Source organism: Rhizobium sp. NLR22b, from assembly GCF_019685295.1.
In the GTDB taxonomy this organism is placed as follows: domain Bacteria; phylum Pseudomonadota; class Alphaproteobacteria; order Rhizobiales; family Rhizobiaceae; genus Rhizobium.
This window is the reverse complement of record NZ_JABDWM010000001.1, coordinates 226883-683095: the sequence shown is the minus strand read 5'-3', so window position 1 is coordinate 683095 and position 456213 is coordinate 226883. Positions and strand designations below refer to the sequence as shown.

Genomic DNA, 456213 nt, shown 5'->3' with positions numbered 1-456213 from the left:
GTTCGATCGGCAGCGTCAGCCCGGCCGCACTGGCAGCACCTGCGCAGAGCGCCATCGTATAAAAGCCGGTCATCAGCGCGGCGCGCGTGGGGAAGTCCCGCTTCACCAGTCCCGGCAGCAATACGTTGCCGACGGCGATGCACGCACCGGCAAGGGCCGTGCCGATAAAGAGCAGCGGCACGGAGGAAAGCCCGCGCATGGCTGTGCCGAGCGCAAGCAGCAGGACAACGCCGAGCAGTGTGCGTTCGGTTCCGATGCGCTGGGCAAGACGAGGCGCAAGCGGCGAGAAGACGCCGAGGCAGACGACCGGAAGCGTCGTCAGCAGACTGGCGCCAAGCGCGCTCAGCCCGAGTTCGGAGCGGATCTCCGGCAGCAGCGCCGAGGCGCTCGAAAAGACCGGGCGCAGGTTGAAAGCGATCAGCACGAGGCTGGCGCCGAGCAGCAAACTGTCTGCTCCATCCCGTACCGGCACTGCCTGCGGGGCGGGAAAGCTGCCTGCCTCGGCATCGATCAGCAATTCGTCGGCCACGTCAAGCGTGATGGCGGCATTGTTGGAAGGCGTGTTCATGACAGGATCATCCGATCGAGTGCAGCAAGAACGGGCGCCATGAATCGGCGCACCGCCGCATCCGCCTGGCCGGGATCGCCGGTGTCGATCGCATCGACGATATCGACATGCGCCTGCATGTCGGGTTCGGGAATATCCTTGCCGAGCGTCGCCGCAATCGTGTCGGCGATCGAAGCCGAGAAGAAATCGTAGATCTCGATCATCGCCCGATTGCCAGAAGCAGCGATGACCGCCTTGTGGAAGGCGAGGTCCCGTTCGATGAAGGCGGCTTCATCGCCGCCGGCGTAACTGCCGCGTTCGTTCAGCAGCCGGCGCAGCTCGGCAATCGTCTCCGGCGTCTTGCGCATTGCTGTCAGTCGTGCCGCCTCGACATCGAGTGCTAAGCGCGCTTCGAATTGATCGCGCAGGCTGGCGCGCCGCGCCATGGTCAGCGGCCGGCCGGCGTCGCTGGTCGAACGCACATAGGTGCCCGACCCCTGCCGGGTTTCGAGATAACCCTGGGAGACAAGAACCCGCACTGCCTCGCGCACCGTGCCGCGGCTGACGGAGAGCATGGCCGACAACGAGGCCTCGTTCGGCAACTTGTCGCCGACTGCCCAGCGCTTGCCGACAATGTCGCTGCGGATTGCCTCGATCGCCTCATCGGCGAGATTGGTCTTGCTGAGCGCCTGCATCTTCTACTCATAAAGTCATCAGATGACTTTATGAGTAGAAGAATCCCGATCATGCGTCAATGTCGGAAACTCAGGCAACAAAAAAGGGCCGCCTCGGCGACCCTTTCCATGAGTTTGGCCTCGAACTGGCCTGGACTGTCAAAGCAGCCCCAGGAAGGCGGGTCTTAGAGCGAGGGCTGCCTCGCTTTCATCACCACTTCCATGCCCGATACGAGGTCCGAAATCTCATTAGACATTGGATCACCTTCCTTTCGTTCTGTTGCTGATAGGGAAAAGGTAGGACGATTCGCGCCAGATGCAAGAAGAAATTGCACTCGAGACATCCACCTGGGTCGGATCCGCGTTCACAAAAGAACACAGGCTTTTGCCGAATTTGAAGTTCCACTCGGTCACCAAACCGTCATGATCGGCCTGCAAATCAGTCGCGCGTTAAGCTGTTATTAGCCGTGGCGTTCGACAATTTAGAGCATGCCCGCCGATGCCGCGGGTTCCGGAGCAAAAGAGCCATGTGTCGCTGGGCAGCCTATCGCGGAGACCCTCTCTACCTTGAGGAGCTGGTATCCTCGCCCGCCCATTCGCTGATCGAGCAGTCCCATTGCGCCACCCGCGCCAAGACGGCGACCAATGGCGACGGCTTCGGCATCGCCTGGTATGGCGACAGGCCCGAGCCCGGCCGCTACCGCGATATCCTGCCGGCCTGGTCGGATTGCAATCTCAAGAGCCTGGCGCGGCAGATCCGCTCGCCGCTCTTCCTCGCCCATGTCCGCGCCGCCACCGGCGGCGGCACGCGCCGGGACAATTGCCATCCCTTTACCCACGATACTTGGTCATTCATGCACAACGGCCAGATATCGGGCTTCGAGCGCTTGCGCCGGCCGATGGAGGCGACGCTTGACGACGATCTGTTCAATGCCCGCAGCGGCACGACCGATTCCGAGCTGATGTTCTTGCTGGCGCTGCAATTCGGCCTGCGCGAGGCGCCGATCGCCGCTATGGCTGACATGATTGGTTTCGTCGAGGATCTGGCCGAAAACACCATCGGCTCGATCCTGCTGCGCTTTACCGCCGCCTTCTCCGACGGCAAGTCGCTCTATGCGATCCGCTATGCCACGGATCGCAAGGCGCCGACGCTCTATGCCTCGCCCGTCGGTGCCGGCTACTGCCTGGTCTCCGGACCGTTGAACGACGATGTCGACGCCTGGGCGGAGATTCCTGATGGCAGCGCCGTCATCGTCGGCAAAAACAGTATCGATGTCGCGGAATTCCGGCCGGAAAAGCCGAGCAAAGCCAAATCGCAACGCATGGCTGTCTCGGCATAATCCTTTCCGAAAAACGGGATCGATTTTCGATGAGGGATTATGCGCGGAAGCGTTCGGCGATCAGCGCCGCCAGCCTTTCGGCGACCTCTTCCTTCGTCAGGTCTGGCCATTGCTCGACGCCGTCGTGGCGAATGAGTTTGACGCTGTTGCGGCTGCCGCCCATGATGCCGGTCGCAGGAGAAACGTCATTGGCGACGATCAGGTCGGCGCCCTTTCGCTCGAGCTTCGCCTTGGCATTGCTTTCCACGTCCTGCGTCTCGGCGGCAAAGCCGATCACCAGCCTCGGTCGCATCGTGTGATGTCCGAGGGTCTTCAAGATGTCTGGGTTCTCGGTCAGCGCCAGCGTCGGAATGGATTCACCCGGATGTTTCTTCAGTTTCTGGTCGGCGGCCGAGGCCACCCGCCAGTCTGCCACCGCCGCCACCATCACGGCGATATCGGCCGGCAGCGCCGCCAGCACGGCATCGCGCATCTCCTCGGCCCGCTCGACATGGACAACATTGGTGCCGATCGGGTCGGCGATCGACACCGGCCCGGAGACCAGCGTCACGTCGGCTCCGAGCTTCGCCAGGGCTGCGGCGATCGCGTGCCCCTGCCGGCCGGAGGAGCGGTTGGCGATATAGCGCACCGGATCGATCGGCTCATGGGTCGGTCCCGAGGTGACGATCGCCTTGCGTCCTTTCAGCGGCTTTTCCCCCTCCTCGAGCATGGTGTCGGCCGCCGCGACGATCGCCAGCGGCTCCGCCATCCGGCCGAGCCCCGCCTCCCGGCTCTCAGCCATCTCGCCGACCATCGGCCCGACGAAGCGCACGCCGTCGTCCCTGAGTCTCGCCGCATTGCGCCGTGTCGCCGGATGCGCCCACATTCTGGGGTTCATCGCTGGTGCGGCCAGCACCGGCCTGTCGGTCGCGAGAAGCACGGTCGAGGCGAGATCGTCGGCTAGGCCGTTCGCCATCTTCGCCATCAGGTCGGCGCTGGCGGGGGCAATCAGCACGAGGTCGCAGTCGCGCGCCAGCCTGATATGGCCGACATCCTGTTCGTCCTGCCGCGAAAACAGATCGACAAAGACGTGGTCGGCAGCCAGAGCGCCGACGGCAAGCGGCGTGACGAATTCCTGCGCCCCCTTGGTCATGACCGGACGCACGCTCGCGCCGCGCTCCCGCAGCCGGCGGATCAGATCCAGGCTCTTATAGGCGGCGATGCCGCCCGAGATGATGAGGAGGATGCGTTTGCCGCTGAGAGCCATGGTCTTGTACCCGTCGCTTTTCTGACCGGCCTCGACCCTAAGCCTTTGGCGGAGAACATGCAATCGCGCGGACGACAGGTATCGGATCTGCTCGAGACGGGCGACTGGTTGCGTCGGCGAGGACCCCTCCCCAACCCCTCCCCACAAGGGGGAGGGGTCTTTCCGCGCCCGACCCTGGTCGATGGCGGCAGCCCGGTCTCAACTGCGGGTGATCGAGATGCCGCCGTCGACCAGCGAGGCCGTACCGGTGACGAAGCTCGCATCGTCGGAGGCGAGGTAGAGTACCGAGCGGGCGACTTCATCCGGTGTCGCGACGCGTTTCAGCGCGTGCATATTGGTGATGGCGGCCTGCTTGTCGGGCGTATTGTTCACGTCGCGGTACATGTCGGTATCGACGGCGCCCGGCAGGATGGCGTTGACGCGCACGCCCTGCGGTCCGAACTCGGCGGCCAGCGCCTGCGTCAGGCCGATCAGGCCGGATTTGCTGGCGGCATAGGCGGCAATGCCGGGAAAGGCGAAGCTGTAGCCGACGAAGGTCGAGGTGAAGATCACGGAACCGCCGCCATTGTTCGTCATCGCGACGATCTGATGCTTGGCAGCGAGAAAGGAGGCGGTCAGATTGACGGCCAGTGCCTCGCTGAAGCCTGCTTCCGAGATACCGGTGCTCGGCCCAGCTTCGCCGATGATGCCGGCATTGTTGAAGGCGATATCGAGCTTGCCGTAGTTGGTGACGGCAGCCGCGACCAGCGCCTTATGATAATCTTCCGAGCGGACGTCGCCTGCAACGGCGATGGCTTTGCCGCCTTCTGCCTCGATCTCCGCGACCAGGCTGTCGAGTTCACGCTCGCGACGGGCGCCGACGACGACCTTCGCACCTTCGGCCGCAAAGAGCTTTGCCGTGACGCGGCCGATGCCGGAGCTTGCGCCGGTAACGATCGCGACCTTGTTGTTTAAGCGGTTCATGGTTCCATCTCCTGTTGTTGATCCGAGGCGGCCCCTGCCGTCCCTTTCGTTGACCAGAAGATGGCATGTTCATTTCGTTCGGGTTAGTCTCCAGATTAAGGAACTCGAATTCGGAAATACCGAACGATGATCAGGATAGAAGGCATTGCGGCTTTCGTCGCCGTGGCGGAGGCAGGCTCGGTCAGCGAGGCGGCCAGGAGGCTGCGGCTCTCCAAGTCCGTCGTCAGCGAAAGGCTGGCGGAATTGGAGAAGTCGTTGGGCGGCGTCCTGCTGCACCGAACGACCCGCAAGCTCACCTTGACGGAGGACGGATCTGCATTTCTCGAGCGCGCCGCGCGCATCGTGCGTGAGATTGACGAGGCCGCCGCCGACATGGCCGAGCGGCGCGGCACGCTGTCCGGCCCGATCCGCATCGCCGCCCCGGTCACGTTCGGCCGCATGCATCTCGGCCCGGCGCTCTACCCCTTTCTTGCCGACCATCCCGACATCGAGTTGACGCTCGACATCGATGACCGCCGCGTCGATGCGGCCTCGGACGGCTACGACGCCATCATCCGCAACGGCCCGATCGCCGACAGCCGACTGGTCGCCTGGAAGCTCACCCGCAGCCGCCGGCTTCTCTGCGCTTCGCCGGATTATCTCGCCCGCGAGGGAACGCCATCGTCGCTCGCCGATCTGAACCGCCATCGCGGCGTCTTCTATACCAATCGCGGCGTTGCCGACTGGCGCTTCGAGACCCCGGAGGGGGCGGTCGTCGTCCGCGCCAAACTGGCGCTCGGCATCAACAATGGCGACATGCTGCGCGATGCCGCGATTGCCGGCCTCGGCATCGCCCTGCTGCCGGCCTTCATCGCCGGCCCGGCCATTCGCGAGGGCCGGCTTGCCGAAATCGATGTCGGTCACAGGCCGGAGGCCGAATTCATCTATTTGGCCCATCCCGAGGGCCGAAATCCCTCGGCCAAGCTCCGCGCTATCGCCGATCACTTGAGGAAGAGCTTCGGGGATCCGCCCTATTGGGATCCAGCGGGTTAACACATGAATTCGAACGCCCACCAGAATGAAGATATGCCGCCGCCAGCGCGAACCGTGAAAACCGTGATCGCAGGAGAAAAGCATTACCTGACGCGCGGCACAGGCGCCTATCGCCGCGCCAGCCTGGCGCTCTTTCTCTCCGGTTTTTCCACCTTCTCGCTGCTCTATTGCGTGCAGCCGCTGCTGCCGGTCTTATCGCAGGAGTTTTCCGTCAGCCCGGCCGGAAGCTCGCTGTCGCTGTCGCTCTCCACCGGTTTCCTGGCGGTTGCCATCGTCTGCGCCGCCGCCGTCTCGGAAGGCCTTGGCCGCCGCAGCCTGATGTCGATATCGCTGGTCGGTGCGGCGTTGCTGACGATTGCTACGGCTTTCGCCCCGAATTGGCATCTGCTGCTCGTCATCCGCGCCCTCCAGGGTCTCGTTCTCGGCGGCGTGCCCGCCGTCGCCATGGCCTATCTTGCCGAGGAGATCGATCCCCGCGGCCTCGGCGCCACCATGGGCCTTTATGTCGGCGGCACGGCCTTCGGCGGCATGTCCGGCCGCGTGCTGACAGGCATCTTCGCCGAATATCTTGGCTGGCGCCCGGCGCTCTTCTTGATCGGCGCCATCGGACTTGCCGCGGCGATCGGCTTTATCGCCCTCCTGCCGCCGTCAAAGAATTTCGTCCGTCGGCCGGGTTTCGATCCGCGTTTTCACGCCAGAGCCTGGCTTGGCCATCTCAGAAATCCGGCGCTGCCCTTCCTCTTCGCCATCGCCTTCCTGGCGATGGGCTCCTTCGTGACGATCTACAATTACGCTGGTTTCCGCCTCATGGCGCCGCCTTACGGCCTCAATCAGACCGAACTCGGCTTGATCTTCACCGTCTATCTCTTCGGCATCGGCGCCGCCTCGATCGGCGGCCTGCTGGGAGACCGGATCGGCCACTTTCCGGTGCTTCTCTTCGGCCTCGCGCTGACGGCCGCCGGCAGCGCATTGACGCTCTTCGCGTCGCTGCCGTCGATCATCCTCGGTATCATCGTGCTGACGACCGGCTTCTTCATGAGCCATTCCATCGCCAGCGGCCTTGTCGGCAAGCTTGCCCTCGGCAACAAGGGGCACGCTTCATCGATCTACATGCTGGCCTATTATGTCGGCTCCAGCCTCATCGGCTCGGCCGGCGGCTGGTTCTTCGCGGTCGAAGGCTGGGCAGCCGTCGTCATCTTCACCCTTGCCATGCTGGCGCTCGCCTTTATGTCGGCCTGTGTCGCGCACCACTTCGCAAGGAGAAAGGCATGATCAGCATCGACCGTCTCGGCCATCTCGTGCTGACCGTCGCCGATATCGCCGTCATGCTTCAGGTAAGGCCCGCCCTTGAATCAATCTAGTCTGAGATAGGGCACGTCCTTCCTCGCCACCTCATCAAGCGCCTCGTCATATCCGGCATCGGCATAGCGCATCACGCCGAGCGCCGTGTCGTTGGTGAGCGCGTGGTCGAGCCGTTCTTCGGCGGCATCGGTGCCATCGGCGATCACGGTGACGCCGCAGCTCGTCATGTAGCCGGCATAGCCGCCGCCGCCGGAATGGACGACGACGAGATCGGCCATCGAGGAGCAGAGCATCATCGCATCGATCAGCGGCCAGTCGGCGATCGCGTCGGACCCGTCCTTCATCCGCTCGGTCATGATATTCGGATGCGCCATGGCGCCGGCATCGAGATGGTCGCGGGAGAAGGCGACGGGACCTTTCAGCACACCGCTCGCCACCAGCGCATTGACGCGAAGAGCAAGCGCCGTACGTTCCCCATGTCCGAGCCAGGCGATGCGTGCCGGCAGCCCCTCGAAGGGCACGTGCTCGCGCGCCAGCCGGATCCAATTGGTGATGATCTTGTTGTCGGGAAACATCTCGATGAGCAGGTCGTCAATCCGGGCGATATCGCTCTCCTCGCCCGACAGCGCCATCCAGCGGAACGGCCCGATCGCCCGGGCAAAGAGCGGCCTGAGATAGGCCTCGGTGAAGATCGGAATATCGAAGGCGTTGGCGACACCGCCCTCTTTCGCCTGCGTGCGGATGAGGTTGCCATTGTCGAAGACTTCGGAGCCCTTCTTCTGGAACTCCAGCATCGCGGTGACATGATCAACGATCGAGGCGCGGCTTGCCGCCATCAATTGCCCCTGGCCGTCGTCGCGCAGGCCTCTGACCTGATCAAGGCTCATGCCCTTCGGTACGTAGCCATAGACGAGGTCATGCGCCGAGGTCTGATCGGTGACGATATCGGGCACGATGCCGCGCCGAGCGATCTCGGGATAAACCTCCGCCGCATTGCCGACGAGGCCGACGGACAGCGCCCGCTTCTCCTTCGCCGCCGCATCGATCATTTCAAGCGCGGTATCGAGATCGGGAGCGATTTTCTGGAGATAGCCGATCTGCTGGCGTTTTCGCGCCCGCTCCGGATCGATGTCGACGCAGAGGATCGCCGCGCCTGCCATGCGGCCGGCGAGCGGCTGCGCCCCGCCCATGCCGCCGAGGCCGGCCGTCAGCACGAATCGGCCATGGAGATCGCCGCCGAAGCGGCGTTCGGCGATGCGCATGAAAATCTCGTAAGTGCCCTGGATGACGCCCTGACTGCCGATATATTGCCAGGCGCCGGCCGTCAGCCCGCCCCAGCAGATCAGCCCTTTGCGCTGCAGCTCGTAGAACACTTCGGCCTTTGCCCATTGCCCGACGATGTTGCAGTTCGCCATGATGACGAGCGGCGCCTTTGCATGGGTCTTTACGACCCCGATCGGCTTGCCTGACTGGATGAGCAGCGTCTGGTCCTCATCCATCTCCGTCAGCGCCTTGACGATGCCCTTGTGCGCCGGCCAGTTGCGCGCTGCCTTGCCGAGCGCGGCATAGACGATCAGATTGTCGGGATCCTCGCCGACGGCGAGCACGTTTTCGAGGAGCCGCAGCAGCGCCTCCTGTCGCCAGCCCTTGGCACGCAACTCCGGTCCGCCGGGAATTGGAAATTTCGGATGGCGTGGATTGGCCTTCGGCATCACGGGTTCCTCGCTTGGTTCTCTGCTTTTTCCTTCTCCCCGCTGGGGAGAAGGGGAAGCTAATTGGTCACTTGCCCGGCAGCGATTCCACATAGGCAAGCGCCGCATCGAGCAGACGCCGTCTCAGGGCATCGTCGCCGTAAGCCTCGGCGGAGGCGCGCAGCCAGCCGTGCATGACCCGCTCGCCCATCAGCATCCGGATTACGCCGGGCAGAGCCAGCGCCCAATCATCATTGCCCTTGCCGAGACGGATCAACATGCCGTCACTGCGCGCGCCGCAGAGAAGATTGCCGTTCAGCAGGAAGGCGCGGCCGCCGAACATGGATTTTTCGCTGAGGCCAGGGCGATCGCCGAGTTCCTCACGCAGCAGTTCTTCAAGGCCGGGATCGCGTGCCATGGCTCAGGCCTTCGCCGCCAGTGCATAACGCGCGATCTCGATGCCCATAGCCTTTTCGACGACGGGATAAACTGTCGGATCGAGCACGCTAGCCGACAGCGGAATGATATCCATCGGCACATGCAGGATGAAGACATGCATGCCCGCCTGCAACTGCCCGACGCTCAGCGGCTCGCCCTCAGACGACAGCGTAGTGATCACGGCGGGGAAGGTCGCAAGCCGCCCGCCGCCCGCATCGTCCACGGCCATGTATTCGTTCATCACATGCAGCGTCACCGATTTATCACCCGAGCCGACGGCGATGGTGCCGATATCGAAGGCTTCCTTGGTATAGACGACGTCCTTCCGGCTGATGACGCCTTCGGCGAGGACATGCCCGCCCGTCGTCCTGCAGATCGCATCGATGACCGCTGGCCCGCCCCGCTTCTCCGCCGCAATGATCGCTTCTCCGAGCGCAAGCGCCATCGAGATGCCGCCGAGGGCCGCATGCGCCCTGATATAGGAGGCCCGGAGCGGATTGCGGCAGCTGGCGATGAAACCGCCGGACTGATCGGCGGCGGCGCGCAACACCGGCGAGATCTTTGCCGTCGCGCCCTTCACCACCAGCTCGATGTAACGGTTTTCGGCCCTGTTGCCGCCGACGGCGGTCTGGATCATCGGCTCGGGTGAGGCGGCCATGCCGATCGAGCCCATGTCGCCGGTCGGGTGGGCGCGGATATCGCCGACGGCATCGACCACCTTGGTGCCGAGGATCGCCGACGGCAGCCAGCCGTTCAGCGTCGAGGATTTGCCGTTCTGGCCGATGATCAGCCCGGAGAGCCTTTCGCCGAGCGCCTCCTGCAGCAATTGCACCGCCTTCACATAATCGACGCCCTGCATTTCCCAGGGCGTCGTGGAGGCCGGCGCGCCGATCGCGGCCGCAGTGGCGATCCAGTCGTCATCCTTCAATTCGTCGACCGATACCAACTCCGGTTTGCCGATGGTGACGGCCGCAAGCCCAAGCATCCGCCCGTGATCGGCCCAGCCGCCGCCGCCGGCGGCATAGACGGAGCCGCCTTTGACGGCGGCTTCGACATCCTTCTCAACCAGTATGCGTCCCATCGGCCTTCTCCCGCTTCGAATCCTTGTCCATCTCGCGCACCGCTTGGAAAAGCACGGCTGCGCCGAGCGCGATATCGTCATTGTCGGCCCATTCGTCGGGGCAGTGGCTGCGACCTCCCCGGCAGGGCACGAAGATCATTGCCGCCGGTGCCACCTTGGCGATCCAGGCGGTATCGTGCCCTGCGCCGGAGGCCATGCGCCGGTATTTTGCGCCGACGCGTTCGCAGGCGGCCTCCAGCGTCGAAAGCAGCGCGGCATCGCTGGGCGTCGGCAGATTGTCGGAGACCCGATTCGGCGCCTCGATCGTCACGCCGTAAGCGGTCGCCAGCTTTTCGACATGGCCGTCGAGCCAGCGGCAGAAGGCCTCCATATCTGCGCGGATTTCCGCGCGCCCGTCGATCAGCAGCACGACCTTGGAGGGCACGACATTGGCCGCATTCGGCTCGATCCTGAACTCGCCAACTGTCGCCGCGAAATGTCCCGGCGTTCTGGCAAGCTCGGCGGCGGCGTTGCGGATGTCGAGCACCAGCTCCGAAGCCGCGACCAGCGCATCCGCCCGCCTGTCCATCGGCGTCGTGCCGGCGTGGTCGGCCCGCCCCTCGATGGTGATCTCGATACGGGTGATGCCCGATATTGCGGTGACGATGCCGATATCCTCCCTTTCGGCTTCGAGCACCGGCCCCTGCTCGATATGGAGCTCCAGGAAGCCTGCCAAATCGGGCCGCTTCTGCCGTCCCAGCACGCCAGGCTCGCCGCCCACCTGGGCGATGCCGCCGGCAAGATCGAGGCCGCCGCTTGCCCGCGACAGCCAGGCTTCCGGCAATTGCCCGGTCATGCCGCGGCTGCCGATGCAGGAGACACCGAAGATGCTGACCTCCTCGGCAAGAAAATCGATGATCTCGAGATCGTGGTCCAGTTCCATGCCGTGGTCACGAAGCGCCCGCGCCACCTCAAGCGCCGAGACCACGCCGGCAATGCCGTCGAAGCGGCCGCCGTCCGGCACCGTGTCGGAATGCGAGCCGAGCATGATCGTGCCGAGCCAGGGTTTCCTGCCGGTGCGCCGGCCGATCAGATTGCCGGCGGCATCGATCCGCGTTTCCAGCCCTGCCGCCTTCATCCGCGCCTCGATATAGGCCCGGCCTTCCAGAAAGACCGGCGTGAAAGCCCGCCGTGTCCAGGCGCGCGCCGGCTCGGTGATATCGGCAAGCGCCTCAATGTCTTCAGCGATCCGGCCGGCATTCACGGGAAGATTGCGGCTCATGCGGCTGCTCCCGAAATGACCTGGCGTGACGGCGGCCGGACGAATCGGCCGGTGCCGGGCGCGGCCAGCACCTTTCCGCCCTCGGCGATCCTTTCGCCGCGCAGATAGGTGGCGGAGACGGTCCAGGGCAGGCGAATGCCGTTATACGGGCTCCAGCCGACGACATTGCTGCCGCTCGCCGACGCATCGTAGATGCTTTCGCGCGGCTCCAGCACGGTGATGTCGGCGTCCTTGCCTGGTGTCAGCGCCCCCTTGATGTGGTCGAGCCGGAAATGTTTCGCCGGATTCTCCGCCATCAGCCGCGCCGCCCAGGTCAGGGGAATGCCGCGCTCGAGAGCGCCTTTGACGAATAGCGGCACCATAACCTCGAGGCCGGGAACACCGGATGCATTGGCGAGCATGTCGGGATTGGTCTTGCGGTTCTCCGACCAGCTGACGTGATCGGTCGAGACCAGCCAGACGTCGCCCTCGGCCACTTTCCGCCAGAGCCGCTCCACTTCGGCGCGCGGCCGAACCGGCGGATTGATCTTCGCCTTGCCGCCGAGGCGCCTCACATCGTTTTCCTCGTCCAGCGTCAGGTAATGGATGCAGCACTCGACAGTCGCGGCAAAACCGTCGCGGCGGTAGGCGCGCGCGATGTCATAGCCGCGCCCGAGCGAGCAGTGCACCACATGTGCGGGGCAGCCGGTATCGGCCCCGGTCTCGAAGATCGTGTGCATCGCCAGGAGCTCGGTAATCGCCGGCCGAGACAGGCCGTGCGCCCGCCAGTCGGTGATGCCGCTTGCCTTCACCTGCTCCATATAGCTGCGCACGGCCTCGTCATCCTCATTATGCACGCCTGCCGTCAGCCCAGTCGGCGCGATTGCCGCGAAGCAGGCCTCGAGCAGGGCAGGCGGAATGCGCGGAAATCGTCTGGGATCGGTGCCGAAGGTCGAAAACTTGAAGGCGGCGACGCCGGCCTCGACCATCTCCGGGATTCGCGCCGGGCCTTCTTGCGGATCGATGGTGCCGTAAAGCGCGAAATCGACGCGCGCCTGCGGGGCGGCATGGTCGATCTTTCGCTTGACCGCCGCCGCCGAGCAGACGAGATTGCCCTCGTCATAAGGCATGTCGACGATCGTGGTCACGCCGCCGGCCGCTGCCGACCGCGTCGACCAGACGAAATCCTCCTGATCCTTCTGGGACAGCGAATGCACCTGCGCATCGATGGCGCCGGGCAGGATCAGCGCTCTTCCGAGCAGATGCCGCTCGCGCGCCGCGGGCGGCACGCCGAGGCCGACTTCGGCGATCTTGCCGGCGTACACGGCGACATAACCCGCTTCGACGATGCGGTCCGGCAGCACCACCGTGCCCTGCAGAACGAGATCGAAGTCCATGCCGCTTCCTCCTAGACTGACGTCGGAACCGTTGCCGGCTGGAGCATGATGCCAAGGCTTGAACGCCTTTCGGATGGATCACGCACCGGTTAATGTAGAGCAGGATTGAGATTTTGGGCCTCGGCCTGCAATCATCCTGCTCGGCTGGCCAGGCGCCCTTCGATGGGCTCCGGCGAACCGAGAGCGAAGAAATCGTCGAAGGAGGCGATCGGAACCTGCTCGGTCAGCTTCGCGAGAAAATCGTCCGATCCGAGCTCTTCCTCGATCGCCTCCACCTCAGCTGAAAGCGGCCGGTCGACGGTGTAAAAAGCCGCATGTTTGCGCACGACCTCATAGAGCATGCCGGCCACACCCTTCGGTTCATCGCCGAGAATGTCGATCGCCTGGGCAGACAAGAGCGCCTCGAGAGCGGCGAGGCGCTTCAGCGCCTGCATCTGCCGCTCGAAGCGCTCGATGACCAGCGGCAGGAAGGCGGCCTCGTCCTCCAGGCCGGCCGCAACGACCAGCGACTGCGCCGAAACGGGACCGGACATCGACAGGACACGCGAGAAGATTTCGCCGGCAAGCTTGATGATCGGCCCGAAGCCGGTGGCGATCCGTCCCGGCGGCACGAGGTTGACCGGCAGGTCGCGCCGCTGGCCGTTGCCGAGAATGACGCAGCGGTTGAAGGCGTTGCGCGCCGCATGCGCCATGCAGAGTGCGGCCGATTCGAGCAGGATCGTCACATCGAGCGGAAGCGAACCGCCTGATGTCATCACCCGGCCCTCGACGACGACAGGATTGTCGTCCGAGCGTCCGGTGGCGGCAAGGATCTTGTGACCGGTCGAAAGCAGATTTTCGATGACGGCGCCGAACACCTGGGCGATCATGCGCAGGCTGAGCGGATCCTGCACATGCGTTGCAACCGGCCAGTCCCATTCGTCCGAAGCGTTGCAGAGCCAGGCGCCGATCAGCGCCTCGCGCGCTGTGCCGACATGGCGCACTGCCTTCCATGGATCGCGGGAGGCGCCGAGCGCGCCGGCCGCCATCATCCCGGTGGCGAGCAGGATGCGGATCGAGGCCGCGGCATTGCGCGTCGTTTCCGCTGCCGCCGCAAAGCTCACCGCATTGACGCTCAGCGAAGCGAGGCTGTCGCGCGGCGCCATCCGCACCGGTTCTATCCCCGCTGCCCGGAAAGCGTCGGCCGCCTGCATCCGGCTGCCGCGGTAGACTGCTTCGCCGACGCCGGTCAACACCGCGCCGATCTGTCCCATCAGGCCGATATCGGCGCAGCCGATCGAGCCGGTGCGGCGCACGACTGGGATGAGATCGGCCTCGAGCATTCTGATATAGGCCTCGATCAGCTCCGGCGTGCAGCCGACCTGGCCGGTCAGCGCCGTGTTGACGCGGATGGCCATGGCGTTGCGCACCACATTGCAGGAAAAGGGTGTGCCGGTGCCGAAGTGATGGGCGCGCACCAGGCCGAGATTGAAGGTGTCGAGTTCGTCGGCCGACCACTCCACGTCCTTCATGGCGCCGACGCCGGTCGTCGATCCGTAAACGGGCGTGCCTGAAGCAATCGCGTCCTCGACGATCTCGCGCGCAATCGCGATGCGGGCCATGCCGGTCGGTGAAGCCGAAATCCTCGCCTTGCCGGCACCAATCGTCACCATCTCGGCAAAACCGAGCGGTCGTCCGGAAAGTTCGATGCCAAGGCGTTCGTGCTGCATGTGCCGTATCTCCTAAACTGCGAGACTAAGCCAGCCCTCCGTCACATGGGATATCCTAAATGCCGAACACAGCATGTTATCGGAATGGTCAGCTCAGCATCCAGGCAATATAGAGGAGCGTCAATGCAATCACCCAGAGCGCGATCCTGCCCGAGCGGTTGTGCCGCGCCTCGGCCTTGCCGATCGCCTCGGCCGTCTGATCGTCGAAACGCAGGCCGTGCTCGCTCATATGCAGCAGCTGATGGTGGAATTTCTCAGTTTTCGCCGCGATTTCCGGCGCGGCTTCGGCGAGCTTGACCGCCGCCTTCAGCCCGTCCTTGAGATCGGTGACGATCCGCTTCGGGCCGAGATTGGTGCGGATCCACTCGCCGACGACAGGCTCGGAGGCCTTCCACATATTGAAGCGCGGGTTGAGCATGCGCGACACGCCTTCGACCACGACCATGGTCTTCTGCAGCATCACCAGTTCCGGCCGTGTCGCCATGTCGAAGAGTTCGGTCACTTCGAACAGCAGCGTCAGGAGCTTGCCCATCGAGATCGTTTCGGCTGGCTGCCCGTGGATCGGCTCGCCGATCGCCCGGATCGCCTGGGCGAAGCTTTCGACATTGTGGTGGCCGGGCACGTAGCCGGCCTCGAAATGCACCTCTGCGACGCGGATGTAATCGCGGGTGATGAAGCCATAGAGGATCTCGGCCAGGAACCGTCGCTCCTTCTTGCCGAGCCGCCCGACAATGCCCATGTCGACGGCGACGATCAAACCGCCGGCATCGACGAAGAGATTGCCGGGATGCATGTCGGCATGGAAGAAACCGTCGCGCAGCGTGTGGCGCAGGAAGGACTGGATCAGTGTATCGGCGAGCAGGTTGAGGTCGTGGCCGGCCGCGCGCAAGCCCTCGACATCGGACATTCTCGTGCCGTCGATCCATTCCATGGTGATGACGTCGCGCCCTGTGCGCTCCCAGTCGACCTTCGGCACGCGAAAGCCGGGGTCGCTGCCGGTGTTTTCGGCGATCTCCGAAAGCGCTGCCGCCTCTAGGCGAAGGTCCATCTCCACCTTCGTCGTCTGTTCCAGCGTCTTCGTCACCTCGACCGGCCGCAGCCGCCGGCTGGACGGCATGAACCGCTCCTGCATGTGGGCGACCAGATACATTGCCTCGATGTCATGGACAAAACGCTGGCGCACGCCCGGCCGGACGACCTTGACGGCGACCTTCCTTCGGCCTTCTGCCGTTTCGACTTCGGCCGGATGCACCTGCGCGATCGAGGCGGCGGCGATCGGCTCGCCGAAGCTCGCATAGAGTTCGTCGACCGGCCGCCCGAGCGATCCTTCGATACTCGCCTTTGCGGCCGCCGAGGGGAAGAAGGCCATCCGGTCCTGCAACTGTGACAGGTCGTTGGCGAATTCGACGCCGACGACGTCGGGCCGCGTCGCCAGGAACTGACCGATCTTGACATAGGAGGGGCCGAGCCGCTCGACCGCCTGTGCCAGCCGATCGCTGCGCTTCTGATACCGCGCCCTGCCGCGCTCGAATATCGTGACGAAGGATTTGGCAAGCGCGACCGAAGGCGGCAGGCCTTCGGACGGCAGGGCCGACACGACGCCCTCACGCACGAGCACCCAGCCGACGCGCCAGAGGCGGAAATAGGCTCCGAAAGTGCTCATGCAGGCTGGCCTGCTTGTGAAGGCGCGGCCAATCTCTCCTCCCTCATTCCTGTGCTCGTCACAGGAATCCGGCCACCGCGCGTCTGCGCGGTGAATGAGTCAGGAAATATAAAAGAATCTTTTGCAGCCCGGGACCGGGCTGCGCTGGCTTCCTGTGACATCCCTCGGGCAAAACCCGAGGAAGGGAATGAGGGAAAACGTGGAGACTGCATCATTCCCTCAGAGCTTCCAGCCGGAATGCAGCGCAGCGATGCCGCCGGTATAATTGGTGTAGGTGACGCGCGAAAAGCCGGCCTGGCGGATCATCGCCGCGAAGTTCTCCTGGTTCGGGAATTTGCGGATCGATTCCACCAGATACTGGTAGGGTTCGGCATCGCCCGTGATCACCTTGCCGAATTGGGGAATAGCGTTGAACGACCAGGCGTCGTAGATCTTGTCGAGAAGCGGCATGTCGACTTCGGAAAATTCCAGGACCAGCAGCCGTCCGCCGCGCTTCAACACGCGATGGGCCTCAGACAGCGCCTTGTCGATCCTCGGCACATTGCGGATGCCGAAGGCGATCGTATAGGCGTCGAAGCTGGCGGCCTCGAACGGCAGTTCCTCGGCATTCGCCTCGATGAAGGTGAGATTGTCGGAAAGCTTCTTCTTTGCCGCCCGTTCGGCGCCGACGCCGAGCATCGAGCCGTTGATATCGAGCACCGTCGCGCGTGCCTGCCGGCCCGAGGCCTCGATGATGCGAAAGGCGATGTCGCCGGTGCCGCCGGCCACGTCGAGCACCTTGTAGCCCGCCTCCTTGCGCGGGTTGAGCGCCGAGATCATCGCATCTTTCCAGACCCGGTGCATGCCGGCCGACATAACGTCGTTCATGATGTCGTAGCGCTTGGCGACCTTGTGGAACACCTGGTTGACCAGGCCCTGCTTCTCGCCGCCCGGCACCTCGCGGAAGCCGTAGGAGGTCTCCATGCCGCCATCGGCGGAAGTGCGGCTTTCTGACATCAGGCTGCTCCGTTCCTTGAAGATCGGCGCGGCGACCGTAGCGAAAGACCGCGCGCGACGTTATCACTGGACCGCGCTCTCCGCGGCACACTGGCGCTATAGCGCACATCGTCCTCGGTTGAAACACGTTCAATAGAGATGGGTTAAGATGCCGGAATTGCCAGAAGTCGAAACCGTCAAGCGCGGCCTGGCGCCGGCGATGGAAGGAGCTCTCATTGCCAGGCTGGAACTGCGGCGTAAGGATTTGCGCTTCCCCTTTCCCGATGCCTTGGCGGACAGGGTTTCCGGCCGCACCATCATCGGCCTTGGTCGGCGCGCCAAATATCTGCTGGTCGATCTCGACGACGGCAACACGCTGATTTCCCATCTCGGCATGTCCGGTTCCTTTCGCATCGAGAAGGGCTCCGCCTCCGCAATGGCGGGCGAATTCCACCACGCCCGCTCGAAGGATGAGAAACACGATCACGTCGTCTTTCATCTGCAGGGTCCGGACGGTGCACGCCGCGTCATCTACAACGACCCGCGTCGTTTCGGCTTCATGGATATGGTCGGACGCGCCGATCTCGCCGCCCATCCCTTCTTCCGCGATCTCGGCCCGGAGCCGACGGGAAACGAACTCGGCGCCACTTATCTGGCCGAACGTCTTCGCGACAAGGCACAGCCGCTGAAGAGCGCGCTGCTCGACCAGAAGAACATTGCCGGTCTCGGCAATATATATGTGTGCGAGGCGCTGTGGCGCGCGCATTTGTCGCCGCTGCGTGCTGCCGGCACGCTGGTGACGCCGGGCGGCCGGCCGAAGCAGCAGCTCGACCTGCTGGTCGCCTCGATCCGCGACGTCATCGCCGATGCGATCGCCGCCGGCGGATCGTCGCTGCGAGACCATATCCAGGCCGACGGATCGCTCGGCTATTTCCAGCATTCCTTCTCCGTCTATGATCGCGAAGGTGAGGCTTGCGGCACGCCCGGCTGCGGCGGTACGGTCGCCCGTGTCGTGCAGGCGGGCCGCTCCACCTTCTATTGCGCCGCCTGTCAGAAGTAACAGTGAGAAACCGGGAGAACAGCATGGCTTACGAGACCTTGATCGTCGAAACCCGAGGCACTGTCGGCCTCGTCACGCTGAACCGCCCGCAGGCGCTGAACGCGCTGAATTCTACCGTGCTGAGGGAGCTGAAGCAGGCCTGTGCCGCTTTCCATGAAGACGATGCCGTCGGCGCGATCGTGCTCACCGGTTCCGAACGCGCCTTTGCCGCCGGCGCCGACATCAAGGAGATGCAGTCGCTTCAGTTCGCCGATATCTATAAGAGTGATTTCATCAGCGGCTGGGATGATGTCGCCAAGGCGCGCAAGCCGGTGATCGCTGCCGTCAGCGGTTTTGCCCTCGGTGGTGGCTGCGAGCTCGCCATGATGTGCGATTTCATCATCGCTTCGGAGACCGCGAAGTTCGGCCAGCCGGAGATCACCCTTGGCGTCATTCCCGGCATGGGCGGCTCTCAGCGGCTGACACGCGCCGTCGGCAAGGCGAAGGCCATGGATCTGATCCTGACCGGCCGCATGATGGATGCGGCCGAGGCGGAACGGTCGGGACTCGTTTCGCGTGTGGTGGCGCCCGAGCGTCTCATCGATGAGGCTTTGGCCGCCGCCGAAAAGATCGCCGCGCTGTCGCAGCCCTCGGTCATGATGGCCAAGGAGGCGGTCAACCGCGCCTTCGAGACGACGCTGGAGGAAGGGTTGCGGTTCGAACGCCGCCTGTTTCATAGTCTCTTTGCCACGGACGATCAGAAGGAAGGCATGACCGCCTTCATCGAGAAGCGCAAACCTGCCTTCAAGCACCGTTGAATGCTTTTCGGCGCTTGCCGCCGGAAAGCTTGAAAATCCGCGTTGACGTGGGCCGGCTTTAGGGTTATATGCCCGCCCACGGTTCGGAAAGCCGCTCTGGTTTTCCGCGATTGCTCCCGCATTGCTGGATTTGGTGGCCGCAGGGCCCGCGGTAATGGCGGAGTTTGTTCGAATTCTTGAGAGAGGCATCCATGGCCAATACAACTTCGGCGAAAAAAGCGACCCGCAAGATCGCCCGCCGTACCGACGTCAATAAGGCTCGTCGCTCGCGCGTTCGTACTTTCGTTCGCCAGGTCGAAGAGGCCATCGCATCCGGTGACGCCGACAAGGCGAAGGCAGCTTTCCTGGCCGCTCAGCCGGAACTCGCCCGCGCCGCCAGCAAGGGCGTGCTGCACTCCAACACGGCGTCGCGCAAGGTCTCTCGCCTGGCCGCTCGTGTGAAGGCTCTGTCGGTCTCCGCGACCGCGTAATAATCCATTAACGACCTCCTCGTTATGATTAGCCCGGTAATTTTACCGGGCTTTTTCGATTCTGCCGAACGGCCTCTGCATGGTGAATCTCACGACTGTTTCGTGTCAGTGCCATGACAGGAAAAAGTGTTCAAAAACAATGACTTGCGCAAGGATGCTTTCTCGCTGCGCGACTCTGGCCGAACCTTTGCGGATCAGGGGCGAGTCAAGCAGATTTTTATTTTTTTTCTTTCTTTGCGTGTCAAAATAGCCCGAACGGGGAATCTCGTTGATTCAACTGCGATTCTTTTTTGACGCTGGTGTGACGCCCGAAAAGGGTCGCTGGAGTCAATGGCCGCATCTTAATTTTGCGTAAAATTCATCGTTGATCTTGCCATTTGATCCTGCCTAAATGGCGTCCAACAGAGGGCGCGGACATCACCTGTAGAGTTCGGTCTTAACTGCCACGTCGGCAGGGCGATGAATTTGTGCCATCTGTTACGGAGCCTTGCGCTTCCGTTTTTTCAAGCACTTGACGGATTTGGGCCGTAACGTGGCTGTTACGGGGCAGGGACGTTTTGTGCCTATGGCAATCACACGTTTAGCGTGAGGCTGCCGGATAGGGGATAGTAATATTGCGTTCGGGCTGGTCGGCCGAAAACGAGGATTGACCGACAGCTTGGCATGGAAAGCCGATGAAGGCGCCGCATGAACGCGGTACCTGCAACGGGCTTCTGTGCCGTGTTTGAGTGAACCGGCAGGCGGGTGGCTTCATGAGGATGCCGCCAGCCCGTCAAAGCGGGGAATGATCGGGCGGCTGTTTTAGCGGAGGCCGCCCGGTGGAATTGAAAGGCGGCATTATGCAGATAAATACGATGATGGCGGGCGGGCTCGACAACGGGGATGCGGCACCGCAGGCGTTCGGCTCCATTCGCCAGGAAGTGGGGGAAGCAAAGGCGGAAATGAAGCAGAGCATTTTGTTTGAGCGTGTCAGCGCGCGCTTGAAGGCCCAGGTCGGTCCTGACGTCTATGCCAGCTGGTTCGCCAGGCTGAAGCTGCATTCGGTATCAAAGAGCGTTGTTCGCCTTTCGGTTCCCACGACCTTCCTGAAGTCGTGGATCAACAATCGTTATCTCGATCTCATTACCGGTCTGTTTCAGGCCGAAGACCCGGAAATCCTGAAGATCGAAATCCTGGTGCGCACGGCAACCCGCAGCGGCATGAAGGCCGTCGACGAGGTGGTCCAGCCCGAGCCGGCTGCTCCCGCGCAGATGCGCCGTCCGCCAAGCGCCCAGCCGGCCGGTCAGGCCGTCCAGCAGGCGGTTTCGGCCGTTGCCGCCGCAAGGCCCGCAAGCCTCGGTACGCCGCTGTTCGGTTCGCCGCTCGACAGCCGTTTCACCTTCGATACCTTCGTGGAAGGCAGCTCGAACCGCGTCGCGCTTGCGGCTGCCAAGACGATCGCGGAAGTTGGCTCCGGCGCCGTACGTTTCAATCCGCTCTTCGTCCATTCGACGGTCGGGCTCGGCAAGACCCATCTGCTGCAGGCGATCGCCAATGCGGCGGTGCAGAACCCGCGAGCCCTGCGCGTCGTCTATCTGACGGCCGAATATTTCATGTGGCGCTTCGCCACGGCGATCCGCGACAACGACGCGCTGACGCTGAAGGATTCATTGCGCAACATCGATCTCCTGATCATCGACGACATGCAGTTCCTGCAGGGCAAGATGATCCAGCATGAATTCTGCCACCTCCTGAATATGCTGCTCGACAGCGCCAAGCAGGTCGTCGTCGCCGCCGACCGCGCGCCATGGGAGCTGGAGTCTCTCGATCCGCGCGTCCGCTCACGCCTGCAGGGCGGCGTTGCCATCGAACTCGACGCGCCGGATTACGAAATGCGCCTCGAAATCCTCAAGCGGCGTCTGGCCGCGGCCCGTCTCGAGGATCCGTCGCTCGAAATTCCGGCAGATCTGCTTCAGCACGTCGCCCGCAACATCACGGCCAGCGGCCGCGAACTCGAAGGCGCCTTCAACCAACTGATCTTCCGCCGCTCCTTCGAACCGAACCTGTCGATCGAGCGCGTCGACGAATTGCTCGCCCATCTCGTCGGTTCGGGCGAACCGCGCCGCGTGCGGATCGAGGATATTCAGCGCATCGTCGCCAGGCACTACAACGTCTCGCGCCAGGAACTGGTCTCCAATCGCCGCACCCGCGTCATCGTCAAGCCGCGCCAGATTGCCATGTATCTGTCGAAGACGCTGACGCCGCGCTCCTTTCCGGAAATCGGCCGCCGCTTCGGCGGGCGCGATCACACGACCGTGCTGCACGCCGTGCGCAAGATCGAGGAGCTGATATCCGGTGACACCAAGCTTTCGCACGAAATCGAGCTGCTGAAGCGGCTGATCAACGAATAACCGGCGGACCTGTCGGGAAATTTGACGGCTGGAAGCGATTCCAGCCGTTTTCCTTTATAGGTTTTTTATTCTATACCTCCCGCATTCGAGAACGAGCGCCGAAAGGGCGCATGGGAGGGAATGAATGAGTTTCGAAAAGATCGCCGTTCTCGGCCTGGGCAAGGTCGGGCGGCTGGCGGCAACGCTTTTGCATGAAGGCGGCTTCGAGGTTATCGGTGTCGATGCGCAGCTGCCCCCGGGCGAGGTGCCCTTCAGATGCCGCGCAGGCGACGTATCCGATCCGCAGCTGATCGGCGAACTGCTCTCGAATGTCGAGGCGGTGCTGTCCTGCCTGCCCTATCATCTGAACATTGAGCTGGCCCGTGCCGCCCATTTTGCCGGCGTCCATTACTTCGATCTGACCGAAGACGTCCCGACCACCAATTTCATCATCGAGCTGTCGAAGACCGCCCGCGGACTGATGGCGCCGCAATGCGGCCTGGCGCCCGGTTTCGTCGGCGTCGTCGGGGCAAGCCTCGCCGATGGCTTCGATCGCTGCCGATCGATCCGCATGCGCGTCGGCGCCCTGCCGCAGCATCCGACGGGTCTCCTCGGCTATGCCTTCAACTGGTCGCCGGAAGGCGTCGTCAACGAATATCTGAACGACTGTGAGGTCATCGAAGGCGGCGTGCGCAAGCTCGTCTCGCCGATGGAGTGGCACGAGACCATCTATGTCGGCGGCGTCAAGCTCGAAGCCTTCACGACATCGGGCGGCCTCGGCACCATGTGCGACACCATGCTCGATAAGGTCGACAATCTCGACTACAAGACCATGCGTTATCCCGGGCACATGGAGCTGATGAACTTCTTCTTCCATGAGCTCTTGATGCGCGACAAGCGCAGGCTCGCCGGCGAAATCCTGACCAATGCCAAGCCGCCTGTTGAAGACGATGTCGTCTATGTCCATGTCGCCGCGGAAGGCACGGAGAACGGCAACCTGCGCCGCAAGGAATTCGTGCGCGCCTATTACCCGATCGAAATTGCCGGCGCCCGCCGCACGGCGATTGCCTGGACGACGTCGGCCTCTGTCGTCGCCGTCATAGAAATGGTCCGCGACGGCCTGCTGCCGGCGACCGGCTTCCTGCACCAGGAACACATTCCGCTCGAGATGTTCCTGAAGACGCCGACCGGCAGCCTGTTCAAGGCGGGCGCGACCACCCACGGCTGAGACTTGTTTTCCGGCGCGGACGGCGATGTCGCTGCCGCGCCCGGATCAACCTCGTTGGATGTCAGCAGGCGAGATCAGCGACGACGGAATCGAGGATCAGCATGCCCGATGGAGTGCAGCGCAGGCGCGAATTGCCGATCCGCTCGACGAATTTATGTTCGAGCAGGAATTCCTCTCGTTTCGGGTCGAGCTCGCGGCCCGAAAGCTGCTGCCAGCGGGCGAGATCGACGCCTTCCCGGAGCCGCAGTCCCATCAGCAGCAACTCGTCCGACTGTTCCTCGAAACCGAGCCGTTCCTGGTCGAGAATGCCGTGGCCGTCGCGCTCGACCATCTCGAGCCAGGCTTCCGGCTTGCGCTCGGTCGCCGTCGCAAGCTTCTCATGCCCACGCGTCAGCCGGCCGTGTGCGCCCGGACCGATGCCGGCATAGTCGCCGTAACGCCAGTAGGTCAGGTTATGGCGGCTTTCGGCGCCCGGCCGGGCATGATTGGAGACCTCGTAGGCGGGCATGCCTTCACGCGCCGTGATCTCCTGCGTCGCCTCGTAGAGCAGGGCCGATTGCTCGCCGTCCGGCACGATCAGCTTGCCCGATTTGTGCAGGCCAAAGAAGGGTGTGCCTTCCTCGATGGTCAGCTGATAGAGCGACAGATGGTCGACTGCATAGGAGATCGCTTCCTTCAGTTCCTTCTCCCATTCCTCGACCGTCTGCTCCGGCCGGGCATAGATGAGGTCGAAGGACATGCGCGGGAAGATCTCGCGCGCCAGCCGGATCGCCTTCAGCGCGTCGGCGACGTCATGCAGCCGGCCGAGGAATTTCAGATCCCGGTCGTTCAGCGCCTGCACGCCGAGCGAGACACGATTGACGCCGGCAGCCCGGTAGCCGCGAAACCGCTCGGCCTCGACGCTCGACGGATTGGCCTCCATGGTGATTTCGATGCCGGCGGGCACATGCCAGTGCCGTGCGATGCCGTCAAGAATGGCATTGACCGTCTCCGGCTTCATCAGCGACGGTGTGCCGCCGCCGAGAAAGATGCTCGTCACCGTCTTCGGACCGCTCATTGCCCGGACCGCCGCCATCTCCTTCAAAAAGGCTGATGCAAAGCGCTCCTGGTCCACCGGCTGATGGCGTACATGGCTGTTGAAGTCGCAATAGGGACACTTCGCCGCGCAGAAGGGCCAATGCACATAGACGCCGAAGCCGGGCTCGCCGGTATCGGGCAGCAGCGCGGCGTCGCGCGAGAGGCTTGGCGTATCGAAATTGCCCACGAACAGACCTTATGCCTCCAGGCAGGTTTCGACGAAAAGTTTGAAGGCACGGGCCCGGTGCGACAGCGCCTGTGGCTTGCCGACGTTCCAGCCGTGTTTCTCCTCGCCGCTCATTTCGCCGAAGGTAACGTCGTAACCCTCGGGTTGGAAAACCGGATCATAGCCGAAGCCCTGGGTGCCCCGCGGCGGCCAGACGACGTTGCCTTCGACCTCGCCGCGGAAAAGCTCCGTGTGCCCGTCCGGCCAAGCCAGGCAAAGTACGCTGACGAAACGCGCCCCGCGCTGTTCCGGCGTCGTGGCGCCCGCATCCTGCAGCGCCTTTTCCACCTTGGCCATCGCCATGTCGAAGTCGCGCGTGCCGTCTGCCGTCTCCGCCCAGTTGGCGGTGTAGACGCCGGGATCGCCGCCGAGCGCGTCGACCACCAGGCCGGAATCATCCGAAAGCGCCGGCATGCCCGCGGCATTGGCTGAAGCGACCGCCTTGATCGTCGCATTCTCCTCGAAGCTCGTGCCGGTCTCGTCAGGTTCGACGAAATTCAGTTCGGCCGCAGACTTGGCGGTGAAGCCGAGCGGTCCGATCAGTTCCTGGATCTCGCGGATCTTGCCGGCATTGTGGCTGGCGACGACGATGGTTTTGGTTTCGAGCTTGCGCATTCAGATATCCTGTTCGATGCCCCAGATTTTTGCCTCCGCGCATTCCAGGCTGTTGCCGGCAGGGTCGCGGAAATAGATCGAGCGGCCGCCGTTTGGCCAGTACACCTCGGATTCGATCGCGACGTCAGCCGCCATCAGCTGTTCGGCCATCGCATCGATATTGCGACCGGACACCCGGAAACAGGCATGGCCTTGCCCGGTCGTGCCGTGCGGCGGCACCTGCAGTGCGTCGGGTGCCGGTGGCTTTATCGTTTCCTCGGGGTTGAAGATCAGGAGAACGCCAGGCCCACAGCGGAAGAAGACATGCCGATTGCCGGCGCGGGTGATCTTTTCAAGCCCGAGAACGTCTTCGTAGAACGTCTCGGCCTGATCGAGATCGCGCGCATAGAGCGCCGTTTCCAACATGCCTTCCAGCATGGGGTTCATCCCGCAATCGCCTCTTTCTGCAGGGCGACGAGTTCGCCGATGCCGTTCTTGGCAAGCCGCATCAGCGAACTGAATTCCTCTTCGCTGAACGGCGTGCCTTCGGCCGTGCCCTGGATTTCGACGATGCCGCCGGCGCCGGTCATGACGAAATTTGCGTCGGTCTCGGCCGAGGAATCCTCGAGATAATCGAGGTCGATGACCGGTTGGCTGGCGAAAACGCCGCAGGAGATGGCGGCGACGTGGTCCTTCAGGACCCGGTCGACCTTGATCATGTTGCGGCTTTCCATCCATTTCAGGCAGTCGTAGAGCGCGATCCAGCCGCCGGTGATCGAGGCCGTCCGTGTGCCGCCGTCGGCCTGGATGACGTCGCAATCGAGCGTGATCTGCTTTTCGCCGAGCGCCTGCAGATCGACGACGGCGCGCAGCGACCGGCCGATCAGCCGTTGGATTTCCTGCGTGCGGCCGCCCTGCTTGCCGGCGGCGGCCTCGCGCTTCATGCGCTCGCCGGTTGCCCGCGGCAGCATGCCGTATTCGGCCGTGACCCAGCCCTTGCCGGTGTTGCGCAGCCATGGCGGCGTCTTTTCCTCGAGGCTCGCGGTGCAAAGCACGTGCGTATCGCCGAATTTCACCAGGCACGAGCCTTCCGCATGCTTGGAAAAATTGCGCTCGAACGAGACCTTGCGCATCTGGTCGGTTTTTCTGCCTGAAGGCCGCATTCTCATCTCCTGGAGTTGTTGACCGCTTCTACGATTGGCGGCGCCCATTTGCAAATTCCCTTTTGCCACGGGTGCGAGTTTGACTATATTTTCGGGAGCATCATCAGCGTGGGTTTGAAAAGGTTCATGGGCATCAGGTCGACGTCGGTTTCGGATGCCGTTGCTGCACTGGACGAACGCTCCAGGGAAATTTTCCGCCGCATCGTCGAAGGGTATCTTGAAAGCGGCGAGCCGCTCGGCTCGCGCAATCTGTCGCGCCTGCTGCCGATGTCGCTGTCGCCGGCCTCGGTGCGCAACGTCATGAGCGATCTCGAAGAGCTCGGTCTCATCTATTCCCCGCATGTCAGCGCCGGCCGGCTGCCGACCCAGATCGGGCTGCGCTTCTTCGTCGATGCCTTCATGCAGATCGGCGATCTCTCCGCCGAGGAGCGTGCCAGCATCGATCGCCAGGTGCGGGCCGAAAGCGGCGGCAATCCGGTAGAATCGATGATGAACGAGGCGAGTCGCATGCTTTCCGGCATCTCGCGCGGGGCCGGCCTCGTCATCACCTCGAAAAGCGATCCGGTGTTGAAACATGTCGAGTTCATCCGGCTTGAGCCGACAAAGGCGCTCGCCGTACTCGTCGGCGATCACGATCAGGTGGAAAACCGCATCATCGAACTGCCGGCAGGCATCACCTCGTCGCAATTGACGGAGGCGGCGAATTTCCTCAACGCCCACATGTCCGGCCAGACGCTGCCGGAGCTGCGCAAACAATTAAGCCGTCTGAAGGATGATGTCCGTCACGAACTCGATGCGCTCTCGCGCGATCTTGTCGAGCGCGGCATCGCCGTCTGGGCCGGCAGCCCGGACGAGGGAAAGCCCGCCCAGCTGATCATCCGTGGCCGCGCCAATCTGCTCGAAGGCCTCGCCGGCGCCGAAGATCTCGACCGGCTGCGCATGCTGTTCGATGATCTCGAAAAGAAGGATAGCCTGATCGAGCTTCTTAACCTGGCCGAAAGTGGTTCGGGCGTTCGGATCTTCATCGGTTCGGAAAACAAGCTCTTCTCGCTGTCCGGCTCGTCGCTCATCGTCGCGCCCTATCGCGACGAGGACGATCGGATTGTCGGCGCCGTCGGTGTCATCGGCCCGACGCGGCTCAATTATTCCCGTATCGTGCCGATGGTGGATTATACCGCCCAGCTCGTCTCCCGCCTGTCGCGCAATCCGCTTTGATGTCATCACTGGCGAAGCCGCGGAATTTTCGCTTCTTCGTCACGCAGACTTGATTTTTTCCGGTCAAACCTCGATATCGGGCGCATCTGAAAATACCAACCGGAGACCGTCATGACCGATGAAACGACGAAAAACGGACCTGACGCAACTGCGGCCAACGCCGCAGCCGACGCTGCCGTCAACGTCGAAACAGCCACTGCCGGGCAGGAGGAGGCAAACCAGCCGGATCCGCTCGACCTCCTGAAGGCCGAGAATGCCGAGCTGCGTGACCGCTATCTGCGCCTTGCCGCCGAGATGGATAATCTGCGCCGCCGCACCGAGCGCGAGGTCAAGGATGCAAAATCCTATTCCGTCGCCGGTTTCGCCCGGGACATGCTCGCCGTCTCGGACAATTTGCGCCGGGCGCTGGACGCCATCTCTCCGGAGACCAAGGCCACGGCCGATGCCGGCCTCACCACGCTGATCGAAGGTGTGGAGATGACCGAGCGCGCGATGCTCGCGGCGCTGGAGCGCCACGGCGTTCGCAAGCTGGAGCCGGTTGGCCAGAAATTCGATCCGAATTTCCATCAGGCGATGTTCGAAGTGCCGAACTCCGAAGTGCCGAACAATACCGTCGTCCAGGTCGTGCAGGCCGGCTTCACCATCGGCGAACGCGTCCTGCGCCCGGCCATGGTCGGCGTCGCCAAGGGTGGCCCGAAGCCGGTCGAGGCCGAGATCAATTCCGTCTTCGACGAGAAGGACGCCTGAGCTCGGTTTCCCTCTCCGGCTCGGAGAAGGAGATAAAATCAGATGCGGGCGAAGCGTTCGATCAGCAGATCGAAGAAGCCGTCCGCATCGACATGGCGCATGACCTTGGCATTGCGCTTGCGGTCGGTCACATGCCACCAGTCGACGACGGTCATCCCGACGGTGAGTTCGGACTGGGCCTCGATTTCGACATTGCAGTCCCGGCCCTGGAAAAGCTCTGGTTTCAGCAGATAGGCGACAACCGTCGGGTCGTGCAGCGGCCCGCCGTCGGAACCGTATTTCTCGATATCGAAGCGTTCGAAGAATTCCAGCATTTCGACCATGGCCTTTGCCGGCGCCGTGCCGATCTCGGCCATGCGCTTGACCCGGTCCTTGCGGGTCAGCAGCTGGTGCGTCACGTCGAGCGGCATCATCACGATCGGGACGCCGGAACGGAAAACGATGTCGGCGGCCTCGGGATCGACATAAATGTTGAATTCGGCGGCCGGTGTGATGTTGCCGCCCTCGAAAAAACCACCGCCCATCATCACCAGCTCGCGAACGCGGGCAACGATGTCGGGCGCCCTCTGGAAGGCCATGCCGATATTGGTGAGCGGCCCGAGCGTGCAGAGCGTCACTGTGCCCTCCGGCTCGCGGCGCAGCGTCTCGATGATGAAATCGACGGAGTGGCCGGGCTGCAGCGCCATCGTCGGTTCGGGCAGATCAGGGCCGTCGAGCCCGGTCTTGCCATGCACATGCTCTGCCGTCACCAGCTTGCGGGCGATCGGCCTATCAGCTCCGGCGAAAACCTTTACATCCGTGCGGCTGCAGAGCTCGCAGACGATGCGCGCGTTGCGGCTGGTGAATGACAGCGGCACGTTGCCAGCGACCGTCGTGATCCCCAGCACCTCGAGCTCATCGCGGCTGCCGAAAGCCAGCATGATGGCGGCCGCGTCATCCTGGCCGGGATCCGTGTCGATGATGATCTTTCTCGCGCTTGCCATTCCACTCGTCCCGTTTCCGCCATGCCGGTTGTCCCGGCAGACACCATCTCTTCATTTCCCGTCGCAAATCGGCACATTACGCGCGGGCATGTTTTGATGCGAGGCAGCAGGTCCTTTGTCAAGCAAGGAGGCGGCCGCGGCCATTCGAAAATTGACAGATGTTTAAATTGGGGAGGGTCGTGCGCGCCTTGCAGCGCCGTAATCATGCCCCCATATTAGCGGCATCCGGATGCTGCGCTTGAGGTCCGGGATGGTCGCTTGCATCAAGGACTTGAAAAGAGATGAGCCGCATTACGCCTTTCGCCAGCCCTTTGCTTCTGGGCTTCGACGCCATGGAAAAGACGCTGGAGCGCATTTCCAAGGCGAGCGACGGATACCCGCCTTACAATATCGAACGCATCGCCGCCGACAGCGGCGCCCCCGAACGTCTGCGCATCACCCTTGCGGTTGCCGGTTTCAGCGAGGAGGAGCTTGATGTCTCCACCGAGGAGAACCAGCTTGTGATCCGCGGCCGCCAGCTGGAGCAGGGCGAGCGGGACTATCTCTATCGCGGCATCGCCGCCCGCCAGTTTCAGCGCACCTTCGTGCTGGCCGACGGCATGCAGGTGCTTGGCGCCGGCCTCAAGAACGGTCTGCTCTCCGTCGATCTAATTCGTCCCGAACCCGCCCGCATGGTCAAGAAAATTAACATTTCGGTTTCACAGTAGCACAACGGTTTGTCGAACCGTTGGTCCCTTCTCCCGGAGGAACAGGAATGTTGATGAAAGAAGCCACGTCTCGCTTGACCAAATCCGAGCTTGCCCACATCGGCAACGGCGAGGTCGCCTATATCAGAAAGATGCGCACTGAAGAGGTCGCCAAGTGCTTCCCAGAGGCGCCGGATATCGATCCGAACGTCGATCTCTGGGCACTCTTCGGCGCCGACGGCACGCCCATCCTTCTGACGGACAACCGCTCCAGCACCTTCTTCAAGGCGGCCGAAGACGAATTGAAGACGGTCAGTCTGCACTGACCGTCAAACGCCATCAGTGCCTATGAAAAACCAAATGCCATCATGCATTTGAAAGCCATACTGCTTCGGAACTAATCGTCGTTGGTGCCGCACGGCACTACATGGCCTTCAATTGCTTCCAGCGCAGTGTTCGCTGAAGTCAGATCTTCCTGAATGTCAGATAGGCCGAGGAACGGCCCTCGCGGCGCGCTTTCGTCTCGTAGCGCGTGCTCGGCCAGCCCTCATAGGGGGTCAGCCAATCCGCCGCGTTTTCCGCCATCCAGTCGAAGCCGCCATGGTCGCGGCATTTGATCAGCGTCCAGTTCACATAGGTGTCGATGTCGGAGGCGAAGCAGAAAAGGCCGCCGGGCTTCAGCACGCGATGAAAGCGGTCGAGATTGGTCTTCGAGACGAAGCGGCGCTTCCAGTGCTTCCGCTTCGGCCATGGGTCGGGATAGAGCAGATCAATCTGGTCGAGCGTGCCATCCGGCAGCCAGTCGAGCAGTTGCGTTGCATCGTCATTATAGACGCGGATATTGGAGGCACCGGTTTCGCCGATGCGCGACAAAAGCTTCTGCATCGAATTGACGAAGGGTTCGACGCCGATGAAACCGGTCGAAGGTCTTTCGAGCGCCCGATGAATCAGATGTTCGCCGCCGCCGAAACCGATTTCCAGCCGCAATGTCGTGACCGGGATCGGGAAGAGGGATGTCAGCGGCTCCGGGGGAGCCGCCGAGAGATCGATGAGGAATGCCGGGAGCAGGCTGTTCAGCGTTTCCGCCTGCTGTTCGCGCAGGGCCTTTCCCTTGCGGCGACCGAAAAAGGCTTCGGTCGCCCGTCCCCGGCGCTCCATATCCGTCATGCAGCAGCCTTGGTCTTGACGGCTTCCTTGAGCGCCTTGACGAGGTCGGTGCGCTCCCAGGAGAACGAGCCGTCACGGCCGGCCTTGCGGCCGAAATGGCCGTAGGCCGAGGTCTTGGCGTAGATTGGCTTGTTGAGGTCGAGGTGACGGCGGATGCCCGATGGCGAGAGGTCCATATTCTGACGGATCGCCGCTTCGACCTGGTCTTCCGACACACCCTTGCCGGTGCCGTGCAGGTCGACATAGATCGACAGCGGCTGCGCGACGCCGATGGCGTAGGAGAGTTGGATCGTGCAGCGGTCGGCAAGGCCGGCGGCGACGACGTTCTTGGCGAGGTAGCGGGCGGCATAGGCAGCCGAACGGTCGACCTTGGTCGTGTCCTTGCCGGAGAATGCGCCGCCGCCATGCGGAGCCGCACCGCCATAGGTGTCAACGATGATCTTGCGGCCGGTGAGGCCTGCATCGCCGTCCGGTCCGCCGATGACGAACTTGCCGGTCGGGTTGATGTACCACTTGCAATCCTCGGCGATCTTCAGTTCGCCGAGTGCTTCGCGGATATAGGGTTCGACGACCGCGCGAACCTTCTTGGAATCCCAGCTCTCGTCGAGATGCTGGGTCGAAAGCACGATCGAGGTCACTTCCGACGGCTTGCCGTCGACGTAACGCACGGTCACCTGGCTCTTGGCGTCGGGGCCGAGCTTGGCGACTTCGCCGTCACCCTTCTTGCGGGCGGCTGCTAGCAGCTGCAGAATCCTGTGGGAATAATAGATCGGGGCCGGCATCAGGTCCGGCGTTTCCTTGCAGGCGTAACCGAACATGATGCCCTGGTCGCCGGCGCCCTCGTCGCCCTGCTGGTCGGCGGCGCTGTCGACGCCCTGGGCGATGTCGGCCGACTGAGAGTGCAGCAGCACGTCGATCTTTGCCTTCTTCCAGTGGAAGCCGTCCTGCTCGTAGCCGATATCCTTGATGGCGCGGCGGGCGGCGGCCTTGAACTTCGAGGGATTGATGACGTCCTTGCCGTCCTTGTCCTTCTTCATCAGGCTCGGTGGCAGGCGGACCTCGCCGGCAATAACGACGCGATTGGTTGTTGCCAGCGTTTCGCAGGCAATGCGCACGCCCCACGGATTGACGCCGGTCTTGGCCGCTTCGCGGTAGACCAGGTCGACGATCTCGTCGGAGATGCGGTCACACACTTTGTCCGGATGACCTTCGGCAACAGATTCGCTGGTAAAGAGATAATTCGCGCGCATTCCGGGATTCCCCTCAAAGAATAAAAGCCAGCTAGTAGGTACTCAGTTCGAGCGCCGATGACAAGCGCACAAGGACATAAATATATCTTTATATCCGCGGCGAAGTGACAAATTTTGCCCCAAAAACACAAAAAAAGCGGCCTTTCGACCGCCTTTCCATTTTGCGATGAGAGCTGGATCAGTCAGCGTCAGCTTCGGCAGCGAGCGCCTTGACCAGCTCCACGACCTTCCGGCGAACCTTGGGATCGGAAATCTTGACGAAGGCGCGGTTGAGCTGCAGGCCCTCCGAGGAGGAGAGGAAGTCTACGACGTAATTCGAGCTGGAGGCTTCGGCCATGCCGCCGACGGCGCCGGCATGTTCGCCGGGCGCATCTTCGAAGAAGAAGGAGACCGGAACATTGAGGATGCTCGAGATGTTCTGCAGACGGCTTGCGCCGACACGGTTGGTGCCCTTTTCATATTTCTGGATCTGCTGGAAGGTGATGCCGAGGCTTTCGCCAAGCTTTTCCTGGCTCATGCCCAACATCGTTCGGCGAAGGCGAATGCGGCTGCCAACATGGATGTCGATCGGATTCGGCTTCTTCTTATTTTCAATCATGGTCGTGCCCTAGCTACGAATTTCTGTTTCCAACCGGCATGCCCCTGATCCATCCCAAAACGCCACGTTGTAAGCGGCGGGAACCCGCCGACAAACATACGTTAAGAACGCCGATTGACACCACTATGCAATTTTAGGGGTTTTTGGTCAATTCAACCCTAAAATAAAACTTCCGCGTGAAATTAGCGCAATCAACATCAACAGTGCTTCGGTCAACCAGAAGTATGTCTCACGGGGGTATGTGGTTCCGAACCCATTGCCGAGCCCATCAACAGTTGCATCAATGAAGCCAGTCTCACCAAGATCGAGGCCCGCGATGATTTCCCCATGCGCGTTCACGATTGCCGAAATGCCGTTGTTGGCGTCGCGAATCAGCGGCAGGCCTGTCTCGATTGCTCGAACACGCGCCTGCTGGAAATGCTGGTAGGGCCCGGGCGTGATGCCGAACCAGGCATCGTTGGTGAGGTTGAGGAGCGCGTTGGCATCCACGATGTCGCCGGTCATTTCGCCCGGAAAGATGATCTCGTAGCAGATCAGCGGGTAGAGATTGAGACCGCCGGGCAACGCCAGCAGGTGCCGGCTTGCGGCGGCCGAAAAGCCGCCCGGTATCTCGACGACGTTCTGGATGCCGAGTTCGGTGAGGATGTCCTCGAAGGGCAGATATTCGCCGAAAGGCACGAGATGCACCTTGTCGGAGGCGGCGATGATCTGGCCGCGGCCGTCGATCACATAGATGGAATTGTAGTAGCGCACCGGTGTGCCAGGCCCCATCTCCTCGGCGCGCACCGCGCCGGCGATCAGAACCTGGTCGTCGTCGAGCGTATCGGCGATCCGCGTCAGCGCATCCTGGTTGTCGGTGAGGATGAAGGGGATCGAGGTTTCCGGCCAGACGATAATGTTGGGTTTGCGGCCGCCATTCCTGGGCGCTTCGGCGGAAAGCTTCAGATGGGTCTCGAAGATCGCATTGCGGTCGGCGTCGTTGTCCATCTTCGCCGACTGGTCGATGGCCGGCTGCACCAGCCGCACCACCGGACGCTTGTCCTCGGGCAAGGGCTGCGGCCGCGGCGCCAGATGGACGGCATAGGCGCCGTAACCGAGGTGGGCGGCAAACAGCAGGGCGGCGAGCGCAATTCCCGACTTCGCGCCCTGTCGCGTTCCGATCAGCGCCGGGGCGGAAAAGACGAAGACGGCAAGTGCAGTCACCCCCATCGCACCGATCACATGCGCCGACTGCATCATCAGCGGAACGGGCATCAGGCCGTAGCCGATGGCATTCCAGGGAAAGCCGGTGAGGATCATGCTTCGAAGCCATTCCATCAGGCCGAAGCCGGCCGCCAGCGCGGCGATCCGTCCCATGCCGTCGGACCAGACGATCCGGGCAAGTGCAGTCGCCAGCCCGTAGAAGACCGCAAGGCCGGCCGGCAGTCCGAGGACTGCCAGGGGCAGTGCCCAGGCAAATTCCTCCGAATCGACCAGCAAGGCATGGCCGATCCACCAAAGGCCGGCGACGAAATAGCCGAAGCCGAACAGCCAGCCGACGGCAAAGGCCGGCCATAGCCTGCCGATCAGGCCGCTTTCAGGAGAAGCCGCCGCCCCGTCGAGCAGCCAGACGAGCAGCGTGAAGGAGAGAAACATCGCCGCGAAAAAACCGAAAGGCGGCAGCGCCAGAGCGGCGAATGCTCCAGCGGCGACGGCCAGCAACGACCGTTTTAACCCCCAGACGAGGATAACCCTGTCCGCAAGCCGCTCCATGCGCACTCCCATCAAACCGCGAATCAACCCATTCGCAGTCTTTCAAAAAAGCGGCTCTTTGTCCTGTTTCCGCGTCGGCCCGAAAGGCGATTCCGACTCTCGTACCGATGCCTAGTTGGTGGTCGATTCGGCCGGCCGGTCGTCGCCGGTCTCGGATCCCGGCGTGATGTCGCCAGCCTCTTTGGCGCGGCGGCGGATCGCGTGGCGCTTGCGGGTGATGCGCAGCCGCTTGATGCGGCGCGGATCGGCGTCGAGAATATGGAATTCGAAGTTCGGCAGAGCCTGGACCACTTCGCCGCGAACGGGGATGCGGCCGAGCGCGGAGAAGATCAGCCCGCCCAGCGTGTCGACTTCGTCGACCTGTTCGCTGATGTCGAAATCCGGTCCGATCGCTTCGGCGATCTCTTCCAGTTCGACACGGGCGTCGGCGACGAAAACGTCTTCGGCAACGCGCTTAAACATCACCTCTTCGTCGTCATGTTCGTCGTCGATGTCGCCGACCACCATTTCGACGATGTCCTCATGGGAGGCGAGCCCGTCGGTGCCGCCATACTCGTCGATGACGAGCGCCATTTGCGTACGGTTCACCTGCATCCGGCGCAGCAGGTCGGAGGCCAGCATCGACGGCGGCACGAACAGGATCTTGCGGATGATGCCGGCCTCGGCCAGCGTCTTCTGCAGGTCGACCCGGGCAAGATCGAAATTCGGCTTGGTCGAGCGCGGCGGCTTCTGGATGTTCTCCGGCGCGACGTCGATCGCCGGCGCTGCAGCGGCCGGCTTTGCCGGGCCGCGGCGCTTGTTGCGCGCCTGCTTGGCGACATAGGAGAGCAGGTCGCGGATATGCACCATGCCGCGCGGGTCGTCGAGCGTATCGGCATAAACAGGCATGCGCGAGCGGCCGGATTCCTCGAAAAGGATCATCAGTTCGCCGATGGTGATATTTTGGTCCACCGCCTCGATATCGGCGCGCGGCACCATCACGTCGGCGACGCGCACCTCGCGAAAGCGCAGGATATTGTGCAGCATCGCCCGTTCGTCGGGCGAAAAAGCGTCGTCGCCGGCCGCATCGGTCATCAGCGCGTCGGCAAGATCCTCGCGCAGTCGCGAGCCCTGCTGCGGGCGGAGAATGCGGGCGGCGCGCGACCAGAAGGATTGGGATCGGCCGGATGGCCGACTACTACTGCCTACCTCATCCGAAGAAGATGATGATTCGGAGTCCTTGGCGTCTGTCGCCGGCTTCGTCGTAAAGTCGCTCATGGTTCCATTTTAAGGTCTTGACCCTCGTAGGGATCAGATAGGCCGAGCTGCGCCAAAATGCGAGTCTCCAGCCCCTCCATAATTTCGGCTTCGGCATTATTCATATGGTCGTAGCCGAGAAGATGCAAGAAACCGTGCACCAGAAGATGGGTCAGGTGGTCGTCGAAGCTCTTGTCGAGTTCCTGGGCTTCCCGCTCCACCGTCTCCCGGGCGATGATGATGTCGCCGAGCATCGGCCCGGGCATCTTGCCGCGCTCAACCGGAAAGGCCGGGAAGGAGAGGACATTGGTCGGCTTGTCCTTGCCGCGCCATTCGGCATTGATGTCCTGGATCGAGGCATCGTCGGTAAAGACCAGCGAAACTTCCGGCGGCATCTTCGGAAAGGGCTGCTTCTCATTGTCGCTGAGATAGACCGCGGCGGCCCCGAGCACGCGCTCGCAAAAAACCAGCAGCGTTTCCTCGCCGGGCCAGCCGATGTCCTCGATGCTGATCTGGATATCGAGTTCGGCCATCAGTCCTGCCGACCGACGTCTTCGGCTTCGACAAGATAGGTGGCGTCATAGGCTCTGACGATGCGGCCGACCAGCGGATGGCGCACGACGTCGGTGTCCTTGAAGCGCACGATCGAGATGCCCTCGACGCCGTTCAGCAGCTCCAGGGCCTCGACGAGGCCGGATTTGACGCCCCGTGGCAGGTCGATCTGGCTCGGGTCGCCGGTGACGATCATGCGGGCATTTTCGCCGAGACGCGTCAGGAACATCTTCATCTGCATCGACGTCGTATTCTGCGCTTCGTCGAGGATGATGGCGGCGTTGGCGAGCGTGCGGCCGCGCATGAAGGCGAGCGGGGCGATTTCAATGACGCCGGCGGTGATCGCCCGATCGACCTTGTCGGCCGGGATCATGTCGTAGAGCGCATCATAGAGCGGGCGAAGATAGGGATCGACCTTTTCCTTCATGTCGCCTGGCAGGAAGCCGAGGCGCTCCCCGGCCTCGACGGCCGGGCGCGACAGGATGATCTTTTCGACCGCGCCGCGCTCGAGCATCTGGGCGGCATGGGCAACGGCGAGATATGTCTTGCCGGTGCCGGCCGGGCCGACGCCGAAGACGAGTTCGGCGCGCTCCAGCGCCCTGATATAGGCGTCCTGCGTCGGCGTGCGGGCGATGATCGTCTTCTTGCGCGTCGAAATCTGCGCCATTGTCAGCTTGGCCTTGCGCTCCATGGTGGGAAGGCTGAGCTGATCGTCGGCGGCGACCGCCATGCGGATTGCGCCCTCGACGTCGGATCGTTCCACGCTGCCGCCTTTCTGAAGCTTTTCATAGAGATAATCGAGCGTGCGCCGCGCCTGATTGGTGGTCACGACATCGCCCGATATGACGACGGAATTGCCGCGCGCCCGCGCATCGATGTTCAGCCGCTCCTCGAGCAGCTTGAGGTTCTGGTCGAACTGGCCGAAGAGTTCGCTGGCGAACCGATTGTTCTCGAACGTCAGGACGAAGTGATTGGTGTCGCTCGGCGTGCGGGGGTGGCGCGGTGAAGAAGAAACCAATTCTTGTCCGTTCAAGCGGTCGGGCTCCTTGGGTTAGACCGCAGCCTCTGCGCGTTCGGCAAACAGGCTGTTCGTTCCGGTTCCGGTGATTCGCACTTTGATAATGTCACCGATTTGCGATGCTTTTGCATCAACATTCACGGATTGAAGCCAGGGAGAACGTCCGATCAGCTGGCCCGGCATGCGGCCGGGTTTTTCGAGCAGCAGATCGATCTCCTTGCCGATGCAGGATTCGGCAAACTCCTGCTGCTGCTTCAAAAGAAGCGCTTGCAGGCGTTCCAGCCGTTCTGCCTTGATCTCTTCCGGCACCTGGTCCTTCAGTTCCGCGCCGGGTGTGCCCGGCCGAGTCGAGTATTTGAACGAGAAGGCCTGCGCATAGCGCACCTCCTCCACAAGTCTGAGTGTATCCGCAAAATCCTTGTCTGTCTCCCCCGGAAAACCGGTGATGAAATCGCCCGACAGCGCGATGTCCGGGCGCACGGCGCGGATGCGCTCGATCAGACTGAGATATTCGGCCGCCGTATGACGCCGGTTCATCGCCTTCAGGACACGGTCGGAGCCCGATTGCACCGGCAGGTGCAGGTAGGGCATCAGCGCCCTGAGGTCGCGATGCGCCTCGATCAGCCGGTCGTCCATGTCGCGCGGATGGCTTGTGGTGTAACGCAGCCGCGCCAGGCCGGGGATCTCGGCAAGGCGGTAGAGGAGGTCGCCGAGGCTCCACGCCTCGCCGCGCGGTCCGGCGCCATGCCAGGCGTTGACGTTCTGGCCGAGCAGGGTGATTTCGCGCACTCCGGCTTCGACGAGCTTTTCAGCCTCCTCGACGATCTGCGAAACCGGCCGCGACACTTCCGAGCCGCGCGTATAGGGCACGACGCAGAAGGTGCAGAACTTGTCGCAGCCCTCCTGCACCGTCAGGAAGGCGGTGACGCCGCGGGCGCGGATCTTGCGGCTCTCGGCGAGCGGCAGGTGCTCGAACTTGTCCTCGATCGCATATTCCGTATCGACGACGCGCTGGCCCTCTTTGGCCCGGCGCAGCGCCTCCGGCAGGCGGTGATAGGTCTGCGGCCCGATGACGACATCGACGGCGGGGGCGCGGCGCAGAATCTCTTCGCCTTCGGCCTGGGCGACGCAGCCGGCAACGCCGATCATCATCTCCCGGCCGTCGGCGGCCTTTTTCTTTTTCATCTCGCGCAGCCGCCCGAGCGCCGAATAGACCTTCTCCGCCGCCTTCTCTCTTATATGACAGGTGTTGAGCAGAACGAGATCCGCCTGTTCCATGTCTTCGGTCGGTTCGTAGCCGTCGCGGGCAAGCGCATCGCTCATGCGCGTGGAATCATAGACGTTCATCTGGCAGCCATAGGTCTTGATGAAGACCTTGCGGCTGTTGCTGCCGTCGCGGAGAGAAACCTCCGGGGCCTGAAGAAGGGCGTTATCCTGTGTCATGGCGCGCTATTTAGTGGTTTTTGCCGCCCGAGAAAAGAGACCTCTCGGCTTAGCCGATATCGCGACCGCGCAGGCTTGTGATGAGAAGGCTGCGGATGCGCGAGGCGATCGTCGCGCTTACCTCCTTGCGATTGCTGTCGGCGCGGTATTCCACCGCCTCGCCGAAGGAAATTTCCGCGTCGATGGCGCCGCATCTGAGAATGTCGATCAGATGCGGCAGGAGCTCGATATCCCCCGGCCAGGCGGCAAGCGGCCGGTGGTAGCGTCCCATCGGAAGGCCGTGCACTCTGGTATAAGCAACGGCCACCGGCTGCACCACGACGGTTCCCGTCGGCGAATAAGGCACCGCCATCGCGGCAGCGCCGAACAGCGACGACTTGACCTCCAGCAACCGGTTGCCGTCCGAGGTCGTGCCCTCGGGGAAGAGCACGACAATCTCGCCGTCGGCCATGCGCCCGGCGATTTCATTTGCCTGATGGCCGGTCTTGCGCCTCTCCTCGCGCACGACGAACACGCTCTTCTGCAGCTTGGCGAGGGTGCCGAAGATCGGCCAATCGGCGACTTCGATCTTGGCGATGAAGGCGACGTCGGCGACGGCCGACATCACCATGATGTCGAGCCAGGACGAATGGTTGGAGCAGAGCATCAGCGGTCGGCGGTCTTCCAGCCTGCCTGTCACCCGGACGCGGAGGCCGAGACAATAACAGATGATACGGTGCCAGACGCGCGGAAGACTACGGCGCAGCCGCCAATCGAAACGCAGGGCCAAGACCTGCAGCGGCATGAGCACGATGCTGACGGCAAGGATGACGACCGCAGCGAAGGCAATGCGCAGCCAGGCAATCAAATGCGGCACTCCCGGGCTGCCATCGCTTCAGAGATCTTCCTTCTTCAACGGAATGCCGTAGAGCTCCAGGCGGTGGTCGACCAGCTGGAAGCCGTGCTCGCGGGCGATGCGCTCCTGCAGCGCCTCGATCTCAGGCGAACGGAATTCGATGACCGTGCCGGTCTTCAGGTCGATCAGGTGGTCATGATGCTCTTCCGGCACCGTTTCGTAGCGCGAGCGCCCGTCGCGGAAGTCGTGGCGGGCGATGATGCCGGCATCCTCGAACAATTTGACGGTGCGATAGACCGTGGAGATCGAGATCTTCGCATCGACCTTCACGGAACGGCGGTAAAGCTCTTCGACGTCAGGATGGTCTTCCGACTCTTCGAGGATGCGCGCGATCACGCGGCGCTGCTCGGTCATGCGCATGCCACGTTCGGCGCAAAGCTCCTCGAGGGTCTTGGCTACGTCGGTCATGGCCCGCCTTCAAAAATAATCGCGTTTCCACAATGCCTGCACGGCGTTTGCGCCGGTCCGCATGTCATGCTCTGCAGGGAACTATCGAAGAACGCGCTTCATGACAAGCGCCGTGGAACGGGCGCCGTTTTCCTGCTTGTAGTAGCCCTGGCGCTCGCCGACCTTTTCAAAGCCGAGCTTGCGGTATAGGCCGAGCGCCGCCGTATTGCCGCTGTCGACCTCGAGAAACATGCTCTCGCCGCCACGCGCCCGCGCCTCGCGCATCGCCGCCTGCATCAGCCGCCAGCCCAGCCCGGCACGGGCGACCTTCGCCTGCACGGCAATCGTCAGGATCTCGGCCTCGCCGGCGACTTGGCGGGCAAGGATAAAGCCGGGAAGCGGCTTTTTCAGGATGGCATTGGTCTGGCGCGCGACGAAGCCGAAAACAGTCTCCTGCGACAGCAGGCTGTGGAATTCGCCGTCGCCCCAGGGCCGGGCGAAACGCTCGCCATGCAGGACGGCGACGTCGCGGCAATCCTCGCGCTCCATGGCGATGATTTCAAATTCCGGCTTCAGCGTCAGATAGGCTTCCAGCATGGTCACACTCGTCGCGCAATCGCATATCCGGCCTGCGGCTTGGCATCCGGTCCGCGCAGATAAAGGGGCTTGGGCTTTCCGGCATCGGCAGGGGCGGCAGCCCCCAGACGCGCGACAATCGAAATCGGAAAGACGTTGGGGTGATCGCCACCGGCGCTGGCCTTCAGGAGCGGCGTTGCCGAACCGGTGATTTCACCGTCGAAGCCGGCCGCTAAAGCCTGGGCCTCGGCGACGCTTGCCGCCCGCGGCTGATCGAGCGGGGAACCATCGGCTGCGAAGGACTGGAGATAGATTTCGTCCCGCTTGGCGTCCATCGCCGCCAGCACGGCGCGGCCGGGCGTCTTCTCACGCTGGGCGGCGGCCATCACCTCGAGCGTGGTGACGCCGACGACGGGCACATTGAGGGAAAGCGCAAAACCGCGGGCTGCGGCAACGCCGACGCGGATACCGGTAAAGGAGCCGGGGCCGATCGTGACGGCAACGCGGTTGATCTGAGAAAGTGTCACTCCCGCCTGATCCAGCACGCGATCGACGATACCGATCAGATGTTCAGCATGCCCCTTGCCGATCATGTCCGATGCCTCCCCCAGCACCGTATTCCTGCCGCTGTCATAAATGGCGGCAGCGCAATCCACACCTGCCGTGTCGAGCGCCAGAACGATCATGCCATCAATTTCCGAATAAACTGTTTGTCGCCTAACCATAAACCGTCCGGCCGAACCTGAGATGAACGGCCGGAGCGAATTCGAAATTCTTAAGCGGCAATCACTTCCTGCACTTCGGGAACGAAATGGCGCAGCAGGTTCTGGACGCCGTGCTTCAGCGTCGCCGTCGAAGACGGGCAGCCGGAGCAGGAGCCTTTCATGTTCAGATAGACCTTGCCGTCCTTGAAGCCGCGGAAGGTGATGTCGCCGCCGTCCTGGGCGACGGCCGGGCGCACGCGGGTCTCCAGAAGCTCCTTGATGGTCAGCACGATCGATTCATCGGCTTCATCAAAGAACTCGTCGCCGGCATCGGCATCCTCGGAAAGGATGGAAGCATCCCCCATGACCGGCTTGCCGGACATGAAATGCTCCATGATCGAGCCAAGGATAGCCGGCTTAAGATGCTGCCATTCGGCGTTGTCCTTGGAGACGGAAATGAAATCATAGCCGAAATAGACACCGGTCACACCGGGAATATCGAACAGTCGGGCGGCGAGCGGCGAGGCTTCAGCCTCTTCGGCGCTGCGGAATTCGGCGGTGCCGTTTTCCATGACGACCTTGCCTGGCAGGAACTTCTGTGTGGCGGGGTTCGGCGTGGCTTCGGTCTGAATGAACATCTGGCTCTCCATGTGACAGGCTCGAGACCTCGGCCGTCTTTAGAATTCTTCAAAAGAAGATAAGCCCATTGCCTGATCTAATCAAGAGACTTGCACTCAAGAAATAGGCTCAGCAGAGGGCGTCGATTTCCTCGTTGGTCAGCGTATCCGGCAGGACGGTAACGGGGATCGGAAACGCCGCCGCGCGTCCGGCGACCGACGAAACAAGCGGTCCCGGACCTTCTTTTGCCGAGCCGGCGGCAAGAACGAGGATCGCCACATCGCGGTCTTCCTCGATCACGGCGTTGATCTGCTCGGCGGCACTGCCTTCACGGATGACGACCTCAGGCTCGATGCCGATCGTCTCGCGCACGATCTGGGCGATCTTGGCAACGGTTGCCTCGGCTTCCTCGCGCGCCTCGGCCCGCATGATCTCCTCGACGCCGAGCCATTGCTGGAAATCGCCGTTGGGGATCACATAGAGCAGCACCAGGCCGCCATTGGAATTCTTCGCGCGCCGGCCGGCATAATGAACGGCGCGCTGGCATTCGGGTGTCCCGTCGATCACCGCCATGAATTTGCGGCGGTGGCCTTCGAGCCGTGAGAGTCGCTTCGATACCATGGGGCGGACTCTGACACCCGAAGCGGAAAAATTGCAAGCGCAGTTTTCTGGCGCCTCCCGCTCTGACGGAGATCCTCTTCTCCCCCAAGAAGGCAGAAGAAGAGATCTGCCTCAGTAGAGGAAGCCGATGACGTCGCGTACTTGGCTCATCGTTACTTCGGCGCGGGCTCTCGCCCGTTCGCCGCCCTTGCGCAGGATCGCGTCGATATGGCTGGTATCGTCCATCAGCCGGCGCATCTCGCCGGTGATCGGCGCCAGCACATGGATGGCGAGATCGACCAGTGCCGGCTTGAAGACGGAGAACTGCTGGCCGCCAAAGTCGGCCAGTACCTCCGCCTTCGATTTGTCGGCGAGCGCGGCATAGATCGCCACCAGATTGTCGGCTTCCGGACGGCCCTGCAACCCGTCAACCTCGCTCGGCAAACCGTCCGGATCGGTCTTGGCCTTGCGGATCTTCTTCGAGATCGCGTCCTCGTCGTCCATCAGATTGATGCGCGAAAGGTCGGAGGGATCGGATTTCGACATTTTTTTGGTGCCGTCGCGCAGCGACATGACGCGCGGCGCCGGTCCGCCGATCAGCGGTTCGACCATCGGGAAATAGGCATGCACCGGCTCGTCGCCGACGGTGATGTCGATGCCGTAGCCGCTCTTGCGAATATGCTCGGCATAATCGAGGTTGAACTTCATCGCGATGTCGCGGGCAAGCTCCAGATGCTGCTTCTGGTCCTCGCCAACCGGCACATGAGTGGCGCGATAGACGAGAATGTCGGCGGCCATCAAGCTCGGATAGGCGTAAAGGCCGAGCGAGGCCTGCTCGCGGTCCTTGCCAGCCTTGTCCTTGAACTGCGTCATGCGGTTCATCCAGCCGATGCGGGCGACACAGTTGAAGATCCAGGCGAGTTCCGCGTGCTGCGGCACAGCCGACTGGTTGAAAACGATATGTTTTTCCGGATCGATGCCGGCGGCGATGAAGGCGGCGGCGATCGAGCGCGTCTGGCTCGGCATGTCCTCGTGCACCAGCTGGGCGGTGAGCGCATGCATGTCGACGACGCAGTAGATGCAGTCGTTGCCTTCCTGCAGCGCCACGAACCGGCGGATCGCACCGAGATAATTGCCGAGATGCAGATTGCCGGTCGGCTGTACGCCGGAGAATACGAGTTTCTTGAATTCGCTCATGTCGTCCTCAATAGGCTGGTGGAGGGCCCCAAGGCTTCTCGCCTATGTTGCTAACGCCGCGGCTTATGCACGGGCGGCCGGTCGCAATCAAGAGGTTCGGGCTGCGGCATGCTGGATCAGGTCGAAGGTGTTGCCGTAAGGATCCGCAAAGACCGCGACCGTACCGTAAACCTCATGTCTGGGCTGCTCGAGAAAACGCACGCCGGCGCCGAGCATGGCGGCATGATCGCGAGCGAAATCGTCGGTCTTCAGGAAGAAGCCGACGCGGCCACCCGTCTGGTTGCCGATCGCCGCGCGCTGCGCCTCGTTGGCCGCCTGCGCCAGCAGAAAGGCGGCGCCATCCCCGCCTTTCGGCTTCACCACCACCCAGCGTTTGCCCTCCGGCTGGGGCTCGTCCTGAAGGCAATCGAAACCGAGGGTGCCGCAATAAAAGCCCTTGGCGCGGTCGTAATCGTCGACGACGAGCGTGACGAGAAAAAGAGACTGAAGCGTCATGTGATCTCCCATGTTTGGATGTTTATTCCACCTAGGACGCGAATGAAGCTCACTTTTAAGCCGAATTGATCAGCGCCATTAGTTAAAATTGAGTATAAAATTTCACAGAAAAGCTTTTATTGAACTGAGAATCCTCGGCCGCGCTGGCCAATCCAACGATCGCCAGCTAACCGCCCGGAGGGACCATGCAGAACGTCAGTTTGCTCGCCATGGCAGGCCTTTTCGCCCTACAATCCGCAACCGGCGCCGTCGGTCAAGACAGCAAGAGACCGGCCATTCATCTTCCCACGCATGAGGCGCGTCTCGCCTATGCGGTCCAGACCGTCAGCGTGCGCGCCGGCTGTTTTCCAGAGCGTCTGCGAGCGATCCTCTCGCATATCGCCGCAAAGACCGGACGCCGCCCGATCGTCACCTCCGGCCTCCGGCCGCATCCCCGCCGTCATGGCTCCCTGCATGGAAAATGCCTGGCGGCCGATATCCGGGTGCCCGGCCTCTCGGAACGAACAATCATTGCTGCCGCCAGGACAGCTCCAGGCATCGGCGGCATCGGCAGCTATTGCAACGGCATCATTCATGTCGATGTCGGCCCGCAACGACGATGGGTCGATTGTTAAAGCAATTTGAGAAACGTGCGGCTCGGCCTTGTGCAAGAGCTGTCCGGTTCGGACCCGCCCAAAGCCGTCGGTGGCGGCAGCCGGGTGAGGGGCAGGTTTCGCCAATTTCCTCGTTTCACGCGTCCTTCGCCGGCACCGGCTTGCGGTTGAGGTTGCGCCTTATCATGCCAAGATCCGCCCCGCCGATCAGGAAGGCGGCGGCGAAATAGATGAGCATGGCGATTGCGATCAGCAGCCCCAGCGTACCGACCTTGCTCAGAAGCGGCGCGCCGGAGGCGAGCCATGGCGCCCAATAGTGCTTGAGGAAGACGATTGCCGCGCCCATGACGGCCGAGGCGACGATCAGCAGGGCGGCGCGCTTTGCCAACGCCCATTCCCATGTCAGATGGCCGCGGCGCAGAAGCGTGGTGAACAGCAGCAGCGTGCTGATCCAGCCGGCTGTGGCTTCGGCGACGGCGATGCCGGGCGCGCCCATAAAGGGAAAAAGGGTCAGCGCCGTCGCGCAGTTGGTTCCCACCGCGATGGCCGAGAAGCGCATCGGCGTCTTGGTGTCCTCGCGGGCATAAAAGCCCGGCTGCAGCGCCTTGATCAGCACGAAGGCGGGCAGGCCGATGCCGTAGATCGCCAGGATCGAGCCGACCACCGCGGTGTTCTCCTGATGGAAGGCGCCGCGCTCGTAGAGCACGCGGATGATCTCGTCGGAGAGGATCCAGAGCGCGAAAGCGGCGGGGATGGTCAGGAACAGCACGAATTCGATCGAGCGGTTCTGCAGGTTTGCCGCTTCGCGTAGCGCCCCGCCCTTCAGTGCCCGGGCGAGCTCCGGCAGCAGCACGACGCCGACAGCGACGCCGACGACGCCGAGCGGCAGCTGATAGATGCGGTCGGCATATTGCAAGGCGGCAATCGCGCCGTCGCGGGAGGAGGCGATCGCCTGGCCGATCAGCTGGTTGATCTGGGTAATGCCGCCGGTGACGGCGGCCGGCACGGCGAGGATCAGCAGCCGCTTGACATTCGCAGTCATTTTCGGGAAGCGCAGGCTGATGCTCATGCCGGCCGCCAGCACGCCGACATAGACGACGGCGAGCTGCAGCACCCCGGCGGCAAGAACGCCCCAGGAGAGATACCAGGCCGTCGCGAGCGGATCGGCGCCGGTATAGAGCGAATAAAACAGCGCCCCGATCATCACCACGTTGAGGAAGACGGGGGCGATGGCGGCGGCGAAGAAATGATGCAGCGAATTCAGCATGCCGCTCATCATCGCCGTCAGCGACATGCACATCAGATAGGGAAACATCACCGCCGCCATGCGGATCGTGATCGAGAATTTCTCGGCATCGTCGGCAAAACCCGGCGCGATGATGAAGCGCACCAAGAGCGGCATGGCAAGCTCCATCACAATGGTGATGAGGAGCAGCACCGAAAACAAGACGCCGAAGACTTCTTCCGAAAAGCGCTTGGCGCCGTCCGTGCCGTTCGCCTCGATTTCCTTGGCAAAGAGCGGCACGAAGGCGGCATTGAAGGCGCCTTCGGCAAACAACCGCCGGAAGAGGTTCGGAAAACGGAAAGCAGCGTAGAAGACGTCGGCCATCGGTCCGGTGCCGAGCGCCGCCGCCATCAGCGTTTCACGGGCGAACCCGAAGATCCGGCTGCCGAGAGTGGCGCCGCCGACGGTCGCGAATTTCTTGACGAGGCTCATGCTTTGGGGCTCATGCGGGGGAATCGGCTTTCTTTTCGGCGGCGGGCGATGTTCGGGTGGCGGCGGGCGCGATGATGCCGGAGGGCATGCGCTCGCGCAGCTCGTCCTGCTCCTCTGCCATCACGGCCTTCATGCGGGCGGTGATATTGGCGCGCTTGCTGTCGCCCGATATTTTCTGACCCACGAGATCGGTGACGTAGAAGGTGTCGATCACCTTCTCGCCGAAGGTGGTGATGCGCGCCGACTGGATGTCGAGCGACAGATCGGAGAGCACGGCGGTGATCTCCGACAGCAGGCCCGGCCGGTCGAGGCATTCGACCTCGATGACCGTGAACTTGTTCGACAGGCTGTTGGTGATGTTGACCGAGGGCGGAATGTCGAAAGCCTTGCTTTTCTTGCGGTTGCGCGTGCGCGTGGCGATGACCTCGGGCAGGCGCTTGCGGCCGGCCAGTACATCCTCGATCATCCGCCCGATCGTGCCGGCGCGGCGAAGCTCGTCGGCGTCGTCGGAAAATTCACGGCTGACATGGATCGTATCGAGCGCCCGTCCATCCGAGGTCGTGAAGATCTGTGCGTCGACGATGTTGGCGCCGGCCGCAGCACAGGCGCCGGCAATGACGGCGAGCAGTCTGGGATGGTCGGGCGACAGCACTGTGATTTCAGTGATGGCGTGGAAACTGTCGGTGCGCACCATGGTGGCGAGCGCCTGGCCCGCCTTGTCAGCCTGGCGGATGAAGTCGGCGTGGCGGAGCTGGTCTTCCAACGGCACGGACAGCAGGTAGGGCTGGTAATGCAGCTTCGTATAGGTGTTGCGGTCCTTCTGGCTCCAGGCGGAAAGGGCGCCGCGCAGCGCCTCGGCGGCGGCATTGGCCCGCTCCTTGCGGGAGACCTCCGAAAAGCCGCCGGCCAGCAGCAACTCGGTTTCGTAATAGAGCGTGCGCAGCAACTGGCCCTTCCAGCCGTTCCAGACGCCGGGCCCGACGGCGCGAATATCGCAGATCGTCAGGATCAGAAGCATCTTCAGCCGGTCGAGCGACTGTACGCGGTCGGCAAAGTCGATAATGGTCTTGCGATCGGTGAGGTCGCGGGTCTGCGCCACCATCGACATCGTCAGATGTTCCTCGATCAGCCAGACGACGAGTTCCGTCTGCTTCTGCGACAGTCCGAAGCGGGCGCAGAGCTTGCGGGCGACGCGGGCGCCGGCGATCGAGTGATCCTCCTGGCGGCCCTTGGCGATGTCGTGGAGCAGAACGGCGACGTAGAGCGCCTCGCGATCCTCGATGTTCGAGATCAGCTTGTTGGCAAGCGGATGCAGATCCTCGGCGCGTCCCTTGTCGATCTCGGAGAGAACGTCGACGGTGCGGATCAGATGCTCGTCGACGGTGTAGTGGTGATACATGTTGAACTGCATCATCGCGACGATCTTGCCGAAATCGGGGATGAAGCGGCCGAGCACGCCGGCCTCGTTCATCCGGCGCAAAATCAGCGCCGGGTCGCGCTTCGACGTCAGGATCGACATGAAGAGGCGGTTCGCTTCGTCGTTTTCCCGTAAGCTGTTGTCGATCAGCGCGAGCGAACGGGTGACGCGTTTCAGCGCATCCGGATGGAATTCCAGCCCGTTGATGTCGGCGACGTGAAAGAGCCGGAGGATGCTGACCGGATCGCGCTTGAAGACATCGGCGTCGGCGAGAGCGATGCGGCCGCGGTCTTCGACGAATTCGACGCTGCCGGCGATTTTGCGGGTGCGATGGGTAAAGCGGCTGATGACGCCGGTGAGCCCCGGGATCGACTTCGCCTGCTGGTCTTCGAGCGCGGCGCACAGGATGCGTGTGAGATCGCCGACGTCCTTGGCCACGAGGAAATAGTGCTTCATGAAACGCTCGACCGCCGAAAGGCCCGGGCGGGTGTGATACCCGAAGGCTTCGGCGATCTCGCGCTGGATGTCGAAGGACAGGCGCTCCTCGGCCTTGCCTGTCAGGAAGTGCATATGGCAGCGCACCGCCCAGAGAAAATCGTCGGCTTTCTCAAGCAGGCGATATTCGTGTTTTGACAAGACGCCGAGCTTGATCAGCTCCGCCTGGTCGCGCACGTGGTAGTAATATTTCGAGATCCAGAACAGCGTGTGCAGGTCTCGAAGCCCGCCCTTGCCTTCCTTGACGTTCGGCTCGACGAGGTAACGCGTGTCGCCCGCCTTGCGGTGGCGCTCGTCGCGCTCGGCCAGTTTGGCGGCGATGAATTCGGGGCCGGTTCCGGTGACGATCTCCTTGTCGAAACGGGCCTCGAGCTCGGTTTCCAGCCGCTGCAGGCCGCAGATATAGCGCATCTCGAGGATCGCGGTACGGATCGTCATGTCGGATTTGGAAAGCGCGATGCATTCTTCCACCGTGCGGGTGGCGTGGCCGACTTTGAAGCCCATGTCCCAGAGCACGTAGAGCATGAATTCGACCGCCTTGTGCGTCTCCTCCGAAGGCCGCGGCGGGAAGAGGAAGAGCAGGTCGATATCGGAGCCCGGTGCCAGCGTGTCGCGGCCGTAGCCGCCGACGGCGGTGACGGCGAACTTGTCCTTCTGCAGCGGAAAAATATGGGCAGTGGCGAAATTGTAGAGGACGGTGATGATCTGGTCCTGCAGCCAGGATATCCGAAAGGCGCAATTAAGACCGCTGCCGTCGGCGGCAAGGGCTGCGCGCGCCTTCTGCCGGCCGTCCGCGCTCGCCTTTTTCAGCGCCGCGAGAAGATCGGCGCGCATGATGTCGGGCCGGTTCCGATTGACTTCGGCAACGGCGTCGCACTGCGTCTGCAAGAGCTCGGTGTCGAGGATCTCCGAGAAATCGAGGTTGCGCGTCGCGCTCACAGGGGTGGTTTCCTGTCCATGCCGGGCTGCCTGATCGGGGCTCGCCTCACGTTTCGTCTGCATGCGCTATAACCTCTTTGCCCGGCGATTGACACGGGCCTTCATATTGCAAGAACCTTTAAATTTGGCGAAATGGTGTTGCCATGCTGCGATGCGGGACGCTTTGCCGCAAGCGGCGGCCCTTCCCTAAAGCCTAGTCTGCGATCTGCGCATGCAGCGAATACAGCACCTGCCGGGTCTCGCGCTGGATCTCCTCGAGCGTCGCCCTGTCGCACTCGCGGTAGCCCGCCTTAGCGATCGACGTTCCAAGTTCAGAGATCATAGCGCAGGAGCGGGTGATTTTCAGCAGGCCGATCGGCGATGTCCAGCCGCGCGCGTTGCGGTCTTTGTCGGCGCGCCGCATCGTGTCGAGCATGGAGCAGATGAGCGAGAGGCGCTCGGTTTCGCGGACCAGCTTCGCCATGAACATCGGCTGCGCTCCTATTTCAGCTTTTTCTTGAGATCGTAAAGCGCATCAAGCGCCTCGCGCGGCGTCATGTCGTCGAGGCTCATCGCCTTCAGCGTCTCCTCGACCTTGGAGGGGCCGCGGGCAGTGTCCTCGCGGCGCACCGCCACCTGGAAGAGCGGCAGGTCGTCGATCAGCTGGCTCGCCGGGTTCTTGCGGTCGGCATCTTCGAGGCGGGTGAGCACGTCGCGGGCCCGCGACACGACCGAGGCCGGTAGTCCGGCAAGCCTAGCGACCTGGATGCCGTAGGAGCGGTCGGCGGCACCCGGCCCGACCTCGTGCAGGAAGATCACGTCGCCGTCCCATTCCTTGACACGCATCGTCGCGTTCGATAGCCGGCCAAGCTTTTCCGACAGCACGGTCAACTCATGGAAATGCGTGGCGAAGAGGCCGCGGCAGCGATTGGCCTCATGCAGGTGCTCGACGGCGGCCCAGGCGATCGACAGCCCGTCGAAAGTGGCGGTGCCACGGCCGATCTCGTCGAGGATCACGAGCGAGCGGTCGCTCGCCTGGTTGAGGATAGCAGCCGTTTCCACCATCTCGACCATGAAGGTCGAGCGCCCGCGCGCCAGATCGTCGGAGGCGCCGACGCGGGAGAACAGCCGGTCGACGATGCCGATATGGGCCGATGTCGCCGGCACGAAGGAACCCATCTGCGCCAGGATCGCAATCAACGCGTTCTGACGCAGGAACGTCGATTTACCGCCCATATTCGGGCCGGTGAGCAGCCAGATCGCCCCGTCCTTGTCGCCCGTTTTCGGCGACAGATCGCAATTGTTGGCGACGAAGGGGCCGCCCGCCTGGCGGCGCAGCGCCTGTTCGACGACCGGATGGCGCCCGCCCTCGATCGCAAACATCTTCGAGCCGTCGACCTGCGGCCGGCAATAGGCCTGCTCTTCGGTGAGCAGCGCCAGGCCTGCGGCGACGTCGATCACCGCAAGCGCCCGCGCGCCCGCCTTGATCGCTTCGGCCTGCGCCACGACGGCCGCCGTCATCCTGTCGAAGGCTTCGAGTTCGATCGCGAGCGCCCGGTCGGCTGCGTTGGCGATGCGGCTTTCGAGATCGGCAAGTTCGGTCGTGGTGAATCGCATGGCGCTTGCCATCGTCTGGCGATGGATGAAGCGGGCCTTCGCTTCGGCCGTGTCCGTCATCGGAGCTGCGTTGCCGGCGGTCACCTCGATGAAATAGCCGAGGATATTGTTGTGCTTGATCTTCAGCGACCGGATGCCGGTTTCTTCGGCATATTGCAATTGCAGCCCGGCGATGACGCGGCGCGACTGATCGCGCAGCGCCCGGACCTCGTCAAGCTCGGCGCTGGCGCCGTCGCGCAGGAAACCGCCATCGCGTTTCAACAGCGGCAATTCATCGGCGAGCGTCTCGGCAAGCAGGGTTTCGAGGCCCGCCGGAAGGGCTTGCAGCCCGGAGAGCGCTTGATCAAGCTCTTCCGGCAGCATCGCGCTTGCAAGCAGATCGGCAAGTCCGCCGGCCGCTTGCAGGCCCTGGCGAATTGCCCACAGATCGCGCGGTCCGCCGCGGTCGAGCGCCAGGCGGGAGAGCGCGCGCGGCATGTCGGGCACATGTTTCAGCGTGTCGCGGAGCTTGCCGCAGAGCGCGGGCTCTTCGATCAGGAAGCCGATCGAATCGAGCCGCGCATTGATGCGGGCGGGGTCGGTGAGCGGCGACATCAGCCGTTCGGCGAGAAGTCGCGCGCCGCCGCCGGTGACGGTGCGATCGATCGCCTTCAGCAGCGAACCATTGCGATCTCCGGAGAGCGTTCGGGCAAGCTCCAGGTTGGCGCGGGTGGCCGGGTCGATGAAGAGCGTCGACGCGGCACTTTCCCGCTCCGGCCTGCCAAGCGGCGGCCGTTCGGCGATCTGCGTCTTCTCGACATAGGCGACGGCGGCTGCGGCCGCCGCCAGCTCGGCGCGCGAGAAGCTGCCGAAGCCGTCGAGGGTCGAGACGCCGAAATAGCGCGCGATCCGGCCTTCGGCGCTGGCGCTGTCGAAGAGCACGGAAGGCTGTGGAACCGCCGTGCGGCCAAGCACGTCGAAGACCGGCTTGAGCTCGGCATCGTGGAAGATCGTGTCGGGCAGGATCAATTCGCGCGGATCGATGCGCAGGATGTCGGCCAGCAGCCGCGCGCTTTCCGTCTCGGCAAGCCGGAAGACGCCTGTGGAAATATCGATCCAGGCGAGCGCCAGCTGCGGTTCGCCGCCGCCGCGGATGCGGGCAAGCGCCATCAGATAGTTCGATTCCGAAGGCGAGAGCAGCTTCTCCTCGGTGATCGTGCCGGGCGTGACGAGACGGATCACGTCGCGTTTGACGACCGATTTGGCGCCGCGTTTCTTGGCCTCGGCCGGATCCTCGATCTGTTCGCAGACGGCGACGCGGAAGCCGAGCGAAATCAGCTTCTGCAGATAGTCGTCGGCCGCATGCACCGGCACGCCGCACATCGGGATATCCTGACCCATGTGCTGGCCGCGCTTCGTCAGCGTGATGCCGAGCGCGCGGGAGGCTTCCAGCGCATCCTCGAAGAACAGTTCGTAGAAATCGCCCATGCGATAGAACAGCAGCGAACCCGGATTGTTCGCCTTGATCTCGATATATTGCTCCATCATCGGCGTCGCCGAGGCGCGGCTTTCCGCCGTGGCGAGCTCGGCAGCCGAAAAGGCTTCATTCCCAATGTCTATACGTGCGTTCACGGAGGTGCAGTTTTTCCCAAAAAAACAGGTGCCAACCCTATCCGCGCGCCGCTATAGATGACAACTGCATTTGAGGAAGAGCGAAGCGTCGCCCACAGGACGTTGGAGGATTTATGCCCGATATCGACAAGAAGGACCGACCGGTGACCTCGGTGACCGATCAGGAGGCGCTTGATTTTCACGCCATGGGCCGCCCCGGCAAGCTGGAGATCAACCCGACCAAGCCGATGGCAACGCAACGCGATCTCTCGCTCGCCTATTCCCCGGGCGTCGCCGTCCCGGTCAAGGCGATCGCCGCCGATCCGCAGACCGCCTATGACTATACCGCACGCGGCAATATGGTCGCCGTCATATCGAACGGGACGGCGATCCTCGGCCTCGGCAACCTCGGCGCGCTTGCCTCCAAGCCGGTCATGGAAGGCAAGTCGGTGCTGTTCAAACGCTTCGCCGATGTCGATTCCATCGACCTCGAGATCGATACGGAAAATGTCGACGAGTTCATCAACTGCGTGCGCTTCCTCGGCCCCTCCTTCGGCGGCATCAATCTCGAGGATATCAAGGCGCCGGATTGCTTCGTCATCGAGAGCCGGCTGCGCGAGCTGATGGACATTCCCGTCTTCCACGACGACCAGCATGGCACCGCGATCATCGCCGCCGCCGGCCTGATCAACGCGCTCGAACTGACCGGCCGCGACCTGAAGACGACTAAGCTCGTCTGCAACGGCGCCGGCGCTGCGGCGATCGCCTGCGTCGAGCTCATCAAGGCGATGGGTTTTGCACCCGAAAACGTCATCCTTTGCGATACCAAGGGCGTCATCTATCAGGGCCGCACCGAGGGCATGAACCAGTGGAAATCGGCGCATGCGGCAACGACTGACGCGCGCACGCTGAAAGAGGCGATGAACGGCGCCGACGTCATTTTCGGTCTGTCGCAGAAAGGCGCCTTCTCGGCCGAGATGATCCGCTCGATGGCCGATCGGCCGATCATCTTCGCCATGGCCAATCCCGATCCCGAGATCACCCCGGAGGAGGTCGCCCGCATCCGCGACGACGCCATCATGGCGACGGGGCGTTCCGATTATCCGAACCAGGTCAACAACGTCCTCGGTTTTCCCTATATCTTCCGCGGCGCCCTCGATGTGCGCGCCTCCACCATCAACGACGCGATGAAGATCGCCGCCGTCAAGGCGCTGGCAAACCTTGCCCGTGAGGACGTGCCCGATGATGTCGTCGCCGCCTACCAGGGCAACCGCCCACGTTTCGGGCCGCAATACATCATTCCCGTTCCCTTCGATCCGCGCCTGATCTCGGCAATCCCGGTGGCGGTCGCTGAGGCCGCGATCGAAAGCGGCGTCGCCCGCAAGGTGATCACCGACATGGCCGGCTACGCCCGCGAGCTCTCGGCGCGCCGCGATCCGATCGCCTCGACGCTTGCCAGCCTCTACGAACGTGTCCGCCGCCGCCCGAAGCGGATCGTCTTTGCCGAGGCCGAAGAAGAACAGGTCCTGCGCGCCGCCATGTCCTACGCCAACCAGCAGCTCGGCACCGCCATCCTGCTCGGCCGCGAGGACCTGATCCGGGCGACGGCGGAGCGCGCCGGCATCGATCTCAACCGGCCGGGCCTTGAGATCGTCAACGCCCGTATCTCGACCCGCGTCGAGGCCTATATCGATTATCTCTATGCCCGGCTGCAGCGGCGCGGTTATCTCCATCGCGATGCTCAGCGCCTGATCCACAATGACCGCAACCACTTCGCCGCCACCATGGTGGCGCTCGGCGACGCCGACGGCATGGTGACGGGCATCACCCGCAACTATTCCACCGCGCTCGAGGATATACGCCGCTGCATCGACGAGAAGCCCGGCCACCGTGTCATCGGCGTGTCGCTGGCGCTCTGCCGCGGCCGCACCGTCTTCGTCGCCGATACGGCCGTGCATGATATGCCGACGTCCGAAGAGCTTGCCGATATCGCCGAAGAGGCCGCCGGTCTCGCACGGCGCATGGGTTATCAGCCGCGCGTCGCCTTGCTTGCCTATTCCACCTTCGGCCATCCCTCCGGCGAACGGTCCGAGCGGGTGCGCGAAGCGGTGAAGATCCTTGACCGGCGGCGCGTCGATTTCGAATATGACGGCGAGATGGCGGCCGATGTGGCGCTGAACCGCAAGGTGATGGAGCAATATCCGTTCTGCCGGCTCTCCGGCCCCGCCAATGTCCTCGTCATGCCGGCCTTCCACTCGGCCTCGATCTCGACGAAGATGCTGCAGGAACTCGGTGGCTCCACCGTGATCGGCCCGATCCTCGTCGGCCTCGACAAGCCGGTGCAGATCACCTCGATGGGCGCCAAGGACAGCGACATCGTCAACATGGCGGCGATTGCCGCCTATGGCGGATCATAAGGCCATCTGCTCGCACAGCGAGCTATTCAGTGACCGGGGAGTTCGGCGAATCAGCCCCTCATCCGCCTGCCGGCACCGTGCCGCGACCTCTCAGTTCCTCGCAGGTCTATCATAGGGTACGTCCACTCTCCCCGTCATTACGGGGAGAGGGTTACAGTGGAGGCAGCCATTGAGCCTACCAGACGGCAGTGCCACGAAGCGATCAGCTTGCGAAGCGGCCGGCGTCGGCGCCGTAGTAGTTCAGGTAACGGTCGGAAATGCTGGAGATCGGCAGCACGATCAGCACGTCGGTCGTGTTGAAGGCATGGTCGATGACCGCGCTGGAGCCGACCATCGCGCCGAGACGCAGATAGCCCTTGATCAGCGGCGGCAGGGCCATCAGCGCCCGTTTCGGGTTGACGGCCTCGGCCGGCATCAGGTCCATGGTGCGGGCGAGATGCGGCAGTGCGCCGATGGCCCACTCGTCCTTCGCCAGCACATTGTGGTAGAGGAAGGACAGCGCCAGCGCGTGGCTTTCGAGATAGACGCCGGGAAACGAGGCGCAGCCGAACATCGCGCTCATGCCGTGCTTCAGCGCATAAGCCCAGTTGCCCTGCCAGAGAAGCTCGACCGTGCGTTTGGTGCGGTATTCCGGCAGCACACAGGAGCGTCCGAGTTCCATGAAACGCTTGTCCGGATGCTTGACGAGGAGGCTCTCGATTTCGAATTCGGAAGCCGAATAAAAACCGCCATTGGCGATGGCGACGTCCTGGCGCAGCAGCCGATAGGTGCCGACGATCTGGTCTTCCGGATCACCCTCGAGCGAGCGGTCGAGAACGAGAAGATGGTCGCAGAAAGCGTCATAGGCATCGAAATCGCGTTCGCGACGCATGGCTTCCGGCGGCAGCTGCGCCTTCATCTCGTCGACGAAGACGCGGTAGCGCACGGCCTGGGCCGCATCGATCTCACGTGCCGTGCGGGCAAGGCGGGTTTCGAGATTGCCGATCCGGCCGAGGATGTCGCCGTCTTTCTGCGCAGCCGCCGACGGCCGTGCAGCCTCCGCGGTAACGTCGTGATTCAGGATGTCGATGGAGGACATGGCGATTCTCCCGTTGCCGGCTTATCGACGCCATAAAACACTTCTGTACGACAGGAAAGTGACATATTGAATTTCCCGGCGCAAGCAGCGCGCGCAGTCAATCCAGTGACCTATCGCGCCTCTGCCCGGCGGGCGGAAAGAGCGGCGACCGCCTGAACTTCCGTCAGCAGCCGCACCGGGTCGACCGGCTTTACCATGACGCGGTTGGCGCCATTGAGCAAGACCTGGCGGCGCGACTCGTCGCTCTTGTCGGCGGTGAGCACGATCACCGGCACCGGGTCGAGATCGAGTCGCCTTTCGTGGCCGCGCAGGCGTCCCAGCATGTCGATGCCGTTGCCGCCGGGCATCGATAGATCGCTGATGATGATGTCGGGCCGAGCGTTCGCCTCGCCGAGGGCGCAATCGAGAAGCGTCTCGAAATCCTCGACATGGTGCACCTTGTGTCCGCCCTTTTCGAGCATGACGCGCACCAGCATAGCATTGATCGGATCGTCCTCTCCGAGCAGGATGCGCAGCCCGTGTGCGGCAACCACGGTCTCGGCCATCGGCAGGCCGAAACCCGGCTGGTTGTCGTTCAGCGCGTCGCGCTTCTCCATGCCGCGCATGCGCCCGCGCAGCACATCGATCAGCGACTGTTCGCGCAGCGGCCGGATGAGCCAGGCGTCGAACAGGTCGAGCGGATGGGCGCTGCGCTCTTCCGGATTGACGAGCAGGACTTTGCGCAGGCCGAGGGCAGCGATCTCGGCGCGATCGGCGAGATGCGCTGAAAATTCCGCCGACATACGATGATCGACGATGATATCGGTCGGCCGGCGGCCGCCGCTCGCCATTCCGAGCAGCCTCGCGCGCGCAGCCTCGCCGGTGTCGACCAGATGGCAGATCCCGCCGAGCGCGGTGATCGTTTCGGCAATGGCGGAGCGGGCGGCCCCCGCCGGCGCCAGCAGCACGACGCTGTTGCCGGCAAGCAGCGTGTTTCGCCGCTCGGATCGCTCGCTGTCGAGTTCGATGGGGAAGCGGATGGTGAACGTGCTGCCTTTGCCCTTTTCGCTGGTGACCGTCAGGGCGCCGTCGAATTCGCGCATGATGCGGGCTGAGATGGCAAGGCCGAGCCCAGTGCCGCCGCTCTTGTCGGCAACGTTTCCACCCTGTTCGAACTCGCCGAAGACGCGCGCCTGCTCCTCCGCCGTCATGCCCGGACCGGTGTCGGTGACGGTGATCAGGAGGTTGCTGGCATCGAGCGATACGCGGATGAAAACGCCCCCAGCCTGGGTGAATTTGACGGCATTGCCGATGACGTTGAACAGAACCTGGCGCAGCCGCGCCGCATCGAAGTTCATTTTCTCCGGAACGTCTGATGACACGGTAGCGCCGATCTCGATCCCCTTTTCATGCGCCCGGTGAGCGAGCATTTCGACGACGCTTTCCAGAAGCTTCCGCAGCGATTCCGAGCGCGGGTGAAGCTCGAATCGGCCGACCTCGATGGTGGAAAAATCGAGCAGATCCTCGACGAGCTGCGTCAAGGCGTGGCCTGACTGGCGGATGTTGGCCAGATAATTCTGCTGTTCCTGCGTCAGCCGCGTTTCCGCGAGCAGATGCGTCATGCCGAGAATGCCGGAAAGCGGCGTGCGCACTTCGTGGCTGACGGTTGCAAGCAGCCGCGATTTCGCGGCGCTGTTATACTCGGCTTTCTGGCGGGCCGACTCGCGGCTCTGCGCGATGAGCCGCTCCTCCGTGACATCACGGGCGACGCTCTGCAGCAGTAGGCGCCCGCTGCCCGGATCGCGGGTGACAACGTCGCGCCAGAGGAAAATGCGCTGGCCTTCCGGCGTCGATATCTCGACGTCGTAGCAGTGCGGGATCGGGCCGGGGCGGAAGGCAAGCCCGATCCCTTCGCAGGTCCGCCCTTCCGGACGCAGCCGGCCGGTCAGACGGCGAAACGTGTCGTTGGCCGAGATGATGCGCCGGTCCATGGCGCGGGTGAGGGTGATGTCGCCGAGCACGTCATGCACCTCGGCGAAGAGCTTCGCGCCATCATCGCCGTTCGGAGTGGATCGACCGGCCGGCTGCCGGCTTCTCTGCCGGCGAACCATCAGCACGGCATAACAGGCGATGACGGCAAGGCCGAGAGCAACAAGACCGCCCGAAAGGAGCAGCGGCTCGCCGGCATGAGCAAGCAGCGTCAGGATCATGGCGGCCAGAAAGCCGACGCCGCTCAGCCAGTAGAACAGCATGCGCCGCGTCGCTGCAGGCCCTGATAGGGAAGCGGCACCCGGGTGCGCTGTCGATACGCCGGGACGCGGAGAGGGTTCCTCCGTCCGCTCCTGAGGCGGCTTGACGGCGGTTCCGCCGAAGGCGGCGGACAATCTTTCCTGCAACTGTCCCAAACTCTGCATGGTATCTGGATAACATGAGGCTTGTTCCGAATGCCTTCAGGAATTCGATACAATTTTAGCGGCCGGCCTTTTTCGGCAGCAGCAGTTCCTCGAGAATGACGCAGCCGGCGCCGATGGTGATGAAACTGTCGGCGAGATTGAACACCGCAAACGACCAGCTTTCGGTGTAGAAGAGGATATAGTCGATCACATGCCCGTAGGCGAAACGGTCGACAAGGTTGCCGATCGCCCCGGCAATGATCAGCGCATAGCCGAGATGGGCGAGCCAGCGGTCTTTTGCCGTGCGGTACCACAGCCAGATGACGAAGGCGACGATGACGAGCCGCATGCCGACGATGAACCAGCCGTCCATGCCCTCCAGCATCGAAAAGGCGACGCCGAGATTATAGGTGCGATAGAGCGCCAGCATCGGAATGACGGGCACGGCTTCCTGCAGCGGCAGGTAATGATCGACGGCGACCTTCACGACCTGGTCGATCAAAACGGCGAAGAGGATGAAGAAGAGGATCGGCGCCGGGCGCGAAAACAGGGCGGGGCGTGCATGCGTCGGTTCGGTCATTTGCCCTCGGCAAGTGAGAGGAGATGGCGGCGCGCCTCGAAAAGCATGATGGCGGTGGCGACGGCGAGGTTGAGGGAGTCGGCGCGGCCCTGCTGCGGGATGCGGGCGAGCGCATCGGCTTCCCCAGCGAGCTGGTCTGGCAGCCCGGATTGTTCGTTGCCCATCAACAGCACGACGGGCTTCTTCCGATAGTCGATCGTGCGATAGTCGACGGCGCCGGCCAGATGGGTGGCGATGATGGAAACGCCGGCCGACTTCCGCCAGGTGAGAAATTCTTCCGGCGTCGCCCGTGCGACCGGAACGGCGAAGACCGAGCCCATGGTTGCCCGCACGGTCTCCAGCGAGAAGGGATCGGTGGTCTCGCCGATCAGAATGATGCCGGACGCACCGGCCGCATCGGCCGTCCGGATGATGGTGCCGAGGTTGCCCGGATCGCGCACCCGGTCGAGCGCCACCCACGTCTCACCCTCCTGCGGCCGGATGCCCTTGAGCGGCGCCCAGCGCTGCTCGAAGATGCCGACGACCATTTGCGGGTTGTCGCGCCGGGTGATCGCGGCAATGACTTTTTCGCTGACTTCGAGCACCAGCCCGCCGGAGGCGACGGTCCTTGCCGCCATCTGCTCGACCAGCGGCTTGCCTTTGGCCGCCTTGGCATAGACCAGCGTGCGGATCGTCCAGCCGAGCTCTATCGCATCGATGACGAGCTTCAGCCCTTCGGCGAGGAAAGTCCCGCTTTCCTCCCGCGACTTCTTGTTGGTCAGCGCCTTGATGTCCTTGATGATCGGATTGGCGAGCGAGGTGACTTCCTTCACCTGCCCGACCCTGCGCGGCCCCTGATCGTGGAAGTCCTTGCTCATTGCGGCACCCAGCGGGAAAAGAGGGAGGTGGAAAGCGCGCGGCCCGGCGTTTTGCCGTCGAGGCCTGCCTCGCGAATCACCAGCTCGCCGGATTCGACCGCGCCGCCGGCGCCGCGCATCGTTTCACGCATCAGCTCGTGGATCGAATAGAAGCTGGCGCGGATCGAATAAGCCGTCAGCACCAGGCCGACCGCCTTCGGCGACAGGATCTCGCGGCAGATATCGAGCATCAGGGGCAGATGCTCGAAGAGATGCCAGACTTCGCCATTGGGGCCGCGGCCGAATTTCGGCGGATCGGTGAGGATGATGTCGTACTGGCTGCCGCGGCGTTCCTCGCGCAGGATGAATTTCATCGCATCCTCGCAGATCCAGCGGATCGGCAGCTTCTCCATGCGGCCGAGCGCCTGGTTCTCGCGCGCCCAGCCGATCGCCTTCTTCGACGCGTCGACATGGGTGACCTCGGCGCCGGCGGCGGCGGCGACCAGCGAGGCGACGCCGGTATAACCGAAGAGGTTCAGCACCTTCAGCGGCCGGCCGGCCTTTTCGACCGCCTCCTTCATCCAGCTCCAGTGGACGATCTGCTCGGGAAAGACGCCGACGTGACGGAAGGAGGTGAAGCGGCCGAGGAAATCGACGCCAAGCAGGTTGAGCGGCCAGGCCTCGCCGAGCGCCTCCTCGGGGAAACGCCAGCGGCCGGTGCCTTCCTCGTCAGTGTCGCCGGTGAACACGGCATCGACCTTCTCCCAGATCTGCGGTGCTAGCGAAGGCCGCCACAGCGCCTGGGCTTCCGGGCGGATGATGCGGTAGGGGCCATATTGCTCCAGCTTTTGGCCGTCGCCGCTGTCGATCAGGTGGAAATCGCCGGCGCCGAGCGATTCGAGAATGACAGGCACGCGCTCCGCCGGCCGATCGCCGCTGCGCGCCATGAGCGGGCGCGAAACCGCGGCCGGCGCAGTCTCGCGAACCGTGTCGCGTGTGGCCGCAGGCCGTGCCGCGGACTTCGGTGCTCGGCCGGCCCGATCGTCTCTGCGGCTTTCACCGGCGGGACCCGATGTCTTCTTCTGGCCCGGCCGGCGTTCTCTTTGTTTCAACGTGCTCTTCCGCGTCTCTGTCGGGGTGGCGTGATAGCGCTGCGTCCTCGGCAGCACCTTGTATTATGCAGTAGCCCAGAAAACCGTACCGGATCAACTGCGCATGGGTGCGGGCGTCATTCCACGCGCGGGATCGCAAGCCAGCCAGATAACATTCCCCTCCGCCGTAGCAAAGCGCTTTACCGCTGGGATAAGATGGGCGAATCGCAGATGGGGCTATCGAATGGATTTCACCGGCGAAGAACGCATCGCCGCGCCGCGGGACATGGTCTGGGAAGCGCTCAATGATCCGGAGATCATGCGTGGCTGCATTCCCGGCTGCCAGGGCATTGAGCGACTGTCGCCAAGCGCTTTCGAGGCGACGATCAAGGTCAAGTTCAGCCTGTTCTCCGCCAGCTTTCATGGGGTGCTGACGCTTTCCAATATCGATGCGCCGGAAAGCTATACGCTATCGGCCGAAGGCAAGGGCGGCCTTGCCGGCTTCGCCAGGGGCAGCGCCGATGTCGTACTCAAGGCGAAGGGCGAGGAGACGATCCTGCACTACCGGGCCAAGGCCGAGCTCGGCGGCAAGCTTGCCCAGCTCGGCGCCCGTCTGCTCGACTCGACTTCGCAGAAGCTCGCTGAAGGCTTCTTCTCGGATTTCAATGCTGCGGTCGTTGCAAAAATGGCTGCGGATTGAGCGCCAAAGGCTTTCGCTGCGGCTTGGCGCGGACCTGCGCCTGAGCTATTCCGGCAGGATGACATGGACCATCAGGCCGCCGCGGGCGGAAGACCAGGAAATGCTCGCGGACATCTATCTTGCCGTGCGTCGCCAGACATTCGTCTGGGTCGATCCCGGCAAGTTTCACCGCGAGGATTTTTCGGCTCATACCAACGGTGAAACCATCCTCGTCTGCGAACATACCGATGGTAGCCTTGCCGGTTTCCTGTCGCTCTGGCCGGAGGATGATTTCATTCATATGCTTTATGTAAGGCCGGAATTCCAGGGGCTCGGCGCCGGCACGGCGCTGCTCAGGGCGCTGCCGGAATGGCCGCGACATAAGTACCGGCTGAAATGCCTGGTGAACAACCGGCGGGCGAAGGCCTTCTATCTTTCCCACGGTTTTGCGGTGACCGGCAATGGCGCGTCGCCGGAAGGCGATTATGAGGAGCTGAGTTTTTCTCCGATTTGACGCGGGAGGTAAAGCCGATCTTACCGCGACGGCAGCTGGCCGGCGATATCTTCTGCGCGGCTCCTGTGACGATCGGCCTCGCCCTGCCAGCGAATGGCTTCCTTGGCCTCGGTGCGGGCACGCTTGCGGTGTTTGCCCTGGCTGAACCAGGTGGCGGCCGAACCGATCAGCATGCCTGCTATCAGCGCGATGAACAGGAAGACGAAGAAGGGCGCGGAAACTGAAAGCACCTGGTCTTCGGGCCTGAAGGGATTGAAGGCGAGCGTGACGCTCTGCCGGTTGGCGACGCAGAAGACGATGAGGATGACGCCGAGCGGCAGCAAAATCAACAGGTTGACGATCTTCTTGGTCATTTCAGCTCTCCATGCGCCTGATATGCATCGGCCCGAAAATCGATTCCGACTTTCAGGCCGATGCGCTAGCAGAATAGGAAAACGGTGTTCAAGTTCAAGTGCGGTTTCGCCGCAGGCGGCACGCGCCGCTCAATCCTCTTCGTCGGCCTGGCCGGGATTGAGCCGCTCGCGCAGTTCCTTGCCTGTTTTGAAGAAGGGAACCCACTTCTCTTCGACGAAGACGGTATCGCCGGTGCGCGGGTTGCGGCCGGATCGGGACGGGCGGTTCTTGACCGAAAACGCGCCGAAGCCGCGCAATTCGACGCGGTTGCCCGCAGCCAGTGCATCGGTGATCTCGTCGAGAACCGCGTTGACGATATTTTCGACGTCGCGATGATAGAGATGCGGGTTGCGTGCCGCAACAATCTGCACCAATTCGGACTTGATCACAGTCGCCCCCTTAAATTATTGATTTCTTATCAATCGCGGCCAACCTGCCAAACTGAAAGCAGCCCGTCAAGAAGCAACTTTGGGGGCAGGATTCCGTTGATATCCTGGCCTTTGACCAGATCATCATAACCCAGGATAGTAATGAGCCGCGAAACAGCTCCAGCGAGCAGAAAAGGCGTGTTGCTCTTCTTGTCCCAATCGACCATCGGCAGATCGGTGTCGATGCCGCGCGACTTGAGATAGGCGCGGATTTCCGCCTCGCCGCCGATCGTATCGACGAGCTTTGCCTTCAGCGCCTGCCGGCCGGTATAGATTGTGCCGTCGGCGAGTTTCAGCACCTCCTCGCGCGGCAGCTTGCGCCGGTCGGCGACCAGGTCGACGAACCAGTTGTAGCTGTCGACCACCATGTTGCGGATCATTGCCTTGGCCTCCTCGCTCGCCTCGTGGAAGGGCGAGGGCTCGGCCTTCAGCGGCGAGGACTTGATCTCCTGCAGCGATACGCCGATCTTGTCGAGTAGCGGCTGGATCTGCGGGTACTGGAAGATAACGCCGATCGAGCCGGTGATCGAGCTGTCGCCGGCAATGATCGTGTCGCCGGCGGTGGCGACCATATAGCCGGCGGAGGCGGCCAGCGTGCGCACGTCGGAGACGACGGGCTTCTTGGCTGATATGGCCCGGATCGCCTTGAAGATTTTTTCCCCGCCATAGGTCGTGCCGCCGGGCGAGGAGATCGAAATCACCGCGGCCTTCACCTGATCGCTGGTCTCGACCTTCTTTAGCCGCTCCAGCAGCTCGTCGTCATCGACGATCAGCCCCGATATCGTCACATGGGCGATATGCGGACTTGCCGTGCCGGCCTCGCCGACGGCGAAACGGTAGAAAGCGAAACCGAGCGCCACGACGAGGGCGACCGCGACGATGCGCCAGAAGCCGAGCTTGCGGCGCAGCCGCCGGCGATCCGCGATGATCGAACTGTCCATAGAAACCTCCAGCGCTGGCCCAGGGTCGGCATGGCGCCGATAGGCCCGGTGAAATTGGTGGAAGCGGCGCGTATGAATGCCACTTTTGTATGTTTTTCCGTTTTGTTGCTTGTTGCAGAAAAAATTCCGTATTGGCAAGCCAATGTAATAATGCGAAACGAACTGTGATTGCCGGCCGGCTTTGTTACGCAGGCGAGGCAATCACCGCACATGGAACGAGACCTATGCTCGATACCCTGAAGAACAACGGACATGCCGCTTATGCGGGCTCCGGCAGGAGCCCCTATGGCGATGCGTTGTTCCATTCCGCCCGCGTGCGGCGGCTGAAGATTTTGCTGCCGTTGGCTGCCCTTGTCGTCGCCGGCGCCCTCACGACGGTGGCCTTGGTGAGCCTGTACCTGCCTGAAAACGTCAAGTTTGAAGGCGCCAAGATCGAGAACGGCAAGGTCGTGATGGAAAAGCCGGCAATTGCCGGACGCAACTCCGACGGCGTCAATTATTCCATGCTTGCCGAAAGGGCGCTGCAGGATATCCGCAATCCCGATCTCATCACCCTCGAGACCATCAAGGCCGCTGTTCCGATGAATGACGGGCTGGTTGCCCGCGTCATCGCTTCGACTGCCGATTATAACCGCGCCACCGACAATCTGCATATGACGGCTCCCTTCACCCTGGTGCTGAGCAGCGGCCTCAACGCACAATTCCAGTCCGCCCGGCTCGACATCAAGGGCGGCAACATGCGCAGCGACGATCCCGTCACCATCACCAAGGACAATGCTTCCATTGTTGCGAAGACGCTGGAGATAACCGATAAGGGGCGCGTGATCACATTCGAGGGGAATGTTCGCATGAATGTCGATCCATCCACCATTCATAAACAGGGCACTTAACCAGCCGGGTCACCCATGACAAAAGATTGTCGCATTTCAGCTTGCAAGACGGGCATCGCATTCGTTGCCGGCGCATTTGCCCTTATTCTGACGGTCTCGGGCGCGGGGGCGCAGTCGACGACCATGTCGGGCATGAAGCTTTCCAACGACCAGCCGATCCAGATCGAAAGCGACAAGCTGGAGATTCGCGACCAGGAGCACACGGCGCTCTTCACCGGCAACGTCAAGGTCGTCCAGGGCACGACGACGATGCAATCCGGCAAGATGACTGTCTATTACAAGGACAAGGCGGCAAAGTCGGGCGCCGGCGCGCCGGCCCAGCCCGAGGCGAAACCCGAGCAGTCGGCCTCCCTGGCGTCGGGAAGTGCGGATATCGACAAAATCTTGGTGACGGACAAGGTCTACCTGGTCTCGGGCACGCAGACGGCGACTGCCGACGATGGCAATTTCGACATGGCCTCGCAGACATTCATCCTGACCGCGGATCAGGGAAACAAGGTCATCCTGTCGGACGGTCCGAACGTCTTCACCGGTTGCAAGCTGACCGTTCACATGCAAACCGGCCAGGCGGAGCTTGAAAGCTGCGGCGGTCGTGTCCAGATTCAGCTCGATCCGAAATCGCAGCCGAACGCGCAGAAGCAGAACTGAACCGGCCTCCCACGTGAAATTATCATCGCTATCCACCATGTTCGGCAGGCCTGAGCCGCAAGCTGCGGGTGCCGCCGACAAGAGCCGCTATCAGGGGACGCTGATCGCCCGTGGTCTGACCAAGACCTATGCGACGCGCCGTGTCGTCAACGGCGTCTCCCTGGTCGTGCGTCGCGGCGAAGCCGTCGGCCTGCTCGGCCCGAACGGCGCCGGCAAGACGACCTGCTTCTACATGATCACCGGCCTAGTACCGGTGGATGAAGGCACGATCGAGATCGATGGAAACGATGTCACGACCATGCCGATGTACCGCCGCTCGCGGCTCGGCGTCGGTTACCTGCCGCAGGAAGCCTCGATCTTTCGCGGACTGACGGTTGAAGAAAATATCCGCGCCGTCCTCGAAGTGCATGTGAAGGACAAGGCCGAGCGCGAGCAGAAGCTGAACGAGCTGCTGGAGGAATTTCATATCCAGAAGCTGCGCAAGAGTGCCGCCGTCGCCCTTTCCGGCGGCGAACGCCGCCGTCTCGAAATCGCGCGAGCGCTTGCAACCGACCCGACCTTCATGCTGCTCGACGAGCCCTTCGCCGGTGTCGACCCGATTTCGGTCGCCGATATCCAGAACCTCGTCCACCATCTGACGGCGCGCGGCATCGGCGTTCTCATTACCGACCACAATGTGCGTGAGACGCTTGGCCTCATCGACCGCGCCTATATCATCCATGCCGGCGAGGTGCTGACCCACGGCCGGGCGAACGACATCGTCAACAATCCGGAAGTGCGCCGACTCTATCTCGGCGACAAGTTCAGCCTCTGACCCCGCGCTGATTCACCTTCCCGCGTAGTTCCGCTTGACCAAATGAGATAAAAAAGCAATTTTTGGGCCAACTCGGATTTCCGTGGCCTGAAGCGTGGATCGGGCGCGGTTTCCTGGAGTCGAGGGAGTTTCGCGTCCGTCATGGCACTGTCCGCCAATCTATTTCTGCGCCAGAGCCAGTCCCTGGTCATGACGCCGCAACTGATGCAATCCATCCAGTTGCTGCAGATGACCCATTTTGAGCTCAACCAGTTCATCGCTCAGGAAGTGGAGAAGAACCCGCTGCTCGAATTTCCGTCGAATGACGGCGAGGCGGGCGACGAACGGGCGGCAGGCGAGGACGAGCAATTCGGTCATACGCCGGAGGATGCCGGCTCGGACGACAGCGCCGACAATCGCGCCGAGGCGCTGTCGAGCGACTGGTACGATAATGGCGGCAGCGAAAGCAGCAGCCGGCTGAACGACGAGCTCGACGCCAATTACACCAATGTTTTTCCCGATGACGGTGGTCCGCAGCGCCTCGATGCACCGGAACTCGTCGGTCAGTGGAAGTCCATGCCGGGCAGCGCCGACGGCGCCGATTACGATCTCGATGATTTTGTCGCCGGTCAGGTGTCGCTGCGCGATCATCTCGCCCAGCAGATCCCCTTCGTCCTGCCCGATATGAGCGATCGGCTGATCGCCCAGAATTTTATCGATCAGCTTGACGATGCCGGTTACATCCAGCTCGATCTCGTCGAGACCGGCGAGCGGCTCGGCACGGGTCTCACGCAGGTCGAACACGTGCTCGCCGCACTCCAGACACTCGATCCGCCGGGTGTTTTCGCCCGCAGCCTCGCCGAATGCCTGGCGATCCAGCTCCGGCAGAAGGACCGTTACGACCCTGCCATGCAGGCGCTGGTCGAAAACCTCGAACTCCTGGCGCGGCGTGACTTCGTCACGCTGAAGCGGCTCTGTGGCGTTGACGAGGAAGATCTTCTCGACATGCTCGGCGAGATCCGCCAGCTCAATCCGAAGCCCGGCAGCGGATTCGAGACGGGTGTTTCCGAAGCGATCATGCCGGATGTCGTTGTCAGGCCCTCCGCGGAGGGTGGCTGGCTGGTCGAGCTCAATCCGGATACGCTGCCGCGCGTGCTTGTTAATCAGTCCTATTTTTCCCGCGTGACCCGGAACGGTGAGGATCATGCCTTCCTTTCCGAGTGCCTGCAGAGCGCCAACTGGCTGACCCGCAGCCTCGACCAGCGGGCAAAGACCATCATGAAGGTGGCAAGCGAGATCGTCCGCCAGCAGGACGCCTTCCTGCTGCACGGTGTCGACCACTTGCGGCCGCTGAACCTGAAGACGGTGGCCGAGGCGATCAAGATGCATGAATCCACCGTCAGCCGCGTCACCTCGAACAAATATATGCTGACGCCGCGCGGCCTCTTCGAGCTCAAATATTTCTTCACCGTGTCGATCGGCGCCGTCGAGGGCGGCGACAGCCATTCGGCCGAGGCAGTGCGTCACAAGATCCGCGCGCTGATCATGCAGGAGAGTCCGGACGCGGTGCTCTCCGATGATGACATCGTCGACATGCTGAAGAAGGGCGGCGTCGATCTCGCCCGCCGCACGGTCGCGAAATACCGGGAAGCGATGAACATCGCTTCCTCGGTCCAGCGCCGCCGCGAGAAACGGGCGCTCGCCAAGGTCGCGGGCTTCTGACGCAGCAGAACGCTTCGATCTTGATCGAAGCATCCACTTCGCAATTGGCCTATTTCTCCCGTGTCTTGAACGAATATCGACGTGTCTATGACGCCGCAAAAGCCGAAGCTTGCCAGAGAACTTGTCCTGCTTTTGGTGCTGGCGACCCTCTGGGGTTCTTCCTACACCTTCATCAAGATCGGGGTCGAAACGATCCCGCCGGTGACCTTGATCGCCGTGCGCACACTGATTGCCGGCGCCATTCTGCTGGCCGTGCTTTGCCATCGGCATGTCCGCCTGCCGCGCGATGGCGCGACATGGCGCCTGTTCGTCGTCCAGGCCTGCCTGAACAGCGTCATTCCTTTCACGCTGATCGCCTGGGCGGAGCAGTCCGTCGATGCCGGACTGGCGGTGATCTTGAATTCGGCGACGCCGATCTTCACCTTCCTGCTGACCGTGTCGATAACCCGCCATGAGCAGGCGACGGCGCGAAAGCTCTTCGGCGTCGTCTCCGGGCTTGCCGGCATCTGCCTTGTCATCGGCGTCGAAGCGCTCGGCGGTCTTGGCGAAAGCCTGATGGCGCAAATCGCGATCATCCTGGCGACCATCTGTTATGCCGGGGCCGCGATTTTCAGCAAGAACTTCAGAGGCCTTGATCCTGCCGTGCCGGCGGCCGGCTCGCTGATCTCGGGCGCGGTCATTCTGATGCCTGTGAGCCTGCTCGTCGACCGGCCGTGGGGGCTCGATCCCTCGGCCGCATCGGTGCTGGCGCTGCTTGCCCTTTCCGCCTTCTCGACGGCGCTTGCCTTTACGATCTATTTCCGTCTCGTTCAGACGCTGGGTTCGGTCGGAACCACATCGCAAGCCTATCTCCGCGTGCCGATCGGTGTCGCGATCGGCACCATCTTCCTCGGCGAAAGTCTAAGCCCGACGGCCTTGATCGGGCTCACCTGCGTCATTCTCGGTGTCATCGCCATGACGATGCCGCGCACAACGCAGGCGCGAAGCGCGTGAGATCATGAAAGGAAAGTCGCTGGAAGGCTCCTTCCGCAAGAGATTTGCCACACCTTCTGCGAGCGCGCCCGGGCCTGATTCGACGTCCTATTGACTTTCCGGTAACCTGTGGCTAGAAGCCCGCCGCAATCGGCGCCGTGAACGGCGTTTTGAAGTTATCCCCATCATCCCAAGGGAACCGAGGGCCCACAGGCCTACGCCGATCTTGCTTGAGATTGCGCGAAGTGCTTGGATGAACCCGAGGCTTGGCGTAAACTGATACCCGCAAACGACCATAAGAAGGGAAACTCCATGAGTGTGCGTGTATCCGGGAAACATATGGAAATTGGTGAATCCTTCCGTCAAAAGATCGAGGACCAAATTGCTACGGCCATCACGAAATACTTCGATGGGGGGTATTCCGGTCAGGTGACCGTCGAAAAGGCGAGTTCTCGTTTCTCGGCAGACTGCAAGCTTCATCTCGACAGCGGGGTGGTGCTTCATGCCGCCGGCGAAGCCACGGATCCGCAGCTTGCTTTCGACGCCGCTTCCGAGCGCATCGAGAAACGCCTGCGTCGCTACAAGCGCAAGCTGAAGGACCACCATGCCGGAAACCACCTGAATGGCTTTGCAGAAGTCTCCTACACGGTCATGGACTCCGTTCCTGATCACGAGGATGAAATCCCCGACGATTTCGCCCCGGCGATCGTCGCTGAAAGCACGAAGCAGTTGAAGACCATGTCCGTCGCCACCGCCGTGATGGCGCTCGACATGACCGATGAGCCGCTTCTCCTGTTCCGCAGTCCCGGCAAGGAACATCTGAACATCGTTTATCGTCGGCACGACGGAAATATTGGCTGGATCGATTCGGCCAATATCAAAGCCTGAGATCAGGGCGGTGAGCGGCGGTATCGCCGCCGCTCCTCGCATCAACTGATCCCGGCGACAGAAGGAAAAAGAAATGGCATTGGCAGATTTGCTCCATCAGGATGCGATCATTCCCGCCCTCAGAGTAAATTCCAAGAAACAGTTGCTTCAGGAATTGGCGGCAAGAGCCGCGAGGATCACCGGGCTCTCCGAACGGGAGATCTTCGACGTCATCCTGCAGCGCGAACGCCTGGGTTCGACCGGCGTCGGCAACGGTATCGCCATTCCCCACGGCAAGCTGGTGAACATTCATTCCATCGTCGGCATCTTCGCCCGGCTGGAGCAGCCTGTTGATTTCGAAGCGCTGGACGACCAGCCCGTCGACCTCGTCTTCCTGCTGCTTGCGCCGGAGGGCGCCGGCGCCGATCATCTCAAAGCCCTGTCGCGCATCGCCCGCGTCCTGCGCGATCAAGACCTGGTTGCAAAGCTGCGCGCCACCGATTCCGCCTCGGCGATCTATGCCTTCCTCAACGAGGAGCAGACGTCGAACGCTGCCTGAGCTGCATGGATACCCAAACGAAAAAGGCGCCTGATTTCACAGGCGCCTTTTTGTTTATGGAGGGCTGAACGGTCAGAACTCTTCCCAGTTATCCCCAGCCAGGGCAGCCGAGCCATGCGATTGAGGTGTGGTGCGGCGGGTCGCCGGGGCGTGGCGAACGGCGGGAGCGGCCGCGAAATGCGAGGGGGCTGCAGCCGGCGCACGCATCTGCCTTGCCACGGAGGCGAGTGCAGTCGCATTGGCGGAGCCGGAGACGCTGAAGCGCGTAGCGAGCGCCTTCAGTGTCTGCGCTTCGTCGTTGAGCGCCACGCTGGCGGCAGTCGCTTCCTCCACCATCGCCGCATTCTGCTGCGTTACCTGATCCATCTGGTTCATGGCCTGGTTGATTTCCTTCAGCCCGACCGCCTGTTCGCTGGCCGACGCCGAAATCTCCCGGATCAGGCTGTTGATCCCCATCACTTGCTCGGCGATTTTGTGCAGCGCACCGCCGGCGCGCCCGACGAGATCGACGCCTTCCTTGACCTGGACGGCCGAGGTGTTGATCAGCGTCTTGATCTCCTTGGCGGCATTGGCCGAACGCTGCGCGAGTTCACGCACTTCCTGGGCGACGACAGCAAAACCCTTGCCGGCTTCGCCGGCGCGCGCCGCTTCGACGCCGGCGTTCAGTGCCAGCAGGTTGGTCTGGAAGGCGATTTCGTCGATGACGCCGATGATCCGCGAAACCTCCGTCGAAGACTGCTCGATCCCTTGCATGGAGGCGATGGCTTTCTGCACCACTTCGCCGGATTTTTCGGCATCCTGGCAGGCGAGGTTGACGTTGTCGGCAGCCGTGCGTGCATTCTCGGCACTCGAATCGACCTGGGCGGTGAGCTCATTCAGCGCTGCCGCCGTCTCTTCCAGGCTTGCCGCCTGTTGCTCGGTGCGTTTGGCGAGGTCGGAAGCGCTGTTGCTGATCTCCCCGGTGCCGGCGCCGATATTGACGACACTGAGGTTCATTGTAACGATGGTCTCTTCGAGGCTTGCTAGCGCGGCATTGAAATCCTGTTTCAGCTTGCCGTATTCGCCGGGAAATTCGTCGGTGATGCGGTGACCGAGATTGCCCCGCGACAGCTCCGAAAGACCGGCGCCGACGATCGAGACGATCTGGCGCTGCAGCGATAGCGATTCCTGGCGTTCCGATTCAGAACGGCCGCGCTCGGCCTCCGCGGCCCCCCGCTCTCTGGCGGCTTCGTCTTCGAGTCGCCTGGAGTCGGCGAGCTTGAAGCGGAAGCCTTCGAGCGCCTTGGCGACCGAACCGACTTCGTCGGTACGATCCTGCCCCGTGACCGGCACGGCATATTCGCCGTCGCTGAGGGTTTTGACGCTGGCGACAAGGCTGCCGAGCGGCCGCTGCACGAGTGAGCGGACGGCGAAATAGAGCGCGAGCATCACCGCGCCGAGCACGATCAGGCCGGTGGCGATCATCATGTAAGTCTGGTCTTGTACCGGCGCGTTGATCGCGGCGTGCGGGACGTCGACAAGCACGAGCCAGGTGGCATTGACGCCGGGGACCTCGAACGGATAGACGACGCGGTCGAAGGGATCGAAGCCGTCATAGGTGAGGTTGCGGACGAGGCCGGGCTGCTTGTTCGACAGCGCCGCCTTGACGACGTCGGCGCCTTCGCCGTCATATTGCTTCGTCATCAGGTCGGGGATCGGTGCGACGATCCAGTTGCCGGCCTGGGACAGCAGCGTCACCCGGCCCGAGCCGAAGGGATGCAGCGCCTGCAGCTTGTCGGTCAGCGACTTCAGCGAGATGTCGACACCGCCGACACCGATCATCTTGCCGCCCGATATGACGGGATAGGCAATGGACGTCAGCAGCGTCGGCACATCTGTTCCCTGGGCGAGGTAGGGGGTCGTGATCGCGCCCTTGCCACTGTCGGCAGCAAGCTTCCACCATTCGGCGGTATAATCATTGTCGAAGGTGGAGTACTGGATTCCACCGTCCTTGGTCTTCGACCAATAGGGCGTGAAGGCGCCGTTCTTGTTCGTGCCTTCGTCATTATTGTTGGCGATCTCGGTGGTCTTGCCGTCGAGCGCGCCGAGCTGCTCGCAGAACCAGCTGCCGAAGGCAAAGGCGTTCTGTTCGAGATTAGCTTTCAGCACGTTGATCATGCCCCTGCGGTCGAGCGACTTGCCTTCGTGGGCTCGACCGATCACGCCTGTCATGCTGCGTGCGGCACTGGCGAGTTCGCCGACATTGGCGGCGATTTCGTTGGCGATCGCTTTCGCCTCGAGATTGGCTTGGTCCATCGTCAGCGTCTGGACGCGGTCCCGGGTCTGGCCGATGAGGAAGAGATTCGAAACGATGAGAACAAGCGCGATAGCGACGCCGGTGATGACGATGAGCTTCGCCGCAAGCGATTTCATGCGAAAAATGAACATGGGGTCCTCGGGCAAGGATACGCCGAACGTGCATTCTCCGGCGCAGGAGCGAAGGCATGGCTCCGTCATGGAGCAGCCGCATCAGCCGCGGATCCGCAAGCGCGAAGACCCGGCGATCACTGGGAAGATCGCCGGAGACCTCTTAAATTTGAGTGAAACTTTAGCGGTTTGTATGATGAAAGCCGCAGAAATCTCCCTTAAAATTGAAGGAGATCTGGCGAGTTTCGCAGGCAGGCTAGCCTATATTCTGTCTGCGACTTCCTCACTCACAGGAATCGACGGTTGCGCTCCTGATTTGAGACATGCGAGTGAACCGGCGACTGCCGCCCGGTGCAGCGCCGTCCGAAAGTCGAGGCCCTCGTCGAGACTGGCGGCGAGATAGCCGCAGAAGGTGTCGCCTGCCCCGACCGTATCGACAGGATCGATCGCCAGCCCTTGCGCCCGTGAAATGACCCCATCCCGGATGGCGATGACGCCATCGCCGCCGAGCGTCACGATCAGGGTCTGGCCGGTTTCCTGATGCAGGCGGACAAGCGCTGCCTCGCGCGCTTGTGCGTCCATGCCGTCCTGTCCGGCAAGCCGCTCGAACTCGGTCTCATTGGCAATGACGATATCGGCCAGGCGACCGAGGCGCGGTGCATCGGGGATCAAGGGGGCGAGGTTGAGGATGCTGGTGATGCCCTTGGCGCGCGCGGCCGAGAGCGCGCGTTCGACGGCCGCGACAGGCACCTCGAGCTGCAACATCAGCATGTCGCCTTCGTTCATGCGGCCGACCGCGATTTCCGCATCAGCTGGCGTGACCAGGCCGTTGGCGCCCGGAACCACGGCGATCATGTTCTCGCCGTCGGCGCCGACCAGGATCAGCGCCGTGCCCGTGGGGCCGTCGACATGCTTCACGAGGGAGAGATCGGTCCCCGCCGCATCGAGCAGGGCAAGTGCATCGGCGGCAAAAGCATCCTTGCCGACGGCGCCGACCATGTGCACATAGCGGCCGGCGCGGCGGGCTGCCAGCGCCTGGTTGGCGCCCTTGCCGCCGGCAGCCGTGGCAAAACCGTTGCCGGCCACCGTCTCGCCGGGCTTCGGCAGTCGCTCGGTCGTGGCGATGAGATCCATGTTGATGGATCCGAAAACTGTGATCATCAGGCTGTCCCGTCTTTTAGAGCATGCGAATGACATCATGCCCCTGCTATTCCATGGGGCGAGACACTGCCCGAAGCGGTCACTCCTCGTCAACCACCCGAAGCTTGAGAAGGCCGGTACGGCTTTCCACCGATTTGGCCGGAGCCTCGCCATCGCGGGCGGGCTTGGCGTCACCGCCTGCCTCGAATTCCAGCGCCTCGATCTTGGCGCCGCGCCTGGTGAGCTTGTCGGCTGACGTGACCACCATGTCGATATCTTTCTGCGCCATGGCGAAGTGGCCCTGCAGCTTGCGCACCCGCTCGTCGAGGCGGCCGAGATCGTCCATCAGCAGTGCCACCTCGCCCTGGATCAGATGCGCCTGCGCCTGCATGCGCTGGTCTTTCAGCACCGCCTGGATGACCTGGATCGACAGCATCAGAAGTGATGGCGAGACAATGACGATGCGCGCTCGGTGTGCCTTCTGCACCAGCGGCTCGAAGTTCTCGTGGATCTCCGCGAAGATCGATTCCGACGGCACGAAGAGAAAGGCCGTCTCCTGGGTTTCCCCCTGAATCAGATATTTCTCCGAAATATCCCGGATATGGATCTCCATATCGCGGCGGAACTGCTGGCCGGCGATCTTGGCGGCCTCGGGGCTGCCGGCGTCACGGATGGCGTTCCAGGCTTCGAGCGGGAACTTCGCATCGATGACAAGCGGCGGCGCGCCGTTCGGCATGCGGATCGTGCAGTCCGGCCGCGAGCCGTTGGAGAGCGTCTGCTGGAAGGCATAGGCGCCCATCGGCAGGCCGTCGGCGACGATCGTCTCCATCCGCGACTGGCCAAAGGCGCCGCGCGTCTGCTTGTTCGAGAGAATCGCCTGCAGTCCGACGACGTCCTTGGCGAGCGTCTGGATATTGTTCTGCGCCGCATCGATGACCGCCAGCCGCTCCTGCAGCCGCTGCAGATTCTCATGCGTCGATTTCGTCTGCTCGGTGATCGTCGAGCTGACGCGCTGCGACATGCCGTCGAGACGTTGGCTGATTGCCTGATTGAGCTCGCTCTGACGCGCGCCGAAAACCTCGGCCATGGCCGTGATGCGGCCCTGCATCTCCGCCTGGATCTTCAAAAGCTCGGCCATGCGCGCCTCGCTTTCGCCAGCCCGCAGGCTCGCCTCCTCCGCCTGCTCGCGGCGGAGGCTGATGCCGCGCAAGAGAAGGATGATCACCAGAAGCACAAAGGCGATGAGAACGCCGCCGGCAAGCGCCAGCATGGCCGGACTGAGCGAGGCGACGGAGAGGGCGAGCGATTCGGGATGAACGGTCATGCCGCAACCATAACAGAAGATGGGGCAATATATAGATCAAAACATGAACAAAATCGGCAATTCCCAATATCCTCTCTGTCGCTTTCCTCGCCGACGCGGAAAATCGCTGCCAGTTTAATCATTGCTCAACCATATTGGCCAAAATCTGTGCCAATGAATTCCCTCCCGCGCCGTTGCGCCAAGTACAGAGATTTCCATGACATCCCAGCAGACCGACAGTGCCCTCAGACAGCGTCTCGATTTCATCGAACTGGACGAGGCGGCGCGCCGGTCGATGCGGGATATCAGCCCCGTCATATCAGAGCTGATCGGCGCTGCCCTCGATAAGTTTTATGCCAAGATCGCCAGGACCCCCGCCGTATCGGCTTTTTTCGCCGATAAGAACCATGTCGCCCACGCCAAGAAGCACCAGCAGGATCATTGGAGCAAGCTTGCCGGCGGCGCCTTCGACGAGAGCTATGTGGACGGCGTGACCGCGGTCGGCCGAACGCATGCCCGCATCGGGCTGGAGCCGCGCTGGTATGTCGGCGGCTACGCCCTTGTCATGTCCGAACTCGTCAAGGGCATCATGGAGAAGCAGTGGCCGTCGGTCTTCGCGCGCCAGCAGGGCAAACTGCTCGCCGAGAAGCTGTCGGCGGTCATCAAGGCGGGCATGCTCGACATGGATTATTCCATCTCGGTCTATCTCGAGACGCTTGAAGCCAAACGCCAGGCTCTTGAAGAGCAGCGCGCCCAAGCCCAATCCGACCAGGCGCTTGCGCTCGAGCAGCTGCGCCGCGGCCTGGAGGCGCTGTCGAACGGCGATCTCGAGGCTACCCTGCCGTCCGACCTGCCAGGTGATTTCCGGCAAATGGCCGAGGATTACAATCGTGCCGTCAAGGCGCTTCGCCAGTCCTTTGCATCGGTGCGGGACACGTCCGGCCATATCATGAACGGCGCCGACGTCATTTCCAATGCGACCAACGACCTGGCGTTGCGCACTGCCCAGCAGGCGGCGGGCGTCGAGGAGAGCTCGGCCGCCCTGCAGCAGCTTTCCGTCAGCGTCGGCCAGACGGCCGCCAATGCCGAGAAGGCTTCGGACGCCGTACGCGAGACGCAGCAGAAGGCGAAGAATTCGGGTGAGCTCGTCACCAGCGCCGTTTCGGCGATGGCCGGCATCGAGAAATCCTCGACGGAGATTTCCAAGATCATCGGCGTCATCGACGAAATCGCCTTCCAGACCAATCTTCTGGCGCTGAACGCCGGCGTCGAGGCAGCGCGCGCCGGCGATGCCGGCAAGGGTTTTGCCGTTGTCGCCCAGGAAGTGCGCCAACTTGCCCAGCGCACGGCCGAGGCTGCCAAGGAGATCAAGAACCTGATCTCGCAGAGCTCGACCCAGGTCAATGAGGGTGTCGGCATCGTCTCCAGCACTGGCGAAGCGCTGAACGACATGATCGGCCGCATCGACATCATCAACCGCTTCGTCGCCGATATCGCCGCCGCCGCTCGCGATCAGGCGACCGGCGTCAACGAGGTCAGCGTGGCAATCCGCAGCATGGGCGAGATCACCCAGCAGAATTCCGGCATGGTTGAGCGCACGTCGGCGGAAACCGGTCGCCTCAAGGACGAGGTGGACCAATTGATCGAATTGCTGCGCCGCTTCCGTGCCCGCTCGGAAGGCCCTGCCGTCGTCGCGGCTCGCCGGGTGGCGTGAGGCGAATATGGCGAAATTCCGGGCGGGGATGCAAAAAAGCGCCTTCCCCGCGCGCCGGATAATTCCATAGCGGGAAAAGATGGGTTATGGGAACGCCCATGACCATCAAGCCACTCATCATTCTTCCCGACCCCGTTCTTCGTCAGCTCTCCAAGCCGATCGAGCGTGTGGATGCCGACCTGCAGCGCCTTGCCGACGACATGCTGGAAACCATGTACGACGCGCCGGGCATCGGCCTTGCCGCAATCCAGATCGGCGTGCCGCGCCGCATGCTGGTCATCGACGTCTCCCGCGAGGGCGAGGAAAAGCAGCCGCAGGTCTTCATCAATCCGGAGATCGTCAAATCGTCCGACGAGCGCTCAGTCTATGAGGAAGGCTGCCTGTCGATTCCTGATTATTATGCCGAGGTCGAGCGGCCGGCTGCCGTCTCGGTCAAGTATCTCGACCGCAACGGCAAGGAACAGACAGTGGAAGCCGACGGGCTGCTCGCCACCTGCCTGCAGCACGAGATCGACCACTTGAACGGCGTGCTTTTCATCGACCATATCTCGCGGCTGAAGCGGGAGATGGTGATCAAGAAGTTCACCAAGGCTGCGAAATCCAAGGCGCTCTGATAACGCAATGAGAATTGGTCGGGAACGGCGCACTGCTCGCCACCCGCAGGACCAGAGATTTCGAGGGGCTTGATCTCAAGCTCGTAAACCCGTTTGAAGACGGCTGATCCTCAACTGGCGAGATAAAATGTCTCTTCGCATCATCTTCATGGGAACCCCGGAGTTCTCGGTTCCGACCCTGCGCCTGCTCGTCGATGCCGGCCATAGCATCGTCGCCGTCTATACGCAGCCGCCGCGGCCGGGGGGCCGGCGCGGGCTCGATCTGCAGAAATCGCCGGTGCATCAGGCGGCCGAACTGCTCGGTCTGCCGGTCTTCACGCCGGTCAATTTCAAGGATCCAGAGGAGCACGAGAAGTTTGCCGCGTTCAAGGCCGATGTCGCCGTTGTCGTCGCCTACGGGCTGCTGCTGCCGGAGGCGGTTTTGAACGGCACCCGCGAGGGCTGCTATAACGGCCATGCCTCGCTGCTGCCGCGCTGGCGGGGTGCCGCACCGATCCAGCGGGCGATCATGGCCGGCGATGCAAAGACCGGAATGATGGTGATGAAGATGGACAAGGGGCTCGACACCGGCGCTGTCGCGCTGACCCGCGAGGTCGAGATTGGCCCGAACATGACGGCAGGCGAACTGCACGACCGACTGATGCAGGTCGGCGCCAAGGCGATGGCGGAAGCCATGGTGAAGCTTGAAATGAACGACCTGCCACTGACGCCTCAGCCGGAAGACGGCGTGCTTTATGCCGCCAAGATCGACAAGGCCGAGACGCGCATCGACTTCGCCAGGCAGGCGCGGGATGTGCACAACCATATCCGCGGTTTGGCGCCGTTTCCGGGCGCCTGGTTCGAGCTTGAGATCGGCGGCAGGCCTGAACGGGTGAAGGTCCTGGGCTCAGAGCTGGCTGAGGGGCAGGGGACGGCCGGACAGTTGCTGACCGACGATCTGGTCGTCGCCTGCGCCTCTGGCGCAGTGCGGCTGACACGGCTGCAAAAAGCAGGCGGCAAGCCGCTCGCCGCGGCCGATTTCCTCAGGGGCACGCCGCTTGCGGCGGGCACGAGGCTTTCCTGATGCCGCGTTTCCGCATGACCGTCGAATATGACGGCGGCTCCTATGTCGGCTGGCAGCGGCAGGAGAATGGGCCCTCGGTGCAGGGGGCGATTGAGGCGGCAGTACTGTCGCTGACCGGCGAGACCGTGCCGATCCGCGGCGCCGGCCGCACCGATTCCGGCGTCCATGCCATGGGACAGGTGATCCATGCCGATCTTTCCAAGGCCTGGTCGCCTTACAAGCTGCAGAACGCGTTGAATGCGCATCTGAGGCTTGCCGGCGAGCGTGTCTCCATTCTCGACGTCGAGGCGGTTCCCGATTTTTTCGATGCCCGCTTTTCGGCGCTGCGGCGCCATTACCTCTATCGCATCGTCAGCCGCCGGGCGCCGCTGGCGCTCGAAGCCGGCAAGGCCTGGTGGGTGCCGAAGGCGCTCGATCACGAAGTCATGCACGCCGCCGCCCAGAAGCTGGTCGGCCGGCATGACTTCTCCACCTTCCGCTCCACCCATTGTCAGGCGAACAGCCCGGTGCGCACGCTCGACCGGCTTGATGTGACGCGCAGCGGCGAACTGATTGAAATCCGCGCCACCGCGCAGAGCTTCCTCCACAACCAGATCCGTTCCTTCGCCGGCACGCTGAAGCTCGCCGGCGAAGGCAAATGGACGCCCGAAGATGTGCAGGCAGCGCTGGAGGCGCGCGACCGCAAGGCCTGCGGCCCGGTGGCGCCGCCCGAAGGGCTCTATTTCATGCAGGTGGATTATCCCGAGGTGATCACCGACCGGCGCAGGCCCGCCGATGAAAACGACGATGATCTGTCGTAAAGCCTCCGCCGAGGCTGGTCAGGCCGGATAAATGCCGAGGAAGTGCTGCAGATATTCCGAAAGGATCATCGACGGCACCAGCAGCACCAGCGTCAGCGCCCCGACCATCAGCGCGTGATCGTGGCAGATCATTCTGAGAATGCGCGCCAAAGCGAAGACTTGCGCCAGCATGAAGGCGAGCAGCAGCAGCGAGACGAGGCCGACGGTGCCGGGCAGGAAGAACACCAGAGCCAGCAGCAGACCGTTGATATAGGAGAGCGGTACGCCGAGCCAGTTGACGCTGACGACGACGGGGGCGAAGCGCTCGCCCATGCGGAAGGCAAGCAGCAGCAGTCCGGCAAAGACCAGCGGCACGAACCAGTTGGCGACCTCGACGAGGCCGAGCCTGATGTAGAAGGCAAAGTCGACATCGGCCTCCGGCGGCATCGACCGCAGGAAGGCCTGTCGCCACCAGAGCCAGGAAATGCCCATCGGCGGCAGGCACCAGGCCATTGCCCAAAACGATCGGTTGACGCCGCGCTCCGACAGATCGAGGAAGCGGAAGCCGCGCGGATCCATCCGGATCAGCAGCCAGAGGCCGGCCAAGTAATACTGGACTTCCCTAAGACCCGGCATGGGCGAACCAGCGGTCGATGAAAGTCTCGTAGATCGCCGTCAGCGTCTCCAGATCGGCAACAGTGACGCGTTCGTCGACCATGTGCATCGTCTGGCCGACCAGGCCGAACTCGACGACCGGGCAATAGTCCTTGATGAAGCGCGCATCCGACGTGCCGCCGGTGGTCGAAAGCGCCGGGGACCGGCCGGCCACACTTTCGACGGCAGACGACAGCGAAGCGATCAGGGCGTTGTTGCGGGTCAGGAAGACATGGCTTGGCCGGTCGGCCCAGACGATATCGTATCTGACCGGCTCGCGGCCCGGACGCAACTGGCCATGGCCGGCGGCGGCTTCGAGTCGGCGCAGGATTTCGGCGCGCAGCGTTTCGACGGTCCAGCTGTCGTTGAAGCGGATGTTGAAGCTTGCCGATGCCTTGGCCGGAATGACGTTCGTCGCAGGATTGCCGACATCGACCGTCGTCACTTCGAGGTTCGACGGCTGGAAATCGTCGGTGCCGCCGTCGAAAGGCGGATCCATCAGCGCCTGCGTCAGCTGCAGCATGCCGCGCACCGGATTGTCGGCAAGGTGCGGGTAGGCGGCATGGCCCTGAACGCCGTGTACGATGATCCTGCCCGACAGCGAGCCGCGCCGGCCGATCTTGATCATGTCGCCGAGCCGGTCCGGATTGGTCGGTTCTCCCACAAGGCAGGCGTCCCAGCGTTCGCCGCGCTCCGCCGCCCATTGCAGCAGTTTGATCGTGCCGTTGATCGCCGGGCCTTCTTCGTCGCCGGTGATCAGGAAAGAGACCGAGCCGGCCGGCGGCCCGTGTTTTTCGATATGGCGGGCGACGGCGGCGACGAAACAGGCGATGCCGCCCTTCATGTCGACGGCGCCGCGTCCGAAGAGCTCGCCCTTTGATATCTCCGCGGCAAAAGGCGGGTGCGTCCAGGCAGCTTCATCGCCAACCGGCACGACATCGGTATGGCCGGCAAACATCAGATGCGGTCCGTCGCCGCCGAGGCGGGCATAGAGGTTCTCGATGTCGGGTGTTCCCTCTTCGCTCGCCTTCACTTTGTCGACGTTGAAGCCGAGCGGTGCGAGCATCGCTTCCAACGCCGTCAGCGCGCCGCCTTCGGCTGGTGTGACGGAGGGGCAGCGAATCAGCGTCTGCAGATTGGCGACGGGATCGGTAGCGGTCATGGCGGTCGAACTATCCGGCGGGAATGGCAAAGACATGGCAAGGCGAGGCCGCCTCGCCCAAAAAGACGTCGCCTGTTTACCGGATCAATGCCCCGGTGTCATCAATCTCTGAGCAGCTCGTTGATACCGGTCTTTGAGCGGGTCTGTTCGTCGACGCGCTTGACGATGACGGCGCAGTAGAGGTGTGGCGCCGGCTGGCCGTTTGCCATCGTCGCATTGGCCGAGGCCATCGAGCCGGCGACGACGACCGAATAGGGCGGCACCTCGCCGTACATCACCTCGCCGGTGGCGCGATCGACGATCTTGGTCGACTTGCCGATATAGACGCCCATGCCGAGCACCGAGCCTTCGCGGATGATGCAGCCTTCGACCACTTCGGAACGGGCGCCGATGAAGCAATTGTCCTCGATGATGGTCGGGCCGGCCTGCATCGGTTCCAGCACGCCGCCGATGCCGACGCCGCCGGAGAGATGCACGTGTTTGCCGATCTGCGCGCAGGAGCCGACCGTCGCCCAGGTGTCGACCATCGTGCCTTCGCCGACATAGGCGCCGAGATTGACGAAGGAGGGCATCAGGATCGCATTCGGGGCGATATAGGCCGAGCGGCGCACGACGCAATTCGGCACGGCGCGGAAGCCCGCGGCGCGGAACTGGTTTTCGCCCCAATTCTCGAACTTCGAGGGAACCTTGTCCCACCAGGTGGAGTTGCCGGAGCCGCCCTTGACCACCTCCATGTCGTTGAGGCGGAAGGACAAGAGCACCGCCTTTTTCAGCCACTGATTGACCGTCCAGGCACCGTCGGCGCCGCGGGTCGCGACGCGGGCCTTGCCGGAATCGAGCAGATCGAGGGCCGCTTCGACCGCATCACGAACCTCGCCCTTCGTCGACACGTTCACATTGTCGCGATTGTCGAAGGCCGCTTCGATGGTCTTTTCCAGGGATGCGAGGTCGGTGGCGCTCATGAGAATTCCTTAAACTTCGATCTTTATCGTGGAGACGGCGGAGTCTCCGGAGATGCGATCGGCGTGGGTTTGTCCTGCTCTACAGCATGCACCCGTAGAACGGAATGATTTTTCGAACAAGATCATACCTGGATTCAAGGCGTTATAGCGACATATCCGGTTTCACGGCCGGCAATACTGAAAGGCATTTCGACATGGCAAAGGGACGAAACGGCGGTTCGCGGCGCAAGGACGGCGTATGGGACCCGTTGAAGAGCAGCTCGACCGACAGGCAGCGCGCAGAAGCCGTGCCGAAGACGCCGCAGACGTTGTCGCCGGCCTATCGCCTCGCCTATGTCGACGAGGATTTCCTCTGCCGCGAGGAGTTGCGGCCGATCCGGCTGCAGCTGGAACTCTTGAAGACCGAGATGATGCTGACCGAACGCGGCATCCGCTCGACCGTCGTCATGTTCGGCGGTGCCCGCATTCCCGCTCCCGGCCAGAGCGCCTGGGCGGCGCGCAACGAGATCCAGCGCGCCAATCTGGAGGCGGCCTCCGTCTATTATGACGAAGCGCGCAAATTCGCCCGGCTCTGCTCGAAATATTCGGCGGGCTTCGATTTCCAGGAATATGTCATCGTCACCGGCGGCGGCCCCGGCGTCATGGAGGCGGGCAATCGCGGTGCGGCCGACGAGGGCGCACCCTCCATCGGTCTCAACATCGTGCTGCCGCACGAACAGGCTCCGAACGTCTATGTCACGCCGGAACTCAGCTTCAACTTCCACTATTTCGCCATTCGCAAGATGCATTTCATGGTGCGCGCCAAGGCAATCGCGGTCTTTCCCGGCGGCTTCGGAACGCTCGACGAATTCTTCGAATGCCTGACGCTGATCCAGACCGGCCGCATGGAACGTCTGCCGCTGATCCTTTTCGGCGAGGCCTTCTGGCGCCGCATCATCAATTTCGAGGCCTTGGCCGAATTCGGCACGATCGCACCCGACGATGTCAAGCTGATCAGCTTCGTCGACACCGCCGACGCCGCATGGAAGATCGTCCAGGATTTCTACGAACACTCGTAAGACACGTCTCTTTCCCCGTCGCAACGGGGAAAGAGCAAGGGCAATGGTTCGTCCGCCCTTACAGCAGCGGCCGATCCGGCATGTCGTCGATCGAGATGACGCCGTCCTTGTCGCGGTCCATCCGCGTAAACAGCTTGTCGAAGGCGGCGACCGCCTCCCGTTTGGAAATCTGGCCGTTTTCGTCGGTGTCGATCCGATGCATCATCATCGAGGCGTGCATGATGTTGCCGCCGTGGCGCATCCAGCGATGACCATCATGGCCGTCGCGCGGCGGCCGCCCGGATTCGCTGTCCGGCATGTCGGGCGCGGCGTTCGCGTCCTTCTCGTCGCCGGCGTCCTGCTTGTGCTGATCTCTCATCGCCTGCAGCTGCGTCTGGCGGTACTGGCGGATTTCGCCGGGCGTCAGCGACCCGTCATTGTTGGTGTCGATCGCAGCGAAGATCTTGTCGAGGCCGCTGCTCGCCTCCTCCTTGGAGACCTTTCCGTCCTTGTTCGCGTCGAACTCCTTGAGCATGCGGACATAGGTGATTTCAAGGAAGGCGTCGCGGCCCGGTCGGTCCATGCCGGCATGATGCGGGCGCGGTCCGTCGCCCGGTGCGGCAAAGCTTGCCCCGGCTGCGACGCCGAAGATAAGGACGGAGGAGAGCGCTGCCAGTATCGGCTTGTTGCGGTACATCGTATTTCCCTTTCGTAAGGTGTCCCCTCACGAAAGACGCTACGGCAGCGGGCCTCAAAGACCCAGTTAAACATCGGTAAGTTGGGTGAAACTTTCGTAACCTGGCGGTCAGCCGCCGGATCTGGTCACCTTGCCGAGAAATGCAACGAGGTCGTCGGTGACGAAATCGATGTGATCCTCGTCGCCGCTGGTCTTTTCCCACCATTCGACGACGGTCTCTTCCAGATTGCGCGGCACCAGCAGCACGGTCTGCATGCCAAGCGCCTTCGGCACGGTCAGATTGCGCGGCAGATCCTCGAACATCGCCGCCTTGTTCGTTTCGACGCGCTTTAGCGCCGCAAACTTGTCGTAGGTCGCCTGCGCCGGCTTCGGCACGTAATCGGCGGCGACGATGTCGAAGATATCGTCGAAATGCTCGAGAATGCCGAGCGCTCCGGCGGTCATTTCGGCATGTTTGACGCTGCCATTGGTGAAGATGAATTTGCGCCCCGGCAGCGCCTTGATCGCTTCTCCGAGTTCGGGCTGTGGCATCAGCGCCGAATAGTCGATCTCATGGGCCTTTTCGAGGAAGTCGTTCGGGTCGATGCCGTGATGGATCATCAGGCCCTGCAACGTCGTGCCGTGGTCGAGATAATACTGCTTCTGCAGCTTGCGCGCTTCTTCCCGTTCCATCTGTAACAGCGCCGCGACATAGGCGGTCATGTTCTTGTCGATCTGCGCGAAAAGATTGATGTGATGGGGATAGAGGGTGTTGTCGAGGTCGAACACCCAGTCTGTCACGTGTTCGAAATCGGCTTTTTCAGGCGTACGGTCGATCTTGGTCATGGCCGCCCTTATCGCACGGCTGCTCGCCCAAGGAAATCGACAAGAAAAAATAGACGCCCGATTTTCGGCGGACGCGGCCGGCGTTGGATGTTAGAAAGCGCACATGCTTTTCCAACGCCCCGACGACGATACGCTCTATGATGCCCTGATTGCGCGCAGCGCCGATTATGAGGGCCAAGCCTATGTCTGCGTGAAGACGACGGGCATCTTCTGCCGCCTGACCTGCCCGGCGCGCAAGCCGAAGCGGGAAAACACGCTCTTCCTCGAGACGATTGCCGCCTGCATGCATTCCGGCTTCCGCCCCTGCCGGCGCTGCAGGCCGCTGGAGCAGCCCGACAGGGAACCGGTCGTCGATCTGCTGCTTGCCGCGCTCGACGACGAGCCGGAGGTTCGCTGGAGTGAGGATGAGCTCGTGCGCCGGGGCCATGATCCCTCGACCGTGCGGCGCGCCTTCAAGCGGGCGCTCGGCATGACCTTCCATGACATCGTCCGCTATATCAGGCTCGGAGAAGCGGCCCGGCAGCTGGCGGATGGGGCGCGTGTCATCGATGCCCAGATCGACGCCGGGTACGAATCGTCGAGCGGTTTCCGGTCGGCGTTCCAGCGGCTCGTCGGCAAGGCGCCGGCGCTCTCGCAGAATCGCGAACTGCTCTTTGCCGATTGGTTCGATACGCCGCTCGGACCGATGATCGCGGTCGCCGACAAAACACACTTGCATCTTCTCGAATTTCACGATCGCAAGGCGCTGCCGAGCGAACTGGTAGTGCTGCAGAAGCGCGTCCGCTCCTCCGTCGCGATCGGCCGCACCCCGGTGATCGATCAGATCGAGGCGGATATCCGCGATTATTTCGAAGGTCGGCTGACCGTCTTCAGGACGCCTCTGGCGCTTGGCGGCACGCCCTTCGAAAAGCATGTCTGGGCAAGGCTGATGGAGATCCCCCTCGGGCAGACGCGCGCCTATGGCGATCTCGCCAGGGAGATGGAGAGGCCGGAGGTCGTGCGTGCAGTCGGCCGCGCCAATGGCGCCAACCAGCTTGCCATCATCGTGCCCTGTCACCGTATCCTCGGTGCCGATGGTTCCTTGACCGGTTACGGCGGCGGGCTCTGGCGCAAGCAATGGCTGCTGCGGCATGAAGAGAAGATCAGTACGCAAGCAAGGATGGAGGAGACAGCATGAACCAGACTGAAAAGGCCAAGGCATTCGCCGCGCTTCACCGGAAGGGCGATCCGATCGTGCTCTACAATATCTGGGACGCCGGCACGGCAAAGGCCATTGCCGATGCCGGCGCCAAGGCGCTTGCGACGGGAAGCTGGTCGGTCGCCGCCGCCCACGGCTTTGCCGACGGCGAGAAACTGCCGATGTCGGTGCTTGTGGAGACGGCCAAATCCATCACCGATGCCGTCGACCTGCCGCTTTCGGTCGATTTCGAAGGCGCTTATTCCGCAGATCCTGACAGGGCGGCCGCCAATGTCGCCGAGCTGATGGAGGTCGGCGCCATCGGCATCAATTTCGAGGACCGTGTGGTCTCGGGCGACGGACTTTATCCTGTCGAGAGTCAGGCGGCCCGCATCCGCGCCATTCGCGCCATGGCCGACGGCAGGGACATCGCCTTCTTCATCAACGCCCGCACCGACCTTTTTCTGGCCGAGAGCGATCTCTCCAAACATGCCGGCCTGGTGGATGAGGCGATCGAGCGGGGCAGGGCCTATGCGGCAGCGGGCGGCAGCGGCTTCTTCGTGCCCGGCCTGATCGAGCCCGCCTTGATCGAAAAGATCTGCGCGGCATCGTCGCTGCCGGTCAACATCATGATGCGGGCAGGCGCCCCCGATGTGAAAACCCTGGCAAAGCTCGGCGTCGGCCGCATCAGCTATGGGCCGGGACCCTACCGGTCGATGATGGAAAAGCTGAAGCAGGCGGCGGCGGCGATTTATAGCCAGCTCTGAAGCCAATACGCTCGAGGGCCGCATCCGCACGAAAGGTTGCGGCCCGCAGCGACATCGCGTTTGCGCTCAAGAGCGGAAGCGCAGATTGCGCCGCGTCAGCTGGTCGACCGAGGTGCAGCCCATCAGCTTCATGTCGCGCTCGATCTCGGTGCGCATCGTCTCCAGCGCACGTTCGACGCCGGGCTGTCCGGCAGCGGCGAGGGGGAAGAGATAGTAGCGGCCGAGGCCGACGGCCTTCGCGCCGAGCGACAGGGCCTTCAGAACATGCGTTCCCCGCTGCACGCCGCCATCCATCATCACGTCGATGCGGTCGCCGACGGCATCGACGATCTCGGCGAGCTGGTCGAAGGCGCTGCGCGAGCCGTCGAGCTGGCGTCCGCCATGATTGGAAAGCACGATGCCGGTGCAGCCGATCTCGACCGCGCGCTTGGCGTCCTCAACCGACATGATGCCCTTCAGGCAGAATTGCCCGCCCCAGGCCTGCACCATGTCAGCCACGTCGTTCCATGACATGGAGGGGTCGAGCATTTCGGTGAAGTAGCGGCTGATCGACAGCGCGCCGCCGTCCATCTTGACGTGGTTTTCGAGCTGCGGCAGCCGGAACGCCTCATGCGTCATCCAGTCGATCGCCCAGGACGGCTTGATGGCAAACTGCATCATGCCGGCGAGATTGAGCTTGAAGGGAATGGCAAAACCGGTGCGCTTGTCGCGCTCGCGGTTCCCGCCGGTGATGCTGTCGACCGTCAGCATCATCGCCTGCACACCGGCATTTTTCGCCCGCGCCATCATTTCGTGGTTCAGCCCGCGGTCCTTGTGGAAATAGAACTGATAGACCTGTGGCCCGTCGCTGATCTGCCTGGCCTCCTCCAGGCTGATCGTGCCGAGTGAGGAGACGCCGAACATCGTGCCGTGTTTTGCCGCTGCCGCCGCGACCGCCCGTTCCCCCTGGTGATGGAAAAGCCGCTGCAGCGCCGTCGGCGAGCAATAGACCGGCATGGCGAGCTTCTGCCCCATGACCGTCACCGACATGTCGACCTCGGCCACGCCGCGCAAGACGTCGGGCACCAGATCGCAAGCCTCGAAGGCCGCGCTATTGCGCCGATAGGTCACCTCGTCATCGGCGGCACCATCGATATAGTCGAAGATCGGCCCGGGAAGACGCTGTTTGGCCATGCGCCGGAAATCGTGGAAATTATAGCAGTCTGTAAGGCGCATCTTTTGCTCGACCCGTTTATATTTCGGGCCGCAACCTAAAGCACGATTCGAAATCTTGCCAAGGCTTCATTATACGATTTGCGACCTCTCGAACGGGATATCGTCATTTAGGGGCGATGGATCCGCGCGAAGATCGACAACCACGGCATCTTCCAACACCTCTATTCCGGCGCCGCATACATCTCATAGCCGCGGCATCGGGCAATCTCTTCATGGACGCGGCACCCACCAACCTCCCTCTGCTGAGGTGCGCAGGCCGAAGGCCGGAGCCTCGAAGGACACGCGCCAACGCCGCTCCTTGCATTCATCAATCGTCCGAGCACCCGCCTCGCCCTTCGAGGCCCCTTCGGGGGCCGGGGTGAGGCTCTCTTGGGCTTTGGCGCTTCATCTCCGACGCAGCCGATGCAGAAGCTACGCTACCTTGCTCCGGCAAATCCTATGCCGTCGGGTCACCGGATAAACGAGCGCGGGGAGGAGGGACGAGCTGGGCAGCCGCTGCGCCCGTGCGCGGCGTGTAAAAGATGCGCCCTTCGTTCCGCTGAGGGGCGCAGCCTTGATCAGGGAACGATCAGCGTTCCGATGCCGTGCTCGGTGAAAATCTCGAGCAGGACGGAATGGGCGGTCTTGCCGTTCAGGATGACGACGCCCTGGACGCCGGCCCTGATCGCATCGATGCAGGTCTCGACCTTCGGGATCATGCCGCCTGAGATCGTGCCGTCGGCGATCAGCGCATGCGCTTCGGCGACGGAAAGCTCCTTGATCAGCTGACCTTTCTTGTCGAGCACGCCGGGCACGTCGGTCAGGAACAGCAGACGGGTGGCGTTGAGCGCGCCGGCTATGGCGCCGGCGAAAGTGTCGGCGTTGATATTGTAGGTGGCTCCGTCGCGCCCCGGCGCCACGGGCGCGATGACCGGGATCATCTCGGAGCGGGCGAGCAGATCGAGCAGCGTGCGGTCAACCTCGACCACTTCGCCGACGAAGCCGAGATCAAGCACCCGCTCGATGTTGGAATCCGGATCTTTAATGGTCTTGCGCGCCTTTTCGGCGAAGACCATGTTGCCGTCCTTGCCGCAAAGGCCGATCGCCCATTCGCCGGTCTGGTTGATCAGCGCGACGATCTCCTTGTTGATCGAGCCAGCGAGCACCATCTCGACGATCTCGACCGTCTTCTGGTCGGTAACGCGAAGCCCGCCTTCGAATTTCGATTCGATGCCCATCTTGGTCAGCATGGCGCCGATCTGCGGGCCGCCGCCGTGAACGACGATCGGGTTGACGCCCGACTGCTTCAAAAGCGCGATATCGCTGGCAAAGGCCTTGCCGAGCTCGGGATTGCCCATCGCATGGCCGCCGTACTTCACCACGATCGTCTTGTTTTCATAACGCTGCATGAAAGGCAGCGCCTGGGCGAGAAGACGTGCCTGGATTTCGCTTTCGGACTCGTTCATGGGGACCCCGCAGGAGTTGATCGCGGGCCTTTTATCGCAAGTTTCTGACAGAGGGAATAATCCAGAGGGCAATAGTTTTTCGTATCTGGCGCGGAGCCGGTGGCCCTGACCGTCCGGCATACGTGAGCATGATATGAGGAACTGCATGCAAGGCGATGAGATTGCAGACCTGATCGGCCGCGTCGCGCTTGGCGACCGCACGGCCTTTACGGCTCTCTACAACCAGACCGGACCGAAACTTTTTGCGATCTGCCTGCGCATCTTGAAGGATCGCATGGAAGCCGAGGAGGCCCTGCAGGAAGTCTATATCAGCATCTGGCAGAGGGCCCGAGGCTTCCAGGCAGCCGCGGGTTCGTCCTCGGCATGGCTCTCGGCGATTGCCCGCAACCGGTCGATCGATGCGCTGCGGGCGCGCAAGCCCGTCGCCGACGAAATCGACAGCGCCTACGATCTTGCCGATGCCGCACCCGACCCGGAAAGGCAGACGGTGACGAAGGATGAAGGAAGGCGGATTGACACCTGCATGGAAGAGTTGGAAGCTGATCGTGCGGTCGCGGTGAAACGGGCTTATGTCGAAGGGCTGAGCTATCAGGAACTGGCGGATCAGTTCGGCGTTCCGCTGAACACGATGCGGACCTGGCTCAGGCGCAGCCTCTTGAAACTGAGAGAGTGCATGGAACGATGACATCGCCCGACAAAAGCAAGGGAGACCGCTCCCGCGACGAGGTTCTCGCCGGCGAATATGTGCTTGGCGTCCTATCGCTGCAGGATCGCCGGGTGGTGGAAGAACGCATGCGCCACGATCGGCCCTTTGCCGCCATCGTCAGCCGCTGGGAAACCAACCTTTCCGCCTTCAACGACGAATATGACGGCGTCGCGCCGAGCCGGGAAACCTTCAAGCAGATCGAGTCTCGGTTGTTCGGCGATGCCGGAAAGCCCGGATCCTTTTCGCAGGGACTGTGGAATTCGGCGGTCTTCTGGCGCTCACTGGCCTTCGCCTGCATCGTCGTTGCCGTCAGCGCCGTCATCTTCGCCTCCGGCCTCGTACCCCAGCCGCAGGGGCCGGCACCGCTGGTCGCCGAACTTTCGGGCCAAAACAACGCCATCAATCTCCGCGCCTCCTACGAGATCCAGAGCGGTCGGCTGAAGATCGTGCCGGTCGCAGCCGGCAAGCCGGAGGAGAAGTCGCTGGAACTCTGGCTGGTGCCGGGCAGTGGCGTGCCGAAATCGCTCGGCGTCTTCCAGCCGGGCGAAAGCGGCGAGCTCGTCATTCCCGCCGAACTGCGCAAGAATCTTGCCGACGGCGCAAACCTTGCCGTCAGCCTCGAACCTTTCGGCGGTTCGCCGACGGGGCAGGCGACCGGTCCGGTCATCGCGAGCGGCACGGTGCACCGGCCATAACGCTGGCTAGAACGAAAATCATCTCTCCTGCCTGAAACTCTTCGGCGCTGCCTTTCGTAGTTCGAAATGTCGGGACGACGCTCAGGCATAAAGCCGGCGGACAGTGCCCGGCCAGAGGAGAAAATCATGACCAAAAATTTGTTGCGCGGCCTCACCTTCGCGGCTGCCATTTCAGCCGTGGCCTTCGCCGCTTATGCGAAGAACCCCAAGGTCGGCGGCGCTGCGATGTTCGAAACCAAAAACATCGTCGAAAATGCCGTAAACTCCAAGGATCACACGACGCTGGTCGCCGCCGTCAAGGCTGCCGGTCTCGTCGGCACGCTCGAGAGCAAAGGGCCCTTCACCGTTTTTGCGCCGACCAACGAGGCTTTCGCCGCCTTGCCCAAGGGCACCGTCGATACTTTGCTGAAGCCGGAGAACAAGGCGACGCTCACAAAGGTTCTGACCTGCCACGTGGTGGCGGCCGACGCGATGGCGAGGACCGTCGCCAAGATGATCAAGGATGACGGCGGTGAACACGACATCACGACGGTCGGCGGCTGCGTGATCAAAGCCAGGGAGGATATGGGCAAGATCACGTTGACCGACGAAAACGGCACTGTCGCCCATGTGACCATCGCCGATGTCAAGCAGTCGAACGGCGTCATCCACGTCGTCGACAAGGTTCTGCTGCCGAAGATGTAAGTGTGTGTATCGGCGGAGGGCGCGCTCTTCGGGCGCGCTCCAAACCACCTGCGAATGGTGCCCAGCGTCTAGCGGTTCCGCTAGCTAATGGAGCGGCGGCGCCGCTGATATAGCTATTGGGCCGCTTCGACTCTTGGGAACGCGAGCGAGACACTCATTCCCCTGCCGGGGGAAGAGCTGACTTCGACCTGGGCGCGGGCGTTCTGTTTCAGGGACTGGATGATCATGGCGCTCAGTTTTCCGGGGTTCGGCCAAGGCACATTCTCAGGAAGGCCGACCCCGTTATCGGCGACAGTGATCCTGCATCCGGTGTCGCTGACGACACAACGCAGCATGATCTCTCCGCCATCCCGCCCTACGAAGGCATGCTTGAATGTGTTGGTCAGGAGCTCGTTAACGACGAGTCCGGCAGGCATTGCCACGTTCACGGAAACCGGCCAGGTGTCCACCTTCATGTCGATTCGGATCCCTTCCACAGCGTGGGCGGCCATGACCGACGCGGCGATCTGGCTCACATAGCTGCCGAGATCGATCATCGCGCCTTTGTCTTCGTCCGACAGTGCGCGGTAAAGCAGAGCCAAGGCTTCGATCCGACCCGCAAGACGTGCAAACCGCTCGCTTTCCTCGTTCTTTTGAGCATTACGCGCTTCCATTCGGATCAGCGCCGTTATCATCTGCAGATTGTTCTTCACACGATGCTGAAGTTCTCGCAGAAGGACATCCTTCTCGGCCAGCAGCTCGCTGAAGCTCTGGCCACCCGTCACCTCATTGCGGGCAGCGAAGGCGACCAGACGGAAAAGCGGGACGTCATCATCATTGACGATCGTGTTTGACCACACGTCGATAGTCACATCGCTTTCCGGTTCTGCCACGAGCGAGAAGGCGCCAATATATTCCTCCGCCGTGGTCACAGCGGCTGCAAGCGTTGTCTCCCCGGAGACTGCACTGCAATTCACCTCGATGTCCGTCCAGCGTTTCCCCTCCACCTGCCTGGCGGTCAGCGCTGTCAGCCGTTCGAATTCGAGGTTTACGTAAATTAGCTTTTCACAGGTGCCGAGCTCGGAGACCGCCACTGCAAATGGGACATGATCGAGAAAGTGTCGAAACCGATCGTCATCGAGGGCTTCGGCAAGATGGGGCAGGTTGCCGACGCCTTCTGGCGAAAGGGCTTCGTCTTTGCTGTCAGTCATGGATGGTTTCTCGCGGACGCCGCTGCGCTTCAACAGCATGAGATCAAGCGTTGCTTCAAAAACTGCGATGGCGCAAGCACAATCGATGTCGCACGTCTAAACAGCCGGTGTTCAAATGCTGCAACTGTCAGGGATCTCGATGCTCTGCAGCTGCCGTGAACGCGGCGGTCGACGTTACTGGTCGGCAGGCCTCTGTTGGCCGCAAGATCATGCGTCAGCGTCGGTCGCGAGCTTACGCCCGGTCAAAAGTGAACGAGGTCAGTAGCGTGGTGACAAAATTGCTGGCCCTTTCTTTGACCAGAACTTCCGTCCACTCGTCCGTCCCGCGCAGCCGCAAATCCGTATAAATACTGTCTACGGCTGCCTCCTCTATGCGCTTGATATGCGACTTGAACGACGCCTCGCCGCCGCCATGATACATGTCTCGGATCACCATGCGCAAAATCTCCTGGATGGCGATCTGCCATGCTGTATTGATCGACTGGAGTTCCTTCGTATCCTCTGCCATTGCGGTGTCCTTTGATATGAGTGAACTGTCAGCACGGTTCTGCCCGTCCTGTTGCCGCTTTTTGAACCCGCGAATACTTCCTCTTGAAAGTTGCGTCGGACGGTGCGATGCGGTGCGGTTCGTGCGCGAGAACCGGCGCAGATCGGCATGTCTGCGGGTAGCCGCATAGGGCTCGCAGCGACCTTTTTCCGGTGATCAGAAGGCTTTGGCGCGTTTCGCAAGGAGAGCAGACATGGCCGAGGCGCGATCGTCGCGTTGCTTCGCCAGCCGTGCTTCCCGCAATCGCATCGTCTTTGCCTGTTGCGACTGGGCGTTGGATTCCAGCTCTTCCATCGCCTTGTTCTTCGCGAAAAACTGGGACTGGATGTTGCCGAAGGCGATCTCCGCCCGTTGACGCGATTTGCTGTATGTTTCTGTCATTTCTTCTCCGATATTGAAGGGCTCGACTGCGAGCGAAAACAAAAAGGCCAGGCAGATTGCCCGGCCTTAAATGAATCGGTGCTTCCGGCAGTGCCAGTACATCCGTGGTCAAAGGGAAGCAGATACCGATTTAAGCCTTCTGGAGATTGCAAGCGGACATTTTGCCCGACTTGTGGTCTCGCTCGAGATCGAAGCCGATCTTCTGGCCTTCGATGAGTTCGCGCATTCCAGCGCGCTCGACGGCGGAGATATGAACGAAGGCGTCAGCACCGCCATTGTCGGGCTGAATGAAGCCGAAGCCCTTGGTGGAGTTGAACCATTTAACTGTGCCAGTGGTCATGATGAACCCTTTCATAGCAATATTGAGAAACCGCAAGGCGTCAACGCGATGCGGATGGTGGTAACGATTTTTGAAAGGAAGTTCGTTCAGGCCGCGGTGCTAATCGCGCGATAACCAAGCCAGCAAGCAAAATTCGATAAGCACTATATAGGTCGCCTATTCCGGCGCGTCAACCTTTAGTTTTTCTGTTTGATGGTAAAATAAACTTTTAGCTGTTTCAGCGAGTGCATGGAGGTCGGATCGTTATTTCCAGTTTGCTATCCCGACAGTTTCCGCGATCGCCTGGCGTAAATCATCGAGTCCGTCGCCCTTTTCGGACGAGGTGGACAGCACATAGGGATAGGCGGCCGGGCGCTTGCGGATCTTCTCCGCCGTTTCAGCAAGAAGCTTCGGCACGGCCGGCGCCTTGATCTTGTCGGTCTTGGTCAGCACCACCTGGTAGGAGACGGCCGCTTTGTCGAGCAGATCAAGCACCTCCTCGTCGTTCTTCTTGATGCCGTGGCGGCTGTCGATCAGCACGTAGACGCGCTTCAGCGTCGCACGGCCGCGCAGATAATCGAAGACGAGTTTGGTCCACTTGTCGACCTGCTCCTTCGGCGCCTGCGCGTAACCATAGCCCGGCATGTCGACGATTGCCGTCGGCGGTAGGTCGCCGGCCTCGCCGGAATAACCGTCCGGAACGAAATAGTTGAGCTCCTGCGTGCGCCCCGGCGTGTTCGATGTGCGCGCCAGGCCCTTCTGGCCGACCAGCGCATTGATCAACGACGACTTGCCGACATTCGAGCGTCCGGCGAAGGCGACTTCAGGCGGTCCTTCCGGCGGCAGGAAGTTGAGCGACGGGACGCCGCGGATAAAGATCCATGGGTGGCCGAAGAGCGGCTTTTCGGTTTCAGGCATGCGGGCTCGGCAATCTCGGGGTTCGGTCTTCTGTCGGCTTCGTGGTTTTACGGGCGGATGTCAAGCTTTCAGGCGGGCAGCGTCTTGCGTACGAGGCGGCCGGAAATGAAAAGCCCCGCCGGAGCGGGGCTTGTGGGCATCATTTCGACGGCGCCGTCTTTCGTCGGAACAGACCCTTCAGATTGTCGAAGAGTTCGATCTTCACGCCGTGGCGCTTCATGATCACCGACTGCTGGATCACCGAGAGCGTGTTGTTCCAGGCCCAGTAGATGACGAGACCGGCCGGGAAGCTTGCCAACATGAACATGAACACCAGCGGCATCCAGTTGAAGATCATTGCCTGCGTCGGATCGGGTGGCGTCGGGTTCATGCGCATCTGCAGGAACATGGTGACGCCCATGATCAGCGGCCAGACACCGAGATGCAGGAAGGTCGGCGCCTCGAAGGGCAGCAGGCCGAACAGATTGACGATCGTCGTCGGATCGGGCGCCGAAAGGTCCTTGATCCAGCCGAAGAAAGGCGCGTGCCGCATCTCGATGGTGATGTAGATCACCTTGTAGAGCGAGAAGAAGATCGGGATCTGCAGCGCCACCGGCCAGCAGCCGGCGATGGGGTTGATCTTCTCGTCCTTGTAGAGCTGCATCGTCGCCTGCTGCAGCGCCATGCGGTCGTCGCCGAATTTCGCCTTCAGCTCCTCCATCTTCGGCTGCATGCGCTTCATGTTCGCCATCGAAGCGTACTGCTTGCTGGCGAGCGGGAAAAACAGCGCCTTGACGACGATCGTGGTGCACAGGATCGCCACGCCGAAATTGCCGAAGAAGCGATAGAAGAAGTCCATCAGCTTGAACATCGGCTTGGTGATGAAATAGAACCAGCCCCAGTCGATCAGCCGGTCAAACTTGGGGATCGAATAGGAGGCCTCGTAGCCGTCGATAACAGGCACTTCCTTGGCGCCGGCGAAAACGAGGTTCTTGAGCTCGATCGACTGACCTGGCGCAACTGTGAAGGCGTCATCTTTGTAGTCGGCCTGATAACGCGGCTGACCGTCAGAAAAATAAGAGAATTTCGCCTCATATGCAGCGCTCTGCGGCGGAACGATCGTCGCCGCCCAGTATTTGTCGGTAATGCCAAGCCAGCCGCCGGTGGATTTCGCCGGCGACACGGCTTCTTTCTCGACGGCGCTATACTTGCTTTCGATCAGGCCGTCGTCGCCGATGACGCCGATAAAGCCCTCATGCAGGACGTAGACGGACGGCGTCGTCGGCTTGTTGTAGCGCATCACGCGGCCGTAGGAGGAGAGCGAGGCGGGCGCCTGGCCGGTATTTTCGATCTTGTCGACGACGGTGAACATGTAGCGCTCGTCGACGGAAATCGTGCGGGTGAAGGTCAGGCCCTTGTCATTGGTATAGGAGAGCGTCACCGGTGTCTTCTCGGTGAGTTTGGCGCCCTCCGGAGCCGTCCACAGCGTCGACGGACCAGGGACGGTGCCCGTGGCGTCGCTGCCGATATAGCCGAGCTCCGTGAAGTAACCATCCTTGGTTTCGGCCGGGCTGAACAGCGTGATGGTCGGGCTCGAGTCGTCGACGGTCTCGTGATAGCCCTTGAGCTTCAGATCGTCGAGCCGGGCGCCGGCAAGGTTGATCGAGCCGGAAAGCGCAGCAGTATCGATGGCGATGCGCGGCGTCTTTTCGAGCGCCTGCTCGCGCGTCGCCGTCGCGGCCGCCTGGCCGGACGGGGCCGCGCCGGTCGTCTGGGCAGGTGCCTGGCCGCCGCCTGCCGCAGGCTGCTGCGTCTGCTCGGTCTGCTGTTGCGCCTTCTGGGCTTCCTGCGTCTTGCGCTGGGCTTCGATGCGCGGATTCATATAGAGAAACTGCCAGCCGAGGACGATCAGCACCGAGAGAGCGATCGCAATGAAATAATTGCGGTTGTTTTCCATCATACGTTCCTGGGGCGTCCGTCTCCGGAGCGCCGGTGTTTCGGCCTGGTTTCCACGCGAAGCTTCAGCTCCGCGGCCAATTCCTGGAAGGACGCATCAAGTACGTCCCTGCGCGCGACAACCACATAGTCGTGTCCGGGCTGCATTGCAAATCCCGCATGAAGCCGCACCGCCTCTTTCAGGCGGCGGCGCATACGGTTCCGTTCGACCGCGTTGCCATGTTTTTTGGTGACTGTAAAACCGACGCGCGCCTGGCTGTCGGGTTCCTTCCGGTCGAGCACTTCGAGCAGGAAGAGGCCGCCGCGGCGTTTTTCGCCTTCGCGCGCGGCAAGAAACTGCGGGCGGCTTTTCAGCCGCCCGACAGTGTGTTTCTTCTCACTGGTCGTCAATTCGCCCGCCATCTCTTCTCGGGCAACCCGGCCTTAAGCCGAGAGACGCTTGCGGCCCTGCGCGCGGCGGGCAGCGATGACCTTGCGGCCACCCTTCGTGGACATGCGCGCACGGAAGCCGTGGCGACGCTTGCGAACAAGCTTGGATGGTTGGTAGGTACGCTTCATTTATTTAAACACCGCGGAGTGCGGCCCTTCTTGAATTTGCATGATGCAAGGAGCGTTGTTTTTCGAACGGGCGGGCCATGAAGGCCTTGGGTGACCGGACGTGCGGCGGCTTATACGGATGAAGGCCGCCAAAGTCAATTATATCAGATCATTTCACTGGTAATGCTGATCGGCGCTTGGTTTTCGCACGCAAGTGTTAACAAGTTTGCTTTGCTCTGACAGGTTGTACTTTGTCGCAGCCGCGATAGAAAATCATGATTTTCAGCGACTTGCGTTCGGGGCGGGCGCCGGCATCGCTCATTCTCAGTGACATAATCGTAAATATTAGAAATCCAACTTTAAGGAATTTCGCCGATAGTCGGCTCATCGGCTGGGAATTTGCTTTCCAGGCAGTTTGGGGTAGCTAGGAGGCACTGCATTGAAGATCCGCGGGAAAATTAATTTGCTGGTTTGCGTGATGGGCGCGGTGGCGCTTCTGATCGGCGCAACGGCATTGTCGGCCATGCACGAATACAGCCGCAACCTCACGGCCTACGAGCAGGCCGCCGCCCGCGCCTATGCCGGCGAGCGCCTCAACCGTTTCGTTACCGCGGTCGTCATGGAATCGCGCGGCATCTATGCGGCCAAGACGATCAAGGATACGCAGAATTTCGCCAAGGGCATCACGGCCGCTCTCGACGAGATCGATAAGGTCATCGCCGGCTGGGCGCCGCTCGTTCCGGAAAGCGAGAAGGCCGATTTCGCCAAGCTCGTCTCCCGCGCCGCCGAATTCCGCACCTTCCGCACGGAAACGGCCCGCCTCGGCACGGAAGTCGGGCCCGAGGCCGCCAGCCAGCAGGGCAACAATGAGGCCAATCGCGCCAACCGCAAGGCCTTCCAGGCTGAAATCGACGCGGTCGTCGCGACCGACAAGGCAGCGCTCGAAGCCGTCAACGCCGAGATCGAAAGTTTCCGCTCCTGGGTCCTGATGCTCGTGCTCAGCATTACCGGCATCGGCATCGCGGTCGGCATCGGCATGGGCTTTTATATCGGCACCAGCCATCTGAGCCGCCCGATCAAGCGTGTCACCCACGCGATCAAGGAGGTCGCCAACGGCAATTTCGACGCCGAGGTTCCCTTTGCCGGCCGCAAGGACGAAATTGGCGAGATGGCCGCCGCGGTGGCGGTCTTCAAGGAGAACGGCCTTGCCGTCAAGCGCCTGAACGCCCAAGAGGCGGCGATGCGCGCCAAGAGCGATGACCTGCAGTCGAGCATGTCCGTCGTCGTGGCCGCGGCTGCGGCCGGCGATTTCAGCCATCGCATCGACAAGGATTATCAGGACGAGAACCTCAATCAGTTCGCCGGCAATATCAACACGCTGCTGTCGAGCGTCGATGCCGGCATCGGCGAGACCCGGCGCGTCATCGCAAGCCTTGCCGAAGGCGACCTCACCCAGACGATGAACGGCAATTTCCAGGGCGCCTTCGCCGAGCTGCAGCAGAACGTCAACAACAGCTTCGTAACGCTGCAGGCGACGATGCGCGAAGTGCGCGAGACGACCGAAGCGATGAACGGCAACACCGCCGAGTTGCGCAATGCCAGCGACGACCTCTCGAAGCGCACCGAGCAGCAGGCGGCAGCGCTCGAACAGACCTCTGCGGCACTCGACGAGATTACCGCCGTCGTCCAGAACTCGACCGAGCGGGCGCATGAAGCAACCGTCATGGTGTCCGAAGCCAAGGAAAATGCCGGCCGCTCCGGCGTCGTCGTCCGCAACGCCGTCGAGGCCATGGGCCGCATCGAGCAGGCCTCGCGCGAAATCAGCCAGATCATCAACGTCATTGATGAGATCGCCTTCCAGACCAACCTCCTGGCACTGAACGCCGGCGTCGAAGCCGCCCGCGCCGGCGAGGCCGGCAAGGGCTTCGCGGTGGTCGCGCAGGAAGTGCGCGAACTCGCCCAGCGTTCGGCGACGGCCGCCAAGGACATCAAGGCGCTGATCACCAAGTCCGGCGACGAGGTGCAGGTCGGCGTCAAGCTCGTCCAGGCGACCGGTGAGGCTCTGTCCGAAATCGGCACCCGCGTCATCGCCATCAACGACCATATCCATTCGATCGCCACGGCCGCGGTCGAACAGTCGACCGGCCTCAAGGAGGTCAACACCGCCGTCAACCAGATGGATCAGGTGACCCAGCAGAATGCCGCGATGGTGGAGGAAACCTCTGCCGCCACGCACCGGCTTTCGGCCGAAGCCAATGGGCTGGTACATCTCATCGCCCGCTTCAAGCTGTCGGATGCGGCGGCGCCCGTGGCGCTTGTGCGCAACGAGCCGCACAGGCAGCCGGTTGCCTCGCCCGCCCGCCGGGCGATCGCCAAGGTCGCCCGCGCCTTCGGCGGCAGTTCCGCCCCGGCCGAACAGAGCTGGGAAGAGTTCTGATTTTCCATAATAGAAGACTTTTCCAATGCCTGGCTTTTGCCCCTCACCCTCACCCTCGCCCTCTCCCCGTAAAATGGGGCGAGGGGACGTGCCCCACGAGAGGTTGGCGACGGACGGAGAGATCACGGCATATTCCCTTCGCCCCGCGAGTGGGGAGAAGGTGCCGGCAGGCGGATGAGGGGCTGCCCCTTGCGCCAACCAGAGAGCTACTGCACCAACATAACGAAAGCACGACGCCGCCCCCGGGCGGCGTTTTGTTGTGACGAGGTGACGCTGCTCGCAAAGATTTGAAAGCGGAGCGTCTTGGTCTAATATAAGAACCCTACGGTGAGGGCGGCGAGCGCTGCCGATCGGGCGAGATGACCATGCCGGTTCGAGACCAGGGCGAAGATCCTTCGGCTGACATCCCGGCGGCCGGCGAGGCTGCCAAGGGGCGGTGTCCGTCCGGCTTGTTCGGCGGGCTGTCTGGCAAGCTGCTCTGGCTCACCGTCGTCTTCATCATGCTCGCCGAGATCCTGATTTTCTTTCCCTCGGTCGCCAGCATGCGGATGCGCTGGCTGCAGGACAGGCTGAACACGGCCGCCGCCGCCGCCATCGTCATCGACGGGCTGCAGCCGATCGAGCTGCCGCGCGCCCTGCAGAAGGAAACGCTGGAGGCGACCGGCACCAAGGCGATCGTGCTGCGCAAGGAGGGCACTTCGCGGCTGCTGGCGACGACCGACATGCCGACCTCCGTCGACGAATCCTACGATCTCACCGACGTGCCGCCGCTGACGGCGATCCGCGACGCGCTCGATACCCTGATCTTCGGCGGCAGCAGGATGATCCGCGTTTACGGCCCCGTCGGCGAAAACAAGGTCGGCGTCGAGGTTGTCATGAAGGACCGGCCGCTGCGCACGGCGATGTTTGCTTATTCCCGCAACGTGCTGCTGCTTTCGGTGCTGATTTCGCTCTTCACGGCGACGCTGATCTTCTTTGCGATCAACCGCATTCTCATCGGCCCGATTCGCCGGCTAACCGGCAGCATGCAGCAATTCTCCTCCGATCCCGAGAACCCGGCCCACATCTATATCGGAGACGGCGGCCGTGACGAGCTGGCGGTGGCCGGCCGCAATCTCACCTCGATGCAGATGGAGCTGCAGAAGACGCTGAAGCAGCAGAAGAACCTTGCCGCTCTTGGCCTCGCCGTTTCCAAGATCAATCACGATATGCGCAATATCCTGGCTTCCGCGCAGCTGATGTCGGACCGGCTCGTCGATGTCGATGATCCGATGGTCAAGAGCTTCGCGCCGAAGCTGCTGCGCACCATCGACCGCGCCGTCGGCTATACGACGGAGGTGCTGTCCTACGGCAAGGCGAGCGAATCGGCGCCGCGCCGCCGCCATGTTCGGCTGTTGGCACTCACGCAGGACGTCAGGGACATGCTGGCGATCGATCCGCAAAGCGGCATCGAGTTTGTCGAACAGTTCGCTGCCGATCTCGAGATCGATGCCGACGGCGAGCAGCTTTTCCGGGTCATTCACAATCTCTGCCGCAACGCCCTGCAGGCGCTGACATCACCGGGCGAGGGCGGCCCCGGCGCCATCAGGCGCATCACCGTCTCCGCCCAGCGTGTCGGCAGCGTCGTCAGCATCACCGTGGACGATACCGGCCCCGGCATGCCGCTGAAGGCGCGCCAGAACCTCTTTGCCGCCTTCCGCGGCTCGGCCCGTTCCGGCGGCACCGGCCTCGGCCTGACCATCGCCCGCGAACTGGTGCTCGCCCATGGCGGCACGATCGCGCTGGTGGAAAAGCCGACGGTCGGCACCCAATTCCGCATCGAGATCCCCGATCGCCCGGTTTCGCTGGACGATTACCGCAACCGGACGCATGGCGAGAAGTGACGGAATTTCAGCCGGCGCGGCCGCAAGCAGGCAAAGACGCGATTTTTTTCGAAATGCTCTTGCAATGTCCGAAAGGACCCTTTAGAGGATCGCCCACGCAAGCGGCACCGCCGCAATTTGCACGCACCCGTAGCTCAGCTGGATAGAGCACCAGACTACGAATCTGGGGGTCAGGAGTTCGAATCTCTTCGGGTGCGCCATTCTTCCCAAATGCATCAGCAAAGTTCCAGGCGCCCGAAATCGGTGCCGCTCCAATCAGCGCTTCGCTCCTCGCCTCGCCTCCTTGGAGGCGTGAACAATAGCTGGGGCGGCCGCCTCATTCCTTGATGGGAATCCCGGCTTCGATCGCAGCCTCGATGAACGCCTGCCGCGCCTCTTCCCGGCTTCGTTTCCCAGATATGACATCGGCGCAAACCGCACACGCTCTGTCGAGCGCAGGGCCCTCTTCGGTCGGCCAGTCTTCGATCAGCGCCCATGTTGCGGCCTGGGTCGTCTGGATGACCACCCATTGATCCGGCCCTTCAAGGGCAAGCGTCACCGGCTTCTTCCATAGGGTTTGCATAATGCAGGATCTCCGCTGCGCCTTCTCGGCCACCTGCTCGCCTAAGGCAATTGTTCCGGCGTGTCGAGATGCCGTCTGAACGAGACGTTTTCCGGAGCAGTGAGCTGCTTACTGAAACGCCGGCATATTTATTTCCGGCCGCCGCTTCTCGTCGGCCGCTGCCGTCTTTGCCGCAAGGCAGCAAGGCAAAGCTATTGAGCGTTCGGATGCTCTCTCTCATAGGCTTCCCTTTCTTCCTTCCCGAACACGGCGGAGTAAAAGCCGCTGCAAACCAGATATGAGCACGCATCCGGGTTGCCCGTTTGCCATCCGGGCTGGCAGAGGACGACGCGATGGAATTTGGCATTGCAAAGCCCGTGGTTTGCCAGAAGCCGCGGATCGTTTCCGAAATACGCGCTTATGGCTTGCTCGCGAGTCCATGCAGGAACGACCTTCCAATCAGCGGCGCCGCCCTCAGCGCTCACATTGCCGGTCGCGCAGAACGACCAATTCGATATCGTGATCGGTTGATCGCAGGGAAACGCCTGGACGGCGCTTCCCAGCAAGAGCGAAATCAATGCCAGCAATCGGCTGCTGTAACCCACCATGAACTTTTCCCCCATGCAGATCATTCGCATCCTGCCCTCCAAACGGTGATCGGGTCTAATCCGAATCCTAAGATTATTTTCCTAGTTCTTGAAACGTTCTTACGCTAGATTGCACGCTGTTGCAACCATGGAATGTTGAATGTCAAAGAATTTTGTAGCGATTGGCGCAGTGGGCGCTTGGGCGGGTCTTTCCCTCTGCATGCGGGAAAAAACCAGTTCTTCTGCTGCTTGCCGGAAGGACGTGCTCGCAGCCGGGGCGAGGGGCTGATGGCGGAATTCAACTCTCGTGACAAGAGCCGCACCAGTTCCGGCAAGACGCGATCGCTGGTGCGCAAACACACCGCGCCGCCGAGCGCCAGCGATGACGGCAGCCTGCGATGGCAATGGTTGACGATCCAGCTACTGGAATCGGCGGCCTTTACCACCTTGAGTGCGAATGCCTGCCGCGCCTTCTTCCGCATCGTCATCGAGCACCTCTCGCATGCCGCGTTGCAGAATGGCAGGCTTGTCGTGACGCATCACCAGTTCGTCTCCTACGGCGTCACCGGAGAATATGTGGCCGATGCGCTCGACGAGCTTGAATATAAGGGGCTCGTAAAGGTCCGCCGCGGCCGGGCCGGAAGCGGGGTCGCCCATCCCAACCTGTTCACGCTCACCTTCGTCGGCGACCTTGAAGGCGCGCCGCCGACCGACGAGTGGAAGCGGTGCACGGCGGAAAGGTGCCGGAAATGGTCCGAGACCGACCGCAAAATCGCCGCCGACAAACGCGGCCGCCTCGGCCGGAAGAAAAAAACCTCGCTTCGGGATCCCGAAATTCGTCCGCTTCGGGATTCCGAAATTCGCCGCGCTTCGTAAGCTTTTCGGCTGAGCGGAAACGCATTGATTTCAACGCCGCAGCCTATTTCGGGATTCCGAGGTGCTATATAGATTTTGGTGGGGGTTCCCGGCGTGGAGCGTGACGACCGTCCTCGGTCGGCAGCGGCATTGGTTTTCCCGCATGCTTAGCTTCGCGCAACCTTCCTGATGTATTCGCAGGCCTGATGATCTCGGAGGAATGCATGACGGTGGGAATTTTTCGGGTCCTGGCGATTCTCGCGACGATAGCCGCCCTTGCCGGCTGCATCGACCATGCCAACGAGCCGGTGCTGCTGGCAGTCGGCGTACCGGTCAATCCGCCGTCCGTTGCGCACAGCCTTTGCATGACCGACGGCAATGCCATGTATGGCGAGGCGAAGCGCCAGTATGAGCTGCGCGCCCAGTTGACCGGATATGCGCAGGCCGATGCGTTCGAAGCGGAAACCGTGGCGCGCGCCGCCGCCCATCGCCAGTATGTCGCCTGTCTCTCGGCCCAAGGTTACCGGGCATTATACGCGAATTGAAAACAGAGAATTCGCATTCTTGACCAGCGCCGGATCGCGCCATTCTGCTGTTACAGCTTTCACGTTTTCTCGCGAAAAACTCACGCCGGATCGCCTGCAATCACGAGTTTTGGAAGTTTCGCACGCGCTGGGAAGCGCGCCCTTCGTGTCGGCATTTTCTCAGGTTAAATCCACGAAGGAGGGTTTAACATGAAGATCTTCAATTTGTCCGTTCCGCCATTGCGTTCAGTGTACTTCTCGCCCTTGCGCCGATCGGCCAAGCTGAAGCCGCTCCCGTTCAAACGGTTCGACCGCCCGATATTTCCGAAGCAAAAACCGTGCAATATAAGCCGCATGCCGGTCTCTGGCAGGGCTATAGAGGTTTCCGAACGGAGCGCCCCGGCACCCACCGTCACTCCGATGGCTACTGGTACCCGCTTGCCGCCTTCGGCGATGAGGCCGGCGCCACCGACTCCATCGTCCGCCAACCCGTCGACAGGCCGGTGGCTCCGACGATGTGCAACCCTACGTTTTCGGGGTCGATCGGTCCAGCATGCCCTGTGATAACGGCTATTGAGCCGGCAAATGAAAAAGGCGGCGCGTGCCGCCTTTTTCCTGTTCGGGCGCCGCTCACATGTTCGTGACCTCTATTGCGTCGCGGTAGATTGTGACAAATCCGCTTCCTACCTCCTCGGCGTAAATCACCCGATCCTCCCAAGGAGATGACAATATGACGACGTTCAAGAGCGGCCTGGCCGCCGCGGTCCTCGGTGCGATGCTTGGCCTTGCCACCTTCGCGGCGCAAGCGGCTCCCCTCCAGTCGAGCGCGACGCAGCAGGGTTCGGTCAAGCAGCAGGTTGTCGAGCATGAGACCCGCCTGCAGCACGACAGGAGCACGACCGGTTCGATCGGTGAAGGCAACCCGAAGGGCATGGCCTCGCCCTCCATGATGAACCCGAAGAAGCCGCTGAACATGGATTGCAAGCTCGGCTTCAATCCGACCAGCAGTTCCGGCTGCAACTATTAACGCGGCGCTTTGCGGTGGCGACCAGGCCATCGCGGTGAGGGGCGGCTTCCCGGCCGCCCTTTTTGCCGCAGACGAGGGCGCTCGCTATGTCATAGCTGCATAGATGCAAAAATGCCGGACGCCAGTGGGAAAAGAGGTGGGAAATGCCGGCTCACAAGGGCGATTGACGTCTCTGCCTTGGAATTGCCATGCTAGCCGCGATGGTCGCATTCATAATCAATTGAATTTCAGACAGGTGGGACAGTCATGACCGCAAAGGCTGCATGCTCGGATTTCCTGCATTTTTTCCGCTCCTGGATTAGCAATCCGCTTCGGGTGGCCGCCATCGCGCCGTCGGGTGATTCACTTGCCAGGATCATGACCAGCGAAATTGCGGCGCTCGACGGGCCGATCATCGAGCTCGGCCCCGGCACGGGCGTCTTCACCCGGGCGCTGCTTGCCCGCGGCATCAGCGAGACGGATCTGACGCTGATCGAATACGGCCCGGAATTCATCGATGCGCTGCAGGCGCGGTTCCCGGCGGCGCGCATATTACAGATGGACGCGGCCCACCTTGCCCAGGCCGATATTTTCGAAGGCGAACCGGTCGGCGCCGTCATCAGCGGGCTGCCGCTTCTGTCGATGTCGCCGCGCAAGATCGCCTCGATCCTTGCCGGCGTCTTCACCTATATGCGCCCGGGCGGAGCCGTCTATCAATTCACCTATGGTCCGCGCTGCCCGGTGCCGCGGCCGATCCTCGATCGCCTCGGCCTGAAGGCGGTGCGCATCGGCGGTACGGTTCGCAACCTCCCGCCAGCCTCCGTCTACCGGATCTCGCGCCGCAAGCCGCTGGAACTCTCGCGCGAGCGCCTGAGATACCGCGAGGCGGACATCGAAGTCGCCGCCTTTTCCGGCGAATCGGCCGGCTGAACGCGGCAACGGCTGAGCGGAAGCGACAGGCTTCGTCGCAGCCCGGCCGATATTCCGGCGCACCGCAGCGGCGCCGGTCGAAGGACGATGTTTTCGGCCCCTCCCTGTTATCCCGTCGGGGTCGTCCTATATGTGCAAGCGTCGCCACGGCCGCATGTCCGATATCGCCGCGGCGGCCGGGTCATCACCATGCCGGGCATCACCAGACCCGGCAGACATTCAGAACTGGATCCATCCTCGCCAGCCCGGCATCCCGGCCCTGGCGAAGCGGGCGGCTTCGGCCATTTCATCGACATTGAATGATTTTAGTGACGAAGGGAGGAAAGATCATGTTCAGTCACAACGCAGCCAAGTCAGGAACCTTCAGGATCGGCGGCGAGATCGAGGTCAATCGTCTCGGCTTCGGCGCCATGCGCGTTACCGGCAAGGGGATCTGGGGCGAGCCCGATGACCATGCCGAGTCCATGCGGACGCTGAAGCGCCTGCCGGAGCTTGGCGTCAATTTCATCGATACGGCCGATTCCTACGGCCCCGATGTCTCCGAATGGCTGATCAAGGAGGCGCTGCATCCCTATGACGCGGGATCCGTCATCGCCACCAAGGGCGGCCTCACCCGCCACGGTCCCGACATCTGGCTGCCCGTCGGCCGTCCGGAATATCTGATCCAGCAGGCGCATAAGAGCCTGCGCAATCTCGGCGTCGAGCAGATCGATCTGTGGCAGCTTCACCGCATCGATCCGAAGGTGCCTGCCAAGGAGCAGTTTGACGCGATCAGATCGCTGCTCGATGCCGGCCTCATCCGCCATGCGGGCTTGAGCGAAGTCTCCGTCGCCGAGATCGAGGCGGCCTCGAAGCACTTCAAGGTCGCCACCGTCCAGAACCGCTACAACCTCGTCGATCGCACCAGCGAAGACGTGCTCGATTATTGCGCCAAGCACAATATCGGCTTCATCCCCTGGTATCCGCTCGCCGCCGGCGATCTTGCCAAATCAGGCTCGCTGCTCGATACGATCGCCAGGAAGCACAATGCCGCTCCCAGCCAGGTCGCGCTCGCCTGGGTGCTGAAGCGCAGCCCGGTGATGCTGCCGATCCCCGGCACCTCGAAGGTCAGGCACCTGGAAGAAAACGTCGCGGCGGTGGACATCACGCTGTCCGATGAGGAGTTTACCGCGCTGGACGCCGAGGGCAGGAAGGTCTTCAAGGCCGCTTGAGGAGTGATGCAAGCGGCGGCCCCCTCACCCTAACCCTCTCTCCGCTCGCGGGGCGAGGGGACGTGCCCTGGGAAAGGTTGGCGAGGGACGGAGAGGTTGCCGCATATCCCTTCGCCCCGTTTACGGGGGTCCGAAGGACGGGACGAGACCCGCGGCTCGACCCAGGCAGAGGTGCCGGCAGGCGGATGAGGGGCTGCCGCCACTGCCACATCTTTCAGCAAATTTTGACCACCCGGTCAAAGATGCCGCAAAATGAGGCGCGCACTGCCGCTTGAAGTGGCGAGCATTGCGCTCATTGCATTGCTGCATTGCGGTAATTTCGCTATTCCCGATCAAATGAATGGGGTATCACTATCTTCGTAAGCAGCGCACTCCTCCTCCCAAGCGCTCTTACATCGGACCGGCAACACTCCTCCTCCCAGTTGTCGGTCAGGATCAAGAGCCTGGCGCACCTCCTCCCGCGCCAGGCTCTTTTCTTTTCCCCTCATGCCATTTCGCCGGCGCTGCTTTGCCGTGCACAATTTGACTCGACAGCCTTCGCCGGACTATTTGAACCTGTGCCGTCTGTCCGGCGCGTGAACCGGTTGGAGTTAGTCATGATCGGCAGATGGCGCGGCTCGCATGCGGCTCTGACAGGGCTTCTGGTCGCAACGATGGTGCTCGCCGGCTGCGGCGGCCGACCGGTCGGGGTGATGCAGGCGGCCGGCACCGTGCCTCCGGGCACGTCGAAGGTCGATCTCCTGGTGGCGACGACGCGCGCTGCCGATGACAACCCGGCCGTGCTTTTCTCCGGCGAACGCGGCACGGGGCTTGCCGAACGCCGTCGATGTCTCGATTCCGCCGGAAGCCAACCGCACGGTCGGCCAGGTGCAATGGCCGAAGCGCCTGCCGGCCGATCCGCTCCGTGACTTCGTCACCGTTTCCGTCGATCCGCTTGAGGGCGAGCGGGCAGGCGAGAGCTGGCTGAAAACCCATATGCCGAAGAGCCGCCGCGTGCTCGTCTTCGTGCACGGCTTCAACAACCGTTATGAAGACGCGGTCTATCGTTTCGCGCAGATCGTCCACGATTCGCATGCCGACGTTGCGCCCGTCGTCTTCACCTGGCCGTCGCGCGCCAGCATCTTCGATTACAATTACGACAAGGAAAGCACCAACTATTCCCGCGATGCGCTGGAAGAGCTGCTGACCCGCACCGCCGCCAATCCCGCCGTCAGCGACGTCACCGTCATGGCCCATTCGATGGGCACCTGGCTGACCGTCGAAGCACTCCGGCAGATGGCGATCCGCAACGGTCACGTCGCTTCGAAGATCAACAATGTCATCCTTGCCTCGCCGGATCTCGATGTCGACGTCTTCGGCCGGCAGTTCATGAGCCTCGGCAAGGACCGGCCGCATTTCACCATCTTCGTCTCCAGGGATGATCGGGCGCTGGCGCTGTCGCGGCGCATCTCGGGCAATATCGACCGGCTCGGCCAGATCGATCCTTCCGCCGAGCCTTACCGCAGCAAGCTGGAGGCGGCCGGCATCACCGTGCTCGATCTCACCAAGCTCAAGGGCGGCGACCGGCTGAACCACGGCAAATTCGCCGAAAGCCCGGAAGTGGTGAAGCTGATCGGCGACCGGCTGATTGCCGGCCAGACGATCACCGATTCCAATGTCGGCCTCGGCGAGGCCGTCGGCGCGGTGGCGATGGGGGCGGCTCAGACGGCCGGAAGTGCGGTCAGCGTCGCCGTCAGCACGCCGATCGCAATCTTCGATCCGCGCACCCGGCGCAACTACGATGCGCAGCTGAAGCGGCTCGGCCAGTCGATGGACAACACCGTCGGTTCGGTCGGTGACAGTGTCGGCGCCGGCCTGCCCGAAAGCCAGTAAGAATTCCGCGGAGTAATTCCAGCAAAAGTGCACGGCGGTTTCGCGTTTCGGAATTGCCTAAATCCAAAAGGTTAGAGCGGTTCCGCGTTTCCGTGAAAAACTGAACCGCTCTAGGCAGCATCGCTGATCTGATATATCAGGTTTGCGAACGGCGATACTGTATGCCGTGCGGGTGGGTTGATCGCATGACGGATGAGACGAAGAAGAAGGTGGCTGTCGTCGGCGCGGGCGTGATCGGCGCCTCGATCGCTTTCGATTTGCAGCGGCGCGGATTTCAGGTCACGCTGATCGACAAGGGTGAGCCCGGACGCGGCACCTCTTTCGGCAATATGGCGAGCATCGCGCTCGATTTCGCCGCCGGCTCCGGCCCTTCGACCTGGAAGAAGATCCCCGGCTGGCTGCTCGACCCCGAAGGCCCGGTCTGGCTGCGGCCGTCCTATGCCGCCAAGATGCTGCCCTGGTTCCTGCGCTTCCTCGCCGCCGGCCGGCCTTCGCGCTTGAGGGAGATCGAGGATGCCGGCATGAGCCTGTCGCTGCGGGCGCTCGCCGATTTCCGCGAAATGCTGAAGGCGATCGGCGCATCCGATCTGCTGACCGAGGAAGGTTGCCTGGCGATCTACGAGACGGAGGCTGAGTTTACCGCCGATCGCGGCCACCTCGCCATGATGCAGCGCTACGGCCTCGAATTCGAGGTGTTGAGCAACGGCGCCATCCAATATTATGAGCCCGCCCTGTCGTCTGTCATCGCCAAAGCGGTGCTGCTCCCCGACAATAAGTCGGTCCGCGATCCCTACAAGCTGGTGGTCAAACTGACCGACGCCGCCCTGGCGGCCGGCGCAACCTTCGTCTCCGGCACCGTGAGGAATATCGAGCGCAAGGGCGATGGCAGCGTCGTCGTCCTCCTCGACAATGGCAGCCGTGTCGAGGCGGCTTCCGTTGTGCTTGCCGCCGGCGTCCACACCCGTTTCCTGGCGGCCAAGCTCGGCGAACCGATCCCGCTGGAGACCGAGCGCGGTTATCACACGCAGATCATGAAGCCCGGCATTTCCATGCGTTACTCGCTGATCTGGCCGCATCGCGCCTTCATGGTGACGCCGACTGCCGGCGGCATCCGCGTCGGCGGCAATGTCGAGCTGGCCGGGCTTGACGCCGCTCCCGATTTCCGCCGTCCGCGGGTGCTGGTGCGCCACGCCCAGCGCGCGCTTCCCGGGCTGAAGGCCGAGGAGACGACGGAATGGATGGGTCACCGCCCGGCCTTGCCCGATACGATCCCGATCATTTCGCCGTCCTCGAAGATGCCGGGGGTTTTTTATGCCACCGGCCATGGCCATCTCGGCCTGACATATGCCGCGACGACAGCGCGGTTGATCGGCGATATGGTGAGCGGAGCAAAACCGTCGGTCGACATGACCCCGTTCCGGATAGACCGATACTGAGCAATTCCAGGAAAAGTGTGAAGCGGTTTTCCGTTCGGAATTGCGTTAAAACAAAAGTTAGAACCGCGTCGGCGGCATCAGCCGTCACGTCCGAACTGGAGTTTCGAGATGAGATGGAAGCGCACGATCCAGCTGCTGGACGTTCATGCCGAGGGCGAGATCGGTCGCGTCGCGATCGGCGGCGTTCCGAAGATCCCCGGCGATACCATCGCCGCCCAGCTGCATTGGCTGAACACCGATCCGAAAGGTGACGAGCTTCGCCGCTTTCTCTGCCTGGAGCCGCGCGGTGCTCCGATCGGCTCGGTCAACCTGCTGCTGCCGGCGAGGCACCCCGACGCCGACGCTGCTTTCATCATCCTGCAGCCCGACCAGGCACATGCGAGCTCCGGCTCGAACTCGATCTGCGTGACGACGGCCTTGCTCGAATCCGGCATCGTCGAAATGAAGGAGCCGGAGACGATCGTGACGCTGGAGACCGCGGCCGGTCTCGTCAAGGCGGTGGCGACCTGCCGCGACGGGCGCTGCGAGAAGGTGAAGCTCACCATGGTGCCCTCCTTCGTCCATGAGCTCGACATCGGGATCGACACGCCCCATTGGGGAAAGATCAAAGCCGATCTCTGCTATGGCGGTATCTTCTATGCCCTCGTCGATGTCGGCCAGATCAATCTCACGATCGAGAAGGCCAATGCGGCCGGCCTCGTCCAGGCCGGCATGATCCTGAAAGAGCTGATCAACCGCGACATTAAGGTCGTCCATCCCGAAATCCCGGCGATTTCAGGCGTCGCCTATGTGATGTTCCGCGATATCGAGCCGGACGGCACGGTGCGCACCTGCACCACCATGTGGCCAGGCCGGGCCGACCGCTCCCCCTGCGGCACCGGCAATTCCGCCAATCTCGCCACCCTTTATGCCCGCGGCAAGGCCAAGGTCGGTGACGTCTTCACCTCGAAGTCGATCATTGGCTCGGAATTCGAGGTCGGCCTGCAGGCAGTGACCGAAGTCGCCGGCCGCCCGGCGGTCATCCCCACCATCACCGGCCGCGGCTTCACCTTCGGCCTCACCCAGGTCGCGCTCGATCCCTTCGACCCGCACCCCGGCGGCTTTGCTTTGACGGATGTCTGGGGGCCGCAAGCTGGGGAGATTTGAGCGGCGTCGAACCGAGGAGATTGGGCAAGCCGGCCCCTCATCCGGCTGCCGCCACCTTCTCCCTGTAAACGGGGCGAAGGGACCATGCCGCGACCTCTCCGTTCCCCACCAACCTCTCGCAGGGCATGTCCCCTCGCCCCGTTTACGGGGGTCCGCAGGACGGGTCGAGACCAGTGGCTCGACCCAGGTAAGGGCTAGGGTGAGTGGCAGCCATTATGCGCAACCGGACCGCAATGACCTTGGACCGAGGCTCCCAGCTTGATTTAAGTCCGGCCGCTTGGACGGCCCTGGAAATGCTCGACCGTTTCCGCAAGCTGCACCCATCCATGTTTCGATTGCTCGAATACCGATAGTTCAGGCGGCGCAAAGGCCGGGTCGGCAAGTGACCCGATCGCCACCCCGATCCAAAGTGGCGCGGCATCGGCCTTCCAATAGACGGTCGACCCACACGTTGGACAGAAATGCATGCGGACCTGACGACCGCTGTCGGCGGTCCGAATGAATTCCGTAGACGTTCCAGATATTTCGACACAGTCAATCGAGTAGAACGCATTGGCGCTGAATGGTGCACCGGTTCGCCGCTGGCAGGCATAACAGTGACACAGCGCGGTCAATCGTGGTGGTTCGCTAAGCTTCAATTGGAGAGCGCCACAGGCGCATTGGGCATCGGCCATGGAAACTCCTTCCGCTTGCGCGGTGAGATACGTTGACATTGTGGGCTGAGGAGCAGGCCGGAACCGAGACTCACTGCGGTCGGCGTTGCGCAAGGGCCGAGACCTGATGCAGTTTCAGGCTCGCGAATACCAGCGTAAATCGGCAAACTGCCGAAGTCTAGAGCATGTCGCGCAATTGCGTGCAGCGGTCTTGCGCTGAAGACAGGCGAAAACAGAAGATGTGCAGCATGACACGCGAGCCCACCTGACCATTTGTTTAATACTGGCCGCTCGTCTTTCGAAACAGTGCGACAAGACTTCCAAGCCAGCCTCGACGACCCGTCGGCGCATCAGCGACGTTGCGCTATCCTGGCGCTGACCTGATCTGCGGCAAGGCTCTCGGCCGGCGCCGGCCTGCCAAGCAGGTAACCTTGGCCGATATCGCAGCCGAGATCCTGAAGCCGTTGAAGTTGGCTTTCCTCTTCGATGCCTTCGGCCGTTATCGTCACGCCGAGGCCCGCGCCGAGAGCGATAATGGCCTTGATCACCTTGTCCTGCTTGTCGTTGGTTTGGAACGAAGCGACGAAACTCCGATCGATCTTGATCTTGTCGAACCGGTAGTTCGAGAGCTGCGAGAGGCTGGAATAGCCCGTGCCGAAGTCGTCGAGAGCAATCCGGACGCCGGCGTTCACCAGATCGTCGAGGACGATTCGTGCGGTGACGGCATCCTGGATGATGGCGCTCTCCGTCACCTCCAGCTCGATCCTGTGCGCGGGCAGGCCGACATCGCCCAATATCTTCAGAATCCTGAGGCCCAGCAACCGGTCGCTCAGCTGGATCGGAGACAGGTTGAACGACAGAACCAGATGATTTGGCCAGGAAAGCGCATCGCCACAGGCACGGCGCAGCAGTTGGTCCGTCAGGTCGACGATCAGACCGGCCTCTTCCGCCACGGGAATGAACTCGTTCGGCGGGATGAATTCGCCGGATGCCGTCTTCCAGCGCGCCAGCGCTTCGAAGCCGATAATTTCCTTCGTCTTCAGGTCGACGAGAGGTTGATAATAAGGAACGATCTCAGCGTTCTTGATGGCGGCTCGCAGATTCGCTTCCACCCGGATCCGCTTCGCCAACTCCTCCTGCATCGAAGGGACGAAGGGCTTCACCAGATTGCGCCCCTGCTTTTTCGCCACATACATCGCACAGTCCGAATGGCGAATGACCTGGCTTAGATCGTCGCCGTTTTCAGGATGGAGCGCGAGTCCGACACTGGCGCCGAGATCGACGGCGACGCCATTGAATGTGAAGGGCTTGCTGATCGCGTTCACGATGCGGTTCCCCAAAGCGACGAGATCGGCATTTCCGGTGCGCCGCGCCAGAACGACGAACTCGTCGCCACCGAGGCGGAAAACGCGCTCACGCGGAAAGAGGGAAGAAAGCCGCTGAGCGACGGCCTTCAGCACCGCATCGCCGTGATCGTGCCCGAGGAGGTCGTTGATCTTCTTGAAGCCGTCGAGATCGATGCTGAACACGGCATAGCTTTCGGGCGCCCGTTGATCGATCATCGATTGCGCGCAGACGGACTCCAGAAATCTGCGGTTAGGCAATTCGGTCAGCGTGTCGTGACAGGCAATCCAGTCCACGTTCTTTTCGGCCTGCAGCCTGCGGTTAACCTCTATCGAGAGATCCCGGATCCTCAGCGCCGAGTAGATCAGCCCGAGAAAGCCGGACATGTTGAGGGCAAGCAGCGCGTGGTCCAGCGGAAAGTCATCATGCTTCTCGATGAACTCATCCAGCCCCTCATGCCATTGGAAGCGCCAGGACAGGCAGAAGAGAAGCAGGAAGATCAGGAGCCAGGCCAATATCTCCATCTGCGGTCTGGTGGGTCGGATGCGAGGCATATGAACAGGCTCCTGGTGTGTGAAGAGCCATCATGGCCAGCCAGCAGACCGCATCGTCCGCGACAGTTTTCCATCGGCAACCCCGTCGCCGTAGGACGGCATCGACGGGATAGAAGGCCGCCACAACTCATTTGGGCGGAGTGAAAGCGTCGGCAATTCGATATCGGTTAGCTGCGCGGCATCGAAAAGTCCGGAATATCAGTGTGGTCTTCGAAGGTTAACCGCGCGTTTCCGGGTCCGAGACGTGGACGGTTCGCTGCGCGCAACGGATATCTTCGTCGCAAATTGGACGCGGCTCATTGCGCTCGACGCCGAAACCGACGTGCTACATCTTGGCCATCAAAGGCCCGTCGGGGAGAGGGGGGGTGATCCGGCTCGCCGAATTCAGGCGGCATCCCGAATGTCGAAGCGGGTCACCTTGCCGTCCCGGAACCGGAACATGTGCCCGACCGTCTTCTGTCCTTGAAGGGGTTGGCCTTGCAGGTCACGGACCGACTGCCGGACGTCGGCGATGATTGCGCCGTCCGCTGTCCGGTGAAAACCGAAGGGCTCGACGTGGGGATCAATCATCGACCACTGACGCGTCCAATATTCCCGCACCGCCTCGCGCCCATGGACGTGGCCGCCATCCATGCCGTTGGCCCAGACGACATCTTCGGCCAGCGCTGCCAGCACGGCGTCTATGTCCCGTGAGTTGAAGCGCTCGTAGATGTGTTGAAGAATTTTGACATCGCCGTCCATTGCTCTCTCCTTTCAGAGGTGCGGGGTTGCGTTTCGAGCCCGCTTCGCGACGAACCATCTCCTTCATTTTGCTCTAAGCGGTCAACCGGTTCAAAGCTCCGCCTCGCGCAGCAGCCCGTTCAGGCGGACCGCCCATTCCGTGTTGCCAGCTCTGAACGGACCGAGCGCATCGCCGGCTGGTTCGGGAAGATCGCTTGCCGCGGCGGCAAAGCGGTGCGCCTGCTGGCGATCTCCCAAGGCCCGGTGGCAGCACGCCTGAATGCGCAGCAGCGCCGGCCAGTCAGGCCGCGCCTTCAGCGCCGTACGCCCGGTCTCGAGCGCGCCGTCGACGTCGCCGGAAAAGAACCGTGCGAGCATCAGCAGGCTGAACCAGACGCCGTTCTGCGGATCGTGCGGGTTGAGTTCGAGGCCGTGCGCCAAGGGCTTCAGCGCGCCGGCCGCATCGCCGCAAAACAGGCGAGCCATGCCGAGGACGAGATGCCCCAGGGCGAAGCTCGAACCGAGCTCGATCGCCCGTTCCGCCGCCAGGATCGCCTGCTCGGGTCTGCCCGTGTAAACCGACACGATCGCCAGCGCATAGTGTGAGTACGGATTTCGCGCGTCGAGATAGATGGCCCGCAGCGCCGCATCCAATCCTTCCTTGCCGTCTTCCGCAGGGTTATCAGTCCAGCCGTAGGCGATCAGGCCGGCATTCACCCGCGCCCGCCAGATCTGCGCTTCCGGAAGCATGGGGTCGAGCCCAGCCGCGTCGCGGAAGAAACGGCGTGCGAGAAGGTGGGTGGGCTGCGTGACCTTGTGAAAATTGAACGTGCCTTGCCGCACGAGATCCCAGGCCGTGATGTTGCCGGTATGGGGAGCAACCGGAAGCCCGTGGCGCAGCAGCAGCTCGGGTTCGACCGCCGCTGCAATCCGCTCGGCGATGGCGTCCTGCACGGCGAAGAGCTCGGCCAGCTGAAGATCGTAATGTTCGGACCAGATCGTGGCGCCTTTCGCGGTCTCGGCGAGGTGCACCGATATGCGGATCCGATTGCCGCTCTGGCGGATCGCCCCATCCACCAGGAAATCGACGCCGAGGTCGCGCGCGACAGACTGCGGATCCTTCGAGCCATTCCTCCTGCTGAAACTCGCCCCCCGTGAAGCGACGCGGAACCATCTGAACCGGGCAAGCGCCATGATCAGGTCGTCGGCGACACCGTCGGCGAGATATTGTCTTTCAGCATCGCCGCCCAGATTTTCGAACGGCAGGACGGCAATTCCCGGGATCGGACCGGCCTCGGCATGCCGGCCGCTATCGGCGCCGTCAGTGCGGCTCTCCACCTCACCGGAAAATCTGTAGCCGACCCGAGGGACCGTGACGATCCATTCGCCGCCGTCCGATGCGGGTCCGAGCAGCTTGCGAAGGGCGGCAATCTGAACGGAAAGATTGCTTTCCTCGACGGCCAATCCCGGCCAAACGGCGTCCATCAGGGCGGACTTCGAGACCACACCGCCCTGTGCCGAAAGCAGTGCGGCGAGCAGCGAGGCGCCGCGGGCGCCGATGGCGACAGGCCTGTTGTCGCGGAGCAGACATCCGTTCTCGGCAATGAACCTGAGGTGACCGAATGCAAGGGGCTGCGTGTTCATGGCCGCAATGATACGCCGATTTCGCAGCTTTTCGGAATTTTTCGGCTCTGCTTCAGGACTTGCGCCGGCTGAGCGCGCAGAGTGGCGCCATCGCAGCGGTCGAAGTGGTGAGAGCGATGACGAACCAGGCAACGCAATCGAAGAAATCCGAACCATTCCTTGCGAGCGTCGTGCGCGCCGGCGGCAGCCATGTCGCCAGGCAGTGATCGGTCTATTGTTCCGGCGTCTCGGCTGAAAGCACCGGCTCAACCATGCTGTGGCTCGGGACGATTTCGCTGCCCGCGGGGCGGCGAACCGGCGCCCACCGCCATGAGGGACACGAGACGGCGCTTTTGATGACCGCCGGTCGGGAGATCGAGATCTGGTCGGGAGCAGCGCTGGAACGGTGTGAAACGGTTCGCCCCGGCGATTACCTGTTCATTCCGGCCGGCGTTCCGCATGTCGCCGTCAACCGCAGCAGCGAAGACGCCGAATTTCTCGGCGCTCGCAACGACCCCGCAGCCAATGAGAGCGTCGTTCTCATGCCGGAGCTCGACACGATCGTCCCCTGATGCATGTCGCCCGGAACCCTGCAACGGCTCCGGGGCGCAAAACCGCCGCAGGCTTTTGCGCGGCATGCTCCAACCACACCGGGAGGTGCATTATGGCCATCATCGAACAACGTCTGGCCGAAATGGGTCTGGAATTGCCCGAGCCTTTGAAGGTTCGCGAGGGGCTGCGTTTGCCCTTCGCCTGGGTTCGCCTGCGCGGCACGCGCGCTTACATTTCCGGTCATGTCGCGTGCAACCGCGATGGAACACTGGCAAATCCCCTTGGCAAGGTGGGCGCCGAGGTTTCGCCGGAGGAGGGCTACGCGTCGGCGCAGCTCGTTGCGCTCGCCCATCTCGCCAGCCTCAAGCGGGCCCTCGGAGACCTCGATCGGGTCACGGCATGGCTTCGCGTCTTCGCCATGGTGAACGTTGCTTCTGACTTCAACGAAACGCCGCTGGTCACCAACGGCTATTCGGATCTGATCCTGGCGCTGTACGGGCCTGATGTCGGCGCCCATGCCCGCTCGTCCATCGGCATGGCCATCCCCTTGAATGCGCCGGTGAACTGCGAAGCGGAAGTCGAAATCGACGGGTGACGGAAGCGCACCGACGCTTTAGTAGACGAACGGATCGACCTCGCCCGGCTGGGCGCTTGCCTCCTTCGGATAGATCACCCCCTTGCGCAGGATGATGTTGGCATAGAGCCTGGGCTCGCTGGTCTGGATCAGCGCATGGGCGGCCCGCACCCGACCGTAGAAATCCTGGCCGACCAGCGGCACCACCTGGCGATGCGGCTCGTGGCGGGCGCAGCAGTCGATCATCTCCTCATGCACCGGATCGAGCTTGTCGCGCTCGGCCTTGACAGTCGAGCGGAAGATCGCTTCCGGCACGAAATCGTCGATCGGCAGCACGCTGAGCACGGCGTCGAGCACCGGGATGAGGTGGTGGCCGTCGAGCCGGATCAGCCGGCGGGCATCTTCGACGCCGGGATAATTGCCGTCGACGATGGCGATTTCGTCGCCGTGGCCCATGGCCCGAAGTGTGAAAAGCAATTCCGGGCTCAAGAGCGGATCAAGTCCCTTCAGCATGGTCTACCTCCTTGAAGAGTACGTTCTGGTCGGTGAGATAGCGCGCAAAGATCGGCAGGCTGGCGCCGCCGATGGCGCGTGCCTGCGCGCCGACCGCGCCCTCGATGATTTCGGGCATGACGACGCCCTGCAGGTCGAGCTTGGCGGCTTCGTCGATCGTCGCCTGCACGATGCGGCTGCGCACCCAATGGGGAAAGCCGCCGTCGATGACGGCGGCGCTGAAATCGACGATCGAGGCGGCGGCGACGATCGCCTGCGCGAGCGCCTTGGCGGTGTCCTGGATCCATGCCTCCATCGGCTCGCCGAAATCCACCCAGTCGTCGGCCGAATACCAGAGCGGCTCGGGATCGATGCCGCGCTCACGCAGCATGTTTTCCAGCACGAAGATCGAGGCGATTTCGAGCAATTGCTTGGTTTCGCCGTTCCTGTCGCGCACCGGCAGCGGCCCGATTGCGCCCGCCGTGCCGGTACGGCCGGAAAAGATCGCCGAATTCAGGACGATGCCGCCGCCGATGAAGGAGCCGATGAAGAAATAGACGAAGTCGGGATAGGACGGGCCGACGCCGAAGACGAGTTCGGCGCCACAGGCGCTGGTCGCATCATTCTGCAGGAAGACGGGATGGGAGACGCGCGCGGCGATATCGGCCTGCAGGTCGACATCCCGCCAGACCTCCATGGCGCCCGGCGGCGCTCCGACCTCATCGGCCCAGTTCCAGAGTTCGAAAGGCGCGGCGATGCCGAGGCCGGCAATGCGGCCGCGCTGCTTTTCGTCGAGCTGGTCTTCGATCTCGCGGATGCCCGAGGTGACGAAGGCGAGGATTTCATGCGGCAGCGGATAGGCATAGGTCCGGTGCAGCTGCATCCGGATGCGGCCGACGAAATCCATCAGCACCAGATCGGCGCTGCGCCGACCGATCTTCAGGCCGAAGGAATAGACGGCGTCGGGATTGAGATGCATCGGGATCGACGGCTGGCCGACCCGGCCGCGCACCGGCGCCCCGCGCGACAGCAGCCCTTCCTTTTCCAGGACCCGCATGATGACCGAGACGGTCTGGGCCGAAAGCCCGCTGCGGCGCGCGATATCGGCCTTCGACAGCGCGCCGTAAAGGCGCACCAGCGACAGCACGAGCCGTTCGTTATAGGCGCGCACCCTGACCTGGTTCGCACCACCGGCCGGATTTAAAATTGGCGGCGGGACCGGTGTGTGTTCCGGTCCATCCAAAGACGACATGGCCGCTCCTCCCGAGCGTTCGCCTCCTTCTCCCCATCGAAGGCGATTTAAAAACATGCAGCAGCTCAAGGCGGTACAGCGTCCTTCGCGTCTGAAACGCGCGGCGCTCGCTGTGCACCCCAATTCGGTCGAGCATGCCACATCGAATTAATAATTCAATTGGATTTATTTATTGACAAGCGGATTTCTTTCGCTCTTAATTGCTATCGTCAAGGGCACGGGCGGCTTTGGAGCGACAGCGACTGAGCGAAGTGTCATATTTTGAAAATTCCGGCCCGCAGAGGCGGCGCCGGCAAACTCTGGGAGGAGTTCATGAAGAAATCAGTTCTCGCTTTTGGCGCGCTCGCGCTCGGTGTCGCTTTTTCTGCTCCGGCGATGGCGGCTGACGTTTCCGCCTGCCTCATCACCAAGACCGACACCAATCCCTTCTTCGTCAAGATGAAGGAAGGTGCGACGGCCAAGGCCAAGGAACTCGGCGTTTCGCTGAAGTCCTACGCCGGCAAGATCGACGGTGACAGCGAAAGCCAGGTCGCAGCGATCGAAAGCTGCATCGCCGACGGCGCCAAGGGTATTCTGCTGACGGCCTCCGACACCAAGGGCATCGTGCCTGCGGTCAAGAAGGCCCGCGACGCCGGCCTGCTGGTGATCGCGCTCGACACGCCGCTCGAGCCGGCCGATGCCGCCGACGCCACCTTCGCCACCGACAACCTGCTCGCCGGCAAGCTGATCGGCCAGTGGGCCAAGGAAACGCTCGGCGACAAAGCCAAGGACGCCAAGGTCGGCTTCCTCGACCTGACGCCGTCGCAGCCGACGGTCGACGTCCTGCGTGACCAGGGCTTCATGATGGGCTTCGGCATCGATCCGAAGAACCCGGACAAGATCGGCGACGAAGACGACAAGCGCATCGTCGGCCATGACGTGACGAACGGCAACGAGGAAGGCGGCCGCAAGGCCATGGAAAACCTTCTGCAGAAGGATCCGAGCATCAACGTCATCCACACGATCAACGAGCCGGCCGCTGTCGGCGCCTACCAGGCGCTGAAGGCCGTCGGCATGGAAAAGAACGTGCTGATCGTCTCGGTCGACGGCGGCTGCCCGGGCGTCAAGTCGGTCAAGGAAGGCGTCATCGGCGCCACCTCGCAGCAATATCCGCTGCTGATGGCATCGCTCGGCATCGAGGCGATCAAGAAGTTCGCCGACTCGGGTGAAAAGCCGAAGCCGACCGAAGGCAAGTCCTTCTTCGACACCGGCGTCTCGCTCGTGACCGACAAGCCGGTTTCCGGCCTCAAGTCGATCGACACCAAGGAAGGCACCGACAAGTGCTGGGGCTGAGCCCGATCTATTGAAAGAGCAGACGGCCGGGGCTTGATCCCCGGCCGTTTTGGACGGACGATGTGCCGTCGCCCACCGGCTAAGCAACGAACGGATGAACAGGGGTGACGGCCTCCGCGCGGGTTCGGCGCGCGGATGCGGAGGAGGAACCATGACCGGAGCACAGGAATTCGAACGCGTCCTCGACGGCAGCGACAAGAACGTCGCCTCCTTCGAGCACCAGGGCGTCCCGCTGATCAAGCGTGCCCAGCATTTTCTGCACTCGACACCGGCCGCCGTGCCGCTGATCGTATTGGTGCTGGCGATCATCATCTTCGGGGTAGCGCTCGGCGGACGTTTCTTCTCGTCCTATACGCTGACGCTGATCCTGCAGCAGATCGCCATCGTCGGCATTCTTGGCGCCGCCCAGACGCTGGTCATCCTGACGGCCGGCATCGACCTTTCGATCGGCGTCATCATGGTGATCTCGGCCGTCATCATGGGCAATGTCGCCATCACCTACGGCATACCGACGCCGATCGCGGTGATTGGAGGCCTGCTGGTCGGCGGCCTGTGCGGCCTGCTGAACGGCTTCCTCGTCGCCTTCATGAAGCTGCCGCCCTTCATCGTCACGCTCGGCACCTGGAATATCGTCATGGCGACGAATTTTATCTATTCCGCCAATGAGACGATCCGCGACACCGATGTCGACGAACAGGCGCCGCTGCTGCATCTTTTCGCCGCGAGCTTCAAGGTAGGCAGCGCCGTGCTCACCCTCGGCGTTATTGCCATGGTGCTGCTCGTGCTGCTGCTCTGGTATGTGCTCAACCACACCGCCTGGGGCCGGCATGTCTATGCGGTCGGCGACGATCCGGAAGCCGCCAAGCTCTCCGGTATCCAGACGAAGAGGGTGCTGCTCACCGTCTATACACTGTCGGGCGTCATCGCCGCCTTCGCTGCCTGGGTCTCGATTGGCCGCAACGGCTCGATTTCGCCGTCCTCGGCGGTGACCGATTATAACCTCCAGGCGATCACCGCCACCGTGATCGGCGGCATCTCGCTCTTCGGCGGCCGCGGTTCCATTCTCGGCACGCTGTTCGGGGCCATGATCGTCGGCGTCGTGTCGATGGGCCTCAACATGCTCGGCGCCGATCCGCAATGGAAAGTCCTTTTGACCGGCGTGCTGATCATCGCCGCCGTCGCCATCGATCAGTGGATCAGAAAGGTTTCGGTATGACCATGGCTGTCGAACCCATTCTCACCGCCCGCGGCCTCGTCAAGCGTTATGGACGCGTGACCGCGCTCGACAATGCCGATTTCGACCTCTACCCGGGTGAAATCCTTGCCGTCATCGGCGATAACGGCGCCGGCAAGTCGTCGCTCATCAAGGCCATTTCAGGTGCGGTCACCCCCGACGAGGGCGTGATTACGCTCGAAGGCCGGCAGGTGCAGTTCCGCTCGCCGATGGAGGCGCGCGAAGCCGGCATCGAAACCGTCTACCAGAACCTTGCTCTGTCGCCAGCGCTGTCGATCGCCGACAACATGTTCCTCGGCCGCGAGATCCGCAAAAAGGGCCCGCTCGGCTCGCTGTTCCGCATGCTCGACCGGCCGGCCATGGAAAAGCTGGCGCGCAACAAGCTCTCCGAACTCGGCCTGATGACCATCCAGAACATCAACCAGGCGGTGGAGACGCTGTCCGGCGGTCAGCGCCAGGGTGTCGCCGTCGCCCGCGCCGCAGCCTTCGGCTCGAAGGTCATCATCATGGACGAACCGACGGCCGCCCTCGGCGTCAAGGAAAGCCGGCGCGTGCTGGAGCTGATCCTCGACGTGCGCGCCCGCGGCCTGCCGATCGTGCTGATCTCGCACAATATGCCGCATGTCTTCGAGGTCGCCGACCGGATCCATATCCACCGTCTCGGCCGGCGCCTGACGGTGATCAATCCGAAGGAGTACACCATGTCCGACGCCGTCGCCTTCATGACCGGCGCCAAGGCGGTGCCGACGGAGCCCGTTGCGGCATGAGCGTACGCATCGACGACATCGCCGGCGAGGTGCTTTCCCGCGCCGGCGATGCCAAGCGTTTCCTGATCGCCGTCGCCGGGCCGCCGGGGGCGGGTAAATCGACCATGGCCGACAATCTGGCGGCGGCGCTGAAAGCCAAGGGCGAAAGCGCCGCAGTCCTGCCGATGGACGGCTTCCACATGGACAATGCCATCCTGATCGAGCGCGGCCTCTTGGCGCGCAAGGGCATTCCCGAGACCTTCGATGTCAGAGGCTTCCTCGATATCATCCGCGCCGTCCGCCGGGCCGACCAGGAGGTTCTGGCGCCGGTCTTCGACCGTTCCCGGGAACTCGCCATCGCCTCGGCCCGGCCGATCGATCCCAAGGACCGTTTCATCATCGTCGAGGGCAATTATCTGCTCTTCACGCAGGGCAAATGGGCCGAGCTCGACGGCATCTTCGATTTTTCGATCATGCTGGCGCCGCCGATCGCGGTGCTCGAGGAGCGGCTCTGGGCACGCTGGCGCGGTTACAACCTCGATGAGGAGGCCGCCAGCGCCAAGGTTTACGGCAACGACCTGCCGAACGGCCGGCTGATCCTCGAAAATCGCCGCCCGGCCGATGTGACGCTGGAGATCGCGCTGGCATAACGTCGCGGCGATCGGCTTGACGACCATGCCGGCCGAACTTGTGCAGCGGTGGGATGGCGACATGCAGGAAATTGCGTTGGAGCGCCTCGCATGAATCAATTTCAATGCGACGCGCTTTAGTGCTATCAGGCCGCAGACGCATCGCTTCGGAGGCCTGCCATGCAATCGATCACCATCCGACGTCCCGACGACTGGCACCTGCATCTGCGCGACGGCGCCATGCTGGAAGGCGTGATCGCCGATACGAGCCGCACCTTCGCCCGCGCCATCATCATGCCCAATCTGGTGCCGCCGGTCGTCACCACCGCGGATGCGAAGGCCTATCGCGAGCGCATCCTCAAGGCGTTGCCGGACGGCCACCGCTTTCAGCCGCTGATGACGCTTTATCTGACCGAACACACCAGCCCCGACGATGTGGCGGAGGGTGCGAAGAGCGGCCTCATCACCGCCGTCAAGCTTTATCCCGCCGGCGCCACCACCAATTCGCATGGCGGCGTGCGTGACATGGAGAAGGCGATGCCGGTGCTGGAGCGCATGGCTGCGATCGGTCTGCCGCTCTGCGTCCATGGCGAGGTGACGACGCCCGATGTCGATATTTTCGACCGTGAGGCCGTCTTCATCGACACCGTGCTCGATCCGCTGCGCCGGCGCCTGCCCGAATTGAGGGTGACGATGGAGCATGTGACGACCGCAGACGGCATCGATTACATCAAGGCGGCCAAATCAAACCTCGCCGGCTCGATCACCACCCACCATCTGATCATCAACCGCAACACGATCCTCGTCGGCGGCATCCGCCCGCATTATTACTGTCTGCCGGTCGCCAAGCGCGAGAACCACCGGCTGGCGCTGCGCGCCGCCGCCGTCAGCGGCGACAAACGCTTCTTCCTCGGCACCGATTCCGCCCCGCATGTCGATCCGCTGAAGGAATGCGCCTGCGGCTGCGCCGGCATCTACACCTCGATCAATACGATGAGCTGCCTTGCCCATGTCTTCGAGGAGGAGGGTGCGCTCGACAGGCTCGAAGCCTTCGCCTCGCTGAACGGGCCGGCCTGGTACGGGCTTCAGCCGAACGAGGAACGGATCACGCTGTCGAAGCAGGCCGAGCCGGTCGTCTTTCCCGCCAAGATAGAAACCGGCGCCGGCCCGGTAACGGTCTTCGATCCGATGTTTCCCCTGCATTGGCAGGTAGTGACGTAGGAGGTGCTTCCGCCTTTTTCTATTTTAAATGGAATATTCATGTTAAGTGGCGCGCAGACGTTAGACGCCTAACATTTTCATTGTGCAATGCATCATTTGTTAACGGGTGCATAAGACATTTCTCTCCGCGGAACCCCACGTTGCCAATTATCTGGCGCGCCACCGCTGCGGAGACTGAAGAAGCATGATGCTTGACTACAACTCCCTTTTGCTGGCGCTCGGCGTCTCCGCGGCCTGCCTTGCCGTCACATTGATGGGAAGCTGGCTGGTGCGCCGGGCCGAAACCGTGCTGCTCACCGCCACCATCGGTCTGGTCCTCGTCGTCAGCGGCATTTTCGTCTACAGCGCCTATGTGAGCAGGCCTGATACAGGCTTCGCCATTGGCAGTTTCATGCTGTTCCATGCCGGCTTCGCCACCATCTGGGGCGCGGGCAAACAGTTCCTTACCGGCCGCCTGTCGATCGTTGCCACTGCCATCCGGGCCCTGGCGGCGATGACCTTCTCGATCGTGCCGATGGTTGCCGGATATGACGGTTTAGCCTTCATCGCCGACAATCTCGCCATCGCCCTGCTGCTCTTTGCCACCGCCCGGCAATATTGGCTCGCCCGCGCCGAAGCCCCGGCGCCGCTGCTCGGCATCGCGGCGCTCTATACGCTGACGGCAATTTCCTTCGTTCTCTGCGCCGCCGTGCTGATTGCCGATGGCAAGCTGGTGCTCGGCAAGGCGCCCAGCAACTGGGCGGAGGATCTGAGCCTTGCCGTCTGCATCGCCGGCATGACCGGCATCGGCGCGCTGTCGCTGGCGCTGCATCAATGGCGGCTCGCCGCCCGCCATCGCCTCGAGGCGATTACCGATCCGCTGACCGGCCTGCTCAACCGCCGCGCCGTCTTCGACGAGTACGGCACGCGCCCAATGGGATCGACCACCGCCATCATCGTCTTCGATATCGACCATTTCAAATCCGTCAACGACCGCTATGGCCATGCGAGCGGCGACCGCGTGATCACCGTCTTCGCCGAGGAACTCGCCGCCAATTGCCGCCCCGGCGATACCGCCGCGAGGCTCGGGGGCGAAGAATTTGCGCTGGTGCTGAAACAGGTCATGCCAGGCCGGGCCGAACTGACGGCTGAGCGGATCCGCAGGGCCTTCGAGGCGCGAGAGATTCCGATCGACGGTGAGGTGTTGAGATGCACAGTGAGCGTCGGCGTTGCGCCCGGCCGCTCGCAGCCACTGGATTTCGACACCATGCTGAGTGCCGCCGATAAGGCGCTTTACGCCGCCAAGCGCGCCGGCCGCAACCGCGTCGAGCTTGCCGCCCACCTGCAGGCGGTGCCCCTCGAGGCATCGCGCACGGCGTCTTGATCCGGGACGACGCGTCTCATACGATCGCCCTTGGCCGGATGCGGCCAGCCGCCCGCGACGCATCAGCGTTATGGTGAATGCATCCAGAGATATCCTTCACATCCCTTGCCGTTTGGCGATCGATGGCGAACGGGTCAGCAGACGCGGGCACTGATCGTCCTGTTTGCCGCCGACGGAAGGATTCACTATGCGCGATTTTCGCGATGCCAAGCTCATGGCAAAGACATTGCGGCAAGCCCTTGCCGACCGCAATATTTCTCTCACCCACAGCGAGACGCTCGAAATCGTCGCCCGGCAATTCGGGCTCGAGCAATGGAATATCCTCTCGGCCAAGATCGATGCGGCGGGTTCAGGCCGCGCCGCCATCGGCATCGAGCCGCCGATGCCGATCTTCCGTATCTTCTCGGTCGAAAAGGCGATGGAATTCTATTGCGGTTTCCTCGGCTTCACGCTCGACTGGGAACATCGCTTCGGCGAAAACTTCCCGCTCTATTGCCAGGTGTCGCGTGAGGGTATGGCGCTGCACTTGAGCGAACATTCCGGCGACGCCAGCCCCGGCGCCAAGGTCTTCGTCCGCGTCGCCAATGTGCGCGCCTATCACGCCGAACTCATCGGCAAGGATTACCGCTATATGAAGCCCGGCGTCGAGGAAGCGCCCTGGGGGCTGGAGATGACCGTCATCGATCCCTTCAGTAATCGCATCGTCTTTTGCGAGCAGAAATAACCGAGGAGACAGTCGGTCAACTCCTCTTTCGGAATGCTCGAACTGTTTGAAGGCTGACCGTTGCAGAATGTATCTGTGGCGACGGTCACCACACGCGATGCCGTTGCCGCGAAGTCATGCCATATCCCCATCCCCATTCCTGTCCTCGGGCTTGACCCGAGCACAGGAATGGGGATGGGGTGAGCGTCCGTTTCCAAGGCGAAAGGAAGGCAGCGGCACCCTCCAACGTCCCTCATCCTCGAGGCTCTCGGATGAGGCCTGCGCCCTGCTAAATCATCATCAGCGCCCGCACAAAAGCGACCGAGGCAAGCAGCGAGGCGATGGTGCGTACATGGTTCCACCACGTCCAGTCCCGGAGATAGGCCGTCCAAAGCGCCGCCGCTTCCGCGCCGCCGCCGCTGACCTTTTCCAGTGCGTCGTTCATCGGCACGTTGAAGATGATCGTCGAGAGGAAGGAGGCAAAGACATAGAGGGCTGCACCCCCCAGCATCAGCGCGGACGCCCCGCCGCGCCAGTTGATCAGCGCCAGCACAGCAATGACCAGGCAGAGGATCGCCGTCGGTACGAACAGCGCCATGAAGGGCGAGCGGACGATCGTCACGTTGATCGAATTCATCGCGGCAATGCCCTGTTCCGCCGGAATGCGCGAGAAGGCGGTCATGATGAAGGTGGAGAAGGCGAAGAAGATGCCGGCGACCAAGCCGCTGCCGATCGCCGCGGCGACGAGGGAAAGAATGAGGACCATCTGCATGTCGAAACTCCTTCCTGATGAAACAAGAGAAACTCTCTTGTTTGTAAAATCGGATAAACTCTCTTATTTTCCTTGTCAACAGGCAAAGGAGAGAACATGTCGGGGCAGCCGGCGGCAACGCGCAGACGTCACCAGGACCATAGCGGCCAGCCGCGACGCATCCCGCGCCAGCAGCGCGGCCGCGAGCGTTTCGAAAAAATCCTCGCCGTCGCCGCCGAACTGATCGAAAGTCATGGCAGCGACGGCCTGAAGATGAGCGAGATCGTCGAAAAGGCGGGCCTTTCCTTCGGCGCCCTCTACCAGTATTTCCCCGACAAGAGCGCCATCATCCGGACATTGGCCGAACGCTTCAACGAGGAGGGCCGGCGCTGTGTCGAGGCGGAACTGGCGAAGGTCGTCGACGCCGCGGCCCTGCCAGGCGCGCTCGCCAGGATCGTCGACGAATATTACGCCTTCTTCCGCCGCGAGCCCGTGATGCGCGACATCTGGCACGCGACCCATACCGACAAGCTGCTGCAGCAGGTCGACGCCGAAGATATGGAATTCCATGCTCAGGCGTTTCTCGCCCTGCTCGTGCGCCTCTGGCCGGATCGGGACCGCAGCGAACTTCAGGCGATCGCCCGGCTGACGATGCAGCTGCTTGCCGCCGCCGTGCGTTATGCCGTTTCGCTGGATGCCGAGGAGGGGGCCCGAACGATCGCCCTGTTCAAGACGATGCAAGGGCCCGATATCGGCCGTCTCTTGCTGGAATAGCTCGCCTGCGTCTGGAAACGGTGGGCGCTTGCTGCTATTGCCGGAGACGCAAAACCGAAGGAGAGCCCGATGATCCAGACCGCATTTCCCGACCGCGCCCTGATGGCCGAACTGGTGGCCAAGATGCTCTGGGAGATCAAGGCGGTGCATTTCAATGCGGCCCAGCCTTACAAGCTCTCTTCCGGCATGGCGAGCCCGGTCTATATCGATTGCCGCAAGCTCTTGTCCTACCCGCGCATCCGTTCGACGGTGATGGATTTTGCCGCCAGCACGCTCTTGCGCGATGCCGGTTTTGAGCAGTTCGATTGCATCGCCGGCGGCGAGACCGCCGGCATTCCCTTCGCCGCCCTGCTCGCCGATCGCCTCGGCCTGCCGATGATCTATGTCCGCAAGCAGCCGAAGGGCCATGGCCGCAATGCCCAGATCGAAGGCAATATGCCGGACGGTTCGCGCGTGCTCGTCATCGAGGACCTGACGACGGCCGGCGGCAGCATGTTCAAGTTCATCGACGCCATTCGCGCCGCCGGCGGCATTGTCGATCACGGCATCGCGCTGTTCTTCTACGGCATTTTCGGCGACCAGCGTTTTGCCGACGGCAAGGTTAGGCTGCATCACATCGCCACTTGGCGCAGCGTCCTTGCGGTTGCCAGGGCAGAGAAGCTTTTCGACGACAAGACGCTTGCAGAGGTCGAGGCCTTCCTCGACGCGCCACTGGCATGGTCGGCGAGGAATGGTGGAGTCAGTGAGCTTTCGCTCTAATCGGTTGACAAAAGCTCACTTAAGCGCTTGATGAAGATAGAAATGCTGTTGGGAGGAATCCGATGATTTTGTGCTGCGGCGAAGCCCTGATTGACATGCTGCCGAGGGACACGACGCTTGGCGAAAAGGGCTTTGCGCCCTATGCCGGCGGCGCGATCTTCAACACCGCCATCGCGCTCGGCCGCCTCGGCATTCCCACCGCCTTCTTCACCGGCATTGCCGACGACATGATGGGCGAAATCCTGCTGGCGACGCTGAAGGCGAGCAACGTCGATTACAGCCCATGCGCCATCACCCCGCGGCCCTCGACGATCGCCTTCGTCAAGCTCGTCAACGGCCAGGCGACCTATGCCTTCTATGACGAAGGCACGGCCGGCCGGATGATCACCGAGGCCGACCTGCCGACGCTTGACGATGATTGCGAAGCACTGCATTTCGGCGCGATCAGCCTGATCCCGAGCCCCTGCGGCGAAACCTACGAAGCCTTGCTCGACCGCGAAGCCGCCCGCCGCGTGATTTCCCTCGACCCCAACATTCGCCCGGGCTTCATCAAGGACAAGCCGGCGCATATGGCCCGCATCCGGCGCATGGCGGCAAAGGCCGACATCGTCAAATTTTCCGACGAGGATCTCGACTGGTTCGGGCTCCAAGGTGACCACGACGCGCTCGCCGCCCATTGGCTCGCCCACGGCGCCAAGCTCGTCGTCATCACCAAGGGCGCCGAAGGCGCGTCCGGCTATACCAGGGATCGCAAGGTGACGGTGCCGAGTGAACGCGTTGCCGTCGTCGACACGGTCGGCGCCGGCGATACCTTCGACGCCGGCGTGCTGGCCTCGCTGAAGATGGACAATCTGCTGAGCAAAGAACAGGTCGCCTCGCTCGACGAACAGGCGGTGCGCAACGCCCTGACGCTCGGCGCCAAGGCGGCCGCCGTCACCGTCTCCCGCGCCGGCGCCAATCCGCCATGGGCGCACGAGATCGGGCTTTAAGGCTTAAGCGAGCATCGGCCCCTCATCCGCCGGCACCTTCCTCCCGCTTCCGGGGCGAAGGAAATGTGCCGCGACGTTCCGATTTCCTCTTCTCCCCGTGGGGAGAAGAGATATGCGGCAACGTTTCGATCCCCTCTTCTCCCGTCGGGGATCCGAAGGACCGGTCGGCACCGATCGATCAAGAAACGATCCGGGAGTCACCCCCCGGTTGAAGCTCTGGAGCGGTCACCAGATCCCGCAGGAAGGTTTCGCACCACAGTGAGACATCGTGCGAGAGCAGGTGTTCCATCATCATGCTCCAGCGGTCGCGGCGCTCCTCGAGCGACATGGCAAGGCCGCGGGCAAGCGCATTGGCGGTGCCCTCGACATCATAGGGATTGACCAGCAGCGCGCCCCTCAACTCCCGTGCCGCACCGGCGAAGCGCGACAGCACCAGAACGCCCGGGCGATCCGGATCCTGGGCGGCGACATATTCCTTGGCGACGAGGTTCATGCCGTCGCGCAACGGCGTCACCAGCCCGATCCTCGCCAGGCGGTAGAGGCCGGCGAGCACGTTGCGGCTGATCGATCGGTTGACATAGCGGATCGGTACCCAGTCGACCGTTCCGATGCCGCCGTTCACGCGGCCGGCCTGTTCGGCGACCATCTTCTGCATATGCTCGTATTCGGGGACCTCCGATCGCGATTTCGGCGTGACCTGCAGATAGGTGACCTTGTTCTGGTAGGCGGGATTGGTGGTCAGGAAGCGTTCGAACGCTTCCAGCCGCTGAATGATGCCCTTCGAATAATCGAGGCGGTCGACGCCGATGATCATATCCCGGCCTTCGATGCTGCGCCGGGTCTTTTGCACCATGATATTGTTTGCGGCTTTCTCGGCGAATTCGGCGAATCCAGCAGTCTCGATCCCGATCGGATAGGCGCCGGCCTTGAAAATCCGCCCGTGGGAATCGAACAGCCCGTTTCCGAGGTCGTCGCCGATGCCCTCCCGTCTCAAGTAACCGGCGAAGTTCTGGAGGTCGTAATCGGTCTGGAAGCCGACGAGATCGTAATGGGAGAGGCCGCGCATGATCTCTTCATGAACGGGCATGGTGACGAGAATATCGGCCGGCGGCCAGGGAATGTGCAGGAAGAAGCCGATCCTGTTCTTCAGCCCCATTTGCCGCAGTTCGGCGGCCAGCGGAATCAGGTGGTAATCATGAACCCAGATGATGTCGTCCTTCTCGATCATCGGCGCCAGCCGGTGCGCGAAGAAACGGTTGACGCGGAAATAGCCGGCCATTTCCTTCCGGCCATATTCGGCGAGGTCGAGGCGGTAGTGACAGATCGGCCAGAGAACGCGGTTTGCAAAGCCGCGATAATATTCCTCGACATCGGTGTCGGTGAGATCGGTCAGCGCATAGGTGATGTTGCCCTTCTGCAGCAGCGAGAGCGGGCCAGGCTCCCTTTCTCCGCTCGACTCTCCCGACCATCCCATCCAGATGCCGCCGCGCGCCTGCAGGGCTGCCTGCAGCGCAACCGCGAGGCCGCCGGCCGCGGCACTGCCATCCTTGGCTGGCATGGGGACACGATTGGAAACGACGATAAGACGGCTCATGAGCTTCCTTTAGTGATGATGAAACGTGAAAACGCTCTGTGCCGGGCGCCTTGGAGAGCCTTATGGACGGGGCAGGGACGATCCGATGCTGGCGCCGCCATCGAAAGGACACGTCCGGACGCGAGTGGCCCATGTATAGGCTTCGGAAAACGGTGAAACGGGGTGTCGTCCCCGGTTTGATAGGCCATGTCGTCGGAAGTACCCTGCGCACAGATTTTGCTTGAATCTAGGGCGACGACGGTGGATTGAAAGAATTCTTTCTACAATTTTCTATTAGCGGAACGTTCAATCCGGTTTCGCACCAACAGCCCATCGACACCGATGCGCTGGCCTGGCCGATATCAGGTCATCATTTGCGGCCGCATGACGCTGTCGTCCGATCCGCCCCGGGCGCGTGAATTTCCTGGTAATGCTGAAGCCGGCCTCCGCTCCTTGCCAGCCGCCGGCACCGCCCTTCAGACCCGCTTGCGGGGCGAAGGGATATATACCGCAGCCTCGCGCCTCCCTCTTCTCACCGGCGAGGAGGATACGCCGCGACCTCTCCGTTCCCCTACTCCCTCGCCCGGTTACGAGGCTCCGCAGGACGGGTCGAGACCAGTGGCTCGACCCCGAGGGTTAGGGTGAGGGGCGAGCCCGGCTTTCGAAACTTACTTCGCAAGCTTCGCCAGCGCCGCAACCAGCCCCTGGGTGGAGGAATCGTGGCTCGCCGCACTCTCTTTGCCCTCGACGACGGGCAGCAGGCCCGTTGCCAGTTCCTTGCCGAGTTCGACGCCCCACTGGTCGAAGGAGTTGATGCGGAAGAGCACGCCTTCGACGAAGACGCGATGTTCGTAGAGCGCGATCAGACGGCCGAGCGCATAGGGGGTCAGCTTGTCGTAGACGAAGGTGATCGACGGGCGGTTGCCCTGGAAGACGCGGTGCGGCGCGATGAAATCGGCCTTCTTGTCGTCCATGCCCTTGTCGGTCAGCTGCTTCTTGGCTTCCGCGAAGGTGCGGCCCTTCATCAGTGCTTCAGACTGGGCAAGCACGTTGGAGATCAAGAGCTGGTGTTGGTGGCGCAACTCCGACTCGAAGGCATTGGCGGCGATCATGAATTCGGCCGGGATGATGCTCGTGCCCTGATGGATGAGCTGGTAGAAGGCGTGCTGGCCATTGGTGCCGGGTTCGCCCCAGACGACCGGGCCGGAATTGCCCTCGACCGGCGTGCCGTCGATGGTGACGCCCTTGCCGTTCGATTCCATGTCGAGCTGCTGCAGATAGGCCGGGAAACGCGACAGGCGCTGGTCGTAGGGCAGGATGGCGCGGGTGGGATAGTTCAGCACATTGCGGTGGTAGAAGCCGATCAGGCCGAGCAGCATCGGCAGGTTTTCGGTAATCGGCGCCTTACGGAAGTGGTTGTCGACCGCATGCGCGCCGTCGAGGAACTTGCCGAAATTCTCAGGCCCGATCGCGATCATCAGCGGCAGGCCGATCGCCGACCAGATCGAGTAGCGGCCGCCGACCCAATCCCAGAAGCCGAAGACGCGGGCGCTGTCGATGCCGAAGGCGGCGACCTTGTCGAGCGCCGTCGAGACGGCGGCGAAGTGGTGCTGCACGGCCGATTCGCCGAGCGCCTTCGCGATGAAATTGCGTGCCGTCTGCGCATTGGTCATCGTCTCGACGGTCGTGAAGGTCTTCGAGGCGACGATGAACAGCGTCGTTTCCGGCTGCACCAGCTTCAGGATGTCGGCAATATGGGCACCGTCGATATTGGAGACGAAATGGGCGCGCGGGCCGTCATGGAAGGGGGCAAGCGCCAGCGTCGCCATGACGGGGCCAAGATCGGAGCCGCCGATGCCGATATTGATGACGTCGGTGATCGTCTTGCCGGTGACGCCCTTCAGCGTGCCGGAGCGGATGTCGTCGGCAAACTTGCCCATGGCGGCAAGCACGGCGTTGACGTCAGGCATGACATCCTTGCCGTCCACCAGAACAGGCGTATTCGACCGGTTGCGTAGCGCCGTGTGCAGGACGGCGCGGTCCTCGGTGAAGTTGATCGCCTTGCCGGAGAACATCTCCTCGCGCTTCTTCTCGACGCCGCCTTCTTCGGCAAGCCTGACCAAAAGCTTGAGGATCTCGTCGTTCACCGCCGTCTTGGAAAAGTCCATCAGCAGATCGTCGAGCGAGACGGAAAAGCGCGAAAAGCGCTGCGGATCGGCGGCGAAGGCGGCGCGGAGATCGGTCGCCTTGGTGGCATCAGCGGTGCTTTTCAGCTGTTCGACGATGGCGTTCATGGGAGGCTCCTTTTGAGGCGGAAAGGTTGCGGAAACTATTCGCTTTCTCAGGCGCAAATCAAGTTCAGCCGCCGCTCCAAATATGAAAAATCATCCGCGGCGAGCGGAGGGCTTTAATTTCATCAGATCGTCAAATTTAGCCGCGCAGGTCCTTGCGCAGGATCTTGCCGACAGGCGACTTCGGCAGTTCGGCGCGGAATTCGATGAAACGCGGGCGCTTGTAGTTGGTAAGATTGGCGATGCAATGGGCCCTCACCTCCGCCTCCGTCAGGGTCGGATCCTTTCTGACGACGAAGAGCTTGACCGCCTCGCCGGAATGCCCGTCCGGCACGCCGATCGCCGCCGCCTCCAGGATGCCGGCATGCATGGCGGCGACTTCCTCGATCTCGTTCGGATAGACGTTGAAGCCGGAAACGAGGATCATGTCCTTCTTGCGGTCGACGATCTTGGTGTAACCGCGCTCGTCCATGAAGCCCATGTCGCCCGAGCGGAAATAGCCGTCTGATGTCATCACCCGCGCCGTTTCCTCCGGCTTCTGCCAATAGCCGGCCATCACCTGCGGCCCGCGGATGCAGATCTCGCCGATTTCGCCTGTTGGCAGCGAACGGCCCTCCTCGTCGCGGATATCGAGTTCGGTCGAGGGAAGCGGCAGGCCGATCGAGCCGGTGAACTCGGGCGAATCGAAGCGGTTGGCGGTGGCGACAGGCGACGTCTCGGAAAGGCCGTAGCCCTCTGTCACCGCCGTGCCCGTTATCTTCAACCAGCGTTCGGCAACCGGGCGCTGGACGGCCATGCCCCCGCCAAGCGACATGATGAGAGAGGAGAAATCGAGCTTGGCGAATTCGGCGTTGTTCATCAGCGCGTTGAACAGCGTGTTAAGGCCGGGGAAGATATGAATGTTCGACCTTCCGAATTCCTTGACGAGGCCGGGAATATCGCGCGGGTTGGCGATCAGGATATTGTGGGCGCCGAGCGACATGCCCATCAGCGAATTCACCGTCAGCGCGAAGATGTGGTAGAGGGGCAGCGCGCAGAGGAAGTTCAGCACCTCCGGTTGTTTCTTGCGCTGGAAAGCCGATCGCAGCCAGAGCGACAGCTGCAGCTTGTTGGCGAGCAGGTTCTGATGCGTGAGCACCGCGCCCTTGGCAATGCCCGTTGTGCCGCCGGTATATTGCAGGAAGGCGATGTCGCCGCCCGCAAGCGTGACCGGGCGGAGACTTTTCCTTGCGCCTTCGCTGAGCACCTGACCGAAGCTCTTATGCTGAGGGATCGACCAGGAGGGAACGAGCTTCTTTACCTTGCGCACGACGAAATTGACCATCAGCCCCTTCGGCCCCAGCATTTCGCCGAGCGAGGTGACGACGACATGGCGCAGGTCGGTCTTGTTGAGGACCTGCTCGACGGTACGGGCGAAATTCTCCAGCACGAAGATCGCTTTGGCGCCGGAATCACGCAGCTGGTGTTCGAGTTCGCGCGGCGTATAGAGCGGATTGACGTTGACGACCACCAGGCCGGCCCGAAGGATCGCATAGGTGGCGACGGGGTTCTGCAGGACATTCGGCATCATCACCGCGACGCGGTCGCCTTTCTCGAGGCCGATGCTCTGCAGCCAGGCGGCGACCTTGCGCGTCTGGCTTTCGAGCTCGCGGTAGCTCATCGCCCTGCCCATGCTCGAAAAAACCGTCCGGTCGGCGTAACGGGCGCAGGATTTTTCCAAAAGCTCGGCAAGCGAGGCATATTCCAGCGGCGGCAGTTCGGCCGGAACCATATCGGGATAGGTGGCAAGCCAGGGCTTGTCCGCTTTTGCTCCGTTCGGATGGACGGAAATGCTGCTCATCGTGTCTCTCTCTCCCTTGCGACCGCCGCGCCGGTCGAGCCCTGGTCGACCGGCTCTCATTGACCGGAAGCATCCTCCATCTTCCAGTCCGGCAGCTTATGCCATTGCCTGAACGGTTCAAGCCGAATGAAGCTATACTAACCTTGACGTAAACGTCAACAATCAGGCCCGGTGCGGTCATGGAAAGGCAGGGAACTTTGAGTCCGCGTTGGCGTTGACCTTTCATACCAACCATGAGGAAACACCAAAGGAGGTTCAAATGTTGAATCAGGACACCGACGCCAGCCGCCGTGACCCGAACGCCAAGGAAACGCATTCGCTGATCGCCAGCGACCGCGTCGAAGGCACCCGCGTCTATGGCGCCGATGGCCGGCATATCGGCTCGATCGAACGCCTGATCATCGGCAAGCGCGACGGCCGCGTCGCCTATGCCGTGCTAAGCTTCGGCGGCTTCCTGGGCATTGGTCATGACCACTATCCGTTGCCTTGGGAAAAGCTGAATTACGACACCCAGCTGGACGGCTACCGCATCGACCTGACCAAGGAGCAGATCGAAGGCGCACCCAGCTATTCGGACGATGACGACACTTGGTACAACGACAATGGCCGCCGGGTGTATGATTATTACGGCGTGCCGCCCTACTGGATGTAACCTCGTTCGATGGACCGAGCTGGAAGGCCCCCGTTGGCAGCGGGGCCTTTTGGTGTGTGGTGACCGTCGCCACGCCCCCTGTGCCAGGGTCGGCGCTCACCCTAACCCTCTCCCCGTAAAAACGGGGCGAGGGGACGGATGAGGGGCTTTCACCGACCCGCGAGTAGATCATTGGCCGATCGCAGCACCGTGCCGATAGCAATGTCATCAGCCTCAATCACCTTCGCCGTCCTCACGTCAAACACATGGCTCTCCCCCGGCAGCAGCGTCACCAGCATCGAATCGACGACCGCGTCCGGATCCAGCCGATCCGTCATCAGGCAGAGATCCTTGAGAAAATTCTCGGCCTTCACCTTGACCGCGTAACCATCCTCTATCGCAGTCACATCGACGCTCAGCCGCGGCGCCGGCAGGGCAAGGTCGATATCCTCGACGAAATAGTGAAACGCTCGCCGGTCGAGCATGTCGACGACAACGACCTCGTCCTTCGGTAAATCCGGCCTGACGACCTCCTCGGGCAGCGGAAACTCCCTGGCCTCGAAGCGGTCGCAGAGCAGCCGCCAGAATTCGAATTCCGCAAGCACGCTGCCATCGAGCCTCAGGCGTTTGCCGCTGATCTTGGCTCGCCAGAACAGCGTCCTCTCGTTGATCGCCACCGCTGCCAGTCCGCCGTCGCGCCGCTGGATCGTTAGCAGGCGCGGGTCATAGGCCGCCTTCAGCGCATACCAGAGCGGCTTGCGGCGTCCGGCCGAATCGAGGGCGGCCCAGGAGGTTACCGGCCAGCAGTCGTTGAACTGCCAGACCACCGCGCCCTTGCAGATTGCCCGGTGCGAGCGCATGTGCTCGATGCCGAAGCGGATGGCGCGCGCCTGGTTGAGCTGGGTGGCGAAGTGCCAGTCGTCCATCGTCCTTGGCACCGGCAGATGGCCGGCCAACCCGCGGATCAGCTTGTCATTGCCCTGCGTCGCCTTCTGGTGGTGGAAGACGCCGTTCGATTGCGGCGTCAGCGGCTGATCGTGGACGCTCTCTTCGATCGTCGCCCAATTGGCCGGCGCCTGCCAGCCGAATTCGGAGCAAAAACGCGGGATGTAGTTGCGGTAGACCTCGTAGCCGACATCGTTCCAGACGTCCCAGATATGTTTGCAGCCATGTCCGTCGGCATTCGGCTCGATCTCCATCGAGCCGGAATAGGGGCTGCCGGGATAATAGGGCCGGCGGGGATCGAGTTCGTCGCAGAGCTTCGGCAGCAGGTCGAGATAATAGCCGAGCCCCCAGCTCTCGCCCGCCTTGACGATCGGCCGCCAGCCCCATTCGTCGAAACCCCAGATATTCTCGTTATTGCCGTTCCAGAGGACCAGCGAAGCATGCGGCATCAGCCGCACGACATTGTCGCGCACCTCCGCCTCGACCTCGCTTCGAAGCGGCTCCTCCTCCGGATAGGCGGCGCAGGCAAAGAGGAAATCCTGCCAGACCAGCATGCCCATGCGGTCGCAGGCTTCGTAGAATTCGTCGCGCTCGAAGATGCCGCCGCCCCAGACGCGCAGCATATGAATATTGGCGCTCCTCGCCTCTTCGATCCGGGCAGCATAACGCTCGCGCGTCACCCGCGAGGGAAAACAATCGTCGGGGATCCAGTTGGCGCCGGCGATGAACAACGGCACGTCATTGATGACGAAGGTGAAGGCCGAACCGTACGCATCTGCAGCGGTATCGAGCCTGAGCGAACGGAAACCGAGCTCGCGCTCAAAGCTGTCGAGCCGATCGCCGCTGGCCTCATCGATCAGCGTAAGCGTCAGCGGATAGAGCGGCTGGGCGCCGAGATGATGTGGCCACCAGAGCTGCGGCGAGGGCAGCGTGATCTCGAACGAAACCTCGTCTTCGCTGGCGGCGATCGTAACCGACGTCGTCACATCGCCGATCTCGGCGACCAGCCGGAACGGCCTGGAATTGCTGTGGCGCGCCAGTCTTGCATGCACCGTCACCAGCCCGTCGCCGCCGGCAAGCGTGGCCGACGCCCGTGTCTCGGCGAGCCGCGCCCCATCCCAGCTCTCCAGCCTCACCGGCTTCCAGATGCCCGCCGTCACCAGCGTCGGCCCCCAGTCCCAGCCGAAATTGCAGGCCATCTTGCGCATCAGATTGCCCGGCCCCGGATAGTTGTTGGGCCGGTAGCCGTAATGTTTTTCCATCTCAGCGCCATAGGCGTAGGCGGAGCGGAAGGTGACGGAGAGTTCGTTGGCGCCAGTCTTCAGCAGACCTGAAACATCGAAACGGTAGGTGCGGTGCATGTTGAATGTCCGGCCGATCTCTTCGCCGTTGAGGCTGATGACCGCGATCGTATCCAGCCCGTCGAAGACGAGTTCCTGCACTCTGCCATCGTCGGGCGTTGCCTCGAAGCGGCAGCGATAGGTCCAGTCCGCCCTGCCGATCCAGTCATTGGTGATCTCGTTGACATCGATATAGGGATCGGGGATCAGCCGGCTGGCGAGAAGGTCGGTATGGACGCATCCCGGCACCGTCGCCGGCATCGCATCCGGCAGGTCGGGTCTTCCTGTATCGTTGCAGGTGAGCGTCCAGCCGGAATTGAGCGCGGTTTTCTCGATCATGGCGGGCTCCTGGTTATGCCGCTCGAAGCTGTGGGATTATGGTTGGATCGGAAGATCGCGCGCCGTCAGAGAAACCGGCCGTGGCGCTGCAGCACTTCGATCTTGTAGCCGTCGGGATCGCTGACGAAGAAGAACAGGCCGAACAACTTGCCGTCGCGGTTGAGCTCCACCAGCTCGCCCGGCTTGAGCCCCAGTTTCACCATGCGCTCGCGCTCGACGGCGACTTCTTCGACCGAGACGGCGAGATGGCCATAGCCTTTGCCGAGATCATAGGGTTCGGTGCGGCCCTTGTTGACGGTCAGCTCCAGCTCGAAGCCGGTCTCGGCATTGCTCAGATAGATCAGCGTGAAGGTGTCGAAATCGACACGGTCGGCAACCGAGAGACCGAAGGCCTTGCCGTAGAACTCGACCGAGCGCGCCTCGTCGAGAACGCGGATCATGGAGTGGATCATCTTCGCCAAGGCGGCCTCCCGTTCAATCGATCACCGCAGCCTTGGTAGCGGTCCTCTTACACCGGGCGCAAGCCGATTCTTCGCGTGATCGCCGCTTCGACGAGGCCCATGGCGTCATAGATCAGTACCGCCATCAGCCCGACGATCAGCCCGCCCTGCAGGATGAAGGCGGTATTGTCCGATATCAGCCCGGCGATGATCACCTCGCCGAGACCCTTGGCGGCAACCGTCGAGCCGATGGTCGCCGTGCCGATATTGATCACGGTCGCGACCTTCAGCCCTTCGAGGATCAGCGGCAGCGCAAGCGGCAGCTCGACGCGCGTGAGCCGCTGCGTGCCGTTCATGCCCATGCCGTCGGCCGCGTCGAGCACCTGCGGCGACACCTGCTTCAGGCCGGCGACGGTGTTTTCGAAGATCGGCAGCAGGCCGTAGAGGAAGAGCGCGATCAGCGTTGGCATGGCGCCGAAGCCGGTGGCGGGCACGGCGAGCGCCAGAACGGCGACCGGCGGGAAGGTCTGGCCGGCATTGGCGATGGCGCGCGACAGCGGCAGGAAATCCGCGCCGCTTTCCCGCGTCACGAAGATGCCGCCGGCAACGGCGAGCACGGCGCTGCAGACGATCGATCCGATCACCAGTTGCAGATGTCCGAGCGCCAGCGAGACAAGGCTGTTCTGCGTATAGACAGCGGGCGCATTGTTGCTGGTCAGCGGCGTCAACAGGAAGGAAAGCCACTGGGTCCTGAAAAGCAGGATCAGCAGCAAGCCGAGTGCGGTCAGCCGGAAGAGATTGGCGACGACGAGTTTCATGCCTTGCGGCCCAGTTCGAGCAGCCTTGTCATCGAGATCGATCCCACCGGCGCCTTTTCGCCATCCTGCACCGCCGCCTCGTCGACCCCCTGCCAGATCATTTCGGCGAGCGCATCGCGAAGGCTGAGCGACTGCGGCAGGGCATAGGCGAGGCCGCTCTTGGCCGGCTCCATGCTCTCCTTCAGCGGCAGCAGCGACATCAGCTTCAGCGCCCGGTCGGAGGTGCCGGTCAGTTGCTGCACGAAGGGATCGGCCGGTTCGGTGAGGATCTTTTCCGGAGTCGAGCATTGCAACAGTCGCCCCTGGCTCATCACGGCGATCTGGTTGCCGAGATGAAAGGCCTCGTCCATGTCGTGGGTGACGAGGATGACGGTCGTGCCGAACTGCTTCTGGATCGCCAGGAGATCATCCTGCGCCTTTCCGCGGATGACGGGATCGAGCGCACCGAAGGGCTCGTCCATCAACAGCAGTTCCGGTTCGGCGGCGAGGGCGCGGGCGACGCCGACGCGCTGCTGCTGGCCGCCGGAAAGCTGATGCGGATATTTCTCGGCGAACTCGGCCGGATCGAGGTTGAAAAGCCCGAGCAGTTCCTCGACGCGGGCGGCTATGCGCCTGGAATCCCATTCGAGCAGCTGCGGCACTGTGGCGATATTCTGCGCCACGGTCCGGTGCGGAAACAGTCCGTGCCCCTGGATCGCATAACCGATCCGGCGGCGGAGCTCGGTCACCTCGACATCCATCACATTCTGGCCGTTGACGAAGATCTGGCCCTCGCTGATCGGCACCAGCCGGTTGATCATCCGCATCAGCGTCGATTTGCCCGAGCCCGACGTGCCGACGATGACAGTGATCTCGCCCTTTTCGACGTTCATCGAGACCTTGTCGACGACGGTGGCAGCACCATAGCGTTTGGTGACGTTCCTGATCTCGATCGTGCTCATGCGGCAGGTCCCCGGATGCTGTCGATGACCGCATCGAGGATGACGGCCGATGAGAAGGCGAAGAAGACGGTCGGCACGGCGCCGAGCAGGACGAGGTCCATCGCCGTCTGGCCGAGCCCCTGGAAGATGAAGATGCCGAAACCGCCGCCGCCGATCAGCGCGGCAATCGTCACCATGCCGATTGCCTGCACCAGTACGATGCGGATGCCGGTGAGGATGACCGGAAAGGCAAGCGGCATGTCGATGCCAAAGAGGATCTGCCGGCGCGTCAGCCCCATGCCGGCGGCGGCATCGCGCACCGAGGGGTCGACGCCCTGCAGGCCGACGACGGTATTGGCGACGATCGGCAGCAGCGAATAGAGCACGAGTGCAATCAAGGCAGGCGCCGTGCCAATGCCGCGAATGCCGATGGCAGCAGCAAGCGGCACATGGGTGGCGAGATAGCCGAGCGGCAGCATCAACAGGCCGAAGAGCGCCAGGCTCGGGATCGTCTGGATCAGGCTTAGGCCCTGCAGCACGACGGCCCTGAGCTTCGGCACCCAGAAGCACAGAATGCCGAGCGGCAGGCCGAGAGTGATGGCGATAACGAGCGAGCCGAGCGCCAGCAGCAGATGTGAGAATGCCTCGGTCTCGAACTGTGCCGACCGCGTCGAGAATTCCTTCATGATCGAGAGGCTGTCCAGCAGGCCGGAGGCGAGAAAGGCGAAGAGCAGCGCCGCGTAGACGCCAAGCGCTGCCACCCGCATCCAGGGCGCCAGCCGGATCTTGACCAGCGCGTCCGATATGATGAGCCCGATCACCGCGAACAGCACCCAGAAGCCGCCGCCGGGCGTCATGCGCGCCACCGTGCTGCCGGGCGGCGTCGCCGCGGTCGAGACCAGGCCGATCGCAGCGATCAGTGCGGCAAGGCAAAGGGTGGCAATGACGAGCCGCGCCATGGCATTTCGGAGAAACAAGGTGGCGAGGGCGGTCAGGACGAGAAGGGCGGTCAGGATGATGACGGAGGGCTGGGGAAGAAGCTGCGTCAGCAGCATCGGCTTGCCGGCGGCGATGCGGTTCGCCTTGACGTAGATGAAGGGCATCAGTGCCGTCGCCGCAATGCCGCCCGCCACCAGAACCACGCCGAGCCGATCCAGCCTGCGGACCGTTGAGCTTTCTTCCATCAATCCAACCCTGTCTGGCCGACCCTGTCGTCAGGGAGGCTCCGCCCGCGACGGGGCGGAGCGGCAATGATTACTTCAGGAAGCCTTTTTCCTTGAGATAGGCTTCGGCAACAGACTTTGCCGGCTCGCCGTCCACCTGGATCTTGGCATTGAGCTTGCGCAACTCGTCGGCGCTCAGGCTCTTGAAGATCGGCGAGAGGATTTCCTCGATCTTCGGATTGGCCTTCAGCACCTCTTCGCGGATGATCGGGGTCGGCGCATAGACCTGCTGCACGTTCTTGTCGTCTTCGAGAACGGTGAGCTCGGCCGCTTCGATCGCGCCGTCGGTGCCGTAGACCATCGCGGTGTTGACGCCGTTCGTCTGGTCGGCGGCCGCCTTGATCGTCGCCGCGGTATCGCCGCCGGAAAGAACGACCATCTGGTCGGGCTTCAGCTGGAAGCCATAGGTGGTCTGAAAGGCGGGCAGCGCGCCGGCCGAATTGACGAATTCGGCGGAAGCCGCAAGCTTGGCAGCGCCGCCGCCGGCGACCCATTTGCCGAAGTCAGTCAGGCTCTTCAGCTTGTTCGGCTGGGCGACGTCATTGCGCACGGCGAGCGCCCAGGTGTTATTAGCCGGCGACGGCGTCAGCCAGACGATCTTGTTGGCCTCGTAGTCGAGCTTCTTCGCCAGCTCGTAACCCTGGTCGATGTTCTTCCAGGCGGCGTCATCGGCCTTGTTGAAGAAGAAGCCGGCATTGCCGGTATATTCTGGGTAGATGTCGATTTCGCCTGCGGTGATCGCCTTGCGCACCACCGGTGTGGCGCCGAGTGCGATACGGTCCTGCGTCTTGATGCCGTTGGCTTCGAGCGCCAGTGCGATGACGTTGCCGAGCAGCGTGCCTTCCGTGTCGATCTTCGACGAGACGACGACGTCGGCGGCCTGAACCGCGCCCGCTGCGAAGGCGGAGAGCGAAACGGCAAGTGCGAGTTTCTTCAGCATTGAATATCCCCTTTTAAACACCGTGATGAGGCCCAAGCCGGCAAGGCTTGCGCGCAGGAAATCCGCCGGCGAAGGCGGTAAGGCCGCCATCATCCGAATTGCGTGCGTCATGGAAATAGCGTGCCCGCCCGAAAAATCGATGCAAGCCCCCTCCAGTATTTGCGGTCGCGCCGACGATTATGACGGCGAACCTCTTTCCGCGCGCGGAAATGCATTCCCTTTTCCAAGGCCGGCGCGATTTGTTTTTGTCCCCTTGCGTGTTCCCACGATGGTCCGGTGCTCGTTTGCGGGAATTCCGCCGCCCGGCTTGTTATGAAGGTGACGATAGCCCCGCTCTCCCGGGGCAGGGATATCTTTTTTCGCGAACACGTCATATCGTCCGGTTCTTCCAGCGCTTTCCGGAGCCCGCCTTTTGCATCTCGGCGCCCTGTTCATAACGCACCACGTCCTGACCTCAGGTTCAGTCCGCGAGACCGCGCGCCGCTTCCAGCTGTCGCCGTCCACCGTGTCTGCGGCAATCCGTAATGCCGAGACCGAACTGGCGATGAAACTGACGGAACGCGCTTCCGGCGAACTGGTGATGCTGATCGCCGCCGGCGGGTTGCTCGAAGGCCTGCAGCCGATTACCGTCGCGATCGGCGAACTCGGCAAATTTGCAGGCCACGACGCCAGCGGGACGGCCGAGGCCTGGGCGTCGCGCATCCCCGTCAAGGTGGTTGCGATCGAGCGCTTTCTCGAGGTGGCCGACCAGGGCAGCATCAACCGCGCTGCCCGCCGCCTTCACTTGGGGCAACCGCAGCTTTCGCTGCAGCTCGCCAATTTGGAGCGATTTCTCGGCCGCCGCCTGTTCGAGCGGCAGGCGCAGGGCTCGGTGCTGACGGAGGAGGGCAGGCGCGCCTACCAGATCTTCATGGCGATCAGCCAGGCATGGAACGATCTGAAATCGGCCGCCGACGAGCGCTACCGCCGCACCGCGCGGTCGCTGCGCATCGGCTCGATCATCCCGACGGGATCGGAAAGCTGGGTGGCGCGCTGCCTGGGCCTGCTGGTCTCCGAATGGAATGCGCGCCGCAGCAACAACGCGATTTCGCTGGTCTCGATGACCGCCGACGACCTGCGCGAGGCGCTGAAGAGCGGCCGCATCGACGTCGCCGTCCTGGATTCGGTCTTCGGCCTGGAACATTTCCGGCATCGCGAATTGCTGCAGACCGACATGGTGGCGATCGCGCCGCCGCAAAGCACCCAAACCACAGTCGCCGAACTCGTCGCCGCGCATGCGATCTGCACGCCGAGCCCGCGCACCGGTCTCGGCCACGCCGCCATGGCCTTCAGCGAAGCGAGCGCACCCGACCGGCGCTTGCGCAGCCGGGATATCACCGCGGCGGATTCGCTGCCTGTCATCGTCGATCTCGTCGCCAATCACGGCTACGTCTCCTTCCTCGGCCGTGTCAGCGCCATGCCGATCGCCGACAAGGTGCGCATCGTCGATCTCGACGAGCATCTGCCGATGTCCTATCACGTCGCCTTCAACCATCGAAAAGCCGCTGCCGATGCCTGCGAGATGATCATCGCGGCGGCCGCCAAAATCACCTCGGAATCTGCCGCGCCCATCACAAAGCAGGTCGACGGGGCCAGGGAGACGGCAGCGTGACGATTTTACTGGAAGTCTGCGTCGACAGCGCCGCGGGCCTTGCCGCCGCAATCGAAGGCGGCGCCGGCCGCATCGAGCTGTGCTCGGCGCTGGAGCTCGGCGGTCTGACGCCGCTGCCGAGCCTGATGCGGATCGCCGCCCGGGCGCCGATTCCGGTCTATGCCATGATCCGCCCGCACGCCGGCCCCTTCATTTTCGATAGCGTCGACGAGGAGGCGATGATGCTCGATATCGACGCGGTGCGCGCAGCCGGCCTCGCCGGCGTCGTCATCGGCGCCAACCGCCCGGACGGCACGCTCGACCTGCCGCTGCTCCACCGTCTGAAGGCGCATGCCGCCGGCCTAGGCTCGACGCTGCACCGCGCTTTCGACCTGGTGCCGGATGCCGATCAGGCGCTGGAACAGGCGATCGAACTCGGCGTTGAGCGCATCCTGACCTCCGGCTGCGCGCCGAAGGCGGCCGACGGCCTCGATACGCTGAAGCGTCTTTCAGAGAAAGCGGCCGGCCGCATCTCGATCATGCCTGGCAGCGGCGTCCGCCCTGCCAATGTCGGCGAAATTCTCCGTGCGACCGGAGCCCGAGAGGTCCACGGCTCCTGCAGCTCGCCGGTCGAAAGCCGCGATCCGCGTGCGGTGGCTTTTGGTTTCGAGGCGAAAAGTGCGAACCGGACGGATGCCGCGGCGGTTAGGGAGATGAGCAGGGCGATTGCGGCGGTGTGTTAGCGGTTTCTGCACTGTTGACGACAAACGGTTGCAGTTTGGAACGCGAATGGAGCGCCTGCGGCCATGGGTCCTCGGGTCAAGCCCGAGCACGATGGAGAGTGGGGGAGCCTGTGCGGCAGGTACCGCAAACCCAGTGGCTTTTGCAGTTACCGTGTTTGCCTAGGCGAGTTCCACCCAAAACCGCTCGCATTTTGCTGGAATTCCTCCGGACGTCCCGCCTCTCGCTGCAGCCGCCTCCTCATACTCCGTCCTACTCGGGCTTGACCCGAGTATCCACGCGCAGCACTCCGCGCGCATGATACACGTCCTACCTACCCACCAACCCTGATCACCGCCTTGATCAGCCCGCTCTTCTCATGCGCCCAGCGGGCCACATCGCGCGGCGCGTCGGCGAGTGTCGTGCGGTGGGTGATCAGCTTGTCGACCGGCACCAGCCCTTTGGCGATCGAATCCGCCACGTGCTCGAAATCGGCGCGAGTGGCATTGCGGCTACCGATCAGCATCATCTCGCGCTTGTGGAACTCCGGATCGGAGAAGCGGATGTCGTCCTTGACGACGCTGACCAGCACCAGCGCGCCGCCGTGGGCGACGAAGGAGAAGGCTTTCTCCATCGACGGGCCGTAACCTGTGGCGTCGAAGACCACGTCGAAGCCGTCGCCATTGGTCTTTTCCTTGACGGCCTCGGCCGTCGCCTCGTTGGCGACGATGCCGGAGGTGAAGCCGAAGCGTTCGGCGGCCATCTGCAGCCGTTCGGCGCTGGTATCGAGCAGCGTCACGTCATGGCCGGCGATGCGCGAGAAGATCGCAGCGCCGAGCCCGATCGGCCCGGCGCCGATGACGAGCGAGCGCGCGCCGGCGCCGGCGAGCGAGCGGCGCACCGCATGGGCGCCGATCGCCAGAAATTCCGTCGTCGCCGCCGCTTCGAGGCTGAGGCCCTTGGCGGGATAGAGATTGCCTGCCGGAACGGAGATCTCCTCGCAGAAGGCGCCATCGGTATGGACGCCGAGGACCTTGATGTTGGTGCAGCAGTTCGGCTTGCCCTTGATGCAGGCGACACATTGACCGCAGGAGAGATAGGGGTTGACGATGACAGGCGTGCCGGCCGTAAGCGCCACGCCGTCGCCGGCCTCGATCACCGTCGCCGAGATCTCATGCCCCATCACCCGGGGATATTCGAGGAAAGGGTGCTTGCCCTCGTAGATGTGATAATCCGTGCCGCAGATGCCGACATGGCTGACGGCCAGCCGCACCCATCCGGGCGCCGGTGCGGAAGGTGATGGGCGTTCGACGATGTCGAGCACGCCGGGTTCGCGGCAAACAACTGCTTTCATGACGGGTCTCGCATTCTTCGTTCTTTACTCTGTGTCGTGCCAACTGCTGTTCGGTTCGGGCGGATAGCTGCCCCTCACCCTAGCCTTACCAGGGTCGAGCCACTCGTCTCGACCCGTCCTGCGGACCCCCGCTTGCGGGGCGAGGGGACGTGCCCAGCGAGACATTGGCGAGGGACCGAGAGGTTGCGGCCTGGTCCCTTCTCCCCGCGAGCGGGGAGAAGGTGGCGGCAGCCGGATGAGGGGCAGGCCGCTCTCTCTCGCTGCTCAGCTGCTCTTGCGGCGGCGCAACTGGTCGAAGAACACGATCACGATGATCAGCAGTCCGGTGATGATGCGCTGCCAGAAGGAGTTGACGTTCAGAAGGTTGGCGCCGTTGTTGATGGTGGCGAGAATGAAGGCGCCGATCAGCGGGCCGTGCACGGAGCCGACCGCGCCGAACAGGCTGGTGCCGCCGATGACCGAGGATGCGATCGCCTGCAGTTCCCAGCCGTCGGCTTGCGTCGCATTGCCGATCGCGATGCGCGAGGCGAGCAGCACGCCGACGAAGGCGGCAAAGCCGGCCGAGAGGATATAGGCGAGATAGATCATGCCCTTGACGTTGACGCCGGAAAGGCGCGCGGCTTCCGCATTCGAGCCGACCGCGAAGAGATAGCGGCCCCAGCGGCTGAGATGCAGGAAGACGAAGGAAGGCACCGCCACCAGGATGACCATCCAGAACAGACTGGGAATGCCGAGGAAATCGGCACGGGCGAAATTGCTGAAGCTCTCGTCGGTGATGCTGATCGTCGAACCGTTGGTGATCAGCAGGCCGATGCCGCGCAGCGATGTCAGCGTTGCCAGCGTGATGATGAACGGCGGCAGGCCCATATGGACGATGCCGAAGCCGTGGAAGGCGCCGATCGCCACACCGATGGCGAGCGTCAGCACGATCGCCGCCCAGAGCGGCACGCCGGCCTGCAGCAGCCAGGCGATGATGACCGTGCAGAAGCCGACGATGGCGCCGACCGACAGGTCGATGCCGGCGGTGATAATGACGAAGGTCTGGCCGAGCGCCAGAATCGCCGTCATCGCCCCCTGACGCAGCAGGTTCGAGATGTTGAGCGGCGTCCAGAAGCTGGCGGTGACGAAGCCGAGCACGACCCAGAGGAAGATCAAGAGCCCGATCAGCGTCAGGCCGAACAGGATATTCATTTTCCGGCGCGGCGGCGGCGCGACGATTTCGGTGGGGGTGGCAGTCATGAATTTTCTCCCTCTTAGAGCCTTTCCGTTTTTCTCCGAACCGCGGAAATGCTCTATCTCTTTGTTGTCTCGTGCTCAGACGCCGATCGCTTCGCTGAGCACTTCTTCATGCGTCGCCGCGTGGAAATCATGGCTGGCGACGATCCTGCCGCCGCGGAAGACGTGCAGCCGGTCGGCCAGTTCGTAGACCTCTGGCAGATAGGAGGAGATCAGGATGATGCCCGCCCCCTCCTTCAGAAGCTTGGCGAACAGCCGGTAGATTTCCGCCTTGGTGCCGACGTCGACGCCGACGGTTGGTTCGTCGAAGATGAACAGCCTGGCGCCGTGGCTCAGCCACTTGCCGATGACGATCTTCTGCTGGTTACCGCCCGACATGCTGGAGGCCGGAACGCGCCGGCTCGGCGTCTTGATGCTGAGATTGCGGATCTGATTGTCGGCATTCGCCGATTCCCGCGCATGGTTGATGACCGGCCCGTGGCTGAGGCGCCCGAAGACCGGCAGGTTGATATTGAGGCCGATCGACTGATTGAGGCAGAGCCCCTGGTCGCGCCGGCTTTCCGGCGCCAGCGCAATGCCGAGCTCCATGGCCGTGCGTTCGTTCCGGATGTCGACGCGCTTGCCCATCCAGTGGATTTCGCCGGCGCTTTTCGGCTGGCGCCCATAAAGGCCCAGCGCGAATTCGCTGCGTCCGGCGCCGATCAGGCCATAGAGGCCGACGATCTGTCCTGATTTGACGCTGAGCGACACGTCCTCGAAGCCCGGACCCGAAAGCCCTTTGACCTCGACGATTGTCTCGCCGAAGGCGATCTCTTCCTTGTGGTAGATCTGCTCGATCGAGCGGTTGATCATCAAAGCGATCAGCTCGGCATCATTGGTCTCGCCGATCAGCCGCGTGCCGACATGCGTGCCGTCGCGCAGCACCGAGACCCGGTCGGCCAGTTCGAAGACCTCCTCCATGCGGTGGCTGATATAGACGATGGTCACGCCTTCGCCCTGCAGGCGGCGGATCAGCTTGAACAGCTGCGCCGATTCCTGGCGTGTCAGATAGGCGGTGGGTTCGTCGAAGATCAGGAATTGCGTGCCGCGCATCGCCGCGCGCGCCGTTGCCACCAGCTGCTGCTGGCCGATCGTCAGCGAACTTAGAAGCGCGCCGGCCGGCAGGCCGAAGCCAAGATCGTCGAGTACCGCCTGCGCCATCTTTTCCATCTGCTTCTTGCGCATCAGGCCATAGCGGTTGACCTCGTCGCCGAGGAAGAGGTTGGCGGCGACCGTCAGGTGCGGGCAGAGCACCACTTCCTGGTGGACGGCATTGATGCCGCGGGCGATCGCCTCGTTCGGCGTCGACAGCCCGACGGGATGGCCGCACCACAGCACCTCGCCGGCCGTGCGGGTGATGACGCCGGTGAGCAATTTGATCAGGGTGGATTTGCCGGCGCCGTTTTCGCCGACGATGGCGTGGATCTCTCCGGCCAGGAAGGTCAGCGTCGCCGGTTTCAGCGCCTGCACATGACCGTAATTCTTCTGCAGGCCCTTGAGTTCGAGGATAGGCGATCCGGCGGGAATGCGATTGGCTTCTTTCAGCGTGGCGCTGTCATCGTGGCGATGACTGACCTCTTCCAGTCCGATCATGGACCTCTCCTCCTCTTGTCGCGTCTGCTCCATCCCTGCTGAACCATACCATGGATGGAAAAGGCCGCGCCGGTTTTTGAGCCGGCGCGGCCCGTCTGTCGTCTTACTTGATCTTCGGGTTCAGGAGCGCGTCGATCTTCGGATCGGCCATGTTCGCCTTGGTGACGAGGTTTGCGCCGGTGTCGACATTCTCAGGAACCTTTTCGCCCTTGGAGACGGCAAGCGCGGTCTTGATGCCGTCATAGCCCATGCGATAGGGGTCCTGAACGACGAGGCCGGCAATCGCACCGTCCTTGAGGAAACCGACCGTCTTGTCGTCACTGTCGAAGCCGATGACCTTGATCTTGTCGCCGAGCTTGTTTTCGGCGATCGCCTGGCCGACGCCCTGAGCGAGGATTAGGTTCGAGGCAAAGACGCCGACGAGCTTCGGGTTGGCCGTGATCAGGTCGGTCATCATGTTGAGGCCGGTGGTTGCTTGGCCGTCACCATACTTGTCGGCGATGACCTTCAGACCCGGATGCTTGGTCTTGATCTGATCGAGGAAGCCTTCGCGGCGCTGTTCCAGTGAGCCGACGCCGGGAAGATTGGTCAGGATGACGATGTCGCCTTCTTCCTTGCCGGTCATCTCCTTGATGGCGGCGGCAAGACCGTCGGCGGCGATGCGGCCGCCCTGGACGTTGTCGGTCGTCAGGAACGAGCTGAACGCCTTGGAGTCGGCACCGGAGTCGATGCCGATGATCGGAACCGACTTGGCGGCTTCGTCGATCGGCTTGCCGAGCGCCTTGAATTCGGTCGGCGAGATGACGATGGCGGCCGGCTTGCCGGCAACGGCATTCTCCAGAATGCTGATCTGGCCGTTGATGTCGGATTCTGCCTGGGCGCCGAGTTCCGGCACGTTGACGCCGAGATCCTTGCCGGCCTTGCGGGCGCCGGCCAGAACGATCTGCCAGTAGAAGGACGTCGTGTCCTTGACGATGATCGGGATCGTCACGTCGGCGGCAAAGGACGTGACCGGCATCGCTGTGGCGATGACGGCGGCACCCGCGAGCGCGGTAAAGGCGCGGCGGGACAGCAGGGATTTCACGATGCTCATAAAAGTTCTCCTCTCAGGATGCGTTCTCCTCCAATAAACCGGACCGCTGAACGCTGGCGGAGGGTTTTTATCGATAAAAAACATTTGCAGACAGAAGCTAGCCGAGGCGCAATCAAATTGCAAGGGCGTCAATCCAGCTTTTTTGCTACGGAAAACTCCTTCCAAGCATCTGATTTTATTCCAATACTGCGATAACCTAAAATAGCTATCAGGTGAAATCGACCTCGTGCGGATGCACGACGCCCTTTTTCAAAATCAGGTTGCCATACAGCCGGAATTCGGTTGTCGCCACGATATAGGCGGCCTTGCGCGCCATCGCATAAAAGGCGAAACGCTCCACCGGCACGATCGAAAACTCGCCGGCGCGCTGGGCGACGATTTCCTGAAATTCGGCGCAGACCTCGGGCACGGCCTGCGGGTCGCCGACTACCTCCATCCGCCAGGCAGTCTCGGGTACGAAAGTGTCGAGCGGCATATGTGTCAGGATCGCCTCGGCCATCGCGGTGGCGCTGACGCCGTCGGCGCGGATGACCGGTGGGCCCATCGAGCCCGCGGGGAAATTGGCGTCTGCGATGACGATGTCGTCGCCATGCCCCATCGTCTTCAGCGCATGAAGCAGATCGGGCCCGAGCAGCGGATGAATACCTCTCAGCATGTTGTCTCCCTCAGACCCGGACCGCTTCGGCGCCGAGCGGCGGCGCAGTGAGCGTATAGGGTTCGAATTCGTCGTAGATCTCGTCGGCTAGCGGCGGCTCGACTGTCTCCATGTTGCGCGTCAGGCTCGACGGTTTTGCCGTGCCGATCAGCACCGAGGCGACGATCGGGTCGCGCAGTGGAAATTGCATGGCGGCGGCCGCGAGCGGCACGCCGTGACGCTTGGCGATTGCCTCCATGGCGCCGACCTTGGCAAGAACGTCCGCATCGGCCGGCATATAGTCGAAATGTGAGCCCGGCACCGGGCCTGTAGCGAGGATGCCGGAGTTGAAGACGCCGCCGACGACGAGCGATGTGCCCTTCTGCCGGCAGAGCGGCAGAAGTTCGGCGACCGCCGAACGGTCGAGCAGCGTATAACGGCCGGCAAGCAGGATGCAGTCGAGATCGGCATGGCGCATGACGTCGAGGCAGACCGGCACCTCGTTGACGCCGAGGCCGAAGGCAGAGATGGCGCCCGATGACTTGAGCGCGTCCAGCGCCTTGATGCCGGAATCGAGAAGCTGCTTCTGGTAGACCGCGTTCTTCGCCGCGCCATGCGTATAGACGCCGATATCATGCACGTAGAGAATGTCGATGCGGTTGAGGCCGAGGCGCGCATAGCTGAACTCGACCGAGCGCATGATGCCGTCATAGGAATAGTCGTAATCGGCGTCGAAGGAGAGCGGATTGACATAGCTATAGTCGGGAACGGTACCCGTCGGCACCGGCCTCAGCAGCCGGCCGACCTTGGTGGAAAGCACATAGGCGCCATCCGGCTGATCGCGCAGGAAATCGCCAACGCGCCGTTCCGCAAGGCCGAGGCCGTACCAGGGAGCGACATCGAAATAGCGGATGCCGCTGTCCCAGGCTGCCTGCAGCGTCTCCATCGCCTGATCGCGCGGGCAGTCGCGGTAGAGACCACCCAGGGGAGCTGCACCGTAGCTGATCTCGGTCACCTCAAGCCCGGTCTTGCCGATCCGTCTCGTCTTCATCATGCCCCCCCGGGAATTGCCTAAAAACAACAGCTTAGCATCGCAATCTAGAGCGTAGCGCCGAGATGCCAAGGCACGAATTCGTTATCGCCGTAACCGAAGATCTCGCTCTTGGTCTTCTTGCCGGAGGCCGTGTCGACGATCAGATCGAAGATCTCGCGGCCCTTGCCGCTGATCGTCGCGTCGCCGGTGGCGATCGTGCCGCAATCGATGTCCATGTCCTCTTCCATCGAGGCATAGAGCGCCGAATTGCTGGACAGCTTCAGCGACGGCGCCGGCCGGCAGCCGAAGCAGCTGCCGCGGCCGGTGGTAAAGGCGATCATATTTGCCCCGCCCGCCACCTGTCCGGTCGCTGAAACCGGATCGTAGCCGGGCGTGTCCATGAAGACGAGGCCGGGCGCGGTCACCCGCTCGGCATAGCCATAGACCGCCGTCAGCGGCGAGCGGCCGCCCTTGGCGACGGCGCCGAGCGACTTTTCCAGGATGGTGGTGAGCCCGCCGCGCTTGTTGCCGGGCGACGGATTGTTGTCGAGCGAGGCGCCGTGCAGCGCGACGTAATCTTCCCACCAGGCGATTTTCTCGTCGAGTTTTCGCGCCACCTCGTCGCTGACGGCGCGGCTGCGCAGCAGATGTTCGGCGCCATAGATTTCCGAGGTCTCCGACAGGATCGCCGTGCCGCCGGCCGCCGCCAGCAGATCGGCGGCGACACCGAGCGCCGGATTGGCGGTGATGCCGGAAAAGCCATCCGAGCCGCCGCATTGCAGGCCGATGATGATCTCGCCGATCGAAATCGGCATGCGCTTCTCCCTGCCGACATCGGCGGCGATCTCGCGCAGCACGCCCATGGCGCGCTCGACCGCGCGGCGCGAACCGCCGGCATCCTGAATGTTGAAGTGGCGCTTCGAGGCGCCCGCACCGCTCTGGCCGTAAAGCGTCAGCTGGTTGACCTCACAGCCGAGGCCGATCATCAACACGCCGCCGAAATTGACATGCCTGGTATAGCCGGCAAGTGTGCGGTGCAGCACGTTCATGCCGTCGCCGGTCGAGCTCATGCCGCAGCCCTGGTCGTGCACGATCGGCACGAAACCGTCGATGCCGTCGTAATGCGGCAGGATCGTCCGGTTCGCCTCGTCGGCGATTGCCCGGCAGACGGTGGTGGAACAGTTCACGCTGGCGATGATGCCGATATAGTTGCGCGTCGCCGCCCGCCCATCGGCGCGGCGATAGCCCATGAAGGTGCGCGCCTTGTCCTCTGCGGTTGCTTCTGCCGGCGCCGAATTGGCGGTGGCGGCCAGACGGTCGTTTTCAAAATGCAGATTATGGCTGTGCACATGGTCACCGGCCTTGACCTCGGCGGTGGTGCGGCCGATCGCCTGCCCGTACTTCACCACGGCCGATCCCAGCGGAATATCCGCGATCGCCACCTTGTGGCCCGGCTCGATCTTCTGGCGGGCTGCAATGCCGGCAACCGTCGAACCTTCGGCGATGGCGGCCGTTGCGACCGCGACATTGTCGCCGGCCGACAGGATGATCCAAGGCTGTTTGTCCAATCTCTTCTCCCTGAAGGAAACGCTCGCTGCATCGGCGAATGCGATTGATTTTGTTTTTTATCTACAATAAACATTTTCAAGTCAACGGGAATATTGATCCTGTGGACGAGGGAGGCAATGCGCCGCAGACGATCGGAAATACGCTAATGGTTTTTTCAACAAGCTCCGGTCGGGCGCCGTTTCGCTTCTGAAGCGGAACGGCAATCCCGACACGCGGGCGGAAAGCGGGGGATCTGATGGCAAGGCAGAATACGGTCTTCAAGGAAGCCTACAACAGGTATGCCGCGGCCCTGCGCACGGATACGGCGCTGCCGTCGGAACCGGAGATCGCAGCCCAGCTCGGCGTCAGCCGTTCAACCGCGCGCGCCATCCTCACCCGCCTCAGCGATGAAGGCATCATCCGCTGGAACAAACGTCAGAAGATCGTGCTGCGCGAGCCCACCGACCGCGACCTCTTTCCTTCCGAAGAGACGGATTCGCTGCACGACATCATCGAGCGCAGCTTCATGCGGCGCATCCTGGCCGACGATGCCGCACCCGGCATGCAGATCAACGAGCTGGAGCTTGCCCGCGAGATCGGCACCGGCACAACGAGCGTGCGTGAATTCCTGATCCGCTTCTCCCGCTTCGGACTGATCGAAAAGCGGCCGAACAGCCATTGGACGCTGAAGGGCTTCACCCGCGAATTCGCGCTCGAGCTTGCCGATGTCCGCGAAATGTTCGAGCTGCACTCCGCCGCCGAATTCGGCAGGCTTTCGCGCGAAAATCAGGCCTGGATCGATCTGGCCGCCATGCGCGAGGAGCATCTTTCCATGCTTGCCGACATCAACCAGCGCTTCAAGGACTTCTCGGTCCTCGACGAGCGCTTCCACCTGTTGATCCACCGCGCCTCGAAGAACCGCTTCATTGCCGATTTCTACGATGCGATCGCCATCATCTTCCACTATCACTACCAGTGGAACAAGACGGCCGCCCGCGAGCGCAACGAACGCGCCATCCACGAACATCTGGATTATATCGCCGCACTGGAATCCGGCGACCAGGCAGCGATCGGAAAAGCCTGCCGCGTCCACCTGCGCTCCGCCCGTCAGACCCTGCTGCAGTCTCTGCCGCAGAATGTGAGCGAAAACGCCTGAGCCGAGGAGGGCTGCTCCGGTGCCGTGCCGCAGCCAAGTCGGCAAACGTCTGGGTTGATGCGAATGCTCCGTTACAGCTATTGAAATAGCTCTTTGATGCGCATGGTCGATCTCCGCCGTCGGCGATGAGCGATGGTCATGAATGGAGAGCAAGTTTCACCAATGGAAAACACCTCTGCACCCTCCACCGCTGCCGAATGGAAGCTGGCCGAATTCTTGAGCACCTATCGCTATTGGGCGGTCTTTTTGTCGTCGCTTCTTGTGGCGATGGCCGGACAAGGGTTGAGCACGGTCTTCCCCGTGATCTCGCAGATGGCGGGAAGCAGCGCGCAGACAATCGGCATTTTCTATTTCGGCTCCACCCTTGGCTGGGTGGTCGGCGCCTTCCTGGCCTTTGTCGTTGCGAGCCGCCATGGTCGGTCGGCTTTGATTTCGCCGGTTCTCGTCTGCGCGGTCGTAGCCGTCTGTTTGCTGCCGGCGCCTGCGCTCTGGGCATCGCCGGTATTTCTGTTTTTGTTCGGCCTGGTGGTCGGTGCGATGCGGGCTGTCTATCCTCTCGCGGCCGCGATATTCCTGGTGGGTGGGCGGCCGGGCAAGATCGACTTCGGCTGCGTCCTGACGCTGATGTCGACGACGATCCTGATTTCAGCCTTTGCACCGGCCGTCGCCTCGTGGTTGTACGGGTTCGATCTCGGCGCCGTGCCCGTTGTTTCAGCTTTTCTGGCCTGCCTGCTCCTCGCCGTCATAGTGCTGGTGCCGGCTGGAAACCTCGCCTTCGATGAACCGCCGCGTCCTCGGCACAAACCGCTTGCACCGCGGCGGCGATCACCCCTCTTGGTCGCCATCATCCTGGTCGCACCGCTGATCCTTATTTTCCTGACGGTGCTCGGGCTCAATCTGCTGCAGGCGGGTGATTTCGAGGTCGCCCGTTCTCCGGTCGCGCTGCTCTTGGCGCTTCTGGTCCTCGGCATCGCGCTGGCCGCCTTCGTCTACCTTGCCTATTGGGTCTATCGCATCCACGGGGAGCTTGCGGGCGCCGCACGGTCGCAGCGCCTGCTCACGCCGCTTGCGGCCATGCTGATCGCCATCCTCGTGCCGCTCGGATTGCCGGTTCTTGTCATGACCCTTGGCGACCTGCTGAGTGAGCAGGCCCGCGACAGAGGCCAGGGAAATCCGATCTCGATCGCCTGGCTCGGCATCTGGAGTTTCATCCTTCCGCCGATCGCCATCGCAATGGTCCAGAAGGCGGCGAACGACAGCTATGTCCTGGGTGCAAGCAGGACCTAACGGCGACAGTAAGGCAGTGGCCCTTCGGCGCCGCCGACGCCGTGTCCCGCACCGGCGCCATGAAACCTTCTGATTTGTACGCCGTTATGGTGCTCATGACCGACGTTACACTCAAACCGAAATCGGTCGATGGCACCGAGCAGGACGGTGCCGAAAAGACGCGCCAGGAGAAGGCATCGACTGTCGAGGTCGAGCCGCCGCAAGATGTCATCGAACCAAGTCAGAAGCTCACGCCCGAGGAGGCCGAGCAGGCGCGCAAGCGATATTTGCTGAGGCGTTTCTGGATCAGCGCCCGCCGCTACTGGGGCAGCAGTGGCGACAAGCTCGCCTGGCCGTGCTCGATCGGTCTGTTGACGATGATCTGCATGAATGTCGGCTTCCAATATGGGATCAATCGCTGGAACCGCGGGATCTTCGACGCCATAGAGCGACACGACGCCGGCACCGTCTATTATCTCAGCGCCGTCTTCGTGCCGCTTGTGCTCGGAAGCGTCGCCCTCGTCACCGCACAAGTCTATGTTCGCATGATGATCCAGCGTCGCTGGCGCTCCTGGCTGACGAAGGCGGTGATCACGCGCTGGCTGGCCAACGGTCGTTATTATCAGTTGAACCTTATCGACGGCGACCACAAGAATCCCGAGGCGCGCCTCTCGGAGGATTTGCGGATCGCGACCGAAGCACCGGTCGATTTCGTTGCCGGCGTCATTGCCGCCTTTCTGTCGGCCTCGACCTTCATCGTCGTGCTGTGGACGATCGGCGGGGCGCTCACGCTGCCGGTCGCCGGGTCGACCATCACCATCCCCGGTTTTCTCGTCGTCACCGCGGTCCTCTATGCCGTGATCACCTCGACCGTGATCGCGGTCATTGGCCGCCATTTCGTCCAGGTCTCGGAGGTCAAGAACCAGGTCGAGGCCGAACTCCGCTACACGCTGACCCGTGTGCGCGAAAACGGCGAGAGCATCGCATTGCTCGGCGGCGAGGAAGAGGAGCGTAGCGACCTCGACAAGACATTTTCCAATGTGCTCAAGCAATGGGCGCTGCTTGCGCGCCAGCACATGCGAACGACCTTCGTCTCGCACGGGTCGATGCTCATTGCTCCTGTTGTGCCGCTCCTGCTGTGCGCGCCAAAATTTCTCGCAGGCGGCATGACGCTTGGCGAGGTCATGCAGGCGGCCTCCGCCTTCGCCATCGTTCAGACGGCCTTCGGTTGGCTGGTCGATAACTACCCGCGCCTTGCCGACTGGAACGCCTGTGCCCGACGCGTCGCCTCGCTGATGATGTCGCTCGACGGCCTCGAGCGCGCCGAACAGAGCGACGTTCTGGGACGCATCAGGCACGGTGAAACCAAGGACAATGCGATCCTGAACTTGAACGATCTCGCGGTGTCTCTCGACGACGGCACCGCGGTGGTCAAGGAAGCCCAGGTCGAGATCGCACCGGGCGAGCGGGTGCTCGTGGCAGGCGAATCCGGCTCGGGCAAGAGTACGCTGGTGCGCGCCATTGCCGGTCTTTGGCCCTGGGGTCACGGCAGCGTCGATTTCCACGGCGACCGGCGCTTGTTCATGTTGCCGCAGCGGCCTTATATCCCGTCCGGGACGCTTCGCCGCGCGGTGGCCTATCCCCGCGCCGCCGACAGCTGGACGCCGGAGGAGATCAAGGCGGCCCTTGCCAAGGTGGGGCTGGATTATCTGAGCGAGAAGATCGAGGAAGACGCGCCCTGGGACCAGATCCTGTCCGGCGGCGAAAAGCAGCGGCTCGCCTTCGCACGGCTGCTGCTGCATACCCCCGATATCATCGTGCTCGACGAAGCGACCTCGGCACTCGACGAGAAGAGCCAGGACAGGATGATGGAGATGGTGATCGATGAATTGCCGGCGGCAACCATCATCAGCGTTGCGCATCGCGCCGAGCTGGAAGCCTTCCACAGCCGCAAGATCACCTTGGAACGGCGCGAGGGCGGCGCAAAGCTCGTCAGCGATATTGATCTCGTCCCGCGCAAGGGAAGACGAAACCTGATCCTGCGGGTTTTGGACAACCGCCGCTAAAGCTATTTCAGGAGAAGGACGAAGCGGTTTCCGTAGTTACGTGGATACCGGCGACGTCATCCTCGGCCTTGTGCCGAGGATCTGAGCACGTCGAACAAGTACCTGACAATAAATGGTTCTCGTGAAATCGCGGTGCTCAGATGCTCGGCACAAGGCAGCACAAGGCCGAGCATGACGGAGGAAACGTTGTCAACAAACTGCCAGGCGCTCCCCGTGAGGAGCAACCGTGTCAATGCGAGGCCGCCTCGCTTGCCGCCGCCGGCTCTTCGCGTGCCTGGCGGTGGCCGACGGGGATCAGCCAGGTGGTGAAGAAGGTCAGCACCGCGACGACGACCACGCCCCAGAAGCTCCAGTGCAGGGCCGCGTCGAAGATGCCGCGGATCGCCGGATCGGCGGCGAGCGCCGAGAGGCCGGTCGGCTGGTTCAGCGCCTTATGAAGGGCGGCCGCCGTTTCACCGCTCGCATAATGGCTGATGCCGGCATTGAGGATGGCGCCGAGCACGGTGGCGCCGAGCGTATTGCCGAGGCTGCGGGCGAAGATGATCGAGGCCGTGGCGCTGCCGCGCATCGACCATTCGACGCTGTCCTGCACCAGCACGATGCTCGTCAGGCTGATCAGCCCCATGCCGAAGCCCATGAAGAAGGAGCCGGCGCCGGCCAGAACCGGCGAGCTTTGGGGCGTCAGGAACAACAGGAAGCAGGCGCCGAACGGAAACATCAGGCTGCCGACGCGCAGTGTGCGGCGAATGCCGAAGGCCCGGTAAAAGCGGCTGGAGAGCATCACCGCCAAGGGCCAGCCGACGATGAGCATTGTCAGCGTGAAGCCGGCGACGATCGGGGTGCGTCCTAGCACGCCCTGCACGTAGATCGGCAGGATAGTGGAAAGCCCGATCAGCGCCATGCCGGCAAGCAGCGTCGCCGCATTACTGGTCGCGATCAGCCGGCGGCTCCAGAGCGCGATCGAAATGATCGGCTCCGGCGCCCGCCTCTCCTGGGCGAGGAAGAAGAGCCCCGCGACGACGAAGACGGCGAAGAGCGACAGCAGGATCCAAGCGCTCGCTTCGGTTTCCGTCAGCATGACGAGCAGGGCGACGATCGAAATCGAAAACAGCACGGATCCGAGATAATCGATCCTCGCCTGCTTGTGCGCGACGTCCTCCTTCAGCAAAATCATGAAGGCGACGATCGAGACGATGCCGATCGGCAGGTTGATCCAGAAGATCCAGGCCCATGAAATATTGTCGACGATGATGCCGCCGGCTAGCGGCCCGACGACGGCCGATGTCGCCCAGACGGTCGCCATTGCGCCCTGCACGCGGCCGCGTTCCTCGAGCTTGAACAGATCGCCGATGATGGTCATCGTCACCGGCTGGATCGCGCCGGCGCCGAGCCCCTGCAGCAGCCGGAACAGCACCAGCGACATCATCGACCAGGCAAAGCCGCAGAGCAAAGAGCCGGCGAGGAAGATCAGGATGCCGCCGATCAGCACCGGCTTGCGTCCGAAAATATCCGAGAGCTTGCCGTAGATGACCGTCGTCGTCGACTGCGCCAGCAGGAAGGCCGAAAATACCCAGCTATAATAGGAAAAGCCGCCGAGCTGCCCGACGATGCGCGGCATTGCCGTCGCCACGATCGTCGCTTCGATGGCGACCATGAATGTCGCCACCATGATGGTCGCGACGACAAGCACGCGGTTCGAGCGGTGCGCTGCATTCGACATGACGGTCCTCTTCGGGTGCTCCGCGGACGCCGGGAATATCGGCAGGCTGGCTGGGTGCGGCGATCGCCATGTGCGGAGGGATGCTGTTCTTGTACGACCGGAATGCCGGCCGGTAAAGCAATTCTCTTAGGCGGTCGTCATTTTGCGCGACGTCAGCGGCGGCAGTTAAATGAAGGCCCGGCGCCATCATGACCGGGCTCATTCTTTCGGCAGACTGGCGCCCGCTATTCTCACTGCTGGCATGCCTCGCTGAGCGAGCCGCTGCCGTCGGTGCAGCCGGGCGTCTGCTGGAGGTCCGGATTGACTCCACCCGGATTGATCGTGCTGCGGCCGCTGTTGAGATCGACGCCGCCATTGCCGGTGGTGCTGCCTGTCGTGCCGGGATCGGTGCCGACGGACCCCGTGCCCGCCGAGCCCGTGCCGGCGGAGCCGGTACCAGCCGAACCCGCGCCTGTATTGCCCGAGCCGCCGATAATGGGCGCCACCGAAAGCCGCCCGCTGGAATTCGCCCCACCGGCTGTCTGGGCCAGAGCCGAGCCGGCAAGACCGATCGAAAGGAGGGATATTGCGATGAGTTTACAGGACATGGTCTTCTCCATCCTTGTTGTCTCAAGGGGAAACCGGTTCGGCAGCGGCATGTTCCTTCCAATATTTCGCAGTCGAATGGACGCAAATGGGCAGCCTGACGCCGCCAGCCCTTCATCGACTGTCAACCCGCGCAAGTTGTGCCGAAGCCCATAAAAATTTACTCAACACTATCCGGTTGCCGTCGAAGATGCTAACCCTGCCCGCGGATACGAATGGATAGAGGTATCTCATGGACGCGATGAAAGGCGGCAGACGCATTGAATGTCTGGATGGTTTGCGTGGTTTGGCAGCGCTATGGGTGCTGATCGGCCATGCCCACATCCTGACGGGGTTCAAGGTGCCTGTTATCGGAGATCCGGAGCTCGGGGTCGACCTGTTCATCATGCTCTCCGGCTTCCTGATGGTGTTTCACTATCAGCGGCGGAAGGGCAGGGAGCCATGGGAGAGCCCGCAGACGTGGGCGGTGTTCTGGGCGCGTCGCTTCTTCCGCATCGCACCGCTCTACTACGTCATGCTGGTGATTGCTCTCATCGCCGGGTCCGAGATCTATCAGGCAAGGATGGTCATCGATGCGTTCAACGGCAATCCGCCGCAAGCCGCATCCCGCTATCTGGACGATGGCCTGACCAACTACTTGATGCATCTCTCCTTCCTGTTCGGCTTGTCGCCGGCCCATGCCTTCCGCACGGCGCTGCCCGATTGGAGCATCGGCCTGGAAATGCAGTTTTATGCGGCTTTGCCCTTCATCATGATCGTCCTCGGGCGGCTCGGCTGGCTGAAGGGCATGCTCGTCACCGTCGGCTTGGCGGTCATTGCCGCCTGGGTGATCCATCACCTGGGCTTTCGCTTCCCGATGCCGTCGTTTCTGCCGATGAAAATGCACATCTTCGCCGCCGGCATGCTTCTCGCGGGTGCATTATGGATGTCGCAGGGCAGAGCTTACCTGGCTTTTGCGATTTCGGCTCTGCTGGTCCTCATCCCTGTCGGCGGTGACGTGACTGTGCTGCACGAAACTGTGCGCGTCGGGATCGTGGCGCTGTTCTTTGTCCTGGTGCACGCCGATCGGTTTCCGGGTTCCGCCGGCCATTATTCGCGCGCGGTCAATGCGGTGCTCGGCAACAGCTTCTTTCGAAATCTCGGGGAACTTTCCTTCGGCGCCTATCTCATTCACCTGCTGATCATGCAGCCGGTGATCGCCTGGCTGATCGGCAATACCGACCTCAGCAATCCCGCTCGCTGGCTGGCGACGTTGATTGTCACCATCCCCGCCGTCTATGCCCTATCCTTCGTAGGCTACAAGTTTATCGAGTTGCCCGGTCAGACCGTCGGCAGGCGTCTGACACAACCGAGGCAGGTGGCGACCTAGACCCGCGACCCCTTGCCTGCAATGCGACGGCGGGTGTGACCGGAACCCGCCGTTCCAGCCGTGACCTCATGGAATAGCATTGGCACTAGCGCTCGCTTAACTGATCAGTCGCTTGACCACGTCATCGATCGTCTCTCTGACGGGATAATAACTGGGGCCTCCATGGTTTTGGAGCGCTGAAACATAGATGTGTGTGGTGTTCGGGAACGGTCGAACGGCAACAACGTGCTCAGGATTGATGAAGATGAGGGTCTCGTTCGGCCCTGCATAGTGGAACGACACCAGCTTCATCCAGCATTCTCCCGACAGCCATTCCGCCATTGAACGAGAAAACGCGCCGTTGGTTTCACAGCGCTCTATGGATTTGTCACGGCTGCGGGGTTCCACCCAAGAGCGCGAAGGTGGGACCGCACGACGACTGCCAATAGGGGTGTAGCAGGGCAGAAGACTGCCGCGTGCGGCCCGCCAGGAAAACAACAGCGTCCTGCGAAAGTTCCCGACAAAGTTTGACTTGAACAGCTGTACAAGAAAAGCGTGTCTTTTGGCGCTAAAGGGAAGATCATCTACAGAGTTTTGACTGAAGCTGAGAGAAAAAGTTGGATCGCGCAGGCTACAAAGGGGTGCGCGCGGAGACAGGAGACTCCCTCTGCGCGATCCAGGCGGAACAACGTCCCTCCGGTCACAGCAGTTCCGGTACTGTAGCGTACACAGATAATATTATTCCGCCAGTAAAAAGCCGCGATAAACCCATGGGGCAATTGGCATCGGAGGAAAGCGTGAATGAAACGCTACATTCAGATTATTTTACACTCGGCCAGGTTGGCGCCAATCTTTAAGACGTATGCCGACAGGCGACGCCCTAAGCTTGCAACTTCTATCTTCGGTATAATGCCCAGCAGTTCGCCTATGAATTCTCGCGCTGTTACTCACGGTCTGACGCAGATCCTCGTGTTTTTCAAGGCCGACGGAAGTTTATCGGCAGTACCGAGACAGCCATCGTTTCATTCGCCATCGATCATTTTGAACTTTCGCGCCGCCCGAGGGCAGAGCATCGTGAACTGCTCGATCAGCGGCGGCATGCCTGAGGCGCACGACACATCTGCATCCTCTGGCAATGGGAAAGTGACGCGCAGCGGTTCTCCGCCAGCAGGAAAGAAGGACAGGGTGCCCTTGCGGCAATTGGCGGTGGAACGGTAAGTGTCCTTCCCATTTTGTTTCATGTACATCGCCACGCACTGCTCTACAGTCAATTTCCCTCCATGTGCGGTCGTCTCGCCTCCCGGGTCTCGCTCGCAATATTCCTGGAGGTTGGCCTGATTGACGTTCCCTTCCATAACCGCAGTGCTCGAATCGGTCCCGGTCCTGCTGACCAGCGTTCCGTTCCATCCGCTACATGAGGCCAGAGGGAAATCCTTGGCTTGGGCGGGCGACATGGTAAGGGTGAAAAGTACGGTACTCAGAAGCGATATCCTCATAGATCCTCCTAATTGCTGGGCTGCTCGCGCTCGATCGACATCGGTCGCTCATGCGAGCGCAAGTGGCAGTCCGACCGTCTTGGGAGAAGAAGCCCACCACCTGCTGAAGCTTGCCTGGAGAGCGTCCAGGCGAAGCTGAAGGTGAACGCAGGTTATTAAAAGAGGCTTATAATGGAGACTGTTAGCATGCGGTGGAAGAAAAATGGTGCCGCTTACGTGACTCGAACACGTGACCCCATCATTACGAATGATGTGCTCTACCGACTGAGCTAAAGCGGCATTTGGCGGCCGAAGCGTGCGGCCTGCGATTTGCATGGCGCTGATACAGGCATTGTCTGAAGATTTCAAGCACCCTGTCATGCCTTTGGCAAAAAAGAGGGCGGGGTGTGGAAGATCCTCAGAGCGCCAGCCGGGCGCGGGCGGCCTTGTATTCAGCTTCCAGCCGGTCGACGAGATTTGCCACCGGCTCCACCGCCTTGACGGCGCCGATGCCCTGGCCGCTGCCCCATATGTCCTTCCAGGCCTTGGCGCCGCCGGTCGCCTGCTCGAAATCCATCTTCGAGGGGTCGGCGACGGGCAGGTTGTCGGGGTCCATGCCGGCGGCGATGATCGACGGTTTGAGATAGTTGCCGTGCACGCCGGTGAAATAGTTGGAGTAGACGATGTCGGCTGCCGCGCCGTCGACGATCGCCTGCTTGTAAGCCTCGCTAGCGCGCGCCTCTTGCGTTGCGATGAAGGGCGAGCCGATATAGGCCATGTCGGCGCCCATCGCTTCGGCGGCCAGGATCGCGCCGCCGGTCGCGATCGCGCCGGCAAGCAGCAGCGGCCCGTCGAACCACTCGCGGATTTCCTGGACAAGGGCGAAGGGCGACAGCGTGCCGGCATGGCCGCCGGCGCCTGATGCCACGGCGATCAGCCCGTCCGCACCCTTGCGGATCGCCGAATGGGCGTGGCGGTTGTTGATAATGTCGTGCAGCACGATGCCGCCATAGGAATGCACGGCGGCATTGACCTCGGGCACGGCGCCGAGCGAGGAGATCACGATCGGCACCTTGTATTTGACGCAGAGCGACAGGTCGTGCTCCAGCCGCTTGTTCGACATGTGGACGATCTGGTTGACGGCAAAGGGCGCGGCCGGCCGCTCCGGATGGGCGGCGTCGTGGCGGGCGAGTTCCTCGGTGATCTCGGCCAGCCATTCGTCGAGCTGGCTCTCCGGCCGGGCGTTCAGCGCCGGAAAGGCGCCGACGACGCCCGCCTTGCATTGCGCCAGGGTCAGCGCCGGATGCGAGATGATGAAGAGCGGCGAGCCGATCACCGGCAGTCTGAGTTTGTCCTTGAGGATGGGGGGCAGGGCCATGATTCACCGCGCATTGACGTTTACGAAAACGTCAATCTCATAACAGAGAAGAAAGGCTGATAAAAGAGCGGCCGCCACGCCTTCGTCGATTTCAGGCGGATATATCAGGCGCGCATAAAGAAGAGGGCAAGGCCCGGGAGCCGCGAAAGCTGGCGATATCGCCGCCGATCAGCGGCCGGCGGGGCTGCAAGGCTTGCGGTTTGCCGCGCTTGCCGCTACCGAATTTTGATAGAGAACGGCAGGGACGGCAGTCCGATGCCGGGTTCGAAGTGAAGGACTTGACGTGAGCGGATTAGAAACGGCCATCAGAACAGCGCTCGAAAATGCCGATCGCGACAATCCGGAGGTTCGAGCGAGGATCTACCAGTCGGCCCGCCAGGCGTTGGAAGCCGGCCTGCGCAAGCAGGATATCACCGATGCCGATGCCGTCGCCCATCATCGCCATCGCCTGGAAACCACCATCCACGCCATCGAAAGCGAGGAGCGCGACCGTCTTCACCCGCGTCAACGGCCGCCTGAAGTGCCGGTGCCACCGGTCGTCGACATGCCGGCGCCGCCGGCTCATCGAGGGGATGTGGCCGATATCGACAGCCTGATCGACAGCCCGGTGGCGGCGGGCGAGACCCGTGGCCCGGACGTGATCATGCACCGCGGCGACGAGTCGCGCCTTGACGACGTGCATGCGAGCACCGCCGATCATCTCTCCGCCGCCCCGCTCGGCGAGGAGCGGCTGCAGCGCGGCCAGCGCGCCGCCAACATGGATTTCCGTCCGGAGCGGGCGGCCGGCCGCCGCAAACCGCGCAAGTTCTTTTCGAGGCTTCTCGTCTGGTGTGTGCTGCTCGCCTTCATCGGCATCGGCGCCTGGTGGGCCTATACGTCGGGCCTGCTCCTGACGGCGGCCGAGCGCGACACCAGCGTCGCCAATCCGCCGGCCAGCACCCAGCCGGAGGATTTCACCGGCAATGACGACAGCGCCGGCAATGCCGCCAGCCACACCGATCAGCCGGTGACCATCGATCCGCAGAACAGTTTTTCGGCCGATTGGATCCCGGTGTTCAAGCCCGACGAGGCCGACAAGATCACAAGCGGCCCGCGGGCGCGCACCGAAAACATCACCGAGAATGACGGCCCGGCAGTGCGGCTGATTTCCGAAAGCGGTGCGGCTGACGGCAATATCTCGGTCAGTGTTCCCGCCTCGGCGCTGCAGCAGCTTGCCGGCAAATCCTCGACCATCGCGCTGACGCTGCAATCGACCACCGACGAGCCGACGCAGGTTACGGTCGAATGCAATTTCCAATCGCTCGGCAACTGCGCCCGCCATCGCTTCAGCGTCACCCGCGAAAAGTCGGATGCGCTGCTGCAGGTGAGATTCGACCGCTCGCTGGCGCCGAATTCGCCCGGCACGCTTGTCATCAACAGCGATCTCGACGGCAAGGCGCGCGGCATCAACCTGTTCGCAATCCGCATCCTGCCGGGGCAGTGAGGCGGCAACTGACCTATTTCAGGAAGCCGGGCCCCGAGCCGATGATCTGCTCGTCGCGCTCGCCGAGCGCCGCTTTGTCCTTGCCGTCATAGTCCATCCTGTGGAGCATGTGCCGGATAAGCTGCAGATGCGCACGCCGCTTATCATTGGCGCGGATGACGGTCCATGGCGCGAATTCCGTATGGGTTTCCTTCAGCATGCGGTCGCGCTTTTCGCTGTAATCGCCCCATTTGGTCAGGGCCGCGATATCCATCGATGAAAGCTTCCAGACTTTCAGCGGATCGTGCCTGCGATCGTGGAAACGCTTGAGCTGCATCTCGCGGCCGATATCGAGATAGAATTTGAAGAAGAAGATGCCCTCATGGGCAATGATCTTTTCGAGCTGCGGCGCCTGGTTGAGGAAAGCTTCATATTGCTGCGGCGTGCAGAAGCCCATGACCGGTTCGACGCCGGCGCGGTTGTACCAGGAGCGGTCGAACAGCACGAATTCGCCTGCGGTCGGGAACTGCGCGACATAACGCTGGAAATACCATTGCCCCTGCTCGCGCTCGGTTGGCTTGGCGAGCGCGACGGCGCGCGCAAGGCGCGGGTTCATATGCGCCGAGGAGGCCGAAATGGCGCCGCCCTTACCGGCCGCGTCGCGCCCCTCGAACAGCGCCATCACCCGCTTGCCGGTCGCCTGCAGCCAGAACTGCACCTTGACGAGTTCCACCTGCAGCTTTGTAAGCTGCTCCAGATAGTCCTCCTCGTTGAGCTTCTTCTTATAGGGAAACCCGCCGGACTCCAGCGCGTGTTCCTCCACCCAGTCCGGCAGGACCGGATCGTCGACGTCGAAGACGCACTTCCTGCCGTGGATATCAAGCTCCACGGCCCTGCTTCCGACAGTCTCGCTCATATGCCCCTCCTGGGCTGGTGTCCTCTTGCCGTAGGCGAACATATTTGCCGTTGAAAATCAAATCTTTCGCTTTTGGCCGGTGATTTTTCCCGCGTTTGCCCGGCAGTCTTTCGCTTGAGCGGCGCCAGCCGAAAACTTCTGTCATGAATTGCCGCTATCAGGCAGAGTTCAATATAAAGAAACGAATCGACGCCCGAGGCCCAGTTGCAAGACGAAACCCCCTGGAGAAAAAGCCTGCTGGCGCGCATCCGGCGCGAACGGCCGGTGCTGCTCGCGGCCATCCTCAGCGCGCTCGCCGCCCTTGCCGCCGGGATGAACAAATGGGTCGTGCTCGTTCTCCTGCTCGTCATGATCTTGACCGCGCTGTTCAACGAGGCGCCAGTCCTCAAGGCGGAACCCATCGAGCCGATGGAGGCGGAGCCGCAAGCGCCGCCAAGCCGCCTGCCTGATGTTGCCGCCACGCTTGCCGGGCTCGATATTCCCGCCATGGTGCTGTCGCACGACGCCTCGGTGCTGTTCCAGAACCGCGCCGCCGAAAAGGCCTTCGGCGAGGTGGCGCTCGGCGCCCATATATCGGCCCGGCTGCGCTCGCCCGGCGTGCTCGACATGGTGCGCGAAACCATCGCCACCAATGCGCCGAACCAGATCGAGCATGCCGAGCGGCTGCCGTCCGAGCGCGTCTATATCGTCCGCAGCGCGCCCGTCGAGTTCCAGGCCGACGGAGAGCGGGAGCGGTTTTTCATCCTGTCCTTCCGCGATATATCGGAGGTCCGCCGCATCGACCGCATGCGATCGGATTTCGTCGCCAATGCCAGCCACGAGCTGCGCACGCCGCTTGCCTCGCTGCGCGGCTTCATCGAGACGATCCAGGGCCCGGCGAAGAACGACCAGAAGGCGCAGGCGCAGTTTCTGGGCATTATGCTCGATCAGACCACCCGCATGAGCCGACTGGTCGATGACCTGCTGTCGCTCTCCCGCCTGGAGCTGAAATCGCACCTCGCGCCGGATGAGAAGGTCGACCTGGTGCCGCTGCTCGGCCATGTCCGCGACTCGCTGGTGCCGCTCGCCAGGGATGTCGGCGTCGAGATCGACCTGCATCTGCCCGACGGCAAGGTGGAAGTGCTGGGAGACCGTGACGAGCTTGTCCAGGTCTTCGAGAACCTGATGGAGAATGCCTGCAAATATGGCCAGGAAGGCAAGATCGTCGATGTCTGGCTGAAGAACGGCGCCGGTGGCCCCGTGGAGGTCAGCATCGTCGACAAGGGGCCGGGCATCCCGGCCGAGCACGTGCCGCGTCTGACGGAACGCTTCTATCGCGTCAGCATCGAGGACAGCCGCTCGAAGAAAGGCACCGGCCTTGGCCTTGCCATCGTCAAACATATCCTCACCCGCCACCGCGCCCGGCTGATCGTCAAGTCCGAGGTTGGCAAAGGCACCGATTTTACGGTGCGCTTCTAAGGCGCAATCTCTCGTGGTCCCCTCTCCCCGCAATGACGGGAGAGGGGACGTGCCCTGTCGAGGGTGGGACGGAGACAGGATGCCTTTCCGCAACCGCCGGATCACGTGTTGTAAACTTACAATGCATGGTCGAACCGCGATCCAAACTTTGCCATCCGTCGACACGTTCAGGCGGGATCCATAAATTTTATCGTTGTAAAACAGCGACTTAACCTGTCACAAATGTTTCACGGGTTTGACATAAAAGGACGGTGCTTACAGCGTTAAGAGAGTCCCGCCGATGAAAAAAGGCACTGCGAGGGCCTCTCAGGCCGCACTCACACAAGCCCAATGCGGGAGATTTCTAATGAACACCTTCAAGCTCACCGTTGCCGCGCTCGCTGCAACTGCCGCCTTCGCTGGCGCAGCCGTCGCTCGCGACCAGATCCAGATCGCTGGTTCGTCCACCGTCCTGCCTTACGCCAAGATCGTTGCCGAATCCTTCGGCGAGACCTTCACCAACTTCAAGACGCCGGTCGTCGAATCCGGCGGCACGGGCGCTGGCCTGAAGGAATTCTGCAAGGGCGTCGGCGAAGACACCATCGACATCGCCAACGCTTCGCGTCCGATCAACAAGAACGAGGCCGAAGCCTGCAAGGCCGCCGGCGTAACCGACATCCAGGAAGTCAAGATCGGTTATGACGGCATCGTCTTCGCAACCGACTCGTCCAACCCTGATGTCGCTTACGTTCCGGCCGACATCTACAAGGCACTCGCTGCCCAGGTCGTCGTCGACGGCAAGCTCGTCGCCAACCCCTACAAGAAGTGGTCGGAAGTCAATCCGAAGCTCCCGGCCGTTGACATCGCCGCCTATATCCCGGGCGAAAAGCACGGCACGCGCGAAGTCTTCGAACAGAACGTTCTTGCCGCCGGCTGCAAGGCTTCGGGCGCTCTCGACGTCATCGCCAAGGAAATCTCCGACAAGGCCGCCCAGACCAAGGCTTGCGTCGCGGTCCGCAAGGACGGCGCTGCGGTCGACATCGACGGCGACTATCCGGAAACCCTCGCACGCATCGCGGCCAACAAGACCGGCGTCGGCGTATTCGGCCTTTCCTTCTATGAAAACAACGCCGACAAGCTGAAGGTCGCCAGCGTGAACGGTATCGTTCCGTCCACCGAAACGATCGCCAACGGCACCTACCCGGTTTCCCGCCCGCTGTTCTTCTATGTCAAGAAGGCACATCTCGGCGCCGTTCCGGGCCTGAAGGAATACGTCAGCTTCTTCGTATCCGACCAGATGATCGGCCCTGACGGCCCGCTGGCTGAATACGGCCTCGTTGCCGCTCCGGATGCCGAGCGCGACGCGATCCGCAAGGACGTCGAAGCTGGTAAGTCCATGTAATGACTTTGCCGGCGCGGTGCTTCAAAGCCCGCGCCGGCATCGTTTATGGCCCTGTGTCCCGGTCTTTCCGCGGCAGGGTTGAATTCCTTCTCCATGATTGGAAGCCGAAGGCAGGCTGATGAAGCCGCCCGCGCTTTTTGGGGGCCACGGGCCTGGGGACGTAACGAATGAGCACATCCGTCATACTTCTGTGCCTTGTGGCGATCGGCGCCGTCGCCTATCTGGTCGCGCGCGGCCGTGCCGCAGCCCTTGCCGGAGGCAGGTCCTCCGCACTGCATTCCCGGCCGGCCTATTACGGCGCCTATGCCGCGATCTGGACGGTTCTTCCCGCCCTCGTCGTCCTCTGCGTCTGGCTCTCCGTCAGCCCCGGCGTCATCCAGTCCTCGGTGCGCGGCACTTTCCCTGCCGAGGTCAAGGCGCAGGCCGCGGTCGAACAGGATCTGAGCTATTCGATGGTGGCGACGGTCGCGCGCGGCCTGACGATGCTGACATCGGACGAAGCCGCCGCGGTGGCAAACGATCCGGCCGCCCTGCAGGCCAAGCTCAGCGAAAAGGGCGTGCCGCTCGCCGGCCAGCCGCAGCCATACATGGTCGAGGCCGCCAAGACGCTCAATTCCATGAGCATGACGAGCCGCCTCGCCATGACCGCGATCGTCTTCATTCTGGCCGTTGCCGGCGCCTTTTATGCGCTGCGCGCCATCGCGCCGCGCTTCCGCGCCCGCAACCGCGTCGAGCGCGTCATGCTCTGGGGCCTGCTGCTCGCCTCCTCGATCGCCATCCTGACGACGGTCGGCATCGTGCTGTCGATGCTGTCGGAAGCGGTTCGCTTCTTTGCCGTCGTTCCCGCCGGCGATTTCTTTTTCGGCACTGTCTGGGATCCGCGCTTTGCCGGCGCCGGCAGCTCGTCCTTCGGCCAGTTCGGCCTGATCCCGCTCCTGCTCGGCACGCTTTATATCGGCCTGGTCGCCATGCTGGTAGCCGTGCCGGTCGGTCTCTTCGCCGCCATCTACATGGCCGAATACGCCTCGCCGAAGGTGCGCGGCGTCTCCAAGCCGCTGCTCGAAGTGCTCGCCGGCATCCCGACGATTGTCTACGGCTTCTTCGCCCTCGTCACCGTCGGCCCCTTCCTGCGCGATTTCTCCGCGCAGATCAGCGGCCTGCTCTCCGGCAACTATTCGAACTTCATCCAGGCGCAGAGCGTTCTGACCGCCGGTATCGTCATGGGCATCATGCTGATCCCCTACGTTTCCTCGCTGTCGGACGACATCATCACCGCCGTACCGCGGGCGCTGCGCGACGGTTCGCTCGGTCTCGGCGCCACACGCTCCGAAACCATCAAGAAGGTGGTCCTGCCGGCGGCACTTCCCGGCATCGTCGGCGCGCTGCTGATGACCGCCTCGCGCGCCATCGGCGAAACCATGATCGTCGTGCTGGCCGCAGGTGTTGCCGCCCGCATTCAGATCAACCCCTTCGAGCCGATGACCACGGTGACCGTCAAGATCGTCAATCAGCTGACAGGCGACCTTGAGTTCACCTCGCCGCAGACGCTGGTCGCCTTTGCGCTTGGCATCACGCTTTTCTGCATCACGCTTTGCCTCAACATCTATGCGCTCTACATCGTGCGCAAATATCGGGAGCAGTACGAATGACGAATATTGTTTCTCCCGCCGTCGGTGTCACCGTTTCCAAGGCGCCTGCCCGCCGTGACATCGGCATCAAGCGCCGCTATGCCGCCGAGCGCCGGTTCCAGGCCTACGGCATCGCCGCCATCGCCTTCGGCCTCATCTTTCTCTTCGTCCTGCTGTGGACGGTGATCGGCAAAGGCTACACCGCCTTCCAGCAGACGACGATCACCCTGCCGATCGAATTCGCCGAAAAGACGATCGATCCGAACGGCAAGCGGGCGACCGATCCTTCGGTGCTGATCGCCGCCAACTATCCGGTTCTGCTGCGCGACGCGATCGTCAAGCAGCTGAACATCAATGCATCGAGCCGTCCGGATGTGCGCGATGCAACCGCCATGCTCTCCAAGAGCGCGCCGATCCAGCTGCGCGATCTGGTCGTCGCCGATCCCTCGATCATCGGCAAGACGGTCAATGTCACCCTGCTCGCCGATGCCAATATTGACAGTGCCAACAAGGGCCAGATCGATCTTTCCGTCGATGAGAAGAACCGCAAGGTCAACGACAAGCAGGTCAACTGGATGAACCAGATGAAGGCGGGCGGCGTTCTCCAGAAGCAATTCAACAGCGGCCTCTTCGTCAACGGCAATTCCAGCCGCCCGGAGGCCGCCGGCCTCGGCGTTGCCCTCATCGGCTCGCTTTACTTGATGCTGATCGTGCTCGTTCTGTCGCTGCCGATCGGCGTCGCCGCCTCGATCTATCTCGAGGAGTTTGCGCCGAAGAACAGGCTGACGGACCTGATCGAGGTCAACATCAACAATCTCGCCGCCGTCCCGTCGATCGTCTACGGTCTGCTCGGCCTTTCCGTCTTCATCAACTTCATCGGCCTGCCGCGCTCGGCTTCGCTGGTCGGTGGCCTGGTGCTGACGCTGATGACCCTGCCGACGATCATCATCGCCACCCGCGCGGCTCTGCGCGCCGTGCCGCCTTCGATCCGCGCCGCAGCGCTCGGCCTCGGCGCCTCGAAGATGCAGATGGTGTTCCACCATGTCCTGCCGCTTGCCATGCCCGGCATCCTCACCGGCACGATCATCGGCCTGGCGCACGCGCTTGGCGAAACCGCGCCGCTGCTCTTGATCGGCATGGTCGCCTTCGTCGCCAATGCGCCCACGACACCGCTCGAGCCCTCGACGGCCTTGCCCGTGCAGGTCTATATGTGGGCGAACGAGGCCGAACGTGCCTTCGTGGAGCGTACTTCGGGTGCCATCATCGTCCTGCTCCTGTTCCTGATCGTCATGAACATGGGCGCCATCCTCTTGCGTCGTCGCTTCGAGCGCCGCTGGTAAACGGAGTTAAACATCATGAACATGCTGACGGAAGCTGCAGTTGAAAAGGCGCTGGATCAGAAGATGAGCAACGTCCCGTATAAAATGATCGGACAGGATGTCTCCGTATATTACGGCGAGAAGCGCGCGCTTTTCGACGTGAACCTGAACATCCGCGAAAACACCGTAACCGCCCTGATCGGCCCCTCGGGCTGCGGCAAGTCGACCTTCCTGCGAAGCCTCAACCGCATGAACGACACGATCGAAGGCTGCCGCGTCACCGGCAAGATCACGCTCGACAGCGACGACATCTATGATCCGGATATCGACGTGGTCGAACTTCGCGCCCGCGTCGGCATGGTTTTCCAGAAGCCGAACCCGTTCCCGAAGTCGATCTACGAAAACGTCTCCTACGGCCCGCGCATCCACGGTCTCGCCAAGTCGAAGGCCGATCTCGACCAGATCGTCGAGAGCAGCCTGCAGCGCGCCGGCCTGTGGAACGAGGTCAAGGACCGCGTGCACGAATCCGGCACCGGCCTCTCCGGCGGTCAGCAGCAGCGCCTGTGCATTGCCCGCGCCGTCGCCGTCAGCCCGGAGGTCATCCTGATGGACGAACCCTGCTCGGCCCTTGATCCGATTGCCACCGCCAAGGTCGAGGAGCTGATCCACGAGTTGCGCGAGAACTACACGATCGTCATCGTCACCCACTCCATGCAGCAGGCCGCGCGTGTTTCGCAGCGCACCGCCATGTTCCACCTCGGCAACCTCGTCGAGGAGAACGACACCGACAAGATGTTCACCAACCCCGACGATCCACGCACCCAGGATTACATCATGGGTCGCTTCGGCTGATCCCGGCGACACGAAGCTTTCCGTTATTCGAGGACAAAGCCCCATGGCATCGACACATATTTATTCCGCCTATGATGATGATCTGAAGTTCCTCTCCAGGCGGATTTCCGAAATGGGCGGCCTGGCCGAACAGATGGTCGCGGAATCCGTCCGGGCGCTGGTCAACGGCGATACGGCGCTGGCGCAAAAGGTCATTTCCGACGATGTGATCCTCGATCACACCGAACGCGAGATTGGCGACAAGGCGATCGTCACCATCGCCCGCCGTCAGCCGATGGCCTCGGACCTGCGCGAGATCATGGGTTCGATCCGCATCGCCGCCGATCTCGAACGCGTCGGCGACCTCGGCAAGAACACCGCCAAGCGCGTCATCGCCGTGCAGAGCACAGGCGTGCCGCGCAAGCTCGCCCGCGGCCTCGAGCACCTCTCTGAGCTGGCGCTCGTCCAGCTCAAGGAAGTGCTCGACGTCTATACGACACGCGCCGCCGACAAGGCGACCGCCATCCGCGAACGCGACAACGAGATCGACGCGATGTACACCTCGCTGTTCCGCGAGCTCTTGACCTACATGATGGAAGATCCGCGCAACATCACGAGCTGCACGCATCTGCTCTTTTGCGCCAAGAACATCGAGCGCATCGGCGACCATGCCACCAACATCGCCGAGACGATTTACTACATGGCGACGGGCGCCCAGCCGGAAGGCGATCGTCCGAAGGATGACAGTGCCAACACTGTCGGCGCCGCGACGGAATAATTGTTCCGAACGAGCCGCCCGGGCCAGCCGCCCGGACCAGTCACTTGCGTGCGCGCCCGTTCGGGGCGCGCAAAGAGGTCGCAGCCAATTTCTGAATTTGCGCAGGACGCCTGCTTAAATCGTCCCGGTTTAAGGCTTGTGCGCGAGGAGACGGACACGCATGATCCCGAGAGTCGCAGTTGTTGAAGACGAGGAAGCGCTGAGCGTGCTTCTTCGCTATAATCTTGAGGCGGAAGGCTTTGAGGTCGATACCATCCTGCGCGGCGACGAGGCCGAGATCAGGCTTCAGGAGCGCACGCCCGACCTTCTCATCCTCGACTGGATGCTGCCCGGCGTCTCCGGCATCGAACTCTGCCGGCGCCTGCGCATGCGGCCGGAAACCGAGCGGCTGCCGATCATCATGCTGACGGCGCGCGGCGAGGAGAGCGAGCGTGTGCGCGGACTGTCCACCGGCGCCGACGATTACGTCGTCAAGCCCTTCTCGACCCCCGAGCTCGTCGCCCGCGTCAAGGCGATGCTGCGTCGGGCCCGTCCCGAGGTGCTGTCCTCGGTGCTGAAATGCGGCGATATCGAGCTCGACCGCGAAACCCATCGTGTCCACCGCAAGAGCCGCGAAGTCCGCCTCGGCCCGACCGAATTCCGGCTGCTGGAATTCCTGATGTCGTCGCCGGGCCGGGTCTTTTCCCGTTCGCAGCTGCTGGACGGCGTCTGGGGCCACGACATCTATGTCGACGAACGCACCGTCGACGTCCATGTCGGCCGCCTGCGCAAGGCGCTGAATTTCTCCAACATGCAGGACGTCATCCGCACCGTCCGCGGCGCCGGTTATTCGATGGAGGCCTGAAGGCTGAGGGAGTGTGGGGTTGGCGTTCCCGCCAAACGCACGGCAGTACGGCTTGTGAGGCCCGCCTTGTCGTCCATCGTCGCCGCTGCGGAGCCAGCGTCGTTGCGCCGGCGAGGCTTATGCGTCTCGGCACCACCTTTCCATCGCGCCTGCAAAGCCGACTTGTCCCGGCGCCACCTCTCCTCCGTCAAGCCCTGGCATGACGGAGTGTGGGGGTTGCTAAACGCAAAGGTCACTTCCCACTCGAATAAGAAACGGCGGCCCGTTTTTTATGTCTGGCTATACCGGTCCGCTCAGCTGACCCGCGCCGCCGCCCGGCGGCGTTCGTTGATCGGCTGATAGGCAAGCTTCTGATGATAGCTGCAATAGGGCGAATTGTCCGGGGATTCGCAGCCGCAGAAATGGAAATCTTCCTTGAGCGGATCGCCGACCGGCCACTTGCAGGTGCGTTCGGTGAGCTCCGTCAGGCCGAGGCGGCGGGAAATCGGCACCACCACGTTGCCCTTCGGCACATATTCCATTTCCTCGACTGTATCGATCTCGATCTCTTCCTTCAGCAGGGTTGCGCCCTGCTGGCGGGTCACGGTGCGGGTGGCGATCCGGGAGGCGTAGTTCGGCGCGCGCGGCGCGGATGTCTGGCGCTTCGGCGTGCGCGCCGCGGTGGCCGTGCCGCCGGCCTTGGCGCGGCCGGGAAGGCTGAGCCTGTGCACCTTGCCGATAACGGCGTTTCGGCTGACCCCGCCAAGCTGCGCAGCAATCTGGCTGGCGCTCAGTCCTTCGGCCCAAAGCTTCTTGAGTTTCTCGACCCGCTCGTCTGTCCAGTTCATGCCCTGTCTCCACCTTTTGCGTTGGTGATGGCAGAATCCCTCACCGTTGTCCCGGAAGCCTCCGAAACAAGAAACGCTTGATCAATTTTGGTGACTAGTTCCGCCGCATGCAGTCTAGTAATTGAACTTTAACCTAGTGTGAGGCTGACTCCGTGACAAGAGTCGCGGGAATCCGGATGAATCGAATTTCAAGTTTTTCCCCAACTTGCTGCCTCTGCGTGTCATTTCTGCAATAATGCCTGTTGAAGGCCGAAAGTGCCCCTGTACAAGCTTGCGGCATACGCTAAGGCCGCAGTTTTGTTGACATTGCAGCGCGAAAAGGAAATAGTACCGCTCGCCGCCGAAAGGCGGCATTTTTGATTTTTCGGACCTGGTTTTGTTAGCCGGAATCCGCGCCTGACAACATTGAACGGGAGACCCGCGATGGCTGAAGCCGCGCCGCTTTACGACACCTATTCTCGTGCCCCGCTGCGGTTCGAGCGAGGCGAGGGCGTATGGCTGATCGCCGAGAGCGGCGAGCGTTATCTCGATTTCGGCGCCGGGGTCGCCGTCACCTCCGTCGGCCACGGCAACCCGCATGTGGTCGCGGCGCTGAAGGAGCAGGCCGACAAGGTCTGGCACCTCTCCAATATCTATGAAATTCCCGGCCAGGAGCGCCTGGCCAAACGCCTGACCGACGCCACCTTCGCCGACAAGGTGTTCTTCACCAATTCGGGCGCCGAGGCGCTCGAATGCGCCATCAAGACGGCGCGCCGCTATCAGTTTTCCAAGGGCCATCCCGAGAGGTTCCATATCATCACCTTCGAAGGCGCTTTCCACGGCCGCACGCTGGCGACGATCGCCGCCGGCGGCCAGGAGAAATATCTCGAAGGTTTCGGCCCCAAGGCGCCGGGTTTCGATCAGGTGCCGTTCGGCGACATCGATGCCGTGCGTGCCGCCATTACCGATGCGACGGCCGCAATCCTGATCGAGCCGGTGCAGGGCGAGGGCGGCGTGCGTCCCGCCACCAGCGAATTCATGAAGGCGCTGCGCCGGATCTGCGACGAAAATGGCCTGCTGCTGATCCTCGACGAGGTGCAGACGGGCGTCGGCCGTACCGGCAAGCTGTTTGCCCATGAATGGTCCGGCATCACGCCTGATATCATGGCCGTCGCCAAGGGCATCGGCGGCGGTTTCCCGCTCGGCGCCTGCCTTGCAACCGCCGAGGCCGCTTCCGGCATGAAGGCCGGCACGCATGGTTCGACCTATGGCGGCAATCCGCTGGCCATGGCGGTCGGCAGCGCCGTGCTCGACGTCATCCTCGCCGATGGCTTCCTTGAGCATGTGCGCGACGTCGCGCTCGTCTTCCGCCAGGGACTGGCCTCGCTCAAGGATCGTTATCCCGATGTGATCGAGGATATCCGAGGCGAAGGGCTTCTTCTCGGCGTCAAGGCTGCGGTTCCCTCGGCCGAATTGCTGCAGGCGATCCGCGCCGCGCATCTGCTCGGCGTGCCGGCCGGCGACAACGTCATCCGCCTTCTTCCGCCGCTGGTGGTCACTGCCGAGGAAGCCCGCGAAGGGCTTGTGCGCCTCGAGCGCGCCGCCGAGAGCATCCGCGCCGCCAAGATCAAGAAGACGGCTTGAAGGGATCGCCGCCTTCGGGCGCACGACAGGTAAGAACATGGCTCCTAAACATTTCCTCGATCTTTCGGCCGTCACATCGGCCGACCTCAGAACCATCATGAACGACGCGCTCGCCCGCAAGCAGGCCTTCAAGGCGGGCAAGGGCGACAAGCCGCTCGCCGGCAAGATGCTGGCGATGATCTTCGAGAAGCCGTCGACGCGCACCCGCGTCTCTTTCGACGTCGGCATGCGCCAGCTCGGCGGCGAAACGCTGTTCCTCTCCGGCACCGAAATGCAGCTCGGCCGCGCCGAGACGATCGGCGACACCGCCAAGGTGCTGTCGCGTTATGTCGATGCGATCATGATCCGCACCACCGAGCACTCGCGCCTGCTGGAGCTTGCCGAACATGCGACCGTGCCTGTCATCAACGCGCTGACGGACGATACCCATCCCTGCCAGATCATGGCCGATATCATGACCTTCGAGGAGCATCGCGGCCCGATCAAGGGCAAGACCATCGCCTGGACCGGCGACGGCAACAATGTGCTGCATTCGCTGGTCGAAGGGGCGGCGCGCTTCGGCTACCGCATGAACATGGCCGTCCCCCTTGGTTCGGAGCCCAAGGATCACTATCTGAACTGGGCCCGCAATGAGGGCGCCGAAATCATGCTCTGCCATGATGCCGACCGTGCGGTCGAAGGCGTCGATTGCGTGGTGACCGATACCTGGGTCTCCATGAATCAGGAACATCGGGCCCGGGGTCACAACGTCTTCCAGCCTTATCAGGTCAATGCGGCCTTGATGGCCAAGGCCGGCAGCGATGCATTGTTCATGCATTGCCTGCCCGCGCATCGCGGTGAGGAAGTGACGGACGAGGTGATCGACGGCCCGCAATCCGTGGTCTTCGATGAAGCGGAAAACCGTCTTCATGCGCAGAAATCGATTCTTGCTTGGTGCCTGGGCGCGATCTGAACCATAATCGGATGTTGCGAGTCATAAGCTTGCGGCCCGACTGCGCGAGCGCCGGACACTTTGGCCGCCGCTCCCGAAACTAGGAGTAAAGCCATGGCAGAAGCTGCAGCCGCCCTCGGCCAGTTCGATTTCGCCGGCGATGATCATGTCGTCCCCTTTCAGGTGGAGGGTCTGGATGTGCGCGGCCGCGCCGTCCAGCTCGGCCCCATGCTCGATGCCATCCTCGAGCGCCATCATTATCCCGCGCCCGTTGCCCGGCTGCTTGCCGAAGTCGTCGTGCTGACGGTGCTGCTCGGCACCTCGCTGAAGTTCGACGGCAAGTTCACCGTGCAGACCAAGGGCGACGGCCCGGTCGATCTGCTCGTCGCCGATTTCTCGACGCCGGAGAACGTGCGCGCCTACGCCCGTTTCGATCGGGCGCTGCTCGACCAGGCGATTGCCTCAGGCGAGACCGAGCCGGAGCAACTGCTCGGCAAGGGCGTGCTCGCCTTCACCATCGATCAGGGCAAGTTCGCCCAGCCCTATCAGGGTATTGTCGCGCTCGACGGCACCTCGCTCGAGGAGATCGCCGGCGTCTATTTCCGCCAGTCGGAGCAGATCCCGACGCGGGTGCGCCTGGCTGCGGCCGAACTCTTCGACCGTGACGATGCCGGCAAGCCGCGCCACCGCTGGCGGGCAGGCGGCCTCGTTGCCCAGTTCCTGCCGGAGGCGCCGGAGCGCATGCGCCAGCCCGATCTCCACGGCGGCGACGGCGATAACGGCGACCGTCCGCATGGCGAGGATGACGCCTGGACCGAAGCCCGCTCGCTGGTCGAGACCATCGATGCCGACGAGTTGACCGATCCGCAGGTCGGCACCGAACGCCTCTTGTTCCGCCTGTTCCACGAGCGCGGCGTGCGCGTCTTCGAGCCCCGCGCCGTCTTCGACCGCTGCAGCTGTTCGCGGGAAAAGATCGGCAACGTGCTGAAGGGTTTCACCGCCGAGGAGATCGAGGCCAGCCAGGAAAACGGCGAGATATCCGTCACCTGCGAATTCTGCTCGACCACCTACCGCTTCCAAGCAGCCGAGCTTCAGCCGGCGGAATAGGCTCAGTTAGCATTGAGAGCTGCCCCTCTCCCCGCTCGCGGGGAGAGGGGACGTGCCCTGCGAGAGGTCGGTGGGGATAGATCGATCGCGGCATGGTCCCTTCGCCCCGTTTACGGGGAGAAGGTGCCGGCAGGCGAATGAGGGGCGGGGTCTCGGCAATCTCTTGAGCGGGAGGAACTTGCCCTCAATTCAGCACGCGCAGCAGCCCCGGCGAGTCAAGCGAGAAGGCGGGGATGTCGACGTCGAACAGCTCGCCTTCATCCGTTTCCATTTGATAGTGGCCGAACATCAGGCCTGAGGGCGTGTCGAGCGGGCAGCCGGAGGAATATTCGTAGGTGTCGCCGGGGCTGAGCCGCGGCTGCTCGCCGACGACGCCGGGGCCGGTCACTTCGTCCACCTGTCCGTTCTGATCGGTGATGTTCCAGTAGCGGTTGATGAGGCGAACGGCGACGCCGGAATTGTTGCTGATGACAATCCGGTAACCCCAGACATAGCGGTCGTCCTCCGGATCGGATTGCTCCTCCAGATAGAACGGTTCGACCACGACTTCGATATCTCTTGTGAGGGCGCGATACATGCCTTGCACCATAGTCAAGATATGTTACCCGTATCTTATAAGAGGCCCGGTCCGTCAAGAAACGGAACGTTGATCAGCGGTCAAATAGTGATGATCATATGGTTTTCGATCATTAAGCCTAATCGTCAGCCTTAATTTTACTTCGCAACGCCGGCGCGGCTGAACTTGTTCCCGCGGATCGGCGGCCGGCTCCACATTGAAATCCGGCCGCTATTCCAGTCGATCAAGCCGATACCTTGGAAAGCGCCTGCGCGAAATCCTCGATCAGGTCGTCCGTGTCCTCGATGCCGGCCGAAAGCCGCACCGTACCCGCAGAAATGCCGAGTTCGGCGCGCGCCTCTTCCGTCAGGTTCTTGTGCGTGGTCGTTGCCGGATGGGTGATCAGGCTTTTGCTGTCGCCGAGATTGTTGGAGATCTTGATGATCTCAAGCGCATTCTGCAATGCGAAGGCCGCCTCCTTGCCGCCCTTCAGCTCGAAGCAGACGAGCGTCGAGCCGCCGGTCATCTGCTTGGCGATGATGTCGGCCTGCGGATGATCCTTGCGGCCGGGATAGATCACCTTGGCGACCTTGCCTTGCTCGGCCAGGAAATCGGCGATCTTCGCCGCATTCTCGGTCTGCTGGCGCACGCGCAGCGGCAGCGTCTCGATACCCTTCAGGAGCGTCCAGGCATTGAACGGCGACATGGCCGGGCCGGTATGGCGGAAATAGTCGTGCAGGTTCTCGTCGATCCATGCCTTGTCGGCGAGCACCACGCCGCCGAGACAGCGGCCCTGGCCGTCAATATGCTTGGTGGCGGAATAGACGACGATATGGGCGCCGAGCTCCAAGGGCTTCTGGAAGAGCGGGGTCGCAAAGACGTTGTCGACGATCAGCTTGGCGCCGACCTGGTTGGCGAGCCTGGCGACGCCTGCAATATCGACCACTTCGAGCGTCGGATTGGTCGGGCTTTCCAGGAAGAACACCTTGGTGTTCGGGCGGATCGCCTTTTCCCAGTTGGCGAGATCTCGGCCGTCGACCAGCGTGCACTCGACGCCGTATTTCGGCGCCAGCGTTTCTACGACCCAGCGGCAGGAGCCGAACAGGGCGCGGGCGGCGACGATATGGTCGCCTGCCTTGACCTGGCAGAGGACGGCGGCAGTGACGGCCGCCATGCCGGAGGCGGTGGCGCGGGCATCTTCGGCGCCTTCCAATGCGCACATGCGCTTTTCGAACATGTCGTTCGTCGGGCTGCCGTAGCGGGCGTAGATGAAGCCGTCCGTTTCGCCCTTGAAGCGGGCTTCGGCCGCTTCCGACGTGTCATAGACGAAACCCTGGGTGAGATAGATTGCTTCCGACGTTTCGCCATATTGCGAACGCAGCGTGCCGCCATGGACGAGTTGGGTTGCCGGGCGCCAGGTCTTGCTCATGCCATCACCTTCACATAACAAAAAAACCGGCCGCAAAAGCAGACCGGTTTCAACCCGGTCTTTTTAGCCACTTGTTTAACGTGGCTGCAAGCCGACCGGCCAAATCACCACGGGATAATTCTGCAATACTGCTGTTGGCGGCTTGCGTCAATTCCCCGAGTTTGGTTTTGTCGGCGGCAAAATGATGGATGGGGCATGATGGCTCGCGAAACTGGAATTCTGGCGGATCGCGCGATTGCGGCGCTGTTCGAAACGGGGCGTCTGAACTCCGAGCGGGAGCTCGACCGCGATCAGATCCAGCCGGCAAGTCTCGACCTGCGCTTGGGAAGCAAGGCGTTTCGTGTGCGTGCCTCCTTCATGCCCGGTCCCTCGCATCTGGTCTCGGACAAGCTCGATCGGCTGAGCCTGCACGTGATCGACCTGTCCCAGGGTGCGGTGCTCGAAACCGGCTGCGTCTATATCGTGCCGCTGATGGAAAGCCTGGCGCTGCCGGCCGACATGTCGGCTTCGGCCAATCCGAAGAGCTCGACCGGCAGGCTCGATATATTCACCCGCGTCATCACCGACTACGCCCAGGAATTCGACAAGATCCCGGCAGGTTATTCCGGCCCGCTCTATCTCGAAATCAGCCCGCGCACCTTCCCGATCGTCGTGCGCCGCGGCTCGCGTCTGTCGCAGATCCGCTTCCGCGTCGGCCAGTCCGTGCTCGGCGAGCCGGAACTTTTGAAGCTGCATGAAAGCGAGACGCTGGTTGCCAGCAAGCAGCCGAACGTGTCGGGCGGCGGCATCGCGCTGTCGATCGATCTCACCGGCGACAAGGACGGCCTGATCGGCTATCGCGGCAAACACCACACCGCCGTCGTCGATGTCGACGAGAAGGATCAGCACGACATCTTCGATTTCTGGGAGCCGCTCTATAGCCGCGGCCGCAACGAGCTGATCCTTGATCCCGACGAATTCTATATCCTTGTCTCGCGTGAGGCCGTGCATGTGCCGCCGGATTATGCCGCCGAAATGACTCCCTTCGATCCGCTGGTCGGCGAATTCCGTGTCCACTATGCCGGCTTCTTCGATCCGGGCTTCGGCCATGCGCCGGCAGGCGGGCGCGGCAGCCGCGCCGTACTCGAAGTGCGCAGCCACGAAGTGCCCTTCATCCTCGAAGACGGCCAGATCGTTGGCCGCCTGGTCTACGAGCACATGCAGGAAAAACCGGCCAGCCTCTACGGCTCCGGCCTCGGCTCCAACTACCAGGCCCAGGGCCTCAAGCTTTCCAAACATTTCCGCATCTGACGCCGGCCTGACGGGCGGCGACTTGACAGCGGCCCCCATCTGTTGGAAATCTCAGCGCATCGCGGGTGTAGCTCAATGGTAGAGCAGCAGCTTCCCAAGCTGAATACGAGGGTTCGATTCCCTTCACCCGCTCCACTTCCCTCAGTGGCGCTGTGAAACTTAGTCCCGGAAAAACCGGATCGGCTTGTATCGCCGGTGCGCGATGATCAGGCTTCGGTCAGGCTGGATGATGTAGGTCTCCTCCACCTGCTGGCCATACTGGTCGATGAAATCATGCGGGAAGCTCGATCCGGGCGGGGATTTGGTGAGCTTGGTGCGCGGCTGGCCGGTATAGGTGATGCTGCCCGGGATGGGCTCCAGCCCCGGGCCGGCGTATGTCGTGGTGTTGCACCCCCCAAGAGCGAGAGTGCCGATGAGGCCGATGATCGCGGATTTCATGTCTATCCCCTCCGAAGCTCCGAACGTTCCAATCTTACTCTGGATTGGCTCCAACTCATTGCGCAAACGCGCGGCGGCTGGTCGTTTTATTGCACGGCGCCTGGAAACATTCTTGTCGAGGCCGGCTGGCGGCCGGACTAGACGGCCCCGCAAAAAGTAAGGATGGCCGCTGCTTGCCTCTACCCGCCTGCCGGTCATCTCCGCGTTCTGAGCGGAGAAGGGGAGGTGCCGCACCCTCTCCGTCCCTCATCGCAGGACACGTTCCCCGCGAGCGGGAGAGGGATAGGATGAGTGGCAGGCGTCAGTTCCACAGGCGTCAGTCTTGCTAGAGGTCGCGGAGCTTCTGCTTAGAATTCCGTCCAATCGCCATCCTGGCTCTTCGGCGTGCTGCCTGCGCCGAAGGCGTTGGCGAGTGTCTGGCCAAGCGCGCGCGCCGGTGAGGCGGCCGGCCGGGCGGTGCCTTCGCCAGCGATGCGGATCGATGTCTTGGCTGCCGTGCGTACCGTGGCTCGCGGTGCAGCGGAGTGCGGTGCTGCAGTCGGTGGTCGGGACGATGTCATCGGTGCTGCTGCGGCAAAGGCGCCGGTGCCGGTCAGACGGAACTGGCCGAGCAGCATGTTGAGCGCCGATGCTTCGCTGGCGAGGCTGTGGCTGGCGGCCGTCGATTGCTCGACCATTGCCGCATTCTGCTGCGTGCCCTGATCCATGGTATTGACGGCGGTATTGATCTCCTGCAGCCCGATCGACTGCTCGCGCGAGGCTTCGGCGATCGCGTGGACGTGCTGGTTGATTTCCTGCACTTCGGTGACGATCACGTCGAGCGCCTTGCCGGTCTCGCCGACCAGCGTGACGCCGGTCTGCACATGCATGCCGGAATTGGTGATCAGCGACTTGATCTCCTTGGCGGCATTGGCCGAGCGCTGGGCGAGCTCGCGCACTTCCTGAGCGACGACGGCAAAACCCTTGCCCGCCTCACCGGCGCGTGCCGCCTCGACGCCTGCATTCAGCGCCAAGAGGTTGGTCTGGAAGGCGATGTCGTCGATGACGCCGATGATGTTGGAAATTTCGCCAGAGGACTTTTCGATCTCATGCATGGCGGAGACGGCCTTGCGGACGATCTCGCCGGATCTTTCGGCGCCGAGGCGCGTGCGGGTGACGAGCTGGCTCGCCTCCTCGGCGCGCTTGGCGGCGTCGCGCACCGTCGTGGTGATCTCTTCCAGCGCCGCGGCGGTTTCTTCGACCGAGGCCGATTGCTGTTCCGTTCGCCGGGAAAGCTCGTCGGCGGAGGAACGAATCTCGTTGGCGCCGGCGCCGATCGCCCGGGCATTGGCCCCGACCGCCTGCATGGTCTCGTTGAGCTTCTCGATCGAGTGGTTGAAATCCTGGCGCAGCGCATCGAGATGGGCGACGAAGGGCTCGCCGATATCAGAGGCGAGATCGCCGGCGGCAAGGCGGCGCAGGCCATCGCCAAGAGCTGCGACGGCGCGTTCGAGTTCGGCTGCCTCGCGGGCTTTCTGGGCCTCGCGTTCGCGGCGCTCGCCGTCGCTGACGCTGCGGTCTGCCTCGGCGCGCGCCTGGATTTGACGACGCTCGATCGCGTTGTCGCGAAAGATCGAAACCGCCTTTGCCATGTGGCCGACTTCGTCGCGGCGATCGAGACCGCTGATATCGCTGTTGGTGTCGCCCTCGGCAAGCCGCGTCATGCGCAGGCTGAGATTCGTCATCGGGCCGGCAATGCCTTTTTGCGCCACGGCGACGGCGAAGCCGATCGCGGTGAGAACAGCGATGCCGATCAGGACGAAACAGAAGGTGATCCGGCCGTTGACGGACGCCGAAAGCGCGCCGCCGCCGTCGTTGAGCAATGCCATCATCGCATCGTTGTTGGCAATCATCTTCGGCGTCAGCGCATCGAGCTTGGCATTGATCAGCGCGACATTCGCGAGCGCACCGGTGCTGTCCCCGGCCCTGCTCTGTTCGATGATCTTGTTCGCCAGAGCTTCGATTTCATCGATGCCGGCCTCGATCTCGTCGATCGCTGCCTTACGGCTCGGGACCAGTGCGAGGGCCTGTTTCATCCGGTCGCGGGCCTGTGGCAGCTTGCTCGGTGTGGCAAGCGCCGTCTGGAAAGCCGGCGTATCGGGTTTCATGTCAGCCAGCAGGGTGACCTGCAGCACCGAGGCCACCACCGATGCGCTGGCGCGCGCGCTCAGCATCGATGCCTGCGCCTCATGATCGATAAAGGCGCTATAGGCGGCGTCGGCCTGGCGGAATTCGGAGATGACATAGGCCAGCCCCGCCATCGTGATAAGCCCGAGCAGCGCCACGACCGATATAATTTTGGTGCGGATTTTCAGATGCTTCAACATGGAAATGTCACCCGATCTGGCCGGGCGCGCCGCGCGTCCGGTGTTTGAAAATTGAATTTGTAAAGAGCGCTGCCTGAGTGTCGCGGCGCCGGAAAGGAAACTGACGCATGCATCATGCAATCGGCTGGCGGGGTCCGTATCGTCGCGACAAATAGAGGCGATATTCTTTAATTCCGCGCTAACGCGCAGGCGCAGGCGCACTCCTAATTTTGAGGGCAGGAGGTGCGCGCTATCGCTCAAGAGAGCCTCATCCGCTCCCCTCACTCCCATGGATATTCCCCGCCGGCCATGACTCTGTTACATCTCGGCGACCCCAACCCCGAAACTGGATCACCATGATTGAATTCCAGCAGGCATCCCCGACTCTCAGGGCTTTTCTGGCGATCGGCCTGTTTCTGGCAGCGCTGTTTTCGAGCTTTGAGGCATTCGCCCAGCAAGCTGCGCCCTCGCTGCCGTTGCTCTTCGATGCCCGCGAGCGTCTCGCCAGGCCGGATCTCTCCTCGCTGGTCCGCCTGCGCTTTCTGACGTCGGTCGATTTCCCGCCGTTTAATTTCACCGATCAGAACGGCAAGCTTTCCGGTTTCAACGTCGATCTCGCCCGCGAAATCTGCAGCGAGTTGGAGATTTCCGACAAGTGCCAGATCCAGGCAATGCCTTTTGCCGATCTCAAGGATGCGCTCGCCGCCTCGCAGGGCGATGCCGTCATTGCCGGCCTTGCGGTCACCCCGGAGCTGCGCCGGCAATTTCTCTTCTCCCGGCCATATCTGATGCTGCCGGCGCGCTTCGTGCGCAATCTTGGCGCCCCGCTCGATGGAAAGACCGCCGCCGCGCTCTCGAACCATCCGGTCGGCGTCGTCAAAGACACGGTGCACGAGGCGATGCTGGCAGCCTTTTTCCCGGCGCTGAAAGCGCAGGCTTTCGACACGAAGGACGCCCTGCTTGCGGCGCTGAAGGAGCGAAAGGTCGATGCCGCCTTCGCCGATGCGCTGCAGCTTTCCTTCTGGGTCTCTTCGGCGGCCTCCGACAAATGCTGCGCGCTGTTCGACGGCCCCTACCTCTCCGAACAATTCCTCGGCGAGGGCATGACGATCATGCTGCGGCAGAAGGACAGTGTGCTGACTTCGGCCATCGACCATGCGCTTGCGACGCTGTCGCGCAACGGCCGTCTTCAGGAAATCTATCTGCGCTATTTTCCTTACGGGCTCTATTGAAACTTGGGCTCAGCCCTTGCGGAAGCGGGCGATCGCGCTGCGCTCGATCGCCGCGCAGGTGAGCTTGTCGAGGCCGAGCCGGTCCCGCAGCAGGCTGAGCAGCCGCAGTTCCTCCGCCTTGACCGAGAGATCGGCGGAGGCCACTTCGACGGCAAGCGCATAGGCCGTGTCGTAGAGTTTTGCCGGCAGGGTGTCTCGTACGGTTTCGAGAACGACATCGAGGCCCTCGGGCCCGGCCAGCAGCGCGGCGCAGTCGCGTGCTATCGGAATGAGCTTGTCGTCATCGAAATCCTTGAAAACCGGCAGGAAGCCGATCAACTGGCCGATCCTTTCCATCTCCCTGTCGTTCATGGTGCTGTCGACGGCCGACGCCATCACCATCACGTAGATCAGCGCATCATGGGCGGAAAGCGGCTTGTTCATCTCTGATTCCTTGTTGATCAGCCCAGATTAGGAACTGGCGGCGGGCATTACAAGAGATCGGCAGCATCTCGCCCCGGCGGTCGGCTTGTCACTTGCGGCGCGGATCGCCGCCGTAAATACCTTTCTGCGCCTGCTTCGCCTTCTCGGCGACGGCTGCAAGCGACGAACCCGCCTCTGCCTCCGCCCAGCCGGTTTCGGCAAGCCATGCACCGAGATCCTGCGTGCCGAGCCGGCAGGCGGCGATCGCTGTTCCCTTCCATTCGGCCGTGTCGAGATCGCAGGTGATGCTGCGGTTGCGCAACAGCTGGCGCAGCGCCGTCTTTGCCAGCATGCCGCAGGGCCATTGCCGGCCTGCCGGCCCGCATATCCTGTCGGCCGGCGTGGGGACGATGCCGGCAAGCTGGAGCCGTCGCTCCCCGAAGGAAAGACTGCCCGCGTTCTCGACCAGCGGCCGCGGCAGCTCCAGCGCCTTTTTGCCGGCGGGACCTGCCGTTTCGCCGCCGACTGGCGCCGCTTGCTGCGCGATGGTGGCTGGTTTGGGCGCCGCGCCATCAGCCGCAGGCGGCGGAGCCGCCGGCTCCGCCGAGCGGGCGATCATTTCGGCGCGTTCGTCGGATATCGTCGCCGGTCCGGCGGTCTCGGGGGCAACATCGGGCGCTGCGACCGCCGTTTCCTCTGCGGCTGCGGTTTCTTCCCCTGCCGTGCCGCCGCGAAGCCTCGCTTCGCCTGCCATCAGCAGGCCGACCACCACCGCCATCCCCGTGATACCTGTAACGACGGCGGCAGGGCGCATGGAATATCTTCCTACTGACTGGCCCAGATGATGCGGGCGATCCAATCGACATCGGCGAGATCGAGCGTGCGGTTGGGATGTTCGGGATTGAGCGACATCAGCTCGATCGACCGCGGGCTTCGGCGCAGCAGCACCTTGGCCATCACCTCGCCCGCGCATGTGCGCACGACGACGCGGTCATTGCGGCGCACCTGCGCCCCGGGCTCGACGATCAGCACATCGCCGTCGCGATAAAGCGGCATCATGCTTTCACCCTGCACCTCAAGCGCATAGACGCCGGATCGCTGCGACGGGTTCGTCGGAAACTCCACCACGTCCCAGCCATGACCGGCCGGAAAGCCGCTATCGTCGAAGAAGCCGCCGGCGCCGGCCTGGGCGAAGCCGAGCAGAGGAATGGCGCTGCCCGGCGGGGGGGCGGCACGCTCGCCGATCCGCTCTCCGGCGGAACTGGCGGCCGGTTGCATGAAGGCGAAAAACTGCTCCATGCTCGCCCCTGTCGCGTCGAGCACCTTGGCGATCGATTCCGTCGACGGCCAGCGCAGCCGCCCATCGGCCGAAAGCCGTTTCGACTTGTTGAACGAGGTGGGGTCGAGCCCGGCGCGGCGCGCAAGACCGGATGGCGTCAGCTCGTGCCGTTCGGCAAGCCTGTCGATCGCCTCCCAGATCTGCTTGTGTGACAGCATATGCGCCCGATTCCGTGCGGCCTGTTAGAGGCCGCGCTTTAGAGCAATTCCAGGAAAAGTGCGAAGCGTTTTCCGTCCGGAATTGCGTAAATCCAAAAAGCTAGAGCGGCTCTGCCTTTCCGTGAAAAGCTGAACCGCTCCAGCGCGCGCCGGGCGTCCGTTCGGACGCACAAAGGACGCTCTGACCCTTCAAATCTACGCTTCGGCCCGAAAATCGATTCCGATTTTCGGGCCGAAGCGTAGCCGGACGGAATAGTAACCGACCGTCCGGCGCCCGTAAAGGTAAAGGAGGAATAAAATCCTGCTGTCGACGGTTTCGGTCGACCCTCAGGCTACCATCGCCATATTGATCTTGCCGAGCTGGATGACCGCCTGTGTGCGGCTGTCGACATCGAGTTTCAGCAGGATTGCCGATACATGCGCCTTGATCGTCGCTTCGGAGACGCCGAGTTCATAGGCGATCTGCTTGTTCAACAGGCCTTCGGCCAGCATGGTCAGCACCCGGCTCTGCTGCGGCGTCAGCGTGTGCAGGCGGCGGATCAGGTCGGCGACGTCAGGATCCTGCTCCTGGCCGTCGAGATAGCTTTCCGGTGTGGCGATATCGCCGGCAAGCACCGTCTGGATGCCGCGGCGAATGTCTTCGATGCCCGAGGATTTGGAAATGAAGCCGGAAGCGCCGAGTTCCAGCGCCCGGCGGATCGTCGTGGCGTCGTCGCTCGCCGAAACGATGATGATCGGCAGGCTGGCGAATTCGGCGCGCAGCGCCATTAGGCCGGAAAAGCCGCTGACGCCGGGCATGGCGAGATCGAGCAGCATCAGGTCGGCGTCTGGATGGGTGCCGGCGGCGGTGCGTGCGGCTGCGAAATCGCCGGCTTCGACGATCGACTGGCGTCCCTCCATGCCGATCACCGCCTGGCGCAGCGCATCGCGAAACAGCGGATGATCGTCCGCAATGATGATGGTCTGTTCCTGCATCGAAAACTCCCTCCCAAGAGTCCGATCATGCCGCATGCGCGCCGTCCCCTCGGCGTTGCATGCAGGCATTCTGAAATGACTATATCAGATCATGTCTTCTGCGGAAGGGGATTGGCTTTTTCGTCAGCCTGGAACTCCTTCACCATCCCCATGAAACTCTTCATCATCCGCTCCATGATGCTGATCGAGCGGTCGATTTCCGCATCGCTCGGCAAAGCCCGCTGGATGAGGCCGCTTTGTTCCAGCTTGGCCACCCGTTCTGAAAGCCGGTCGAGCTCATCCTCATAGGCCGCCCGCTCATCGGCCGCCATACGGCAGACCAGGGCGCCGTCCTTGTCCTGGCAGATCGACATGGCGCCGGTCTGGCGATCGAGCCGGACGAAATGGTCGCCGCTCTTCTCCAACTGGAACCGGCCCGCATCTGCCTCGGCCGCCGCGGCCGCGAGCGGCAGCAGAACAGCGCCAAGTGCGAGAACCAAAATCTTCATCGTCTCATCCTCCGGATTTTGCCTGGGCTGGCCCCGCTTTTTGAGTGCCGGGGCGTGGACATCGCCGCCTCTTTCCGGCAAAGCGCTCATGACCCAAGGATCAGCAATCGCGAGGCCATGATGACCGTGCCACCGACCCTTTACAAGATCGTGACGGAAACGCTTTGGCAGCAAGCCAGACAAAGCGGTGTTTTTCATGGCGCCGGCGTCGATCTCAAGGACGGCTTCATCCATTTCTCCACGGCGGACCAGGTGAAACAGACCGCGTCCCTGCATTTTGCCGGCCAGCCCGGCCTGGTGCTGGTCGCCGTCGATGGCCGCGCTTTCGGTGACAAGCTCCTCTTCGAACCCTCCCGCGGCGGCGATCTCTTCCCGCATCTCTACGCCGATCTGCCGCTGGCGGCCGTGCTCTGGGAGGCGCCGCTGCCGCTCGATGAGAACGGCGTTCATATCTTCCCGGAGCTGCAGCCATGATCGATCCCTTCAAGCGCCTCGCCCGCAAGGGTCTCTTCCTGTTCGACCCGGAAACGGCGCACGGCATGTCGATCGCCGCGCTGAAGTCCGGTCTCGTGCCCGCCTGCCGGATCGCTCCCGATCCGCGCCTGCGCCAGACCGTCGCCGGCCTCATCTTCGAAAACCCGCTCGGCATGGCGGCCGGTTACGACAAGAATGCCGAGGTGCCCGAAGCGCTCTTGAAGCTTGGCTTCGGCTTTACCGAGATCGGCACGGTGACGCCGAAGCCGCAGGGCGGCAATCCGCGTCCGCGCATCTTCCGCCTTGTCGAGGATGAAGCCGTCATCAACCGCCTCGGCTTCAACAATGAAGGCCATGATGCCGCTTTCGAACGCCTCTCGGCACTGACGGGTAGCGGCATGATCGGCGTCAATATCGGCGCCAACAAGGACAGCGATGATCGCATCGCCGATTATGTCGCCGGCATCCGCCGCTTCTATTCCGTCGCGCGTTATTTCACCGCCAATATCTCCTCGCCGAATACGCCCGGGCTGCGCGACCTGCAGGCACGCGAAAGCCTGGCGGCGCTGCTGTCGGCCGTGCTGGCGGCGCGCGACGAAATGGCGCAGAAATCCGGCCGGAAGATCCCGGTCTTCCTGAAGATCGCCCCTGACCTGACCGAGGAAGGCATGGACGATATCGCGGCGGAAGCGCTCGCGCATCCGCTGGACGGACTGATCGTCTCCAACACCACGCTGTCTCGCGACGGTCTCAAGGATCAGCGCCAGGCGAAGGAGGCGGGCGGTCTTTCCGGCGCGCCGCTGTTCGAAAAATCGACGGCGGTGCTTGCCCGAATGCGCAAGCGCGTCGGCCCTGATCTGCCGATCATCGGCGTCGGCGGCGTCTCCTCGGCCGAAACCGCGCTGGAGAAAATCAGGGCGGGCGCCGATCTTGTCCAGCTCTATTCCTGCATGGTCTATGAGGGCCCTGGTCTTCCCGGCGATATCGTCCGCGGTCTTTCGGCGCTGCTCGACCGCGAAAAGGTGGGCTCGATCCGCACATTGCGTGACAGCAGGCTGGATTACTGGGCGGCGCGGAAGGTCTGATCGGCCCGCGGCCTGACCAGCATGGCGAGGAAGAAGCCACGAAACAGCAGGAAGGCGTTCATACCAAGCCACAGGCCGTGATTGCCGAAGAGCGGCACGAAGACGGCGAGCATGACGAGGTAGCCGGCAAAGGACATCAGCATCCGGTTGCGCATGTCGACCGACCAAGTCGCACCGATGAAGACGCCGTCCATCAGGAAGGCGAGCGCCCCCGTCAGTCCGGTAATGGCAGCCCAGGGCAGATAGGTTTCGGCCGCCTGCCGCACCTCCGGCGAGGTGGTCAGTACCGAGATCAGCCAGGGGCCGGCGAGAAAGAAGAAGCCGGAAACGAGAGCCGCCAATCCGAACGACCAGAAGGTGGTGAGCTTCAGCCCGCGCTCGAAGGCCGGCCGATAGCGCGCGCCGACGGCCCGGCCGGTGATCTGCTCGGCGGCGTTGGCAAGCCCGTCGAGATAATAGCCGGACAGCAGGAAGAAATTCATCAGCACGGCATTGGCGGCCAGCGTCACCGCCCCGAAGCCGGTGCCGATCCGCGTCATGATCGTGAAGGCGCCGATCAGCACGAAGGTGCGGATCAAGATGTCGCGGTTGAGGGCGAAAAGCTCCGCCAGCCGATGCCGGGAAAAGATCTCTGCCCAGGCCGGCCGCTCCGCCTTGGCAAAGCCGCGGAGCACGATAAAAAGCCCGGCGAGCGCGCCGGCCGTCTCACCGGCCATGGTTGCCCAGGCGACCCCGGCCACGCCCCAGCCGAGCGACAGGCCGAGATAGATGGAAAGCAGGATATTGATGCCGTTGATCAGTGCCTGCAGCACCAGCCCGACGCTGCCCTGTCCGCGCCCGAGGACGAAGCCGAGGATGGCGTAATTCGCGAGTGCGGCCGGCGCCGCCAGCATGCGGATCGAAAAATAGGTGCCGGTCGTCTCGGCGATCGCTCCTTCCGCGCCCATCAACCGCAATCCCGCCGTCTCGAGCAGCGGCGAAAGAAGGAGCAGCGCCAGCCCGCAGCCGAGGGCTGAAATAAGCGCTCGCCAGAAGACAGCCTGCTGCTCATGCCGGTCGCGCCGGCCATAGGCCTGTGCCGTCAGCCCCGTCGTCGAGGCACGCAGAAAGTTGAAACTGCCGAGGATCAGGTCGAAGAGCATCGCGCCGATCGCCAGCCCCGCCAGCGCTTCCGCGTTACCCATATGGCCAACGACGGCAGTGCTCGTCAGCCCGAGCAGCGGTGTCGTCATGAAGCCGAGTGTCATCGGAACGGCGATCGACAGCACCAGCCGATGCGTCACGTCGAAAGCGAGGGCGTTGTTGCTGCACGTATCCATGACCTGCCTCATATCGAGGCAGAATCGCCTCGGCTGGAAAGCACCATGGCCCAATAGGGGAGGTTCCTGGAAGCCGTATTATGGGCGACGGCGACGCCGAGGCCGTCATAACGACCGAGCATGTTTTCCAGGTGATGCGGCGAATTGATCCAGGCCGTCACCACGGCTTCGACGCTCTGCTGGCCGGACGCGATATTCTCGGCCGCCGGCAGCCGCACGCCGCTCGCCTTGACGCGGGCGCCGAAACTGTCGGTCATGCCCATGAGATGCGCCATCTTGCCGGCGCTCGCCATGCGCTTGGCCTGAAAAAGGGCGGCCGTCTGCGCCGCCGGATCGACCTCAAGCGGTGGCAGGCCGTTCTTGGCTCTCAGCTGGTTGACCAGCGGCAATACGCTCGCCGTCTCATCCTCGCCGTTCGAGGGCGTGTCGGCAATTTTCGGCGTCGTGGTGCAGCCGGCGACCGCGGCGAGTGCAAGTCCGGAAAGGCAGAGCAGGCTGCGCCTGGAAAGATCGATCGATGTCATGTTTACCGGCGATAGCTGAAAAGGCGAAGGATGACGAAGAGCGGGATGACGATCGTTGCCCCGAGGAGGAGATAGTCGCCGACGCGTCCGAGCGCTGCAAAGCCCCGGTGCCAGAGTTCCAGGATGAAGTCGCGGAATCCATAGATGATGTTCCACGGCGTCAGCCCGAACACAGTCATGACGAATCCGACGATCAGCGACACGACGACGAGTTTAATCAATGTGCGGCCGAGCGAATCGCCGAGGAACCTGTTCACCTGATCGGACATGCGCCATCTCCTGTTTGCCCCATGGAATAAGGTCGCGGCGCAACGCCCGCAAGCCCTTTCCGGAATTGGCCGCTTCGCCTCTGAATTAGGACTTGAGTTTTTTTGTGGCCGCCGCCAAATGCCAGCGAAACGATAGGTCCGTCATGCAGTCCCACCAGCTTTCCTCAGGCGATGTCATCGCCGACCGCCGCGCCGATTATGCCAGGATGCTCGAAGAAGGCGGCGAGGCGGAGGCAGCGGCCGAACTGATGGAACAGGCGCTCGAACTCGCGCCTGCCTGGGCCGCCGGCTGGTATCGGCTCGCCACCTATCTGGAAAAGGCGGGCAGGGGGGCAGCCGCGATCGAGGCCTATCGCCGGACGCTCGCCCTCGATCCCGAGGATATATTCGGCGCCACCCTCAAGCTTGCCCTTCTCGGCGACGCTGTGATCCCTGACCGGCCGCCGAGCCGCTATGTCGAGCGCCTGTTCGACGATTATGCCGACCGATTCGACACCGCCCTGGTCGACAAACTCGATTACAGCGTCCCGCAGAAGCTGGCGGCCCTCGTTTCTTCCACCGACAGGCGTTACGAATGCGCCGTCGATCTCGGTTGCGGCACCGGTCTGCTCGGCCAGGAGATCCGCGCTCTCGCCGGCCGCCTCGAAGGCTTCGACCTGTCGCAGAACATGCTGGCCAAGGCTTCCGACAAACGGGTCTATGATCACCTCGCCCAGGCCGATCTGTCGCTTGCGCCCGATCGCTCCTGCCTGTTCGACGATGCCGGGCGCCGGCGGGCCGACCTCGTGACCGCAGCCGACGTGCTGATGTATCTCGGCAACCTCGAGAGCGTCTTTGCGATCGTCGGCGAACTCGCCGCCGCCGGTGCGGACTTCGCCTTTTCCGTCGAGGATGCGGGCGACCGCGACGGCTTCCATCTTGCCCCGTCGCTGCGTTATGCCCATTCGGAAGCCTATGTGAGGCAGCTGCTTGCCCGCCACGGCTTCGAAATCCTCAAGATCGTCAGGACGGTCGTTCGCAAAGATGGCGGAAAACCGGTTTCCGGCATTCTGTTCCTTACGCGCAGGGCAGTGTGAGCGAACATTTCTTGCTATTTTTTAATAGGTCAGCATTGCTTACCTATTTCGCTTGATGGCAATGGCAGAAGGCTGATATTGCAATGATATCCGCCAGAAGCGCGGCGATACAGGCAGGGCCTACCGGCTCATTTCACATTGGAAAAAACTCACCGCCTTCAGGAGTTCCTCCGAGGCGTTCGCGAACTCGTCTGCCATGGAGACTGGGATATGACACAGCGCATCAATGCCCTTGGCGTCTGGAACACCAGCGCGACGCGCCATACACCGATCGAAGACGTGCAGGGTATCTTCTCCGGCAGCCTGGTTGCCGCCCTCGGCCTTTATGTGCTCGCCAGCGCCGGCCTTCTCACCGGCAGCACCGCCGGTGTCGCCTTCCTCCTGCACTATGCCTTCGGCGTCAATTTTGGCCTCGCCTTCTTCCTGCTCAACCTGCCGTTCTTCTATCTCTCCTGGAAGCGCCTCGGCCTGGCCTTCACCCTCAAGACCTTTATCGCCATCGGTCTGACCTCGGTGCTGGCTGAGGTGCAGTCGCGCTTCCTCTCGATTTCGAGCATCCACCCTGCCTGGGCCGCCCTTCTCGGCGGCCTGCTGCTCGGCTTCGGCCTGCTGGCGCTTTATCGCCACCGCGCCAGCCTCGGCGGCGTCGGCATTCTCGGCATCTACCTGCAGGAACGCTTCGGCATCCGCGCCGGTCTCGTCCAGCTCGCCATCGACATGTGCGTGCTCGCCGCCGCCTTCTTCGTCACCACGCCGCCCGTCGTCTTCTATTCGGTCCTCGGCGCCATCGTCCTCAACCTCTTCGTCGCCATCAACCACCGCGCTGATCGTTATATTGCGCTGTAAGGGTGGCTGCCTCATCCTAAGAGAAGTCCCCTCCCCAACCCCTCCCCACAAGGGGAGGGGCTTATATGCCGCTCTCGTTGCTTTCTATTTCACTCTTGCAGCCGCAGAAGCCTGACGTTTGTCTCAGTTGGTGCAACGCCTTGGCCCCTCCCCCTCGTGGTAGGGGTTGGGGAGGGGTCTCTTTCCTGGCGCCCACGGCCAAACTCAAACCTTACAAATCGGTAACCCACTCTAAACAAATCGTAACTTGCCTCAGATCAGCCCCGGCGCGACACTCCTGTCGCGCCGGATTGATGAGGTGAACCATGTCAGATCTGGAAAAACTCGTAAGACGCCGCATGCAGGAAGAATACGCCAAGGGCGCTTCCGCAGAGGAAATTACCAAGGTTGTCCGCGACATATTCAACAGCATAGACCTCTCCGGCAACGGCGCTGACGCCGTTGTCGCGCGGGCCGCTGCCGATCACCAATGATGAGATAATCGACCGACCCGAGATATTCGGGTCGGTTCCCGTGAATATCGCTTACGCGGCTTTCGTCACCTGGTCGATGGGATGCTGCGAGCGGAAGCCGACGGCAAGGCGGTTCCAGATATTGATCGCACCGATCGCCACCGTGATCTCGGTCATCTCCTTTTCGGAGAAATGCGCCTTCAATGCCTCGTAATCTGCGTCCGGCGCGCCTGTCTTGGCGACATTGGTCACCGCGTCGACCCAGCCGAGCAGCGCCCTTTCGCGCGCGTCATAGATCGGCGATTCCCGCCAGACGCACATCAGGTTGATCCATTGTTCGCTGAGCCCATCATGGCGGGCTTCCTTCACATGCATGTCGACGCAGTAGGCGCAGCCGTTGATCTGCGAGGCGCGTAGCTTGATCAGGTGGATGAAGCGGCGCTCCAGCCCGGAAGACTGGACATGTTGTTCGAGTGCGACCACTGCTTTGTAAGCATCGGGAGCGGCTTTGGCGAAGTTGAAACGCGGTTGCATGTCTTTCTCCTATGTTGTGACTCAACGAGCCGTCTTGCGTTCATGGATTTCAAGGAAGGCGCAGCCCCGGGCTGCGATCGATCCGTCGTCGAGGGCGGCAAGTTCGATGCCGAGATCGGCAATTCTGGTCTTGGCGAGTTCGGCCCGGTAGACCCGCTCGGCCCGGAGCATCGCGGCGCTTATGTTGCAGGGCTTGGCGAAGAAGCGCTCGGAAACCGGGTTCGGTCCGCGCTGGCGGATTTCGGCACAGCGGAAGGCTGGCGCCGGCCCTTCGACCGCAAGCAATATGTCGAGCAGCGAAATGTCCGCTGGCGCCTTCGCCAGCCGATAGCCGCCCTTCGGCCCCGGCACGGTATCGAGGATGCCCGCGCCCGACAGTGCTTGCAGGTGTTTGAGCAGGTAGCTCGTCGAAACACCGTGGAATTCCGCCAGGGCAGCCGCCGAAAGCACACCGCCTTCGGAGAGGCCGGAGAGCATGGCGACGCTGTGAATGGCCTGCTCGACTCCATCGCTCATTTTCATCGATGCCATCTCCACTAATCATGGATAAAATATATCTATGATTATGTGCGCTGTCAACGGCGTCGCTGGGCACTTGTCTTTATCCCTGCGCCGGATAGAAAACGGCAAAGCCGATAGGGGAACATCATGGCCTCCAATGCCTTCACGGGCCTCCTGAATTCCAGCGCCGATCGCCATTCGCTGTTCGACGACGCGCAGGGTATCGTCGCCGGCAGCATGCTCGCCGTGCTCGGCGTCTCGCTGCTTTCCGGCGCCGGTCTGCTGGCCGGCGGCACCGCGGGGCTTGCCTTCCTGGCCCATTACGCCACCGGGATCAGTTTCGGTCTCTGCTTCTTTGCCGTAAACCTGCCCTTCTATTATCTCGCTTTCCGCCGTCTGGGCCCGGCCTTCACCATCAAGACCTTCATCGCAATCGGACTGACCTCGGTCCTGTCCGAGTTCGCGCCTGGATTCATCGGCGTGACGCATGTCCATCCGGTTGCCGGAGCGCTGTTCGGCGGCCTCGTCATTGCCGCCGGCATGCTGGCGCTCTTCCGCCACCGCGCCAGCCTCGGCGGCATCGGCATTCTCGCCCTCTATATCCAGGATCGCTTCGGCTGGCGCGCTGGCCTCGTCCAGCTCGGCTTCGACGGCATCGTGCTGGCGCTCTCCTTCTTCGTCGCCAGCCCCTTCATCATCGCCTGCTCCGTGCTTGGCGCCGTCGTGCTCAACCTGACGCTCGCCATCAATCACCGCAAGGACCGCTATATCGCGATGTAGGCGGCGGCCCTGCTCTTCTTTTTCGCCCGCTTTTCACTACCTTCAGGACGTGGACCAGATCGATTCCGACACCTTGCTGCCTGCCGCCTTTACCCGCTGGTTTGCGGAAAAGGGCTGGCGCCCGCGCGCCCATCAGCTGGAGCTGCTCGCCCGCGCCGAGGCCGGCCAGAGCACGCTGCTGATCGCGCCGACCGGCGCCGGCAAGACGCTGGCCGGTTTCCTGCCCTCGCTCACCGATCTCACCCGCCGCGGCAAAATTCCGCCCGGCTCCGCCTTCACCGGTATCCATACGCTCTACGTCTCGCCGCTGAAGGCGCTGGCGATCGATATCGAGCGCAACCTGATGAAGCCGGTCGAAGAGATGGGTCTGCCCGTCACGATAGAAAATCGCACCGGCGATACGCCGATTGCCAAGCGCCAGCGCCAGAAGCTCAATCCACCGGATATTCTGCTGACGACGCCGGAGCAGGTCGCCCTGCTTCTGGCGAACCGCGAGGCTGAGCGTTTCTTCAAGGACCTGAAATATGTCGTGCTCGACGAGCTGCACTCGCTCGTCACCTCCAAGCGCGGCCATATGCTGTCGCTCGGCCTTGCCCGCCTGCGCCGGCTTGCCCCCGACCTGAAGACGATCGGGCTTTCGGCGACGGTTGCCGAGCCGATGGACCTGCAGAAATGGCTGGTCGCCCAAAGGGAGGGCGGGGGGCAGGAGGGCAGGGAGCATCATGCCGGTCTCGTCGTCGTCGAAGGCGGCGCCAAACCCGATATCTCGATCCTGTCGACCGAGGAGCGCATTCCCTGGGCCGGTCATGCCGCCCGTTACGCCATTCCCGATGTCTACAAGCAGCTGCTCGAACACAAGACGACGCTGCTGTTCGTCAATACCCGCAGCCAGGCCGAGATGCTGTTCCAGGAACTCTGGACGATCAATGACGACAATCTGCCGATCGCCCTCCACCACGGCTCGCTCGATGTCGCCCAGCGCCGCAAGGTCGAGGCGGCGATGGCCGAAAACCGGCTGCGCGCCGTCGTCGCCACCTCAACTCTCGATCTCGGCATCGACTGGGGCGATGTCGATCTCGTCATCCATGTCGGCGCGCCGAAGGGCGCCTCGCGTCTTGCTCAGCGCATCGGCCGCGCCAATCACCGCATGGACGAGCCTTCGAAGGCGATCCTCGTGCCGGCCAACCGTTTCGAGGTGATGGAGTGCCAGGCCGCCCTCGACGCCAATTATATCGGCGCCCAGGACACGCCGCCCGTCGGCCGCGGCGCGCTCGACGTGCTCGCCCAGCACGTGCTCGGCATGGCCTGCGCCGAACCTTTCGACATGCTGGAACTCTACGATGAAATCATCAGCGCCTCGCCCTATGCCGATCTCAGCTGGGAGACCTTCGAGCGCGTCGTCGATTTCGTCGCGACCGGCGGTTATGCGCTTCGGACCTACGAGCGTTACGCCCGCATCCGCAAAACCAAGGAGGGGCGCTGGCGCGTCTCCAATCCGGCCGTCGCCCAGCAGTACCGCCTCAACCTCGGCACCATCGTCGAAAGCCCGATGCTGAACATCCGCATGGTCAAGCGCGGCGAGGGCAGCCGGATCGGCCGCGGCGGCGCCACGTTGGGCAAGGTCGAGGAATATTTCCTCGAGCAATTGTCGCCGGGCGACACCTTCGTCTTCTCCGGCAAGGTGCTGCGTTTCGAAGGCATCCGGGAAAACGAATGCCTGGCCTCGCAGGCCTTTTCGCTCGATCCGAAGATCCCCGCCTATAATGGCGGCAAGTTTCCGCTGTCGACCTATCTCGCCGAGCAGGTGCGGGCGATGATCGCCGATCCCGATCGCTGGCGCCACCTGCCGGATCAGGTGCGCGACTGGCTGGCGCTGCAAACCGACAAGTCGATGCTGCCGAAACGCGACGAGTTCCTGATCGAAACCTTTCCGCGCGGCAGCCGCGGCTATATGGTCGCCTATCCCTTCGAGGGCCGTCTCGCCCATCAGACGCTCGGCATGCTGCTCACCCGCCGGCTGGAGCGGGCGGGCGCCAAGCCGCTCGGTTTCGTCGCCACCGATTATTCGCTGGCCGTCTGGGGCCTGGAGGATATGGGGCTGATGATCGGCAATGGCCGGCTCAGCCTCTCCGACCTCTTCGATGCGGATATGCTCGGCGACGATCTCGAAGCCTGGCTCGCCGAATCCTTCCTGCTGAAGCGCACCTTCCGCAATTGCGCCGTGATTGCAGGCTTGATCGAGCGCCGCCATCCGGGCAAGGAGAAGAGCGGCCGCCAGATCACCGTCTCGGCCGATCTGATCTACGACGTGCTGCGCAGCCATGAGCCGGATCACATCCTGCTGCAGGCGACGCGCCAGGATGCGGCGACGGGACTTTTGGACATAAGTCGTCTTGGCGATATGCTGATGCGAATCATGGGCCACATCACCCACCGGCCGCTCGACCATATTTCCCCGCTCGCCGTGCCGGTGATGCTGGAGATCGGACGGGAGGCGGTGCCGGGCGAGGCCCATGATGCGCTGCTCGCCGAAGCGGCCGACGATCTGATCGCCGAAGCTCTGGCTTGACGAATTTGGAAACGACGACAGTGATGAACCGCTTGGCGCTCGCGCGCGACATATCGGGACTGGCCGCAATACCGGGCATCGAGACATCGGTGAACGGTATTGCCGCCGTTTGCGATCCGCTCGGCGCCCTCTATCTGCCGGATGCCGGCCTGCTTGTCGTCTCCGACCTGCATCTGGAAAAGGGTGCCGCCTTCGCCCGCCGCGGCATGATGCTGCCGCCCTATGACACGCTGGCGACGCTGACCGTGCTTTCCGCCGTCATCTCGCGTTACGACCCGAAGCTCGTCGTCTCGCTCGGCGACAATTTTCACGACCGCATCGGCTCGAAGCATCTGCCGGACAATTTCCGCGCTTTGATCGTCGGCATGGCGCGTGGCCGCGAATGGATCTGGGTCAACGGCAATCACGATCCCGATGGCGTCGTCGATCTCCCGGGCGCCTGCGTCGACGAGGTGCACTATGCCGGCCTGACCTTCCGCCACGAGCCGAGAAACGGCTTACAGAGCGGCGAGATCGCCGGCCATCTGCATCCTTCGGCGACCGTGCGCCGACGCGAAAGATCGATCCGCCGCCCCTGTTTTGCCGCCGATGGCGCCCGCCTCCTGATGCCGGCCTTCGGGGTGATGAGCGGTGGTCTCGACCTCGGCCATCAGGCGATGAAGGGCCTGTTCGACAAAGCTTCGCTGATCGCGCACCTGTTGGGACGCGACAGGATCTATTCGGTCCGCTACGGGAATTTGCGGGGGTAGCGCCTGTCGATAGGGTGCCACACGGCACGCCTTTGAACTCAATCACACCCGTGCAACTGTTGCTGATACATCCCGGCCATGCGTGCGAACTTCTGCGCTGTCTGCTGCAATTGCCCGTTCGAGCGCCAGTCACCGCGCTTATATCCGGTCGGACCGGAATAATAGGCGAGATAGAGGTTATAGGCATCGTTCAGTGGAATGCCGGTGTCCACGCTGTTCTGGTAATGATACCAGCCGATGAAATCGATCGCGTCGGTAAAATTCGTCCGCCGCGCCGCCCAGTTCCCCGTCTGCGACTGATAGTGATCCCATGTCCCGTCGAGCGCTTGCGAATAGCCGTAGGCCGTCGACGGCCGGGTCCAGGGAATGAAGCCGAAGAGCTTGGTGCGCGGCGGCCGCGCATAGGGCTGGAAGCCGGATTCGGTGTACATCGTCGCCATCAGGATCGGTACGGGCACGCCGTATTTCTTCTCCGTCCGCTCGGCCGCCCTCTGCCAGCTGGAGAAAAGTCCTTCACGCTCGTCGAAGACGGCGCAGATGTTCCTCGTCTGCTTCGGCGCCGTCGCGCAGCCGGCAAGCAGCGCGAGACCCACGGCGGTCAGAACGATACGAGTACGCATAACAGAACCTCTCGTTTCCGAGAGATTACTAACTCGTAAATGTTAAAAACCGGTTTTTAGTCGAATACGAGCTTTTCCGAAGGGATGCCATTATGAAGACTCCTCCCCAATCCCTCCGCACAAGGGGAGGGGCTAAGGCGCTGCGCCAATTGGGCAGACGTCAGCCTTTCCGCAGATGCAAGGGTGATATGGAGAGCAGCGGGGGCGGCATATAAGCCCCTCCCCCTTGTGGGGAGGGTTGGGGAAGGGTCTTTTTCAGGAACTAGACAGCCAAGACCCACGGGCCGCTACGCCTCGACCGGCTCGTAGCGCAGGATCACCGCGCCACTTTGCGTGGTCGAGGATTCGATGAGCTTCAACGGCACTTGGGCCTCGTTCGCTTTGAAAAGGGGATTGCCGCCGCCGAGAATGACCGGCACCACGCAGACCCTGATCTCATCGATGAGGCCGGCCTTCAGCAGGCTGTCGGCAAGCACGGCGCTGCCGAAGATGAAGATGGTCTTGCCGTCTTCCTGCTTCAGCCTCCTCAACTCGGGGATAGGATCGCTGACGACACGCGCATTGTTCCAGCCGGGATCGGTCATCGTTCGAGAGACGGCGATCTTGGGAGTGCCGTTCATATAGGCCTTGATCTTGTCTTCGTCCTCCGCGGTCGGCCAGTAGGCGGCCATGCCTTCATAGGTCTTGCGGCCGAAGACCAGAAGATCACCTTCCTCGCCGAACTGCTCGGCATAGCGCTTGAGCTCCGGTCCCCAGGCGAGATTGTGGAAGTCGATGTCCCACGGTTTCGTTCCCTCGAAATAGCCATCGAGCGTCATCAGGTTCCACACGACAAGCTTCCGCATTTTTATCCTCCTCGAAAAACCAGTTTCAATAAGCAACTGGTTCACGATAGTACAACTGATTGCGAAAGGCAAGTGGTTCGAAAGGCTCCATCGACAAGGGTCTCGGCGCTTGACTCTTCTAGGTCGATTGTCCAAATACCGTCTAGGTCAAATGACCTACGAGTCGTAGCCTTCGCGGATAGAGGGAGAATATAATGGTCGCTGCGGCCACCCGACAGCAGATAGTGGAAGCCGCCGACGGGCTTTTCTATGAAAGAGGCTTCGAAGCAACGTCCTTTGCCGACATTGCGGGAGTAGTCGGACTCTCGCGAGGCAATTTTTATTATCACTTCAAGACGAAGGACGAGCTTCTCGATGCGGTGATCACCCATCGCCTCCGCAAGACCAGGTCAATGCTCGATGGGTGGGAAGCGAAAGCCGAGACCCCTGAGGAGCGCATTCTCAGCTTCGTCAATCTCCTCATCGTCAATCAGGCGAAGATCATGGCCTATGGCTGTCCGGTCGGCACGCTTTGCGGCGAACTCGCCAAGCTCGATCACATTGCCAAGGGCCGCGCTGCCGAACTTTTCGATCTGTTTCGCCATTGGCTCTCACGTCAATTCAGCGCATTCGGCCGCGAGGCTGAAGCCGATGCGCTTGCCATGCACATTCTGATGCGAAGCCAAGGTGTTGCGACGCTCGCGGCCGCCTATCACGACGAAATCTTTGTTCGAAACGAGGTGGAAAACATGCGCGCCTGGCTGTCTGCGCAGCGGCCCGGAACACCCGTCTTTCCCGAAACCTATTCCCGACAGGATTGCTAAAGGAGCCCTTGGATGTTTTTCATTACGCTGAAGTTTTCTGATGGCAAGGCCAAAGCGCCCGTTCTGATAGAGGCGCACAATGCCTGGCTCAAACGCGGCTTCGACGATGGGATTTTTTTCTCGCCGGCGGCCTTCAGCCGAACGCAGGTGGAGCGGTCGTCGCTCACAACACCTCGCGCGCTGAACTCGAAACCCGGATCCGGCAGGATCCTTTTGTAGCGGAAGGCGTCGTCAGCGCCGATATTCTGGAAATTGCCCCCGCCCGCGTCGATGAGCGGCTCGCCTTCCTGAAGACATGAGACAAGGGCGCGATGATTTCGCCGTCGGCGCCGGATCATTCCTTGCGGAAGATCAGGCTGGCCCCCCAGCCGGTGACGACGGCGAGCGCCACGGCCGCAAAGCCGTAGAGGATCGGCTGATCATGGGCCGCATCGGTGATCGTCTGCTCGATGCCCGTCTTGATGACGCGCAGCGGCAGCGATTTATCGGTGATGAGATTGCCGCTCTTGAAGAGATAGGCACGCACCGTATGCACCCCGTTCGGAATATTTGCCGGCAGGCGCAGGCTCGCCTTGAAGAGGTTCGATGAAACGAACCGCACGCCGCTCGGGTTGCGGTCATAAAGCGCACCGCCCTGCTGCAGTCGGAGGAAAGCCTGACGGAATTCGCCGAGATTGCTGCCGTCGCCGACGAAGCCGACCGGCGTCAGCGGAATGTGGTCGATGCCGATCCCCTGATCGGTGAGTTCGAGCGGCGTCGTCAGATCGTCGATCATGCGCGAGCTCGACATCGAATAGGAATGCGGCACCGCCTCGAAAGTCATCGAGCGCCTGTTCACCCAGATGCCGAAGACGCGTTCCTTCTTGCGCACCGTTGCGTCCTCGCGCGGGCCTTCCAGCACCACCACCACGTCATACTGGCCAATGGCGAGCAGCAGCTGGTCGGTGTTCGAGAGCGCCCCGAAGATCGTCAGATCCGCGCCATGGAAATCCGAAGTGATGGCGATTTCGCTGGTCGATGTGCCGATCTCGAGCCCCTCGCGCACCGCTTCCGTTGCCTGCCCCGGCAGCCACTGCGCTCCGGCAACCGCCGGCTGCAGACACAGGAGCAGGAGGATCGAGGCAAGCAGGCGCATCAGTTGCCGGTCCCCATCACCACCGAATAGACGTCCGCCGGCGTGACCACCAGCGCGATCGCCAGACGCAGGCCGACGGCCAGCACCAGCAGGCCGAGCAGGGCGCGCAGCTGTTCGCCGCGCAGCTTCTGGCCGACGCGCACGCCGTATTGCGCCCCGACGACACCCGCCACCATCAGGATGAAGGCAAGCACGATGTCGACGGAGAAGTTCGTCGCCGCCTGCACGATCGTCGTATAGGCGGTCACGAAGATGATCTGATAGAGCGAGGTGCCGACCACGACATTGGTTGGGATGCGCAGGAGGTAGATCATTGCCGGCACCATGATGAAGCCGCCGCCGACACCCATGATCGAGGTGAGGATACCGATCGCAAAGCCGAGCGCAATGATCGGAATGACGCTGAGGAAGATCTTCGATTTCTTGAAGCGCACCTTGAGCGGCAGCTTGTGCACCCAGTGCTGGTGGCCCGGCTTGCGCGGTACAGGCGGCTCATTGCGTGCCGCCCGCCGCATGGCATTGATGCTTTCGAGCAGCATCAACCCGCCGACCGTGCCGAGGAAGACGACATACATCAGCGAGATGATCAGATCGAGCTGGCCGATGGCACGCAGCAGCGAGAAGATCCAGATGCCGACGGTCGCCCCTGAAAGACCGCCGACCAGAAGCACCGTGCCGAGCTTGACGTCGAGCGTGCCGCGTCGGAAATGGGTGATCGCGCCCGAAATCGACGACGCCACGACCTGGTTGGCACCGGTGGCGACGGCGACGACGGGCGGGATGTTGTAGAAGATCAATAGCGGGGTGATGAGAAAACCGCCGCCGACGCCGAACATTCCAGACAGGAATCCGACGGCCGCCCCCATGCCGAGAATGATGAAGATATTCACCGACAATTCTGCGATTGGCAGATAGATTGTCACAACCGACCCCGAATGATGACCGCTCCTGCCGGGCGGTTCCTGTCATGTCCCCGTTCGAATGCACACCATACTGTGAAATCGTTGCCAGAGGCTTTCGATCGGCCCTGATGGATGGAGATCGATGGCAGGAGATTCGGCGATGCGCGGATCGATATGTCCGCCATAATCGGGCTTTTTTCAGGTTTTGTGACGACCGTTGGAAAAATTCGGAAAAGCTTGCGGCAAAGCGCCGCGGGGCCGGCGAAGACCCTCCCTAACCCCCTTGTGGGGAGGGGCTGGCGAGGGGTCTTAGGCTCGGCCTTCGTCGACGCGCCTCAGATCGCCTTGGCGACCTGCTTGTTGCGTTCGAGCAGCGCCTTGACGGTCGCGTCGCTCACCTTGCCGTCCGGCTCCTGGCCGATCGACTTCTGGAAGCTCTTGATCGCGGCGACGGTTTTCGCCCCCATTTCGCCGTCCGGCACGCCGGCGTCGAAGCCGTTATTGTTGAGGATCGCCTGGATGTTGCGGATCGCCTTCTTCATGTCGACGGTTGCCGTCTTCATGCCCGTGCCCGCCCATTCGTCGGGAATGTCGATGCCGTTGGCGCGATGGTCGAGCGGTTCCGGCTTCCAGAGATCGGCCTTGGCGCGCGCCCGTTCGAGCTGGTCGGCCTTCATGGCGTTGGCCACTTCGTCGCGCTTCTGCGCTGCATCCTTGTCGCCGGCTTTGGCGGCGATCGCGAACCACTTGTAGGATTCTTCCAGATCCGCCGGAACGCCGTTGCCCCTCGCGCAGAGGATTGCCAGGTTGAACTGGCTATCGGTGATGCCGAGATTGGCGGCCTTGGTGAACCACGACGCCGCCGTCGCATAATCCTGCTGGCCGAGTGCGCCGGAGGCGTAGAGAACGGCGAGATTGTGCATGGCGCTGGCATTGCCCTGGGTCGCCGCCTGCTCGTAGAAGCCCTTCGCCTTGGCGATGTCGCGTTCGACGCCGTTGCCCTTCTCATACATGCTGCCGAGCCGGTATTGCGCCGGTGCAAAACCCTTGTCGGCCGAAAGCTGGTACCAGCCTGCGGCCTGTTTCTGATCGACGCCCATGCCGTTGCGGCCGTCCGAATAGCGCGCACCGATCTCGAACAGCGCCAGGGCGTCGCCGCCCTGCGCCGCATCGGCAAGTGATTTCGGCTGCACGCTGTCGGGGATGGCGATCGCTGCCTGCGGCGCGGCCGCCGCTGCGGTCGGGCTGTTCGGAGTGAAGCTCGAGGTTTCCTGCGTAGCCGCGGACGAGCCGGCGGGGGCCAAGGTTGCAGCCCCTTCGCCGTCGAGCGGGGTTGCATCGGTCAGATGATCGCCGGCGGCAGCCGGGGCTTTTTCCGGCTGCGCCTGATCGATGGCCGGCGCGCGCTCCGTTGCAGGGGCGTTCATATCGGCAGAGCCGGTGTCCGGCTTGGCGGGTGTTGCCTCAGGCAGGACCGGCTGCGGGTTGTCCGTCACCCCCGTCAGTGCCGAGACCTCCGCCGGCGGCTGCGGTGCGGGTTCGCCGCTCGTCAGCGTCCGGGCCAGCGGAAAGGCCATGATGGCGAGCAGCACGGCGCCGACGGCGAGAAGAATTGGCCGGCGGTAGCGCGAAAAGGCGCTGGTTTTGCCCGCCTTGCCGGCCTTGTCGGCATTCGCGGCCTTCTTCTCGGCCTTGACTGCCGCCTGCTTCGGATTGGCGTCCACTTCCATTGCGGCTGCCTGCGCCGCCCGGCGCGCAGCGGCGATGTAATCGGCGCGATCGGTCTCGACGGCAGGTTTGCCGCGTTGGGCATTCTGGCTGGCGCGCACCCGCTCGAGAATCTTCTTGACGTCGGGCGCGCCCGAACCCGGCTCGAGCAGTTCGTTCGCGGCATCCGTCGGAACCACGTCGGCGGGATCGATCGACGGCGCCGGGTCGATCACCGGTCGCTCGTTCGCCTGCGTCTCGGCTTTCTTGGCGGGCCGCAGCCGCTTGCCAAGGCTGGCGAGCAGGCTGGTTCTTACCGGTGCCGGCGTCGGGGCCTCCGGCGGCCGCGTTGCGGCTTCGATGGCGATTGCGCTCGTCGCGCTCATCGCCGTAGCCTGGGCGACCGGTTCGGCTGCGACCTCTCCCGTGCGGATGACCGGAGAGGCCTTCGCCGCCAGGACCGCCTCCGGTGTCTGGGCGGCTTCGGTCACCAACAGCGCGTAGGGGTCGACATCGAAATCGACGTCGGCCACCGGCATCTGAGCGATCGGCCGTCCGCGCTCTTCCATGCTGTCGAGGCGCTCGGCGATATGGACCAGCGTCTCGTGCAGCGCCTTGAAGGTCTTGTGCGTGCGCTCCTCGCTGTCGCGGCTGATATCCTCGAGATGGCGCAGATCCTCGGCCAGCGCCGTCAGCGCCGACAGGTCGGCGGCGGGCACGCCGCCCTGCAGGCCGCCATTGCGCGAATAGGCCTCGACGACGGCTTCCGCCGCCTGGCGCGCCGCCTCGATGATATATTCGTCGCTTGTCGCCATATAGTCTTCGATCGCGCCCATGCGCCGGTCGAGATCGGCCGGAATTGCGGCGCCTTCGCGCGGCTCGCTCATCAGCGCCGAAAGATTGGCGATCTGGTCTTCGAGGTTCTTCAGCGCCCGCGGATCGGTTGGCGGCGCCGCTGTGGTCTCTTCCAGCCGGGCGGCGATGTCGCTCAGCCGGCCTTCGAGACGCTGGAAGGCTCTGTCATCGATCGCCGCGGCAGGTGCGGGTTGCTGATGGGCCATCTCGTCGATCCGCCGGGCGAGATAATCGAGCCGCTGAGCCAGCACGTCGTTGACGGCGCCGTTCTCGAGCGCGTCGATCTTGCGGGAGATGTCGGAAAGCGGTCCGGTGAGGTCGGGTTGCGCGGCCGCCATCTGGGTGCGCTCCAGCAGGTAGGAAAGATGTTCCAGGCGCTCGTCGAGCCGCGACGTCGCTTCCGCCTTGGTCAGCTCCTCGACACGCTCCGTCAGCGCCTCAAGCCGCATCGCCAGCTCGTCGGCCGGGTTTGCGCGGCTGGCCGCGTCATGGCTCATCAGGTCGATCTGGTCGGCGAGCGACGAGAGGCGGCTTTCCAGCCGCTGCATCAGCGTCGGATCGTTGCCGGCGGCCGCGCGTCCGCTGGCGGCGATCGCCCGGCTGATCTCATCGAGCCGCGTGTCCATGGCCGCGAACTGCTCGGACATGACCCGGTCATGCGGCTGGATCATGTTGCCGAACTGCTCCATCGCCGTGGCGATGGCGATCAGCTTGTCTTCCAGTGCCCGCACCGCCGGGCTTTCGCCCATGCCGCCGATATGGCGCTTGATATCGTCGAGCCGGTAGGCCAGCGAAACGAGCTCTTCCTGCAGCCCCTCGGTATCGAGTGCGGCAAGCCGGCTCTCGACGCCGTCCCAGCGGTTTTCCATGTGGCGCAGCGAATCCTCGCGCGCCAGTCCGTCCATCAGCGAGCGCAGCTCCTCGAACTCCTCCCGCAGGCCGGCGGCCTCGGGGCCGCTCGAGCGGCCGGTCAACTGGCTGATGCTCTGGGCAAGACGGCCCATGTCGGCGCGGATGTCGTCGGCGAAGCGGCTGTCTCCGGCAGTAGCCTTGATCTCGCGGAGTTCGGCGCGCAGCGCGCTCATCTCGCGGGACACGCCCTCGGAAATGTCGCGCTTCAGGTCTTGGCGCAGGTTGACGAGCGCCTGGGCGATCTCGGTCATCGTGTCGTCGCCGGCGCGCAAGGCAGGGGCGGCGAGTGGCGCCGCGGCGCGGGGTGCGGGGTCGCGCAGCTGAGCGGCCTGCTCGCGCCCATAGGAGCGTTCGCGGCCCGCTTCCAATGCGCGCTGGCGCTGGCGAATTTCCGCCAGCGGATCCGGCCGCGGCTCGAGCGGCGCCCTTGCCGGCCGCGGCGCATGGGGGGCCGCATAAGGATCGCGCTCGGCCGTTGGCGTGCGCGGCCGCTGATCGCGTCCGCTGCCCATCAGCCCTTCGATGCGCGCCTCCAGCCCTTCGATCGTGCGGTTCAGCGCATCGAGCGAGGTCCTGTCGGACTGTCGGGAAGGATTTGATCGCGATCCGTTCATCTTCTTGCTCGCTTCGACTGTTCGACCTCTCGTCAGAGCCCGATCCGTGGCTTTTCCGTCTATGGCCCGCGCCTGTCACGGACCGGAGCGCCTTCATCCATGAGAAGATAGTCAATTAGACTTTCCTCGCGCTGAACGATGTAGCGGCATCCTTGGGAAACGCGAGACGGGGAAAAGGAATGCGGATCACTACGGCTCAATCCGCACCTTTCACGAAACGTGGTAAACAAGCCGTTAAGATCGATGAGAATTTTTTAACGTTTGCATCCGAAAGGCCATTTTAGACGGCAATTGCCGTGAAATTCGCCGGATCGAATGGACATCATCCGATCGGAATTTCAGCGCGCCGCGTCGATCGAATAGGCGCTGATGCGCGAGAGATGGATGAAGGAAAGCCCGGTCTCCTCGGCCCAGTCGTTGAAGGCCTGCTGGATAAGTTGCTGGTCCTTCTTCGCAGTGCCGGAGGAGGAGAGCGGCACGCCGGCCGATCTCAGGCAGGCGAGCACGTCGAGCGTGGCGACGAAGCCGTCGCGGCCGATGCCGCGCAGGAAATACTGGCCGGTCATGCCGCCGAGCCGGCTGCCGCGTTTGCTCAACAGCTCGAGAAGGCCGATCTGGTCCTCCCGCGGCCAGTCGGCGAAGAAGGCGCCGGCGCTGCCATGTTCCCTCGCCAGCTCTCTGACGAAGGCGGCATTGGCGCGAACCGACATGATCTTCGCGCCATTGCGGATGATCCGCGCGTCCGATGTCAGCTCATGCCAGTAATCGTCGGGCGCGATATTCAGCGCCGCAGGATCGAAGCCGCAAAACGCCGCCTCAAAGCCTGGCCATTTCGCATCGATCACCTTCTGCACGAAGCCGCTGTAGAAGATTCGGCGGGTCATGTCGGCCAGGATGCGGTCGTCCGGCATCGCGCGCAGCCGGTCGTGATCCGGCCGGTAATTCTGCAGCAGGGCCTGGAGGCCTGCCGCTCCGCCTTTTCGTTCTTCCGCGCGCTGCCTTATCGCCTCGAAACTGATCATGCCGACCCACCTGATGCATAGTGAAAGACGCTTGCGCTTATAAGCCATTCCCCAATGGACAAGGAAGATGAGATGACGTCTCCTGCCTCCGCATCAACGGCTTGCGGATTCGCGCTCTCCAATTTTTTCATGAAAAGGCGATCGAGAGGCCAGGATTTGACGTTTACGCAAACGTCAATATTTTGTAAGACGATGACCAAGGCCGGCGCGATCCGGTTATTTGAATGGGAGGAATTTGAGAGATGCCAGTCTACAAGGCCCCGGTGAACGATACGCTTTTCGTTCTGAACGACGTGCTGGGCCTCGAACGCTACAACAATCTTCCCGGTTTTGCCGATGCGACGCCCGATATGATCGAGGCGATCCTCGGCGAGGCGGCCAAGGTGGCCGAGGAAGTTCTTTTTCCGGTCAATTATTCCGGCGACCAGGAAGGCTGCAGACGCCAGGACGACGCCAGTGTCTCGACGCCGAAAGGCTTCAAGGAAGCCTATAAGGCCTATCGTGAAGGCGGCTGGATCGGCCTTGCGGTGCCGGAGGAATTCGGCGGGCAGGGGCTTCCCTATACGCTGCATGCCGCCGTCGGCGAATATACCTCCGCCGCCAACATGTCGCTGATGATGTATCCCGGCCTGACCCAGGGGGCGATCGCCGCGATCCTCGTCCATGGCACGCAGGAACAGAAGGAAACATATCTGCCGAAGATGGTCGACGGTTCCTGGTCCGGCACGATGAACCTCACCGAGCCGCATTGCGGCACCGATCTCGGCATGCTGCGCACCCGTGCGGTGGCGCAGGCGGACGGTAGTTACAAGATATCTGGCCAGAAGATCTTCATCTCCGCCGGCGAGCACGACCTGACCGACAACATCGTCCACCTGGTTCTGGCCCGCATCGAGGGCGCACCGGAGGGCACCAAGGGCATCTCGCTGTTCATCGTCCCGAAATACCTGGTCGGCAAGGACGGCACCCTCGGCGACCGCAACCCCGTCACCTGCGGCGCGATCGAGCACAAGATGGGCATTCACGGCAATGCCACCTGCGTCATGAACTACGACGAGGCGACCGGCTTCCTCATCGGCGCCGAAAACCGCGGCCTCAACGCCATGTTCGTGATGATGAACGAGGCCCGGCTGATGGTCGGCCTGCAGGGCATCGCCATTTCTGAGATCGCCTATCAGAATGCGGCGAACTACGCCCGTGACCGCATCCAGGGCCGCTCGCTGTCCGGCGTCAAGGCGCCTGATAAGAAGGCCGACCCGATCATCGTCCATCCCGACATCCGCCGGACGTTGATGACCATTCGCGCTTTCAACGAGGCTGGCCGCGCCTTCCTGCTCTGGACCGCGCTAAAATCCGATATCGCCCACCGCGCCACCGACGAGAGGGAGCGACAGACGGCGGACGACATTCTCGGCCTCGTCACCCCGATCCTCAAGGGCATGATGACCGACAGGGGCTTCGACCACGCCGTCATGGCCCAGCAGGTGTTCGGCGGCCACGGCTATATCGAAGAACACGGCATGAGCCAATATGTGCGCGATGCCCGCATCGCGATGATCTACGAAGGCGCCAACGGCATCCAGGCGCTCGATCTCGTCGGCCGCAAGCTCGCTCTGAACGGCGGCCGCGCCGCCATGGCGCTGTTCAAGGAGATCGGCGATTTCTGCGAGGAGAACCGCAGCGACGAGAAGCTCTCGTTCTTCACCAAGCACCTGAAGAAAGGCTTGAACGACGTCCAGGGCGCGACCATGTGGTTCATGCAGAACGCCATGGCCAAGCCCGACAATGCCGGCGCCGGCTCGACCGATTACATGCATCTCTTCGGCCTCGTCGTTCTCGGCTATATGTGGGCGAAGATGGCGAAAGCCGCTGAGGAGGGCCTTGTGTCAGGCGATGCGAGCCGCGAGGATTTCCTGAAGAACAAGCTGGTGACCGCCCGCTTCTTCATGGAACGCATCATGCCGGAAACCGCCCTGCGCAAGGCCCGCATCGAAGCCGGCGCCGATACGATGATGGAGTTGGCCGCGGAAGCGTTTTGAGCCGGTTCTCCCTCCCCCTTGTGGGGAGGGTTGGGGTGAGAAGCGGTCGGCGCAGCCGACGAAACGATCCGGTGAATCGTTTCGAGCGCCGAACGCCCTGAGTTTATACGAAGGGCTATTTGGTCTTCGCAGATTTTGAAGGCGCGTCGGCGCCGCCAGGGAGACGAGACAATGACCGAGGTTTTCATTTACGATCACGTCCGCACGCCGCGCGGCCGCGGCAAGAAGGACGGCGCCCTGCATGAGGTGCCTTCCGTCCGCCTCGCGGCCAAGACGCTGGAAGCGATCCGCGACCGCAACGGGCTCGATACGACAACCGTCGACGACATCATCATGGGCTGCGTCGATCCGGTCATGGATGCCGGCGCCGTCATCCCCAAGGCTGCCGCCTTCGAAGCCGGCTATTCCACCCGCGCGCCCGGCATGCAGATCTCCCGCTTCTGCGCCTCCGGCCTCGATGCCGTCAATTTCGCCGCCGGCAAGATCGCCCAGGGCGCCGACGACATCGTCATCGCGGGCGGTGTCGAAAGCATGTCGCGCGTCGGCCTGGGCATGTCCGGCGGCGCTTGGTTCATGGACCCTTCGGTGAACTTCCCGGCCTATTTCATGCCGCAGGGCGTTTCGGCCGATCTCATCGCCACCAAATATGGCTTCAGCCGGATCGATGTCGACGCCTACGCCGTCGAGAGCCAGAAGCGCGCCGCCCATGCCTGGGAGCAGGGCTGGTTCGACAGGTCGGTCGTGCCCGTCAAGGATCAGAACGGCCTGACGATCCTGGATAAGGACGAGCATATGCGCCCCGGCACCGACATGCAGGCGCTCGCCTCCCTCAACCCGTCCTTCCAGATGCCCGGCGAGATGGGCGGCTTCGAGGCCGTCGGCATCCAGGCCCACCCCGAGATCGAAAGGATCAATTATGTCCACCATGCCGGCAATTCCTCCGGCATCGTCGACGGCGCCGCCGCCGTGCTGCTCGGCTCGAAAACCGGCGGTGAAAGCATGGGGCTGAAGCCGCGCGCCCGCATCAAGGCTTTCGCCAATATCGGCTCCGACCCGGCTTTGATGCTGACCGGGCCGGTCGACGTCACCGAGAAGCTTTTGAAACGGACCGGCATGAGCCTGTCCGACATCGACCTCTTCGAACTGAACGAGGCCTTTGCCGCCGTCGTGCTGCGCTACATGCAGGCCTTCGACATCAGTCACGACAGGATCAACGTCAATGGCGGCGCCATCGCCATGGGCCATCCGCTCGGCGCCACCGGCGCCATGATTCTCGGCACCGTGCTCGACGAGCTGGAACGCCGCGACCTCAACACCGCGCTGGTAACGCTCTGCATCGGCGCCGGCATGGGCACGGCAACCGTTATCGAACGCGTTTGATGGGATCGGAACCCTCCCTTTGAGGGGACGGGCTTTACCGCAAGAGAATTCAGGGAGAGGAATTCCCAATGAGCACCTACACCAATTTCACGCTCGAAACCGACGCCGACGGCATCGCTCTCGCCACCTGGGACATGCCCGGCAAATCGATGAACGTCTTCACCGCCGAGGTAATGGAAGAGCTCAACGCCATCATCGATGCGACCACGGCTGACGCTGCCGTCAAGGGTGTCGTCTTCACATCAGGCAAATCCTCCTTCTCCGGCGGCGCCGATCTGTCGATGATCAAGTCGATGTTCAGCTCCTATCAGGACGAGAAGGCAAAGAGCCCGGAAAAGGCGGTGCAGACGCTCTTCGGTCTCGTCGGCCGTATGTCCGGCCTGTTTCGCAAGCTCGAAACCTCGGGCAAGCCATGGGTGTCGGCGATCAACGGCACCTGCATGGGCGGCGCCTTTGAACTGTCGCTCGCCTGCCACGGCCGCATCGCCTCCAATGCCAAGAGCGTCAAGATTGCGCTGCCCGAGGTCAAGGTCGGCATCTTCCCCGGCGCCGGCGGCACCCAGCGCGTGCCGCGGCTCGCCAACGCCCAGGACGCGCTGCAGATGATGACGACGGGCCAGTCGCTGAGCGGCTCGCGCGCCAAGGCGATGAACCTCGTGCATCAGGTGGTCGACCCGGATCAGCTGATCCCCGCCGCCAAGCAAATGATCAAGGATGGCCTGAAGCCGGTCGCGCCCTGGGACGAGAAAGGCTTCAAGCTGCCGGGCGGCGGCATCTGGACGCCGGCATCAGCCCAGCTCTGGCCGGCCGCGCCGGCGATCCTGCGCCGCGAGACCTCGGGCAATTATCCGGCGGCCCTCGCCATCCTGAAATGCGTCTATGAAGGCCTGCAGGTGCCCTTCGATACCGGCCTGAAGATCGAGCAGCGTTATTTCACCGAGGTGCTGCAGACCCGTGAAGCCTTCTCGATGATCCGCTCGCTGTTCATCTCGATGCAGGAACTCGGCAAAGGCGCCCGCCGCCCGGCCGGCATCCCCAAGTCCGAACTCAAGCATGTCGGCGTCGTCGGCGCCGGCTTCATGGGCGCTTCGATCGCCTATGTCACCGCCGCTGCCGGTCTCCCGGTGACGCTGATCGACCGCGACATGGAAGCTGCCGCCAGGGGCAAGGCCGTGTGCGAGGGCCTCGTCAAGGATTCTGTCGGTAAGGGACGATTTACGCAGGTCGAGGCTGCAGCCCTTCTCTCCCGCATCACCCCTTCGGCCGACTATGCCGGGCTCGCTACTGCCGATCTCGTCATCGAGGCGGTGTTCGAGGATCGCGAGGTGAAGAAATCGGTCATCGAGGCGGTTGAAGCCGTGCTGCCGGAAGGCGCGATCTTCGCCTCCAATACCTCGACGCTGCCGATCACGGGACTGGCGAAGAATTCCAAGCGCCCGTCCAATTTCATCGGCATCCACTTCTTCTCGCCGGTCGAGAAGATGATGCTGACCGAGGTCATCCTCGGCAAGGAGACCGACGACAGGGCTCTGGCCGTCGCGCTCGATTATGTCGCGGCGATCAAGAAGACGCCGATTGTCGTCAACGATACCCGCGGCTTCTTCGTCAATCGCTGCGTGCTGCGCTACATGTCGGAAAGCTACGATATGCTGATCGGGGGCGTGCCGCCGGTCATGATCGAGAATGCCGCCAAGATGGCCGGCATGCCGGTCGGTCCGCTGGCGCTCAACGACGAGGTGGCGATCGACCTGTCGCTGAAGATCCTCAAGGCCACCGTTGCCGATCTCGGCGAAAAGGCGATTGACCCCAGGCATATGGAGTTGATCTCCCGCATGGTCGAAAAGGAGGGCCGCTTCGGCCGCAAGAATTCCAAGGGCTTCTACGACTATCCGCCGAAGCCGGCGAAGAAATCGCTCTGGCCGGAGCTGAAGAGCTTTTACCGCCAGAAGAACGCCGACGAGGTCGACGTCGCCGTTCTCAAGCAGCGCTTCCTCGTCACCATCGCGCTCGAAGCCGCCCGCACGGTGGAAGAAGGCATCGTCACCGATCCGCGCGAAGCCGATGTTGGCTCGATCCTCGGCTTCGGCTTCGCGCCCTATACCGGCGGGGCGCTCAGCTATATCGACGGCATGGGTGTGGAGGCTTTCGTGGAACTGGCTGAAAAGTTGGCGGTAGCTTACGGAGAGCATTTCAGACCGACGCCGCTGCTGAAGGATATGGCCGCCAAGGGCGAGACATTTTATGGGCGGTTCGATCCCTATGCTGCAGCGAAGTAAGCCGCTTCTGCGATCTTGATCCGAAGGCGGCCTGTTTTAAAAAGGGCTGTCTTTGTCGTCGAGCAGTGTGGCACCCCCTCTGGCCTGCCGGCCGTCTCCCCCACAAGGGTGGAGATCGGCTGGGCGCGAGGGCTTCCCCAAACAACTAAGGGGATGGTGAGTGTTGCTGCCGTTCGAGAGGGAGCGATAGCCAAGCCTCCGCCGATCTCCCTCCTTGTGGGGAGATGCCCAGCAGGCCAGAGGGGGTACCACACGGCACACGGTTAAGAGACAACTCTCCACCGCGAGCACAACCCGGAAGCATCGCCAGCAATTCAGCCGCGAGCCTCCTCCTTGGCCTCCAATATCTCCATCACCCGCGCCATCACCGCCCGCGCTGATTCAAGCTCCGCTGCCGTAAACGCCGCGCTCACCCCGTTCGCCCATTCCGCCTGCGCCACCTCGATCGCACCAAGCCGCTCCGCTCCATCCGCCGTCAGCAGCACCAGCTTGGCGCGCTGATGCTGCGGGTTATCGGCATAGGCGATCAGCCCTTCACCCTCCAGCACATCGGCAAGCCGCTGCACGCCCTGGCGGGCGAGGCCGAGCGTGCGGGCGATCTGCGCCACCGAAAGCTCGCCGCGCCTTGCCGCTGCCAGCACCTGCCAGCGCGCGCTAGTCTGTCCCGCCGGTTTTGACAACCGGTCGCCGGCGGCCGTCAGGTGACCGGCCAGACGCAGCGCTGTGATCGCGAAAGCGGAGAAGGCATCCCCTTCCATCGTTCGCTCCGGTCGATTATGTTTGACAATATGTTGTCTATTTCGTATCTCGTTCATGGTGACAACATATTGTCATATCCAAGTGTCTGATGCAACGTCGAAGGAGGAGCGCGCCATGAAGAAGACCTACCGGGGAAGCTGCCATTGCGGCAAAGTGCGTTACGAAGTGGATATGGACCTCGAGGCCGGGACCGGCCGCTGCAATTGCTCGATCTGCGCCAAGCGGCGTTATTGGGGCGCCAACGTCAAGCCGGAGGATTTCCGGCTGATGTGCGATGAGGCGGAGACATCAGACTACCAGTTCAACACGATGAGCGGCCATCACCGCTTCTGCCGCACCTGTGGCGTGCCGGCCTATGGCGACGGTTATGTCGAGGCGATCGGCGGCGCCTATGTCTCGATCAATATTGCCTGCCTGGATAATATTACGCCCGAGGAACTGGCGGCGCTGCCGGTTCGTTACGCCGATGGCAGGCACGATGCCTGGTGGAACGAGCCTGAAGTGACGAGTTATCTCTGAAGCAATTCCAGCAAAACGCGGAATGCCAAGATTGAAATGCATCATTGTCGGATCGTCCTCCTGCCGCGCGTCCTCCATAACGGAGAAGGAGAACGGCCGTGAAAGACGAAGCAAATGTCAGGCACGAGGAAGAGGCGGTCATCGCCATGCTGATGATGCGGGCCAAGGCGCTGGGGGAAAAGAACGCCGAGGAGGCGCTTTCCTACGAGGCCGAAGATTCCGTGGAATTTTCCCTTGCGCCGCCGCTGGTCATGAACGGCAAGGACAAGGCAGGCCTGCAGGCCTGGTTCGACACCTGGGAAGGTCCGATCGGCGGCGAGGTGCGCGACGCCAAACTGACGGTCGGCGAGGGTGTCGCTTTCTGGAGTGGCCTCACGCGGATGACCGGGAAGAAGACCGATGGCACCGAAGTCGATCTCTGGTTCCGTCAGACCCTCGGCCTCGTCAAGCAGGATGGCCGCTGGCTGGTCGCCCACCAGCACGCCTCGGTGCCTTTCGCCATGGATGGCAGCGGCCGGGCACTGCTGGATCTCCAGCCGTGAACACTCCCTCCGGAATCAGGCGGCATTCTCCGCCGTCTTTCCGGCGCGAAGGGCCACGATCCCGACGCCCAGCAACAGCAGGATCGCCGTCGCATAAATGTCCGTCGTCACCTGATAGCCGGCGGATTTCGCCAGGAAGCCTGCCAGAATCGCCGGCAGGCTGAAGGCGAGGTAGCTCTGCACGTAGAAGGCCGACAGCAGTCCGGCCCGCTCGTCCGCTTTGGCGAGCGGCATGATGGTGCCGAGCGAGCCGAGGAAATTGGTGCCGAAACCGGCGCCGGTCAAAATCGTGCCGATCAGCAGCAGCGGCACGTTTGCGAGATGCACGCCGGCAACGACCGTCAGGATACCGAGGGTCTTCGCCGATACGCCGAAGCCGAGATTGGCCTGGGCCGTCTTGCCGCGCCTGAGATAGACGGCGATCGCTCCGCTCGCCGTCAGTGCGGCGACGACCGCCCCGCCCGTCAGCGGCGCGGTGCTGCCGGTCGTGCTGGCGACCAAGGATGGGACCAGCGAAAGGTAGAAGCCGCCGAGCGTCCAGTTGGCGATATTGATCGGCGTCACCAGCGAGAGCGGCCGCTTCGCCTGCGGCGGAATGGAAACCCGCGGTATCAGAGAACCGAGCGCACCCGGCCGCGCGCCGCCGGTCTCGGGGATCAGCCAGATCGCGGCGGCCTGCAGCGCAAAGGCGACGAAGAGCAGCGCATAGACGAGATGCATTGGGAAGGGGCCATACTGGATCAGGGCGCTCGTGCCGACCGCACCCACCGCCATGCCGCAAAGCGGCGCAATCGAATTGACGATCTGGCCCTTCGCCCGGTCGACATCGACGAGGGCTGCTCCGAGCGAGGCGCCGGCGATGCCGGTGGCAATGCCCTGGACGATCCGCGCCGCGATCAGCCAGCCGGGACTGCTGGCGGCGACGAAGAGAACCATGGCGACGAGTTCGAGCAGCAGGGCAGAAAAGATCACCGGCCGGCGGCCGAGATGATCGGAAATCGAGCCGGCGGTCAGCAGCGCCGCCAGGAGCGCAAAGGCGTAGACTGCGAAGATCACCGTGATCAACACCGGCGAGATGGAAAAGTTCTCCTGATAGATCCGGTAGAGCGGCGTCGGCACCGATGAGGCGCCGAAGAAGGTGGCGAGTGTCAGCGCGTGAAAACCGATCGAGGGACGCGGCGCATTCTCTGTGGATTTGGCGGCAGCGAACATATATAAGTCCCTTAAAGCTAACCCGTTGCGTTAGCTCCATGTAGGGTGAATAAGGCGCAAAGGCAAATTATTTGCGTTTATGCTCCTGTCAAAGATTTTGAACCATCAATGTCAGGACGAGGTCGGATTGCAGGCATGGCAGTGAAAGAGAATCTCCGTCCGGGCGGACGAAGCGCTCGGGTCCAGGCGTCGGTGCACAAGGCGGCGCGCGATCTGTTGGTCGAGATCAATCGCACGGAGGTGACGATCCCGTTGATCGCCGCCAGGGCGGGCGTGACGCCGTCGACCATCTATCGCCGCTGGGGCGATCTGCAGGAGCTTCTCGCCGACGTCGCCGTCGAGCGGCTGCGGCCGGATATGCAGCCGGTCGACGCCGGCAGCGGCAGCGCCGATCTTCAGGCCTGGGCCGAGCAATATGCCGAGGAAATGTCCTCCGGGCCGGGCCGCGAGATGATCCGCGACGTGTTGGCCGCGCAGGCCGGCGCCAATGCCTGCAAGTGCTGCGAATATACGCGTCAGCAGATCGTCGTTATCGCCGACAGGGCAAAGGCGCGGGGCGAAACCTTCCCGGACGTCGATCTCGTGATGGATCAGGTTGTGGCGCCGATCATGTACCGCATCCTGTTTGGCGAGGTGCCGGATACTGCGCGTGTACGCGATCTCGTCGCTCGCGTCATCAGCCCGGCCGGCTGAGCTTGCCGGCTATTCCGCAGCCGCGCGTTTGAGGCCGGCTATCTGGGTGATATAGGCGCGCAGCGCCGCCGGCCGCACCGGCTTGTGTTGAACGGCGATGCCGTAGCGCTCGGCCTCGCTGCGCACTTCAGGCGTGCGGTCGGCGGTAACAAGCAAGGCGCGGAGGTCGATGCCGAACTGCCGGCGCAGATGCAGGATTGCGGCAAGCCCGGTGCCGTCGTCGAGATGATAATCGGCGATGGCAAGATCCGGCGGCCCATCCCGGCCGTCCATGGCGATCACCTCGGCAAGGCAATCCACCGCCGTCACCTCGCAACCCCAGCCGCTGAGCAGCAACCGCATGCCTTCCAGGATCTTCGGCTCGTTGTCGATGCAGAGGATTTTCAGTCCCTTGAGCGGCTGCCCCGGGCGGTCGGCGGGGCTGACGGCTGCCGCAGCCTCGGCCGGACGTGAGACGTCGAGCGGCATGGAGATGCGGAATTCAGTGCCTCTGCCATGCGTCGAGAGCAGCTCGACCGGATGGTTGAGCACGCGGGCGATACGGTCGACGATCGAAAGGCCGAGTCCGAGGCCGGAAGCAGTCTTGGCGCCTTCGTCCAGCCGCGCGAATTCCTTGAACACGGTACGGAATTTCGATGGCGGAATGCCGATGCCGGAATCGATCACCTGAATGATCACCTGGTTGCCGCGCCGCCGCGCCCCGACCAGCACCTTCCCGGTGATCGTGTATTTTATGGCGTTGGAAACGAGGTTCTGCACTAGGCGGCGCAGAAGATTCGGGTCTGAGCGGACGCGCAGCGATGTCGGCATGACCACCAGCTTCAGCTGTTTCTCCCGGGCGATCGGCGCAAAATCGGTCTCGATCCGCTCCAGGAGATCGGAAAGCGCAACCGAGGCAAGCCGCGGCCGCATGGCGCCGGTATCGAGCCTGGAGATGTCGAGCACCGCGCCCAGAATGGTTTCGACCGATTCCAGTGCTGAATCGATGTTGCGCACAATCGGGCTGTTGTCGGATTGCGCCATACGCTCGACCAGCGCCGAGGAATAGAGCCTGGCGGCGTTGAGCGGCTGCAGGATGTCGTGGCCGGCGGCGGCGAAAAAGCGGGTCTTGCCGATATTCGCCTCGTCGGCAGCCGCCCGCGCTTCGGCCAGTTCGTGGTTGACGCGGGTGAGTTCCGCCGTGCGTTCGGCAACGCGTTGCTCCAGCGTCTCATTCGCCTGTTTCAGCGCCTGGTCGGCGCTGACGCGTTGGGTGATATCGGTGAAGGTGGCGACAATGCCTTTGTCCGGCATGGCGTTGGAGCGCACCTCGATGATCCGCTCACCGCCGCCGAGCACCAGCGCGAAGGGTTTGTCGAGCGTGAGGAAATGCCGCACCGTCTGCTGCAGATCGCCCGGCGCGATGTCGCCGCGCTGGCTGAGGATATTGACGATCTCGGAGAGGGGAAAGCCGACCTGGCCGGCATTCTCCGGCAGGTCGAGCAATTGCCGGAAGCGGCGGTTCCAGATTGTCAGCCGGTTGGAACTGTCGAAAACGGCAATGCCCTGATCCATCTGCGATAGCGCCGTCTGCAGCATGTCCTGGTTATATTGCAGCGCTTCGCTTGCCTGATCGAGCAGCCAGGCGGTGTCGGACGAAGCATCCTCGATCTTCTGCAGGATCAACGACAGCACCAGCCTTGCCGAGGACGAGCCGATGGCGCTGCCGAGCAGCTGTTCGCTGAAATGGATCAGCGCCATGTCGGCCGGCTGCTCGTCCTCCAGCTTGCGGCCGGAGCTTTGCTCATAGGTCGTCAACGAGCGCTGCATGCGCTCCTCGCCAAGATAGCGCGAGATCGCCGCCTTGAGGTCGCCGACGCTGATGCGGGTTTTCCAGCCCCGCGTGGCAAATTGCGAGCGTGAATGCCGTTTGACGAAAATGCCGGCCTGGATGCGTTCCAGCGGCCTGGCATTGCGGGTGAGCGATCCGACGATGACGAAAGCGGTGTTGACGAGCAGGCTCATCACGGTCGCATTGACCAGCGGGTCGGCGTCGGGCGCGGTAAACAGCGTGGCGCCGGGGAAGATGAAGCCGAGCACTACGCTTGCCACATGCGAATAATCGGGGCCGCCGAGCGACGGCAGGAACAGCAGGTAGACCCAGATGACGAAGCCGGACGTCAGCCCGAGGATGGCGCCGCGCGCATTTGCCCGCCGCCAGATTAGTCCGACGAACAGGGCAGGGGCGATCTGCGCGATCGCGGCGAACGAGAGAAGGCCGATCGAGGCCAGCCCCGCCGTGCTGTCGGTCGAGCGGTAGTAGGCGTAACCGAACAGCAGCACAGCGAAGATCGCGCTGCGGCGGATGTTCAGCAGCGTCTTGGCGAAATCGTCGCGCTGGCCGGTGCGGCCGGCGAGTTTGCGCCTCAGGAAGATCGGCATGATGATGTCGTTCGACACCATGATCGACAGCGCCACGGAATCGACGATGACCATCGCCGTTGCGGCGGAGAAGCCGCCGATGAAGGTGATCAGCGAAACCACCGGCATCTCGCCGGCAAGCGGCAGCGACAGCATGTAGAAGTCGGCATTGCCGGCGCCGCCGAAGGTCAGCAGCCCGCCGATCGCCACCGGCAGCACGAAGAGATTGATCGCGACCAGATAGAAGGGAAACAGAAAGCCGGCGAGTTTCAGCTGTTTCGCCGTCCGGTTTTCCACGACCGTCACGTGAAATTGCCGCGGCAGCATGATGATCGCGAAGGCCGACAGTGCGATCAGGGTGATCCAGCGGCTGATCGGCGTATGATAATTCAGCGCCGACATCACCAAGCTGTTTTCGACGGTCTTCTGCCAGAGGTCGGTCGGACCGTCGAAAAGAAACCAGATGACGCAGATGCCGGCCGTCAGGAAGGCAACCAGCTTGACCACCGATTCCATCGAAACGGCGAGGATCAGGCCGTCCTGGTGCTCCGTCGCATCGGTATGCCGCGTCCCGAACATGATGGCGAAGCAGGCAAGCACCAGCGTCGCGACGAGCGGCAGATCGAGAAAATAGAGATTGCCGCTGCCGATACCGTAATCGGACGGGTTGACCATGGCGCTGACGGTGCTGGAGATCGCCTTCAGCTGCAGCGCGATATAGGGAATGGTGCCGATCAGCGAGATCAGCGCGACGATGGTGGCGACCGTCGGGTTCTTGCCGTAGCGCGCGGCGACGAAATCGGCGACCGAGGTGAGCTTCTCCGCCTTGGCGAGCTCGATGATGCGGCGAAGCAGCGGCATGCCGAACGTGAAGACCAGGATCGGGCCGATATAGATGCCGGCAAATTCCAAGCCGCGCTGCGCGGCAAGCCCGACGCTGCCGAAATAGGTCCAGGAGGTGCAGTAGATCGCCAGGCTCAGCGCATAGACGACCGGCCATCCGCCTTCCAGCGAGCCCGGGCCGCGGTTCTTGCGGTCGCCATAGCTTGCCACGGCGAATAGCAGCAGCAGATAGCCGAAGGCAGACGCGAATATGACCCAGCCTGGAAGCATTGACCCTCCGCCGGTGACAGGTGCCGGCACCTCCCGCAATGCAGGTGAGCTTAAGTCATTTCAGGAGCCTTGAAAATTCCTGCCCGTCTAAGCCTTAAGTCAAAGACTGCACGCAGTCCTTTGCGGGATTATTGCGATTTGCAATTGATTAATTGCAGTGAAGATGTAGCTAGTGAAAACAACTGCATATCTCTGAAATGGGATCGAAGGGAGACGGATCCGATGCTCAATGAGTTCAAGGCCTTTATCGCCCGCGGCAATGTCATGGATCTTGCAGTCGGCGTCATCATCGGCGGTGCCTTCGGCGGCATCGTCAAATCCCTGGTCGACGACCTTATCATGCCGATCGTCGGCGCCATTTTCGGCGGCTTCGATTTTTCCAATTATTTCCTGCCGCTCTCGTCGGCCGTCAACGCGCCGACACTGGCCGCCGCCCGCGCCCAAGGGGCGGTCTTCGCCTATGGCAGCTTCCTCACCGTCCTCATCAACTTCCTGATCCTTGCCTGGATCATCTTTCTGATGGTCAAGGGCGTGAACTATCTGCGCATGCAGGTCGAGCGCCAGGAGAAGGCGGCACCGGAAGAACTGCCCCCGCCGCCGGCGGACGTCCAGCTGCTGACGGAGATCCGCGATCTCCTCGCCAAGCGCCCGGCGGTCTGATCGGAGCTGGGGCCGGCGGCTCAGGCTGGCGTGTTGAGGCAAGTCGTGGTGGCTCCACAATGGCTCCGCCCGCCCTCAGCACGTCGGCCGCGCCGGCCATCCATCACGAAAATCGATATGCCATCACTGGATATCATGGGATTTGCGGTCGCAAATCCTCTATGAAGGCGAAAACCGGAGATCTGCATGTCGATCATGAACAGCCTCAGCCCGCGCGCCGTGGCGGCGCCCGAAAGCGGGATCGTCGAAGTCGTCAATTATGCCCGCGGCCGCGAAGGCCTGCTGCCGCTCTGGGTCGGTGAAGGCGATCTGCCGACGCCCGATTTCATCAGCCGGGCGGCGATGGAAGCGCTGGCCGCCGGCGAGACCTTCTACACCTGGCAGCGCGGCATTCCCGAGCTTCGCCGGGCGCTGTCGGATTATTATGTCAGGCATTTTTCCGTCCGGCTGCCGGTCGAGCATTTCTACGCCACCGGCTCCGGCATGCAGGCGATCCAGCTCTGCGTGCAGGCGCTGACTTCGCCTGGCGACGAATTCGTTTATCTCACCCCCGCCTGGCCGAATATTGCCGCAGCCCTCGAAATAGCAGGTGCGCGCTCCGTCGGCGTCACGCTGCAGTTCGAAGGCGGCAAATGGACGGTCGATCTCGAGCGCGTCGAAGCCGCCATCACATCCAAAACCAGAGGCATCTTCATCAACACCCCTTCGAACCCGACGGGTTGGACCGCGACGAAGAAAGATCTCGGCAATATCCTGGCGCTCGCCCGCAAACATGATCTCTGGATCATGGCGGATGAAATATACGCGCGCTATTACTTCGCCGGCGGCCGCGCGGCCTCGTTCCTCGACGTGATGGAGCCGGACGACAAGATCGTCTTCGTCAATTCCTTCTCGAAAAACTGGTCGATGACCGGCTGGCGCGTCGGCTGGATCGTAGCCCCCCCAGAGATGGGCCAGGTGCTTGAAAACCTCGTCCAATATTCGACATCCGGCGTGGCGCAGTTCATGCAGAAGGGCGCCGTCGCAGCCCTTGATCAAGGCGATGATTTCGTTGCGGCCAACATCGCCAAGGCGGCGCGGTCGCGCGATATCCTCTGCGATGCGCTGATTGCCACCAATCGCGTCGAGACGCTGAAGCCGGACGGCGCGATCTATGCGTTCCTGAAGATCGACGGCGTTGCCGACAGCCGCAGCGCCGCCATCGACATCGTCGACAAGACGGGCGTCGGCCTTGCTCCCGGGGCTGCCTTCGGCGCCGGCGGCGAGCTCTTCCTGCGCGCCTGTTTCCTGCGCGATCCCGCCCAGGTGGCGATCGCGGCCGAGCGTCTCTGCGACTATATCCTCAAGCGCTGAGAGGGCGCGGGGCACGCCCGTGCGGGACGATTTCGTGCCGGAATCGCCTGATCGATAAAACTGTAGCGAAGAGCGAAATTAGCCTCTAACCACGACTCCAAACATACCCGTTCAAACGCCTTACAACGGCGCCGTGATAAGAAAATTGGAAAGAAAACCGGCGCCTGATGCCCCTGCTTATAAATTGAGGCGGGGTGTGGGAATGGCGGTTTTGGTGACGGGCGGCGCCGGATACATCGGCAGTCACATGGTTTGGGCGCTCATCGATGCCGGCGAGGATGTGGTCGTGCTGGACCGTCTCTCCACCGGCTTCCGCTGGGCGGTGGCGCCGGCGGCGCGTTTTTATCTCGGCGACATCGCCGATGCCGATATTCTGAAGAAGATCTTCATCGAAAACGACATCGAGGCGATCATCCATTTCGCCGGCTCCGCCGTCGTGCCGGTGTCGGTTGCCGATCCCCTCGCCTATTACGACAACAATTCCGGCAAGACCCGGACGCTTCTTTCCGCCTCGATCAGGGCCGGCATCCGCAATTTCGTCTTCTCCTCGACGGCCGCCGTTTACGGCCAGCAGCAGACGGACCTGCCGGTGAAGGAGACGGCTCACCTCAATCCGGAAAATCCTTACGGTCAGTCGAAGCTGATGACCGAGCTTATGCTGCGTGACGCCGCCGCCGCCTATGATTTCAACTATGTCGCGCTTCGCTACTTCAACGTCGCCGGCGCCGACCCGCACCACCGCACCGGCCAGTCGACTTCGGGCGCCACGCACCTCATCAAGGTTGCCTGCGAGGCAGCGCTCGGCAAGCGTGACAGCGTCCATGTTTACGGCATCGACTATCCCACCCATGACGGCACCGGCGTGCGCGACTACATCCATGTCACCGACCTCGCCGATGCGCATCTGAAAGCGCTGCAGCACCTGCGCAGGGACAAGGGCCCGCTCGTCGCCAATTGCGGTTATGGCAGCGGCTATTCCGTGCTCGACGTCTTGAATATGGTCACCCGCCTGCACGGGCATTCCTTCAAGATTCACATGGCGCCGCGGCGCGCCGGCGATTCGGCCAGCGTCGTCGCCGATCCTTCGCTCGCCCGGCAGGTGCTCGACTGGAAGCCCCGCTACGATTCGCTTGAGACCATCGTCCAGAGTTCGCTCGATTGGGAACTCTTCCTGTCGAACAGAAACGTCGACGACCTGCACAGCATCCACCGGGCACTTGCCGCCGCATCCTTCTGAGCGGTGTCCGGCGGCGGCTGCCGTTTACACCAGCGCCCGCGGGCTTCGAATGACGTGACGTGAATAAGGAAACATCAAGCTTTCGCTGCCTGGCTCTGGCCGACGGATAAGAGAAGATGAAGAACTTTCTGGCTTCATTGCAGCTGCAAAGAGACAATCCGACGCTTCTGATGGCGCAGTTCCAGGCCCTGTCGTCGCAGATCCCCATTCTCTATATCCTGCTGATCATCAATGCGCTGGCGGTGGCGATTACCCATCTGAAATCCGCGCCGCTGTGGCTGTCGCTCTATATTCCGGTGGCGCTCAGCGTCGTCTGTATGTTCCGTCTCTGCTGGTGGGAGATCAGGGGCAAGGAAAGCATCACTGCCGAGCGGGCCTACCGGCTGATGAAGGTGACGATATCGGGCGCCGGAATCCTGACCGTCGCTTTCGGCAGCTGGTCGGTCGCGCTTTACCAATATGGCGATGCGTCGCAGCAGGGCCAGATCGCCTATTTCCTCGTCGTGACCGGCATTTCCTGCATCTTCTGCCTGATGCATCTGCCGATGGCGGCGGCGATGACCACGGTCATTACCTTCTCCGCCATGATCACCACCTTCATGTTCTCGGGCAATCCCGTTTTCGTGGCGACCGCCGTCAGCGGGCTCTTCCTCATCCTGCCCTTCCTCCGGGTGATCAACAGCTATTTCCAGAATTTCGTCGGCCTGGTGCAACTGACCGAGGAGTTGAAGAAGAAGCAGGCGGAGGCCGAGGAGTTGAACCTCGTCAACAGCCGCAACGCGCTGCATGATCAACTGACCGGCCTTGCCAACCGCCGCAGCTTCTTTCTCTCCCTGGAAGAACGGTTGCAGAAGAATCCGTTCTCGACGCCCGTTCTCGGCATTATCGATCTCGACGGCTTCAAGCCCGTCAACGACGTTTTCGGCCATGCCGCCGGTGATCTCGTGCTCAAGGAAACGGCGCGACGCTTCACCGCTTTGGTCGGCGAGGAGGGTATCGTCTCCCGTCTCGGCGGCGATGAATTCGGCATCATTTTCCCCTCATCGATGACGCGCCAGGCGGTCGCCGATCTCGGTCAGGCGCTTTGCGCCGCCGTCCGTGATCCCATCGAAATCCCCGATGGCTCGGTCCGCGTCTTCGGCTCCTGCGGCATCGTCTATCCCGATCTCGGCGAATACACCGCCGAAGACCTCTACGAGAAGGCCGATTTCGCCCTCTACCAGGTCAAGAGCAAGCGCAGCAGCGGCGTCGAATTCTTCTCCGCCGAACACGAAAAGATCCTGACGCAGCGCTACCTGATCGAACTCGAGTTGCAGGCAAACGATTTCGCCGGGGAATTGAAACTCGACTACCAGCCGATCGTCGAATTGAAGAGCGGCCGCGTCGTCGCTTATGAGGCGCTCGCCCGCTGGGACAGCGCCCGTTTCGGACGCATCAGCCCCACAGCCTTCATTCCCGCCGCCGAGCGCACGGCGGTGATCGGCCGCATGACGCGCATCCTCTTTGCCCAGGCGCTCGAAGCGCTGGCGATCATTCCGCGCCATCTGAGGCTCTCCTTCAACCTCTCGGCACGGGATATCTGCGATCATGAGACCTCGATGGCGCTGCTTGCCATGATCACCCGCTCCGGCATCGACCCGAAGCGCATCGAATTTGAAATTACCGAAACCGCATTGCTCTCCGATTTCGACACGGCCGACCGGGTGATCACGATGCTGCGCGCCGCCGGCATCTCGATCGCCCTCGATGATTTCGGCACCGGCTTTTCCAGCCTCAGCCACATTCATCGTCTGGCCTTCGACAAGCTGAAGATCGACAAGGGTTTCGTGATGAATTTCGATCGCGACGCCCGTTGCATGAACATCACTCGATCGGTCGCCAACCTCTGTCAGAATCTCGGCATCGCCTCGGTCGCCGAAGGTGTGGAAAGCGAAGCGATCGCCGAGGGATTGAAGGCGATGGGTGTCCGTCTGGCGCAGGGCTATTATTTCTCGCGGCCGCTGCCGCTGGAACTCGCCATCGAATATGCGGACCGCTGCGAAGCCGCAGCGTCAGCCCGAGACGCCCTGTCGGCCTGAGCAACCGCTTGGTCCCGGCCCGCAAATACTCTGGAGCGATGCCGCATCCTCGTCTATGCATGGTTCAACAGACGAGGTGAACCATGCAGCACGGCGAAGTGATCATCGAACGGCGGGGCACTGCCGGCATCATCCGGCTCAACCGGCCGCGGGCGCTGAACAGTCTGACGCTGCCGATGATCCGCGCGCTCGCGGAGGCCCTTCATGGCTTTGCCTCCGGATCCGATGTGGCAAGCGTTGTGATCACGGGCGAAGGCGAACGCGGCTTCTGTGCCGGCGGTGATATCCGTGCGCTGCATGAAAGCGCCCGCGCCGGCGATGGTCTCGCCGGAACCTTCTGGCGCGAGGAATTCCGCCTCAACCATATGATCGCCTCCTATCCCAAACCCTATGTCGCGCTGATGGACGGCATCACCATGGGCGGCGGCGTCGGCCTGTCCTCGCACGGCCGCCACCGCATCGTCACCGAGCGCACGCGGCTTGCCATGCCGGAGACCGGCATCGGCTATGTCCCCGATGTCGGCGCCACATGGCTGCTGCCGAAGGCGCCCGGCGAGGCCGGAACATGGCTCGGCCTGACCGGGCTCGATATTGGTGCTGCGGACGCGATCTATGCTGGTCTCGCCGATCTTCAGATCGCTTCGGCGCGGCTCGACGCGGTGATCGATGGCCTTTGCGACCTGCCGCGCACCAGCGCGTCGACGGAAGTCGATGCCCTGCTGCAGGGATTTTCCGAACCGCTGGCGGAAAGCCGGTTGCGGCAGAATGTCGATGTGATCGACCGCGCATTTTCCTTCGACGGCGTCGAGGAAATCCTCGCGGCTCTCGCCAAAGAAGAGGGCGACTTTGCAGCCGAGACGCGCCGGGTATTGCTCAGCCGGTCGCCGACCAGCCTGAAACTCGCTCTGCTGCTGCTGAGGGCGGGCCGGCGCAGTGCCTCGCTCGCCGAATGTCTTCGCCGCGAACTCGGCGCCTGCCTGCAGATGCTTGATAATCCCGATTTCTTCGAAGGCATCCGCGCCGCTGTCATCGACAAGGACCGCAATCCGAAATGGTCGCCGGCATCAGTCGAGGCGGTGACGGCGGAAACGGTCGAGCGCTTCCTGAAACCGGCTGAGCCGCCGCTTTCGCTTTGATGTCGTAACTCCTGCGTTGCTGCTAGCGAGGGCACCGCCTGCCGGGCGGGACTCTGCGTCCTTTTGCTGGTCGCTCCACGCCAAATCTGCACTGCACCACGGCGAATCCATAGGCGGGCCTGTCCTAAAGCCTAGCCTTCCCTCTCCCTTGACCTGATCGACCGCCAAACGCGCTCCGGCATAGTCTCCGCTTCGTGATCATCGACCCGACATCTTTCGATCATGCAACACAGGAGCGCATCATGTCACAAGCAGAAGCAAGACCCCGTACGGCTGGCCAGCAGGAGACAAACATCAACCTCAACAGTACCTCGCAGCCCGGCAGACCGCGGCCGGATGAGCTGGTTCCGTCGCGCTACGCGGTGCGGATCGGCGAGATTGAAGTTCTGATCATCAGCGATGGTGTGCTGCCGCTCCCAACCGCGATGCTGGGGCACAATGTCGATGCGGCTGACAGGGCAGCGTGGCTGGGGGATATGTTCCTGCCGCCGGACGCTTTCGACTGGGCGCTGAACGTGGTCCTGGTCCGCAGCGGCGGGCAGACCATCCTCATCGACGCCGGGCTGGGGCTGGACCCGGACTTGAACTTGCCGCGGGCCGGGCAGCTGATCAGGAGGCTGGAGGCTGCTGGTATCGATCTTGCGGCGGTGACCGACGTGGTGCTGACCCACCTGCACATGGATCACATCGGCGGGCTGCTGGTTGATGGGGTGAAGGACCGACTGCGTCCGGACCTCAGGATTCACGTGGCGGCTGCCGAGGCGAAGTTCTGGGAAGCGCCCGATTTCAGCCAGGTGTCCATGCCGCCAGGCTTCCCTGACGCGCTTCGGGCGACCGCAAAGCGGTTCCTCGGCGAGTACGCCATCCATCTTAGGCTATTCGACGAGCAATCCGAGGTGGCGCCGGGTGTGGTCGCCCAACGCACCGGCGGCCACACTCCCGGACACAGCGTTGTTCGCCTGGCATCGGGCAGCGACCAGTTGACATTCGCCGGCGACGCCATCTTTGCGGTCGGGTTTGAGCACCCCGACTGGTACAATGGTTTCGAACACTATCCCGAAGAAGCGGCTCGTGTGCGCCGCGATCTTTTGCGGGAGCTGGCGGCGACCGGTGAACAGCTGGTGGCCACCCACCTGCCGTTCCCGTCCGTCGGCCGGGTGGCGGTAGACGGCGAAGCCTTCCGCTGGGTGCCGGTCTTCTGGGACTATTGAGCGCCGAACCAAAGAGCGTTGCATGGAGCCGATCTATGCAACGCACTCTATCGCCACATGCCGCGCATGCGGGCGCCGACGTCGATGCGCACCTGCCGCGCTTGCGCCTGGGCGGCGGCTTCCGATTTCACCTGCGGCCAGCTGCAGGCCTCGAAGAACTGCAGCAGCGTCGCGGGAATGAAACGGCTGCGCGCGGCATAGACGTGCCGATCGCCTTGGGCGTTCTGCCCATAGGTGAAGAAGCGTTGCGGCACGACAAGGTCGAGACCGTCCCGGGCGCGCGTCATCGCCACATAGAGCAGCCGGCGTTCCTCCTCGATTTCGGCGCTGGCGCCGACGGCAAGATCGCTCGGAATACAGCCGTCGACGACGTTCAGCATGAACACCCTCGTCCACTCCTGGCCCTTGGCCGAATGGATGGTCGAGAGGACGAGATAATCCTCGTCGAGCAGCGGCACGCCGGCCTGGTCGCTGGTCGCATCCGGCGGATCGAGGGTGAGCTCGGTGAGGAAGCGCTCGCGCGAGGCATAGCCGCCGGCAATCTGCTCGAGCTGCAGGAGATCGGCCTGCCGCGTCGCCGCGTCCTCATGCAGCCGTTCCAGATGCGGCGCGTACCATTGCCGCGCCAGCCCGATTTCAGCCGGCCAGCCGGCCTTGCCGGATTTCAGCTCCTGCAGCATCGAAACGAAGGCGGTCCAGTCCTCGCCGGAGCGCGGCGGCGCCGGCATGGCGGCCAGCGCCGACAGCGGGCTTGCATCCTCGGCCATCAGATCGAGCGCCTTCTGCGCCGTCGACGGTCCGACGCCTGGCAGGATCTGCATCAGCCGGAAGCCCGCCACCCGGTCGCGCGGATTTTGCGCAAAGCGAAGGGCGGCCAGCATGTCCTTCACATGCGCGCTGTCGAGAAACTTCAAGCCGCCGAACTTGACGAAGGGAATATTGCGCCGGGTCAGCTCAACCTCCAGCGGCCCGCTGTGATGGGCGGCGCGGAAGAGCACGGCCTGCTGCTTGAGCTTCAAGCCTTCTTCGCGATTGTCGAGCACCTTTTCGGCGATATAACGCGCCTGCTCGGCCTCGTCGCGCACCGAAACGAGGCGCGGCCGTTCCGCCGATTGCCGCTCGGTCCAGAGATTCTTGGTGAAGCGCTCCGAGGCGAGATCGATGACGGCATTGGCCGCGGCCAGGATCGGCTGCGTCGAGCGGTAATTGCGATCGAGCGTGACGATATTGGCGGCCGGGCTGAAGGCGGCGGGAAAATCGAGGATATTGCGAACCGTCGCCGCACGGAAGGAATAGATCGACTGCGCGTCATCGCCGACGACGGTCAGCCCCTGGCCCTCAGGCTTCAGCGCCAGAAGGATCGAGGCCTGCAGCCTGTTGGTGTCCTGATATTCGTCGACGAGCACATGGTCGAAGCGGCTGCCGATATCCTCGGCAATCACGTTCTCGCCGACCATCTGCGCCCAGTAGAGCAGGAGATCGTCGTAATCGAGCACGTTCTGAGCCTGCTTCGCCTCGACATAACAGGCAAAGAGTTCGCGCAGTTGTTGCTCCCACGCTGCGCACCAGGGAAAGGCGTCGCGCAGCACCTGATCGAGCGCCGTCTCCGAATTCACTGCCCGGGAATAGATGGCGAGGCAGGTCCCCTTGGCCGGAAAGCGGCTTTCCGTTTTGGAGAAGCCGAGATCGTGCCGGATGAGGTTCATCAGATCGGCGCTGTCTTCGCGGTCGTGAATGGTGAAATCGGCATTGAGGCCGATCTGCTGGGCATAATCGCGCAGCAGCCGCGCGCCGATGCCGTGGAATGTGCCGGACCAGTTGAGCGCATCGGCCATGATGCCGGCATTCGAACCCAGCACATCACGGCAGATGCGCTCGACGCGCCGCGCCATCTCGGCGGCTGCCCGACGCGAGAAGGTCATCAGCAGGATGCGGCGCGGATCGGCGCCCTTGACGATCAGATGGGCGACGCGATGCGCCAGCGTATTCGTCTTGCCGGAGCCGGCGCCGGCAATGACCAGCAGCGGCCCGGCAATATGGCTGCCGTCAGTGAGCGTGCCGTGCTCGACGGCCATGCGCTGCTGCGGATTGAGCTTTTCGAGATACATCCAGCCGTCCGGTCGGGCTCCCGCAGAATCACTCCGGGAAGATTAGATGTTCCTTGAATGTTCGCGATTTTAGCCGCTGTCAAGCGGTTCGAGACCTTAATCGGGGAAATCCGGGCCGATCACGCGCCGCACCAGTTTCAGGCTGCGGTCGGGCTGGAGGATATAGGTTTCCTCCACGCGCTGGCCCGTCTCGTTGTAGAATTGATGATGGACGGCGCTGCCGATCGGCGACTTGGTGAGCTTGGTTCGCGGCTGGCCGCCATAGGTGATGCTGCCGGGGATGGGTTCGAGCGCGGCCGTATCGGCCGAGGAGCAGCCGGCCAGCAATGCCCCTGCAAACAAGGCGGGCAGAAACCCTTTCATCATCGTCGTCCTTCTCAGCTGATATGGAACGCGCAGCCTCTTTCGCCAAGAGCTGCTGCCCGTCACGTTCTCGAATGTTTCGTGCGCCGGCGCAGCGATGTCGACGGGGGCCGAGATCGCGGAAAGCATCGCCGGCTGAGGCTATGTTGCAGCGCCTGCTGCGGCGCTGAGGGAACCAAAGCACTCTCCAGGTGTTGAAATGCCGGACCCGAAACGCTGGAGACCATCATGCAGACGCTTCTTCGCCTCTGGGCGTCCACCTTGATCATCGGCTGCGGCGTCTTTGTCGGCTCAGCCTATGCCTCGCTCGAGACGGGCATGGATTATTCCGCCTTGCCGAAGGATCAGATCGCCCTCAACGAATATACCGGCAGTGTCGCTTGTGAGCCGGCAGAGCCGCACTACCTGCCGTCCTTCATCCGCGCGGCCGACGGCACGATCATCGGTGTGGGATATATCGAGATGGAGAATGAGGCCGGTGCGGATTGCTGAAGCCGATCCGCTCGAACGAGGCTCGCCTGCGTTTCCGGATGACGAGCCTCTGACCGTCATCATGACGGCTGGATGTTTTCTATCGAAACAGCTGGCTCAGGCGCAACGCCCTTTGCGCCAAAACCCGGCACCTGCTCGATGCAGGGTTAAGTGAAAATTAAACAATGTATCGTTCCGACACGGTTTGCTGACCAAACCGGAAACGGCCGGACGTCTGCTGCATCAATGCAGCTTCAGCTTCGCCTCTTCGGCCGCCGCCAGGAACTCGGCTCTAGCCTCCTCCATGCTTTTGCGACCGTCCAACGCAGCCCGGCAGGTGCTGCGGGCCTTGATGTAACGAAGCCCGCGCGAACTCGGCCAGAGATCTGCCAGGCATTTCAAGGCATCGAACGGCCCGTTGACCGTTCGCGCATCGGCTCCCTCGAAACCGACCGTGACCGGGCTGTTCCATCGTTCAGTTGCCATCGATTCTCCTCCACGATTGTCGACAGAAACAGGGTGCAGCGCCTCCCATTCTCAGGACGGACGCCGCTATGATAGGCATTCTAGCGCGATTTTTGCCGTCAACAATGGTGAATCGTTCGTTGCTGATGAGGCGAAATGCCAGCTTGGGTGAGGCGGATCGCCGGGGGTGCGCACGCCAGGGGAATGTTGAGCAGTCGCAGATAAGTTTTATGGAACTTGCGCGCTGGAGCCGCTAGGCACGGGGAGAGGTCGCGGCTTGGTCTCTTCGCCCCGTTCATGGGTAGAAGGTGGCGGCGGCCGGATCAGGGGTAGCCGGGCGCGTGAGAAATGATGTGCGGGAGAAAACTGGTGCTGCCGAGTGGGATTGAACCACCGACCTCACCCTTACCAAGGGTGTGCTCTACCACTGAGCTACGGCAGCAGGACCAGATCCGCATGGAGCCGGGCGGCTCAATTGCAGGAACGGGGCGGCTATTGCCACAGCTTGACGACAAGCGCAAGCCGCAAAATCCAACTTCGCGTGGATAGAGATGCAAGGGCCTTTTGGATCGGTGCGAATTCGGCTAATTCTGTTGACATGAACGACAAGACCGAAACCGGCCAGAAGAGCCGTAAAGAGGCGATCGAGGCACAGGCGAAACTGCGCCGCGAGCGCGCCGCCGAAAAGCTCAGGGAAAATCTCTCGAGACGCAAACAGCAGGTGCGTGCCCGCCGTTCCGGCCAGGCCGACGAAACAAACGGGCTGCCCGCCGCAAAAATGGACGAATCGTAATGTTCCGTCCCGGACGAATTGAAGCCTCTGCATAAATCCCCTAAACACCTCACTCCTTCTTTCAAGGCAGAACTTTCAGGAAGTAAGCGCACATGGATCGTATCAGAATTGTCGGCGGTAATGAGCTGAATGGCATCATTCCGATTTCCGGCGCCAAGAATGCCGCACTGCCGCTCATGATCGCCTCGCTTCTGACCAGTGACACGCTGACGCTGGAAAACGTGCCGCATCTGGCAGACGTCGAGCTTCTGATGCGCATTCTCGGCAATCACGGCGTCGACGTCGCCGTCAACGGCCGCCGCGAGCGCCAGGAGGATTCCTACGCCCGCACGATCCACTTCACCTGCCGCACCATCGTCGATACCACCGCTTCTTACGAACTGGTCTCCAAGATGCGCGCCTCCTTCTGGGTCATCGGGCCACTCTTGGCGCGTGAGGGCCATTGCCGCGTGTCGTTGCCGGGCGGCTGCGCCATCGGCACGCGCCCCGTCGATCTTTTCATCGACGGCCTGACGGCGCTTGGCGCGACGATGGAGATCGATGCCGGTTATATCAACGCCAGGGCGCCGGATGGCGGCCTGATCGGCGCGCGTTACACCTTCCCGAAAGTCTCCGTCGGCGCCACCCATGTGTTGATGATGGCCGCGACCCTTGCCCGCGGCACGACTGTCATCGGCAACGCCGCCCGCGAACCTGAAGTCGCCGACCTCGCCAACTGCCTGAACGCCATGGGCGCCAAGATATCAGGCGCCGGCACCTCGACCATTACCATCGAAGGCGTCACCTCGCTCTCGGGCGCCCGTCATCGCGTCCTGCCGGACCGCATCGAGACCGGCACCTACGCCATGGCCGTCGCCATGGCCGGCGGTGACGTCGTGCTCGAAAATACCGATGTGTCGCTGCTCGAAACCGCACTGGAAACCCTGCGCCGGGCCGGCGCTGATATCTCGGCGACCAATAACGGCATGCGCGTCAGGCGCAACGGCGCCGGCATCAAGCCGGTCGATATCGTCACCGATCCTTTCCCGGGCTTCCCCACCGATCTGCAGGCACAGTTCATGGCGCTGATGACCCGCTCCTCCGGCATCTCGCATGTCACCGAGACCATCTTCGAAAACCGCTTCATGCACGTGCAGGAGCTTGCCCGACTCGGCGCCAGGATTTCGCTCTCCGGCCAGACCGCGAAGATCGAAGGTGTCCAGCGCCTGCGCGGCGCGCCCGTCATGGCGACCGATTTGCGCGCCTCCGTCTCGCTCGTCATCGCCGGCCTCGCCGCCGAGGGTGAAACCACGGTCTCCCGTGTCTACCACCTCGACCGCGGCTTCGAGCGGCTCGAAGCGAAGCTGACCCGCTGCGGCGCCGTCGTCGAGCGCATCAGCGAGTAAGAGAGACCTTCATTCCGGTTGCGTAATCGGTCGCAGCATCTTATTTCCCTTGTCTGACGCATCGCCATTCCGGCGATGCCTGTTAAATAGCAAGAGCATGATGTCGTCCGAAAATCGCTCGCACTTTCGGCATCCTGCTCTGGGGATTGAGCCTGAATGACCGACCTGAAGCTTGTTGCGCTTGATGACGAGGACCTCGCGATCATTTCTGCGCATATGCAGGATAGCGTCTTCAAGGTCGGCGACATCGACTGGTCGCCGCGCGGCGCCCAGTTCGCGCTTGCCGCCAATCGCTTCGTCTGGGAAAGTGCCGCGCGCAAGCGCAGAGGTTTCGAGCGCCGCCGTGCCGTTCTGGCCTTCAAACGCGTGCTTGCCGTCCGTTCGCTCGGCGTCGATCGCGGCAATCGTGATCAGGTATTGTCGCTGCTGGCGCTGCGTTTCGACAGGAAGGGCGAGGGGCCGGATGGCACGATCGAGCTGGCGCTGTCGGGCACTGCCTCGATTGCGCTCGACGTCGAATGCATCGAGGTCCAGATGGCCGATATCGGCGGCGCATGGCAGGCGGCTTCCAAACCCCGCCACCCCTGAATGGCTTGACGCCTGAAGTTTGAACATCGCGGTTCGAGTTGAGAAGGAATATAGGTCTTGGCAATCTGGCTGGATCAGGCACTGGAAGGTTTCGAGCAGCATTTTGCCGCCTTTCTGACGACGAAGCGCGAAGTGTCCGAGGATGTGAATGCCGTCGCCCGCTCTATCATCGATGATGTCAGGGCGCGCGGCGATGTGGCGCTGGCCGAATATTCGCTGAAATTCGACGGCATCGATTTTGCCGTGGTACCGATGCGGGTGACGGCGGAGGAGATCGACGCGGCGATCGAGGCGGTGCCCGCCGAAGTGCTGGGTGCGCTGAAGCTCGCGGCGCTGCGCATCGAAAGCCATCATCGCCGGCAGCTGCCGAAGGACGATATCTACGAGGACGATCTCGGCGTCCGTCTCGGCTCGCGCTGGACGGCAATCGAGGCGGTCGGGCTCTATGTTCCGGGCGGCACCGCGAGTTACCCGAGCTCGGTGCTGATGAATGCCGTCCCGGCCAAGGTCGCCGGCGTCGATCGCGTCGTCATCGCCGTTCCTGCCACCGGCGGCGCCGTCAATCCGGCGGTGCTCGCCGCCGCCAGGCTGGCCGGCGTGACCGAGATCTATCGCGTCGGCGGCGCCCAGGCGATCGCCGCTCTCGCCTACGGCACCGAGACGATCGCTCCTGTCGCCAAGATCACCGGTCCCGGCAACGCCTATGTCGCCGCCGCCAAGCGCCACGTCTTCGGCACCGTCGGCATCGATATGATCGCCGGCCCCTCCGAGGTGCTGGTGATTGCGGACAAAGACAACAATCCTGATTGGATCGCCGCCGATCTTTTGGCGCAGGCCGAGCACGATGTCAGCGCCCAGGCGATCCTCATCACCGACGATGCCGAATTCGGCAAGGCGGTGGAGCAGGCGGTCGAACGCCAGCTGAAGACGCTGAACCGCGCCGACACGGCAGCGGCAAGCTGGCGCGATTTCGGCGCCGTCATCCTGGTTGCCGATCTGAAGCAGGCCATCCCGCTTGCCAATCGCATCGCTGCCGAGCATCTGGAGCTTGCCGTTGCCGATCCCGACCGGCTGCTCGACGGCATCCGCAATGCCGGCGCTATCTTCATCGGCGCTCATACGCCTGAGGTTATCGGCGATTATGTCGGCGGCTCGAACCATGTGCTGCCGACGGCGCGTTCGGCGCGCTTTTCCTCCGGCCTGTCTGTGCTCGATTTCGTCAAGCGTACCTCGATCCTGCGCCTGGGGCCGGGTGAGTTGCGCACCCTCGGCCCGGCGGCGATCGCGCTTGCGGTCTCCGAAGGCCTCGATGCCCATGCGCGGTCGGTCGCGATCCGCCTCAACCTCGATTAGGTGTGAGGGGATGGCGGCGGGCGATTTCCGGCTTTGCGACGTCGTCCTCGACGATACGATCGGCCGTTCGACGCCCGATGTCGAACATGAGCGTGCCGTCGCCATCTTCGATCTGATCGAGGAGAACAGGTTCGAGCCGCTCGGCCATGCCGGCGGTCCCTACCGGCTGAACATCTCGCTGATGGATTCGAAGCTGGTGTTCGCCATCAAGACCGAAGAAGGCGGCGATGTTGCCACCCATATCCTGTCGCTCACCCCCTTCCGGCGGATCGTCAAGGATTACTTCATGATCTGCGAAAGCTATTACGAAGCGATCCGATCGGCCACGCCAAGCCGCATCGAAGCGATCGACATGGGCCGGCGTGGCATCCACAACGAAGGCTCGCAGACGCTGAAAGACCGGCTGGCCGGCAAGATCGAGGTCGATTTCGACACCGCCCGGCGCCTTTTCACGCTGGTCTGTGTGCTCTACTGGCGCGGATGACGGCGATGGAGCTTGCCGCCGACGTCGAGGACGCAAAGAGGCCGGGCGCCATTCTTTTCATGTGCGGGCTGAACGCCATCCGCTCGCCGATGGCCGAAGCGATCGCCCGTAGCATTCTGCCTGCCAATACCTATATAAGGTCCGCCGGCGTTCGCGCCGGCGAGCGCGATCCTTTCGTCGATGTCGTGCTCGAGGAAATCGGGCTGTCCCTCGGGCGCCGCCAGCCGCAGACGCTTGATGAACTCGAGGACGATTATTTCGATCTGATCATCACGCTGTCGCCGCAGGCCCATCACGCCGCACTCGAGCTGACGCGGTCGAACGCGATCGACGTCGTCTACTGGCCGACCATGGATCCGACGGTCGTCAGCGGCACGAGGGAGCAGATACTGCACAGCTATCGCGAGGTCCGCGATCACCTGGCCGGCCTCATCGAAAGCCGGTTGCTCAAACGAAATGGCATCGCCGCGCAATCGGCATGAAAACAAATAAAGGAAAGCCTGATCAACAAGGTTCACAAACCTGCCTTGATTGTGTAGTTTCCGCCCAAATTTAAAGGCGCGCGTTGCGCTGCCTCTGCAACCCACAGGAAGAAAACCACTATATGCCGAAAGAAGAAGTCCTCGAATTCCCGGGAATCGTCACCGAACTTCTGCCGAATGCGACGTTCCGCGTGAAGCTTGAAAACGAACACGAGATCATCGCCCATACCGCCGGCCGCATGCGCAAGAACCGCATCCGCGTTCTCGCCGGCGACAAGGTGCTGGTGGAGATGACGCCCTACGATCTGACGAAGGGCCGCATCACCTACCGTTTCAAGTAAGTCTGCCCGCTCCCGTCCGCCGATGGTCGAGGTTTCATGGCGCTGAAATACAAGCTCATTCTGGCCTCGGGCTCGCCCCGTCGCGTCGACCTCCTCAACCAGGCCGGCATCGAGCCTTCGCGCCTGATGCCGATGGATATCGACGAGACGCCGAAGAAGTCGGAGCATCCGCGTTCGCTCGCCCGAAGGCTATCGGCCGAGAAGGCCGAGGCCGCACTTGCCGCCATCAAGGGCGATATCACCTGGAAGGGCAGCTATATCCTCTCCGCCGATACGGTGGTCGCCGTCGGCCGGCGCATTCTCGGCAAGGCTGAATTCGCCGACGAGGCGCTGAGCTCGCTACATCTCTTGTCGGGACGCAACCATCTCGTCTATACCGGCATTTGCCTGGTGACGCCCGATCGCAAGATCCGCCAGAAGATCGTCGAGACCAAGGTGCGCTTCAAGCGGTTGTCCGGTTTCGAGATCGAGAATTATCTCGCCTCCGGCCAGTGGCGCGGCAAGGCTGGCGCTTACGGCATCCAGGGCATTGCCGGCACTTTCGTGCAGAAGATGGTGGGTTCCTACACCAATGTCGTCGGCCTGCCGCTCTATGAAACCATTCTGCTTCTGACCGGCGAGGGCTTCGATGTGCATAGCCGGTGGCCTGAGGGCTGACCGACGGCCGATGCTTAAAGCGCGTCACGATCTTTCAGATCCGCGCGTCGCGCTTTAAGGCTTTTTTCTCGCATGTCGTTGTTGCAACACCGCTGACACTGTTGCGCGCCATGCTCTAGGACGGACCGATCATGCCCGAAGACAAGAAAGCCGCCGCCAAGGTCGAACCGCTGCGCAAGACGCGCCCTTGCCCGGAATGCGGCAAACCATCGAACCGCGAACATTACCCCTTCTGCTCCAACCGCTGCCGCGAGGTCGATCTCTCCCGCTGGCTGACCGGCTCCTACGCCATTCCGGTGGCCGACGACGAAACGAAGGCCGATTACCCGGATGAGGAAAACTAGGAGATTTCCTCCCCGAAGCTCTTATTTTTCCACATGAATCCGCAAAATTGGCAAGACCGTCAAAAAAGAGTCATTTGACGCTTGCCATGGCCGAACAAGATGCTATAACCCCGCTCGCTTCCGGGGCGAACCAAGGCCCCGCAGTTCTTTTCATCAAGAACACCCTCGCGAAGCAGGTTGGCCCAGGTAGCTCAGTTGGTAGAGCAGCGGATTGAAAATCCGCGTGTCGGTGGTTCGATTCCGCCCCTGGGCACCATTCAGTCTTCGGCCCATTCTAAAAACAGCCTCCATGCGTGGTTAATTTGATCTGCCCACCCGCTTCCCGTCGCCTTTCGGTCAGCAACTGATCGTTCGCGACCTGTGTAATCTTCGCTATCCAGTGCAAGGTGGTTCCGAGATCGGTGTTGATCGCCGACAGCCGGCGCGCCTCAAAGCGTCTGCGTGGTCGAGAATTCACGAGGTCGACTGTTCACGCGACCAATCCTGCGATGCGTGGAACAAGCCACAACATCGCCGCGGTTCCGATAATGTAGGCGCCGACCTGGCGGGCTTGTGCGGGTGGGACGGTCACCAGTGCTCCTGCCAATCCGAGCAAGACCGAAGCCGCGGCCACGAAGATCAGTTGTCCCGCCTCGACGCCCAGGTTGAAGGTTAGCAGGCTCAGCGGCACGTCGGATTGTGGCAATCCCATTTCCATCAGGGCGCCGGCAAAGCCGAAGCCATGCAGCAGACCGAATACGAAGGCTACCACCCATGGAAGCCTTTCGGAAAGCCGTGTCTCACCTGGCTTCATTCTAACAAGTTCGCTCGCAACGAAAGCGATGCTGAGAGCAATTGTCGCTTCGACCGGCTTCTGCGGCAGACTGAAATAGCCGAGCGAGGCCCCAGCCAAGGTGATGCTATGGGCAATCGTAAAGGCGGTGATGGTCTTGATCAGCATCCCGCGCTCTCGAATGAGCAGCAGAAGGGCGAGAACGAAGAGCAAATGATCGAGACCGGAAAGGATGTGTTCGACTCCCAGCAAGAAATAGATTCGAGCGATGTCGAGGCTGCTCTTTGCACCTGCCACGGCGAAAGAGGGTGCAGCCGGCATGAGGCGCACGACCTCTGTGTCGCCGTTTTGATATGCGATGCGAACGAGCGCTTCCGTCATGGTCGACCTGAGTCCATCGATGGTGATCTCGCCGCCTTTCAGTCCGCCTGCACAGATGACCGTCCAGCGCTGGAGATAGGCGCTGCCGCCGATCGATCTTGCTCGGTCTGTTTTTTCGACGCATGGCTTCGGCAGTATTGCATTGAGACTGAGGCGCATGTTGCCCTGCGCCGGCACCTTCCAGATGACCGCGAACTCGTCGCGTGCCGTTTCGCGCAGGTCGAGATAGGCAGGCCTGATTTCGTGAGCAATACCTGAGGTGGCCAGGAACAGCGGGACAAGCACCGCCAGCAATGCGCCGAACCGCATCATCGGCCGGCTTCCGCACTGACAGGGAATTCGATGCTTACCATATAGTGCTTGAGCAACTCGGCAAATCGCCCGTCTTCCAAGGCCCGCCGCTTGGCGTTCGTCCATTCTCGCGCAACGGCATCCCGCACCTCGTCGAGCGCTGGCACTCGGCCGGGCATGCGCCTGGACACCCGGACCAGATGGAGCCCGAAACTGCTGGCGATGGGGCCTGTCCATTGATCCAGGGGGGCCTTGTCGAGTTTCTCGGGGAATTCGACGCCGAAGGTTTGCCCGATCGCCGTCTTGCTCGAAAGCGGTAGGTCGGAGGGAAGCAGCGTCGGGTCGCCCAATAGGTTAGGATCCGCGGCGGGATTGGCCTGCAGCGCTTCGAGGATGGAGGCTGCGTCCCGAGCGGTGCTGTCGCCGTGCCGCTGCGGGTTGAGATATACTTGCTGGAAGGCAAGCATCGGATCAATCTCGAACGTGGCTGCGTTGATCTGCAGATAGGCTTGGAGGTCTGCGTCGGTCGGCGTCAGAACGTCGGCGGCGGCGTCGACGAATTCCATTTTCTGACGCAAACGGCGGCGAACGACCGTGTCGTCTCTGTCGAGCCCGAGCGCCAGCGCCTCGCGCACCAGGACTTCTTCTTTCACATAGTCGTCGATCAGGCCCTTCAATTCCTCCGAGGTCGGCGGCCGCTGCCAGGTCTTGGTGAATAGAATGGCCATCTGCTCGATCTTCGGCGCCGTGACGACGATGCTGCCCGGCTTGTTTTGGATATCCGCGCCAATGAGCCGGTAACCGGCGAAGATCACCAATGCGAGCAGCAGGAAATGAACCAGCGGCTCCCTTAGCATGGATTTCAGCCAGATCGTTCCTGTTCGTTGGCTGGAGGGTGGAGCGGTCGGTCCGGCGGCCTGTTCAGCCGCGGTCATGGCGTATACCAGATCGGCGAGGTGTAGGCGCGCTCGGTCACCGTCATCCGCGTTCCCTCGAGCGGCTTCGTTCCGTACCGTTTGGCATCATAGGCAGTCCATCGCGGCGTCGGAATTTCGATGACGCGCCCGTAGTAAAAAGCCTTCTGCTTGGGATCGAAGCTGGGATCCTTCCAGATGGCGATCAGTTCCGGAGCGCCGATCGTATTGGTCCATGTCGCGTTTTCGACGTTCACGGTGCTGCCGACCGGCGGCAGCTTGCCGTCGGCCCCTGGTTTGCGGTCCCCGCTCCAGGCGACATCGTACACCTGCTCATGCGTCTCGCCCTTGTCGTCCAGCCAGCCCTTGACGATCTGGTAGCGGTCGAGATTGGCCCCGATCGGGTCCCGCAGCGCGGCGACGAGGAACGACGGTGCCTTTCCTTCCGGCGCTGCTCTGAGATCGCCACCCATGGGAACGCCCTTGGCGTAGCCGATTTCACCGGGGTTGCGGGTCTCGGCGTCGGCTTGTTCGAAATTCCAGCCGCCGAAGAAGCGTACGGCCATGCGCGATCCCGTTGTGGCATAGGTCTCCTTGCGTTGCATGGCGTCCCATATCGACTCGCGCGTATTTTCAACCGCCCAGACAGCCGCGTATCCCGACGCGCCGACTTCCCAGTCCATCACCGTGATGCCGGTCTTGTCGTCCTTGACAAAGGTTGCCGTCAGACGCTCGGGGCTCGGCTCCTGCGGCGTGGTCTTGCCGAAGAAATTTTCCTCCTCCATCGCCGAAAGGCCCGTGTGTGCATCGGAGCTGCCGACCAATCCGAACTTGTAAGGGTTCGTACCGAGCTCGGCTTCGAGTTTGAGGCCGTTCTTCAATGCAGACCGTGCATATTCGAACTCGAGCATAGCAGGCGTCTTGCGTTCGCTGGCATCGAGATTGCCGAAATCCCAGATCTCGAAATCAGCAAACTCATCGTTCGGCGACAGCAACGGGTGTGCCTCTCCGGTCCCCTTCGTCTGGGTCGTTTCGTAGAGGCGTTCCCACCTGGCGCGCTGCTCGACATAGGTCTTGTCGACCGGCTTGCCGGTGAAGGATTCGATCAGCGGGAACATGCGCCCATTGGAGAGATTGCCGTTGTGCGCAATCGCCAGCACGTTGCCGCCGGTCTTGTCCTCATAGGCCTGCATCCACTGCCATAGATCGCGCGGGTTGTCGCTGCCCAGTGGTTTCAGCGTGGTATAGGGTACGACCTGGGCGGCCTTGTCGGCATTGTCGCGGAAGATGACGTTGCGATGGAGGTTGTTACCTGCCGTATTGGACGTCCATTCATAGCCGATGAAAGCCGTGAACCGCCCCGGATCGTTATATTCCTCGGCAGCCTTTATCGTGTCCTGCCATGCGTTCTTGTAGGGACGCGTGTCCGGCCCATAGATCATGCTCTGGGGAAGCGTTCCCTTGCCGAAGCTGAAGATGATTTGAAGCGCCGCGGTAGCGCCCTGGCCTGACTTGATCATATCGTACCAGGTCTTCGCCTGCGGATCGGCGATCACTTCGGCCTTGCCGGCGAACAGATCGGGGAACATGCCCATGTTGTCGGAGTGATCGGCCACGACCAGAAAGTCGAGCGGCCGCGACAGCTTCGCAGGCTGGCCGCTTGAGGCCATGACCTCCTCGCCACGGGCGAAGCGGTAAGCGTCACGTGGCGTCAACCTCGCGCCGAACGCGCCGGCGTCGAAGGAGGCTCCCGTATGCAAATGCGTGTCGCCAAAAAGCGGGCGGGTCGGAAAATTTCGTCCCGCATAGGGCGAGTAGAGAGGTTTACTGGTGAATACCCGTCCAGCCGCCCCGCTGTCCAGAGTGCCGATATCGGTGGCCTGCTGAGCCACGGTCGGTAAAGCAGAACCGAGGCTTATCAGCCCGGCAATCAAGAGTTTCCCAGGTGTCCGTTTCATGGCTCTCCCCCCCACTGTGCGAACATTACACTATCGAAGCGGCGCGCTCCTTGATTAGCATCAATGACCGGAGCCCCTGTCCCGGCGAAATCAGCCTTGATATCCTCTGAGGCCGGCCCTGGCGTGCCGACCGCATACATGCCGGTCGGCAGGGTGATGGAGGTCCGACTGGGCTCCCCTTACGGGCGTTCAGTCCTTCGTTGAAACTTGCTGGTGCGACTCTTGCGCCTCGGCTAATATGCAATGGTGAAGCGCGGCAAGGGGGAAATAAGAAGAGCAGATTTGCTTCAACAATAAAGGTCAATCCGGATGATACCGGTGATCACTGCAACCGTTGAAAGAAGGTTCTCGAAGTACTGGAGGGGGAAGATGAAACGTAGAACTGCGCTTACCACGGCGTTCATTGGGGGGTTTCTATTCAGCGCTGGCGCCATGGCCGCTGACATCAAATCGCCGCTGACGCCGGAAGCTCATCAAGCTGAAACCGAAACGGGATGGACATTCGCATTCGCGCCCTACTTCTGGGCGGCAGGATTATCCGGCGATGTCGCGCAATTCGGACTGCCGACTGTCGATGTCGACATGAGCTTCAGCGATATTTTTGACCATCTCGACTTCGGGGCCATGGCTATTGGCGAGGCCCGCTACGACCGCTACAGCATTTTCGGCGACATCATATACACCAAAATTTCCGGCTCAGCAGGTACGCCCAGAGGGTTCATTGCCTCCGACGTAGAAGTTTCGACGGAGACATTCGCAGGCTTGCTCGGCGTCGGCTACTCGGTCATCGATGACAACACCTCGCGACTTGATGTCGTCGGAGCGGCGAGGGTCTGGTCTGTCGACACCGATATTTCGTTCAGCGGTGGCGTTCTGGATGGGGTGACGCGAAGCGATGGCGAGACATGGGTGGACGCGATGGCCGGCTTTCGCGGAAACTACTCCATCACGCCCGAGATCTATCTGACCGGATGGGGCCTGATCGGCGCCGGCCAGGCCGACCTCGATTGGGACGTCGCTGCTGCGATCGGCTACCGTTTCGGCGAGACCGTTTCAGCAGTCGTCGGCTACCGTGCCCTGGGCGTCGATTTCAGCAATGACGGCTTCGTCTTCGATGTAGTGCAACAGGGCCCGATTCTGGGATTGGTCATGCATTTTTGACCTGGTTTCAGGCAGACTTTCGAGCCAATGTCGAGGGCTAAGCCCATGCCGAGCCCCGCGCGGAAGTCCATCGTAGCCTTCAGCGGGCGGAGTGGCTGGCGCTGCGCGCAAAAACGAAAATTTGACGAACCGGCCCGGCAACTTCAGAATCGCTTCACAAACACGCATCTACCCGATGCTCGCCAAAACTTCGGATATAACGGAGAATTTCGTGGCCTGCCACCGTCTGTAGTCGAGGACGAATTTTGCGGAAATCCAGCAATCTCCGGTCATTTGGGCAGCCTCCCACCCGAGTAGTCCTTGATTTTGCGCGGCCGCCAACAATCTGCCGGCATGACTTCGGGAAATGACATATTCGGCCGCCGTCAATCGTGCGGAGACATCGCCCACCCAGGTGCGTTCACCTACGACCGGCGCGAGTGGCACACGCGACATGAGGTCATGCAATATATTGCTTCCGGATTCGGACCTCACGAACAGCGCGATGCTTTCTGGCGGACTGTACCAATCCGGATTGTTAAACAGCCGGCGGGCGATACGCGGCTGAGCGCGATAGAGAATTGTCTCATCCGTCTCCGACCGGCTACAGCGGTCTCCCGCGTCCATGCCGTCCAGGGAACGAAGGTGCCCTTCGAACCATTGTCGGATCAAGGCTTCAGCATAGGCGCTTGCCTGTAACGGGTTGGCGCGCCGATCCGTCGTCGCCACGGGCTCGAATAGTTTGTAATAGGCCATCTCCTTCAGATGGGCGACCGCGGTGTTATGGCTGGCGACGTGATTCTCGACCAGAAACTTTGCGAGGTTGGAAGCGGTCAAAGGAGGACGGGACGGGTCGAGCTTCCGCTCAAAATGCAATGCCAATGCCGCCTGGCTGAGCAGCCACTTCTGCAGATCGGCAACGTAACGCACTATTCTGGGCGCACTGCGATGGATTGCCAGCAGCTCGGAGGCGGATTCGCGCAGAGCCGCGGCAAAGGCGGCGTCCGCCATGAGATCTTCAACACTGTAGCTGCGGCATCTGGTCTGCAGTGAGGCTGAACATAAAGATATCGACATTTTGAAACCGAAGTGCATGCGATGCTGGCGCGAGATAATAAAAACCGCGGATGGTCAAAAGTCACTGCGAGAGTCAGTAACTGGCAAGCTAATTGCCGGTCGAGTGCGCGGCACCGTCGACGGAAGCTGCAGCGTCTCTGGCCCCGCTGCGTCAGGATCGCCGGTTGAATGTTGCGAGCATCGCCGCGCCGACCAGACCGGACAGCAGAGATCCCAGCAGGATGCCCATCTTCACATGGTCTTGGACGGTGGGGTCGTTGAATGCCAGCAACCCGATGAAGAGGCTCATGGTAAAGCCTATGCCGCAGAGGGCGGCCACGCCGATCATTTGCCCCCAGCTCGCCTTCGCGGGAAGGTCGGCCAGGCCGAGTTTGACGAGCAGAAAGACCGTGCTGAGAACGCCGGCCAGTTTTCCAAGTAGCAGGCCCGCCGCCACGCCGAGCGTCAATGGTTCTGTCAGCGTGGCTGCCGAGGCGCCGATGAAGGAGACGCCGGCATTGGCAAAGCCGAAGATCGGAACGACGATGAATGCGACTGGCCTGTGGAGGATGTGCTCGAGGTGGTGCAACGGCGACTGGTCGTGGCTTGCCTCGGGCGTACCAGGCGTCACCTTCAGCGGAATCGTCAGAGCGAGAAGAACGCCGGCCAGCGTCGCGTGGATGCCGGATGCGAAAACGAGCACCCACAGCACGGCGCCGAGCAGCAGATACGGCCAGAGCTTCAAAATCCTGGCGCGGTTCATGCCGTAGAGCGCCGCAAGCACTGCCGCAGCCCCTGCAAGCGCCAGGAGGTTGAGATCGTTCGTGTAGAACAGCGCAATGATCACGACCGCCCCCAAGTCATCGATGATCGCCAGTGCCGCCAGGAAGATCTTCAACGAGGCAGGCACCCGTGGGCCGAACAGCGAGATGACGCCGAGCGCGAATGCGATGTCCGTCGCGGTTGGGATCGCCCAGCCGCGCAGGGCGGCCGGGTTTTCCCAGTTGAACAGGATGTAGAAGAGGGCGGGGAAGAGCATGCCTCCCATTGCCGCCGCGCCCGGCAGGATGCGGCGGCTCCAGCTGGAGAGCTGGCCATCGAGCATTTCGCGCTTGATCTCGAGCCCGACGAGGAGAAAGAAAAGCGCCATCAGCGCGTCATTGATCCAGTGCAGCAGGCTGAGCGGCCCCAGAGGGATGTGAAGCGCGTGGAAGTAAGCCTCTGCGAGTGGTGAGTTCGCCGTCACGATCGCCGCCAAGGCGACTGCCATCAGCACGAGACCGCCCGACGCTTCGCTGTCGAGGAACTGACGAAGAGTGGATCGGATGAGGCCTGGAGAGATTGGCGACGACACCGGTCAGCGCTCCCTTTGTTTTGGAAGGTTGATCTTCAGTCTCCGTCGATTTCGGGAAAGCCCGCGGCGCACGCAGCACACGCCATCCCCTGCAGGATAAAGGGGCCGCATCGCCATTTCCAGCGAAATCGACCCGATCCGGAAAGATCATGGAGAGGCGCAGGGTTCGTTGGACCTGCCATTCGCTTCATTTTCACTGAAACGAGTAACCAGCCGGCACCATCTGCGTTTCTATCGTGAAGGTGACGATGTCGCCGAGTTCGGGGATTGCGAAATCCAGCCCCCAATCGCTGCGACGGATGCTGCCGGTCGCCGAGAAGCCGATCTTCGGGACGCCCATCATCGGGTGCTCCGCCATTGAGCCGTTGAAGGTCACGTCGAGCGTTGCCGGGTGCGTCACGCCGCGAAGGGTCAGGAGGCCTTCGACGGTGCCGGTCTTCTCGCCCGTCACGTGGATCGTCCTGGAAACGAAGGTGATCGGCTTGGCTGCAAGGAAGTTCTCGTCTCCGCCGATCTCCGCATCGAAGTTGACCTTCTCAGGCCAGGGATAGTCGGTGCGGACCGAAAGCGGATCGATCGTGACCGAAAGCGTGGAGGTTTCCGGCTTTTGCGGCTTCCAGTCGAGCCGCGCATCGACTCCGGTAAAGCGGGCCGTGTAGTGGGACAGGCCGGAATGGTCGAAGGACCAATTGAAACTCGAATGCGAAGGATCGGTCTTGTAGGCACCGCCCGGTGCAGGATCGGCGGCGGCGGCAGAGGTGAAGGCCGTGCTCAAGGCCAGAGCAAGGGTGCATGCGGTTGTACGAAGCATTGATAGTTCCTCGGATGTGAAATGATGTGGCTGTCGGCTCAGGCCGCCTTGTCGCGGTGGATCGTCTGGAGGCGCTCCCAGACGCGGCCGGGCTGGGGGATGTCGAGATCGAATACTGCCTGGAATGTGTCGCCGAGATGGCTCGCGCTCGTAATGCGCTCCTCGCTGAGGCTGTTCGCCGTCACACGGCGCAGACGGTCGTTCTGGAGGGCGACGTAGCCGTCCGCCGTGTGCCGCAACACCGCGAGCGCCTGGGTGAACGGCGAGCCGGGATCTTGCATCAGCCAGCCTTGTGTTGCGGCCATCGCGGCTTCGTCGCTGTGGTCGAGCCGGAAATCGAAGCTTTTCGCGATGCCGAGCACCTGATTATTGAAGCGCAGCCAGCTCCCGTCGGCCGGCATGATGGAGAAGTCAAAGCCGCGTTGGCTGATCGGCCCGGCCACAAGCGGCACCGGCTCGATGATGGCGTCGGCTACGCCGACCTCGGCGAGATAGGAACGGTCGAGGTCGACCCGCAGCGTCAGATGATTGCCGATGGCGATGTCGCCGAGCTTTTCGCGATCGACGGCGCCGCAAAGGCGGGTCACACGGAAACCCAGGGCTGCAAGCGCGGCGCCGAAGAGGCCGTTCATCTCATAACACCAGCCGCCGCGCCGCCCCTCGACCATCTTGGCGAATGCCGCAGCCGGGGTGATCTGGGAAGGCCATCCCATGAAGGCGTCCAGTGCCTCCCATGTAAAGCTCATGAGATGGGCGCGGTGCAACTGCGACAAGCTGTCGATGTCGAGGCGCGACGGCCGCTCGACTCCGATCCGGGCCAGATAGGCATCTATCTGTTGGGCTGTCAGGGGCATTGCGTTTTCATTTGAACGTGCATGTGTCATCGTTCGGTCTCCTTTCATTGGACCGTTGCTCAGGTCCGGCGGTGCGACTCCGTTGGTTCAGGCGACCTTGCGGCCGTCCTCAGGTGGGAAGGTCAGCCCGAAACTTTTGGCGACCGAGGCGACCTGCTCAGGTGTTTCGGGCTTGCAGAGTTCTACGATCGAAAAGAAACTTTCGAACCCGCCCGGTGTGACCACGACCATGAGGCGGCCCTCCGTTTTCCCCACATTGCGGAAACGGTGTGGCACACCACGCGGCAATGCGATGCAGCCGCCTTCCGCAAGTTCGACATAATCTCCGGCGCACCAGAAGCCGAAGCGCCCGGCAAGCACGCGGAAGAACTCGTCCTCGCGCTCGTGTACGTGCAGCGGCGGTCCTTCGCCGGCCGGCACGAAAGCTTCGAACATGCCGAGCGAACCGCCAGTATTGGCCGCCATTATGCGGATGACATGCTTGCCGAACGCCATTGCCGGCGTCCCACGCCCGGACGGCGAGACCGCAGCTTGGGTGAATGTCATCATGTCGGGTCTCCTTTGCTTGAGTACGCCCCACCGATTACTTTGCGCCCTCTCCTATGATAAGAGGGATTAACTGACATCATTGTATGGATAATTGTACTCATGAAAACGCTTGATCCGCTTGACGGGATTGCCGCATTCCTAACGGTTTCCACGCATCTGAGCTTCACGAAGGCGGCCGAGGAACTGAGCATGGCGCGGGCGACGGTCGGCGCCCAGGTCAGGCAGCTCGAGGATCGCCTTGGCATCCGCCTCTTTCAAAGATCGACGCGCAAGATCGTCCTGACGGAGGCCGGGGCAGCCTACAGGGAAGCGCTTTCGGGAATTCTGCCGCAGATAAGAGAGGCCGAACGGGCCGCAATCTCGTTTCAGAAGGAAGCTGTCGGGCGATTGCGGGTGTCGGCGCCACCCGACCTCGGGCAGCTCGTGATCGTGCCGGCAGTTTCGGAGTTCCTCAAACTCAATACGGCTGTGTCTATCGAACTCGACCTGTCACATCGGCCCGTGAACTTGGTCGAGGATGGCTTCGACCTTGCAATACGAGGCCGCCTTGAGGTCGATATCAATCTCATCACCCGACAACTGGCGACATCGTCAATCGTAATTTCCGCTTCACCGGCCTATATTGCCGAACACGGGGCACCAATGACGCCGCACGACCTCGCTCACCACGCCTGCCTCCACTTCGCCGAACTAAGATGGGGGCGGATTTGGCCGTTCAGCAGGGACGGTGAGGAGTTTCGCATCCCCATCGTACCCCGCCTGGAACTTAATCACAGTCTTGGTCTGCGCGACGCCGCCGTGCTCGGACTCGGCATTGTCCTTCTGCCCGACTTTATCGTCGGGGAAGACCTCAGGCAGGGCCGGTTGGTCCGTCTTCTCCCCGATTGGGATATCAGTACGATACAGTTGCAAGCGGTCTATCCGGCCAATCGCCATATCGCGGTAAAGGTCCGACGCTTCGTCTCGTTCCTGGCAGGCAAACTGCGACTATAGACGAGGTCCCAATCACCTATGGCATACAGCCTATCGAGACGCTGCTGAGCCCGTTCCCTGTCTCGAAGTATGCGGCTACTCCACCGGAATTTCGACCCCGATCGCGCCGATCATTCATCACCGCGGCGACGAACGAGCTTTACATCGTGAAGGGTGTTGCCGGCATTCCGCTGCGCCTGATGCTCGACTGGCATCTGAGCGATGGCAGAAGCGAGTTCACGAACCGGGAAACGCGGTTGACCGCCGGCGCACGCATGCCGGAGATCAAGGACAATCTCGAAACCCGGCTCTTGCTGTTGCGCCGCCGGCTTGAAGAAAAGCAGGCGCCCATCCGCCTCGCCCGCATCGGCAGGGGCCGCGTCAGGCTGGAGGCGGAAGGACCGCTGTTCCTGGAAGCCGTCGCAGGGGAATCCCCCTAAGCTGAGTGCTGGCGCAATCCTCCGGCGGCGCCTGCGCCAAACGAGCACCACCACTGCCCCACGAGCAAAGCCGTACCATCGTGCGAAGGCCGATCACCAATTCGTGTTCGTCATGCCTGTAACAAGCGGGATCGTCGGCTCGAAAGAGGGATTACGCGGCCGATGACCGGTGCGCGGATATTTGCAAGAGGACCATCCATGAACCGTTCCACTCTCACCCTCGCCCTCGCAGGCTCGCTCGCCACTGCGATTTCATCCGCTGCCTTCGCCGCGCCGCTGCCGGCGGAGAAAATGGTGGGCAACGAGAAATGCTATGGCATCGCGCTCAAGGGTCACAATGATTGTGCCGCCGGTGCCGGCACGACCTGCGCCGGGACATCGACGATGGATTATCAGGGGAACGCCTGGAAGGCCGTCCCGGCCGGCACCTGTGTCAGCATGAATGTCAACGGCCACATGGGTAAGCTCGAGCCGACCAAAGGCTGACCCGAAAGCGGAGGCCCGACACCCGGGCCTCCATCTTTTCTGGCCAAATCGGGAGAATTGCGATGACCGCTTCAACAAACCGACCTGTCCTCCTGCCTGCGCGGGCCGGCCTCGGCTTAAAACCCGAGCATTACGACACTATTCTGGCCGATCTGCCGGATGTCGGCTTCTTTGAGGTCCATGCCGAGAACTACATGGGCGCAGGTGGGCCGCCGCATTGCTATCTCCAAGCCATCACGGAACACTATCCGCTGTCGCTGCACGGTGTCGGCTTGTCGATCGGCGCGGCGCGCGGGCTCGACACGGCGCATCTGAATCGACTTCGCAGCTTGATCGACTGCTATCGGCCGCAGAGCTTTTCCGAACATCTGGCCTGGTCGACGCATGAAACGGGATTTCTCAACGATTTGTTGCCGCTACCCTACACGGAAGAAACGCTGGCACGCGTCGTCGACCATGTCGATGAAACGCAACAGGCGCTCGGGCGACAATTGCTGCTGGAAAACCCTTCCACCTATACACTATTCGCCGACAGTACGATCGATGAAGTGGATTTTCTGGGGGCGATCGCGCAGCGGACGGGCTGTGGCCTTCTGCTCGACGTCAACAATGTGATGGTCTCGGCGGTGAACCACCGGCTCGATGCCGCCACCTATATAGATCGTTTTCCGGTCGATCTCGTCGGCGAGATTCACCTTGCCGGCTACGACGAAACCGTCGACTCCACCGGCGACCGGCTGCTGATTGACGCGCACGCGACGGCCGTGAAGAGCGATGTATTGGCGCTCTACGAACATACCCTCGCGCGCACCGGCGCACTCCCGACGCTGATTGAATGGGACAATAATGTTCCGGATTTCGCCACACTGTATTCAGAGGCGAAACGTGTGGATGCGATGCTCGCCGCCGAAACGTTTCGCCGCGGCGGGCACCGGACCCGGGCGGCGTGACGATGGATTTCCCAACTTGCCAAACCGCCTTCGCCGATGCCTTGCTGCATGCCGAGCGGCCGGTGCCGGACGGCGTGATCAATGCACGCGGCAAGCCCGACGCGGCGCGGTTTGCCGTATACCGCAACAATGTATTCGTCGGGCTGACAAAGGCGCTGGCGCAACGCTTTCCGGTGACGGAGAGGCTCGTCGGTTCGGAATTCTTTGCGGCCATGGCGCGGGCCTACGCCCAGAATCATAAGCCGGCCTCGCCGCTGATCATGGAATATGGCGACGATTTCCCCGACTTCATCACAGCTTTCGAGCCTGCAGGCACGCTTGTCTACCTGCCTGACGTCGCCCGGCTCGAGGCCGCTTGGACGGAGGCTTACCACGCCGCAGACAGCGCGTCTCTCGATCCTGCGGCACTGAGAGCCGTGGCGCCCGAGATTCTTTCGGATTTGCGGCTCGTCCCGCACCCCTCGGCGCACCTGATCCTATCGAATTTTCCGGTTGGTTCGATCTGGAGCGCACATCAAGAGGAGATGGTTTCGCCGGTCTCCGACTGGGGCGGCCAAGCGGTCCTGGTCGTGCGACCGGAGATGTCGGTGAATGTTCATATCCTGCCGCCGCGGGACGCCGTTTTTGCAGCCGCCTTGTTCAATGCCGCCACTCTTGGCGAGGCGGCAGAGGCGGCATTTGCGGCTGCCCCCGAATTCGATTTCGGAACGGCGCTGGTCGGCCTTGCCGGTCTCGGCGCGTTCAGCACCCTTCAACAGTATAAAGGAAACTCCACATGAAAACCGAAATGGTCCCTTCGTACGGCTTTGGTGCGGCCGCTGCCTCCCTCGTCACGCGTGCGGAAGGCCTGCTCGCCTCCGTTCCCAGGTCGCTGCCGCTCTTGGCATTGCGTTTTGCGCTGGCTATTCCCTTCTTCAAGTCGGGGCTGACGAAATGGGACGGCTTCCTGACGCTTTCATCGGGCGCAAGATATCTTTTCGAGCAGGAGTTCAAGCTTCATGTCTTCGGCAGCGCAGTCGCCTACCCGTTTCCTCTGACGATGGCGACGGCCGCCGGAATCGGAGAATTGGTCCTGCCAATTCTGCTGATCCTCGGCCTGGCCACACGCTTCGCTGCTCTCGGTCTGCTTCTGATGACGGCGATCATCCAGCTCACCATCCCGGATGGCTGGGCGAATTTTCACTTGCCCTGGGCGGCAATGGCGCTGGCATTGGTCGTGTTCGGTGGGGGCAAGATCGCGGTTGATCCGTTTGTCTTTGCAGCGCCGCAAATGACGCGGCGGCCACACGCGTCATCTCCCCGAGGCGGCGCTCAGCCGGGATGAAGCCTTGCGCCGGACCGGAAAGATGCTGGCGTAGAACTGTCCGGCGTCAATGGCGTCGGCGGCTGCCACGCTCTCGACCATCTCATGGTCCTGCGATCCTGCCGCAGTGCTGGCATCCAACACGCTAGCGCCCGGTGCTGTGATCAACGTCAGCAATGGAAGGAACTCGAAGCGCAGCCGGAACCGACCAGCGTTTCGATCTCAGCCCCAGCCTGGGCCTTGCCCCGTCCACCGGATTGGCCGGGCCGAGGCGCTCCGGTTTTCGAAGCGAAGTGTCTCCGCCGCTCCCCCGAGCGCGGCGGAGACACGCAGCGCGCCAGCTATGCTGCGGACTGGTCCCGCGCTGCGAAGATGCTCGCCTCTCCTGCGATATCGAGCACTGTGCGGCCCTCGATCGTTCCCGCTTTGAGATCGGCAAAGATATCGTTGATGTTGTCGAGTGGCGCCTTGGAGATTTCGGCGCGAACCTTGCCTTCGATAGCGAAAGCCAGCGCCTCATCGAGATCGCGGCGCGTGCCGACGATCGAGCCGCGTACGGTGATGCGCTTCAGCACGACATCGAAGATCGGTGTCGGGAAGTTGCCCGGCGGCAGGCCGACGAGGCTGACGGTGCCTTTGCGACGCACCATGCCGAGCGCCTGCGAGAAAGCGGGCGGCGAGACGGCGGTGACGAGAACACCATGCGCACCGCCGCTTGTTGCCTTCAGCACCTTCTCGACGGTGTCTTCAGCGCGTGCGTTGAGCGCGAGATCGGCGCCGACCTGGCGGGCAAGGTCGAGTTTGGCGGCAGCGACATCGAGAGCAACCACCTTGAGACCCATCGCTTTGGCATATTGGATCGCAACATGGCCGAGGCCGCCGACGCCCGATATCGCCACCCATTCGCCGGGCCGCGCTTCGGTTTCCTTCAGCCCCTTATAGGTCGTGACACCGGCGCAGAGGATTGGCGCGATCTCCGCGAAATCGACACCGGCAGGAAGGCGGGCGGCGAAAGCGGCCGAGGCAATGACATATTCGGCAAAGCCGCCATTGCAGCTGTAGCCGGTATTGTGCTGGTGTTCGCAGAGGGTTTCCCAACCGGTTTCGCAATATTCGCAGCGCAAGCAGGCATCGTGCAGCCAGGCGACGCCGACGGCGTCGCCTTCCTTGAATTCGGTGACGCCGGGACCGAGAGCAGCAACGACCCCGGCCGCTTCGTGACCGGGAATGAAGGGCGGCAACGGTCTGACCGGCCAATCGCCCTCGGCGGCATGCAGATCGGTATGGCATACTCCGCAGGCAGCGACCTTCACCAGGATTTCACCTGGGCCCGGAACAGGCACTGGCACGCATTCGATTGCGAGCGGCTTGCCGAACTCCCGAACCACTGCCGCCTTCATCATCTTGCTCGTCATGATCTTCGTCCCTTCACGATGATTATCCGGCTCGGATAATGCAGGCATCGCACACTCGCCACATTGACCCATCGCAAAGAGCGGCCCCGTTGACCCAGAGGGAAGGGGGAGACTGTTCTGGCAGCCATCAATAAGAGAGGCCGGATACGAAACCGGCATGTCTGGAGGCACCACGGGAATGGGAGCGGCCATGAGATGTCTCCTGCACGAAAGTGCCGGCAGCCTGGCGCACATCACCCGGGAAGGCCTTAGCCGGCCTCGTCGAGGGACCTTGCCGCTTCAAGCAGAAGCTGCTTCATTTTCTCGCGAACCGTCTGAGCGCCAATCGCGGCGTCTGCGCTTCCAAAAAGCTGAACCGCTCTCGGTAACGCAGGCGCAGCGCCTGTAGGCAATCAAAACAGAAGGAGCGATGCCAGAGACAGAATGAGCGCGGGGAACATGACGACGGTTCCGAGTTTTAGAAACGTCCAGGCGCCGATATGCAGGCCTTCGCGGCGCAGCGCAGACAGCCACAAGATCGTTGCCAGCGACCCCGTCACCGACAGATTGGGGCCGAGATCGACGCCGATCAGCACGGCGCCGGCGATCTTGTCGGAGACGCCGGCCGCCTGAACCACGCTGCCGGCAAGCAGTCCGGCGGGAAGATTGTTCACGAGGTTGCAGATCACGCCGACGAGAAGGCCCGCCACGCCGATCGCCTGCGATGGCGAGGACGAGGCAAGCGCAGCCATCTGATCAGAGAGAATGTTCGTCAGGCCGGTGTGATCGAGAGATTCGACGATGACGAATAGGCCGGCGACCAGCGGCAGAACGCTCCAGCTGATGCCCTTCATCGTCTCGGCCGGGCTTTGCCGCGTGAGCATCAGAACGATCGCGGTGGTGATCGTGCCTGCAACAAAGGTCGGCACGCCGAGATCGACATGCATCGCCGACGCCGCGATAAGAATAATGGCCGTCAGCAGGATTCCCCATCCCGCCAGCCGGGCGCTGTGGGAGAGGGGCGCCCGTTGCGTGTCCGCGGCAAGAGTGTCTTCTGCGAGGGCGCTGCGCTGCGTCCAGTAGAGGCAAAGGAACGTGGCGACGATCGAAATGATCGACGGCAGCATGAATGTCGACAGCCAACGGGACAGCGGCGGCATGTCACCGCCGGCAAAGATCACCAGATTGGCCGGATTGGAAATTGGCAGAACGAAGCTTGCGGCATTGGCGATGAAGGCGCAGATCAACAGATATGGCATCGGGTCCTTCACCCGCGCCGTCCGGCAGGCGGCATAGACGGCCGGTGTCAGCACCACGGCTGTCGCATCGTTGGAAAGAAAGACGGTGACAACCACCCCGACAAGATAGACCAGCACGAAGAGACGCCGGGGTGATCCTTTGGCGTAGGCGATTGCAATGGCGGCGATCCAGTCGAACAGGCCTTCGCGCCGGGCAAGTTCCGACAGCAGCATCATGCCGATCAAAAAGAGATAAACGTCGCCGCCCTTGGCGACGCCTACCAGGGCATCATGGGGGCCGAGCAGGCGGAAGGCGAGCAGGAGCAGGGCGCCGAAGACGGCCCAGATCGCTTCCGGCCACCGAAAGGGACGGACGACGACGCCCATCGCAGTGAGGCCGGCGATCCCCCAGGTCATGGAATGTTCAATCATTTGCAATCGCGTTCGGTTGGGGCGCGGCAGAACAGCCGCCAAGGTTGATGCAAGAGCTTTTCGGGATCGAATACATGTTTGGTCGGGCAGTGACAAATCCGATTATCTTGAAAAGCCGCTAATACCAGAAGCAGCAGCTCAATCGGCCAACGGAACAATCACAGCAGGATCTGGTTTAACTCGCACCACGTATCTCCGGCGGAGGTGACGATGTGGGCAGTTCTGATTGGCGCCGCTCTCATAATTGGCGGCCTTGTTTTTCTCTTGCGGCCGACGCTTCGTCGAAAGCCGAGTGATCCGCACCTGATGCCGCAAGGCGGCGCCACGCTTGAACCGCGGCGCCAAGGGCTGAGATTTCTCAGCTTGGCGCGGAACTGGCCGGCCCTGGTTGTCATCGCGGTCGGTGCGGTTTTTCTGGTTTTCGGGAGCTACTGGTGACAGACACAGTGTTGGCCCACTCCGCAGCGCATCTCTCCCATCAAGATTCCCGGTTTGCCGCCGACGCCTTGAGAAGGCCTGCAGCCAAGGCGCCGAAGGCCTCGACAGCTTTCGGCAGCACATCCTGCGGCTCGTCACTGGCAGCGATCCAGAGGGCGGCATTGAGCGCGGCACCGTTGAGCAGCCGGGCGGCTGCTTCCGCGTCGACCGGCTTGAGGGCGTCCTGCGCGATAAGGCGATCGATTGTCCGCCTGGTTGCCTGAAGGCAGCTGCTCTGGCTCGGCCATTGTGACGGATCACCCAATACGGCAGGCCCGTCGAGCAGAACGATGCGTTGGACCTCCGGATCAAGCGCCATTTCGATATAAGCCGCGCCCTCTGCGAGCAGACCTTGCCAGTCATCACCCGCACGGGCGCCGATCTCCTGGGCGCGGGACGCCATTTCCGTGTCGATCTGATCGACGACTGCCGCAAGCAGCCCGCGCTTGTCTCCGAAGTTGTGGTACAGCGCTCCGCGCGTCAGGCCTACCTCTGCGGTCAGCTCATCCATCGACGCGGCCGCGTATCCCTTCTCGGCAAAAGCCTTTCGCCCGGCCGCGATCAGCTTCATACGATTTTCCTCCATCGTCTCGCTGCGCCGTTTGACCATCTCGTCTCCAAATTTTGGTATACGTTCCGTATATGAACTTGACATACGGCCCGTATGCAGGCATTTCATATACGCACCGTATATCAGATAACGCGGCGGGCTGTGAAGCTCCTTAGACGGCCTGCTGCTCATTGGTGTTCCATCAACGACAAGGATCGACAAATGACCCAACGCGAAGCAATCTTTCCCGCAGGCAGGAATGCCCTTTACGAAAAACACGGCTATTCGGCCGCCATCCGAACTGGCGATCTTCTGTTCGTCTCCGGCCAGGTCGGCAGCCGTTCCGATGGTACGCCTGAACCCGACTTTGAACGCCAGGTTCGGCTGGCTTTCGACAACCTGAAGGCAACGCTGGATGCTGCAGGCTGCGGCCTCGACGACATCGTCGATGTAACGACGTTCCATACGGACCCCGAAAACCAGTTTGAAACAATCCTGGCCATCAAGCAGGAGCTTTTCAGCAAGCCACCCTATCCGAACTGGACGGCGATCGGCGTGAACTGGCTGGCCGGCTTCGATTTCGAGATCAAGGTCATTGCCCGCATCCCGTCCACCGCCCGATTTTAGGATGATGCCAGGCATCCCGTTCGGGCTGCATGGTTGGACTGTGACAATAGACGGGTGCCGGACGATGCAATCATCGTTCGACTCGCGACCTATCGGGGGAAGAGCTCCGGGATGATCCTGCGGGCGCGATCGCGCAAAAACACCGCCTCTCGCTCGTCGACAAAGCGGTAAGGCCATCTCAGCCTGGTCGTGACCGGGCCCCAGTTGCCGATGACAGCGAGCAGTTTGTCGAGGGCGGCATTTGAATAGCCGCGGTCACGGCGAAACGGGACGATGTGATTGTCCATGAAGGCGCAGATGCGGCTTTCGATGTTGAGCGCCGCCTCGAGATCCCTGCGCATCAGCTCTGTCCAGGCCTGCGCGCCGCGGGGATGGAGACAGGCAACGTTCGAAAACGCCCCGGCGGCCACCCCCTGCTTCATGCCGGTTGCGAGATGGTGGCCTGGAATGAACAGCGAAAATTCGGAAAGGTGTGCTCGCGCCTGCGAAAACCAGGCATCGTCTCCATCGGCGACCTTCATCCCGACCACTGACGGGCAGGGGCCGCAAACCTCGCTGAGCTCGGCTGGCGACAGGACACGTTTCGCATGCGGCGGATTGTAGAGGATGAGCGGGATTCCTTGGGCGACGTCTGATGCCCGTTTCAGGAAATCGATGGCTTCGAGATTGGTGAGCGGCCACCAGTCGGGGAGGATTACCTGAAGCGCCAATGGCTTATGAACGGTTGCACGGCGCAGCCGATCGAGCATGATCATCGGATCGGGCTGGCAGGCGCCGATGACGAACGGCATTCCGGCCGCGCGGCAACGCGAGACCAGCACGTCCTGAATTCGCTCGTACTCCGCTTCGCTCTGGTTGTGGAATTCTCCCGCCGTGCCGTTCGAATAGATGCCGTCGACCCCGGCGGCGATCAGTATGTCAATTTCCTCGGCGAGCTTTTCGAAATCGATGCTGTCGTCGTCGGCGATGGGCAGCAGCAGGCTTGCCCAGTTGCCCGCGATCGGGTGGCGGCGGGTCGTGGCGGTCATCGCACGTCCTTCAATTCAGGTCATCACGGATGCAGGCCTTGAAATGACCGGGCTTCATTTCGCGCAGCTCCGGCACGGTCTCGCCACAGGCGGGCAGAGCATTTGGACAGCGCGTGCGGAACACGCAACCGCTCGGCGGATTGGCGGGGCCCGGAATATCGCCCTTCAGGATCTGGCGATCGCGCGGCGCATCGGGATCGGACGAGGGGATCGCGGAGAGAAGCGCCCGCGTATAGGGATGCAGCGGCCTGGCATAAAGCGCGGCACTGGGCGCGATTTCCATGATCCGGCCGAGATAGAGCACGATCACCCGGTCGCAGATATATTCGACCACGGCGAGGTCGTGACTGATGAACAGCATGGCCAGATCAAGGCGCTGCTGCAGGTCGCGCAGAAGATTGATCACCTGCGCCTGGATCGAAACATCGAGCGCCGAGACCGGCTCGTCGGCGACGATGAATTCGGGCGCGAGCGTCAGCGCGCGCGCGATGCCGATCCGCTGCCGCTGGCCGCCCGAGAATTCGTGGGCATACCGGTTGACGGCGTCCGGCGGAAGATCGACCTGTTCGAGCGCCTCGCGGGCACGTTCTAATCTCTCTCTTGCCGTCCCCAAGCCCTGGATCCTCAGCCCCTCGGTCAGGATTTCGCCGATTGTCATACGCGGCGACAGGCTCGCGAACGGGTCTTGGAAAATATATTGCATCCGGGGCCGCAGACGCCGCATTTCGGATGAGGACAAGGCGGTGAGTTCGGTACCATCGAAGCGGACGCTGCCGGCCGACGGTTCGACCAGCCGCAGGACCGATCGGCCGATCGTGGTCTTGCCGCTGCCGGATTCGCCGACCAGCCCGACCACCTCGCCCTTGCCGATATCGAAGGATATGGCCTGCAGGACGGTCAGCCTGGTTCCGCGGGACGTATAGTGTTTGCCGAGATCGCGGACGGAGAGAAGGGGCTCGCTCATCTGATCTCCTGCCAGCGAATGCAGCGGCTGTGGTGGCGCGGATTGACCTCGGCCAGCGGTGGCACCGCCGGGCGGCAGGAGTCGATGGCAAATTTGCAGCGTGGTTGGAAAGCGCAGCCGGCCGGCATGTTCATCAGACTCGGCACGACGCCGGGAATGGCCGCCAACCTTTCGCCCGCCTGCTTCATCCGGCTCGCATCGCCGAGTTTCGGCATCGAGGCCAGGAGGCCGATCGTATAGGGATGTCTCGGATTGCGGAAAACCTCGGCCACCGGCCCGGTCTCGACGATCCGGCCGGCATACATCACCGCCACCCGATGCGCGATTTCGGCGACGACGCCGAGATTATGGGTGACGAAGAGCATGGCCATGCCGCGTTCGCGTTGCAGCGTCTGCAGAAGGGCTAGAATCTGCGCCTGGATGGTGACGTCGAGCGCCGTCGTCGGCTCGTCGGCGATCAGCAGCGTCGGGTCGCAGGCAAGGGCCATGGCGATCGTGGCGCGCTGGCGCATGCCGCCGGAGAGCTCGTGCGGATATTGACCGGCGCGGCGCCCGGCATCGGGAATGCCGACGCTGTCGAGAAGGGCGGCGGCCACATCCATGGCGGCCTTCCGGGCCGCCCGGCGATGGATGCGGATTGGCTCCGAAATCTGGTCGCCGATCGTGTAGACCGGGTTGAGGCTCGACATCGGCTCCTGAAAGACCATGCCGATGTCATTGCCGCGAATGGCACGCATGTCCTCTTCGATGAGCGCGGCAAGATCGCTGACCGTACCGTTCTTGCGCTTCAAATGGATGCTGCCGGCGGCGATCGCACCAATATTGCGGGTCAGAAGCCGCATGACCGAAAGGCTGGTGACCGATTTGCCTGAACCGGACTCGCCGACAAGCGCAAGCGTCTCGCCGGCAGTCACCGTCAGATCGATGCCGTTCACCGCCGTCACTTCGCCCGAGCGGATACGGAAGACGGTCCGCAGCCCTTTGACGTCGAGAATGGTGTCGGCGGTCTGTTGCATGGCATCCATCAGGAAAGCAGGCCGGTCGCGCGCAGGATTTCGTCGATCCTAGTCGTTTCAGTCTCGTTGAGAGCCGCCCTCGGACGCGGCATCAGCGCCGTGTCGATGATGCCGAGGCTCTTCATCGCCGCCTTGAAGGCGCCGATGCCGGCGGCGCCGCCGCTGACGCGGCCCGCCCCGACTGAGACGATCTCGAAGAGCCGGCAGAGGCGCTCCTGCTCCTTGCGGGCCGCGACCCAGTCGCCACGCTGGGCGGCGTTCCAGAGCCTGACGTAGCCATGCGGATCGACATTGGCGATGCCGGGCACGACGCCATGAGCGCCCATCTGCAGCGCCGTGTCGACGACGATTTCGGAGCCCGTCATCAGGAAGACCTCGTTGTTGCCGGCGAGATCGAGCAGCACGTAACGGAAGTTGCCGTCGTCGCCGCTCGAATCCTTGATGCCGACGATCGTTCCCTCCTTCGCCAGCGTCACGCTGGTCTGGCGCTGCAGTTTCACATGCACGCAGACGGGAATGTCGTAGGCGATCAGCGGCACGTCGACGGCACCGCGGATATAGCGGAAGTGATCGATGATCTCGGACTGGCTGGTGACGGTGTAGAACGGCGCCGTGACGACAACCGCGTCGGCGCCGGCCGACTTCGCGATCCTGGCATGGTTGATGACCCTGTCGGTGGTTGGGTCGATGACGCCGACGATCAGCGGTACGCGACCATTGATGACTTTGGCCGAGTGCTCGATGATTTCCTTCCGGGTCCTTTCGTCGTGGAAGATCACCTCGCTGGTCGAGCCGAGCACGAACAGGCCATGGCATCCGGCCTCGATCAGGTTTTCGAGCACCCGTGTGTAGGACGGGTAATCGACCGTGTAATCCTTGTTCAGCGGGGTTATGACGGGAGGAACGACACCCTTGAATTTGCTCATTTTCGCTTTCTTTCGATCGTCAGTTTAGTTCGGTGCGAGGGTCGAAGGCATCACGAAGACCATCGCCAATGAAGTTGATTGCAAGGACGGCAAGCACCAGGAATCCGCCGGGAAACAGCCATTGCCAGGGATATTGTTCGAGCACGGCGGTAGAGCGGGCAGCATTCAGCATGTTGCCCCAGCTTGCCGCCGGTGGCGCAATGCCGAGACCGAGGAAGGAAAGGCCGGCCTCGAGCAGGATGGCATTGGCGATCTGCAGCGTCGCGAAGACGACGAGGATGTCGATCGAGTTCGGCAGGCCGTGGCGGAAGAGGAGATGCGGCAGACCCGCCCCCATGCCTCTCGCGGCCATCACGAAGTCACGTTCGCGAAGTTCGAGCAGCCGCGAGCGCACCATGCGCGCCAGCAGAGGCCAGGAGAGAAGTGAGATGACAAAGACCGTCGGCCAGATGCCGGTGCCGGCGATCGAGGCGAGCACCAGCAGGAAGATGACCGGCGGCAGCGTCATGACGAGATCGACGAACCGCATCGTGACCGCATCTGCAAAGCGGCCGGCAAGCGTCGAGACGGCGCCGACCAGGAAACCGATGATGGCGGACATGACGGTCGAGGTGAGGGCCACCAGCAGCGAAATGCGACCGCCGTCCAGGACCCGGGCAAGGATGTCGCGGCCGACCCCGTCAGTGCCGAACCAGTGTCCCGGCCCCGGCTGCGCATTCATTGCCATGAGATCGATGTCGTTGGGTTTGAAGCTCCACCACAGCGGATAGGAAAGGATTGCGACGATCATCAGCGCGATCATGCCGAGGCCGAGCAGCGCGGTCCGGTTGAGCAGAAAGCGATGCAAGGAGCGTATGATCGGGCCCGGGCTGCGGGCAGGGCTTCGTGCCAGCATCGCTCACCCCACCTTGATCCGCGGATCGACCACCGCATAGGCTAGATCGGTCAGAAGATTGACGACGATGACGCAGGCACCGATCACCAGCGTCGAACCCATGATGACCGGATAGTCGCGGCCCTCCACCGCATCGACCATGAGCAGGCCCATGCCGGGCCAGTTGAAGACGCTTTCGATGAAGATCGCGCCACCGATCGCAAGGCCGATGGTCGAGCCGATCAGCGTAATGACGGGAAGCAGCGCGTTGCGCAGGGCGTGCTTGGTGATGACCCAGAATTCGAAGACGCCTTTGGCGCGCGCGGTACGCACATAATCCTGGCTCAGAACCTCCAGCATGGAAGCGCGCATATAGCGCATGATCAGCGCTGTCTGGGCGGCGGCCAGCAATGTCGCGGGCAGGATCAGGTGATGGAGAAGGTCGGCGATGGAGAATTCCTGGCCTGGCGTCAGCATGCCGCCCGAGGGCATCCAGTTGAAATAGACCGAAAAGAGATAGAGGCCGACAAGGGCGCTGAGGAAGGGTGGACTTGAAATACCGGTGACGGCGAAGACTGACAGGGACAGGTCCGCGACGGAATTGCGGCGAACCGCGCTGATGACGCCGGTGGCGATCCCCGCAACGATCGCGATCGCAATCGCCGATCCCATCAAGAGCACTGTCGGGCCGACGCGCGAGAGCACGAGGCCGAGCACTGGCTGGTCCGGCCGCTTGATCGAATAGCCGAGATTTCCCGTCAGCGCCTGCCGCAGCCAGCCAAGATACTGCACCGGCAGCGGCTGATCGAGTCCGAGCGTGGCGCGCAGCTCGGCAAGATCCGACGACGACATCGGAATATTGGGATCGATATAGGCGTCGATCGGATCGCCGGGCGTGAGGCGCAGCATGGCGAAGATCAGCACGCTCAAGGCAAGCAGCATGCCCACTCCGATCAGCAGGCGCCGGAGACTGTATCTCAGCATGAATTCCGTTCCCGTGCGGGCGGGCCACTGCGCCTCGGAAGACGCGTGGCGCTGCAGTGACCCGGCCGCCCTTTGCTTCTCAGGATGCGTGACGCCCTATTCGGCGATCGCCCATTTCTCCGGATGCGCCTGGTAAGGGCCGCCACCGGGAGCGGGCGTCCAGATGAAGTCCTTCAGCCTGGCGGAGGCGACGCCATATCGTTTCGCCACCCACAGCGGACCCCAGGGCAGTTCCTTGTTCATCACCTTGCAGACATCCTGATAACGGGCGGAGCGCTTTGCGGCATCCGTCTCGCCAAGCGCTGCGTCTAGAGCAGCCGTCAGCACCGGCATGCGCACGCGCGCGACGTTCGGGCCGGCCGGCGGGATCTGCTTTTCGTTGAGGCCGACATTGATGCTGCCCGGATCCGGGCCGTTCTGAAGTCCGGCATAGACCATCTGGAACTGCGCGACATCAGGCGTCGGATTGAGCACGATGCTGTTATAGGTCGGCGTGTCGACGGCACGCGGCGTTACGTTGATGCCGACCTGGGCGAGCATTGCCTGGACCGCCGCCATGACATTGGCGGCAAGCGGCGTCGTGTAATAGGTCAGCAGGGTGACCGGCTTGTTGCCGTTGATCTCATCCCAGCCGGCGTCCTTCAGCAGCTGCTTGGCCTTTTCCGGATCATAGGCATAGGTCTCGATGCCTTTCGGCACCACCTGATCGGCGACATAGGCGCAGTTTGCCGGTTCGGCGGCGCCGCCGTAAAGGCTCTGGATGATGGCATCGCGATTGATCGCGTACATCACTGCCTGACGGACCCGAACATCTTTCCAGATCGGCGAGTCGTGGTTGAAGCCGAGATAGTTGACGACGAAGGAGTTGCCTTCGATGACGCGGAAATCCTTGTTGTTGTCGAAGGCCTTCAGATCGTTGGAATCGACGTAGGTGAACTGGATTTCGCCGGCACGAAGTGCGGCGATCGCCGCTGCCGGATTGGCAAAATAGCGGTTGATGATCTTTTCGAGCGCCGGTTGGCCGCCTCGGTAGTCGGTATTGGCGACAAGTTCGACATATTGATCGGTGACATATTTGCTGAACTTGAACGGCCCGGTGCCGATCGGCGCGGTGGACCACCATGTGTTCTTGGCGAGCTGATCGGCCGGGATCTGCGAAAGTGCGTGTTCCGGCAGCATCATCACCTTCGTCAGGGTGTCCATCAGGCTTGCGGACGGGGCGGAGAGCTTGATGATCAGGGTCTTGTCGTCCTTGGCCTCGACCGAGGAAACGGCGCTCAGCCGCGCTGCCAGTACGGAGCCGGTCTTGGCGTTCTTGGCGAGCTCGATGGTGAACTTGGCGTCCTTTGCCGTGAAGGGCTTGCCGTCATGCCATTTCGCGTCGGCAAGCGTGAAGGCGTAGGTCAATTGGTCGGGACTGACCTCGTAGGACGAAGCGAGCTGGCCGACGACCTTCTCGAGCTTCGCGTCATAGGTCACCAGCGGCTCGAAATAGACGCTGAGCCATGTGAAGCCGCCCGTTGCGGCAAGCGGATTGAAATTGCCCTGAAAACCACCCGGGCCGACATCGAAGCCGCCGGACAGCGTGGCTGCCTTCGCTGGGCCGATGAAGGCCGGGGCGACGGTCGTCGCCATCAAGGCACTCAATGCGATGGCCGATGATAGTCTTTGCAGTCGTTTCATTGTGCTCCTCCCACATTGGCACTTTTCTTGTTGGCTGCGATCACCCGGGAAATGCCGTCATAATGGCGGTCCAGGCGCTTCTGCGCTTCCGCGACATCCCTTGCCTCGATGGCATCGACGATCGCCGCGTGATCCCTCCAGGTGGCGACGGGGTCGACATTGTCGAGGTTGACGAAATCGGACGCCTTGTAGAAGGCGAGCCAGAACACGTCGATCAGCCGCGCAAGGGTCTCGTTGTTCTGGCAGCGGAAGAGCAGGGTGTGGAAAAGCTGGTCTTCGTCGGCGAAGGATTTACCCCGTTCCGCATGGACCCGCATGCGCTCCACCGTGGCGCGCAGCTCGGCAATATCGTCGTCGCCGATCATCTCAACCGTCTTGCCGATCAGCCCGACTTCCAGCGTTCGCCGGATCTCGATCACTTCTTCGATCTGGCGCAAGGCGCCGCCGAGGCCATAAGCGAGATTGTCGAGCAGCGGCTCGAATGAGAATGCCTTGACGAAGATGCCGACACCACGGCGCGATTCCAGCACGCCGAGCGATTCCAGCGCCTTGATGCCTTCGCGCAGGGAATTGCGGCTGACGCCGAGCTGGTTCGCCAGGTCGGATTCAGGCGGAAGCAGCGTGCCGGGCTTCAACCCGTTGTCGCTGATATAGGCCCGCAGGCTTTCCTGCACGGAGACGTGAAGTAGGGGCGCGCGGGCGAGGGGTTTCATGGATTTCAGCGACATGCGTTCTCATTTCGTCCGCAATGGAGATGTTAGAGAGATATCCACTTGTAGGATATCCGTCAACAGCATTCCTTCGCTTCGGAATGTCGGCGAGAGGTCGGACGCGCACGCTCCGAGCGCTGGCAGTAGTCATTGTGGTGATGGAGGATCGCTGCGAGTTGCGACGGATACGCAGCTCGCGTCCGCGTGAGTAGTAGCGGAAAACCATACGAACGGCCCGGCGCTCAATCGGGTTGCGGGGGAGCGGTCGTTTCCCCCTCCGAAAGCTCGCAAGCGAGCAGGATCGGGTGGTCGAGGTCTGGCGTCGGTTGCCTGTTCAGCAGGACGGCGACCGCTGCTGCGGCAATCTTTTGGATCGGCTGCTTGACGGTTGTCAGGCGCGGCGTGGTCATGCTCGAGAGCGGGATGCCGTCGAATCCGACGATCGAAAGGGCTGCGGGTATCGGTATCCCCAGATCATGTGCCGCTCTCATGCAGCCGATCGCCTGCTGATCCGAACTTGCGAAAATGGCTGTCGGCCGCTCGCTGCGGGCGCGTGCCAGCAGATAGTTTCCCGCCGATCGTCCGCTTTCATAGTCGAAAGCCGCCTCTGCGATCAGCGGCGACCCTGTTTGTCCGCCGTCGTCGGGCTGCCCCATGGCGTCAAGGTAACCTATAAGGCGATCGTTGGCAGGCACGGAATGTCTCGGTCCCGAGATGAAGCCGATGCGGCGATGGCCGAGCTTCAAGAGATGCTCGACGCCGAGACGCACGCCGGCCCGGTGGTTTGAAGCGATCCCGGAATATCCTGGCATGAGGCGGTCGACGACGACGATCGGCAAGCCCTTCGGCAGCTTCAGCGTATGGAAATCATTGCTGGGAACCAGGATGATACCGTCCACTTTTCGGCTTGTCAGCTGACCTATGCGGTCTGCTTCCTTGGTCGCATCGTCAAACGAAGTCATGACGATGATGTTATAGCCATGGCTTGCCGCCGCCTGCTCGGCCGACTGCACGAGTTCCGAGAAGAACGGATTGGTAAGATCGGGAATGACGATGCCGATGAGCCGGCTGACCTTGCTGCGCATGCTTCGGGCCGACGGGTCGGGCCTGTAGCCGAGCTCGTCGATGATGCGTCTGACGCGTGCCCTCAGTTCATCGGTCACGGCGGGGTGGTCATTCAGCACCCGTGAGACGGTCCCGGTGGAAACGCCGGCAAGTTTGGCAACGTCTCGAATTCCGACCTTTGGCATAATGGAAGAATATGTCCCTTCATTTTGGGTCTCGGGGACGCGGAGGCACCCGATGAGGCTTCAGCTAATGGTCTCCATCGCCTTCGTCAAAGGGCCGCAGTCAATTTGACGGCGTTTGCATAACACGAGGAACGCCGGCATTCAATGGAAACGGTTCATCAACAGGCGCCTCATTCTTCCATATGCGGCCATTTTCGCTGCCTTGACAATCCTGCGGGGCGTTGTTACCCAAGTGCTGTTGGAAACGGTTCATTTCGAAGGCACTCAGGTGAGGATAGGCCCGGAACCGTTCGGAGGAGAGAAATGTCCCAATCTACGAAGCGTGATTCCGTCCTGATGCGTACGCTGCGCCGTGCGGCATTGAAGCTTGGACTTGCCGGCACGTTGGTGCTCGCACTGTCTTGCGGCGTGTCGCCCGCTTTTGCGGCCGGCAAGCCGAAGGTCGGCCTGATCATGAAGTCTCTGTCGAATGAGTTCTTCAAGCAGATGAAGGCCGGCGCCGATAAATATGCGGCTGAGAACAAGGACAAGTTCGACTTCAAGGCCGTCGGCATGAAGGACGAGCGCGATTTTGCCGCCCAGGTCGATGCCGTCGAAAACTTCGTGACGCAGAAATACGACATCATCGTCGTCGCCCCGGCCGATTCCAAGGCGATGGCGACGCCGCTTGCGAAGGCCGTGAAATCAGGTGTCAAGGTCATCAACATCGACGTGCCGCTCGATGCCGATGCCAAGAAGGCAGCCGGTATCGACCTGGCATTCTTCGGTCCGGACAACCGCGAAGGCGCAAAGCTCGCCGGCGACGCGCTGGCCAAGGATCTGGGCCCAGGCGCCAAGGTCGTCATCCTCGAGGGCAATCCCGAGGCCGACAATGCCAAGGAGCGCAAGGAAGGTTTCATGGCCTCCGTCAAGTCGGGCAAGCTCGAGCTTCTCGACAGCAAGACCGCCCATTGGGAGACCGAAGAAGCCAACACCGTCATGACGAACTTTCTGACCAAATATAAGGATATTCAGGGTGTCATGGCGGCCAACGACTCCATGGCGCTCGGTGTCGTCAAGGCTCTCGATGCAACCGGCCAGGCCGGCAAGATCAAGGTTGTCGGCTTCGACAACATCCCGCCGGTCCAGCCGCTGATCAAGGACGGCAAGATGCTTGCCACTGTCGAGCAATATGGCGCGCAGATGGCGGTCATGGGCATCGACTATGGTATGCGTGAACTGGCCGGCGAAAAATTCACCGGCTGGGTCAAGACCGACATCAAGCTCGTTACCGCCGGCGACCTCAAATAATCGATATTGCCGAGCTAGGACGAAAGGAGGCGCCGGCTGCCCGCCGGCGCTGACAGCTGCCAACCGATTGCGTCTACTCCCGATGAGGCTCGTTGCGGGCCTTTGGGAGTGTGCATGTTCGGATGGTGGCCATCTCGAATTCAAACAGATCATGCACGAGGTGGGACGTGTCAGACGCAGCAGATGACCACATCCTGAAGCTGGAGGGGATCGGCAAGCGCTTCCCGGGCGTCGTGGCGCTCAGGAATGTTTCCATGCGGATCGGCCGCGGCAAGGGCCACGTCCTGCTGGGCGAGAATGGTGCCGGCAAGTCGACCCTGATCAACCTGCTGGGCGGTGTGTTCAAGCCGGACGACGGGCAGATTACATTTGACGGCGGGCCCTATCATCCTGCCTCGCCGCTGGAGGCCTTCAAGGCCGGCATCCGCATCATCCACCAGGAGCTCCACCCCCTTTCCAATCTCAGCGTCGCCGAAAATCTGCTCTTCGAACATCTTCCGCGGCGATATGGCCTGGTGGATTACCGGCAGATGAACCGCCGGGCGGCCGAATTGCTGGCGGAAGTTGGCCTCGATGTGGCGCCGACGACGCTCGCCAGCCGTCTCAGCGTCGCGCAGTTGCAGCTGCTCGAAATCGCCAAGGCGCTCTGCTATGAAAGCAAGCTGCTCGTTCTCGACGAGCCGACGGCAACCTTGACGTCCAAGGAAGTTGACCGGCTGTTCGAAATTCTGAAGCGTCTGAAGGCGCGTGGGGTGACGACGCTTTACATATCCCACAGGCTCGAGGAGATTTTTGAAGTCGGGGACGATGTGACGGTGCTGCGCGACGGCCAGCATGTCATCACGCGACCGTTGTCCGGCTTGGCCATCCCCGACATCGTCGAGCTGATGGTCGGGCGAACGCTCTCGGATCATGGCGTCTTTCGCAGTGACAGCGCCGTGTTCGGCGAGGCGCTCGGCGTTTCCGGTCTGAAAGTGACCCGAAACAGCCCGGAATTGTCGTTCTCAGTGGCCAAGGGCGAAATCGTCGGCATTGCCGGCCTTGTGGGTAGCGGCCGGACAGAGGCGGTCCGCGCCATATTCGGCGCCGACGCCAAGGCCGGGGGCGAAATCCGCATCGACGGCGAACTGGTTGCGATCCATTCGCCGAAAGATGCGGTTGCCGCCGGCCTGTGCCTGGCGACGGAAGACCGCAAGCTGCAGGGCCTGATGCTCGACATGAGCTGCGCAGAAAACACCACGGTTACCGATCTCGCCAAGATTTCCCGCAAGGGGCTGATCAGCCGCAGGATGGAGAACGAAAACGCGCAGCGTCTCGTGCGCGAGTTGCGCATCAAAACACCATCCGTCCATCAGCGGGTCAGGACGTTTTCGGGCGGCAATCAGCAGAAGGTGGTGATCGCCAAATGGCTGTTCCGCGGCCCCAAGGTGCTGATTTTCGATGAGCCGACCCGCGGCATCGATGTCGGCGCGAAAGCCGAAATCTACGACCTTCTCTGGAAGTTTGCCGCGGAAGGAAAGGGTGTTCTGGTCGTATCCTCGGATCTGCCGGAGCTCATTGGCATCTGCCATCGCATCATCGTCCTGTCGGACGGCAAGATCGCCGGCGAAATCGCACGGGATCAATTCGAAGAGAGCAGGATCCTCTCACTCGCTTACAAGGAGTACAGTCGTGTCCGGCAACATTGAAACCAAGGTCGAAGCGAAAGAGACGGGCTTCTGGGACAAGCTGATCCGGATCTCGATGAAAGAGGCAGGCGTTGCCATCGCCCTCGTCCTGATCGTCGCCTTCTTCTCGGCGACGGCGCCGTATTTCGCGACGCCTGAGAATTTCCTGAAAATCTTCGTGCAGATTGCCATCAACACCGTGCTTGCCTCGGGCATGACCTTCGTCATCCTGGTCGGCGGCATCGACCTCTCGGTCGGCTCGCTGCTGGCGCTATGCACGGTCATCGGCGCGACGATCATGATCGACCCCAGGCTCTCGCCCTGGCAGGCGATCGTGCTCGCTTCGCTCGCCTCGATGGGCACCGGCGCGATCCTTGGCGCCATCAACGGCTGGGTCTGCGAAAAGTGGAAACTGCCGTCCTTCATCGTCACGCTCGGCATGCTGAATGTCGCCAGCGGCCTGGCCCGCGTCGTCAGCGACAACTCCACCATCACCGGCCTGCCGCAGCCTTTCGTGGATTTCGGAAACCTGATCTTCTGGGGCGTCTTCCCGTCGATCTTCCTGATTGCCATCATCGTCGTCCTCGCCGGCTGGTTCGTCCTGCGTTATACCGTGTTCGGACGTTTCGTCTTCGCGATCGGCACCAACGAAGAGGCTGTGCGGCTGTCGGGGCATGAGCCGAAACGCTACAAGATCGCGGTGTTCACCATCTCGGGCCTGACCGCCGGCATCGCAGCCATGGTTTACCTGCTTCGCCTCAATGTCGGCAGCCCGGTTGCGGGCATCGGCTATGAGTTGAACGCCATCGCCGCGGTCATTATCGGCGGAACCAGCCTCTCGGGCGGCAAGGGCTCGATTGTCGGAACGCTGGTCGGTGCCTGCATTCTGCAGGTGCTGTCGACGGGATTGCAGCTGCTGGGCGCCGACGACAACATCAAGCCGATTGTCATCGGCGCCGTCATCGTGCTTGCCGTTATCCTGGACAGCTATCGCGGCCGGTTGATGCGGATACTCGAAACGCGGTGACCGATCGCAAGGCGTGGGCCTCTGAGGTCGCATGGCGGCGTGCAAAGTCGAGGCAGGCCGTCAAACTCCTGCCACATGCCCTGCATTAATTCGAGGCGACTGCGTATGTCTTAGATCGGAATTGATTTAAGGATAATGCTGCAGCAGCTCAAAGCCCAGCCGCACCCTTGGCGCATCTGAGACGATGCGCGGCGCTGCGGTAACCGCGTCGATGGAGATCCGATGCCCGCAGTCCTGCGAAAAAAAGTTCACGGCGCGTCCACCCGGGCTGAGGTCATCGACGGTGCAGAGGATATCGGCGTCGCCTATCAGGTGTTTTCCGACACGGTGGTCGAAGACGTCGTCGTCAAGAACTCGCCTCGTGGCTTCAAGTTTCACAACGGCAGCAACCTCGTCGTCAGACGCTGTGAAACGGAGAATGTCAGGGGCGATGGCCTTTATCTGACGAAGACGAAGAACGTTCTTCTGGAAAACAACCGTATGGGGGCGGCTCCGGGCGAGGGCGCGGACTGCTGCCAGTTCGCCTATCAGAACAGCGACGACAATATCAGTTCGGACGTGGTGATCCGCGGCAACCTCTTCCTGCAGTCGCCGACGAGCACCTCGAACAAAGGCGCCCTGGTCTGCGATAAAACCCGGAAATATCTCGTCGAGTACAACTTCATCGGCGGCAAGAATTTCTCCTTTTCATCGATCGGCGACGATGCCGTGGTGCGCAGCAACATCATGCGCGACGGCAGGATGAACGACTATTCCTTCGGTTACGGCATCGGCGACAAGGCAGACCGTACCGGCCATCACGTCTATGACAATTGGATCGAGAACAACAATCGCGGCATTAGCCTGAGCGGCTTTTCCGACCAGGAGCGGGCATTTCGCAAGGACATCGACATCCACGACAACGTCATCAGCGGCTGCGACATCGCCTTTTTCGCCAATCGTCCATGGTCCGGGAGCCTCCGGCGCAACATATTCATTCGATGCGGCCAGGACTTGGTTCTGGCGGGAAAGGGCAAGAGCACCGCCGGCGAGATCGACAGCAATTACCATAATGACGGCAGCTTCTTGAACCTTGTGGCGCCGCCGCTCCGCTTCAATACCGACGGCAAGGCCTCCGTCGCCTCGGGTGAATGGACATCCGAGCCCGATGAGATCGTCATCCAGTGGCGCGACAAGGGATTGGATATTCCTGGCGCTAACCGCCCTTCCATTGCCGTCGAGCCTGGCATGGAATTGTCCTGCGTGCTGTTGGCCCGCAAGGGCCGCAATTGGATGCTGGCGATCGCCGAGACCGCTTATGACGAGTTCACGCCGCGCGCATGGCAGGAAAAGATGCTGCCGTGGCAGAAGCGGTATCTCTCGATCTGAACCAAGTAATCCCGGTATGCCAGGCCCGGAACCAAAGGCCGGTTTTGCCGTTGACTGCCAAGTTCCATCGGTCCGGGAGGGCAGGACAGTCGTGGCACGTCAGGCGTTCTGGAAAGGTTATCTCAAGCTCTCGCTCGTCACCGCCGCCGTCTCGCTGACGCCGGCAACGACCGAAAGCAACAAGTTGCGTTTCCACGTCCTCAATCGCCAGACGAAAAACCGGGTCGAAAGCCGCTATGTCGACAGCGTTACCCATAAACCAGTGGCCGACAGGGACCAGGTCAAGGGCTATCCGCGCGGCGAGGACGATTATGTTCTTCTCGAAGACGAGGAGATCGAGGAAGTCGGGCTCGACAGCACCCGCACCATCGATATCGACAGCTTCGTACCGCGTGGCTCGATCGATTGGGTGTGGTACGACAAGCCGCATTTCCTGGCGCCGGAGGACAAAGTCGGCGTGGAAGCCTTCTGCGTCATCCGCGAGGCGATGAAGGCAAACGACGTCGTCGGCATTGCCCGCCTGGTTCTCTATCGGCGCGAGCGTGCCGTGCTCCTGGAGCCGCAAGGCAAGGGCATCGTGCTCTGGACCCTGCGCTATGGCGACGAGGTGCGCGAACCGTCGGCCGAAATCGACGACAAGGCGGAGATCGACAGCAAGCTGCTGACGCTGATGAAGCGGCTGGTGAAGGAAGAGACGAAGGATTGGAGCCCGGCCATGGTGCAGGACCCGATCCAGAAGCGCCTGAAATCGATGATCCGCGGCAAACAGAAGAGCCTGAAGAAGGCAGCGCCTGCCAAAAAAACCGCACCGGAAAAATCGACCGGCAACGTCATCAACATCATGGATGCGCTGAAGAAGAGCCTGGTTTCGCAAAGCGGGCGGAAGTCGCGTTAGAGCAATTCCAGGAAAAGTGCGAAGCGGTTTTCCCAGGCAAAGCGAAGCGCTTTGCCTGGAATTGCGCAAATCCAAAAGGTCAGAGCGGGATGATTTTACGCTCTAACGCTTCTTCTTTTCCAACGGTTTCGCTGCAGCGAAAAATCCGTCCCAGGGATCTCGCGGCAACGCGTTGAGCCGCGTCGGCGTATTGTCCACCGTGAAATAGGCCGGTCCGACGTCGGCGGTGAGTTCGCTCCACTCCAGCGGCATCGAGACCGCGGCGCCTCGCCGTGCCCGTGTCGAATAAGGCGCGACCGCCGTATTTCCGCGGCCGTTGCGGAGATAGTCGATGAAGATCTTCCCCTTGCGCTTGGCCTTCGTTGCCGTCGCCAGATAGCGGTCGGGATCGTCGGCGGCCATGCTGTCGGCGAGCCACTTGGCGAAACCCTTCACTTCGGCCCAGCTGGCCTTCGGCGTGAGCGGCGTCACCACATGCAGCCCCTTGCCGCCCGAGGTCTTGACGAAGGCGGCGAGGCCTTCGGCCTCCAGCCGCTCCTTCAGTTGGTAAGCAGCGGCGATCACATCTGCCCACGCCACCCCGTCATCGGGATCGAAGTCCATGGTGATCATATCGGGCTTTTCCCAATTGTCGGTCGTTGTGCCCCAGGGGTGGATTTCCAGCGCGGCCGATTGCACCAGCGCCACGATCCCGTCGAAATCGGTAATTCTGAGCAGCTTCTCCCCCTGCCTGTCCTTGGGATCGGTAATCTCCTGGATATGCGGGTTCATGCCCTTCCAGGCGTGCTTCTGGAAAAACCGCTGCCGGCCATTGATCCCGTCCGGCAGGCGCAGGAGCGCCAGCGGCCGGTTGACGACGTAAGGCGCCATGAAGCGCCAGACCTGGGCGTAATAATTCGCCAGCCCCTCCTTGGTAACGCCCTCGTCCGGCCAGTAGAAGCGGTCGGGATGGGTGAGTGTCACAGCCGATTTCGGCAGAGCAGGGGCCATGGTCTTTTCCGTCTCGCGCGTCACGTCCTTCGCAGGCTTGTCTTCTCGCAGACCGCGGAAGGCGGCATGGCGCAGATTGCCATCGGCCGACCAGGCGCGGAACTCGACCTCGCCAACCAGCTGCGGCTTCACATAGATCAGACCGCGCCGCTCCTCCGATGTCAGCTTGTCGTCGAATGATGTCTCGTTCTGCGTCAGGCGCGACAGTTTCTCATAAAGCATCCGCGCGGTCGCCGCCGTATATCCGGTGCCGACGCGCCCGACATGTTTGAGTTCGCCGTCCTGGTAATAGCCCATCGCCAGCGAGCCGATCGCATTCTTCATCGATGTCGACGGCACGTAGCCGCCGATGACGAATTCCTGCCGGTACGAACATTTCGATTTGATCCAATCGCCTTTGCGTCCCGACGTGTATTTGCTATCGCGCAGTTTGGAAATCACCCCTTCGAGGCTGAGCCGGCAGGCATGGTCAAGCACCAGGCCGCCGCTTTCGTTGAAATGCGCGCTGTAGCGCAGCTTGTCGTTATTGTCGGGCAGCAGGCTTTCGAGCAGCTGCTTGCGATCGGTGAGCGCCACATTCACCAGGCTGTGGCCGTCGAGGTGGAAAAGATCGAAGGCATAGAAGACGAAGCGATCGTCGCGGCCCTCGCTCAGATCGCGTTGGAGCGCCGAGAAATCCGAGGCGCCGCTATCGCGCTCGACGACGATTTCGCCGTCGATCACCCCCGATTGCACCGGCAGGGCGGCAAAGGCCTCGAGCACCTCGCTGCCGAATTTCTCCGTCCAGTCGAGGCCGCTGCGGGTCAACATTCTGACCTTGCCGTTCTCGACCCTGACCTGCAGCCGGTAGCCGTCGAACTTGATTTCGTGGATCCAGCGATCACCAGCCGGCGGCTTCGTCTTTAACCTGGCAAGCGCCGGTTCGATGAAATCGGGCATTGCGGCCTTGCGAGCACCCTTCGGCCAGTCGCGTTCTCCTGGTGCGGCGGCTTCGGCCTTTGAAGCCGGTCTTTTAGCGGCAGCCGGCTTGCCGTCTTTCGACTTGGAGGTCCAGGTCGTATCCGGATTTCCCGCCACCTCTTCGAGCCGGCGGCCGGTCTTTGCCGATTCCGGCCGCTCCTGAAGAATGTCGCCGTCGTGGCGCGCCGCGGCATCATCTCCCTTGATCAGCAGCCAGTTCTCCCGCTTTTCCCCGGGCCGGCCATGCATGCGCACGAGGTGCCAGCGGCCCTTCAGCTTTTCGCCATCGAGCTCGAATTCCATATGGCCCTCGCGATAGTCCTTGTGCGCATCGCCGAGGGGCGTCCAAGTGCCGCGATCCCAGACGATGACAGTGCCGCTGCCATATTGACCTTTTGGAATGATGCCTTCGAAATCGCCATAGGAAAGCGGGTGATCTTCGACGTGTACGGCAAGGCGCTTGTCCTCGGGGTTGAGGCTCGGCCCTTTGGTCACGGCCCAGCTCCTCAGCACCCCATCCATCTCCAGGCGGAAGTCATAGTGCAGCCTCGTTGCATCATGCTTCTGGATGACGAAACTGTTGCCGCTGCTGCGGCCCAAGCGACCACGTGGCTCCGGAGTGAGTTTGAAATTGCGCTTCGCCTCATAGGTCTCGAGGGCCATCTCAGCCTGCCTTCTTCCTTAGGCTATCGCTGCGCGCCGGCGCCTTCTTCTTTGCCGACGCCTTCTTCGCCGTCTTGCCGCTCATCCCCGCGCTTTGGCGCAGCGCCTCCATCAGGTCGACGACCTTGCCCTCCGGCGCCGGTTCCTTCTTCGGCGCTGCCCGGCCCTCGATCTTTGCTTTCACCAGTTCGACGAGGGCCGCTTCGTAGCGATCCTCGTAGGCACTCGGATCGAAGCTGCCGCGCTTGGTTTCGATGATGTGACCGGCGAGTTCGAGCATCTCCTTGTCGAACTTGACGTCGGGAATGTCTTTGAAGACCGAGTCGGCCGAGCGCACCTCATAGTCGAAGTTCAGCGTGGTCGCGATGATGCGGCCGTCATGAGGCCGGATCAGCAGCGTTCGGATGCGCCGGAAAAGCACGGCTTCGGCGAGCGCCGCGACCTTGCCGTCGCGCATGCTGCGGACGATCAGCGACAGCGCCTCCTCATCATGTTCGTCGACAGGTGCGAGGTAATAGGGACGATCGAAATAAAGCTTGTCGATATCGTCATAGGCGATGAAAGCTTTGACGTTGAGCAGCTTGTCGCTCTCCGGCACGATCTCTGCGATCTCGTCTCCTTCGATGACGACGTAGTCGCCATTCTCCATCTGATAACCTTTGACCTGCTCGTCCCGCTCGACCGGTTTGCCGGTCTCGCTGTCGACGAATTGCCGTTCCACCCGGTGTCCCGTCCTGCGGTTGATGATGTTGAAGGAAACCCGGTCCGAGGAGAAGATGGCGGTATAAAGCCCGACGGCGCAAGCAAGGTCGCCTACCTTCAGATGACCTTTCCAGCTTGCCCGCGCGGCCATGCCATCCTCCGTTGCAAATCACAGACGACTGTTGCTCTTATCTGTTTCGAGTTCCTGAAACGCCCAGCCGCCATCGGGTGAAGGATAGGCGAGCAACGCGTCGCCATCGCCGATTTTCTGACGTGACGCAGCATCCTTGGCGTGGACAATCGCTTCCTCAGCCGTCGCATAGGTTTCCGACAACGTGTCGCCGAGCTTGTAGGCCCAGCCATTGTCATGCGGCACGACCTGATAGGTGATGTCAGCCATTTCGGATCTCCTCTTTTCAGTTCGATGGCGGCATGATGCCGGTCGAAAACCGCGCACGCTTCGGCATCACGCCTAGTTCCGATGTGGTTTGCGTCTTTCATCGAGCGCGATGATTTTCTCCAGGGAGGCGATGTCCTCGGTGACGACGGGAACCGGATCGGCCGCGATAGCCTCAAGCACCTCCTGCGAGATGGCGCCGTTGCGGATGGCCCATTCCAGCGTCTCGCGCGTTTCCCGCTCGGCCTTCAGCTGTGCATAGAGCGCGACAATCAGCCGGTCGCGGGCGTCCATCCGCCGGTCCTGACGATGCATGTTGCGGGCATGCGGCATCGTTATGCACCTTTGTCACTGATTTCGTTCAGGTGTAGTCAACTGATGACGGAAGGAAAGGTTCCGTTACCAAGCATCGCGCCGTCATTGCGGGCCGAGGCGTAACTCGCTATTTCTGCGAGGCTGTTGTCAGAGGAACTTTTCATGGCCGATCTCAAGGCTCGCCCCCGTCCGACAGGTGCTATCGCCACTCTCGGCCGTACCGGCTTTCCGCATGTCACGTCCACCACCAAGGGTGAGATCGATATCGTCACCGCCCCTTCTCAGCCGGGCTTCAGCCCGCTCGATCTGCTCTATGCCTCGCTCTCGGCCTGTCTCGTGCTCAGCGCCCGCATTGCAGCCAGTCAGATGGGGGTTCTCGACAGGATCAGCGAGATCACCGCCGACGTCACCGGCGAGAAGGCGGCGGAAGGGCTCTCACGCGTTGCAAAATTCAACATCGTCTTCTCGATCAAGGGCGATGTCGACGAAGAGACCCGCCGCAAGATCGTCGATGCTGCCGAAGAGGAGATCTGCACAGTCAGCAACACCATCCGCGGCAATCCCGAATTCTCGACCACGATAGTGGGATAGAGGTCGCACTCGAAACCCAATAAAATTTATAGACAATTCGCGGTGAGGGAGATTGCGCGGGAAATGTCCGGCATTTATGCTCGGCCATCGCAAGTGAATATCCCGGCCGTCATGCATCCGAAGCCTCTCCCGAAGTCCGAACGATCCGTCGTCGCCATTATCGGCGGCGGCCTCTCCGGCGCGGGCGTCGCCTATCATCTCGCCAGGGCAAATTGCGGTGAGCGCCCCATCATCATGGTCTTCGAACCGCGCGCGGAGCTCGGCCGCGGCCTTGCCTATGACACGGACGATCCGGCGCACCGTATCAATGTTCCCGCCGCCAAGATGAGCCTGCAGCCCGACGACCTGGGCGGATTCCAGGCTTGGATCGAAGCTCGCGACGCCGTCGCGGACGATCCGGGGGCGAGGCAACCGGACGGCATGCTCTTCCCCCGGCGCCGGCTCTTCGGCGAATATGTCGCCTCCCTGCTGAAACCGCTGCTGGAAGAGGGCGTCGTGCTCCACAACCGCGCCCGCGTGACCGGTCTCGAGCGCCGGGGCGGCCGCTGGTCGATCCAGGACGACAAAGGCGGGGTGACGGAGGCCGATATAGTTGCGATCGCCACCAGCCATCCGCCGCCGGCAGCGCCGGGCCGGCTTGCCGCCAGCTTGGCCGCCCATCCCCGCTTCGTCGCCGATACCACCAAGCCGGGCGCGCTCGGCGTGATCCGTCGGCATGACCGGGTGCTGGTCATCGGCAACGGCTTGACGGCCGCCGATGTCATCGCCTCTCTTGCCGAGTGCGGTCATGATGGCCCTGTGACGGCGATCTCGCGCCGCGGCCTGCGTTCGCGCGGCCATGCGCCGGAACCGCAGCAGCTCTTTGGAGACTTCGTCTCCCAGGCCGCGCATTCCGCCCTTGCGCTGCTTGTCAGGATCCGCGCCGACATAGAGGCCGCGAAGGCGCAGGGCATAAGTTGGCACGGCGTGATTGATCAGGTGCGGGCGCAGGGATACGAACTCTGGCAGGCGCTGCCGATCGCCGAACGGCGCCGTCTCGTCCGCCATCTGCGTCCCTATTGGGATGTGCATCGCTTTCGCATCGCGCCGCAGGTGGAAGCCGTGCTCGACGCGGCGATTGCCGCCGGCCGCCTGGAAGTCCTTGCCGGGTCGGTCGCCGATGCGCGCATTGAAGGAGAGCTTGTTCTTTGCACCCTGCAGCCGCGCCATCGGCGTCAGTCCCTGGAGCGGAGCTATGACGCCGTCGTCGTCACCACGGGCCCGGCGCATGGCGGCATTCTCGAAACTCAGCCCTGGCTCGCGGCGCTTGCTGCAAGCGGCCACCTGTCGCTTGACCCGACAGGCCTCGGCCTTGCCTGCACCGAGCAGTCGGAGGCGATCGGCCCGTCGGGAAAGGCGGATCCTTCGCTACTGATCTCCGGTCCACTGGCGCGCGGCACTTTCGGCGAACTGATGGGGCTGCCGCAGGTGACCGAGCATGCCTTCTTCGTTGCAGGCGAAATCGCCGCAAAGCTGCGGCTGGCCGAGACGAACACCCGCCCGGCCTGATTTTCCGTTCCGATGTCGTTCTTCGACTGTCGCCGGCACATGACTTCTGCTACGCACGCTCCAGTCAATGGCCCGCCGCCAATGTTCGGGCAATCAAGAAAATCGAGACCATGTCGCAGACCGCTTCCACTCTCTCCGAAGCCTCGCCTTCCAACCGTCTGGCGCTGGCCGCTCTTGTTGTCGGCGGGGCGGCGATCGGCGGCTCGCCGATCTTCGTTCGGCTGTCCGAAGCCGGGCCGATGGCCACTGCCTTCTGGCGTGTGGCGCTGGCGCTGATCCCGATCTTCATCGTCTCGCTCATGAAGAAGGATAGGGGGCCGAAGCCGCAAAGCCTCTCCGATTATGGGCTGCTGGTTCTTCCGGGCCTCATGCTGGCGCTCGACCTCGCCGCCTGGCATCTTTCGCTCACCATGACCTCGGTCGCCAACGCGACGCTGCTCGCAAACCTCGCGCCTGTTTTCGTCACGCTGATCGCCGTCCTGTTTTTCAAGGCGCGAACCAGCGGTGTTTTCCTGCTGGGGCTGGTCCTGGCGCTTGCCGGCGTCGTTATCCTAAAAGGCGGACCGGCAGGGCTCGGCAATGGCGGCTTGAGCGGCGACGGCACCGCGATGATCGCCGCTTTCTTCTATGCCTGCTATATCCTGGCGATCGGCAGGCTGCGCAGCCGGTTCGATACGATCCGCATCATGCTGTGGAGCACGGCATCGGCTGCCGTCTGCATCTTCCCGATCGCCTTCTTCTTCGAAGGGCAGATGCTGCCGGCGACCCTCTACGGCTGGTCGATCCTCTTCGGCCTCGCCTTTGTCAGTCATGCCGGCGGGCAGGTGGCGATCACCTATGCGCTGGCCTATCTGCCGCCCGCCTTTTCATCGCTGACGCTGCTGTTGCAGCCGGTCGTCGCCGCAATCCTCGCCTGGGCGCTGCTCGACGAGGCGATCGGGACGATGCAGGCGCTGGGCGCCGGGGTGGTGCTCGCCGGCATCATGGTTGCCCGAACGGCTCGCTCGCCGGCCTGACCGCTTGCTGCTCCAGCGGCGCTGGATCGTCCCCCATTCTCTGAAGCAGCCACTTTTGGATGATCGGCACATCGGCGTCGCCGAGATCGTGGCCGCCGGGGATGACGTCGGAATCGACGGTGGCGCCGGAACTCTTCAGCCGGTCCTCCAGGTCGCTCGCATATTTGCCGTAGGCATCGGTCTTGCCGCTGATGACGAGCAGGTCCGTGCCCTTCAGATCGGCATGCGGATAGTCACTGAGCACAGGCATGGAGCGCAGCAGTACCGCCTTGTGAACGAGGTTCGGATGCAGGTAGAGCAGCGAGTTCAAGAGGTTGGCGCCATTGGAATAGCCGACATAGACGATCTTCTTCGGATCGAGGCCGTAGGATTTGACGGCGCCTTCGATGAAGGCCGCAAAGGCTTCGGCCTCGGTCTTGATGTCGTTCTGGTCGAAAGAGAAGGGTGTAATGCGCTTGTACCAGCGCGGAAAGCCTTCTTCCGTCGCCCGGCCCCGCACGCCCATCAGTGTTGCGCGCGGTGCCGCCTTGTTGAGGAGCGGCATCAGCGTCGTCTCATTGCCGCCCGAGCCGTGCAGAAGCACGAAGACACTGCCGTCAGGATTCGGCGGCGTGTAGAAGCGATGAACGAACGGCAGCTCGCGGTAATTGATGCGCGGCTGGCCGGGCAACGAAAATTGCGGCAGAACCACCTTGAGGTCGTCGAGATTGGTGATCGCTTCCGGCGGCGCGAAGAGCTTGGTGCCGAGGGCTGCATTCTCTTCGTCAACAGTCATGCCGGGCTTGTCGGTTGCAAGCTCCACCAGCGTGCCGCCGGGCTCGCGGGCATAGAGCGAGCGGAAATACTTGCGGTCGTGCATGTTGGTCGGCGATGCATCGGTCTTCTCCAGCGCCTTGGATACCGAAAGCAGCGCCTCCTCATCGGCGGCCCGGAAAGCGACATGATCGACCGTGCCGGTCCCCGGCGCACCGGACCAGAAGCCGCGTGCATCGCGCACATCGATGACATCGCCCGATTGCGACACCAGCCTGTCGATCGTGCCGCGGTTGGCCAGGAAGCGGTAGCCGAAATGGCGCTCGAGGAAGCTGCGGCTCTCGGCCGGCTTTTCCGTCAGCATGGTTGCGCCGCGCACCCGCTGGACGGCATGCCCGACCGGGATCGCGGCGCCGTCCCAGACAGCCGGCGATGTCAGGTCCTTTGCGCCCGCGAGCTTGAGAATGATATTGTCGGGGTCTTTCAACCTGAGGACAGGCTCGCCGAATTCATCGGCGGGTCCTTCCGAGCGCAGGCCGAAGCTCATGGCGCGCGTCAGCCAGTAGCCGATGCTCGCCGGATCGATCGCCAGCGAAATTTCGCTGATCTGGCCGTAGCCCGCCCGGCCGGGCGCGCCATCTTCCCAGACGAGGAAGCTGACGAGCGAACCCGGCGTGCCTGCCGAATCGCCGTAGAAGAGATGGAGCTGCGTCGCATCCTCGTAGCCGGCCGTCTGCTTGACGAGCCGCATGCCGAGAAAGCCGGCGTAAAAATCCACGTTCGCCTGCACCTTTCGGGTGATGGCTGTAACGTGATGTATGCCTGATACCATCGAGAGCAGTCCTGATTGAAGCGGCGTCGTCAGGAGCGCGAGTATGAGAGCTGCGAAAGTCATACCGTTGCCAATGACCACCGCTTAGTTTTGTTCCGCGCAAAGCGCAAGCGAATCGCCGCGCTGGAGCAGTTCCAGATGGTCGACATCTTCGAGCGCCTCTTCCAGTTGCTGCAGGGTCGGCGGCTTCACCATATAGGCGCGCGCGCCGAGATTTCTGGCCCGCTGCATGTCGGTCTCATCGCTTGAGGTGCTGAGAATGCAGACGGGAATCCGTTTCAGACGGGCATCGGCCGAAAGCGCGTTCAACACCTCGAAACCATCCATGATCGGCATGTTGATGTCGAGCAGCATCAGGTCGATCTGCGGGACGTCGGCTATGCCGGCGCGCTCTTCGAGCAGCCGCATCGCCTCGCGCCCATTGGTGGCGACATGCAGGTTGAAGGCCACCTTCTCCCGCCGCATCAGCTTGATCTTCAGAATCTGGATGTCGGCGGGACTGTCTTCGACCAGCAGCACCTCGGCAAGCCTGCCGGAACCCTCGCCCGGCTGCTCCGCCGGCTTCAGGCTGGGCGGAACGGCTGATGCGGCGGGCGGCGCGGGCCGTGCCGCGGCGAGCGGCATCTCGACGACGAAGGTGGCGCCAGGTCCCTTCTCCGGTTCGCACCAGATCGAGCCGCCATGCAGCTGCGCGATGCGTCGGCAGATGGCAAGGCCGAGCCCGGTGCCCTCGATGCCGCGGCCGACGAGCCGTTTGAACGGCTGGAAGATCAACTCGCGGTGCTGGGGATCGATGCCCGGTCCATTGTCACGCACCGTCAGGCGGCAGCTATTCCCATGCGCTTCGCCCGAGATCTGGACCTCCGGAACCTTTTGATCGCAGTAGCGGATGGCATTCGACACCAGGTTCTGGAGAAGCTGGGTCAGCAGTGTCGCATCGCCCATCACCTCCGGCAGCGGCCCGCGGATGATGACGGCCCCGCGGCTCTCCATCTGCTGGCGCAGATTGTTCTCCACTTGGTCGAGCACATCAGACAGCGAGACCGGCGTCAACTCCGGCCCGCCATAGGCTTCGAGCTTGGTGAAGTTCGAAACCTTGACGATCAGGTCTTCCATATGGTCGGCGGCGCTCAGGACATAATCGAGCAGCTCGCGGTCTTCCGCCGGAAGCACTGCAGAACCGTGCAGGATCCGGCTGAAGGACTTGATCGTCCTCAGCGGCTCCTTCAGATCATGCGCCATGGCGCGTGTGAAGATCTCCAGCGATTGCCGCTTCTGCTCCAGCTGGCCTTCCAGCATGCCGTGCATGATGGCGTTCTGGATGCAGCGATGCAGCGTTTCGGGTGAAAGGGAATCCTTGGTGAGATAGTCGCGCGCGCCGCTCTTCATCACCTCGACGGCGACGGTTTCGCTGCCCTGGCCGGTCAGCATGATGACGTTTGCGGCGGGATCGTCCTCCAATATATCGGCAAGAACGCCGAGTCCGTCGCGCCCCGGCAGCGAATAGTCGAGCAGGATGCAGTTCGGCCGTTTCCGGCTGTTCAGCGCAAGTCCCTCTTCACCGGTCTCCGCCTCGAGGACGGTATAGGCCGTGCTGGAGACACGTCGAAGGATGCGGCGATAGACCTCGCGGTCGTCGATGTTGTCGTCGATGATGAGAATGCAGCAGTCTTCCGCCAAACTGTCAGTCCTCGAGCGGCAGGATCGCGATTTCGAACCAGTATTCCTTCAGCCGCTGGATCGCGGCGAAGAGGCCGTCGAGATCGACCGGCTTCTGCACATAGGTGTTGGCGCCGAGCGCGTAGCAGCCTTCGATGTCGCGTTCATCGTCTGACGTCGTCAGGATCACCACCGGGATCTTGCGCCAGCCGTCGTTCGACTTGATCGCCTGCAGCGTCTTGCGGCCATCGAGACCCGGCATGTTGAGATCGAGCAGGATCAGCCCTGGTTTCGGCGCCATCACGGCGAGCATGTCGAGGGCTTCCTGACCCGAGGCGGCCCATCGGATCGAGTTGCGCAGGTTGGTCCGTTTGAAGGCGCGCATCGTCGCTTCGAAATCGTCTTCACTGTCTTCGACGATCAAGATCGGTTGCGTGTCACGCTGCTGCATTCTGCCCCTCGCGCTTTCTTCCCAGGGTGAAATAGAACGTGGTGCCGACGCCGACTTCGGACTCCAGCCAGATATCGCCGTTGTGCCGCGCGATGATCTTGCGGACGAAGGTGAGGCCTGCTCCGGTCCCGTCGTCGGAATCCTGCGACTTTTCGAGCCGTTTGAAAATGCGGAAAATGTCCTCATGGAATTCCTGGGGTATTCCCTTGCCGTTATCCCTAACGAAAAACACGTTGCGGGCAACCGTGCCGTCCTTGCCGACGAACCGTTCGAGATAGCCGATCGAGACTAACGGCGCCGGCTTGTCGTTGTATTTGATCGCATTGGTGATGAGATTGCGGAACACTTCGGTCAGCCGCGGCGCGTCGCAGACCACGTCAGGCAGCCGGCCGTCGGTGACGACCCTGGCATGCCGCTCTTCCAGCAACAGCTCCATCGTCGCGACCACATCCTTGACGATCAGGCCGATATCGGTGCGTTTGACTGCCAGCTGCTGCCGACCGAGCCGGGAGAAGTAGAGCAGGTCGTTGACGAGCTTCTCCATCCGCTGGCTGAGACGCACGAGCCGGTTCAGCCGGCGCACGCCGTCCACGTCGAGCTTGTCCTCATAATCCTCGAGGAGGAAACGCGAGTGGTTGTGCAGGCCACGCAGCGGCTCCTTCAGATCATGCGAGGCAATATAGGCGAATTCGTCCAGGTCGTGGTTGCTGCGCTCGAGCTCCGCCGTATAGGCCTCGAGCTGGGCAAGCGTCGTTTTCATCCGTTCTTCCTGCCGCACGCGCTCGCTGATATCGCGTACGATGCCGACGAAGGTCTTGGTCTCGCCGCTGACGACAACGCTGATGGACACTTCGATCGGGAAGACGATGCCGTTCTTGCGCCGACCGGAGACCATCCGCGTCGTTCCGATGATACGTTCCTCGCCGGTCTGCCGGTAATGGGAGAGATAGCCGTCATGCTCGGAATGATAAGGCTCGGGCATCAGCATCTTGATGTTCCGGCCGATCGTTTCCTGCGGCGAATAGCCGAACATGATCTCGGCTGCCGGATTGAAACTCTTGATCGTTCCACGTCCGTCGATGACGAGGACGGCATCCGGCGTGCTGCGCGCCAGCGCGCCGAAGCGAACGCGTTCGGCTTCCAGGTTGTTGTTGTTGCGCAGGAAATAGAAGATAAGGATGGCGATCAGCCAGAGGGTGGCAGCGGTGATGGTGCGGTTGGCGATCTCCTGCCAGAATGCCGCCTCGTCATGCCTGACGGCGAAGAAGCCGAGCATGAGGAGCACGGTGCAGGCAAAGGCGAAGAAGAGCGGCGCATTCCTGTTGCCGAACCAGAGGGCCGTCAGCACCAGCGGCACATAAAGAATGCCGTTGGCAAGGCCGAGCGGCGTATAGAGATCGACGACAAGGCCGGTGAAGCAGACCGCCGCCGGAATCCAGAGCGGAATCTGCGCCCGGTTTGTCGGCTGCATCCACCAGGAGCGGGCAAGCAGGCCCGCGCCGAAAAGCACCATTCCGATCGCCGTGTGCAAAGCCATCGCCGCATAGGGGCCCCAGCGGTAGCCCTGTTCGGCGTCGGTGAGATAGCCGGCGAGCGCGATCATGCCGAGCGTGACGACGACATAGGCGGTCAGCTCCTGCACCACCTGATTTCCAGACTTTTCCACATGAAGCGAGAGCAGCAGCGAAAGATTGGCGATCAGAAAGATCAGCGCTGTATTGGGTCCCATGCCGCCGCCGATCTCTGCGATGAAATCGGGCGGAATCACCCAGCCAGTGATCAACTGGTCGACATAGTGGACGGTCCGGCCGGCGGTGACGATTTCCACGAGCCGGGCTGCCGCGATCGCCGCTGCAAACCCAGTCATGACAGTTGCCATTGTAAGAAAGCGACGGGCGGAAAACGTCGATGCGGCAAGCCCAAGGCCGGACAGTATGAAGCAGAGCCCGGTGTTGAAGGCCATCGACGGAAAGCCGGGGAAGAGCGAAATGATGAGCTTGATCTGCAACAGCCAGCCGGCAAGGGCGCTCACCCCGAGAAGGAACAGCAGGCAACCGACCGCAATCGCGAAGGCACGGTAGCGCCATCGCCTCCGCTGGTCCTGCAGGTCCACGTTGCCCTTATCCTGCACCCGTGTATCCTCTCTCGGTTCGCGCGGCCATTTTTTCCGAAATCGAGGAATACTCAATAGGCAGTGGACGCCGCCATCGCGCTTTTTCCGAAATGATTTTTCGATCGGGCAGATCGAATTTTCGTGAAATCGCGATATCGTGACGTCGGAAGACAACGAGGTTCATTCGAACAATACCCAGATCACGGTGCCGCATGCCTACGATAGTTTACGTCGACGACAGCAGGGACGATCTCTTCTATCTCGACTATATCCGCAAGAAGCAGCAGATAGACGTCGATCTATTTTGTTTCTCGACGGGCGAGACGGCGCTGGAGGCGCTGAAGCAGCGCGTGGCGGAAGGCTGGGCCCCGCCGGAGCTGCTGGTCGCCGATCTCTACATGCCCCTCGACAGCGGCATTGGTCTGGTAAGCAGCCTGCGCGGGGATGATCGTTTCAGAACGATGCGTCTCGCCATCTGCAGCGGATCGGATGCCGATGAGGATCGCGCGCGCGCGTTCGAAGCCGGTGCCGATCTTTACCTTGAGAAGCCGCTTGACCTCGCCGCGATCCTTCTCAATCTGGAAGTGTAGGAAACAGCGAAACCGAATGGTGCGTTTCCTGGCGTTCGTCCGGGCGAAGTGACAAACCGCAATTGACAAGGCGGAGTGTGCATTTCAAGATGCAACCGAAGCGAAAAGGACGGAACAAAAAATAAGCGCTGAGAGAACCGATTGACCCGTGTTCGCCGCCACGAACTTCCAGCCAACCCCTTAGCTGAATGGGCCTATCGGCTCTCTCGCGCTTACGTCTGGCACTGCCTTCTCGCATTCATGGATGTTGAACGCGCGAAGATTTACGATACCCAGGTAAGAATTACTGCCCCTCAGTATATCTGCCCGTGCATCACCTGTAGTTGAGGCATTTGATGATATCCGCCTTGTATACCGAAAGTCCCCGTTTCGATATCTCTCATCAACCGTCTCGCAATTTTTGTAGCTGTTCGCGTTTAAGACGTATATCCCAAGATTTGGGGATCGGGGGCATGGCGGGAGGAGAGGAAGAGTGGGAATGAACAATGCCGCGGCAACTCCTTTTCATGCCGGACCGGAGCTGAGCCGGGCGATTAACCGCACCGATTTTTTCCGTCTGCTGAAAGCGGCGGCGCAGCATTACCACTTCGACAATTTCGCGCTTGCCCGCATTTCCGAGGCTTCGACTCCTTTCGGCGAGCGCGATATCGTCATCACCAATGTCGCCGAGCGACGGGTCGGCCTTTTCATTGCGACGTTGAGGGAGGCGCTCGGGACCGTCCGGGCAAAGAGCGCCCAGTTTTTGGCGACGCCCGTCCATGGCAGGAGCGCGCAGCCGGACACCTTTCCCTCCGATCTGCTTTTCAACGAGTTCCGCTGCGGCGTCTTCCTCTTCATTCCGCTGTTCACGCCCGAAGGGCGGCGATATTGCCTCGTGCTGAGCGGCGAGCGTGAAGAGCCGGATCAGGGTGAGATCGCCGACATGCTTCTGGATGCCATGCGCATTTTCGACAAGCTCTACGAGGAAATCCTGACGCCTGAGATGTCCGGACGGTTGACCCAGCGCGAATCGGAAATCGTCAAATGGACCAGCGAAGGCAAGACCTCGGCCGAAATCGCCATCATTCTCGGTCTGTCCGAACATACGGTCAATTCGCATATCACTGCGGCCGCGCGTAAGCTCGACGCCGTGAACCGCGTCCACATGGTGGCGATCGCCCTGAGGAATGGGTTGGTTTCGTGAAAATTGGCTTCGGGACTGGGAAAATGAAATGATCACCAAAACGGTCCGACAGAATGCCGTAAAGGTTCTCTTTGTCGATGACGAGTTCATCGAATTCCGCGCGCTCAAAAAGAAGATCGCAGATCTCTCCGAGCCGGCGGTCGAAGTCGAATATTCGCCGTCGATCGGAGACGCATTGGAAAAGGTCCGCGCGGCGCGCTTCGATCTCATCCTGCTCGACAATCGCCTTCTGCCCAATGCCGATTTCCGCGAGACGGTGCCGGAGTTGCGCGGCATCGGCTATACCGGCCCGATCGGCGTCGTCTCGACCGACATATCGGGTGGCTATTTCCAGGAATTCCCGGATTACGGCGTCGACTTCCGCATCGGCAAGGACGAAATCGACGTTCAGACGCTGCAGCACATCATCCGCGAATATGTGAACTATGATGTCCCGGATTTCTGGAAGGACGATTACAGCATTTGAGCGTGGCGCGCAAAATAGCGCGAACGTTTTGCGGTAGCGGCATGCGCAGAAAAGGACTGGAAGCACGTCCAGCGAATCTGAGATCGCAATGCGCTTCAAGCACGGCAAACGAAGCTGAGCGATTGCAATAGGTTGCTTAGCCGGCGGGAAGGCGAATGGTGAAGCGGCTGCCGGTTTCGTCGGAATGCTCGAGACTGATATCGCCGCCAAGCGCCTTCAGAAGTTCCTGCGCCGTCGTCAGGCCAAGGCCGGCGCCGGGGGCTGCCCCCGCCTTCGGCAATTTCCAGAACGGCTCGAAGATCCGTTCTCGATAAGCAGGATCGATGCCTATCCCGTTATCGGAAATCCGGACGAACCAGTTCGCCCCCTCTTGTTCCGCCGTCATCGCCACATGAGGCGGCGATGAGTTCCGATAGGTGAGTGCGTTGGACATGAGCTGCCTCAGCACCAGTCCGAACAGCGCGGGGTCGGTGCGGATGGAGGGGAGTCCCTTACTGGCGAACGTCGCGTCGCGAGCCCCCGTCTCATCGATGAGGTCGCCCCAGATTTTCTCGGCCAAGGCCTTCAGGTCGACCTTTTCGGGCGTTACCTGTGGTGTTCCACCGGCAAGGCTCATCAGTGCCTTGGTGAGGCGTTGTGCGGCTTGCGCCTTTTCCAGGATCATCTTGAGGCTCTGAAGCTGTTCGCCGTCGAGTGTCTCCTCGAGATCGTCGAGCAGCAGCTCGGCATACATGGCGATATGGCGCAGCGGCGATTGCAGGTCGTGCGAGGCGGTTGCGAGAAAGCGCTTGATGCGCTCCTCGTTATCGCCGGCAATATTGGTCTCAGGCGGTTTCGCCGGGTTGGGTGACATCTGGCGGTTTCCCGATCTCTGCTGCGGCGTCGCGCGCCTTTTTCAGCCGCGCGACGGACGCTGTAATATCTTGAATTGCTGCACAATTTTATCCTGGCAATAGGCAACAATAAAAAGAGGGCGCCGGCTCTGCAACCGGCGCCCTCTTCAAGGATACGTTAACAACCCGTTTTTCAGCTCACCGACTTGCGCGAGCGGCCCTCTTCCGGCGGGATGATTTCGGCTGCCGTATCGGTTGCCAGTGCCGCCTTGGCGTGGCGGCGGCGCCAGTCGCCGAGGAACAGCAGGATCGGTGCGGCGATGAAGATCGACGAGGCGCCGGCCACCAGAATGCCGAAGACCATCGGGATCGCAAAGCTCGAAACGGCGCTGCCGCCCCAGATCGCCATCGGCACCAGGGCGAGGAAGGCCGTTGCGTTGGTGTAAAGGCTTCGCGCCAGGGTCTCGTTGATCGACTTGTCGATGATCTCGCGCAGCGGCATCGACTTGTAGAGCCGCATGTTTTCGCGCATGCGGTCGTAGACGACGACCTTGTCGTTCACCGAATAGCCGACGAGCGTCAGGATGGCGGCAATGGCCGTGAGGTTGAAGTCGAGGCCGGTGATTGCGAAGAAGCCGATCGCCTTGGTGACGTCGAGCACCAGCGTAACGATGGCGCCGACGGCAAACGGCCATTCGAACCGCGCCCAGATATAGATGAGCATCGCGAAGCTGGCGATCACGACCGACAGGATACCGGCCGAGGCAAGCTCGCCGCTGACCTTCGGGCCGATAACGTCGGTACCTTCGACGGTAGCGCTCGGATCGATCTTGGCGACTTCGGCCTTCAGTTTGGTCACCGCAGCCGTCTGCGCCTCCTCGCCGCCTTCCTGCCGCTGCGCCCGAACGAGAATGCTGTTGTTGTCGCCAAAGGTCTGCAGCGTGATTTCGCCGAGGCCGAGACTATCAAGTCCCTCGCGGAATTTCGCAAGATCGGCCGCCTCTTTCGTCTTGACCGACATCTGGATGCCGCCGCGGAAATCGACGCCGTAGTTGAGTCCGGGATGGATGAAGAGCACGACGGAGGCAATCGAAAGCAGCGCCGAAACGGTGACGCCGAAGAAGCGCGCCTTCATGAACTGGATGTGTTTGTCATAAGGGCTGAAGGGGATCAACGGCCGGATGTTCAGTACCTTGAACCTGCGGCGGCGGGTAATCTCGATCATCGCGACGCGAACGAAGGCAACCGAGGTGAACATCGAGATGATCAGGCCGAGCGCCATGGTCACGGCAAAGCCGCGAACGGGTCCGGAACCGAACCAGAACAGGATGGCCGCAGCGATCAGGGCCGTCATGTTGCCGTCGATAATGGTCGAATAGGCACGATTGAAGCCCGTGTCGATGGCGGCAAAGGCGCCCTTGCCCTTGCGGGTCTCTTCTCGAATGCGCTCGTTGATGAGGACGTTCGCGTCGACCGCAAGGCCGATGCCGAGAACGACACCGGCAATGCCGGGCAGCGTCAGCGTCGCGCCGACCAGAGTCAGGGCCGAGAAGGTCAGGATCGTGTGGATCAACAGCGCCACATTGGCGAGGATGCCCCAGGTGCCGTAGAGAACGAAGATGAAGGCGGCAACAAGGGCGAAGCCGACGATGCCGGAATAGATGCCCATCTTGATGGCGTCAGCGCCGAGATCGGCGCCGACCGTGCGCTCTTCGATAACAGTCAGTTTGGCGGGCAGGGCGCCGGCGCGCAGCATGGCGGCAAGAGTCGTGGCGCTGTCGGCCGAGAAGTTGCCGGAGATCTGGCCGGAACCGCCGGTGATCGGCTCGCGGATGACGGGAGCGCTCAGCACCTTGTTGTCAAGGACGATGGCAAAGGGACTACCGACATTCTGGCGGGTGATCTCGGCAAAGCGGGTGGCGCCGGCACTGTCGAAGCGGAAACTGACGATGGGTTCGCGCGTGTTGGGATCGAAGCTGACGCGGGCATCCGAAAGGCGGTCGCCGGAGATTTCGACACGATCGAGCACCGGATAGGATCTGCCTTCGTCGTCCTGCAGCATGGTGACGCCGGGGCCGGGCTGGTTGTTCGGCGCCAGCATGTGGAACGACATCTTTGCCGTGGAGCCCAGAAGTTCACGCAGGCGCGACGGATCCTGCGCGCCCGGAAGCTGGACGAGCACGCGGTTGCCGCCGATGCGCTGGATGGTCGGCTCGGACACGCCGACCTGGTCGACGCGCTGGCGGATGACTTCAAGACTCTGCTGGACGGCATTGTCGACATTGGCGGAGATGCCGGCTGGCGAGAAGCCGACAGTGATGGTCGCTCCGTTTGCGGTGACATTGAGATCTGCCTGGCCGGCGCTGAGGCCGGTGCTGATCGGGTTGGCAAGCGTCTTCAGATCGGTGACAGCCGCATCGCTCTGCGCGGCATCGGCGAGCGTCACGACGATCTGATTCTGGCTGCGCACGACGGCCTTTGGCTGGATGCCCTTTTCGCGCAGGACGCGGCGGGCGTCCTGAAGCAGCGATTGCAGCCGCTCCTTGGTCAGGTCCGCTTCGTCGACTTCCAGGACGAGGTGCGAACCGCCGCGAAGGTCGAGGCCGAGTGACACCTGCTCATGCGGCAGCCATGCCGGAATGCGCTGGAGGGTGGACTGCGGCAGGACGTTCGGCAGGGCGATGAATAAGCCGATCACGATGATCACCGTATAGGTGAACACCAGCCATGGTGAAGTACGCATGTTGTATTCCTTAGATAATCGAGGGCCGGCGCCCGGGCGCTGGCGGCATGTCGTCAATGGTCGGAAGCGCCGCTCGGCGCAGGCCTCAGGCGACGATCGGCGGTGCGCGCGCCTGATGGGTCCTGGAAACTGCCTGATGAAGCGCAGGCTCGAATGCCGCAAGAGGAGCGGCGATGTCCCAGCCGGTAAAGTCGACAGCAGGGGCGGCGGCAAGGGCCGGCGGTCCGGCGTCGTAGCCGGTCTGTTTCGGCGCAAGCTTGCGCTCGGCGACGAGCACCCCGCGCCCGGCTTCGCGCGCGCTCAGTTGCTGCGGCTGGGGATCGCGGCCGGAAGAGGAAAGCGTGTTGACGGCGGTCGCCGGCTCAATGAGATTGCCGCCGAAAAGCAGGCCGATATAGGCAAGAATGGCGAAGAGGAGGGAAGCGGCGATACGGCTCGTCAGACGGTGCTGGTCCAGCTCCATCTCCTCCGTCCCGGCGATGTCACTACCGTATCGGCTCAAAAGCGCGCCAATCTCTCATTCTCTTTCCGGCGGAGCAGTGCCCCTCGGGATGATTGTATCAGGCTCCTGCCTGTCTTCATAGGAAACACTCTCATGATGCACTTGAGCGAGCCGGTCAACCATGCCAAGCGCGATTTCGCGTTCGCCCATGATGACGGTGTCGGCGCCGTATTGCTTCAGCTCGTCGACCTCGGCGTCGGAATGGGCGCGGGCGACGATGAGGATCGAGGGATTGACGCTGCGCGCCTGCTCGGCGATGCGACAGGCCTCAAAGGCGTTCGGGATGGCGATGGCGAGGCTGCGCGCAGTCGAAAGATTGGCGAGATCGAGCGTCTCCCGCGCCACCGCATTGCCCATGAAGGCTTCGATCCCTTGTGCTTTCAACTCGCCGATGCGCTTGTCGGAATCCTCGATGACGAGGAAGGGCGTGCCGGACGATTTGAGATTCTGCCCGACGATCCTGCCGACCCGGCCATAGCCGACGAGGATCGCGTGGCCGGTTAGCGTGGTCGGATGCGCGTCGTCGTTGTCAGACGCCGCCTGCTCTTGAGCGGGATCCGCAACCGCGGCGGAAGCGGGGTCGGCCACGGTTTCCTCGCGCTTTGCACCTTCGAGAAGAGGCCGCATGCGGTCGCAGAGGAAGAACAGCAGCGGATTGAGGACGATCGAGATGATGGCGCCGGCAAGAATCAGGTCGCGGCCCTCCTCCGGCAACAGCCCGAGTTCGGTGCCGAGAGCGGCGAGAATGAAGGAGAACTCGCCGATCTGACCGAGGCTTGCCGAAATCGTCAGCGCCGTGCCGGGCGGCTTCCTGAAGGCGAGCACGATCAGAAAGGCGGCGACGGACTTGCCGATGACGATGATGAAGACGGTGGCAAGGATCGGCAGCGGCCTGTCGAGCAGGATGTTCGGATCGAACAGCATGCCGACCGAGACGAAGAAGAGCACGGCAAAGGCGTCGCGCAGCGGCAGGCTTTCCTGGGCCGCGCGGTGGCTGAGCTCGCTTTCGGCCAGCACCATGCCGGCAAAGAAGGCGCCGAGCGCCAAGGACACGCCGAAGAGCTTCGCCGCGCCGAAGGCAACGCCAAGAGCGATGGCGAGCACACCGAGCCGGAAGAGCTCGCGCGAGCCGGCATGGGCGATGCGGTGCATCGTCCAGGGAATGAGCTTGCGGCCGAAGACCAGCATCAGCGCCACGAACAGCGCCACCTTGACCAGCGTCATGGCGATCATCCCGCCGATGCCGAGATCGAGGCCGAGCAGGCTGTTCAGAGCCGCCGACAGCGGCTCGACCGGACCATGGCCGCCGCCGATGCTGGCTGCCGCCGGGATCAGCACCAGCGCCAGCACCATGGCGAGGTCTTCGACGATCAGCCAGCCGACGGCGATCCGGCCGCGCTCCGTCTCCACCAGCCGGCGCTCCTGCAGCGCCTTCAAGAGCACGACGGTAGAGGCGACCGACAGCGCTAGGCCGAAGACCAGGCTGCCGCCGGTCGGCCAGCCCATCAAGGCGCCGAGCCCCCAGCCGAGCAAAGTCGCAAAACTGATCTGCACGATGGCACCCGGCAGCGCGATGCCGCGTACCGACAGCAGGTCTTTGAGCGAGAAATGCAGCCCGACGCCGAACATCAGCAGGATGACGCCGATTTCGGCAAGCTCCGGCGCAAGGCTCTGATCCGCCACGTAGCCCGGCGTGTGCGGTCCCACCAGCACGCCGGCGATCAGGTAGCCGACGAGCGGCGGCATGCGCAGCCGATGAGCAAGGACGCCGAAGATGAAAGCCAGCACGAGGCCGCCAACGATTGTCGAAATCAAGGGCGTATCGTGCGGCATTGCTGTCTCCCGATCTGGAAATCCCGTGCGTAATATGACATATATGGTCTATCTCAACCAATATGGGCAACATCACACCATGGGTCAAGGCGCAAGGGAAACAATTCTCACCCCGGCTCTCTGCCGCGCGGCGCGCGGCCTGCTAGATTGGACCCAGGCCGATCTGGCCGAAAGAGCCGCCGTCTCGCGCAGCACCATCCGCGATTACGAGGGACGCCACCACGACATCCACCGCGCGACGGAGGCGCAGTTGCGCCTTGCCTTCGAAAGCGGTGGTGTCAGGTTCGTCGAGATCGAAGGGGCAGGCGCCGGCCTCTGCCTGCCCAATTGAACAGGCTGAAGCCGGCTCAGGGCGCCAGGCAGCCGGCGGAGACTTTGTAGATGGAAAGCGCCTTGCCCTTGTAATAGCCCGCGGTCGGCTGCCATTTCTTCAGTACCTCCGGCGTTTCCGTGGCACAGCTAAGGGGGACGTCCGTCAGGAAAAGCACCTTGCCGGTGACGTCGGCGGGCAGCGCGAACTCCTGCTCGTAGTAGCTCTCCGGAAGTCCTGCGGGCGCCCGGGCGTAGATCCTGTAGGATGCGTCGCGCAGTGTATAAAAGAGGTCGGCGACCATATCGCGGTTGTCGGTGACGATAATGTCGGTGCCGGCCTGAGCTGCAAGGGCTCCCGCCTCGCGGCTGACCTCGGCGCGACCAAGATAGCGCTTCATCAGTTCGTCGCCGTTCGGCAGCAGCAATTGCTGCGGAAAGATCGTCGCCAGCGGAAAGAGCAGGCTTGCGATGCCGTTGATGGTGAGCGACAGCCTCAACCCCTTAGGCCACATCCGGTAAAGCAGCCAGACGGCAAGAATGGTCCCCGCGACATAGGCGGTCACGGCCCAGTTGGCATAGGCTTTCGCGACCGTCGCCTGCAAGGTGATCAGCACCACCACCGGCATCGACAGCCAGATCAGCATCTTTTCGCGGTCGTCGCTCCGGCCCTTGATCATGCGATAGACCGCCCAGAGCATTGCGAAAAAGATGATCGGTCCGACGACGCCGAATTGGGCGGAGAAGAATTCGAGCCCGCGCCGCAGATTGATGCCGATGTCGCTCCAATGGGCGATATCCTGCGTATGGCGCACCGTCGTATTGTCGTGTTGCAGGTTCCACCAGAGGTTTGGCAGGGCGACGACAGCCGCAACCGCGACCGCGATGATGAAGTCCCGGACGGCGATGCGCGCCGACGGAATGAGCAGGAGGGCGATCGCGCCGCCCGGTACGACGAACAGCACGGCATATTTCGTCAGGAAGGCGAGGCCGACGCCGAGGCCCATGATGAGCGCCAGTCCGACCGAGCGCCGCTGCGTCAGGCCAAAATAGGCGTGCAGAGCGATCGCGATGAAGAACAGCAGGATGACGTCGGTCGAGAAGAACACTGAAGAAAGCGCCACCCCCGGCAGCGTAATATAGGTGGCGCCCGTCCAGCCTTCGATCTCCGGCCCGACGAAACGCTTTGCCACCTTCATCAGCACCAGTGCCGCCGCCATGTGGATCAGCGGCCCGAGCAGCCTGATGAAATAGATGGCGTTGGAGCCGGAAAGCTCCGTCATTGCCCGGATCACCCAGGCGATCATCGGTGGTTTCGAATAGTAGCCGAGATCGAGATTCTGCGACCAGAACCAGTACTGCGCCTCGTCGACAAACAGGTCAGTAGCATCGAAACGCAGCGTGACGACACGCCAGAACGTGAAGCCGAGAACGATGAGGAGACCAGATCTGGGGGACATGAACCGAGTGTTCCGCTGACATGAAAGGCGCGAGTGCGATTACACCAAAGGCGCCGGACTGCCAACGGGGGATGGATCGGCTTGGAGCGAGAGAGCTTTCAGAACACCCGAAGCATGCGGATGTCGCGGTTTGCGGCAAGGAAATCGAGGCTGGCGATGGCGGCAAGTACGCCCATTGCGATCAAGCAGGAACCCAATCCGAGAACAATCATTGCTCTGTCCTTGTCGACGTCATGTCTTGGTTGTCGACCGGCCTATAACACGGAGCTTGCGTGTGCCTTGTAGCAGCCGTGCAACTCCGTGGAAGTATTTCCTGCGAACTGCCTTGAATTGCTCCAAAAGCCTGCGCCTGGAACGGCGTATTAACCTTCGGGCAAGGAATTAACCATAAACATTGGGTTACACGTCGGAATGGGAAGATGTGCTCGTTCCCAGCAGGCATGACGCCGTACCGCCGTACCGGGTCGATCCGGTATCCATCTCTTCAGACAGCTTCGAAACATAGCTGATCAGGGGCTTTTACCTGCCGGTCGTCGCCGGTGGTGAAGACCGGCTCCGCGCTTGCGTTCATCGAATGCTGCAAAAGTTTTTGCCGGGCATTCGCCTGGAAAGTGGGTCGGGGACAGGCGTTGAGGCAGGACATGCCATCAGATCAGGCTCGTGGAGCGCAGGCAGGCAGCTTGCGCGACCGCCTGCGTTTTGCCGGTCTCGATGCCGATCAGTGCGAACTGGTGCGCCGTAACCGACCGGCCCTCGAAGCGCATCTGAAAGCGGGCCTGCGCGATCTCTTCCACAGGTTCCAGTCCTATCCCGACGCCGCTCGCAATTTCGAGAGCGACCGACAGGTCGATCGTCTGCATGATCTGCAGTCCTCGCATTGGGACCTGCTGACGGATGCGCGCTTCGACAGCCTCTATGCCGAGCGTGTCAAGGTCCTCGCCGACACCGAAAGCAAGATGGGCCTCGAGCCGCGCTGGCACGTGGCCGGCCATGGCGTCATGCTGGAACACGTCCTTTCCGGCCTCGCCGAAGAGATCGCCGGCCGGCCCCTGCTGCCCTCGGCCAGGCGCCGCACCCGCGAAATTTCCGATCTGATGACGGCGATCATCCGCATCGTCATGGTCGATGTGGAAATTGCCGTTTCGCTTCGCTTCAATGCGCTGCGAGCCGCCCAGAGCCGCGCGCTCGCCGATCAGCGCGCCGGAAGTGAAGCGGAGATTGGGCGGATCTTCGGTGAGGTTATCGAGGGCCTCGCCGCCCGCGACCTGACGCGGCGCGCGCCTGTCGAGGCCGACGGCGCCTATGCCGGCATCGCCGCCGCCCTGAACGGCGCCTTGGATGGCCTGCAGGCAGAATTCGCCGCCATGACCGAACGCGCTGATAAGGCCGAGACGGCGACCGCTTCGCTTGCCGCTCAGTCGCGGCAGTTCGCCGGCACTGCGTCCGGCCAGGCAGGCCGGCTGCAGCTTTCCGCCGCTGCCCTTGCCGGCATTGCCGGAAGCGTGCGCGACGGCGCCGCCGACAGCCGCGCCGCCGAACAGGCGGCCGCCTCGACGCGCGCTGCGGTCGAACAAAGCGGCGAGGTCGTCGGCCGCGCCATCAGCGCCATGGCCGACATCGAGCAGTCGGCCGAGAAGATCGGCCAGATCATCGGCGCGATCGACGAGATCGCTTTTCAGACCAATCTGCTGGCGCTGAACGCCGGCATCGAGGCGGCCCGCGCTGGCGATTCCGGCCGCGGCTTTGCCGTCGTTGCCCAGGAAGTCCGCGCGCTTGCCCAGCGCTCGGCCGACGCCGCCCGCGAGATCAAGACCCTGGTAACGACGACCAAGGCGCAGGTCGACGCCGGCGTGCAGATGGTCGGACGTACCCAGGATTCGATCGGCAGCATCGTGCGGCAGGTCACCGACATCAACGCCGCCATATCCGGCATCGCCACCAGGACCGGCGAGCATGCCGCAAGCCTCGACGGCGTGGCGGCCGACGTCAAGGGTCTCGGCGCAGAGGTGGCGGACAATGCCGGTTTGGCCGAATGCTCCGCCGAAGGCGCCGACCACCTCCATACCGTCATTCTCGAGCTCGGCCAGACGATTCGCGAATTCCGCATCGCCCGGGAAAATGCGCACACCGGGCGTGCAGCATCGGTCCGCGCGGCGCCGTCGCGCGCGATCGAAGCGGCTGCCCGTCCTGCGGTCGAAGACGAATACGAAAATGATGATTTTGGCCTTCCGCAATCGCTCGTAAGCGTCGGAGGTGGGCGGAATGTTTACTAACCTATCGGATGATCGCCGCAGCTCATCTTTTCGGGCCGGGGACAAAGGGACAAGGACAAGCTGATGGTAGCAAAGAAGAGTGGCAAGACGCTGAATTTGACAGCGGTGCTCGATCTCAACGAGGCTTCCGCCTTGCGTGACAAGCTCCTTTCTCTCAGGGGCAGCGGTCTTTCAATCGACGCATCGGGCGTCGAGCGGATCGGGGCTCTTTGCGCTCAGGTCCTGATGTCCGCCGAGAAGACCTGGGAGCAGGACAAGCAGCCATTCACCTTCTCCAAGGTGTCCGACGCATTTCACAAAACCATGCAGCTGGTTGGCGTCAATATTGACCACCTGCTTGCCAAGGAGATTCGGCAATGAAGAAAAAAGTGCTTACCGTGGATGATTCCCGCACCATCCGAAACATGCTGCTCGTGACGCTGAACAATGCCGGTTTCGAGACGATCCAGGCGGAAGACGGCGTCGAGGGCCTTGAGGTGCTCGAAGAATCCAATCCTGACGTGATCGTGACCGACATCAATATGCCGCGCCTCGATGGCTTCGGCTTCATCGAAGGTGTGCGCCGCAACGAAAAATATCGGGCGATCCCGATCCTGGTCCTGACCACCGAGAGCGATGCGGAAAAGAAGAACCGCGCCCGCCAGGCCGGCGCCACCGGATGGATCGTCAAGCCTTTCGACCCGGCCAAGCTGATCGATGCAATTGAGCGCGTAACCGCTTAAACCCAGGATTTGCTCCTATGGATATGAACGAAATCAAAGAGATCTTTTTCCAGGAGTGCGAGGAACAGCTCGCCGAGCTGGAATCCGGTCTGCTGAAAATGAACGATGGCGATCGCGATCCGGAAACCGTCAATGCGGTGTTCCGTGCCGTGCATTCGATCAAGGGGGGTGCCGGCGCCTTCGGCCTTGATGATCTGGTTGCCTTCGCCCATGTTTTCGAGACCACTCTCGATTGCGTTCGTTCCAACAAGCTCGAGCCGACCCAGGACGTCCTGAAGGTGATGCTGAAGTCGGCCGATGTGCTCGCCGACCTGACCAATGCTGCACGCGACGGCGGCAGTGTCGATGAAAGCCGCAGCCGCGGCCTCGTCAAGGAGCTCGAGGCGCTGGCCAACGGCGAGCTGCCGTCTCCTTCGGCCGAAGCGCCTGCGCCCAAGGCCGCCGCAAAGGCGTCTCCGGCCGCTCCGGCGCCGGCCCCCAAGCCGACCGACGACAGCGGCTTCCAGCCCGTCCCCTTTTCCTTCGACGATTTCGCCGACGAGGACGGCGCAGAGACCGGCCTGCCGGCCTACGAGATCACCTTCAAGCCGCGCCACGAACTCTATTCGAAGGGTAACGACGCCACCCTGCTGCTGCGCGACCTTTCGCGCCTCGGCGAAATGACGATCTACTGCAATACGGATGAGCTGCCGGGTCTCGAAGAGCTCGATCCGGAGGCTGCCTATTTCTTCTGGAACGTCACGCTCAAGACCGACAAGGGCGAGGATGCAATCCGCGCCGTCTTCGAATTCGCCGAGTGGGATTGCGAGCTGACGGTGAAGCCGGTTGAGGAGACCAGTGGCGCCGCTTCGAGCAACGAGGAACTGCCGATGGTGCCGGTTCCCTTCGACCTCTCGATCCTGGACGAGACCGACGCAACGGAGAGCGTTTCCGCTGCACGGTCCGAAGACACGGCCGCTGCCGTTGCCGCCGCCGAAACCGCTTCCAACGTCACGCAGATGGCGGCAGCCGCCGCTCGCGTCGAGAAGAAGGAATCGGCCGCCGCGGCCGCCGCGGCCAATGCCGCCGCCCAGAACAATGCCGCCGGCGCCGGCCAGACAATCCGCGTCGATCTCGACCGCGTCGACCGTCTCATCAACCTCGTCGGCGAACTGGTCATCAACCAGGCGATGCTGTCGCAGAGCGTCATCGAGAACGACACGACAGGCACGTCCTCGATCAACATGGGTCTCGAGGAGCTGCAGCAGCTCACCCGCGAGATCCAGGACTCGGTCATGGCGATCCGCGCGCAGCCGGTCAAGCCGGTCTTCCAGCGCATGTCGCGTATCGTCCGCGAAATCGCCGATATGACCGGCAAGTCGATTCGCCTCATTACCGAAGGTGAAAATACCGAAGTCGACAAGACGGTTATCGACAAGCTGGCCGAGCCGCTGACCCACATGATCCGTAATGCCGTCGACCACGGCATCGAAACCCCGGAAAAACGCGCAGCCGCCGGCAAGAACACCGAAGGCACGGTTCGCCTCACCGCCAAGCACCGCTCAGGCCGCATCCTGATCGAGCTTGCCGACGACGGCGCCGGCATCAACCGCGAGAAGGTCCGCCAGAAAGCGATCGACAACGATCTCATCCCCGCCGACGCCAACCTGTCGGATGAGGAAATCGATAACCTGATCTTCCTGCCGGGCTTCTCGACGGCCGACAAGATCTCCGACATATCGGGCCGCGGCGTCGGCATGGACGTCGTCAAGCGCTCGATCCAGGCGCTCGGCGGCCGCATCAACATCACCTCCAAGCCGGGCCACGGCTCGGTTTTCACCATGAGCCTGCCGCTGACGCTTGCCGTTCTCGACGGCATGGTAGTCACCGTCGCCGGCCAGACGCTGGTCGTGCCGCTGACCGCGATCGTCGAAACCCTGCAGCCGGAAGCGTCCGCAATCCACTCCTTCGGCGCGAACCACCGGCTGATCTCGATCCGCAACTCGTTCTGCCCATTGGTCGATGTCGGTCGCATCCTGAACTTCCGCGCGACCCAGGCCAACCCCGTCGAGGGCGTGGCGCTGCTGGTGGAATCGGAAGGCGGCGGCCAGCGCGCCCTGATGGTCGATGCCATCCAGGGTCAGCGCCAGGTGGTTATCAAGAGCCTGGAGGCCAACTACACCCATGTGCCCGGCATCGCCGCCGCCACCATCCTTGGCGACGGCCGCGTGGCGCTCATCCTCGATGTCGACGCGGTTGTCGGCGCCTCGCGCGGCCAGTCGCTCAAAGCGGAAATGTCGTTAGCAGCGGTAGGGTAAGGAATGTCGTACGCTGTAAAAAGTCTGAACCAGGGGGATCGCGAGCTGATCGCGTTCCGCATCGGAGATCAGGAATTTTGCGTGAATATCATGTCGGTTCGCGAAATCCGGGGCTGGACCCCCGCGACCGCGATGCCGCACTCGCCTGCCTATATGCTGGGGGTCATCAACCTGCGCGGCGCGGTGCTGCCGATCATCGATCTTGCCGCCCGGCTCGGCATGAAGCCGGCCGATCCCACAGCCCGTCATGTCATCATCGTCGCCCAGGTCCGTCGCAAGGTCGTCGGCCTCCTGGTCGACGCCGTCTCCGACATTCTGACCGTCACCGACGAGATCATTCAGCCGACGCCCGAAATCTCCTCCGACCTCGAGCGCCAATTTGCCCGGGGCATTCTCGCCATCGACAAGCGCATGATCTGCCTGATCGAACTTGAAGCCCTCTTTTCCGAGACCGAAAGCGAAGCCGCATGAGTGCAATGGGTGCAAAAGATCAGAGGCAGGGAGCCGATGAGGTGCTGGCGAGCGGAGAATATCCGCTGACGCGCCGCGACCTTACGGAAATCGCCGCCATGATCTACTCGGATGCCGGCATCTTCCTCAACGAGACGAAGGCCTCGCTCGTTTATTCGCGTCTGTCGAAACATATCCGCAATCTTGGTCTGTCCGGCTTCCGGGAATATTGCGAACTCGTCGCTTCGCCGGCGGGGGCTGCGGCGCGCCGCGAAATGCTCTCGCATCTGACGACCAATTTCACTCGCTTCTTCCGCGAAAACCATCATTTCGAGCATCTGCGCGATCATGTTCTGCCGGAGCTTCTGCAGCGGGCGAGATCGGGCGGCAGGGTGCGCATCTGGTCGGCTGCTTCCTCCGACGGGCAGGAGCCCTATTCGATCGCGCTGACCGTGCTGTCGCTGATGCCGAACGTCGCCGATTACGACTTCAAGATCCTGGCCACTGACATCGATCCGAAAATCCTCGCCATCGCCCGGGCCGGCGCCTACGACGAGAGCGCGCTCGAAACCGTTTCACCCGCCATGCGCAAGCAATGGTTCAGCGAAGTCGAGGTGCAGGGCCGGCGCAAGTTCCAGGTCGACGACCGCGTCAAGCGGCTGATCACCTACAATGAGCTGAACCTGATGGCGCAATGGCCGTTCAAGGGCAAGTTCGACGTCATCTTCTGCCGCAACGTCGTCATCTATTTCGACGAGCCGACGCAGATGAAGATCTGGCAGCGTTTTGCCGGCCTGCTGCCGGAAGGCGGCCATCTCTATATCGGCCATTCCGAGCGCGTCTCCGGTGAGGCGAAGCACGTCTTCGACAATATCGGCATCACGACCTATCGCTACACGACCAAGGGTCTCGGGAGGAAGGCATGAGCGCTCCGGCCAGAGTTCTCGTTGTTGATGACTCGCCGACCATGCGGGGTTTGATTACCGCGGTGCTGAGCTCCGACCCGGAAGTGAGCGTCATCGGCCAGGCCGGCGACGCGCTGGAAGCGCGGGAGGCAATCAAGCGGCTGAATCCCGACGTCGTGACGCTCGACATCGAGATGCCGAACATGAACGGCCTCGATTTCCTTGAAAAGATCATGACCCTGCGGCCGATGCCGGTGATCATGGTCTCGACGATGACGCATCGCGGTGCCGAAGCGACGCTTGCGGCGCTTGAGATCGGTGCCTTTGATTGCGTCGGCAAGCCAGGTCCCGGCGAACCCAGGCCCTTCGGCGATCTCGCCGAGAAGGTCAAGGCGGCCGCGCGCACGCAGCGTCAGTTCTCCCAACCGACCGCCGCCGTCGCGCCCCCGCCCTCCGTCGCCGATTTTCGCGTCGGCCGCAAGATCGTCGCGATCGGCTCGTCGACCGGCGGCGTCGAGGCGCTGATCGCCGTGCTGCAGAAATTCCCGGCAAACTGCCCACCGACCGTCATCACTCAGCATATGCCGCCGACTTTCACCAAGAGCTTCGCCGAGCGGCTGAACCGTCTCTGCGCGCCGGTGGTGCAGGAAGCGACCGACGGCGCCCGTCTCGAGATCGGCAAGATCTATCTGGCGCCGGGCGGCGAACGTCATCTTCAGGTCAGCGGCGGCTCCGCGCCGTGCTGCCGTCTCGTCGACCGGGCGCCCGTCAACGGTCACCGCCCGTCCGTGGACGTGCTCTTTGATTCGGTCGCGGAACTCGCAGGCCGCAATGCCGTCGGCGTGATTCTGACCGGAATGGGCCGCGATGGCGCCGCCGGATTGTTGAAAATGCGCCACGCGGGCGCCAGAACGCTCGGCCAGAACGAAAAAACCTGCGTCGTTTACGGAATGCCAAGGGTTGCTCACGAACTTGGCGCCGTCGAGCAGCAGCTGCCACTGACTGCCATCGGTGAAGAAATATTGAAATTGACAGCCGCCCGAAAGGAAGGGACCGAATAAATGTCGATCGCGGAGAAAATCAAAGTTCTGATCGTCGATGATCAGGTAACGAGCCGGTTGCTGCTCAGCGACGCGCTGACCCAGCTCGGCTTCAAGCAGATCACATCCGCAGGCGACGGCGAGCAGGGCATGAAGATCATGACCGAGCAGCCGCACCACCTGGTGATCTCTGATTTCAACATGCCGAAGATGGATGGCATCGGCTTCCTTCAGGCCGTGCGCACCAACCCGAACACCAAGAAGGCGGCCTTCATCATCCTCACCGCCCAGGGCGATCGCGCGCTGGTGCAGAAAGCGGCCCAGCTCGGTGCCAACAACGTGCTCGCCAAGCCATTCACGATCGAGAAGATGAAAGCTGCTATCGAAGCCGTGTTTGGAGCTCTGAAATGATCATTGAGGGGGCAGCCCGCCGCGTGCACATCATTCAAGGCGAGTACAAGGTTCTGAGCGATCCGAATGCGGTTCTCTCGACCATTCTCGGCTCGTGCGTGGCTGCGTGCCTCAGAGATCCGGTCGCCGGTGTCGGCGGCATGAACCACTTTCTGTTGCCCGGCTCGGCGACGTCGCCGACATCAGGCGGCGACGCCACACGCTACGGCGTGCATCTGATGGAATTGCTGATCAACGGTCTCCTGAAGCAGGGCGCCCGGCGCGACCGGCTGGAGGCAAAGATCTTCGGCGGCGCCAAGACGATCTCGACTTTCTCCAACGTCGGTGAGCAGAATGCGGCCTTCGCCATGCAGTTCCTGAGGGATGAAGGCATTCCGGTGGTCGGCTCCTCCACAGGCGGAGAGCATGGGCGCAAGCTCGAATATTGGCCGGTCTCCGGTCGGGCCCGGCAATACCCTTTGACCGGCGCCGAAACGCAGAGAACCGTCGCTCTCGAGCAGCGTCCCGCCGCTCCGCAGAAGCCCGCCGAAACCAGCATCGAATTTTTTTGATGGCGAGGATTTTGATATGACATTTACTCCGGTGATGGAGCCGCCCGCGCCTGTCGAAGCGCTGAGCGACATCCTGATGCGCATCGTTTCGGAACTGCACGATGTGGCTTACCTGATCGAGCGCATCGAGCCGCAGCTTCTCGACCTCGGTGGCGCTGAAATTCTGAACTCGCCTGACGCCATGAAGGTCATGCAGGGCATCGACCTGGCCGTGCAGAAGTCACGCGGCCTTGCCGAATTCATCGACACCATCACCGGCGAAATCCCGCTCGGCTGGACGGTCGACGTCGCCACCGCGCTCAGCCTCGTCAAGCTGGCGGAGATGCAGAAGGCGCTGGGCGGCTCCACGCGCCACGGTCATTCGCAGCCGCTGAGCAAGGCCGCCGGCGACTTCGACTTCTTCTGAAGCGAACGGTTTTTCAACTCCGCTTCTCGCGCCTCGGGTCCTTTTCAAGCATGTCGTTCTCGCAAACTCGCCGCGCGACATGCTTCAGCCTTTCGCTCTCGCGCGCTCCTCACGAAACGCTCGCACAAGTTTCGCCTATTATTCGTCGGATGAGGCAATAAGCCTGCTTTGTCTTTGACGGATCGTGCGAGAACAGAATGAATCTGTTAAATCAATTAGTTCAGATTTTTAAGAACTTTGGCGCCCTGGGCCGGACACGCCTGATGATTCTGGGAGGCGTCGGCGCCGTTTCCATCGCAATCATCCTTGCGGCCGCCCTTTTCGTCAACAAACCGGCACAAGAAACGCTCTATGTCGGTCTCGACGCTCCCGATCTCAACCAGATCAGCATGGCGCTTGCCGAAGCCAACATCAATTTCCAGGTCGGCACGGACGGCTCCAGCATCACCGTTCCGGCTGGTATGACGGGCAAGGCCCGCCTGATGCTTGCCGAGCGCGGCCTGCCGAACAGCGCCAATGCCGGCTATGAACTCTTCGACAATGTCGGCTCGCTTGGGCTGACCTCCTTCATGCAGGAGGTGACGCGGGTTCGAGCGCTGGAAGGCGAAATCGCACGCACCATCCAATCGATCTCGGGCATAACGGCCGCGCGCGTCCATATCGTCATGCCCGAGGTTGGAAACTTCCGGAAGGCGGAGCAGAAACCGACCGCCTCCGTGATGATTCGCGCCAGCGCCGCCACCGGGCGCGGCGCGGCGACCTCGATCCGTCACCTCGTCGCCTCGGCCGTGCCGGGGCTTGATGTCGATGACGTCACGATTCTTGATTCTGCCGGCCAGCTTCTCGCGTCCGGCGACGAGGCGAGCAACAGCTCGCTGAACCGCTCGCTCAACATCGTCCAGAACGTTCAGCAGGAAGTCGAATCCAACATCGACAAGGCGCTGGCGCCCTTCCTCGGCATGGACAACTTCCGCTCCAGCGTCACCGCCGACCTCAACACCGATGCTCAGCAGATTCAGGAAACGGTCTACGATCCCGAATCCAAGGTCGAACGCTCCGTTCGCTCGACGAAGGAAGCCCAGCAGTCGCAACAGAGGCAGTCCGACAACGCAACGACTGTCGAACAGAACATTCCCCAGGCGGCCCCCGATGCCGGCGGCGCAAGCGGTCCGGAATCACAGGACAAGTCGGACAAGCGCGAAGAGCAGACCAACTACGAAATCAACAGCAAGACGACGGCGACGACCCGCAACAGCTATCAGGTCGAGAAGCTTTCGATCGCCGTCGTTGTCAACAAGGGCCGCATCGCCAAGATGGTCGGCGAGCCCGTCGATCAGGCCAAGATCGACGCCTATCTCGCCGAAATGCAGAAGATTGTCGCTTCGGCAGCCGGCATCGACGCCAAGCGTGGCGATGTCGTCACCGTCACGGCGATGGACTTCCTCGAGAACCAGCTGCTGGAAGACGCCACCGGCGGTGTCCGCGTCATGGATATGCTGAGCCGCAACCTTGCCGGCATCATCAACTCGCTCGCCTTCGTGGCGGTCGCCTTCGTGGTGGTCTGGATGGGTCTGCGGCCGCTGGTACGCAGCGTCAGCGGTAACGGCGCGAGCTCGGTGCTTGGCGACGCCACGCCAGAAGCGGCCGGTCTCGAACTTCCGGACTTCGCGCCGGCGGCCGGCGCTCCTGGAGGCGCTCTCATGGACGGCTTCGGCTCCGATTTCGGCTTCGACAGCACCGAGGATCTGCTCAGCCTCGGCGACGACGACGGCAACTTCAACCGCCGCGTCAAGGAGGGCCCGGAACGCAAGCTTGCCCGCATGGTGGAGATCAACGAGGAGCGCGCCGCCAAAATTCTCAGGAAGTGGGCGATCGACGACGCAGCATAAGAAAGAGGCCGGGCAACCGGCCCTTTTCATGTCTGTATCAGGCTTTTCACTGCCGGAGCAGGATTGTTATCGGTCCTCCGCGGGGGAGCCGACAGCTCCCCGGTTTGTATTCGGCTCCGGCTGTCGAACGGGAATAGAAACGGCCGCGTGAAGGATTTGAATAATACTGTTGAAGATCACTCGCGTAAAACGCGAATGAAGTTGCGGTACAGCCAGAATCATCTTAGCCTTCCCAGTATTCTGAGGGGCGCAAGTCGTCCTCGAATCACGGCATGAGCGACAGCGAAAGTAAATCCCTAGAAGTCGGAGATGGTGATTTACACCGGCTGGCTTACCCTTAGGTGATTCGAAATGGGATTCGAGCGGGGCTTGAATTGAATCCTTCACAAAAAAATCGCTGTTGCACCGAGTTTGATCGTTCCTCAGCCGCAGGAAATTGCCAATGGATATGACGATATTTCAGGCGAGCAAAGGCGAGAGGCAAATGGCGAATTTCGCGAGCGTGGTGGCGCCGGCTCTCTTGCCGCGCGACGAGCTGATTCGGCGCCTGCACGGTGTCGCCGACACTGGGAGGTTGCAGTCCGGTCTGCGCGCGCTGACGGACTATGTGGGTGCGTCGCACTATCTTCTGGCGCGCTGTGATCTCATCCAGGAAAGCGGTCTCGATTTCATCGTTTCGTCGGACTGGCCGTTCGATCTGGTTAAGGATATCGCCAACGATCTGGTCAGCACCTATGCCCGTTCGACCGAGCTGGAAAAATGCATGCAGGTTTTCCAGCCGAACTTCGCTCTTCTGCCCGATGACGCCGATGTGCCTGATGGCGCCAGCCGCCAATATTGCTCATTGACCTTCAATGTCGGCCGCTCGCGGCTCGCCTTGATGTTCCTGTTCGGCGAAGGCTTCATCCTGTCGCCGGAGCGCCTGCGGGATGTGGGACTGCTTGCCGGCTACGTCGCGAGCTTCCTTCGCTGCGGGGGCGCAAAGGTCGACCGCGATTTCGAACTGACCGACCGCGAGCTGGAATGCCTGTTCTGGATCGCCGAGGGCAAGACCAGCGATGAGATCGCGATGATTCTCGGAATATCCCGCAATACCATCAACAATTACATCACCAGCGTGATGCGCAAGACGGCGACCAAGACCCGGTCGGAGGCCATTGCCTTCGCGGTCCGCAACAATCTCGTATAGGGGAATCCATGGCACATCCATCAAGCAGGGCGATGAACGGCGCCGATCCGCTGCGCGTGGTGCGGGTGAACAGGATTTCCAGCCGTTCGGATCTTTTTCCGCGGCTGGTCGCGATGCAGAAGCTCGCCGACGCTCAAGGCTTCGCGATCTACCGTGTCAGCGGCTCGGGATTGCCGGCAAAGCAGCGCCTAGTCTGTGAGCTCGAGAACTGGGGGCCTTCGAATACCGGTTTTGCCAAGGCCTTCACGGATGCTTATGGCGATATTCTTCTTGACCATATCGAAAAGTCGCTGCTGCCGCTTTCATGGGCCGGCGCTCACGACCGAGCGGCCCCCGGTCCGGCGGATTTCGCGCCCTTCATGACACGCCTGAAGGATGGAATTCTGCCTTTCTCCGGCCTTGCCTTCCCGGTGCGGCTCGGCGCCCTCGGCAACGGCTTCATCCTTTTCACCGGCGATGATATCGATCCTCCAAGCGACACGATCGTCGAGCTGCACGGCCGCTGCTGCCACGTGATGATGGATCTGCTCTCTCTCGACGAACGCCGCTCGGCCGCCGCCGAAGCGCTGAGCGAACGCGAAATCGCCTGTCTCCAACTCGCCGGCGATGGCCGTATCAGCGAAGAGATCGCCGAAAAACTCGGCCTGTCCGTGCACACGGTCAATGCCTATCTCGGCTCGGCGACCATCAAGCTCGATTCCGTCAACCGCATCCAGGCGATCGCCAAGGCGATCCGGCTCGGCTACATCAGCTGAACCGGTTCCTGCCGCCTTCATGAAAGGCGGCGCGAAAGCGAGGCTGGATTGTCCTGGGGGCAAATCAGCTGGCGAGCGCGCGCGGCGGTTTCACGCTGTAGCGAGACTGCTGAAGGCTCTTTTCCAGAAAGGTAGTGTTCTCGTCGGGGTCGGAGGAGGGGTCCTCGAAGGTGATGTGGTTGATTTCGATGCCGGCATGATTGTCGGCAAGGGTGAGCTGGGCGTAGACGGTGACGCCCCGCGGCTTGATTTCCAAGTCAAGAACGACTTCGGGCTTGCCGCCCCATTCCAGCGTATAGTTTCCACCGAGGCCGAAATTGACCGTGCCCGGATGAAAGAAAAGCTCCGCCGCCGAAGCGACGAGATCGGCCAGATTGCCGTAATACTCGAAGCGCAGCAGTGAAATGAGGTCAGAGGCATCCAGAAGGCGCAGTTCGGTGGCGACGGGGCTGATCGCGTCTGCGAGGATCTTTTCACGCTGGGCAGAGTGAGGGCATTTTTTCATTCGGCTTATCTTACCCGTTTGTTCTTGGCGTCTGCGGCGTAGACCCTGTGTATGAGCTCCGCAACGGCCTTATAGAAGACTGACGGTATGACACTATCGATCGAGACTTGCGCAAACATGGAGCGCGCGAGCGGCGGATCCTCGAACACCGGGATGCCGTTCTGCTCGGCGATCTCTCTGATTTTGAGTGCAATCAGGTCCTGGCCCTTTGCCAGAACCACAGGCGCGTCGTTCTCTTCACGCGCATAGCGCAGCGCTACGGCATAGTGCGTCGGGTTAGCGATGACAAGCGTGGCGCGGTGCACGTTGGCGATCATGCGGCGGCGCGCGCGGTCGCGCATCAGCGAGCGCTGCCGGCTTTTGACAAAGGGGTCGCCCTGCGCCTGCTTGTTTTCTTCCTTCACCTCGTGGCGCGTCATCTTGAGCTCGGTGAACCAGTGATGGCGCGTCCAGAAAAGATCGGCGATCGCCACGATCGCGGTGGCGATCAGCATGACGATGATGATCTTGCGCATCGCCGTCATCATCCGCACGAGGATTGTCTGCGGATCGGAGAACATGGCGTCGATTGAGCTGAAATATTCGCTCCTGAGCACAAAAAACAGGACGACCCCGACGACGACGACCTTGAACAGCGACTTTCCGAACTCGACGAGGCCGGGCAGGCTGAAGAGCCGTGACCAGCCCTTGACCGGAGAGATGCGTGAGGCCTGAGGCCTGATGCGTTCGAGCACAGGCGTCGGCAGGTTCTGGAAGATCGAGGAGGCGATGCCGAAGACCATGAACAGGATGAGGGCGGGTGCCAGCAGCGCCGCGCTCGCCCAGCCGAGCCGGACGAAGAGCGCCAGAATGTCCGGTCCCGCCTCGATTTTCCATTGGTCGGGCTGCTCGAAAATGTCGCGCAGCGTTTCGCCCATGCGGCCGACGCTATCGGGAAGGAAGAACACCAGATAAATGAAAGTGGCGAGGATGGTCGCGAAGATCGACAGCTCGCGCGAAAACGGCACATTGCCTTTCTCCGCGGCGTCGGTTTGCTTTTTCGCGGTCGGGGCTTCTGTTTTGCTGTCCTTGTCATCATCGGCCAAGTCGCGGCCCTCCGTCAAAGAAACAGGCCGCAGCGAATGCATGCCACCCCGAACAGGGCAGCGATTCTGGGATGACGAGATGCGTCAAAACAAAAACCCAAGGCGCGTCGCAGGAGCCATGTGCTCTGCGACACGCCATAGAGTGCGGCCGATCGATGAAAGGTAGTCGCCCGCGGCGCGGCGATCAACAGCGGCCTGCTTGCCGGCCGGATTTGTCAACAGTCTCAGAGGGTCAGGCGGCGGCCGAGGCCTCGCCTTCCTTCTCCTTGAGCTCGATCTGGCCTGAGTTGGCCAGGCGAATCGCTTCCTGTGCCACGGCGCGGCGCGCAATGGCGATCTCACGCGGATTGACGCCGCCCATGCCGCTCTGCAGATCCGATTCGATCATGCGGCGCTGGCGCGGACTGATGGCGGACAGAACCGATTCGCGGATCTCGGCCGGCGAGCCGCGCAAGGAGACGGTGAGCACGTCGGTCGAAATATCGTTGAGCAGCAGGACGCGGCTGCGCTGCGGCATGTACATGAGGTCCTCGAAGAGGAAGATCTTCGGCCGAACCTTGTTGACCGCCTCGCGACTGATCGATTCGAGCGAAGTGAGCAGCGTGTCGACCTGCGGCTTGTCGAGCTCGTTCATGAGATCGGCGACCTTCGTCGAGCCGGCAGCGTTGCGCTCTGCCTCGATTTCGGCAAGCAGCGTCATCACCTGGTTCTCGATGATCTGCGCCGCCTTCGGGCTGACGGCCTTCATATTGACCGTCCGGTTCATGATGTCGGCGCGGCGGTTGTCGGGAAGCTGCAGCAGCACCTTGGCGCCGAAGGAGGAGGGCATCATCGAAAGGATGTAGGCGACGGTTTGCGGATGTTCACGCAGCAGGAACTGTGCGACGAATGCCGGCTCGGCTTCGCTGAGGCGATCCCAGATCGAGGTCTCGTAGGCCTGGAATGCCGTGCGGCGGCCGAGCAGGCTGTCCACCTCGTCGGGGGTCAGGCCTTCTTCCAGAATGGCCTCGATCGCTTTGGCATTGTCCATCAGTCCAGCGCCCTCGGTGAAGAGGTCCTCGAACTCGGAGACGAGCGACAGGAGTTCGTCCGGCGGAATGGCGCGCAGTGACTGGGCCGATGCGATAATGGTCTGCAGCTCGGCCTGAGTGAAATATTTCAACAGCCGGCCGGCGACACCCTTTCCCATGGCGAGAAGGACCGCCGCCGCCTTTTCAGCCTGGGTCAACGGTTTCCCGGCTAGCGCGCCGCCGAAATCGTCAAAGTCCATCATGGTCTAACCTCTCCGTCCCCACAGGGATCAGGCTTTTTTCGTACTCAAAACTTCTATCAGCTTCACGCCGAACCGGGTGTCGTCGTTATCAAGAACCGTAATCTCGCCGCGTGCAATCCTGCGGCCGTTTACCATGATCTCAACGGGTTCGCCGATTTTCTTGTCGAGGGCGATCGTCGCTCCTTCATTGAGATTCATCAGACTGGAGACCTGCATCCGGCTGGTGCCGAGCATGATCTGGACATCGATCGGAATGTCCATGATCAGCTCGAAATTCGAGGTCAGCGCGCTGCCGAGCGGCGCCGATGACGCCTCGAACGAAGAGCTGCCGCCGAAATCCATGCCTGCAGCCGGGCTGGCATCGCCGGCGCCGAAATCGCCGCCGAAATCATCGCCGCCGAAAGGGGAATCCGAAATCTCGCCGCCGAAGGCGGTCAGATCCGTTCCTGCCGCGAAGCCATCATTCTCCAGTTCGGCGCCAAACTGCGACAGGTCGCTATCGGCATCCTTCTTCAGCACGCCGCGCAGATCGTCGATCGCTTGGTCGAGATCGGCCTCGCTGCCCGGCATATCCAGGGAGAGGTCACTGTTCTGCTGTGTTTTCTTCGTTGCCATGAAATCACTATTCCAGTTGAAACTTGCCTCAAACTGCCTTTGCAGCCCGGAAGCCAGAGAACCGATCAATTCATTAAATGACGGATGAGTTCGTCATCCGAGTTCATCGTATCCTTGACGCGGACCATGTAGTTTTCGCCAGAACGCCCGAACTCGCATATATACAATTCCTTGCTGTTGGCGCTGACCTCGACGCGGACGTCGCCGCCGTCGCGGAACGGGATGACGTCGCCGACCATCAGCTTCGATATGGTGCGCAGCGTCAGGTCCTGTAGCCGGATCCTGGCCTCGAGCGTGACATGCGAGCGGCGGACCTGATCGCCAAGCTGTTCGGCCCATTCCGGCGAATTGCCGCCAGTCTGGCGCTTCGGCTTCGGCGGCGTCACCTTGGTTTTGAGCAGCGCCGTCTGCGGAATGATCAGTGCGAATTCCGAAACAATGCCGGCGAGCGTGATCGACATGTTGATGGCGGCGGCAAATTCGTCCGGCTTGTCCTCCGCCGGCCGGGGGCTGGCGTCATGGGCGTGCGGGGCCGAAAGACTGGGCTCGAAACCGCCAGGTGCATTGACCGCCGAGCGCAGCACCTTGGCTATCTTGTCGAAGACCATGACCGCCAGATCGAGTTCGATGACCGAGAGCAGCCGCTCGGCCGGCTCCTCGATCGTATCGGCGGTGGCGCCGAGCAGGTGTTCCATCAGCGTGATGACGAAACCGTTGCCGCAGGCAAGCGTGACATTCTGAGACCAGTTGCGCAGCGTCGCGTCGACGAGCGTGACGTTGTGGCTGAGGTCGTCAACCAGGTGGTTCTTGTAGCCGATCTCGCAGCCGAGATAGCTGACGGTCACGTCGAGGCCAGTCTCGCTTTTGATGACGTCGGGAAAGAACTCGCTGTAGACCTCCCCGAAGGCGCTGCAGATCTTGGCGACCCTGCCTCTGTCTCCGAGCCCGCCGGTCAGCTTGGCGAGAAGGGCGGGATCCATTGCCGGTTTGTCATGCGAAGCATCGCTCATGGTCATTTAAGCCGCCTTGTTTTCGCCGCCTGGGTTCATCATTTCCTGTTCGACCGCATCGATGGAAGGACGTTCGTAGGCCGAGATCGTCTTGCGGCCGTATTCGAGAGCGACCTGCGGCACCGAACCGTTCATATAGGCAAGCAGCGTCTGCTTGACGATGACATAGAGGCGATGCTGCTTGTTGCGGACGACCTTGATCTGGGAAACCAGCGGCGAGCAGACGCAATAGGATAGGAGAATGCCGAGGAAGGTGCCGACGAGCGCCGAACCGATCAGATGGCCAAGCACCTCGGGCGAATCGTTGATGTGGGCCATCGCCTTGATGACGCCGAGAACGGCCGCAACGATACCGATCGCCGGGAAGGAATCGCCCATGATCTGGATCGCGTGATAGGGCTTCATCTTGTCGTGCATGATGGTGTTGAGCTCTTCGTCCATCAGCGCCTCGATTTCGTGGCTACGGGCGTTGCCGATAATGATCAGGCGCACATAATCGCAGATGAAGGCCGTCAGTTCCTTGTTCTTCAGAACCGTCGGAGCCTGCTGGAAGATCGTCGATTCGGCAGGATTGTCGATATGGGCTTCGATTTCGTTTCGCGACTTGGTGCGCAGGTCCCGCATCAGCGAGTAGAGCACGCCGAGCGTATCGAGATAATTGCGCTCCTTCGGTACGGCGTGCTTGAAGGCCTCTGCAAGCGCCTTACCGGAATCCTTCACCACCTTCATCGGGTTCGCCATGATGAAGCTGCCGAGACCGGCGCCGCCGATGATGAGAAATTCGAAGGGCTGGAACAGCGCATCCACTTCGCCGCCCATCGCCATGAAGCTGCCGACGATGCAGCCGCAGACAACAATAAATCCGATAATGATGTTCATCGTCAGCCCAATCTGAACGTTGCTTTTCTTCGAGACGGATAGGGTTTCTGCCTTGCGTGAGGCTGATGAAAGGGTCGGTCCCAGGCATTTCCACGTGCCAGCTTCGCGCAAGCATCTGCCGCCAATCTAAAGGAGACGAATGGGCGCTCGCGCCCGTTTCTGAGATGCCGCCTCAGCGAAATCCCGGCCGAACCAGATCAGACGACGCCCGGCTTTTCGTCCCGTTCATCGCCAATGCTTGGAGCTTACAGACATGCAATCCGGTCTTTACGTTTCTCTGTCGTCGCAGATGGCGCTTGAAAAGCGCTTGAACACCATCGCCGACAACATGGCGAACGTGAACACCACCGGTTTTCGCGCCACCGAGGTGAAGTTCGACGAGATGGTGGCGGCCACCAAGAACAAGCTGAACACCAAGATCGCCTTCGTTTCCCAGGGCAACGACTACCTGAACGAGCAGAACGGCGAGTTGCAGCACACCGGCAACATGCTTGATTTCGCCGTCAAGGGCGATGCCTGGTTTGCCCTCGACACACCGGCCGGCCGCGTCCTCACGAGGGACGGCCGCTTTACGCTCAGGGATACCGGCGAACTCGTTTCGATCCGCGGATATCCGGTTCTCGATGCCGGCGGCGCACCGATCCAGCTCGACACGAAGGGCGGCGAGCCTGCTGTCGGTACCGACGGCATCATCTATCAAGGCGACCGCCAGGTCGGTTCGCTGGGCCTGTTCGAGGCCGATATCGGCAAGGGTTACCTGCGCTACGAAAACAGCGGCATCCTGACCACCGACCAGCCGCGCGCCGTCGTCGACCGCTTCAATGTCGGTGTCGAGCAGGGTTATCTGGAAAATTCCAACGTCAACGCCATGCGCGAGATCACTCAGCTGATCGAAGTCAACCGTGCCTTCGAAAGCATTTCCTCGCTGATGCGCGACAGCGAGGATTCGTTCAAGCAGGCCGTCCAGACGCTTGGGGGCAGCCGCTAAGCAATGAGCACGACGCTACTGTCCGAAGACGGCCTTTCTCCGAAGCTCGCGCATCTGGCGGGTCTCGTCGACCGATACGCATCGCCGGAATTCGCCGTCGCTCATGGCGGTCGCGTCCAGACCATCGCTGCCGGCCACTATACGGTTCGCGGTCTCTCCCGTCATGTTCGTCTCGGTGAATTCGTAGCGCATAAATCGGCGACTGGCATCCATCTCGGCGAGGTCGTTCGTGTCGAGCCGGACCTGATCTATGTCTGCCCGATCGAACCGGGCGAGCCGATCGGCATCCATGACACGGTCATTCGCAAAGGCGCCTTCCGAATTTCGCCATCCGACAGCTGGTGCGGGCGCACGATCAATTCGCTGTGTGAGCCGATCGACGGGCTGGGTCCGATCGGCCAAGGGCTCGATCGCCGCTCGATTTCCAACGCTGCGCCACCCTCGATGACGCGCCAGCGCGTGGCGACCGGCTTCAAGACCGGCGTGCGCGCGATCGACATCTTTTCGCCGCTCTGCCTCGGCCAGCGTCTCGGCATCTTTGCCGGCTCCGGCGTCGGCAAGTCGACGCTTCTGTCCATGCTTGCCCGCGCCGATGCCTTCGACAAGGTGGTCATCGCGCTCGTCGGCGAACGCGGCCGCGAGGTGCGCGAATTCATCGAGGATACGCTCGGCAGCAATATGAAGAAGGCGATTGCCGTCGTCGCGACCAGCGACGAAAGCCCGATGCTGCGCAAGATGGCGCCGCTGACGGCGGTCACCATCGCCGAGCATTTCCGCGACAAGGGCGAAAACGTGCTCTTCATCGTCGACAGCGTCACGCGTTTTGCCCATGCGATCCGCGAGGTGGCGACCGCCTCCGGCGAACCGCCGATCGCCCGCGGTTATCCTGCCTCTGTCTTCACCGAATTGCCGCGCCTGCTCGAACGCGCCGGTCCTGGCCCCGAAGGCGCCGGCACGATCACCGCCATTATCTCGATCCTCGTTGATGGCGACAACCACAACGACCCGATCGCCGATTCGACGCGCGGCATTCTCGACGGCCATATCGTCTTGCAGCGCAGTCTCGCCGAAGAAGGGCGCTATCCTCCGATCGATCCGCTCGCCTCGATCTCGCGTCTTGCCCGCAAGGCCTGGACTCCGGATCAGGAAAAGCTGGTGTCGCGCTTGAAGGTATTGATCCACCGCTTTGAGGAAACGAGGGACCTGCGCCTGATTGGCGGTTATCGCCAGGGGGCCGATCCTGATCTCGACATGGCGGTCAAGCAGGTCCCTATCATTTACGACGTCCTGAAACAGTCTCCGGGCGATCGCGACTCGGTTGACGCTTTTGCCGATCTCGCCGGCGCGCTCAAGGCTGCTGCCGGCATGGGCAATCAGGGCGCACCCATGCAGAGGAGATAAAAGTGGCTGATTTTGATGATGAACGCATCGCTTCCCTGAAGCAGCGCAAAAAGACCGCCACTCTGGATCGGTTTCTCACCTTCGCCGGCCTGGCGCTTGCCGGCGCCTCCGCCTTTTTCCCCTGGTATGTCTTCTTCAATGCGGACAAGTTCGGCATCAACGTCGCCACCAGCAGCAATTCGCGCGAACTGCCGGATTGGCCCGCCCGCAACGTCTTCAGCGTCTCACCGCTGGCCATGGTCAACAAGAACGAGGCAGCCAAGAAGGCTCCGCCGATCGATCCGCTGACGACGGCGACGGTCTCCGATCTCGGCAAGCAGCGTGACGGCGGCGTGATGCTGGAAGACCAGCCTTTCCCGGGCAAGTCTTCCTTCCGCCTTCTCCACGTGTCCAACGGCCGGGCGCTGATCGAGGATCCCTCGGGCATGTATGTGGTGCGCATCGGCTCGGTCCTGCCCGACGAAAGCCGCCTGGCGATGATCGAGCAGCGCGAGGGCAAGTGGGTCATCATCACCTCCAAGGGCGATATCTACAAGAACGACTGAATCCCTTCGCAACGGCTGAAGACAAGAGGGGCTCCGCCGCGAACCGGCAGGGGCCCTTTTCTATTGCGGTTTTCGGCGAGGCCTCGAAGGCCGAATTCCCGTAAGTCCCACGCAAGATTACCGCTCTAGGTTCCGGATAGTAAAAACGGAGAGTTCTCATGCAACCGATCCAACTTTTCGACTTGGCTTCGCGACAGGCGGAATGGCTGACGATCCGTCAGCAGGTTGTTGCCGGCAACATCGCGAATGCCAATACTCCGAAATTCCGCGCCAAGGACGTCACGCCCTTCGATGCCGTGCTGGACAGATCCGACATCACCATGGCGCGCACCAATCCGGCGCACTTCAGCGGCAACGATTTCAGCGACAGCGGCGATATCGACGTCAAGGAAGCAGCCCTCGACCAGGAGATCGGCATTCAGGAATCCGGCAACACCGTCGGTTTGGCCGAAGAGCTTTCCAAGTCGGGTGACATCAAGCGCCAGTACGATCTGAACACCTCGCTGGTCAGCTCCTTCAACCGCATGATGTTGATGACGGTCAGGAAGTAATTGTCATGGATCCGCTTTCCGCAGCTATGAAAATCGCCGGTTCGGGGCTCGAGGCGCAATCGACGCGCCTGCGCATCGTCTCGGAAAACATTGCCAACGCCCGCTCGACCGGTGACACGCCGGGCGCCGACCCCTATCGCCGCAAGACGATCACCTTCGGCCAGCAGATGGACCGCACCAGCGGCGTCCAGACAGTCAACGTCAAGAAGGTCGGCGTCGACGAAGGCGATTTCAGCACCGAGTTCGACCCCAGCAATCCGGCGGCGGACGCCAAGGGCGTCGTCAAATTGCCGAACGTCAACATCCTCGTCGAGATGGCTGACATGCGTGAAGCCAATCGCTCCTATGACGCCAATCTGCAGACCATCAAGCAGACCCGCGACCTCATCTCGTCCACGATCGATCTTCTGAAGAGCCAATAATCAATGATCAGCAGCGTCCAGAATGTCAGCAATCTTTCGATGTCCCGAGCGCTCGGCGCCGTCGACACCGAAAATTCCGCCTCGTCCTCCGCAACGACCATGCCGGGCACCGCCGGTGCGGCCAATGGCCTGAGCTTCGCCTCGGTCCTGGGCGGCATGGCGACCGACGCCGTCAACAGCCTGAAGGGTGCCGAAAACATGTCCTTCGCCGGCATCAAGGGCACGGCGACGACCCGTGAAGTCGTTGATTCCATGCTCCAGGCCGAGCAGACGCTGCAGACCGCGATTGCCATCCGCGACAAGGTCGTTTCGGCCTTTCTCGAAGTCACCAAGATGCAGATGTAACTGATTTGAGGACGAATACATGAGAGCGCTCGCCATCGCAGCAACGGGCATGGATGCCCAGCAGACCAATCTGGAAGTCATCGCCAACAACATCGCGAACATCAACACGACGGGCTTTAAGCGGGCCCGCGCCGAGTTCACCGACCTTCTCTACCAGACCGAACGCGCCAAGGGCGTCGCCAACCGGGCCAATCAGGCCGTCGTTCCTGAAGGCGCAAATATCGGCCTCGGCGTCCAGACCTCCGCGGTCCGCAATCTGCATCTCCAGGGCGAACTGACACAGACTGGCAACGACCTCGACGTGGCGCTGATCGGCAAGGGCTTCTTTCAGATTCAGTCGACCGATGGCACGACGCTCTATACCCGCGCTGGCGCTTTCAACAAGAATGACCAGGGCCAGCTCGTCACCATCGACGGCTATGAAGTCCTGCCTGGGATCACCATCCCTCAGGGTTCGACCGAACTGACCATCAGCCGCTCCGGCGAGGTCTCGGCGAAGCTGCCGGGTCAGACCGATCCGACTGTTCTTGGACAGCTGACGCTTGCCGACTTCGTCAACGAAGCGGGTCTTCAGCCGATCGGCGACAATCTCTTCCAGGAAACGCCGGCCTCGGGCGATGCGGTCGTCGGCAACCCCGACGAGGAAGGCTTTGCCTATATGAAGCAGGGTTATCTGGAATCCTCGAACGTCGACCCGGTGAAGGAAATCACCGAGCTGATATCGGCTCAGCGTGCGTACGAAATGAATTCCAAGGTGATCACGACCGCTGATGAAATGGCCTCCATCGTCAGCAAGAACCTGAAGTAAAGGGAAGGGCCGAAACATGATGTTTTGCCGGGCAGGACGCATCTCAGGATGGGTGGCGGCAGCCACGATCGCACTCGCGGGCGTGGTCTTGCCTGCGGACGCGGATGCCGGCATGGGTTATGCCGTCGTCCCGACGACGATCATCTACCCCGGCGACACATTGTCGGGCAGCCAGCTTCAGGAGGTTGAGGTCACCAACCCCAACCTCGCCGGCGATTATGCCAAATCGATTTCGCAGGTCGAAGGTCTGGTTTCCAAACGCACGCTGCTACCGGGGCGCACAATCTCGGTTTCAGCCCTGCGCGAGCCCTATACGGTGACGCGCGGCTCTTCGATCCGCCTGGTCTTCTCTCTCGGCGCAATGACGATCTCCGCTGCCGGCACGCCGCTCGAAGACGGCGCGACGGGGCAGGTGGTCCGTGCACGTAATATGGATTCCGGCGTCATCGTCAGCGGCACGGTGCTTGCGGACGGCACGATCCATGTGAGGGCGAAATGAAATTGTTCTTCCGTATCGTCGCCTTTGCTGCGGTTGTCGCCATGAGTTTGGCCGACGTGGCGCCCGCCTGGGCGCTGACGTCACGCATCAAGGATATCGCCTCGCTTCAGGCCGGCCGCGATAACCAGCTGATCGGCTACGGTCTGATCGTCGGCCTGCAGGGAACCGGCGACGGCTTCCGTTCCTCGCCCTTCACCGAGCAGTCGATGCGGGCAATGCTCCAGAATCTCGGCATCTCGACACAGGGCGGCCAGTCCAACGCGAAGAACACCGCGGCCGTGATGGTCACCGCCAACCTGCCGCCCTTCGCGAGCCCCGGCAGCCGTCTCGATGTTACGGTGAGCTCGCTCGGCGATGCGACCTCGCTGCGCGGCGGCACGCTCGTCATGACCTCGCTTTCCGGTGCCGACGGCCAGATCTATGCTGTCGCCCAGGGCTCTGTTATCGTCTCCGGCTTTCAGGCGCAGGGCCAGGCGGCGACGGTGACCGAAGGCGTCACCACCGCCGGCCGCGTACCCGGCGGCGCGATCATCGAACGCGAACTGCCGTCGCATTTCAAGGATTCAGTCAATCTCGTCCTGCAGCTGCGCAATCCCGATTTCTCGACGGCGATCCGCATTGCCGACATCGTCAATGGCTATGCCTCCGCGCGCTTCGGCGGCCCGGTCGCCGAAGCCAAGGATTCGCAGGAAGTGGTGATCCAGAAACCGCGCACGGCCGATCTCACCCGGCTGATGGCCGACGTCGAAAACCTCATCGTCGAAACCGATACGCCGGCCAAGGTGGTTATCAACGAGCGCACTGGAACGATCGTCATCGGCTCCGATGTCCGCGTCTCGCCGGTCGCCGTCAGCTACGGCACACTCACGGTTCAGGTCACCGAGACGCCGCAGATCATCCAGCCCGAACCCTTCTCGCGCGGGCGGACTGCCGTTCAGCCGCAGACCGATATCGCGGCTGAGCAGACCGGCGGGCGCGTTGCCATAATCGACGGTCCCGACCTCAGGACCCTTGTTGCCGGTCTCAACAATATCGGCGTGAAACCGGATGGGATCATCGCCATTCTCCAGGGCATCAAATCGGCGGGCGCCCTGCAGGCGGAGCTTGTATTGCAATGATGACGATCCTGAATCCTGACATGACCGTGCTGCAGCTGCTGCGCCGCCTGGCGCTGCCGGCAGCCGGCCTCGTCCTGCTGTCGATCCCGGGTGCCTTCGCACAGGAGCACCCGGAGGGAGACATCACGTCTCAGGACGAGATCAAGCAATTCTGCACCAACATCGCCGATCCAGCCCGCGACCAGCGCTACCTGCTGCAGAAACAGGAGCTGGAAAGGCTCCGCGCCGACATCGACGCCCGGATGGAGGCGATGGACAAGCGCAAGGCCGAATACCAGGACTGGCTGAAGCGGCGCGACGACTTCCTGCAGCAGGCGGAAGCCGGCCTCACCGAAATCTATAAGAAGATGAAGCCGGAAGCGGCGGCGCTCCAGCTGCAGGACATGAAGGTCGAAGTGGCCTCGGCCGTCATCATGCGGCTCGGTCCGCGTCAGTCGAGCCTCATCCTCAACGAGATGGACCCGCAGAAAGCCGCCATCATCGCCGGCATCATCGCCAGTGCGTCCGATCCCAATACGTCGAAGGATCCTTCATGAACATGCGTTTTCCGGCCGCGATCGCCGCCCTCGCACTCCTTGCGGGCTGCCAGTCCCCGACGGCAGTCAGCGAGATCGGCCGTGCGCCCGCCATGAGCCCGATCGGCAGTGGACTTGCCTATGGCCAGACCCCGCAGATGGCGCTTTATCCGAAGCAGCCGCGTGCCGTGGCGCAGGGCTATTCGCTCTGGAGCGATTCGCAGGCCGCGCTCTTCAAGGATGCACGCGCGCTGAACGTCGGCGACATCCTGACCGTCGACATCCAGATCAACGACAAAGCCTCCTTCGACAACGAGACCAACCGCAGCCGCAAGAATTCGAGCGGCATGAACTGGGACGTCAATGCCCAGATCTTCGGCTGGACCCCGGAATCGAAGACCGATCTGACCTACGGTTCGGATACCAGCACCGACGGCAAGGGCAAGATCGAGCGCACCGACAAGCTGACCCTTCTCGTTGCGGCCGTCGTCACCGGTATTCTTGAAAACGGCAACCTCGTCATCTCTGGCTCGCAAGAAGTCCGTCTGAACCAGGAGCTGCGCATCCTGAACGTCGCCGGTATCGTGCGTCCGCAGGACGTCAACGCCGACAACCAGATCTCCTACGACAAGATCGCCGAAGCCCGCATCTCCTATGGCGGCCGCGGTCGCCTGATGGAAGTGCAGCAGCCTCCGCGCGGGCAGCAGGCCGTCGATCTTTTCTCGCCGCTTTGAGGCCCAACGACGATGGCAGACGAAGACGTAAGCGCAGGTCAATCGAAGAAGAAATCCGTCCTGATGACGATCATCGGCATTGCCGTCCTGACGCTCCTCGGCGCCGGCGGCGGCTGGGCGGTCGGCACGATCGTCGCGCCCCAGATCAAGGGCGCCAAAGAGGCAGAGCAGGCCAAGGAAGCCGAGGCCAAGAAGAAGGCCGAGGAGGGGCTGGCGCGCATCTCGACCGAGGCCAACAACGTCGTCCAGCTCGAGCCGATTACATCGAACCTTGCTTACCCGTCGGAAAACTGGGTCCGACTAGAAGTCGCGCTGTTGTTCAACGGGCCGCCCGACGTCAAGGTCGCCGAGGACATTCATCAGGATATCCTCGCCTATGTCAGGACCGTTTCCCTTCAGCAGATCGAGGGGCCGCGGGGCTTTCAATATCTCAAGGATGACATCCAGGAACGTGTTGACCTTCGCTCGCAAGGGCGGGTATCGAAGGTCATGTTCAGGACCTTTGTCATCGAATGATTCGTTTCATAGTTTTCCTTGCCGCCATGATGGCGGTGCCGGAACTGGCGGTGGCACAGCAGCTGCCGACCGACTTGTTGAACGTGCCGGTCGATGGCTCCGTCGCCGCCTGGATCATCCGCACCTTCGGCCTGCTGACCGTACTTTCGGTCGCGCCCGGCATCCTGATCATGGTGACGAGCTTCCCGCGCTTCGTCATCGCCTTCTCGATCCTGCGCTCGGGGATGGGCCTCTCCTCGACGCCTTCCAACATGATCCTCCTGTCGCTGTCGCTCTTCATGACCTTCTACGTCATGTCGCCGACCTTCGATCAGGCCTGGCAGAACGGCGTTCAGCCACTGCTTGCCAACCAGATCAACGAGACGGAGGCGGTGCAGCGTATCGCCGAGCCCTTCCGCACCTTCATGGCGGCCAATACCCGCGACAAGGATTTGGCGCTCTTCGTCGATCTGGCGCGTGAGCGCGGGCAGAACATCCAGACGACCGATCCGATCGACTATCGCGTGCTGATCCCTGCCTTCATGATTTCGGAGATTCGCCGCGGTTTCGAGATCGGCTTTCTCGTCGTGCTGCCGTTCCTCGTCATCGACCTCATCGTCGCAACCATCACCATGGCGATGGGCATGATGATGCTGCCGCCGACTTCGATCTCGCTGCCTTTCAAGATTCTCTTCTTCGTCCTGATCGACGGCTGGAATCTGCTCGTCGGCAGCCTGGTGCGCTCGTTCAGCTGACCGGCTGGGGCGATGAGGAACTTCGGTTCCTCGATCGAGCGGTTTATGCTATGCGCGGCTCGCGAAATCCATCAGCAATGCCAGACCTTCCGGCCAGTCACCCAGATCGCTTTGGCCATTGATGTGGCCGGCCGCGCCGATGATTTTCAACTCGCTACCCCATTGCTTTGCTCGCGTTTCGGCGTAGGGGAGCGAACCATAGGGATCGGTGGTGCTAGCGACGATCAGCGATCGAAAGCCGAACTGCACCTGCGGCACATCTGCAAAGCCTGCGGCGTCCGCAGGAAAGCTCGGAGAAAGAGGGTCTGGCACGGCGGCGAGGAACGCTCCCTTGATCGGCGAAGAGGTCCGCTGATGCCAATGTGCTACAAGCAGGCAGGAGAGGCTATGCGCCACGAGAACAGGTGGTGTTTTCGCTCTGCGCACCGCTTGCTCCAAGGCTTGGATCCAGTCGGAAAGATCCGGCTGATCCCAACTCGTCGGTGCAAAACGGCGTATGGCCGGATTGGCATTCTCCCAACGGCTCTGCCAGTGAGCGTTTCCGGAATTGCCGATGCCCGGCAAATGAATGAATTCGGTCATATCTCGCCTCTTCTTCGCTTCAGCGGGAGTATGGCGGTTTACACCTGCGAACCAAATTGGCATCTATCGGAAAAGCACCGGATAATCCGATAGATTGAAGGTTGATGGCAAAGCGCACCGATATCAGTCCAGATCTTGATCCAACCGACATCGCCATCATCGAAGTCTTGCAGGATGATGGACGCATCAGCGTCTCCGAGCTCGGAAGGAAGGTCGGTCTTTCCCAGCCGGCCACGTCGGAGCGTCTCAAACGGCTTGAAGAACGCGGTATCATTGAGGCGTACAGAGCCGTCATCGACCCCGCCGCAGTTGGGCTTGGCATGATGGCCGTCATTCGCCTGCGCACCACGCACGAGCATATCAAGACATGCTTGAAGCAATTTTCCGATATGCCTGAGATCATCGAGGTTCTAAGGCTGACAGGAGAGGATTGTTTTCACCTGAAAGTCATTGTTCCTACGCCGGGCGGCCTTGAAAGCATCGTCGATGCCATTGCGCGCTATGGCTCGGTCACGACGGCCGTCGTTCTGCGCAGAGAGCCGCCTAAACGCATCGGGCGTGAACTGATCGCAAAGAAGTAAAGACCCGCTGAAGCGAACAGGACCGCTTCGGCGGGTATTCCGTCTCGGAAAACATCACTCGGCTGCGAACGGTGTCGTGCGCGGCGGCAGCGCCGGAATATCCATGTGATCGGGTGCGAGGCCCTGCTTGGCGCGCTCTGCCATGATTTCATAGGCCTGCTCGAGATGATGGCAGAAGCGTTCGGCGTCGAAGAGCGGCGCGATATAGCGCCTCTCCTTGAGGTGTGCCTTGTATTCGGCGATCCGTCCCGGGTTCTGCGCCAGTTCGACGGCAAGGTCCTCATAAGCCTGCAGGTCGCTTGCGACGAGCTCGGGCAGATCGATCGCCCTGAGCAGGCTTTCGCTGACGCGTGAGGCGAAGTTGGTGCCCTTGACGGTCAAAACCGGCAGGCCGCCCCAGAGCTGCTCCGAGGTGGTCGTATGGCCGTTGACCGGGAAGGTGTCGATCCCGAGGTCGGCTGCCTGCTGGCGGCTGATGTGATCTTCGTAGGGCGCGCGCGGGCAGAAGATGATGCGCTTGGGCGCAATGCCTGATGTCTGGAACTGCTTCAGCAGGTTTGCCTGGTTGCGCGGCGAATTGGCCATCAGCCAGAGCACACTGTTCGGCGCCCGCTTGAGGATCCGGCACCAGCTGTTGACCACATCAGGCGTAATCTTGCGGTTGCCGTTGAAGGAGGCGAAGATGAAGGCCTCTTCCGGCAGGCCGAGCTGCTCGCGGGTGACCGGACGCGGCTTCGGGCGATGCATCGGATCATTCGGCTGGTAGCTCTCCGGAAGCCGGCAGAATTTCTCATGGAAGAATGGCTTGGCCAAGTCGGGCAGCACCGAATGGTCGCCGATGACGTAGTCGAGATCGATGTTGACGGTGCTGCCGGGAAAACCGAGCCATCCGACATGAACAGGTGCGAGCGGCAGGTTGAAGGCTGACGCGCGGCTGCCCGACGTATGACCCTTGAGATCGACCATGATGTCGATATTGTGCTCGCGTACGATTTCCAGCACCGCCTGGTCGGAGAAGCCGTGAATGTCGACGATCCTGCCCCAGCGGCTGCGGTCGGTGACGTTATGCTTCAGGTATTCGGGACCTGTATGGCAGAAGAGCGTCACCTCGAACCTGTCCCTGTCGTGCAATTCGAGAATGCGCTGCAGCAGCTTCATCGTCGCGTGGCGATCCCAGAAGTCCGATGACATGTAGCCGATGCGGATCTTGTTCGACCATGTGTGCGGCTGGTTGCGGCGGAAAGCGATGCGTTCCTGGTTAAGCGGGGCCGTGCCGATCGTCGCATACCGGTTGAAATCTTCGTTGCCGCACCAGTGCAGATGATAGAACGGGTTGTCCTTGCGCAGGATCTCGACATTGCCCTTTGCCAGCGCGTCGTCGATCACTGCCTGATGCTTGGCCGCCTCGTCGAAATCGTTGAATTCCCGGGCAAAAACGAGGTGAAGAAAGCGGAAGGCGTGATTGCCCGGGAAGCGTTTGAAGATGTTGCGGGCAAGCGTCTGGTTGGTTGCGTCGTTGAGATCGTCGCTGAGCAGCAGGGCCGCCAGGCGCATGTGATCGGGGTTCATGCTTTCCGACAGAACCGTCTTGAACGGGCGGATGATATCCCGCTGCTGGCGCTTCAGATAGATCGCGGTGATGATGAAGGCGAGTTCGGGATCTTCCTGCGCTCTGGTGAGGTTGCGCATGGCGATCAGCAGCGCTTCGTCCTCGTTGCCGGTTTCGTAGTGCAGCTTGGCAGCCTGCTTCTGATATTCGTAGGCGTTTGGTCCTTCGCAATTGCCGGCCAGACCATAGGCTTTCGCGGCATCGGCCTTGAAGCCGAGCTGCACGAGGTTCTTGGCCAGCAGCGCATAGGTCTTGGCGTCCTGCTGAGTATCGATGAGCTGGTTGAGCGTCGCCAAGGACTTTGTGTAGCGGCCTGCCTGGTAATCTTTGGATGCCGCAGAGAACGAAACTTTGCTGTTCAAAACCCAACTCCGTGAAGGAAATTTTCTCGCATGGCTGTCGATTGCCGAGCGCCCACGATCCGTCCTCCCGGACAACGGGTGGATTGATCCGATGATGCTATCCCGGCACCTGCCATGTTGCCATTCGAAGCTTGCTTGAAACAGGTGCGCCTCATGAAGACATTGTCTTGTCCGAGGGAAAACGGCTTCTTTCCCGATATGTTAGCATGCGAAGGGATAGATTCAGCCGGTATTAACTATGGGATGTAAGGAGCCGGAACGGAGCCTCTATTTTTAAGAAGTTGGCAAGCATTGGCTGCGAGATTGCCCTGGACATGACGGGTTTGGGCCAAACAAGCAGGCGCCGAGTAGCATGAAGCTGGTCCGTCATCGCCGGTATTACAGTCCGGTATGTCCTCCTTTTTGTATCTAGTTTCCAGGGGACAGATTTATGACAAGCATTAACACGAATTCTTCCGCACAGGCCGCTCTCCAGACGCTGCGCAGCGTCAACCAGGGCCTCAACAAAACGCAGAACCACGTTTCGTCGGGTTATCGCGTTGAAAAGGCTTCCGACAACGCTGCTTACTGGTCGATCGCAACGACCATGCGTTCGGACAACAAGGCACTGTCGGCCGTTTCCGACGCCCTCGGCGTTGGTGCTGCGAAGGTCGATACCGCTTACACCGCCATGGACAGCGCCATCGACGTCGTCGGCGAAATCAAGGCCAAGCTGGTTGCCGCAACTGAAAACGGCGTTGACAAGGCCAAGGTGCAGGAAGAAATCGGTCAGCTGCAGCAGCAGCTCCTGAGCATCGCTCAGTCGGCTTCCTTCAACGGCGAGAACTGGGTTGCCGGCGCTAACGGCACCAAGAGCGTCGTTTCGTCGTTCGTCCGTGACGGCTCCAACGCCGTATCGATCACCACGACCGACTACGTCCTCGACAGCGGCTCCGCCGGCAACGTTCTGTTCGGCATGAGCGCTGGCGCGGTTGAAACCTCCACGGGTATTCTCGGTACCTCGACGGGCGCGACCGGTTCGATCTACTCGATGGACATCACCAGCTTCACGGCCGGCCAGATCCAGTCGGCTCTGACGAACGTCGAATCGGCTCTGAAGTCGATGACCAGCGCCGGTGCTGCTCTCGGCTCGCTCTCCAGCCGCATCGACAGCCAGGAAGACTTCGTCTCGGCTCTCAGCGACTCGATCGACTCCGGTATCGGCCGTCTCGTCGACGCCGACATGGAGGAAGAATCCTCGAGGCTCAGCGCTCTGCAGACCCAGCAGCAGCTGGCGATCCAGTCGCTGTCGATCGCGAACTCCTCTTCGCAGAACATCCTGTCGCTCTTCCGTTAAAACGGTCGGCACAAGGCTTTCAAGTTTCGCGGCCGGCTCATCCCCGGCCGCGAAATGTTTTAACATAAGGTTAATGTAAATCTCTGTAAGTATCAGATATTTTTACGCAATTTCGATTTTGAATTTAGCTTTCCTTAACCATCTTGCTGTTTTCTAGGCCCATCGAAACGGCGAGTTAACCCTAACGAGAATGGTTAACAGGCATGATGCTGATCGCTGTGGGCCGGCCGAAAATCCGGAATGTCCCTTCTTAAAATCTGCCAACAAGGGGCAAACAAACTATGACGAGCATCAATACCAATAATGCTGCAATGGCAGCCCTCCAGACTCTGCGTGGCGTCAACCAGGGTCTCCAGACGACCCAGGCTCACGTTTCGTCCGGCTACCGCGTCGGCAAAGCTGCCGACAACGCTGCTTACTGGTCGATCGCAACGACCATGCGTTCGGATAACAAGGCTCTTTCGGCTGTTTCCGACGCTCTCGGCCTCGGCGCCGCCAAGGTCGACACCGCTTACTCCGCCATGGACAGCGCCATCGATGTCGTCGGCGATATCAAGGCCAAGCTCGTTGCCGCGACTGAAAACGGCGTCGACAAGGCCAAGGTCCAGGAAGAAATCAGCCAGCTGCAGCAGCAGCTCCTGAGCGTCGCTCAGTCGGCCTCCTTCTCCGGTGAAAACTGGGTTGCCGGCGCTAACGGCACCAAGAACGTCGTTGCCTCCTTCGTCCGCGACGGCTCCAACGCCGTTTCGGTCGTGATGACCGACTACGTTCTCGACAACAGCTCCACTGGCAACGTTCTGTTCGGCATGAGCGGCGGCGCGGTCGAAACCTCCACAGGTATCCTCGGTTCTTCGAACGGCGCGACCGGTTCGGTCTACGCGATGGACATCACCAACTTCACCCTCGGCGAGATCCAGTCCGCTCTGACCAACGTCGAATCGGCTCTGAAGTCCATGACCAGCGCCGGTGCTGCTCTCGGCTCGATCTCCAAGCGTATCGAACTTCAGGAAAACTTCGTGTCGGCTCTGAGCGACTCGATCGACTCCGGTATCGGCCGCCTCGTCGACGCTGACATGGAAGAAGAGTCCTCCAAGCTCAGCGCCCTCCAGACCCAGCAGCAGCTGGCTGTCCAGTCGCTGTCGATCGCGAACTCCTCTTCGCAGACCATCCTGTCGCTCTTCCGCGGCTAATAAGCGCCGGAAAATATGGCCCGCCGGTCTCCGGCGGGCACCTCGTGCCGAGCCGCGCTTCGACGAAGCGCGGCTTTCTTATTTCCGTTAACGATTGATTAACCATAATGTTGTCTTCTCAGCTCAACGAGACGGCGGGTTAACCGAAATTAACAACCGGTTAACAGGCATGAGGCTGATCCCCGTTCCCGGTAACATTCCGGAATGTCCCTTTTTCCCAGATGCCAACAAGGGGCAATCATTTCATGACCAGCATTTTGACGAACGTCGCGGCAATGGCCGCTCTTCAGACACTCCGCGGAATCAACGACAGCCTCGAAGACACGCAGAACCACGTCTCGTCGGGTTATCGTGTTGAAAAGGCTGCCGACAATGCCGCCTACTGGTCGATCGCAACGACCATGCGTTCGGACAACAAGGCGCTTTCGGCCGTGTCCGACGCTCTCGGTCTAGGCGCCGCCAAGGTCGACACCGCTTACTCCGCCATGGACAGCGCCATTGACGTCATCAGCGAGATCAAGGCGAAGATCGTTGCCGCAACCGAAAAGGGCGTCGACAAGACCAAGGTCCAGGAAGAAATCGGTCAGCTGCAGCAGCAGCTGCTCAGCATCGCACAGTCGGCTTCCTTCTCCGGTGAAAACTGGGTCGCCGGTGCCGACGGCACCAAGAGCGTCGTGTCGACCTTCGTCCGCGACGGAAACGGCAACGTCTCGGTCAAGACGACGGACTACGTCCTGGACACGAGCTCTACGGGCAATGTTCTTTTCGGCATGACCTCGACCGGTACGATCGAGACGAGTTCCGGCATTATCGGCACGTCCTACGGCACGATCGGTTCGATCTACTCTATGGACATCAGCACCTTCGGTTCGGCTGAGATTTCCATGGCCCTGACCTCGATTGAGGCCGGCCTCGAAGCGATGACCAAGGCTGCATCGCAACTCGGTTCGATTTCGACGCGTATCGAATTGCAGGAAAACTTCGTCGGAGCGCTCACCGATTCGATCGATTCGGGCGTCGGCCGCCTCGTCGATGCTGACATGGAAGAGGAATCGAGCAAGCTGACGGCGTTGCAGACCCAGCAGCAGCTGGCGATCCAGTCGCTGTCGATCGCCAACTCCAGCGCTCAGAACATCCTCACGCTGTTCCGCAGCTAAATCAGCCGCTGAAGCTGGACCGAATCTTGCGCCGCCGTTCGGCCGCAAGCAGAAAACCTTCCGGACCGCGCCCGAAACGGCGCGGTTCTTTCTTTGACAACAATGGTTTGACTTGCGAGGCAATCCGAATGTCGCGCTCGCGGCGCCGCTCTTGCCCAACAAGTTGATATCGAGTTAACTTCGCCTTGAGTTGATTTGCTTTTGCGACGCGCCGGTGAAATTTCGCCGGAGGCATGAGGCCACTTCAGTCGCCGCCGGCAATCCGGCCTGCCCTTTCATCTTATTCCGAGACCCTGTCGATGACCGTTAAGATTACCAGCGCGGCCGCGGTGAATGCACTTGCGGTGCTGCGCAGCATCAACAAAGAAGCCAGTCAGACCCAGCAGCAAGTTTCTTCGGGCTATCGGATCGAGACGGCCGCAGACGATGCCTCCTACTGGTCGGTCGCCACTGTCATGCGCTCGGATAGCACCAATCTCGGCACGATCGGCGATGCGCTGGGTCTCGGCGCTGCCAAGGTGGATGCGACCTACACGGCAATGAATTCGGCGCTCGATCTCGTCAGCCAGATCCGCGCCAAGCTGGTTGCTGCAAGAGAGCCCGGCACCGACAAGGACAAGATCAATGCCGAGATCAGCGAATATAAGGAGCAGCTGAAGACCGTTGTCGAATCAACGTCGTTTGCAGGCGAGAACTGGTTGCTGAACAGTGACAAGACCGCGCCGCCGGCATGGTCGGTCATTTCAGGCTTCGTGCGCGCCTCGACGGGCGAATACCAGGCCCAGACCATCGACTTCCCTTCGTCGCAGACCATCCTCATCGACAAGAACAATGCGAGCGGTGGCCTGTTCACCAAGGCGATTGACGCCCAGGCGATCAACAACAGCGGCACCGGACCGCGGAATTATTACCTGCTGGACGCCGGTTCGACCACGCCGGCGACGGGCAGCGAAATCGCGATCGGCAAGAACACCACCGACGCCCAGCTCGTCGACATGCTCGATGTGACCGACTCCCTGTTCTCCTCACTGACGACGACGGCAGCCTCCATCGGTGTGATGAAGACGCGTATCGACGATCAGATCGATTACGCCGCTGATCTGTCGGATTCGATCGACAAAAGCGTCGGCGCGCTCGTCGATACCGATATGGATGAGGCTTCGATCCGCCAGAAGGCGATTGAAACCCAGAAGCAGATGGCCGTCGAAGCGATCTCGATCCTCAACACGGCTGCGAGCAAGATCCTCATTCTGCTGGAATAGAGCTGGGCGTGATCACTGATGGCGGCGGCGCCATTCATCTTCGCGCAAGTTTGACTTCCTAGTTTCCGGCATGAAGGCATCGTCCGAAAATCGTGCCGGTGCAAGGTCAAGCCCTTGTTCGCTGCGAAGGACATGTCGCGCACAAGGTCATTTTGAACGGGGGCGGGCATGCCGCACGTCTCCCGGACGCTGGATGGTTTCTATGAGCATTTCGCTTTCTCGGTATTTGCAGGACTTCGGCGAACCGAAGCCGTCAGGGCCGATCATCGATATCGACGATTTGGCCGGAGATGTTTTTCCGGAGCCGCCGAGCGAACCGCCGGTCGACCTCGAGGCGGAGCGGCGTGACGCCTATGCGCAAGGCCATGCCGCGGCGACCGCTGATTTGGCCGAGAAATACGAAAGCGAGGCGCGCGCTCTGGCCGAGGCCCATGCGCGGGCGCTCGAGGAACTGAAGATTCGCTATGAAGTGGAGGCGGCGGCGGTCATTGCATCCCGCGTCCGCGATATCGCCGAAGAAGTCGCTCAGCTGGTCAGCGCTGGCGCAGCCACGGCCATTGCGCCCGTCGTGACGGACGCGCTTGCGGCGAAGGCTGCCGAAAGTCTCGCCGCTTTGCTGCGTGAAGCGATTCTCGAAGGCGCGGCCGGACCGATCGTCGTCAGGGGGCCGACCAGCCTCTTCGACATATTGAAGGCCGAGCTCGGCGAACATGTTGCCGCGGTTCGGCACATCGAGGCAGACGATGTCGATCTAGCCGTCGAAATCGGTGAATCCGTCATCGTCACCCGTATGTCCGCCTGGGCGGCCAGCTTGAAGAAAGTTCTCGAATGAGCGACGGCGAAAACCATCACCACGGCAGAAACGAGATCATTATCGTCAAGCGGCATGGCGGCGGTGATCACGATGGTGCCCACGGCGGTGCGTGGAAAATTGCATATGCCGACTTCATGACGGCGATGATGGCATTCTTCCTGGTCATGTGGCTGGTCAACGCCGCCAACGAGGAGACCAAGGCCGCGGTCGCGACCTATTTCAATCCGATCAAGCTTGCCGACGAAAAGCCGACCGAGAAAGGCCTGAAGAAGCCTGTCGACCATGCCGAGGGCGAGGAGAAGAAGGAAAAGTCGAAACAGAAGGAAGATAATCCGACCGAGGGCAAGTCCGCCGCCGATGGTGACGACCAGACATCGACCTCAGGCGACCAGACCAATTATTCCGAGGCCGATTTCTTCGAGAATCCTTATTCGGTTCTCGCCGAGATCGCCCAGGAGGTGGGCCAGCAGGCCAATGTCAGCGCCAAGGGCGATGGCGGCGCGGCCGATTCCGGCCCTGCCACCGGCGCCGATGGCGGTCAAGCCTATCGCGATCCCTTCGATCCGGATTTCTGGACGAAGCAGGTGGAGGTGACAACGGCCGGAAAACCCCTGCCGCCCGGCAAGAGCGAGGAGCAGGCGGCCGAGAGCGAGACGACGGAGATCGCCAAGGCAGAGGATATGAAGCCGGTGCCTTTGGCGAGCGATCAGAAGCCCGCTAAGGAAGCGCCCGCCAAGGAAGCCAAGCAGACCAAGGAAACGACCGGCCCCGCCGAGACCAGGGACGGCAAGGCGACGGATGGCAGGGCGCCTGAGGAGAAGAAGGCGGAAGCTCGGAAGGACGTCGAGCATCAGAAGGAAGCCGACAAGAGCGCGGCTGGGACCGAGCAGCAGAAGAAGGAAGCCGAACAGCTTCAGGCGGAGATCGCGCAACAGATCGGCGGTGTTGCCGGCAAGCTCGCCGAAGGCCTGACAGTGACGGCAGCCGAAGGCGGCCTGCTGGTCAGCATCTCCGACCAGAACGACGATTCGATGTTCAATATCGGTTCGGCCGTTCCGCGCCAGGAGATGGTGCTCGCCATGGAAAAGATCGGGACGATCCTGAAGGAGAGGGGGGGCGCAGTCGCCGTCCGCGGCCACACGGACGGGCGCCAATACAAGGGCGGGCAGAACGAGAACTGGCGGCTTTCGATGGATCGCGCCCAGAGCGCCTATTACATGCTCGTGCGCGGCGGGCTGGACGAGACGCGCGTCTCCCAGGTCTCCGGTTTCGCCGACCGTCGGCTGAAGCTTCCCGCCGACCCGTTCAATGCGGCCAACCGTCGGATCGAGATCCTGGTGCAGGCGGAATAGGGATAGTCGGATGGCGCGTCGGCAGCATCGCTACGTCGGATTTATGGCCCTCGGCCTGGCGATGCTTTCGCCTGCCGCAGGCAAAGCGCAGGATCCGGACGATCTTGCGCCGTACAAGATGCTGCGGTCGCTGCAGTTCGTACAGGATTCCGTCGTCGCCGGCGATCATTCGGCCGGCGAAATGCAGCGCTTCATGTTGGGAACCATCGACGAACGGCTGCGAACGGCCGATACAAAGATTTTCGATGACGACCGCAATGTCGATGCGGCGCTGATCTATACGATGAGCGGCGGCAATCCCCAGACGCTCGAATATCTGATCGCCCATGACGTCAACGGCTATTTCGACAACCGCGTCACCGATGTGCTGCGCAAATATCTGACGGGCAAGGGGCTGCTCGTCGCCAAGACGCTGGAGGAAACCGCTAAGGAATATCGCGACAAGAAGATCGGTCCATACCTGGCGCTGATCGGCGGCAACGTGATGATCGCCAGCAAACCGACAGATGCGCTTGGCCTCTACGACCAGGCACGTCTGGCCGCGCCGGGCACGATTGTCGAGGAGGCGGCCTTGCGCCGTTCCCTCGCCATCTGCGTCGACAAGGGAATGCTCGACAAGGGGCTCGCCTATTCGCAGCGTTATGCCAGACGCTTCCTGCATTCGCCCTATGCTAGCCAGTTCGCCGATCTTTTCGTCAAGCTCGTCGTCGCCCATGATCACGATGTGAAACCGCATGATGTCGTCGATATCCTCTCCTTCATGGATGCCCCGCGCCAGCGCGAGGTCTATCTGCGCATCGCCCGCGCTGCAGCGATAGCGGGCAAGCCTGAGCTGGCGCGCATGGCGGTCGAACATGTGCAGCTGCTTAGCGCGGGTACCGACAATGCCTTCGGCCCGCTGGCAGATTTTTATGGCGGTATGGCCGGCCTTCCGACGGACGATATCGACCAGGCGGCGAAGAACGTCAGCGACATCGATGGTGAAACGCTTTCGCCGCGGGATCAGGCGCTGCAGGCGGCGGCGCGGTCCGTTGCCGAGCAAATCCTGCGTGCGCCGGATCCGGCAAGCTTGACGCAAGCATCCAATCCTAACACTTCTCATCAAGAAATCACTTCTGAAAAGGCTGCTGCGATAGCCACGCAACCGGGGACGCCAAGCGCGCCTCCCGAGCCTGTTCCGGGAGGTGTGGCATCGACTGGCCAGAGCCAGGATACCGACTCCTCATTCAACGCATTTGTGACGACCAGCCGGTCCAAGCTCGACGAGATCGATGGTCTGCTGGCGCAGGAAGGCAACGAACAATGATGGATTTGAGCGTCTCGGGCGGAGCCTCTGGTGCGGAGGCGGCTGCGGCCGCGAAATCCGCCAAGGCTGGAAAGGGCGATGCCACCGGTCAGCAGGGCGGCTTCTCCGATGTGCTTGCCAAGACAGGCGGCAGCGCCTTCGACGACGCGCCCGACGATGCGCAGCCGGATCAAAGTGTCGCCGATGGCGATCCAGGGAAAGTGACACGAACGATCCGCAGCCGCAGCGGCGCCAAACCGCTGATCGATCTCGGCGGCGCCGCGCTCAAGGCACAGGCCGAGGTGCAGCCGGAGACGATCGCCAATGTCGAAAAGGCCGCGGCAAGACCTGCAAAGGATGGGCTCAAACCGCCGGTCGGCGTCGGCAAGCTCGATGCCGAGGATCAATCCGCCGACGAGGCCGCGCAGGCGGCCAAGGGCGTCAAGCGCGTCAAGGCGGAGATCCCGAAAACAGATGCGGATACGGACAGTGAGGCCGATGACGGCGGCATTTCCGATGTGCTCGGGCTGCTGAAGCAGGAGGCCGCCAATGGCACGGCTTCGCCAGCCGTGGCAGCCGTCCATCAAGCCCTCACCAAGACCGGCGAGGCCGGATCTGCCGAGAAGACGACCGTTGGTGTCGACGCCAAAACGAGCGGGCACGCATCCGACGCCCTGGCGGTCGTCAGCGGCAATGTCGAAAGCGTCAAGGCTGATGATATCAGGGTTCCCGGCGCCGAGAACACCGAAGCCGCCGACGGCCGGACGTTCCGGATCAGTCGCGCCGATGGCCGCGGCGTGTCGATGGACGTTCACCGCGGCGCGGAACAGGCCGGGCCGAAGGACGGTGCGAAGAAGACCGATGTCGAAAACGTCTCGGTCCTCGAATCGCGCCGCTATATCGGCTTGGCGCAGAACACCAATTCCGCCGCGGTCACCGCGGCTCTCGCTGGTGACTCCGAATGGGCGCGCGCCATGCAGCCGAGTTCGGCGCTCTCCAACGCGGCGGAATGGACGAGCACCGGCAAGGTGGTCAATACGCTGAAGATCCAGATGAACCCGATCGATCTTGGCCTGGTGACGGCGACCATGCGCCTGGCTGGCGACGCCCTGAACGTCGACCTCAAGGTCGAAACCGGCACAGCCTACCGGCAGCTGAAGGAAGATCACGGCAAGATTCTCGAATCTCTGCGCAGCCAGGGCTATGCGGTCGAAAACGTTACCATCAGCCTGGCCCCCGTCGAGCGGGCCGACGTTGGCAACCAGGCCGACGGCCAGGGGCAGGCCTCCCAGCAGCAGTCGCTGCCGCAGCAAGGGCAGGGCAGCGAGGCGCGCGAGCGCCACAATCAGGTGGCGCAGCGGACGGATGGAGGCTTCAATGGCGCAGGCGAGACCGGTATCGAAGACGTCTTTGCTGGCGGTGCTCGCAGCAGCAGCGCTGGCGGCGTTTACCTCTGAGGCAGCCGCTTCCACCGGTGCCTGCGAACGCGAAATCCAGTCGGCTGCGGTCAAATACGGCATCCCGGAAGGCATCCTCTATTCGGTTGGGCTGACGGAGACCGGTCGCAAGGGCTCACTTTATCCCTATGCCATGAACGTCGAAGGCAGGGCGATTTTTCCGCCTTCGGAAGAGGATGCGATGAGGCAGTTCGATGTCGCCCGAAGAAGCGGGGCGAAGCTAATCGACATCGGATGCATGCAGATCAATCACTATTATCATGGCGAGAATTTCGCCTCCGCCGAAGATATGTTCGATCCGCATCGCAACGTCGAATATGCGGCGAAGTTTCTCCGCAACCTGCATGACCGTCATGAGACGTGGACAATGGCGGTAGCCAGATACCATGCAGGGCCAAATAACAACCCGGCGCAGAAGCAATATGTCTGTCGCGTCATCGCCAATTTGGTGGCCACGGGCTATGGCAAATGGACTCCCAATGCGAGTAACTTCTGCCAAAATTAATTCAACCAAAAATGGAAGTGCCAAATTGTGACGGAACTGTGTCATAATGTGGCAGGAATCCGGCGTCAAATCGACGTGCAAGTCACATTTAACTGCTCGTTAACTTTTCCACGAAACTTTTGTGTGGATATCCGAGTCAGGCCACTAGATGTAGATCAAATCGCAACGCGGGTCTTAATCAATTATTAATTTCCGCCATTCACTTTAACGAGTTGTCGCCGATTCGTGCGATTCGTACCCATAGATCATCGAAGTGCCACACTGATTCGGAGGCGGACGAATGATCGTAGTGGTTGATGAGCGTGAGCTCGTGAAAGACGGATACACATCCCTGTTTGGCCGGGAGGGCATTCCCTCCACCGGCTTTGATCCATCGGAATTCGGCGAGTGGGTACAGACCGCTGCCGATTCGGATATTGCGGCGGTCGAGGCCTTTTTGATCGGTCAGGGCCAACGCAGCTTCGAGCTGCCCCGGGCGATCCGGGACCGCTCGATGGCGCCGGTGATCGCGGTCAGCGACCAGCCCTCGCTCGAAAACACCCTTGCGCTTTTCGATTGCGGCGTCGACGACGTGGTACGCAAGCCTGTCCATCCCCGCGAAATCCTCGCCAGGGCGGCCGCGATCCGGCGCCGGCTGAAGGCGATCGCCAACTACACCGATATCGGCGGCATCCGTGTCTTCTCGGATGGTCGTGACCCCGAGATCAACGGCGAAGTCTTCGCGCTTCCCCGGCGCGAGCGCCGCATCCTCGAATATTTGATCGCCAATCGCGGTCGCCGGGTCACCAAGACCCAGATCTTCAACGCCATCTACGGCATCTTCGATGAGGAGGTCGAGGAGAACGTCGTCGAAAGCCACATCTCGAAGCTGCGCAAGAAGCTGCGCAAGAAGCTCGGTGTCGATCCGGTCGATTCCAAGCGCTTCCTTGGCTACTGCATCGACTGGGCCTGATTTTTCCGGCCGGACAGCGGCGTCCGGCTGAACCTCGAGATTGGCCTCGCTGCTCGCCATCACAGACAGCTTCACGCAAGGCCCGACAAATACTCTCGAGTTTAACAGGTAAAACGAGGTTTTCAGATGAGCATTTTCGGCAGCATGAAGACGGCAGTGTCGGGCATGAACGCGCAGGCAAACCGCCTCAGCACCGTCTCCGACAACATTGCCAACGTGAACACCACCGGTTACAAGGCCGTGTCGACGAGCTTCTCCTCGCTGGTTCTCCCCTCCTCGGGCGGCAATTACAACTCCGGCGGCGTTCAGACCTCCGTGCGCCAGGCGGTCTCCGACCAAGGCGATATTTCTTACACGACCTCCTCCACCGATCTTGCGATTTCGGGCGACGGCTTCTTCATTGTCCAAGGGCCTGACGGCACACCGGTTCTGACCCGCGCCGGCGACTTCCAGAAGGACGACGAAGGCAATCTCGTCAATGCCGCCGGCTTCCAGTTGATGGGCTATTCCTACGACTCCGGCGCTCCTGCCGTCGTCGTCAACGGCTTCGACGGCCTCGTCCCCGTCAACGTCAATCAGGATGGTCTGACCGCAATCGCGTCGACATCAGGTGTCTTCAAGGGGAACCTTGATTCCAACGCCAACGTCGCGCCGGTTGCCCCGGCGACCCTTCCAAGCGCAAACCTCGCGACCACCACCGCCGACACCAAAAAGGTCTCGATGGTCGCCTATGACCGTCTCGGCAACAAGGTGATGTACGACTTCTACTTCACGAAGACCTCGGTGGTTACGCCGCCGCCGGCAACCGGTACCGCTGCGACCTGGGAGGTTGCAGTCTTTCGCAACGCCAACGCGGCGACGGGTGGCACAACTTCATTTCCGTACAGCGCCGGTGGCGCTGTCGGATCGGGATCGCTAACCTTTGACCGTGACGGCAAGATGCTCACTGGCGGCACCCTCAGCATCAACGATACGACCACCGGCCAGACGATAGCAATGGATCTCTCCGGCTTTACTCAACTCGGCGCCGCCTTTTCCGGCACCGGTACGCCGAACGGTCAGGCGGCGACCCCGGTCAAGGACGTCACCATCGACGGCGACGGCATCGTCTACGCCAAGTATGAAGACGGCAGCACCAAGCCGCTTTACCGCATTCCGCTCGCCAACGTTGCAAGCCCCGACAAGCTGACGCTGATGAGCGGCAACGTCTACAGCGCCAACGGACAATCGGGCGTCACCGTCACCGGCTTCCCGCAGACCAACGGGCTCGGCACGATCAAATCAGGTGCTCTCGAGGGTTCGAACGTCGATCTCGCCGGCGAACTGACCGAGATGATCGAAGCGCAGCGCAGCTACACCGCCAATTCGAAAGTGTTTCAGACGGGGTCCGACATCATGGACGTCCTCGTCAACCTCAAGAGATAAGTAAGGTAACGGCTAAGCCATGTCGCTCACGTCCGCACTGAATACCGCGCAGAACATATTCAACAATACCGGCACGCAGAGCAGTGTCGTATCGAACAATATCTCGAATGCGGGCAACAAGGATTACGTGCGCCGACAGGCGATGCTCACCACGTCACTCAACGGCGCGCAGGTGGTCAAGATCAACCGGGCACAGGAAGATGCCCTACTGCGTCAGTATCTGAAGACCTCCTCTCAGGATAGTGCCCAGCAGACCCTGCTGGGCGGTCTCGAAGACCTCAAATCGATCATGGGCGGCAACGACTACGAAACGTCGCCGTCCACTTATCTCGGTGTTTTCCAGCAGAAGCTCCAGGCGTTCCGCACCACGCCCGGCAGTACAGTCGCCGCGCAGGGCGCCGTCACCGCCGCCCAGGACGTCGCCAACTCGCTGAACAATGCCTCGCAGTCCGTTCAGGACGTTCGCGCCAACGCCGACAAGGAAATCACCACCGCCGTCGATACGCTGAATACGCTCCTCAGCCAGTTCGAGAAGGCTAACAATGCGGTCAAGACCGCCACCGCCTCCGGTACGGATGCATCCGGCGCTCTCGATGAACGCGAGAAAGTTCTGAAGCAGATTTCGCAAATCGTCGGCGTCAGCGCGACGACGCGCGATAACAACGACATGGTGTTGAGCACGCCGGACGGAACGATCCTCTTCGAGACGATCCCGCGCAAGGTGACGTTCAAGTCCCAGGATATCTATACCGCCACCACGGTCGGCAATTCTGTCTATATCGACGGCGTGGCGCTGCCGCTCGGCAAGGGTTCGACGACGACGGGACAGGGAAGCCTCCAGTCGCTCCTGCAGATTCGTGACGAGATCGCCCCCAACTTCCAGAAGCAGCTCGACGAAATCGCCCGTGGCCTCGTCTCGCTCTTCAAGGAGCAGAACACGGCAGGCCCCCCGGCCTATGTGCCTGGCCTCTTCACCTGGAGCGGCGGCACGGTAGATACTGGCGCCACCGCGGTCGCCGGCATGGCGTCGACCATCACGGTCAGCACCCGCGTAATCACCTCACAGGGCGGCGATCCGATGCGTCTGCGCGATGGTGGCGTCAACGCCGCCGGCGTCGTCCTGAATACGTCAGGCGTCAGCGGTTATACGGCTGAGCTCGACCGCCTTTATACGGCGATGACATCCGACATGGATTTCGACCCGGCAGCTGGAGCGCCGGTCGGCTTCGACGCCACGACGGGCATCGATTCCAACGTGAGCATAATGGAATATGCCACGAATTCACTCGGCTGGCTCGAGCAGTACCGCAGCAACGCAACGACGGCGGCCGAAAACACTTCGGCGGCACTGTCGCGCTCCGACGAAGCCTATTCCAATGAGACCGGCGTCAACCTCGACGAGGAACTGACGCTGCTCCTCGACATCGAGCAGTCCTACAAAGCGGCGACCAAGATTCTGAACGCCGTAGACGAAATGTTGAAGTCATTGCTGGATATCGCGAGTTAAGCCATGAAGAGCTCATTTATTTCAAGTTCGGCCATTCAGAATGCGATGCGGTTGACGATCCGTCAGGCGCAGAACCAGATGACGAAGGCGACGATGGAAGCAACGACGGGAGTCTATGCAGACATCGGCATCTCGCTCGGCGGTAATGCGGCCAGGAGCGTGGATTTCACCCGCGAGACCGACAGAATAGACTCGATCAAAGCAAGCAATTCGCTCGTCAGCGCACGCATGGAATCCTCGCAGCTCGGTCTTTCCAAGATGAAGGACGTTGGCGATGGCCTCGTTTCGAAGCTGACGGCGCTGCAGGGCAGCCACGATCCGGGCAGCATAACCGTCGCCATTCAGTCGGCCACCAGCGCACTTTCGACCATGATGGATACGGCCAACACCATGGTGAACGGGGAATATCTGTTCTCCGGCATCAACACCGACGTGCAGCCGCTGACCGACAAGACGACCGCAACCAGTACGGCAATCGTTACCGCTTTGAACACTTATGCAGCCGGCCTTATCCCGCCGAAAGCGGTCAGCGACCTCACCGGCGCTGAAATGGAGACCTTCATCACGTCGACGGTCGAACCGATGTTCAGCGAAGCGAACTGGACGGCTGCGGGGACCGGCTGGTCGCAGGCGTCGAGCCAGAACATGACGAGCCGCATCAGCAACTCGGAAGTGATCGAATCTTCGACCAATGCCAATTCCGAAGGCATGCGCTATTTGGCGCTTGCTTCGGTCATGACCACCGCGCTGCTCGGCCAGAACCTCAGCACCGATGCAATGACGACGGTGTCCAAGCAGGCCATCAGCTACACGGCCAAGGCCACGAGCGGTCTCGTGACGCAGGCAAGCCAGCTCGGCCTCTCCCAGGAGCGCGTCAAGAAGTCCAACGACGCTCTCGACGCTCAGTCGAACATTATCAAGAACAAGCTGGTCGATCTTCAGGGCGTCGATCCGTACGAAGCCTCCACTCTCGTCAAGACTTTGGAAACGCAGCTTGAAACCGCTTACACGATCGTCTCGAAGATCCAGCAGTTGAGTCTCGTGAACTACCTTTGATGAGCAAAGGCGCGCAATAAAGAAGGATGCATGAATGTATCAGTTCTCATATGCCGAAGTCATGCAGGACTCGGTGGCCGACGCGAAAGAGCGGGAATGGCAGGTTCTTGACCGGTCCATAGAGCTGCTGTCGTTGGCGCGCGACAAGGAAAAATACGGCCGGGAAGCCATCGAAGCCCTGTTTTATACGCGCCGGGTGTGGATCAGCTTTATCGAGGATCTGAAACATCCGGAAAACCAGCTGGATGTCCAGCTCAGGGCCAACCTCATCTCGATTGCGATCTGGATATTGAAGGAATGCGACAGGATCAGAAAACGTCTGTCTAACAACTACCAGGGCATCATCGACGTTACCACCATCATCAGGGATGGACTTAAATGAAAAGTACACTACGCATTTCTCTGAAAGCCGGGGAAAGAATCTTCATCAACGGCGCCGTCCTGCGTGTCGACCGCAAGGTCGCGCTGGAATTCCTGAATGATGTGACGTTCCTTCTCGAAAATCACGTCCTCCAGCCGGAAGGTGCGACGACGCCCCTGCGCCAGCTCTACTTCATCGCGCAGATGATCCTCATCAACCCCGAGGGCAAGGAGCACTCGACGGCGATGTTCCGCAAGTCGATCACCATGCTGCTCACCTGCTTCAAGAATGAAGAAATCCTCGCCGAACTGAAGCGCATCGACGCACTTGTGTCGACCGGCCGCGCCTTCGATGCGCTGAAGGCGATCCGCGGTCTCTACGCCATCGAAGACAATATTCTCAACAACCACGAACTGCCGCCGACGATGGTCGAGCAGATCCGCAGGGAGATCGCACCATGGCGGTAGATGCAACGTCAAAAGTGACGAGCTCGACCTCGACCGGCACGTCAAGCTCGACCCAGAAGGCGACGCTGAACTACGACAACTTCCTTCAGCTGCTCATCGCGCAGATGAAGAACCAGGATCCGACCGATCCGATGGATGCAAGTGAGCAGGTCGCTCAGCTTGCGACCTTCTCGCAGGTCGAGCAGACGATCCAGACCAACACCAAGCTGGATACGCTTCTGGCAAGCTCGAGCCTGACGCAGGCCAGCAGCTATGTCGGCAAATATATGGAAAGCGCCGACGGCACCGTCAAAGGCGTCATTGATTCCGTCAAAGTTTATTCCGACGGCATCATTGCGACGACCACGGATGGCGATAAGATACTCGTGCAGGCGGGAATCACTGTTGCCGACGAGGCGCCGAGCAGCGGCTCCTGACGCAAGGGGCGCCAGGAGCGCGCTAATGCCGATCAATCGCAGCCCTGTTATAGCGGGGCTGCTTCGAGGCGATATGAGGTTGCCTTCAGATGAATGAAGCTGATGCATTGGACCTGTTCCAGGCCGCAATCTGGACGGTCCTGATTGCCTCCGGTCCGGCGGTTCTCGCCGCGATGGTGGTGGGTCTCGTCATTGCCTTGATTCAGGCGCTGACCCAGGTGCAGGAAGCGACACTGACCTTCGTGCCGAAGATTGTCGCCGTGCTGGTCGTGGTCGGAATCACCGCCCCTTTCGTCGGCTCGCAAATCTCCATTTTCACCAATCTCGTCTTTTCGCGCATCCAGACCGGCTTCTAAGCAATTCCCGCAAAACTGCGCAGCGGTTCGACGCCTCATGAATAGCTGAACCGCTTTGAGCCACCTTCGCGCAAGCTTCGCCATTTAATTCTCGATCCGAATTGGGCGGACCCATGTCCGCCTCCTCTCATGAAGAGACGGAATCGTCATGGCGCAACCACCTGCACTCCCCCTTCCCAAAGTCGCCCCGAGCCTGCGCGATATCGGTTTTGCCCTCGGCATCATCGGCATCATCTGCATTCTCTTCCTGCCGATCCCGCCGTTCCTGATCGATATGGGCCTGGCTTTCTCGATCGCTTTCTCGGTGCTGATCCTGATGGTCGCGCTGTGGATCCAGAAGCCGCTCGATTTCTCGTCTTTTCCGACCATTCTGCTGATCGCGACGATGACACGGTTGGCGCTCAACATCGCGACGACCCGCGTCATCCTGTCCCACGGCAATGAAGGCCACGATGCGGCCGGCGGCGTCATTGCCGGTTTCGCCAGTCTCGTCATGTCCGGCGACTTCGTCATCGGTCTGATCGTCTTCCTGATCCTCATCACCATCAACTTCATCGTCATCACCAAGGGTGCCACGCGTATCGCCGAAGTCGGCGCGCGTTTCACCCTCGACGCCATCCCGGGCAAGCAGATGTCGATCGATGCCGATCTCTCGGCCGGCATTATCGACGAAAAGGAAGCCCAGCGCCGGCGCAAGGAGCTCGAGGAGGAGAGCTCCTTCTTCGGGGCGATGGACGGCGCGTCGAAATTCGTGCGCGGCGATGCCGTCGCCGGCCTCATCATCACCGCGATTAACGTCTTCGGCGGCATCATCATCGGCTATTTCCGCCACGCCATGCCGATCGGCGAAGCGGCCGACGTCTTCGTCAAGCTCTCCGTCGGCGACGGCCTCGTCTCGCAGATGCCGGCCCTCATCGTTTCGCTCGCGGCCGGCCTTCTCGTGTCGCGCGGCGGCACGACCGGCTCCACCGACCAGGCGGTGGTCAACCAGCTGAGCGGCTATCCCCGCGCGCTCTCCGTCTCGGCCGTGCTGATGTTCGTTCTCGGCCTGATGCCGGGCCTGCCGACCATTCCCTTCACCGTCCTCGGCGGTCTTCTCGCCTTCGGCGCCTGGTTCATTCCGCGGCAGGTCGAGGCTGAAAATAAGCTTCGCCGCGAACAGGAGGAAAAGAAGGTCGTCCAGAGCAAGGAGCTGGAGAAGGATTCGGTCAAGTCGGTGCTACGCACCTCGGAGATCGAACTCGCACTCGGCAAGATGGTGTCGACCCGCCTGCTCGGCGCTCACCAGGAGCTGGCGTTCCGCGTCGGCAAGATGCGCAAGAAGTTCGCCACTCAATACGGTTTCGTGGTGCCGGAAATCAAGGTCACGGACGACATCGCCATCGCCGAGAAGTCTTATCAGATCCGCATCCACGGCACGACGGTCGCCTCCAATCTGCTGCGCGTCGGCGAAGTCCTCGTCGTCACCGGCGCCGGTCGCAAGCCCAGTATTCCCGGCGACGAAATCCGCGAACCCGCTTTCGGCATGCCGGCCGTCTCGATCCTCGAAAACTTCGCCGACGATCTGAAACGCGAAGGCTTCCAGCCGATCGACAACGTCTCCGTCGTGCTCACGCACATGAGCGAGGTCATCCGCAACAACCTGCCGCAGCTTCTGTCCTACAAGGACGTCAAGGTGCTGATCGATCGACTCGACCCGGAATACAAGAAGCTCGCCGATGAGATCTGCTCGTCGCACATGTCCTATTCCGGCCTGCAGGCGGTGCTCAAGCTCCTGCTTGCCGAGCGGGTGTCGATCCGCAACCTGCATCTCATTCTCGAAGCGGTGGCCGAGCTTGCCCCGCATGTCAGGAAGACCGAGCAGATCGTCGAGCATGTCCGCATCCGCATGGCCCAACAGCTCTGCGGCGATCTCGCCGATAATGGCGTATTGCGTGTGTTGCGCCTCGGCAGCAAATGGGATCTCGCCTTCCACCAGGCGCTGAAGCGCGATGCCAAGGGCGAGGTGATCGAATTCGACATCGATCCGCGCAGCCTGGAGGAATTCAGCGAGCAGGCCAGCAAAGTTATCCGTGAGTTCATGGATCGCGGCCTGCCGTTCGCCCTTGTCACGTCGCCGGAAACACGCTCCTATGTGCGCATGATAATCGAAAGGCTGTTCGCCACGCTCCCGGTCCTGTCGCATGTCGAATTGGCCAAGGGCATCGAAATAAAAATTTTGGGCTCGATTTCATGATAACAGACCCGCAAGGGACGGTTCTCGCGCTGTTTCTGGTTTTCTGCCGGATCGGCGGCTGTGTGCTGGTCCTTCCGGGTTTTTCCTCGGCGCGCGTGCCCGAGCAGCTGCGCGTCTTCATTGCCCTCGCGCTGTCGATCGCCGTCATGCCGCTGCTTTGGGACACCGTCTATCCCGCCGTCCACACGGGGTCCGCGACCTATATCGGCCTAATCTTCAGCGAATCACTGATCGGCGTGATGTACGGCATGCTGGCCAGACTCTATACGCTCGGCATGCAATTCGCCGCGACGATCCTCGCCATGATGGTCGGCTATACCCAGCCGGGTTCGGCCGATGTCATCGAAGATACGCCCGAGACCAGCCTTTCCGCCTTCATCACCTTTGCCGGCATCATGATTCTCTTCATCATGGATTTCCATCACATCGTCTTCCGCGCCCTGATCGATTCCTACACGACCATGCCTTTCGGCGGCCTGATGCAGATGCGCGCGACGCTGATCTCCTTCACCGACACGCTCGAGCAGACGACCTACATCATGCTGCGGCTGTCGAGCCCCTTTCTGATCTACGGCATGATCTTCAACGTCTCGATCGGCTTCATCAACAAGCTGGCGCCGCAGATCCCGGTCTATTTCATTTCCACGCCCTATCTCCTGATGGGCGGGCTCTTCCTGCTTTACATCTCGATTGCGGCGCTGATCAGCCAGTTCGGCCAAGCCTTCGGTTCGATCTATATCGGGCGATGAGGCTGTCATGATCGAGAAGAGCCGTTCCCAGAAGCTCAAGCGTCTCCTGTCGGTGCAACGGCATATCGAAAGGATGGCGGAAAACGATCTGGCGGAAACCAGCCGTCAACGCATCGAGGTCAATGCGGCGATGGACGACGTCATCGTCGCGCTCGGCTCGATGGATCCCGTCCACCACGCTTTTTCACAGAATTATGCCGATCGATTCGGCAGACTCACCATCAAGGATCAGCAGCTGACCGGCATGCAGCAGATCCACGAGATGCGGCTGTCGCGGGAGCGCGCCAAGGCCGATCGGCTGGAAGAGGGCTTGAAAGAGGCCTTGGACGCCGAGCGTCGGGAGGCCGACGACAATGCCGTATACGATGTGATCGACCAGCAATTCGCAACGCCAGCCTCCAGCAAGCTTCAAAAACCATAATCGTTGCGATCTTAATTCAGAGGATTGTAACGTGGCTATTTCGCCCCCCAGTGATCTGGTCCTGGACGTGGTCAAAGCTGCCGACCCCATGGAGGTTCAGGCAGCCCAGGAAAAATTGAAGGCAAATCGCGCGGCCTTTGCCGCGACGAGCCTCGCCGAGAACGGCAAGGGCTTCTCCAATGCGGTCGACGTTCTCGATCATGTCGGCCAGAAGAGCGGCCTCTCCAATATTCAGAACCGCACCAAGACTGAGGAGGTTCCGGAAAGCTACCGGAAGTTCGAGGCCATGGTGCTGCAGAACTTCGTCAAGTCGATGCTGCCGAGCGAGAGCGAAGACGTCTACGGCAAGGGCGCGACCGGCGATATCTGGAAGGGCATGATGGCCGAGCAGCTCGGCAACACCATGGCGAAGGGCGACGGTATCGGCATCGCCAAGCAGATGTACAGCGAGCAGCTGCGCCGTCAGGAGGGCAAGATCGTCAATGCCGCGACCGATGATCGCGACCGCAACACCGCGCTCAGCATGATCGATGACTTCCAGCGCAGGACCTTCGGCACGCCAACCGCCGACTCCAAGACAGCAAGCGACGCATAATCGAGGATACAATGGAAATAGTTTCGAACGAATACAGGATCAAATCCGTTCTCGGACGCCTCGAGATGATCATCGACAATGAGAACACCCGGATCGGCAACGATCCGCAGTTCGACCTCAAGGTCTCCAACGCCCACAAGAGCCGTTGCCTCTACGAGCTGTCGATGCTTTTCCGCGACACCGATCCGGCCGAGCTTGCCGCTGCCCATCTCGATCAGCTGCACGGCCTGAAAAAGAAGCTGGTTCTTAACGCCCGGCGTGTCGAGGCGCATCTCGAAGCAGTTCGTGCAGTGGCCGACCTCCTGAAGAATGCGGTTCAGGACGCCGACGCCGACGGCACCTATTCCCAGGAACAATTCGCCACGCGTGGAAACTGATGGTCAAGCTCGTCCTCACCGGTATCTGGGTCTGCGCCATCACCTTGGCCTCGGTCTATTTTTCGGTGTACCTGGCGACGGCGCCGGCACCCGCGGCAACGGATTCCAAGCAGAGCGCGCTCGAACTGGTGAAGGGTGAAACGATCACTGTGCCGGTCATCGGTGACGGCGCGATCACCGGTTATTTTCTCGGCCGCATTTCCTTCATGATGAACAAGGACATGCTGAAGGGCGTGACCTTGCCGCTGACCGAGATGACGACCGACGAGCTTTTCAGCCTGCTCGTCGGCAACAAGATGGTCGATCTTGCCCACATCAAATCCTTCGACCCGAAAGCCTTTCGCGAGGAGATCAGGAAGGGCATGAACGAGCGCCTCGGCGGCGAGTATGTCGCCGACGTGATGCTGGAGCAGCTTGATTATCTCTCCAAGGAAGAGGTCAAGGAAAATTCGGCCGGTCAGCCGAAGAAGCTCGGCGCACCGGTGAAGATCATCGAGGGCGCGCGAGCTGAGGAAGCATCGGCCCCGCTCGCCCATTGAACAACCGACCATCAATGCACAAACGGCGCCTTCGGGCGCCGTTTGTCGTTGGGCCGTCTTTGGTTAATAAACTACTTATACGAGCATCAAAATCCAAGGAATTTTCCTAAGGGTTGTTTGAAACCGTCCTGTTATATCAGGTGGCACAGCTTGGCATGCGCCGTTTCCGCTATCGGGGCGACGCCTTTCCATGCGTGACGCGACCGGTCCTTTCGAGACCTCCGGGGTGCGGAATATGGGCTTGTTTTCCGGGATGTCGGGCGCATGAAGCACCCTCGGCAGGAGGTAGGAATGAATTTGATTGCAAACTTCGCGGTGCTTGCGTCGCGGCGGACGATCTTCGATCTGCCGGTCTGCGATCTCGGCTGGGACGATGCCCTCGTTTTCATCAACGAGCTCGCCTCCATCCCCGTCGGTCAGACCGTGGTTTGCTTCGTCAACGCCCATAACATGCTGACGGCCCTGCGGGACGATGAATATTACCGGATCATGTCGCACAATCTGGTGCTGCCTGATGGTATCGGCCTCAACATCGCTTCGCAGATCGCCCATGGCGCGCCATTTCCCGCCAATTTGAACGGCACTGATTTCGTCCCGGCCTTCCTCACCTTCATGGAGGCCCCGCGCCGCATCGGTCTTATCGGCGGCAAGCGCTCGGTCGTCGAGGCGGCGGCAGAAAATTTCCACAAGCACACGCCCTGGCATGAATTTGTCGTTATTTCCGACGGTTTTTTCGACAAGGTCGACTCCACGGATGTCATCGAGGAGATCGAGCGCCAGAAACTCGATATTCTGATCGTCGGCATGGGGACACCGCTGCAGGAGAAATGGGTTCACGACAATATCCGCGCCGACCATGCGCGCCTGGTGCTGACGGTGGGCGCTCTCTTCGACTTCGTCTCCGGCGCCGTGCCGCGGGCGCCGAAGACGGTGCGGATGATGCGTCTTGAATGGGCCTATCGCCTGATACAGGAGCCCGCGCGCCTCTGGCGGCGCTATATCGTCGGCATTCCGGTCTTCCTCTTTCATGTGCTGCGCTACCGCTTCCGCCGGCGCGAAAGAATTCTCGGCCATCCCGAAGAGCCCCGCAGCATCGTGCAGCCGGCGGCCGATCGCAAGAAGGCGAGCTGAGCCTGAATTGCCCGCGCGTTTGACGCGCAGGCAGCGCTATCGAGAACCGGACCGCAATTCTTGCCGGTCGCGGTTAACCATTTCTTTGCCATGAATATTTAGAGTGGCTTAATCATCTGCATCGCGTGCGGATGAGTAAACTTGGCCATCATGTGCATGAGATGTGGTGCAAATGTACGATAGCAGGGCCAGAAGCAGTTTTCTCGATCGCGCAGCCGCAAGGCCGCGCGCCCATGACGATCACTACCGGCAGTCCCGATCGAGCGGAGCGAATATCGCCCCGCCCGAAGCCGACCTGCTGCGCGCCATCGGCCGTGTGCTGGAAGAGCAGCGCGTGAAGGCGGCGCCCGAGGCGCCGCTCGTCGACCGCATCGAAACCATTCTCGGCAACCGTCTCCGGGCTGCCAATGATGTCGGCCATCGTCTTCCGACGGAACCAGCACGATATGGGGAGCCGGCGGTTCCCGCCGGCGAGACGGCAATTTCGGTCGAACTGCCGGCCGCAAGTCATCAGGAACCGGTCGAGCCCCGCCCGGCGGCACCGCAACCCCGCGCGGGCAGGACCGGCTTTGCGGTAATGGTCGCTGCCGCAACAATCCTGGGCGCCGGTCTGCCGATGCTGATGCCGGCTGCGCCTGTCCACTACCGCGCCGAAACGACGCTTGCTGTGAAAACGGATGCCGCAAGCCGCGCCGCTTTCACGCAGGCTGCGGCAAAGGGGCTAGTGTCCGCGCGCACGGTGGCCTCGACGGTCGCTGCGTTGAAACTTGATCGCGATCCTGAATTTGCCGGTTCCAGCACCAATGCGCTCGGCATTGCATTCGATCTCCTCTCGGGAACCGGTGCCGCCGCCGATCCGGCCTCGCGCGCCGAAGCCACGCTGAAACAAGCGATTGAGATCGTGCCCGATGCGGCCGCCGGCACGATTCTCGTCAGGGTGACGACCGGCGACAGTGGCAAATCCATGCGCATCGCCGCGCGGCTTGCCGAAACCGGTTCCACAGGCAGCGGCCAAGGTCGGAGCGCTGAGACCGACGCCACCCTGCGTAAGGCCTATGACGAGGCTCAGGCCGAGCTTTCCGCCTTCACGGCAAAGAGCGGCGATGGCAATGTCAAGGTAGCGATCGACCTTCGTCGTCAGATCGACCGGCTTGATGCCGATCTGAAAGAGGCAGACCAGAACATTCTCGCGGCCAAGGCGCAGGCCGACCGGCTGAAGGCGGCGAAGCTTGCCGACGTGCTGGATGGTTCGTTGCCCTCCGGCATGCTCTCGCCGGCGATGCAGGACTGGCGCGACAAATATGCGGTCGCAAGGACGACGTTTGCGCAGCTTTCGGCTGAGCTTGGCCCACGCCATCCCCGCCTGTTGCAGCAGCAGGCCGAAACGGATGGGCTTAAGGAGAACATGGGCAAGGAGCTTGCCCGGCTCGCTCAGGTCGCCAATGCCGCTGCCAAGGCTGCGGTCGATGCGCGCAAGGGACTGAACGAGCGCCGCAACATGCTGATCGCCCAGAGCCGGGATACCGGCGTCGATCTGTCGCGGCTGACCGAACTGCGCGAAAAGGCGAATGCCGCCCGCTCGCGCCTGGATGATGCGGCATCCGTATCGGCGGCGGCAGGCGACGGCCATATCACCGTTTTGAAGCCGCCGCTGGCATCGGCGACATCGGCAAAGAGTGGTCTGACCGGCCGCGCTCTGGCCGGCGCCGCCACAGGCCTGGCAGTCGCTGTCGCACTGGCTTTCCTGCTGTCCTTGCGCAAATCCGTCGCGGCTCCGGCAATGGATGTGCCGGCGTCCGCGTCCGTCCCTTCTCCGCCGCCATCGCCCGTGCCGGCCTCTGCTGCGGTCGACGAGGTCGAACTGCTGCGCTCCCAAATCTCAGGCCTGCGGGACCGGCTTCGTGTTCATGTGATGGAAACGCGGCAACCGCGGCGCTGAACCAACCATTTCCTTGCAAATTTGATATTGCCTTGCCGCTTTCCGACAGGATAGGGCGTTAGCGGGCATTTGACGCTCGTCAACTATCCATAGATTGACGCTAAACAGGGCGGAGAGACGCGTGACGACAGTAATCGACGGCAAGAACGTAGCTGCATCGGTAATTCAGACGGTCAAGAGTGCGACGGCAGCGCTGGAAAAGAGCAGCGGCGTCACCACCGGCCTTGCGGTCATCATCGTCGGCGACGATCCGGCAAGCCACGCCTATGTCGGCTCCAAGGGCCGCATGGCCAAGGAATGCGGCTTCAAGTCGGTCCAGCACACGCTGCCGGCCGAGACCAAGCAGGAGGATCTGGCAGGCCTCGTCGCCACCCTCAACGGCGATCCGTCGATCCATGGCATCCTTGTGCAATTGCCCTTGCCGAAGCCGCTCGATAGCGAGCCGATCATTCAGTCCATCCTGCCTGAAAAGGATGTCGACGGCCTCAGCGTCGTCAATGCCGGCAAGCTTGCCACCGGCGACCTGAAGACCGGTCTGGTCTCCTGCACGCCGGCCGGCGCCATGGTCTTCGTCCGCCGCACCCATGGCGAGGATCTCTCCGGCCTCAACGCCGTCGTCATCGGCCGTTCCAACCTGTTCGGCAAGCCGATGGCGCAACTGCTGCTCAATGCCAATGCGACGGTGACGATCGCGCATTCGAGAACCAAGAATCTCGCCGAAGTCTGCCGCAGCGCCGATATTCTGGTCGCCGCCGTCGGCCGGCCGGAAATGGTCAAGGCCGATTGGGTCAAGCCCGGCGCGACCGTGATCGACGTCGGCATCAATCGCGTGCCGGCTCCTGAGAAGGGCGAGGGCAAGACCCGGCTCGTCGGCGACGTCGCCTTCCGCGAGGTCTCCGAGGTCGCCGGCACCATCACGCCGGTTCCGGGCGGCGTCGGCCCGATGACCATCGCCATGCTGATGGCCAATACGGTCATCGCCGCCCATCGCACCGCCGGGCAGACGCCGCCGCAGTTCTGATTATGGTTGCTGCGGGGCTGGGCCCGTCGAGGCCCTGACGATCAACTCGGTTTTCCAGAGCTCCTGTTCGGGGAAGGGGCCGGCCTCTTTCACCGTGCCGATCAGCCGCTGGGCGATGCGAACGCCTGCGGCCCGCAGCGAGGAGCGTGTCGTCGTCAGCGGCACCGAGAAGTTTTCCGGCTTCAAGAGCGGCAGCACGTCGTCATGGGCGATCAGCGAAATGTCCTCGCCGAGCCGCAATCCGGCCTGGTTCACCGCGCGGATCGCCCCGAGCGCCATCACCGTGCTGGAGCAGAGGATCGCCGTCGGCCGTTCCGGCAGTTGCAGGAACCGTTCCATCGCCAGCAGGCCCAGTTCGTCTGTCATCAGTGCGTGGCTCATGCAATCCTCCTCCAGCGTGAGGCCGCGTTCGGCAAGGGCTGAGATGACGCCGTTCCTTCTGCGGATCGCGAAATCGAGATGTATCGGCCCATTCATCAAGGCAAAACGCGTGTGGCCGAGCTGCAGCAAGAGCCGCGTCGCGTCGTAGAAGGCCCCTTCATTGTCGATGTCGAGATAGGGATAATCCGGCTCCGCGCCGAAGGAGCGACCGTGGACGACATAGGGCATGGAGAGCGATTTCAGCATGGCGAGCCGCGGGTCGTGAGCGCGCATATAGGCGATGAACAGCGCGTCGACATTACCGCTGATCGCAAGCCGCCGGAGCGCCGCCACCTCGTCGTCCGGATCGGACGGCATGATGACGAAATGGAAATCGTGGCGCACGGCCTCCTCGCCGAGTCCAGCCAGGAATTCGCCGAAATGCACGTCGGACTGGTGGCCGGGCGCCGTCGGCATGACGAGGCCGATCGAACCTGCCTTGCCGGTCGCAAGCCGCTGCGCAGCCTTGTTCGGCCGGTACCCGGTTTCCTTCACGGCTTGGAGCACGCGCTCTCGGGTCGCCTCGTTGACCTCGGGATAACCGTTGAGCGCTCGGCTCACTGTCGTCTGCGAAAGCCCCAGCAATTCCGATAGCTGTTTGAGATTCACCTGCTATGCTTCCTCCCGGCCCGCTTGGCGCCTCGACGGGCAAGCCGCCTCCCAGCGACAGCCAAAGCGCTTTCAATTATGTATTCATTTGGCGCGCTTGACTCAAGAAAAATCGCTCCATATTGCCCAATAGACACTGGTGAGACGGCGCTATTCCGCATGTCTGCCGCGACTTTTAGCGAAATGACTTGACTTCGCTCCACCGAAAGTGGAATGAGTTGGGGTGCCAAAGCGCTTTGAAAATTTCCGATGAAGAAGTTTGGCGCGGTTTTGTGATGGGAGGTTGATCACATGAAAAAGTCATTTTTGATGGGCGTTGCCGTGGCGGCGCTTTTTGCCGGTGCTGCGTCCGCGGCCGACCTGAAATTTGCCCCGGGACAGGATGCCAAGTTCAACTGGAAGAGCTATGACGAATTCAAGGCCGCTCATGCCGATCTGAAGGGGCAGCCGCTGACGATCTTCGGCCCGTGGCGCGGTGAGGACGAGGCGTTCTTCCGCAGCGTTCTCGCCTATTTTACCGAAGCGACCGGAATCGACGTCAAATATTCCTCTTCCGAAAACTACGAACAGCAGATCGTCATCGACACGCAGGCCGGCTCGCCGCCGAATATCGCCGTTCTGCCGCAGCCGGGCCTTCTGGCCGACCTCGCCGGCAAGGGCTTCCTGACGCCGCTCGGCGACGACAATTCCAAGTGGATCAAGGACAATTACGGCGCCGGCGACAGCTGGGTCGGTTACGGCACCTACAAGGGCAAGGACGGCAAGGAAGCTTTCTACGCCTTCCCCTATAAGGCCGACGTCAAGTCGCTGGTGTGGTACGTTCCGGAGAATTTCGAGGAAGCCGGCTACAAGATCCCGACGACCATGGAAGAGCTCCATGCTCTGACCGACCAGATCGTCAAGGATGGCGGCGTTCCCTGGTGCATCGGTCTCGGTTCCGGTGGCGCCACCGGCTGGCCGGCGACCGACTGGGTCGAGGACATCATGCTGCGCATGCAGTCGCCGGAAGCCTATGACAAATGGACGACGAACGAGCTGAAGTTCACCGATCCGGCCGTCGTTGCCGCGATCGAAGAATTCGGCAAGTTCGCCAAGAACGAGAAATATGTAAACGGTGGCGTCGCGGCCGTGGCATCGACCGATTTCCGCGACAGCCCGAAGGGCCTCTTCACCGTTCCGCCGAAGTGCTACCTGCACCATCAGGCCTCGTTCATACCGTCCTTCTTCCCTGAAGGCACGAAGCTCGGACAGGATGCCGACTTCTTCTATATGCCGACCTATGCTTCGCATCCCGAACTCGGCAAGCCGGTGCTCGGCGCCGGCACGCTCGTCTCGATCACCAAGGACTCGAAGACGGCCCGCGCCTTCATCGACTTCCTGAAGACCCCGATCGCGCATGAAGTCTGGATGGCGCAGTCGAGCTTCCTGACGCCCTATAAGGGCGTCAGCACCGATGCCTATGCCAATCCGCAAATGAAGAAGGAAGGCGAGATCCTGACGTCCGCCACCACCTTCCGCTTTGACGGTTCCGACCTGATGCCGGGGAAGATCGGCGCCGGCGCCTTCTGGACGGGCATGGTTGATTTCGTCGGCGGCAAGTCCGCCGAGGAGGCCGCCGGCGAAATCCAGAGCGCCTGGGACGGCATCAAATAATCTTTCAAAACGATGCCGCCGGTTTGCCGGCGGCATACGCTCCATGACTGGCCGGGTTCGCAAAGAGCCGGGCCAATGGGATATATTGTGATTGGGCAATGCAAACATATTGACGGTGGCCGGCCTTGACCCGTCAGAATGAAAGCCGGTCGGAATAAGATCAGGGGAAGCAGGGGAGGGACGTAATGCTGTTGCAGATAGTGTCCGCTTTGGGCGTCGTGGTCGCCGCCGTTGTCGCGTGCTCGGCCTATTTCTATTTTTCGAATAAGATCCTCGATTTCGCTCTGCCGGTGAAGGACGGCGACATCCGCGCCGCCTCGCGCAACCTCAACCGCCGTGCGCTCATCCGGCCATGGCTGTTTCTCGGCCCGGCGCTCTTCCTGCTTTTCGTCTATCTCGTCTACCCGGTCGTCGCGACCTTCATTCTCTCCTTCTATGACCGCACCGGCCAGCAATTCGTCGGCGTGGCCAATTACAAATGGGCGATCGGTGACCGCGAATTCCGCCAGTCGATCTTCAACAACATCCTCTGGCTCGCCGTCGTGCCGGCCGCCTGCACCTTCTTCGGCCTGGTGATCGCGGTGATGACCGACCGCATCTGGTGGGGCAATATCGCCAAGAGCATCGTCTTCATGCCGATGGCGATCTCCTTCGTCGGCGCCTCGGTCATCTGGAAATTCATCTATGAATATCGCGGCGGCAACGACGTCCAGATCGGCCTCTTGAACGCCATCGTCCAGCTGTTCGGCGGCACGCCCGAAGTCTGGATCTCGGTTCCCTTCTGGAACAATTTCTTCCTGATGGTCATCCTCATCTGGATCCAGACTGGTTTCGCCATGGTCATCCTCTCGGCAGCGCTGCGCGGCATTCCCGAGGAGACGATCGAAGCCGCCGTCATCGACGGCGCCAATGGCTGGCAGATCTTCTGGCGCATCATGGTGCCGCAGGTCTGGGGCACCATCGCCGTCGTCTGGACGACGATCACCATCCTCGTCCTCAAGGTTTTCGACATCGTGCTGACCATGACCAACGGCCAGTGGCAGACCATGGTGCTGGCGAACCTGATGTTCGACTGGATGTTCCGCGGTGGCGGCGATTCCGGCCGAAGTGCGGTCATCGCCATCATCATCATGCTTGCCGTCACGCCGATCATGGTCTGGAACGTGCGCCGCGCCAACCGCGAACTGAAGGGCCATTGAGATGACCGCTGTCGGAAGCTACTTCAAGATCGGCCCCGCCCGTCTCTTCGTTCACCTTGCCGTTCTGCTGATCGTCATCATCTGGCTGATCCCGACGCTCGGCATCTTCGTCAGCGCCTTGCGCGACAAGGACCAGATCGTCGTCTCCGGCTGGTGGACGTCCTTCGTCGGCTCGACGCAGACTGTCGCCGTCCGCCTGGGCACGCCCGATCAGCAAAAGCAGGAAGGCGCCGATTACGTCATTTCAGGCAATGTGCTGGAAGGGCAGACCGGCCGCTCGGTAAAATCCTTCGGCAACCGCGTGCAGCAACCGGCCGCTTTTGAAGCCGGCGAGACCGCCGATCTCGGCGATGGCGAGAGCCTGCAGATCAACAGCGACGGCAGCTATCGCTACATGAAGAACACGGCCTTTTCGCCCGACGAGCGGCCGCGGCGCATCTACGTGTCCGTCTCCGCGCCGCCGGAGTTCACGCTGCAGAACTACAAGACGGTTCTGACCGGCGAAGGCATCGGTCAGTCCTTCATCAATTCGCTGACGGTGACGATCCCGGCAACGATCATCCCGATCCTGATTGCCGCTTTTGCCGCCTATGCATTGAGCTGGATGGAGTTTCCCGGGCGCGCGCTGCTGATTGCGCTTGTGGTCGGCCTCATCGTCGTGCCGCTGCAGATGTCGCTGATTCCGCTGCTGCGTCTCTACAACGAGATCGGCAATATGCTTGGCCAGCCGTCGAAGACCTATCCTGGCATCTGGTTCGCGCACACCGCCTTCGGCATGCCGCTCGCCATCTTTCTCCTGCGGGCCTATATCGCCGGCCTGCCGAAGGAGATCATCGAATCCGCCCGCGTCGACGGCGCAAGCGACTTCGAGATCTTCGTTCGTATCGTTTTGCCCCTGTCCTTCCCGGCACTCGCCTCCTTCGCCATCTTCCAGTTCCTGTGGGTATGGAATGACCTGCTCGTCGCCATGGTCTTCCTCGGCACTGACCAGGATCACCTCGTGCTGACCGGCAGGCTGAACGCGCTGCTCGGCTCGCGCGGCGGCAATTGGGAGATTTTGACGGCGTCGGCCTTCGTCACTATCGTCGTGCCGCTGCTGGTCTTCTTCGGACTGCAGCGTTATCTGGTGCGTGGTCTGCTGGCGGGTTCGGTCAAGGGCGGCTGACCATTTCCAAACTGACTTCAGACAGGATATTCCATGAACGTGGCTCCTCAATCGATCTTGACTCCCGACAAGGACTGGTGGCGCGGCGCGGTGATCTATCAGATCTATCCGCGCTCCTACCAGGACTCGAACGGCGACGGCATCGGCGACCTGAAGGGCATCACCGCCCGCCTGCCGCATGTGGCAAGCCTCGGCGTCGATGCGATCTGGATCTCGCCCTTCTTCACCTCACCGATGCGCGATTTCGGTTACGACGTTTCCGATTACGAGAACGTCGATTCGATTTTCGGCACGCTGGTGGATTTCGACACGATGATCGCTGAGGCCCATCGTCTCGGCATCCGTGTGATGATCGACCTCGTCATCTCCCACAGCTCGGACCAGCACCCCTGGTTCGTGCAGAGCCGTTCCAGCAAGACCAATGCCAAGGCTGACTGGTATGTCTGGGCCGATGCCAAACCCGATGGTTCGCCGCCGAACAACTGGCTGTCGATCTTCGGCGGCTCCGCATGGGCGTGGGATCCGACGCGCATGCAGTATTACCTGCACAATTTCCTGACCTCGCAGCCGGATATGAACCTGCATAATCCGGAAGTGCAGGACCGCCTGCTCGATGTCGTGCGCTTCTGGCTCAATCGCGGCGTCGACGGCTTCCGCCTCGACACCATCAATTTCTATTTCCACGATCCGCTCCTGCGCGACAATCCGGCGCTTGCCCCTGAGCGGCGCAACGCCTCGACGGCGCCGGCGGTCAATCCCTACAATTTCCAGGAGCATATCTACGACAAGAACCGGCCGGAGAACCTTGCCTTCCTGAAGCGCTTCCGCGCCGTCCTCGAGGAGTTTCCGGCAATCGCCGCCGTCGGCGAGGTGGGCGACAGCCAGCGCGGCCTCGAAATCGTCGGCGAATATACCTCCGGCAATGACAAGATGCATATGTGTTATGCCTTCGAATTCCTTGCCCCCGATCCGCTGACGCCGGAGCGCGTCGAGGAGGTGATGGAGGATTTCGAGGCTGCCGCGCCCGATGGCTGGGCCTGCTGGGCTTTCTCCAATCACGACGTCATGCGTCACGTCAGCCGCTGGGGCGGGCTGGTCGCCGATCACGACGCCTTTGCCAAGCTCTATGCTTCGCTGCTCTTGACGTTGCGCGGCTCCGTCTGCCTCTACCAGGGCGAGGAACTGGCCCTGACCGAGGCCGATCTCGCCTATCAGGATCTGCAGGATCCCTATGGCATTCAGTTCTGGCCGGAATTCAAGGGCCGCGACGGCTGCCGTACGCCGATGGTCTGGGACAGCCACGTCGCCCAGGGCGGTTTTTCAACCGTCAAGCCCTGGCTTCCGGTTCCGGTCGAGCACATTCTGCGCGCCGTCAACGTCCAGCAGGGCGACGAGACTTCGGTGCTGGAGCACTATCGCCGCTTCATTGCCTTCCGCAAGCTGCACCCGGCCTTTGCCAAGGGTGAGATCGAATTCGAGGAGGCGCAGGGCGATAGCCTGGTCTTCACCCGCGAACACGCCGATGAGAAGCTGCTCTGCATCTTCAACATGAGCCCGGCCGAGACCGGCGTCACTCTGCCTGCGGGAGAATGGCAGGCATTGACGGGCCATGGCTTTACCAGCAACAACTATGGCGACAAGATCGATATTCCGGCCTGGGGGGCGTATTTCGCCCGTCTCGCCTAAGGATCAGGAGGGGAGTGAGAAATGACTGGACTGACACTGAAGGACATTCGCAAATCCTACGGTTCCGTGGATGTTCTCCATGGTATCGACCTCGATATCAAGCAGGGCGAATTCATCGTCTTCGTCGGTCCGTCCGGCTGCGGCAAGTCCACGCTTCTGCGCATGATCGCCGGTCTCGAGGCGATTACCGGCGGCGAGATGTATATCGACGGCCAGCTCGTCAATGACGTGCCGCCCTCGAAGCGCGGCATCGCCATGGTCTTCCAGTCATACGCGCTCTACCCCCACATGACCGTCTACGACAACATGGCCTTCGGCATGAAGATCGCCGGCGAAAACAAGCAGGAGATCGACCGCCGCGTCCGCGCGGCGGCCGAGAGTCTGCAGCTGACCAAATATCTCGACCGGCTGCCGAAGGCGCTCTCCGGCGGCCAGCGCCAGCGCGTGGCGATCGGTCGCGCCATCTGCCGCGATCCCAAGGTCTTCCTGTTCGACGAGCCGCTGTCCAACCTCGATGCCGCGCTGCGCGTCGCCACGCGTATCGAAATTGCCCGTCTCAATGAGCAGATGGCCGATACGACGATGATCTACGTCACCCACGACCAGGTCGAGGCGATGACGCTCGCCGACCGCATCGTCGTCCTGTCGGCCGGCAATATCGAGCAGGTCGGTGCGCCGCTGGAGCTCTACGAGCGCCCCGCCAACCTCTTCGTCGCGAAATTCATCGGCTCGCCCGCCATGAACATCATTCCGGCGACGATCGCCGGGACCGGCAGCCAGACGACCGTGACGCTGACCGGCGGCATGTCGGTGACATTGGATGTGGCGACCGATGCCTCCGAGAAGGGCAAGCAGGCGAGCTTCGGCGTCCGTCCCGAAGATCTGAGGATCGCCGACGGCGCCGACTATCTTTTCGAGGGCGAAGTGTCGATCGTCGAAGCGCTCGGCGAAGTGACGCTGCTCTATATTGAGGGCCTGGTGCCCGGCGAGCCGATCGTCGTCAAGCTGCCGGGCATTTACGATGTCCATAAGGGCCAGAAGATGCGCTTTGCCGCCGATCGGCAGAGGCTGCATCTCTTTGACGCGAGCGGCCATACATACCGGAAATGAGGCGGCCATTTTTGGGGTGGTAATCCCGGGAATTATATGGAGGCAGCCGAATTCTCACTTTCTGTTAAAGATCGGCTGCTACCTTTTCCTCATCACTTTATGAGGGGGATAAGCAGGTGGCCGCTTCCAATCCGTCACAGCCAAGATCTCATTTCCTGAGCAAGGAAGAGTCCTTCATGTATGACCGCGAGGCGCGGTTCAAAATGGAGGATACGATGAACGCCGCGCGCATCGAATATACGGAAAAGGGCGTCATGCACGCGGCTTCGCGCCGCTGCGACATTGTCCGCATCTCGATGAGCAGCGCAACATTGGCCATCCTGACCCAGTTCAACCTGCCGAAGCAGTTCTATCTGGATATTCCGGATGCCCGCATCACCAAGGTCGGATGCCTGCTGATGAAGGTCAACGCCAACAATACGATCGAGGTTCGCTTCCTGCGGCTGCTGACGCAGAAGGAGCTGAACAAGATCTTCGTCTACAGCACGCACCCCGCGCACAAGGACTACGTCCTCGATATCCGCGCCTGACGGATAGTCTCGGACCGCTCATAGAAAAACCCGCGGGACGCTTCAGGCGCCCCGCGGGTTTTTCTTGTTTAAACTGATTGCGCTCAGTGGAAGAGCACGCTGGCGCCCTGATCGGATGCGCCGACGGCGCGGCGGAAGGGGGCGAAGAGTTCACGGCCCATGCCGAATTCATTGTCGGAGAGATCGATGCTCACCGGCTCGCGCTCGGCCATGTCGGCTGCATCGACCAGCACTTCGAGCGTGCCCTTGATCGCGTCGAGGCGAATGATGTCGCCGTCCCGGATGCGGGCGATTGGGCCGCCATCGACCGCTTCCGGCGTGACGTGGATTGCTGCCGGCACCTTGCCGGATGCGCCCGACATGCGCCCGTCGGTGAGCAGCGCCACGCGGAAGCCGCGGTCCTGCAGCACGCCGAGCGGCGGCGTCAGCTTGTGCAGTTCCGGCATACCGTTCGCCTTCGGCCCCTGGAAGCGTACGACCGCGATGAAATCGCGGTTGAGCTTGCCTTCCTTGAAAGCGTCCTGCAGTTCCTGCTGGCTGTGGAAGACAATCGCCGGCGCCTCGATGACGTGGCGCTCCGGCTTGACGGCGGAGATCTTGATGACCGCCTTGCCGAGATTGCCACGCAGCATCTTCAGCCCGCCATTGGCCTGGAACGGCGTCTCGATGCTGGAAAGCACCTTCGGATCGTGGCTCTTCTCCGGCGACGGTTCGCGCAACACGGTGCGGTTCTCGCCGAGCCGGGCATCGACCGTATAGGCCTCGAGGCCTTGGCCGAAGACGGTGCGCACGTCGTCATGCACCAGCCCGTGCTTGAGGAGTTCCTTGATGAGGAAACCCATGCCGCCGGCCGCCTGGAAATGGTTCACGTCGGCAAGCCCGTTCGGATAGACGCGGGCAAGCAGCGGCACGATTTCCGAAAGCTCGGCAATGTCCTGCCAGGTGAGCTGGATGCCGGCTGCCCGCGCCATGGCGACGAGGTGCAGCGTGTGGTTGGTCGAGCCGCCGGTCGCATGCAGGCCGACGACGCCGTTGACGATCGAGCGCTCGTCGATCATCTCGCCGGCTGGCGTGAATTCGTTGCCGAGTGCGGTGATCGCCAGCGCCCGCTTGGCGGCTTCGCGCGTCAGCGCTTCCCGCAGCGGCGTGCCGGGGTTGATGAAGGAGGAGCCCGGCATGTGGAATCCCATGATCTCCATCAGCATTTGGTTGGAGTTGGCGGTGCCGTAGAAGGTGCAGGTGCCGGGACCATGATAGGATTTCGATTCCGCCTCCAGAAGCTCGGCGCGCCCGACCTTGCCCTCGGCAAAGAGCTGCCGCACGCGCGACTTCTCGTCGTTCGGCAGGCCTGTGGTCATCGGACCGGCGGGAACGAAGATCGACGGCAAGTGGCCGAAGGATAGTGCGGCGATGACGAGGCCCGGCACGATCTTGTCGCAGACGCCGAGGAAGAGGGCGGCATCGAACATATTGTGCGACAGGCCGACGCCCGCGGCCATGGCGATCAGGTCACGCGAGAAGAGCGAGAGCTCCATGCCCGGCTGTCCCTGGGTGACGCCGTCGCACATTGCGGGCACGCCGCCGGCCACCTGAGCGACACCGCCTGCCTCGGCGGCCGCCTCACGGATGATCGCCGGATAGGTCTCGAACGGCTGGTGGGCCGAGAGCATGTCGTTATAGGCGGTGATGATGCCGAGATTGGGTATGCGGTCGCCGGCGAGCGCATCCTTTTCGGCGGGGGAACAGACCGCGAAGCCGTGCGCGAGGTTGGCGCAGCCGAGCACCGAGCGCTGCACACCCTTGGAAGCGGCGGCGCGCAGGCGTTCCAGGTAGCGCTCGCGGGTCGGCTTCGAGCGTTCGACGATGCGATCGGTGATCGCAGAAATGCGTGCATGAGCGGACATGGAAAATCCCTGCCTTGTTCGTTGTCTCTATCTCTTTCGGCGGCTCCGGCCTGAAATCCGGATCCGGTCTGGGGCCGATCAGGGAGCCCAGTAGATCTCGACCGGGGAAGTGGCCCGGCGCAGAACGGCGCGGATCGGCATTTCTGCCTCGTCACCGCTGCCTTCCGCCTTTGCGAGAACGTCTTTTTTGCCTTCGCCCTCAATATGGAGCACCAGGAGTGCGGCATCCTGAAGACTGGAGAAGGTGAAGGTCAGGCGCGGCTCGCCGGCTCCTTCCGCTTCCATGGTGATGACGCCGCGCGGCGTCGACGCGTCGAGCGCCCGGGCAAGATTGCTGCCGCCGGGGAAGAACGAAGCCGTGTGGCCGTCGCCGCCCATGCCGAGGATGACGACGTCGAAGGGTATTCCGATTTCGTCGCTTTTTTCCGTCGCAAGCCGTGCGGCCTCCTCGACGGAGGATGCCGGCTGGTAAAGCGGCACGAAACGCGCCGCTTTTGCCTTGTTCTGAAGAAGGTTGGCATCGACCAGCAGGTGGTTCGAGCGGGCATTGTCGGCCGGCACGAAACGTTCGTCCACCAGCGTGATCGTCACTTTGTCCCAGGCGATGTCGCGTGTCGAAAGCGCCTGGAAGAAGGCCTTCGGCGTCGAACCGCCGGAAACGGCGATGGACGCCGCACCGCGGGCGGCGATTGCCGCCGAAAGCCTGTCGGCGACCGTGTCGGCGAGGCTGTCGGCGAGGTCGGCAGCACTGGCGAAGGAATGCGGGTTCGATGCCATCGGTGTCGTCCTATATGTCGTCATGCCAGGTGCGGCCGTCGCGCTCGATCAGCGCGATGGCCTGGCTCGGGCCCCAGGTGCCGGCCGTATAGCCCTGCACCTGCTGGCCGGTCGTTTCCCAACCCTTGAGGATCGGATCCACCCACCTCCATGCGGCCTCGACTTCGTCGCGGCGCATGAACAATGTCTGGTTGGAGCGGATCACGTCCATCAGCAGGCGCTCGTAGGCGTCGGGATTGCGGACATTGAAGGCCTGGGCGAAGCTCATGTCGAGCGATACGCTGCGCAGGCGCATGCCGCCCGGACCCGGATCTTTGATCATCAGCGACTGCTTGACCCCCTCATCCGGCTGCAGGCGAATGATCAGCTGGTTGGCGACAATGCGCCCGGCCGCCTGGTCGAAGATCGCATGCGGGATCGGCTTGAAGGTGATGACGATTTCCGACATGCGCCCGGTAAGGCGCTTGCCGGTTCTGATGTAGAAGGGCACACCCGCCCAGCGCCAGTTGTTGATCTCCGCCTTGATGGCGACGAAGGTCTCGGTGTTGGAGACGCCGCCTTCGAGCTCTTCGAGATAACCCTTGACCGGGCCGCTGCTCGATGCACCGGCCCGGTACTGGCCGCGAACCGTCGCCTGCTCGACATTGGAAGCGTCGAGCGGCTTCAGGGCGCGCAGCACCTTCAGCTTCTCGTCGCGAACGGCTTCCGAATCCATCGACGAGGGCACTTCCATCGCGGTCAGGCAGAGCAGCTGCAGGATGTGGTTCTGCACCATGTCGCGCAGCGCACCGGCGGTATCGTAATAGCCGGCGCGGCCTTCGAGGCCGACCGATTCCGCCACGGTGATCTGCACATGATCGATGTAGTTGGCGTTCCACAGCGGCTCATAGAGCGCGTTGGCAAAACGCAGCGCCATCAGGTTCTGCACCGTCTCCTTGCCGAGATAGTGGTCGATGCGGAAGATCTGCTCTTCCTTGAAGACGCGGCCGATCGTGTCGTTGAGCTGCAGCGCCGAGGCGAGGTCGCGGCCGATCGGTTTTTCGACGACGATGCGGGTCGACTTGGTGATCAGCTTGTGATCATGGATCTTTTGCGAAATGTCGCCGAAGATGCCAGGTGCAACCGCCAGATAGAAGCCGCGCACCCGATCCTTGCTTTCGTCGAGCAGCTTTTTCAGCTCATCCCAGCCGGTGTCCGTGCGGGCGTCGACTGAAACATAATAGAGGCGGGCACAGAACTTCTCGACCTCGTCTTCGTCGTATTCACCTTTCTTCAGGTGTTCCTTCAGCGCGTCCCTGGCGAACTTGCGATATTCCTCATGCGAAAGCGGGCTGCGCGAGGCGCCGATGATACGCGTCGGCTCCTTGAACTGGCCCTCGATCTGGCGATGGTAGAGCGCGGGCAAAAGCTTCCGCTCGGCAAGGTCGCCGCTGCCGCCGAAGACGACGCAATCAAAGGGCTCAACGGGAATGATCTGGCTGCTCATGAGCTTGTCTCTCAATCAGGCTGGTTGCGGCCCTTTTAATCTAATCGATTTAAAAAAGCCAGTGTGCAGTGCAATGAATCTGTCGGGCTCCGGTTTTAGAGCGAATTGCCGGAAGAGGAAATCCGCAATCGGACTAAAACTTGTCGCGAAGCGCAAACCACGACAAGGCGAGGAAAAGCAGCGGCGCCCGCATCCGGGCTCCGCCGGGAAAGGCAGGAATATCGAGCGATCTGAACAGGTCGAGATCGCCGGATTTGCCAAGCACCGTTTCCGCATAGAGCCTGCCACAGTAGTTTGACAGCATGACGCCATGGCCGGAGTAACCACCGATCGAGGTGACGCCGGGCATCACATCGCGCACGAAAAGCTGGCGCGGCATGGTGATTCCGACGCTGCCGCCCCAGGCATGGGTGATCTGGATATCCTTCAAGCCAGGATAGACCTCGCCGATCTGCCGTCGGATGTGCCGCGATATGTCCCGGGGATTGTCCGCCGTATAGGCCTCGCGGCCACCGAACAGCAGGCGGCCTTCGACTTTGCGGAAATAGCGAACGACGAAGCGCGAATCGGCGACAGCTTCGCCTCCCGGCAGCACATCGGGATAGGCCTCAAGCGGAACGGTGGCGCCGATAAAGGAGCGGATTGGCATGACATGACTTGCCGTCACCGGCTCCAGATTGCCGATATGACCGTTGCAGGCGATCAGCGCCCGGTCGGCGGTGATCGTTCCCCTTTCGGTTTCGATCATCACCTTGCCGCCGGTTTGGCGGATCGCCTTTGCAGGGGTCATCTCGAAGATATCAGCGCCGGCATTGGAGGCCACCCGCGCCAGCCCGATGAGCAGCTTCAGCGGATGAATATGGCCGGTGCCGACATCACGCACGCCGCAGTGGAAACGGTTTGAGCCGAGCCGCTCCTGCGTTTCCTTCCGGTCCATGAAGCGCAAATGCGGATAGCCGTAACGCTCAGCGGCGATTTCCGCATTCTCACGATAGTCGCGTTCGTAGCTTGCCTTGTGCGCGACGTTGAGCTGGCCAGGCACGTAATCGATCTCGATCTGATGTTCCCTGGCGAAATCGAGAAGATGGCGCTTGGCCGCCTCGGCGACATCGAACAGCGCCTTCGAGCGTTCGTAGCCGATCTTTTCCTCAAGCTCTTCCGGCCACCACCGCTGGCCGGTGCCGAGCTGGCCGCCATTGCGCCCGGAGGCTCCGTCGCCGAAGCGCCATGCCTCGACCAGCACCACCGAAACGCCCGACTTGGCGAGGTTGTAGGCGGCCTGCAGGCCGGTATAGCCGCCGCCGACAATGGCGACGTCGCATGTCCTCGAGCCGTCGAGAGCGGCGTAGGTCGGTCGCTCCCCGACGTTTGCCTGGTACCAGGATAGCCCGGGCGCAATCGGGCTTTGCCACATCTCCTGCGACGCCATGATATCCTCACACGTTGAGCAGAAGAAACTCCCGCTCCCAGGGACTGATCACCTGCATGAAGGTCTCGAACTCGCCGCGCTTGACGCCGGCGTAAAGGCCGATGAACTGCTTGCCGAACACCTCTTCGAAGGCGAGCTCGTCCTCCATCAGCGCCACGGCTTCCAGCAGACCGCGCGGCAGGTCGATCGAGCCTTCATTGGCCGAATCCTCGGTCGGCGCCGTCGGCTCGATCTGCCTCATGATGCCGAGCAGGCCGGCGGCGAGCGAGGCTGCGAGCGCCAGATAGGGATTGGCGTCCGAACTCGGCAGCCGGTTTTCCACCCGCCGCGCCTGCGGATCGGAAACCGGAACGCGGAAGGCGGTCGTCCGGTTGTCGTAGCCCCAGGCATTGTTGACCGGGCAGGACATGTCGGGCTGCAGGCGGCGGTAGGAATTCACATAGGGGGCCAGCATCGCCATCGCGCTCGGCACGAATTTCTGCATGCCGCCGATGAAATGGAAAAATTCCTTCGAGGCCGATCCGTCCGGATTAGAGAAGACGTTCCTACCCGTCTCGATATTGACCACCGATTGGTGGATATGCATCGCTGAGCCCGGCTGCCCCTGCATCGGCTTGGCCATGAAGGTCGCGTAGATGTCGTGCTTCAGCGCCGCCTCGCGGATCGTGCGCTTGAACAGGAACACCTGGTCGGCAAGCTCGATCGGATTGCCATGGCGCAGGTTGATCTCGAGCTGCGCCGGTCCCTCCTCGTGGATCAGCGTATCGATCTCCAGCCCCTGCTTTTCGGAGAAGTGGTAGATATCGTCGATCAGTTCGTCGAACTCGTTGATGCCGGCGATCGAATAGCCCTGGCCGCCGAGGATCGAGCGGCCGGAGCGGCCTTTCGGCGGATGCAGCGGATAGTCGGGGTCGTCATTCTTGGCGACCAGATAGAACTCGATCTCCGGCGCCACGATCGGCTTCCAGCCGCGGTCGTGATAGAGGCTCATGATCCGCTTCAAGACGTTGCGCGGCGTATAGGGCACTTCCCCGCCGTCCGAATCGACGATGTCGCAGATCACCTGGGCCGTCGGGTCGGTCTCCCAGGGGACGACCGAAAGCGTCGAAAGGTCGGGCATCAGCTTCAGGTCGCTGTCGCGCGGCTCGTATCGGAAGCTCTCCGTCTCCTCCGGATACTCGCCGGAAATCGTATGCCGGTAGATCGCCGAAGGCAGCGCCAGCGAGGTGTTGGAGGTAAATTTGGAACTCGGCATCATCTTGCCGCGCGGCACGCCGGCAAGGTCCGGCGTGATGCATTCGATGTCTTCGATGCCCCTGGCCCTCAGCCACTGCGCCGCTTCCTTCCAGTTCGCAACGCCGCGCAGGGATCCGGGGTCCGGAGGTGTTTTCGTCGAGGCGGGTACGTTTCTGGCAGGCTTCAGCGTCGTCTTTTTTGGGGACATGACACACCGGTTTGGTTGATCGTGGCGCCATCATAGCCGGAGTTTGCCAATTGGCGAGGGGTTGAGAACGTTGACTTTCGCCCTTTGATGGAAAAGAAGACGCCGGTTGGATTGGGGAAAAGGGTTTGCAGCACAAAAGCGACGTCATCATCATCGGCGCCGGAGCCGCCGGCATGATGGCGGCCATTCGCGCGGGTAAACGCGGCCGCTCGGTCGTCGTCATCGACCATGCGAAGGTGCCTGGCGAGAAGATCCGCATATCGGGCGGCGGTCGCTGCAATTTCACCAATATCCATGCCGAGCCGAAGAATTTCCTGTCCGCCAATCCGCATTTCTGCAAGTCGGCGCTTGCCCGTTTCACGCCCGCCGATTTCATCGCCATGGTCGACCGACACGGCATTGCCTGGCACGAAAAGACGCTCGGCCAATTGTTCTGCGACGACAGCGCCAAGGACATCATCCGCATGCTGCTGGACGAGATGCGCGCGGCCGGCGCGGGCCTGCATCTCGGCACCGAAATATCAGGTGTCGAGAGAAGTGAGGCTGGCTTCCGCGTCTCCACGGGCGAAAGCGTCTTCGAGGCATCCTCTCTCATCGTTGCGACCGGCGGCAAATCGATCCCGAAGATGGGCGCCACCGGCTTTGCCTATCGCCTTGCCGAGCAGTTCGGCCTGGCCGTGCTCGAAACCCGCCCGGGTCTCGTGCCGCTGACGCTCGATCCCGGCCTGCTTGCAAGCTTAGCGCCGCTTGCCGGCATTTCCGCACCTGCCGAAATCCGCCATGGCCGCACCGCTTTTCGCGAAGCGCTGCTGTTTACCCATCGGGGCTTAAGCGGTCCCGCCATCCTGCAGATCTCGTCCTACTGGCGGGAGGGCGATGAAATCGTTGTCGCGGTCGAGCCGGATGTCGACATATCAGCGCAGCTGAAGACGGCAAAGCAGTTGAAAGGCCGCCAGTCGGCCCAGACAGCTCTCGGCGATATCCTGCCGAAGCGGCTGGCCCAGTTTCTCGTCGAGCGGGAAAAGATCGCCGGCAATATGGCCGATCTGCCCGACAAGGCGCTGCAGCGGCTGGCCGCCAGCGCCCAGAACTGGATCATCAAACCGTCCGGCTCTGAAGGCTACCGCACCGCCGAAGTGACGCTCGGCGGCATCGACACGGCGGCGCTCGATTCCCGCAGCATGGAAGCAAAGACCGTTCCAGGCCTTTATTTCGTCGGGGAATGTGTCGACGTCACCGGCTGGCTCGGCGGCTATAATTTCCAATGGGCCTGGGCTTCCGGCTTTGCCGCCGGCGAATGCGCATAGAAATATCCGGTATAACGATTCAAGACTTCTTAAGAGAGGTGCGCCATCCTGTCTCAATTGCCGGCTCTGAAAGCTTTTCCCAAATTAAGCTTTACCGGCAGGCCTTTTTGTTGGACTGTTGTGTCACAAAAGTGAGGTTTCGAGCATGAACAGAAACGCACGACGCGCCCGCGCCATCGCAATCGCCCAGGCAAAACCCGACGCCCGCATCGCCACCCTGCGATACCTGATGCTCGCAGCCGGCGCGACCGCCGCCAGCTTGGCGCTGCTGCTCGCTCACCTCATCTGATCTTGCCGAGCGTCGACAAGCAAACTTGCGGCCCCCGTTCGCAACACTGCGGCTGCGTGGCGCATAATCTGCAATTATTTCACCGCCTTGGCTTAAGTCACCATGACCGCTTATCTGAAAATTAATATCTAATCTGACACTATTGCCCGCGATTATTTGGGCGTTTCCAACTCTGCTTGGACATGAACCGGCAATGACTGCCGCCTGGCCTCCAGGTTCCCCGATGGAAAGAGAATAGTTCGATGTGCACTCGGCTGGCGCGCCTTATGGCTGCCCGCGGGAGGAGTAGTGTATGAAAGGCTCGGAACGCCATGTTGATTGACAAGATTCTTTCCCGCTTCAGGATCAAGACCAAGGTTCTGATCTTCGTTCTGCCCTTTGTCGTCACCATTTCGGCGGTGGGCTTGACCGGCCTTTACGCATCCGGGCTTCTCCAGGGCCGCATGGAAATATCCAACAGCGTGCTGCAGTCGCTGAGCGGATTCAAGGATCTCTACGGTTCGATGGACGATTTCCTGCGCGTCACCAGCCCCGAGGCGCGCGACAAGCTGCTGTCGGATCTGAAGACCCAGCAGGGCGTGCTCGACCAGACGCTGGATCAGGTCGGAGAAGAGGCCGCCGGCCGCGACAGCCTTGCCGAGGCATCGCGCCGCACCAAGGATATTTCCGGCGTCGTCGACAAGCTCTGGGGCCTGCACGAGCAGGAGCAGAAGCTGCACGAGCAGATCGACGCGGCGCAGAAGAGCCTGATCAGCACCCGCTTCACGGTCTCCTATCAGGCCGATGAACTGCAGACCGCGCTTCAGCGCGACGAGGGCGCCGCCACGATCACGCTGCGCACGGCCGACCGCCTGCTGAAGGGCGGCGATTTCCTTGGCAGCGTCGCCAGCGGTTACAGCAAGCCGCAGACGCCTGAGGAAAAGATCGCCTACATCAAGGAACAGCTGCCGGAGATCATGAAGTCCCAGCGGCTGATCGCAATCTCGGTCCCCACCAACCAGAAGAATGTCATCGATTCGCTGGCTGCGACCATCGACAGCATCAAGCAGATCGCCGAGATGCCCAGCCCGACGGAGGAAAACATCACCGAGCTCGGTCGTCTCGTGTCCCGCTTCCGCCAGACCTCGACCTATACGCAGCTCACCGCGACGCAGAAGATGCGTGAGGCGACACAGCGTTTCGCCGAACTGGAAGGCCGCATCGCCCAGACCAATTCCGTCCTTCAGGATACGCGGCGTCTCGAAAACTCCGTCTACGCGCTGCAGATCGTCCTTTCCGATTTCCTCGCCAATTCAAGCAAGGAAAATCTCGTCCGTCTGCAACAGCAGACCGGCACGCTCGGCAAGGACATGGAAGTGCTAACAACAAGCGCCAAGGGCATGGGTTTTGCCGAAGGCATATCGGAGGCGATCAAGCCGGCGCTCGACGCCATTTCCGGCGGCGGCTCGAAGATCGTCGATACGATCGGCGAGCGCGTCACGGCCTATGCAGCGGCCCGCCAGGAACTCGACGGCATCTGGAAGAAGCTCACCGATTTCGCCGAACTGCAGAAGCAGACGGCCGGCACCGAGCGCACCCAGGCAAACAGCATCTCCGTCATGACCACCGGCCTCGGCATCCTCCTGTCGATCCTCGGCGGCATCGCTCTGGTGCTGACGCTGCAGCGTCCGATCAGCCAGATCACCGGCGCCATGCGCCGCATCGCCGAAGGCGCGCTGGATACCAGCATATCGGGCGAGCAGCGCCACGACGAAATCGGCGACATGGCCCGGGCACTCGGCATCTTCAAAGAAAACGCCATCTCGAAGATCCGCATAGAAGAACAGAGCGACGAGGAGCGCGCTGCCGCCGAACACGAGCGCCAGCGCAACGATGCCGAAAAGCGCGAGACGGATCGCCAGATCGAATTCGCGGTCAACGCACTCGCCGCCGGCCTCGAGCGCATGTCGCAGGGCGATATCTCGACGACGATCGAGACACCCTTCATCGGCCGTCTCGAACAGCTGCGCCAGGATTTCAACGGCTCGATGCTGCGCCTGCAGGCGACGATGAGCCAGATCCGTGACAACGTCGAATTGATCCAGGGCAACGGCAACCAGATGGCCCGTTCGGCCGAGGATCTCTCCAAGCGCACGGAACAGCAGGCCGCCTCGCTCGAAGAGACCGCCGCCGCCGTCGATCAGATCACCGTCACGGTCCGCTCGTCGGCCGAACGCGCCAAGGATGCCGACCAGATCGTCCGCCAGGCCAAGCGCAGCGCCGACGATTCCGCCGTCGTCGTCAGCAATGCGATCGACGCCATGGGCCGCATCGAGGAAGCCTCGCGTCAGATCGAGCAGATCATCGGCGTCATCGACGAGATTGCCTTCCAGACCAATTTGCTGGCGCTCAACGCCGGCATCGAGGCAGCGCGCGCCGGGGAGGCCGGCAAGGGCTTTGCAGTCGTCGCCATGGAAGTCCGCGAACTCGCTCAGCGCTCCGCCGCTGCCGCGCAGGAGATCAAGGGGCTGATCAACAAGTCGACCAGCGAGGTCAGCTCCGGCTCGCAATTCGTCCAGGAAACCGGCACCGTGCTTGCGAAGATCAGCGCACAGATCGTCACGATCAGCCAGCATGTCGAGATGATCGCCCGTGCCAGCCACGATCAGTCCAACGCGCTGCAGAGCGTCAACTCGACGGTCAACCAGATGGATCAGATGACGCAGAAGAACGCCGCCATGGTCGAGGAGACGACCGCTGCCAGCCGCGAACTCGCCGACGAGGCCGATGCGCTGCGCCGCCTCATCCAGCAGTTCAAGATCCACGGCGAGGCGGCCGAGGCCCAGGTCTACCGCGCCGCCTGATCGCTGATCCTTTTCTCATCCAAACGGCCCCGGCTCTTCCCGGGGCCGTTTTCTTTTGTTCCAGAATCGCGCTCACTGCCGCCCTGATTTACGGAAAATTTTCCTTAACGCTTTTCCTCTAATTTAGCCCTTGTTGCCGGCCGGGGGTTTTTCATGCTGCGCCTTTTCTCTACATCTATTGTCAGCCAGATCGTGGCGATCACGCTGTTTCTGCTGGCGATCAGCACGGCCGCTATCGTCGGCGCGACCTATTACAATCTGAGCCGCCATGTGATGGACGGGGCTGTCTCGGATGCCCGGAACGCCGCCCGCGCCATGGCTGTCCTTTACGGCGCGGCTGATCCGGCCGCGAAGATCGAGGTGATGAATAATCAGCTTGCCGCCGTCACCGAGGACGCGGTTCCGGCCCTTGCCGATCATTCGCTTGTCGACCGCACCGCGCAGTCGATCGCCGGTGTCGCGACGATCTTCCAAAAGCAGGGCAGCGACTACGTTCGCATCTCCACCAACGTCAAGAAGGAAAACGGCGACCGCGCCCTCGGCACCAAGCTTGCAGCCGAGCACCCGGCCCAGGCGGTTCTCGCCCGGGGCGAGGCCTATTACGGACCCGCCGAGCTATTCGGCCGCAAATTCATGACAGGCTATTTCCCGATCAAGAACGCGTCGAACGTCAATGTCGGCATAATCTTCATCGGCATCCCGATGGAGTTCTATTATCAACGCATGAATGAGCTGCTGATCCTGGTTCTCGGCATCGGCGCCGTCGTCATGCTGCTCGTCGGCGTTCTCGCCTTCTATGCGATCCGCCTGTCGGTGCGGCCCCTGCAGGCGCTGACGGCGAGCGTCCACTCGATCTCCTCGGGCGATCTTGACGGCGCGATCCCCTGTCTCGAGAAGAAGAATGAGTTCGGCGAAATCGGCCGGGCTCTTGCGCTCTTCCGTGACAGCGCCCGTGCCAGGCGCAATCTGGAAACGCAGGCAGTCGAACAGCGCGCCTTGGGTGATGCCGAACGCGCCCGCAACGATGCTGACAAGCGCTCGCTCGACAGCCAGATCGATTTTGCCGTCAGCCAGCTGGCGGCTGGCCTCGGGCGCCTGTCCCAGGGTGATGTCTCGCAAACGATCGGCACGCCCTTTATCGGCCGGCTGGAACAACTGCGCGTCGATTTCAACGCATCGCTGCTCCGGCTCCAGGATACGCTCTCCGGCATCCGCGACAGCGCCTCGACGATCCAGCGCAACAGCAGCGCCGTTTCGGCCTCCGCCGGCGAGCTTTCGAAGCGCACCGAGGCGCAGGCGGCGAGCCTGGAGGAGACCGCCGCCGCGGTGGAGGAGATTACGGTCACGGTTCGCTCCTCCGCCGAGCGTGCCCGCGAAGCCAACAGCGTCGTCGCCGCGACCAAGAAGACGGCCGACAATTCCGGCACCGTGGTCGGCGATGCCGTCGCCGCCATGGAGCGTATCGAAGGAGCCTCGCAGCGTATCGAGCAGATCATCGAGGTGATCGACGACATCGCCTTCCAGACCAACCTTCTGGCGCTGAATGCCGGCATCGAGGCGGCGCGCGCCGGCGAGGCGGGCAAGGGTTTTGCCGTCGTCGCCCAGGAGGTCCGCGAACTCGCCCAGCGCTCGGCCGATGCGGCGCGCGAGATCAAGTCGCTGATCGAGACATCAAGCCGCGAAGTCACGGCCGGATCGGAGCTCGTCCAGAAGACTGGCAGCGTCCTTGCTTCGATCAGCCAGGAGATCATCGCAATCAGCGGCCATGTCGAGACCATCGCCACCGCCAACCGCGACCAGGCGGCCGCGCTGCAGGAGGTCAACAGTTCGGTCAACGCCATGGACCAGATGACCCAGAAGAACGCCTCGATGGTTGCCGAGACGACGCAGGCAAGCCGCCTGCTTGCCGGCGAGGCCGATACGCTGATGGCGCTGATCGAGCGTTTCCGCATCGGCGTAGAGCCCGCGGCCGCTCACCGCGGCGCAAGGAAGGTCGCCTGAGGAGCGCGGCCGCTGCCGCAGGATTGCGCCGCAACTTTGCGGCGTCTTTCCGTTGGGGCGACACGCTTGAGCATGAGGTCGAGCGAGGTCAGCCAAGCTGCAAAGCGAATGATGCCGCTGTCTCCGAACTCGGCATAGAACCGATCCTCGTCGGCCTTGCTGTTGCTCGGACCGCAATGATGCCGAAATCCGTGGACGCCTGCGATGGTGATCATATCGAACATGGGATGTCCTTTCCTACTCGAGTACATCCCTGGATTTAAGCATCGAATTTCTCTTCATAAACAGGCAAATCCACGCTATGTTTTTCACTGATGAAAAACGCGAATTGGGATTCCTATCAGCTTTTCCTGCAGGTCGCCCGGCTTGGCGGCCTGACGGGAGCCAGTGCCGCAAGCGGGCTCAGCCCGGCGACCGTCGGCCGGCGCATGCTCGATCTCGAACAGGAGGTCGGCCGCACCTTGTTTTCCCGCAGCCAGACCGGTTATCGGCTGACTGGCGACGGCCAGGCACTGCTCGATCACCTTCAAGAGATGGAGGCGGCCGCCCGCAAGGTCGAAGCCTGGCGGCAGTCCGGGGAGGGTGGCACGACCGTCCGGATCGCCGCCGGCACCTGGGTCGCCTGGCTGTTGACGGAGAATTTCGCCGCAATCCGCATGCCGGGCGATGCCTTCGCCGTTGCGCTCACAATCGGCGAGGCGCGGGCAAGCCTTGCCTATCGCGAGAGCGATATCGGCATTCGCGCCTTCGAGCCGGAGGAGGGCAATCTTGCCGCCCGCCAGCTCGGCGAGGTGGCCTATGCGGTCTATAGCAGGCGCAACGCCGCCGAACCGGACGAGCGCTGGATAGCCGTCGGCGAGGAGGACGCGATCTCGTCCTATCTGCGCTGGCCGCATGCCCATGCCGCCGCCGAGATCGTCGCCACGGTTAACCGGCCGCGTTCGCTGCCGGATCTGGTGCGCGCCGGCGCCGGCAAAACAGTGCTTCCCTGTTTCGTCGGCGATCTCCATCCCGATTTGCAGCGCCAGGGCAGCGAACTGCCGGAATTGCGCCACCGCCAATGGATCGTCATGAATGCCGAGGATCGCCATCGCCCGGAGATCCGCACGGTCGCCGACCGCATGACCAGGCTGATCCGAAGCTATGCCGATCTCTTCGCCGGCAAGCGTCCAAGCCGCGGCTGATGCCGAGGCTGGAAAGACTGAAAGACGATAAGGCGTCCGCGCCTTCTTTCGAGGCGCGGACGCTGTGATCGAGGGCAGATCGAGCGATGTGCCCGAGCTGCCGGCTGTTTCGTCAGTGCCGGTTGGTGACGACAACCGGGATCAACAGGTCGCCCCAGTTGCCGTCGCCGCCGTGATGACGAGCCGAGCGCACCAGTTCGACCGAAACGCCGGCCTCGACGGCCTTCATGACGGATTGGTTCAGCCGATGCAGGTCGTTGGCGAGCATGCGGATCGTCGTCTGTTGATCCTCGCTCATGCTCGATGCCTGCTGCTCGGCCCGCTCCCGGACGCGTGCGATGGATGCCATGATCTTATCCTCCTCTTGCGCTCATTCCGCAGCCGGTTTGAACTGCGCATGTTCGGTTGAATCGTGCATTGCCGTAGTCGAAGACCGGCCGCCGGTGATGGCGAGCGACACGGCGTCGAAATAGCCGGTGCCGACCTCGCGTTGATGCTTGGTGGCGGTATAGCCGTTCGCCTCTGCGGCGAATTCGGCCTGCTGCAGTTCGGAATAGGCCGACATCTGCCGCTGCTTGTAGCCGCGCGCCAGCTCGTACATGCCATAGTTCAGCTGGTGGAAGCCCGCGAGCGTGATGAACTGGAACTTGTAGCCCATCGCGCCGAGTTCGCGCTGGAACTTTGCGATCGTCGCCTCGTCAAGATTTTTCTTCCAGTTGAAGGAAGGCGAGCAATTATAGGCGAGCAGCTTGCCCGGATGGACCTTGTGCACACCCTCGGCAAAACGGCGCGCCTGCTCCAGATCCGGCTTAGAGGTCTCGCACCAGATCAGGTCGCAATGCGGCGCATAGGCGACGGCACGGGCGATGCAGGGCTCGATGCCGTTTCTGACCTGGTAGAATCCCTCGACCGTGCGCCCGGCATCATAGTCGACGAAGGGCTGGTCGCGCTCATCGATATCAGACGTCAGCAGTTTTGCTGCCTCCGCATCGGTGCGGGCGATGACCAGCGTCGCCACGCCCATGACGTCGGCGGCAAGCCGGGCGGCGTCGAGATTGCGGATATGGGCGGCTGTCGGGATCAGCACCTTGCCGCCGAGATGGCCGCATTTCTTCTCCGAAGCGAGCTGATCCTCGAAATGGACGCCCGCCGCACCCGCCTCGATATAGGCCTTCATGATCTCGAAGGCGTTGAGCGGTCCTCCGAAACCGGCTTCCGCATCGGCAACGATCGGCGCAAACCAGGTCTCGACGGTAAGGCCGTTGCCCTCAGCTGTCTCGATCTGATCGGCCCGCTGCAGCGTGCGGTTGATGCGCTTGGCGAGTTCCGGCCCGGCATTGGCGGGATAAAGCGACTGGTCGGGATACATCGCCGATGCCGTATTGGCGTCAGCCGCCACCTGCCAGCCGGAGAGATAGATCGCCTTCAGCCCGGCGCGCACCATCTGCATAGCCTGGTTGCCGGAGAGCGCGCCAAGCGCATTGACGAAGTCTTCCTGATGAATGAGCTGCCACAAGCGACCCGCCCCCATTTCGGCGAGCGTATGGCTGAGCGCCACCGAGCCTCTCAGCCGCTGTACGTCAGCGGCCGAATAGGGCCGTTCGATACCGTCGAAGCGGCCTGCTGGTGCATTTCGGACAAGCTTGTAAAAATCGGTCATGCGGCTCTCCTCACTGAAAATCGTCTTTGGATGGATGAATGACAAGATTGACAATTTGCGCTGATCTGGCCAGGAAAACCTTTGATTTCTGCACTGGAAAGAGGTTAAGATGACGAGGATTGACAGAGGGGCGCTGTGAATTTGTAAAATTTTGTAAATTAAACGCTCCTGTTCTTTGTCAAAGGTGTGACATGGCGGAACGGAAGATCTTCGCAGGCCCTAAACTGCGGCGCATCCGCAATGCGCTGGCGCTGACGCAGACCGCCATGGCCGAGGCGCTGGAGATTTCGCCTTCCTACCTGAACCTCATCGAGCGCAACCAGCGGCCGTTGACGGTGCAGCTGCTCCTGAAGCTTGCGGCCGTCTACCGGGTGGACCTGGAGGAGTTGCGGGGGCAGACCGGCGGCAGCCTCGGGCAGCTGAAGGAGGTCTTCGCCGACCCGCTGCTATCAGGCGAACTGCCTGGCGACCAGGAATTGGTGGAGGTGGCCGAGGCGGCGCCGAATGCCGCAAGCGGCATGATCAAGCTTTATCGCGCCTACCGCGAACAGGCCGCGCGGCTGTCCGATCTGACGGCACTGATGGCGGCCGAAGGGCATGCGCCCGTTGCCGCCGGCCGGCTGCCGCTGGACGAGCTGCACGAGACGCTGGAGCGCCGATCGGGCTATTTCGGACGGATCGAGACCGCGGCGGAGGCCTTTGCTGCGACGGTGCCCGGCGGCCTCGATCTTGCGGCGGGGCTGAAGGACTGGCTGCGCGCCGAACGCGGCATTGCTGTGCGCGTCTTGCCCGTGCACGTCATGCCGGATCTGCGCCGCCGTTTCGATCGGCATTCGATGCGGCTTTTCATTTCGGAACGGCTGTCGCCGGCCGATCGTGCGCACGAAATCTCAGTCGAGGTCGCAAACCTTGCCTTGCTGCCGGCCATCGATGCCGAGCTCGACGATCTCTCGCTTTCTTCCGCCGAGGCGCGCCGCATCGCCCGCTTCGAGCTTGCCCGCATTGCGGCCCTGGCGCTGGCAATGCCCTACGAGGCCTTCCTGTCGGCGGCTAAGGCGACGCGTTACGACATCGATATTCTTCGCGCGCGTTTCGGCGTCTCCTTCGGCCATGCGGCAACGCGTCTGACGATGCTGCAGCGACCTGGGGCGGCAGCCATCCCCTTTTTCCTGGTCGAGATCGATGCGGCCGGCCATCGGCTGCGGCGCGCCGGCGCCCAGGGCTTTCCGCAGGCCCGTTTCGGCGGCGGCTGTCCAAAGCTCAATATCCATGCCGCCTTCCTGCAGCCGGGCCAGATTCTCGCCGAGACCGTCGTCATGCCGGATGGCGCCTCCTTCCTGACGGTCGCGCGCACCCTGGAGGGGCCGAGCGTCGAATTCGGCGAAAGGATCAGACGCACCGCGATTCTGATCGGCTGCGATGCCGCCCTCGCGGATGGCGTGGTCTACGGGCAGGCGGCGGCGCTCGATCCGGTTGCGATCGGCTCAGCCTGTCGTCTTTGCGAGCGGCGCGGCTGCCTTTCCCGCGCTGAGCCGCCGGTAACGCGGCCGCTCGGGCTCGACGAGATGGTGGCGGGCCTCAGCGCCTTCGACTTCCAGTGAGGTGAAATGATTGAAAGCGCAGTTTTTGCGCTTGTGGGGTTAGAAATTCCTTCTTAGTCTGCGGGGCAAAACCAGAGGGAAAAGAGGTTCGCGGATGCGGGCTCTTCGAACAAACAGGAGAAGTCATGAGGTCAACCATCGCAACCGTGACGGCCGCAGCCATCGCCGCGCTCCTTGCCGCCGCGCCGGCCGTTGCGCAGGAGCGCGTCGTCAACGTTTACAACTGGTCGGATTATATCGACGACAGCATCCTTGCCGACTTCACCAAGGAAACCGGCATCAAGGTCGTTTACGACACCTTTGATTCGAACGAGACGGTGGAAACCAAGCTGCTTGCCGGCGGCACCGGTTATGACGTCGTCGTTCCCACCGCCGACTTCCTGCAGCGCCAGATCCAGGCAGGCGTCTTCCAGAAGCTCGACAAGTCGAAGCTGCCGAACCTTTCCAACATGTGGGACGTGATCCAGCAGCGCACCGCTTCCTATGACCCGGGCAACGAATACGCCGTCGATTACATGTGGGGGACCGACGGTATCGGCTATAACGTCAAGAAGGTCGCTGAAATCCTCGGGCCTGACGCCAAGCCCGGTCTCGAAGTGATTTTCGATCCGAAGGTCGCCGAAAAGTTCAAGGACTGCGGCATCTACGTGCTCGACACGCCGAAGGACGTGATGACCACGGCGCTGCGTTATCTCGGCCTCGATCCGAACTCCACCAAGGCCGAGGATTTCAAGAAGGTCGAGGCATTGCTGACGGCGGTGCGCCCCTATATCCGCAAGTTCCACTCGTCCGAATATATCAACGCCCTTGCCAATGGCGACATCTGCATTGCCTTCGGTTATTCCGGCGACATGCTGCAGGCCCGCGACCGCGCGGCCGAAGCCAAGAACGGCGTCGAGGTCAATTATTCGATCCCCGTGCAGGGCGCTCAGATGTGGTTCGACATGATGGCAATCCCCGCCGATGCCAAGCACGTGGCCGAAGCGCATGAATTCCTGAACTACCTGATGAAGCCCGAGGTCATCGCCAAGGCGAGCGACCACACCTTCTATGCCAACGGCAACAAGGCCTCGCAGCAGTTCGTCAGCAAGGAAGTGCTGGAAGATCCGGCGGTCTATCCGACCGACGAGGTGATGAAGAACCTTTTCACCGTCAAGCCGTGGGATCCGAAGACGCAGCGCACGGCAACGCGAATCTGGACGAAGGTCGTGACCGGCCAGTAAGTCGATGCCAGGCCCGGACGGAAACGTCCGGGCCTTTCATTACCGGCCCGGGGTGGAGGCCGGCTGAAAACTTAGATTCGGGGAATATTATGAAATCTTTGGGCAATATCCGCCGCGCCTTCGCACCCTGGACCGACCCTTCTGCAAAACCTTTCATAGCCTTCAAGAATGTCACCAAGCGCTTCGGCAATTTCACCGCCGTCGATGATCTGTCGCTGAACATTTATCACCGCGAGTTCTTCGCGCTGCTCGGTGCGTCCGGCTGCGGCAAGTCGACGCTTCTGCGCATGCTCGCCGGCTTCGAGCAGCCGACCTCGGGCGAAATCATCCTCGATGGCACCGACCTCGCCGGCACGCCGCCCTACAAGCGGCCGGTCAACATGATGTTCCAGTCTTACGCGCTTTTTCCGCATATGACCGTCGAGAAGAATATCGCCTTCGGCCTCAAGCAGGACGGCATGCCGAAGGACGAAATGACTGAGCGCGTGACGCAGATGCTGAAGCTCGTAAAGCTCGAGCAGTTTGCCTCACGCAAACCGAACCAGCTCTCCGGCGGTCAGCGCCAGCGCGTTGCGCTCGCCCGCTCGCTCGCCAAACGCCCGAAAGTGCTGCTGCTCGACGAACCGCTTGGCGCGCTCGACAAGAAGCTGCGCGAGGAAACTCAGTTCGAACTGATGGACCTGCAACAGACGCTCGGTCTCACCTTCGTTGTGGTCACCCACGATCAGGAAGAGGCGATGACCATGGCCGACCGCATCGCGGTCATGAGCCACGGCAAGGTCGTGCAGGTGGCAACGCCGGCCGAAATATACGAGGCGCCGAATTCCCGCTTCGTCGCGGACTTCATCGGCGACGTGAATATCTTCGACGGCAAGGTGACGACGTCGGAAAACGGCGCGGTCGAGATTTCGGTCGAAGCCGGCCTGACGATCCGGACGGCCGCCACCGAGACGCCGGCCGTCGGCAAAACGGTCGGTTTTGCCATCCGCCCGGAAAAGATCCGCGTGGCGCGCACGGCCCCCGCGAATGCCTCGGTCAATGCCGCCAAAGGCGAGATCTGGGATATCGGCTATCTCGGCGACATGACCGTCTTCCATATCAAGCTGCCGAGCGGCAAATTCGTCAGAGCTTCTTCCCTCAACGCGCAGCGTTCCGTCGAAGACCCGTTCACCTATGATCAGGACGTCTGGGTTTCGTTCGACGAGAATGGCGGCGTGCTGCTGAAGGATTGAGGTTATGGAAACCTTCGCATCGCGCCTTTACAACCGCCTCGTCATCATCATCCCCTACGCTTGGCTGCTGCTCTTCTTTCTGGCGCCGTTCTTCATCGTCTTCCGCATTTCCCTGTCGACGACGGCGATCGCCATCCCGCCCTATGAGCCGGTCTTCTCCTTTGCCGATGGCTGGAGTGCCTTCTGGAGCAAGGTCTCGACCTTCTCCTTGGATAATTACGGCTATCTCACCGACGATCCGCTCTACTTCAACGCTTATCTCTCGAGCGTCATCATCGCGGCGGTCTCGACCTTCCTGATGCTGCTGATCGCCTATCCGATCGCCTATGGCATGGCGCAGGCCCCGCGGCGCATCCGCCCGACACTTTTGATGCTCGTCATCCTGCCGTTCTGGACGAGCTTCCTGATCCGCGTCTATGCCTGGATAGCCATCCTGAAGCCCGAAGGGCTGCTGAACCAGCTCCTCCTGTCGCTGCATGTAATCGACATCCCACTGATCATCCTCAACACCACCACCGCCGTCTATATCGGCATCGTCTATTCCTATCTGCCCTTCATGGTGCTGCCGCTCTATTCGGCGCTCGAAAAGATGGACGGCACGCTGATCGAGGCAGCGCAGGATCTCGGCTGCACGCCGACCCAGGCCTTCTGGCGCGTCACCTTCCCGCTGTCGATCCCCGGCGTGGTTGCCGGCTGCATGCTGGTCTTCATCCCTGCCGTTGGCGAGTTCGTCATTCCCGATCTTCTCGGCGGTTCGCAGACGTTGATGATCGGCAAGACGCTCTGGAACGAATTCAACGCGAACAGAGACTGGCCAGTCTCCTCGGCGGTCGCAACCATCCTGCTCATGATCCTGGTGATTCCGATCGTCTTCTTCCAGAATGCGCAGGCCAAAGCCGAAGAGCGGGGGAAATAAGCCATGCTGAGATGGACCCGTTTCAACATCATCTCCGTCGTGCTCGGCTTTGCCTTCCTCTATCTGCCGATCGTGCTGCTGGTGGTCTTTTCCTTCAACGAATCGAAACTCGTCACCGTCTGGGGCGGCTTCTCCACCAAATGGTATGCGTCGCTGCTCTCGAACCAGGCCCTGCTCGATGCCGCCTGGGTAACGATCCGTGTCGGTCTGCTGTCGGCCACCTTTGCGACCATCCTCGGCACGATGGCGGCGCTAACGCTGGTGCGCTATACCCGCTTCCGCGGCCGCATGCTCTTTTCAGGCATGGTCTATGCGCCGCTCGTCATGCCCGAAGTCATCACCGGTCTGTCGCTGCTGCTGCTCTTCGTCGCAATCGGCCTCGACCGCGGCTTCTGGACCATTACGCTGGCGCATACGACGCTGACCATGTGCTTCGTCGCCGTCGTCGTGCAATCACGGCTCTTGAGCTTCGACCAGTCGATCGAGGAAGCCGCGCAGGATCTGGGCGCGCCGCCGGTGCGGACCTTCTTCGAGATCACGCTGCCGATCATCTCGCCGGCGGTGTTTTCGGGCTGGATCCTGGCTTTCACGCTGTCGCTCGACGACCTCGTCATTGCAAGCTTCACCTCCGGCCCCGGCGCAACCACGCTGCCGATGAAGATCTATAGCCAGGTGCGCCTTGGGGTAACGCCTGAGATCAATGCGATCTGCACGATCCTGATCGCCATCGTCGCGGTCGGCGTTATCTGCGCATCCGTGATCACCAAGCGGCGGGAAGTGCAGCGCGAGCGCGACGAGCGGGCGGCGGCAGCCGGCGCCTGAGCGGCATGTCCCCTTGGACGCAGGGCTCTTTATTGCGCGTGGGGCGTGCCGCCAAAAAGCGGAACCGGCGAGATCACCGGATTCGGCCATGAGCCGCCCACGAAGAACGGCAGAAGCGGCAGCTCTGCCGCCTTGGCCGGATCGGTCGCCTCCAGAGAACCGGAAAGCGCCAGCCCGTTGGACTGATAGGTGACCACGCCGGAAAGCGCCAGCGTCTGCGTCGGCCCGACAACATGGGCGTCATGGATTTCGGCGGAGCCGTTGGCGAAATCGGCCCGAAGTTCCAACTGGTTGAACGCGAAAGCGCTGCCGGCTGCGGCACTCAGTGGAAAGAACGGCTTTTGGGCCGCCTGTGTCCTGAGCGCGCCGGAGTCGACGCCGGGAATCGTGCCTTCCCTCGTCCAGAAATGCAGCTTGCCGGTGACGTCGGCAAGACCGGCCGTCCAGATCGCCTTCGACGACTGCAGGTCGAGATCGAGCGATCCCGTCGCAAGCGGCAGCGGTCCTTTGAGCTGCAGACGCTCGGCAAGGCCGGCGAAGTCGGCATCGCGGATCGACAGCTGCAGCTTGCCGCCGCCGTCGAAGTCGCGCCGCGTCGCCTCCAGATGCGCCGTCATTTCGCCGCCTTCGAAGCCGCTGTCGCCGATATCGAACTTGGCCTCGCCGCCGGTGACGATCATGCTGGCGCCGACATCGGAAAGCTCGAAGCGGCCCATCTCAGCGCGCCGCGCCGAAAGCCTGACGTCGACGTCGAGCAGTTGCAGCGGTGCGCTGATGCCGGTGGAGATTTCCTCCGCCTCACCCGCCGCCAATCGCAGCGCGAAAGCGTCGAGGAACGGCTTCAGGTTCATCTGGTCGAAGGCGAGCGTGCCGCCGATCTTCGGCCGTCTGCCGGCCCTAGTCGTAAGGTCCATCACGCCGGTGGCGCTCGCCTCGTTCAGCGACAGGCTGAGATCGTTGAAACGCAGCCCGCTGCCCGATGACATGATGTCGGATTCCAGCGAGGCGCTCTTCAGCGTGCCGACGCCGGGGAGCGATCTGCCCGACCATGTCAGAAACGCCGGCACATCGGGAATGCTGACGGCGATATTGCCGGAAAGCGCCGAAAGGCTGGCGATGCTGGCGATCCCTTGAAAACGGGCCGTCAGCAGGTTTGACGTCAGCGATGTCCGCGTCTCGGCGCTCTTGCCGGCAAAGGCGAGCAGCGGCTGGCGCGAGGCGAAATCCACCTTCAGGTCCACGCCGTTGATACGGGCGATCACGACAGCCGAGATCGCGCCCGAGAGCCGTGGCCAGCCGATGTCGGCCGTGACGCTGTCAAAATTGTAAGTCTTGGCGCTCTTGACGTCGGTGACGGCAAGCGTGCCGTCCTCGACGGTCACCGCACCGATCTCGGCATCGAGAGCGGGATCGAGCATCTCAGCCCCGTTTTCGTAGCGCACGCCGCTGATCGCGCGGGCAAGCAGGCCGGCGTAACTCCAGTCGATCAGGCCGTTCTCGTCACGCGTCAGCGCCAGGTTGGGCCGCAGCAGATGGAATTCGTGGAAACTCGTCCGGCCTCTCAGCGCATCGATGAGGCTGAAATCCGCCGACAGGCTTTCAATACTGCCGAGCAGCTTGTCGCCGCTTTCGCGCGGCTGGCGGATGGTGACCTGGTTCAGCGTGATGCGCGGCGTCGGCCAGAATTCGAGAACCGGATTACCCTTGATCTCGGCATGGTAGCCCGTCCATTTCGACAGCGCATCCTCGATGCCGGAGCGCACGAAACCCGTCGTGATGAGATAGGGCGCTGCGACCCTGAGGGCCACGAACAGTGCAAGCGCAACCAGCAGAAACAGCGTCGACATGCGGGCGAAGGCCGGAAGCCAGCGCGAAACGGGCCCGATTTTCCTGCGCCACCTGCGATGTCTAGACGTGCTCATGATCTCTGCCGGTTACCGGTTATGCGCTGATTTCGCCCGATATATGAAATATCAGGCCTATGCAAATCCAATGCATGTCGCCTGGAAGCGTGCAACGGTTCCAAGACTACGACATCATAAAACGAAGAGCCGAACCGCGTCGCATGAATCCGGTTTATGCGACGCGTTTAGGCTTGGGATCGGGCGGTCGCACTTTATAATGCAATGCAGCATGATATAAGGACGGGATTGGGGAGGAAGAATGAATGCAGGATAACAAGCCACTTTGGGTGCCCTCGGCCGAGACCGTTGCAACAAGCCCGATCCATGCCTTCATCGAGCGTTGCAATAGAGAATTCGGCCTCTCGCTTGCAGGCTTTGAGGATGTGCACGCATGGTCGGTGGCCGAGCGGGAGAAGTTCTGGTCGAGCGTCTGGAATTTCTGCGGCGTAAAGGGAGAACGCGGCGCACGGGTGCTCGTCGACGGCGACCGCATGCTGGAGGCCCGCTTCTTTCCCGATGCGACGCTGAATTTCGCCGAAAACCTGCTGCCCGGCCGCGGCGAGGCCGACGCCATCATTTTCCGCGGCGAGGACAAGGCCGAAGACCGTTGGTCGTGGGATCGGCTGCGCGCGCAGGTCTCCAAGCTGCAGCAGGCCTTCGCGGCACTCGGCATCGGCAAGGGCGACCGCATCGCCGCCATGATGCCCAACATGCCGGAGACCATCGCCTGCATGTTGGCCGCCGCCTCGATCGGCGCCATCTGGTCATCCTGCTCTCCCGATTTCGGCGAGCAGGGCGTGCTCGACCGCTTCGGCCAGATCGGTCCCCGGCTCTTCATCGCCTGCGACGCCTATTGGTATTCCGGCAAGCTGCAGGACGTTGGCCCCAAGGTTGCCGCGGTGGCGAAAAGCCTCGGTGTCCCCACGGTCGTCGTTCACTATGCCGGCGATGCCGAGGCAGTGGCGGGCAAGACATCAGGGGCTTCGACGCTGGAAGCTTTCATTGCGCCCTACGAGGCCAAGGAGATCGCCTTCACGCCGCTTGCTTTCGCCCACCCGCTCTACATCCTCTTTTCCTCAGGCACGACCGGTGTGCCCAAATGCATCGTGCATTCGGCCGGCGGCACGCTGCTGCAGCACCTCAAGGAGCACCGGCTGCATTGCGGCCTGCAGGCGGGCGAGAAGCTCTTCTACTTCACCACCTGCGGCTGGATGATGTGGAACTGGCTGGTCAGCGGGCTCGCCAGCGGCGCCGCGCTCTGCCTGTTCGACGGTTCGCCCTTTGCACCGGACGGCAATGTGTTGTTTGACTATGCCGAGGCGGAAAAATTCGCAATTTTCGGCACCTCGGCAAAATATATCGATGCGGTGCGCAAGGGCGGGCTGACGCCGCGCAAAAGCCACGATCTTTCCAGCCTCCGGCTGATGACCTCCACCGGTTCTCCGCTGTCACCCGAGGGTTTCACCTTCGTCTATGAGGGCATCAAGGCGGACGTGCAGCTTGCTTCGATCTCAGGCGGCACCGATATCGTTTCCTGTTTCGTGCTGGGCAATCCGCTGCAGCCGGTCTGGCGCGGCGAGATCCAGGGTCCTGGTCTCGGTCTTGCGGTCGACGTCTGGGACGATGGCGGCAAGCCGGTTCGCGGTGAGAAGGGCGAACTCGTCTGCACCAAGGCCTTCCCCTCCATGCCTGTGATGTTCTGGAACGATCCTGATGGCGCCAAATATCGCGCCGCTTATTTCGAGCGGTTCGACAATGTCTGGTGCCACGGCGATTTTGCCGAATGGACAGAGCATGGCGGCCTCGTCATCCATGGCCGCTCGGATGCGACGCTCAACCCCGGCGGTGTGCGCATCGGCACGGCCGAGATCTACAACCAGGTGGAACAGATGGACGAGGTGGCCGAGGCACTGTGTATCGGCCAGGAATGGGACGACGACGTGCGTGTCATCCTCTTCGTCCGCCTTGCCTCAGGTGTGACGCTGACCGAGGATCTCGTCAAGGCGATAAAGGCGCGTATTCGCGCCGGCGCCTCGCCGCGGCACGTGCCGGCAAAGATCATCGCGGTTGCCGATATTCCCCGCACCAAATCCGGCAAGATCGTCGAGCTTGCAGTGCGTGAGGTCGTTCATGGCCGGCCGGTGAAAAACCAGGAGGCGCTCGCCAATCCGGAAGCGCTGCGGCTCTTCGCTGATTTGAGTGAACTGAGGGACTGATAAGGAGCCGTAAACCACAAGCTTTCACCATTCAGCAATCCCCTGTCATGGAAACCTTTCGTTAAGAAACCTTTGTCAAAGGTGAAACAACTTGGGGGCCGCACATGAACGAGGCGGCCTGAAGCCTCCGGGCTTACGAAACATGACGTTGATCGACTGAGCTCTTGTTGAACAGCACCCATTCAAGGCAGCCTCCGGCTGCCTTTTTTTTGCCTGCCGTGCAGCGTTCCGGCGGCTCTGCCCCGTCGATAGGGATCAGCCAGCCAGCACACGTTGCGACGGGAAGGTGATCTCGACAAGCGTGCCTTCGTTCGGCGCCGAATTGATCGAGAATGTCGCCCGATTGGCATCCACCATCGCCTTGGTCAGCGGCAGGCCGAGCCCGGTGCCGTCGCCGCGATGGCGTGACTGGGTCGAGGAGACCTGGCGGAACGGCTTCATCGCATGGTCGAGTTCGGCGCGCGTCATGCCGATGCCGGTATCGCGAACCCTCAACACCACGCTGCCATTCGCCTCGTAGGAGGTGGAAACGACGATCTGTCCGCCAGACGGCGTAAAGCGGATGGCGTTCGACAGGATGTTGAGCGCGATCTGCTTGATCGAGCGCAGATCGGCTACGACCTCCGGCACCGAATGCGACAGCGCCGTGCGGATGATGACGCGCTGGCCGTTTGCCTGCGGCTGGACGAGGGCGACGGCCTCTGAGACCGCCTCGTTGAGGCCGACGGCGGCGAAGTCAAGATCCATCTCGCCCGCCTCGATCTTCGAAATATCGAGGAGATCGTTAACAATATCCAGGACGTGCCGGCCGGAGCGGCCGATATCGTTGGCATATTCGATATATCGGGGATGGCCGATCGGACCGAAGCGCTCGCCGGCCATCATGTCGGAAAAGCCGATGATGGCGTTGAGCGGCGTGCGGATTTCATGGCTGACGCGCGCGAGGAAATCGGTCTTGTGGGCGTTGGCGGTTTCGGCCGCGCCCTTGGCATTGCGCAGCTCATCCTCGGTGCGTTTCCACTGGGTGATATCGCGGATGACGGCGCAATAACCGTTCGAGGAGGTAAGCCGGCCCATCGTCATGAACAGCGGCACGAAGCCGCCGCCGGCCTCGCGGCCGATCACTTCGCGCCCGTCGTTCAGCACGCTTGCCACGCCGTGGCCGGCAAGGCCGTTCAGATAGTCGAGGACGGCTTTCTGGCTCTCATGGGCAAACAGCATGACGAAGGGTTTGCCGCGCGTCTCCTGCTCGTCGTAATTGAACAGCGCGCTCGCCGACCGGTTCATCGAACGGATATCGCCCTCGGTGCCGATGACGACGACGCCGTCGGTCGCCGTTTCCAGGATCGAGCGCAATTCCTCGACCTCGACCTGAAGCTTGGCGACCTTCTCGACCATCCGCTCCGGACGCGCTTCGGAACGGTTGCTGTCGCCGCGGCCATCCTCCTTGCCTTCCACCGGCATCAGCGCCAGCATCAGAGCATTGGCATCTTCCCAGCGCACCGATTGCAGCCGCGCAGTCACCGGTGTCAGCGTGTCGTCGGCCTTGACCAGCATCATGGTGCCGGAACCGGCTGCCTTTTCCTCAAGTTCGCGCCGCTGCAGCAGGGCTTCGATACCGCCAACCTCACGCAGCGCGTCGAGCGACTGGTAGCCCGTCAGCCGCATGAATTCGGGATTGGCATGGATCAGCGCATCGCCGACATGGATAAGCACCGCGACGGGCAATTGGTCGACCGTTCCGGCCGAAAGCCCGTCAATCATCTTCACGCGCGGCGGGATGAAGCTTGTGAGAACCTCGATCTGGCTGACCGTCTCCTCGAGCCCTTCCGTCGCCTCGTCCTCGGTGATGGCGGCGGGTTCTTCCGCGGCGCCGTCTTCGCGCAACGACTCGGCCGCCTTCTCGAAGATCGCTTCCTGCGGCGCAATCTCCTCGGCCGAAGCTGTGTCGGCCGTATCGGCGCCGGGCGTTTCGCCGGTGAAGGCTTCGGGCGCCGCGCTTTCTTCGAAAGCCGCCGGTTCCGTGGCGGTGGTGCCCGTCGGCGCCGGGGTGTCGGGCTCCTCCCTGCGGGCGCCGAAGGCTTCCAGGCGCTTAGCGATTTCGCGGAAGTTCGCCTGTTCGGCGGCCGTCAATGCGGCGCCTGTGCTGTGAAGCTGCACCACCTTGTCGGTGGAACGACGATTGGGCGTTTCCACGATGCGAAGCGCCGGGGGTTCGTCTGCGGCATCGGCCGCCAGCCCTTCACCGGCGCCCTCCTGCACCTCTTCGGCGGCGCTCTCCCGGGTGGGCGGCTCGAAGCCGGCCTCCCCTCCGGCCGCTTCGAAAGGCGTCTCTTCGATCTGAGGGTGGTCCTCGATCACGTCCGCCGCGATCGTTTCTGCCGGGGCCGCTTCGGGCGCGGCGTCAATCTCGTGCGCCGGTTCGCTGACCGCGTCGGCCGCCGGGCCGAGGCCTGCCGCATCATGGCCGACACCGTCCGGGCCAAGCGTCAGGCCGAGCGCCAGCGGATCCTCCTGCGTATCGGAAAGCCTGACGACGCCGAAGCCGCGGAAGCCGTCGAAGTCGCGGCTGCGGGTATAGGTCGGCAGTGCGGCGAGATCGACCGGGACGACGAGGCTGGTGCCTTCGACCGGCCAGAGGATCGTCTTCCCCGACCATGTGTCGCGGCGCGCAAGGGCCTCGGAAATCTTGCCGTCGGGGTCGAGATTGAAGAGAGCGGCGATGTCGCTGAAGGCAGAGCCGATGATAGCGGATGCATGCGGACCGACGGCCTCGGCAAATTCGTGACTGACTTCGTTGAACCGGCCTTCCGCATCGATCTTCCAGACGAAGCGGGTGGCGCGGCTGTTCGGCCTGAAGACGAAACCAGGCTCGGGCGCAAGCGATGCGGGAGGGGGCGCGTCGGCTGCGATGGCCGGCTCTTCGCGCGCGGCGTCCGGCGCCTCATCGCGCGGCATTTGGCTGGTCTCGGCGGGTGTCCCCGCCATCGCGGTCGCTTCCGCCGTCTCGTCGACGGAATGGCTCGCGGCCTCATCGACGGGCGCCGCGGGCTCGTCGGCCTCATCCATGCGGCTCTCGGTCGCGTCGTCGTTCTCCGCCGCTTCGGTTGCGGTCGGATTCTCGTCCGCAACCGCCGCCTCTGCGGTGGTGGCAGCCGCCTCGGCCGGCTGTTCCCGGTCGTCGGCGATCTCCTCCAGTGTCTCCTCGACCTCTTCGATTCCCGAGACGGCATTGACGATCTCGCCGAAGCCGGTCGCCGCAGCCGCCTCTTGCGGAGGAAGTTCGGATGACGACGTGCCTTCTTCCCTCGCCGGCGCGTCAGCCGCCTGCGGGGGTGCATCGACTGCGTCGAGCACGGGCGCATCGGTCGGATCCAGATGACCGATCGCGGTTTCCACGGCAAAGAGCAGATTGAGCGACGGCTCGTCGCTGAGCCTGCCGACTGCTGCCGGAAGATAACCCCTGCCGGTGGCGACCGGGCGCTTCACCAGGCGATCGGGATGCGCGCCGGCAAGATTGATCAAGGCCTTTGCGGTCTCACCTGATATGGCGAGCGAGGCGAAGCCGGGCGAGGCCGCGATGACCTCGCCATTGGCGCCGATGACGGCCATATGCGTGTCGGGATCATCGAGACCTTGCAGCATCTGGGCCGCCGCAGCGCCCGCCGTTAGCGGCCTTGCCGACACCGGCACGGAAAACAGAATAGCCTTCTCGCCTGATGAAAGCCGGATCAGTTCGGCCGCCGCCTGCACCTGCACGCGCTGGAAGCCCTTGGCGACCCGGATCATCAGGCTTCTGTTGTCGCCGATATCGGCGAGCTGACGCGCCGCCGTTTCCAGCTGGCGAAAGGTGATGTCGGTGCGATCGGCTCCCTGGTCGAGCAGGTCGTAGACCGCCGAATGGCCGAAAAGCTCCGCGCCTGCGCCGTTTGCCCAGAGCAGGCGGGCAAGATCGGCCGAAAATAGCACCATGGCCTCGCCGCGCGAAAAGCGTTCCCGCACCCGCGCATGCACGGCGATATCGATGAACGGATATTGGACTGCGGGCATGATCAAACCTTGTCGCTGTCGGCCTTCTAAATTAACGGCTTATTAATAACTGCAGGTCGCACGCCGGTCCAGAACAGCGGGGTGCTTTCAGCCGAAAGGGTTAACGACTTGTGCGTCGCACAATTTATGTTGCAATGCACAATGAAATATTCTATATAGACGTCATTCGATGATCGCAGGCAGCAACTGCCTTAGCCCAAAGGAATGCGACCCATGGCTACCATAAAGACCGATGATGTTTTTTCAATCGCTTCTTTCGACCCGTCCAAGCTGGCTGAATCCTTCCGCGAATTCGCTGAAAAGGGTGCCCAGCAGTCGAAAGACGCCTATGCCAAGCTGAAGACCGCTGGCGAGGAAGCCGGCAAGACGCTCGAAGCCACCGTCCAGACGGCACAGGCCGGCACCGTCGAGATCGGCCTGAAGGCGATCGACGTCCTGCGCGTCAATGCCGAGAGCTCGCTCTCGCACATGGAAGCACTGCTCGGCGTCAAGTCCCCGGCTGAATTCTTCGAACTGCAGACCTCCTTCCTGCGCAAGCAGGCCGAACTCGCCGTCGAACAGGCGAAGTCGATCCAGGAAACCACCAAGCAGGTTGCCGAAAAGCTCGCAAAGCCCTCCAAGGAAGCCGCCGAAAAGGCCATGGCATCCTTCAAGGTTGCCTGATCGGTTTTACCATTGCGTGACAAAAGGCTGGACCCCGCGTCCGGCCTTTTTGTATATTTGATGAGGGATGGGACTTGAATTCATCGCCAAGTCCTCGTATGTGACCCCCGTCGCGTCAAACGTGATTTATGCGGTTGTAGCTCAGTTGGTTAGAGCGCAGGTTTGTGGCACCTGAGGTCGGAGGTTCGAGACCCCCCAACCGTACCATTTCTCTCTAGGTCAGCTCCCTATCAGACAAATCGTTCTGGCTGACGTCATTTCGACCGAAAAACGTACAGACGTTTGACTGTATCTGTAGTGACGCCGCACCGAGGCTGGCTTGCCTTGCCAAAAAGCACGGGCTTTCACGTATGGGATGGTAGGCGAGGCGCCTCTCCTGACCAGATGGCAACATTCCGAAGGCAAAGTGAGCAGCGCTTAAAAAGAGCCTACGCTTCCGGCGAATTTGCTGCCTATTTGCCACATCAACTCGAACATTCAGGAACCACAACCCACTCGTATGGTGCCATACCTCTGGGTGAGCTACATATGCGGCACGCAGCAGCGAGCTCCGCAATTGCAACAATCCGCCACTTGATCCGGAACGATGCCCCACGCAAGCAAAATTGCCAAGGATGCGAACCGCGAAGCCGATCCGTGGCAAGAGAGGCGTAGACAACATTCAGGGGCGCTTAAACAATTCGGACCTCGTTTTCCCGATAAGCGTGGAGACTTACTAAATTTTAGCAGATGACCGTAACTTCAATTTAAGTGCCGTCATGCGAGCAATTGCGCAGGTTCGGACGGGCAGGGCGCAGGATCCTGGAATATGTCTTCTAGCCTTTGTTAGAGGTTGCGGTGGAAGCGCCTCATAAGCGCTAGTCGCCAAGATCAAAAACCTTCTCGAATATAAATAAAGCTTTTGGTTGAATTTCCTCTTCAAATGGAGCAGAGGAAATTGGCATTAGGCGCGGCCGAAATGGAATAGGCAAACGGGGATTTTATGACGAACCTCATTACTTTTATTAAGTACGTCGACACGACTGGGGATCAGAGAATTGACGGGCTTATCAGCGGCGTTGCCTGGGACGGCACGATAACCTATGCGTTTCCCACCCTTTCGACATCGTATTCCTATGAGGGCGAGAAAGATTTCGACTTCTCGTCGATTTCTTCGCAACAGCAGTCTGCAGCCTTGTTTCTTATGGAGCAATCCTACGGAAACGCGGCAAATGACGGCTTTTCGGTTGAGGGATTTACGAACGCGAACTTTGAGGCGGGAGGCGCCGATACCGCATCCGTGCGCTTCGCTCAGTCGTCCCTGCCTCCGACGGCATGGACCTATTATCCGGGTAATCGCAGCTACAGCGGCGATGTCTGGTTCGGAACCGAATATGCCGGCACAGAAGATGACCTTCGCTTTCCGGGGTTCGGCAACTATGCGGGCCACACCGTGGCGCATGAGTTGGGTCACGCTCTCGGTTTGAAGCATGCTCATGAACCGGATGACGCCAATACGACAGTTGTTCCGAGTGCGTATGACTCGGTCGAATACACGATCATGACCTACCGCACCTATGTCGGAGACAATTTGAGTGGGTACAAGTATGAGCATGATGGCGCGCCGCAAACCTTCATGATGCTCGACATCGCCGCCCTGCAGGAAATGTATGGTGCGGACTACACCACGAACAGTGGCGATACCGTCTACAAGTGGAATCCCGACGAAGGCATCACCTATGTCAACGGAGTGGCGGCCATCACGCCCGATGCCAACCGGATCTTCGCAACAATCTGGGACGGTGGCGGTATCGATACCTATGATTTGAGCGCTTATACCACCGCCCTCAAGATCGACCTGCGAGCAGGCGGATACTCGGTCTTTTCCCAGGACCAGTTGGCCGATCTGTGGGGTGGTCCGAACAATGGCTACGCCCGCGGCAACATTTTCAACGCGCTTCTGTTTCACGGCAACGTTGCGTCCTTGATCGAGAACGTTCAGGCCGGCTCCGGCAACGACAACATCACAGGCAACGAAGCGAACAATACGCTTTGGGGCAATGCCGGGAATGATTCGCTTTATGGCGGCGCCGGCGCTGACACATTGATCGGCGGAGTTGGTTCCGATTGGATGGTGGGCGGGGCGGGCAACGATCTCTATGCCGTCGACGATAACTTCGATTTTGTGATCGAGAGTGCGAACCAGGGGACGGACACCGTTCAGACGGCGCTTTCAACCTATACGCTCCGCGACAATGTCGAGATCTTGACCTACACAGGGTCCGCCAGCTTCACCGGCACCGGCAATGCGCTCGCCAACACGATCACCGGCGGCGCCTTCAACGACACGCTGAATGGCGGGGCTGGTGCGGACACCTTGATCGGTAGTGCGGGCGACGACACCTACATCGTCGACAATGTTGGCGACAGCGTCACCGAAGCCGCCAATGAGGGGATCGACACTGTTCGCGCGACATCGGCAAGCTATACGCTTGCCGCCAATCTCGAGAACCTCACCTATATCGGCACGGCAGCCTTTACCGGGACGGGCAATGACCTTGCCAATACGATCAGGGGCGGGGCAGGTGCCGACACCTTGGACGGGAAGGGCGGTGCGGACAGCTTGATCGGCGGTGCGGGCAACGACACCTATATTGTCGATACCCTTGCCGACGTGATCACCGAAGGGCTGAATGAAGGAGGCGATCTGATCAAGACGACGCTTTCTTCCTATGCCTTGACCATCAATGCCAATGTCGAAAACCTGACCTTCATCGGCACCGGCGATTTTACCGGGACTGGAACCAGCATCGCCAATACGATCACCGGCGGCGCTGGCAACGATGTTCTGGACGGCGGCGCCGGCAATGACACGCTGAATGGCGGCGGCGGCAACGACATCTATATGGTCGACAGTGCGGGCGACGTGATCAACGAGGCGGTCAGCGCCGGCACCGACGAAATCCGCACGGCGCTTGCAGCCTACTCGATCGCCGCCTTGGTCAATGTCGAGAACCTCACCTACACTGGATCCGCCAGCTTCACCGGCACCGGCAATGCGCTCGCCAACACGATCACCGGCGACGCCGGCAACGATACGCTGAATGGCGGAGCCGGTACGGACAGCTTGATCGGCGGTGCGGGCGACGACACCTACATCGTCGACAATGTCGGCGACAGCGTCACCGAAGCCGCCAATGAGGGAACCGACACGGTTCGCACGACATTGGCAAGCTATACGCTTGGCGGCGATGTCGAGAACCTCACCTATATCGGCATCGGCACGGTAGCCTTTGCCGGAACGGGCAATGATCTCGACAACACCATTCTGGGCGGGGCAGGTGCCGATACCCTGGATGGGAAGGCCGGTGCGGACAGCTTGATCGGCGGTGCGGGCAACGACACCTATCTTGTCGATGACGTTGGCGACGTGGTCACCGAAGGGCTGAATGCAGGAACCGATCTGATCAAGACGGCGCTTTCAAGCTATACGCTCGGCAACAATGTCGAGAACCTGCTCTATACGGGATCCGGCAGCTTCACCGGCACCGGCAATGCGCTCGTCAACACGATCATCGGCGGCGCCGGCAACGACACGCTTGACGGCGGCATCGGCAATGACACGCTGAACGGCGGCGCCGGCACCGACACATTGATCGGCGGCGTCGGTTCCGACACGATGTCGGGCGGGACGGGCGACGACATCTATGTGGTCGATATTGCGACCGACGTGGTGATCGAGAATGTCAATGAAGGGACGGACACGATCCGGACGGCGCTTGCCGGCTATACGCTCGGCAACAATGTCGAGAACCTGCTCTTTACGGGCTCCGCCAGCTTCACCGGCACCGGCAACGCGCTTGATAATACGATCACCGGCGGCGCCTTCAATGACACGCTGAATGGTGGGGCAGGTGCGGACACCTTGATCGGCGGTGCGGGCGATGACACCTATATCGTCGACCATGCCGGTGACATCGTCACCGAAGCTGCCGACGAGGGAACCGACACGGTTCGCACGACATTGGCAAGCTATACGCTTGGCAGCGATGTCGAGAACCTGACCTATATCGGTACGGTAGCCTTTGCCGGAACGGGCAATGATCTCGACAACGTGATCACGGGTGGCGCTGCCGCCGATACGCTTTCGGGCGGCGTCGGCAACGATACGCTGAATGGCGGGGGCGGGGCCGATCGTTTGATCGGTGGTGTTGGCGACGACACCTATATCGTCGACAATGCCGGCGACCTCGTCACCGAGAACGCCAATGAGGGGATCGACACGGTTCGCACGACCCTGAGTGCCCACACATTGGCGGCCAATGTCGAGAACCTCACCTATATCGGAACGGCAGCCTTTACCGGGGCAGGGAATCTGCTCGACAACGTCATCACAGGTGGTGTCGCCGCCGACAAGCTTATAGGCGCTGCGGGCAATGACACATTGATCGGCGGGGCTGGCTCCGACACGATGCTGGGTGGGATTGGCGACGACATCTATGTGGTCGATATCGCAACCGACGTGGTGATCGAGAATGTCAATGAAGGGACGGACACGGTCCGGACGGCGCTTGCCAGCTATACGCTCGGCAACAATGTCGAGAACCTGACCTATACCGGCTCCGCCAGCTTCACCGGCACCGGCAACGCGCTTGATAATACGATCATCGGCGGCGCCTTCAATGACACGCTGAATGGCGCAGCAGGTGCGGACACCTTGATCGGTGGTGCGGGCAACGACACCTACATCGTCGACAATGCCGGCGACATCGTCACCGAAGCTGCTGACGAGGGAACCGACACGGTTCGAACCAACCTGGCGAGCTATACGCTTGCTGCCAATGTCGAGAACCTGAGCTTTGCCGGCACGGGGCCGTTTGCAGGCACCGGCAACAATCTCGACAACTCGATCACGGGTGGCGCTGCCGCCGATACGCTTTCGGGCGACGCCGGCAACGATACGCTGAATGGCGGAGCCGGTACGGACAGCTTGATCGGCGGTGCGGGCGACGACACCTACATCGTCGACAATGTCGGCGACAGCGTCACCGAAGCCGCCAATGAGGGAACCGACACGGTTCGCACGACATTGGCAAGCTATACGCTTGGCGGCGATGTCGAGAACCTCACCTATATCGGCATCGGCACGGTAGCCTTTGCCGGAACGGGCAATGATCTCGACAACACCATTCTGGGCGGGGCAGGTGCCGATACCCTGGATGGGAAGGCCGGTGCGGACAGCTTGATCGGCGGTGCGGGCAACGACACCTATCTTGTCGATGACGTTGGCGACGTGGTCACCGAAGGGCTGAATGCAGGAACCGATCTGATCAAGACGGCGCTTTCAAGCTATACGCTCGGCAACAATGTCGAGAACCTGCTCTATACGGGATCCGGCAGCTTCACCGGCACCGGCAATGCGCTCGTCAACACGATCATCGGCGGCGCCGGCAACGACACGCTTGACGGCGGCATCGGCAATGACACGCTGAACGGCGGCGCCGGCACCGACACATTGATCGGCGGCGTCGGTTCCGACACGATGTCGGGCGGGACGGGCGACGACATCTATGTGGTCGATATTGCGACCGACGTGGTGATCGAGAATGTCAATGAAGGGACGGACACGATCCGGACGGCGCTTGCCGGCTATACGCTCGGCAACAATGTCGAGAACCTGCTCTTTACGGGCTCCGCCAGCTTCACCGGCACCGGCAACGCGCTTGATAATACGATCACCGGCGGCGCCTTCAATGACACGCTGAATGGTGGGGCAGGTGCGGACACCTTGATCGGCGGTGCGGGCGATGACACCTATATCGTCGACCATGCCGGTGACATCGTCACCGAAGCTGCCGACGAGGGAACCGACACGGTTCGCACGACATTGGCAAGCTATACGCTTGGCAGCGATGTCGAGAACCTGACCTATATCGGTACGGTAGCCTTTGCCGGAACGGGCAATGATCTCGACAACGTGATCACGGGTGGCGCTGCCGCCGATACGCTTTCGGGCGGCGTCGGCAACGATACGCTGAATGGCGGGGGCGGGGCCGATCGTTTGATCGGTGGTGTTGGCGACGACACCTATATCGTCGACAATGCCGGCGACCTCGTCACCGAGAACGCCAATGAGGGGATCGACACGGTTCGCACGACCCTGAGTGCCCACACATTGGCGGCCAATGTCGAGAACCTCACCTATATCGGAACGGCAGCCTTTACCGGGGCAGGGAATCTGCTCGACAACGTCATCACAGGTGGTGTCGCCGCCGACAAGCTTATAGGCGCTGCGGGCAATGACACATTGATCGGCGGGGCTGGCTCCGACACGATGCTGGGTGGGATTGGCGACGACATCTATGTGGTCGATATCGCAACCGACGTGGTGATCGAGAATGTCAATGAAGGGACGGACACGGTCCGGACGGCGCTTGCCAGCTATACGCTCGGCAACAATGTCGAGAACCTGACCCATACCGGCTCCGCCAGCTTCACCGGCACCGGCAACGCGCTTGATAATACGATCATCGGCGGCGCCTTCAATGACACGCTGAATGGCGCAGCAGGTGCGGACACCTTGATCGGTGGTGCGGGCAACGACACCTACATCGTCGACAATGCCGGCGACATCGTCGCCGAAGCTGCTGACGCCGGGACCGATACGGTTCGCACGACACTGGCGAGCTATACACTGGGGGCCAATGTCGAGAACCTCACCTTTATCGGATCTGGGACGTTTATCGTCGGAACAGGGAATGCGCTGGACAACATTATCGTCGGCGGCAGTGGTTCGAATACGCTAACGGGTGGTGCCGGCAATGATACCCTCACTGGCGGAGCGGCAACCGACGTCTTCATTTACTCGCCGAACTGGGGCCATGATACGATCACAAACTTCGTCGCAACCGGCTCAGCAAGTGACGTGATCTCGATCGATGACAGCATTTTCGCCAACTGGGAATCGCTTTTTGCGGCAACTGAGCAGTCCGGGAATGATACAATTATCAGAGCCGATGCCGACAACACCATAACGCTAACAAATGTTGCTCTTTCAAGCCTGCATTCGTGGGACTTCTTCTTTGCGTGATCCTTGCTCGGACCTCGCGGCGCATTTTTTTCGGGAAGGGGCTGAACCCGTAACGGCGTGAATCAAGTCCGGCGGATATTGACGGACGTCGGTGCGGGCGTAGCTCTTTCGATCAACGGTAGGCACGGCAGCGGGGTTAGAGAGCATGTCGCGCAAAAGTGCAGCGTGCAATCTGCAGGTGCAGGCTCGAAACCAGGATCCTGTCGATTAAATGGAACCCATGCCATCCCTCACCGTTCTCCAAGCTGACGGGAGAATACGCATGTCGAAAACGCTGCTCTACGGCGCGACCAAGATCGACGAGACGAACGGCGCCTATTCGCCGATCGAAAGCCTGGCCGCATTCCAGTGGAAGAATCGCGTCTTCATTCTTTTCGCCGACAGGGACAATGCCCGCGCGGCGCGCCAGGAAAACCAGCTGCTGGCCGACCGCAGCGCGGTCGATGAGCGCGATATGGTGGTGCTGAAGGTCTCGGGCGGCAAGGTGCGGGCGCTTTTCGGCGCCGCCGATGGCCTCGACGGCGAAGTGATCCGCCGCGATCTCGATGCGCCGGAGACCGGTGAATTCGCCGCCTTCCTTGTCGGCAAGGACGGCACCGTCAAGCTCAAGGTCAGCGAGCCGATCACCAATGGCGAGCTCTTCGCCATCATCGACAGCATGCCGATGCGCGCTGCCGAGACGCTGAAGTCGGACAAATAGTCCCGACGAACATCGCAAACATAAAGGGAGGCGGTCATGTCCGTGCCCAACGAACCCATTCCCGATCAGCCGCCGATGCCGGCGCCCGGCTGGAAGCCGGTGCCGCCGATCACCGAACCGGAGCCGGACCGACTCCCCGACGAAGCTCCTGTTCCCAACCCCGATGAGAACGACGAGCCGGCCAAGCACGTTTCGGGAATTTAAAGGAAGATGTGGCGCTCGGCACGGACGAGTTCCTGTAGGAAGTCGACGACACTGCGAACGCGGACGAGGTCGCGCGCGGTTTCGTGATAGGTCGTCCAATAAGCCCGTCGGATCGAAATGTCAGGCAGGATGCGCTGCAGTTCCGGATATTGTCGGGCGATATAATCGTGCAGGATGCCGATACCCGCGCCTGATCGCACCGCCTCCGTCTGGCCAATCGCCGTCGAGATTTCAAAGCCGGCGTCCCAGCTGCGCATTACCTCGCCGGAGAAATTCAGCGAGGCGGTGAAGATCAGATCCTCGACATAGCCGATGCGCGGATGCGCCTTCAGCGCTTCGACATCGCCGGGTCTGCCGTTCGAGGCGATGTAGTCGCGCGAGGCATAGAGGCCGAGTGTATAGTCCGTCAGCTTGGAGGAGACGAGCCGGCCCTGTTCGGGACGTTCCAGCGTGATGGCGATATCGGCCTCACGCTGCGACAGCGAGAAGGAGCGCGGCACCGGCACGAGCTGGATCTTCAGCTCCGGATGGCGCTCGATCAGCCTGCCCATGCGGGGTGCCAGGAAGGAGACGCCGAAACCATCGGGTGCGCCGACGCGCACCGTCCCGGCAATCGCCGTGTCGGTGTGGCCGAGATTGGCCTGCGCCGCGAGCATTTCGGTTTCCATCCGCTCGGCGGCATTAAGGAAGATGCCGCCTTCAGCCGTCAGCTCGCAGCCATTCGTCCGGCGCACGAAGAGCCGCGTCTTCAGCGCCTCTTCGAGTGAGGTCAGCCGACGTGAAAGCGTGGCGTGGTTAAGCCCCAATCGCTTTGACGCGGCGAGGATCTGGCCGGTTCGGGCGATGGCGAGGAAGATGCGAACGTCGTCCCAGTTCATCACTTGGCCCGCATTGCAATGGGATCGACATCGATCAGCGTCAGCGACGTCACCATGCCGGCCGTCTCGCTCTTATATTTGAGGAAATGCGGTGTCCGCAGATGCGCCTCATAGGCCTCCTGGTCGGTGTAGACTTCGAGAATACGAACGCGGTTTGGAGCCTCTCGGATGGAAACAGCGCTGAGTGAAAGGACACCCTCTTCCAGCGTGACCGAAGCCTCGATCTCCTCCGTCAGCAATGCCCGATAGGCGTCGAGCCTGTCGGCGGCGATCGCCACATCCGCCATTCGCACGACCGGATTTTGGCTCATCGATTGACCCTCCCTGAGTTTGACTTGTCCGCATGCCGCTCCAAGTTTGGGAGCAGCAGCGCCTGCATCAGAACTATAAATTGTGCACAACGGTTGCTTATATCATCGCGTTGATTTGTGCAAATTGAAGTGCGAATGTAGGCCATCCAAACAGGAGGAACATTCATGCGTGAGATCGGACATTTCATCGGCGGCAAGCAGGTCGCCGGCACCAGCGGCCGGGTCAGCAACGTCTACAATCCGGCGACCGGCGAAGTGCAGGCGACCGTCGCCCTCGCCAGCGTCGAGGAGCTTCGCGCCGCCGTCGAGAACGCCAAGGCCGCGCAGCCGAAATGGGCTGCCACCAACCCGCAGCGCCGCGCTCGCGTCTTCTTCAAGTTCGTCGAGCTCCTGAACAAGCATATGGACGAACTTGCCGAATTGATTTCGAAGGAACACGGCAAAACGATCGAAGACGCCAAGGGCGACGTCATTCGCGGCCTCGAAGTCTGCGAATTCGTCTGCGGCATCCCGCATCTCGCCAAGGGTGAGTTCACCGAGGGCGCGGGTCCGGCGATCGACATGTATTCGATCCGCCAGCCGGTCGGCATCGGCGCCGGCATCACTCCTTTCAATTTCCCCGGCATGATCCCGATGTGGATGTTCGCGCCGGCGATCGCCTGTGGCAATGCCTTCATCCTGAAGCCTTCCGAGCGTGATCCCTCCCTGCCGATCCGTCTTGCCGAACTGATGATCGAGGCCGGTCTTCCGGCGGGCATCCTCAATGTCGTCAACGGCGACAAGGGCGCCGTCGACGCCATCCTCACCGATCCGGATATCGGCGCCGTTTCCTTCGTCGGCTCCACGCCAATCGCCCGCTACGTCTACGGCACGGCGGCGATGAACGGCAAACGCGCCCAGTGCTTCGGCGGCGCCAAGAACCACATGATCATCATGCCGGATGCCGATATGGACCAGGCCGTCAACGCGCTGATGGGCGCGGGCTACGGTTCGGCCGGTGAGCGCTGCATGGCGATCTCGGTTGCCGTTCCGGTCGGCGAAGAGACCGCCAACCGCCTCGTCGAGAAGCTGACGCCGAAGATCGAGTCGCTGCGCATCGGCCCCTATACCGACGACAAGGCCGACATGGGCCCGCTCGTCACCAAGGAAGCCTATAACCGCGTTCGCGGCCTCATCGACCGTGGCGTCGAGGAAGGCGCCAAGCTCGTGGTCGATGGCCGCGACTTCAAGCTCCAGGGTTATGAAGACGGCTATTTCGTCGGCGGCTGCCTGTTCGATCACGTCACGCCTGAGATGGACATCTACAAGACCGAGATCTTCGGACCCGTCCTCTCCGTCGTTCGCGCCCAGAACTACGAGGAAGCGCTGTCGCTGCCGATGAAGCACGAATACGGCAACGGCGTCGCGATCTATACCCGCGACGGCGACGCCGCCCGCGATTTCGCCTCGCGCATCAATATCGGCATGATCGGCATCAACGTTCCGATCCCGGTTCCGCTCGCCTATCACTCCTTCGGCGGCTGGAAGGCATCGAGCTTCGGCGACCTCAACCAGCACGGCACGGATTCGATCAAGTTCTGGACGAAGACCAAGACCGTCACCGCCCGCTGGCCGTCCGGCATCAAGAGCGGCGCCGAATTCGTCATGCCGACGATGAAGTGACCGGACACATCGATCTGCAATTCGGGGGCCTTTCGGCCCCCGTTTTCTATTTAAGGTTGTTGATTTCTGCGCCTCTTTGCTTTTCAGATAATGCGTCCACCGCGATTCCCATCAAGGGTGGTTGGGCAAGTGTGCTGGGGGAAGCAAAGATCATGGATAACAGAGTGTCCGCGGGCTCCGCGGCAAATGCGTTCGAGCGTGCCCGGTTCACCGGCACGGCGTCCGAATATTTCGGCATCTGGATTGTCAATGTCCTGTTGACGATCGTAACGCTCGGGATTTATTCCGCCTGGGCGAAAGTGCGGCGAAACCGTTACTTCTACGGCAACACCGTCCTGCTCGGCCGCGCTTTCGAATATGACGCCACCGGCAAGCAGATCCTCATTGGCCGCCTCATCGTCTTCGCTTTCATTGTTGTGGCCAACATTCTCGCGACGATCCATCCGCTGTTCTCACTTGTAACCACGATCCTGGTGCTCATCGCTCTGCCCTGGCTGATCGCCAGAGGCCTTCGTTTCAACGCCCGCGTGACGAGTTACCGCAACGTACGGTTTGATTTCACCGGCACCGCCGGCGGTGCCTTCGTCTCTGTGTTGCTCGGAGGATTCGTCGCTTTCCTGTCGCTAGGCCTGCTTGCGCCCGTCGCCAGCCGTTGGCTCAACCGCTATATCCTGAACAATCTGCGCTACGGAAACCGGCCGTTCCAAACCGATCCTAGGGTCGGAGCGCTTTATGGTGCGCTCGTTGTCCCGGCGCTGATAGTCGTGGTGGGAGCGGTCCTTGTCTCTACGCTTGGTTCGACGATGATTGGATGGCTTCAGGCCTATAACGCAGATGGAGTCAGGAGCGAACTCGGTGATGCCTTAACGGCGGTCGGACTATACGCAATCTTCTTCACTGTCTTCATCGTGTATGGTCTTGCGAGCATCATCTATCGGGCTGACGTCCATAACATGGTGTGGTCGTCGACGTGGATTGATGGCCGGCACAAATTGCGAAGCGATCTTTCTCCAGTGCGCTATGCCTGGATAGCCATATCAAATGTCTTTGTCACAGTGCTCACCCTCGGCTTGATGCGTCCCTGGGCGGCGGTCCGCCTGGCGCGTTATGTTGCCGAGCACACGGCAATCCGCATCGACGGCGAAATCGGGGAAGTTTTCACGCAGATTCAAACGACAGGTGCGGCCATCGGTGCGGAATATATGAGCATGGAAGGGATCGATTTTGGTTTCTGACACAGAGACCATTGCCAAGGGGGAATGGTTTCCGCCGCATTCGAGCGGCGCCGTTCCCGCGCGCCTGCGGTCGCGCGGCGGCCGCCTGGTCGCCGTGACCGAAGAAGACGCAATTCTTTCTGACGGCGATGCTGGGCAAGTCTCCTTCACGCCGCGTGTCGGGTCGATCCCGCGGCGCGCCGTCTTTGCCAATGGCTCGGTTTTCGAAAGCGCGGACAACGATGCCATCGATGCTTTCCTTCGCGGCGCGGGCAGAAGCGGCTGGGTGCATCGGCTGGAAGAATTTCATCCGCGCATCTTCGTCTTCGTGATCGCCGTCCTTCTGCTTGCCGTTGGAATCTACCGTTATGCACTGCCGGCCCTGGTCGAAGTCGCCATCTTCGTGACGCCACCTGTCGTCTCCGGGGCGATATCGTACGGCGCTCTCAACACGCTGGATAATACCGCGATGAAGCCGAGTCGCCTGACGGACCTCCGGCAGGCGGAAATTGCCGGTCTCTTTCGGCAGGTGGCCGCCAATGCCGAGGGCGGCGCCGAGCGTTACGTGCTGAATTTCCGCGATGGCGGCCTGATCGGTGCCAATGCTTTCGCGCTTCCGGACGGCAACATCATCATCACCGATCAACTGGTGGACCTGGCGGGTGGCGACGATGAGATGATATCAGGCGTTCTCGCTCATGAGATCGGCCATGTCGAATATAAACATAGCCTCAGGCAGCTCTATCGCGCGGCGGGCGTCGCCGGTCTCGTCATGCTGATTGCCGGCGATATCGGTTCCGGGGTCGAGGATATCCTGACCCAGGGCGGTGGCCTGCTCGCATTATCCTATTCCCGCAACGCCGAAGCCGAAGCCGACCGGCGCTCCGTCGAACTGATGGGCGAGGCCGGCATGAACCCGGCCTCGATCGCCCGGTTTTTCGACCTGCTGGAGGAAGAACTCGGCGATCGCTCCGGCACCAGCATGCTGTCCAGCCACCCCGGCACGCCCGAGCGCAAGCAGGCAATCCTGGATTATGCCGGCGCTCTGAAGCAGGATTGGCCTCGCGGCAAATGGCCTCATAAGCTGAATGCGAATTTCATATTTTGGAATTGTTCAAAACTACCAAACCGCCTATATACGTCTGAACAGGCACGAGTCAGGAGATCGGCATGCGGTTGACGAAGCAGACCAACTATGCGGTTCGCATGTTGATGTATTGTGCTGCCAACGAAGGGCAGCTGAGCCGGATTCCGGAAATTGCCAAGGCCTACGGGGTTTCCGAACTCTTTCTTTTCAAGATCCTGCAGCCGCTGAACAAGGCCGGTCTGGTCGAAACCGTGCGCGGCCGCAACGGCGGTGTGCGCCTGGGCAAGCCGGCACCCGAGATCACGCTCTTCGACGTCGTCCGGGTCACGGAAGACAGTTTCGCCATGGCCGAATGCTTCGAGGATGACGGCATGGTCGAATGCCCGCTGGTCGACAGCTGTGGCCTGAACTCGGCGCTGCGCAAGGCGTTGAACGCCTTCTTCGGCGTGCTCTCGGAATATTCGATCGATGACCTCGTCAAAGCCCGACCCCAGATCAATTTCCTCCTCGGAATTACCGGCGAGCACCACTACCGCAAGCCGGCGGCCGTTGCCCCCGCCGCCTGATTTCAAGAAACAGGTCTGACTTATGAAACCGCGGTTGCCTCGGCGATCGCGGTTTTTGTTTGCGCCATCCGGTTGCACCCAGGGGTGCTGAAATGTCCAACATGCGCTGCTGAGAGGCGCAATTGTCCAAAATGCGACGAAATCCCGGACATTTTTGTCCGAATATTTCCGAATGAGGCCGATTTTTGACCAAAAATTTCTAAAATTGTCCAGCTGGAAAAATTTTCTCCGTAGGCCGTTGCTTTCAGTAGATAAATGTCGTTCCATCGACCGTCGATCGGGATGCCTACGGGTCTCCAGACATCAAAAAAGAACAACCGGGAAACAATACTATGAAAAAGATCTCTGTCATGCTGGCAGCGACGGCCTTGATTTCGGTCATGGCGACGTCCGCCTGGTCCAAGACCCTTGTTTATTGCTCCGAGGGTTCGCCGGAAGGCTTCGACCCGAGCCTCTATACGGCAGGCACGACCTTCGACGCGTCCTCGCGCACCGTCTACAGCCGCCTCGTCGAATTCAAGCATGGCGGCACCGAGATCGAACCCGGCTTGGCCGACAGCTGGAGCGTTTCGGACGACGGCAAGGAATACACCTTCAAACTTCATCCCGGCGTCAAGTTCCAGACCACCGACTTCTTCACGCCGACGCGCGATTTCAACGCCGACGACGTCGTCTTCTCCTTCGAGCGCCAGCTGAAGTCCGACAATCCTTGGAACAAGTATGTCGAGGGCGGTTCTTACGAATACGCCGCCGGCATGGGCTTCCCGGAACTGATCAAGTCGGTCGAGAAGGTCGATGACCTCACCGTCAAGTTCACGCTCAACCATCCCGAAGCGCCGTTCCTGGCCGACCTCGCCATGGACTTCGCTTCCATCATGTCCAAGGAATATGCCGACAAGCTTGCCGCCGACGGCAAGATGGCACAGCTGAACCAGCAGCCGCTCGGTACCGGCCCCTACACCTTCGTCGCCTACCAGCCGGATGCCGTCATCCGCTACAAGGCCAACGAAAGCTATTTCAAGGGCAAGGAAAAGATCGACGATCTGGTTTTTGCCATTACCTCTGACGCCGCCGTCCGCGCTCAGAAGCTGAAAGCCGGCGAATGCCACCTGATTCCCTATCCGAATGCCGCCGACGTTCCTGAACTGAAGAAGGACGGAAATCTGACGGTTCTGGAGCAGCCCGGCCTCAACGTCAGCTACCTCGCCTACAACACGCAGATGGCGCCCTTCGACAAGCCGGAAGTTCGCCGCGCGCTCAACATGGCAATCAACAAGCAGGCGATCGTCGATGCCGTCTTCCAGGGCGCGGCAACCGTTGCCAAGAATCCGATCCCGCCGACCATGTGGTCCTATAACGATGCCGTTCAGGACGAGAAGTATGATCCGGACGCCGCCAAGAAGGCTCTGGCAGATGCCGGCGTCAAGGATCTCAGCATGAAGGTCTGGGCGATGCCGGTGTCGCGCCCCTACATGCTGAACGCACGCCGCGCTGCCGAACTGATCCAGGCCGACTTCGCCAAGATTGGCGTCAAGGTCGAGATCGTCACGCATGAGTGGGCCGAGTACCTGAAGCTCTCCTCCGATGTGAAGCGTGACGGCGCCGTCATTCTCGGCTGGACCGGTGACAATGGCGATCCCGACAACTTCATGGATACGTTGCTCGGCTGCGATGCCGTCGGCGGCAACAACCGCGCCCAGTGGTGCAACAAGGAATACGACGACCTGATGACCAAGGCCAAGCTGACGGCCGATGTCGGCGAGCGCACCAAGGCCTATGAGCAGGCGCAGCTGATCTTCAAGGAGGAAGCCCCCTGGGCGACCCTCGACCATTCGCTTGTCTTCGTTCCGATGAGCAAGAAGGTGTCGGGCTTCAAGATGGACCCGCTCGGCATTCACCGTTTCGACGGCGTCGACGTATCCGAATAACAAGAATAATGTAAAAATGCCCGGCAGTGCTGGGCACAGCCGGCGGTCAGGACCCTCCTGACCGCCGGAAACTATTGGACATCTGCCATGTTGCGCTTTTTCATCGGCCGCCTTGCGGTGCTGATTCCGACATTCCTCGGCGTTTCCCTGATTGCCTTTTCTTTCATCCGCCTGCTGCCCGGAGATCCCGTGATGCTGCTCTCGGGTGAACGCGTCATGGCGCCGGAGCGGCACGCCCAGATCATGCACGATCTCGGTTTCGACCGGCCCATGTATATGCAGTATTTCGATTATCTCGGAAAAGTGCTGCAGGGCGATCTCGGCACCTCGATCGTCACCAAGCGGCCCGTTCTCGGCGAATTCCTGACATTGTTTCCGGCAACGCTGGAACTGTCCTTCTGCGCCATCATCCTTGCGGTCTGTCTCGGCGTGCCCGCTGGCGTCTTTGCCGCCGTCAAGCGAGGCACGTGGTTCGATCAGAGCGTGATGGGTGTCGCCCTCGTCGGTTATTCCATGCCGATTTTCTGGTGGGGTCTGCTGCTCATCATCTTCTTCTCCGGCTATCTCGGCTGGACGCCGGTATCCGGCCGCATCTCGCTGATGTATTTCTTCAAGCCGGTGACCGGCTTCATGCTGATCGACAGCCTGCTGTCAGGTCAGAAAGGGGCCTTTGCCTCGGCCATCAGCTACCTCATTTTGCCCACCATCGTGCTGGCGACCATCCCGCTCGCCGTCATCGCCCGCCAGACGCGCTCGGCCATGCTCGAGGTTCTCGGTGAGGACTATGTCCGCACCGCACGCTCGAAAGGTTTGAAGCCGCTGCGCGTCGTCGGCGTGCACGCGCTGCGCAATGCAATGATCCCCGTCATCACCACGATCGGCCTGCAGATCGGCGTCCTTCTTGCCGGCGCCATCCTCACCGAGACGATCTTCTCCTGGCCGGGTATCGGCAAATGGATGGTCGATTCGGTGTTCAAGCGCGATTACGCGGTGGTGCAGGGCGGCCTTCTGCTGATCGCCGGCGTCATCATGATGGTCAATCTGATTGTTGATGTCCTCTACGGCTTCATCAATCCGCGCATTCGTCACTAGGAGCGGTCCATGAGCACGGTCACCGTCAAAACCGGCCAGCCATCCGCTCTTGCGGAATTCTGGCACTATTTCTCCCGCAACAAGGGCGCCGTCATCGGCCTCGTTGTTTTCGTCATCATCCTCGTCGTTGCGATCTTTGCACCGGTCTTTGCGCCACATGCGCCGAACGAGCAGAACCGGGAGGTGCTGCTCGCCGTGCCTTCCTGGATGGAGGGAGGCCACGCCTCCTTTCCGCTCGGAACGGATGCCGTCGGCCGCGATATCCTCTCGCGGCTGATCTACGGCGCGCGGTTCTCGCTCTTCATCGGCGTCGTTGTCGTCACACTGTCGGTCATATGTGGTGTCCTGATCGGCCTCGTCGCCGGCTACTTCCGCGGCCGGATCGATACCGCCATCATGCGCTTGATGGACATCATCTTGGCCTTCCCGTCGCTGCTGCTTGCGCTCGTTCTGGTGGCGGTCCTCGGCCCTGGTCTCACCAACGCGATGATCGCGATTTCGCTGGTCAACCAGCCGCATTTCGTGCGGTTGACCCGCGCCTCGGTCATTTCAGAACGTGAGAAGGAATATGTGATCGCCTCGCGTGTTGCCGGCGCGGGCACGCTGCGCTTGATGTTCAAGACGATCCTGCCGAACTGTCTGGGGCCGCTGATCGTTCAGGCGACGCTTGCCTTCTCGGCGGCGATCCTCGATGCCGCCGCCCTCGGCTTTCTCGGCATGGGCGCTCAGCCGCCGACACCCGAATGGGGCACCATGCTCGCCGAGTCCCGCGAATTCATCTCGCGCGCCTGGTGGGTCGTGACATTTCCGGGCCTCGCCATCCTTATCACCGTTCTTGCCATCAACCTGATGGGCGACGGCCTGCGCGATGCGCTTGATCCCAAACTGAAGAGGTCGTGATGCCGCTCCTCGAAATCGAAAATCTGACTGTCGAATTCCAGACATCATCCGGTCTTTTCCGCGCCGTCGACGGCGTGTCGCTGACTTGCGACAAGGGCGAGATCCTGTCGGTCGTCGGCGAATCCGGCTCGGGCAAATCCGTTGCCATGCTGGCCCTGATGGGGCTGCTGCCCTGGACCGCCAGGATCACCGCCGACCGCATGCAGTTCGATGGTCAGGATCTGCGCGGCATCTCCGCCCGTCAGCGCCGCCGGATCGTCGGCAAGGACATGGCGATGATCTTCCAGGAGCCGATGTCGAGCCTGAACCCGTGCTTCACGGTCGGTTTCCAGCTCGGCGAGACCCTGCGCGTCCATATGGGCCTCAACCGGAAAGAGCGCCGCGAACGTTCGATCGAACTCTTGAGCCTCGTCGGCATTCCGGCGCCGGAAGACCGCCTGTCGAACTTCCCGCACCAGATGTCCGGCGGCATGAGCCAGCGCGTCATGATCGCCATGGCGCTCGCCTGCAATCCGAAGCTTCTGATCGCCGACGAGCCGACGACGGCGCTCGACGTGACGATCCAGGCGCAGATCCTCGATCTGCTTGTGCGCCTGCAGAAGGAGCAGGGCATGGCGCTGGTGCTGATCACTCATGACATGGGTGTCGTCGCCGAAACCGCGGAACGCGTGCAAGTGCAATATGCCGGCCAGAAGGTCGAGGAACAGCCGGTGAAGGCGCTCTTCCGTGATCCGCATCATCCGTATACGGCAGCCCTGCTTGCGGCTCTGCCGGAACGCGCCCAGGTCGGCCATCGTCTCCCCTCGATCGCCGGCGTCGTTCCCGGCCAGCACGGTCGCCCGACAGGCTGTCTTTTCGCGCCGCGCTGCGGCTATGCCACGGTCGAATGCGATCGCGGCGTCGTGCGCCAGGGACCGGAACTCGGGCGGGCGCTGTGTAACTATCCATTGAAGGACGGTAAGCCACTCGGGCATCCCGGTGTCATGCGCGTTGAAACTGCAGGAGACCTGGTATGACGGGTGCTGTTCTCGAGGGCAGGGATCTCGCCCGTTTCTACACCGTCAACCGCGGTCTCTTCAAAGCCGACGCCACGGTCAGGGCGCTGAACGGCGTCAGCTTCAGCCTCCATTCCGGCAAGACGCTCGCCGTCGTCGGTGAATCCGGCTGCGGCAAGTCGACACTCGCCCGTCTGGTCACGATGATCGAGGATCCGACAGCCGGCGAGTTGCTGATCGACGGCAAGCCGGCGCGGGTCGGCGACCGCAGCCTGCGCAGCCAGGTGCAGATCGTCTTCCAGAATCCCTATGGCTCGCTCAACCCGCGCCAGAAGGTTGGTGCAATTCTGGAAGAGCCGCTGAAAATCAATACCGATCTCGACGCGAGCGCCCGCCGCCGCAAGGTGGAGGAGATGATGGCCCGCGTCGGGCTGCGCCCGGAACATCACGGCCGCTACCCCCATATGTTCTCCGGCGGCCAGCGCCAGCGCATCGCAATTGCCCGCGCGCTGATGCTGCGGCCGAAGGTGCTGGTGCTCGACGAACCGGTTTCGGCCCTTGACCTCTCGATCCAGGCGCAGGTGCTGAACTTGCTTATGGACCTGCAGAAGGAGATGGGCCTTGCCTATCTCTTCATCTCGCACGGCCTCTCGGTCGTCCATCACATCGCCGACGAGGTGATGGTGATGTATCTCGGCCGCCCGATCGAAACCGGTCCTGCCGCCGAAGTCTTCGCCCGTCCGCGCCATCCCTATACGGCCGCCTTGCTGTCGGCGACCCCGATCGCCGATCCCGAGCGGGAGAAGAACCGCATCCGCCTGCAGGGCGAACTGCCGTCGCCGCTGAAGCCGCCGTCCGGCTGCCACTTCAATCCGCGCTGCTGGAAGGCGCAGGACTATTGTCGCCAGGTTTCTCCCGAATTAAGTGGGGAAGGCGCACAACAATATGCCTGTCATTTCCCGCTCGACTGAGCGGGAGCCGCCGTTTGAGAGGAAACATGCAGGACGATCGGATCAACAGAGCCCATGCGATCATCGTCATGGGGGTCAGCGGTTGCGGCAAGTCCTCGGTCGGCGAGAAACTCGCTGAGGCCTTGCATCTGGCCTTCCTCGAAGGTGATGCGCTTCATCCGGCCGCCAATGTCGAGAAGATGTCGAAGGGCATTCCGCTGACCGATGAGGATCGGATGCCCTGGCTCGACCTGATCGGCAAACGGATGCAGGCCTCGCTGGAAAAGGGCGAGGGCATCATTGTCTCCTGTTCGGCGCTGAAACGCATCTATCGCGACAGGCTGAGGGCTGCCGCCGGCAGCAATCTGTTCTTCGTTTACCTCGAAGGGTCGAAGGCGTTGCTGACGAAGCGCATGGGCGAGCGCAAGGGGCATTTCATGCCGGTCTCGCTACTCGAAAGTCAGTTGGCGACACTCGAGGTGCCGACGGGCGAACCCGGAGTCGTCACCGTCGACATCGACGATACGATCGACGGCATCACAGCAACGGCCCTCCGGGGTCTCTCCACCCTCGGTGTTATGGCTTGAAGCGCTGCGGCGAATAGGCCGAGATATCGATGAATGGCGTCTCGCCGCTGATGAGTTCCGCCAGCACGCGGCCGGTAACGGGCCCGAGCGTCAGTCCATGATGGGCGTGGCCGAAGGCGAACCACAGGCCCTGATGGCGCGGCGCCTTGCCGATGACAGGCATCATGTCCGGCGTGCAGGGGCGCGCGCCCATCCATGGTTCGGGATCGAGCCTTCCTCCGAGAGGGAAGATCGTACGCGCCACGGCTTCGGCCCGGTCGAGCTGCACCGGCGTCTTCGGCGCGTCGAGCATTGCGAACTCCGCCCCTGTCGTCAGGCGGATGCCGCGGTTCATCGGCGCCAGCAAATAACCGCGCTCGGCATCGAGGATCCAGTTGTTGAGCATGGCATTGCCCTTGGCGGCATAATGCATGTGATAGCCGCGCTTGACGCCGAGGGGAAAGGAATAACCGAGCCGGCGCGTCGCGACGGCTGCCCAGGGACCGAGCGCAAGGACCGCATCCTCCGCTTCCATTGCACCTTCGCTGCTCATGATCTTCCAGCCGGCGCCGAACTGGCCGAGCGAGGCGGCGTCGCCTGTGACGAAGCGGCCGCCGAGGCTTTCGAAATAGCGGCGATAGGCCGATGTCAGCGCATGCGGATCGAGCACCGACCAGGGATCGCGCCAGCGGATGCCGCCGGCGAAACGGACGCTCATATCGGGTTCCATGCGTGCGATATCGGCCGACGTCAGGCTGTCATAGTCCACTCCGAATTCATTCTGCCAAAGCGCGGCCTCCGCTAGGGCCTCGTCGCGCTTGGCCTCCGTCCGGAAGATCTTCACCCAGCCGTTCTTGCGGATCAGCGCCTGCGCCTGCGCCGCCTCGATCAGGTCCTTGTGCTCGGCGATCGAATTTTCGATCAGTGGCGCATAGGCCCGGGTGATGACCGCGTGTCGCCGGGCATTCGAATTCCACCAGTAACGGGCGAGAAAGGCGAGCTGTCTCGGCAGCGTACTGAGATGATAATGCGCATCGATGCGGTTGTTGAGCGCATAACGCAGGAGAAGGCCGAGCTGCTGGGGAAAGCCGTAAGGTGCCACCCCCTCGCGCTGGATCAGGCCGGCATTGCCGAAGGAGGTTTCGCTGCCTGGATCCTTGCGGTCGATCAGCGTCACCTGCCGACCGCGCCGCTGAAGATGGATTGCCGTGGACACCCCCACGATACCAGCGCCGAGCACGATTGCGTTCTTCGTCATTCCCCTGCATTCCGCATTGTTCCAGATTGAAAATGCCCCTGCCGATCCCGCCGCGCAAACGAAAATCGCATTCATTTCAAAATCATTGCGCTTTTCAGCGCGGCATTTTCGGCCTTTATGCGCACATGCAGGATTGCGGCATTGAAAAACGAAAAGACGATCGCATAGACCGGCAGGCCGAAAGCAAGGGGAAGGACGGCGATCTCGCAAACGACGATCGTGTAGTTCGGATGCCGGAGAAAGCGATAGGGTCCCGATTTCACGAGCGGCGCGCCGGGCAGGATGATGATGCGCGTCGTCCAGCGATCTTTCAGGGTCGTAAGCACCCAGAGGCGCAGCGCCTGGAGCCCCAGGAACACCAAAAACCAGAAGGGTTGAACCGACCTGCCCGGCGCCAGCAGCCAAAGCCCCATGATCCAGGCGGCATGCAGCGCCACCATGACGCGATAATGCTCCGGGGCGACCTCCCGGCCGCCTCTGGCGAGCAGGGCGGCAGTGTTGCGCCGGGCAAGCACGAGTTCGCCCAACCGCTGCAGCGTCACGAATGTCAGGAGCGCGATCGACGGCCACATTCATGCCGCCCTCCGCAGCGTCACGCAGCTCGCCGAAAACCCTGGTCCCATGGCGATCATCGCTGCCCGCTCCGGCAGCCCGGCGCGGATTACCCGTTCCAGCACGAACAACACGGTCGGCGAAGACATGTTGCCATATTCGGCAAGCACGGCGCGTTCGTGATCGAGCGTGCCGGGTGTCAGTGAAAGCGCGCTCTCCATTGCGGCCAGCACCTTCATGCCGCCGGGATGGCAGATGAAGCGGTCGATATCTGCCGGCCTCAGGCCGTTTCGCGCCAGTATGGCGGTGACCGCCGGGGCGAGCTCTCGTTCGGCGAATGGCGGCAAGGATTGCGCCAGCACGATGCCGAAGCCGCCATCGTCGATCTTCCATCCCATGATATCGAGCGTGTCCGGGAAGAGGTGCTCGCCAGTCGATTCGACTTCCGCCAGGCCGCCGCCGCTCGTGCAGAGCACGCAGGCGGCGGCGCCATCGCCGAAAAGCGCCGTCGCGATGATATTCGGCCGCGTCAGCTCGTCCAGCCGGAAGGCCAGCGTGCAAAGTTCGATTGAGACGAAAAGCACAACGACGCCCGGCCGGTTGCGTGCGAGCCGCGACGCGATCGCAAAGCCGGAGACGCCGGCGGCGCAGCCGAGCCCGAAGACCGGAACACGCTCGATATCGGCCCTGAAGCCCATCCTGCGGCTAAGCTGCGCATCGAGGCTTGGGGTCGTAAAGCCGGTGGAAGAAACGGTAACGGCACAGTCGACATCGCCAGCCTCAAGCCCGGCCCGACGAAGCGCCAAGCTGGCTGCCTCGACGAAAAGTTCGCCCGCCACTTCTGCATAGGCCTGCATGCGGTCCTGCCAGCCGTGCGGCTCGTCGAACCAGGCAAGCGGCCGCGCCGCATGGCGCTTGTTAATACCGGCGGTATCGAAGACGCGGGCAAGATGACGGAAATCCTCGAAACGGCCGGCAAACAGCCGAGCTGAAGATTCGGCCGCCTGCTTTTGGAAAATGATATGTTCGGGCGTGGCAGTGGCGAGGCTGGCGAGTTTCACGGTATCGGTCACAGAATTCTCCTTGTCTTCCCGGCGCAACGCTGAGAACACCCGGTTGGGACGGTTTATTCGGCCTCAGGGGCTTCACGAAGCCGTGATGGAGAAAATGGAGCGGCCGGCGAATAAACCACGGGGCAGCGGTGTTTTCTCCCCGCAACGTCACTTTCCAGGAGTTTTCCCATGACGATCATGACAGCCCGTATTGCTGCCGTCCTTCTTGGCGGCTGCCTTGCCGCTTCGCTCTTCTCCGGCCCGGTCTTTGCTGTCGGCAATGACAACAGCACGATGCCGACCTGCAAGAAGGGCGAGATCTACGACCAGAAGACCAAGAAATGCGTCAAGCAGCAGAGCGCTAATGTCTCGGACGAGAACCGTACCGACTATGCCTATTCGCTGGCCAAGGCCGGCCGTTATGAAGAGGCGCTTGCCATGCTCGATACGGTCAGGGACCAGAACAGCGCGGAGGTGCTGAACTATCGCGGTTACGCCACCCGCAAGCTCGGCCGCACCGACGAAGGCATCTCCTATTACCTGCAGTCGGTGAAGATGGATCCGCAGTACGCCAAGGTCCGTGAATATCTCGGCGAAGCCTATGTCATCAAGGGCCGGCTCGATCTCGCAAAGGAGCAATTGAACATGATCAAGACGATCTGCGGCATGGCTTGCGAGGAATATCAGGATCTGAACGCTGTCATCCTCGACCCGTCGAAGATCTGAGATTAGGCCACTGGCGGGAAATGGAGCTGGAAAAGGATATCCGAATGTCGGTCGCGGACGCGCCATTTCCTGCCTATAGTCGCGAGAATGGAATCGCCGGTTTATCAGGTGGTTCCAAGGATGCAGGATCGGCGGAGGCGGCCATCGCGAGCGAAGCGGATATCAGGAGCGGTCTGACGGAAAACCTGGCCAGGCTCTGGCGTTATGGTCTCGTTCTCTCGCATCAGCGCGATGTCGCCGACGACCTAGTGCAGGCGACCTGCCTTCGCGCGCTCGAGCGCGCCGGCCAGTTCGTTCCCGGCACCCGGCTCGACCGCTGGCTGTTTTCGATCCTGCATTCAATCTGGCTGAACGAGATCCGCTCGCGCCGGGTGCGCCAGGGCCAGGGTTTCGTCGATGCCGGCGAAGCGCTGACGTTCGACGGCGCGCACGATACTGAAACGCATGTGATGGCGGGGCAGGTTTTGAAACAGGTAAATGCGTTGCCCGAGGCGCAGCGGACGGCGGTTTTCCTCGCCTATGTGGAAGGACTGTCCTATCGCGAAGTTGCAGGCATATTGGATATTCCGATCGGGACCGTGATGAGCCGGCTGGCGGCCGCCCGCGCCAGGCTCTCCGGCGCCGGACCGGCAGGGGGACGGCCATGAGCATGAAACACACCATTCCCACCGACGAGGACTTGACCGCCTTCATCGACGGCGAGCTGACGGCGGAAGAGGCAGCTCGCATCGAGGCCATCGTCAAGGAAGATGAGAGCGTCGCCGAACGGCTGGAATTCCTGGCGCGCGCCAGTCTGCCGTTCGAGCAGGCTTTCGCTCCGCTCCTCTCGGAAGCCCCGCAGGAAAAACTGGAGGCGATGCTCGCCGCCATTCCTGCGCATGAGAACGCAAAACCCGCCTCCGCGCCTGCGGTCGTCCGCCGTCGCTTCCTCGGCGCGCTCGCCGCCTCGCTTGTGGCCGGCATCGCCATCGACCGCACCGTCATCGGCATCGGCAGGGGCTTTTCCGCAAAGGACGAAAACAGCGAATGGCGCGCCGTGGTCGCCGATTATATCTCGCTCTATACCGCCGAAACGCTCGCCGGCCCCGTTCCCGGCAGGCAGGACCAGGCCGCCCAGCTCGCCAGTCTTGACGAGAAGCTCGGCCTGTCGCTCTCCCCGGAAGCAGTTTCGCTCCCGGGGATCGATTTCAAAAGCGCCCTGCTGCTGCAATATGACGGTAAGGCGCTCGCCCAGATCGCCTATCTCGATCCCGAAACCGGCCCGATGGCGCTCTGCATCGTGAAATCTGATGCGGGGCCGAAGGCGCCGGATCTGGAAAACCGCAAAGGGATGAATGTCGTCTACTGGTCGAACGAGACGCACGCCTTTATGCTGATCGGCTATGCGGCGGCGGACAGGATGACGGCAATTGCGGATGGGGTGCGGCGGAGGGTGGCGGTGTGACCCGCCACGCCGGCGGCTTTAAGCTGATCAGTCCTGCGATCGATTGCGCATCAGGAACTGGCCTAGCCGGTTCACGATCTTGAAGGCCCAGAACATTGATGTTGAGACCTTGAGGCCGTGGTCGGCAAGGGCGCGCAGCACCTCCTTGTTCTGACGCGATATATTTTGAACGTTCTTGTTCGTGGCGCCCCCTAAGCGCATTCTGACCAAGACTCGCGGAATATAGATCGTTCTGATCCGCGCGACTTCCAAAAATCGCATCATCAGCTCGACGTCGGCTGCAAGCCGATAACGCAGGTCAAACCGCCCGAACCGTTCATAGATGTTGCGCCGAACATAGAATGTTGGGTGTGGCGGGCACCAGCCGCGCGCGAAGAAACCGGGTTTGAACGCGCGGGATTTCCAGTAACGGATCTTGCGATCGATGTGCCGGTTGGAAACATAGACGAGATCGCCATAGCAGCCGTCATAGGCTTTATCGTCCAGCGCTGCCGCCACGGTTTCCAGGGAGTCGCTGCTCTCGAAAGTGTCGTCGGCATTCAGGAATCCGATGATGTCGCCGCTCGCAAGGCCAATCCCCTTGTTCATGGCCTCATAGATACCTCCGTCCACCTCAGAAAGCACACGGCGGTTATCCGCCGGCGCCGAAGCGATGATGGCGAGGGTGGAATCGGTTGAGCCACCATCGACGATGATATGCTCGAAATCGCGGTAGGTTTGCGTGTCGATGGAGCGCAGCGTATCGGTAATGGTCTGTTCGGCGTTCCAGCAAACAGTGATGAGGCTTATCCGAGGAGGGCGTGGATCGGCGGTGTCTACAGCCATTTTGACGAGTATCTTGCTCACATTCTAGGGGCGAAATCTAGCCGACCCGTAGCAGACGGAGAGGCGGCGTCGCAATCCAGTCCTGCAGATTATCCTCGATCAATGTCCGATTGACCGGCGATTGGTCGACTTCCCGTCTTGGTAAGTGCATTGCATGCAGATCAATCTATCTGTAGTGAGCAGTGTCGAACAGCGATGGTCACCACGCTAGGCTCGTGAATGCACGCGGCTTTACCAGGTTTTACAGGAGGTCTCTTGTCTTCGAATAAAAAACTGCGCAAGGGCATCTTGCTCGCCGGTGGCTCGGGCACCCGACTTCATCCCGCGACTCTCGCCATTTCGAAGCAGCTTCTTCCGGTTTTCGACAAGCCGATGATCTACTATCCCCTGTCAACGCTGATGCTTGCAGGCATCCGGGATATCCTGATTATCTCCACGCCGCAGGACACCCCGCGTTTTGAACAGTTGCTGGGTGACGGCGCCCAATGGGGATTAAATCTCCAATATGCCGTGCAGGCTGCACCGGACGGAATTCCCCAGGCATTCTCGATTGGCAGGGAATTCATCGCGCGGGATGCAACCGCCCTCGTGCTGGGAGACAATATCTTCTACGGCAACCTCCTGACTCATGATTTATCCGCGGCTTCCGCGAGGTCGGACGAAGCGACGATCTTCGCGTACAAAGTCCACGATCCCGACCGGTATGGGGTAGTGGAATTTGATGGTCAGGGCAAAGTCCTCAGCCTGGAGGAAAAGCCATCCAGGCCCCGCTCTTCTTATGCAGTAACCGGTTTATATTTCTACGACAATGACGTGGTTGATATTGCTGCCGCCTTGAAACCATCGCCACGCGGTGAAACCGAAATTACCGATATCAATCGCCATTATTTGGCGGCCGGCAGGCTGAATGTTGCCGTCTTGGGCAGAGGACATGCCTGGCTTGATACGGGCACGCACGATTCACTCCTTGAAGCCAGTCAATTCATTGCCACCATCGAGCGGCGCCAGGGGCTGAAGATTGCCTGCCCCGAAGAAATCGCCTTTCATTTGGAATACATAGATGCCGAGCAGTTGCTGAGGCTGGCAGCTCCACTTGAAAAGAGCTCTTACGGTCGATACCTCATCAGCCTGGTGAGGGAACCAACTCCGCATTTCCCGCCCGGCTGACCTGCAAAACTGGAAATCAATCTTGTCTGCTTTTACCCTGCTTAAGTTAAAGACAATGTCCGACTCACGAGGCGCGTTGACCGTCATGGACGGAATACTGCCATTTCCGGTGGTCCGGAGCTTCTGGATCTATGGTGCTGACGGATACACACGCGGCGGTCATCGTCATCACAAGACGCGGCAGGCCTTGGTGGCGATTTCGGGGAGCGTGATGGTTTTGATGGACGATGGAAAAGCCAGGGAAGAGGTCACCTTGTCGTCACCGGACCAGTGCCTGCTGGTAGAGCCAAGGGACTGGCATGAAATGACCTTCGGTCCTGGTTCTATCCTGCTGGTTTTTGCCTCTCACGGATATGATAAGGACGACTACATCGACACCCCCTATGAACGGCTCTGAGATGATTGAGTATGAAAGTCTAGCGCAGGCCAACCGCCCGCTGATGGAAGAGTTGGAGGCGGTTGCATCCCGTGTCATTCGGTCCGGATGGTACATACTTGGCAATGAGGTCTCCTCATTCGAAGCTGAATTCGCTGCCTTTGCGGAAAGCAAACATTGCATCAGCGTGGCCAATGGTCTGGATGCATTGATCCTGTCGATCGAAGCGCTCGACCTGCCGAAAGGCAGCGAGATCATGGTTGCCTCCAACACCTATATAGCCACTGTTCTGGCGATTCTTCGCGCGGGCCACAAACCCGTTCTGGTGGAGCCCGAGCGCGAAACCTTCAATATCGATCCGGAGCGCCTTCCAGCGGCGCTCACACACAAGACGCAGGCAATCTGCGTGACGCATCTTTTCGGCAAATCCTGCCGGATGACCGAGATCGCGGCGTTTGCAAGCGAGCATGGTCTCAAGGTGATCGAGGATTGCGCGCAGTCTCACGGCGCGCGCTTTGACGGCAAGCTGACCGGCACCTTCGGAATTGCCGGTTGCTTCAGCTTCTATCCGACCAAGAATCTTGGAGCTCTCGGAGATGCGGGCGCCATCGTCACGAACGATGACGAATTTGCCGATCGCCTGAGACATATGCGCAACTACGGCTCGAAGAAAAAATATGAGAACGTTTATATTGGTGTAAATTCGAGGCTTGACGAGATGCAGGCGGCATTCCTGCGGGTTAAACTCCGTCACCTCGACCAGGTGACTGAACATAAGCGGGCACTGGCCGATGTTTATTTTGCCAATTTGCCCAAATGGCTCGCGCAGCCGCTTCGTCGACCTGCCGAGTATGACGTGTTTCATATCTTCGCGATACGTCATCCGGCCCGCGACGAATTGCGTCGGTGGCTGCTCGATAACGGCGTCAAGACCGAGATACATTATCCGATCGCCCCGCATCGGCAGAAGGCAATGCAAGGCGTTCTTTCCGGCGACTATCCCATTGCCGATGAGCTGCATGCCACCGAGCTGAGCCTGCCTATTTCGGCTGGGCATCGAAAGGATGAGATCGAGCGCGTCTGCAGCCTTCTTACTGCGCTCCCGGAAAAGCTGAAGTTGGCGGCATGACAGAACAGCTGAAGGGATCGGCCTCCACCCGCGAGGAAGATTGGGATATCGTTATCAAGCCTTCGAAGGGCAGCGCGCCGGATCTCGGACTCGTCTGGCGATATCGCGATCTCGTCTGGATGTTCTTTATGCGGGATTTCACGACATTTTATAAACAGACGGTTCTGGGGCCGGTCTGGTACATTATTCAACCGTCGCTGACGGCAATGACGTATTATATCGTGTTCGGAAAAATCGCCAATCTTTCCACGGATGGCCTGCCACCTTTCCTGTTTTATATGTCGGGAACGATCATCTGGAGTTATTTTTCCGTCTGTCTGGCCAATAACTCCGACGTCTTCTCGAAAAATGCCAACCTGTTCGGAAAGGTTTATTTCCCCAAGCTCGTGGTGCCGCTATCCGTTGCCATGAGCGGGCTTGTCGCATTTGCCATCCAGTTCCTGCTCCTGTTGACGGTTGCGGTTGGGATGAAGATCGCCGCCCCCGATCTGGCATTGAGCTACAGGTTCCTATTTATGACGCCGCTCCTGCTGCTCTATATTGCGGTGCTTGGTATAGGTGCGGGGCTTGTGGTTTCGGCGCTAACAGTCCGTTTTCGTGACTTGGTTTATGCCGTCGGATTCATGACGCAGCTCTGGATGTATGCCACGCCGATTGTCTATCCCTTTAGTCAGATTCCTGAACGGTATCACTGGTTCTTTTATATCAATCCGATGACGACCCCGGTACAGACCTTCCGTTGGGCGCTGCTTGATTCTCCCGCTTTGCCGGTCAGTCTGTGTCTCGCCAATCTGGCTGTGACTGTCGCGATCGCGACGTGCGGCTTGATGCTTTTCGCTCGTGCGGAGGCAACTGCGATGGATACGGTCTGATGAACGATATCGTTATTCGAGCCGAGCACGTCAGCAAGCTATACCGCCTTGGCGTGATCAACCATGGCACGCTTTATCGCGACCTTCAAAGCTGGTGGGCAAAGTGGCGCAACCTTCCCGATCCGAATGTTTCTGTATCCGATTATGCTTCCAACAAGAGTCAGCAGTCGCGAGTGAAGGGCGACATCTTTAAAGCGCTGGATGATGTCTCCTTCGAGGTGGGGAACGGCGAGATCGTCGGGATTATCGGCAGGAATGGCGCCGGCAAATCCACCCTGTTGAAGGTCATGTCACGTATCACCATGCCCAATTCGGGTTTCATAGGTATACGGGGCAGGATTGCCAGCCTGCTTGAGGTCGGCACCGGATTTCATCCGGAGCTCACCGGTCGCGAGAACGTCTATCTCAACGGAGCCATCCTTGGCATGAGCCGCGCCGAGGTCAGGTCCAAATTCGATGAGATCGTCGAGTTTGCTGAAATCGGCGAGTTCATTGACACCCCGGTGAAGCGGTATTCATCTGGAATGTATGTGCGTCTGGCTTTCTCGGTCGCGGCGCATCTCGAGCCGGAGATCCTGCTGGTTGATGAAGTTCTGGCCGTCGGCGACGTCAACTTCCAGAACAAATGCATGGGACGCATGCAGGAAGTCACGAAGGCAGGTCGAACGATCATCTTCGTCAGTCACAACATGACCGCGATCAGCAGCATCTGCCCGAAATCGATTCTGATGGCCGATGGCAAGGTTGCTGCGATGGGCGAGACCGCAGATGTGATCAAGGCCTATCTCAATCGCCCGGAATTCGGCGGTACCGCAAGTTACTCGGTCAATCCCGAGGACATCGACGGAAAAGCGGTGATATGCCGCGTCGCGGTATTGAACGAGAAGGACGAGGTTTCTGAAACCGTGGAACTGTCGAACGGCTTCTCGGTCGAGGTCGAATACGAATTGAGGGAGCCTCTTTCCGGCCTCTCGGTCGGGATGCAGATCAAGATGGAGGACGGCTACACCACGCTCGTCAGCCTTTCCGATCCCGAACTCGACGTCGGGCGCCTGGATACCCGGCCAGCCGGCTATTACAAAGCGCGCGTCAGATTTCCCGGATATCTCCTCAACACCGGCACCTTCTACTTGCGGCTCGGCATATCGAGCCGGTTCTCGATCTATTCCGTCGCCGAGGGTATTCGGTTTGACGTGGAGGACAATGTCGGAATTATCCAGATGCTGGGTCAGCAACGCAAGCCGTCGATTTCGGCGATCCAGTTGCCTTGGGAGGTGGAGAAGCTCTTCCAGCGAGATTCTGAGGGTGTTTTGAAATGAAGAAAGTGCTTGTCACTGGGGCGGATGGATTTATCGGCTCTCACCTTGTCGAGACGCTGGTCAGGTCGGGCGTCGAAGTTCGCGCCCTATGCCAGTACAACTCGTTTTCCAGCTGGGGCTGGCTTGACCAATCCGAACACCGCGGCCAGTTCGAAGTGATCCTCGGAGACGTCCGCGATCCCTCGCAAATGCGCACCGTCGCAAAAGGCGTGGATACGGTTTTCCATCTCGCCGCTCTGATTGCGATTCCCTATTCCTATCAAGCACCCTCAAGCTACATCGATACGAATGTGCATGGGACGCTGAACGTCCTTCAAGGAGCCCTCGACGCTGGGGTGGGAAGGGTGATCCAGACCTCGACCAGCGAAGTCTACGGCACCGCGCGTTTTGTGCCGATCAGCGAAAGCCATCCGCTGCAGGCGCAGTCGCCCTATTCGGCTTCCAAGATCGGTGCGGATGCGATCGCCTACAGCTATTATTCGAGCTTTGATCTGCCGGTGACGATTGCCCGGCCTTTCAACACCTTTGGCCCGAGACAATCTGCAAGGGCGGTTATTCCGACCGTGATTTCACAGCTTCTGAGCGGACGGACGACCCTGAAGCTTGGTGCGCTCTCACCAACGCGGGACTTCAATTTCGTCCAGGATACCTGCGATGGCTTTCTGGCGCTCGCGGCCTGCGACCAAGCGATCGGCCAGACCGTCAATATCGGTTCCGGCAGCGAGATATCGATTGGCGATACCGTTCAGCTCATCGCCGATATCATCGGCGTCAGCGTCGAGATTGAATGCGACGAACAGCGTTTGCGTCCCGCAAACAGTGAAGTGGAACGCTTGTGCTGCGACAACAGCCTGATCAAGTCTCTGACGGGATTTTCGCCGCGTTACAGCGTGGAGGATGGTCTGAAGGCAACGATCGAATGGCTGCGTCAGCCGCAGAATCTGGCGCGGTATAAGGCGGATATTTTCAATGTCTAGACGCGCAGTCATTCTGGCGGGGGGAATGGGCACGAGGTTGCGGCCCTATACCGTCGTCCTTCCAAAGCCTTTGATGCCGATCGGCGATTATCCTATTCTTGAGGTCATCATCCGGCAGCTGATAGCAGGCGGATTTCAGCACATCACGCTTGCCGTCAATCATCAGGCCGAATTGATCAAGGCGTTTTTCCAGGATGGCGACAAGTGGGGCGTACGCATCGACTATTCGCTCGAGGACGAGCCGCTTGGCACGATGGGGCCGCTGCGGTTGATCAAGGATCTTCCTGAGAATTTTCTAGTGATGAACGGCGACATCCTGACGGACCTCAATTATGCCGATTTTCATGATGTCCATGTCCGGGACGGCAATATATTCACGATCTCGTCCAAGACGCGCCAGCATCGCATAGACTACGGCGTTCTTGATACCAACGCCGCAGGACGACTAACGGGCTTCCGGGAGAAGCCCACGGCCGAGTATAAAGTCAGCATGGGCGTCTACATGGTGTCTTCGGCGGCCGTCGAGCACATACCGCAACGCGGCGCTTACGGCTTTGACCAGTTGATGCTCGATCTACTGGCGGCAGGCAAGCCGGCCACGGTTCGCGATTTTCCGGGCTATTGGCTCGATATCGGACGCCCCGACGATTATGCATTGGCGATCGAAGAGTTCGAAACCATGCAATCCAGGTTCTTGAATGGTTGACGCCATCGTCACCGGTGCAGGCGGCTTCCTCGGGAAGCGTCTGGTGGAGCGGCTTGAACAAGCTGGCATCGATGTGCTTGCGCTTGAGCGAACGCATGGGGACATTAGCGAAGAGCGCCTTTGGAAGGAGCTTCCGGCAGCGCGCACGCTGTTTCATCTTGCCGGCAGGACATTCGTTCCGGATAGCTGGACACAAGGCCCGAGTTTCACCGCCGCCAATGTTCTCGGTACACAGCATGCTTTGAACTGGTGCAAGCGGCACAAGGCCAAACTCGTCTTCGCAAGCGCCTATGTTTATGGGGTGCCGGAACGGCTGCCGATCCATGAAAGCGATCCGGTCAAGCCGAACAACCCTTACGCACTTTCCAAATATCTTGCCGAACAGCTCTGTGAGTTCGCTGCTACATACGAGCAAATACCGGTGGTGGTATTGCGCCTTTTCAATATATATGGGGTTGGGCAGCGGCCGGAATTTCTGGTACCGACGCTACTGAATCAGGTAAGAACGAAACAGGAAATACAGGTCATGGACCTCGGTCCGCGGCGGGATTATGTCTTCGTCGACGATGTCCTGAGCGCCTTTGCCAAATCAATGGACGTGTCGGAAGGTTACCACTGCATCAATATCGGCTCCGGAATGTCGTATTCGGTGCAGGAAATCATCGACATCTTGCAGGAAGCTGCCGGCACTAATCTACCAGTAGTGTCGTCTTGCGCTGTTCGGCGGAATGAAATACCTGACGTGCGGGCCGATATTACGCGGGCTCGCGCCGTTCTCGGATGGCAGCCGGAGTGGGATCTGCCCGCCGGCATCCGCGTGATGATGAAGGAGTCGTAAAATTGAACGAGCGTTACGTTCCGATCAACAAAGGCAACTACTCGATGGACACGGACGAGCGCGAAGCCGCGTTCGACAGATTCCGTGGCGAGGGATGGGAAGCCGAATACGCGGATTACCGTCGCAAATGGTCGGAATATGCCCTGAACCAGCAGGTTTCGGATTACCCGCTGCTCGTCGATCTCGAGCTGGCGTCGATCTGCAACCTGCGCTGCCCCATGTGCTATACGATCAGCGACGAGTTCAAGAAAAACGTCAATACGACGCGGATGGACTGGGACCTCTATTGCCGGATTATCGATGAGATCGGCGGCAAGGTTCCGGCGATCCGCCTCTCGCTGCGCGGCGAGGCGACGTTGCACAAGCGTTTCGCCGACTGTGTGCGCTACGCTAAGGACCATGGGATCAAAGAGGTTTCGACCCTCACGCATGGCTTCAAGCTCAACAGAGACTATTTCGCCCAGCTTGTCGATGCCGGCATCGACTGGATCACCGTTTCGATCGACGGCACCGGTGAGACCTACGAGAAGATCCGCAAGCCGATCAAGTTCGAAGCCCTGCTCGACAAGATCAAGGACATAAAGAAGTACAAGGAAGAGCGCGGTCTCCACCGTCCTGTGATCAAGGTGCAGGGTATCTGGCCGGCAATCCGGGAGAATCCCGATCTCTACTACGAGACCTTTGCACCTCATGTGGATCTGGTCGCTTTCAATCCGTTGATCGATTACCTCGGCAACGATTCCGAGATCGCCTATCTCGATAACTTCACATGCCCGCAGCAGTACCAACGCCTTGTGATTGGTGCCGACGGATTGGTCATGAAGTGCTCGAACGACGAGGAGAACCGCGAGGTTATCGGCAATGCGAACACCGAAACCGTGCACCAGATCTGGCATGGGGAAAAAATGAACGCGGTGCGCGCTCTGCACAAGGAACCGCAAGGCTTCCTGAAGAGCGAGGTCTGCCGCAGATGTTATCTGCCGAGACAGACCAATGATGAGACGGCTGAGATTTGCGGCCGACAGGTCATTGTGCGGAATTACGTCGACCGAAACCAGGAAATCGGGCAGTAATCGGCCGAATTCCACGCGCTACGACCAGACCTCGCCAAGCCTATAGTTTAGGGGCTGCGATCGCCGCGAGAGCGAGGCGGCTTTGCCGGTCGTGAATTACAGGGAGTAACAGGATGTTCCGGAATTACCGGCCTGATCGGTGCTATATCATCGCTGAGATCGGCGGAAACTTCACGACGTTTGATCAGGCAAAGCGCTTGATTGACGAGGCAAAGGCGGCGGGGGTGGATGCCGTCAAGCTCCAGACCTATCGCGCAGAGACTTTGTCGAGCCGCAACGCCATGTTCGACATGGAGAACACCGGCGTTACCTCGCAGTTCGAACTCTTCCGCAAATATGAAATCGGCCACGAGCTTCACGAAGCGGTGTTTCGCTATGCCGAAGAGCACGGGCTGGACTGGTTCTCCTCGCCTTCGCATGAAACGGATGTCGATCTACTGGAGAGGTGTGGAGTCGGCGCCCACAAGGTGGGTTCGGACGACGCGGTCAACATTCCCTTTCTCCGTTATCTGGCAAAAACCGGCAAGCCGATCATCCTGTCGACGGGGATGTCGACGCTCGACGAAGTTCGGGAGTCCGTCGCCGCCATCAAGGAAGCCGGCAACGACAAGCTTATTCTGCTGCATGCCATCACGAGTTATCCGACGCATCCGGAAAATGTGAACCTGCGTGCAATGCAGACGATGATGAAAGCGTTTCCGGATCTCGACATCGGTTATTCCGACCATACGCTGACGCCGGTCGCAAGCCTCTGTGCGGTCGCGATGGGCGCCCGGGTGATCGAGCGTCATTTCACCTACGACAAGTCCGCCGACGGCCCGGACCACATGCTTTCGGCCGATCCGACGGAAATGAAATGGCTCGTCGACGCGATACGAGCGTTCGAGATCATGAAAGGCAGTGGCCGCAAGGAGCCGGCTGCGAGTGAAGCAACGACGAGATTGAACAATCGCAAGAGCGTTGTCGTCAATCGACCGCTCAAGGCCGGCCATGTCATCTCCGCCGGCGACATTTCCGTTAAGCGACCTGGAACAGGAATTGAACCGAAGCATTTCGAAGCTCTCGCAGGACGGCGGGTCGCAAACGACCTCGATGCGGACGCGGTCCTTCAATGGAGCGATCTGGCGTGACGCTTGGAATTATTATTCAGGCGCGGATGGGATCGACGCGGCTGCCGGGAAAAGTGCTTCGCGACATTTGCGGAAAGCCCCTTCTCGGACATGTTCTTGGTCGGCTTCAGATACTGAAGCGCCCGGCAAAGGTTGTCGTTGCGACATCGTCCGCCAGCGAGAACGATATTATCGAAGCCTGCTGCCTTGAGCACGGCGTTAGCTGCTTTCGCGGCGACGAAACCGACGTTCTCGATCGTTATTTTCAGTGTGCGAGATCGCTCGGGATGTCAGATATCGTGCGGTTGACCGCAGATAATCCTTTTACCGACGTCGAGGAGCTTGAGAGGCTGATCGATCTGCACCAAAAGCAGGGATTCGATTACACCCATGCCTTTGGCCAGTTGCCTATTGGCGTCGGCGCCGAGATATTTACCTTCGAAGCTCTATCGCGCAGCCACTGCGAGGGGAAGCTGCCGCACCATCGCGAACACGTGAATGAATACTTCACCGATCGCCCCGAATTGTTCAAGATTGGTCGGCTCGAGGTGCCCCCAGCCAAAATCTCTCCGGAGCTGCGCCTGACGGTGGATACTGAGGAGGACTGGAGACGCGCCTGTGCGCTCGCAGCGCAGGCGGGCGGAACCTGGCTCGGGACGGAAGAGGCGATCAGGCTATGTTCGTCTTCTGCGTAGAAAGTTCGCATGCACGCGGCATGGGGCATCTTTTTCGGTCGCTGACGCTCGCCGCCGAGCTGCGCACCCGCGGTCATTCGGTCCGATTTTTGGCAAACGATCATCCGAATTCCTTGAGAATCATCCGCGAGCGCGGGTTTGCCGTGGCGCTCTATGATCTGGCAGCCGTGACGGGATGGGAGAAGGCTTTCCTCGAAGCCGCTGCTCCGTCTCCGATCTGGATCAACGACCGCCTTAATACGCAGCGATCCCACAGCGAGACGATCAAACGCTTGGACGCCAAGCTTGTTACCTTCGATGATCGTGGTGATGGCGCGGAACTTGCCGACCTGAATATCTGCGCTCTGCTGTTCGAAAACACGAAAGGTCTGAAGGGCAGAGATGTTCGGCTGGGCATAGAGTACATGATACTCAATCCTGAAATCGCCAGGTATCGCCGAGTTCGGGAAAAGCTTGCATCGATACTTGTCACCCTCGGCGGCGCCGACACTTACGGAGTGACGGTCCGCGTCGCTAAATGGCTGAGCAGCAAGCCTTTCCCTGTCACCATCGTGACAGGCCCGAGCTTCCAGCACATGGCGGAGCTTGAAGAGGTCGTCGCGGCGGCTCCGCCGGATCGGTTCAGATTGCTGAACCAGGTGCCGTCGCTTGCGGCGGAGATGTACGGGCACGATCTGGCGATTACCGGGGGCGGTCTTACGCCCTTCGAAGCGTGTGCGGCCGGCCTGCCCTGTGTCGTGGTCGCAAACGAACCGTTTGAAATCCCGGTCGGGCGTGCGCTCGAGGAACTTGGAGGAGCGCTCTTCGCCGGTCATCACTCCGCTTTCGATCTCGGCATCCTGGAAAAGGCAATTCCCATCAGGAGCATGAGCGAGACCGCCATGACCAAGGTCGACCTTGGCGGGGTTGGCCGAGTCGCCGATTTACTGGAAAGATTGGCTGCATGACCCTGACAGCGGTGATCCATCAGCCGGACTTTGCGTCCTATCTCGGCTTTTTTCAGCGATTTCTGAACGCCGACCTCTACGTCGTTCTGGACCACGTCCAGTTTGTCCACGGAACGAGCAAAAGCTGGACGCACCGTGACAAGATAAAGACGGCACAAGGCGACCGCTGGCTCACCGTCGGAATCAGAAAGCCAAGCTTCGGCACACCGATCAACGCGGTGGAGCTGGCACCGGGCACCGGATGGATAGACCAGAACCTTTCACTGCTTCGTGAAAACTATCGCAAGTCCGCCGGCTGGAGCGAAGTCTTTCCCCGCATCGAAGTCCTCTACGGCAAGCGGTTCGACCTCTTGGCCGATTTCAACATGCATTTCCTGGACGGTATTCTGGATATGCTTGAAATCACCATGCCGACGGTGCGATCGAGCACTCTAAGCCCCGTGGGTCATAGGAACGAGTTGCTTGTCGAATTGCTGGGCAAAGTCGGAGCGACGCGTTATCTCTCGGGTCTCGGCGCTCGCGACTATATGCGGCCGGAACTGTTCGAGGCAGCCGGAATCGAAATCGAGTGGCAGCATTTCGTCCATCCGGTTTATCCACAGCCCTTCGGCGATTTCATTCCCTATCTCAGTATTCTCGACACACTGCTGAATTGTGGTATTGCAGGCACGCGTGACCTGCTCTGGAGTTGCAAATGAATATTCTCGCGATCGGTGCCCATTTTGACGACGTTGAGCTCGGCTGCGGTGGTGCACTGGCGCGCCATACAGCAAACGGCGACACCGTTTACGTCTATGTCGCGACCGTATCCGGCTTTTCCAACCAATATGACCAGTCCGTGCGCAGCAGCCAGGTCGCCAGAGCGGAAGCGGATGCCGCGATGGAAATCCTCGGCGTTCAAAAGATGTTTTGCGGCGAGTTCAAAACGCTCCAGATCGAATTCGTCGACCCGCTGAATATCGAGATCCTCAAGCTGGTGCAGGATCTGAAGATCGATATGGTCTATACCCACTGGGTCGGCGATATCCATCATGACCACCTGGCACTGTCGCGCGCATCGCTGCACAGCTGCCGGCACGTGCCCCGCCTGCTGATGTATCGCAGCAACTGGTATCATTCGACCGTCGATTTCAGGGGGAATTTCTACGTCGACATTACCGCCCATTGGGACCAGAAGGAAAAAGCGATCCTTGCCCATGAATCCGAGATGGAGCGCACCGGGCGGAAATGGGTGAGCTTCTTCCGCAATGAAGCCGAGAACGCCGGCCAGCGCATCGGTGTAAAATACGCCGAAGTCTTTGAGGTGGTGAAGTGGCTGCAGCCTTGAGGAAGATTTTGACCTTTGGCTCCATGCTGCTTCCCTATGGTGTGCATGAGCTGAAGCGCAGGCTTAAAAATCGTCACAAGTTATCTGCTGATGTCGCGAGATCGCTGGCAGAAAACAGGCAGCTTGCCGGGCTGCGTGCGGGCCAACGCTGTTTCATTTTAGGAAATGGACCGAGCGTCAAGGGCTTGGATCTGTCGCGGCTTCAAGGCGAAAATGTGATAACCGTTTCCAACGGCTATCTGCATTCCGATTTCGACAAGTTCCAGTCTCGTTATCATTGTGTTCCGCAAATCACCTACGGATTGATGACACCCGAGGACGTGGTCCGCTGGTTCGAGGAGATGCATTCGCACCTCGGCGGCGCGGAACTCTTCCTCAGCTCCACGGAAGCGGAGCTGGTTCGAAAACACGATCTGTTTTCAGGACGAACAGTCCGCTATCTCATGCTCGGCGAAAGCTTCGACGAAAGACCATCGGTAGAAATCGTCGATATCTCCAAACCGGTGCCACGTGTCGATTCAGTCCCGGTGATGGCCTTGATGATAGCGATGTATCTTGGTTTCAAGGAAATCATCCTGCTCGGCGTCGACCATGATCGCTTCCTGTCAGCAACCTATGAATACGCGTTCGACCTCAAGGTGCAAAAGGGAAAAGATTTCACCGTAAATGCGGACGGCACCCCGACAACGAACCGTCACGACGACTTTCAGCAGGCGGCGCGGCTGTGGCGACAATATCGAGCCATCGCGAATATCGCGCGAGCAAATGATATCCGCATCTTCAATTCCACACCCGGTGGGGCACTGGACGAATTTGAGCGCCGGCCGTTCCAAGCCTGGTTTGAAGAATGAGACGGCTTAAATTTGCGCTTCCGGGAATCCACTGTTTGCTTGAGGTGACGCGAGAATCGCCCCAAGCGCGCGAACAGGAGATCTGGGCCGAATTCCGACGGCACAACATCATTTTCGACGGACCTTACGATGATTGGCGTTCGGCAATGGCTGATTCAACCGGCTATGATGCGCCGGCCATTCTTGCAAAAGCCGTCGAAGCGACACGCGCAGTTGTTCAGGGCCGTGCCTCATATGAGCGGGACACTGTAATCTTCAGAGAGAGAATCTACTCGCATCCGCTGCTTGCCTGGCTGCTCTATGTTGCATCCAGATCCGATGGTCGTTTGAGAGTGGTCGACTTTGGAGGCGCGCTCGGAAGTTCCTATTTTCAACACCGGTCAAAACTCGCTCATCTCGCGGAATTGAAATGGTGCGTCGTGGAGCAGCCTCATTTTGCAGAAGCAGGGCGAGCAGAATTTGAAGACGGGCTTCTGAGCTTTTCTCGTAGCCTCGAAGAAGCAATCGAATTTGTGAACCCTCACATCGTTCTGCTCTCGGGCGTGCTCCAGTACCTCGAATATCCCCACGAGCATCTTGAGAGCCTTCTTTTGAAAGGCGTCAAGTTCATCCTTGTTGACAGAACAAGCGCGCAGGTCGATATCCCCGAAGCCCCTTTTGTACAGCATGTGCCGGAACGCATCTATCGCGCGAGCTACCCCGTGTGGTTCTTGAACGCGCATGAATTGCAGAATCGCTTCGCGAGGCATGGCTACGAGGTGCTGGACAGGTTCCAGCCAGCTGGGACATTTGGAATAGCAACACCGCCGCCCTTGCAGGAATTGACGCGTTGGGGCGTTGGCCTTACGCCAGCTCAGGGACAATACGAATGGTCGTATACTGGCTGGTTTCTTGAGAAGCCGGAAATCTAGCGATGCGCGTTAACGTCATTATCCCTGTCTTCAATCGTCTGGAGCACACCCGGAAGGTGCTGGAGGCTCTCAGGAGACAAACTCTCGCCGACGCGCTGACGATCGTCGTTGTCAACGACGGTTCGACCGATGGCACGGCAGAATACCTGCAGTCGCAGGGCGATGTTGTCGAAATCCGAGGCGACGGCAATCTTTGGTGGGGGGGTGCCATCGAGAAGGGGCTGAAATACGTCCTTCCGTCTTGCAAGGCGGAAGATTATATCCTGTTTCTGAATAATGACACCTGGTTCGACGAAGATTATGTTGAAACCCTGGTGCAAACATCCAAGGCGAATGGCGAAGCCGCCGTCGGAAGCGTTATCCATGAAGAGGGGAAAGACCCACCTCTTGTGAGTATAGGACCTCGGATCAACATCAACAGGTTCGCGATCTGGGATGTCCTTTCGGAATTGAGCGAAGCGCAACAACGGTCGCCTGAGAGCCAATACCGCGTGGATGCATTGAGCGGTCGAGGTACTCTATATCCAGCCCTCTTGTTTCGGAGATATGGCGGTATGCGGCCACGCCTGCTGCCGCACTACATGGCCGATTATGAAATCGCGATGCGCTTTTCGCGCGCCGGAGTGCCTCTGATCGTCAGCACAAAAGCAATCGTCTATTCCCCGCCAGTATATGGAAACGACATCTCCAGGCATTCATGGAAAAAACGATTGTTTGGCAGGCGCTCTCCTCACAATGTGTTTCAACGCCTGATCTTCTATTCGCTTGTCGGTTCACCGGTGCAGAGATCGACCGCACCTTTCCGCATGGCCTATTTCTTTTACGCACGTGTCCTTTTGGGAAAGATCACGACCAGCCTTAAGAAATTCGCCTTTTCCCGTATGCGTGCAAGGCAGCTTGGCGAACTGAAACGTCACGGGGTAAGCGTTGGCCGCGATGTTGTGCTCTATGGCGCCCCTTTGTTGCAACGACATCCTGACAGTGAGATTCACCTCGGTGATCGCGTCGTCCTGTGTTCTGATTCCCGATTTACAGCGCTCGCTCTCAATCATCCGGTGAAGATAGCGACCATTCGCGCCGGATCGAAGATCAGCATTGGCGCAGACAGCGGCATCAGTGGTGCAACCATCGTCTCGGCTGTAGGGATTTCAATCGGCGCGGAAGTGCTGATGGGAGCCAACGTCACGATTTTCGACACGGACTTTCATCCGATACGTCCGGAAGGGCGCCGTCATTCGGATGTCGAGGCGGACATCAAGACTGCACCGGTGCACATTGGCGATAATGTGTTCATTGGCACCAATGCCCTGATCTTGCGTGGCACAGAAATAGGACGTGATAGCATTGTCGCTGCGGGTGCGGTCGTCCGCGGAAATTTCCCCGAAGGGGCAATAATTGCCGGGAACCCGGCAAAGCTTGTCGGTAGCGTCTATAGAACGTCACAGGAACGTCCCGGCAGTCAACCAGACGGTGAACATGAAAATAGCAATATTTGACACCTATTACGCGCGGTTTCTGAAGCAATTCTATGCGCGGCGGCCACAGCTCCGAAAATCGACCTCGCTAGAACAGACGAAAGCTCTTTTGGCCGCCGCATTCGGCACGTCCGATTTCTACTCGCGCCACCTGAAGGACCAGGGTTGCGACGTCATTGACATCATCGGCAATTGTGTCCCGCTTCAATCGGCCTGGGCGCAAGAAAACAACGAGCCGTTCAGCGCTTGGGCGATGAAACTGCCGCATCGGTTTTTCAGGCTGCCTTATGTTGGCGCACGCCTGGCGGCGCTCCCTGGCTTGCTGGAGGTCGCAATGGCCCGGGTTCGAACATTCAAGCCGGATGTACTCTACTGTCAGGATCTCAGCTTCTTTCCGCCGCATGCCCTGACGGAGTTGAAGAAGACGGTGCCGTTGATTGTCGGCCAGATCGCTTGTCCGCTGCCGCCGGGTGAGTTTCTGCGACCCTATGACCTTATTCTGACGTCTTTCCCCCATTTCGTACCCCGTTTTCATGAGATGGGGATAAAATCCGAATATTTCAGGATTGGCTTCGACACTCGGGTGCTCGATCTCCTTGGCGACATCAGGCGCGATGTGCCGGTGAGCTTCGTCGGCGGCATAAGCCGTCATCATGGCAAGGCCGTACCCTTGCTCGAACATCTTGCCGATACCACGCCGATACAGTTTTTCGGTTACGGCGCGAAGACGCTCCCGCGCTCTTCTCCGATTCGCAAACGTCACAATGGCGAAGTCTGGGGTCCGGATATGTATCGGGCGCTGGCGCGCAGCCGGATCACCGTCAACCGCCATATCAATGTTGCCGAAAACAACGCCAATAACATGCGGCTCTACGAGGCGACCGGTGTCGGATCGCTGCTGATAACCGACAAGAAGGATAATCTCGGGGAGATTTTCGAGGTTGGAAAGGAAGTGGTTGCCTATTCCAGTGCGGAAGAAGCGACTGAACTCGTCCGCTACTATATAGACCACCCGGACGAGGCCGACGCCATCGCGAAGGCCGGTCAGGCAAGGACGCTGAAGGACCACACCTACAAGTCGAGAATGGAAGAATTGGTGCCGATCCTCGAACGATATCTGGAGAAACAGGGCTGATGTCGTTTCTGCGCACAAGTCTCAATCGCTTTCCGGGGATGAAGAGCCAGTTGAAGCGATTGCATGATCGGCTGTTGCCGACGACGTCGGTATCGTCCCGCTATGTCGAGATAGAGGCGGCTCGTCGAGACAGCGAAAGTTCGCGCCTTGCTGCATCCTGGAAAGCAAGTGATCTGCCCGCCCGCCAGAGAGCCCTCGTCGAGCGCCAGCTGAAGGAATACCGCAATGGCGCTTCCATTGATGTATTCGATGTCTTTACCGCCGCTTTGCGCAGCATCGACGATCTTCCGGCTAATGCTTCGCTGCTCGAAATCGGTTGTTCCAGCGGCTATTATTCCGAAGTGCTTGATGTGAGTGGCTTGCCGCTGCGTTATCGCGGCTGCGATTACTCCGATGCTTTCATCGATATGGCGCGCAGCATTTATCCCGGGCTGTCGTTCGACGTGGAGGATGCGACGCGGCTCAACTATCAGGATGACGCTTTCGATGTCGTCGTCTCAGGATGTTGTCTGCTGCATATCCCCGATTATGACGCGGCGATCGCAGAGAGCGCCCGTGTTGCCAAGGAATACGTGATTTTTCACCGTACGCCTGTTGTCTATGGCGAGCCGACCAAGTATTTCCGCAAACAGGCCTATGGCGTCGAGACCATAGAGATCCATTTTTCCGAGCCGCAGCTATTGGACATCTTTCGAGTTCACGGCCTGCACGTCCTGGCGACGTTCACGCTAACTGAGAACGTGGATCCGCACGACAGTCGTAAGGGCAATGCAATGCGCACCTATTTGTGCAGGAAACAAACCCAATCATGACGAACTATTTCTGTACCCTTTTCGACAACGGCTATCTCATCAAGGGAATGGCCATGATGGAGAGCCTCGTCCAGTGGTGCCCCGATGCGCATGTTTTTGTGCTTTGCATGGACCAGCAGACGCAGGAGATATTGACCGCTCTCAACAGGTCCTACATCACCTGCATTCCACTCGCTGATCTCGAGACGCCGGAACTTCTGGAAGTCAAGAAATCGCGCGGCGTCGCCGAATATTGCTGGACCCTGTCTCCGTGTCTGCCGAGTTTCCTGCTGGAGCAGCATCCCGACATTGATTTCATCACCTACCTCGATTCCGATCTGCTGTTTTATTCACCGCTCGGTCCGATTTTCGACGAAATCGGCAATAGTTCCATCGCCATTATCGAACACCGTTTTGCTCCGCGGCTGCAGAATCGCGAAATTAACGGCCGTTTCTGCGTCGAATGGGTGAGTTTCCGGCGCGACGAAGAGGGAATGCGCTGCCTCACTCGCTGGCGCGAGCAGTGCATCGAATGGTGCTACTATCGCCTGGAAGACGGCAAGATGGGTGATCAGAAGTATTTGGATGAATGGCCGGATCTCTACCCGAATTGCCATATCATCGAGCATCCCGGAGCCGGAATCGCGCCCTGGAACTACGAAAAGCTGCATTTTTCGCAGGATGCATCAGGCAGGATCGAGGTCGATGGTTCGCCGCTGATCTTTTATCACTTCCACCAGTTTCAGTTGCTGACCAATGGCATGTTCGATCGGCTGTCGGCTTTCTACACCGCCGTCTGCGAGGAGCCCGACGCTGCTTACAGGGTCTATGAACGCGCTCTGAGGCAAGCCCTGAAAGCGATCAGGACGGTTTCTCCCGGCTTTTCCGGCGGCATTCGTCCCTTTTTCCGGGTTAAGGCGCGCCGATGGGTGCAAAGCAATGTACCCCGGCCGGTCATAAGCTTCCTGCACAATTTCATCAGGTACTGATGTCACGATTGCGGGGAGGAGCCTCGCTTCTCCTCGCCTCGTTATTGGTACTGCCGATCGATCCACTGTCGATAGCTGCCGCTTGTCACATTCTCTACCCAAGCATCGTTGGCGAGATACCATTCGACGGTCTTGCGAATGCCCGTCTCGAAGGTCTCACTAGGGCGCCAGTCCAGCTCCCTTTCTATCTTTGCCGCATCGATGGCGTAACGACGATCATGACCTGGCCGATCACGCACAAAGGAAATCTGGGCCTTGTAGCTTGCGCCGTTTGGCAGGGGCGTCAATTCATCGAGAATTTCGCAGAGCGTATTGACGACTGACAGGTTCGTCAGTTCATTCCTGCCGCCGACATTGTAGGTTTCCCCGACTTTTCCTCTCTCCAGAACACGCCGGATCGCGCTGCAATGATCTTTGACGAACAGCCAGTCGCGCACCTGCATCCCGTCTCCGTAGATCGGAATCTGTTTCCCCGACAGAGCATTGTGGATGACGAGGGGAATAAGCTTTTCCGGAAAATGATAGGGACCGTAATTGTTCGAACAGTTCGTCGTCAGAACGGGTAGGCCATAGGTGTGATGGTAGGCGCGAACCAGATGGTCACTCGCTGCCTTGCTCGCGGAATAAGGACTATTGGGTTCGTATTTGCGATGTTCGCTGAAAGCGGCCTCGTCGGGAGCAAGCGAACCATAGACCTCGTCCGTCGATACGTGGAGGACGCGGAAGCTCTCCCGGAAGTCTTCACTCTGTGAGGCAAGAAATCCCCGGATTGCCTCCAGCAGACGAAACGTGCCGACAATGTTGGTCTGGATAAATTCTTCTGGCCCATGGATCGATCGATCGACATGACTTTCGGCAGCGAAATTCAGGATGGCGCGAGGCCGGTGGGAACGAAGCAGTGCGTCGACAAGGTCGTAGTCCGCAATGCTGCCTTTGACGAAGACATGACGCGGGTCACTCCAGATGGAGTTAAGGCTCTCAAGATTGCCGGCATAGGTGAGGGCATCGAGGTTGACGACCGGCTCATCGTGAAGCGCAAGCCAGTCGAGCACGAAATTCGCACCGATAAAGCCGGCGCCTCCCGTCACCAAGATCATGTCTTTCCCTTTGGACATCTGATAAATGGAACGCTCTAGTCTCATTGCGCCAATCCGCCGTCAACCGAAGAGATCGACAATGCTGAATTTCGTTTGTCCCCGGTGTCGGTCACATTGGGGTTGCGCTGGTTCGGTCGTTTCCATAAACACCTCCCGAAGATTGCAGCGAAAGACGACGTGAAAAATGACGAAAACCGCGCTTATTACTGGGGTGACTGGTCAGGATGGTGCCTATCTGGCCGAATTGCTTCTGAGCAAAGGCTACACGGTGCACGGTATCAAGCGGCGGTCATCATCTTTTAACACCGGCCGCATCGAACATATCTATCAGGATCCGCATGAGGCCCACCCACGCTTCGTCCTTCACTATGGCGATATGATCGACTCGACCAACCTGCTGCGGATCGTCCAGCAGACTCAGCCTGACGAAATCTACAACCTGGCCGCACAAAGCCATGTCGGCGTCAGTTTCGAAACGCCGGAATATACGGCCGATGCCGATGGTATCGGGACGTTGAGGCTGCTCGAAGCGATCCGCATCCTGGGTCTTGAGAAAAAAAGCCGGTTCTACCAGGCGTCGACGTCGGAACTCTACGGTCTCGTGCAGCAAGTGCCGCAGAACGAGAAGACGCCGTTCTATCCGCGCTCCCCCTATGCCGCAGCCAAGCTCTATGCCTACTGGATCGTCGTGAATTATCGCGAGGCCTACGGCATGCACGCGTCGAACGGCATTCTGTTCAATCATGAAAGCCCGCTTCGCGGCGAGACCTTCGTCACGCGCAAGATCACGATGGCGGTTGCTGCCATCAGCCTCGGCCTTCAGGACAAGCTTTTCCTGGGGAACCTTGACGCCCAGCGTGACTGGGGCCATGCGCGCGAATATGTCGAGGGCATGTGGCTGATGCTGCAGCAGGACAAGCCGGATGACTACGTCTTGGCGACGGGTGAGACGACGCGTGTGCGCCAGTTTGTCGAGTGGGCCTTTGCCGATGTCGGCATCACCTTGGAATGGAAGGGATCCGGTGTCGACGAAAAGGGCTATGATGCCGCCTCCGGCGCTTGCCTTGTGGAAATCGATCCCCGGTATTTCCGCCCGACGGAAGTCGATCTTCTGCTTGGCGACCCGACCAAGGCACGTCAGAATCTGGGCTGGCACCATAAGACCCCGGTTCGTGAACTCGCCGCTGAGATGGTGCGCGAGGATATCAAGCACTGGAAGGCTCAAGGCAGCCGGAAAGAGGTCTGAGTGTACGACTTATCGAACAAGAAGATCTGGGTTGCCGGTCATCGCGGTATGGTCGGCAGTGCTCTTGTGCGCAGGCTTCAATCCGAAAATTGCAGGATCATCACGGCCACGCGCGCCGAGGTCGACTTGAAGCGCCAGGACCAGGTCGGGAAGTTTGTTGAAGCAACCCGGCCGGACGCGATCATAATCGCCGCAGCCAAGGTTGGCGGAATCCTCGCCAATGACAGCTATCCTGCCGAATTCATCTCCGACAATCTGATCATTCAAACCAACATCTTTGAAGCCGCTCACCGGGCGGAGGTGGACCGGCTTCTCTTCCTGGGTTCAAGCTGCATTTATCCCAAGCTCGCTCCCCAGCCGATTCCTGAAGAGGCTCTGTTGACCGGTCCGCTTGAGCCGACCAACGAATGGTACGCCATTGCCAAGATCGCTGGTATCAAGCTCGCGGAAGCCTATCGCAAGCAATATGGCCGTGACTACATTTCGGCGATGCCGACCAACCTGTACGGCCCTGGCGATAATTTCGACCTGAACTCCAGTCATGTCCTGCCCGCGCTGATCCGCAAGGCGCATGCGGCGAAATTGCGCAGAGACCCGCAAATGGTTGTCTGGGGCACCGGAACCCCGCGCCGCGAGTTTCTTCACGTCGACGACTGCGCCGACGCGCTGGTGTTTCTGCTGAAAACCTATTCGGGCACGCAGCACGTCAATGTCGGCTCGGGCACGGATCTTGAAATCATCGAGTTGACGCGTCTGGTTTGCCGCGTCGTCGGTTACGAGGGTGAGATCGTCCATGACCTTTCCAAGCCCGACGGCACGCCGCGAAAGCTGATGAGCAACAAGAAGCTGCAGGACATGGGCTGGAAACCGAGCATTTCGCTTGAGGACGGCATTAGAGCCACTTACGCTTGGTTTCTCGAATGCGAAAACGGATCTGATCCAGCGGCCTGATGCCCGAGTTCCTGCGGGCCGGCACTTTCTCTGTCCCACATTGATTCGCGACACAGCGCTGTCGCCGAGCCTCCGATTGCCTCGTGGTCCTGGCCGGCGGGTCCGGAACGCATTTGTGTCTAAGCTTCACCACGCGTCGGTATAAACGCCAAAGCCGGTCCGAATTACAGTCCACCGGCGAGGAAGAGCAATTCGAACAATATCGGCGACCGGCAGCAAGCCCGATCATTGCGGCGGGGAGCCCGATAGGGTTAGCGCGGTGGGTATTGTAGGAGGGGCGAATATACGCATAATTTCCGCTGTGGCGCTGCCAGGCAAGATCGGTCGAATTTCTTGGGAGGGTTCCATGGAAACGAGCATCGAGCACGCCCATGCCGGCGCAGTGTCGCCCGAACTTGTGGTCGATGCGCTGTTTGCGTGCCGAAAGACGGCAGCGATCAGGGCGGCCATCGAACTTGATCTCTTTACACATATTGGCGAGGGCAAGACGCCGGCAGTTCTGGCGTCGGCAACAGCCGCCTCGGAGCGTGGCGTGCGCATCCTCTGCGATTACCTTGTGGTCCATGGCTTCCTGACCAAGGAGGGCGAACAGTACAAAATGACGCCCTCGACCAGTACGTTCCTCGATCGCAATTCGCCGGCCTATATGGGCTCTGCCGTCGAGTTCGCCGCCGCACCAGAAGTACTCGATAATTTTCTGCGCGATCCGACGTCCGTCGTGCGAAACGGCGGTTCGATGGGCCTTGCGAACATGTCGCCCGACAACCCCGTCTGGCTGAAGTTTGCGCGTGGCATGGGCTCTTTCACCGGGCTCAGCGCCAAACTGCTGGCTGGGGAAATCTCCAGCTGGGCGATGTCTCCCAAGAAGGTCCTGGACATCGCTGCAGGCCCAGGCGTCTTCGGCATCGAAGTTGCCAGGGCCTTTCCATCCGCGGAGATCGTCGCCGTCGACTGGGGCGCCGTCTTGGAGCTGTCGAGGCAGAATGCGGAAAAATCAGGCGTCGCGGACCGGTACCGGACGATCGCCGGCAGTGCCTTCGACATCGACTGGGGCGCTGGTTATGACCTCGTCCTGCTTCCGAATTTTCTGCACCATTTCGATTTGCCGACATGTGCCGCGCTGTTGCGAAAGATCATCGCGAGCCTTGCAGCGGATGGTCGGATCGTCGCGGTCGATTTCGTGCCGAATGAAGATGGCGTGTCGCCGCCTTTTCCAGCGGCCTTCTCCTGGGAGATGCTCGTCAGCACACCGGCCGGCCAGGCTTACAAGCAAAGCGAACTGGCCGAGATGGCAAAACTGGCCGGCCTCACCGGCGTCACGGTCAAATCGATGCCGCCAACCCCTGCGAGCCTCATTGTCTTTGAATAGCCGCAGCTCAAGGCTGTCTGTTCTATGTTATCGGGGGAACCGAGCTCATCGGAGATTTGAGGGAAATTGGCTGGGGGTTCGCGCCTGGGCTCAATGGCTTATCGAAGGCGCCTTGAGATCCTTCAGTGTCCCGCCGCCAGCGACCGTGGATGCCCCCTTGTGCCTCGGCGACGGCGAGGGTCACGATGATGGAGACACTTGCGGATCCCGGATATGATGAGCGAAGTCGGCCTTCGCTGCCCTGTAACAGGGTCGATGATCCGCGATGTCGAGTTCGACCCGCGACGCATGAGCGAGAATACCGGCTGCGGAAAGTCTGATGCCGAGCGGCGCCCCAGCCGCTGCGGTCTCATGAGGCCAGCCGCGCCGCCGCGTATGCTACCGTAAGATACGTTTGTCCGGCACCACGCTGCGCCTATGCTGCATGTGCTAAGAGCGTGCATGGCCCACAGCGCGGCCATCATTCACAGAGCGGACGCAGATCAAGAATATGATCATCCAAGTATAAGTCTCTGGCCAAGAGCGGTGAACAGGAGATTTGGCATGCGGCATTCTTCCTATCTTCCCACAGCCGGTTTCGCCACGCAGTTCGGTCCGGCCGGTTACGCCCTCGACTATGTTTTGGATGCCGCCCAGCGCAGCGTGCTGTTCTGGGACGTCATGCGCAAGCGCGGCAACCAGTATCGCGCCCATGCGGAAGCAACCGCGCCGCATGTCCTGAGCTTCACGCCCGAGGTCGTGCTTGACGGACGTTCGCTCGAGAAGCCCGTCAACTACGCGCTGGTTCGGATCGTCCCGCCCGAGGGGGTAGAGATTGATGAAAAGCGCCGGCCTTTCGTCGTGGTCGATCCGAGAGCTGGACACGGGCCGGGCATCGGTGGCTTCAAGGCTGACAGCGAGATCGGCGTTGCACTGAGAGCCGGGCACCCGTGCTATTTTATTGGCTTTCTTCCGCAGCCGATGCCGGGACAGACGATCGAAGACATTGCACTGGCTGAAGCCATCTTTTTGGAGAAGGTGATATCGCTGCATCCGCAGGCCGACGCCAAGCCATGCGTGATCGGCAACTGCCAGGCGGGCTGGGCCGTCATGATGCTGGCCGCCATGCGCTCAGAACTGTTCGGCTCGATCATCATTGCCGGCGCGCCACTTTCCTACTGGGCGGGTGAACGCGGCAAATATCCGATGCGATATGCCGGCGGACTGCTTGGCGGTACTTGGCTGACCGCACTCACCAGCGACCTCGGACACGGGCAGTTCGACGGCGCATGGCTGGTGCAGAATTTCGAGAACCAGAATCCGGCCAACACGCTATGGACCAAGCAATATAACCTCTATTCGAAGATCGACACCGAGGCACCACGCTATCTCGGTTTCGAGCAGTGGTGGGGTGGTCACGTCAATCTCAACGCGGAGGAAATCCAGTTCATCGTCGACGAACTCTTCGTCGGCAACAATCTTGCCGCGGGCCGCATCAAGACGTCAAAGGGCGAGGCGATCGATCTTCGCAACATCCGCACGCCGATCGTCGTCTTCTGCTCGAAGGGAGACAACGTCACGCCGCCCGCGCAGGCGCTCGGCTGGATTCTGGATCTCTATGACGATGTGAACGAGATACGCTCACACGGCCAGACGATCGTTTACACGGTGCACGAAACGATCGGTCACCTCGGAATTTTCGTGTCCGCGAGCGTTGCCCGCAAGGAGCATGGAGAATTCTCCAGCAATATCGATCTGATCGATGCGCTGCCACCCGGGCTCTACGAGGCGATTTTCGAGGCAAAGACCGCTGAGACAGTAGGCGGGGACCTCGTCGAGGGTGATTGGATCATGCGCTGCGAGGCAAGGACGCTGGACGATATCCGCGCGCTCGGCTGCAATAACGCCGCGGATGACCGGCGTTTTGCGACCGTTGCGAAGGTCTCGGAGATCAACCTGTCCCTCTACCGGACTTTCCTTCAGCCTTTCGTCCGCGCAATGGCGCCGGATTGGGCGGCCAAGCATCTGCGTGAGATGCATCCGCTCCGGCTGCAATACGAGGTGTTTAGCGACGTCAATCCTTGGATGGCGCCGATTGCAGATCTCGCCCTCGATGTGGCGGAAGAGCGCCGTCCCGTTCGTGCCGACAATCCCTTCCTGGCGTTGGAGCAAGCCTTCTCACGCCAGGTCGTTGCGGGGCTGGATGCATGGCGTCAAGGGATCGAGGCGCTGAGCGAGGCGACCTTCCTCTCCGTCTACGGGTCTCCGCTCCTGCAGGCGGCAGTCGGCATCGATCCGTCTGACACTAGGCCGCAGCGCAGAGCAAGCAAGACCGCGCTGCATGCGCAGGTTCTCAAGGAGAGGATCGAGGAACTCAAGGCGCAAATGGAGGACGGCGGACTTCGGGAAGGTCTGGCGCGCAGCCTGCTCTACGTCGCCATGGCCAATGGTGCAGCCGATGAGCGTGGCTTTGCCGCCATTCGCCGGATGCGGCGCACCGAGGACGGCATGCCGGCGATGACGCTCGCGGAATTCAAGGCCTTGATCCGCGACCAGTTCCTCATGCTGCTGATCGACGAAGAGGCTGCCGTGAGCGCTATCCCACGGCTATTGCCGGCGGAGGAGAGTGTTCGCCGCGAGGCCTTGTCTTCTCTGCGTGAGGTCTTGAACGTGCGCGGCGCGCTTTCCGGCGAAGCCGAACAGCGCTGGAAGAGGATTGTCGGGATATTCGGCCTTTCCGGAGAGACGCTGCCGGAACCTGTCTTGTCGCCGGCGAAGGCCATCCCGGGGAAGCCTGTTCGCCGCGCAAGTTAGCCGACAAGATGCTGAAGCCGAGGGACTGAGCCCGCCCTTCAACATGGAGTGTGAAGATGCAGGATTTAGACGACGTTGGGAAAGAGTACGTGCCGCATCAGAAGTATGAGCGGCTGATCGCCAAGGCAAAGCAGGTTCCTGTGATGACGACGGTCGTCGCCCATCCTTGCGACGAGACATCGCTGCGCGGCGCCGTCGAGGCAGCCGAGATAGGACTGATCCGTCCGGTCCTGGTCGGGCCGGCGGGAAAGGTGCGCACAATTGCAGACGCGCATCACATCGATATCTCCCCATTCGAGCTGGTCGACACGCCGCATAGCGACGCGGCGGCGGCGAAGGCGGTGGAGATCATCCGCCAAGGCGGCGCTGATTTGCTGATGAAAGGAAGCCTCCACACGGATGAGCTCATGCGCGCCGTGACGTCATCGGCCACGGGACTGAGGACGGCGCGGCGGATCAGCCATGTCTTCGTGATGGATGTCCCGCACCATTCGGAAACGCTGTTCATTACCGACGCGGCCATCAACATCGCGCCGGATCTCGATGCCAAGCGCGACATCGTTCAGAACGCCATCGATCTCTTCACCCAGGTCGGCCTGGGCACGCCCCGCGTGGCGATCCTTTCGGCGGTTGAGACGGTCACATTGAAGATCCCTTCGACGATCGACGCCGCTGCTCTTTGCAAGATGGCCGAGCGCGGACAGATAACGGGCGGCATTCTCGACGGGCCGCTTGCCTTCGACAATGCGATCGATCCGGAGGCTGCACGGATAAAGGGCATCCAGTCGCCGGTGGCCGGCCACGCCCAGATACTCGTCGTCCCCAATCTCGAATCCGGTAACATGCTGGCGAAGAACCTGACGTTCCTGGCGAAGGCAGATGCAGCAGGCATCGTGCTTGGAGCGCGCGTGCCGATCATCCTGACGTCGCGGGCAGATTCCGTGCTGGCGCGCCTTGCCTCCTGCGCCGTCGGCGTCCTGCTGGCCGATGCGCGCCGCCGCACGGCGCCGATACAGGGGGGATGATGCAATGGACACCGTCCTCGTCGTCAATGCCGGCTCCTCCAGCCTGAAGTTCGAGGTCTTCGCGGTCTCGGGTTCGCTCACGCGACTGGTCAAGGGTAAGATGGAAGGCATCGGCACTGCGCCGCGCCTGGCCATCAAGGGTGCCGGCGGCGAGCGGCTGGCGGACGCAAGCTATCCAAACGAGACCGTTGCCGATTTGCCTGCGGCGATGCGCCTTGTGGGCGAATGGCTGCGCGAGCGGCACGACGGCCGCCTGATTGCCGTCGGCCATCGGGTCGTCCATGGCGGCCCGAACCACATGCGCCCGGCGCGCATCGATGAAACCCTGCTGCACGAACTGGAGCGCTATACGCCGCTTGCGCCGTTGCACCAGCCAAGCAATCTCGCGCCGATCCGCGCACTGCTGGAGCGTCAGCCGCAGCTAACGCAGGTTGCCTGCTTCGACACGGCCTTCCATCGCGGCCGTGATCCGATGGCTGACCACTACGCCATTCCCGCGCATTATTTCGAAGAGGGTGTCCGGCGCTATGGTTTTCATGGCCTGTCCTACGAATATGTCGCCGGAAGGCTGGCCGAGATCGCGCCGGACGTCGGTGGAGGACGGGTCATTGTCGCCCACCTCGGAAGCGGTGCCTCGATGTGCGCGCTCCGCAGCGGGAAAAGCGTGGAGAGCACACTGGGCTTCACTGCTCTGGATGGCCTGCCGATGGGCACACGATGCGGCCAGATCGATCCGGGCGTGCTTCTCTATCTTCTCCAGCAGCGCGGCATGAGTGCAGCTGAGCTGCAGGACCTTCTTTACAGGGAATCCGGCCTCAAGGGCCTCTCGGGCGCCAGCAACGACGTCCGCGACCTGTTAGCGAGCGAGGAGCCGGGTGCGGCACTCGCGCTCGATCATTTCGTACATCGCATCGGCCTCAATGCCGGCATGCTCGCGGCCGCTCTCGGCGGATTGGACGCTTTCGTGTTCACCGCCGGCGTCGGGGAAAACTCGCCGGTCATGCGTGAGCGGATCTGCAGGAAGCTGGAATGGTTAGGCGCCAAGCTCGACAGCAGGCGAAACGCCGCCGGCGAGCTGTTGATTTCGGGCGACGATAGCAGGCTCGCCATTTATGCCGTGCCGACCGACGAGGAACTGATGATCGCGCGGCATACATACGCATTGCTCGCCGCATGATGGGCAACCCATGACCCGGGAGAGGGGCTGATGATGATCCCTGATGTGAAGGCCAAGCTTCTTGAAGGCAAGCGCGGGCTGGTGGTCGGCATCGCCAATGACCAGTCGATCGCCTGGGGTTGCGCCAGAGCCTTCCGTGCGCTTGGCGCCGAGCTCGCGGTGACCTATCTCAATGACAAGGCCAAGCCCCATGTCGAGCCGCTGGCCGAGGCGCTGGAAGCGCCCATCTTCATGCCGCTCGACGTTTCCCTGCCGGCACAATTGGAGGCGGTGTTCGACCGGATAGCCGAGCAATGGGGCGAGCTCGATTTCCTGGTGCATTCGATTGCCTTTTCGCCAAAGGATACTCTGCAGGGGCGAGTGGTCGACGTGCCTCGTGAAGGATTCCTGAAGACGATGGACATTTCCTGCTGGTCGTTCATTCGCATGGCGCATCTTGCGGAACCCCTGATGAAACGCGGCGGGACGCTGTTCACCATGAGCTACTACGGCAGCCAGATGGTCGTGAAGAACTACAACGTCATGGGTGTCGCCAAGGCGGCGCTCGAAAGCGCCGTGCGCTACATCGCCGCCGAACTCGGGCCGAAGGGCATTCGGGTGCATGCCATCTCGCCAGGCCCGCTGGCGACGCGGGCTGCCTCCGGCATCCCGGAATTCGACGAGCTTCTTAGCAAGGCCGAGGAAAGGGCGCCGACACGCAGCCTTGTGTCGATAGACGATGTCGGCATGGCAACGGCCTTCCTCGCTCATGATGCAGCGCGGCTGATCACCGGCGACACCATCTACATCGACGGCGGCTACCACATCATAGACTAGGGGAACCAGTGGAGTGATTTACAACGCGCCGCGTCTTTGAGATGCCAAAGCATGACGTCCCGCTCGTATTCGAAGCGTGCGTTGCCCTTGCCTGCCCGCTGGGACGCTGGCCGCGCTCACTCGCGTGGGCATCAGCTGCGGGCTGCAGTTCTGGGCATCAGGTCCCCAATGATGCCAACACGATATCCGGCATGACTGGAAAATCACGGAATTAAAGGACTGGGAGAGAATTGGCTGGGGAACCTGGATTCGAACCAAGATCGACGGAGTCAGAGTCCGCTGTTCTACCATTGAACTATTCCCCAGCAAGCGAACCGGCGGGCGGTTCGGCTGGTGTGCGGCGCTTATAAACAAAAGCCCGGCGATTGCAAATACCTGTTTTGAAAAAAATCGGCCTTCTCAGGCCGGCGGTGAAACTCTTCCGCAAAGCCCTCTGTCAAAAAAGAATTTGGTGATTTTGGCGGGCGCTGATATTCTTGCGGCAACGCAAAAATCAAACGAGCGCCTGCTGCATACCTCCGGGACTTGCGCGGCGCGGTGGAAAACAACGTGGAAGACCCCGAAGGCGGCGCGAAGCCGCAATTTGACGGGGCGACGGCGGCAGGGCGCAGGGACGGCAAGAAGTCCAGGCGTCGCAAGGGCAAGCGCGGCGGGCAAACCCGCAGCGTCGCCCATCCCGCTTCGCATGAGTTCCCCGGCAGTGCCGGGCAGCCTGCGCGCCCCATGGAAGATGCGGCCGGACATCCGGCTCGCAAGCGCAAGCGCCGTCGTCGCGGCGGTCAAGGCGCTTCGCAGGATAGTTCAGTTCAAAACCAGAAGGTGGAACAGGACGCGGCAGCCGCCCGGCCCGACAGCGAACAGGCATCGAGCCGGCGCAACCGCCGGAAGCATCGCGGCAAGCGCGGGCTGCAGGGCCGGCCGCTGTCATCGGCAAAGCCTTCCCATGTGCCCCTGCAGGAAAGCCGCGTCGAAGAGACGGTGCGCAGTGCCGTCCCGCGCGAGATGCAGAACGGCGCCGGCGCCGGCCGCAAAGGCCGCCAGGAGAGCCACGGTCACCAGGGGGATCGTCAGGCCGGCGAGCACGCATGGCCGGAAGAACTCTATGCCGCGCTCGATCTCGGCACCAATAATTGCCGTCTGCTGATAGCCCAGCCGACCCGGCCGGGCCAGTTCCGCGTCGTGGATGCCTTTTCCCGCATCGTACGGCTCGGCGAGGGTCTTGCCGCCAGCGGCCGTCTCTCCGACGAGGCGATGGAAAGGGCGATCGAGGCGCTGAGGATCTGCGCCGGCAAGCTGAGGAACCGGGAGATCCGCCGCATGCGGCTGATCGCCACCGAGGCCTGCCGTCAGGCGGTCAACGGCGCGGAGTTCCTCGGCCGCGTTGTCGCCGAAACCGGCCTCGAGCTTGAGATCATCGACCGGGAGACCGAGGCACGCCTCGCGGTCTCCGGCTGCTCCTCGCTCGTTGGCCGCGAGACTCGTTCCGTCGTCCTCTTCGATATTGGTGGCGGCTCGTCGGAGATCGCCGTCATCCGCATCGGCGATAGTCGCTTCAGCCGGCTCGCCAATCACATCACCCATTGGACCTCGCTGCCGGTCGGCGTCGTGACGCTGTCGGAGCGTCACGGCGGGCGCGACGTCACGCCGGATGTTTTCGAAGGCATGGTGCGCGAGGTCGAAGCCATGCTCGGATGCTTCGACTGCCCGGAGATCGAGATCGCCCAGACTGGCGATTTCCACCTGATCGGCACGTCGGGCACGGTGACGACGCTTGCCGGTGTCCATCTCGACCTGCCGCGCTATGACCGGCGCAAGGTCGATGGCATCTGGCTCTCGGATGACGAGGTCTCCGCCATGCAGGCGAAGCTTCTCTCCTGGGATTTCGAAAGCCGCGCCGCCAATCCCTGCATCGGGCCGGACCGGGCCGATCTGGTGCTTGCCGGCTGCGCCATTCTGGAGGCGATCCGCCGCCGTTGGCCGAGCCCGCGCATGCGGGTCGCCGATCGCGGCTTGAGGGAAGGCCTGCTCACCGACATGATGGCCGATGACGGCGTGTGGCGGCGCCATCGCAACCGCCGCGGCCAGCGGGCGAAATAAGGGGAAGGGCATGACAAAGGCACCGATCGCGGGAAACCGCACCGGCCGCAAGCTCGGCCAGCGCGTCAAGAACAAGAAGATGAAGGCGTCCTCCCGCCAATGGCTGCAGCGCCACATCAACGATCCCTATGTGCAGCGCGCCCAGCTCGAAGGCTATCGCGCCCGCGCCGCCTTCAAGCTGTTGGAGATCGACGAGAAATACCACATCCTGCGCGGCGCCAGGCGCATCATCGATCTGGGTGCGGCTCCCGGCAGCTGGTCACAGATCGCCGCCAAGGTCACCGGTTCGACGGATGAGGACGTGCGTGTGGCCGCGATCGATTTCCTCGAAATGGCCCAGCTTCCCGGCGTCAAGATCCTGCAGCTCGACTTCCTCGATCCGAGCGCGCCGGAAAAGCTGATGGAGGCGGTCGGCGGCACGCCCGATCTCGTCATTTCCGATATGGCCGCGCCGACCACGGGCCACCACAGAACCGATCATCTGCGCACCATGCATTTGTGCGAGGTTGCGGCCCATTTCGCCGTCGAGGTGCTGGGAGAGGGCGGGCATTTCCTCACCAAGACCTTCCAGGGCGGCACCGAGCGTGATCTGCTCGCCATGCTGAAGCAGAATTTCCGCCAAGTCGTCCATGTCAAGCCGAACTCGTCACGCGCCGAATCGGTGGAGATGTTCCTGCTGGCCAAGGGCTTCAAAGGCCGCAAAGCGGAAGCTGACGCAGAGCAAGCTTGATCTCGGGTCCATCCCGGTTGATGATGATCCCATGCTTCTCTACATCACGCTCGGAACCAACGATCTTCATCGCGCAGGTCATTTCTATGACGCCGTGCTGGGTGCGCTCGGCTATCGTCGCCAGCGTCATACAGAAGAGGAGATCGGCTATTCCGCCGAAGGCGACACGCGCTGCCGCTTCTGGGTGGTGACGCCGTTCAATCGCCACCGGGCGACTGCCGGTAACGGCGCCATGGTGGCGCTTGCGGCCGAAACGCGGGCGGCTGTCGATGCCTTCCACGCAGCCGCGATTGCGGCGGGCGCGGCGGATGAAGGCGGGCCTGGCCTGCGCTCCTACCATGCCCATTTCTATGCGGCCTACGTCCGCGACCTCGACGGCAACAAGCTTAGTGCAGTCTGCGAACGTCCCGAATAAAGCCCGGCCTATTTCACCATCGATTGTTCGGCTTCGATGGCCGACGGCTTCACGCCTCTCGAGCGATGGCCGGAAACGAGGGCGCCAGCGTTGCGATCCATGCGGACGAAGGGAATGGTCGCAATCACCGTCAGTCCGGCAAAGATGTAGAAAGCCAGATGGAAATCGGCCACATCAAGCGCCTCGCCCCTGATATAGATCGAGGTCTCCAATATTGCGGCCGCCACCGCGACGCCGAGCGCCAGGCTGACCTGCTGCATGACGGAGCTCATCGATGTCGCCTGGCTGGCTTCGGCATCATCGATATCGGCGAAGGCAAGCGCATTGACGCCGGTGAACATGAAGGAGCGGGAGAAACCGCCGAGAAGCAGCACGCCGATGATGACGAGGTGCGGCGTTGCCGGCGTGAAGAAGCCGGTGATGACGGTCACAAGCGTCGTCACCATGGCGGCGCCGACGAGTGTCGTGCGAAAGCCGGTGGCGGCGAAAACGCGCTTGGCCATGAACTTTGTGGTGATCGCCCCGATCGCCCCGGCAAAGGTGATGAGGCCGGATTGGAACGGCGTCAGCCCGAAGCCGAGCTGCAGCATCAGCGGTGTCAGGAACGGCATGGCGCCGACGCAGATTCGAAAGAGATTGCCGCCCATGGTCGAAGCCCGGAACGTCGGATTTTTGAACAGGTTGAGGTTGAGGATCGGCGCTGGGTGGCGCTTCGCATGGCTGATGTAGAGGACGCCGCAGGCAAGGCCGATAAAGGTCGCGGTGATGCCGATGATCGGCGGCAGGGCCGGCAGGCTGACCACCGACAGGCCGAAGACGACGCCGGCGGCTGAAAGCGAGGTGAGCACGAAGCCGGTGAAATCGAGCTTCGGCGGCGCGATCGCTTCCACCTCCGGCAGGAAGATCGTTGCAAGCCAGATGCCGATGATGCCGACCGGCACGTTGATCAGGAAGATCCAATGCCAACTGAAATAGGTAGTGATGAAGCCGCCGAGCGGCGGGCCCGTGAGCGGGCCGACCAGCGCCGGGATCGTCAGCAGCGCCATGGCGGAAACCAGATCGCTGCGCTTCGTCGTGCGCACCAGCACCAGGCGGCCGACCGGCGTCATCATCGCGCCGCCCATGCCCTGCAGGAAGCGGGCAAACACGAATTCGACGAGATTGGACGAGAAGGCGCAGAAAATCGAGCCGATGACGAAGACGGAGATGGCAAGCCGGAAAATCTTCTTGGCGCCGAACCTGTCGGCCATCCAGCCGCTGACCGGGATGAACACCGCCAGCGCCACCATGTAGGAGGTCAGCGCCAGCTTCAGCGTAATCGGCCCGACATTGAGATCCCCGGCGATTGCGGGCAACGCCGTCGAAATCACGGTGGAGTCCATCTGCTCCATGAAGAGAGCGACGGCAAGGATCAGCGGGACGATGCGGTTCATAGGCGGGAGCCTTGATAGGCTGCGGATTGGAGCAGGAAAGGCATTTGCTGTGTAGACTCACTTCCCGGGCCTGCCAATCCTTCAATCCGCTTCGATGGAACGTTTGGTTCACGTCTGCGTGAGATGGCTTGCCCGACATCCTTCCCTATCAACATTGACCTATGTTCACCTACCCGGGCAGGAAATACGGCCAGATCGTCGGGTCGGCGCGATGGCGCGCCGCGCATCAAAGGGGAGTGGACATGGCAATCTCAACGCCAATAAGGCGGCGCACGTTTTTTGCCACAGGCCTCGGGCTGCTGGCTGCGCCGGTGATTTTAAGAGAGAAGGCCGTGGCGGCCGCGACTGGAGAAAGCAGCAATATGAATGCAATGCCTTTGCCCGAGATCGATCAATTCAAGCTCGGTTCCTATAAATTCACAGTGGTGCGCGATGGCATCAACATCTCCGAAAAACCCTATGAAACCTACGGCACCAATCAGGATCCCGAGACGGTCAAGGCATTGCTGACTGCAAACTTCCTGCCGGCCGACAAGCTCCTGAGCGGCTATACGCCTGCCCTCATCGATACCGGCGCGGATGTCATTCTTGTCGATACTGGCTTCGGTGCAGCGGGGCGGGCGCGTGGCGCCGGCCGGCTTGCCGAAGGCTTGAAAGCCGCAGGATACTCGGCCGACGACGTCACCCTCGTGGCGCTCACCCATCTGCACGGCGATCATATCGGCGGTCTCATGGAAAATGGCGCAGCCGCCTTCAAGAATGCCCGCTATGTCATCGGTCAGGCCGAATATGATTTCTGGTCGAGCAAATCACGCGAAGGCACGCCCGCCGAAGGCGGCCACAAGGCCGTGCTTGCCAACCTGACGCCGCTCGTCGAAAAAGCCATCTTCATCAAGGACGGTGACAGCATTGCGCCCGGCATGACGGCGATGCTGGCCGCGGGTCACAGCCCGGGCCACATGGTGTTCCATGTGGAATCCGAGGGCAAGCGCCTGGTGCTGACAG

General features: G+C 61.8%; 425 protein-coding genes, 7 tRNA genes, 6 pseudogenes and 1 riboswitch (2 of these 439 only partly in view). Of the genes and pseudogenes, 253 read left to right on the top strand and 185 right to left on the bottom strand.

The genetic code is table 11. The annotated features are described in order from the left end of the window. Positions 1 to 568 carry the beginning of an MFS transporter gene (locus HJC00_RS03225; protein ID WP_210629478.1) on the bottom strand. Its footprint begins 722 nt before the window's first position, so only the first 568 of its 1290 coding nucleotides appear in the window; its start codon is at positions 566 to 568; its stop codon lies off the left edge, out of view. Then, positions 565 to 1242 carry a FadR/GntR family transcriptional regulator gene (locus tag HJC00_RS03220; protein WP_210629477.1) on the bottom strand — a complete coding sequence of 226 codons (678 nt, stop codon included), beginning with the start codon at positions 1240 to 1242 and terminating at the stop codon, positions 565 to 567. The genes HJC00_RS03225 and HJC00_RS03220 overlap by 4 nt, the downstream gene beginning before the upstream one ends. A gap of 506 nt (positions 1243 to 1748) precedes the next feature. On the opposite strand from HJC00_RS03220, the gene HJC00_RS03215 reads away from it, so the two are divergent. Next, the gene (locus HJC00_RS03215; protein ID WP_221163610.1) at positions 1749 to 2561 is read left to right on the top strand and encodes a class II glutamine amidotransferase; all 813 of its coding nucleotides are present in this window, start codon (positions 1749 to 1751) and stop codon (positions 2559 to 2561) included. Positions 2562 to 2598: 37 nt separating this feature from the next. On the opposite strand, the gene coaBC is transcribed toward HJC00_RS03215, so the two are convergent. Together coaBC and HJC00_RS03205 are read right to left on the bottom strand one after the other, a co-directional pair. Continuing rightward, positions 2599 to 3807 (bottom strand): bifunctional phosphopantothenoylcysteine decarboxylase/phosphopantothenate--cysteine ligase CoaBC, encoded by a 1209-nt coding sequence (gene coaBC, locus HJC00_RS03210; RefSeq protein WP_221145789.1) that lies wholly within the window; start codon positions 3805 to 3807, stop codon positions 2599 to 2601. Positions 3808 to 4005: 198 nt separating this feature from the next. Next, on the bottom strand, positions 4006 to 4770 hold the full coding sequence (locus tag HJC00_RS03205) for an SDR family oxidoreductase (RefSeq protein ID WP_210629474.1): 765 nt from the start codon (positions 4768 to 4770) through the stop codon (positions 4006 to 4008). A gap of 126 nt (positions 4771 to 4896) precedes the next feature. Between HJC00_RS03205 and HJC00_RS03200 the strand changes: the two genes are divergently transcribed. Next, the gene (locus tag HJC00_RS03200) at positions 4897 to 5802 is read left to right on the top strand and encodes a LysR family transcriptional regulator (RefSeq protein WP_210629473.1); all 906 of its coding nucleotides are present in this window, start codon (positions 4897 to 4899) and stop codon (positions 5800 to 5802) included. 33 nt (positions 5803 to 5835) lie between these two features. Beyond that, a complete protein-coding gene (locus HJC00_RS03195) occupies positions 5836 to 7074 on the top strand; it encodes an MFS transporter (RefSeq protein WP_221146012.1) in 1239 nt (412 codons plus the stop codon). An 80-nt stretch (positions 7075 to 7154) separates the two neighbouring features. Here HJC00_RS03195 and HJC00_RS03190 read toward each other — a convergent pair whose 3' ends face one another. From HJC00_RS03190 to ubiE, 8 genes are all read right to left on the bottom strand, one after another. Beyond that, entirely contained in the window at positions 7155 to 8816 is a 1662-nt protein-coding gene (locus HJC00_RS03190) for a urocanate hydratase (protein ID WP_210629472.1), read from the bottom strand. Between the two features lie 67 nt (positions 8817 to 8883). Then, positions 8884 to 9213, bottom strand: a complete 330-nt coding sequence (locus tag HJC00_RS03185; protein WP_064800414.1) for a TfoX/Sxy family protein — start codon at positions 9211 to 9213, stop codon at positions 8884 to 8886. A gap of 3 nt (positions 9214 to 9216) precedes the next feature. After that, positions 9217 to 10314, bottom strand: a complete 1098-nt coding sequence (locus HJC00_RS03180; protein WP_221145791.1) for a DUF917 family protein — start codon at positions 10312 to 10314, stop codon at positions 9217 to 9219. Continuing rightward, the gene (locus HJC00_RS03175) at positions 10295 to 11575 is read right to left on the bottom strand and encodes a Zn-dependent hydrolase (protein WP_210629470.1); all 1281 of its coding nucleotides are present in this window, start codon (positions 11573 to 11575) and stop codon (positions 10295 to 10297) included. The genes HJC00_RS03180 and HJC00_RS03175 overlap by 20 nt, the downstream gene beginning before the upstream one ends. Then, positions 11572 to 12951, bottom strand: coding sequence for a dihydroorotase family protein (locus HJC00_RS03170; protein ID WP_221153603.1), 1380 nt, complete (start codon positions 12949 to 12951; stop codon positions 11572 to 11574). Before HJC00_RS03170 ends, HJC00_RS03175 begins: the two co-directional genes overlap by 4 nt. A 131-nt stretch (positions 12952 to 13082) precedes the next feature. Next, on the bottom strand, positions 13083 to 14660 hold the full coding sequence (locus tag HJC00_RS03165) for an aromatic amino acid lyase (protein ID WP_221163609.1): 1578 nt from the start codon (positions 14658 to 14660) through the stop codon (positions 13083 to 13085). Positions 14661 to 14748: 88 nt separating this feature from the next. After that, the gene (gene ubiB, locus HJC00_RS03160; RefSeq protein ID WP_221145795.1) at positions 14749 to 16323 is read right to left on the bottom strand and encodes a 2-polyprenylphenol 6-hydroxylase; all 1575 of its coding nucleotides are present in this window, start codon (positions 16321 to 16323) and stop codon (positions 14749 to 14751) included. A gap of 219 nt (positions 16324 to 16542) precedes the next feature. Continuing rightward, a complete protein-coding gene (gene ubiE, locus HJC00_RS03155) occupies positions 16543 to 17319 on the bottom strand; it encodes a bifunctional demethylmenaquinone methyltransferase/2-methoxy-6-polyprenyl-1,4-benzoquinol methylase UbiE (protein WP_210629466.1) in 777 nt (258 codons plus the stop codon). A gap of 148 nt (positions 17320 to 17467) precedes the next feature. Here ubiE and mutM point away from each other — a divergent pair, with 148 nt between their 5' ends. The 5 genes from mutM (at position 17468) to HJC00_RS03130 (ending at position 23222) form a co-directional block, all read left to right on the top strand. Further along, complete coding sequence (gene mutM, locus HJC00_RS03150) at positions 17468 to 18358, top strand: bifunctional DNA-formamidopyrimidine glycosylase/DNA-(apurinic or apyrimidinic site) lyase (RefSeq protein WP_210629465.1); 891 nt, start codon at positions 17468 to 17470, stop codon at positions 18356 to 18358. Between the two features lie 23 nt (positions 18359 to 18381). Then, positions 18382 to 19155: an enoyl-CoA hydratase gene (locus HJC00_RS03145; protein WP_221163608.1), complete on the top strand. Its 774-nt coding sequence runs from the start codon at positions 18382 to 18384 to the stop codon at positions 19153 to 19155. A gap of 191 nt (positions 19156 to 19346) precedes the next feature. Further along, positions 19347 to 19625 (top strand): 30S ribosomal protein S20, encoded by a 279-nt coding sequence (gene rpsT, locus HJC00_RS03140; RefSeq protein WP_008524652.1) that lies wholly within the window; start codon positions 19347 to 19349, stop codon positions 19623 to 19625. Positions 19626 to 20464: 839 nt separating this feature from the next. Continuing rightward, positions 20465 to 22015, top strand: a complete 1551-nt coding sequence (gene dnaA, locus HJC00_RS03135; protein ID WP_210629463.1) for a chromosomal replication initiator protein DnaA — start codon at positions 20465 to 20467, stop codon at positions 22013 to 22015. Between the two features lie 124 nt (positions 22016 to 22139). Beyond that, the gene (locus HJC00_RS03130) at positions 22140 to 23222 is read left to right on the top strand and encodes a saccharopine dehydrogenase family protein (protein WP_221153658.1); all 1083 of its coding nucleotides are present in this window, start codon (positions 22140 to 22142) and stop codon (positions 23220 to 23222) included. A 61-nt stretch (positions 23223 to 23283) separates the two neighbouring features. On the opposite strand, the gene hemW is transcribed toward HJC00_RS03130, so the two are convergent. Genes hemW through rph form a run of 4 tightly spaced genes read right to left on the bottom strand, consistent with a single transcriptional unit; the run spans position 23284 to position 26282 of the window. Further along, positions 23284 to 24486, bottom strand: coding sequence for a radical SAM family heme chaperone HemW (gene hemW, locus HJC00_RS03125; protein WP_210629461.1), 1203 nt, complete (start codon positions 24484 to 24486; stop codon positions 23284 to 23286). 9 nt (positions 24487 to 24495) lie between these two features. Further along, the gene (rdgB, locus tag HJC00_RS03120) at positions 24496 to 25140 is read right to left on the bottom strand and encodes an RdgB/HAM1 family non-canonical purine NTP pyrophosphatase (protein ID WP_210629460.1); all 645 of its coding nucleotides are present in this window, start codon (positions 25138 to 25140) and stop codon (positions 24496 to 24498) included. Beyond that, complete coding sequence (locus tag HJC00_RS03115) at positions 25141 to 25566, bottom strand: VOC family protein (RefSeq protein ID WP_210629459.1); 426 nt, start codon at positions 25564 to 25566, stop codon at positions 25141 to 25143. It lies immediately after the preceding gene. After that, positions 25563 to 26282, bottom strand: coding sequence for a ribonuclease PH (gene rph, locus HJC00_RS03110; protein WP_064809389.1), 720 nt, complete (start codon positions 26280 to 26282; stop codon positions 25563 to 25565). The genes HJC00_RS03115 and rph overlap by 4 nt, the downstream gene beginning before the upstream one ends. Before the next feature lie 126 nt (positions 26283 to 26408). On the opposite strand from rph, the gene hrcA reads away from it, so the two are divergent. Beyond that, complete coding sequence (hrcA, locus tag HJC00_RS03105; protein WP_210629458.1) at positions 26409 to 27497, top strand: heat-inducible transcriptional repressor HrcA; 1089 nt, start codon at positions 26409 to 26411, stop codon at positions 27495 to 27497. A gap of 111 nt (positions 27498 to 27608) precedes the next feature. Next, on the top strand, positions 27609 to 28244 hold the full coding sequence (gene grpE, locus HJC00_RS03100) for a nucleotide exchange factor GrpE (RefSeq protein WP_210629457.1): 636 nt from the start codon (positions 27609 to 27611) through the stop codon (positions 28242 to 28244). Positions 28245 to 28282: 38 nt separating this feature from the next. Here the strand turns inward: grpE and HJC00_RS03095 are convergent, their stop codons facing one another. Further along, positions 28283 to 29227 carry a nucleoside hydrolase gene (locus tag HJC00_RS03095; protein WP_221163607.1) on the bottom strand — a complete coding sequence of 315 codons (945 nt, stop codon included), beginning with the start codon at positions 29225 to 29227 and terminating at the stop codon, positions 28283 to 28285. A gap of 281 nt (positions 29228 to 29508) precedes the next feature. On the opposite strand from HJC00_RS03095, the gene HJC00_RS03090 reads away from it, so the two are divergent. Both HJC00_RS03090 and HJC00_RS03085 read left to right on the top strand, forming a co-directional pair. Next, on the top strand, positions 29509 to 29934 hold the full coding sequence (locus HJC00_RS03090; protein ID WP_210629455.1) for an Hsp20 family protein: 426 nt from the start codon (positions 29509 to 29511) through the stop codon (positions 29932 to 29934). A 47-nt stretch (positions 29935 to 29981) separates the two neighbouring features. Then, positions 29982 to 30239 (top strand): DUF1150 family protein, encoded by a 258-nt coding sequence (locus tag HJC00_RS03085; protein WP_088684489.1) that lies wholly within the window; start codon positions 29982 to 29984, stop codon positions 30237 to 30239. Between the two features lie 139 nt (positions 30240 to 30378). Here HJC00_RS03085 and HJC00_RS03080 read toward each other — a convergent pair whose 3' ends face one another. The 16 genes from HJC00_RS03080 to HJC00_RS03005 all read right to left on the bottom strand — a co-directional run bounded on the left by HJC00_RS03080 (position 30379) and on the right by HJC00_RS03005 (position 44401). After that, complete coding sequence (locus HJC00_RS03080; protein ID WP_221163606.1) at positions 30379 to 31080, bottom strand: tRNA (guanosine(46)-N(7))-methyltransferase TrmB; 702 nt, start codon at positions 31078 to 31080, stop codon at positions 30379 to 30381. Next, positions 31077 to 32330, bottom strand: a complete 1254-nt coding sequence (metK, locus tag HJC00_RS03075) for a methionine adenosyltransferase (RefSeq protein ID WP_210629453.1) — start codon at positions 32328 to 32330, stop codon at positions 31077 to 31079. Before metK ends, HJC00_RS03080 begins: the two co-directional genes overlap by 4 nt. Positions 32331 to 32508: 178 nt before the next feature. Next, positions 32509 to 32928: a helix-turn-helix domain-containing protein gene (locus tag HJC00_RS03070; protein ID WP_064707753.1), complete on the bottom strand. Its 420-nt coding sequence runs from the start codon at positions 32926 to 32928 to the stop codon at positions 32509 to 32511. A gap of 147 nt (positions 32929 to 33075) precedes the next feature. Further along, a complete protein-coding gene (gene lnt / locus HJC00_RS03065) occupies positions 33076 to 34680 on the bottom strand; it encodes an apolipoprotein N-acyltransferase (protein WP_210629452.1) in 1605 nt (534 codons plus the stop codon). Between the two features lie 111 nt (positions 34681 to 34791). Then, on the bottom strand, positions 34792 to 35937 hold the full coding sequence (locus HJC00_RS03060; RefSeq protein WP_210629451.1) for a hemolysin family protein: 1146 nt from the start codon (positions 35935 to 35937) through the stop codon (positions 34792 to 34794). Further along, positions 35934 to 36449 carry an rRNA maturation RNase YbeY gene (gene ybeY, locus HJC00_RS03055; RefSeq protein WP_210629450.1) on the bottom strand — a complete coding sequence of 172 codons (516 nt, stop codon included), beginning with the start codon at positions 36447 to 36449 and terminating at the stop codon, positions 35934 to 35936. The genes HJC00_RS03060 and ybeY overlap by 4 nt, the downstream gene beginning before the upstream one ends. Then, positions 36449 to 37501, bottom strand: coding sequence for a PhoH family protein (locus HJC00_RS03050; protein WP_064707756.1), 1053 nt, complete (start codon positions 37499 to 37501; stop codon positions 36449 to 36451). The genes ybeY and HJC00_RS03050 overlap by 1 nt, the downstream gene beginning before the upstream one ends. Before the next feature lie 18 nt (positions 37502 to 37519). Continuing rightward, positions 37520 to 38929: a tRNA (N6-isopentenyl adenosine(37)-C2)-methylthiotransferase MiaB gene (gene miaB, locus HJC00_RS03045; RefSeq protein ID WP_210629449.1), complete on the bottom strand. Its 1410-nt coding sequence runs from the start codon at positions 38927 to 38929 to the stop codon at positions 37520 to 37522. A gap of 49 nt (positions 38930 to 38978) precedes the next feature. Further along, positions 38979 to 39776: a 1-acyl-sn-glycerol-3-phosphate acyltransferase gene (locus tag HJC00_RS03040; RefSeq protein ID WP_210629448.1), complete on the bottom strand. Its 798-nt coding sequence runs from the start codon at positions 39774 to 39776 to the stop codon at positions 38979 to 38981. 27 nt (positions 39777 to 39803) lie between these two features. Next, complete coding sequence (locus HJC00_RS03035) at positions 39804 to 40232, bottom strand: Fur family transcriptional regulator (RefSeq protein ID WP_085776722.1); 429 nt, start codon at positions 40230 to 40232, stop codon at positions 39804 to 39806. Between the two features lie 81 nt (positions 40233 to 40313). After that, entirely contained in the window at positions 40314 to 40808 is a 495-nt protein-coding gene (locus HJC00_RS03030; protein WP_210629447.1) for a GNAT family N-acetyltransferase, read from the bottom strand. Positions 40809 to 40810: 2 nt separating this feature from the next. Next, positions 40811 to 41473 carry a tRNA (adenosine(37)-N6)-threonylcarbamoyltransferase complex dimerization subunit type 1 TsaB gene (tsaB, locus tag HJC00_RS03025; RefSeq protein ID WP_210629446.1) on the bottom strand — a complete coding sequence of 221 codons (663 nt, stop codon included), beginning with the start codon at positions 41471 to 41473 and terminating at the stop codon, positions 40811 to 40813. Between the two features lie 89 nt (positions 41474 to 41562). Beyond that, a complete protein-coding gene (locus HJC00_RS03020; protein ID WP_210629445.1) occupies positions 41563 to 42129 on the bottom strand; it encodes a NifU family protein in 567 nt (188 codons plus the stop codon). A 109-nt stretch (positions 42130 to 42238) separates the two neighbouring features. Then, complete coding sequence (locus HJC00_RS03015; RefSeq protein WP_011423764.1) at positions 42239 to 42730, bottom strand: universal stress protein; 492 nt, start codon at positions 42728 to 42730, stop codon at positions 42239 to 42241. Positions 42731 to 42841: 111 nt separating this feature from the next. Next, positions 42842 to 43906: a tryptophan--tRNA ligase gene (gene trpS, locus HJC00_RS03010; RefSeq protein ID WP_210629444.1), complete on the bottom strand. Its 1065-nt coding sequence runs from the start codon at positions 43904 to 43906 to the stop codon at positions 42842 to 42844. Between the two features lie 87 nt (positions 43907 to 43993). Next, entirely contained in the window at positions 43994 to 44401 is a 408-nt protein-coding gene (locus HJC00_RS03005) for a VOC family protein (protein ID WP_221122719.1), read from the bottom strand. Between the two features lie 185 nt (positions 44402 to 44586). Between HJC00_RS03005 and HJC00_RS03000 the strand changes: the two genes are divergently transcribed. Next, complete coding sequence (locus HJC00_RS03000) at positions 44587 to 45015, top strand: D-Ala-D-Ala carboxypeptidase family metallohydrolase (RefSeq protein WP_210629442.1); 429 nt, start codon at positions 44587 to 44589, stop codon at positions 45013 to 45015. A gap of 115 nt (positions 45016 to 45130) precedes the next feature. On the opposite strand, the gene murJ is transcribed toward HJC00_RS03000, so the two are convergent. From murJ to mutS, 4 genes are all read right to left on the bottom strand, one after another. Then, a complete protein-coding gene (murJ, locus tag HJC00_RS02995; RefSeq protein ID WP_210629441.1) occupies positions 45131 to 46711 on the bottom strand; it encodes a murein biosynthesis integral membrane protein MurJ in 1581 nt (526 codons plus the stop codon). A gap of 10 nt (positions 46712 to 46721) precedes the next feature. Then, on the bottom strand, positions 46722 to 49625 hold the full coding sequence (locus HJC00_RS02990) for a [protein-PII] uridylyltransferase (RefSeq protein ID WP_221163605.1): 2904 nt from the start codon (positions 49623 to 49625) through the stop codon (positions 46722 to 46724). A gap of 130 nt (positions 49626 to 49755) precedes the next feature. Continuing rightward, positions 49756 to 50031, bottom strand: coding sequence for a hypothetical protein (locus tag HJC00_RS02985; RefSeq protein ID WP_210629439.1), 276 nt, complete (start codon positions 50029 to 50031; stop codon positions 49756 to 49758). Positions 50032 to 50042: 11 nt separating this feature from the next. Beyond that, entirely contained in the window at positions 50043 to 52769 is a 2727-nt protein-coding gene (gene mutS, locus HJC00_RS02980) for a DNA mismatch repair protein MutS (protein WP_210629438.1), read from the bottom strand. 113 nt (positions 52770 to 52882) lie between these two features. Here mutS and HJC00_RS02975 point away from each other — a divergent pair, with 113 nt between their 5' ends. Further along, positions 52883 to 55165 carry an NADP-dependent malic enzyme gene (locus HJC00_RS02975; protein WP_210629437.1) on the top strand — a complete coding sequence of 761 codons (2283 nt, stop codon included), beginning with the start codon at positions 52883 to 52885 and terminating at the stop codon, positions 55163 to 55165. Between the two features lie 202 nt (positions 55166 to 55367). Here the strand turns inward: HJC00_RS02975 and HJC00_RS02970 are convergent, their stop codons facing one another. From HJC00_RS02970 to HJC00_RS02950, 5 genes are all read right to left on the bottom strand, one after another. Further along, the gene (locus HJC00_RS02970) at positions 55368 to 56243 is read right to left on the bottom strand and encodes a GNAT family N-acetyltransferase (RefSeq protein ID WP_210629436.1); all 876 of its coding nucleotides are present in this window, start codon (positions 56241 to 56243) and stop codon (positions 55368 to 55370) included. A 110-nt stretch (positions 56244 to 56353) separates the two neighbouring features. Continuing rightward, positions 56354 to 58636 carry a hybrid sensor histidine kinase/response regulator gene (locus HJC00_RS02965; protein ID WP_221163604.1) on the bottom strand — a complete coding sequence of 761 codons (2283 nt, stop codon included), beginning with the start codon at positions 58634 to 58636 and terminating at the stop codon, positions 56354 to 56356. Positions 58637 to 58691: 55 nt separating this feature from the next. After that, a complete protein-coding gene (lspA, locus tag HJC00_RS02960) occupies positions 58692 to 59195 on the bottom strand; it encodes a signal peptidase II (protein ID WP_064800454.1) in 504 nt (167 codons plus the stop codon). Then, positions 59192 to 60052, bottom strand: a complete 861-nt coding sequence (locus HJC00_RS02955; RefSeq protein WP_210629434.1) for an RNA methyltransferase — start codon at positions 60050 to 60052, stop codon at positions 59192 to 59194. Before HJC00_RS02955 ends, lspA begins: the two co-directional genes overlap by 4 nt. Further along, positions 60049 to 61143 (bottom strand): class I SAM-dependent methyltransferase, encoded by a 1095-nt coding sequence (locus tag HJC00_RS02950; RefSeq protein WP_210629433.1) that lies wholly within the window; start codon positions 61141 to 61143, stop codon positions 60049 to 60051. Before HJC00_RS02950 ends, HJC00_RS02955 begins: the two co-directional genes overlap by 4 nt. Positions 61144 to 61366: 223 nt before the next feature. Here HJC00_RS02950 and HJC00_RS02945 point away from each other — a divergent pair, with 223 nt between their 5' ends. Both HJC00_RS02945 and HJC00_RS02940 read left to right on the top strand, forming a co-directional pair. Further along, positions 61367 to 61822: a carbon monoxide dehydrogenase subunit G gene (locus tag HJC00_RS02945; protein WP_221163603.1), complete on the top strand. Its 456-nt coding sequence runs from the start codon at positions 61367 to 61369 to the stop codon at positions 61820 to 61822. A 58-nt stretch (positions 61823 to 61880) separates the two neighbouring features. Beyond that, a complete protein-coding gene (locus tag HJC00_RS02940) occupies positions 61881 to 62315 on the top strand; it encodes a GNAT family N-acetyltransferase (RefSeq protein WP_221102695.1) in 435 nt (144 codons plus the stop codon). Positions 62316 to 62335: 20 nt separating this feature from the next. Here HJC00_RS02940 and HJC00_RS02935 read toward each other — a convergent pair whose 3' ends face one another. The 3 genes from HJC00_RS02935 to sppA all read right to left on the bottom strand — a co-directional run bounded on the left by HJC00_RS02935 (position 62336) and on the right by sppA (position 64077). Continuing rightward, positions 62336 to 62668 carry a LapA family protein gene (locus HJC00_RS02935; protein WP_221163602.1) on the bottom strand — a complete coding sequence of 111 codons (333 nt, stop codon included), beginning with the start codon at positions 62666 to 62668 and terminating at the stop codon, positions 62336 to 62338. Positions 62669 to 62797: 129 nt separating this feature from the next. After that, a complete protein-coding gene (locus tag HJC00_RS02930; protein ID WP_003544934.1) occupies positions 62798 to 63097 on the bottom strand; it encodes an integration host factor subunit beta in 300 nt (99 codons plus the stop codon). Between the two features lie 29 nt (positions 63098 to 63126). After that, entirely contained in the window at positions 63127 to 64077 is a 951-nt protein-coding gene (gene sppA, locus HJC00_RS02925; RefSeq protein WP_210629429.1) for a signal peptide peptidase SppA, read from the bottom strand. A gap of 224 nt (positions 64078 to 64301) precedes the next feature. Here sppA and lptC point away from each other — a divergent pair, with 224 nt between their 5' ends. From lptC to ptsN, 7 genes are all read left to right on the top strand, one after another. Beyond that, positions 64302 to 64967 (top strand): LPS export ABC transporter periplasmic protein LptC, encoded by a 666-nt coding sequence (gene lptC / locus HJC00_RS02920; RefSeq protein WP_210629428.1) that lies wholly within the window; start codon positions 64302 to 64304, stop codon positions 64965 to 64967. A 15-nt stretch (positions 64968 to 64982) separates the two neighbouring features. Further along, positions 64983 to 65615: an LptA/OstA family protein gene (locus tag HJC00_RS02915; RefSeq protein WP_210629427.1), complete on the top strand. Its 633-nt coding sequence runs from the start codon at positions 64983 to 64985 to the stop codon at positions 65613 to 65615. Positions 65616 to 65652: 37 nt separating this feature from the next. Next, positions 65653 to 66429 (top strand): LPS export ABC transporter ATP-binding protein, encoded by a 777-nt coding sequence (lptB, locus tag HJC00_RS02910; protein WP_210629426.1) that lies wholly within the window; start codon positions 65653 to 65655, stop codon positions 66427 to 66429. Between the two features lie 141 nt (positions 66430 to 66570). After that, positions 66571 to 68130: an RNA polymerase factor sigma-54 gene (gene rpoN / locus HJC00_RS02905; protein WP_210629425.1), complete on the top strand. Its 1560-nt coding sequence runs from the start codon at positions 66571 to 66573 to the stop codon at positions 68128 to 68130. 87 nt (positions 68131 to 68217) lie between these two features. Continuing rightward, complete coding sequence (locus HJC00_RS02900) at positions 68218 to 69123, top strand: DMT family transporter (protein ID WP_210631704.1); 906 nt, start codon at positions 68218 to 68220, stop codon at positions 69121 to 69123. Between the two features lie 291 nt (positions 69124 to 69414). Next, positions 69415 to 69990, top strand: coding sequence for a ribosome hibernation-promoting factor, HPF/YfiA family (gene hpf, locus HJC00_RS02895; protein ID WP_210631703.1), 576 nt, complete (start codon positions 69415 to 69417; stop codon positions 69988 to 69990). A gap of 73 nt (positions 69991 to 70063) precedes the next feature. Further along, complete coding sequence (gene ptsN, locus HJC00_RS02890; RefSeq protein ID WP_011423788.1) at positions 70064 to 70528, top strand: PTS IIA-like nitrogen regulatory protein PtsN; 465 nt, start codon at positions 70064 to 70066, stop codon at positions 70526 to 70528. 72 nt (positions 70529 to 70600) lie between these two features. On the opposite strand, the gene HJC00_RS02885 is transcribed toward ptsN, so the two are convergent. From HJC00_RS02885 to HJC00_RS02875, 3 genes are all read right to left on the bottom strand, one after another. Next, positions 70601 to 72955, bottom strand: a complete 2355-nt coding sequence (locus HJC00_RS02885; RefSeq protein WP_221145809.1) for a methyl-accepting chemotaxis protein — start codon at positions 72953 to 72955, stop codon at positions 70601 to 70603. A gap of 240 nt (positions 72956 to 73195) precedes the next feature. Continuing rightward, positions 73196 to 74095 carry a ribokinase gene (locus HJC00_RS02880; RefSeq protein ID WP_210629423.1) on the bottom strand — a complete coding sequence of 300 codons (900 nt, stop codon included), beginning with the start codon at positions 74093 to 74095 and terminating at the stop codon, positions 73196 to 73198. 79 nt (positions 74096 to 74174) lie between these two features. After that, a complete protein-coding gene (locus HJC00_RS02875; RefSeq protein ID WP_221145816.1) occupies positions 74175 to 75398 on the bottom strand; it encodes a DNA recombination protein RmuC in 1224 nt (407 codons plus the stop codon). A gap of 196 nt (positions 75399 to 75594) precedes the next feature. Between HJC00_RS02875 and HJC00_RS02870 the strand changes: the two genes are divergently transcribed. The 5 genes and pseudogenes from HJC00_RS02870 (at position 75595) to truA (ending at position 79568) form a co-directional block, all read left to right on the top strand. After that, entirely contained in the window at positions 75595 to 77091 is a 1497-nt protein-coding gene (locus tag HJC00_RS02870) for a globin-coupled sensor protein (RefSeq protein ID WP_221145824.1), read from the top strand. Between the two features lie 98 nt (positions 77092 to 77189). Then, the gene (def, locus tag HJC00_RS02865; protein ID WP_088390317.1) at positions 77190 to 77705 is read left to right on the top strand and encodes a peptide deformylase; all 516 of its coding nucleotides are present in this window, start codon (positions 77190 to 77192) and stop codon (positions 77703 to 77705) included. Between the two features lie 17 nt (positions 77706 to 77722). Beyond that, positions 77723 to 77812 (top strand): annotated as a pseudogene (locus tag HJC00_RS02860) (type II toxin-antitoxin system VapC family toxin); the annotation flags it as partial. A gap of 20 nt (positions 77813 to 77832) precedes the next feature. Then, entirely contained in the window at positions 77833 to 78768 is a 936-nt protein-coding gene (gene fmt / locus HJC00_RS02855; RefSeq protein ID WP_210629420.1) for a methionyl-tRNA formyltransferase, read from the top strand. Beyond that, positions 78768 to 79568: a tRNA pseudouridine(38-40) synthase TruA gene (truA, locus tag HJC00_RS02850; protein ID WP_221153754.1), complete on the top strand. Its 801-nt coding sequence runs from the start codon at positions 78768 to 78770 to the stop codon at positions 79566 to 79568. The genes fmt and truA overlap by 1 nt, the downstream gene beginning before the upstream one ends. An 18-nt stretch (positions 79569 to 79586) precedes the next feature. On the opposite strand, the gene HJC00_RS02845 is transcribed toward truA, so the two are convergent. The 3 genes from HJC00_RS02845 to dapD all read right to left on the bottom strand — a co-directional run bounded on the left by HJC00_RS02845 (position 79587) and on the right by dapD (position 82325). Continuing rightward, on the bottom strand, positions 79587 to 80183 hold the full coding sequence (locus tag HJC00_RS02845) for a hypothetical protein (RefSeq protein ID WP_210629418.1): 597 nt from the start codon (positions 80181 to 80183) through the stop codon (positions 79587 to 79589). Continuing rightward, a complete protein-coding gene (gene dapE / locus HJC00_RS02840) occupies positions 80170 to 81363 on the bottom strand; it encodes a succinyl-diaminopimelate desuccinylase (protein ID WP_210631702.1) in 1194 nt (397 codons plus the stop codon). Before dapE ends, HJC00_RS02845 begins: the two co-directional genes overlap by 14 nt. Before the next feature lie 101 nt (positions 81364 to 81464). Further along, positions 81465 to 82325: a 2,3,4,5-tetrahydropyridine-2,6-dicarboxylate N-succinyltransferase gene (gene dapD / locus HJC00_RS02835; protein ID WP_085776755.1), complete on the bottom strand. Its 861-nt coding sequence runs from the start codon at positions 82323 to 82325 to the stop codon at positions 81465 to 81467. Between the two features lie 194 nt (positions 82326 to 82519). Here dapD and HJC00_RS02830 point away from each other — a divergent pair, with 194 nt between their 5' ends. Continuing rightward, positions 82520 to 83383, top strand: a complete 864-nt coding sequence (locus tag HJC00_RS02830; protein ID WP_221153756.1) for an LOG family protein — start codon at positions 82520 to 82522, stop codon at positions 83381 to 83383. 58 nt (positions 83384 to 83441) lie between these two features. On the opposite strand, the gene HJC00_RS02825 is transcribed toward HJC00_RS02830, so the two are convergent. Together HJC00_RS02825 and HJC00_RS02820 are read right to left on the bottom strand one after the other, a co-directional pair. Next, positions 83442 to 84059: an EF-hand domain-containing protein gene (locus tag HJC00_RS02825; protein ID WP_221163601.1), complete on the bottom strand. Its 618-nt coding sequence runs from the start codon at positions 84057 to 84059 to the stop codon at positions 83442 to 83444. Positions 84060 to 84167: 108 nt separating this feature from the next. Continuing rightward, positions 84168 to 84884, bottom strand: a complete 717-nt coding sequence (locus tag HJC00_RS02820) for a pyrimidine 5'-nucleotidase (RefSeq protein ID WP_210629415.1) — start codon at positions 84882 to 84884, stop codon at positions 84168 to 84170. Between the two features lie 103 nt (positions 84885 to 84987). Between HJC00_RS02820 and HJC00_RS02815 the strand changes: the two genes are divergently transcribed. Beyond that, positions 84988 to 86061, top strand: a complete 1074-nt coding sequence (locus tag HJC00_RS02815) for a bifunctional transcriptional activator/DNA repair enzyme AdaA (RefSeq protein WP_221163600.1) — start codon at positions 84988 to 84990, stop codon at positions 86059 to 86061. Then, a complete protein-coding gene (locus tag HJC00_RS02810) occupies positions 86058 to 86828 on the top strand; it encodes an isocitrate lyase/phosphoenolpyruvate mutase family protein (protein WP_221163599.1) in 771 nt (256 codons plus the stop codon). Before HJC00_RS02815 ends, HJC00_RS02810 begins: the two co-directional genes overlap by 4 nt. A gap of 66 nt (positions 86829 to 86894) precedes the next feature. Here the strand turns inward: HJC00_RS02810 and HJC00_RS02805 are convergent, their stop codons facing one another. Together HJC00_RS02805 and argB are read right to left on the bottom strand one after the other, a co-directional pair. After that, positions 86895 to 88043, bottom strand: a complete 1149-nt coding sequence (locus HJC00_RS02805) for an alpha-hydroxy acid oxidase (protein ID WP_210629412.1) — start codon at positions 88041 to 88043, stop codon at positions 86895 to 86897. A 557-nt stretch (positions 88044 to 88600) separates the two neighbouring features. Further along, complete coding sequence (gene argB, locus HJC00_RS02800; protein ID WP_210629409.1) at positions 88601 to 89488, bottom strand: acetylglutamate kinase; 888 nt, start codon at positions 89486 to 89488, stop codon at positions 88601 to 88603. Positions 89489 to 89633: 145 nt separating this feature from the next. On the opposite strand from argB, the gene HJC00_RS02795 reads away from it, so the two are divergent. The 3 genes from HJC00_RS02795 to HJC00_RS02785 all read left to right on the top strand — a co-directional run bounded on the left by HJC00_RS02795 (position 89634) and on the right by HJC00_RS02785 (position 91573). Beyond that, the gene (locus HJC00_RS02795) at positions 89634 to 90173 is read left to right on the top strand and encodes a sigma-70 family RNA polymerase sigma factor (protein ID WP_210629408.1); all 540 of its coding nucleotides are present in this window, start codon (positions 89634 to 89636) and stop codon (positions 90171 to 90173) included. After that, the gene (locus HJC00_RS02790; protein WP_210629407.1) at positions 90170 to 90889 is read left to right on the top strand and encodes an anti-sigma factor domain-containing protein; all 720 of its coding nucleotides are present in this window, start codon (positions 90170 to 90172) and stop codon (positions 90887 to 90889) included. Before HJC00_RS02795 ends, HJC00_RS02790 begins: the two co-directional genes overlap by 4 nt. A 126-nt stretch (positions 90890 to 91015) precedes the next feature. Further along, on the top strand, positions 91016 to 91573 hold the full coding sequence (locus HJC00_RS02785) for a fasciclin domain-containing protein (RefSeq protein ID WP_221145835.1): 558 nt from the start codon (positions 91016 to 91018) through the stop codon (positions 91571 to 91573). A 113-nt stretch (positions 91574 to 91686) separates the two neighbouring features. Here the strand turns inward: HJC00_RS02785 and HJC00_RS02780 are convergent, their stop codons facing one another. From HJC00_RS02780 to rpmH, 8 genes are all read right to left on the bottom strand, one after another. Further along, entirely contained in the window at positions 91687 to 92763 is a 1077-nt protein-coding gene (locus HJC00_RS02780) for a sensor histidine kinase (RefSeq protein ID WP_210631701.1), read from the bottom strand. A 232-nt stretch (positions 92764 to 92995) separates the two neighbouring features. After that, positions 92996 to 93271: a hypothetical protein gene (locus HJC00_RS02775; protein ID WP_210629405.1), complete on the bottom strand. Its 276-nt coding sequence runs from the start codon at positions 93269 to 93271 to the stop codon at positions 92996 to 92998. A 195-nt stretch (positions 93272 to 93466) separates the two neighbouring features. Then, the gene (locus HJC00_RS02770) at positions 93467 to 93691 is read right to left on the bottom strand and encodes a hypothetical protein (RefSeq protein WP_210629404.1); all 225 of its coding nucleotides are present in this window, start codon (positions 93689 to 93691) and stop codon (positions 93467 to 93469) included. Between the two features lie 130 nt (positions 93692 to 93821). Beyond that, positions 93822 to 94031: a cold-shock protein gene (locus HJC00_RS02765; protein ID WP_210629403.1), complete on the bottom strand. Its 210-nt coding sequence runs from the start codon at positions 94029 to 94031 to the stop codon at positions 93822 to 93824. 243 nt (positions 94032 to 94274) lie between these two features. Continuing rightward, entirely contained in the window at positions 94275 to 94928 is a 654-nt protein-coding gene (gene yihA, locus HJC00_RS02760) for a ribosome biogenesis GTP-binding protein YihA/YsxC (protein WP_210629402.1), read from the bottom strand. 139 nt (positions 94929 to 95067) lie between these two features. Beyond that, complete coding sequence (yidC, locus tag HJC00_RS02755) at positions 95068 to 96864, bottom strand: membrane protein insertase YidC (protein WP_210629401.1); 1797 nt, start codon at positions 96862 to 96864, stop codon at positions 95068 to 95070. Next, positions 96864 to 97265, bottom strand: a complete 402-nt coding sequence (rnpA, locus tag HJC00_RS02750) for a ribonuclease P protein component (protein WP_210629400.1) — start codon at positions 97263 to 97265, stop codon at positions 96864 to 96866. Before rnpA ends, yidC begins: the two co-directional genes overlap by 1 nt. Before the next feature lie 21 nt (positions 97266 to 97286). Next, positions 97287 to 97421, bottom strand: coding sequence for a 50S ribosomal protein L34 (rpmH, locus tag HJC00_RS02745; RefSeq protein ID WP_008524438.1), 135 nt, complete (start codon positions 97419 to 97421; stop codon positions 97287 to 97289). Positions 97422 to 97839: 418 nt separating this feature from the next. Here rpmH and HJC00_RS02740 point away from each other — a divergent pair, with 418 nt between their 5' ends. From HJC00_RS02740 to HJC00_RS02730, 3 genes are all read left to right on the top strand, one after another. Next, on the top strand, positions 97840 to 99837 hold the full coding sequence (locus HJC00_RS02740) for a methyl-accepting chemotaxis protein (protein ID WP_221163598.1): 1998 nt from the start codon (positions 97840 to 97842) through the stop codon (positions 99835 to 99837). Positions 99838 to 100202: 365 nt separating this feature from the next. Next, positions 100203 to 101720 carry an ATP-binding protein gene (locus HJC00_RS02735; RefSeq protein ID WP_210629398.1) on the top strand — a complete coding sequence of 506 codons (1518 nt, stop codon included), beginning with the start codon at positions 100203 to 100205 and terminating at the stop codon, positions 101718 to 101720. Positions 101721 to 101843: 123 nt separating this feature from the next. Beyond that, positions 101844 to 101920, top strand: a tRNA-Arg gene (locus HJC00_RS02730). Between the two features lie 116 nt (positions 101921 to 102036). Here HJC00_RS02730 and HJC00_RS02725 read toward each other — a convergent pair. Both HJC00_RS02725 and HJC00_RS02720 read right to left on the bottom strand, forming a co-directional pair. Continuing rightward, a complete protein-coding gene (locus HJC00_RS02725; RefSeq protein WP_064707810.1) occupies positions 102037 to 102282 on the bottom strand; it encodes a DUF982 domain-containing protein in 246 nt (81 codons plus the stop codon). 191 nt (positions 102283 to 102473) lie between these two features. Then, the gene (locus tag HJC00_RS02720; RefSeq protein WP_210629396.1) at positions 102474 to 102899 is read right to left on the bottom strand and encodes a hypothetical protein; all 426 of its coding nucleotides are present in this window, start codon (positions 102897 to 102899) and stop codon (positions 102474 to 102476) included. Between the two features lie 237 nt (positions 102900 to 103136). Between HJC00_RS02720 and HJC00_RS02715 the strand changes: the two genes are divergently transcribed. The 9 genes and pseudogenes from HJC00_RS02715 to HJC00_RS02680 all read left to right on the top strand — a co-directional run bounded on the left by HJC00_RS02715 (position 103137) and on the right by HJC00_RS02680 (position 111828). Then, positions 103137 to 103724, top strand: coding sequence for a hypothetical protein (locus HJC00_RS02715; RefSeq protein WP_210629395.1), 588 nt, complete (start codon positions 103137 to 103139; stop codon positions 103722 to 103724). Between the two features lie 203 nt (positions 103725 to 103927). Next, entirely contained in the window at positions 103928 to 104248 is a 321-nt protein-coding gene (locus HJC00_RS02710; protein WP_221124284.1) for a hypothetical protein, read from the top strand. 189 nt (positions 104249 to 104437) lie between these two features. Next, positions 104438 to 104804, top strand: a pseudogene (locus HJC00_RS32310) (cell surface protein). 153 nt (positions 104805 to 104957) lie between these two features. Beyond that, positions 104958 to 105254 carry a hypothetical protein gene (locus HJC00_RS02705; RefSeq protein WP_210629393.1) on the top strand — a complete coding sequence of 99 codons (297 nt, stop codon included), beginning with the start codon at positions 104958 to 104960 and terminating at the stop codon, positions 105252 to 105254. Between the two features lie 246 nt (positions 105255 to 105500). Continuing rightward, positions 105501 to 106163, top strand: a complete 663-nt coding sequence (locus tag HJC00_RS02700; protein WP_210629392.1) for a class I SAM-dependent methyltransferase — start codon at positions 105501 to 105503, stop codon at positions 106161 to 106163. A gap of 329 nt (positions 106164 to 106492) precedes the next feature. Further along, entirely contained in the window at positions 106493 to 107374 is an 882-nt protein-coding gene (locus HJC00_RS02695; protein WP_210629391.1) for an aldo/keto reductase, read from the top strand. Positions 107375 to 107970: 596 nt separating this feature from the next. Then, positions 107971 to 109246, top strand: a pseudogene (locus tag HJC00_RS02690) (alpha/beta hydrolase). 185 nt (positions 109247 to 109431) lie between these two features. Continuing rightward, positions 109432 to 110682 carry an FAD-binding oxidoreductase gene (locus HJC00_RS02685; RefSeq protein WP_210629389.1) on the top strand — a complete coding sequence of 417 codons (1251 nt, stop codon included), beginning with the start codon at positions 109432 to 109434 and terminating at the stop codon, positions 110680 to 110682. A 108-nt stretch (positions 110683 to 110790) separates the two neighbouring features. Next, positions 110791 to 111828: a proline racemase family protein gene (locus HJC00_RS02680; RefSeq protein ID WP_221153826.1), complete on the top strand. Its 1038-nt coding sequence runs from the start codon at positions 110791 to 110793 to the stop codon at positions 111826 to 111828. Between the two features lie 263 nt (positions 111829 to 112091). On the opposite strand, the gene HJC00_RS02675 is transcribed toward HJC00_RS02680, so the two are convergent. The 4 genes from HJC00_RS02675 to HJC00_RS02660 all read right to left on the bottom strand — a co-directional run bounded on the left by HJC00_RS02675 (position 112092) and on the right by HJC00_RS02660 (position 116743). After that, positions 112092 to 112502, bottom strand: coding sequence for a GFA family protein (locus tag HJC00_RS02675; protein ID WP_210629387.1), 411 nt, complete (start codon positions 112500 to 112502; stop codon positions 112092 to 112094). Between the two features lie 329 nt (positions 112503 to 112831). Continuing rightward, entirely contained in the window at positions 112832 to 114379 is a 1548-nt protein-coding gene (locus tag HJC00_RS02670) for a bifunctional diguanylate cyclase/phosphodiesterase (protein WP_221124282.1), read from the bottom strand. A gap of 384 nt (positions 114380 to 114763) precedes the next feature. Continuing rightward, the gene (locus HJC00_RS02665) at positions 114764 to 115120 is read right to left on the bottom strand and encodes a nuclear transport factor 2 family protein (protein WP_210629385.1); all 357 of its coding nucleotides are present in this window, start codon (positions 115118 to 115120) and stop codon (positions 114764 to 114766) included. A gap of 90 nt (positions 115121 to 115210) precedes the next feature. Continuing rightward, complete coding sequence (locus HJC00_RS02660) at positions 115211 to 116743, bottom strand: winged helix-turn-helix domain-containing protein (protein ID WP_221124281.1); 1533 nt, start codon at positions 116741 to 116743, stop codon at positions 115211 to 115213. A 116-nt stretch (positions 116744 to 116859) separates the two neighbouring features. Here HJC00_RS02660 and HJC00_RS02655 point away from each other — a divergent pair. Together HJC00_RS02655 and HJC00_RS02650 are read left to right on the top strand one after the other, a co-directional pair. Continuing rightward, positions 116860 to 117294: pseudogene (locus tag HJC00_RS02655) on the top strand (cupin domain-containing protein). Positions 117295 to 117386: 92 nt separating this feature from the next. Continuing rightward, entirely contained in the window at positions 117387 to 117869 is a 483-nt protein-coding gene (locus HJC00_RS02650) for a RidA family protein (RefSeq protein ID WP_221163597.1), read from the top strand. Positions 117870 to 117887: 18 nt separating this feature from the next. Here the strand turns inward: HJC00_RS02650 and HJC00_RS02645 are convergent, their stop codons facing one another. Together HJC00_RS02645 and HJC00_RS02640 are read right to left on the bottom strand one after the other, a co-directional pair. Next, positions 117888 to 118361 (bottom strand): RbsD/FucU family protein, encoded by a 474-nt coding sequence (locus HJC00_RS02645; protein WP_221124278.1) that lies wholly within the window; start codon positions 118359 to 118361, stop codon positions 117888 to 117890. After that, on the bottom strand, positions 118345 to 119592 hold the full coding sequence (locus tag HJC00_RS02640; protein ID WP_210629380.1) for an ROK family transcriptional regulator: 1248 nt from the start codon (positions 119590 to 119592) through the stop codon (positions 118345 to 118347). Before HJC00_RS02640 ends, HJC00_RS02645 begins: the two co-directional genes overlap by 17 nt. Positions 119593 to 119904: 312 nt before the next feature. On the opposite strand from HJC00_RS02640, the gene HJC00_RS02635 reads away from it, so the two are divergent. The 7 genes from HJC00_RS02635 (at position 119905) to HJC00_RS02605 (ending at position 126841) form a co-directional block, all read left to right on the top strand. Then, the gene (locus tag HJC00_RS02635) at positions 119905 to 120924 is read left to right on the top strand and encodes a sugar ABC transporter substrate-binding protein (RefSeq protein ID WP_184460047.1); all 1020 of its coding nucleotides are present in this window, start codon (positions 119905 to 119907) and stop codon (positions 120922 to 120924) included. Positions 120925 to 121075: 151 nt separating this feature from the next. Further along, entirely contained in the window at positions 121076 to 122140 is a 1065-nt protein-coding gene (locus HJC00_RS02630; protein WP_221153833.1) for an ABC transporter permease, read from the top strand. Between the two features lie 2 nt (positions 122141 to 122142). Next, complete coding sequence (locus tag HJC00_RS02625; RefSeq protein WP_210631700.1) at positions 122143 to 122925, top strand: ATP-binding cassette domain-containing protein; 783 nt, start codon at positions 122143 to 122145, stop codon at positions 122923 to 122925. Beyond that, positions 122922 to 123554: a nucleoside triphosphate hydrolase gene (locus tag HJC00_RS02620; RefSeq protein WP_210629378.1), complete on the top strand. Its 633-nt coding sequence runs from the start codon at positions 122922 to 122924 to the stop codon at positions 123552 to 123554. Before HJC00_RS02625 ends, HJC00_RS02620 begins: the two co-directional genes overlap by 4 nt. Positions 123555 to 123713: 159 nt before the next feature. Continuing rightward, the gene (pyrC, locus tag HJC00_RS02615) at positions 123714 to 124754 is read left to right on the top strand and encodes a dihydroorotase (RefSeq protein WP_210629377.1); all 1041 of its coding nucleotides are present in this window, start codon (positions 123714 to 123716) and stop codon (positions 124752 to 124754) included. A gap of 184 nt (positions 124755 to 124938) precedes the next feature. Further along, the gene (locus tag HJC00_RS02610; RefSeq protein WP_221145853.1) at positions 124939 to 126117 is read left to right on the top strand and encodes a GGDEF domain-containing protein; all 1179 of its coding nucleotides are present in this window, start codon (positions 124939 to 124941) and stop codon (positions 126115 to 126117) included. A 187-nt stretch (positions 126118 to 126304) separates the two neighbouring features. Further along, positions 126305 to 126841 (top strand): glyoxalase superfamily protein, encoded by a 537-nt coding sequence (locus tag HJC00_RS02605; RefSeq protein ID WP_221163596.1) that lies wholly within the window; start codon positions 126305 to 126307, stop codon positions 126839 to 126841. Between the two features lie 268 nt (positions 126842 to 127109). Here the strand turns inward: HJC00_RS02605 and HJC00_RS02600 are convergent, their stop codons facing one another. Next, on the bottom strand, positions 127110 to 127592 hold the full coding sequence (locus HJC00_RS02600) for a DUF1772 domain-containing protein (protein ID WP_210629374.1): 483 nt from the start codon (positions 127590 to 127592) through the stop codon (positions 127110 to 127112). A gap of 96 nt (positions 127593 to 127688) precedes the next feature. Here HJC00_RS02600 and HJC00_RS02595 point away from each other — a divergent pair, with 96 nt between their 5' ends. The 3 genes from HJC00_RS02595 (at position 127689) to HJC00_RS02585 (ending at position 130093) form a co-directional block, all read left to right on the top strand. Then, on the top strand, positions 127689 to 128345 hold the full coding sequence (locus HJC00_RS02595) for a TetR/AcrR family transcriptional regulator (protein WP_210629373.1): 657 nt from the start codon (positions 127689 to 127691) through the stop codon (positions 128343 to 128345). Positions 128346 to 128414: 69 nt separating this feature from the next. After that, on the top strand, positions 128415 to 129104 hold the full coding sequence (locus tag HJC00_RS02590) for an orotate phosphoribosyltransferase (protein WP_210629372.1): 690 nt from the start codon (positions 128415 to 128417) through the stop codon (positions 129102 to 129104). 62 nt (positions 129105 to 129166) lie between these two features. Continuing rightward, positions 129167 to 130093 (top strand): carbohydrate kinase, encoded by a 927-nt coding sequence (locus HJC00_RS02585; protein WP_210629371.1) that lies wholly within the window; start codon positions 129167 to 129169, stop codon positions 130091 to 130093. 178 nt (positions 130094 to 130271) lie between these two features. Here HJC00_RS02585 and otsA read toward each other — a convergent pair whose 3' ends face one another. The 3 genes from otsA to HJC00_RS02570 all read right to left on the bottom strand — a co-directional run bounded on the left by otsA (position 130272) and on the right by HJC00_RS02570 (position 135797). Beyond that, positions 130272 to 131687 (bottom strand): alpha,alpha-trehalose-phosphate synthase (UDP-forming), encoded by a 1416-nt coding sequence (gene otsA / locus HJC00_RS02580; protein ID WP_221163595.1) that lies wholly within the window; start codon positions 131685 to 131687, stop codon positions 130272 to 130274. A 647-nt stretch (positions 131688 to 132334) separates the two neighbouring features. Next, the gene (gene pgi / locus HJC00_RS02575; protein WP_210629369.1) at positions 132335 to 133960 is read right to left on the bottom strand and encodes a glucose-6-phosphate isomerase; all 1626 of its coding nucleotides are present in this window, start codon (positions 133958 to 133960) and stop codon (positions 132335 to 132337) included. Positions 133961 to 134096: 136 nt separating this feature from the next. Next, positions 134097 to 135797: a long-chain fatty acid--CoA ligase gene (locus HJC00_RS02570; protein WP_221145859.1), complete on the bottom strand. Its 1701-nt coding sequence runs from the start codon at positions 135795 to 135797 to the stop codon at positions 134097 to 134099. Between the two features lie 259 nt (positions 135798 to 136056). Here HJC00_RS02570 and HJC00_RS02565 point away from each other — a divergent pair, with 259 nt between their 5' ends. Next, positions 136057 to 136449: a PRC-barrel domain-containing protein gene (locus HJC00_RS02565; RefSeq protein WP_037143114.1), complete on the top strand. Its 393-nt coding sequence runs from the start codon at positions 136057 to 136059 to the stop codon at positions 136447 to 136449. 149 nt (positions 136450 to 136598) lie between these two features. On the opposite strand, the gene HJC00_RS02560 is transcribed toward HJC00_RS02565, so the two are convergent. The 6 genes from HJC00_RS02560 to HJC00_RS02535 all read right to left on the bottom strand — a co-directional run bounded on the left by HJC00_RS02560 (position 136599) and on the right by HJC00_RS02535 (position 143393). Beyond that, positions 136599 to 139052 (bottom strand): glycoside hydrolase family 2 protein, encoded by a 2454-nt coding sequence (locus tag HJC00_RS02560; protein WP_221163594.1) that lies wholly within the window; start codon positions 139050 to 139052, stop codon positions 136599 to 136601. Between the two features lie 65 nt (positions 139053 to 139117). Then, positions 139118 to 139513: a VOC family protein gene (locus HJC00_RS02555; protein WP_210629366.1), complete on the bottom strand. Its 396-nt coding sequence runs from the start codon at positions 139511 to 139513 to the stop codon at positions 139118 to 139120. A 47-nt stretch (positions 139514 to 139560) separates the two neighbouring features. After that, entirely contained in the window at positions 139561 to 140310 is a 750-nt protein-coding gene (locus HJC00_RS02550) for an ABC transporter permease (RefSeq protein WP_221163593.1), read from the bottom strand. Continuing rightward, positions 140307 to 141251: an ABC transporter ATP-binding protein gene (locus tag HJC00_RS02545; RefSeq protein WP_221163592.1), complete on the bottom strand. Its 945-nt coding sequence runs from the start codon at positions 141249 to 141251 to the stop codon at positions 140307 to 140309. The genes HJC00_RS02550 and HJC00_RS02545 overlap by 4 nt, the downstream gene beginning before the upstream one ends. Next, entirely contained in the window at positions 141248 to 142414 is a 1167-nt protein-coding gene (locus tag HJC00_RS02540; RefSeq protein ID WP_221153841.1) for an ABC transporter permease, read from the bottom strand. The genes HJC00_RS02545 and HJC00_RS02540 overlap by 4 nt, the downstream gene beginning before the upstream one ends. 70 nt (positions 142415 to 142484) lie before the next feature. Continuing rightward, positions 142485 to 143393, bottom strand: a complete 909-nt coding sequence (locus tag HJC00_RS02535; protein ID WP_210629362.1) for an ABC transporter substrate-binding protein — start codon at positions 143391 to 143393, stop codon at positions 142485 to 142487. A 412-nt stretch (positions 143394 to 143805) separates the two neighbouring features. Between HJC00_RS02535 and HJC00_RS02530 the strand changes: the two genes are divergently transcribed. Together HJC00_RS02530 and HJC00_RS02525 are read left to right on the top strand one after the other, a co-directional pair. Continuing rightward, positions 143806 to 145044, top strand: coding sequence for a LysR family transcriptional regulator (locus HJC00_RS02530; protein ID WP_221145865.1), 1239 nt, complete (start codon positions 143806 to 143808; stop codon positions 145042 to 145044). Next, positions 145041 to 145766 (top strand): copper homeostasis protein CutC, encoded by a 726-nt coding sequence (locus HJC00_RS02525; RefSeq protein ID WP_210629360.1) that lies wholly within the window; start codon positions 145041 to 145043, stop codon positions 145764 to 145766. The genes HJC00_RS02530 and HJC00_RS02525 overlap by 4 nt, the downstream gene beginning before the upstream one ends. A gap of 311 nt (positions 145767 to 146077) precedes the next feature. Here the strand turns inward: HJC00_RS02525 and HJC00_RS02520 are convergent, their stop codons facing one another. From HJC00_RS02520 to HJC00_RS02490, 7 genes are all read right to left on the bottom strand, one after another. Beyond that, the gene (locus tag HJC00_RS02520) at positions 146078 to 147097 is read right to left on the bottom strand and encodes a zinc-binding alcohol dehydrogenase family protein (protein WP_210629359.1); all 1020 of its coding nucleotides are present in this window, start codon (positions 147095 to 147097) and stop codon (positions 146078 to 146080) included. A 264-nt stretch (positions 147098 to 147361) separates the two neighbouring features. Continuing rightward, positions 147362 to 148336, bottom strand: a complete 975-nt coding sequence (locus HJC00_RS02515; RefSeq protein WP_210629358.1) for an ABC transporter permease — start codon at positions 148334 to 148336, stop codon at positions 147362 to 147364. Positions 148337 to 148411: 75 nt separating this feature from the next. Beyond that, entirely contained in the window at positions 148412 to 149965 is a 1554-nt protein-coding gene (locus HJC00_RS02510) for a sugar ABC transporter ATP-binding protein (protein WP_210629357.1), read from the bottom strand. Positions 149966 to 150068: 103 nt separating this feature from the next. Continuing rightward, positions 150069 to 151058: an ABC transporter substrate-binding protein gene (locus HJC00_RS02505; protein WP_210629356.1), complete on the bottom strand. Its 990-nt coding sequence runs from the start codon at positions 151056 to 151058 to the stop codon at positions 150069 to 150071. A gap of 208 nt (positions 151059 to 151266) precedes the next feature. Beyond that, entirely contained in the window at positions 151267 to 151713 is a 447-nt protein-coding gene (locus tag HJC00_RS02500; protein ID WP_210629355.1) for an RbsD/FucU family protein, read from the bottom strand. 10 nt (positions 151714 to 151723) lie between these two features. Beyond that, positions 151724 to 152743, bottom strand: a complete 1020-nt coding sequence (locus HJC00_RS02495) for an aldo/keto reductase (RefSeq protein ID WP_210629354.1) — start codon at positions 152741 to 152743, stop codon at positions 151724 to 151726. A gap of 47 nt (positions 152744 to 152790) precedes the next feature. Then, on the bottom strand, positions 152791 to 154293 hold the full coding sequence (locus HJC00_RS02490) for a UxaA family hydrolase (RefSeq protein ID WP_210629353.1): 1503 nt from the start codon (positions 154291 to 154293) through the stop codon (positions 152791 to 152793). Positions 154294 to 154529: 236 nt separating this feature from the next. Here HJC00_RS02490 and HJC00_RS02485 point away from each other — a divergent pair, with 236 nt between their 5' ends. The 3 genes from HJC00_RS02485 (at position 154530) to HJC00_RS02475 (ending at position 158761) form a co-directional block, all read left to right on the top strand. Further along, entirely contained in the window at positions 154530 to 155429 is a 900-nt protein-coding gene (locus tag HJC00_RS02485; RefSeq protein WP_210629352.1) for a GntR family transcriptional regulator, read from the top strand. 162 nt (positions 155430 to 155591) lie between these two features. After that, positions 155592 to 156716 (top strand): hypothetical protein, encoded by a 1125-nt coding sequence (locus HJC00_RS02480; protein ID WP_221163591.1) that lies wholly within the window; start codon positions 155592 to 155594, stop codon positions 156714 to 156716. Between the two features lie 95 nt (positions 156717 to 156811). Further along, positions 156812 to 158761 carry an ABC transporter ATP-binding protein/permease gene (locus HJC00_RS02475; RefSeq protein ID WP_221145878.1) on the top strand — a complete coding sequence of 650 codons (1950 nt, stop codon included), beginning with the start codon at positions 156812 to 156814 and terminating at the stop codon, positions 158759 to 158761. Positions 158762 to 158990: 229 nt separating this feature from the next. On the opposite strand, the gene HJC00_RS02470 is transcribed toward HJC00_RS02475, so the two are convergent. Both HJC00_RS02470 and HJC00_RS02465 read right to left on the bottom strand, forming a co-directional pair. Next, on the bottom strand, positions 158991 to 160481 hold the full coding sequence (locus tag HJC00_RS02470; RefSeq protein ID WP_221163590.1) for an MDR family MFS transporter: 1491 nt from the start codon (positions 160479 to 160481) through the stop codon (positions 158991 to 158993). Between the two features lie 230 nt (positions 160482 to 160711). Continuing rightward, positions 160712 to 161068 (bottom strand): hypothetical protein, encoded by a 357-nt coding sequence (locus HJC00_RS02465; RefSeq protein ID WP_247241691.1) that lies wholly within the window; start codon positions 161066 to 161068, stop codon positions 160712 to 160714. A gap of 230 nt (positions 161069 to 161298) precedes the next feature. Here HJC00_RS02465 and HJC00_RS02460 point away from each other — a divergent pair, with 230 nt between their 5' ends. Continuing rightward, positions 161299 to 162435 (top strand): acyltransferase, encoded by a 1137-nt coding sequence (locus tag HJC00_RS02460; protein WP_210629347.1) that lies wholly within the window; start codon positions 161299 to 161301, stop codon positions 162433 to 162435. Between the two features lie 96 nt (positions 162436 to 162531). Here HJC00_RS02460 and HJC00_RS02455 read toward each other — a convergent pair whose 3' ends face one another. The 4 genes from HJC00_RS02455 to HJC00_RS02440 all read right to left on the bottom strand — a co-directional run bounded on the left by HJC00_RS02455 (position 162532) and on the right by HJC00_RS02440 (position 165267). Next, positions 162532 to 162726 (bottom strand): hypothetical protein, encoded by a 195-nt coding sequence (locus HJC00_RS02455; RefSeq protein WP_210629346.1) that lies wholly within the window; start codon positions 162724 to 162726, stop codon positions 162532 to 162534. 710 nt (positions 162727 to 163436) lie between these two features. Further along, positions 163437 to 163910, bottom strand: a complete 474-nt coding sequence (locus HJC00_RS02450; protein WP_210629345.1) for a hypothetical protein — start codon at positions 163908 to 163910, stop codon at positions 163437 to 163439. 203 nt (positions 163911 to 164113) lie between these two features. Beyond that, positions 164114 to 164189, bottom strand: a tRNA-Thr gene (locus tag HJC00_RS02445). A 118-nt stretch (positions 164190 to 164307) separates the two neighbouring features. Continuing rightward, positions 164308 to 165267 (bottom strand): nitronate monooxygenase family protein, encoded by a 960-nt coding sequence (locus HJC00_RS02440; RefSeq protein ID WP_221122728.1) that lies wholly within the window; start codon positions 165265 to 165267, stop codon positions 164308 to 164310. Positions 165268 to 165550: 283 nt separating this feature from the next. Between HJC00_RS02440 and HJC00_RS02435 the strand changes: the two genes are divergently transcribed. Next, the gene (locus HJC00_RS02435; RefSeq protein WP_210629331.1) at positions 165551 to 166750 is read left to right on the top strand and encodes a regulator; all 1200 of its coding nucleotides are present in this window, start codon (positions 165551 to 165553) and stop codon (positions 166748 to 166750) included. 13 nt (positions 166751 to 166763) lie between these two features. On the opposite strand, the gene ppk2 is transcribed toward HJC00_RS02435, so the two are convergent. Further along, the gene (gene ppk2 / locus HJC00_RS02430) at positions 166764 to 167645 is read right to left on the bottom strand and encodes a polyphosphate kinase 2 (RefSeq protein ID WP_210629330.1); all 882 of its coding nucleotides are present in this window, start codon (positions 167643 to 167645) and stop codon (positions 166764 to 166766) included. A 237-nt stretch (positions 167646 to 167882) separates the two neighbouring features. Here ppk2 and phoR point away from each other — a divergent pair, with 237 nt between their 5' ends. The 7 genes from phoR (at position 167883) to phoB (ending at position 175884) form a co-directional block, all read left to right on the top strand. After that, complete coding sequence (gene phoR / locus HJC00_RS02425; RefSeq protein WP_221163642.1) at positions 167883 to 169103, top strand: phosphate regulon sensor histidine kinase PhoR; 1221 nt, start codon at positions 167883 to 167885, stop codon at positions 169101 to 169103. Between the two features lie 346 nt (positions 169104 to 169449). Beyond that, entirely contained in the window at positions 169450 to 170484 is a 1035-nt protein-coding gene (locus HJC00_RS02420) for a substrate-binding domain-containing protein (protein ID WP_221122729.1), read from the top strand. Between the two features lie 167 nt (positions 170485 to 170651). Next, the gene (pstC, locus tag HJC00_RS02415) at positions 170652 to 172133 is read left to right on the top strand and encodes a phosphate ABC transporter permease subunit PstC (RefSeq protein WP_221163589.1); all 1482 of its coding nucleotides are present in this window, start codon (positions 170652 to 170654) and stop codon (positions 172131 to 172133) included. Next, a complete protein-coding gene (gene pstA / locus HJC00_RS02410; protein ID WP_210629327.1) occupies positions 172130 to 173452 on the top strand; it encodes a phosphate ABC transporter permease PstA in 1323 nt (440 codons plus the stop codon). The genes pstC and pstA overlap by 4 nt, the downstream gene beginning before the upstream one ends. 15 nt (positions 173453 to 173467) lie before the next feature. Further along, on the top strand, positions 173468 to 174283 hold the full coding sequence (gene pstB / locus HJC00_RS02405; protein ID WP_085776826.1) for a phosphate ABC transporter ATP-binding protein PstB: 816 nt from the start codon (positions 173468 to 173470) through the stop codon (positions 174281 to 174283). Between the two features lie 43 nt (positions 174284 to 174326). Continuing rightward, complete coding sequence (phoU, locus tag HJC00_RS02400; protein ID WP_096764942.1) at positions 174327 to 175040, top strand: phosphate signaling complex protein PhoU; 714 nt, start codon at positions 174327 to 174329, stop codon at positions 175038 to 175040. Between the two features lie 160 nt (positions 175041 to 175200). Beyond that, positions 175201 to 175884 (top strand): phosphate regulon transcriptional regulator PhoB, encoded by a 684-nt coding sequence (phoB, locus tag HJC00_RS02395; protein ID WP_004672768.1) that lies wholly within the window; start codon positions 175201 to 175203, stop codon positions 175882 to 175884. A gap of 293 nt (positions 175885 to 176177) precedes the next feature. Here the strand turns inward: phoB and HJC00_RS02390 are convergent, their stop codons facing one another. Continuing rightward, positions 176178 to 176711 carry a GcrA family cell cycle regulator gene (locus HJC00_RS02390; protein WP_210629326.1) on the bottom strand — a complete coding sequence of 178 codons (534 nt, stop codon included), beginning with the start codon at positions 176709 to 176711 and terminating at the stop codon, positions 176178 to 176180. A 423-nt stretch (positions 176712 to 177134) separates the two neighbouring features. Here HJC00_RS02390 and HJC00_RS02385 point away from each other — a divergent pair, with 423 nt between their 5' ends. From HJC00_RS02385 to HJC00_RS02375, 3 genes are all read left to right on the top strand, one after another. After that, complete coding sequence (locus tag HJC00_RS02385) at positions 177135 to 178334, top strand: aspartate aminotransferase family protein (protein ID WP_221145885.1); 1200 nt, start codon at positions 177135 to 177137, stop codon at positions 178332 to 178334. 37 nt (positions 178335 to 178371) lie between these two features. Continuing rightward, on the top strand, positions 178372 to 179286 hold the full coding sequence (argF, locus tag HJC00_RS02380) for an ornithine carbamoyltransferase (RefSeq protein WP_210629324.1): 915 nt from the start codon (positions 178372 to 178374) through the stop codon (positions 179284 to 179286). Positions 179287 to 179379: 93 nt separating this feature from the next. Beyond that, positions 179380 to 180372 (top strand): Hsp33 family molecular chaperone, encoded by a 993-nt coding sequence (locus HJC00_RS02375; RefSeq protein ID WP_221102936.1) that lies wholly within the window; start codon positions 179380 to 179382, stop codon positions 180370 to 180372. Positions 180373 to 180556: 184 nt separating this feature from the next. Here the strand turns inward: HJC00_RS02375 and apaG are convergent, their stop codons facing one another. Together apaG and HJC00_RS02365 are read right to left on the bottom strand one after the other, a co-directional pair. After that, positions 180557 to 180949, bottom strand: a complete 393-nt coding sequence (gene apaG / locus HJC00_RS02370) for a Co2+/Mg2+ efflux protein ApaG (RefSeq protein ID WP_009988717.1) — start codon at positions 180947 to 180949, stop codon at positions 180557 to 180559. 223 nt (positions 180950 to 181172) lie between these two features. Beyond that, the gene (locus HJC00_RS02365) at positions 181173 to 182357 is read right to left on the bottom strand and encodes an O-succinylhomoserine sulfhydrylase (RefSeq protein ID WP_221158007.1); all 1185 of its coding nucleotides are present in this window, start codon (positions 182355 to 182357) and stop codon (positions 181173 to 181175) included. Between the two features lie 42 nt (positions 182358 to 182399). Then, a riboswitch (SAM riboswitch) is annotated at positions 182400 to 182478 on the bottom strand. A gap of 74 nt (positions 182479 to 182552) precedes the next feature. Here HJC00_RS02365 and HJC00_RS02360 point away from each other — a divergent pair. Continuing rightward, positions 182553 to 183647 (top strand): 2'-deoxycytidine 5'-triphosphate deaminase, encoded by a 1095-nt coding sequence (locus tag HJC00_RS02360; protein WP_041678538.1) that lies wholly within the window; start codon positions 182553 to 182555, stop codon positions 183645 to 183647. Positions 183648 to 183708: 61 nt separating this feature from the next. Next, a tRNA-Gly gene (locus tag HJC00_RS02355) sits at positions 183709 to 183782 on the top strand. A gap of 24 nt (positions 183783 to 183806) precedes the next feature. Here the strand turns inward: HJC00_RS02355 and HJC00_RS02350 are convergent. After that, positions 183807 to 184085, bottom strand: coding sequence for a hypothetical protein (locus HJC00_RS02350; RefSeq protein ID WP_221163588.1), 279 nt, complete (start codon positions 184083 to 184085; stop codon positions 183807 to 183809). A 60-nt stretch (positions 184086 to 184145) separates the two neighbouring features. On the opposite strand from HJC00_RS02350, the pseudogene HJC00_RS02345 reads away from it, so the two are divergent. Then, positions 184146 to 184226, top strand: a pseudogene (locus HJC00_RS02345) (VOC family protein); the annotation flags it as partial. A 206-nt stretch (positions 184227 to 184432) separates the two neighbouring features. On the opposite strand, the gene HJC00_RS02340 reads toward HJC00_RS02345, so the two are convergent. Next, complete coding sequence (locus HJC00_RS02340) at positions 184433 to 186451, bottom strand: methyl-accepting chemotaxis protein (protein ID WP_221145889.1); 2019 nt, start codon at positions 186449 to 186451, stop codon at positions 184433 to 184435. Between the two features lie 335 nt (positions 186452 to 186786). On the opposite strand from HJC00_RS02340, the gene HJC00_RS02335 reads away from it, so the two are divergent. Further along, positions 186787 to 187662 carry a transporter substrate-binding domain-containing protein gene (locus HJC00_RS02335; protein WP_210629319.1) on the top strand — a complete coding sequence of 292 codons (876 nt, stop codon included), beginning with the start codon at positions 186787 to 186789 and terminating at the stop codon, positions 187660 to 187662. A 9-nt stretch (positions 187663 to 187671) separates the two neighbouring features. Here HJC00_RS02335 and HJC00_RS02330 read toward each other — a convergent pair whose 3' ends face one another. The 5 genes from HJC00_RS02330 to HJC00_RS02310 all read right to left on the bottom strand — a co-directional run bounded on the left by HJC00_RS02330 (position 187672) and on the right by HJC00_RS02310 (position 191024). Further along, positions 187672 to 188085 carry a tellurite resistance TerB family protein gene (locus HJC00_RS02330; RefSeq protein WP_210629318.1) on the bottom strand — a complete coding sequence of 138 codons (414 nt, stop codon included), beginning with the start codon at positions 188083 to 188085 and terminating at the stop codon, positions 187672 to 187674. 88 nt (positions 188086 to 188173) lie between these two features. Next, positions 188174 to 188878, bottom strand: a complete 705-nt coding sequence (locus HJC00_RS02325; RefSeq protein WP_210629317.1) for a thermonuclease family protein — start codon at positions 188876 to 188878, stop codon at positions 188174 to 188176. 11 nt (positions 188879 to 188889) lie between these two features. Then, positions 188890 to 189561, bottom strand: coding sequence for a helix-turn-helix transcriptional regulator (locus tag HJC00_RS02320; protein WP_221145892.1), 672 nt, complete (start codon positions 189559 to 189561; stop codon positions 188890 to 188892). A 327-nt stretch (positions 189562 to 189888) separates the two neighbouring features. Then, positions 189889 to 190536 (bottom strand): response regulator transcription factor, encoded by a 648-nt coding sequence (locus HJC00_RS02315; RefSeq protein WP_210629315.1) that lies wholly within the window; start codon positions 190534 to 190536, stop codon positions 189889 to 189891. Between the two features lie 89 nt (positions 190537 to 190625). Continuing rightward, the gene (locus HJC00_RS02310; protein ID WP_210629314.1) at positions 190626 to 191024 is read right to left on the bottom strand and encodes a hypothetical protein; all 399 of its coding nucleotides are present in this window, start codon (positions 191022 to 191024) and stop codon (positions 190626 to 190628) included. A gap of 120 nt (positions 191025 to 191144) precedes the next feature. On the opposite strand from HJC00_RS02310, the gene HJC00_RS02305 reads away from it, so the two are divergent. Further along, on the top strand, positions 191145 to 191498 hold the full coding sequence (locus tag HJC00_RS02305; RefSeq protein WP_221145896.1) for a DUF952 domain-containing protein: 354 nt from the start codon (positions 191145 to 191147) through the stop codon (positions 191496 to 191498). Then, on the top strand, positions 191495 to 192583 hold the full coding sequence (locus HJC00_RS02300; protein ID WP_221163587.1) for a quinone-dependent dihydroorotate dehydrogenase: 1089 nt from the start codon (positions 191495 to 191497) through the stop codon (positions 192581 to 192583). Before HJC00_RS02305 ends, HJC00_RS02300 begins: the two co-directional genes overlap by 4 nt. Here the strand turns inward: HJC00_RS02300 and HJC00_RS02295 are convergent. The 3 genes from HJC00_RS02295 to HJC00_RS02285 are packed head-to-tail and all read right to left on the bottom strand — an operon-like array spanning position 192559 to position 194695. Next, positions 192559 to 193902, bottom strand: a complete 1344-nt coding sequence (locus HJC00_RS02295) for an MATE family efflux transporter (RefSeq protein ID WP_210629311.1) — start codon at positions 193900 to 193902, stop codon at positions 192559 to 192561. The two genes, HJC00_RS02300 and HJC00_RS02295, sit on opposite strands and share 25 nt — an antisense overlap. Before the next feature lie 8 nt (positions 193903 to 193910). After that, positions 193911 to 194426, bottom strand: coding sequence for a CAP domain-containing protein (locus tag HJC00_RS02290; RefSeq protein WP_210629310.1), 516 nt, complete (start codon positions 194424 to 194426; stop codon positions 193911 to 193913). A gap of 2 nt (positions 194427 to 194428) precedes the next feature. Further along, on the bottom strand, positions 194429 to 194695 hold the full coding sequence (locus tag HJC00_RS02285) for a DUF6460 domain-containing protein (protein WP_064800579.1): 267 nt from the start codon (positions 194693 to 194695) through the stop codon (positions 194429 to 194431). Positions 194696 to 194838: 143 nt separating this feature from the next. Between HJC00_RS02285 and HJC00_RS02280 the strand changes: the two genes are divergently transcribed. The 3 genes from HJC00_RS02280 (at position 194839) to HJC00_RS02270 (ending at position 197090) form a co-directional block, all read left to right on the top strand. Next, positions 194839 to 195771: a class I SAM-dependent methyltransferase gene (locus tag HJC00_RS02280; protein ID WP_221153851.1), complete on the top strand. Its 933-nt coding sequence runs from the start codon at positions 194839 to 194841 to the stop codon at positions 195769 to 195771. Positions 195772 to 195981: 210 nt separating this feature from the next. Then, entirely contained in the window at positions 195982 to 196617 is a 636-nt protein-coding gene (locus HJC00_RS02275; protein WP_221158001.1) for a YitT family protein, read from the top strand. A 305-nt stretch (positions 196618 to 196922) separates the two neighbouring features. Continuing rightward, positions 196923 to 197090 carry a hypothetical protein gene (locus HJC00_RS02270; protein WP_210631717.1) on the top strand — a complete coding sequence of 56 codons (168 nt, stop codon included), beginning with the start codon at positions 196923 to 196925 and terminating at the stop codon, positions 197088 to 197090. Between the two features lie 51 nt (positions 197091 to 197141). On the opposite strand, the gene HJC00_RS02265 is transcribed toward HJC00_RS02270, so the two are convergent. Both HJC00_RS02265 and HJC00_RS02260 read right to left on the bottom strand, forming a co-directional pair. After that, on the bottom strand, positions 197142 to 197603 hold the full coding sequence (locus HJC00_RS02265) for a carboxymuconolactone decarboxylase family protein (protein WP_221145912.1): 462 nt from the start codon (positions 197601 to 197603) through the stop codon (positions 197142 to 197144). A 21-nt stretch (positions 197604 to 197624) separates the two neighbouring features. Continuing rightward, complete coding sequence (locus HJC00_RS02260; protein ID WP_221163586.1) at positions 197625 to 198125, bottom strand: Rrf2 family transcriptional regulator; 501 nt, start codon at positions 198123 to 198125, stop codon at positions 197625 to 197627. 126 nt (positions 198126 to 198251) lie between these two features. On the opposite strand from HJC00_RS02260, the gene HJC00_RS02255 reads away from it, so the two are divergent. Genes HJC00_RS02255 through pdeM form a run of 3 tightly spaced genes read left to right on the top strand, consistent with a single transcriptional unit; the run spans position 198252 to position 202202 of the window. Continuing rightward, positions 198252 to 198884 (top strand): YitT family protein, encoded by a 633-nt coding sequence (locus HJC00_RS02255; protein ID WP_210629305.1) that lies wholly within the window; start codon positions 198252 to 198254, stop codon positions 198882 to 198884. A gap of 49 nt (positions 198885 to 198933) precedes the next feature. Further along, complete coding sequence (locus HJC00_RS02250) at positions 198934 to 201453, top strand: ligase-associated DNA damage response DEXH box helicase (RefSeq protein WP_221163585.1); 2520 nt, start codon at positions 198934 to 198936, stop codon at positions 201451 to 201453. Between the two features lie 23 nt (positions 201454 to 201476). Next, entirely contained in the window at positions 201477 to 202202 is a 726-nt protein-coding gene (gene pdeM / locus HJC00_RS02245; RefSeq protein WP_210631697.1) for a ligase-associated DNA damage response endonuclease PdeM, read from the top strand. Between the two features lie 38 nt (positions 202203 to 202240). Here pdeM and HJC00_RS02240 read toward each other — a convergent pair whose 3' ends face one another. Together HJC00_RS02240 and HJC00_RS02235 are read right to left on the bottom strand one after the other, a co-directional pair. Next, on the bottom strand, positions 202241 to 202822 hold the full coding sequence (locus HJC00_RS02240; RefSeq protein WP_221163584.1) for a transglycosylase SLT domain-containing protein: 582 nt from the start codon (positions 202820 to 202822) through the stop codon (positions 202241 to 202243). Positions 202823 to 203109: 287 nt separating this feature from the next. Beyond that, positions 203110 to 203667, bottom strand: coding sequence for a dihydrofolate reductase family protein (locus HJC00_RS02235; RefSeq protein WP_221145918.1), 558 nt, complete (start codon positions 203665 to 203667; stop codon positions 203110 to 203112). Positions 203668 to 203861: 194 nt separating this feature from the next. Here HJC00_RS02235 and HJC00_RS02230 point away from each other — a divergent pair, with 194 nt between their 5' ends. After that, the gene (locus tag HJC00_RS02230; RefSeq protein WP_221163583.1) at positions 203862 to 204470 is read left to right on the top strand and encodes a TetR/AcrR family transcriptional regulator; all 609 of its coding nucleotides are present in this window, start codon (positions 203862 to 203864) and stop codon (positions 204468 to 204470) included. A 12-nt stretch (positions 204471 to 204482) separates the two neighbouring features. Then, positions 204483 to 204769 (top strand): annotated as a pseudogene (locus HJC00_RS32305) (YciI family protein). A gap of 35 nt (positions 204770 to 204804) precedes the next feature. Here HJC00_RS32305 and HJC00_RS02220 read toward each other — a convergent pair. The 4 genes from HJC00_RS02220 to HJC00_RS02205 form a co-directional block, all read right to left on the bottom strand. After that, a complete protein-coding gene (locus HJC00_RS02220; RefSeq protein WP_221145923.1) occupies positions 204805 to 205605 on the bottom strand; it encodes a TIGR02186 family protein in 801 nt (266 codons plus the stop codon). After that, positions 205605 to 206528 (bottom strand): sulfite exporter TauE/SafE family protein, encoded by a 924-nt coding sequence (locus tag HJC00_RS02215; protein WP_210629298.1) that lies wholly within the window; start codon positions 206526 to 206528, stop codon positions 205605 to 205607. The genes HJC00_RS02220 and HJC00_RS02215 overlap by 1 nt, the downstream gene beginning before the upstream one ends. Positions 206529 to 206842: 314 nt before the next feature. Then, a complete protein-coding gene (locus tag HJC00_RS02210) occupies positions 206843 to 210595 on the bottom strand; it encodes a peptidoglycan-binding protein (RefSeq protein WP_221163581.1) in 3753 nt (1250 codons plus the stop codon). 338 nt (positions 210596 to 210933) lie between these two features. Further along, positions 210934 to 211617: a DNA-3-methyladenine glycosylase I gene (locus tag HJC00_RS02205; protein WP_210629296.1), complete on the bottom strand. Its 684-nt coding sequence runs from the start codon at positions 211615 to 211617 to the stop codon at positions 210934 to 210936. Between the two features lie 242 nt (positions 211618 to 211859). On the opposite strand from HJC00_RS02205, the gene HJC00_RS02200 reads away from it, so the two are divergent. The 3 genes from HJC00_RS02200 (at position 211860) to HJC00_RS02190 (ending at position 217312) form a co-directional block, all read left to right on the top strand. Next, positions 211860 to 213656: an acyl-CoA dehydrogenase C-terminal domain-containing protein gene (locus tag HJC00_RS02200; RefSeq protein WP_221163580.1), complete on the top strand. Its 1797-nt coding sequence runs from the start codon at positions 211860 to 211862 to the stop codon at positions 213654 to 213656. A 171-nt stretch (positions 213657 to 213827) separates the two neighbouring features. Beyond that, on the top strand, positions 213828 to 215036 hold the full coding sequence (locus HJC00_RS02195; protein WP_210629294.1) for an acetyl-CoA C-acetyltransferase: 1209 nt from the start codon (positions 213828 to 213830) through the stop codon (positions 215034 to 215036). A gap of 68 nt (positions 215037 to 215104) precedes the next feature. Beyond that, on the top strand, positions 215105 to 217312 hold the full coding sequence (locus HJC00_RS02190; RefSeq protein ID WP_221163579.1) for a 3-hydroxyacyl-CoA dehydrogenase NAD-binding domain-containing protein: 2208 nt from the start codon (positions 215105 to 215107) through the stop codon (positions 217310 to 217312). Between the two features lie 314 nt (positions 217313 to 217626). Here HJC00_RS02190 and HJC00_RS02185 read toward each other — a convergent pair whose 3' ends face one another. Next, entirely contained in the window at positions 217627 to 218127 is a 501-nt protein-coding gene (locus tag HJC00_RS02185) for a MarR family winged helix-turn-helix transcriptional regulator (RefSeq protein WP_210629293.1), read from the bottom strand. Positions 218128 to 218185: 58 nt separating this feature from the next. Here HJC00_RS02185 and HJC00_RS02180 point away from each other — a divergent pair, with 58 nt between their 5' ends. Continuing rightward, positions 218186 to 218590, top strand: a complete 405-nt coding sequence (locus HJC00_RS02180) for a GFA family protein (RefSeq protein WP_221145933.1) — start codon at positions 218186 to 218188, stop codon at positions 218588 to 218590. Between the two features lie 98 nt (positions 218591 to 218688). Then, positions 218689 to 219132, top strand: coding sequence for a nuclear transport factor 2 family protein (locus tag HJC00_RS02175; RefSeq protein WP_221122733.1), 444 nt, complete (start codon positions 218689 to 218691; stop codon positions 219130 to 219132). 15 nt (positions 219133 to 219147) lie between these two features. Here the strand turns inward: HJC00_RS02175 and HJC00_RS02170 are convergent, their stop codons facing one another. Then, positions 219148 to 220344: an MFS transporter gene (locus tag HJC00_RS02170; RefSeq protein ID WP_210629291.1), complete on the bottom strand. Its 1197-nt coding sequence runs from the start codon at positions 220342 to 220344 to the stop codon at positions 219148 to 219150. Positions 220345 to 220479: 135 nt separating this feature from the next. On the opposite strand from HJC00_RS02170, the gene HJC00_RS02165 reads away from it, so the two are divergent. Beyond that, positions 220480 to 221037, top strand: a complete 558-nt coding sequence (locus tag HJC00_RS02165; protein ID WP_210629290.1) for a TetR/AcrR family transcriptional regulator — start codon at positions 220480 to 220482, stop codon at positions 221035 to 221037. Between the two features lie 9 nt (positions 221038 to 221046). On the opposite strand, the gene HJC00_RS02160 is transcribed toward HJC00_RS02165, so the two are convergent. Further along, complete coding sequence (locus tag HJC00_RS02160) at positions 221047 to 224550, bottom strand: PAS domain-containing hybrid sensor histidine kinase/response regulator (protein ID WP_221163578.1); 3504 nt, start codon at positions 224548 to 224550, stop codon at positions 221047 to 221049. Between the two features lie 222 nt (positions 224551 to 224772). Between HJC00_RS02160 and mscL the strand changes: the two genes are divergently transcribed. The 6 genes from mscL (at position 224773) to HJC00_RS02130 (ending at position 232225) form a co-directional block, all read left to right on the top strand. Continuing rightward, positions 224773 to 225210: a large conductance mechanosensitive channel protein MscL gene (mscL, locus tag HJC00_RS02155; protein ID WP_037143248.1), complete on the top strand. Its 438-nt coding sequence runs from the start codon at positions 224773 to 224775 to the stop codon at positions 225208 to 225210. A 186-nt stretch (positions 225211 to 225396) separates the two neighbouring features. After that, positions 225397 to 226563 (top strand): pyridoxal phosphate-dependent aminotransferase, encoded by a 1167-nt coding sequence (locus HJC00_RS02150; protein ID WP_221145944.1) that lies wholly within the window; start codon positions 225397 to 225399, stop codon positions 226561 to 226563. A gap of 202 nt (positions 226564 to 226765) precedes the next feature. Continuing rightward, on the top strand, positions 226766 to 227800 hold the full coding sequence (gene galE, locus HJC00_RS02145; RefSeq protein ID WP_210629287.1) for a UDP-glucose 4-epimerase GalE: 1035 nt from the start codon (positions 226766 to 226768) through the stop codon (positions 227798 to 227800). Between the two features lie 116 nt (positions 227801 to 227916). Next, entirely contained in the window at positions 227917 to 229878 is a 1962-nt protein-coding gene (locus HJC00_RS02140; RefSeq protein ID WP_221145947.1) for a bifunctional diguanylate cyclase/phosphodiesterase, read from the top strand. Positions 229879 to 229961: 83 nt separating this feature from the next. After that, complete coding sequence (locus HJC00_RS02135; protein ID WP_221122735.1) at positions 229962 to 231014, top strand: enoyl-CoA hydratase/isomerase family protein; 1053 nt, start codon at positions 229962 to 229964, stop codon at positions 231012 to 231014. A 242-nt stretch (positions 231015 to 231256) separates the two neighbouring features. After that, positions 231257 to 232225: an MBL fold metallo-hydrolase gene (locus HJC00_RS02130; protein ID WP_221163577.1), complete on the top strand. Its 969-nt coding sequence runs from the start codon at positions 231257 to 231259 to the stop codon at positions 232223 to 232225. A 47-nt stretch (positions 232226 to 232272) separates the two neighbouring features. Here HJC00_RS02130 and HJC00_RS02125 read toward each other — a convergent pair whose 3' ends face one another. Together HJC00_RS02125 and HJC00_RS02120 are read right to left on the bottom strand one after the other, a co-directional pair. After that, complete coding sequence (locus HJC00_RS02125; RefSeq protein ID WP_221163576.1) at positions 232273 to 234333, bottom strand: ATP-dependent helicase; 2061 nt, start codon at positions 234331 to 234333, stop codon at positions 232273 to 232275. Positions 234334 to 234429: 96 nt separating this feature from the next. Further along, on the bottom strand, positions 234430 to 234696 hold the full coding sequence (locus tag HJC00_RS02120; protein WP_210629282.1) for a hypothetical protein: 267 nt from the start codon (positions 234694 to 234696) through the stop codon (positions 234430 to 234432). Positions 234697 to 234924: 228 nt separating this feature from the next. On the opposite strand from HJC00_RS02120, the gene HJC00_RS02115 reads away from it, so the two are divergent. Next, the gene (locus HJC00_RS02115; RefSeq protein WP_210629281.1) at positions 234925 to 235188 is read left to right on the top strand and encodes a hypothetical protein; all 264 of its coding nucleotides are present in this window, start codon (positions 234925 to 234927) and stop codon (positions 235186 to 235188) included. 222 nt (positions 235189 to 235410) lie between these two features. Here HJC00_RS02115 and HJC00_RS02110 read toward each other — a convergent pair whose 3' ends face one another. Then, entirely contained in the window at positions 235411 to 235653 is a 243-nt protein-coding gene (locus tag HJC00_RS02110; RefSeq protein WP_210629280.1) for a DUF982 domain-containing protein, read from the bottom strand. Positions 235654 to 235999: 346 nt separating this feature from the next. Then, positions 236000 to 236074 (bottom strand) — tRNA-Thr (locus HJC00_RS02105). Between the two features lie 156 nt (positions 236075 to 236230). Here HJC00_RS02105 and HJC00_RS02100 point away from each other — a divergent pair. The 10 genes from HJC00_RS02100 (at position 236231) to HJC00_RS02055 (ending at position 242315) form a co-directional block, all read left to right on the top strand. Beyond that, a complete protein-coding gene (locus tag HJC00_RS02100; protein ID WP_011423945.1) occupies positions 236231 to 236425 on the top strand; it encodes a hypothetical protein in 195 nt (64 codons plus the stop codon). Positions 236426 to 236517: 92 nt separating this feature from the next. After that, complete coding sequence (murA, locus tag HJC00_RS02095) at positions 236518 to 237810, top strand: UDP-N-acetylglucosamine 1-carboxyvinyltransferase (RefSeq protein WP_210629279.1); 1293 nt, start codon at positions 236518 to 236520, stop codon at positions 237808 to 237810. Between the two features lie 156 nt (positions 237811 to 237966). Further along, positions 237967 to 238398 (top strand): DUF2948 family protein, encoded by a 432-nt coding sequence (locus tag HJC00_RS02090; protein ID WP_210629278.1) that lies wholly within the window; start codon positions 237967 to 237969, stop codon positions 238396 to 238398. 57 nt (positions 238399 to 238455) lie between these two features. Further along, positions 238456 to 239751 (top strand): histidinol dehydrogenase, encoded by a 1296-nt coding sequence (gene hisD, locus HJC00_RS02085; protein ID WP_210629277.1) that lies wholly within the window; start codon positions 238456 to 238458, stop codon positions 239749 to 239751. Between the two features lie 10 nt (positions 239752 to 239761). After that, complete coding sequence (locus tag HJC00_RS02080) at positions 239762 to 240235, top strand: UPF0262 family protein (RefSeq protein ID WP_210629276.1); 474 nt, start codon at positions 239762 to 239764, stop codon at positions 240233 to 240235. Beyond that, positions 240232 to 240717, top strand: coding sequence for a low molecular weight phosphatase family protein (locus HJC00_RS02075; RefSeq protein WP_210629275.1), 486 nt, complete (start codon positions 240232 to 240234; stop codon positions 240715 to 240717). Before HJC00_RS02080 ends, HJC00_RS02075 begins: the two co-directional genes overlap by 4 nt. Before the next feature lie 122 nt (positions 240718 to 240839). Beyond that, on the top strand, positions 240840 to 241058 hold the full coding sequence (infA, locus tag HJC00_RS02070) for a translation initiation factor IF-1 (protein WP_003545338.1): 219 nt from the start codon (positions 240840 to 240842) through the stop codon (positions 241056 to 241058). A 36-nt stretch (positions 241059 to 241094) separates the two neighbouring features. Then, positions 241095 to 241715, top strand: coding sequence for a Maf-like protein (locus tag HJC00_RS02065; RefSeq protein ID WP_210629274.1), 621 nt, complete (start codon positions 241095 to 241097; stop codon positions 241713 to 241715). A gap of 131 nt (positions 241716 to 241846) precedes the next feature. After that, a complete protein-coding gene (gene yacG / locus HJC00_RS02060; RefSeq protein WP_064800614.1) occupies positions 241847 to 242059 on the top strand; it encodes a DNA gyrase inhibitor YacG in 213 nt (70 codons plus the stop codon). A 180-nt stretch (positions 242060 to 242239) separates the two neighbouring features. After that, positions 242240 to 242315 (top strand) — tRNA-Phe (locus HJC00_RS02055). A gap of 213 nt (positions 242316 to 242528) precedes the next feature. Here HJC00_RS02055 and HJC00_RS02050 read toward each other — a convergent pair. The 3 genes from HJC00_RS02050 to HJC00_RS02040 are packed head-to-tail and all read right to left on the bottom strand — an operon-like array spanning position 242529 to position 246375. Beyond that, positions 242529 to 243524, bottom strand: a complete 996-nt coding sequence (locus HJC00_RS02050) for a HupE/UreJ family protein (RefSeq protein WP_210631695.1) — start codon at positions 243522 to 243524, stop codon at positions 242529 to 242531. Next, positions 243521 to 244438 carry a peptidyl-prolyl cis-trans isomerase gene (locus HJC00_RS02045; RefSeq protein WP_247241687.1) on the bottom strand — a complete coding sequence of 306 codons (918 nt, stop codon included), beginning with the start codon at positions 244436 to 244438 and terminating at the stop codon, positions 243521 to 243523. Before HJC00_RS02045 ends, HJC00_RS02050 begins: the two co-directional genes overlap by 4 nt. Next, positions 244435 to 246375, bottom strand: coding sequence for a DUF3604 domain-containing protein (locus tag HJC00_RS02040; RefSeq protein ID WP_221122739.1), 1941 nt, complete (start codon positions 246373 to 246375; stop codon positions 244435 to 244437). Before HJC00_RS02040 ends, HJC00_RS02045 begins: the two co-directional genes overlap by 4 nt. 432 nt (positions 246376 to 246807) lie before the next feature. Between HJC00_RS02040 and HJC00_RS02035 the strand changes: the two genes are divergently transcribed. After that, positions 246808 to 247536 carry a hypothetical protein gene (locus HJC00_RS02035; RefSeq protein ID WP_259669841.1) on the top strand — a complete coding sequence of 243 codons (729 nt, stop codon included), beginning with the start codon at positions 246808 to 246810 and terminating at the stop codon, positions 247534 to 247536. A 168-nt stretch (positions 247537 to 247704) separates the two neighbouring features. Here HJC00_RS02035 and HJC00_RS02030 read toward each other — a convergent pair whose 3' ends face one another. The 5 genes from HJC00_RS02030 to HJC00_RS02010 form a co-directional block, all read right to left on the bottom strand. Beyond that, complete coding sequence (locus HJC00_RS02030) at positions 247705 to 248526, bottom strand: hypothetical protein (RefSeq protein ID WP_210629271.1); 822 nt, start codon at positions 248524 to 248526, stop codon at positions 247705 to 247707. Positions 248527 to 248743: 217 nt separating this feature from the next. Continuing rightward, on the bottom strand, positions 248744 to 249925 hold the full coding sequence (nhaA, locus tag HJC00_RS02025; protein ID WP_210629270.1) for a Na+/H+ antiporter NhaA: 1182 nt from the start codon (positions 249923 to 249925) through the stop codon (positions 248744 to 248746). Between the two features lie 193 nt (positions 249926 to 250118). After that, complete coding sequence (locus tag HJC00_RS02020; RefSeq protein ID WP_210629269.1) at positions 250119 to 250736, bottom strand: YceI family protein; 618 nt, start codon at positions 250734 to 250736, stop codon at positions 250119 to 250121. Positions 250737 to 250774: 38 nt separating this feature from the next. After that, positions 250775 to 251590, bottom strand: coding sequence for an arylamine N-acetyltransferase (locus HJC00_RS02015; protein ID WP_247241686.1), 816 nt, complete (start codon positions 251588 to 251590; stop codon positions 250775 to 250777). A gap of 87 nt (positions 251591 to 251677) precedes the next feature. Then, complete coding sequence (locus HJC00_RS02010; RefSeq protein ID WP_210629267.1) at positions 251678 to 252139, bottom strand: cupin domain-containing protein; 462 nt, start codon at positions 252137 to 252139, stop codon at positions 251678 to 251680. A gap of 99 nt (positions 252140 to 252238) precedes the next feature. Between HJC00_RS02010 and HJC00_RS02005 the strand changes: the two genes are divergently transcribed. The 6 genes from HJC00_RS02005 to HJC00_RS01980 all read left to right on the top strand — a co-directional run bounded on the left by HJC00_RS02005 (position 252239) and on the right by HJC00_RS01980 (position 256311). Then, on the top strand, positions 252239 to 253132 hold the full coding sequence (locus tag HJC00_RS02005) for a LysR family transcriptional regulator (protein ID WP_210629266.1): 894 nt from the start codon (positions 252239 to 252241) through the stop codon (positions 253130 to 253132). Between the two features lie 146 nt (positions 253133 to 253278). After that, positions 253279 to 253551 carry a hypothetical protein gene (locus HJC00_RS02000; RefSeq protein ID WP_259668837.1) on the top strand — a complete coding sequence of 91 codons (273 nt, stop codon included), beginning with the start codon at positions 253279 to 253281 and terminating at the stop codon, positions 253549 to 253551. A gap of 198 nt (positions 253552 to 253749) precedes the next feature. After that, positions 253750 to 254037 (top strand): DUF2282 domain-containing protein, encoded by a 288-nt coding sequence (locus tag HJC00_RS01995; protein WP_210629265.1) that lies wholly within the window; start codon positions 253750 to 253752, stop codon positions 254035 to 254037. Between the two features lie 62 nt (positions 254038 to 254099). Beyond that, positions 254100 to 254987, top strand: coding sequence for a DUF692 domain-containing protein (locus HJC00_RS01990; RefSeq protein ID WP_221163575.1), 888 nt, complete (start codon positions 254100 to 254102; stop codon positions 254985 to 254987). A gap of 2 nt (positions 254988 to 254989) precedes the next feature. Further along, positions 254990 to 255766 carry a DUF2063 domain-containing protein gene (locus tag HJC00_RS01985; RefSeq protein ID WP_221102922.1) on the top strand — a complete coding sequence of 259 codons (777 nt, stop codon included), beginning with the start codon at positions 254990 to 254992 and terminating at the stop codon, positions 255764 to 255766. Further along, positions 255763 to 256311: a DoxX family protein gene (locus tag HJC00_RS01980; protein WP_247241680.1), complete on the top strand. Its 549-nt coding sequence runs from the start codon at positions 255763 to 255765 to the stop codon at positions 256309 to 256311. Before HJC00_RS01985 ends, HJC00_RS01980 begins: the two co-directional genes overlap by 4 nt. 320 nt (positions 256312 to 256631) lie before the next feature. On the opposite strand, the gene adhP is transcribed toward HJC00_RS01980, so the two are convergent. Both adhP and HJC00_RS01970 read right to left on the bottom strand, forming a co-directional pair. Continuing rightward, positions 256632 to 257705, bottom strand: coding sequence for an alcohol dehydrogenase AdhP (adhP, locus tag HJC00_RS01975; protein WP_210629262.1), 1074 nt, complete (start codon positions 257703 to 257705; stop codon positions 256632 to 256634). 392 nt (positions 257706 to 258097) lie between these two features. Then, positions 258098 to 259354 (bottom strand): arsenic transporter, encoded by a 1257-nt coding sequence (locus HJC00_RS01970; RefSeq protein ID WP_221163574.1) that lies wholly within the window; start codon positions 259352 to 259354, stop codon positions 258098 to 258100. Positions 259355 to 259564: 210 nt separating this feature from the next. Between HJC00_RS01970 and HJC00_RS32300 the strand changes: the two genes are divergently transcribed. Continuing rightward, positions 259565 to 259792: a hypothetical protein gene (locus HJC00_RS32300; protein WP_184457179.1), complete on the top strand. Its 228-nt coding sequence runs from the start codon at positions 259565 to 259567 to the stop codon at positions 259790 to 259792. Positions 259793 to 259832: 40 nt separating this feature from the next. On the opposite strand, the gene HJC00_RS01965 is transcribed toward HJC00_RS32300, so the two are convergent. Next, positions 259833 to 260441, bottom strand: coding sequence for a TetR/AcrR family transcriptional regulator (locus HJC00_RS01965; RefSeq protein ID WP_221163573.1), 609 nt, complete (start codon positions 260439 to 260441; stop codon positions 259833 to 259835). A 162-nt stretch (positions 260442 to 260603) separates the two neighbouring features. Here HJC00_RS01965 and HJC00_RS01960 point away from each other — a divergent pair, with 162 nt between their 5' ends. Next, positions 260604 to 261008, top strand: a complete 405-nt coding sequence (locus HJC00_RS01960) for a RidA family protein (RefSeq protein WP_221163572.1) — start codon at positions 260604 to 260606, stop codon at positions 261006 to 261008. A gap of 89 nt (positions 261009 to 261097) precedes the next feature. Here the strand turns inward: HJC00_RS01960 and HJC00_RS01955 are convergent, their stop codons facing one another. The 9 genes from HJC00_RS01955 to HJC00_RS01915 all read right to left on the bottom strand — a co-directional run bounded on the left by HJC00_RS01955 (position 261098) and on the right by HJC00_RS01915 (position 270443). Further along, positions 261098 to 262036, bottom strand: coding sequence for a dihydrodipicolinate synthase family protein (locus HJC00_RS01955; protein WP_221163571.1), 939 nt, complete (start codon positions 262034 to 262036; stop codon positions 261098 to 261100). 10 nt (positions 262037 to 262046) lie between these two features. After that, positions 262047 to 263000 (bottom strand): ABC transporter ATP-binding protein, encoded by a 954-nt coding sequence (locus HJC00_RS01950; protein WP_221163570.1) that lies wholly within the window; start codon positions 262998 to 263000, stop codon positions 262047 to 262049. After that, entirely contained in the window at positions 262997 to 264016 is a 1020-nt protein-coding gene (locus HJC00_RS01945; RefSeq protein ID WP_221163569.1) for an ABC transporter ATP-binding protein, read from the bottom strand. Before HJC00_RS01945 ends, HJC00_RS01950 begins: the two co-directional genes overlap by 4 nt. An 8-nt stretch (positions 264017 to 264024) precedes the next feature. After that, on the bottom strand, positions 264025 to 264942 hold the full coding sequence (locus HJC00_RS01940) for a dihydrodipicolinate synthase family protein (protein WP_221163568.1): 918 nt from the start codon (positions 264940 to 264942) through the stop codon (positions 264025 to 264027). Positions 264943 to 264961: 19 nt separating this feature from the next. Then, positions 264962 to 265837 (bottom strand): ABC transporter permease, encoded by an 876-nt coding sequence (locus tag HJC00_RS01935; protein ID WP_221163567.1) that lies wholly within the window; start codon positions 265835 to 265837, stop codon positions 264962 to 264964. 3 nt (positions 265838 to 265840) lie between these two features. Beyond that, positions 265841 to 266800 (bottom strand): ABC transporter permease, encoded by a 960-nt coding sequence (locus HJC00_RS01930; protein ID WP_221163566.1) that lies wholly within the window; start codon positions 266798 to 266800, stop codon positions 265841 to 265843. 96 nt (positions 266801 to 266896) lie between these two features. Continuing rightward, the gene (locus HJC00_RS01925; RefSeq protein WP_221163565.1) at positions 266897 to 268483 is read right to left on the bottom strand and encodes an ABC transporter substrate-binding protein; all 1587 of its coding nucleotides are present in this window, start codon (positions 268481 to 268483) and stop codon (positions 266897 to 266899) included. Continuing rightward, a complete protein-coding gene (locus HJC00_RS01920; RefSeq protein ID WP_221163564.1) occupies positions 268480 to 269211 on the bottom strand; it encodes a FadR/GntR family transcriptional regulator in 732 nt (243 codons plus the stop codon). Before HJC00_RS01920 ends, HJC00_RS01925 begins: the two co-directional genes overlap by 4 nt. Positions 269212 to 269435: 224 nt before the next feature. Further along, complete coding sequence (locus HJC00_RS01915; RefSeq protein WP_221163563.1) at positions 269436 to 270443, bottom strand: LacI family DNA-binding transcriptional regulator; 1008 nt, start codon at positions 270441 to 270443, stop codon at positions 269436 to 269438. A gap of 303 nt (positions 270444 to 270746) precedes the next feature. On the opposite strand from HJC00_RS01915, the gene HJC00_RS01910 reads away from it, so the two are divergent. The 5 genes from HJC00_RS01910 to HJC00_RS01890 all read left to right on the top strand — a co-directional run bounded on the left by HJC00_RS01910 (position 270747) and on the right by HJC00_RS01890 (position 276690). Then, positions 270747 to 271733 (top strand): sugar ABC transporter substrate-binding protein, encoded by a 987-nt coding sequence (locus tag HJC00_RS01910; protein WP_221163562.1) that lies wholly within the window; start codon positions 270747 to 270749, stop codon positions 271731 to 271733. A gap of 167 nt (positions 271734 to 271900) precedes the next feature. Next, positions 271901 to 273421, top strand: coding sequence for a sugar ABC transporter ATP-binding protein (locus HJC00_RS01905; protein ID WP_210629248.1), 1521 nt, complete (start codon positions 271901 to 271903; stop codon positions 273419 to 273421). Continuing rightward, on the top strand, positions 273405 to 274427 hold the full coding sequence (locus tag HJC00_RS01900; protein ID WP_210629247.1) for an ABC transporter permease: 1023 nt from the start codon (positions 273405 to 273407) through the stop codon (positions 274425 to 274427). Before HJC00_RS01905 ends, HJC00_RS01900 begins: the two co-directional genes overlap by 17 nt. Before the next feature lie 222 nt (positions 274428 to 274649). Further along, positions 274650 to 275795: a right-handed parallel beta-helix repeat-containing protein gene (locus tag HJC00_RS01895; RefSeq protein ID WP_221163561.1), complete on the top strand. Its 1146-nt coding sequence runs from the start codon at positions 274650 to 274652 to the stop codon at positions 275793 to 275795. A gap of 91 nt (positions 275796 to 275886) precedes the next feature. After that, a complete protein-coding gene (locus HJC00_RS01890; RefSeq protein WP_221145969.1) occupies positions 275887 to 276690 on the top strand; it encodes a Ku protein in 804 nt (267 codons plus the stop codon). Positions 276691 to 276792: 102 nt separating this feature from the next. On the opposite strand, the gene ligD is transcribed toward HJC00_RS01890, so the two are convergent. The 4 genes from ligD to HJC00_RS01870 all read right to left on the bottom strand — a co-directional run bounded on the left by ligD (position 276793) and on the right by HJC00_RS01870 (position 280735). Then, positions 276793 to 279303, bottom strand: coding sequence for a DNA ligase D (ligD, locus tag HJC00_RS01885; RefSeq protein ID WP_221163560.1), 2511 nt, complete (start codon positions 279301 to 279303; stop codon positions 276793 to 276795). Position 279304: 1 nt separating this feature from the next. After that, the gene (locus tag HJC00_RS01880) at positions 279305 to 280156 is read right to left on the bottom strand and encodes a Ku protein (RefSeq protein WP_221163559.1); all 852 of its coding nucleotides are present in this window, start codon (positions 280154 to 280156) and stop codon (positions 279305 to 279307) included. An 18-nt stretch (positions 280157 to 280174) separates the two neighbouring features. Continuing rightward, positions 280175 to 280405, bottom strand: coding sequence for a DUF2188 domain-containing protein (locus HJC00_RS01875; RefSeq protein WP_210629242.1), 231 nt, complete (start codon positions 280403 to 280405; stop codon positions 280175 to 280177). Positions 280406 to 280477: 72 nt separating this feature from the next. After that, positions 280478 to 280735, bottom strand: coding sequence for a hypothetical protein (locus HJC00_RS01870; RefSeq protein WP_221163558.1), 258 nt, complete (start codon positions 280733 to 280735; stop codon positions 280478 to 280480). A gap of 144 nt (positions 280736 to 280879) precedes the next feature. Here HJC00_RS01870 and HJC00_RS01865 point away from each other — a divergent pair, with 144 nt between their 5' ends. The 3 genes from HJC00_RS01865 to HJC00_RS01855 all read left to right on the top strand — a co-directional run bounded on the left by HJC00_RS01865 (position 280880) and on the right by HJC00_RS01855 (position 283872). Then, on the top strand, positions 280880 to 281308 hold the full coding sequence (locus HJC00_RS01865) for an OsmC family protein (RefSeq protein WP_210629240.1): 429 nt from the start codon (positions 280880 to 280882) through the stop codon (positions 281306 to 281308). Positions 281309 to 281371: 63 nt separating this feature from the next. After that, positions 281372 to 282856, top strand: coding sequence for an FAD/NAD(P)-binding protein (locus tag HJC00_RS01860; RefSeq protein WP_221163557.1), 1485 nt, complete (start codon positions 281372 to 281374; stop codon positions 282854 to 282856). Between the two features lie 110 nt (positions 282857 to 282966). Next, on the top strand, positions 282967 to 283872 hold the full coding sequence (locus HJC00_RS01855) for a DMT family transporter (RefSeq protein WP_210629238.1): 906 nt from the start codon (positions 282967 to 282969) through the stop codon (positions 283870 to 283872). Here the strand turns inward: HJC00_RS01855 and HJC00_RS01850 are convergent. Genes HJC00_RS01850 through HJC00_RS01835 form a run of 4 tightly spaced genes read right to left on the bottom strand, consistent with a single transcriptional unit; the run spans position 283838 to position 289698 of the window. Beyond that, positions 283838 to 285520, bottom strand: a complete 1683-nt coding sequence (locus tag HJC00_RS01850) for a VOC family protein (RefSeq protein WP_259672182.1) — start codon at positions 285518 to 285520, stop codon at positions 283838 to 283840. The two genes, HJC00_RS01855 and HJC00_RS01850, sit on opposite strands and share 35 nt — an antisense overlap. A gap of 21 nt (positions 285521 to 285541) precedes the next feature. Next, positions 285542 to 287137, bottom strand: coding sequence for a response regulator (locus tag HJC00_RS01845; RefSeq protein WP_210629236.1), 1596 nt, complete (start codon positions 287135 to 287137; stop codon positions 285542 to 285544). A gap of 4 nt (positions 287138 to 287141) precedes the next feature. Next, on the bottom strand, positions 287142 to 287567 hold the full coding sequence (locus tag HJC00_RS01840) for a response regulator (RefSeq protein WP_210629235.1): 426 nt from the start codon (positions 287565 to 287567) through the stop codon (positions 287142 to 287144). After that, positions 287554 to 289698, bottom strand: a complete 2145-nt coding sequence (locus tag HJC00_RS01835) for a PAS domain S-box protein (RefSeq protein ID WP_210629234.1) — start codon at positions 289696 to 289698, stop codon at positions 287554 to 287556. Before HJC00_RS01835 ends, HJC00_RS01840 begins: the two co-directional genes overlap by 14 nt. A gap of 194 nt (positions 289699 to 289892) precedes the next feature. Between HJC00_RS01835 and HJC00_RS01830 the strand changes: the two genes are divergently transcribed. The 3 genes from HJC00_RS01830 (at position 289893) to HJC00_RS01820 (ending at position 291919) form a co-directional block, all read left to right on the top strand. Beyond that, positions 289893 to 290270 carry a PleD family two-component system response regulator gene (locus tag HJC00_RS01830; RefSeq protein WP_221145980.1) on the top strand — a complete coding sequence of 126 codons (378 nt, stop codon included), beginning with the start codon at positions 289893 to 289895 and terminating at the stop codon, positions 290268 to 290270. 478 nt (positions 290271 to 290748) lie between these two features. Continuing rightward, complete coding sequence (locus HJC00_RS01825; protein WP_210629232.1) at positions 290749 to 291453, top strand: helix-turn-helix transcriptional regulator; 705 nt, start codon at positions 290749 to 290751, stop codon at positions 291451 to 291453. Positions 291454 to 291481: 28 nt separating this feature from the next. Next, positions 291482 to 291919, top strand: coding sequence for a response regulator (locus tag HJC00_RS01820; RefSeq protein ID WP_210629231.1), 438 nt, complete (start codon positions 291482 to 291484; stop codon positions 291917 to 291919). Between the two features lie 136 nt (positions 291920 to 292055). Here HJC00_RS01820 and HJC00_RS01815 read toward each other — a convergent pair whose 3' ends face one another. The 4 genes from HJC00_RS01815 to ybaL all read right to left on the bottom strand — a co-directional run bounded on the left by HJC00_RS01815 (position 292056) and on the right by ybaL (position 297830). Next, positions 292056 to 292772 (bottom strand): ATP-binding protein, encoded by a 717-nt coding sequence (locus tag HJC00_RS01815; RefSeq protein ID WP_221145982.1) that lies wholly within the window; start codon positions 292770 to 292772, stop codon positions 292056 to 292058. A gap of 173 nt (positions 292773 to 292945) precedes the next feature. After that, positions 292946 to 295495, bottom strand: a complete 2550-nt coding sequence (secD, locus tag HJC00_RS01810) for a protein translocase subunit SecD (RefSeq protein ID WP_210629229.1) — start codon at positions 295493 to 295495, stop codon at positions 292946 to 292948. An 85-nt stretch (positions 295496 to 295580) separates the two neighbouring features. Continuing rightward, positions 295581 to 295958, bottom strand: a complete 378-nt coding sequence (locus tag HJC00_RS01805) for a hypothetical protein (RefSeq protein ID WP_221163555.1) — start codon at positions 295956 to 295958, stop codon at positions 295581 to 295583. A 54-nt stretch (positions 295959 to 296012) separates the two neighbouring features. Continuing rightward, a complete protein-coding gene (gene ybaL / locus HJC00_RS01800) occupies positions 296013 to 297830 on the bottom strand; it encodes a YbaL family putative K(+) efflux transporter (RefSeq protein ID WP_221163554.1) in 1818 nt (605 codons plus the stop codon). Positions 297831 to 297864: 34 nt separating this feature from the next. On the opposite strand from ybaL, the gene HJC00_RS01795 reads away from it, so the two are divergent. Beyond that, complete coding sequence (locus HJC00_RS01795) at positions 297865 to 298161, top strand: helix-turn-helix transcriptional regulator (RefSeq protein WP_221163641.1); 297 nt, start codon at positions 297865 to 297867, stop codon at positions 298159 to 298161. Between the two features lie 16 nt (positions 298162 to 298177). Here HJC00_RS01795 and HJC00_RS01790 read toward each other — a convergent pair whose 3' ends face one another. Next, positions 298178 to 299599: a glycosyltransferase family 39 protein gene (locus HJC00_RS01790; RefSeq protein WP_210629225.1), complete on the bottom strand. Its 1422-nt coding sequence runs from the start codon at positions 299597 to 299599 to the stop codon at positions 298178 to 298180. A 641-nt stretch (positions 299600 to 300240) separates the two neighbouring features. Between HJC00_RS01790 and HJC00_RS01785 the strand changes: the two genes are divergently transcribed. The 13 genes from HJC00_RS01785 (at position 300241) to visR (ending at position 312487) form a co-directional block, all read left to right on the top strand. Continuing rightward, positions 300241 to 301872, top strand: coding sequence for a globin-coupled sensor protein (locus HJC00_RS01785; RefSeq protein ID WP_210629224.1), 1632 nt, complete (start codon positions 300241 to 300243; stop codon positions 301870 to 301872). A gap of 63 nt (positions 301873 to 301935) precedes the next feature. After that, complete coding sequence (locus tag HJC00_RS01780; protein ID WP_210629223.1) at positions 301936 to 302232, top strand: STAS domain-containing protein; 297 nt, start codon at positions 301936 to 301938, stop codon at positions 302230 to 302232. Continuing rightward, positions 302229 to 302594, top strand: a complete 366-nt coding sequence (gene cheY1 / locus HJC00_RS01775) for a chemotaxis response regulator CheY1 (RefSeq protein ID WP_003570362.1) — start codon at positions 302229 to 302231, stop codon at positions 302592 to 302594. Before HJC00_RS01780 ends, cheY1 begins: the two co-directional genes overlap by 4 nt. Positions 302595 to 302611: 17 nt before the next feature. Continuing rightward, complete coding sequence (locus HJC00_RS01770) at positions 302612 to 304891, top strand: chemotaxis protein CheA (protein ID WP_221153991.1); 2280 nt, start codon at positions 302612 to 302614, stop codon at positions 304889 to 304891. 3 nt (positions 304892 to 304894) lie between these two features. Next, positions 304895 to 305362: a chemotaxis protein CheW gene (locus tag HJC00_RS01765; RefSeq protein WP_011424005.1), complete on the top strand. Its 468-nt coding sequence runs from the start codon at positions 304895 to 304897 to the stop codon at positions 305360 to 305362. Next, positions 305359 to 306267, top strand: coding sequence for a protein-glutamate O-methyltransferase CheR (gene cheR / locus HJC00_RS01760; RefSeq protein ID WP_020920377.1), 909 nt, complete (start codon positions 305359 to 305361; stop codon positions 306265 to 306267). The genes HJC00_RS01765 and cheR overlap by 4 nt, the downstream gene beginning before the upstream one ends. After that, positions 306264 to 307307 (top strand): chemotaxis response regulator protein-glutamate methylesterase, encoded by a 1044-nt coding sequence (gene cheB, locus HJC00_RS01755; RefSeq protein ID WP_210629221.1) that lies wholly within the window; start codon positions 306264 to 306266, stop codon positions 307305 to 307307. Before cheR ends, cheB begins: the two co-directional genes overlap by 4 nt. After that, positions 307308 to 307697: a response regulator gene (locus tag HJC00_RS01750; RefSeq protein ID WP_004672258.1), complete on the top strand. Its 390-nt coding sequence runs from the start codon at positions 307308 to 307310 to the stop codon at positions 307695 to 307697. Then, positions 307694 to 308248, top strand: coding sequence for a chemoreceptor glutamine deamidase CheD (gene cheD / locus HJC00_RS01745; RefSeq protein WP_210629220.1), 555 nt, complete (start codon positions 307694 to 307696; stop codon positions 308246 to 308248). Before HJC00_RS01750 ends, cheD begins: the two co-directional genes overlap by 4 nt. 16 nt (positions 308249 to 308264) lie before the next feature. Then, positions 308265 to 308654, top strand: a complete 390-nt coding sequence (locus HJC00_RS01740) for a hypothetical protein (protein WP_088395213.1) — start codon at positions 308265 to 308267, stop codon at positions 308652 to 308654. Positions 308655 to 308851: 197 nt separating this feature from the next. Next, complete coding sequence (fliF, locus tag HJC00_RS01735; protein ID WP_221122741.1) at positions 308852 to 310543, top strand: flagellar basal-body MS-ring/collar protein FliF; 1692 nt, start codon at positions 308852 to 308854, stop codon at positions 310541 to 310543. Between the two features lie 442 nt (positions 310544 to 310985). Beyond that, on the top strand, positions 310986 to 311732 hold the full coding sequence (visN, locus tag HJC00_RS01730) for a transcriptional regulator VisN (RefSeq protein ID WP_210629218.1): 747 nt from the start codon (positions 310986 to 310988) through the stop codon (positions 311730 to 311732). 8 nt (positions 311733 to 311740) lie between these two features. Continuing rightward, positions 311741 to 312487 (top strand): transcriptional regulator VisR, encoded by a 747-nt coding sequence (visR, locus tag HJC00_RS01725; RefSeq protein WP_210629217.1) that lies wholly within the window; start codon positions 311741 to 311743, stop codon positions 312485 to 312487. Positions 312488 to 312551: 64 nt separating this feature from the next. Here visR and HJC00_RS01720 read toward each other — a convergent pair whose 3' ends face one another. The 6 genes from HJC00_RS01720 to motA form a co-directional block, all read right to left on the bottom strand. Beyond that, positions 312552 to 312992, bottom strand: a complete 441-nt coding sequence (locus HJC00_RS01720) for a hypothetical protein (RefSeq protein WP_221163553.1) — start codon at positions 312990 to 312992, stop codon at positions 312552 to 312554. Positions 312993 to 312997: 5 nt separating this feature from the next. After that, positions 312998 to 314077 carry a flagellar biosynthesis protein FlhB gene (flhB, locus tag HJC00_RS01715; protein WP_221163552.1) on the bottom strand — a complete coding sequence of 360 codons (1080 nt, stop codon included), beginning with the start codon at positions 314075 to 314077 and terminating at the stop codon, positions 312998 to 313000. A 232-nt stretch (positions 314078 to 314309) separates the two neighbouring features. Continuing rightward, positions 314310 to 315350 carry a flagellar motor switch protein FliG gene (gene fliG / locus HJC00_RS01710; RefSeq protein WP_210629214.1) on the bottom strand — a complete coding sequence of 347 codons (1041 nt, stop codon included), beginning with the start codon at positions 315348 to 315350 and terminating at the stop codon, positions 314310 to 314312. Positions 315351 to 315377: 27 nt separating this feature from the next. Then, entirely contained in the window at positions 315378 to 315965 is a 588-nt protein-coding gene (gene fliN, locus HJC00_RS01705; RefSeq protein ID WP_221153993.1) for a flagellar motor switch protein FliN, read from the bottom strand. Positions 315966 to 316030: 65 nt separating this feature from the next. Further along, positions 316031 to 316981: a FliM/FliN family flagellar motor switch protein gene (locus tag HJC00_RS01700; protein WP_221145996.1), complete on the bottom strand. Its 951-nt coding sequence runs from the start codon at positions 316979 to 316981 to the stop codon at positions 316031 to 316033. Further along, positions 316982 to 317854, bottom strand: coding sequence for a flagellar motor stator protein MotA (motA, locus tag HJC00_RS01695; protein ID WP_020920386.1), 873 nt, complete (start codon positions 317852 to 317854; stop codon positions 316982 to 316984). A 253-nt stretch (positions 317855 to 318107) separates the two neighbouring features. Between motA and flgF the strand changes: the two genes are divergently transcribed. The 13 genes from flgF (at position 318108) to fliP (ending at position 327030) form a co-directional block, all read left to right on the top strand. After that, positions 318108 to 318842, top strand: coding sequence for a flagellar basal-body rod protein FlgF (gene flgF, locus HJC00_RS01690; RefSeq protein WP_221163551.1), 735 nt, complete (start codon positions 318108 to 318110; stop codon positions 318840 to 318842). Positions 318843 to 318845: 3 nt separating this feature from the next. After that, on the top strand, positions 318846 to 320243 hold the full coding sequence (fliI, locus tag HJC00_RS01685) for a flagellar protein export ATPase FliI (protein ID WP_210629210.1): 1398 nt from the start codon (positions 318846 to 318848) through the stop codon (positions 320241 to 320243). 2 nt (positions 320244 to 320245) lie between these two features. Beyond that, entirely contained in the window at positions 320246 to 320788 is a 543-nt protein-coding gene (locus HJC00_RS01680) for a flagellar protein (RefSeq protein ID WP_210629209.1), read from the top strand. 158 nt (positions 320789 to 320946) lie between these two features. Next, positions 320947 to 321339 carry a flagellar basal body rod protein FlgB gene (gene flgB, locus HJC00_RS01675; RefSeq protein WP_011424023.1) on the top strand — a complete coding sequence of 131 codons (393 nt, stop codon included), beginning with the start codon at positions 320947 to 320949 and terminating at the stop codon, positions 321337 to 321339. 5 nt (positions 321340 to 321344) lie between these two features. Next, the gene (gene flgC / locus HJC00_RS01670) at positions 321345 to 321761 is read left to right on the top strand and encodes a flagellar basal body rod protein FlgC (RefSeq protein ID WP_221163550.1); all 417 of its coding nucleotides are present in this window, start codon (positions 321345 to 321347) and stop codon (positions 321759 to 321761) included. Positions 321762 to 321764: 3 nt separating this feature from the next. Continuing rightward, positions 321765 to 322106: a flagellar hook-basal body complex protein FliE gene (locus tag HJC00_RS01665; RefSeq protein ID WP_210629208.1), complete on the top strand. Its 342-nt coding sequence runs from the start codon at positions 321765 to 321767 to the stop codon at positions 322104 to 322106. 19 nt (positions 322107 to 322125) lie between these two features. Next, entirely contained in the window at positions 322126 to 322914 is a 789-nt protein-coding gene (gene flgG, locus HJC00_RS01660) for a flagellar basal-body rod protein FlgG (RefSeq protein ID WP_210629207.1), read from the top strand. Between the two features lie 16 nt (positions 322915 to 322930). Beyond that, a complete protein-coding gene (flgA, locus tag HJC00_RS01655; protein WP_221157996.1) occupies positions 322931 to 323413 on the top strand; it encodes a flagellar basal body P-ring formation chaperone FlgA in 483 nt (160 codons plus the stop codon). Continuing rightward, entirely contained in the window at positions 323410 to 324531 is a 1122-nt protein-coding gene (locus HJC00_RS01650) for a flagellar basal body P-ring protein FlgI (RefSeq protein WP_210629205.1), read from the top strand. The genes flgA and HJC00_RS01650 overlap by 4 nt, the downstream gene beginning before the upstream one ends. Beyond that, positions 324528 to 325067: a MotE family protein gene (locus tag HJC00_RS01645; protein ID WP_221163549.1), complete on the top strand. Its 540-nt coding sequence runs from the start codon at positions 324528 to 324530 to the stop codon at positions 325065 to 325067. The genes HJC00_RS01650 and HJC00_RS01645 overlap by 4 nt, the downstream gene beginning before the upstream one ends. Further along, on the top strand, positions 325064 to 325780 hold the full coding sequence (gene flgH, locus HJC00_RS01640) for a flagellar basal body L-ring protein FlgH (RefSeq protein WP_064800681.1): 717 nt from the start codon (positions 325064 to 325066) through the stop codon (positions 325778 to 325780). Before HJC00_RS01645 ends, flgH begins: the two co-directional genes overlap by 4 nt. Before the next feature lie 12 nt (positions 325781 to 325792). Next, positions 325793 to 326296 (top strand): flagellar basal body-associated FliL family protein, encoded by a 504-nt coding sequence (locus HJC00_RS01635; protein ID WP_221122743.1) that lies wholly within the window; start codon positions 325793 to 325795, stop codon positions 326294 to 326296. Further along, entirely contained in the window at positions 326293 to 327030 is a 738-nt protein-coding gene (gene fliP / locus HJC00_RS01630) for a flagellar type III secretion system pore protein FliP (RefSeq protein WP_011424032.1), read from the top strand. The genes HJC00_RS01635 and fliP overlap by 4 nt, the downstream gene beginning before the upstream one ends. Before the next feature lie 48 nt (positions 327031 to 327078). Here fliP and HJC00_RS01625 read toward each other — a convergent pair whose 3' ends face one another. After that, a complete protein-coding gene (locus HJC00_RS01625) occupies positions 327079 to 327612 on the bottom strand; it encodes an alpha/beta hydrolase (RefSeq protein ID WP_210629201.1) in 534 nt (177 codons plus the stop codon). A gap of 104 nt (positions 327613 to 327716) precedes the next feature. Between HJC00_RS01625 and HJC00_RS01620 the strand changes: the two genes are divergently transcribed. After that, positions 327717 to 328193 carry an Lrp/AsnC family transcriptional regulator gene (locus HJC00_RS01620; RefSeq protein ID WP_210629200.1) on the top strand — a complete coding sequence of 159 codons (477 nt, stop codon included), beginning with the start codon at positions 327717 to 327719 and terminating at the stop codon, positions 328191 to 328193. Between the two features lie 54 nt (positions 328194 to 328247). Here the strand turns inward: HJC00_RS01620 and HJC00_RS01615 are convergent, their stop codons facing one another. Then, positions 328248 to 330164, bottom strand: a complete 1917-nt coding sequence (locus HJC00_RS01615) for a glycosyl transferase (RefSeq protein ID WP_210629199.1) — start codon at positions 330162 to 330164, stop codon at positions 328248 to 328250. A 430-nt stretch (positions 330165 to 330594) separates the two neighbouring features. Between HJC00_RS01615 and HJC00_RS01610 the strand changes: the two genes are divergently transcribed. The 3 genes from HJC00_RS01610 (at position 330595) to HJC00_RS01600 (ending at position 333847) form a co-directional block, all read left to right on the top strand. Then, positions 330595 to 331500, top strand: a complete 906-nt coding sequence (locus tag HJC00_RS01610; RefSeq protein WP_210629198.1) for a flagellin — start codon at positions 330595 to 330597, stop codon at positions 331498 to 331500. Between the two features lie 281 nt (positions 331501 to 331781). Then, positions 331782 to 332690 carry a flagellin gene (locus HJC00_RS01605; RefSeq protein WP_184457286.1) on the top strand — a complete coding sequence of 303 codons (909 nt, stop codon included), beginning with the start codon at positions 331782 to 331784 and terminating at the stop codon, positions 332688 to 332690. Between the two features lie 245 nt (positions 332691 to 332935). Continuing rightward, complete coding sequence (locus HJC00_RS01600) at positions 332936 to 333847, top strand: flagellin (RefSeq protein ID WP_210629197.1); 912 nt, start codon at positions 332936 to 332938, stop codon at positions 333845 to 333847. A gap of 1 nt (position 333848) precedes the next feature. Here HJC00_RS01600 and HJC00_RS01595 read toward each other — a convergent pair whose 3' ends face one another. Further along, a complete protein-coding gene (locus HJC00_RS01595) occupies positions 333849 to 334082 on the bottom strand; it encodes a hypothetical protein (protein WP_210629196.1) in 234 nt (77 codons plus the stop codon). Between the two features lie 64 nt (positions 334083 to 334146). Between HJC00_RS01595 and HJC00_RS01590 the strand changes: the two genes are divergently transcribed. The 23 genes from HJC00_RS01590 (at position 334147) to folD (ending at position 356070) form a co-directional block, all read left to right on the top strand. Continuing rightward, positions 334147 to 335109, top strand: coding sequence for a flagellin (locus HJC00_RS01590; protein WP_210629195.1), 963 nt, complete (start codon positions 334147 to 334149; stop codon positions 335107 to 335109). A 202-nt stretch (positions 335110 to 335311) separates the two neighbouring features. Continuing rightward, positions 335312 to 335941: a hypothetical protein gene (locus HJC00_RS01585; protein ID WP_221163548.1), complete on the top strand. Its 630-nt coding sequence runs from the start codon at positions 335312 to 335314 to the stop codon at positions 335939 to 335941. After that, a complete protein-coding gene (locus HJC00_RS01580; protein ID WP_210629193.1) occupies positions 335938 to 337275 on the top strand; it encodes a MotB family protein in 1338 nt (445 codons plus the stop codon). The genes HJC00_RS01585 and HJC00_RS01580 overlap by 4 nt, the downstream gene beginning before the upstream one ends. Positions 337276 to 337285: 10 nt before the next feature. Next, positions 337286 to 338581 (top strand): chemotaxis protein MotC, encoded by a 1296-nt coding sequence (motC, locus tag HJC00_RS01575; protein ID WP_210629192.1) that lies wholly within the window; start codon positions 337286 to 337288, stop codon positions 338579 to 338581. Continuing rightward, positions 338578 to 340017 carry a flagellar hook-length control protein FliK gene (locus tag HJC00_RS01570; RefSeq protein ID WP_210629191.1) on the top strand — a complete coding sequence of 480 codons (1440 nt, stop codon included), beginning with the start codon at positions 338578 to 338580 and terminating at the stop codon, positions 340015 to 340017. Before motC ends, HJC00_RS01570 begins: the two co-directional genes overlap by 4 nt. Next, positions 339938 to 340522, top strand: coding sequence for a lytic transglycosylase domain-containing protein (locus HJC00_RS01565; protein WP_210629190.1), 585 nt, complete (start codon positions 339938 to 339940; stop codon positions 340520 to 340522). Before HJC00_RS01570 ends, HJC00_RS01565 begins: the two co-directional genes overlap by 80 nt. 280 nt (positions 340523 to 340802) lie before the next feature. Further along, complete coding sequence (gene rem / locus HJC00_RS01560; protein ID WP_064709879.1) at positions 340803 to 341474, top strand: transcriptional activator Rem; 672 nt, start codon at positions 340803 to 340805, stop codon at positions 341472 to 341474. 126 nt (positions 341475 to 341600) lie between these two features. Beyond that, positions 341601 to 342899, top strand: coding sequence for a flagellar hook protein FlgE (locus HJC00_RS01555; protein ID WP_184457300.1), 1299 nt, complete (start codon positions 341601 to 341603; stop codon positions 342897 to 342899). A gap of 19 nt (positions 342900 to 342918) precedes the next feature. Continuing rightward, entirely contained in the window at positions 342919 to 344406 is a 1488-nt protein-coding gene (gene flgK, locus HJC00_RS01550) for a flagellar hook-associated protein FlgK (protein ID WP_210629189.1), read from the top strand. 3 nt (positions 344407 to 344409) lie between these two features. Further along, a complete protein-coding gene (locus HJC00_RS01545; protein ID WP_210629188.1) occupies positions 344410 to 345462 on the top strand; it encodes a flagellar hook-associated family protein in 1053 nt (350 codons plus the stop codon). A gap of 34 nt (positions 345463 to 345496) precedes the next feature. Beyond that, complete coding sequence (flaF, locus tag HJC00_RS01540; protein ID WP_210629187.1) at positions 345497 to 345844, top strand: flagellar biosynthesis regulator FlaF; 348 nt, start codon at positions 345497 to 345499, stop codon at positions 345842 to 345844. Continuing rightward, positions 345841 to 346290 (top strand): flagellar biosynthesis repressor FlbT, encoded by a 450-nt coding sequence (gene flbT / locus HJC00_RS01535; RefSeq protein WP_064693845.1) that lies wholly within the window; start codon positions 345841 to 345843, stop codon positions 346288 to 346290. The genes flaF and flbT overlap by 4 nt, the downstream gene beginning before the upstream one ends. Then, the gene (gene flgD, locus HJC00_RS01530) at positions 346281 to 346706 is read left to right on the top strand and encodes a flagellar hook assembly protein FlgD (RefSeq protein ID WP_210629186.1); all 426 of its coding nucleotides are present in this window, start codon (positions 346281 to 346283) and stop codon (positions 346704 to 346706) included. The genes flbT and flgD overlap by 10 nt, the downstream gene beginning before the upstream one ends. 89 nt (positions 346707 to 346795) lie before the next feature. Beyond that, the gene (gene fliQ, locus HJC00_RS01525) at positions 346796 to 347062 is read left to right on the top strand and encodes a flagellar biosynthesis protein FliQ (protein WP_210629185.1); all 267 of its coding nucleotides are present in this window, start codon (positions 346796 to 346798) and stop codon (positions 347060 to 347062) included. A 148-nt stretch (positions 347063 to 347210) separates the two neighbouring features. After that, the gene (gene flhA / locus HJC00_RS01520) at positions 347211 to 349298 is read left to right on the top strand and encodes a flagellar biosynthesis protein FlhA (protein WP_210629184.1); all 2088 of its coding nucleotides are present in this window, start codon (positions 347211 to 347213) and stop codon (positions 349296 to 349298) included. Beyond that, positions 349295 to 350047 (top strand): flagellar biosynthetic protein FliR, encoded by a 753-nt coding sequence (gene fliR / locus HJC00_RS01515; protein WP_210629183.1) that lies wholly within the window; start codon positions 349295 to 349297, stop codon positions 350045 to 350047. Before flhA ends, fliR begins: the two co-directional genes overlap by 4 nt. Before the next feature lie 7 nt (positions 350048 to 350054). After that, positions 350055 to 350468: a hypothetical protein gene (locus tag HJC00_RS01510; RefSeq protein WP_210629182.1), complete on the top strand. Its 414-nt coding sequence runs from the start codon at positions 350055 to 350057 to the stop codon at positions 350466 to 350468. Between the two features lie 31 nt (positions 350469 to 350499). After that, entirely contained in the window at positions 350500 to 351063 is a 564-nt protein-coding gene (locus tag HJC00_RS01505; protein ID WP_210629181.1) for a rod-binding protein, read from the top strand. An 11-nt stretch (positions 351064 to 351074) separates the two neighbouring features. Further along, a complete protein-coding gene (locus HJC00_RS01500; protein ID WP_210629180.1) occupies positions 351075 to 351440 on the top strand; it encodes a hypothetical protein in 366 nt (121 codons plus the stop codon). Then, the gene (locus tag HJC00_RS01495) at positions 351440 to 351979 is read left to right on the top strand and encodes a hypothetical protein (protein ID WP_221163547.1); all 540 of its coding nucleotides are present in this window, start codon (positions 351440 to 351442) and stop codon (positions 351977 to 351979) included. The genes HJC00_RS01500 and HJC00_RS01495 overlap by 1 nt, the downstream gene beginning before the upstream one ends. A 291-nt stretch (positions 351980 to 352270) precedes the next feature. Continuing rightward, on the top strand, positions 352271 to 353110 hold the full coding sequence (locus HJC00_RS01490) for a WecB/TagA/CpsF family glycosyltransferase (protein ID WP_210629178.1): 840 nt from the start codon (positions 352271 to 352273) through the stop codon (positions 353108 to 353110). Positions 353111 to 353282: 172 nt separating this feature from the next. Then, positions 353283 to 355049 carry a succinoglycan biosynthesis protein exop gene (locus HJC00_RS01485; protein ID WP_221163546.1) on the top strand — a complete coding sequence of 589 codons (1767 nt, stop codon included), beginning with the start codon at positions 353283 to 353285 and terminating at the stop codon, positions 355047 to 355049. A 121-nt stretch (positions 355050 to 355170) separates the two neighbouring features. Next, positions 355171 to 356070: a bifunctional methylenetetrahydrofolate dehydrogenase/methenyltetrahydrofolate cyclohydrolase FolD gene (folD, locus tag HJC00_RS01480; protein ID WP_221163545.1), complete on the top strand. Its 900-nt coding sequence runs from the start codon at positions 355171 to 355173 to the stop codon at positions 356068 to 356070. On the opposite strand, the gene HJC00_RS01475 is transcribed toward folD, so the two are convergent. Continuing rightward, complete coding sequence (locus tag HJC00_RS01475) at positions 356071 to 357099, bottom strand: substrate-binding domain-containing protein (RefSeq protein WP_221146748.1); 1029 nt, start codon at positions 357097 to 357099, stop codon at positions 356071 to 356073. Between the two features lie 291 nt (positions 357100 to 357390). On the opposite strand from HJC00_RS01475, the gene HJC00_RS01470 reads away from it, so the two are divergent. The 6 genes from HJC00_RS01470 to HJC00_RS01445 all read left to right on the top strand — a co-directional run bounded on the left by HJC00_RS01470 (position 357391) and on the right by HJC00_RS01445 (position 364442). Continuing rightward, complete coding sequence (locus HJC00_RS01470; RefSeq protein WP_210629174.1) at positions 357391 to 358752, top strand: ABC transporter substrate-binding protein; 1362 nt, start codon at positions 357391 to 357393, stop codon at positions 358750 to 358752. A 185-nt stretch (positions 358753 to 358937) separates the two neighbouring features. Then, on the top strand, positions 358938 to 359951 hold the full coding sequence (locus HJC00_RS01465) for a carbohydrate ABC transporter permease (protein WP_210629173.1): 1014 nt from the start codon (positions 358938 to 358940) through the stop codon (positions 359949 to 359951). A gap of 1 nt (position 359952) precedes the next feature. Then, positions 359953 to 361116 (top strand): carbohydrate ABC transporter permease, encoded by a 1164-nt coding sequence (locus tag HJC00_RS01460; protein ID WP_210629172.1) that lies wholly within the window; start codon positions 359953 to 359955, stop codon positions 361114 to 361116. A 33-nt stretch (positions 361117 to 361149) separates the two neighbouring features. Next, a complete protein-coding gene (locus tag HJC00_RS01455) occupies positions 361150 to 362802 on the top strand; it encodes an alpha-glucosidase (RefSeq protein ID WP_221146746.1) in 1653 nt (550 codons plus the stop codon). A 21-nt stretch (positions 362803 to 362823) separates the two neighbouring features. Then, positions 362824 to 363912, top strand: coding sequence for an ABC transporter ATP-binding protein (locus HJC00_RS01450; RefSeq protein WP_210629170.1), 1089 nt, complete (start codon positions 362824 to 362826; stop codon positions 363910 to 363912). Positions 363913 to 364088: 176 nt separating this feature from the next. After that, positions 364089 to 364442: a hypothetical protein gene (locus tag HJC00_RS01445; RefSeq protein ID WP_009996042.1), complete on the top strand. Its 354-nt coding sequence runs from the start codon at positions 364089 to 364091 to the stop codon at positions 364440 to 364442. Between the two features lie 83 nt (positions 364443 to 364525). Here the strand turns inward: HJC00_RS01445 and edd are convergent, their stop codons facing one another. The 5 genes from edd to HJC00_RS01420 form a co-directional block, all read right to left on the bottom strand. Next, a complete protein-coding gene (gene edd / locus HJC00_RS01440; protein WP_210629169.1) occupies positions 364526 to 366346 on the bottom strand; it encodes a phosphogluconate dehydratase in 1821 nt (606 codons plus the stop codon). 78 nt (positions 366347 to 366424) lie between these two features. Beyond that, positions 366425 to 367123, bottom strand: a complete 699-nt coding sequence (gene pgl, locus HJC00_RS01435; RefSeq protein WP_221146745.1) for a 6-phosphogluconolactonase — start codon at positions 367121 to 367123, stop codon at positions 366425 to 366427. Between the two features lie 10 nt (positions 367124 to 367133). Next, a complete protein-coding gene (gene zwf, locus HJC00_RS01430; RefSeq protein WP_210629167.1) occupies positions 367134 to 368609 on the bottom strand; it encodes a glucose-6-phosphate dehydrogenase in 1476 nt (491 codons plus the stop codon). A 133-nt stretch (positions 368610 to 368742) separates the two neighbouring features. Then, positions 368743 to 370038, bottom strand: a complete 1296-nt coding sequence (locus HJC00_RS01425; protein ID WP_221146744.1) for an FAD-binding oxidoreductase — start codon at positions 370036 to 370038, stop codon at positions 368743 to 368745. A gap of 7 nt (positions 370039 to 370045) precedes the next feature. After that, a complete protein-coding gene (locus tag HJC00_RS01420) occupies positions 370046 to 371482 on the bottom strand; it encodes a glutamine synthetase family protein (RefSeq protein ID WP_210629165.1) in 1437 nt (478 codons plus the stop codon). A 125-nt stretch (positions 371483 to 371607) separates the two neighbouring features. Between HJC00_RS01420 and HJC00_RS01415 the strand changes: the two genes are divergently transcribed. The 4 genes from HJC00_RS01415 (at position 371608) to HJC00_RS01400 (ending at position 377922) form a co-directional block, all read left to right on the top strand. Then, positions 371608 to 372789: an NAD(P)/FAD-dependent oxidoreductase gene (locus HJC00_RS01415; protein ID WP_210629164.1), complete on the top strand. Its 1182-nt coding sequence runs from the start codon at positions 371608 to 371610 to the stop codon at positions 372787 to 372789. Positions 372790 to 372934: 145 nt separating this feature from the next. Then, positions 372935 to 373078 (top strand): hypothetical protein, encoded by a 144-nt coding sequence (locus tag HJC00_RS01410; RefSeq protein ID WP_210629163.1) that lies wholly within the window; start codon positions 372935 to 372937, stop codon positions 373076 to 373078. 311 nt (positions 373079 to 373389) lie between these two features. Further along, complete coding sequence (locus HJC00_RS01405; protein ID WP_221163544.1) at positions 373390 to 375921, top strand: HAMP domain-containing methyl-accepting chemotaxis protein; 2532 nt, start codon at positions 373390 to 373392, stop codon at positions 375919 to 375921. A 153-nt stretch (positions 375922 to 376074) separates the two neighbouring features. Beyond that, a complete protein-coding gene (locus HJC00_RS01400) occupies positions 376075 to 377922 on the top strand; it encodes a methyl-accepting chemotaxis protein (RefSeq protein WP_221146742.1) in 1848 nt (615 codons plus the stop codon). On the opposite strand, the gene HJC00_RS01395 is transcribed toward HJC00_RS01400, so the two are convergent. Further along, positions 377895 to 378146 (bottom strand): hypothetical protein, encoded by a 252-nt coding sequence (locus HJC00_RS01395; RefSeq protein ID WP_210629160.1) that lies wholly within the window; start codon positions 378144 to 378146, stop codon positions 377895 to 377897. The genes HJC00_RS01400 and HJC00_RS01395 overlap by 28 nt on opposite strands. A gap of 90 nt (positions 378147 to 378236) precedes the next feature. On the opposite strand from HJC00_RS01395, the gene HJC00_RS01390 reads away from it, so the two are divergent. Continuing rightward, the gene (locus HJC00_RS01390) at positions 378237 to 379106 is read left to right on the top strand and encodes a LysR family transcriptional regulator (protein WP_210629159.1); all 870 of its coding nucleotides are present in this window, start codon (positions 378237 to 378239) and stop codon (positions 379104 to 379106) included. 112 nt (positions 379107 to 379218) lie between these two features. On the opposite strand, the gene HJC00_RS01385 is transcribed toward HJC00_RS01390, so the two are convergent. Next, a complete protein-coding gene (locus tag HJC00_RS01385) occupies positions 379219 to 379455 on the bottom strand; it encodes a hypothetical protein (RefSeq protein ID WP_210629158.1) in 237 nt (78 codons plus the stop codon). 21 nt (positions 379456 to 379476) lie between these two features. Then, complete coding sequence (aceA, locus tag HJC00_RS01380; protein ID WP_221146741.1) at positions 379477 to 380766, bottom strand: isocitrate lyase; 1290 nt, start codon at positions 380764 to 380766, stop codon at positions 379477 to 379479. Positions 380767 to 380957: 191 nt separating this feature from the next. On the opposite strand from aceA, the gene HJC00_RS01375 reads away from it, so the two are divergent. The 5 genes from HJC00_RS01375 to HJC00_RS01355 all read left to right on the top strand — a co-directional run bounded on the left by HJC00_RS01375 (position 380958) and on the right by HJC00_RS01355 (position 386560). After that, the gene (locus tag HJC00_RS01375; RefSeq protein WP_221154433.1) at positions 380958 to 382367 is read left to right on the top strand and encodes a short-chain fatty acyl-CoA regulator family protein; all 1410 of its coding nucleotides are present in this window, start codon (positions 380958 to 380960) and stop codon (positions 382365 to 382367) included. A gap of 125 nt (positions 382368 to 382492) precedes the next feature. Continuing rightward, positions 382493 to 383590: a polyamine ABC transporter substrate-binding protein gene (locus HJC00_RS01370; RefSeq protein ID WP_064800725.1), complete on the top strand. Its 1098-nt coding sequence runs from the start codon at positions 382493 to 382495 to the stop codon at positions 383588 to 383590. Positions 383591 to 383679: 89 nt separating this feature from the next. Continuing rightward, positions 383680 to 384822, top strand: coding sequence for an ABC transporter ATP-binding protein (locus HJC00_RS01365; protein WP_221163543.1), 1143 nt, complete (start codon positions 383680 to 383682; stop codon positions 384820 to 384822). Positions 384823 to 384826: 4 nt separating this feature from the next. Further along, positions 384827 to 385738 carry an ABC transporter permease subunit gene (locus tag HJC00_RS01360; RefSeq protein WP_210629154.1) on the top strand — a complete coding sequence of 304 codons (912 nt, stop codon included), beginning with the start codon at positions 384827 to 384829 and terminating at the stop codon, positions 385736 to 385738. A gap of 3 nt (positions 385739 to 385741) precedes the next feature. After that, entirely contained in the window at positions 385742 to 386560 is an 819-nt protein-coding gene (locus tag HJC00_RS01355; RefSeq protein WP_210629153.1) for an ABC transporter permease, read from the top strand. Between the two features lie 29 nt (positions 386561 to 386589). On the opposite strand, the gene HJC00_RS01350 is transcribed toward HJC00_RS01355, so the two are convergent. Beyond that, complete coding sequence (locus tag HJC00_RS01350) at positions 386590 to 388482, bottom strand: AsmA family protein (RefSeq protein WP_221154423.1); 1893 nt, start codon at positions 388480 to 388482, stop codon at positions 386590 to 386592. A 245-nt stretch (positions 388483 to 388727) separates the two neighbouring features. Between HJC00_RS01350 and HJC00_RS01345 the strand changes: the two genes are divergently transcribed. After that, the gene (locus HJC00_RS01345; protein WP_221146737.1) at positions 388728 to 390680 is read left to right on the top strand and encodes an acetoacetate--CoA ligase; all 1953 of its coding nucleotides are present in this window, start codon (positions 388728 to 388730) and stop codon (positions 390678 to 390680) included. A gap of 255 nt (positions 390681 to 390935) precedes the next feature. Here the strand turns inward: HJC00_RS01345 and HJC00_RS01340 are convergent, their stop codons facing one another. Then, entirely contained in the window at positions 390936 to 394730 is a 3795-nt protein-coding gene (locus tag HJC00_RS01340; protein WP_221163542.1) for a PAS domain-containing sensor histidine kinase, read from the bottom strand. Positions 394731 to 394943: 213 nt separating this feature from the next. Between HJC00_RS01340 and HJC00_RS01335 the strand changes: the two genes are divergently transcribed. From HJC00_RS01335 to HJC00_RS01315, 5 genes are all read left to right on the top strand, one after another. Then, positions 394944 to 395393 (top strand): phasin, encoded by a 450-nt coding sequence (locus tag HJC00_RS01335; protein ID WP_221124214.1) that lies wholly within the window; start codon positions 394944 to 394946, stop codon positions 395391 to 395393. A 130-nt stretch (positions 395394 to 395523) separates the two neighbouring features. Next, positions 395524 to 395600: transfer RNA gene (locus HJC00_RS01330), tRNA-His, on the top strand. 775 nt (positions 395601 to 396375) lie between these two features. After that, positions 396376 to 402462 carry a M10 family metallopeptidase C-terminal domain-containing protein gene (locus tag HJC00_RS32960; RefSeq protein WP_221163541.1) on the top strand — a complete coding sequence of 2029 codons (6087 nt, stop codon included), beginning with the start codon at positions 396376 to 396378 and terminating at the stop codon, positions 402460 to 402462. 262 nt (positions 402463 to 402724) lie between these two features. After that, positions 402725 to 403162, top strand: coding sequence for a DUF4174 domain-containing protein (locus tag HJC00_RS01320; RefSeq protein WP_210629147.1), 438 nt, complete (start codon positions 402725 to 402727; stop codon positions 403160 to 403162). 36 nt (positions 403163 to 403198) lie between these two features. Further along, positions 403199 to 403366 (top strand): hypothetical protein, encoded by a 168-nt coding sequence (locus HJC00_RS01315; protein WP_210629146.1) that lies wholly within the window; start codon positions 403199 to 403201, stop codon positions 403364 to 403366. Here the strand turns inward: HJC00_RS01315 and HJC00_RS01310 are convergent. Beyond that, the gene (locus HJC00_RS01310; RefSeq protein ID WP_210629145.1) at positions 403363 to 404244 is read right to left on the bottom strand and encodes a LysR family transcriptional regulator; all 882 of its coding nucleotides are present in this window, start codon (positions 404242 to 404244) and stop codon (positions 403363 to 403365) included. The two genes, HJC00_RS01315 and HJC00_RS01310, sit on opposite strands and share 4 nt — an antisense overlap. Then, positions 404244 to 404555 carry a putative quinol monooxygenase gene (locus HJC00_RS01305; RefSeq protein WP_221163540.1) on the bottom strand — a complete coding sequence of 104 codons (312 nt, stop codon included), beginning with the start codon at positions 404553 to 404555 and terminating at the stop codon, positions 404244 to 404246. The genes HJC00_RS01310 and HJC00_RS01305 overlap by 1 nt, the downstream gene beginning before the upstream one ends. A 165-nt stretch (positions 404556 to 404720) precedes the next feature. Here HJC00_RS01305 and HJC00_RS01300 point away from each other — a divergent pair, with 165 nt between their 5' ends. The 10 genes from HJC00_RS01300 to HJC00_RS01255 all read left to right on the top strand — a co-directional run bounded on the left by HJC00_RS01300 (position 404721) and on the right by HJC00_RS01255 (position 415536). Further along, positions 404721 to 406217, top strand: coding sequence for a CoA-acylating methylmalonate-semialdehyde dehydrogenase (locus HJC00_RS01300; RefSeq protein WP_221146734.1), 1497 nt, complete (start codon positions 404721 to 404723; stop codon positions 406215 to 406217). Between the two features lie 152 nt (positions 406218 to 406369). Next, positions 406370 to 407452, top strand: a complete 1083-nt coding sequence (locus HJC00_RS01295) for a YjgN family protein (protein ID WP_221163640.1) — start codon at positions 406370 to 406372, stop codon at positions 407450 to 407452. Continuing rightward, positions 407442 to 408611, top strand: coding sequence for a M48 family metallopeptidase (locus tag HJC00_RS01290; protein WP_221163539.1), 1170 nt, complete (start codon positions 407442 to 407444; stop codon positions 408609 to 408611). Before HJC00_RS01295 ends, HJC00_RS01290 begins: the two co-directional genes overlap by 11 nt. Continuing rightward, entirely contained in the window at positions 408602 to 409084 is a 483-nt protein-coding gene (gene rirA / locus HJC00_RS01285; RefSeq protein WP_210629142.1) for an iron-responsive transcriptional regulator RirA, read from the top strand. Before HJC00_RS01290 ends, rirA begins: the two co-directional genes overlap by 10 nt. A gap of 332 nt (positions 409085 to 409416) precedes the next feature. After that, positions 409417 to 411012 carry an ABC transporter substrate-binding protein gene (locus HJC00_RS01280; protein WP_221163538.1) on the top strand — a complete coding sequence of 532 codons (1596 nt, stop codon included), beginning with the start codon at positions 409417 to 409419 and terminating at the stop codon, positions 411010 to 411012. Between the two features lie 87 nt (positions 411013 to 411099). Next, entirely contained in the window at positions 411100 to 412104 is a 1005-nt protein-coding gene (locus HJC00_RS01275; RefSeq protein WP_210629140.1) for an ABC transporter permease subunit, read from the top strand. Positions 412105 to 412113: 9 nt separating this feature from the next. Further along, a complete protein-coding gene (locus HJC00_RS01270; RefSeq protein ID WP_210629139.1) occupies positions 412114 to 413004 on the top strand; it encodes an ABC transporter permease subunit in 891 nt (296 codons plus the stop codon). Then, positions 413004 to 414020: an ABC transporter ATP-binding protein gene (locus HJC00_RS01265; protein ID WP_210629138.1), complete on the top strand. Its 1017-nt coding sequence runs from the start codon at positions 413004 to 413006 to the stop codon at positions 414018 to 414020. Before HJC00_RS01270 ends, HJC00_RS01265 begins: the two co-directional genes overlap by 1 nt. Then, positions 414017 to 414970 carry a peptide ABC transporter ATP-binding protein gene (locus HJC00_RS01260; RefSeq protein WP_210629137.1) on the top strand — a complete coding sequence of 318 codons (954 nt, stop codon included), beginning with the start codon at positions 414017 to 414019 and terminating at the stop codon, positions 414968 to 414970. The genes HJC00_RS01265 and HJC00_RS01260 overlap by 4 nt, the downstream gene beginning before the upstream one ends. A gap of 26 nt (positions 414971 to 414996) precedes the next feature. Then, positions 414997 to 415536, top strand: coding sequence for a gluconokinase (locus HJC00_RS01255; protein ID WP_210629136.1), 540 nt, complete (start codon positions 414997 to 414999; stop codon positions 415534 to 415536). Here the strand turns inward: HJC00_RS01255 and HJC00_RS01250 are convergent. The 3 genes from HJC00_RS01250 to HJC00_RS01240 form a co-directional block, all read right to left on the bottom strand. Beyond that, the gene (locus HJC00_RS01250; protein WP_221102557.1) at positions 415526 to 416773 is read right to left on the bottom strand and encodes an FAD-binding oxidoreductase; all 1248 of its coding nucleotides are present in this window, start codon (positions 416771 to 416773) and stop codon (positions 415526 to 415528) included. The genes HJC00_RS01255 and HJC00_RS01250 overlap by 11 nt on opposite strands. A 71-nt stretch (positions 416774 to 416844) precedes the next feature. Further along, complete coding sequence (locus HJC00_RS01245) at positions 416845 to 417345, bottom strand: isoprenylcysteine carboxyl methyltransferase family protein (protein WP_221154399.1); 501 nt, start codon at positions 417343 to 417345, stop codon at positions 416845 to 416847. Next, positions 417346 to 418398 (bottom strand): type III polyketide synthase, encoded by a 1053-nt coding sequence (locus HJC00_RS01240; protein ID WP_221163537.1) that lies wholly within the window; start codon positions 418396 to 418398, stop codon positions 417346 to 417348. A gap of 168 nt (positions 418399 to 418566) precedes the next feature. On the opposite strand from HJC00_RS01240, the gene HJC00_RS01235 reads away from it, so the two are divergent. The 3 genes from HJC00_RS01235 to HJC00_RS01225 are packed head-to-tail and all read left to right on the top strand — an operon-like array spanning position 418567 to position 420547. Continuing rightward, positions 418567 to 419103, top strand: a complete 537-nt coding sequence (locus tag HJC00_RS01235) for a tetratricopeptide repeat protein (protein WP_210629132.1) — start codon at positions 418567 to 418569, stop codon at positions 419101 to 419103. Positions 419104 to 419147: 44 nt separating this feature from the next. Continuing rightward, complete coding sequence (locus tag HJC00_RS01230; protein WP_210629131.1) at positions 419148 to 419750, top strand: RNA polymerase sigma factor; 603 nt, start codon at positions 419148 to 419150, stop codon at positions 419748 to 419750. Further along, positions 419747 to 420547 (top strand): anti-sigma factor, encoded by an 801-nt coding sequence (locus tag HJC00_RS01225; protein ID WP_221163536.1) that lies wholly within the window; start codon positions 419747 to 419749, stop codon positions 420545 to 420547. Before HJC00_RS01230 ends, HJC00_RS01225 begins: the two co-directional genes overlap by 4 nt. Before the next feature lie 27 nt (positions 420548 to 420574). Here the strand turns inward: HJC00_RS01225 and HJC00_RS01220 are convergent, their stop codons facing one another. Continuing rightward, complete coding sequence (locus HJC00_RS01220) at positions 420575 to 421372, bottom strand: glycosyltransferase family 2 protein (RefSeq protein WP_221146730.1); 798 nt, start codon at positions 421370 to 421372, stop codon at positions 420575 to 420577. A 255-nt stretch (positions 421373 to 421627) separates the two neighbouring features. Between HJC00_RS01220 and rfbA the strand changes: the two genes are divergently transcribed. From rfbA to HJC00_RS01120, 20 genes are all read left to right on the top strand, one after another. Continuing rightward, positions 421628 to 422539 (top strand): glucose-1-phosphate thymidylyltransferase RfbA, encoded by a 912-nt coding sequence (gene rfbA, locus HJC00_RS01215; RefSeq protein WP_210629128.1) that lies wholly within the window; start codon positions 421628 to 421630, stop codon positions 422537 to 422539. Between the two features lie 22 nt (positions 422540 to 422561). Beyond that, a complete protein-coding gene (locus tag HJC00_RS01210) occupies positions 422562 to 422936 on the top strand; it encodes an FdtA/QdtA family cupin domain-containing protein (protein WP_210629127.1) in 375 nt (124 codons plus the stop codon). Position 422937: 1 nt separating this feature from the next. Beyond that, positions 422938 to 424044, top strand: a complete 1107-nt coding sequence (locus tag HJC00_RS01205; RefSeq protein ID WP_221163639.1) for a DegT/DnrJ/EryC1/StrS aminotransferase family protein — start codon at positions 422938 to 422940, stop codon at positions 424042 to 424044. After that, the gene (locus HJC00_RS01200) at positions 424041 to 424916 is read left to right on the top strand and encodes an ABC transporter permease (protein ID WP_210629126.1); all 876 of its coding nucleotides are present in this window, start codon (positions 424041 to 424043) and stop codon (positions 424914 to 424916) included. The genes HJC00_RS01205 and HJC00_RS01200 overlap by 4 nt, the downstream gene beginning before the upstream one ends. Beyond that, positions 424916 to 426235, top strand: coding sequence for an ABC transporter ATP-binding protein (locus tag HJC00_RS01195; protein ID WP_210629125.1), 1320 nt, complete (start codon positions 424916 to 424918; stop codon positions 426233 to 426235). The genes HJC00_RS01200 and HJC00_RS01195 overlap by 1 nt, the downstream gene beginning before the upstream one ends. Further along, positions 426232 to 427212: an NAD-dependent 4,6-dehydratase LegB gene (locus HJC00_RS01190; protein WP_210629124.1), complete on the top strand. Its 981-nt coding sequence runs from the start codon at positions 426232 to 426234 to the stop codon at positions 427210 to 427212. The genes HJC00_RS01195 and HJC00_RS01190 overlap by 4 nt, the downstream gene beginning before the upstream one ends. Further along, positions 427205 to 427918: a nucleotidyltransferase family protein gene (locus tag HJC00_RS01185; protein ID WP_210629123.1), complete on the top strand. Its 714-nt coding sequence runs from the start codon at positions 427205 to 427207 to the stop codon at positions 427916 to 427918. Before HJC00_RS01190 ends, HJC00_RS01185 begins: the two co-directional genes overlap by 8 nt. After that, positions 427911 to 428756, top strand: coding sequence for an NAD(P)-dependent oxidoreductase (locus HJC00_RS01180; RefSeq protein WP_210629122.1), 846 nt, complete (start codon positions 427911 to 427913; stop codon positions 428754 to 428756). Before HJC00_RS01185 ends, HJC00_RS01180 begins: the two co-directional genes overlap by 8 nt. Positions 428757 to 428758: 2 nt before the next feature. Beyond that, complete coding sequence (locus HJC00_RS01175; RefSeq protein WP_221122488.1) at positions 428759 to 429829, top strand: radical SAM/SPASM domain-containing protein; 1071 nt, start codon at positions 428759 to 428761, stop codon at positions 429827 to 429829. A 113-nt stretch (positions 429830 to 429942) separates the two neighbouring features. Further along, positions 429943 to 430959, top strand: a complete 1017-nt coding sequence (locus HJC00_RS01170) for an N-acetylneuraminate synthase family protein (protein WP_221122489.1) — start codon at positions 429943 to 429945, stop codon at positions 430957 to 430959. Further along, positions 430956 to 431633, top strand: coding sequence for a cytidylyltransferase domain-containing protein (locus HJC00_RS01165; protein WP_210629119.1), 678 nt, complete (start codon positions 430956 to 430958; stop codon positions 431631 to 431633). Before HJC00_RS01170 ends, HJC00_RS01165 begins: the two co-directional genes overlap by 4 nt. Continuing rightward, complete coding sequence (locus HJC00_RS01160; RefSeq protein WP_221122490.1) at positions 431615 to 432580, top strand: PseG/SpsG family protein; 966 nt, start codon at positions 431615 to 431617, stop codon at positions 432578 to 432580. Before HJC00_RS01165 ends, HJC00_RS01160 begins: the two co-directional genes overlap by 19 nt. After that, a complete protein-coding gene (locus HJC00_RS01155) occupies positions 432577 to 433278 on the top strand; it encodes a WbqC family protein (RefSeq protein ID WP_210629117.1) in 702 nt (233 codons plus the stop codon). Before HJC00_RS01160 ends, HJC00_RS01155 begins: the two co-directional genes overlap by 4 nt. Next, complete coding sequence (locus HJC00_RS01150) at positions 433275 to 433907, top strand: PIG-L deacetylase family protein (protein WP_004677164.1); 633 nt, start codon at positions 433275 to 433277, stop codon at positions 433905 to 433907. The genes HJC00_RS01155 and HJC00_RS01150 overlap by 4 nt, the downstream gene beginning before the upstream one ends. Continuing rightward, complete coding sequence (locus HJC00_RS01145) at positions 433892 to 434758, top strand: hypothetical protein (RefSeq protein WP_221122492.1); 867 nt, start codon at positions 433892 to 433894, stop codon at positions 434756 to 434758. The genes HJC00_RS01150 and HJC00_RS01145 overlap by 16 nt, the downstream gene beginning before the upstream one ends. 44 nt (positions 434759 to 434802) lie before the next feature. Beyond that, positions 434803 to 435669: a TIGR04325 family methyltransferase gene (locus HJC00_RS01140; protein WP_311044160.1), complete on the top strand. Its 867-nt coding sequence runs from the start codon at positions 434803 to 434805 to the stop codon at positions 435667 to 435669. A gap of 2 nt (positions 435670 to 435671) precedes the next feature. Further along, positions 435672 to 437165: a glycosyltransferase gene (locus HJC00_RS01135; protein WP_221146725.1), complete on the top strand. Its 1494-nt coding sequence runs from the start codon at positions 435672 to 435674 to the stop codon at positions 437163 to 437165. Further along, entirely contained in the window at positions 437146 to 438279 is a 1134-nt protein-coding gene (locus HJC00_RS01130; RefSeq protein ID WP_210629113.1) for a glycosyltransferase, read from the top strand. Before HJC00_RS01135 ends, HJC00_RS01130 begins: the two co-directional genes overlap by 20 nt. Next, a complete protein-coding gene (locus HJC00_RS01125) occupies positions 438279 to 439091 on the top strand; it encodes a class I SAM-dependent methyltransferase (protein ID WP_210629112.1) in 813 nt (270 codons plus the stop codon). Before HJC00_RS01130 ends, HJC00_RS01125 begins: the two co-directional genes overlap by 1 nt. After that, positions 439088 to 440059, top strand: a complete 972-nt coding sequence (locus HJC00_RS01120; protein ID WP_221122494.1) for a hypothetical protein — start codon at positions 439088 to 439090, stop codon at positions 440057 to 440059. The genes HJC00_RS01125 and HJC00_RS01120 overlap by 4 nt, the downstream gene beginning before the upstream one ends. Before the next feature lie 41 nt (positions 440060 to 440100). Here the strand turns inward: HJC00_RS01120 and rfbB are convergent, their stop codons facing one another. Beyond that, on the bottom strand, positions 440101 to 441156 hold the full coding sequence (gene rfbB, locus HJC00_RS01115; protein ID WP_221122495.1) for a dTDP-glucose 4,6-dehydratase: 1056 nt from the start codon (positions 441154 to 441156) through the stop codon (positions 440101 to 440103). Between the two features lie 184 nt (positions 441157 to 441340). Between rfbB and gmd the strand changes: the two genes are divergently transcribed. The 7 genes from gmd (at position 441341) to fabI (ending at position 450533) form a co-directional block, all read left to right on the top strand. Continuing rightward, entirely contained in the window at positions 441341 to 442402 is a 1062-nt protein-coding gene (gmd, locus tag HJC00_RS01110) for a GDP-mannose 4,6-dehydratase (protein ID WP_221122496.1), read from the top strand. Beyond that, positions 442403 to 443353, top strand: coding sequence for a GDP-L-fucose synthase (locus HJC00_RS01105; protein WP_221163534.1), 951 nt, complete (start codon positions 442403 to 442405; stop codon positions 443351 to 443353). A 346-nt stretch (positions 443354 to 443699) separates the two neighbouring features. Beyond that, positions 443700 to 444722, top strand: coding sequence for a bifunctional 2-polyprenyl-6-hydroxyphenol methylase/3-demethylubiquinol 3-O-methyltransferase UbiG (locus tag HJC00_RS01100; RefSeq protein ID WP_221163533.1), 1023 nt, complete (start codon positions 443700 to 443702; stop codon positions 444720 to 444722). Positions 444723 to 445265: 543 nt separating this feature from the next. Further along, positions 445266 to 447515, top strand: coding sequence for a DUF3141 domain-containing protein (locus HJC00_RS01095; protein ID WP_221163532.1), 2250 nt, complete (start codon positions 445266 to 445268; stop codon positions 447513 to 447515). A 56-nt stretch (positions 447516 to 447571) separates the two neighbouring features. After that, on the top strand, positions 447572 to 448540 hold the full coding sequence (locus HJC00_RS01090; protein WP_221122499.1) for a phosphate acetyltransferase: 969 nt from the start codon (positions 447572 to 447574) through the stop codon (positions 448538 to 448540). A 4-nt stretch (positions 448541 to 448544) separates the two neighbouring features. After that, a complete protein-coding gene (locus tag HJC00_RS01085; protein ID WP_221163531.1) occupies positions 448545 to 449717 on the top strand; it encodes an acetate/propionate family kinase in 1173 nt (390 codons plus the stop codon). A 30-nt stretch (positions 449718 to 449747) separates the two neighbouring features. Next, complete coding sequence (gene fabI / locus HJC00_RS01080) at positions 449748 to 450533, top strand: enoyl-ACP reductase FabI (protein WP_221146719.1); 786 nt, start codon at positions 449748 to 449750, stop codon at positions 450531 to 450533. A 231-nt stretch (positions 450534 to 450764) separates the two neighbouring features. On the opposite strand, the gene HJC00_RS01075 is transcribed toward fabI, so the two are convergent. Continuing rightward, positions 450765 to 450838 (bottom strand) — tRNA-Gln (locus tag HJC00_RS01075). Positions 450839 to 451082: 244 nt separating this feature from the next. On the opposite strand from HJC00_RS01075, the gene HJC00_RS01070 reads away from it, so the two are divergent. From HJC00_RS01070 to HJC00_RS01060, 3 genes are read left to right on the top strand one after another with little or no spacing between them, the layout of a single operon-like run. Continuing rightward, on the top strand, positions 451083 to 452630 hold the full coding sequence (locus HJC00_RS01070; protein ID WP_210629077.1) for a Ppx/GppA phosphatase family protein: 1548 nt from the start codon (positions 451083 to 451085) through the stop codon (positions 452628 to 452630). Positions 452631 to 452640: 10 nt separating this feature from the next. Continuing rightward, entirely contained in the window at positions 452641 to 453360 is a 720-nt protein-coding gene (locus HJC00_RS01065) for an RlmE family RNA methyltransferase (protein WP_064681032.1), read from the top strand. A gap of 31 nt (positions 453361 to 453391) precedes the next feature. Beyond that, the gene (locus HJC00_RS01060; protein WP_210629076.1) at positions 453392 to 453775 is read left to right on the top strand and encodes a VOC family protein; all 384 of its coding nucleotides are present in this window, start codon (positions 453392 to 453394) and stop codon (positions 453773 to 453775) included. An 8-nt stretch (positions 453776 to 453783) separates the two neighbouring features. Here the strand turns inward: HJC00_RS01060 and HJC00_RS01055 are convergent, their stop codons facing one another. Further along, a complete protein-coding gene (locus HJC00_RS01055) occupies positions 453784 to 455208 on the bottom strand; it encodes a DHA2 family efflux MFS transporter permease subunit (protein WP_221154381.1) in 1425 nt (474 codons plus the stop codon). Positions 455209 to 455450: 242 nt separating this feature from the next. Between HJC00_RS01055 and HJC00_RS01050 the strand changes: the two genes are divergently transcribed. After that, a protein-coding gene (locus HJC00_RS01050) for an MBL fold metallo-hydrolase (protein WP_221163530.1) crosses the window boundary here: on the top strand, positions 455451 to 456213 show its 5' portion. 230 nt of this gene lie beyond the right edge of the window; 763 of the gene's 993 nt are visible here — the first part of the coding sequence; its start codon is at positions 455451 to 455453; its stop codon lies beyond the right edge, outside the window.

Bases quoted from the DNA above. Each gene is read 5' to 3' on its own strand.
- HJC00_RS03220 (WP_210629477.1), bottom strand. From the start codon at position 1,242: ATGCAGGCGCTCAGCAAGACCAATCTCGCCGATGAGGCGATCGAGGCA.
- HJC00_RS03215 (WP_221163610.1), top strand. From the start codon at position 1,749: ATGTGTCGCTGGGCAGCCTATCGCGGAGACCCTCTCTACCTTGAGGAG.
- coaBC (WP_221145789.1), bottom strand. From the start codon at position 3,807: ATGGCTCTCAGCGGCAAACGCATCCTCCTCATCATCTCGGGCGGCATC.
- HJC00_RS03205 (WP_210629474.1), bottom strand. From the start codon at position 4,770: ATGAACCGCTTAAACAACAAGGTCGCGATCGTTACCGGCGCAAGCTCC.
- HJC00_RS03200 (WP_210629473.1), top strand. From the start codon at position 4,897: ATGATCAGGATAGAAGGCATTGCGGCTTTCGTCGCCGTGGCGGAGGCA.
- HJC00_RS03195 (WP_221146012.1), top strand. From the start codon at position 5,836: ATGCCGCCGCCAGCGCGAACCGTGAAAACCGTGATCGCAGGAGAAAAG.
- HJC00_RS03190 (WP_210629472.1), bottom strand. From the start codon at position 8,816: ATGCCGAAGGCCAATCCACGCCATCCGAAATTTCCAATTCCCGGCGGA.
- HJC00_RS03185 (WP_064800414.1), bottom strand. From the start codon at position 9,213: ATGGCACGCGATCCCGGCCTTGAAGAACTGCTGCGTGAGGAACTCGGC.
- HJC00_RS03180 (WP_221145791.1), bottom strand. From the start codon at position 10,314: ATGGGACGCATACTGGTTGAGAAGGATGTCGAAGCCGCCGTCAAAGGC.
- HJC00_RS03175 (WP_210629470.1), bottom strand. From the start codon at position 11,575: ATGAGCCGCAATCTTCCCGTGAATGCCGGCCGGATCGCTGAAGACATT.
- HJC00_RS03170 (WP_221153603.1), bottom strand. From the start codon at position 12,951: ATGGACTTCGATCTCGTTCTGCAGGGCACGGTGGTGCTGCCGGACCGC.
- HJC00_RS03165 (WP_221163609.1), bottom strand. From the start codon at position 14,660: ATGCAGCACGAACGCCTTGGCATCGAACTTTCCGGACGACCGCTCGGT.
- ubiB (WP_221145795.1), bottom strand. From the start codon at position 16,323: ATGAGCACTTTCGGAGCCTATTTCCGCCTCTGGCGCGTCGGCTGGGTG.
- ubiE (WP_210629466.1), bottom strand. From the start codon at position 17,319: ATGTCAGAAAGCCGCACTTCCGCCGATGGCGGCATGGAGACCTCCTAC.
- mutM (WP_210629465.1), top strand. From the start codon at position 17,468: ATGCCGGAATTGCCAGAAGTCGAAACCGTCAAGCGCGGCCTGGCGCCG.
- HJC00_RS03145 (WP_221163608.1), top strand. From the start codon at position 18,382: ATGGCTTACGAGACCTTGATCGTCGAAACCCGAGGCACTGTCGGCCTC.
- rpsT (WP_008524652.1), top strand. From the start codon at position 19,347: ATGGCCAATACAACTTCGGCGAAAAAAGCGACCCGCAAGATCGCCCGC.
- dnaA (WP_210629463.1), top strand. From the start codon at position 20,465: ATGCAGATAAATACGATGATGGCGGGCGGGCTCGACAACGGGGATGCG.
- HJC00_RS03130 (WP_221153658.1), top strand. From the start codon at position 22,140: ATGAGTTTCGAAAAGATCGCCGTTCTCGGCCTGGGCAAGGTCGGGCGG.
- rdgB (WP_210629460.1), bottom strand. From the start codon at position 25,140: ATGCGCAAGCTCGAAACCAAAACCATCGTCGTCGCCAGCCACAATGCC.
- HJC00_RS03115 (WP_210629459.1), bottom strand. From the start codon at position 25,566: ATGAACCCCATGCTGGAAGGCATGTTGGAAACGGCGCTCTATGCGCGC.
- rph (WP_064809389.1), bottom strand. From the start codon at position 26,282: ATGCGGCCTTCAGGCAGAAAAACCGACCAGATGCGCAAGGTCTCGTTC.
- hrcA (WP_210629458.1), top strand. From the start codon at position 26,409: ATGGGCATCAGGTCGACGTCGGTTTCGGATGCCGTTGCTGCACTGGAC.
- grpE (WP_210629457.1), top strand. From the start codon at position 27,609: ATGACCGATGAAACGACGAAAAACGGACCTGACGCAACTGCGGCCAAC.
- HJC00_RS03095 (WP_221163607.1), bottom strand. From the start codon at position 29,227: ATGGCAAGCGCGAGAAAGATCATCATCGACACGGATCCCGGCCAGGAT.
- HJC00_RS03090 (WP_210629455.1), top strand. From the start codon at position 29,509: ATGAGCCGCATTACGCCTTTCGCCAGCCCTTTGCTTCTGGGCTTCGAC.
- HJC00_RS03085 (WP_088684489.1), top strand. From the start codon at position 29,982: ATGTTGATGAAAGAAGCCACGTCTCGCTTGACCAAATCCGAGCTTGCC.
- HJC00_RS03080 (WP_221163606.1), bottom strand. From the start codon at position 31,080: ATGACGGATATGGAGCGCCGGGGACGGGCGACCGAAGCCTTTTTCGGT.
- metK (WP_210629453.1), bottom strand. From the start codon at position 32,330: ATGCGCGCGAATTATCTCTTTACCAGCGAATCTGTTGCCGAAGGTCAT.
- HJC00_RS03070 (WP_064707753.1), bottom strand. From the start codon at position 32,928: ATGATTGAAAATAAGAAGAAGCCGAATCCGATCGACATCCATGTTGGC.
- lnt (WP_210629452.1), bottom strand. From the start codon at position 34,680: ATGGAGCGGCTTGCGGACAGGGTTATCCTCGTCTGGGGGTTAAAACGG.
- HJC00_RS03060 (WP_210629451.1), bottom strand. From the start codon at position 35,937: ATGAGCGACTTTACGACGAAGCCGGCGACAGACGCCAAGGACTCCGAA.
- ybeY (WP_210629450.1), bottom strand. From the start codon at position 36,449: ATGGCCGAACTCGATATCCAGATCAGCATCGAGGACATCGGCTGGCCC.
- miaB (WP_210629449.1), bottom strand. From the start codon at position 38,929: ATGACACAGGATAACGCCCTTCTTCAGGCCCCGGAGGTTTCTCTCCGC.
- HJC00_RS03035 (WP_085776722.1), bottom strand. From the start codon at position 40,232: ATGACCGACGTAGCCAAGACCCTCGAGGAGCTTTGCGCCGAACGTGGC.
- HJC00_RS03030 (WP_210629447.1), bottom strand. From the start codon at position 40,808: ATGCTGGAAGCCTATCTGACGCTGAAGCCGGAATTTGAAATCATCGCC.
- tsaB (WP_210629446.1), bottom strand. From the start codon at position 41,473: ATGATCGTTCTGGCGCTCGACACGGCAGGTGTGGATTGCGCTGCCGCC.
- HJC00_RS03020 (WP_210629445.1), bottom strand. From the start codon at position 42,129: ATGTTCATTCAGACCGAAGCCACGCCGAACCCCGCCACACAGAAGTTC.
- HJC00_RS03015 (WP_011423764.1), bottom strand. From the start codon at position 42,730: ATGGTATCGAAGCGACTCTCACGGCTCGAAGGCCACCGCCGCAAATTC.
- trpS (WP_210629444.1), bottom strand. From the start codon at position 43,906: ATGAGCGAATTCAAGAAACTCGTATTCTCCGGCGTACAGCCGACCGGC.
- HJC00_RS03005 (WP_221122719.1), bottom strand. From the start codon at position 44,401: ATGACGCTTCAGTCTCTTTTTCTCGTCACGCTCGTCGTCGACGATTAC.
- HJC00_RS03000 (WP_210629442.1), top strand. From the start codon at position 44,587: ATGCAGAACGTCAGTTTGCTCGCCATGGCAGGCCTTTTCGCCCTACAA.
- murJ (WP_210629441.1), bottom strand. From the start codon at position 46,711: ATGAGCCTCGTCAAGAAATTCGCGACCGTCGGCGGCGCCACTCTCGGC.
- HJC00_RS02990 (WP_221163605.1), bottom strand. From the start codon at position 49,625: ATGCAGACGAAACGTGAGGCGAGCCCCGATCAGGCAGCCCGGCATGGA.
- HJC00_RS02985 (WP_210629439.1), bottom strand. From the start codon at position 50,031: ATGTTCATGGCGAAGCTGGTCCGCGAAACCGAGCGCCTCTCGCTCATC.
- HJC00_RS02975 (WP_210629437.1), top strand. From the start codon at position 52,883: ATGCCCGATATCGACAAGAAGGACCGACCGGTGACCTCGGTGACCGAT.
- HJC00_RS02970 (WP_210629436.1), bottom strand. From the start codon at position 56,243: ATGTCCTCCATCGACATCCTGAATCACGACGTTACCGCGGAGGCTGCA.
- HJC00_RS02965 (WP_221163604.1), bottom strand. From the start codon at position 58,636: ATGCAGAGTTTGGGACAGTTGCAGGAAAGATTGTCCGCCGCCTTCGGC.
- lspA (WP_064800454.1), bottom strand. From the start codon at position 59,195: ATGACCGAACCGACGCATGCACGCCCCGCCCTGTTTTCGCGCCCGGCG.
- HJC00_RS02955 (WP_210629434.1), bottom strand. From the start codon at position 60,052: ATGAGCAAGGACTTCCACGATCAGGGGCCGCGCAGGGTCGGGCAGGTG.
- HJC00_RS02945 (WP_221163603.1), top strand. From the start codon at position 61,367: ATGGATTTCACCGGCGAAGAACGCATCGCCGCGCCGCGGGACATGGTC.
- HJC00_RS02940 (WP_221102695.1), top strand. From the start codon at position 61,881: ATGACATGGACCATCAGGCCGCCGCGGGCGGAAGACCAGGAAATGCTC.
- HJC00_RS02935 (WP_221163602.1), bottom strand. From the start codon at position 62,668: ATGACCAAGAAGATCGTCAACCTGTTGATTTTGCTGCCGCTCGGCGTC.
- sppA (WP_210629429.1), bottom strand. From the start codon at position 64,077: ATGGACAGTTCGATCATCGCGGATCGCCGGCGGCTGCGCCGCAAGCTC.
- lptC (WP_210629428.1), top strand. From the start codon at position 64,302: ATGCTCGATACCCTGAAGAACAACGGACATGCCGCTTATGCGGGCTCC.
- HJC00_RS02915 (WP_210629427.1), top strand. From the start codon at position 64,983: ATGACAAAAGATTGTCGCATTTCAGCTTGCAAGACGGGCATCGCATTC.
- lptB (WP_210629426.1), top strand. From the start codon at position 65,653: ATGTTCGGCAGGCCTGAGCCGCAAGCTGCGGGTGCCGCCGACAAGAGC.
- rpoN (WP_210629425.1), top strand. From the start codon at position 66,571: ATGGCACTGTCCGCCAATCTATTTCTGCGCCAGAGCCAGTCCCTGGTC.
- HJC00_RS02900 (WP_210631704.1), top strand. From the start codon at position 68,218: ATGACGCCGCAAAAGCCGAAGCTTGCCAGAGAACTTGTCCTGCTTTTG.
- hpf (WP_210631703.1), top strand. From the start codon at position 69,415: ATGAGTGTGCGTGTATCCGGGAAACATATGGAAATTGGTGAATCCTTC.
- ptsN (WP_011423788.1), top strand. From the start codon at position 70,064: ATGGCATTGGCAGATTTGCTCCATCAGGATGCGATCATTCCCGCCCTC.
- HJC00_RS02885 (WP_221145809.1), bottom strand. From the start codon at position 72,955: ATGTTCATTTTTCGCATGAAATCGCTTGCGGCGAAGCTCATCGTCATC.
- HJC00_RS02880 (WP_210629423.1), bottom strand. From the start codon at position 74,095: ATGATCACAGTTTTCGGATCCATCAACATGGATCTCATCGCCACGACC.
- HJC00_RS02875 (WP_221145816.1), bottom strand. From the start codon at position 75,398: ATGACCGTTCATCCCGAATCGCTCGCCCTCTCCGTCGCCTCGCTCAGT.
- HJC00_RS02870 (WP_221145824.1), top strand. From the start codon at position 75,595: ATGACATCCCAGCAGACCGACAGTGCCCTCAGACAGCGTCTCGATTTC.
- def (WP_088390317.1), top strand. From the start codon at position 77,190: ATGACCATCAAGCCACTCATCATTCTTCCCGACCCCGTTCTTCGTCAG.
- fmt (WP_210629420.1), top strand. From the start codon at position 77,833: ATGTCTCTTCGCATCATCTTCATGGGAACCCCGGAGTTCTCGGTTCCG.
- truA (WP_221153754.1), top strand. From the start codon at position 78,768: ATGCCGCGTTTCCGCATGACCGTCGAATATGACGGCGGCTCCTATGTC.
- HJC00_RS02845 (WP_210629418.1), bottom strand. From the start codon at position 80,183: ATGCCGGGTCTTAGGGAAGTCCAGTATTACTTGGCCGGCCTCTGGCTG.
- dapE (WP_210631702.1), bottom strand. From the start codon at position 81,363: ATGACCGCTACCGATCCCGTCGCCAATCTGCAGACGCTGATTCGCTGC.
- dapD (WP_085776755.1), bottom strand. From the start codon at position 82,325: ATGAGCGCCACCGACCTCGCATCCCTGGAAAAGACCATCGAAGCGGCC.
- HJC00_RS02830 (WP_221153756.1), top strand. From the start codon at position 82,520: ATGGCAAAGGGACGAAACGGCGGTTCGCGGCGCAAGGACGGCGTATGG.
- HJC00_RS02825 (WP_221163601.1), bottom strand. From the start codon at position 84,059: ATGTACCGCAACAAGCCGATACTGGCAGCGCTCTCCTCCGTCCTTATC.
- HJC00_RS02820 (WP_210629415.1), bottom strand. From the start codon at position 84,884: ATGACCAAGATCGACCGTACGCCTGAAAAAGCCGATTTCGAACACGTG.
- HJC00_RS02815 (WP_221163600.1), top strand. From the start codon at position 84,988: ATGCTTTTCCAACGCCCCGACGACGATACGCTCTATGATGCCCTGATT.
- HJC00_RS02810 (WP_221163599.1), top strand. From the start codon at position 86,058: ATGAACCAGACTGAAAAGGCCAAGGCATTCGCCGCGCTTCACCGGAAG.
- HJC00_RS02805 (WP_210629412.1), bottom strand. From the start codon at position 88,043: ATGCGCCTTACAGACTGCTATAATTTCCACGATTTCCGGCGCATGGCC.
- argB (WP_210629409.1), bottom strand. From the start codon at position 89,488: ATGAACGAGTCCGAAAGCGAAATCCAGGCACGTCTTCTCGCCCAGGCG.
- HJC00_RS02795 (WP_210629408.1), top strand. From the start codon at position 89,634: ATGCAAGGCGATGAGATTGCAGACCTGATCGGCCGCGTCGCGCTTGGC.
- HJC00_RS02790 (WP_210629407.1), top strand. From the start codon at position 90,170: ATGACATCGCCCGACAAAAGCAAGGGAGACCGCTCCCGCGACGAGGTT.
- HJC00_RS02785 (WP_221145835.1), top strand. From the start codon at position 91,016: ATGACCAAAAATTTGTTGCGCGGCCTCACCTTCGCGGCTGCCATTTCA.
- HJC00_RS02780 (WP_210631701.1), bottom strand. From the start codon at position 92,763: ATGACTGACAGCAAAGACGAAGCCCTTTCGCCAGAAGGCGTCGGCAAC.
- HJC00_RS02775 (WP_210629405.1), bottom strand. From the start codon at position 93,271: ATGGCAGAGGATACGAAGGAACTCCAGTCGATCAATACAGCATGGCAG.
- HJC00_RS02770 (WP_210629404.1), bottom strand. From the start codon at position 93,691: ATGACAGAAACATACAGCAAATCGCGTCAACGGGCGGAGATCGCCTTC.
- HJC00_RS02765 (WP_210629403.1), bottom strand. From the start codon at position 94,031: ATGACCACTGGCACAGTTAAATGGTTCAACTCCACCAAGGGCTTCGGC.
- yihA (WP_210629402.1), bottom strand. From the start codon at position 94,928: ATGCCTGAAACCGAAAAGCCGCTCTTCGGCCACCCATGGATCTTTATC.
- yidC (WP_210629401.1), bottom strand. From the start codon at position 96,864: ATGGAAAACAACCGCAATTATTTCATTGCGATCGCTCTCTCGGTGCTG.
- rnpA (WP_210629400.1), bottom strand. From the start codon at position 97,265: ATGGCGGGCGAATTGACGACCAGTGAGAAGAAACACACTGTCGGGCGG.
- rpmH (WP_008524438.1), bottom strand. From the start codon at position 97,421: ATGAAGCGTACCTACCAACCATCCAAGCTTGTTCGCAAGCGTCGCCAC.
- HJC00_RS02735 (WP_210629398.1), top strand. From the start codon at position 100,203: ATGCCGGTTCGAGACCAGGGCGAAGATCCTTCGGCTGACATCCCGGCG.
- HJC00_RS02725 (WP_064707810.1), bottom strand. From the start codon at position 102,282: ATGCAAACCCTATGGAAGAAGCCGGTGACGCTTGCCCTTGAAGGGCCG.
- HJC00_RS02720 (WP_210629396.1), bottom strand. From the start codon at position 102,899: ATGCGAATGATCTGCATGGGGGAAAAGTTCATGGTGGGTTACAGCAGC.
- HJC00_RS02715 (WP_210629395.1), top strand. From the start codon at position 103,137: ATGGCGGAATTCAACTCTCGTGACAAGAGCCGCACCAGTTCCGGCAAG.
- HJC00_RS02710 (WP_221124284.1), top strand. From the start codon at position 103,928: ATGACGGTGGGAATTTTTCGGGTCCTGGCGATTCTCGCGACGATAGCC.
- HJC00_RS02705 (WP_210629393.1), top strand. From the start codon at position 104,958: ATGACGACGTTCAAGAGCGGCCTGGCCGCCGCGGTCCTCGGTGCGATG.
- HJC00_RS02700 (WP_210629392.1), top strand. From the start codon at position 105,501: ATGACCGCAAAGGCTGCATGCTCGGATTTCCTGCATTTTTTCCGCTCC.
- HJC00_RS02695 (WP_210629391.1), top strand. From the start codon at position 106,493: ATGTTCAGTCACAACGCAGCCAAGTCAGGAACCTTCAGGATCGGCGGC.
- HJC00_RS02685 (WP_210629389.1), top strand. From the start codon at position 109,432: ATGACGGATGAGACGAAGAAGAAGGTGGCTGTCGTCGGCGCGGGCGTG.
- HJC00_RS02680 (WP_221153826.1), top strand. From the start codon at position 110,791: ATGAGATGGAAGCGCACGATCCAGCTGCTGGACGTTCATGCCGAGGGC.
- HJC00_RS02675 (WP_210629387.1), bottom strand. From the start codon at position 112,502: ATGGCCGATGCCCAATGCGCCTGTGGCGCTCTCCAATTGAAGCTTAGC.
- HJC00_RS02670 (WP_221124282.1), bottom strand. From the start codon at position 114,379: ATGCCTCGCATCCGACCCACCAGACCGCAGATGGAGATATTGGCCTGG.
- HJC00_RS02665 (WP_210629385.1), bottom strand. From the start codon at position 115,120: ATGGACGGCGATGTCAAAATTCTTCAACACATCTACGAGCGCTTCAAC.
- HJC00_RS02660 (WP_221124281.1), bottom strand. From the start codon at position 116,743: ATGAACACGCAGCCCCTTGCATTCGGTCACCTCAGGTTCATTGCCGAG.
- HJC00_RS02650 (WP_221163597.1), top strand. From the start codon at position 117,387: ATGGCCATCATCGAACAACGTCTGGCCGAAATGGGTCTGGAATTGCCC.
- HJC00_RS02645 (WP_221124278.1), bottom strand. From the start codon at position 118,361: ATGCTGAAGGGACTTGATCCGCTCTTGAGCCCGGAATTGCTTTTCACA.
- HJC00_RS02640 (WP_210629380.1), bottom strand. From the start codon at position 119,592: ATGTCGTCTTTGGATGGACCGGAACACACACCGGTCCCGCCGCCAATT.
- HJC00_RS02635 (WP_184460047.1), top strand. From the start codon at position 119,905: ATGAAGAAATCAGTTCTCGCTTTTGGCGCGCTCGCGCTCGGTGTCGCT.
- HJC00_RS02630 (WP_221153833.1), top strand. From the start codon at position 121,076: ATGACCGGAGCACAGGAATTCGAACGCGTCCTCGACGGCAGCGACAAG.
- HJC00_RS02625 (WP_210631700.1), top strand. From the start codon at position 122,143: ATGGCTGTCGAACCCATTCTCACCGCCCGCGGCCTCGTCAAGCGTTAT.
- HJC00_RS02620 (WP_210629378.1), top strand. From the start codon at position 122,922: ATGAGCGTACGCATCGACGACATCGCCGGCGAGGTGCTTTCCCGCGCC.
- pyrC (WP_210629377.1), top strand. From the start codon at position 123,714: ATGCAATCGATCACCATCCGACGTCCCGACGACTGGCACCTGCATCTG.
- HJC00_RS02610 (WP_221145853.1), top strand. From the start codon at position 124,939: ATGATGCTTGACTACAACTCCCTTTTGCTGGCGCTCGGCGTCTCCGCG.
- HJC00_RS02605 (WP_221163596.1), top strand. From the start codon at position 126,305: ATGCGCGATTTTCGCGATGCCAAGCTCATGGCAAAGACATTGCGGCAA.
- HJC00_RS02600 (WP_210629374.1), bottom strand. From the start codon at position 127,592: ATGCAGATGGTCCTCATTCTTTCCCTCGTCGCCGCGGCGATCGGCAGC.
- HJC00_RS02595 (WP_210629373.1), top strand. From the start codon at position 127,689: ATGTCGGGGCAGCCGGCGGCAACGCGCAGACGTCACCAGGACCATAGC.
- HJC00_RS02590 (WP_210629372.1), top strand. From the start codon at position 128,415: ATGATCCAGACCGCATTTCCCGACCGCGCCCTGATGGCCGAACTGGTG.
- HJC00_RS02585 (WP_210629371.1), top strand. From the start codon at position 129,167: ATGATTTTGTGCTGCGGCGAAGCCCTGATTGACATGCTGCCGAGGGAC.
- otsA (WP_221163595.1), bottom strand. From the start codon at position 131,687: ATGAGCCGTCTTATCGTCGTTTCCAATCGTGTCCCCATGCCAGCCAAG.
- pgi (WP_210629369.1), bottom strand. From the start codon at position 133,960: ATGAACGCCATCGTCGAACAGCTGAAAAGCACCGCTGATGCCACCAAG.
- HJC00_RS02570 (WP_221145859.1), bottom strand. From the start codon at position 135,797: ATGAGCAGCATTTCCGTCCATCCGAACGGAGCAAAAGCGGACAAGCCC.
- HJC00_RS02565 (WP_037143114.1), top strand. From the start codon at position 136,057: ATGTTGAATCAGGACACCGACGCCAGCCGCCGTGACCCGAACGCCAAG.
- HJC00_RS02560 (WP_221163594.1), bottom strand. From the start codon at position 139,052: ATGATCGAGAAAACCGCGCTCAATTCCGGCTGGACGCTCACCTGCAAC.
- HJC00_RS02550 (WP_221163593.1), bottom strand. From the start codon at position 140,310: ATGAAACTCGTCGTCGCCAATCTCTTCCGGCTGACCGCACTCGGCTTG.
- HJC00_RS02545 (WP_221163592.1), bottom strand. From the start codon at position 141,251: ATGAGCACGATCGAGATCAGGAACGTCACCAAACGCTATGGTGCTGCC.
- HJC00_RS02540 (WP_221153841.1), bottom strand. From the start codon at position 142,414: ATGGAAGAAAGCTCAACGGTCCGCAGGCTGGATCGGCTCGGCGTGGTT.
- HJC00_RS02535 (WP_210629362.1), bottom strand. From the start codon at position 143,393: ATGCTGAAGAAACTCGCACTTGCCGTTTCGCTCTCCGCCTTCGCAGCG.
- HJC00_RS02520 (WP_210629359.1), bottom strand. From the start codon at position 147,097: ATGAAAGCAGTTGTTTGCCGCGAACCCGGCGTGCTCGACATCGTCGAA.
- HJC00_RS02515 (WP_210629358.1), bottom strand. From the start codon at position 148,336: ATGACTGCCACCCCCACCGAAATCGTCGCGCCGCCGCCGCGCCGGAAA.
- HJC00_RS02510 (WP_210629357.1), bottom strand. From the start codon at position 149,965: ATGATCGGACTGGAAGAGGTCAGTCATCGCCACGATGACAGCGCCACG.
- HJC00_RS02505 (WP_210629356.1), bottom strand. From the start codon at position 151,058: ATGAGCATCGTGAAATCCCTGCTGTCCCGCCGCGCCTTTACCGCGCTC.
- HJC00_RS02500 (WP_210629355.1), bottom strand. From the start codon at position 151,713: ATGCTGAGAGGTATTCATCCGCTGCTCGGGCCCGATCTGCTTCATGCG.
- HJC00_RS02495 (WP_210629354.1), bottom strand. From the start codon at position 152,743: ATGAAGACGAGACGGATCGGCAAGACCGGGCTTGAGGTGACCGAGATC.
- HJC00_RS02485 (WP_210629352.1), top strand. From the start codon at position 154,530: ATGGCAAGGCAGAATACGGTCTTCAAGGAAGCCTACAACAGGTATGCC.
- HJC00_RS02480 (WP_221163591.1), top strand. From the start codon at position 155,592: ATGGAAAACACCTCTGCACCCTCCACCGCTGCCGAATGGAAGCTGGCC.
- HJC00_RS02475 (WP_221145878.1), top strand. From the start codon at position 156,812: ATGACCGACGTTACACTCAAACCGAAATCGGTCGATGGCACCGAGCAG.
- HJC00_RS02470 (WP_221163590.1), bottom strand. From the start codon at position 160,481: ATGTCGAATGCAGCGCACCGCTCGAACCGCGTGCTTGTCGTCGCGACC.
- HJC00_RS02465 (WP_247241691.1), bottom strand. From the start codon at position 161,068: ATGTCCTGTAAACTCATCGCAATATCCCTCCTTTCGATCGGTCTTGCC.
- HJC00_RS02460 (WP_210629347.1), top strand. From the start codon at position 161,299: ATGGACGCGATGAAAGGCGGCAGACGCATTGAATGTCTGGATGGTTTG.
- HJC00_RS02455 (WP_210629346.1), bottom strand. From the start codon at position 162,726: ATGAAGCTGGTGTCGTTCCACTATGCAGGGCCGAACGAGACCCTCATC.
- HJC00_RS02450 (WP_210629345.1), bottom strand. From the start codon at position 163,910: ATGAGGATATCGCTTCTGAGTACCGTACTTTTCACCCTTACCATGTCG.
- HJC00_RS02440 (WP_221122728.1), bottom strand. From the start codon at position 165,267: ATGGCCCTGCCCCCCATCCTCAAGGACAAACTCAGACTGCCGGTGATC.
- ppk2 (WP_210629330.1), bottom strand. From the start codon at position 167,645: ATGAGCGAGACTGTCGGAAGCAGGGCCGTGGAGCTTGATATCCACGGC.
- HJC00_RS02420 (WP_221122729.1), top strand. From the start codon at position 169,450: ATGAACACCTTCAAGCTCACCGTTGCCGCGCTCGCTGCAACTGCCGCC.
- pstC (WP_221163589.1), top strand. From the start codon at position 170,652: ATGAGCACATCCGTCATACTTCTGTGCCTTGTGGCGATCGGCGCCGTC.
- pstA (WP_210629327.1), top strand. From the start codon at position 172,130: ATGACGAATATTGTTTCTCCCGCCGTCGGTGTCACCGTTTCCAAGGCG.
- pstB (WP_085776826.1), top strand. From the start codon at position 173,468: ATGAACATGCTGACGGAAGCTGCAGTTGAAAAGGCGCTGGATCAGAAG.
- phoU (WP_096764942.1), top strand. From the start codon at position 174,327: ATGGCATCGACACATATTTATTCCGCCTATGATGATGATCTGAAGTTC.
- phoB (WP_004672768.1), top strand. From the start codon at position 175,201: ATGATCCCGAGAGTCGCAGTTGTTGAAGACGAGGAAGCGCTGAGCGTG.
- HJC00_RS02390 (WP_210629326.1), bottom strand. From the start codon at position 176,711: ATGAACTGGACAGACGAGCGGGTCGAGAAACTCAAGAAGCTTTGGGCC.
- HJC00_RS02385 (WP_221145885.1), top strand. From the start codon at position 177,135: ATGGCTGAAGCCGCGCCGCTTTACGACACCTATTCTCGTGCCCCGCTG.
- argF (WP_210629324.1), top strand. From the start codon at position 178,372: ATGGCTCCTAAACATTTCCTCGATCTTTCGGCCGTCACATCGGCCGAC.
- HJC00_RS02375 (WP_221102936.1), top strand. From the start codon at position 179,380: ATGGCAGAAGCTGCAGCCGCCCTCGGCCAGTTCGATTTCGCCGGCGAT.
- apaG (WP_009988717.1), bottom strand. From the start codon at position 180,949: ATGTATCGCGCCCTCACAAGAGATATCGAAGTCGTGGTCGAACCGTTC.
- HJC00_RS02365 (WP_221158007.1), bottom strand. From the start codon at position 182,357: ATGAGCAAGACCTGGCGCCCGGCAACCCAACTCGTCCATGGCGGCACG.
- HJC00_RS02360 (WP_041678538.1), top strand. From the start codon at position 182,553: ATGATGGCTCGCGAAACTGGAATTCTGGCGGATCGCGCGATTGCGGCG.
- HJC00_RS02350 (WP_221163588.1), bottom strand. From the start codon at position 184,085: ATGAAATCCGCGATCATCGGCCTCATCGGCACTCTCGCTCTTGGGGGG.
- HJC00_RS02340 (WP_221145889.1), bottom strand. From the start codon at position 186,451: ATGTTGAAGCATCTGAAAATCCGCACCAAAATTATATCGGTCGTGGCG.
- HJC00_RS02335 (WP_210629319.1), top strand. From the start codon at position 186,787: ATGATTGAATTCCAGCAGGCATCCCCGACTCTCAGGGCTTTTCTGGCG.
- HJC00_RS02330 (WP_210629318.1), bottom strand. From the start codon at position 188,085: ATGAACAAGCCGCTTTCCGCCCATGATGCGCTGATCTACGTGATGGTG.
- HJC00_RS02325 (WP_210629317.1), bottom strand. From the start codon at position 188,878: ATGCGCCCTGCCGCCGTCGTTACAGGTATCACGGGGATGGCGGTGGTG.
- HJC00_RS02320 (WP_221145892.1), bottom strand. From the start codon at position 189,561: ATGCTGTCACACAAGCAGATCTGGGAGGCGATCGACAGGCTTGCCGAA.
- HJC00_RS02315 (WP_210629315.1), bottom strand. From the start codon at position 190,536: ATGCAGGAACAGACCATCATCATTGCGGACGATCATCCGCTGTTTCGC.
- HJC00_RS02310 (WP_210629314.1), bottom strand. From the start codon at position 191,024: ATGAAGATTTTGGTTCTCGCACTTGGCGCTGTTCTGCTGCCGCTCGCG.
- HJC00_RS02305 (WP_221145896.1), top strand. From the start codon at position 191,145: ATGACCGTGCCACCGACCCTTTACAAGATCGTGACGGAAACGCTTTGG.
- HJC00_RS02300 (WP_221163587.1), top strand. From the start codon at position 191,495: ATGATCGATCCCTTCAAGCGCCTCGCCCGCAAGGGTCTCTTCCTGTTC.
- HJC00_RS02295 (WP_210629311.1), bottom strand. From the start codon at position 193,902: ATGGATACGTGCAGCAACAACGCCCTCGCTTTCGACGTGACGCATCGG.
- HJC00_RS02290 (WP_210629310.1), bottom strand. From the start codon at position 194,426: ATGACATCGATCGATCTTTCCAGGCGCAGCCTGCTCTGCCTTTCCGGA.
- HJC00_RS02285 (WP_064800579.1), bottom strand. From the start codon at position 194,695: ATGTCCGATCAGGTGAACAGGTTCCTCGGCGATTCGCTCGGCCGCACA.
- HJC00_RS02280 (WP_221153851.1), top strand. From the start codon at position 194,839: ATGCAGTCCCACCAGCTTTCCTCAGGCGATGTCATCGCCGACCGCCGC.
- HJC00_RS02275 (WP_221158001.1), top strand. From the start codon at position 195,982: ATGACACAGCGCATCAATGCCCTTGGCGTCTGGAACACCAGCGCGACG.
- HJC00_RS02270 (WP_210631717.1), top strand. From the start codon at position 196,923: ATGTCAGATCTGGAAAAACTCGTAAGACGCCGCATGCAGGAAGAATAC.
- HJC00_RS02265 (WP_221145912.1), bottom strand. From the start codon at position 197,603: ATGCAACCGCGTTTCAACTTCGCCAAAGCCGCTCCCGATGCTTACAAA.
- HJC00_RS02260 (WP_221163586.1), bottom strand. From the start codon at position 198,125: ATGAAAATGAGCGATGGAGTCGAGCAGGCCATTCACAGCGTCGCCATG.
- HJC00_RS02255 (WP_210629305.1), top strand. From the start codon at position 198,252: ATGGCCTCCAATGCCTTCACGGGCCTCCTGAATTCCAGCGCCGATCGC.
- pdeM (WP_210631697.1), top strand. From the start codon at position 201,477: ATGAACCGCTTGGCGCTCGCGCGCGACATATCGGGACTGGCCGCAATA.
- HJC00_RS02240 (WP_221163584.1), bottom strand. From the start codon at position 202,822: ATGCGTACTCGTATCGTTCTGACCGCCGTGGGTCTCGCGCTGCTTGCC.
- HJC00_RS02235 (WP_221145918.1), bottom strand. From the start codon at position 203,667: ATGCGGAAGCTTGTCGTGTGGAACCTGATGACGCTCGATGGCTATTTC.
- HJC00_RS02230 (WP_221163583.1), top strand. From the start codon at position 203,862: ATGGTCGCTGCGGCCACCCGACAGCAGATAGTGGAAGCCGCCGACGGG.
- HJC00_RS02220 (WP_221145923.1), bottom strand. From the start codon at position 205,605: ATGCGCCTGCTTGCCTCGATCCTCCTGCTCCTGTGTCTGCAGCCGGCG.
- HJC00_RS02210 (WP_221163581.1), bottom strand. From the start codon at position 210,595: ATGAACGGATCGCGATCAAATCCTTCCCGACAGTCCGACAGGACCTCG.
- HJC00_RS02205 (WP_210629296.1), bottom strand. From the start codon at position 211,617: ATGATCAGTTTCGAGGCGATAAGGCAGCGCGCGGAAGAACGAAAAGGC.
- HJC00_RS02200 (WP_221163580.1), top strand. From the start codon at position 211,860: ATGCCAGTCTACAAGGCCCCGGTGAACGATACGCTTTTCGTTCTGAAC.
- HJC00_RS02195 (WP_210629294.1), top strand. From the start codon at position 213,828: ATGACCGAGGTTTTCATTTACGATCACGTCCGCACGCCGCGCGGCCGC.
- HJC00_RS02190 (WP_221163579.1), top strand. From the start codon at position 215,105: ATGAGCACCTACACCAATTTCACGCTCGAAACCGACGCCGACGGCATC.
- HJC00_RS02185 (WP_210629293.1), bottom strand. From the start codon at position 218,127: ATGAACGAGATACGAAATAGACAACATATTGTCAAACATAATCGACCG.
- HJC00_RS02180 (WP_221145933.1), top strand. From the start codon at position 218,186: ATGAAGAAGACCTACCGGGGAAGCTGCCATTGCGGCAAAGTGCGTTAC.
- HJC00_RS02170 (WP_210629291.1), bottom strand. From the start codon at position 220,344: ATGTTCGCTGCCGCCAAATCCACAGAGAATGCGCCGCGTCCCTCGATC.
- HJC00_RS02165 (WP_210629290.1), top strand. From the start codon at position 220,480: ATGGCAGTGAAAGAGAATCTCCGTCCGGGCGGACGAAGCGCTCGGGTC.
- HJC00_RS02160 (WP_221163578.1), bottom strand. From the start codon at position 224,550: ATGCTTCCAGGCTGGGTCATATTCGCGTCTGCCTTCGGCTATCTGCTG.
- mscL (WP_037143248.1), top strand. From the start codon at position 224,773: ATGCTCAATGAGTTCAAGGCCTTTATCGCCCGCGGCAATGTCATGGAT.
- HJC00_RS02150 (WP_221145944.1), top strand. From the start codon at position 225,397: ATGTCGATCATGAACAGCCTCAGCCCGCGCGCCGTGGCGGCGCCCGAA.
- galE (WP_210629287.1), top strand. From the start codon at position 226,766: ATGGCGGTTTTGGTGACGGGCGGCGCCGGATACATCGGCAGTCACATG.
- HJC00_RS02140 (WP_221145947.1), top strand. From the start codon at position 227,917: ATGAAGAACTTTCTGGCTTCATTGCAGCTGCAAAGAGACAATCCGACG.
- HJC00_RS02135 (WP_221122735.1), top strand. From the start codon at position 229,962: ATGCAGCACGGCGAAGTGATCATCGAACGGCGGGGCACTGCCGGCATC.
- HJC00_RS02130 (WP_221163577.1), top strand. From the start codon at position 231,257: ATGTCACAAGCAGAAGCAAGACCCCGTACGGCTGGCCAGCAGGAGACA.
- HJC00_RS02125 (WP_221163576.1), bottom strand. From the start codon at position 234,333: ATGTATCTCGAAAAGCTCAATCCGCAGCAGCGCATGGCCGTCGAGCAC.
- HJC00_RS02120 (WP_210629282.1), bottom strand. From the start codon at position 234,696: ATGAAAGGGTTTCTGCCCGCCTTGTTTGCAGGGGCATTGCTGGCCGGC.
- HJC00_RS02115 (WP_210629281.1), top strand. From the start codon at position 234,925: ATGCAGACGCTTCTTCGCCTCTGGGCGTCCACCTTGATCATCGGCTGC.
- HJC00_RS02110 (WP_210629280.1), bottom strand. From the start codon at position 235,653: ATGGCAACTGAACGATGGAACAGCCCGGTCACGGTCGGTTTCGAGGGA.
- HJC00_RS02100 (WP_011423945.1), top strand. From the start codon at position 236,231: ATGAACGACAAGACCGAAACCGGCCAGAAGAGCCGTAAAGAGGCGATC.
- murA (WP_210629279.1), top strand. From the start codon at position 236,518: ATGGATCGTATCAGAATTGTCGGCGGTAATGAGCTGAATGGCATCATT.
- HJC00_RS02090 (WP_210629278.1), top strand. From the start codon at position 237,967: ATGACCGACCTGAAGCTTGTTGCGCTTGATGACGAGGACCTCGCGATC.
- HJC00_RS02080 (WP_210629276.1), top strand. From the start codon at position 239,762: ATGGCGGCGGGCGATTTCCGGCTTTGCGACGTCGTCCTCGACGATACG.
- HJC00_RS02075 (WP_210629275.1), top strand. From the start codon at position 240,232: ATGACGGCGATGGAGCTTGCCGCCGACGTCGAGGACGCAAAGAGGCCG.
- infA (WP_003545338.1), top strand. From the start codon at position 240,840: ATGCCGAAAGAAGAAGTCCTCGAATTCCCGGGAATCGTCACCGAACTT.
- HJC00_RS02065 (WP_210629274.1), top strand. From the start codon at position 241,095: ATGGCGCTGAAATACAAGCTCATTCTGGCCTCGGGCTCGCCCCGTCGC.
- yacG (WP_064800614.1), top strand. From the start codon at position 241,847: ATGCCCGAAGACAAGAAAGCCGCCGCCAAGGTCGAACCGCTGCGCAAG.
- HJC00_RS02050 (WP_210631695.1), bottom strand. From the start codon at position 243,524: ATGATGCGGTTCGGCGCATTGCTGGCGGTGCTTGTCCCGCTGTTCCTG.
- HJC00_RS02045 (WP_247241687.1), bottom strand. From the start codon at position 244,438: ATGACCGCGGCTGAACAGGCCGCCGGACCGACCGCTCCACCCTCCAGC.
- HJC00_RS02040 (WP_221122739.1), bottom strand. From the start codon at position 246,375: ATGAAACGGACACCTGGGAAACTCTTGATTGCCGGGCTGATAAGCCTC.
- HJC00_RS02035 (WP_259669841.1), top strand. From the start codon at position 246,808: ATGGCCGCTGACATCAAATCGCCGCTGACGCCGGAAGCTCATCAAGCT.
- HJC00_RS02030 (WP_210629271.1), bottom strand. From the start codon at position 248,526: ATGGCGGACGCCGCCTTTGCCGCGGCTCTGCGCGAATCCGCCTCCGAG.
- HJC00_RS02020 (WP_210629269.1), bottom strand. From the start codon at position 250,736: ATGCTTCGTACAACCGCATGCACCCTTGCTCTGGCCTTGAGCACGGCC.
- HJC00_RS02015 (WP_247241686.1), bottom strand. From the start codon at position 251,590: ATGCCCCTGACAGCCCAACAGATAGATGCCTATCTGGCCCGGATCGGA.
- HJC00_RS02010 (WP_210629267.1), bottom strand. From the start codon at position 252,139: ATGATGACATTCACCCAAGCTGCGGTCTCGCCGTCCGGGCGTGGGACG.
- HJC00_RS02005 (WP_210629266.1), top strand. From the start codon at position 252,239: ATGAAAACGCTTGATCCGCTTGACGGGATTGCCGCATTCCTAACGGTT.
- HJC00_RS01995 (WP_210629265.1), top strand. From the start codon at position 253,750: ATGAACCGTTCCACTCTCACCCTCGCCCTCGCAGGCTCGCTCGCCACT.
- HJC00_RS01990 (WP_221163575.1), top strand. From the start codon at position 254,100: ATGACCGCTTCAACAAACCGACCTGTCCTCCTGCCTGCGCGGGCCGGC.
- HJC00_RS01985 (WP_221102922.1), top strand. From the start codon at position 254,990: ATGGATTTCCCAACTTGCCAAACCGCCTTCGCCGATGCCTTGCTGCAT.
- HJC00_RS01980 (WP_247241680.1), top strand. From the start codon at position 255,763: ATGAAAACCGAAATGGTCCCTTCGTACGGCTTTGGTGCGGCCGCTGCC.
- adhP (WP_210629262.1), bottom strand. From the start codon at position 257,705: ATGACGAGCAAGATGATGAAGGCGGCAGTGGTTCGGGAGTTCGGCAAG.
- HJC00_RS01970 (WP_221163574.1), bottom strand. From the start codon at position 259,354: ATGATTGAACATTCCATGACCTGGGGGATCGCCGGCCTCACTGCGATG.
- HJC00_RS32300 (WP_184457179.1), top strand. From the start codon at position 259,565: ATGTGGGCAGTTCTGATTGGCGCCGCTCTCATAATTGGCGGCCTTGTT.
- HJC00_RS01965 (WP_221163573.1), bottom strand. From the start codon at position 260,441: ATGGTCAAACGGCGCAGCGAGACGATGGAGGAAAATCGTATGAAGCTG.
- HJC00_RS01960 (WP_221163572.1), top strand. From the start codon at position 260,604: ATGACCCAACGCGAAGCAATCTTTCCCGCAGGCAGGAATGCCCTTTAC.
- HJC00_RS01955 (WP_221163571.1), bottom strand. From the start codon at position 262,036: ATGACCGCCACGACCCGCCGCCACCCGATCGCGGGCAACTGGGCAAGC.
- HJC00_RS01950 (WP_221163570.1), bottom strand. From the start codon at position 263,000: ATGAGCGAGCCCCTTCTCTCCGTCCGCGATCTCGGCAAACACTATACG.
- HJC00_RS01945 (WP_221163569.1), bottom strand. From the start codon at position 264,016: ATGCAACAGACCGCCGACACCATTCTCGACGTCAAAGGGCTGCGGACC.
- HJC00_RS01940 (WP_221163568.1), bottom strand. From the start codon at position 264,942: ATGAGCAAATTCAAGGGTGTCGTTCCTCCCGTCATAACCCCGCTGAAC.
- HJC00_RS01935 (WP_221163567.1), bottom strand. From the start codon at position 265,837: ATGCTGGCACGAAGCCCTGCCCGCAGCCCGGGCCCGATCATACGCTCC.
- HJC00_RS01930 (WP_221163566.1), bottom strand. From the start codon at position 266,800: ATGCTGAGATACAGTCTCCGGCGCCTGCTGATCGGAGTGGGCATGCTG.
- HJC00_RS01925 (WP_221163565.1), bottom strand. From the start codon at position 268,483: ATGAAACGACTGCAAAGACTATCATCGGCCATCGCATTGAGTGCCTTG.
- HJC00_RS01920 (WP_221163564.1), bottom strand. From the start codon at position 269,211: ATGTCGCTGAAATCCATGAAACCCCTCGCCCGCGCGCCCCTACTTCAC.
- HJC00_RS01915 (WP_221163563.1), bottom strand. From the start codon at position 270,443: ATGCCAAAGGTCGGAATTCGAGACGTTGCCAAACTTGCCGGCGTTTCC.
- HJC00_RS01910 (WP_221163562.1), top strand. From the start codon at position 270,747: ATGTCCCAATCTACGAAGCGTGATTCCGTCCTGATGCGTACGCTGCGC.
- HJC00_RS01895 (WP_221163561.1), top strand. From the start codon at position 274,650: ATGCCCGCAGTCCTGCGAAAAAAAGTTCACGGCGCGTCCACCCGGGCT.
- ligD (WP_221163560.1), bottom strand. From the start codon at position 279,303: ATGGCCCTCGAGACCTATGAGGCGAAGCGCAATTTCAAACTCACTCCG.
- HJC00_RS01880 (WP_221163559.1), bottom strand. From the start codon at position 280,156: ATGGCCGCGCGGGCAAGCTGGAAAGGTCATCTGAAGGTAGGCGACCTT.
- HJC00_RS01875 (WP_210629242.1), bottom strand. From the start codon at position 280,405: ATGGCTGACATCACCTATCAGGTCGTGCCGCATGACAATGGCTGGGCC.
- HJC00_RS01870 (WP_221163558.1), bottom strand. From the start codon at position 280,735: ATGCCGCATGCCCGCAACATGCATCGTCAGGACCGGCGGATGGACGCC.
- HJC00_RS01865 (WP_210629240.1), top strand. From the start codon at position 280,880: ATGGCCGATCTCAAGGCTCGCCCCCGTCCGACAGGTGCTATCGCCACT.
- HJC00_RS01860 (WP_221163557.1), top strand. From the start codon at position 281,372: ATGTCCGGCATTTATGCTCGGCCATCGCAAGTGAATATCCCGGCCGTC.
- HJC00_RS01855 (WP_210629238.1), top strand. From the start codon at position 282,967: ATGTCGCAGACCGCTTCCACTCTCTCCGAAGCCTCGCCTTCCAACCGT.
- HJC00_RS01850 (WP_259672182.1), bottom strand. From the start codon at position 285,520: ATGACTTTCGCAGCTCTCATACTCGCGCTCCTGACGACGCCGCTTCAA.
- HJC00_RS01840 (WP_210629235.1), bottom strand. From the start codon at position 287,567: ATGCAGCAGCGTGACACGCAACCGATCTTGATCGTCGAAGACAGTGAA.
- HJC00_RS01830 (WP_221145980.1), top strand. From the start codon at position 289,893: ATGCCTACGATAGTTTACGTCGACGACAGCAGGGACGATCTCTTCTAT.
- HJC00_RS01825 (WP_210629232.1), top strand. From the start codon at position 290,749: ATGAACAATGCCGCGGCAACTCCTTTTCATGCCGGACCGGAGCTGAGC.
- HJC00_RS01820 (WP_210629231.1), top strand. From the start codon at position 291,482: ATGATCACCAAAACGGTCCGACAGAATGCCGTAAAGGTTCTCTTTGTC.
- HJC00_RS01815 (WP_221145982.1), bottom strand. From the start codon at position 292,772: ATGTCACCCAACCCGGCGAAACCGCCTGAGACCAATATTGCCGGCGAT.
- secD (WP_210629229.1), bottom strand. From the start codon at position 295,495: ATGCGTACTTCACCATGGCTGGTGTTCACCTATACGGTGATCATCGTG.
- HJC00_RS01805 (WP_221163555.1), bottom strand. From the start codon at position 295,958: ATGGAGCTGGACCAGCACCGTCTGACGAGCCGTATCGCCGCTTCCCTC.
- ybaL (WP_221163554.1), bottom strand. From the start codon at position 297,830: ATGCCGCACGATACGCCCTTGATTTCGACAATCGTTGGCGGCCTCGTG.
- HJC00_RS01795 (WP_221163641.1), top strand. From the start codon at position 297,865: ATGACATATATGGTCTATCTCAACCAATATGGGCAACATCACACCATG.
- HJC00_RS01790 (WP_210629225.1), bottom strand. From the start codon at position 299,599: ATGTCCCCCAGATCTGGTCTCCTCATCGTTCTCGGCTTCACGTTCTGG.
- HJC00_RS01785 (WP_210629224.1), top strand. From the start codon at position 300,241: ATGCCATCAGATCAGGCTCGTGGAGCGCAGGCAGGCAGCTTGCGCGAC.
- HJC00_RS01780 (WP_210629223.1), top strand. From the start codon at position 301,936: ATGGTAGCAAAGAAGAGTGGCAAGACGCTGAATTTGACAGCGGTGCTC.
- cheY1 (WP_003570362.1), top strand. From the start codon at position 302,229: ATGAAGAAAAAAGTGCTTACCGTGGATGATTCCCGCACCATCCGAAAC.
- HJC00_RS01770 (WP_221153991.1), top strand. From the start codon at position 302,612: ATGGATATGAACGAAATCAAAGAGATCTTTTTCCAGGAGTGCGAGGAA.
- HJC00_RS01765 (WP_011424005.1), top strand. From the start codon at position 304,895: ATGTCGTACGCTGTAAAAAGTCTGAACCAGGGGGATCGCGAGCTGATC.
- cheR (WP_020920377.1), top strand. From the start codon at position 305,359: ATGAGTGCAATGGGTGCAAAAGATCAGAGGCAGGGAGCCGATGAGGTG.
- cheB (WP_210629221.1), top strand. From the start codon at position 306,264: ATGAGCGCTCCGGCCAGAGTTCTCGTTGTTGATGACTCGCCGACCATG.
- HJC00_RS01750 (WP_004672258.1), top strand. From the start codon at position 307,308: ATGTCGATCGCGGAGAAAATCAAAGTTCTGATCGTCGATGATCAGGTA.
- cheD (WP_210629220.1), top strand. From the start codon at position 307,694: ATGATCATTGAGGGGGCAGCCCGCCGCGTGCACATCATTCAAGGCGAG.
- HJC00_RS01740 (WP_088395213.1), top strand. From the start codon at position 308,265: ATGACATTTACTCCGGTGATGGAGCCGCCCGCGCCTGTCGAAGCGCTG.
- fliF (WP_221122741.1), top strand. From the start codon at position 308,852: ATGAATCTGTTAAATCAATTAGTTCAGATTTTTAAGAACTTTGGCGCC.
- visN (WP_210629218.1), top strand. From the start codon at position 310,986: ATGGATATGACGATATTTCAGGCGAGCAAAGGCGAGAGGCAAATGGCG.
- visR (WP_210629217.1), top strand. From the start codon at position 311,741: ATGGCACATCCATCAAGCAGGGCGATGAACGGCGCCGATCCGCTGCGC.
- HJC00_RS01720 (WP_221163553.1), bottom strand. From the start codon at position 312,992: ATGAAAAAATGCCCTCACTCTGCCCAGCGTGAAAAGATCCTCGCAGAC.
- fliG (WP_210629214.1), bottom strand. From the start codon at position 315,350: ATGATGGACTTTGACGATTTCGGCGGCGCGCTAGCCGGGAAACCGTTG.
- fliN (WP_221153993.1), bottom strand. From the start codon at position 315,965: ATGGCAACGAAGAAAACACAGCAGAACAGTGACCTCTCCCTGGATATG.
- HJC00_RS01700 (WP_221145996.1), bottom strand. From the start codon at position 316,981: ATGACCATGAGCGATGCTTCGCATGACAAACCGGCAATGGATCCCGCC.
- motA (WP_020920386.1), bottom strand. From the start codon at position 317,854: ATGAACATCATTATCGGATTTATTGTTGTCTGCGGCTGCATCGTCGGC.
- flgF (WP_221163551.1), top strand. From the start codon at position 318,108: ATGCAATCCGGTCTTTACGTTTCTCTGTCGTCGCAGATGGCGCTTGAA.
- fliI (WP_210629210.1), top strand. From the start codon at position 318,846: ATGAGCACGACGCTACTGTCCGAAGACGGCCTTTCTCCGAAGCTCGCG.
- flgB (WP_011424023.1), top strand. From the start codon at position 320,947: ATGCAACCGATCCAACTTTTCGACTTGGCTTCGCGACAGGCGGAATGG.
- flgC (WP_221163550.1), top strand. From the start codon at position 321,345: ATGGATCCGCTTTCCGCAGCTATGAAAATCGCCGGTTCGGGGCTCGAG.
- HJC00_RS01665 (WP_210629208.1), top strand. From the start codon at position 321,765: ATGATCAGCAGCGTCCAGAATGTCAGCAATCTTTCGATGTCCCGAGCG.
- flgG (WP_210629207.1), top strand. From the start codon at position 322,126: ATGAGAGCGCTCGCCATCGCAGCAACGGGCATGGATGCCCAGCAGACC.
- flgA (WP_221157996.1), top strand. From the start codon at position 322,931: ATGATGTTTTGCCGGGCAGGACGCATCTCAGGATGGGTGGCGGCAGCC.
- HJC00_RS01650 (WP_210629205.1), top strand. From the start codon at position 323,410: ATGAAATTGTTCTTCCGTATCGTCGCCTTTGCTGCGGTTGTCGCCATG.
- HJC00_RS01645 (WP_221163549.1), top strand. From the start codon at position 324,528: ATGATGACGATCCTGAATCCTGACATGACCGTGCTGCAGCTGCTGCGC.
- flgH (WP_064800681.1), top strand. From the start codon at position 325,064: ATGAACATGCGTTTTCCGGCCGCGATCGCCGCCCTCGCACTCCTTGCG.
- HJC00_RS01635 (WP_221122743.1), top strand. From the start codon at position 325,793: ATGGCAGACGAAGACGTAAGCGCAGGTCAATCGAAGAAGAAATCCGTC.
- fliP (WP_011424032.1), top strand. From the start codon at position 326,293: ATGATTCGTTTCATAGTTTTCCTTGCCGCCATGATGGCGGTGCCGGAA.
- HJC00_RS01625 (WP_210629201.1), bottom strand. From the start codon at position 327,612: ATGACCGAATTCATTCATTTGCCGGGCATCGGCAATTCCGGAAACGCT.
- HJC00_RS01620 (WP_210629200.1), top strand. From the start codon at position 327,717: ATGGCAAAGCGCACCGATATCAGTCCAGATCTTGATCCAACCGACATC.
- HJC00_RS01610 (WP_210629198.1), top strand. From the start codon at position 330,595: ATGACAAGCATTAACACGAATTCTTCCGCACAGGCCGCTCTCCAGACG.
- HJC00_RS01605 (WP_184457286.1), top strand. From the start codon at position 331,782: ATGACGAGCATCAATACCAATAATGCTGCAATGGCAGCCCTCCAGACT.
- HJC00_RS01600 (WP_210629197.1), top strand. From the start codon at position 332,936: ATGACCAGCATTTTGACGAACGTCGCGGCAATGGCCGCTCTTCAGACA.
- HJC00_RS01595 (WP_210629196.1), bottom strand. From the start codon at position 334,082: ATGCCTCCGGCGAAATTTCACCGGCGCGTCGCAAAAGCAAATCAACTC.
- HJC00_RS01590 (WP_210629195.1), top strand. From the start codon at position 334,147: ATGACCGTTAAGATTACCAGCGCGGCCGCGGTGAATGCACTTGCGGTG.
- HJC00_RS01585 (WP_221163548.1), top strand. From the start codon at position 335,312: ATGAGCATTTCGCTTTCTCGGTATTTGCAGGACTTCGGCGAACCGAAG.
- HJC00_RS01580 (WP_210629193.1), top strand. From the start codon at position 335,938: ATGAGCGACGGCGAAAACCATCACCACGGCAGAAACGAGATCATTATC.
- motC (WP_210629192.1), top strand. From the start codon at position 337,286: ATGGCGCGTCGGCAGCATCGCTACGTCGGATTTATGGCCCTCGGCCTG.
- HJC00_RS01570 (WP_210629191.1), top strand. From the start codon at position 338,578: ATGATGGATTTGAGCGTCTCGGGCGGAGCCTCTGGTGCGGAGGCGGCT.
- HJC00_RS01565 (WP_210629190.1), top strand. From the start codon at position 339,938: ATGGCGCAGGCGAGACCGGTATCGAAGACGTCTTTGCTGGCGGTGCTC.
- rem (WP_064709879.1), top strand. From the start codon at position 340,803: ATGATCGTAGTGGTTGATGAGCGTGAGCTCGTGAAAGACGGATACACA.
- HJC00_RS01555 (WP_184457300.1), top strand. From the start codon at position 341,601: ATGAGCATTTTCGGCAGCATGAAGACGGCAGTGTCGGGCATGAACGCG.
- flgK (WP_210629189.1), top strand. From the start codon at position 342,919: ATGTCGCTCACGTCCGCACTGAATACCGCGCAGAACATATTCAACAAT.
- HJC00_RS01545 (WP_210629188.1), top strand. From the start codon at position 344,410: ATGAAGAGCTCATTTATTTCAAGTTCGGCCATTCAGAATGCGATGCGG.
- flaF (WP_210629187.1), top strand. From the start codon at position 345,497: ATGTATCAGTTCTCATATGCCGAAGTCATGCAGGACTCGGTGGCCGAC.
- flbT (WP_064693845.1), top strand. From the start codon at position 345,841: ATGAAAAGTACACTACGCATTTCTCTGAAAGCCGGGGAAAGAATCTTC.
- flgD (WP_210629186.1), top strand. From the start codon at position 346,281: ATGGCGGTAGATGCAACGTCAAAAGTGACGAGCTCGACCTCGACCGGC.
- fliQ (WP_210629185.1), top strand. From the start codon at position 346,796: ATGAATGAAGCTGATGCATTGGACCTGTTCCAGGCCGCAATCTGGACG.
- flhA (WP_210629184.1), top strand. From the start codon at position 347,211: ATGGCGCAACCACCTGCACTCCCCCTTCCCAAAGTCGCCCCGAGCCTG.
- fliR (WP_210629183.1), top strand. From the start codon at position 349,295: ATGATAACAGACCCGCAAGGGACGGTTCTCGCGCTGTTTCTGGTTTTC.
- HJC00_RS01510 (WP_210629182.1), top strand. From the start codon at position 350,055: ATGATCGAGAAGAGCCGTTCCCAGAAGCTCAAGCGTCTCCTGTCGGTG.
- HJC00_RS01500 (WP_210629180.1), top strand. From the start codon at position 351,075: ATGGAAATAGTTTCGAACGAATACAGGATCAAATCCGTTCTCGGACGC.
- HJC00_RS01495 (WP_221163547.1), top strand. From the start codon at position 351,440: ATGGTCAAGCTCGTCCTCACCGGTATCTGGGTCTGCGCCATCACCTTG.
- HJC00_RS01490 (WP_210629178.1), top strand. From the start codon at position 352,271: ATGAATTTGATTGCAAACTTCGCGGTGCTTGCGTCGCGGCGGACGATC.
- HJC00_RS01485 (WP_221163546.1), top strand. From the start codon at position 353,283: ATGTACGATAGCAGGGCCAGAAGCAGTTTTCTCGATCGCGCAGCCGCA.
- HJC00_RS01470 (WP_210629174.1), top strand. From the start codon at position 357,391: ATGAAAAAGTCATTTTTGATGGGCGTTGCCGTGGCGGCGCTTTTTGCC.
- HJC00_RS01465 (WP_210629173.1), top strand. From the start codon at position 358,938: ATGCTGTTGCAGATAGTGTCCGCTTTGGGCGTCGTGGTCGCCGCCGTT.
- HJC00_RS01460 (WP_210629172.1), top strand. From the start codon at position 359,953: ATGACCGCTGTCGGAAGCTACTTCAAGATCGGCCCCGCCCGTCTCTTC.
- HJC00_RS01455 (WP_221146746.1), top strand. From the start codon at position 361,150: ATGAACGTGGCTCCTCAATCGATCTTGACTCCCGACAAGGACTGGTGG.
- HJC00_RS01450 (WP_210629170.1), top strand. From the start codon at position 362,824: ATGACTGGACTGACACTGAAGGACATTCGCAAATCCTACGGTTCCGTG.
- HJC00_RS01445 (WP_009996042.1), top strand. From the start codon at position 364,089: ATGTATGACCGCGAGGCGCGGTTCAAAATGGAGGATACGATGAACGCC.
- edd (WP_210629169.1), bottom strand. From the start codon at position 366,346: ATGTCCGCTCATGCACGCATTTCTGCGATCACCGATCGCATCGTCGAA.
- pgl (WP_221146745.1), bottom strand. From the start codon at position 367,123: ATGGCATCGAACCCGCATTCCTTCGCCAGTGCTGCCGACCTCGCCGAC.
- zwf (WP_210629167.1), bottom strand. From the start codon at position 368,609: ATGAGCAGCCAGATCATTCCCGTTGAGCCCTTTGATTGCGTCGTCTTC.
- HJC00_RS01425 (WP_221146744.1), bottom strand. From the start codon at position 370,038: ATGGCGTCGCAGGAGATGTGGCAAAGCCCGATTGCGCCCGGGCTATCC.
- HJC00_RS01420 (WP_210629165.1), bottom strand. From the start codon at position 371,482: ATGTCCCCAAAAAAGACGACGCTGAAGCCTGCCAGAAACGTACCCGCC.
- HJC00_RS01410 (WP_210629163.1), top strand. From the start codon at position 372,935: ATGAACAGAAACGCACGACGCGCCCGCGCCATCGCAATCGCCCAGGCA.
- HJC00_RS01405 (WP_221163544.1), top strand. From the start codon at position 373,390: ATGTTGATTGACAAGATTCTTTCCCGCTTCAGGATCAAGACCAAGGTT.
- HJC00_RS01400 (WP_221146742.1), top strand. From the start codon at position 376,075: ATGCTGCGCCTTTTCTCTACATCTATTGTCAGCCAGATCGTGGCGATC.
- HJC00_RS01395 (WP_210629160.1), bottom strand. From the start codon at position 378,146: ATGTTCGATATGATCACCATCGCAGGCGTCCACGGATTTCGGCATCAT.
- HJC00_RS01390 (WP_210629159.1), top strand. From the start codon at position 378,237: ATGAAAAACGCGAATTGGGATTCCTATCAGCTTTTCCTGCAGGTCGCC.
- HJC00_RS01385 (WP_210629158.1), bottom strand. From the start codon at position 379,455: ATGGCATCCATCGCACGCGTCCGGGAGCGGGCCGAGCAGCAGGCATCG.
- aceA (WP_221146741.1), bottom strand. From the start codon at position 380,766: ATGACCGATTTTTACAAGCTTGTCCGAAATGCACCAGCAGGCCGCTTC.
- HJC00_RS01375 (WP_221154433.1), top strand. From the start codon at position 380,958: ATGGCGGAACGGAAGATCTTCGCAGGCCCTAAACTGCGGCGCATCCGC.
- HJC00_RS01370 (WP_064800725.1), top strand. From the start codon at position 382,493: ATGAGGTCAACCATCGCAACCGTGACGGCCGCAGCCATCGCCGCGCTC.
- HJC00_RS01365 (WP_221163543.1), top strand. From the start codon at position 383,680: ATGAAATCTTTGGGCAATATCCGCCGCGCCTTCGCACCCTGGACCGAC.
- HJC00_RS01360 (WP_210629154.1), top strand. From the start codon at position 384,827: ATGGAAACCTTCGCATCGCGCCTTTACAACCGCCTCGTCATCATCATC.
- HJC00_RS01355 (WP_210629153.1), top strand. From the start codon at position 385,742: ATGCTGAGATGGACCCGTTTCAACATCATCTCCGTCGTGCTCGGCTTT.
- HJC00_RS01350 (WP_221154423.1), bottom strand. From the start codon at position 388,482: ATGAGCACGTCTAGACATCGCAGGTGGCGCAGGAAAATCGGGCCCGTT.
- HJC00_RS01345 (WP_221146737.1), top strand. From the start codon at position 388,728: ATGCAGGATAACAAGCCACTTTGGGTGCCCTCGGCCGAGACCGTTGCA.
- HJC00_RS01340 (WP_221163542.1), bottom strand. From the start codon at position 394,730: ATGCCCGCAGTCCAATATCCGTTCATCGATATCGCCGTGCATGCGCGG.
- HJC00_RS01335 (WP_221124214.1), top strand. From the start codon at position 394,944: ATGGCTACCATAAAGACCGATGATGTTTTTTCAATCGCTTCTTTCGAC.
- HJC00_RS32960 (WP_221163541.1), top strand. From the start codon at position 396,376: ATGACGAACCTCATTACTTTTATTAAGTACGTCGACACGACTGGGGAT.
- HJC00_RS01320 (WP_210629147.1), top strand. From the start codon at position 402,725: ATGTCGAAAACGCTGCTCTACGGCGCGACCAAGATCGACGAGACGAAC.
- HJC00_RS01315 (WP_210629146.1), top strand. From the start codon at position 403,199: ATGTCCGTGCCCAACGAACCCATTCCCGATCAGCCGCCGATGCCGGCG.
- HJC00_RS01310 (WP_210629145.1), bottom strand. From the start codon at position 404,244: ATGAACTGGGACGACGTTCGCATCTTCCTCGCCATCGCCCGAACCGGC.
- HJC00_RS01305 (WP_221163540.1), bottom strand. From the start codon at position 404,555: ATGAGCCAAAATCCGGTCGTGCGAATGGCGGATGTGGCGATCGCCGCC.
- HJC00_RS01300 (WP_221146734.1), top strand. From the start codon at position 404,721: ATGCGTGAGATCGGACATTTCATCGGCGGCAAGCAGGTCGCCGGCACC.
- HJC00_RS01295 (WP_221163640.1), top strand. From the start codon at position 406,370: ATGGATAACAGAGTGTCCGCGGGCTCCGCGGCAAATGCGTTCGAGCGT.
- rirA (WP_210629142.1), top strand. From the start codon at position 408,602: ATGCGGTTGACGAAGCAGACCAACTATGCGGTTCGCATGTTGATGTAT.
- HJC00_RS01280 (WP_221163538.1), top strand. From the start codon at position 409,417: ATGAAAAAGATCTCTGTCATGCTGGCAGCGACGGCCTTGATTTCGGTC.
- HJC00_RS01275 (WP_210629140.1), top strand. From the start codon at position 411,100: ATGTTGCGCTTTTTCATCGGCCGCCTTGCGGTGCTGATTCCGACATTC.
- HJC00_RS01270 (WP_210629139.1), top strand. From the start codon at position 412,114: ATGAGCACGGTCACCGTCAAAACCGGCCAGCCATCCGCTCTTGCGGAA.
- HJC00_RS01265 (WP_210629138.1), top strand. From the start codon at position 413,004: ATGCCGCTCCTCGAAATCGAAAATCTGACTGTCGAATTCCAGACATCA.
- HJC00_RS01260 (WP_210629137.1), top strand. From the start codon at position 414,017: ATGACGGGTGCTGTTCTCGAGGGCAGGGATCTCGCCCGTTTCTACACC.
- HJC00_RS01255 (WP_210629136.1), top strand. From the start codon at position 414,997: ATGCAGGACGATCGGATCAACAGAGCCCATGCGATCATCGTCATGGGG.
- HJC00_RS01250 (WP_221102557.1), bottom strand. From the start codon at position 416,773: ATGACGAAGAACGCAATCGTGCTCGGCGCTGGTATCGTGGGGGTGTCC.
- HJC00_RS01245 (WP_221154399.1), bottom strand. From the start codon at position 417,345: ATGTGGCCGTCGATCGCGCTCCTGACATTCGTGACGCTGCAGCGGTTG.
- HJC00_RS01235 (WP_210629132.1), top strand. From the start codon at position 418,567: ATGACGATCATGACAGCCCGTATTGCTGCCGTCCTTCTTGGCGGCTGC.
- HJC00_RS01230 (WP_210629131.1), top strand. From the start codon at position 419,148: ATGTCGGTCGCGGACGCGCCATTTCCTGCCTATAGTCGCGAGAATGGA.
- HJC00_RS01225 (WP_221163536.1), top strand. From the start codon at position 419,747: ATGAGCATGAAACACACCATTCCCACCGACGAGGACTTGACCGCCTTC.
- HJC00_RS01220 (WP_221146730.1), bottom strand. From the start codon at position 421,372: ATGGCTGTAGACACCGCCGATCCACGCCCTCCTCGGATAAGCCTCATC.
- HJC00_RS01205 (WP_221163639.1), top strand. From the start codon at position 422,938: ATGATTGAGTATGAAAGTCTAGCGCAGGCCAACCGCCCGCTGATGGAA.
- HJC00_RS01200 (WP_210629126.1), top strand. From the start codon at position 424,041: ATGACAGAACAGCTGAAGGGATCGGCCTCCACCCGCGAGGAAGATTGG.
- HJC00_RS01195 (WP_210629125.1), top strand. From the start codon at position 424,916: ATGAACGATATCGTTATTCGAGCCGAGCACGTCAGCAAGCTATACCGC.
- HJC00_RS01190 (WP_210629124.1), top strand. From the start codon at position 426,232: ATGAAGAAAGTGCTTGTCACTGGGGCGGATGGATTTATCGGCTCTCAC.
- HJC00_RS01185 (WP_210629123.1), top strand. From the start codon at position 427,205: ATGTCTAGACGCGCAGTCATTCTGGCGGGGGGAATGGGCACGAGGTTG.
- HJC00_RS01180 (WP_210629122.1), top strand. From the start codon at position 427,911: ATGGTTGACGCCATCGTCACCGGTGCAGGCGGCTTCCTCGGGAAGCGT.
- HJC00_RS01170 (WP_221122489.1), top strand. From the start codon at position 429,943: ATGTTCCGGAATTACCGGCCTGATCGGTGCTATATCATCGCTGAGATC.
- HJC00_RS01160 (WP_221122490.1), top strand. From the start codon at position 431,615: ATGTTCGTCTTCTGCGTAGAAAGTTCGCATGCACGCGGCATGGGGCAT.
- HJC00_RS01155 (WP_210629117.1), top strand. From the start codon at position 432,577: ATGACCCTGACAGCGGTGATCCATCAGCCGGACTTTGCGTCCTATCTC.
- HJC00_RS01150 (WP_004677164.1), top strand. From the start codon at position 433,275: ATGAATATTCTCGCGATCGGTGCCCATTTTGACGACGTTGAGCTCGGC.
- HJC00_RS01135 (WP_221146725.1), top strand. From the start codon at position 435,672: ATGCGCGTTAACGTCATTATCCCTGTCTTCAATCGTCTGGAGCACACC.
- HJC00_RS01130 (WP_210629113.1), top strand. From the start codon at position 437,146: ATGAAAATAGCAATATTTGACACCTATTACGCGCGGTTTCTGAAGCAA.
- HJC00_RS01125 (WP_210629112.1), top strand. From the start codon at position 438,279: ATGTCGTTTCTGCGCACAAGTCTCAATCGCTTTCCGGGGATGAAGAGC.
- HJC00_RS01120 (WP_221122494.1), top strand. From the start codon at position 439,088: ATGACGAACTATTTCTGTACCCTTTTCGACAACGGCTATCTCATCAAG.
- rfbB (WP_221122495.1), bottom strand. From the start codon at position 441,156: ATGATCTTGGTGACGGGAGGCGCCGGCTTTATCGGTGCGAATTTCGTG.
- gmd (WP_221122496.1), top strand. From the start codon at position 441,341: ATGACGAAAACCGCGCTTATTACTGGGGTGACTGGTCAGGATGGTGCC.
- HJC00_RS01100 (WP_221163533.1), top strand. From the start codon at position 443,700: ATGGAAACGAGCATCGAGCACGCCCATGCCGGCGCAGTGTCGCCCGAA.
- HJC00_RS01095 (WP_221163532.1), top strand. From the start codon at position 445,266: ATGCGGCATTCTTCCTATCTTCCCACAGCCGGTTTCGCCACGCAGTTC.
- HJC00_RS01090 (WP_221122499.1), top strand. From the start codon at position 447,572: ATGCAGGATTTAGACGACGTTGGGAAAGAGTACGTGCCGCATCAGAAG.
- HJC00_RS01085 (WP_221163531.1), top strand. From the start codon at position 448,545: ATGGACACCGTCCTCGTCGTCAATGCCGGCTCCTCCAGCCTGAAGTTC.
- fabI (WP_221146719.1), top strand. From the start codon at position 449,748: ATGATGATCCCTGATGTGAAGGCCAAGCTTCTTGAAGGCAAGCGCGGG.
- HJC00_RS01065 (WP_064681032.1), top strand. From the start codon at position 452,641: ATGACAAAGGCACCGATCGCGGGAAACCGCACCGGCCGCAAGCTCGGC.
- HJC00_RS01060 (WP_210629076.1), top strand. From the start codon at position 453,392: ATGCTTCTCTACATCACGCTCGGAACCAACGATCTTCATCGCGCAGGT.
- HJC00_RS01055 (WP_221154381.1), bottom strand. From the start codon at position 455,208: ATGAACCGCATCGTCCCGCTGATCCTTGCCGTCGCTCTCTTCATGGAG.